The 450,904-nt window shown below is 63.6% G+C and carries 425 protein-coding genes, 10 tRNA genes, 1 other RNA gene, 12 pseudogenes and 2 riboswitches (2 of these 450 cut by a window edge); of the genes and pseudogenes, 250 read left to right on the top strand and 198 right to left on the bottom strand.

Features of this window, described 5'->3' with window-relative positions; genetic code table 11:
• Positions 1–480 carry the beginning of a S9 family peptidase gene (locus DIZ22_RS05165; protein WP_048936646.1) on the bottom strand. It extends 1,668 nt beyond the left edge of the window, so the window shows 480 of its 2,148 coding nt (coding positions 1–480); its start codon is at positions 478–480; its stop codon lies beyond the left edge, outside the window.
• Positions 481–665: 185 nt separating this feature from the next.
• Here DIZ22_RS05165 and DIZ22_RS05160 point away from each other — a divergent pair, with 185 nt between their 5' ends.
• Both DIZ22_RS05160 and DIZ22_RS05155 read left to right on the top strand, forming a co-directional pair.
• Entirely contained in the window at positions 666–1,016 is a 351-nt protein-coding gene (locus tag DIZ22_RS05160; protein ID WP_199909659.1) for a cupin domain-containing protein, read from the top strand.
• Positions 1,017–1,161: 145 nt separating this feature from the next.
• Positions 1,162–1,236, top strand: a tRNA-Asn gene (locus DIZ22_RS05155).
• A gap of 103 nt (positions 1,237–1,339) precedes the next feature.
• Here the strand turns inward: DIZ22_RS05155 and DIZ22_RS05150 are convergent.
• Positions 1,340–3,361 (bottom strand): TonB-dependent siderophore receptor, encoded by a 2,022-nt coding sequence (locus tag DIZ22_RS05150; protein ID WP_240626811.1) that lies wholly within the window; start codon positions 3,359–3,361, stop codon positions 1,340–1,342.
• Between the two features lie 595 nt (positions 3,362–3,956).
• On the opposite strand from DIZ22_RS05150, the gene DIZ22_RS05145 reads away from it, so the two are divergent.
• The 9 genes from DIZ22_RS05145 to DIZ22_RS05110 all read left to right on the top strand — a co-directional run bounded on the left by DIZ22_RS05145 (position 3,957) and on the right by DIZ22_RS05110 (position 13,035).
• A complete protein-coding gene (locus DIZ22_RS05145; RefSeq protein WP_048936649.1) occupies positions 3,957–5,525 on the top strand; it encodes a PepSY-associated TM helix domain-containing protein in 1,569 nt (522 codons plus the stop codon).
• Complete coding sequence (locus DIZ22_RS05140) at positions 5,522–5,812, top strand: DUF3325 domain-containing protein (RefSeq protein WP_048936650.1); 291 nt, start codon at positions 5,522–5,524, stop codon at positions 5,810–5,812. Before DIZ22_RS05145 ends, DIZ22_RS05140 begins: the two co-directional genes overlap by 4 nt.
• Positions 5,809–6,105: a hypothetical protein gene (locus tag DIZ22_RS05135; RefSeq protein WP_048936651.1), complete on the top strand. Its 297-nt coding sequence runs from the start codon at positions 5,809–5,811 to the stop codon at positions 6,103–6,105. The genes DIZ22_RS05140 and DIZ22_RS05135 overlap by 4 nt, the downstream gene beginning before the upstream one ends.
• Positions 6,106–6,107: 2 nt before the next feature.
• Positions 6,108–6,869: an energy transducer TonB gene (locus tag DIZ22_RS05130; RefSeq protein ID WP_048936652.1), complete on the top strand. Its 762-nt coding sequence runs from the start codon at positions 6,108–6,110 to the stop codon at positions 6,867–6,869.
• Positions 6,866–7,960 (top strand): Plug domain-containing protein, encoded by a 1,095-nt coding sequence (locus tag DIZ22_RS22180; RefSeq protein WP_240626810.1) that lies wholly within the window; start codon positions 6,866–6,868, stop codon positions 7,958–7,960. The genes DIZ22_RS05130 and DIZ22_RS22180 overlap by 4 nt, the downstream gene beginning before the upstream one ends.
• Entirely contained in the window at positions 7,873–8,919 is a 1,047-nt protein-coding gene (locus DIZ22_RS22175; protein WP_346427724.1) for a TonB-dependent receptor, read from the top strand. Before DIZ22_RS22180 ends, DIZ22_RS22175 begins: the two co-directional genes overlap by 88 nt.
• A gap of 56 nt (positions 8,920–8,975) precedes the next feature.
• Positions 8,976–9,278, top strand: coding sequence for a hypothetical protein (locus DIZ22_RS05120; protein WP_010336602.1), 303 nt, complete (start codon positions 8,976–8,978; stop codon positions 9,276–9,278).
• 157 nt (positions 9,279–9,435) lie between these two features.
• Positions 9,436–11,583, top strand: a complete 2,148-nt coding sequence (locus tag DIZ22_RS05115) for a TonB-dependent receptor (protein ID WP_122928015.1) — start codon at positions 9,436–9,438, stop codon at positions 11,581–11,583.
• Between the two features lie 114 nt (positions 11,584–11,697).
• A complete protein-coding gene (locus tag DIZ22_RS05110; RefSeq protein ID WP_048936655.1) occupies positions 11,698–13,035 on the top strand; it encodes an LLM class flavin-dependent oxidoreductase in 1,338 nt (445 codons plus the stop codon).
• Between the two features lie 55 nt (positions 13,036–13,090).
• On the opposite strand, the gene DIZ22_RS05105 is transcribed toward DIZ22_RS05110, so the two are convergent.
• From DIZ22_RS05105 to DIZ22_RS05070, 8 genes are all read right to left on the bottom strand, one after another.
• Positions 13,091–13,741 carry a peroxiredoxin-like family protein gene (locus DIZ22_RS05105; protein ID WP_048936656.1) on the bottom strand — a complete coding sequence of 217 codons (651 nt, stop codon included), beginning with the start codon at positions 13,739–13,741 and terminating at the stop codon, positions 13,091–13,093.
• A 95-nt stretch (positions 13,742–13,836) separates the two neighbouring features.
• Positions 13,837–14,628 carry a class II aldolase/adducin family protein gene (locus DIZ22_RS05100; protein WP_048936657.1) on the bottom strand — a complete coding sequence of 264 codons (792 nt, stop codon included), beginning with the start codon at positions 14,626–14,628 and terminating at the stop codon, positions 13,837–13,839.
• A 17-nt stretch (positions 14,629–14,645) separates the two neighbouring features.
• Positions 14,646–15,599 carry an ABC transporter substrate-binding protein gene (locus DIZ22_RS05095; RefSeq protein WP_048936658.1) on the bottom strand — a complete coding sequence of 318 codons (954 nt, stop codon included), beginning with the start codon at positions 15,597–15,599 and terminating at the stop codon, positions 14,646–14,648.
• A gap of 1 nt (position 15,600) precedes the next feature.
• Positions 15,601–16,689: an LLM class flavin-dependent oxidoreductase gene (locus DIZ22_RS05090; protein WP_048936659.1), complete on the bottom strand. Its 1,089-nt coding sequence runs from the start codon at positions 16,687–16,689 to the stop codon at positions 15,601–15,603.
• 21 nt (positions 16,690–16,710) lie between these two features.
• A complete protein-coding gene (locus DIZ22_RS05085; RefSeq protein WP_048936660.1) occupies positions 16,711–17,973 on the bottom strand; it encodes a rhodanese-like domain-containing protein in 1,263 nt (420 codons plus the stop codon).
• Positions 17,970–18,584 (bottom strand): cysteine dioxygenase, encoded by a 615-nt coding sequence (locus DIZ22_RS05080; RefSeq protein ID WP_048936661.1) that lies wholly within the window; start codon positions 18,582–18,584, stop codon positions 17,970–17,972. Before DIZ22_RS05080 ends, DIZ22_RS05085 begins: the two co-directional genes overlap by 4 nt.
• Positions 18,581–19,372 carry an ABC transporter ATP-binding protein gene (locus tag DIZ22_RS05075; protein WP_017501139.1) on the bottom strand — a complete coding sequence of 264 codons (792 nt, stop codon included), beginning with the start codon at positions 19,370–19,372 and terminating at the stop codon, positions 18,581–18,583. The genes DIZ22_RS05080 and DIZ22_RS05075 overlap by 4 nt, the downstream gene beginning before the upstream one ends.
• Before the next feature lie 2 nt (positions 19,373–19,374).
• Positions 19,375–20,193, bottom strand: a complete 819-nt coding sequence (locus DIZ22_RS05070; protein ID WP_048936662.1) for an ABC transporter permease — start codon at positions 20,191–20,193, stop codon at positions 19,375–19,377.
• Between the two features lie 267 nt (positions 20,194–20,460).
• On the opposite strand from DIZ22_RS05070, the gene DIZ22_RS05065 reads away from it, so the two are divergent.
• Entirely contained in the window at positions 20,461–21,297 is an 837-nt protein-coding gene (locus DIZ22_RS05065) for a LysR substrate-binding domain-containing protein (RefSeq protein ID WP_048936663.1), read from the top strand.
• Between the two features lie 140 nt (positions 21,298–21,437).
• Here DIZ22_RS05065 and DIZ22_RS05060 read toward each other — a convergent pair whose 3' ends face one another.
• From DIZ22_RS05060 to DIZ22_RS05040, 5 genes and pseudogenes are all read right to left on the bottom strand, one after another.
• Entirely contained in the window at positions 21,438–22,382 is a 945-nt protein-coding gene (locus tag DIZ22_RS05060; protein WP_048936693.1) for an NAD(P)-dependent oxidoreductase, read from the bottom strand.
• Between the two features lie 4 nt (positions 22,383–22,386).
• Positions 22,387–23,562, bottom strand: a complete 1,176-nt coding sequence (locus tag DIZ22_RS05055) for an acyl-CoA dehydrogenase family protein (protein WP_048936664.1) — start codon at positions 23,560–23,562, stop codon at positions 22,387–22,389.
• Positions 23,563–23,566: 4 nt separating this feature from the next.
• Entirely contained in the window at positions 23,567–24,541 is a 975-nt protein-coding gene (locus DIZ22_RS05050) for an ABC transporter substrate-binding protein (protein WP_122928014.1), read from the bottom strand.
• 269 nt (positions 24,542–24,810) lie between these two features.
• Positions 24,811–26,088 carry a DUF2264 domain-containing protein gene (locus DIZ22_RS05045; protein ID WP_048936666.1) on the bottom strand — a complete coding sequence of 426 codons (1,278 nt, stop codon included), beginning with the start codon at positions 26,086–26,088 and terminating at the stop codon, positions 24,811–24,813.
• Positions 26,089–26,230: 142 nt separating this feature from the next.
• Positions 26,231–26,998 (bottom strand): annotated as a pseudogene (locus DIZ22_RS05040) (DUF4861 family protein); the annotation flags it as partial.
• 189 nt (positions 26,999–27,187) lie between these two features.
• On the opposite strand from DIZ22_RS05040, the gene DIZ22_RS05035 reads away from it, so the two are divergent.
• From DIZ22_RS05035 to DIZ22_RS05010, 6 genes are all read left to right on the top strand, one after another.
• Positions 27,188–27,901 (top strand): FadR/GntR family transcriptional regulator, encoded by a 714-nt coding sequence (locus DIZ22_RS05035; protein ID WP_037520836.1) that lies wholly within the window; start codon positions 27,188–27,190, stop codon positions 27,899–27,901.
• Positions 27,902–27,993: 92 nt separating this feature from the next.
• A complete protein-coding gene (locus tag DIZ22_RS05030) occupies positions 27,994–30,840 on the top strand; it encodes a TonB-dependent receptor (RefSeq protein WP_206364616.1) in 2,847 nt (948 codons plus the stop codon).
• Positions 30,841–30,902: 62 nt separating this feature from the next.
• Positions 30,903–32,213, top strand: a complete 1,311-nt coding sequence (locus DIZ22_RS05025) for an MFS transporter (protein ID WP_048936669.1) — start codon at positions 30,903–30,905, stop codon at positions 32,211–32,213.
• Complete coding sequence (locus DIZ22_RS05020) at positions 32,210–33,349, top strand: glycoside hydrolase family 88 protein (protein ID WP_048936670.1); 1,140 nt, start codon at positions 32,210–32,212, stop codon at positions 33,347–33,349. Before DIZ22_RS05025 ends, DIZ22_RS05020 begins: the two co-directional genes overlap by 4 nt.
• Positions 33,350–33,369: 20 nt before the next feature.
• Positions 33,370–34,206, top strand: coding sequence for a 5-dehydro-4-deoxy-D-glucuronate isomerase (kduI, locus tag DIZ22_RS05015; RefSeq protein WP_048936671.1), 837 nt, complete (start codon positions 33,370–33,372; stop codon positions 34,204–34,206).
• A 10-nt stretch (positions 34,207–34,216) separates the two neighbouring features.
• Positions 34,217–37,450: a glycoside hydrolase family 2 TIM barrel-domain containing protein gene (locus DIZ22_RS05010; protein WP_048936672.1), complete on the top strand. Its 3,234-nt coding sequence runs from the start codon at positions 34,217–34,219 to the stop codon at positions 37,448–37,450.
• 228 nt (positions 37,451–37,678) lie between these two features.
• Here DIZ22_RS05010 and DIZ22_RS22170 read toward each other — a convergent pair whose 3' ends face one another.
• Positions 37,679–37,990, bottom strand: a complete 312-nt coding sequence (locus DIZ22_RS22170) for a hypothetical protein (protein WP_240626808.1) — start codon at positions 37,988–37,990, stop codon at positions 37,679–37,681.
• Positions 37,991–38,029: 39 nt separating this feature from the next.
• On the opposite strand from DIZ22_RS22170, the gene DIZ22_RS05000 reads away from it, so the two are divergent.
• The 8 genes from DIZ22_RS05000 (at position 38,030) to poxB (ending at position 48,751) form a co-directional block, all read left to right on the top strand.
• A complete protein-coding gene (locus tag DIZ22_RS05000) occupies positions 38,030–38,458 on the top strand; it encodes a DUF2231 domain-containing protein (protein WP_017503768.1) in 429 nt (142 codons plus the stop codon).
• Positions 38,455–39,750 carry a sorbosone dehydrogenase family protein gene (locus DIZ22_RS04995; protein WP_122928012.1) on the top strand — a complete coding sequence of 432 codons (1,296 nt, stop codon included), beginning with the start codon at positions 38,455–38,457 and terminating at the stop codon, positions 39,748–39,750. The genes DIZ22_RS05000 and DIZ22_RS04995 overlap by 4 nt, the downstream gene beginning before the upstream one ends.
• A gap of 28 nt (positions 39,751–39,778) precedes the next feature.
• Positions 39,779–40,006 carry a hypothetical protein gene (locus tag DIZ22_RS04990; protein WP_048939665.1) on the top strand — a complete coding sequence of 76 codons (228 nt, stop codon included), beginning with the start codon at positions 39,779–39,781 and terminating at the stop codon, positions 40,004–40,006.
• A gap of 42 nt (positions 40,007–40,048) precedes the next feature.
• Positions 40,049–43,000: a PAS domain-containing protein gene (locus DIZ22_RS04985; protein ID WP_122928011.1), complete on the top strand. Its 2,952-nt coding sequence runs from the start codon at positions 40,049–40,051 to the stop codon at positions 42,998–43,000.
• Positions 43,001–43,174: 174 nt separating this feature from the next.
• Positions 43,175–45,421, top strand: coding sequence for an acyl-CoA dehydrogenase (locus tag DIZ22_RS04980; protein WP_107917586.1), 2,247 nt, complete (start codon positions 43,175–43,177; stop codon positions 45,419–45,421).
• Complete coding sequence (locus tag DIZ22_RS04975) at positions 45,418–45,858, top strand: hypothetical protein (protein ID WP_048939644.1); 441 nt, start codon at positions 45,418–45,420, stop codon at positions 45,856–45,858. The genes DIZ22_RS04980 and DIZ22_RS04975 overlap by 4 nt, the downstream gene beginning before the upstream one ends.
• A gap of 58 nt (positions 45,859–45,916) precedes the next feature.
• Positions 45,917–46,750 (top strand): formate/nitrite transporter family protein, encoded by an 834-nt coding sequence (locus DIZ22_RS04970; protein ID WP_240626807.1) that lies wholly within the window; start codon positions 45,917–45,919, stop codon positions 46,748–46,750.
• 255 nt (positions 46,751–47,005) lie between these two features.
• On the top strand, positions 47,006–48,751 hold the full coding sequence (gene poxB / locus DIZ22_RS04965) for a ubiquinone-dependent pyruvate dehydrogenase (protein WP_048939642.1): 1,746 nt from the start codon (positions 47,006–47,008) through the stop codon (positions 48,749–48,751).
• A 72-nt stretch (positions 48,752–48,823) separates the two neighbouring features.
• On the opposite strand, the pseudogene DIZ22_RS04960 reads toward poxB, so the two are convergent.
• Positions 48,824–49,234, bottom strand: a pseudogene (locus DIZ22_RS04960) (DNA primase small subunit domain-containing protein); the annotation flags it as partial.
• Between the two features lie 637 nt (positions 49,235–49,871).
• On the opposite strand from DIZ22_RS04960, the gene DIZ22_RS04950 reads away from it, so the two are divergent.
• The 3 genes from DIZ22_RS04950 to DIZ22_RS04940 are packed head-to-tail and all read left to right on the top strand — an operon-like array spanning position 49,872 to position 51,675.
• Positions 49,872–50,135, top strand: a complete 264-nt coding sequence (locus DIZ22_RS04950; RefSeq protein ID WP_048939639.1) for an SMR family transporter — start codon at positions 49,872–49,874, stop codon at positions 50,133–50,135.
• A gap of 1 nt (position 50,136) precedes the next feature.
• Positions 50,137–50,754 (top strand): LysE family translocator, encoded by a 618-nt coding sequence (locus tag DIZ22_RS04945; RefSeq protein ID WP_048939638.1) that lies wholly within the window; start codon positions 50,137–50,139, stop codon positions 50,752–50,754.
• Positions 50,755–50,772: 18 nt separating this feature from the next.
• Positions 50,773–51,675 carry a dihydrodipicolinate synthase family protein gene (locus DIZ22_RS04940; protein WP_048939637.1) on the top strand — a complete coding sequence of 301 codons (903 nt, stop codon included), beginning with the start codon at positions 50,773–50,775 and terminating at the stop codon, positions 51,673–51,675.
• 422 nt (positions 51,676–52,097) lie between these two features.
• On the opposite strand, the gene htpG (DIZ22_RS04935) is transcribed toward DIZ22_RS04940, so the two are convergent.
• From htpG (DIZ22_RS04935) to DIZ22_RS04925, 3 genes are all read right to left on the bottom strand, one after another.
• On the bottom strand, positions 52,098–53,984 hold the full coding sequence (htpG, locus tag DIZ22_RS04935; RefSeq protein WP_122928010.1) for a molecular chaperone HtpG: 1,887 nt from the start codon (positions 53,982–53,984) through the stop codon (positions 52,098–52,100).
• A 508-nt stretch (positions 53,985–54,492) separates the two neighbouring features.
• The gene (locus DIZ22_RS04930; protein ID WP_122928009.1) at positions 54,493–55,425 is read right to left on the bottom strand and encodes an alpha/beta hydrolase; all 933 of its coding nucleotides are present in this window, start codon (positions 55,423–55,425) and stop codon (positions 54,493–54,495) included.
• Between the two features lie 65 nt (positions 55,426–55,490).
• Positions 55,491–56,432, bottom strand: a complete 942-nt coding sequence (locus DIZ22_RS04925) for an alpha/beta hydrolase (protein WP_122928008.1) — start codon at positions 56,430–56,432, stop codon at positions 55,491–55,493.
• A 118-nt stretch (positions 56,433–56,550) separates the two neighbouring features.
• Between DIZ22_RS04925 and DIZ22_RS04920 the strand changes: the two genes are divergently transcribed.
• Positions 56,551–57,444 (top strand): LysR family transcriptional regulator, encoded by an 894-nt coding sequence (locus tag DIZ22_RS04920; protein ID WP_122928007.1) that lies wholly within the window; start codon positions 56,551–56,553, stop codon positions 57,442–57,444.
• Between the two features lie 127 nt (positions 57,445–57,571).
• Positions 57,572–58,204 carry a tyrosine-type recombinase/integrase gene (locus DIZ22_RS04915; protein WP_122928006.1) on the top strand — a complete coding sequence of 211 codons (633 nt, stop codon included), beginning with the start codon at positions 57,572–57,574 and terminating at the stop codon, positions 58,202–58,204.
• A gap of 37 nt (positions 58,205–58,241) precedes the next feature.
• On the opposite strand, the gene DIZ22_RS22165 is transcribed toward DIZ22_RS04915, so the two are convergent.
• The 4 genes from DIZ22_RS22165 to DIZ22_RS04900 form a co-directional block, all read right to left on the bottom strand.
• On the bottom strand, positions 58,242–58,460 hold the full coding sequence (locus DIZ22_RS22165) for a hypothetical protein (RefSeq protein ID WP_240626806.1): 219 nt from the start codon (positions 58,458–58,460) through the stop codon (positions 58,242–58,244).
• A 54-nt stretch (positions 58,461–58,514) separates the two neighbouring features.
• Positions 58,515–58,931, bottom strand: a complete 417-nt coding sequence (locus DIZ22_RS22160) for a tetratricopeptide repeat protein (protein ID WP_240626805.1) — start codon at positions 58,929–58,931, stop codon at positions 58,515–58,517.
• A gap of 110 nt (positions 58,932–59,041) precedes the next feature.
• Complete coding sequence (locus DIZ22_RS04905) at positions 59,042–61,504, bottom strand: TonB-dependent receptor (protein WP_122928005.1); 2,463 nt, start codon at positions 61,502–61,504, stop codon at positions 59,042–59,044.
• A gap of 56 nt (positions 61,505–61,560) precedes the next feature.
• Positions 61,561–62,145: a type IV toxin-antitoxin system AbiEi family antitoxin domain-containing protein gene (locus DIZ22_RS04900; protein WP_122928004.1), complete on the bottom strand. Its 585-nt coding sequence runs from the start codon at positions 62,143–62,145 to the stop codon at positions 61,561–61,563.
• A 209-nt stretch (positions 62,146–62,354) separates the two neighbouring features.
• Here DIZ22_RS04900 and DIZ22_RS04895 point away from each other — a divergent pair, with 209 nt between their 5' ends.
• Both DIZ22_RS04895 and DIZ22_RS04890 read left to right on the top strand, forming a co-directional pair.
• A complete protein-coding gene (locus DIZ22_RS04895; RefSeq protein ID WP_122928003.1) occupies positions 62,355–63,044 on the top strand; it encodes a response regulator transcription factor in 690 nt (229 codons plus the stop codon).
• A complete protein-coding gene (locus DIZ22_RS04890) occupies positions 63,041–64,480 on the top strand; it encodes a HAMP domain-containing sensor histidine kinase (protein WP_122928002.1) in 1,440 nt (479 codons plus the stop codon). Before DIZ22_RS04895 ends, DIZ22_RS04890 begins: the two co-directional genes overlap by 4 nt.
• Positions 64,481–64,844: 364 nt before the next feature.
• Here the strand turns inward: DIZ22_RS04890 and DIZ22_RS04885 are convergent, their stop codons facing one another.
• Positions 64,845–65,540 carry a LysE family transporter gene (locus DIZ22_RS04885; protein ID WP_240626804.1) on the bottom strand — a complete coding sequence of 232 codons (696 nt, stop codon included), beginning with the start codon at positions 65,538–65,540 and terminating at the stop codon, positions 64,845–64,847.
• Between DIZ22_RS04885 and DIZ22_RS04880 the strand changes: the two genes are divergently transcribed.
• Positions 65,539–66,426: a LysR family transcriptional regulator ArgP gene (locus DIZ22_RS04880; RefSeq protein ID WP_122928000.1), complete on the top strand. Its 888-nt coding sequence runs from the start codon at positions 65,539–65,541 to the stop codon at positions 66,424–66,426. The two genes, DIZ22_RS04885 and DIZ22_RS04880, sit on opposite strands and share 2 nt — an antisense overlap.
• 83 nt (positions 66,427–66,509) lie before the next feature.
• Here the strand turns inward: DIZ22_RS04880 and arsH are convergent, their stop codons facing one another.
• The 7 genes from arsH to DIZ22_RS04845 all read right to left on the bottom strand — a co-directional run bounded on the left by arsH (position 66,510) and on the right by DIZ22_RS04845 (position 71,059).
• Positions 66,510–67,256: an arsenical resistance protein ArsH gene (gene arsH / locus DIZ22_RS04875; protein WP_097382276.1), complete on the bottom strand. Its 747-nt coding sequence runs from the start codon at positions 67,254–67,256 to the stop codon at positions 66,510–66,512.
• Positions 67,253–68,281 (bottom strand): ACR3 family arsenite efflux transporter, encoded by a 1,029-nt coding sequence (arsB, locus tag DIZ22_RS04870; protein ID WP_122927999.1) that lies wholly within the window; start codon positions 68,279–68,281, stop codon positions 67,253–67,255. Before arsB ends, arsH begins: the two co-directional genes overlap by 4 nt.
• Before the next feature lie 5 nt (positions 68,282–68,286).
• On the bottom strand, positions 68,287–68,823 hold the full coding sequence (locus tag DIZ22_RS04865) for a GNAT family N-acetyltransferase (RefSeq protein WP_122927998.1): 537 nt from the start codon (positions 68,821–68,823) through the stop codon (positions 68,287–68,289).
• Positions 68,820–69,233, bottom strand: coding sequence for an arsenate reductase (glutaredoxin) (gene arsC, locus DIZ22_RS04860; RefSeq protein ID WP_097382273.1), 414 nt, complete (start codon positions 69,231–69,233; stop codon positions 68,820–68,822). The genes DIZ22_RS04865 and arsC overlap by 4 nt, the downstream gene beginning before the upstream one ends.
• Positions 69,234–69,243: 10 nt before the next feature.
• Positions 69,244–69,573 (bottom strand): metalloregulator ArsR/SmtB family transcription factor, encoded by a 330-nt coding sequence (locus tag DIZ22_RS04855; protein WP_097385166.1) that lies wholly within the window; start codon positions 69,571–69,573, stop codon positions 69,244–69,246.
• A gap of 371 nt (positions 69,574–69,944) precedes the next feature.
• A complete protein-coding gene (locus DIZ22_RS04850) occupies positions 69,945–70,733 on the bottom strand; it encodes an SDR family oxidoreductase (RefSeq protein ID WP_122927997.1) in 789 nt (262 codons plus the stop codon).
• A complete protein-coding gene (locus DIZ22_RS04845) occupies positions 70,730–71,059 on the bottom strand; it encodes a nuclear transport factor 2 family protein (RefSeq protein ID WP_122927996.1) in 330 nt (109 codons plus the stop codon). The genes DIZ22_RS04850 and DIZ22_RS04845 overlap by 4 nt, the downstream gene beginning before the upstream one ends.
• A 96-nt stretch (positions 71,060–71,155) precedes the next feature.
• Here DIZ22_RS04845 and DIZ22_RS04840 point away from each other — a divergent pair, with 96 nt between their 5' ends.
• Both DIZ22_RS04840 and DIZ22_RS04835 read left to right on the top strand, forming a co-directional pair.
• The gene (locus DIZ22_RS04840) at positions 71,156–72,049 is read left to right on the top strand and encodes a LysR family transcriptional regulator (protein WP_122927995.1); all 894 of its coding nucleotides are present in this window, start codon (positions 71,156–71,158) and stop codon (positions 72,047–72,049) included.
• Between the two features lie 205 nt (positions 72,050–72,254).
• Positions 72,255–72,461, top strand: coding sequence for a hypothetical protein (locus tag DIZ22_RS04835; protein ID WP_240626803.1), 207 nt, complete (start codon positions 72,255–72,257; stop codon positions 72,459–72,461).
• A gap of 59 nt (positions 72,462–72,520) precedes the next feature.
• Here the strand turns inward: DIZ22_RS04835 and nhaA (DIZ22_RS04830) are convergent, their stop codons facing one another.
• The 6 genes and pseudogenes from nhaA (DIZ22_RS04830) to DIZ22_RS04810 all read right to left on the bottom strand — a co-directional run.
• Positions 72,521–73,837, bottom strand: a complete 1,317-nt coding sequence (gene nhaA, locus DIZ22_RS04830) for a Na+/H+ antiporter NhaA (protein ID WP_122927993.1) — start codon at positions 73,835–73,837, stop codon at positions 72,521–72,523.
• A gap of 124 nt (positions 73,838–73,961) precedes the next feature.
• A complete protein-coding gene (locus DIZ22_RS04825; protein WP_122927992.1) occupies positions 73,962–74,228 on the bottom strand; it encodes a hypothetical protein in 267 nt (88 codons plus the stop codon).
• A 52-nt stretch (positions 74,229–74,280) separates the two neighbouring features.
• Positions 74,281–74,811 carry a hypothetical protein gene (locus DIZ22_RS21695; protein ID WP_164488867.1) on the bottom strand — a complete coding sequence of 177 codons (531 nt, stop codon included), beginning with the start codon at positions 74,809–74,811 and terminating at the stop codon, positions 74,281–74,283.
• Between the two features lie 445 nt (positions 74,812–75,256).
• Positions 75,257–75,540: pseudogene (locus DIZ22_RS04820) on the bottom strand (arsenical resistance protein ArsH); the annotation flags it as partial.
• A 51-nt stretch (positions 75,541–75,591) separates the two neighbouring features.
• The gene (locus DIZ22_RS04815) at positions 75,592–75,837 is read right to left on the bottom strand and encodes a hypothetical protein (protein ID WP_122927991.1); all 246 of its coding nucleotides are present in this window, start codon (positions 75,835–75,837) and stop codon (positions 75,592–75,594) included.
• Positions 75,838–75,854: 17 nt separating this feature from the next.
• Positions 75,855–76,166, bottom strand: a pseudogene (locus DIZ22_RS04810) (transposase); the annotation flags it as partial.
• A 42-nt stretch (positions 76,167–76,208) separates the two neighbouring features.
• On the opposite strand from DIZ22_RS04810, the gene DIZ22_RS04805 reads away from it, so the two are divergent.
• Positions 76,209–77,024 (top strand): substrate-binding domain-containing protein, encoded by an 816-nt coding sequence (locus DIZ22_RS04805; protein WP_122927990.1) that lies wholly within the window; start codon positions 76,209–76,211, stop codon positions 77,022–77,024.
• A gap of 145 nt (positions 77,025–77,169) precedes the next feature.
• Here DIZ22_RS04805 and DIZ22_RS04800 read toward each other — a convergent pair whose 3' ends face one another.
• Complete coding sequence (locus DIZ22_RS04800; RefSeq protein WP_206364615.1) at positions 77,170–78,174, bottom strand: serine hydrolase domain-containing protein; 1,005 nt, start codon at positions 78,172–78,174, stop codon at positions 77,170–77,172.
• Between the two features lie 717 nt (positions 78,175–78,891).
• Positions 78,892–79,020: pseudogene (locus tag DIZ22_RS22155) on the bottom strand (IS5/IS1182 family transposase); the annotation flags it as partial.
• 77 nt (positions 79,021–79,097) lie between these two features.
• On the opposite strand from DIZ22_RS22155, the gene DIZ22_RS04795 reads away from it, so the two are divergent.
• From DIZ22_RS04795 to DIZ22_RS04785, 3 genes are all read left to right on the top strand, one after another.
• Positions 79,098–79,937: an SHOCT domain-containing protein gene (locus DIZ22_RS04795; protein ID WP_122927988.1), complete on the top strand. Its 840-nt coding sequence runs from the start codon at positions 79,098–79,100 to the stop codon at positions 79,935–79,937.
• Positions 79,938–80,139: 202 nt separating this feature from the next.
• Positions 80,140–80,922 carry a transglutaminase family protein gene (locus DIZ22_RS04790; protein ID WP_097383662.1) on the top strand — a complete coding sequence of 261 codons (783 nt, stop codon included), beginning with the start codon at positions 80,140–80,142 and terminating at the stop codon, positions 80,920–80,922.
• Between the two features lie 157 nt (positions 80,923–81,079).
• Positions 81,080–81,445: a hypothetical protein gene (locus DIZ22_RS04785; protein WP_240626802.1), complete on the top strand. Its 366-nt coding sequence runs from the start codon at positions 81,080–81,082 to the stop codon at positions 81,443–81,445.
• A gap of 1,059 nt (positions 81,446–82,504) precedes the next feature.
• Here DIZ22_RS04785 and DIZ22_RS04780 read toward each other — a convergent pair.
• A protein-coding gene (locus tag DIZ22_RS04780) for an IS630 family transposase (RefSeq protein WP_103727307.1) occupies positions 82,505–83,451 on the bottom strand; the annotation gives its coding sequence in 2 pieces (ribosomal slippage) (positions 82,505–83,115 and positions 83,115–83,451; 948 coding nt in all).
• Between the two features lie 105 nt (positions 83,452–83,556).
• On the opposite strand from DIZ22_RS04780, the gene DIZ22_RS21690 reads away from it, so the two are divergent.
• Entirely contained in the window at positions 83,557–83,748 is a 192-nt protein-coding gene (locus DIZ22_RS21690) for a hypothetical protein (protein WP_136186928.1), read from the top strand.
• A 258-nt stretch (positions 83,749–84,006) separates the two neighbouring features.
• On the opposite strand, the gene DIZ22_RS04775 is transcribed toward DIZ22_RS21690, so the two are convergent.
• On the bottom strand, positions 84,007–86,199 hold the full coding sequence (locus tag DIZ22_RS04775; protein ID WP_164488866.1) for an EAL domain-containing protein: 2,193 nt from the start codon (positions 86,197–86,199) through the stop codon (positions 84,007–84,009).
• Between the two features lie 873 nt (positions 86,200–87,072).
• Here DIZ22_RS04775 and DIZ22_RS04765 point away from each other — a divergent pair.
• Both DIZ22_RS04765 and DIZ22_RS04760 read left to right on the top strand, forming a co-directional pair.
• Entirely contained in the window at positions 87,073–87,651 is a 579-nt protein-coding gene (locus tag DIZ22_RS04765) for an alpha-ketoglutarate-dependent dioxygenase AlkB (protein WP_072895745.1), read from the top strand.
• 65 nt (positions 87,652–87,716) lie between these two features.
• Positions 87,717–87,983, top strand: coding sequence for a hypothetical protein (locus DIZ22_RS04760; protein WP_122928755.1), 267 nt, complete (start codon positions 87,717–87,719; stop codon positions 87,981–87,983).
• A gap of 63 nt (positions 87,984–88,046) precedes the next feature.
• Here the strand turns inward: DIZ22_RS04760 and xth are convergent, their stop codons facing one another.
• Entirely contained in the window at positions 88,047–88,778 is a 732-nt protein-coding gene (gene xth / locus DIZ22_RS04755; RefSeq protein ID WP_346427723.1) for an exodeoxyribonuclease III, read from the bottom strand.
• A 363-nt stretch (positions 88,779–89,141) separates the two neighbouring features.
• On the opposite strand from xth, the gene DIZ22_RS21685 reads away from it, so the two are divergent.
• From DIZ22_RS21685 to DIZ22_RS04710, 9 genes are all read left to right on the top strand, one after another.
• On the top strand, positions 89,142–89,453 hold the full coding sequence (locus DIZ22_RS21685; RefSeq protein WP_164488865.1) for a hypothetical protein: 312 nt from the start codon (positions 89,142–89,144) through the stop codon (positions 89,451–89,453).
• A 1,021-nt stretch (positions 89,454–90,474) separates the two neighbouring features.
• Positions 90,475–91,581 carry a glycosyltransferase family 4 protein gene (locus DIZ22_RS04745; protein WP_122927984.1) on the top strand — a complete coding sequence of 369 codons (1,107 nt, stop codon included), beginning with the start codon at positions 90,475–90,477 and terminating at the stop codon, positions 91,579–91,581.
• Positions 91,578–92,498 carry a glycosyltransferase gene (locus DIZ22_RS04740; RefSeq protein WP_122927983.1) on the top strand — a complete coding sequence of 307 codons (921 nt, stop codon included), beginning with the start codon at positions 91,578–91,580 and terminating at the stop codon, positions 92,496–92,498. The genes DIZ22_RS04745 and DIZ22_RS04740 overlap by 4 nt, the downstream gene beginning before the upstream one ends.
• A complete protein-coding gene (locus tag DIZ22_RS04735; protein ID WP_048939463.1) occupies positions 92,495–93,544 on the top strand; it encodes a hypothetical protein in 1,050 nt (349 codons plus the stop codon). The genes DIZ22_RS04740 and DIZ22_RS04735 overlap by 4 nt, the downstream gene beginning before the upstream one ends.
• Positions 93,541–94,647, top strand: coding sequence for an acyl-CoA dehydrogenase family protein (locus DIZ22_RS04730; protein WP_122927982.1), 1,107 nt, complete (start codon positions 93,541–93,543; stop codon positions 94,645–94,647). The genes DIZ22_RS04735 and DIZ22_RS04730 overlap by 4 nt, the downstream gene beginning before the upstream one ends.
• Complete coding sequence (locus tag DIZ22_RS04725) at positions 94,641–95,309, top strand: PIG-L deacetylase family protein (RefSeq protein ID WP_346427722.1); 669 nt, start codon at positions 94,641–94,643, stop codon at positions 95,307–95,309. The genes DIZ22_RS04730 and DIZ22_RS04725 overlap by 7 nt, the downstream gene beginning before the upstream one ends.
• A complete protein-coding gene (locus DIZ22_RS04720; protein WP_122927981.1) occupies positions 95,306–95,887 on the top strand; it encodes an SAM-dependent methyltransferase in 582 nt (193 codons plus the stop codon). Before DIZ22_RS04725 ends, DIZ22_RS04720 begins: the two co-directional genes overlap by 4 nt.
• Positions 95,887–96,747 (top strand): glycosyltransferase, encoded by an 861-nt coding sequence (locus DIZ22_RS04715; protein WP_122927980.1) that lies wholly within the window; start codon positions 95,887–95,889, stop codon positions 96,745–96,747. The genes DIZ22_RS04720 and DIZ22_RS04715 overlap by 1 nt, the downstream gene beginning before the upstream one ends.
• A 363-nt stretch (positions 96,748–97,110) precedes the next feature.
• On the top strand, positions 97,111–98,259 hold the full coding sequence (locus DIZ22_RS04710) for a PHB depolymerase family esterase (protein ID WP_206364614.1): 1,149 nt from the start codon (positions 97,111–97,113) through the stop codon (positions 98,257–98,259).
• 7 nt (positions 98,260–98,266) lie between these two features.
• Here DIZ22_RS04710 and DIZ22_RS04705 read toward each other — a convergent pair whose 3' ends face one another.
• The 8 genes from DIZ22_RS04705 to DIZ22_RS04670 form a co-directional block, all read right to left on the bottom strand.
• Positions 98,267–98,560, bottom strand: a complete 294-nt coding sequence (locus tag DIZ22_RS04705; protein ID WP_122927979.1) for a DUF3253 domain-containing protein — start codon at positions 98,558–98,560, stop codon at positions 98,267–98,269.
• A 203-nt stretch (positions 98,561–98,763) separates the two neighbouring features.
• Complete coding sequence (locus tag DIZ22_RS04700) at positions 98,764–99,021, bottom strand: hypothetical protein (protein WP_122927978.1); 258 nt, start codon at positions 99,019–99,021, stop codon at positions 98,764–98,766.
• A gap of 80 nt (positions 99,022–99,101) precedes the next feature.
• Positions 99,102–99,305 carry a hypothetical protein gene (locus tag DIZ22_RS04695; RefSeq protein ID WP_097383988.1) on the bottom strand — a complete coding sequence of 68 codons (204 nt, stop codon included), beginning with the start codon at positions 99,303–99,305 and terminating at the stop codon, positions 99,102–99,104.
• Between the two features lie 501 nt (positions 99,306–99,806).
• The gene (locus DIZ22_RS04690) at positions 99,807–100,295 is read right to left on the bottom strand and encodes a MucR family transcriptional regulator (protein ID WP_097383989.1); all 489 of its coding nucleotides are present in this window, start codon (positions 100,293–100,295) and stop codon (positions 99,807–99,809) included.
• A 148-nt stretch (positions 100,296–100,443) separates the two neighbouring features.
• A complete protein-coding gene (locus DIZ22_RS22045) occupies positions 100,444–100,875 on the bottom strand; it encodes an excalibur calcium-binding domain-containing protein (RefSeq protein WP_206364627.1) in 432 nt (143 codons plus the stop codon).
• Between the two features lie 287 nt (positions 100,876–101,162).
• Positions 101,163–103,049: a molecular chaperone HtpG gene (gene htpG, locus DIZ22_RS04680; RefSeq protein ID WP_122927977.1), complete on the bottom strand. Its 1,887-nt coding sequence runs from the start codon at positions 103,047–103,049 to the stop codon at positions 101,163–101,165.
• A 263-nt stretch (positions 103,050–103,312) separates the two neighbouring features.
• Positions 103,313–104,089, bottom strand: coding sequence for an SDR family NAD(P)-dependent oxidoreductase (locus DIZ22_RS04675; RefSeq protein ID WP_048939471.1), 777 nt, complete (start codon positions 104,087–104,089; stop codon positions 103,313–103,315).
• Positions 104,090–104,144: 55 nt separating this feature from the next.
• On the bottom strand, positions 104,145–104,564 hold the full coding sequence (locus tag DIZ22_RS04670; RefSeq protein WP_346427721.1) for a helix-turn-helix domain-containing protein: 420 nt from the start codon (positions 104,562–104,564) through the stop codon (positions 104,145–104,147).
• 83 nt (positions 104,565–104,647) lie between these two features.
• On the opposite strand from DIZ22_RS04670, the gene DIZ22_RS04665 reads away from it, so the two are divergent.
• Positions 104,648–105,382: an SDR family oxidoreductase gene (locus DIZ22_RS04665; RefSeq protein WP_122928753.1), complete on the top strand. Its 735-nt coding sequence runs from the start codon at positions 104,648–104,650 to the stop codon at positions 105,380–105,382.
• Positions 105,383–105,753: 371 nt separating this feature from the next.
• Here the strand turns inward: DIZ22_RS04665 and DIZ22_RS04660 are convergent, their stop codons facing one another.
• Positions 105,754–106,416, bottom strand: a complete 663-nt coding sequence (locus tag DIZ22_RS04660) for an acyltransferase family protein (protein WP_235654558.1) — start codon at positions 106,414–106,416, stop codon at positions 105,754–105,756.
• 38 nt (positions 106,417–106,454) lie between these two features.
• The gene (locus tag DIZ22_RS04655) at positions 106,455–107,267 is read right to left on the bottom strand and encodes a DUF1206 domain-containing protein (protein ID WP_072895696.1); all 813 of its coding nucleotides are present in this window, start codon (positions 107,265–107,267) and stop codon (positions 106,455–106,457) included.
• Between the two features lie 398 nt (positions 107,268–107,665).
• Here DIZ22_RS04655 and DIZ22_RS04650 point away from each other — a divergent pair, with 398 nt between their 5' ends.
• The 4 genes from DIZ22_RS04650 (at position 107,666) to DIZ22_RS04635 (ending at position 111,269) form a co-directional block, all read left to right on the top strand.
• On the top strand, positions 107,666–108,220 hold the full coding sequence (locus DIZ22_RS04650; protein ID WP_122927976.1) for a gluconate 2-dehydrogenase subunit 3 family protein: 555 nt from the start codon (positions 107,666–107,668) through the stop codon (positions 108,218–108,220).
• Positions 108,221–108,285: 65 nt separating this feature from the next.
• Positions 108,286–109,962 (top strand): GMC family oxidoreductase, encoded by a 1,677-nt coding sequence (locus DIZ22_RS04645; protein ID WP_122927975.1) that lies wholly within the window; start codon positions 108,286–108,288, stop codon positions 109,960–109,962.
• A gap of 52 nt (positions 109,963–110,014) precedes the next feature.
• A complete protein-coding gene (locus DIZ22_RS04640; RefSeq protein WP_240626801.1) occupies positions 110,015–110,806 on the top strand; it encodes a ThuA domain-containing protein in 792 nt (263 codons plus the stop codon).
• Between the two features lie 184 nt (positions 110,807–110,990).
• The gene (locus tag DIZ22_RS04635) at positions 110,991–111,269 is read left to right on the top strand and encodes a hypothetical protein (protein ID WP_048939478.1); all 279 of its coding nucleotides are present in this window, start codon (positions 110,991–110,993) and stop codon (positions 111,267–111,269) included.
• 185 nt (positions 111,270–111,454) lie between these two features.
• Here the strand turns inward: DIZ22_RS04635 and DIZ22_RS04630 are convergent, their stop codons facing one another.
• Both DIZ22_RS04630 and DIZ22_RS04625 read right to left on the bottom strand, forming a co-directional pair.
• Positions 111,455–112,900, bottom strand: a complete 1,446-nt coding sequence (locus tag DIZ22_RS04630) for a L,D-transpeptidase family protein (protein ID WP_164488863.1) — start codon at positions 112,898–112,900, stop codon at positions 111,455–111,457.
• A gap of 108 nt (positions 112,901–113,008) precedes the next feature.
• Positions 113,009–114,046 carry a L,D-transpeptidase family protein gene (locus DIZ22_RS04625; protein ID WP_312219343.1) on the bottom strand — a complete coding sequence of 346 codons (1,038 nt, stop codon included), beginning with the start codon at positions 114,044–114,046 and terminating at the stop codon, positions 113,009–113,011.
• A 91-nt stretch (positions 114,047–114,137) separates the two neighbouring features.
• Here DIZ22_RS04625 and DIZ22_RS04620 point away from each other — a divergent pair, with 91 nt between their 5' ends.
• The 4 genes from DIZ22_RS04620 to DIZ22_RS04605 all read left to right on the top strand — a co-directional run bounded on the left by DIZ22_RS04620 (position 114,138) and on the right by DIZ22_RS04605 (position 119,114).
• The gene (locus DIZ22_RS04620) at positions 114,138–114,674 is read left to right on the top strand and encodes a DUF882 domain-containing protein (RefSeq protein WP_048939658.1); all 537 of its coding nucleotides are present in this window, start codon (positions 114,138–114,140) and stop codon (positions 114,672–114,674) included.
• 845 nt (positions 114,675–115,519) lie between these two features.
• Positions 115,520–116,278 (top strand): hypothetical protein, encoded by a 759-nt coding sequence (locus DIZ22_RS04615; RefSeq protein ID WP_122927972.1) that lies wholly within the window; start codon positions 115,520–115,522, stop codon positions 116,276–116,278.
• 38 nt (positions 116,279–116,316) lie between these two features.
• Entirely contained in the window at positions 116,317–117,705 is a 1,389-nt protein-coding gene (locus DIZ22_RS04610; protein ID WP_122927971.1) for an NAD-dependent succinate-semialdehyde dehydrogenase, read from the top strand.
• The gene (locus DIZ22_RS04605) at positions 117,702–119,114 is read left to right on the top strand and encodes a dihydrolipoyl dehydrogenase (protein WP_122927970.1); all 1,413 of its coding nucleotides are present in this window, start codon (positions 117,702–117,704) and stop codon (positions 119,112–119,114) included. Before DIZ22_RS04610 ends, DIZ22_RS04605 begins: the two co-directional genes overlap by 4 nt.
• Positions 119,115–119,317: 203 nt before the next feature.
• On the opposite strand, the gene DIZ22_RS04600 is transcribed toward DIZ22_RS04605, so the two are convergent.
• The 5 genes from DIZ22_RS04600 to DIZ22_RS04580 form a co-directional block, all read right to left on the bottom strand.
• Positions 119,318–119,614: a GNAT family N-acetyltransferase gene (locus DIZ22_RS04600; RefSeq protein ID WP_122928751.1), complete on the bottom strand. Its 297-nt coding sequence runs from the start codon at positions 119,612–119,614 to the stop codon at positions 119,318–119,320.
• Between the two features lie 597 nt (positions 119,615–120,211).
• Complete coding sequence (locus tag DIZ22_RS04595; protein ID WP_240626800.1) at positions 120,212–121,543, bottom strand: integrase arm-type DNA-binding domain-containing protein; 1,332 nt, start codon at positions 121,541–121,543, stop codon at positions 120,212–120,214.
• Between the two features lie 183 nt (positions 121,544–121,726).
• Positions 121,727–121,802, bottom strand: a tRNA-Ile gene (locus tag DIZ22_RS04590).
• 26 nt (positions 121,803–121,828) lie between these two features.
• Positions 121,829–122,869 carry a polysaccharide deacetylase family protein gene (locus DIZ22_RS04585; protein ID WP_048938444.1) on the bottom strand — a complete coding sequence of 347 codons (1,041 nt, stop codon included), beginning with the start codon at positions 122,867–122,869 and terminating at the stop codon, positions 121,829–121,831.
• Between the two features lie 73 nt (positions 122,870–122,942).
• Positions 122,943–124,676: a HAMP domain-containing sensor histidine kinase gene (locus DIZ22_RS04580; RefSeq protein ID WP_048938443.1), complete on the bottom strand. Its 1,734-nt coding sequence runs from the start codon at positions 124,674–124,676 to the stop codon at positions 122,943–122,945.
• A 200-nt stretch (positions 124,677–124,876) separates the two neighbouring features.
• Here DIZ22_RS04580 and DIZ22_RS04575 point away from each other — a divergent pair, with 200 nt between their 5' ends.
• Positions 124,877–125,350, top strand: coding sequence for an Lrp/AsnC family transcriptional regulator (locus tag DIZ22_RS04575; protein ID WP_004207648.1), 474 nt, complete (start codon positions 124,877–124,879; stop codon positions 125,348–125,350).
• Positions 125,351–125,444: 94 nt separating this feature from the next.
• On the opposite strand, the gene DIZ22_RS04570 is transcribed toward DIZ22_RS04575, so the two are convergent.
• Together DIZ22_RS04570 and DIZ22_RS04565 are read right to left on the bottom strand one after the other, a co-directional pair.
• On the bottom strand, positions 125,445–126,722 hold the full coding sequence (locus DIZ22_RS04570; protein WP_048938442.1) for a hypothetical protein: 1,278 nt from the start codon (positions 126,720–126,722) through the stop codon (positions 125,445–125,447).
• A 106-nt stretch (positions 126,723–126,828) separates the two neighbouring features.
• Positions 126,829–128,100, bottom strand: coding sequence for a hypothetical protein (locus DIZ22_RS04565; RefSeq protein WP_004207650.1), 1,272 nt, complete (start codon positions 128,098–128,100; stop codon positions 126,829–126,831).
• Positions 128,101–128,376: 276 nt separating this feature from the next.
• On the opposite strand from DIZ22_RS04565, the gene gyrA reads away from it, so the two are divergent.
• Both gyrA and DIZ22_RS04555 read left to right on the top strand, forming a co-directional pair.
• Positions 128,377–131,112, top strand: a complete 2,736-nt coding sequence (gene gyrA / locus DIZ22_RS04560; protein ID WP_048938441.1) for a DNA gyrase subunit A — start codon at positions 128,377–128,379, stop codon at positions 131,110–131,112.
• Positions 131,109–131,456, top strand: coding sequence for a DUF952 domain-containing protein (locus tag DIZ22_RS04555; protein WP_010336100.1), 348 nt, complete (start codon positions 131,109–131,111; stop codon positions 131,454–131,456). Before gyrA ends, DIZ22_RS04555 begins: the two co-directional genes overlap by 4 nt.
• A 43-nt stretch (positions 131,457–131,499) precedes the next feature.
• On the opposite strand, the gene DIZ22_RS04550 is transcribed toward DIZ22_RS04555, so the two are convergent.
• Entirely contained in the window at positions 131,500–132,615 is a 1,116-nt protein-coding gene (locus DIZ22_RS04550) for a glycosyltransferase (RefSeq protein WP_080993636.1), read from the bottom strand.
• Positions 132,616–132,680: 65 nt separating this feature from the next.
• On the opposite strand from DIZ22_RS04550, the gene DIZ22_RS04545 reads away from it, so the two are divergent.
• The 7 genes from DIZ22_RS04545 to DIZ22_RS04515 all read left to right on the top strand — a co-directional run bounded on the left by DIZ22_RS04545 (position 132,681) and on the right by DIZ22_RS04515 (position 139,095).
• Positions 132,681–133,532 (top strand): lauroyl acyltransferase, encoded by an 852-nt coding sequence (locus DIZ22_RS04545; RefSeq protein ID WP_048938451.1) that lies wholly within the window; start codon positions 132,681–132,683, stop codon positions 133,530–133,532.
• Between the two features lie 37 nt (positions 133,533–133,569).
• Complete coding sequence (locus tag DIZ22_RS04540) at positions 133,570–134,214, top strand: phosphoribosylanthranilate isomerase (RefSeq protein WP_048938440.1); 645 nt, start codon at positions 133,570–133,572, stop codon at positions 134,212–134,214.
• 96 nt (positions 134,215–134,310) lie between these two features.
• Positions 134,311–135,552, top strand: coding sequence for a tryptophan synthase subunit beta (gene trpB / locus DIZ22_RS04535; RefSeq protein ID WP_048938439.1), 1,242 nt, complete (start codon positions 134,311–134,313; stop codon positions 135,550–135,552).
• 2 nt (positions 135,553–135,554) lie between these two features.
• Positions 135,555–136,373 carry a tryptophan synthase subunit alpha gene (trpA, locus tag DIZ22_RS04530; protein WP_048938438.1) on the top strand — a complete coding sequence of 273 codons (819 nt, stop codon included), beginning with the start codon at positions 135,555–135,557 and terminating at the stop codon, positions 136,371–136,373.
• Entirely contained in the window at positions 136,370–137,218 is an 849-nt protein-coding gene (accD, locus tag DIZ22_RS04525) for an acetyl-CoA carboxylase, carboxyltransferase subunit beta (RefSeq protein ID WP_004207658.1), read from the top strand. Before trpA ends, accD begins: the two co-directional genes overlap by 4 nt.
• Positions 137,219–137,251: 33 nt before the next feature.
• The gene (locus tag DIZ22_RS04520; protein WP_048938437.1) at positions 137,252–138,586 is read left to right on the top strand and encodes a folylpolyglutamate synthase/dihydrofolate synthase family protein; all 1,335 of its coding nucleotides are present in this window, start codon (positions 137,252–137,254) and stop codon (positions 138,584–138,586) included.
• A 68-nt stretch (positions 138,587–138,654) separates the two neighbouring features.
• Positions 138,655–139,095: a DUF6628 family protein gene (locus DIZ22_RS04515; protein ID WP_004207660.1), complete on the top strand. Its 441-nt coding sequence runs from the start codon at positions 138,655–138,657 to the stop codon at positions 139,093–139,095.
• Here the strand turns inward: DIZ22_RS04515 and DIZ22_RS04510 are convergent.
• From DIZ22_RS04510 to DIZ22_RS04500, 3 genes are all read right to left on the bottom strand, one after another.
• Positions 139,092–139,847 (bottom strand): tetratricopeptide repeat protein, encoded by a 756-nt coding sequence (locus DIZ22_RS04510; RefSeq protein ID WP_048938436.1) that lies wholly within the window; start codon positions 139,845–139,847, stop codon positions 139,092–139,094. The genes DIZ22_RS04515 and DIZ22_RS04510 overlap by 4 nt on opposite strands.
• Before the next feature lie 39 nt (positions 139,848–139,886).
• Entirely contained in the window at positions 139,887–141,221 is a 1,335-nt protein-coding gene (locus tag DIZ22_RS04505) for an MFS transporter (RefSeq protein WP_037513151.1), read from the bottom strand.
• A gap of 97 nt (positions 141,222–141,318) precedes the next feature.
• Entirely contained in the window at positions 141,319–141,801 is a 483-nt protein-coding gene (locus tag DIZ22_RS04500; protein ID WP_026109123.1) for a response regulator, read from the bottom strand.
• Positions 141,802–142,686: 885 nt separating this feature from the next.
• Between DIZ22_RS04500 and DIZ22_RS22435 the strand changes: the two are divergent.
• Positions 142,687–143,478, top strand: a pseudogene (locus DIZ22_RS22435) (pseudouridine synthase); the annotation flags it as partial.
• Entirely contained in the window at positions 143,475–144,029 is a 555-nt protein-coding gene (gene rsmD / locus DIZ22_RS04490) for a 16S rRNA (guanine(966)-N(2))-methyltransferase RsmD (protein WP_048938434.1), read from the top strand. The pseudogene DIZ22_RS22435 and the gene rsmD, both read left to right, overlap by 4 nt.
• 15 nt (positions 144,030–144,044) lie before the next feature.
• Here rsmD and DIZ22_RS04485 read toward each other — a convergent pair whose 3' ends face one another.
• Complete coding sequence (locus DIZ22_RS04485; RefSeq protein ID WP_048938433.1) at positions 144,045–144,491, bottom strand: globin domain-containing protein; 447 nt, start codon at positions 144,489–144,491, stop codon at positions 144,045–144,047.
• Between the two features lie 107 nt (positions 144,492–144,598).
• On the opposite strand from DIZ22_RS04485, the gene DIZ22_RS04480 reads away from it, so the two are divergent.
• On the top strand, positions 144,599–145,093 hold the full coding sequence (locus DIZ22_RS04480; protein ID WP_017500896.1) for an Rrf2 family transcriptional regulator: 495 nt from the start codon (positions 144,599–144,601) through the stop codon (positions 145,091–145,093).
• Here the strand turns inward: DIZ22_RS04480 and DIZ22_RS04475 are convergent.
• Positions 145,050–145,391, bottom strand: coding sequence for a hypothetical protein (locus DIZ22_RS04475; RefSeq protein WP_010336087.1), 342 nt, complete (start codon positions 145,389–145,391; stop codon positions 145,050–145,052). The two genes, DIZ22_RS04480 and DIZ22_RS04475, sit on opposite strands and share 44 nt — an antisense overlap.
• A 108-nt stretch (positions 145,392–145,499) precedes the next feature.
• Positions 145,500–145,895: a GFA family protein gene (locus DIZ22_RS04470; RefSeq protein WP_048938449.1), complete on the bottom strand. Its 396-nt coding sequence runs from the start codon at positions 145,893–145,895 to the stop codon at positions 145,500–145,502.
• A gap of 113 nt (positions 145,896–146,008) precedes the next feature.
• Between DIZ22_RS04470 and DIZ22_RS04465 the strand changes: the two genes are divergently transcribed.
• The gene (locus DIZ22_RS04465; protein WP_048938432.1) at positions 146,009–148,285 is read left to right on the top strand and encodes a UvrD-helicase domain-containing protein; all 2,277 of its coding nucleotides are present in this window, start codon (positions 146,009–146,011) and stop codon (positions 148,283–148,285) included.
• A gap of 392 nt (positions 148,286–148,677) precedes the next feature.
• Here DIZ22_RS04465 and DIZ22_RS04460 read toward each other — a convergent pair.
• From DIZ22_RS04460 to DIZ22_RS04445, 4 genes are all read right to left on the bottom strand, one after another.
• Positions 148,678–148,753: transfer RNA gene (locus DIZ22_RS04460), tRNA-Ala, on the bottom strand.
• A 70-nt stretch (positions 148,754–148,823) separates the two neighbouring features.
• Positions 148,824–148,899, bottom strand: a tRNA-Ala gene (locus DIZ22_RS04455).
• A 72-nt stretch (positions 148,900–148,971) separates the two neighbouring features.
• Positions 148,972–149,047, bottom strand: a tRNA-Ala gene (locus tag DIZ22_RS04450).
• Positions 149,048–149,135: 88 nt separating this feature from the next.
• Entirely contained in the window at positions 149,136–149,474 is a 339-nt protein-coding gene (locus DIZ22_RS04445) for a TIGR02300 family protein (protein ID WP_004207671.1), read from the bottom strand.
• Between the two features lie 146 nt (positions 149,475–149,620).
• Between DIZ22_RS04445 and aroA the strand changes: the two genes are divergently transcribed.
• From aroA to DIZ22_RS04420, 5 genes are all read left to right on the top strand, one after another.
• A complete protein-coding gene (gene aroA, locus DIZ22_RS04440; protein WP_048938431.1) occupies positions 149,621–151,015 on the top strand; it encodes a 3-phosphoshikimate 1-carboxyvinyltransferase in 1,395 nt (464 codons plus the stop codon).
• A complete protein-coding gene (locus tag DIZ22_RS04435) occupies positions 151,012–151,641 on the top strand; it encodes a d(CMP) kinase (protein WP_017500901.1) in 630 nt (209 codons plus the stop codon). The genes aroA and DIZ22_RS04435 overlap by 4 nt, the downstream gene beginning before the upstream one ends.
• 175 nt (positions 151,642–151,816) lie before the next feature.
• Complete coding sequence (gene rpsA, locus DIZ22_RS04430) at positions 151,817–153,529, top strand: 30S ribosomal protein S1 (protein WP_004207674.1); 1,713 nt, start codon at positions 151,817–151,819, stop codon at positions 153,527–153,529.
• A 181-nt stretch (positions 153,530–153,710) separates the two neighbouring features.
• Positions 153,711–154,001 carry an integration host factor subunit beta gene (locus DIZ22_RS04425; RefSeq protein WP_004207675.1) on the top strand — a complete coding sequence of 97 codons (291 nt, stop codon included), beginning with the start codon at positions 153,711–153,713 and terminating at the stop codon, positions 153,999–154,001.
• Positions 154,002–154,048: 47 nt separating this feature from the next.
• Positions 154,049–154,134, top strand: a tRNA-Leu gene (locus tag DIZ22_RS04420).
• 18 nt (positions 154,135–154,152) lie between these two features.
• On the opposite strand, the gene DIZ22_RS04415 is transcribed toward DIZ22_RS04420, so the two are convergent.
• The gene (locus DIZ22_RS04415; protein ID WP_234415606.1) at positions 154,153–154,452 is read right to left on the bottom strand and encodes a hypothetical protein; all 300 of its coding nucleotides are present in this window, start codon (positions 154,450–154,452) and stop codon (positions 154,153–154,155) included.
• Between the two features lie 187 nt (positions 154,453–154,639).
• Between DIZ22_RS04415 and DIZ22_RS04410 the strand changes: the two genes are divergently transcribed.
• A complete protein-coding gene (locus DIZ22_RS04410; protein WP_048938429.1) occupies positions 154,640–156,424 on the top strand; it encodes a cation:proton antiporter in 1,785 nt (594 codons plus the stop codon).
• Positions 156,425–156,683: 259 nt separating this feature from the next.
• On the opposite strand, the gene DIZ22_RS04405 is transcribed toward DIZ22_RS04410, so the two are convergent.
• The 7 genes from DIZ22_RS04405 to DIZ22_RS04375 form a co-directional block, all read right to left on the bottom strand.
• Positions 156,684–157,625 carry a glutaminase gene (locus tag DIZ22_RS04405; RefSeq protein ID WP_048938428.1) on the bottom strand — a complete coding sequence of 314 codons (942 nt, stop codon included), beginning with the start codon at positions 157,623–157,625 and terminating at the stop codon, positions 156,684–156,686.
• Positions 157,626–157,645: 20 nt separating this feature from the next.
• Positions 157,646–158,152, bottom strand: a complete 507-nt coding sequence (locus tag DIZ22_RS04400; RefSeq protein ID WP_048938427.1) for a membrane protein — start codon at positions 158,150–158,152, stop codon at positions 157,646–157,648.
• 42 nt (positions 158,153–158,194) lie between these two features.
• Complete coding sequence (locus DIZ22_RS04395) at positions 158,195–158,785, bottom strand: nucleoside 2-deoxyribosyltransferase domain-containing protein (protein WP_234415607.1); 591 nt, start codon at positions 158,783–158,785, stop codon at positions 158,195–158,197.
• A 4-nt stretch (positions 158,786–158,789) separates the two neighbouring features.
• Positions 158,790–161,444 (bottom strand): alanine--tRNA ligase, encoded by a 2,655-nt coding sequence (gene alaS / locus DIZ22_RS04390; protein WP_122927969.1) that lies wholly within the window; start codon positions 161,442–161,444, stop codon positions 158,790–158,792.
• A gap of 205 nt (positions 161,445–161,649) precedes the next feature.
• Positions 161,650–162,909 carry a Xaa-Pro peptidase family protein gene (locus DIZ22_RS04385; protein ID WP_048938424.1) on the bottom strand — a complete coding sequence of 420 codons (1,260 nt, stop codon included), beginning with the start codon at positions 162,907–162,909 and terminating at the stop codon, positions 161,650–161,652.
• Entirely contained in the window at positions 162,896–163,522 is a 627-nt protein-coding gene (locus DIZ22_RS04380; RefSeq protein ID WP_048938423.1) for a glutathione S-transferase, read from the bottom strand. Before DIZ22_RS04380 ends, DIZ22_RS04385 begins: the two co-directional genes overlap by 14 nt.
• Before the next feature lie 65 nt (positions 163,523–163,587).
• Positions 163,588–165,702, bottom strand: a complete 2,115-nt coding sequence (locus DIZ22_RS04375) for a malate synthase G (RefSeq protein ID WP_048938422.1) — start codon at positions 165,700–165,702, stop codon at positions 163,588–163,590.
• 96 nt (positions 165,703–165,798) lie between these two features.
• On the opposite strand from DIZ22_RS04375, the gene DIZ22_RS04370 reads away from it, so the two are divergent.
• From DIZ22_RS04370 to DIZ22_RS04360, 3 genes are read left to right on the top strand one after another with little or no spacing between them, the layout of a single operon-like run.
• On the top strand, positions 165,799–166,716 hold the full coding sequence (locus DIZ22_RS04370; RefSeq protein WP_048938421.1) for a LysR family transcriptional regulator: 918 nt from the start codon (positions 165,799–165,801) through the stop codon (positions 166,714–166,716).
• A 27-nt stretch (positions 166,717–166,743) separates the two neighbouring features.
• Positions 166,744–169,011, top strand: a complete 2,268-nt coding sequence (locus tag DIZ22_RS04365; protein ID WP_004207688.1) for an NADP-dependent malic enzyme — start codon at positions 166,744–166,746, stop codon at positions 169,009–169,011.
• A gap of 60 nt (positions 169,012–169,071) precedes the next feature.
• Complete coding sequence (locus DIZ22_RS04360; RefSeq protein WP_010337124.1) at positions 169,072–169,752, top strand: L,D-transpeptidase family protein; 681 nt, start codon at positions 169,072–169,074, stop codon at positions 169,750–169,752.
• A gap of 6 nt (positions 169,753–169,758) precedes the next feature.
• On the opposite strand, the gene DIZ22_RS04355 is transcribed toward DIZ22_RS04360, so the two are convergent.
• Positions 169,759–170,631 carry an EamA family transporter gene (locus tag DIZ22_RS04355; protein ID WP_037507587.1) on the bottom strand — a complete coding sequence of 291 codons (873 nt, stop codon included), beginning with the start codon at positions 170,629–170,631 and terminating at the stop codon, positions 169,759–169,761.
• A gap of 184 nt (positions 170,632–170,815) precedes the next feature.
• Between DIZ22_RS04355 and DIZ22_RS04350 the strand changes: the two genes are divergently transcribed.
• The 4 genes from DIZ22_RS04350 (at position 170,816) to DIZ22_RS04335 (ending at position 175,319) form a co-directional block, all read left to right on the top strand.
• On the top strand, positions 170,816–172,012 hold the full coding sequence (locus DIZ22_RS04350; RefSeq protein WP_048938448.1) for an MFS transporter: 1,197 nt from the start codon (positions 170,816–170,818) through the stop codon (positions 172,010–172,012).
• A gap of 40 nt (positions 172,013–172,052) precedes the next feature.
• A complete protein-coding gene (locus DIZ22_RS04345) occupies positions 172,053–173,189 on the top strand; it encodes an aspartyl/asparaginyl beta-hydroxylase domain-containing protein (protein ID WP_048938420.1) in 1,137 nt (378 codons plus the stop codon).
• 93 nt (positions 173,190–173,282) lie between these two features.
• Positions 173,283–173,942: a YitT family protein gene (locus tag DIZ22_RS04340; protein ID WP_004207693.1), complete on the top strand. Its 660-nt coding sequence runs from the start codon at positions 173,283–173,285 to the stop codon at positions 173,940–173,942.
• A 72-nt stretch (positions 173,943–174,014) separates the two neighbouring features.
• Positions 174,015–175,319, top strand: coding sequence for a M20/M25/M40 family metallo-hydrolase (locus tag DIZ22_RS04335; RefSeq protein ID WP_048938419.1), 1,305 nt, complete (start codon positions 174,015–174,017; stop codon positions 175,317–175,319).
• A 50-nt stretch (positions 175,320–175,369) separates the two neighbouring features.
• Here the strand turns inward: DIZ22_RS04335 and DIZ22_RS04330 are convergent, their stop codons facing one another.
• Together DIZ22_RS04330 and hisI are read right to left on the bottom strand one after the other, a co-directional pair.
• Positions 175,370–175,903 carry a hypothetical protein gene (locus DIZ22_RS04330; protein WP_048938418.1) on the bottom strand — a complete coding sequence of 178 codons (534 nt, stop codon included), beginning with the start codon at positions 175,901–175,903 and terminating at the stop codon, positions 175,370–175,372.
• Positions 175,890–176,276, bottom strand: coding sequence for a phosphoribosyl-AMP cyclohydrolase (hisI, locus tag DIZ22_RS04325; RefSeq protein WP_048938417.1), 387 nt, complete (start codon positions 176,274–176,276; stop codon positions 175,890–175,892). Before hisI ends, DIZ22_RS04330 begins: the two co-directional genes overlap by 14 nt.
• 240 nt (positions 176,277–176,516) lie before the next feature.
• Between hisI and DIZ22_RS04320 the strand changes: the two genes are divergently transcribed.
• Positions 176,517–178,793, top strand: coding sequence for a TonB-dependent receptor (locus DIZ22_RS04320; protein WP_010337130.1), 2,277 nt, complete (start codon positions 176,517–176,519; stop codon positions 178,791–178,793).
• A 192-nt stretch (positions 178,794–178,985) separates the two neighbouring features.
• Here the strand turns inward: DIZ22_RS04320 and DIZ22_RS04315 are convergent.
• The 11 genes from DIZ22_RS04315 to DIZ22_RS04265 form a co-directional block, all read right to left on the bottom strand.
• A tRNA-His gene (locus DIZ22_RS04315) sits at positions 178,986–179,062 on the bottom strand.
• Positions 179,063–179,144: 82 nt separating this feature from the next.
• Entirely contained in the window at positions 179,145–179,729 is a 585-nt protein-coding gene (locus DIZ22_RS04310; RefSeq protein ID WP_048938416.1) for a septal ring lytic transglycosylase RlpA family protein, read from the bottom strand.
• A gap of 240 nt (positions 179,730–179,969) precedes the next feature.
• Positions 179,970–180,242, bottom strand: coding sequence for an HU family DNA-binding protein (locus DIZ22_RS04305; RefSeq protein ID WP_004207699.1), 273 nt, complete (start codon positions 180,240–180,242; stop codon positions 179,970–179,972).
• Positions 180,243–180,404: 162 nt separating this feature from the next.
• The gene (gene lon, locus DIZ22_RS04300) at positions 180,405–182,804 is read right to left on the bottom strand and encodes an endopeptidase La (RefSeq protein ID WP_004207700.1); all 2,400 of its coding nucleotides are present in this window, start codon (positions 182,802–182,804) and stop codon (positions 180,405–180,407) included.
• A 155-nt stretch (positions 182,805–182,959) separates the two neighbouring features.
• Complete coding sequence (locus tag DIZ22_RS04295) at positions 182,960–183,283, bottom strand: YbaB/EbfC family nucleoid-associated protein (protein WP_004207701.1); 324 nt, start codon at positions 183,281–183,283, stop codon at positions 182,960–182,962.
• Positions 183,280–184,905, bottom strand: coding sequence for a DNA polymerase III subunit gamma/tau (locus DIZ22_RS04290; RefSeq protein ID WP_017500918.1), 1,626 nt, complete (start codon positions 184,903–184,905; stop codon positions 183,280–183,282). The genes DIZ22_RS04295 and DIZ22_RS04290 overlap by 4 nt, the downstream gene beginning before the upstream one ends.
• 107 nt (positions 184,906–185,012) lie before the next feature.
• Positions 185,013–185,110, bottom strand: an RNA gene (ffs, locus tag DIZ22_RS04285) — signal recognition particle sRNA small type.
• Positions 185,111–185,173: 63 nt separating this feature from the next.
• Entirely contained in the window at positions 185,174–186,154 is a 981-nt protein-coding gene (gene blaSGM, locus DIZ22_RS04280; RefSeq protein ID WP_122927968.1) for an SGM family class A beta-lactamase, read from the bottom strand.
• Between the two features lie 3 nt (positions 186,155–186,157).
• On the bottom strand, positions 186,158–186,493 hold the full coding sequence (locus tag DIZ22_RS04275) for a 2Fe-2S iron-sulfur cluster-binding protein (protein WP_010337134.1): 336 nt from the start codon (positions 186,491–186,493) through the stop codon (positions 186,158–186,160).
• 19 nt (positions 186,494–186,512) lie between these two features.
• Entirely contained in the window at positions 186,513–187,631 is a 1,119-nt protein-coding gene (locus DIZ22_RS04270; protein ID WP_048938414.1) for a cysteine desulfurase family protein, read from the bottom strand.
• Positions 187,598–188,632 (bottom strand): aminotransferase class V-fold PLP-dependent enzyme, encoded by a 1,035-nt coding sequence (locus tag DIZ22_RS04265; protein WP_122927967.1) that lies wholly within the window; start codon positions 188,630–188,632, stop codon positions 187,598–187,600. Before DIZ22_RS04265 ends, DIZ22_RS04270 begins: the two co-directional genes overlap by 34 nt.
• A gap of 152 nt (positions 188,633–188,784) precedes the next feature.
• Here DIZ22_RS04265 and DIZ22_RS04260 point away from each other — a divergent pair, with 152 nt between their 5' ends.
• The 3 genes from DIZ22_RS04260 to DIZ22_RS04250 all read left to right on the top strand — a co-directional run bounded on the left by DIZ22_RS04260 (position 188,785) and on the right by DIZ22_RS04250 (position 190,827).
• A complete protein-coding gene (locus tag DIZ22_RS04260) occupies positions 188,785–189,441 on the top strand; it encodes an alpha/beta hydrolase (RefSeq protein WP_004207708.1) in 657 nt (218 codons plus the stop codon).
• Positions 189,442–189,461: 20 nt separating this feature from the next.
• Positions 189,462–189,743, top strand: a complete 282-nt coding sequence (locus tag DIZ22_RS04255) for a hypothetical protein (protein ID WP_122927966.1) — start codon at positions 189,462–189,464, stop codon at positions 189,741–189,743.
• Positions 189,744–190,443: 700 nt separating this feature from the next.
• A complete protein-coding gene (locus tag DIZ22_RS04250; protein WP_048938411.1) occupies positions 190,444–190,827 on the top strand; it encodes a hypothetical protein in 384 nt (127 codons plus the stop codon).
• A 388-nt stretch (positions 190,828–191,215) separates the two neighbouring features.
• Here DIZ22_RS04250 and DIZ22_RS04245 read toward each other — a convergent pair whose 3' ends face one another.
• From DIZ22_RS04245 to DIZ22_RS21680, 4 genes are all read right to left on the bottom strand, one after another.
• Positions 191,216–191,764, bottom strand: coding sequence for a hypothetical protein (locus DIZ22_RS04245; protein WP_004207710.1), 549 nt, complete (start codon positions 191,762–191,764; stop codon positions 191,216–191,218).
• Between the two features lie 156 nt (positions 191,765–191,920).
• Positions 191,921–192,295 carry a hypothetical protein gene (locus DIZ22_RS04240; protein ID WP_037507816.1) on the bottom strand — a complete coding sequence of 125 codons (375 nt, stop codon included), beginning with the start codon at positions 192,293–192,295 and terminating at the stop codon, positions 191,921–191,923.
• A 64-nt stretch (positions 192,296–192,359) separates the two neighbouring features.
• Positions 192,360–192,611 carry a hypothetical protein gene (locus DIZ22_RS04235; protein ID WP_037507992.1) on the bottom strand — a complete coding sequence of 84 codons (252 nt, stop codon included), beginning with the start codon at positions 192,609–192,611 and terminating at the stop codon, positions 192,360–192,362.
• A 111-nt stretch (positions 192,612–192,722) separates the two neighbouring features.
• Positions 192,723–192,881: a hypothetical protein gene (locus DIZ22_RS21680; RefSeq protein WP_163000273.1), complete on the bottom strand. Its 159-nt coding sequence runs from the start codon at positions 192,879–192,881 to the stop codon at positions 192,723–192,725.
• A gap of 147 nt (positions 192,882–193,028) precedes the next feature.
• Between DIZ22_RS21680 and DIZ22_RS04230 the strand changes: the two genes are divergently transcribed.
• Positions 193,029–194,138, top strand: coding sequence for a histidine kinase (locus DIZ22_RS04230; RefSeq protein WP_048938410.1), 1,110 nt, complete (start codon positions 193,029–193,031; stop codon positions 194,136–194,138).
• A 5-nt stretch (positions 194,139–194,143) separates the two neighbouring features.
• Positions 194,144–194,893: a LytTR family DNA-binding domain-containing protein gene (locus tag DIZ22_RS04225; RefSeq protein ID WP_048938447.1), complete on the top strand. Its 750-nt coding sequence runs from the start codon at positions 194,144–194,146 to the stop codon at positions 194,891–194,893.
• A 52-nt stretch (positions 194,894–194,945) separates the two neighbouring features.
• Here DIZ22_RS04225 and DIZ22_RS04220 read toward each other — a convergent pair whose 3' ends face one another.
• The 5 genes from DIZ22_RS04220 to DIZ22_RS04205 form a co-directional block, all read right to left on the bottom strand.
• Positions 194,946–195,920, bottom strand: coding sequence for a porin (locus tag DIZ22_RS04220; protein WP_346427719.1), 975 nt, complete (start codon positions 195,918–195,920; stop codon positions 194,946–194,948).
• Positions 195,921–195,994: 74 nt separating this feature from the next.
• Positions 195,995–196,243, bottom strand: coding sequence for a hypothetical protein (locus DIZ22_RS22145; protein ID WP_240626799.1), 249 nt, complete (start codon positions 196,241–196,243; stop codon positions 195,995–195,997).
• A 160-nt stretch (positions 196,244–196,403) separates the two neighbouring features.
• Complete coding sequence (locus DIZ22_RS04215; protein WP_037521782.1) at positions 196,404–196,745, bottom strand: UrcA family protein; 342 nt, start codon at positions 196,743–196,745, stop codon at positions 196,404–196,406.
• A gap of 578 nt (positions 196,746–197,323) precedes the next feature.
• Complete coding sequence (locus DIZ22_RS04210; protein ID WP_234415610.1) at positions 197,324–198,064, bottom strand: phosphotransferase; 741 nt, start codon at positions 198,062–198,064, stop codon at positions 197,324–197,326.
• Positions 198,065–198,264: 200 nt separating this feature from the next.
• Positions 198,265–200,916: an autotransporter domain-containing protein gene (locus tag DIZ22_RS04205; RefSeq protein ID WP_122927965.1), complete on the bottom strand. Its 2,652-nt coding sequence runs from the start codon at positions 200,914–200,916 to the stop codon at positions 198,265–198,267.
• A gap of 257 nt (positions 200,917–201,173) precedes the next feature.
• Between DIZ22_RS04205 and uvrA the strand changes: the two genes are divergently transcribed.
• From uvrA to DIZ22_RS04175, 8 genes are all read left to right on the top strand, one after another.
• On the top strand, positions 201,174–204,086 hold the full coding sequence (uvrA, locus tag DIZ22_RS04200; protein WP_048939064.1) for an excinuclease ABC subunit UvrA: 2,913 nt from the start codon (positions 201,174–201,176) through the stop codon (positions 204,084–204,086).
• A gap of 77 nt (positions 204,087–204,163) precedes the next feature.
• Complete coding sequence (locus DIZ22_RS21675; protein WP_164488832.1) at positions 204,164–204,910, top strand: hypothetical protein; 747 nt, start codon at positions 204,164–204,166, stop codon at positions 204,908–204,910.
• A complete protein-coding gene (locus tag DIZ22_RS04195; protein ID WP_122927964.1) occupies positions 204,838–205,662 on the top strand; it encodes an IS5 family transposase in 825 nt (274 codons plus the stop codon). Before DIZ22_RS21675 ends, DIZ22_RS04195 begins: the two co-directional genes overlap by 73 nt.
• A 99-nt stretch (positions 205,663–205,761) precedes the next feature.
• Entirely contained in the window at positions 205,762–206,496 is a 735-nt protein-coding gene (locus DIZ22_RS21670) for a chromosomal replication initiator DnaA (protein ID WP_164488862.1), read from the top strand.
• Between the two features lie 79 nt (positions 206,497–206,575).
• Positions 206,576–206,758 carry a hypothetical protein gene (locus DIZ22_RS04190; RefSeq protein ID WP_048939062.1) on the top strand — a complete coding sequence of 61 codons (183 nt, stop codon included), beginning with the start codon at positions 206,576–206,578 and terminating at the stop codon, positions 206,756–206,758.
• A complete protein-coding gene (locus tag DIZ22_RS04185) occupies positions 206,758–207,033 on the top strand; it encodes a type II toxin-antitoxin system RelE/ParE family toxin (protein ID WP_048939061.1) in 276 nt (91 codons plus the stop codon). The genes DIZ22_RS04190 and DIZ22_RS04185 overlap by 1 nt, the downstream gene beginning before the upstream one ends.
• 241 nt (positions 207,034–207,274) lie before the next feature.
• Positions 207,275–208,471: a hypothetical protein gene (locus DIZ22_RS04180; protein ID WP_122927963.1), complete on the top strand. Its 1,197-nt coding sequence runs from the start codon at positions 207,275–207,277 to the stop codon at positions 208,469–208,471.
• 111 nt (positions 208,472–208,582) lie between these two features.
• Complete coding sequence (locus tag DIZ22_RS04175; protein WP_037512246.1) at positions 208,583–208,798, top strand: cold-shock protein; 216 nt, start codon at positions 208,583–208,585, stop codon at positions 208,796–208,798.
• A gap of 58 nt (positions 208,799–208,856) precedes the next feature.
• Here the strand turns inward: DIZ22_RS04175 and DIZ22_RS04170 are convergent, their stop codons facing one another.
• Positions 208,857–209,459 (bottom strand): hypothetical protein, encoded by a 603-nt coding sequence (locus DIZ22_RS04170; RefSeq protein WP_048939059.1) that lies wholly within the window; start codon positions 209,457–209,459, stop codon positions 208,857–208,859.
• Between the two features lie 136 nt (positions 209,460–209,595).
• Here DIZ22_RS04170 and DIZ22_RS04165 point away from each other — a divergent pair, with 136 nt between their 5' ends.
• Both DIZ22_RS04165 and DIZ22_RS04160 read left to right on the top strand, forming a co-directional pair.
• Positions 209,596–209,802 (top strand): hypothetical protein, encoded by a 207-nt coding sequence (locus DIZ22_RS04165; protein ID WP_122927962.1) that lies wholly within the window; start codon positions 209,596–209,598, stop codon positions 209,800–209,802.
• 179 nt (positions 209,803–209,981) lie between these two features.
• Positions 209,982–210,365, top strand: coding sequence for a glycine zipper 2TM domain-containing protein (locus tag DIZ22_RS04160; RefSeq protein ID WP_029547555.1), 384 nt, complete (start codon positions 209,982–209,984; stop codon positions 210,363–210,365).
• Between the two features lie 63 nt (positions 210,366–210,428).
• Here the strand turns inward: DIZ22_RS04160 and DIZ22_RS04155 are convergent, their stop codons facing one another.
• The 4 genes from DIZ22_RS04155 to DIZ22_RS04140 all read right to left on the bottom strand — a co-directional run bounded on the left by DIZ22_RS04155 (position 210,429) and on the right by DIZ22_RS04140 (position 213,893).
• On the bottom strand, positions 210,429–211,361 hold the full coding sequence (locus DIZ22_RS04155) for an FAD-binding protein (RefSeq protein ID WP_037512249.1): 933 nt from the start codon (positions 211,359–211,361) through the stop codon (positions 210,429–210,431).
• Positions 211,358–212,107 (bottom strand): electron transfer flavoprotein subunit beta/FixA family protein, encoded by a 750-nt coding sequence (locus tag DIZ22_RS04150; protein WP_004207731.1) that lies wholly within the window; start codon positions 212,105–212,107, stop codon positions 211,358–211,360. Before DIZ22_RS04150 ends, DIZ22_RS04155 begins: the two co-directional genes overlap by 4 nt.
• A 112-nt stretch (positions 212,108–212,219) precedes the next feature.
• Positions 212,220–213,419, bottom strand: coding sequence for an ADP-forming succinate--CoA ligase subunit beta (gene sucC / locus DIZ22_RS04145; RefSeq protein WP_004207732.1), 1,200 nt, complete (start codon positions 213,417–213,419; stop codon positions 212,220–212,222).
• A 147-nt stretch (positions 213,420–213,566) separates the two neighbouring features.
• Positions 213,567–213,893, bottom strand: a complete 327-nt coding sequence (locus DIZ22_RS04140) for a hypothetical protein (protein WP_026109351.1) — start codon at positions 213,891–213,893, stop codon at positions 213,567–213,569.
• A gap of 66 nt (positions 213,894–213,959) precedes the next feature.
• Between DIZ22_RS04140 and DIZ22_RS04135 the strand changes: the two genes are divergently transcribed.
• Positions 213,960–214,358, top strand: coding sequence for a low affinity iron permease family protein (locus tag DIZ22_RS04135; RefSeq protein ID WP_010336658.1), 399 nt, complete (start codon positions 213,960–213,962; stop codon positions 214,356–214,358).
• Positions 214,359–214,382: 24 nt separating this feature from the next.
• Here DIZ22_RS04135 and DIZ22_RS04130 read toward each other — a convergent pair whose 3' ends face one another.
• Positions 214,383–214,565 carry a hypothetical protein gene (locus tag DIZ22_RS04130; RefSeq protein ID WP_010336659.1) on the bottom strand — a complete coding sequence of 61 codons (183 nt, stop codon included), beginning with the start codon at positions 214,563–214,565 and terminating at the stop codon, positions 214,383–214,385.
• A gap of 113 nt (positions 214,566–214,678) precedes the next feature.
• Positions 214,679–215,893, bottom strand: a complete 1,215-nt coding sequence (nhaA, locus tag DIZ22_RS04125; RefSeq protein ID WP_048939058.1) for a Na+/H+ antiporter NhaA — start codon at positions 215,891–215,893, stop codon at positions 214,679–214,681.
• A gap of 195 nt (positions 215,894–216,088) precedes the next feature.
• On the opposite strand from nhaA (DIZ22_RS04125), the pseudogene DIZ22_RS04120 reads away from it, so the two are divergent.
• Positions 216,089–216,733: pseudogene (locus DIZ22_RS04120) on the top strand (glycosyltransferase); the annotation flags it as partial.
• 12 nt (positions 216,734–216,745) lie between these two features.
• Here the strand turns inward: DIZ22_RS04120 and DIZ22_RS04115 are convergent.
• The 8 genes from DIZ22_RS04115 to DIZ22_RS04080 all read right to left on the bottom strand — a co-directional run bounded on the left by DIZ22_RS04115 (position 216,746) and on the right by DIZ22_RS04080 (position 222,038).
• Complete coding sequence (locus DIZ22_RS04115) at positions 216,746–218,332, bottom strand: recombinase family protein (protein ID WP_122927960.1); 1,587 nt, start codon at positions 218,330–218,332, stop codon at positions 216,746–216,748.
• A gap of 135 nt (positions 218,333–218,467) precedes the next feature.
• Positions 218,468–218,836, bottom strand: coding sequence for a hypothetical protein (locus DIZ22_RS04110; RefSeq protein WP_122927959.1), 369 nt, complete (start codon positions 218,834–218,836; stop codon positions 218,468–218,470).
• Between the two features lie 270 nt (positions 218,837–219,106).
• A complete protein-coding gene (locus DIZ22_RS04100; RefSeq protein WP_122927957.1) occupies positions 219,107–220,021 on the bottom strand; it encodes a hypothetical protein in 915 nt (304 codons plus the stop codon).
• On the bottom strand, positions 220,014–220,217 hold the full coding sequence (locus DIZ22_RS04095) for a hypothetical protein (RefSeq protein ID WP_122927956.1): 204 nt from the start codon (positions 220,215–220,217) through the stop codon (positions 220,014–220,016). Before DIZ22_RS04095 ends, DIZ22_RS04100 begins: the two co-directional genes overlap by 8 nt.
• Before the next feature lies 1 nt (position 220,218).
• Positions 220,219–220,386, bottom strand: a complete 168-nt coding sequence (locus DIZ22_RS21665) for a hypothetical protein (protein WP_164488861.1) — start codon at positions 220,384–220,386, stop codon at positions 220,219–220,221.
• Positions 220,383–220,649: a hypothetical protein gene (locus tag DIZ22_RS04090; RefSeq protein WP_122927955.1), complete on the bottom strand. Its 267-nt coding sequence runs from the start codon at positions 220,647–220,649 to the stop codon at positions 220,383–220,385. Before DIZ22_RS04090 ends, DIZ22_RS21665 begins: the two co-directional genes overlap by 4 nt.
• A complete protein-coding gene (locus tag DIZ22_RS04085; RefSeq protein WP_164488860.1) occupies positions 220,646–221,107 on the bottom strand; it encodes a hypothetical protein in 462 nt (153 codons plus the stop codon). The genes DIZ22_RS04090 and DIZ22_RS04085 overlap by 4 nt, the downstream gene beginning before the upstream one ends.
• 376 nt (positions 221,108–221,483) lie before the next feature.
• Positions 221,484–222,038, bottom strand: coding sequence for an XRE family transcriptional regulator (locus DIZ22_RS04080; RefSeq protein WP_122927953.1), 555 nt, complete (start codon positions 222,036–222,038; stop codon positions 221,484–221,486).
• A gap of 93 nt (positions 222,039–222,131) precedes the next feature.
• Here DIZ22_RS04080 and DIZ22_RS04075 point away from each other — a divergent pair, with 93 nt between their 5' ends.
• From DIZ22_RS04075 to DIZ22_RS03985, 21 genes are all read left to right on the top strand, one after another.
• Complete coding sequence (locus tag DIZ22_RS04075) at positions 222,132–222,371, top strand: hypothetical protein (protein WP_164488831.1); 240 nt, start codon at positions 222,132–222,134, stop codon at positions 222,369–222,371.
• Between the two features lies 1 nt (position 222,372).
• Positions 222,373–222,861 (top strand): hypothetical protein, encoded by a 489-nt coding sequence (locus tag DIZ22_RS04070; protein WP_122927951.1) that lies wholly within the window; start codon positions 222,373–222,375, stop codon positions 222,859–222,861.
• Positions 222,858–223,370: a winged helix-turn-helix domain-containing protein gene (locus DIZ22_RS04065; RefSeq protein WP_164488859.1), complete on the top strand. Its 513-nt coding sequence runs from the start codon at positions 222,858–222,860 to the stop codon at positions 223,368–223,370. Before DIZ22_RS04070 ends, DIZ22_RS04065 begins: the two co-directional genes overlap by 4 nt.
• Positions 223,371–223,501: 131 nt before the next feature.
• Positions 223,502–223,672, top strand: coding sequence for a hypothetical protein (locus DIZ22_RS21660; RefSeq protein WP_164488858.1), 171 nt, complete (start codon positions 223,502–223,504; stop codon positions 223,670–223,672).
• Complete coding sequence (locus DIZ22_RS21655) at positions 223,669–223,848, top strand: hypothetical protein (protein WP_164488857.1); 180 nt, start codon at positions 223,669–223,671, stop codon at positions 223,846–223,848. Before DIZ22_RS21660 ends, DIZ22_RS21655 begins: the two co-directional genes overlap by 4 nt.
• Positions 223,849–223,952: 104 nt before the next feature.
• Positions 223,953–224,138, top strand: coding sequence for a hypothetical protein (locus DIZ22_RS04060; RefSeq protein ID WP_122927949.1), 186 nt, complete (start codon positions 223,953–223,955; stop codon positions 224,136–224,138).
• Positions 224,139–224,244: 106 nt separating this feature from the next.
• Positions 224,245–227,376, top strand: coding sequence for a DNA primase (dnaG, locus tag DIZ22_RS04055; protein ID WP_164488856.1), 3,132 nt, complete (start codon positions 224,245–224,247; stop codon positions 227,374–227,376).
• Positions 227,377–227,628: 252 nt separating this feature from the next.
• Entirely contained in the window at positions 227,629–228,081 is a 453-nt protein-coding gene (locus tag DIZ22_RS04050) for a hypothetical protein (protein WP_122927947.1), read from the top strand.
• A gap of 459 nt (positions 228,082–228,540) precedes the next feature.
• Positions 228,541–229,080: a hypothetical protein gene (locus DIZ22_RS04040; RefSeq protein ID WP_122927945.1), complete on the top strand. Its 540-nt coding sequence runs from the start codon at positions 228,541–228,543 to the stop codon at positions 229,078–229,080.
• A complete protein-coding gene (locus tag DIZ22_RS04035) occupies positions 229,022–231,172 on the top strand; it encodes a terminase gpA endonuclease subunit (protein ID WP_122927944.1) in 2,151 nt (716 codons plus the stop codon). Before DIZ22_RS04040 ends, DIZ22_RS04035 begins: the two co-directional genes overlap by 59 nt.
• A gap of 1 nt (position 231,173) precedes the next feature.
• Positions 231,174–231,383 (top strand): hypothetical protein, encoded by a 210-nt coding sequence (locus DIZ22_RS04030; protein ID WP_122927943.1) that lies wholly within the window; start codon positions 231,174–231,176, stop codon positions 231,381–231,383.
• Positions 231,380–232,888: a phage portal protein gene (locus DIZ22_RS04025; protein ID WP_122927942.1), complete on the top strand. Its 1,509-nt coding sequence runs from the start codon at positions 231,380–231,382 to the stop codon at positions 232,886–232,888. The genes DIZ22_RS04030 and DIZ22_RS04025 overlap by 4 nt, the downstream gene beginning before the upstream one ends.
• Positions 232,806–234,749, top strand: coding sequence for a prohead protease/major capsid protein fusion protein (locus DIZ22_RS04020; RefSeq protein WP_122927941.1), 1,944 nt, complete (start codon positions 232,806–232,808; stop codon positions 234,747–234,749). Before DIZ22_RS04025 ends, DIZ22_RS04020 begins: the two co-directional genes overlap by 83 nt.
• 74 nt (positions 234,750–234,823) lie before the next feature.
• Complete coding sequence (locus tag DIZ22_RS04015; RefSeq protein WP_122927940.1) at positions 234,824–235,276, top strand: hypothetical protein; 453 nt, start codon at positions 234,824–234,826, stop codon at positions 235,274–235,276.
• A 36-nt stretch (positions 235,277–235,312) separates the two neighbouring features.
• Positions 235,313–235,639 carry a capsid cement protein gene (locus DIZ22_RS04010; protein WP_122927939.1) on the top strand — a complete coding sequence of 109 codons (327 nt, stop codon included), beginning with the start codon at positions 235,313–235,315 and terminating at the stop codon, positions 235,637–235,639.
• 46 nt (positions 235,640–235,685) lie between these two features.
• Positions 235,686–235,853 carry a hypothetical protein gene (locus DIZ22_RS21650; RefSeq protein ID WP_164488855.1) on the top strand — a complete coding sequence of 56 codons (168 nt, stop codon included), beginning with the start codon at positions 235,686–235,688 and terminating at the stop codon, positions 235,851–235,853.
• The gene (locus tag DIZ22_RS04005; protein WP_122927938.1) at positions 235,850–236,170 is read left to right on the top strand and encodes a hypothetical protein; all 321 of its coding nucleotides are present in this window, start codon (positions 235,850–235,852) and stop codon (positions 236,168–236,170) included. Before DIZ22_RS21650 ends, DIZ22_RS04005 begins: the two co-directional genes overlap by 4 nt.
• Positions 236,167–236,580, top strand: a complete 414-nt coding sequence (locus DIZ22_RS04000) for a hypothetical protein (protein ID WP_122927937.1) — start codon at positions 236,167–236,169, stop codon at positions 236,578–236,580. The genes DIZ22_RS04005 and DIZ22_RS04000 overlap by 4 nt, the downstream gene beginning before the upstream one ends.
• An 18-nt stretch (positions 236,581–236,598) precedes the next feature.
• Positions 236,599–237,825 carry a hypothetical protein gene (locus DIZ22_RS03995; protein WP_122927936.1) on the top strand — a complete coding sequence of 409 codons (1,227 nt, stop codon included), beginning with the start codon at positions 236,599–236,601 and terminating at the stop codon, positions 237,823–237,825.
• 5 nt (positions 237,826–237,830) lie between these two features.
• A complete protein-coding gene (locus tag DIZ22_RS03990; RefSeq protein WP_122927935.1) occupies positions 237,831–238,508 on the top strand; it encodes a hypothetical protein in 678 nt (225 codons plus the stop codon).
• 174 nt (positions 238,509–238,682) lie between these two features.
• Positions 238,683–239,384, top strand: a complete 702-nt coding sequence (locus DIZ22_RS03985) for a DUF6441 family protein (RefSeq protein WP_122927934.1) — start codon at positions 238,683–238,685, stop codon at positions 239,382–239,384.
• Here the strand turns inward: DIZ22_RS03985 and DIZ22_RS03980 are convergent.
• Entirely contained in the window at positions 239,381–239,566 is a 186-nt protein-coding gene (locus tag DIZ22_RS03980; protein ID WP_122927933.1) for a hypothetical protein, read from the bottom strand. The two genes, DIZ22_RS03985 and DIZ22_RS03980, sit on opposite strands and share 4 nt — an antisense overlap.
• 67 nt (positions 239,567–239,633) lie before the next feature.
• Here DIZ22_RS03980 and DIZ22_RS03975 point away from each other — a divergent pair, with 67 nt between their 5' ends.
• The 12 genes from DIZ22_RS03975 (at position 239,634) to DIZ22_RS03920 (ending at position 256,577) form a co-directional block, all read left to right on the top strand.
• Positions 239,634–242,861, top strand: coding sequence for a hypothetical protein (locus tag DIZ22_RS03975; protein ID WP_122927932.1), 3,228 nt, complete (start codon positions 239,634–239,636; stop codon positions 242,859–242,861).
• Positions 242,861–243,220 carry a hypothetical protein gene (locus tag DIZ22_RS03970; protein WP_122927931.1) on the top strand — a complete coding sequence of 120 codons (360 nt, stop codon included), beginning with the start codon at positions 242,861–242,863 and terminating at the stop codon, positions 243,218–243,220. The genes DIZ22_RS03975 and DIZ22_RS03970 overlap by 1 nt, the downstream gene beginning before the upstream one ends.
• On the top strand, positions 243,217–244,020 hold the full coding sequence (locus DIZ22_RS03965; protein ID WP_122927930.1) for a hypothetical protein: 804 nt from the start codon (positions 243,217–243,219) through the stop codon (positions 244,018–244,020). Before DIZ22_RS03970 ends, DIZ22_RS03965 begins: the two co-directional genes overlap by 4 nt.
• A gap of 56 nt (positions 244,021–244,076) precedes the next feature.
• The gene (locus DIZ22_RS03960; protein ID WP_122927929.1) at positions 244,077–249,815 is read left to right on the top strand and encodes a hypothetical protein; all 5,739 of its coding nucleotides are present in this window, start codon (positions 244,077–244,079) and stop codon (positions 249,813–249,815) included.
• Positions 249,812–250,093: a hypothetical protein gene (locus tag DIZ22_RS03955; protein ID WP_122927928.1), complete on the top strand. Its 282-nt coding sequence runs from the start codon at positions 249,812–249,814 to the stop codon at positions 250,091–250,093. Before DIZ22_RS03960 ends, DIZ22_RS03955 begins: the two co-directional genes overlap by 4 nt.
• A complete protein-coding gene (locus tag DIZ22_RS03950) occupies positions 250,093–250,833 on the top strand; it encodes a hypothetical protein (RefSeq protein WP_122927927.1) in 741 nt (246 codons plus the stop codon). The genes DIZ22_RS03955 and DIZ22_RS03950 overlap by 1 nt, the downstream gene beginning before the upstream one ends.
• Before the next feature lie 11 nt (positions 250,834–250,844).
• Positions 250,845–251,282, top strand: coding sequence for a hypothetical protein (locus DIZ22_RS03945; RefSeq protein ID WP_164488853.1), 438 nt, complete (start codon positions 250,845–250,847; stop codon positions 251,280–251,282).
• Between the two features lie 35 nt (positions 251,283–251,317).
• Positions 251,318–251,623: a hypothetical protein gene (locus tag DIZ22_RS03940; RefSeq protein WP_122927925.1), complete on the top strand. Its 306-nt coding sequence runs from the start codon at positions 251,318–251,320 to the stop codon at positions 251,621–251,623.
• A gap of 3 nt (positions 251,624–251,626) precedes the next feature.
• A complete protein-coding gene (locus DIZ22_RS03935) occupies positions 251,627–252,064 on the top strand; it encodes a hypothetical protein (protein ID WP_164488852.1) in 438 nt (145 codons plus the stop codon).
• A gap of 59 nt (positions 252,065–252,123) precedes the next feature.
• Positions 252,124–252,684 (top strand): N-acetylmuramidase, encoded by a 561-nt coding sequence (locus tag DIZ22_RS03930; protein WP_122927923.1) that lies wholly within the window; start codon positions 252,124–252,126, stop codon positions 252,682–252,684.
• Positions 252,681–253,001 carry a hypothetical protein gene (locus DIZ22_RS03925; protein ID WP_122927922.1) on the top strand — a complete coding sequence of 107 codons (321 nt, stop codon included), beginning with the start codon at positions 252,681–252,683 and terminating at the stop codon, positions 252,999–253,001. Before DIZ22_RS03930 ends, DIZ22_RS03925 begins: the two co-directional genes overlap by 4 nt.
• A gap of 387 nt (positions 253,002–253,388) precedes the next feature.
• Positions 253,389–256,577: a glycosyltransferase gene (locus DIZ22_RS03920; protein WP_164488851.1), complete on the top strand. Its 3,189-nt coding sequence runs from the start codon at positions 253,389–253,391 to the stop codon at positions 256,575–256,577.
• Between the two features lie 188 nt (positions 256,578–256,765).
• Here the strand turns inward: DIZ22_RS03920 and DIZ22_RS21645 are convergent, their stop codons facing one another.
• On the bottom strand, positions 256,766–257,788 hold the full coding sequence (locus DIZ22_RS21645) for a polysaccharide pyruvyl transferase family protein (protein WP_164488850.1): 1,023 nt from the start codon (positions 257,786–257,788) through the stop codon (positions 256,766–256,768).
• A gap of 835 nt (positions 257,789–258,623) precedes the next feature.
• Here DIZ22_RS21645 and DIZ22_RS21640 point away from each other — a divergent pair.
• From DIZ22_RS21640 to DIZ22_RS03875, 12 genes and pseudogenes are all read left to right on the top strand, one after another.
• Positions 258,624–258,995: a hypothetical protein gene (locus tag DIZ22_RS21640; RefSeq protein ID WP_164488849.1), complete on the top strand. Its 372-nt coding sequence runs from the start codon at positions 258,624–258,626 to the stop codon at positions 258,993–258,995.
• 121 nt (positions 258,996–259,116) lie between these two features.
• Positions 259,117–259,440: a hypothetical protein gene (locus tag DIZ22_RS21635; RefSeq protein ID WP_137405452.1), complete on the top strand. Its 324-nt coding sequence runs from the start codon at positions 259,117–259,119 to the stop codon at positions 259,438–259,440.
• 974 nt (positions 259,441–260,414) lie between these two features.
• On the top strand, positions 260,415–260,651 hold the full coding sequence (locus DIZ22_RS21625; protein ID WP_164488847.1) for a hypothetical protein: 237 nt from the start codon (positions 260,415–260,417) through the stop codon (positions 260,649–260,651).
• A 384-nt stretch (positions 260,652–261,035) separates the two neighbouring features.
• A pseudogene (locus DIZ22_RS03915) lies at positions 261,036–261,782 on the top strand (glycosyltransferase family 2 protein); the annotation flags it as partial.
• Complete coding sequence (locus DIZ22_RS03910) at positions 261,779–262,819, top strand: hypothetical protein (RefSeq protein ID WP_240626798.1); 1,041 nt, start codon at positions 261,779–261,781, stop codon at positions 262,817–262,819. The pseudogene DIZ22_RS03915 and the gene DIZ22_RS03910, both read left to right, overlap by 4 nt.
• 57 nt (positions 262,820–262,876) lie before the next feature.
• A complete protein-coding gene (locus DIZ22_RS03905) occupies positions 262,877–263,791 on the top strand; it encodes a sulfite exporter TauE/SafE family protein (RefSeq protein WP_004207740.1) in 915 nt (304 codons plus the stop codon).
• Positions 263,788–264,546, top strand: a complete 759-nt coding sequence (locus DIZ22_RS03900; RefSeq protein WP_048938853.1) for a TIGR02186 family protein — start codon at positions 263,788–263,790, stop codon at positions 264,544–264,546. The genes DIZ22_RS03905 and DIZ22_RS03900 overlap by 4 nt, the downstream gene beginning before the upstream one ends.
• A gap of 224 nt (positions 264,547–264,770) precedes the next feature.
• Positions 264,771–265,508, top strand: a complete 738-nt coding sequence (locus tag DIZ22_RS03895) for an AcvB/VirJ family lysyl-phosphatidylglycerol hydrolase (RefSeq protein ID WP_048938854.1) — start codon at positions 264,771–264,773, stop codon at positions 265,506–265,508.
• A gap of 3 nt (positions 265,509–265,511) precedes the next feature.
• On the top strand, positions 265,512–265,922 hold the full coding sequence (locus DIZ22_RS03890; RefSeq protein ID WP_037512273.1) for a DUF2147 domain-containing protein: 411 nt from the start codon (positions 265,512–265,514) through the stop codon (positions 265,920–265,922).
• A 6-nt stretch (positions 265,923–265,928) separates the two neighbouring features.
• Entirely contained in the window at positions 265,929–268,472 is a 2,544-nt protein-coding gene (gene mprF, locus DIZ22_RS03885; protein WP_122927919.1) for a bifunctional lysylphosphatidylglycerol flippase/synthetase MprF, read from the top strand.
• 39 nt (positions 268,473–268,511) lie between these two features.
• Entirely contained in the window at positions 268,512–268,904 is a 393-nt protein-coding gene (locus DIZ22_RS03880) for a VOC family protein (protein WP_048938856.1), read from the top strand.
• 53 nt (positions 268,905–268,957) lie between these two features.
• Positions 268,958–270,562, top strand: coding sequence for a family 43 glycosylhydrolase (locus tag DIZ22_RS03875; protein WP_048938857.1), 1,605 nt, complete (start codon positions 268,958–268,960; stop codon positions 270,560–270,562).
• 374 nt (positions 270,563–270,936) lie between these two features.
• Here DIZ22_RS03875 and DIZ22_RS03870 read toward each other — a convergent pair whose 3' ends face one another.
• From DIZ22_RS03870 to DIZ22_RS03855, 4 genes are all read right to left on the bottom strand, one after another.
• Positions 270,937–272,430 carry a PepSY-associated TM helix domain-containing protein gene (locus DIZ22_RS03870; RefSeq protein ID WP_048938858.1) on the bottom strand — a complete coding sequence of 498 codons (1,494 nt, stop codon included), beginning with the start codon at positions 272,428–272,430 and terminating at the stop codon, positions 270,937–270,939.
• Positions 272,427–272,993: a hypothetical protein gene (locus DIZ22_RS03865; protein ID WP_017502002.1), complete on the bottom strand. Its 567-nt coding sequence runs from the start codon at positions 272,991–272,993 to the stop codon at positions 272,427–272,429. The genes DIZ22_RS03870 and DIZ22_RS03865 overlap by 4 nt, the downstream gene beginning before the upstream one ends.
• The gene (locus DIZ22_RS03860; RefSeq protein ID WP_048938859.1) at positions 272,987–275,284 is read right to left on the bottom strand and encodes a TonB-dependent receptor; all 2,298 of its coding nucleotides are present in this window, start codon (positions 275,282–275,284) and stop codon (positions 272,987–272,989) included. Before DIZ22_RS03860 ends, DIZ22_RS03865 begins: the two co-directional genes overlap by 7 nt.
• Before the next feature lie 189 nt (positions 275,285–275,473).
• Positions 275,474–278,347 (bottom strand): TonB-dependent receptor, encoded by a 2,874-nt coding sequence (locus DIZ22_RS03855; RefSeq protein WP_048938860.1) that lies wholly within the window; start codon positions 278,345–278,347, stop codon positions 275,474–275,476.
• 367 nt (positions 278,348–278,714) lie between these two features.
• Here DIZ22_RS03855 and DIZ22_RS03850 point away from each other — a divergent pair, with 367 nt between their 5' ends.
• Positions 278,715–280,118 carry a pectate lyase gene (locus tag DIZ22_RS03850; RefSeq protein WP_048938861.1) on the top strand — a complete coding sequence of 468 codons (1,404 nt, stop codon included), beginning with the start codon at positions 278,715–278,717 and terminating at the stop codon, positions 280,116–280,118.
• The gene (locus tag DIZ22_RS03845; RefSeq protein WP_037522587.1) at positions 280,115–280,501 is read left to right on the top strand and encodes a cupin domain-containing protein; all 387 of its coding nucleotides are present in this window, start codon (positions 280,115–280,117) and stop codon (positions 280,499–280,501) included. The genes DIZ22_RS03850 and DIZ22_RS03845 overlap by 4 nt, the downstream gene beginning before the upstream one ends.
• Before the next feature lie 9 nt (positions 280,502–280,510).
• On the opposite strand, the gene DIZ22_RS21620 is transcribed toward DIZ22_RS03845, so the two are convergent.
• The 5 genes from DIZ22_RS21620 to DIZ22_RS03825 all read right to left on the bottom strand — a co-directional run bounded on the left by DIZ22_RS21620 (position 280,511) and on the right by DIZ22_RS03825 (position 285,193).
• Entirely contained in the window at positions 280,511–280,687 is a 177-nt protein-coding gene (locus DIZ22_RS21620; protein ID WP_164488846.1) for a hypothetical protein, read from the bottom strand.
• Between the two features lie 74 nt (positions 280,688–280,761).
• On the bottom strand, positions 280,762–282,330 hold the full coding sequence (locus DIZ22_RS03840) for a carboxylesterase family protein (RefSeq protein WP_048938862.1): 1,569 nt from the start codon (positions 282,328–282,330) through the stop codon (positions 280,762–280,764).
• Positions 282,331–282,423: 93 nt separating this feature from the next.
• Entirely contained in the window at positions 282,424–283,179 is a 756-nt protein-coding gene (kduD, locus tag DIZ22_RS03835) for a 2-dehydro-3-deoxy-D-gluconate 5-dehydrogenase KduD (protein WP_048938863.1), read from the bottom strand.
• Between the two features lie 49 nt (positions 283,180–283,228).
• A complete protein-coding gene (kduI, locus tag DIZ22_RS03830) occupies positions 283,229–284,068 on the bottom strand; it encodes a 5-dehydro-4-deoxy-D-glucuronate isomerase (protein ID WP_122927918.1) in 840 nt (279 codons plus the stop codon).
• 75 nt (positions 284,069–284,143) lie between these two features.
• Positions 284,144–285,193: a LacI family DNA-binding transcriptional regulator gene (locus DIZ22_RS03825; protein WP_004207757.1), complete on the bottom strand. Its 1,050-nt coding sequence runs from the start codon at positions 285,191–285,193 to the stop codon at positions 284,144–284,146.
• A 120-nt stretch (positions 285,194–285,313) separates the two neighbouring features.
• Here DIZ22_RS03825 and DIZ22_RS03820 point away from each other — a divergent pair, with 120 nt between their 5' ends.
• Both DIZ22_RS03820 and DIZ22_RS03815 read left to right on the top strand, forming a co-directional pair.
• Positions 285,314–286,111 carry a fumarylacetoacetate hydrolase family protein gene (locus DIZ22_RS03820; protein ID WP_048938864.1) on the top strand — a complete coding sequence of 266 codons (798 nt, stop codon included), beginning with the start codon at positions 285,314–285,316 and terminating at the stop codon, positions 286,109–286,111.
• Between the two features lie 31 nt (positions 286,112–286,142).
• Entirely contained in the window at positions 286,143–287,420 is a 1,278-nt protein-coding gene (locus DIZ22_RS03815) for an MFS transporter (RefSeq protein ID WP_010338012.1), read from the top strand.
• A gap of 66 nt (positions 287,421–287,486) precedes the next feature.
• Here the strand turns inward: DIZ22_RS03815 and DIZ22_RS03810 are convergent, their stop codons facing one another.
• Positions 287,487–288,353, bottom strand: a complete 867-nt coding sequence (locus DIZ22_RS03810) for an SDR family NAD(P)-dependent oxidoreductase (RefSeq protein ID WP_048938865.1) — start codon at positions 288,351–288,353, stop codon at positions 287,487–287,489.
• Between the two features lie 283 nt (positions 288,354–288,636).
• Here DIZ22_RS03810 and DIZ22_RS03805 point away from each other — a divergent pair, with 283 nt between their 5' ends.
• Positions 288,637–289,413, top strand: a complete 777-nt coding sequence (locus DIZ22_RS03805; RefSeq protein ID WP_048938866.1) for a sulfite exporter TauE/SafE family protein — start codon at positions 288,637–288,639, stop codon at positions 289,411–289,413.
• Positions 289,414–289,423: 10 nt separating this feature from the next.
• On the opposite strand, the gene DIZ22_RS03800 is transcribed toward DIZ22_RS03805, so the two are convergent.
• On the bottom strand, positions 289,424–290,230 hold the full coding sequence (locus tag DIZ22_RS03800) for a LytTR family DNA-binding domain-containing protein (protein WP_234415613.1): 807 nt from the start codon (positions 290,228–290,230) through the stop codon (positions 289,424–289,426).
• A 322-nt stretch (positions 290,231–290,552) separates the two neighbouring features.
• Positions 290,553–292,130, bottom strand: a complete 1,578-nt coding sequence (locus DIZ22_RS03795; RefSeq protein WP_234415614.1) for a hypothetical protein — start codon at positions 292,128–292,130, stop codon at positions 290,553–290,555.
• A 282-nt stretch (positions 292,131–292,412) separates the two neighbouring features.
• Here DIZ22_RS03795 and DIZ22_RS21615 point away from each other — a divergent pair, with 282 nt between their 5' ends.
• Positions 292,413–292,550, top strand: coding sequence for a hypothetical protein (locus DIZ22_RS21615; protein WP_004207766.1), 138 nt, complete (start codon positions 292,413–292,415; stop codon positions 292,548–292,550).
• Between the two features lie 45 nt (positions 292,551–292,595).
• Here DIZ22_RS21615 and DIZ22_RS03790 read toward each other — a convergent pair whose 3' ends face one another.
• From DIZ22_RS03790 to DIZ22_RS03775, 4 genes are all read right to left on the bottom strand, one after another.
• Positions 292,596–293,291 (bottom strand): carboxymuconolactone decarboxylase family protein, encoded by a 696-nt coding sequence (locus tag DIZ22_RS03790; protein WP_048938869.1) that lies wholly within the window; start codon positions 293,289–293,291, stop codon positions 292,596–292,598.
• Positions 293,292–293,374: 83 nt separating this feature from the next.
• On the bottom strand, positions 293,375–293,476 hold the full coding sequence (cydX, locus tag DIZ22_RS03785; protein ID WP_004207768.1) for a cytochrome bd-I oxidase subunit CydX: 102 nt from the start codon (positions 293,474–293,476) through the stop codon (positions 293,375–293,377).
• 11 nt (positions 293,477–293,487) lie between these two features.
• Positions 293,488–294,633: a cytochrome d ubiquinol oxidase subunit II gene (gene cydB, locus DIZ22_RS03780; RefSeq protein ID WP_048938870.1), complete on the bottom strand. Its 1,146-nt coding sequence runs from the start codon at positions 294,631–294,633 to the stop codon at positions 293,488–293,490.
• 24 nt (positions 294,634–294,657) lie between these two features.
• A complete protein-coding gene (locus DIZ22_RS03775; protein ID WP_048938871.1) occupies positions 294,658–296,238 on the bottom strand; it encodes a cytochrome ubiquinol oxidase subunit I in 1,581 nt (526 codons plus the stop codon).
• A gap of 143 nt (positions 296,239–296,381) precedes the next feature.
• Between DIZ22_RS03775 and DIZ22_RS03770 the strand changes: the two genes are divergently transcribed.
• The 3 genes from DIZ22_RS03770 (at position 296,382) to DIZ22_RS03760 (ending at position 300,537) form a co-directional block, all read left to right on the top strand.
• Complete coding sequence (locus tag DIZ22_RS03770; protein WP_048938872.1) at positions 296,382–297,896, top strand: ATP-binding cassette domain-containing protein; 1,515 nt, start codon at positions 296,382–296,384, stop codon at positions 297,894–297,896.
• Entirely contained in the window at positions 297,893–299,518 is a 1,626-nt protein-coding gene (locus DIZ22_RS03765; protein ID WP_048938873.1) for an ATP-binding cassette domain-containing protein, read from the top strand. Before DIZ22_RS03770 ends, DIZ22_RS03765 begins: the two co-directional genes overlap by 4 nt.
• 197 nt (positions 299,519–299,715) lie before the next feature.
• The gene (locus DIZ22_RS03760) at positions 299,716–300,537 is read left to right on the top strand and encodes a universal stress protein (RefSeq protein WP_107917630.1); all 822 of its coding nucleotides are present in this window, start codon (positions 299,716–299,718) and stop codon (positions 300,535–300,537) included.
• Here the strand turns inward: DIZ22_RS03760 and DIZ22_RS03755 are convergent.
• The 3 genes from DIZ22_RS03755 to DIZ22_RS03745 form a co-directional block, all read right to left on the bottom strand.
• On the bottom strand, positions 300,534–302,270 hold the full coding sequence (locus tag DIZ22_RS03755; protein ID WP_048938874.1) for an acyl-CoA dehydrogenase: 1,737 nt from the start codon (positions 302,268–302,270) through the stop codon (positions 300,534–300,536). The genes DIZ22_RS03760 and DIZ22_RS03755 overlap by 4 nt on opposite strands.
• Before the next feature lie 103 nt (positions 302,271–302,373).
• Entirely contained in the window at positions 302,374–302,967 is a 594-nt protein-coding gene (locus DIZ22_RS03750) for a TetR/AcrR family transcriptional regulator (RefSeq protein WP_048938875.1), read from the bottom strand.
• 58 nt (positions 302,968–303,025) lie between these two features.
• Entirely contained in the window at positions 303,026–303,952 is a 927-nt protein-coding gene (locus DIZ22_RS03745; RefSeq protein WP_048938876.1) for a sugar kinase, read from the bottom strand.
• Between the two features lie 147 nt (positions 303,953–304,099).
• On the opposite strand from DIZ22_RS03745, the gene DIZ22_RS03740 reads away from it, so the two are divergent.
• Positions 304,100–306,061, top strand: coding sequence for a PAS domain-containing sensor histidine kinase (locus DIZ22_RS03740; protein ID WP_122927917.1), 1,962 nt, complete (start codon positions 304,100–304,102; stop codon positions 306,059–306,061).
• Between the two features lie 120 nt (positions 306,062–306,181).
• Positions 306,182–307,066: an alpha/beta hydrolase gene (locus DIZ22_RS03735; RefSeq protein WP_048938878.1), complete on the top strand. Its 885-nt coding sequence runs from the start codon at positions 306,182–306,184 to the stop codon at positions 307,064–307,066.
• A 153-nt stretch (positions 307,067–307,219) separates the two neighbouring features.
• Here the strand turns inward: DIZ22_RS03735 and DIZ22_RS03730 are convergent, their stop codons facing one another.
• Positions 307,220–308,149, bottom strand: coding sequence for a nitronate monooxygenase family protein (locus tag DIZ22_RS03730; protein WP_122927916.1), 930 nt, complete (start codon positions 308,147–308,149; stop codon positions 307,220–307,222).
• 138 nt (positions 308,150–308,287) lie between these two features.
• Between DIZ22_RS03730 and DIZ22_RS03725 the strand changes: the two genes are divergently transcribed.
• Positions 308,288–309,343 carry a hypothetical protein gene (locus tag DIZ22_RS03725; protein ID WP_048938880.1) on the top strand — a complete coding sequence of 352 codons (1,056 nt, stop codon included), beginning with the start codon at positions 308,288–308,290 and terminating at the stop codon, positions 309,341–309,343.
• A 71-nt stretch (positions 309,344–309,414) separates the two neighbouring features.
• Here DIZ22_RS03725 and phaZ read toward each other — a convergent pair whose 3' ends face one another.
• Positions 309,415–310,638: a polyhydroxyalkanoate depolymerase gene (gene phaZ, locus DIZ22_RS03720; protein WP_038292992.1), complete on the bottom strand. Its 1,224-nt coding sequence runs from the start codon at positions 310,636–310,638 to the stop codon at positions 309,415–309,417.
• A 183-nt stretch (positions 310,639–310,821) separates the two neighbouring features.
• Here phaZ and DIZ22_RS03715 point away from each other — a divergent pair, with 183 nt between their 5' ends.
• Together DIZ22_RS03715 and DIZ22_RS03710 are read left to right on the top strand one after the other, a co-directional pair.
• Complete coding sequence (locus tag DIZ22_RS03715) at positions 310,822–311,478, top strand: glutathione S-transferase (protein ID WP_004207782.1); 657 nt, start codon at positions 310,822–310,824, stop codon at positions 311,476–311,478.
• 43 nt (positions 311,479–311,521) lie between these two features.
• Complete coding sequence (locus DIZ22_RS03710; protein ID WP_017502405.1) at positions 311,522–313,189, top strand: M28 family metallopeptidase; 1,668 nt, start codon at positions 311,522–311,524, stop codon at positions 313,187–313,189.
• Positions 313,190–313,306: 117 nt separating this feature from the next.
• On the opposite strand, the gene DIZ22_RS03705 is transcribed toward DIZ22_RS03710, so the two are convergent.
• Positions 313,307–314,665, bottom strand: coding sequence for a glycoside hydrolase family 27 protein (locus DIZ22_RS03705; RefSeq protein ID WP_048938881.1), 1,359 nt, complete (start codon positions 314,663–314,665; stop codon positions 313,307–313,309).
• A gap of 469 nt (positions 314,666–315,134) precedes the next feature.
• Between DIZ22_RS03705 and DIZ22_RS03700 the strand changes: the two are divergent.
• From DIZ22_RS03700 to thpR, 3 genes and pseudogenes are all read left to right on the top strand, one after another.
• A pseudogene (locus tag DIZ22_RS03700) lies at positions 315,135–316,275 on the top strand (IS3 family transposase).
• Between the two features lie 45 nt (positions 316,276–316,320).
• The gene (locus tag DIZ22_RS03695) at positions 316,321–316,503 is read left to right on the top strand and encodes a hypothetical protein (RefSeq protein ID WP_199909676.1); all 183 of its coding nucleotides are present in this window, start codon (positions 316,321–316,323) and stop codon (positions 316,501–316,503) included.
• Positions 316,504–316,784: 281 nt separating this feature from the next.
• The gene (thpR, locus tag DIZ22_RS03690; RefSeq protein ID WP_048939629.1) at positions 316,785–317,342 is read left to right on the top strand and encodes an RNA 2',3'-cyclic phosphodiesterase; all 558 of its coding nucleotides are present in this window, start codon (positions 316,785–316,787) and stop codon (positions 317,340–317,342) included.
• Positions 317,343–317,366: 24 nt separating this feature from the next.
• Here the strand turns inward: thpR and DIZ22_RS03685 are convergent, their stop codons facing one another.
• The 5 genes and pseudogenes from DIZ22_RS03685 to DIZ22_RS03670 form a co-directional block, all read right to left on the bottom strand.
• Complete coding sequence (locus tag DIZ22_RS03685) at positions 317,367–317,903, bottom strand: superoxide dismutase family protein (protein WP_122927915.1); 537 nt, start codon at positions 317,901–317,903, stop codon at positions 317,367–317,369.
• A gap of 13 nt (positions 317,904–317,916) precedes the next feature.
• On the bottom strand, positions 317,917–318,195 hold the full coding sequence (locus tag DIZ22_RS21610; RefSeq protein ID WP_164488845.1) for a hypothetical protein: 279 nt from the start codon (positions 318,193–318,195) through the stop codon (positions 317,917–317,919).
• A gap of 208 nt (positions 318,196–318,403) precedes the next feature.
• Positions 318,404–319,478, bottom strand: a pseudogene (locus DIZ22_RS03680) (OmpA family protein).
• A gap of 182 nt (positions 319,479–319,660) precedes the next feature.
• A complete protein-coding gene (locus tag DIZ22_RS03675; RefSeq protein ID WP_240626852.1) occupies positions 319,661–319,906 on the bottom strand; it encodes a DUF2793 domain-containing protein in 246 nt (81 codons plus the stop codon).
• A gap of 184 nt (positions 319,907–320,090) precedes the next feature.
• Positions 320,091–320,498, bottom strand: coding sequence for a phage tail protein (locus DIZ22_RS03670; RefSeq protein ID WP_048939633.1), 408 nt, complete (start codon positions 320,496–320,498; stop codon positions 320,091–320,093).
• Between the two features lie 56 nt (positions 320,499–320,554).
• Between DIZ22_RS03670 and DIZ22_RS03665 the strand changes: the two genes are divergently transcribed.
• Positions 320,555–320,881, top strand: coding sequence for a hypothetical protein (locus DIZ22_RS03665; protein WP_048939634.1), 327 nt, complete (start codon positions 320,555–320,557; stop codon positions 320,879–320,881).
• Here the strand turns inward: DIZ22_RS03665 and DIZ22_RS22350 are convergent, their stop codons facing one another.
• Positions 320,882–321,007, bottom strand: a complete 126-nt coding sequence (locus DIZ22_RS22350; RefSeq protein ID WP_272939639.1) for a hypothetical protein — start codon at positions 321,005–321,007, stop codon at positions 320,882–320,884.
• Between the two features lie 113 nt (positions 321,008–321,120).
• Between DIZ22_RS22350 and DIZ22_RS21605 the strand changes: the two genes are divergently transcribed.
• Positions 321,121–321,288, top strand: a complete 168-nt coding sequence (locus DIZ22_RS21605; protein ID WP_004207814.1) for a hypothetical protein — start codon at positions 321,121–321,123, stop codon at positions 321,286–321,288.
• A 243-nt stretch (positions 321,289–321,531) separates the two neighbouring features.
• On the opposite strand, the gene DIZ22_RS03660 is transcribed toward DIZ22_RS21605, so the two are convergent.
• Positions 321,532–322,659 (bottom strand): phage portal protein, encoded by a 1,128-nt coding sequence (locus DIZ22_RS03660; RefSeq protein ID WP_122927914.1) that lies wholly within the window; start codon positions 322,657–322,659, stop codon positions 321,532–321,534.
• A gap of 182 nt (positions 322,660–322,841) precedes the next feature.
• Between DIZ22_RS03660 and DIZ22_RS03655 the strand changes: the two genes are divergently transcribed.
• Together DIZ22_RS03655 and DIZ22_RS03650 are read left to right on the top strand one after the other, a co-directional pair.
• Positions 322,842–323,456, top strand: coding sequence for an energy transducer TonB (locus DIZ22_RS03655; RefSeq protein ID WP_048939579.1), 615 nt, complete (start codon positions 322,842–322,844; stop codon positions 323,454–323,456).
• Positions 323,457–323,674: 218 nt separating this feature from the next.
• Positions 323,675–324,397 carry a tetratricopeptide repeat protein gene (locus tag DIZ22_RS03650; RefSeq protein WP_048939578.1) on the top strand — a complete coding sequence of 241 codons (723 nt, stop codon included), beginning with the start codon at positions 323,675–323,677 and terminating at the stop codon, positions 324,395–324,397.
• Between the two features lie 51 nt (positions 324,398–324,448).
• Here DIZ22_RS03650 and DIZ22_RS21600 read toward each other — a convergent pair whose 3' ends face one another.
• The 5 genes and pseudogenes from DIZ22_RS21600 to DIZ22_RS03620 all read right to left on the bottom strand — a co-directional run bounded on the left by DIZ22_RS21600 (position 324,449) and on the right by DIZ22_RS03620 (position 328,477).
• Positions 324,449–325,033 (bottom strand): hypothetical protein, encoded by a 585-nt coding sequence (locus tag DIZ22_RS21600; protein ID WP_137406109.1) that lies wholly within the window; start codon positions 325,031–325,033, stop codon positions 324,449–324,451.
• 121 nt (positions 325,034–325,154) lie between these two features.
• Complete coding sequence (locus tag DIZ22_RS03635) at positions 325,155–325,493, bottom strand: hypothetical protein (RefSeq protein WP_048939575.1); 339 nt, start codon at positions 325,491–325,493, stop codon at positions 325,155–325,157.
• Between the two features lie 134 nt (positions 325,494–325,627).
• Positions 325,628–326,260 (bottom strand): NAD(P)H-dependent oxidoreductase, encoded by a 633-nt coding sequence (locus DIZ22_RS03630; protein WP_048939574.1) that lies wholly within the window; start codon positions 326,258–326,260, stop codon positions 325,628–325,630.
• A gap of 751 nt (positions 326,261–327,011) precedes the next feature.
• Positions 327,012–327,564: pseudogene (locus DIZ22_RS03625) on the bottom strand (transposase).
• 211 nt (positions 327,565–327,775) lie between these two features.
• Entirely contained in the window at positions 327,776–328,477 is a 702-nt protein-coding gene (locus DIZ22_RS03620; protein WP_048939573.1) for a glutamine amidotransferase, read from the bottom strand.
• Positions 328,478–328,592: 115 nt separating this feature from the next.
• Here DIZ22_RS03620 and DIZ22_RS03615 point away from each other — a divergent pair, with 115 nt between their 5' ends.
• Together DIZ22_RS03615 and DIZ22_RS22135 are read left to right on the top strand one after the other, a co-directional pair.
• Positions 328,593–330,920, top strand: coding sequence for a GH92 family glycosyl hydrolase (locus DIZ22_RS03615; protein WP_122927913.1), 2,328 nt, complete (start codon positions 328,593–328,595; stop codon positions 330,918–330,920).
• Complete coding sequence (locus DIZ22_RS22135; protein WP_122927912.1) at positions 330,917–331,147, top strand: hypothetical protein; 231 nt, start codon at positions 330,917–330,919, stop codon at positions 331,145–331,147. The genes DIZ22_RS03615 and DIZ22_RS22135 overlap by 4 nt, the downstream gene beginning before the upstream one ends.
• Positions 331,148–331,651: 504 nt before the next feature.
• On the opposite strand, the gene DIZ22_RS22345 is transcribed toward DIZ22_RS22135, so the two are convergent.
• Entirely contained in the window at positions 331,652–331,783 is a 132-nt protein-coding gene (locus tag DIZ22_RS22345; RefSeq protein WP_272939640.1) for a hypothetical protein, read from the bottom strand.
• Positions 331,784–332,850: 1,067 nt separating this feature from the next.
• Positions 332,851–333,991, bottom strand: a pseudogene (locus DIZ22_RS03600) (IS3 family transposase).
• 91 nt (positions 333,992–334,082) lie between these two features.
• Here DIZ22_RS03600 and DIZ22_RS03595 point away from each other — a divergent pair.
• From DIZ22_RS03595 to DIZ22_RS22340, 3 genes are all read left to right on the top strand, one after another.
• Positions 334,083–334,772: a hypothetical protein gene (locus tag DIZ22_RS03595; protein WP_234415615.1), complete on the top strand. Its 690-nt coding sequence runs from the start codon at positions 334,083–334,085 to the stop codon at positions 334,770–334,772.
• Between the two features lie 163 nt (positions 334,773–334,935).
• Positions 334,936–335,607 carry a hypothetical protein gene (locus DIZ22_RS03590; protein WP_137405206.1) on the top strand — a complete coding sequence of 224 codons (672 nt, stop codon included), beginning with the start codon at positions 334,936–334,938 and terminating at the stop codon, positions 335,605–335,607.
• A 156-nt stretch (positions 335,608–335,763) separates the two neighbouring features.
• Positions 335,764–336,981, top strand: coding sequence for a calcium-binding protein (locus tag DIZ22_RS22340; protein ID WP_048937560.1), 1,218 nt, complete (start codon positions 335,764–335,766; stop codon positions 336,979–336,981).
• A gap of 54 nt (positions 336,982–337,035) precedes the next feature.
• Here DIZ22_RS22340 and DIZ22_RS03580 read toward each other — a convergent pair whose 3' ends face one another.
• The gene (locus DIZ22_RS03580) at positions 337,036–337,347 is read right to left on the bottom strand and encodes a hypothetical protein (RefSeq protein WP_048937559.1); all 312 of its coding nucleotides are present in this window, start codon (positions 337,345–337,347) and stop codon (positions 337,036–337,038) included.
• 44 nt (positions 337,348–337,391) lie between these two features.
• Entirely contained in the window at positions 337,392–338,990 is a 1,599-nt protein-coding gene (locus tag DIZ22_RS03575; RefSeq protein WP_048937558.1) for a M28 family metallopeptidase, read from the bottom strand.
• A gap of 108 nt (positions 338,991–339,098) precedes the next feature.
• On the opposite strand from DIZ22_RS03575, the gene DIZ22_RS03570 reads away from it, so the two are divergent.
• The 4 genes from DIZ22_RS03570 to DIZ22_RS03555 all read left to right on the top strand — a co-directional run bounded on the left by DIZ22_RS03570 (position 339,099) and on the right by DIZ22_RS03555 (position 342,812).
• Positions 339,099–339,881, top strand: coding sequence for a head GIN domain-containing protein (locus DIZ22_RS03570; protein ID WP_048937557.1), 783 nt, complete (start codon positions 339,099–339,101; stop codon positions 339,879–339,881).
• A complete protein-coding gene (locus DIZ22_RS03565; RefSeq protein WP_048937556.1) occupies positions 339,833–340,564 on the top strand; it encodes a DUF2807 domain-containing protein in 732 nt (243 codons plus the stop codon). The genes DIZ22_RS03570 and DIZ22_RS03565 overlap by 49 nt, the downstream gene beginning before the upstream one ends.
• A 105-nt stretch (positions 340,565–340,669) precedes the next feature.
• Positions 340,670–341,941, top strand: coding sequence for an ammonium transporter (locus DIZ22_RS03560; protein ID WP_048937555.1), 1,272 nt, complete (start codon positions 340,670–340,672; stop codon positions 341,939–341,941).
• A 7-nt stretch (positions 341,942–341,948) separates the two neighbouring features.
• Positions 341,949–342,812 (top strand): glycosyltransferase, encoded by an 864-nt coding sequence (locus tag DIZ22_RS03555; RefSeq protein WP_048937554.1) that lies wholly within the window; start codon positions 341,949–341,951, stop codon positions 342,810–342,812.
• 49 nt (positions 342,813–342,861) lie between these two features.
• Here the strand turns inward: DIZ22_RS03555 and DIZ22_RS03550 are convergent, their stop codons facing one another.
• Entirely contained in the window at positions 342,862–344,193 is a 1,332-nt protein-coding gene (locus DIZ22_RS03550; RefSeq protein WP_010338183.1) for an MFS transporter, read from the bottom strand.
• Positions 344,194–344,380: 187 nt separating this feature from the next.
• Here DIZ22_RS03550 and cyoA point away from each other — a divergent pair, with 187 nt between their 5' ends.
• The 22 genes from cyoA (at position 344,381) to DIZ22_RS03440 (ending at position 363,428) form a co-directional block, all read left to right on the top strand.
• On the top strand, positions 344,381–345,496 hold the full coding sequence (gene cyoA, locus DIZ22_RS03545; RefSeq protein WP_026108879.1) for a ubiquinol oxidase subunit II: 1,116 nt from the start codon (positions 344,381–344,383) through the stop codon (positions 345,494–345,496).
• A gap of 5 nt (positions 345,497–345,501) precedes the next feature.
• Entirely contained in the window at positions 345,502–347,502 is a 2,001-nt protein-coding gene (gene cyoB / locus DIZ22_RS03540; protein ID WP_026108880.1) for a cytochrome o ubiquinol oxidase subunit I, read from the top strand.
• Between the two features lie 5 nt (positions 347,503–347,507).
• Positions 347,508–348,131, top strand: a complete 624-nt coding sequence (gene cyoC / locus DIZ22_RS03535; RefSeq protein ID WP_004207842.1) for a cytochrome o ubiquinol oxidase subunit III — start codon at positions 347,508–347,510, stop codon at positions 348,129–348,131.
• Positions 348,128–348,544, top strand: a complete 417-nt coding sequence (cyoD, locus tag DIZ22_RS03530; RefSeq protein WP_017499771.1) for a cytochrome o ubiquinol oxidase subunit IV — start codon at positions 348,128–348,130, stop codon at positions 348,542–348,544. The genes cyoC and cyoD overlap by 4 nt, the downstream gene beginning before the upstream one ends.
• The gene (locus DIZ22_RS03525) at positions 348,541–349,266 is read left to right on the top strand and encodes an SURF1 family protein (protein ID WP_048937551.1); all 726 of its coding nucleotides are present in this window, start codon (positions 348,541–348,543) and stop codon (positions 349,264–349,266) included. The genes cyoD and DIZ22_RS03525 overlap by 4 nt, the downstream gene beginning before the upstream one ends.
• Positions 349,263–350,597, top strand: a complete 1,335-nt coding sequence (locus DIZ22_RS03520) for an ATP-binding protein (RefSeq protein ID WP_048937550.1) — start codon at positions 349,263–349,265, stop codon at positions 350,595–350,597. Before DIZ22_RS03525 ends, DIZ22_RS03520 begins: the two co-directional genes overlap by 4 nt.
• Positions 350,587–351,120, top strand: coding sequence for a response regulator transcription factor (locus tag DIZ22_RS03515; protein ID WP_017499774.1), 534 nt, complete (start codon positions 350,587–350,589; stop codon positions 351,118–351,120). The genes DIZ22_RS03520 and DIZ22_RS03515 overlap by 11 nt, the downstream gene beginning before the upstream one ends.
• Positions 351,121–351,184: 64 nt before the next feature.
• Positions 351,185–351,258 (top strand) — tRNA-Gly (locus tag DIZ22_RS03510).
• Positions 351,259–351,328: 70 nt separating this feature from the next.
• Positions 351,329–352,111 carry a pyrimidine utilization protein B gene (gene rutB, locus DIZ22_RS03505; RefSeq protein ID WP_048937549.1) on the top strand — a complete coding sequence of 261 codons (783 nt, stop codon included), beginning with the start codon at positions 351,329–351,331 and terminating at the stop codon, positions 352,109–352,111.
• Complete coding sequence (gene rutC / locus DIZ22_RS03500; RefSeq protein ID WP_048937548.1) at positions 352,111–352,494, top strand: pyrimidine utilization protein C; 384 nt, start codon at positions 352,111–352,113, stop codon at positions 352,492–352,494. Before rutB ends, rutC begins: the two co-directional genes overlap by 1 nt.
• A complete protein-coding gene (gene rutD / locus DIZ22_RS03495) occupies positions 352,487–353,269 on the top strand; it encodes a pyrimidine utilization protein D (protein WP_048937547.1) in 783 nt (260 codons plus the stop codon). The genes rutC and rutD overlap by 8 nt, the downstream gene beginning before the upstream one ends.
• A 4-nt stretch (positions 353,270–353,273) precedes the next feature.
• Positions 353,274–354,368: a pyrimidine utilization protein A gene (rutA, locus tag DIZ22_RS03490; RefSeq protein ID WP_122927911.1), complete on the top strand. Its 1,095-nt coding sequence runs from the start codon at positions 353,274–353,276 to the stop codon at positions 354,366–354,368.
• A 191-nt stretch (positions 354,369–354,559) separates the two neighbouring features.
• On the top strand, positions 354,560–355,138 hold the full coding sequence (locus tag DIZ22_RS03485) for a M17 family peptidase N-terminal domain-containing protein (protein WP_048937545.1): 579 nt from the start codon (positions 354,560–354,562) through the stop codon (positions 355,136–355,138).
• 50 nt (positions 355,139–355,188) lie between these two features.
• Entirely contained in the window at positions 355,189–355,851 is a 663-nt protein-coding gene (locus DIZ22_RS03480; RefSeq protein WP_048937544.1) for a response regulator transcription factor, read from the top strand.
• 230 nt (positions 355,852–356,081) lie between these two features.
• Positions 356,082–356,741, top strand: coding sequence for a hydrolase (locus DIZ22_RS03475; RefSeq protein WP_010338169.1), 660 nt, complete (start codon positions 356,082–356,084; stop codon positions 356,739–356,741).
• A 94-nt stretch (positions 356,742–356,835) separates the two neighbouring features.
• Complete coding sequence (locus DIZ22_RS03470; protein ID WP_004212564.1) at positions 356,836–357,672, top strand: alpha/beta hydrolase; 837 nt, start codon at positions 356,836–356,838, stop codon at positions 357,670–357,672.
• 22 nt (positions 357,673–357,694) lie between these two features.
• A complete protein-coding gene (locus tag DIZ22_RS03465) occupies positions 357,695–357,955 on the top strand; it encodes a XapX domain-containing protein (RefSeq protein ID WP_122927910.1) in 261 nt (86 codons plus the stop codon).
• 80 nt (positions 357,956–358,035) lie between these two features.
• Positions 358,036–359,880, top strand: a complete 1,845-nt coding sequence (locus DIZ22_RS03460) for an amidohydrolase (protein WP_048937542.1) — start codon at positions 358,036–358,038, stop codon at positions 359,878–359,880.
• A 135-nt stretch (positions 359,881–360,015) separates the two neighbouring features.
• Positions 360,016–360,906 carry a hypothetical protein gene (locus DIZ22_RS03455; RefSeq protein WP_048937541.1) on the top strand — a complete coding sequence of 297 codons (891 nt, stop codon included), beginning with the start codon at positions 360,016–360,018 and terminating at the stop codon, positions 360,904–360,906.
• A 1-nt stretch (position 360,907) separates the two neighbouring features.
• Positions 360,908–361,336, top strand: coding sequence for a DoxX family protein (locus DIZ22_RS03450; RefSeq protein ID WP_048937540.1), 429 nt, complete (start codon positions 360,908–360,910; stop codon positions 361,334–361,336).
• The gene (locus tag DIZ22_RS03445) at positions 361,329–362,705 is read left to right on the top strand and encodes an alginate export family protein (protein ID WP_048937539.1); all 1,377 of its coding nucleotides are present in this window, start codon (positions 361,329–361,331) and stop codon (positions 362,703–362,705) included. The genes DIZ22_RS03450 and DIZ22_RS03445 overlap by 8 nt, the downstream gene beginning before the upstream one ends.
• Before the next feature lie 21 nt (positions 362,706–362,726).
• Positions 362,727–363,428 carry a YoaK family protein gene (locus tag DIZ22_RS03440; RefSeq protein WP_048937573.1) on the top strand — a complete coding sequence of 234 codons (702 nt, stop codon included), beginning with the start codon at positions 362,727–362,729 and terminating at the stop codon, positions 363,426–363,428.
• Positions 363,429–363,431: 3 nt separating this feature from the next.
• Here DIZ22_RS03440 and DIZ22_RS03435 read toward each other — a convergent pair whose 3' ends face one another.
• Both DIZ22_RS03435 and DIZ22_RS03430 read right to left on the bottom strand, forming a co-directional pair.
• The gene (locus DIZ22_RS03435; RefSeq protein WP_010338162.1) at positions 363,432–364,007 is read right to left on the bottom strand and encodes a TMEM175 family protein; all 576 of its coding nucleotides are present in this window, start codon (positions 364,005–364,007) and stop codon (positions 363,432–363,434) included.
• Complete coding sequence (locus DIZ22_RS03430; protein ID WP_048937538.1) at positions 364,004–364,585, bottom strand: AraC family transcriptional regulator; 582 nt, start codon at positions 364,583–364,585, stop codon at positions 364,004–364,006. The genes DIZ22_RS03435 and DIZ22_RS03430 overlap by 4 nt, the downstream gene beginning before the upstream one ends.
• A gap of 156 nt (positions 364,586–364,741) precedes the next feature.
• Between DIZ22_RS03430 and DIZ22_RS03425 the strand changes: the two genes are divergently transcribed.
• Positions 364,742–367,660: a sensor histidine kinase gene (locus tag DIZ22_RS03425; protein ID WP_234415616.1), complete on the top strand. Its 2,919-nt coding sequence runs from the start codon at positions 364,742–364,744 to the stop codon at positions 367,658–367,660.
• A 3-nt stretch (positions 367,661–367,663) separates the two neighbouring features.
• On the opposite strand, the gene DIZ22_RS03420 is transcribed toward DIZ22_RS03425, so the two are convergent.
• Both DIZ22_RS03420 and DIZ22_RS03415 read right to left on the bottom strand, forming a co-directional pair.
• The gene (locus tag DIZ22_RS03420; RefSeq protein WP_048937536.1) at positions 367,664–368,827 is read right to left on the bottom strand and encodes an MFS transporter; all 1,164 of its coding nucleotides are present in this window, start codon (positions 368,825–368,827) and stop codon (positions 367,664–367,666) included.
• 13 nt (positions 368,828–368,840) lie between these two features.
• Positions 368,841–369,875: an aldo/keto reductase gene (locus tag DIZ22_RS03415; protein ID WP_048937572.1), complete on the bottom strand. Its 1,035-nt coding sequence runs from the start codon at positions 369,873–369,875 to the stop codon at positions 368,841–368,843.
• Positions 369,876–369,963: 88 nt separating this feature from the next.
• On the opposite strand from DIZ22_RS03415, the gene DIZ22_RS03410 reads away from it, so the two are divergent.
• The 3 genes from DIZ22_RS03410 (at position 369,964) to DIZ22_RS03395 (ending at position 375,257) form a co-directional block, all read left to right on the top strand.
• Positions 369,964–370,887, top strand: a complete 924-nt coding sequence (locus DIZ22_RS03410) for a LysR family transcriptional regulator (protein WP_004212544.1) — start codon at positions 369,964–369,966, stop codon at positions 370,885–370,887.
• A gap of 168 nt (positions 370,888–371,055) precedes the next feature.
• Positions 371,056–373,593 carry a TonB-dependent receptor gene (locus DIZ22_RS03400; RefSeq protein ID WP_048937535.1) on the top strand — a complete coding sequence of 846 codons (2,538 nt, stop codon included), beginning with the start codon at positions 371,056–371,058 and terminating at the stop codon, positions 373,591–373,593.
• 11 nt (positions 373,594–373,604) lie between these two features.
• On the top strand, positions 373,605–375,257 hold the full coding sequence (locus DIZ22_RS03395; protein ID WP_122927909.1) for an alkaline phosphatase D family protein: 1,653 nt from the start codon (positions 373,605–373,607) through the stop codon (positions 375,255–375,257).
• A gap of 51 nt (positions 375,258–375,308) precedes the next feature.
• Here the strand turns inward: DIZ22_RS03395 and DIZ22_RS03390 are convergent, their stop codons facing one another.
• The 4 genes from DIZ22_RS03390 to DIZ22_RS03375 all read right to left on the bottom strand — a co-directional run bounded on the left by DIZ22_RS03390 (position 375,309) and on the right by DIZ22_RS03375 (position 379,809).
• Complete coding sequence (locus DIZ22_RS03390; protein ID WP_048937534.1) at positions 375,309–376,817, bottom strand: CRTAC1 family protein; 1,509 nt, start codon at positions 376,815–376,817, stop codon at positions 375,309–375,311.
• Between the two features lie 19 nt (positions 376,818–376,836).
• Entirely contained in the window at positions 376,837–378,138 is a 1,302-nt protein-coding gene (locus tag DIZ22_RS03385) for an MFS transporter (protein ID WP_122927908.1), read from the bottom strand.
• Positions 378,139–378,248: 110 nt separating this feature from the next.
• The gene (locus DIZ22_RS03380) at positions 378,249–379,250 is read right to left on the bottom strand and encodes a FecR domain-containing protein (RefSeq protein WP_048937532.1); all 1,002 of its coding nucleotides are present in this window, start codon (positions 379,248–379,250) and stop codon (positions 378,249–378,251) included.
• Positions 379,210–379,809: an RNA polymerase sigma factor gene (locus DIZ22_RS03375; RefSeq protein ID WP_080993572.1), complete on the bottom strand. Its 600-nt coding sequence runs from the start codon at positions 379,807–379,809 to the stop codon at positions 379,210–379,212. Before DIZ22_RS03375 ends, DIZ22_RS03380 begins: the two co-directional genes overlap by 41 nt.
• 317 nt (positions 379,810–380,126) lie before the next feature.
• Here DIZ22_RS03375 and DIZ22_RS03370 point away from each other — a divergent pair, with 317 nt between their 5' ends.
• From DIZ22_RS03370 to DIZ22_RS03355, 4 genes are all read left to right on the top strand, one after another.
• On the top strand, positions 380,127–382,844 hold the full coding sequence (locus DIZ22_RS03370) for a TonB-dependent receptor (protein WP_234415618.1): 2,718 nt from the start codon (positions 380,127–380,129) through the stop codon (positions 382,842–382,844).
• Positions 382,845–382,923: 79 nt separating this feature from the next.
• Complete coding sequence (locus DIZ22_RS03365; RefSeq protein ID WP_234415619.1) at positions 382,924–385,011, top strand: acylase; 2,088 nt, start codon at positions 382,924–382,926, stop codon at positions 385,009–385,011.
• Between the two features lie 343 nt (positions 385,012–385,354).
• Positions 385,355–388,216: a TonB-dependent receptor gene (locus DIZ22_RS03360; protein ID WP_048937531.1), complete on the top strand. Its 2,862-nt coding sequence runs from the start codon at positions 385,355–385,357 to the stop codon at positions 388,214–388,216.
• A gap of 171 nt (positions 388,217–388,387) precedes the next feature.
• The gene (locus DIZ22_RS03355; protein ID WP_048937530.1) at positions 388,388–390,658 is read left to right on the top strand and encodes a sulfatase-like hydrolase/transferase; all 2,271 of its coding nucleotides are present in this window, start codon (positions 388,388–388,390) and stop codon (positions 390,656–390,658) included.
• Positions 390,659–390,718: 60 nt separating this feature from the next.
• Here the strand turns inward: DIZ22_RS03355 and DIZ22_RS03350 are convergent, their stop codons facing one another.
• The 6 genes from DIZ22_RS03350 to cbiE all read right to left on the bottom strand — a co-directional run bounded on the left by DIZ22_RS03350 (position 390,719) and on the right by cbiE (position 395,954).
• Positions 390,719–391,369: a TetR/AcrR family transcriptional regulator gene (locus DIZ22_RS03350; protein WP_048937529.1), complete on the bottom strand. Its 651-nt coding sequence runs from the start codon at positions 391,367–391,369 to the stop codon at positions 390,719–390,721.
• A 182-nt stretch (positions 391,370–391,551) separates the two neighbouring features.
• Positions 391,552–392,304 carry a precorrin-6A synthase (deacetylating) gene (cobF, locus tag DIZ22_RS03345; protein WP_122928748.1) on the bottom strand — a complete coding sequence of 251 codons (753 nt, stop codon included), beginning with the start codon at positions 392,302–392,304 and terminating at the stop codon, positions 391,552–391,554.
• The gene (locus tag DIZ22_RS03340) at positions 392,304–393,608 is read right to left on the bottom strand and encodes a cobyrinate a,c-diamide synthase (RefSeq protein WP_048937528.1); all 1,305 of its coding nucleotides are present in this window, start codon (positions 393,606–393,608) and stop codon (positions 392,304–392,306) included. The genes cobF and DIZ22_RS03340 overlap by 1 nt, the downstream gene beginning before the upstream one ends.
• A complete protein-coding gene (cobM, locus tag DIZ22_RS03335) occupies positions 393,605–394,390 on the bottom strand; it encodes a precorrin-4 C(11)-methyltransferase (RefSeq protein ID WP_048937527.1) in 786 nt (261 codons plus the stop codon). Before cobM ends, DIZ22_RS03340 begins: the two co-directional genes overlap by 4 nt.
• On the bottom strand, positions 394,387–394,749 hold the full coding sequence (locus DIZ22_RS03330; protein ID WP_048937526.1) for a cobalamin biosynthesis protein: 363 nt from the start codon (positions 394,747–394,749) through the stop codon (positions 394,387–394,389). The genes cobM and DIZ22_RS03330 overlap by 4 nt, the downstream gene beginning before the upstream one ends.
• A complete protein-coding gene (gene cbiE, locus DIZ22_RS03325; RefSeq protein WP_122927907.1) occupies positions 394,746–395,954 on the bottom strand; it encodes a precorrin-6y C5,15-methyltransferase (decarboxylating) subunit CbiE in 1,209 nt (402 codons plus the stop codon). The genes DIZ22_RS03330 and cbiE overlap by 4 nt, the downstream gene beginning before the upstream one ends.
• On the opposite strand from cbiE, the gene DIZ22_RS03320 reads away from it, so the two are divergent.
• Entirely contained in the window at positions 395,953–396,717 is a 765-nt protein-coding gene (locus tag DIZ22_RS03320) for a cobalt-precorrin-6A reductase (protein ID WP_048937524.1), read from the top strand. The genes cbiE and DIZ22_RS03320 overlap by 2 nt on opposite strands.
• Here the strand turns inward: DIZ22_RS03320 and cobJ are convergent.
• The 4 genes from cobJ to DIZ22_RS03300 are packed head-to-tail and all read right to left on the bottom strand — an operon-like array spanning position 396,678 to position 399,857.
• On the bottom strand, positions 396,678–397,460 hold the full coding sequence (cobJ, locus tag DIZ22_RS03315; protein ID WP_122927906.1) for a precorrin-3B C(17)-methyltransferase: 783 nt from the start codon (positions 397,458–397,460) through the stop codon (positions 396,678–396,680). The genes DIZ22_RS03320 and cobJ overlap by 40 nt on opposite strands.
• A complete protein-coding gene (cobI, locus tag DIZ22_RS03310) occupies positions 397,457–398,179 on the bottom strand; it encodes a precorrin-2 C(20)-methyltransferase (RefSeq protein WP_004210125.1) in 723 nt (240 codons plus the stop codon). Before cobI ends, cobJ begins: the two co-directional genes overlap by 4 nt.
• Positions 398,176–398,805 (bottom strand): precorrin-8X methylmutase, encoded by a 630-nt coding sequence (locus DIZ22_RS03305; protein ID WP_004210124.1) that lies wholly within the window; start codon positions 398,803–398,805, stop codon positions 398,176–398,178. The genes cobI and DIZ22_RS03305 overlap by 4 nt, the downstream gene beginning before the upstream one ends.
• The gene (locus DIZ22_RS03300) at positions 398,805–399,857 is read right to left on the bottom strand and encodes a cobalamin biosynthesis protein CobG (RefSeq protein WP_048937523.1); all 1,053 of its coding nucleotides are present in this window, start codon (positions 399,855–399,857) and stop codon (positions 398,805–398,807) included. Before DIZ22_RS03300 ends, DIZ22_RS03305 begins: the two co-directional genes overlap by 1 nt.
• A gap of 279 nt (positions 399,858–400,136) precedes the next feature.
• Positions 400,137–400,349, bottom strand: a riboswitch (cobalamin riboswitch).
• A gap of 7 nt (positions 400,350–400,356) precedes the next feature.
• Between DIZ22_RS03300 and DIZ22_RS21595 the strand changes: the two genes are divergently transcribed.
• The 7 genes from DIZ22_RS21595 to DIZ22_RS03275 all read left to right on the top strand — a co-directional run bounded on the left by DIZ22_RS21595 (position 400,357) and on the right by DIZ22_RS03275 (position 407,158).
• The gene (locus tag DIZ22_RS21595) at positions 400,357–400,725 is read left to right on the top strand and encodes a hypothetical protein (protein ID WP_164488844.1); all 369 of its coding nucleotides are present in this window, start codon (positions 400,357–400,359) and stop codon (positions 400,723–400,725) included.
• Positions 400,726–400,811: 86 nt separating this feature from the next.
• Positions 400,812–402,971 carry a GNAT family N-acetyltransferase gene (locus DIZ22_RS03295; RefSeq protein WP_122927905.1) on the top strand — a complete coding sequence of 720 codons (2,160 nt, stop codon included), beginning with the start codon at positions 400,812–400,814 and terminating at the stop codon, positions 402,969–402,971.
• A complete protein-coding gene (locus DIZ22_RS22335) occupies positions 402,968–403,426 on the top strand; it encodes an ASCH domain-containing protein (protein ID WP_164488843.1) in 459 nt (152 codons plus the stop codon). The genes DIZ22_RS03295 and DIZ22_RS22335 overlap by 4 nt, the downstream gene beginning before the upstream one ends.
• Before the next feature lie 294 nt (positions 403,427–403,720).
• Positions 403,721–403,990, top strand: a complete 270-nt coding sequence (locus DIZ22_RS21590) for a hypothetical protein (RefSeq protein WP_164488842.1) — start codon at positions 403,721–403,723, stop codon at positions 403,988–403,990.
• Positions 403,987–404,505, top strand: a complete 519-nt coding sequence (locus tag DIZ22_RS03285; protein ID WP_122927903.1) for a helix-turn-helix domain-containing protein — start codon at positions 403,987–403,989, stop codon at positions 404,503–404,505. Before DIZ22_RS21590 ends, DIZ22_RS03285 begins: the two co-directional genes overlap by 4 nt.
• A gap of 973 nt (positions 404,506–405,478) precedes the next feature.
• Positions 405,479–406,009 carry a hypothetical protein gene (locus DIZ22_RS21585; RefSeq protein WP_206364613.1) on the top strand — a complete coding sequence of 177 codons (531 nt, stop codon included), beginning with the start codon at positions 405,479–405,481 and terminating at the stop codon, positions 406,007–406,009.
• Positions 406,010–406,063: 54 nt separating this feature from the next.
• Complete coding sequence (locus tag DIZ22_RS03275) at positions 406,064–407,158, top strand: hypothetical protein (RefSeq protein ID WP_122927901.1); 1,095 nt, start codon at positions 406,064–406,066, stop codon at positions 407,156–407,158.
• A 183-nt stretch (positions 407,159–407,341) separates the two neighbouring features.
• On the opposite strand, the gene DIZ22_RS03270 is transcribed toward DIZ22_RS03275, so the two are convergent.
• The 3 genes from DIZ22_RS03270 to DIZ22_RS03260 form a co-directional block, all read right to left on the bottom strand.
• Positions 407,342–407,611, bottom strand: coding sequence for a hypothetical protein (locus tag DIZ22_RS03270; protein ID WP_122927900.1), 270 nt, complete (start codon positions 407,609–407,611; stop codon positions 407,342–407,344).
• A gap of 128 nt (positions 407,612–407,739) precedes the next feature.
• On the bottom strand, positions 407,740–408,690 hold the full coding sequence (locus DIZ22_RS03265) for a hypothetical protein (protein WP_122927899.1): 951 nt from the start codon (positions 408,688–408,690) through the stop codon (positions 407,740–407,742).
• Positions 408,687–409,349 (bottom strand): SHOCT domain-containing protein, encoded by a 663-nt coding sequence (locus tag DIZ22_RS03260; RefSeq protein ID WP_122927898.1) that lies wholly within the window; start codon positions 409,347–409,349, stop codon positions 408,687–408,689. The genes DIZ22_RS03265 and DIZ22_RS03260 overlap by 4 nt, the downstream gene beginning before the upstream one ends.
• A gap of 77 nt (positions 409,350–409,426) precedes the next feature.
• Here DIZ22_RS03260 and DIZ22_RS03255 point away from each other — a divergent pair, with 77 nt between their 5' ends.
• Entirely contained in the window at positions 409,427–409,648 is a 222-nt protein-coding gene (locus DIZ22_RS03255) for a helix-turn-helix transcriptional regulator (protein ID WP_346427717.1), read from the top strand.
• Here the strand turns inward: DIZ22_RS03255 and DIZ22_RS03250 are convergent.
• The 5 genes from DIZ22_RS03250 to DIZ22_RS03230 all read right to left on the bottom strand — a co-directional run bounded on the left by DIZ22_RS03250 (position 409,638) and on the right by DIZ22_RS03230 (position 413,457).
• Positions 409,638–409,949, bottom strand: coding sequence for a DUF2958 domain-containing protein (locus DIZ22_RS03250; protein WP_240626842.1), 312 nt, complete (start codon positions 409,947–409,949; stop codon positions 409,638–409,640). The two genes, DIZ22_RS03255 and DIZ22_RS03250, sit on opposite strands and share 11 nt — an antisense overlap.
• A 41-nt stretch (positions 409,950–409,990) precedes the next feature.
• A complete protein-coding gene (locus tag DIZ22_RS03245; RefSeq protein WP_122927895.1) occupies positions 409,991–411,055 on the bottom strand; it encodes a hypothetical protein in 1,065 nt (354 codons plus the stop codon).
• A 75-nt stretch (positions 411,056–411,130) separates the two neighbouring features.
• Positions 411,131–411,385 carry a hypothetical protein gene (locus tag DIZ22_RS03240; RefSeq protein WP_122927894.1) on the bottom strand — a complete coding sequence of 85 codons (255 nt, stop codon included), beginning with the start codon at positions 411,383–411,385 and terminating at the stop codon, positions 411,131–411,133.
• 181 nt (positions 411,386–411,566) lie between these two features.
• Positions 411,567–413,414, bottom strand: a complete 1,848-nt coding sequence (locus DIZ22_RS03235; protein WP_122927893.1) for a site-specific integrase — start codon at positions 413,412–413,414, stop codon at positions 411,567–411,569.
• Positions 413,383–413,457 (bottom strand) — tRNA-Gln (locus DIZ22_RS03230). Before DIZ22_RS03230 ends, DIZ22_RS03235 begins: the two co-directional genes overlap by 32 nt.
• A 162-nt stretch (positions 413,458–413,619) precedes the next feature.
• Between DIZ22_RS03230 and DIZ22_RS03225 the strand changes: the two genes are divergently transcribed.
• Together DIZ22_RS03225 and DIZ22_RS03220 are read left to right on the top strand one after the other, a co-directional pair.
• The gene (locus tag DIZ22_RS03225) at positions 413,620–414,129 is read left to right on the top strand and encodes a MarR family transcriptional regulator (RefSeq protein WP_004207880.1); all 510 of its coding nucleotides are present in this window, start codon (positions 413,620–413,622) and stop codon (positions 414,127–414,129) included.
• Between the two features lie 169 nt (positions 414,130–414,298).
• A complete protein-coding gene (locus tag DIZ22_RS03220; RefSeq protein WP_010338154.1) occupies positions 414,299–414,622 on the top strand; it encodes a hypothetical protein in 324 nt (107 codons plus the stop codon).
• A gap of 433 nt (positions 414,623–415,055) precedes the next feature.
• On the opposite strand, the gene DIZ22_RS03215 is transcribed toward DIZ22_RS03220, so the two are convergent.
• Positions 415,056–415,508 (bottom strand): DUF4375 domain-containing protein, encoded by a 453-nt coding sequence (locus DIZ22_RS03215; protein ID WP_048937490.1) that lies wholly within the window; start codon positions 415,506–415,508, stop codon positions 415,056–415,058.
• Between the two features lie 224 nt (positions 415,509–415,732).
• On the bottom strand, positions 415,733–416,299 hold the full coding sequence (locus tag DIZ22_RS03210) for an XRE family transcriptional regulator (protein ID WP_234415625.1): 567 nt from the start codon (positions 416,297–416,299) through the stop codon (positions 415,733–415,735).
• Positions 416,300–416,326: 27 nt separating this feature from the next.
• On the opposite strand from DIZ22_RS03210, the gene DIZ22_RS03205 reads away from it, so the two are divergent.
• Positions 416,327–417,229, top strand: coding sequence for a DMT family transporter (locus DIZ22_RS03205; protein WP_048937488.1), 903 nt, complete (start codon positions 416,327–416,329; stop codon positions 417,227–417,229).
• Positions 417,230–417,253: 24 nt separating this feature from the next.
• Here the strand turns inward: DIZ22_RS03205 and DIZ22_RS03200 are convergent, their stop codons facing one another.
• Positions 417,254–418,012: an enoyl-CoA hydratase gene (locus tag DIZ22_RS03200; protein WP_010336334.1), complete on the bottom strand. Its 759-nt coding sequence runs from the start codon at positions 418,010–418,012 to the stop codon at positions 417,254–417,256.
• Between the two features lie 98 nt (positions 418,013–418,110).
• On the opposite strand from DIZ22_RS03200, the gene DIZ22_RS03195 reads away from it, so the two are divergent.
• From DIZ22_RS03195 to DIZ22_RS03170, 6 genes are all read left to right on the top strand, one after another.
• Positions 418,111–419,103, top strand: coding sequence for a bile acid:sodium symporter family protein (locus tag DIZ22_RS03195; RefSeq protein ID WP_048937566.1), 993 nt, complete (start codon positions 418,111–418,113; stop codon positions 419,101–419,103).
• On the top strand, positions 419,100–419,615 hold the full coding sequence (locus tag DIZ22_RS03190; RefSeq protein WP_048937487.1) for a phosphoribosyltransferase family protein: 516 nt from the start codon (positions 419,100–419,102) through the stop codon (positions 419,613–419,615). Before DIZ22_RS03195 ends, DIZ22_RS03190 begins: the two co-directional genes overlap by 4 nt.
• Positions 419,616–419,698: 83 nt before the next feature.
• Entirely contained in the window at positions 419,699–420,952 is a 1,254-nt protein-coding gene (locus DIZ22_RS03185) for an aromatic ring-hydroxylating dioxygenase subunit alpha (protein WP_048937486.1), read from the top strand.
• A gap of 27 nt (positions 420,953–420,979) precedes the next feature.
• The gene (locus tag DIZ22_RS03180; protein WP_122927892.1) at positions 420,980–422,590 is read left to right on the top strand and encodes an NAD(P)/FAD-dependent oxidoreductase; all 1,611 of its coding nucleotides are present in this window, start codon (positions 420,980–420,982) and stop codon (positions 422,588–422,590) included.
• Positions 422,591–422,644: 54 nt separating this feature from the next.
• The gene (locus DIZ22_RS03175; RefSeq protein WP_048937484.1) at positions 422,645–423,640 is read left to right on the top strand and encodes an aspartate carbamoyltransferase catalytic subunit; all 996 of its coding nucleotides are present in this window, start codon (positions 422,645–422,647) and stop codon (positions 423,638–423,640) included.
• Between the two features lie 32 nt (positions 423,641–423,672).
• Complete coding sequence (locus DIZ22_RS03170; RefSeq protein WP_048937565.1) at positions 423,673–424,896, top strand: dihydroorotase; 1,224 nt, start codon at positions 423,673–423,675, stop codon at positions 424,894–424,896.
• Between the two features lie 77 nt (positions 424,897–424,973).
• On the opposite strand, the gene DIZ22_RS03165 is transcribed toward DIZ22_RS03170, so the two are convergent.
• The gene (locus DIZ22_RS03165; RefSeq protein WP_048937483.1) at positions 424,974–426,122 is read right to left on the bottom strand and encodes a diguanylate cyclase; all 1,149 of its coding nucleotides are present in this window, start codon (positions 426,120–426,122) and stop codon (positions 424,974–424,976) included.
• Positions 426,123–426,281: 159 nt separating this feature from the next.
• On the opposite strand from DIZ22_RS03165, the gene DIZ22_RS03160 reads away from it, so the two are divergent.
• From DIZ22_RS03160 to DIZ22_RS03130, 7 genes are all read left to right on the top strand, one after another.
• Positions 426,282–427,187: a YihY/virulence factor BrkB family protein gene (locus tag DIZ22_RS03160; RefSeq protein WP_122927891.1), complete on the top strand. Its 906-nt coding sequence runs from the start codon at positions 426,282–426,284 to the stop codon at positions 427,185–427,187.
• Between the two features lie 63 nt (positions 427,188–427,250).
• Positions 427,251–427,326: transfer RNA gene (locus tag DIZ22_RS03155), tRNA-Trp, on the top strand.
• A gap of 173 nt (positions 427,327–427,499) precedes the next feature.
• Positions 427,500–427,703 (top strand): preprotein translocase subunit SecE, encoded by a 204-nt coding sequence (gene secE, locus DIZ22_RS03150; RefSeq protein WP_004207893.1) that lies wholly within the window; start codon positions 427,500–427,502, stop codon positions 427,701–427,703.
• A gap of 36 nt (positions 427,704–427,739) precedes the next feature.
• Positions 427,740–428,276: a transcription termination/antitermination protein NusG gene (nusG, locus tag DIZ22_RS03145; RefSeq protein ID WP_004207894.1), complete on the top strand. Its 537-nt coding sequence runs from the start codon at positions 427,740–427,742 to the stop codon at positions 428,274–428,276.
• Positions 428,277–428,545: 269 nt separating this feature from the next.
• Positions 428,546–428,977, top strand: a complete 432-nt coding sequence (gene rplK, locus DIZ22_RS03140) for a 50S ribosomal protein L11 (protein ID WP_004207895.1) — start codon at positions 428,546–428,548, stop codon at positions 428,975–428,977.
• Between the two features lie 4 nt (positions 428,978–428,981).
• A complete protein-coding gene (gene rplA / locus DIZ22_RS03135; RefSeq protein ID WP_004207896.1) occupies positions 428,982–429,680 on the top strand; it encodes a 50S ribosomal protein L1 in 699 nt (232 codons plus the stop codon).
• Between the two features lie 316 nt (positions 429,681–429,996).
• The gene (locus DIZ22_RS03130; protein WP_004207897.1) at positions 429,997–431,733 is read left to right on the top strand and encodes a DEAD/DEAH box helicase; all 1,737 of its coding nucleotides are present in this window, start codon (positions 429,997–429,999) and stop codon (positions 431,731–431,733) included.
• A 76-nt stretch (positions 431,734–431,809) separates the two neighbouring features.
• On the opposite strand, the gene ybaL is transcribed toward DIZ22_RS03130, so the two are convergent.
• The 3 genes from ybaL to DIZ22_RS03120 form a co-directional block, all read right to left on the bottom strand.
• Positions 431,810–433,444 (bottom strand): YbaL family putative K(+) efflux transporter, encoded by a 1,635-nt coding sequence (ybaL, locus tag DIZ22_RS03125; protein WP_048937482.1) that lies wholly within the window; start codon positions 433,442–433,444, stop codon positions 431,810–431,812.
• A 64-nt stretch (positions 433,445–433,508) separates the two neighbouring features.
• Positions 433,509–433,637, bottom strand: coding sequence for a hypothetical protein (locus DIZ22_RS22330; RefSeq protein WP_257211493.1), 129 nt, complete (start codon positions 433,635–433,637; stop codon positions 433,509–433,511).
• Between the two features lie 53 nt (positions 433,638–433,690).
• The gene (locus DIZ22_RS03120; RefSeq protein WP_048937481.1) at positions 433,691–434,074 is read right to left on the bottom strand and encodes a hypothetical protein; all 384 of its coding nucleotides are present in this window, start codon (positions 434,072–434,074) and stop codon (positions 433,691–433,693) included.
• 190 nt (positions 434,075–434,264) lie between these two features.
• Here DIZ22_RS03120 and rplU point away from each other — a divergent pair, with 190 nt between their 5' ends.
• From rplU to DIZ22_RS03105, 3 genes are all read left to right on the top strand, one after another.
• Entirely contained in the window at positions 434,265–434,561 is a 297-nt protein-coding gene (gene rplU, locus DIZ22_RS03115; protein WP_004207901.1) for a 50S ribosomal protein L21, read from the top strand.
• 27 nt (positions 434,562–434,588) lie between these two features.
• On the top strand, positions 434,589–434,858 hold the full coding sequence (rpmA, locus tag DIZ22_RS03110; protein WP_004207902.1) for a 50S ribosomal protein L27: 270 nt from the start codon (positions 434,589–434,591) through the stop codon (positions 434,856–434,858).
• Between the two features lie 284 nt (positions 434,859–435,142).
• The gene (locus DIZ22_RS03105) at positions 435,143–435,718 is read left to right on the top strand and encodes a GNAT family N-acetyltransferase (RefSeq protein WP_048937480.1); all 576 of its coding nucleotides are present in this window, start codon (positions 435,143–435,145) and stop codon (positions 435,716–435,718) included.
• 36 nt (positions 435,719–435,754) lie between these two features.
• Here DIZ22_RS03105 and DIZ22_RS03100 read toward each other — a convergent pair whose 3' ends face one another.
• The gene (locus tag DIZ22_RS03100; protein ID WP_048937479.1) at positions 435,755–436,282 is read right to left on the bottom strand and encodes a GNAT family N-acetyltransferase; all 528 of its coding nucleotides are present in this window, start codon (positions 436,280–436,282) and stop codon (positions 435,755–435,757) included.
• 54 nt (positions 436,283–436,336) lie between these two features.
• Here DIZ22_RS03100 and DIZ22_RS03095 point away from each other — a divergent pair, with 54 nt between their 5' ends.
• The 4 genes from DIZ22_RS03095 to DIZ22_RS03080 are packed head-to-tail and all read left to right on the top strand — an operon-like array spanning position 436,337 to position 440,228.
• The gene (locus tag DIZ22_RS03095) at positions 436,337–437,017 is read left to right on the top strand and encodes a TetR family transcriptional regulator (protein ID WP_004207909.1); all 681 of its coding nucleotides are present in this window, start codon (positions 436,337–436,339) and stop codon (positions 437,015–437,017) included.
• A gap of 30 nt (positions 437,018–437,047) precedes the next feature.
• Positions 437,048–438,142, top strand: coding sequence for a GTPase ObgE (obgE, locus tag DIZ22_RS03090; RefSeq protein ID WP_017499840.1), 1,095 nt, complete (start codon positions 437,048–437,050; stop codon positions 438,140–438,142).
• A gap of 34 nt (positions 438,143–438,176) precedes the next feature.
• Complete coding sequence (proB, locus tag DIZ22_RS03085; protein ID WP_017499841.1) at positions 438,177–439,307, top strand: glutamate 5-kinase; 1,131 nt, start codon at positions 438,177–438,179, stop codon at positions 439,305–439,307.
• A gap of 24 nt (positions 439,308–439,331) precedes the next feature.
• Positions 439,332–440,228 (top strand): NAD(P)H-binding protein, encoded by an 897-nt coding sequence (locus DIZ22_RS03080; RefSeq protein ID WP_080993563.1) that lies wholly within the window; start codon positions 439,332–439,334, stop codon positions 440,226–440,228.
• Between the two features lie 463 nt (positions 440,229–440,691).
• On the opposite strand, the gene DIZ22_RS03075 is transcribed toward DIZ22_RS03080, so the two are convergent.
• Positions 440,692–441,216, bottom strand: coding sequence for a CvpA family protein (locus DIZ22_RS03075; protein ID WP_048937477.1), 525 nt, complete (start codon positions 441,214–441,216; stop codon positions 440,692–440,694).
• Between the two features lie 10 nt (positions 441,217–441,226).
• Positions 441,227–442,594 carry a DNA repair protein RadA gene (gene radA, locus DIZ22_RS03070; RefSeq protein WP_048937564.1) on the bottom strand — a complete coding sequence of 456 codons (1,368 nt, stop codon included), beginning with the start codon at positions 442,592–442,594 and terminating at the stop codon, positions 441,227–441,229.
• A gap of 89 nt (positions 442,595–442,683) precedes the next feature.
• On the opposite strand from radA, the gene DIZ22_RS03065 reads away from it, so the two are divergent.
• The 3 genes from DIZ22_RS03065 to DIZ22_RS03055 all read left to right on the top strand — a co-directional run bounded on the left by DIZ22_RS03065 (position 442,684) and on the right by DIZ22_RS03055 (position 446,640).
• A complete protein-coding gene (locus DIZ22_RS03065; protein WP_048937476.1) occupies positions 442,684–443,385 on the top strand; it encodes an endonuclease/exonuclease/phosphatase family protein in 702 nt (233 codons plus the stop codon).
• A gap of 427 nt (positions 443,386–443,812) precedes the next feature.
• Positions 443,813–446,146: a patatin-like protein gene (locus DIZ22_RS03060; RefSeq protein WP_048937475.1), complete on the top strand. Its 2,334-nt coding sequence runs from the start codon at positions 443,813–443,815 to the stop codon at positions 446,144–446,146.
• Positions 446,143–446,640, top strand: a complete 498-nt coding sequence (locus tag DIZ22_RS03055) for a hypothetical protein (RefSeq protein ID WP_048937474.1) — start codon at positions 446,143–446,145, stop codon at positions 446,638–446,640. Before DIZ22_RS03060 ends, DIZ22_RS03055 begins: the two co-directional genes overlap by 4 nt.
• Before the next feature lie 30 nt (positions 446,641–446,670).
• Here the strand turns inward: DIZ22_RS03055 and DIZ22_RS03050 are convergent, their stop codons facing one another.
• Both DIZ22_RS03050 and DIZ22_RS03045 read right to left on the bottom strand, forming a co-directional pair.
• Complete coding sequence (locus tag DIZ22_RS03050; RefSeq protein ID WP_048937473.1) at positions 446,671–447,717, bottom strand: low specificity L-threonine aldolase; 1,047 nt, start codon at positions 447,715–447,717, stop codon at positions 446,671–446,673.
• A 57-nt stretch (positions 447,718–447,774) separates the two neighbouring features.
• Positions 447,775–447,883: riboswitch (SAM-I-IV-variant riboswitch) on the bottom strand.
• 35 nt (positions 447,884–447,918) lie between these two features.
• Positions 447,919–448,209, bottom strand: a complete 291-nt coding sequence (locus tag DIZ22_RS03045) for a 4a-hydroxytetrahydrobiopterin dehydratase (RefSeq protein WP_004207923.1) — start codon at positions 448,207–448,209, stop codon at positions 447,919–447,921.
• Between the two features lie 40 nt (positions 448,210–448,249).
• Between DIZ22_RS03045 and DIZ22_RS03040 the strand changes: the two genes are divergently transcribed.
• The 4 genes from DIZ22_RS03040 to DIZ22_RS03025 form a co-directional block, all read left to right on the top strand.
• A complete protein-coding gene (locus tag DIZ22_RS03040) occupies positions 448,250–448,657 on the top strand; it encodes a metallopeptidase family protein (protein ID WP_010336310.1) in 408 nt (135 codons plus the stop codon).
• Entirely contained in the window at positions 448,654–449,271 is a 618-nt protein-coding gene (gene ccmA / locus DIZ22_RS03035; protein ID WP_048937472.1) for a heme ABC exporter ATP-binding protein CcmA, read from the top strand. Before DIZ22_RS03040 ends, ccmA begins: the two co-directional genes overlap by 4 nt.
• Positions 449,262–449,909 (top strand): heme exporter protein CcmB, encoded by a 648-nt coding sequence (locus tag DIZ22_RS03030; protein ID WP_010336308.1) that lies wholly within the window; start codon positions 449,262–449,264, stop codon positions 449,907–449,909. Before ccmA ends, DIZ22_RS03030 begins: the two co-directional genes overlap by 10 nt.
• A gap of 263 nt (positions 449,910–450,172) precedes the next feature.
• A protein-coding gene (locus DIZ22_RS03025; protein ID WP_240626796.1) for a patatin-like phospholipase family protein crosses the window boundary here: on the top strand, positions 450,173–450,904 show its 5' portion. It continues 147 nt past the right edge of the window; the window shows 732 of its 879 coding nt (coding positions 1–732); its start codon is at positions 450,173–450,175; its stop codon lies off the right edge, out of view.

Below are 450,904 nucleotides of genomic sequence, written 5' to 3'. Positions count from 1 at the left end.
GTCCATCGCGCCGGGATAGACCGCGCTTTCGAACAGGATCGCCTGACCATCGGGCCGCCAGATCGGCTTGCCCGCGCCGGTCGGGATGCTGGTCACGCGGCGGGCTTCACCACCGGCCAGGTCCAGCACATAGATTTGCGCGACATCGTCGCCCTCGCGCTTGGCGGAAAAGGCGATGCGGCGGCTGTCGGGCGCCCAGGCCGGATCGCCCTCGCCCGCCTTGGTCGCGGTCAGGCGGCGCGGCGCAGCCGATCCGTCGGCCGGCACGATCCACAGGTCGCTGACCGCGCCATCCTTCTCATAGGATGGTTCGCTGAGCGCATAGACCACCCATTTGCCGTCCGGGCTCGCCACCGGCGCGCCGACGCGCTTCATCATCCACAGCGTTTCGTGGGTCAGCACCTGCTTGGGCTGTGCGATTGCCGGCGCGGCGCAAGCGCCCGCCACCATTGCCGCCGACAGCAGCAAACGGGATATCATTGTCACGGTATCAAACCCCTGTTCTGACATTGGGCCGAACGGCCAGGCCGCATGGTCAGCACGATAGGCGCAGGATTTCAAGCAACAAGCGCGGCGACAACGGAGATGGCACGCCCCGTCCCACAGGCTGACGCCCCGGTAAAAACCCCCATTTCCAATTTTCCGCCAATCGGCATCATGCGCCGATGACATGCCCACCTCCTGCATTGCCGGTCGATGCGCCGACCAACCTGCTCGATATCCCGTCCGGACATGCGGCCGAGGAACTGTTCGAGGATATAGTGTCGATGCCGGGCGTGCGGATCGAACGGATTATATCCCACGGCCACAGCACACCGCCGGAGCGCCCCTATGTCCAGCATTGGGATGAATGGGTGCTGGTGCTGACCGGGACCGCCGAACTGCTGCTGGAAGGGATCGGCACCTATCGCCTGGAACCGGGGGATCATCGACTGATTCGAGCGGGCATCCCGCACCGCGTCACCCATACGGACGCGCCGACCATCTGGCTTGCCATCCACATCGGCGAAACCTGAAAAACCGGCGGAAAAGGACGAAAATGCGCCCGTTCCGCAAGCGCATGCATATGCACAGATTTTTTTCAGGAATGGCGAAAGCAGCGCTTGCCATTTGGGACAAGCCGCTGCATATGCGCGGCCTGCCCGGCGCAAGCGGGGCTGCTCCCCGATAGCTCAGCGGTAGAGCATTCGACTGTTAATCGAATGGCCGTAGGTTCGAATCCTACTCGGGGAGCCACTATTTCAGCCCTTGGCAAAGCCGGACTGGCTCCAGACAAGCAAAAATTCAGCGCATCGTACGATTGCGACGCTCGCCAACCATGGCTGGCGAGCGCATGCCTTCAGATTCTGCCGCGCAGCGTCACCAGAATATTGCGCGGATCGCCATAGGCATCAGTCGAACCCCAGCGGATATCATATCCGATCGCCTTGTAATAATGCTTGTCGAACAGATTGTTGACGTTGGCCTGAAGATCGAACCGGTCGCTGATCTTGTATCCCAGCATCAGGTCGGCAACGGCATAGGCCCCCTGTTCGACGCGAAAGGCGACATTGTTGAAATTGGCGCCGTTATTGTCGTTGTAGATGCGGTTCTGCCAGTTAAGTCCGGCGCCGATACGCAGCTGGTTGAGCTTCCCCGGCAGCGTGTAGAAGGTCGACAGTTTCGCCATGTGGCGGGGCATGTCGGTTTCGAAATTCTTGCCGCCATTTTCAGGGTTGGTGTCCCGCACAAATTCGATGCTGGTATAGGTATAGCTGAGCGAAATGTTCCAGTCGGGCGTAATCGCGCCCTGAAGTTCGGCATCAATGCCCTTGCTGCGCACCAGACCTGCAGCCGTCGAGCAACTGCTGGCCGGGAAGCTGGGACAACCGCTCTGGTCGGTCGGCACGAATGCCCTATTCCGTTGGTCGATGCGGAAAAGCGCGATCGCCGCATTCAGCGCCCCGTCGAGATATTCGCCCTTGATACCCACCTCGTAATTCTGGCCGGTGATCGGCTTCAGGATCGCCTGGCTGTCGGTGTCGACAGCAAAGCCCCTGGCCGTCTGCGGCTGGAAAATGTCGGTGAAGCTGGCATAGAACGAATGATGACGATCGATTTCCAGGATCGCGCCGGCATAGACGGTCTGGTGGGCATCGACCTTGTAATCGCCGGTCGCAGCCGTGCGGTTATCATAATCATACCAATCCAGCCGCCCGCCCAGGATGATCTTCAGCCCGTCGAACGGATTGAGCCGGGTCGAGGCATAGAGACCGCTCTGGGTGATGACGTTCCGGCTGTAGGTCGTCGGCACGAAATTGGGCCGAGTACCGCTGGCCGGGTCGAAATCGAACATGTCGACATTGCCTGCGAGCAGCCCTCCCCCGCTGTAATTTTGCGTGCCTGTTGAGGTCTCGCGTCGGCTAGCGCCGAATGTCAGATCATGGTCACGGCCAAACAACGTGACCGGCCCGCTGGCATAGAGGTCGACACTGGCCTGATCCTCGTCATAGGCGGCCTGATAGGCGGAATGGGTGAGCGTCAGGTCGGGCCGCCGATAGACATAGGTGCCGGAGAACATAGCATCCTGCCACACCTTCATGCTCGCCAGCCGGACGCTCCAGTCGTGGCCGAAACGATGGATCAGTTCGCCAAAGACGGTGTTCGACTTCTGGCTTTTGCCTTCCCAGTCATAGCTGGGCCGGGTCGAGCGCGGCAGGTCGAGATGGGCGCCGGTGGCGCTGAGCGGCAAGCCGCCCCAGAAGCTGTTGAAGAAATCATCCTGATGTGTGACGCCCACCATCAACGTCGTATCGGGACCGATATCATATTCGCCGATCGCATGGATCAGGCCGCGATGAATGACCTCGCCGTCGCGGAAACTGCTGCTGTCCTGATAGGAGCCGATGAACCGCACCCGCAGATTGCCGGCCTGATCGACACCGCCCGACATGTCGATCTGCCCGCGATAATTGTCCCAACTGCCGGCCGATCCTTCGAGATTGAACTGAAAGTCGCGGGTCGGGCGCTTACGCACCAGATTGATCGCCGCCGATGGATTGCCGCTGCCGGTTACAAGGCCCGTAGCGCCGCGCACCACCTCCACCCGGTCATAGATGGCCATATTGGCCTGACTGCCCACGACCCATCCCTGATAGCGGGACGGTAGGCCGTCATACATGATATTGTCGATATCGAAGCCGCGCGCGGTAAAGCTCGGGCGGCCGGGCCCGCTGGAATAGTTGAGGAACAGGCCTGGCGTATTTTTCACCACGTCGGTGATGTTGGTCATCACCTGATCATCCAGTCGCTGGCGGGTGACGACGGTCACCGACTGCGGCGTCTCCCGGATCGACATGGGCAGCTTCGTCGCGGTCTTCATCGACCGGGTCGTGTAAGAGCCGGTCCCCTCGGTAGATGCTAGATCGCTGGTCAGCCCATCATCAACGGCCTCCCCTTCGACCCGAACCGACCCGAGCATGACAGCCTGACCATCCTGACTGGCTTGTTCCTGCCCAAACGCAGGCACCACGGCAGCAACAATACCGCCCCCAGAAAGCAGGCCCCCCATCCATCGCATATGTCGCATATCAGCCTCTTTATTGATATTGATTCGCATATGCGAATTAAGGACTGTGATTTATGCTGTCCAGCAAGGAGCACATTACGCCTTCGACAAGGACTATTTGCCGTGCCGCGGCAGGCTTTGCGAACCGCGCAAAAATCAAATGTCTTGTTTTGCAAATAAATCGCATTTGCGTTAATGGCACCATCCCAACGTGGCGATGCGCAAAGCGAACCACTCGCATGGGGTATGCATTTTGTAGGCGACGGGGCGGCTTTCCAATTTTTCTCGACGTTTTTCTTTGGAAATCCAGTCACGCAAAACGTCAATCGAACAGGGCATTGATGAGCATTAGCGAACAGCGGGTTAGGCACGAGCACAGGTCAGTAGAGATCGCTGGAGGCAAGGCATCATGAAGGCATCGCTGCGCCAGACCATGTCGACGCTGCACACCTGGACCGGGCTGCTGCCTGGCTGGCTGCTGTTCGTCATCTTCCTGTTCGGCACGGTTGCCTTCTTCCAGCAGGAAATATCGCAATGGATGCGACCCGAACTGACACCCGCCCCGATCAGTGATAAGGCAATCGACGCCGCCGACACGATCCTGCGCAAGGAAGGCGCGGGTGCAGACGACTGGACGCTCTCCCTTCCCGGCAGCCGTGGCGGCGAAGGCTTCTCGATCAGTTGGACGCCGGCCGGCGGCGACCGCTCAAGTCAGCAGGAACGCATGCTCGACGCGACCAGCGGCGCTCTCACCAGCGTACGCGACACGCGTGGTGGCTTCTTCCTCTATCGCATGCATTTCGACCTTCATTATATGCCTGTCATGTGGGCGCGCCTGCTCGTAAGCTTGGCCGCGCTCGCCATGCTGGTCGCGATCCTGAGCGGCGTGGTCACCCACAAGAAGATCTTCACCGATTTCTTCCTGCTGCGCTTCGGCAAGGGACAGCGTTCCTGGCTCGACGCCCATAATGTGACCGCCGTCCTCGCCCTGCCCTTCTATCTGATGATCACCTATACCGGGCTCGTCACCCTGCTTTTCACCCTGATGCCCTGGGCGATCAGCGCCAATTTCCCGTCGACCGACGCCTATTATGAGGCCGCCTTCCCGTCCGGGCCGAAGAGCGAACCGAGCGAGACCAAGGCCGACTTGCGCCCGATCCCCGAACTGCTGCAGCGTGCCCGCACTCTGCGTCCCGGTTTCGAGCCCAGCTATGTCAGCATCAGCCATCCCGGCAATGCAGCCGCTATCGTCCGCATCTGGCCCCGCACCGAAACGCTGGGCGGCCACCAGCCGATGCTCTACCTTAACGGCGCCACCGGCGAACCGCTGGCCGGCCCGCGCGAAGGCGGTGCAGCGAGCGCGACCAAGGGGGTGATGATCGACCTCCATGCCGGCCGCTATGCCAACCCGGCCTTGCGCTGGCTCTATTTCCTTTCCGGCGTGGGCGGCACCATCATGGTCGGCAGCGGGCTGGTGCTGTGGACGGTCAAGCGTCGCGCCAAGCTGCCCGATCCGGCCCGGCCCCATTTCGGTTTCCGTCTGGTCGAACGGCTGAACATCGGCGTCATCGCCGGCGCATCGGCAGGGATCGCGGTCTATTTCCTCGCCAACCGGCTGCTTGATCCGGCAATCGCCAAACGCGCCGACTGGGAAGTCAACGCCCTGTTCATCGCCTGGGGCGCGATCTTTGTGTGGAGCCTGGGCCGGCCGGCACGGCGGGCCTGGGTCGAGACGCTGGCCGCCTGCGCCCTGCTCTATGCCGCCATTCCGCTGGTCAACGCCGCCACCACGCCGCGCGGCCTGCCCGCCAGCGTGATGGCGGGTGACGCTATCTTCATCCTGTTCGACCTGATGATGATCCTGACCGCCACCGGCTTCGCCTTTGCCGCCCGCAAGGTGGCAACCCACCAGTCCAAGGCCAAGGCGCGCAGCCGCATTCGCCAGCCCAAGCGAGATTTTCAGGAGGTACCGGCATGACCCATGTCGCAACAGCCCTGCTATCCCTCGGCGGCTTTGCGCTGCTGTTTCTGGCGATGGCCCGCCACCAGCAGGACTGGCTTCGTCGCAAGCTGCCCGACCCGCAATCGCGCCGATTGCGCCGGGCGGGCTTTGCGCTGCTGAGCATCGCCTTCCTGATCGCAGGCCTTGGCCTTGGTTGGGGTTATGGCAGCATCGCCTGGTTCGGCTGGCTGAGCGCCGGCGCCGTCACGATCGTGACGCTCAATTGCAATCGCGAGCGCATCCTCGCGCGGGTGCGGCCATGATCGGGTTCAGTTCTGTTGCCCGCGCCCGCTGGGCCAATGCCGGTCGGGTCACGGCCTGCACGCTGGGCGCCTATGGCCTAACCGCGCTCGTCACTGCGGCCCTTTCCCGCCTGCTCGTTCGCCTTGGCACCGATGCGGTCGAGGCGGTCACCGGCGTTACCCTTGCCAGCTTTGCCTTGTTCGCGGTGATCGCAATGAGCGCCTTTCACGCGCGCAATCCGGCGCGGGTCTGGATCTTCATGATCCTCCTCGCCTTGCCGCCCACCCTACTGCTGCTCGCGCTTTCGGAATAGACATGGCTTCGCTCCCTCTCACCCGTGCGCCGCTGACCGATCGCGCGCTTTCGCACGTCGAACCGGCCTGGACCTATAGCCGCTACAGCGACCAGACGATGCCGCTGCGCACGCGCCTGGCGGGCATGGGCGGCGTCGGGGCGATCGGACTGGCCGCCCTGGCGGTGAGCTTTGTCACCTGGCACACCTATGTCGCGCCGAAATCGACGCCGACGCTGAGTATTTTTGCCGTTGCTCCGCCGGCTACGCCGCCGGAACCGGCACGCGAAGTGCCGCCTGGTCCCGAACAGGTGCAGAAGGAAAAGTCGCAGCCCACGCCCCAGCAACCGATGCTGGAACCGCCCAAGATCATCGTTCCGAGCGCCAATATGCTGCCGGCCGTGGCGGCCAAGCCTGTTCCCGATCCCGCACCGCCGATCAAGGAAACCACTGCACCGGAAAGCAAGCCAGCGCCGCCGGCACCACAGATATCGACCGGCAAGCCCACTTGGGAAGGACTGGTGCTGGGCGCACTTAACAAGGTGAAGCGTTATCCCCGCGATGCCCATTTCGCGCGGCAGCAGGGTGTTCCCTATATCCGCTTTGTCATGGACCGGGACGGCACGCTGTTGTCGGCACGGATCGAGCGCTCGTCCGGCGTGCGATCGCTCGATCAGGAAGCGCTGGCCTTGCCCAAGCGCGCGCAACCGCTGCCCAAGCCACCCGAGGATGTGAAGGGCGACAGCATTGAACTGGTCGTGCCGGTCGAGTTTTTCCTGCGATGATGTTGTTTCCTGCGCTGATGGCCGGCCTCGCCATGACGGCGGGCGCGATGGCGAACGAACAGGAAGGGGCGCAGGATAATAGTCCGCCGGCTCATCCGCCAATCGTCCCGGCCGGTCCTGATCCGGTTTATCCGGCCGATTTCTACGCGCCCTTCCAGCCCCAGACCGCGCTCGACGTGCTGGAGCGCACCCCCGGCTTCCTGCTGAGCGAGGGCAACAGCCTGCGTGGTTTTGGCGGCGCGGCCGGCAATGTACTGATCGATGGCCAGCGGCCTACGGTGAAGGCCGGCGGCATTACCGAGGTGCTGCGCCGGATCGGTGCCGCACGCGTCGAGCGGGTCGTGCTGCTGCGCGGGACCGACGCGGCCGAGGCACAGGGACAGACATTGGTGGCCAATGTCATCCTGCGCACCGATGGGGGCGGATCGGGCAATGCCTCGCTGAAATTCAGCCATACCCGCGACGGCCGCATCGCGCCCTCTGCCCAGATCAGCCTTGCACGCAAGATTGCCGGCTGGCAGAGCAATGTGGAACTGTCGGTCGAGCAGGTCCGCTACCCGATCGACGGCATCTACCATATCAGCGACGGCAATGGCATGCCGACCGAGACCCGGCATGAGCGCATCATCGGCAAGGCGCCGGAGATCGGGCTTGCGGCATCGACATCCGGCGCGCTGGCCGGTGGCACGTTGACGCTCAATCTGCGGCTCAATCGGGATGGCTATGAATCCAACCGGGTGATCATGATCACACCGGCTGACGGTGCGGCGATGATCGAGCGGACCATCGGCTATGACGAAAAGGGGCGCAGTGGCGAGTTGGGGCTCGACTGGACCCGCGCCCTTGGCAAGGACTGGTCGGCAAAGCTGGTGGGGCTTGGCCGGGTCGAACGCCTGTCCACCAGCGAGGACTATGTCGAGCCGGGCTATCGCGGCGTTTCGGCGCTGGCGCAGAAGCCGTTGGAACTGGTCGGTCGCACGACGCTGACGCGGGGGGCGACCATGTGCTCCGCCCGGAACTGGGGATGGAGATCGCCTATAACCGGCTCAGCAGCACCCTCGACTATTCGGAGGATAATGGCAGCGGCCTGACGCCGATCACCCTGGCCAACGCCAATAGCCGTGTGTCCGAACTGCGGGGCGAGGCCTTTGCCAATGTCACGTTGCGCCTGGGCAAACGCTGGACGCTGGAAAGCGGCATGGCGTTCGAACTGTCGCGCATCCGCGTTACGGGGGATGCTGCGAACGAGCAAAGCCTGTCCTATTGGAAACCGTCTGCCGCTCTGGTCTGGTCGCCACGCGATACCAGCCAGTTGCGACTGGGCATTCGCCGCACGGTCGATCAGCTCGACTTCGGCGACTTCGCCGCGTCGGTAAATCAGGCAGACGGCCGGCCGCTCGGTGGAAACGCGCAATTGCGCCCAGCCCGTGTTACCCGCGCCCTTGCCCGTGCCGACCATCGCTGGGGCAAGGGCGGCGCGCTGGCGGTCGAGGCCTATCATCAATGGCACCAGGGGATGCTTGGCTATCTCCTCCTCCCCACCGGCGACGAAGCGCTGGGGACGATCGGCAATGCCCGACAATGGGGTATCAGCACGCAGGCGACCCTGCCGCTCGATGGCGCCCTGCGTGGCGCGCGGCTCACGCTCGACGGCACGCTACGGGGATCGCGCATGCGCGACCCCGTAACCGGAGACAACAGGAAGATGGACGATATCGCGCCACGCAGCCTGAGCGCCGAGTTCCGCCACGACGTGCCGAAACTGCGTTCATCCTGGGGGATCAGCTATACCGCCGCCGAACAGGGCGATGTCTTCTACACCGGCGAGCGATTGACCTGGCGCGACGATGCCGCATTCGATGCCTATGTCGAAACCACGGCGCTGGCAGGGTTCAAGACGACGCTGCGGGCCAGCGCGCTCAACGGTCAGGATTATCATCGGCTGCGCCGTTTCTACAGCCCGAGCCGGGCAGGCAGCTATAGCGGGCAGGAACAGCGCAACCAGTGGGAGGGTGCAGTCGTCTCGCTGACACTGGCGCGTGCGCTGTGAACCGCTCTACCCTGCCCCTCCACCGCCGTACACGGACCGAGCGCCGGGTGCTCGCAATGCTGCGGGGCGAGGAGCAGCGGATCGGTCTCGCGGCCATCGACAGCTTCGCCCGCCTGCGCAGGATCGCCATCGAATGCGGCCTGCGCATCCAGCCGCCCGGCGCCCGCTATGTCAGTGACGACGAACTGGTCCTGCTTGCCTCGCTGGCCGATGCCCAGCGCCTCAGCTCTGCCCCCACAATACCCCTGGACGAACGGCTGACCGCCGATATCCGCTCCTGCGCGGAGCTGCTGATCCGGAATAATCTGCGGCTATCGCCCCTTACCCTTTATAGCGGGCGCGGAGCACGCCGAAGCTGACCACAGCCGATGATCGGCGCGCCCATCTCTGCCGCGCAAATCTATGAGCCATTCTCCCGCCAGATTGCCCGAACTCATTTGCGCAAATTGTCTACAACTTTAGTTGACAGTTAACGCTGAGCCCCGGCTGCGGCGGATCAAGATTGAGTGGGGAACAATGAAAAAAGGGATTTTCCTGGCCGCTGGTTGCAGCGCGATCATGGCCGCGGCAATGGCCGGGTCGGCCTGGGCACAGGCGCCAGCGCCGGCAGAGGATGGCGACGCCGGCGGCGGTATCATCGTCACCGCCGAGCGGCGCGCCACGGACCTTCAGAAGACCGCGATCGCGATTTCCGCCTTCACGCCCGAGACGCTGGAGCAGCGCAACATCACCAATGTCCGCGACCTGGCCGGCCAGGTACCCAACCTCTTCGTCGCGCGGACATCGATCAGCCACACCACCCAGACCTTCTCGTTGCGCGGCGTGGGCGAATCCGATCCGATCCAGGAGCCGGTGCTCGCCATCTATGTCGATGACGTCTACATCCCCCGTCAGATCGCCTCGATGAGCGAATTTGTCGATCTGGAACGGATCGAGCTGCTGCGCGGGCCGCAGGGGACGCTCTATGGCCGCAACTCGTCGGCCGGTGCGCTGCGCATCATTACCCGCGCGCCCGACGAGACCACCCATGTCACCGCCGAACTGGGCTATGGCAGCTATAATGACGTACAGGGCCGGGCGCTGGTCAGCGGCAAGATCGCGGGCGACCTGTCGGGCAGCGTCGCCTGGATCCATCGTACCCGCGACGGCGTCACCTATGACCCGACGCTGGGCCATGACGTCAACCGGATCGACCTCGACGCTTGGCGCGGCAAGCTGCGCTATACCGGCATCGCCAATCTCGACGCGCTGCTGACCGTCAATATCCTGCGCGATCGCAGCGATACACGGTCCTATATTCCGGTCAACCAGCCCGGCAGCTTCAGCCGCCGCCGATCCTATTCGGAGGTCGAACCGGACCAGCATCTCAATTCGCGCAGCGCCTCGCTGCGGCTGGTCTATGACCTCTCGCCTACCCTCTCTATCAAGTCGATCAGCGCCTATACCGGCTTCAACCTCAATCCCGTCAATTACGAGAATGACGGCGAGGCCGCGCTGATCCAGAAGAACCTGATCCATTATAATGACCGGGCCTTCAGCCAGGAGGTGCAGCTGAACGGCGACTTTGGCGACCTCAGCTTCACCAGCGGCCTCTTCTACCTGCACGAACGTTTCTTCGTGGAGCGCGACGGCTTCAGCCGCACCGGCACGGCCGCGACCGCGCCCATCAACCGGCTGCGCGCCCACAACATCACCTATACCGATGCCTATGCCGTGTTCGGCGAGGGCACCTGGAAGGCGAACGATATATTCAGCCTGACCGCCGGCCTGCGCGGCACCATCGAGAAGAAGCGTTTCGTCTTCGACAACAAGGTGATCGACGATGATCGCAATGTCGTGGCCCAGTCGATCGCCGGTGAGGCGGAAAAGACCTGGAAGGCGCTGACACCGAAATTGTCGGTGCAAGCGCAATGGACGCCCAATCTGCTCAATTACCTCACCTATTCGCGCGGGTTCAAATCTGGCGGGTTCGACAATCGCGCGACCCGGCTGGACTTGGCCACCCTGCCCTTCGATCCGGAAAAGGTCTCGACCTATGAAGGGGGCCTCAAGGCCACCTTGTTCGGTGGCGCGCTGCGCAGCAATCTCGCCATCTTCTACAATGATTACAAGGATCTTCAGGTATCCTTCTACGACCCTGTCTATGTCGGCTCGCGCCGGGGCAATGCCGGCAAGGCGCATAGCTGGGGCGTGGAACTGGAAAATGACCTGCGCCTGTCGGAGCGCTTCTCGCTCCAGGCGTCGGCCGGTTATCTCAAGGCCATTTATGACGATTATAAGGGTGCGGGGGGCAATGGCGTCGACGCCGATGGCAACCCGCTGCTGAACGCGCCCAAATGGTCCCTGTCGGGCGGCGCCAATTATGCGCTGCCGCTGGGCGCATCCGGCAGCACATTGCGCCTGTCGGCCAACGCCCAATATCAGAGCAGCTTCTATCAGAACGCCCTCGCCCGGCCACAGGACGAAGTGCCGGGCCAGACCTTCATCAACGGCTCGATCACCTGGATATTGTCGGACGACCGTTTCCAGTTCGCCATCCAGGGCAAGAATATCCTGGGCGCGAACAAGCCGGTCAGTTCGACCTACATCCCTTCGACCGGGGTCTATTATAAAAATTATGCCGATCCCGCGACGGTGCTGCTGAGCGCCCGCTTTTCCTACTGACGCCTGCCCTATTGGTCCATTTCATATGCGCTTGAGGAGACCGCGTTGGTCGCGCGGGACAGTCGGGCATAGAGGAAACGGGCTCCCCCTCCCCTCCAGCAGAAGGACAAGGCCATGGCCCGTTCTCCGCATATCAAGCTCGGCTTCATCCTGCATGGCGTCGGCCGCACCTGGCATGACTGGCGCCATCCCGATCGTGACGTGAATGCCAGCACCAGCCTTGCCCGCTATCAGGAACAGGCGGCGACCGCCGAACGCGGCAAGTTCGACTTCCTGTTCGTCGCCGACAGCCTGTCGATCACCGAACGGTCCAGCCCCCATTATCTCAACCGGTTCGAGCCGATCACCATCCTGTCGGCGCTGGCGGCGACCACCAGCCGGATCGGCCTGGTCGGCACGCTGACGGTCAGTTATTCCGAACCCTTCAACGTCGCGCGGCAATTCGCCTCGCTCGATCACCTCAGCGGCGGGCGCGCCGGCTGGAATGTCGTCACATCCTGGCTGGGCGACACCGCCGCCAATTTCAGCAAGAGCGAACATCCCGCCCATGCCGTGCGCTATCGCATAGCTGCCGAATATCTCGATGTGGTCCAGGGCCTGTGGGACAGCTGGGAAGACGGCGCCCATGTCGCCGACAAGGAAAGCGGCCAGTTCGTCGATCCCGATCGGCTGCATGCGCTCGACCATAAGGGCGAGTTCTTCCAGGTGCGCGGCCCGCTCAACATCAAGCGCACGCCACAGGGCCAGCCAGTCATCTTCCAGGCCGGCGCATCGGACGATGGCCGCAACTTCGCCGCGCGACGGGCCGAAGTGATCTTCACCCATGCCGAGACGATCGAGGCGGGCCAGGCCTATTATGCCGATGTGAAGGCACGGGCGAAGGGCTTTGGCCGCGATGCCGACCAGCTGTTCATCCTGCCGGGCATCGCCGCGATCGTCGGTGACAGCGATGAGAAGGCCGAGGCGCGCTACCGCGAACTCGCCGCGCTGGAGTCGATCGACACCGGCCTCGGCTTTCTGTCGCGCACCTTCAACGACCATGATTTCCGCCAATATGATCTCGATGCCCCCTTCCCCGATGTCGCGCATCTGGGCCTCAACAGCCAGCAGAGCGGAACGCTGCGCATCCTGGCCGAAGTCGAGGCGGAGGGGCTGACCCTGCGTCAGGTGGCGGAACGGCTGGCGACGCCGCGCGGCGCTTTTGTGGGCTCGGCCGAGACGGTGGCCGACCAGTTGCAGCGCTGGTTCGAAAATGGCGCGGCCGACGGCTTCGTTCTGTTCGAGCCACTGCCGGGGCAGTTGGCGCTGTTCGTCGACAAGGTGATCCCGATCCTGCAGCAGCGCGGCCTGTTCCGCACCGACTATGAGGGCACGACCTTCCGCGAGCATCTGGGCCTGTCGGTGCCGGACAATCGCTACAGCGTTGCGCGCGAGGCCAAGTCGGCCGCCTGATCCCATCGAACAAGAAAAGGCCCGGCAATCAAATTGCCGGGCCTTTTTCTCGCGTTTAGCGCAGCCAGGCGAGGATATCATCCGCCTCCGGTCGGTCGAGCCAGTCGGGGCTGACCTGCAAGCGCTGCACCACCCGACCCGGCCCCAGCAGCAGCGCCGCTGGCTGCGGCAATTCCCAGCTGCCCGTGCCGGTCACCTCGCCGATCCAGCCGGCGGGCGGTGGCGACGGGCGATCATCGGGGACGAAGGCGATGCCGAGCAGGCAGCCGAGCTGATTGTCGCGATCGGTCGCGACGGCGAAGGGCAGATCATGACGGCGCTTGATCTCCACCAGCCGATCGGGCTGCTGCGGGCTGAGCGCGACCAGCGGGATACTGCGCGCCCGCAGCACCGGCCAGAGCGTGTCGGCATAATAGGGCAAGGCGATGTTGCAGGCCGGGCAGCCGGCGAAGCGGAAGAAGATGAACAAGGCCGAACCCTGCGCCGTCAGCGCGTCGAGTGTCAGCTCGGCACCTTCCACATCGTCGAGTTCCAGATTGGGCAGGACATCGCCGGGCTGCGCCACCGTCGCCGCATCGAAGCGCGCCACCAGCTGCTGCCGCTGCGCCGCGTTGCGCGCCAGCTGGGCGGGCGACCAGTCCCGTTCCCGTTCTGCCTGAAGCGCGGCATAGCGCGCCCTCAAATTGTCGCCGACGATCGTCGCCATCTGCCTGTCTCCTTTGCTGGAGATAGGAAAATGGCGCCGCGGGGCACGCGACGCCAATGAGACTTGGCGGAAAGCCGCCGATTAATCCTTATAGATCAGGCGTCATAGCCCGGTGCCTGGCGCGATGCCTTGCGCAGCGCCGCTTCCCAGACCAGATCATAATGGGTGCGCCGTCCCTCGACCGGCTGGCGCTCGCGCGACATCTGGCGCTTCACTTCCGCCTGCGCCTCCTCCGGCGCGATCAGCACATTGTCGCGCCCGACGCTGAGCGAGCGGACCTGCGCGGTGCAGGCGGATTCCAGCTGATAGATGCCGCTCCATGCTTCCCCCGGAGAAGCGCCGAGCGCCAGCGTGCCATGGTTGCGGAGCAGCATGACCTTGGTGTCTCCCAGATCGGCAACCAGCCGCTCGCGCTCGTCCAGGTTCAGCGCCACGCCCTCATAGTCATGATAGGACAGGCGCGGGATCAGGGCCAGCGCACGCTGGTTCAAGGGCAGAAGCCCCTCGGCATGAGCCGACACCGCCATGCCGTCGGCGCTGTGGAAATGGGCGATATAATGGGCGTCGTCGCGCGCGCCGTGGATCGCCGAATGAATCACATAGCCGGCATAGTTGATACCATAGTCGCTCTCCCCGATGACATTGCCGTCGAGGTCGACCTTGACCAGGCTGGATGCCGTGATCTCATCGAACATCAGGCCGAACGGATTGATCAGGAAATGATGGTCCGGTCCCGGCACGCGGGCGGAAATATGGGTGTAGATGAAATCGTCCCAGCCGTAGAGCGCCGAGAGCCGATAGAAGGCGGCGAGATCGACCCGCACCTTCCATTCGGCTTCGCTGATGCCGGTGCGCGAAAAACGATCATCCTTGAGGATGGTGGCCATGGGGAAAGCTCCTTGCGTCAGGATCCGAAACTGGTGTCGAAGGCCTGCGCCACGTCCCGTTTGGGATCGATTAGGCCGGCGCGGCGATAGCGGTCTACGATCGCCTGTTCATGGGCGATCACCTTGGCATCGACGGGCTGCGAAATGCGGTTGCTGCGCTCGAAACTGGCGCGGGCGATGTCCAGTGGCAGGCCGGTTTCCCTGGCCAGCACGGCGGCGAACTGGTCGGGATGGGCGCGGGCCCAGGCGACCGCCTTCGCCTCACGCTGGAGGAAATCGGCCAGCAGCGCACGCTTGGGCGCGATCGAGGCATCATGGGCGATGTCGATATAGAGCGGCAGGCCGTAATCCTTGGCGTCAGCAACCGCCCGCGCCCCTTCCTTGACCGCGACATTGGTATAGGGGGTCCAGGTCGACCAGGCGTCGATCGATCCGCTGTCGAACGCAGCCTTGGCATCGCCCGGCGGCAGGAAGGTGATCTTGACCTTGTCGGCCGGGATATGCGCCCGCTCCAGCGCCTGGAGCAGCAGATGATGGCCGATCGATCCGCGCGTGGTGGCGATTGTCTTGCCAGCCAAATCCTGGGCAGATCGGATCGGCGAGCCATTTTTCACTAGGATCGCCAGCGCCTCGGCCGCCTGGTTGGCGGGTGCCTGCACCGCGATCGCCTTGACCGGGCTGCCGCTCTGATAGGCGAAGATGAAGGGCGCGTCGGCGGCAAGGCCAAGGTCCGCGGCGCCACCACCGACCGCTTCCAGCAGCGGCTGGGCGGCGGGAAATTCCGACCATTCGACCTTGTAGGAGGCGCCGTCTAGCGCGCCAGAGGCAAGCATCATCGCCTTGACCTGCCCCTTCTGGTTGGCGACGCGCAGCACCGGCACCTGTTCAGTGCGATATTGGGTGACAGCGAAGGCGACACCGGCGGAGGCGATCAGCGCGCCGACGATCAGGATCGATTTCTTGCTCGCCATGTCAGCCCGCGAGCGCGACGTCGACCTTCTCCCGCTCGGCCACCTTGCGGCGGACGACCGGCAGCAGTTCGCGGCCATAGAGGATGGAATCGCCCAGTGGATCGAAACCGCGGATCAGGAAATGATCGATGCCGATGTCATAATAATCGAGCATCGCATCGGCCACCTGTTCGGGCGTGCCGACCAGGCCGGTGGAATTGCCGGCCGCGCCGGTGAGCGCAGCGACGCCGGTCCACAGCCGCTTGTCCTGCCGGTTGGCCCTGGCCGCCTCCAGCAGGCGCAGCGATCCGACATTGGGCGGGCGATGGCCGGTCAGCGGAAGTCCGGCGGCGACCCGATTGGCGCGCACCTGCTCCTCAATCTCCGCCGCGCGCTTCCAGGCCGCTTCCTCGGTATCGGCGATCACCGGGCGCAGCGACAGCGAGAAGCCGGGATTGCGGCCATGACGGGCGGCGGCACGGCGCACCTGGCGCACCGTGTCCTGCACCGCTTCGAGCGTTTCACCCCAGAGCGCATAGACGTCGGCATGGCGCCCGGCGACCTCGATCGCCTCAGCCGAGGAACCGCCGAAGAAGACCGGCAGATTGTCCGGCTTGATCGCGCTGAAGGCCTGGCGAATGTCGTAGAAGTCGCCGCGATGGTCGAACGGCTGGGCCGCCGTCCATTCCTGGCGCAGGATGGTCAGATATTCGTCGGTGCGCTGATAGCGCTGGGCCTTGACCGTGCCGGTGTCACCATCGCGTGCCATTTCATCGTCCGCGCCGCCGGTGATGATGTGGACCGCGACCCGCCCGCCAGACAGCTGGTCGAGCGTCGCCAGCTGGCGCGCGGCCACGGTCGGCTGGGTGAAACCGGGGCGATGGGCGACAAGGAAACCAAGCTTGCTGGTCAGCGCAGCGGCATGGGCCGCGACAATCTGGCTTTCCGGACTGTTGGAGCCGAAGGGGATGAGGACGCGGTCGAAGCCGCCCTCCTCCTGCGCCCTGGCTGCGGCCTCGACATAATCCTTGTCGAGCACGCGGCTGCGCACCGCCGCCTGGGTTTCCGAGCCATTGTTGAAGCCGATATAGCCGATGAACTTGACGCTCATGGGGTCATTCCTTCCCGCTGATCAGATGACGTAGAAGCCGTGGGTGCCGTCCTTTTCGAGCTGGGCGACAAGGCCATATTCCCAATCGAGATAGGCCTGCATCTTCTCGGCCTTGTTGTCGGTGCCCTCATAGGGGCGCTTGTAGCGGCCCTCGGGTCCACGCGGGGCCGGCGCGCCGTCACTGCCGCGTTCCAGCACCACCGCCGACCAGTCGACGGACAGGACATAGACTTCCCAGCCAAGCTGGGCGAGCCAGGAGGCGCTCATGTCGGCACGCGGGCCAAGATCGTCGGTGACGACGATGCGGGCGCCGCGCACCGGGGCATTATGGTCGGTTTCCTGCACCAGCTGGCCGCCCTGCGCATTGCGGAAACCGGGCAGATGCCCCGCCTCATATTCACGCGGCTGGCGCACATCATAGAGATAGAGGGTGCGAGCGGTGTCGGCCTTCAGATGCTCCAGATCGTCCCAGCCGATCCACTTGACCCCGGCGCGGTAGGCGACATCGCGGGCATGGGCACGGGCAGCCTCGATCGCCTTGCCATCGACCTCCGGCGCGGCGCGCACCTGGCCGGTTTCCAGCCCCTGCCCGGCCAGCGTCCAGCCGATCGTGCCGTTGCGCAGCGCATAGACCTTGTTGGGCAGGCCGGCATTGACAAGCGACTGGGTGCCGATGATCGACCGGGTACGGCCGGCGCAATTGACGATGATGGTGGTGTCGGGATCGGGGGCGATTGTGCAGGCGCGCAGCACCAGTTCGGCGCCCGGCACGCTGGTCCCGGTCGGGATGCTCATCGTATGATATTCGTCGTAACGGCGCGCATCGAGGATCGCGATGTCGGCCTTTTCGTCGATCAGCGCCTGCACATCCTCCGCCGCAAGGCTGGGCGTATGGCGGCGATGCTCGACCAGTTCGCCGAACGCCTTGGAGTAACTGTTCACATCCTCGAACAATTCATAACCGGCATCACGCCATGCGCTGAGCCCGCCCTCCAGTTCGCGGACGTCGGTATAGCCAAGCCCCTGCAGCCGCACGGCCGCGCGGCGCGCCAGCCCCTCGCCCGCATCATAGACGATGATCGGCGTGTCGAGCCGGGGGATGCGCCAGCGCGCTTCCTCATCGATGCGGCGCAGCGGGATCTGGGCAGCGAAGAGCGGATGGCCCTGCGCAAAATCATGCTCCTCGCGCACGTCGATCAGGGCGATCTCGTCGCGGGCGATCAGCGCGGTGCGGATATCGGCCGGGGTAGCGACCTCTATGCGGTCCAATATGTCGGTGGTCATGCGTTTCTCGATCTGTCCCAGAGGTTGGGGATGACGCGGTTGGCGTATCCGGAGATGAAGCTTTTGGGCGCGCCGTCGGCGGCGAAGGTCGCGCGCTCGACCGCGCCGATATTGGCGCCATAGACATGGATGCTGACCGACGGGGCGTCGGCCCGGCCGTTGGAGACGCGATGAATGTCGCCGATCCGGGGCGACACGGCATCGACCTCGCCCTCGCGCAATATGTCTGTGCCCTGCGCGACCAGTCCGCCGCCGGGCAGGCGATGGAACCGCTCGACCTGCTCGCTGCCGCGCAGCACGCCGACCAGCCCCCAGACGCCATGGTCGTGGATCGGGGTCGACTGACCCGGCCCCCAGACGAAGCTGACGATGCTGAACCGCTCGCGACTGTCGCAATGAAGCAGATATTGCTGATAGCGATCGGGATCGGGCCGGGCATATTCGGGCGGCAGCCAGTCGTCGCGGGCGATCAACCGGGCAAGCAGGGTGCGGCCGCTTTCCAGCAGCGCCTGTTCGTCGCGGGTGCAGGCGATCAGATCGGCCAAGGCGGTGACGAAACCGCGCAGGCGGCTGGTATCGACCGGCCGGTCGATCGTGGTGACGGCGTTCATTCCGCCGCCTCCGCCTGGCGGGCGAAGGGCACCACACCCTCGCCATGATGGTCGCCGCCCAGATGGGACAGAAGCTGTTCGCGCAGCCGGCCGGCAAGGCCCGCGCGCTCGCCGCGCGCGGCGTGAATGCGCTCCTCCGCGACGATCCGCCCCTTGTCGAGCACCAGCACCCGGTCGGCCAGCGCAATCGCTTCCTCGACATCATGGGTGACGATCAGCACCGCGGGCCTGTGCGTCCGCCAGAGCGAGAGAACCAGGTCATGCATGCGATAGCGGGTCAGCGCGTCGAGGGCGGCAAAGGGCTCATCAAGCAGCAGCAATTGGGGTTCGCGCACCAGCGCGCGGGCGAGCGCAGCGCGCTGCGCTTCCCCACCGGACAGGGTGAGCGGCCAGGCGTCCAGCCGATGGCCAAGGCCGACTTCCTTCAGCGCGGCTTGCGCCCGGTCGCGGATGGCACCGCCTTTCAGGCCCAGCGCGACATTCTTCCAGACCGGTTTCCACGGCAGCAGTCGGGCATCCTGGAACACGACGGCGCGGCTGTCGGGCACCTCCACATCCTGCGCGCCGGCATCGTCCAGCCCGGCGAGGGTGCGCAGCAAGGTGGTCTTGCCCGATCCCGACCGGCCCAGCAGGGCGATGAACTCGCCCGGCGCGATTTCCAGGTCCAGCCCGTCGATGATGCGGTTGGCGCCAAAGCTGCGGGTGAAGTGCTGCAGGCGGACGACCGGTTCGGGATGCGGCTGGTGGGCCGCGCTGTCGATGGTGGAAAAGCCGAGGCGCGCGTCCATGATCAATTCTCCACTATGCTGGGGCGCCAGACGAGGGCGCGGGCTTCGAGGGACCGGACCAGCCAGTCGGCGCCAAGACCGAGAATGGCGTAGACCATGAGGCAGACGACGATGATGTCGGTGCGCATGAAGTCGCGGGCATTGTTGATGAGATAGCCAAGCCCGGCCGAGGCGTTGATCTGTTCCGCCACCACCAGCACCAGGATCGAGATGGACAGGGCGTAGCGCAGCCCGACCAGCAGCGAGGGCAAGGCGGCGGGCAGCACGACATGCCAGACCTGTTCCCAGCGGCTGAGGCCGAAACTCTTGGCGGCATCGAGCAGGCGCGGATCGACGCCGCGAATGCCAGCATAGAGGTTGAGATAGACCGGGAAGATGGTGCCGAAGGCGATCAGCGCGATCTTGGGCGTCTCGCCAATACCGAACCAGACGATGAACAGCGGCGTCAGCGCCAGTGCGGGAATGGTCCGCTTGATCTGCATCAGCGGGTCGATCGCCAGTTCCGCGCCGCGCGAGAGGCCCGCTGCCAGCCCCAGCGCCAGCCCCAGGCCGACGCCGATCAGCAGGCCGACCGCGACGCGGGCGAAGGAGACGAGCAGGTTGGAGGGCAGTTCGCCGCTCAGCACCATCTGGATCAGCGTGCCGATCACGGCAGAGGGCGCGGCCAGCGTCCGTTCGGGGATGAGGCCGGTGCGCGAGCCCAGTTCCCACAGCAAAAGTAACAGCAAAGGTGACAGCCATCGGCCGCCGAAGCGGGCGAGGGAAAAGCGGCGTCTGGCGCGCTGCGACGGCGTTTCGCCCCTTATTGCCAATGCGGTCATGTCTATCCGTCATGCTGGTGAAGTCGCCTTCATCCAACATCAATTCTCTACCCATTCAATTGAGTTTTATCCCAGCGCGCTATGAGGGAAAATCATAGGTCGTCATTCACCCCTGATTCCGGGCATTTCGGCGCGCGATGGGCGGGATAGCTTTTCCTGCCCTCGCACAAAATCTACTATTTTGATTGATATATTGCCATGGATCATAAGTAGCAGGCCCGTGCCCGGCATCGGATCGGCCCCTTTTCACCATCAGAAGGATATGCCGTGCCGGTCAACCTGCCGACCAATCTCCTGCGCAGTTTTGTCGCGATCGTCGACACCGGTTCGATGCTCAATGCGTCGGAACAGGTGTTCGTGACCCAGTCCGCCCTCAGCCTGCAGATCAAGCGACTGGAGGAACTGGTCCAGCAGTCGCTGTTCCTGCGCGAAGGCCGCCGCCTGCACTTGACCGCGGCGGGCGAGGTGCTGCTCGATTATGCGCGCCGGGTGCTGAGCCTGCATGACGAGGCGGTGGCGGCGGTCAGTGCCGGGCGCTTCGCCGGCCCGGCACGGATCGGCATGGTCCAGGATTTTGCCGACAGTCTGCTCTCGGGCCTGCTCTCCCGCTTTGCCGAGTTGCACCCGGACGCGCAAATCTATGCGCGGGTCGCGGGCACGGCCGAGTTGCAGGCGCTGCTCGATCGGCGCGAGCTGGACATATTGCTGGGCTTTGCCGCCCCCAATGACGGCAGCGCGGTCACGGTGGCGCCGATGAGCTGGTATGGCACGGCCGAACTGGTCGAGCGCGACACCATCCCGCTGGCGGTGCTGGAGGAGCCGTGCCGCTTCCGCGAGGCGGCGATCCGCGCGCTGGAGGATATGGGGCTGCAATGGCGGATCGCGGTCGAGACGCCCAACCTCGCCACGCTGCGCGCGGCAGTGGCCGCAGGGCTGGGCATCACCGCACGGACCCATTTGTTCCAGGATGACATGACGGTGCTGGAGCATGAGCGGCTGCCCAGCCTGCCCCGCGTCGCCGCGATCCTGCGCACCAGCGACAAGTTGGACCGCGCCGCGCATCGACTGGCGGAACTGGCGCGCGAGACGGTGACCGGGCTTTAGATTGGAATGATTTAGACTGATCCACTGCGTCATTGCGAGCGCAGCGAAGCAATCCAACATCGCTCAGATGGATTGCTTCACTTCGTTCGCAATGACGATTCAAGGGCAAGTCATCGCTCTTTAACGCCCGTCATTCCCCCTCAGTAGCCGCGCGCCGGATCGACGATGTCGGACGGCGCCTCGCCCCGGACGAAGCGGGTCAGGTCGTCCTGGATCTTTTCCAGCAGGCGATGGCGTACAAGCTGGTAATTGCTGGAGATATGCGGGGTCAGCCGCACCCTGGGATGGGTGTAGAGGACATGCCCCTCCGGCAGCGGTTCGGGGTCGGTGACGTCGAGCGTTGCAAAGCCCAGCCGACCATCATCCAGCGCCCGCACCAGAGCCGCCTGATCGACCACCGATCCGCGCGCGACGTTGATGAGATGCGCGCCCGGCCGCACCCGCGCCAGCAGCGCATCATCGACCAGATGGCGCGTCTGGGCGGTCGCCGGCACGGCGAGCAGGATATGATCCGCCTCCTCCACCAAAGTCCCGACATCGCCGACCAGTTGCACGCCCGGCACGCTGGACTGCGCGCCGGATCGCCGCACGCCGATCACTTGCGCGCCCAGCGCCAGGCCGCGCCGCGCCACCGCCGCGCCGATCGCGCCCATGCCGATGATGCCGATGGTCGTGCCCGATACTCGGCCCAGTTGCGCAGGCCCCCATTGTGCCCGCGAACGGACAGTGACGGCATCGAGATTCTTGGCATGGGCATAAATGGCGGCGATCGCATAATCGGCGATTTCCTCCGACGCGACACCCCGGCCACAGGTCACGAGCGGCGCGTCGAGCAGCCAGTCGGGATAGAAATCGACACCGACCGAGGCGCTGTAGACCCATTTCAGGCGCCCCGGCCAGGGTGCGGGGCGACGCACCTCCGGCGCGCGCCAGGCCGGCGACGGGCGGATCAGCAATATGTCGGCCTCGTCCGCCGCGCTCCAGGGCGCGTCCTCGGCAACGTCGATCAGCACGGGAGCGGACGGGTGGCGGGAGAGGCTCCGGTTGAAATCCGGCTCCATCTGGCTGGCGATGATCAGGGACATGGGTTCAATTCCCCAGCGCCGCGCGCCCGGCGGCAATCAGGATGGTGTCGGTCTGCGGCGAATGGATGCGGCTGCACAGCACGTCGCGATAATGGCGCTCCAGCGGATTATGGCGGCTGATGCCGGGGTTGCCGGTCAGTTCCAGCCCGATCTCGACCGCGCGGATGGCGTTGGCGGTGGCGACATATTTGATCGCATTGGCCTCGACCGCCGACGGCGGATCGCCCGCGTCGATCCGCGCAGCGGCGTCGCGGACCAGCGTGCGGTTGACCTGCAACAGCGCCTCGATCTCCCCGAACTTCTCCTGGACGCGCGGCAGGGTGGCGAGCGACGCGCCGAGGTTGCTCGGCACCCGGTCGTTGAGATAGGCGCGCAGCCAGTCGCGCGCGGCGCGCGCCACCCCGTCATAGATGACCGAGATGGAGAGCGCATTCCACAGCGTCTGGACCGGATCGGGCGCGCCCCATTCCTCCGGCCGGCGAATATCGACCGCATGGTCGGCCGGCGTCGGCGTGTCGGTGAAATGGACGGCATGGCTGACCGTCGCGCGCATCCCCAGATGATCCCAGGCCGGCTCGATCTCCACGCCCGGACTGCCGGCGCGAACCAGGAAATTGCCGACGCGCGGTGTTTCCTCATCGGTCTTCGCCCAGACCGAATACCAGTCGAGCCCGGTCGATCCAGTCGAATAGATCTTCGTGCCGCTGATCGCCCAGCCATGGGCGGTGCGCCGCGCGATCGTGGCAGGCAGGCCGCCGCGCACGGGCGTGCCCAGTTCCGGTTCGACCCGCAGCCCGCCGATCAGCCCCCGGCCCGCCACCGCATCGCGCGCTAGCGTCTCATAGATGTCCGCCGGCCAGCCGCGCGCCCGGTTGGGCGTCGCATGATAATGATAGGTCATGAACAGGATCAGCGCGGTCGAGGGATCGCCCTTCGCCACCGCCGCCAGCACCCGCAGCGCTTCGGAAACCGACGCGCCCCGCCCGCCATGCGCGCGCGGCACGGTCAGCGCGATCAGGCCCTGTTGCGCCAATATGTCGAAATTGGCGCGGGGAAATTCGGCACTGCGGTCATATTGCTCCGCATTGGCCGCCAGCAAGCGGGTCAGCCGGTCGAGCTGGTCGGCGGGCACCGGCCCTTCGGGCGGCTGCGGCTGCACGGAAATTGCCTGGGTCGCCATGATATCAGCCTCTCTTGGGAATGGCGTCATTGAAGCGGGCGTCCCATAGCGGGCGGACGTCCACCCGCTTGGGCACCAGCCCGGCCTTGAAGAAGACATCGGCGACCTGCTGCTGCGATCCGATCGCCTCGGGCGTGACCGGGCGCAGTTCATAGGTCGCGCTCTTACGGCGGAACTGGTCGAGCACATAGTCGCGCGGCACGCCGATATCCTGGGCGACGATGCCGGCCCATTCGTCCTGATGTGCCGCCGCCCAGCCAAAGCCCTGTTGCACCAGCGCCAGATATTCGCGGATGATCGCCGCCTTGTCGGGATCGGCCAGCGCATCGACATGGGCGGAAACGAGATAATTGCCCGACAGGATGCCATTAGCGGTGCGCAAGATCCGCGCGTCCTCGGTCGCGATCGCGCGCTGGATCGGGAAGCCGTAGATCGCCCAGGCATCCAGCGCCCCTTGCGAGAAGGCGGCGGCGCCATCGGACACGCCCATCGCGACCGGGATGATGTCGTCCCAGGCCAAACCGACCTCCTCCAGCATCCGGATCAGGAAATATTGGGCAGTGGTGGCGCGGACATAGCCGACGCGCTTGCCCTTGAGGTCGGCGACGGAGCGCGCCTTCGATCCCTTCGGAACCAGCACCACCTGATTATTGACGTCGCCATGGGCGACCGCAATCTGGCGGAAGCTCTGGATGGTCGATGCGGCGGCGAAGATCGGCGGAATCTCGCTCATCCCGCCATAGTCGAGCGAGCCGCCATTGAGCGCCTCGACCACGAGATGTCCGGACTGGAACTCGCTATAGACAAGGTCGAAGCCGCTTGGCTGGATGCCCGCCGCCTTGAACAGCAGCCGCGTGTCCCCGTCGCCCTTGCCGGTGATCGACACCCGCAGTTTCGGCCGGCCCTTGCCAGCGGTGCCGCAGGCGGTGAGCAGCAGGCTGCCCGCCGCTGCGCCCAGCAGATTACGTCTGGACAACATCTCAGCGACCGCCGGCCGTTTCTCGCACGCTTGCTGCGCTGGGATCACGTTCGAACAGGATGACCGTCGGATCGCGCAGCAATTCGCGCTGGGCCGCCGCCCTGAACCGGGCCAGCCTATCCGTCCACCGCTGCGTCCACGCCATAATATCCAAGTCCTCGTCTGATATGAGAGGACTTTATCTGCCAATTAAGTAGAGATATGTCTGTCAAGCTTTGCTGGGCCGCTTATTAGAAAGCCTTGACCTTCGCAGGGCGGCGCCGGCCGCCTCAATTGGCGATATAATAGTCCTTTGGGAAATCCTGGCCCTCATAGGCCTTGCGCATGGTCCAGGGCTGGGCCGGCACAGTCCAGTAGCTGTCGGACGCCGGCAGGCCGAGCGGCAGCAGGCTTTCCGAGGTGATATACATGCTGCCGGCGTTGGAATAGACGTCACCCAGGCTCGGCTGGTGCCGGGCGAAGCCGATGGTCAGGAAGCCATCAGCTTCGAAATTGCTGGGATCGGCGAAGATGCGGCGCTGTGTCGCCATGGTCGCGGCGCGCACCTGCCCCTCGGGCAGCTTGGCATGGAGCAGTTTGCGCCAGGCAAGATAGGCGAGCGGCTGGTGAACGGCGGTGCGGTAGGTGAGCGAACGGCCGACCGGCGGGAAGGCGCCATCCGGGCCGATCATCCGCTCCAGCGTCTCGCCAAAACGCTGCATCCGCTGGATCTGGATGGCGAGCCGCTCCTTGGGATCGAGCGCGTTGAAGCGCGCATTGCAGCGGACCAGCACGTCCCAAATCTGGGTCAGCATCGGGTGGATGACATAGCTGTTATACATGTCGAAATGGAAATGCTCGCCGTCGGCATACCAGCCATCGCCGACATACCATTCGCTGAATTTGCGCAGCGCCAGGTCGACCCGGATCGGATCCCATTGCGCCCCGACCGACAGCAGGAACACCTCGTTCATCGCCGCAAACAGCAGCCAGTTGGTATAGGGCGGCGCGACCCGGCGCAGCCCCTGTATCTCCTTGATGATCCGGTCCTTGGTCGCCCGGTCGAGCGGATCCCACAATGTCTGCGGCGCGCGCAGCAGCGCGCTGGTGAAATAGGCGGAATCAACCAGTGGCTGTCCCTCCGCCTGCCAGAGCAGATAGTCGGGGCCCTTGGGATCTACACTATGGGCATAGCTCGCCAGCGCCTGCTCACGTAGCCGGGCGCGCAGTCGCCCTTCCGCGCCATCGGTATCGGGCAGCGCAAGCCAGGGCGCGATGCCGTCGATCAGCCGGCCAAAGGCTTCCAGAAAGGCGACCTTGGGATTGCGACCATCCCAGGTCGGGCTGAGTTCGGGCTTCCATTGCGCCTGCAACTGCCCCCTGGCCATGCGCGACAATATGGGGCTGGCCATGCGTTCGAGCAGCGCCAGGGCATAACTGCGGTCGTCCGCATCGACGGCGACTGGCGCGGCCTCCCCGGCGTTGGCAAGCGAGGGCATGGCGGCGAAAGCGGCAGTGCCGGTCGCCATGCCGGTCAGGATCGCGCGACGGTCGATATGGCTGGTCATGGTCAATCCTTGGGCGGGGTGAAGTCGAGGGTCTGGCCGGCGGCATAGGCATCCCAGGCGGCACGGGTGGTGAAACCGCCCTCCCCTTGTTCCAGGCACTGCCGGAATAATAGACGAAGGGCTGACCCGGCTTGACCGTCAGCAGGATGAGTTGATTGTCGGCATCCGCGCGGATATCGGCGATCTGTGCCGGATCGACCCGCAATGCCAGCGCCATCCGGCCATGCGCACCATCTTCCGGCCCCCACCAGCTGATCAGGCCACCGGCACGATCGACGGTCAGGTCACCCGCCCCCTGCCCCGTGGTGCGCTTGCCGATACCGATGCCGACCGTCAGCGGCGTCGCCTTGTCCGATCCTATGGTCGAGACCAGCCGGGTAAAATGGGTGCCGAGCGGAAGGGTGAAACGCCGCGTTTCCCATACCTTGCGATCGACATCGACTGGCCAGGGCGCATAATCGACGCTGAAGTCGGCGACCTGTCCGCCCGATTTCAGGATATGGGCACGAACATAGTTGCGCGACGTCCACAGCTTGTTGGCGTACCAGATGCCCAGACCACCCGCGCCGCGCGTGGTGCCGACATTGTAGAAGTCCAGCCCCTCGCCATGATAGCCATGCTGGTCGCCGCTGCGTAGCTGGCGATCTGCGAAGGGCCAGGCCACATTCTTGCCCCAGCTGTCGATCCCCGATCCCGATGGCGGCTCGGCCGCCTCCAGCGCATGGCCGTAGATGCGATGAGCGGTCTTGTCATTTTCCCACAGCAGGTCGTCGTAGCGATAGGATGCAACCAGTGCAACGGCGGCCGCAGCCTGGCTAGGCGGCGGCGGCAGGCGCTTCTCGACCGGCAGACGATCGCCCGCCCCATCGCCCTGCGCCAGGGCCGCGCCGACGCGAAGACCGATCGCCACCAATCCGATCGATAGATAGGGCGTCCGGATCCGGCGTGACGATGCTGTTGGCTGGGGGCGGTTCACCACAGGCTCCTCTCGATTATTTGTATGATAAGCTGATAAATCATCGAATCAGACTTGCCAAGCCCTTGCTCACATTGCCGCAGGCTGGCAGGCTCGAAAAAGAATATTCACTGGAACGACATCATGGCTAAAGCCGCCTCACTCGCCGACATGCTCTACACCAAACTGGAAGAGGACATATTGTCCGGCCGCATCCCGCCCGGATCGCGCCTGCCCGCGCAAAAGGACATTGCCGAGCAGGAAAATGTCAGCCGCACCGTGGTCCGCGAAGCGGTCGCCCGGCTGGAGGCACAGGGCTTTGCCGTCGCCCGCCAGGGATCGGGCGTGTTCGTGTCGGATGCCGCACGCTACCGCGCCTTTCAGGTCACCAAGGATGAATTGTCCGAGCTATCGGACGTGATCAAATTGCTGGAAATGCGCCTGGCGATCGAGACCGAAATGGCCGGCCTTGCGGCTGCCCGTCGCACGAACGAAGATATTTCGGCGATGCGCGACGCGCTACGCCGCATCCGCGAGGCTGAGGATCCGGCCGTCGCCGCCACAGCCGACAGCCAGTTCCACATGGCGATCGCCCGCGCGACCCGGAATGACTATTACGCCCGCTTCGTCGAATTTCTGGGCGTCCGCCTGGTGCCGCCAAGCAGCCTCTACCTCAAATATCAGCCGGAAAGATCGCACGACGCCTACACCCACAAGGTCAGCGACGAGCATGACGCGGTGCTTGACGCCATCGTCCGCATGGACATCGAAAAGGCGCGCCATGCCGCCCGCCATCACATGCAGGAAAGCCTTTTGCGCCATTCCGAACTCAATGACCTGATCAGCCGGGACGAATGATTGCATGACTAAAGTCTGACAATTGACATCCCCCTCAAAGTTGTATGATAACCTGATCAACACGATCAGAGTCGTGATGAGGGAGGATGGATATGAACAAGGCGTTTCCGTGCGTCGCCATGTCGGTGAGCATGCTGGCCATGATTGCGGCCTCGGCCCCCGCACTGGCCCAGGCAGAACCCCAGCCGACACCCCAGGGTGAAGCCACCACCGCCGACATCGTCGTCACCGGCTTTCGCGGCAGCCTGCAAAAGGGGATCGAACTGAAGCGCGAAGCCGTGGGCGTGCGCGACTCCATCGTTGCCGAGGACATCGGCAAATTCCCGGAGGCCAATGTCGCGGATTCCCTGCAGCGTATTCCGGGCGTGTTCCTCAGCCGCGACGGCGCATCGAACGAGGGTCAGCGCATCAGCATTCGCGGCCTGGGATCGGAATTCACCGTCACCACCATCAACGGCGCACCGGTGCGCACGACATCGTCACAGAATGTCGGCAGTTCGACCCGCGACTTCAATTATGACGTCTTCCCATCCGAATTGTTCGGCCGTGTCGATGTCTACAAGACCCCGCTTGCCAATCTGGAAGAGGGCGGCATCGGCGGCAATGTCGACCTGCAGACGCCCCGCCCCTTCGACAGCAAGGACCGGGTCATCCGCTATACCGCCCAGGCCAATTACAATACCCAGTCGAAGAAGTGGCAGCCGCGCGGATCGCTGCTGCTGAGCGACACATGGGGCGACTTCGGTGTTTTGCTGGGCGCGGCCTATGCCAAGAATGTCAATGAACGGTCCGGCTTCCAGTCGACCGGCGGCTATAACAGCTCGGTTATCGGTTCGCGTGCCTATGCCGGCCCGACCACGACCGGCGGCCCGTTCCAGTTCCAGCTCGACCTCGACAATCCGCTGGCCAATTATGGATCGCTGACCCGCGACCAGGTGGCCAACGCCTATATGCCGCGTTTCTACCGCGTCTTCACCTCGAACAATGAGCGTGAGCGGCTGGGCCTGGTCGGGTCGCTGCAATATAAGTCGGATCGGCTGGAACTGAGCGCCGACGGCATCTTCTCGCAGCTCAAGGATCAGGCGGACGAGTTCACCTTCGGCGTGGCGGTGCGCAACTCCCGCACCGTGCCGGGATCGACCAGCGCACCGGGCACCGGCACCAATTCCGGCCTGATCCCGCTCGACGTAAAGATCGACGAATATAATAATCTCTACGGCACATTCGGGAACAGCAGCTTCATCAACGAGAATTTCTTCCGCAACGCCCGCACCCGCTTCAAATATGTCATCATCCGGGGCGTCTATGACTTCACCGACAATCTGAAATTGTCGGCCCAGGCCAATCTGAGCGAGAGTAACGCCCGCTACACCGCCAACCGGATCGTCAGCAACATCTATGGCGTGACCAGCACCTTCGACCCGACCGGCAATGTCACCTATCCGACCATCAGCTCGCCGGTCGATTTCACCGATCCGTCAAACTACACCACGCCGACACTGGGCTTCTCGCTCAACCGCGAGATCGACAAGCAGAAGACGGCGCGCGCCGTGCTCGACTGGTCGCTGCTGGACGATGGCGAACGCAAGTTCGCGCTCAAGATCGGCGGCAGCTATGTGAACACGGGCAAGCGCATCTCGACCCAGGACGGCAGCAGCATCGCGGCCGGCAAGCTGGTCGGCCTCGACGTCTTTTCCTACATGGATCCCTATATCCAATATGGCGCGATCCGCGACGGCGGCAATTCGGGCTATCCGTCCCAATTTGCGAGCTTCCCGCGCTCCTTCGTGATGGACTATCTCGATGCCAACTCGGCGAACGAGGCGGCCAACGTCAATCTCAACGCTGCCTTCAACGCGAAGGAAATCGTCAAGACGGCCTTCTTTGAGAGCAATTTCGCCCTGCCGCTGTTCGGCAAGGAACTGCGCGGCTATGCCGGCCTGCGCTATTCCGACACCCGCACCATCATCAACAATTATCAGAGCGCGGGCGCCGGCGTCTTCCTGCCGCAGCGGCGCGAGGGCGGCTATGAAAACTGGCTGCCATCGGCCAGCCTGGCCTATGACCTGACGTCCAACTTGCTGCTGCGTGCGTCAGCCGGCAAGACGATCACCCGCGCGGCGCTGACCGCCATTGCCGGCGGCACCATCGTGCCCAACGTCTTCAATCCCGACGTCACGGTCGGCAATCCCAATTTGCGCCCCCAGGTCGCAACCCAATATGACGCCGGCGTCGAATGGTATTTCGCGCCCGGCGCACTGCTGAGCGTCGGCGCGTTCAAGAAGGACATTACCGATCGCGCAACCGCGGTGCAGGACTTCGTCACCTTCGGCTCGCTCGGCCTGCCGTCGAGCGCGTTCAACACGACCTCGCTGGGCTTCCCCAGCGGCACCATCCCGGATGATTTCCTGATCCGTCGGACCCAATATATCAATCAGGGCCAGTTGAAGCTGAAGGGGCTGGAATTTGCCTATCAGCAGAATTTCACCTTCCTGCCCAAGCCGTTCGACGGGCTTGGCTTCACCGGCAGCCTGACGCTGATCGACCAGAAGGGCGATGATTTCGTCACCACCGAAGGGACGCGCGTGCCGATCTCCTTCGTGCCGGAATATAGCTACAGCGCGACGCTCTTCTACGAAAAGGGCCCGTTCGCGATCCGCGGTTCCTATAATTACCGCGCCAAGACAGGCATCACCTCGCAAAATACCGGCAACGACCAGATTCCTTATACCGCGCCGCAGGGCTTCCTCGACGGGACGATCAGCTACCGGTTCAGCGATGCGCTGGAGGTGCGCGTCGATGCGCTGAACATCACCAACGAGAATGTGTACATCTATTATCAGGATCCGGACGGACCGAAGGGCAATGGCCAGTCGCGGCGCGACAACAGCTTCTTCAACGGCACCACCATTTCGCTCGGCATTCGCGGCAAATTCTGACCCCTTCCCCCTTGGGCGCCGGGGACTGCACGCCCCGGCGCCCATCTTTTCGCGAGACGATCATGACCATGCCGCATCCCGTCCCGGATAATATCGATGATGCCGTTGCCGGCGCCAGCGATCGGGCCAGCCGTTATCGCTGGATGATCTGCGGCCTGCTGTTCGCGGCAACCGCGATCAACTATGTCGACCGACAGATGATCGGCGTGCTCAAGCCCGTGTTGCAGGCGGAGTTGGGTTGGCGCGAGAGCGACTATGCCAATATCGTCTTCTGGTTCCAGTGCGCCTATGCACTCGGTTTCCTGGCGATGGGCCGCTTCATGGACCGGGTCGGCGCACGGATCGGCTATGCCGCCGCCTTCACCTTCTGGACGCTCGCCCATGCCGCTCATGGCCTGGTCAGCGGCATTGCCCAGTTCATCGCCGTCCGCTTTGCCCTTGGCATTGGCGAGGCGGGCAATTTCCCGGCCGGCCTGAAGGTCGTGGCCGAATGGTTTCCCCAGAAAGAGCGCGCGCTGGCGATCGGCCTGTTCAACGCCGGCGCCAATGTCGGCGCGATCGCCACGCCGCTGATCGTGCCCGCCATCACCATCGCCTATGGCTGGCGCGCCGCCTTCATCGTCACCGGTGTTGCCAGCCTGGTCTGGGTGGCGGCCTGGCTGCTCCTCTATCGCCGGCCAGAGGATCATGCGCGCGTATCGCCCGGTGAACTCGCCCATATCCGCAGCGATCCGGTGCGCGCCAGCACGCCCATATCCTGGTCACGCCTGTTCACCATTCGCCAGACCTGGGCCTATGCGCTGCCCAAATTCTGCATCGATCCGATCTGGTGGATGTTCCTCTTCTGGCTGCCCGATTTCCTCGGCAAGCGCTACGGCCTCGACCTCAAGAGCTTCGGCCCGCCGCTGGTCGTCATCTATCTGATGTCGGACGCCGGCAGCGTGCTGGGCGGATGGGCATCGTCGCGGCTGATCGCGCGCGGCTGGAGCGTCAATGCAGCACGCAAGGCGACGTTGCTGGCGTGCGCGCTGGCGGTGCTGCCGGTGGTGACCGTCCAGTCGATCGACAATCTCTGGGCGGCGGTGCTGCTGATCGGCCTTGCGACCGCCGGGCACCAGGCCTTTTCCGCCAATATCCTGACCCTGCCGTCCGACCTGTTCCCGCACGCCGCCGTGGGATCGGTGGTTGGCATCGGCGGCACGGCCGGCGCGATCGGCGGCATGCTGATCGCCCAGTTTGTCGGCTATGTGCTGGACATGACCAGCAGCTATGCCCTGATCTTCGCCGTCGCCGGCAGCGCCTATCTGGTGGCGCTGGCGCTGCTCCACATCATCAGTCCCCGTCTCTTGCCTACTGGAGAGCTTGCATCATGACCTTCCGCTCCTTCGCGCCGATCATGCTGGCCTGCGCCATCGCCGCGCCGGCCCATGCCGCCCAGCCCGCCCGCACACCGATCGAGGCGGCGGTGAAGCTGGCCGACTGGCAATTGGCGCGCCTCGACGATCTGTCGCACATTCCCAGCGCCACCGATGAAACGCGCAAGACGCGCGGCTGGGAACAGGCGGTGTTCTGGGTCGGCATGACCGCCCTCGCCGACGCCGGCGCACCACCCCGGATCAAGGAAGCGATCCTGGCCATGGGCCAGCGCAATGGCTGGAAGCCGGGCGACAATCTCTATTTCGCCGACGATCAGGCGATCGCCCAGGCCTATCTCTGGGCCGCAGCCCATGGCGCCGGCAAGGATGCGCTGGCGCCGACCCGCGCCGCGTTCGACACGGTGGTCGACAAGCCGGCGGTCACCACGCTTGCCTTCGCCATTCCGCCACAGGGCTATGGTGCGACCGAATGCCTCAAGCGCTGGTGCTGGTGTGACGCCCTGTTCATGGCGCCGCCCGCCTTTGTCGAACTGTCGCGCCAGACCGGCGATGATCGCTATATGCGCTTTGCGATGAAGGAATTCTGGGCGACCACCGACTTCCTCTTCGACCCTGCCGAGCATCTCTATTATCGCGACAGCCGCTTCTTCGAGCGGCGCGACGACAAGGGGCGCAAGCAGTTCTGGAGCCGGGGCAATGGCTGGGTGTTTGGCGGCATCGCCCGTGTCCTCCCGCTGCTGGCACAGGACAGCCCCGACCGCAGCCGTATGGAAGCGCTGTTCAAGGAGATGGCGGCGAAGATCAAGACGCTGCAGAGGCCGGACGGCTATTGGGCACCCTCGCTGCTGGCGCCGGAAAATGCGCCGCCCGAAACCAGCGGCACCGCCTTCTATACCTATGGCCTTGCCTGGGGGATCAAGGCCGGGCTGCTGCCCCGCGCCGAATATGAGCCGGTGGTGCGCAAGGGCTGGGCCGCGCTGCAAAAGGCGATCCAGCCCGACGGCCGACTGGGCTGGGTCCAGCAGGTTGGTGACCGGCCTGACAAGGTGGCCGCCAGCGACACCCAATATTATGGCGTCGGCGCCTTCCTGATGGCGGCGACTGCGGTGGCCGCGCTCGACGCGCAACGCTGACGCGCGGGAGGACGAGCGGCATGTTCGAAAAAACCTACTACGCCACACATCCGGTGATGATGGACGGCGCCAGCAATGAGGATCTGCGCGACCGGCATCTGGTATCCGGCCTGTTCCGCGCCGGGGAAATCACCCTCACCTACTCCCATGGCGAGCGGTTCATCATTGGCGGCGCGGTGCCGGGCGCCGGGACGCTGGACCTGCCATGCCAGAGCGAACCGGAAAGTGCGGCCGGCCATCCGCTGCTGGAACGGCGCGAGATGAGCGTCGTCAATATCGGCAAGGGCGACGGCACGGTCCGCGTCGATGGCACCGACCACAGGCTCGCCCGCTATGAGGCCCTCTATATCCCGATGGGGTCGCAGGCGATCAGCTTCAGCGGTGAGGGCGCGCGTTTCTATCTGCTCAGTGTCCCGGCTCATGCTGCCTTTCCGCTACGCAAATTGTCGCAGGCGGATAGCAACCCGATGCAGCGGGGCAGCCTGGACACGTCCAACGAACGAACCATCTATCAGTTGATCCTGCCCCATCTGTGCCAGAGCGCGTCGCTGTGCCTGGGCCTCACCCGGCTGGAGCCCGGCAGCGTCTGGAACACCATGCCGCCCCATGTCCATGAGCGGCGATCGGAAATCTATCTCTATTTCGATCTGGAAGAGGAGGATAGAATCTTCCACTATATGGGCCAACCGGACGCATTGCGGCACATCGTGATGGAGAATGAGGAGGTTGTGATCTCGCCGCCCTGGTCAGTGCATATGGGCGCGGGCACCCGCAACTACAGCTTCATCTGGGCCATGGCCGGTGAAAATCTCGATTATGAGGACATGGACGTCCTCGATATCTGCCAGTTGAAATAAGGGGATGGGAATGCACGGACGGATCTGGACGCTGGCGGCGGTCAGCACACTGGCTCTGGCCGGCGGCGCGCTGGCGCAGGGTGGCCCGCCTAAGGTACAGCCCGTGCAGGTCGATCCCACCCGGCCCGACTGGGAAAATCCCGCCATCTTCGCGATCGGCAAGCTGCCCGCCCGCGCCACCGCCTTTCCGTTCGAGAGCCGGGACCGCGCGCTGGCCGGCCATCGCACCCAATCGGGCCGTTTCCTGTCGCTGAACGGGGAATGGAAGTTCGCCTTCTCGCCCGATGCCGACACATTGCCGGCCGGGTTCGAGCGGCCCGATTTCGACGTGTCGGGCTGGAAGTCGATCAAGGTGCCGGCCGACTGGCAGGCCGAGGGCTATGACCAGGCCCGCTATAATAATATCACCTACCCCTTCCCCGCCAACCGGCCGCTAATCCCCCATGCGACCAATCCGGTCGGCTCCTATCGCCGCGACATCGATCTGCCGGCGGGCTGGAACGGTCAGGATGTCGTGCTGCATATCGGGGCGGCGGGCTCGGCTTATTATGTCTGGGTCAACGGCCAGAAGGTCGGCTACTCGGAAGACAGCAAGCTACCGTCGGAATTCGACGTAACCCGCTTCGTCCGTCCCGGCCGCAACAGCATTGCCATCCAGATATTCCGCTGGTCGGACGGCTCCTATCTGGAGGATCAGGATTTCTGGCGCGTGTCGGGTATCGAGCGCGAGGTGTTCCTGATGGCCGCGCCCAGGACGCGTATCCGTGACTTCTTCGCCCATGCCGGCTTCGATGATGCAACGGGCGCCGGCAAGCTGGCGGTCGATATCGCGGTGACGCGGGGGGCCGCCACCAGCGCGCGCTATGCACTGATGGACGGCGATCGCACCGTCATCGAAGGCCGCCAGCCCGTTGCCGCAGGCCAGGCCGAACGCAGCGTGACACTGACCGGCCTGGTCGACAAGGTGAAGCCATGGACGGCCGAGACGCCCAATCTCTACATGCTGCTGGTCGAACTCTATGATGCGCAGGGGCGGATCATCCAGTCCAGCTATGCGCGGATCGGCTTCCGTACCGTGGCGATGCAGAATGGCGTCGTCACGGTGAACGGCAAGCCGATCACCATTCGCGGCGTCAACCGCCACGAACATGATCCCGAAACCTTCCACGTCATCTCGCTGGAGTCGATGGAGCGCGACATCCAGCTGATGAAGCGCAACAATATCAATGCGATCCGTACGTCGCACTACCCCAATGATCCGCGCCTCTACGAGCTTGCCGATCGCTATGGCCTCTATGTCATGGACGAGGCGAATATCGAGAGCCACGCCTATATGGACTATGCCAACAAGCATGGCGAACGGCGCGCCGAATTCCAGATCGGCTTCGACCCGGCCTGGAAGGATGCCCATGTCAGCCGCGTAGCCAACATGGTGGAGCGCGACAAGAACCATCCCTCGATCATATTCTGGTCGCTGGGCAATGAAGCCGGGATCGGCCCCAATTTCGCCGCAGCCGCGGCCGCCGCCAAGGCGCGCGATCCCGACCGGCTGATCAGCTATCTGGGCTGGGGCACATGGGACGGGATCGGTGATCACCGCCCCAATGACTATGCCGACATCTATGCGCCCATGTATGATCCGGTCGCCAAGCTGGTCGACTATGCCACCAACTGGAATTTCCGGCAGCCGATGATCCAGTGCGAATATGCCCATATGATGGGCAATTCGGGTGGCAATCTGAAGGATTATTGGGACGCGATCTACGCCCATCCCGACAAGCTGCAGGGCGGCTTCATCTGGGACTGGGTCGACCAGTCCATGTATCGCTACACCAAGGACGGGCGGCGTTATTGGGGTGATGGCGGCGAATATGGCCCCAATCCGGGCGGCGACATCGAATTTGGCGACGGCCTGCTCCAGTCCGACCGCACCCCCAATCCCGCGCTTTACGAACTGCGCAAGGTCTATGCGCCGGTCCAGTTCGACGGCTTCGATCCGGCGAGCGGCCGCCTGACCGTGCGCAACCGGCATGACTTTATCGACCTGTCGGGCTTCAGCTTCGACTGGGCACTGCTGGAGGATGGCGTGGAGATTGCGCGTGGGTCGCTCGCAGCGCCCAATGTCCCGGCCCATGGCGCGGCCGCGATGACGCTGCCGATCGCAACCATGCCGCGCCGGGCCGGGTCGGAATATTTCATGACGATCAGCGCCCGAGCCAAAGCCGGCTCAATCCCCGCCGTGGAAGCTAATACGCTGGTCGGGTGGGAACAGTTTGCCCTGCAACAGGACACACCTGCCCTGCCCGCCGCCGCCAGCGGCACCGTCGCGATCAGCGACAAGGGCGGCGCGATCAACCTCAGTGCCGCTGACGCTGCGCTGGTGATCGACCGGGCGAGCGGCCTGGTCCGTTCCTACAGCAAGGACGGCCGGATGCTGGCACAGGGTGGCGCGCCCCATTTCTGGCGCGCGGTGACCGACAATGACATCGGCATCGGCACCGACAGGCAATTCGCGATCTGGAAGGGCATGAGCGAGCAGCGCAAGGTCAGCGCGATCCGCCTGACGCCCCAGACCGACGGCAACCGCGCCGTCGAGGTCGACTATCAACTGGGCGATGGCGCTGCCAGCTTCACCAGTATCTACCACATGGCCGGCGACGGTTCGGTGACCGTATCCGGCAGCTTCACCCCCGTCAAACCCGACCTGCCACCGCCCTTCCGCATCGGCCTGGCCTTCAGCCTGCCGGCCGATCTCGATACGGTCGAATGGTATGGCCGCGGCCCGCATGAAAGCTATGTCGATCGCAAGACATCGGCGCCGATCGGCCTGTGGCGCGGCGCGCTGGCGGACCAGAATCACGACTATATCCGGCCGCAGGAGACCGGCAACAAGGTCGATGTCCGCTGGATGGAACTGTCAGGAGACAACGCAGGCCTGCGCGTGCAGGGCGAGCAGCCGATGATGATGAACGCCCTCGCCTTCCCCTATGCCGATCTCGACCGGTACAAGCCGGGCACCTGGAAATCGTCGGACATCCGGCCGCACGACCAGGGCACGCTGCTGATCGACATGGCGCAATGGGGCGTGGGCGGCGACACCCAGTGGAGCGAGTTCGGTAAGCCCATGGCCGCCTATCGCACCACCAGCGCGCCGACGCGCTTCAGCTTCCGCCTGAGCTCCTTCGCGGGCACCGGCACCACGCCCGGCAAGGCGAAGCCGGCGCGCGCGACGGAAATTGAGTGATAGAGGCTGGCGACCTCCCATCCAGTTGACGGCGAAAATTGTGAAGTGCGTGATTGATGCAGGCGCACTCCTACATCGAACAAAATCGCAGAACTGGAGTGAGTGACAAACACGGATAGGAACCCCGCCACCAGCATTGCTCGCCCTCGACCCGAATGGTGAGGTCGCCAGGCGCCGTGTCGCGCGAGCGCATGGCAGGCAAAGCATAGAGAAGCAGCGCGCCAAGGATCAGGGCCGGGCCAATGGCACCCAGCCACAAGATGATCCGCATGCCGCCATGATGGCTGAGCGTACCTGCCGCGCTTCGGCGCCGAAGACATGGAGGGCCGACTGCTGCGCATTGCAGGCGCCAAGGCCGAGCAGTGAAATGGTCCAGAGCCATGGATTGCGCATTGCGCCCGCGTCACCCCTTTTGCGCCGCATCCGGTGTGCAGCGTCTTTCCTGCCAACACGCGAAGCGGCATCCGGTTCAAACATTTCTGTTTCGTAACAAGTGGATGAATTGCCGGTGTCGGCGAAACCAAAAGCCATCCGGCGCATTGGCGGGGGATCATTCTTCCTTCGACACGGAGACATGTCTTGCCCAGCGCCCCGCCGCGCACCCGGCCCCTGCTCCATCCGCTTCACGGCCTGCTGCTCGCCTGGCCGGTCGCCCTGTTTCCCGCTGCCCTGCTGTCGGACATCACCTATCTCAACAGCGCCGAAATCCAGTGGAGCAACTTTTCGGCCTGGCTGATCACCGGCGCGCTGATCGGCGGTGGGCTGGTACTGCTATGGGCCTTGATCGCGCTAACGCGTGCCAAAGGGCCTGCACGCCGGCAGCATGGCCTTTATCTGCTGCTGTTGGCGCTGATGTGGGTCTGCGGGCTCATCAACGCCTTTCAGCATAGCCGCGACGGCTGGAGTTCAGTCGGGACCATCGGCCTCATCCTCTCCATCCTCAGCAGCCTGGCTGCCCTTGCCGCCGGTTGGGTGGCCTTCGCGGGTTATCGGGAGGTTCGGCCATGATCGTGCGTGCCTTCATCCTGGGCGCCGGTCTCCTGGCGCTTGCCGCCTGCGGGCGCAGCCAGCCCGGCCTTGACCAGACCGGCGGCCGGCCGGGCCTGCCCGATCAGCGCCAGACATTGCTGCCGCCGATGAAAATCGCGACGCCCACTGGCTGGGGGAATGAGAATCCGACGGCACCGGCCGGCTTTAGCGTGACGGCCTTTGCCACGGGGCTCGCCATCCCGCGCCAGATGCTGGTGCTGCCCAATGGCGACATTCTGGTGGCGGAAGGGTCGGGCGGTTCGGCCCCCGCGCTGCGGCCCAAAGATGTCATCGCGACCCAGATCAAGGCCATGGGTAAGACATCGGTCAAGGGTGGCAATCGCGTCACCCTGCTGCGCGATGCCGATGGCGATGGCCGCGCCGAATTGCGCAGTGCGCTCATCACCGGATTGAATGCGCCCTATGGCCTCGCCCTGGTCGAGGGCCAGCTCTATGTCGCGACACAGGACGCGCTGCTGCGCTTTCCCTATCGCGAGGGCGAGACGCGCATCACCACGCCGGGCGTCGAAGTGACCAGATTGCCCTCGCGCATAAACCATCACTGGACCAAGTCGCTGGCAGCCGGCCCGGACGGATCGAAACTCTATGTCGGTATCGGCTCCAACAGCAATGTCGGCGAACGCGGCATGGCGGTGGAGGAAGATCGCGCCGTCATCTGGGAGGTTGATCGTCAGTCCGGCATGCATCGCACCTATGCCTCGGGCATCCGCAATCCGACGGCACTTGCAGTTGAGCCGCAGACGCGCCGGCTCTGGGCCGTGGTGAACGAACGCGATGAGCTCGGACCGCAACTGGCGCCCGATTATATGACTGCGGTTCGCCCCAGGGCCTTTTATGGCTGGCCCTACAGCTATTGGGGACAGAATGTCGATCCGCGGGTGCGTCCGCAGCAGCCCGATATGGTGCGACGCGCGATCCGGCCCGATTATGCCCTGGGATCCCATGTCGCGGCGCTCGGCATCAGCTTCGCAACCGGCGGAGGTCTTGGCCCCGCCTATGCGCAGGGCGCCTTCGTCGGACAGCATGGCAGCTGGAACAGACAGGATCTGGCCGGCTACAAGGTGGTATTCATCCCATTCGCCGATGGTCGGCCCGCCGGCAAGCCCCAGGACTTCCTGACCGGGTTCATCAAGGATGGACATGCGCGCGGACGTCCGGTGGGCGTAAGCTATGATCCGGTCCATGGCGCGTTGCTTGTCGCCGATGACCTGTCCAACAGCGTCTGGCGGATAGCCCCCAACCGCCGCTGACATGAGACAAAGGGCAAGGAGAGAGAAAATGGAGAAACGACAGGAAGACGGCGAAACGGTAACCCATCTCTCGAAGGTCGAGGCACGCAGCGGATCGCGAACGACCGTGACACGGTCCATATTGGTGACAAGCCTCGCGCTCGTCATCGCGGTTCTGCTCATCGTGGTTGCGATCGGCTATTTCAGGGCCGACCAGACCGGCGCAGACGAGGTCAATAGCGACAACAGCGCACGATCCGCCGTCCGACAAGATTGAATCCATGGATCAAATCGGGCGCGATTACGTTAAGGGCGCGAAATGAAAGGAAGCACACCCATCGTGCCCGATGACAGCATAGCCAAGTCGCCCTACCCCGATGTCATGGCTTCCATCTTTTCTCCGGCGCCTGCGCCCGCGGAATCGCTCAAGGCCAGGGTGGCATCCTTCCCCTGGAAACAGACGGCGTTGGGAGACAGGGCGGGCTGGCCTATTTCGCTGCGCACCACGGTCGAACTCGTGCTCGCATCGGATTTTCCGATGTTCATTGCCTGGGGTGAAGCACAGATCTTCCTGTACAATGATGCCTATGCGCCCTTCCTCGGAGCCCGTCATCCATCGGCGCTTGGCCAGCCGATGCGCGATGTCTGGCCCGAGATCTGGCATGAGCTTTCGCCCCTGATCGACCGGGCGCTTGGCGGCGAGACGGTCTCGGTCGAAGACATGCATCTCGTCATGACCCGCAATGGCTATGCCGAGGACACCTGGTGGACCTTTTGCTACAGCCCGCTGCGCAACGACGCGGGGGAGATTGCAGGGGTTCTCGACGTCGCGGTGGACGTCACGCAGAAATTTGCCGATGCCCGTAGGATCGCGGAAGAACAGTCCCGGCTGGAGAAAAGCGAGGCGCGCTTCAGCGCTCTGGTCGGCGCGACGTCCGACGCCATATACCAGATGAGCGCCGACTGGCAGGAAATGCGCCAGCTCGATGGCCGCGGTTTCCTGATCGATACGCAGGCGCCATCGGTTCGCTGGCTTGAGCTCTACATCCCACCGGATGACCAGCCGATGGTTATGGCTGCGATCGCCCGCGCTCTCGAAGCCAGGGCGCCCTTCATGCTGGAGCATCGCGTACGCCAGGCCGATGGCGCTATTGGCTGGACAGCGTCCCGCGCCGTCCCCATCCTCGACGATGACGGCAATATCCTTGAGTGGTTCGGCACGGCCACCGATGTAACGGCCTCGCATCTTTCGCGCGAAGCTCTGGCCACAAGCCGGGAAAAGCTGGAACTCGCGACACGCGCGGCCCGCCTTGGTCAGTTCGACTATTGGCCGCAGACCGGACAGCTTGAATGGGACGATCGCTGTCGCGCCCTCTTCGGCCTGCATCCCGGCGCCCCCGTCAGCTATGAAACCGCCTTTCTGGCCGGCCTGCACCCTGATGATCGCGAAGGGGCCGATGCAGCGGTGCGCGCCGCGCTCGATCCGGCCGGCACCGGCATTTTCGACACCGAGTATCGCACGATCGGGATCGAGGATGGCGGCGAGCGGCACATCCATGCCCAGGGCCTGGCGATGTTCGAGGGCCAGGCCCCGATCCGCCTTATCGGTACCGTGCAGGACGTCACTGCCGACCGTCAGGCGCAGGCCAGTTTGCGGGAAGTGGAGGAGCGGCTGCGCCTTGCCGGTCGGGCCACCAATGATGCGGTGTGGGACTGGAATTTCCGCGACGATCATGTGACCTGGAACATCGCCCTTGAACATGCCTATGGCCACAGGCTCGAAAATGTCGAACCGACCGGCGAATGGTGGCTGGACCATATCCACCCGGATGACCGACAGCGGATCAACGACAGCATCCATGCGGTGATCGATGGCGAAGGCACCGACTGGACCGACGAATATCGCTTCGCCCGCGGCGACGGTGGCTATGCCGATGTCCTCGATCGCGGCTATGTCCTACGCGGTCCTGCCGGGGAACCGTTGCGCATGGTCGGCGCAATGCAGGACATGTCCGCCCGCAAGGCGATCGAGCGGCAGCTTGAGGAGGATCGCCGCAGGCTTGCCGAGGAGGTCGAGACCAAGACGGCCGAGCGCGACAGGGCGGAGGAAGCGCTGCGCCAGTCGCAGAAGATGGAAGCGGTCGGCCAGTTGACGGGTGGCCTTGCCCATGATTTCAACAATCTGCTGACGGGCATTTCCGGCGCCCTGGAAATGATGCAGATACGCATAGCGCAGGGCCGGGTCGGCGAAATCGACAAATATTCCGTCGCCGCCCAGGGCGCCGTACGCCGCGCCGCGGCGCTCACCCATCGCCTGCTCGCCTTCTCCCGCCGGCAGACGCTTGATCCCAAGCCGGTCAATTCCAACCGGCTGATCTTCGATCTGGAAGAGTTGATCCGGCGCACGGTGGGACCACAGATCGAGGTCGAGACGGTCGGCAAGGCCGGTATCTGGACGACCCTGGTCGATCCCAACCAGCTTGAAAATGCGCTGCTCAATCTCTGCATCAATGCGCGCGACGCAATGCCGGACGGGGGACGCATCACGATCGAGACTGCAAACAAGTGGCTGGACGACATGGCCGCGCGCGAACGGGATCTGGAGCCGGGCCAATATGTCTCGATCTGCGTGACCGACACCGGCACGGGCATGACGCCCGAGGTGATTTCGCGCGCCTTCGATCCCTTTTTCACGACCAAGCCGATGGGCGAAGGCACCGGCCTTGGCCTGTCCATGATCTATGGTTTTGCCCGCCAGTCCGGCGGGCATGTGCGGATCTATAGCGAGATCGGCACGGGCACGACCATGTGCATCTATCTGCCCCGCCATTTCATGGAGGACGAAGGGAGTGACGATGCATCCCCGCCCCCCCTCCTGCCCGCGATGGCAGCCGACAAGGCGATGAAACGGGGCAGTATCCTGGTGGTCGATGATGAACCCACGGTACGCCTCCTCGTCGTCGAGATTGCGCAGGAACTGGGCTATGATGTGCAGGAGGCAATGGATGGTCCAGGCGCCATGCGGCTGCTGCAAAATGGTGCAGCCTTTGATCTGCTGATCACGGATGTGGGGCTACCCGGTGGCATGAACGGTCGCCAGGTGGCCGATGCCGCGCTCAGCCTCCTGCCCGATCTCAAGATCCTGTTCATTACCGGCTATGCTGAAAATGCCGTCATCGGTAACGGACAATTGGCGCCGAACATGGCGCTGGTGACCAAACCCTTCGCAATGGACGCGCTGGCCAAGAGAATTGGCGACATGCTGCCCTGATCCTTCAGGCCACGACCAATCAGCCAACGCACCTGTCGACAGCATCACCAACAGCGCTAGCCGGCCTCCGGTTGGCGACTGCCATTTTGCGGCCAGCGTCCAGCAACGACTTCCACAGACGACGGATCATGTGCGGGGTCTTCCGCGTTCATGGGGCAAGCAAAAAGGACAGAGATGATGCTTGCCAACGCCCGCCGTGAAATCCTGACCCGCCCGATCTTCTCCCTCGTCGAGGCAGCCCTGCCCGCCCTTTCCGCTACGGAGAGCGAAGCGATCGAAGCCGGCAACAGCTGGTGGGACGCGGCCCTGTTTACCGGCAATCCGGATTGGGATCAGCTTCTTGCCGTGCCGCCCGCCAGGCTGACTGATACGGAGCAGGCCTTCATGGATGGCCCTGTCGAACAGCTGTGCGGCATGATCGACGACTGGCGCATGACCTGGGAAACGCACGACCTGTCGCAGGAAGCCTGGGACTATCTCAAGCAGGAAAAATTCTTCGGGATCATCATTCCCGAGGAACATGGCGGCCTTGGCTTTTCCAATTTCGCTCATAGCGAGATTGTCCGCAAGATCGCGACCCGATCCGTGTCCGCGGCCGTCACCGCCATGGTTCCCAACAGCCTGGGACCGGGCGAACTCATCCTGCGCTTCGGGACGAAGGAGCAGCAGCGCTACTGGCTGCCGCGGCTGGCGGATGGTCGCGAAATTCCTGCTTTCGGCCTGACCAGCCCGGAAGCCGGCTCCGATGCCGCCGCGATGGTCGACGAAGGCGTCATCTGCAAGGGTCAGTGGGATGGCGAGGAGGTGGTGGGCATCCGCCTCAACTGGCGCAAGCGCTATATCACCCTGGGTCCGGTCGCGACCTTGCTCGGCCTCGCCTTCAAGCTGCGCGATCCCGACCATCTGCTGGGCGGGCAGGAGGAGATCGGGATCACGGTCGCGCTGGTCCCCACCGACCTGCCCGGCGTGTCGATCGGGCGCCGGCATATCCCCTCGATGCAGAGTTTCCAGAACGGCCCCAATGAGGGCCATGACGTGTTCATCCCGCTCGACAACATCATCGGCGGCCCGGATCGCGTCGGCCAGGGCTGGAAAATGCTGATGAGCGCGCTGGCAGCCGGCCGGGGCATTTCCCTGCCTTCCCTGTCTGCCGCCGCCGGCGCCTTTGCGGCCCATACGACCGGTGCCTATGCGCGGGTGCGCTCCCAGTTCAACCTGCCGATCGGCAAGTTCGAGGGGATACAGGAGCGGCTGGCGCGGATCGCGGCCAATGCCTATCTGCTCGATGGCGCGCGCCGCCTTACCTGCGCGGGGCTCGATCAGGGGAACCACCCCGCCGTCATTTCCTCGATCCTCAAGCTGCATGCGACCGAACGCATGCGGACCGTCATCAACGACGCGATGGACGTGCATGGTGGCAAGGGCGTGATCGACGGACCCAATAATTATCTGGGTAACCAGTATCGCGCGATCCCGGTCGGGATCACGGTCGAGGGCGCCAATATCCTCACCCGCAGCCTGATGGTGTTCGGCCAGGGCGCAATCCGCTCCCACCCCTATCTGCTCAAGGAAATCCGCGCGGTCGCCGATGCCAATCGCGGGCGGGCGCTGGCGCAGTTCGACGATGTGCTGTGGAAGCATGTCGGCCACGCGCTCAAGACCGCGATCCGGGCCTTCGCGCGCAACTGGACCGGCGGCCTGTTTGCGCCAGCACCCAAGGCCGGACGCGCGACCCGCTATTATCGCCAGATGAGCCGCTATGCCGCGGCCTTTGCCTTCATATCCGACATTGCCTTCATGACCTTGGGCGGTGAGCTCAAGCGGCGCGAGCTCCTGTCCGCCCGGCTGGGCGACATCCTGTCGGAGCTCTATCTTCTGTCCGGCGCGCTCAAGCGGTGGGAGGATGAAGGGCGCCAGGATGATGACCTTCCCCTGCTCGCCTGGTGCATGGACAGCGGCTTTGCCACGATCGAACAAAGGTTCGTCGAGATCATCGAGAATTTTCCCGCACGGCCCGTCGGCTGGATGCTGCGCCTGTTCATCCTGCCGTTCGGCCGCCGTCGCCATGGCCCGACCGACCGGACCATCCGTCAGTGCGCGCAGATCATCCTGGAGCCCTGCCCAGCGCGCGAACGGCTGATCGATAATGTCTTCATCGGCGGCCCGGAAGAACCCATCGCCCGCCTGACCGAAGCCTTTCGCCTGATGGTCGATACCCAGCCGATCCACGACCGGCTGCGCAAGGCGCGGATCAAGGATTGGGCCAAGGCGCACGAGCGCGGCCTGTTGTCGAGCGCAGAACTGGCGCAGCTCCAAGAGGCCGATCGCGCGGTCGCGGACGTCATCGCCGTGGATGATTTCGCACCCGAAGATCTGCGGCGCAATCCCGCTGCATCGGACGTAGCGCAGGCCGCCGAATGAGCCGGGCGGTCGATATTGTCGATGGCACCCGCACGCCTTTTCCGAAAGCGCGCGGCGCTCCCTTCACGCCTGTCGATCTGAAGGCACGGTTCGGGGGCAAGATAGAGATCGACTGGGACATTCCCGAAGCGCACAGGGATAATCTGCCCGAGCGGATCGACGCGGTCCTGCCCACCGCGACATTTCCGCCCTTCCCGTTCGGCACGGACTTTACGCGGATCGAGCTGCAGCTGCTGCGGGTGATGCAATATCTGGCAGACCATGCGGCAAGGCCCGCCCAGCTGGCCGCTCTGGTTGCCCGCGGCCTGCGCGGTGGTCAGCCCGACGAAGCGGAATTCGCCGCGCTCGAGCGCATGGGGCTGGATGCGCCCCATGGCGTCAGGGAGCATAGCTACCGTGCGCTCATCCTGGGGGCCCTGCGCAGTGCCGGACAGTAAGGACAGGAAAGCGGCGACCAGGGCAGGCGTCATCTCGGCAGATAGGGGAATGGTCCAGATGCATGAAGCCAAGGATAGCCCGCACCCCGATCTTGACGCAGAAGAGGCCGCGCATGTCGAGGAGCGTAGCACGGGTTCGGCAAAGGTCGTCCATGAGGTCGTGCGGCTCCAGGGCGAGGAGGAGCTGGATCGACCGATCCTCGCGCTCTTGCTTTCTGGCCTGGCCGCCGGCCTCGCGATCACCCTGTCGCTCATGTCAGAACTGTTCCTGCGGGCAAGGCTGCCCGACACAGACTGGGCGCCCCTCATCTACCTGCTGGGCTATCCGGTCGGATATCTGATCGTGATCATGGGGCGGCTGCAGCTCTTTACCGAAAGCACGGTCACAGCGGTGCTGCCGGTCGCGACCCGTCCGAGCCTTGGCAATCTGGGCCGGCTCGCGCGCCTGTGGGGCTGCGTGCTGGCGGGGAACCTTGTCGGCGTCACGCTCGTGAGCGCGCTGATGGCCGGTGAGGTCATCATCACGCATGAACAGCGCATCGTGGCGCTGGATATTCTCGCCAAGCTCGAATGGCAGGACTGGTCGAAAACCCTGACGCTCGGCATTCCGGCGGGCTTCATCATGGCCGCGATTGCCTGGGCCCTGCCCAATGCCAAAGGCAGCGAATTCTGGGTGATCTTCCTCCTGACCTATGTCATCGGCCTCGGCGGCTTTTCGCATGTCGTCACCGGCTCGTCCCAGATCAGCTTCCTCTGGCTGAGCGGCGAGGTCAGTTTCCAGCAGGCCTGGTTCGGCTTCTCTCTGCCTGCGCTCATCGGCAACATCATCGGTGGCAGCGGCCTGTTCGCGGTCCTGGCCCATGGGCAGATGAGAAGCGACCTGACCGAATGAGGGGGCGACGCCGGCATGGCCGCCAGGGCGATTGGCATCCCACAGAAAAGGTCGGATGGAGGCGCCTGCCGCGGGCGGAATGATACCCGTTGGAAGCCTGGCTCGGCATGATGGCCGCATGGGCCGTCGAGCCACGCAACGATCGCTTGGCTCTTGTGTTGGAAGGACGGCGCGGGTGCGAGGCGGGGACATCCAATGCAACGGTCCGTGCCAGGAGAGGCCCCGAAATCCTGATGCCTTGCCTGGAGCTCACCAATGTCCAGAATGACTGTTTCCGACCTCTTCACCCAGACGCTCCACCTGGCTGGGGTGAAACGAATTTATGGCGTGGTGGGCGATAGCCTCAATGGCATCACCGAAAGCCTGCGGCGTCAGGGCAAGATCGACTGGATCCATGTTCGGAACGAGGAGGCAGGCGCATTTGCCGCCGGTGCGGAGGCGCAACTGACCGGCGAACTGGCCGTTTGCGCGGGGTCCTGTGGCCCAGGAAACATGCATCTGATCAACGGCCTCTATGATTGCCATCGCACCCGTGTTCCCGTCCTCGCCATCGCGGCTCAGATCCCCAGTGCCGAGATAGGCTCCAACTATTTTCAGGAAACCAGGCCTGAAGCCCTATTCAGGGATTGCAGCGTCTATTGCGAGACCATTTCCGATCCTGACCAGATGCCGCGGACGCTCGAGACGGCCATACGTGCTGCGGTAGGGCATCGCGGCGTTGCGGTCGTATCGATTCCGGGCGACGTGGCGCTGCAGGCCGCCGAGGGAAAACTCGCGCGATCAATCGACGCGCTCCTGCCCGCCAGGCCCCTGATCCACGCGGCGCCCCGCGAGATCGAGAAACTGGCGACCCTGCTCAACGATGCGGGGCGCGTCACGATCCTTGCCGGGCGAGGCTGCAGGGATGCCCATACCCAATTGCTGCAGATTGCCGGTGCGCTCCAGGCGCCCATCGTTCACGCGCTGGGCGGCAAGGAATGGGTCGAACATGCCAATCCCTATGATGTGGGCATGACCGGCCTGATCGGCTTCTCGTCGGGCTATGAGGCGATGATGGCCTGCGATCTCCTGCTGATGCTCGGCACCGATTTTCCCTATCGTCAATTCTATCCGACCAGGGCGAAGGTCGTGCAGATCGACATGCGCCCTGAAAATCTGGGACGCAGGACACCGATCGATCTGGGGCTGGTGGGGGATGTCGGTGCGACGATCGAAGCCCTTCTACCCTTGCTGAAAGGCGGTCGCAACACCGCCTTCCTTGCTTCAGCCAAAGACAATTATGCCAGGGCGCGTGAGGGACTGGACGAGCTTGCCGACGGCAAGCCGGGCGGGATCCTGCATCCCCAGCATGTCACGCGGGTTCTGAGCGAACAGGCAAGCGACGACGCGGTGTTTGCCTGCGACGTCGGCACGCCGACGGTCTGGGCGGCCCGTTATCTCAAGATGAATGGCCGTCGCCGGCTGCTTGGCTCCTTCAACCATGGATCGATGGCCAACGCGCTGCCGCAGGCCATTGGCGCGCAAGTCTCCTATCCCGATCGGCAGATCGTCACCTTGTCGGGCGATGGCGGCCTTGCGATGCTGATGGGCGAGCTACTGACCCTGCGGCAACTCGACCTTCCCGTGAAGATCATCCTTTTCAACAACGGCACCCTGGGCTTTGTCGAGATGGAAATGAAGGCGGCCGGTCTCGTCGAGACAGGTGTCGCGCTCGACAATCCGGATTTTGCCGCCATGGCCCGTAGCATCGGCATCCATGGCGTAAGGGTGAGCGATCCCGGCGATCTCGACAGCGCGATGCGGGACGTTCTGTCGCATCCCGGCCCGGCCTTGCTGGATGCCGTCACCGCGAGAACCGAACTGTCGCTCCCGCCCAAGGTCACGCTTGAACAGATGAAAGGCTTCACCCTCTATATGGCCAAGGCGATCATGAGCGGCCGCGGCGATGCCATCATCGAACTTGGCAAGACCAATGCCGGACTGCTGCGAAAACTATTTTGAGTAGCGCGCGAAGATTTGGGCGGCGCCGCCAAGGTAGAAGGCGGCGCCACTGGCCATTCGCAGCCACCGCTATCATATTTCCGGGAGGCCCTGTACCGCGAAACCCCGCCCCTTCAAGCCTTTCGCCCTCTTCAAGAGGATAACAGCATCGTCGATATCAAAGGGATGCGCGTCCTTCATGTCGGCAAGCTCGTCCCAGTCGATCGGGACCGCGACCGGGGCACCCGGCCGAGCGCGCGCAGAATAGGGCAGGATCGCCGTGCTGCCGCGCTGGTTACGCAGCCAGTCGATGAAGATGCGGTCCTTGCGTTTCGCCTTGCTCATGGTCGCAACGAAGCGGTCGGGCTCTGCCGTGCTGAGCGCCTGGGCGAAGCGGGAGGCGAAATCCTTGTGGGTATCCCAGTCGTGCCCAGGCGTCAGCGGCACCACGACATGCGCGCCCTTGCCGCCCGAGAGCATGGCAAAGGAGACGAGGCCGATGTCTGTTGATTTCCACTGAGAAGTGCCCCGGTGAGAAGTGTCCCGGGTTTTCCATCGAGAAGTCCCGCTATACGATGCCAGCAGGGCAAACGCCGTATGACGGCTCTCTACCAATTCTGCCTTCGATCCATCTCTCGCAAAAGGCAGCAAAGTCCCAGCCCCGGTGGTAAGCGGACTGGCCGCTCATGGGCGCACCATTTTCCCGATAGAACGGCTTCGATGGGCGCATGGCTGCTGGGCAGCTCGCAGCAGCGACCGCTAGTCATCCGGTATCAAATCTGCCGCCACCTGACCCGGCAAGTGAGAATCAGCGCGACAACCTGTGCCGCTACAGTGAGAAGTCCTAGCCAAAGGATCGGGCCTATCGCGCGCCCCTGGATCGCGATCGCTGACGCGAGGGAAATGACGGTAAGAAGCCATCCAGCTATCCGGAAAGCCAGTGGTGTGACGCCAGACGGCTGCTTTCCAACCTGATCGTGATAATGCTTGGGCATCGACAACGCCAACAGGGACATCCCCAGCACTGCAGGGATAAAAGGCAGCAAAGCCGTCATCAGCTTGACATACGGTTTGCAAGCAGAAGGACAGCTATCGTCAGGATTCCTGTCCCGCCGGCGATCCAGATCCATGGGCGCTTAGCATGAAATGGGCGGCGACGCAGGGAAGCTGGACGTCGGCATCTTTCCCCATCATCCTGAACTTCGTCAACGTGGGGCTGCTGGCCTTCGCCATGCGGACACTTCCGGCAGGTACGGCCTATGCGGTATGGACCGGTCTTGGCGCAGTCGGGGTCGCCGTCATGGGCGTGATCCTGTTCGGGGAACGATTGAATCCGGTGCAGATGGTCTTTATTTTTCTCGTTGTTGTCGGCGTCGTCGGCACCAAGTTCTTCGCGACCGCTTAACATGTGGAATGATCTGTTCCTCGTGTACGGCGCCTATATCCTGACCGCAGGCAGCCCCGGCCCCAGTACCATGGGCATCATGGGAATTGCCATGCGGCATGGACGCAGACCTGCTGCGGCGATGGCAGCCGGCGTGGTGACGATGTCGTTCGCGTGGGGTCTAATCGCCGTGACTGGGCTTGCAGCGCTGGTCATTCGCTATGCACAGGCACTCGCGATCCTGAAGTTCGCTGGCGGTCTTTACCTGCTGTGGCTTTCCTTCAAGTCCGCCCGGTCAGCCATGCAAGCGGATGCGGCGCCCTTGGTGATTTCCGCAGGAGAGGAAAATCTTGGCGCCATGTATCGGCGCGGAGTGTTCATGCACGTCGGGAATCCGAAGGCGATCCTCGCCTGGGTTGCCCTCATGTCCCTCGGCGCCGGAGCACATGCCTCTACTGAGCACCTGGTCCTGGCCTTTGGCGGCTGCGTCCTTCTCGGGGTGCTAATCTTCTTTGGCTATGCCGTGCTGTTTTCGACGCTGCCGATGATCAAAGGCTATGCCAGAGCTCGACGCTGGATCGATGGAGCGCTCAGTACAGTTTTCGCTGGCGCCGGCGTGCGCCTGCTCTTCGGCCGATAGTAGATTGGGTTATCCGTTATGACTATTTTCAAGGGCGTTTCCGCATTCCCGCCGACGCCGGCAAACGAAGACGGCATTGTCGATACGGACGCTCTCGGTGTTCTCGTCGATCGCCTTGCTAAAGCAAGCGTCGATTCAGTGAGCGTTCTGGGTAGCACGGGCGCTTATGCCTACCTGGATCGGGAGCAGCGCAATCGTGCTGTATCAGCCGCAGTGGAAGCGGCTGCCGGCCGTGTGCCCGTGGTAGCAGGTATCGGCGCGTTGCGAACAAGCTGGTCGCGCGAACTTGCCGTTGCCGCACAAAGCGCCGGTGCCAGCGGGCTTCTCCTTGCGCCAATGTCCTACGCGCAGTTGTCCGCCAGAGAAGTCGAGCACCATTTCAAGGCGGTCGCTGCGGCGACGGATTTGCCGCTCTGCATCTACAACAACCCGGGCACGACGAATTTCAAATTCTCGCACGACCTGATCGTCGATCTCGCACATGTACCGGGTATCGCGGCGGTGAAGATGCCGCCCCGCGATGATAGAGCCTACGCCGACGAGATGGAGCAGCTTCGAGCCCGAATGCCGGAGGACTTCAGGATAGGCTACAGCGGTGACTGGTGCGCGGCACCGGCATTCCTGGCGGGCGCCGATGCCTGGCACAGCGTCGTTGCCGGCGTGCTGCCGGAGCCGGCAATCTGCCTCACGCAGGCTGCGATGGCGGGCGATGCTAAGGAAACTGCGCGGCTGCAGGCGCTTTGCGCACCCATGTGGGCGCTCTTTGAAAAGTACGGTAGCCTGCGCACTATCTATGGGATCGCGGAAATCCTCGGGCTGAATGTCGGGACCGCCCCGCTGCCGGTGCAAGGCTACGTTGGCCTGGATCAGTTGGATGAGCTACCGGCTGCGATTGACAGCATGGTCTCGGCTGCAAGGTGAAATTTCGGCATACAACGCCCATTCGACGATGATCCTAATGTTAGCATAAACGATCATCCGGCGACGCGCGGAATTTCTATCATCCCGCCAAGTCCAGCGGCGACCCAAAAGGCGACCGGCAGCGTGGCTCCTGTTGCCATCCTGGAGCTTCCGATCAGCAGTCGGCCAGGCATGGGCATCCAGAACGAGAAAGCGGAAGGACCGCACCTGAGAACGGCAAAATCGGTGCTGAGCGTCTTGGATGGGTCGTAACAGGAAGGCGTCTTAACGGCCGGGTCTGGCATTTGACGCTACGATGACTACCAGTGCCGACCGCTCCCATTCACGAGCCAAACGATCGGCACCCTTATTCCCGCCTTCGGCCTAGCTTTTCAGGGCCTGGCCTTGGACAAGTGCAAACTTCGCTGTCGGGGCATGACGCGTCAGTTCAGCGATTTCGCCATCAACCGCTCCAGCCGTTCTGCAAAAGCGCGAGGATCGGCGGGTGGCTGACCTTCGGCGATGCGCGCTTTGTCGAGGAGCAGGAAGGCGAGGTCGCTCCGCTCTTTGTCGCTGGCCCCGGTCTGGCCGAGTTTCGCGATGAGCGTATGGCCGGCATTGACTTCCAATACCGGCTTCGGCCGCTCGGGCGCCTGCCCGGCTGCGGCCAGCATCCGTTCAAGCTGCAGGTCCATCGCGCTTTCCGACGCGACGATGCAGACGGCGCTGGTCGTCAACCGGTCGGAAACGCGGACATCGGACACATGTTCGACCAGGGCGTCCTTAGCAAAGCTGATGAAGCTGTTCACCTCCTCGCTCGGCGCGTTCGTCGCTGCGCTGCCTTCAGCCAGCGGGATCAGGCTGAGGTCGGTGGCGCCCTGGGTCACCGACTTGAAGGGCTTGCCGTCATAATCCGCGCCAACGGTCGTCCAGAAGCTGTCGACCTGGTCAGGGAGCAAAAGAACCTCGATCCCACGCGCCTTGAAGCCCTCGAGCTGCGGCGATTGGGCGATGCGGTCGAGATCGGTCCCGGTCGCATAATAGATCGCGGTCTGGTTGTCCTTGAGTGAGGCCGCATAGTCCTTGAGCGAGCGCCACTCGCCGTTCGAGGTGCTGGTCTTGAACCGGGCTAGGCCTAGCAATTGCGCTCGCCGCTCGAAATCCTCATAGAGGCCTTCCTTGAGCACGGCCCCGAAATTCTCCCAGATCGCACCATAGCGGTCTGCATCGCTGGTTGCGATCTTGTCCAGTTCCGAAAGGATGCGGTTGCTCACCCCCTTTTGAATCGCGGACAACACCGGGCTGTCCTGGATCATTTCGCGCGACATGTTGAGCGGCAGGTCAGCTGAGTCCACAAGACCCCGCACGAAGCGCAGGTAGCGAGGCAGGACTTCCGCCTCGTCCGTGATGAAGACGCGGCGGACATAGAGCTTGATCCGGCCCTTGCGGTCGGGATCGAACAGGTCAAATGGCTTGGTTTCGGGAATGAAGGTTAGCACAGAATACTCGTGCCGCCCCTCCGCGCGATAATGTAGCGTAAGCGCGGGCTTATCGAACTGGCCCGCGACGCTACGGTAGAAGTCGGCATAATCCTCTTCGCTGATATCCGACTTTGCCTTGGTCCAAAGTGCCGCCCCATCAGCGACCTGCCGCTCTTCCTCCTCGCTGCCCACCTCCTTGATGAAGATAGGCACGGGGACATGGCCTGACTGCGCCTTCACGATCCGCTCGACCGTGTAACGCTCGGCATAGGTCTTGGCATCATCAAGCATATGCAGTGTCACCCGCGTACCGCGCGCTGGCGCCTCCGCCTTGTCGACTGGCGCAATCGTGTACGACCCGAGGCCGTCCGACGACCAACTGGCGGCCTTATCAGTTCCTGCACGCCGCGACACGACATCAACATTCCCCGCCACCATGAAAGCGGAATAGAAGCCGACACCGAACTGGCCGATCAATTGCTGGCCTTCACCATTCTTGTCAGCGGTCAGCTTGTCCATGAAGGCCTTGGTCCCCGAGCGCGCGATCGTGCCCAAAGTCTCCCCCATATCAGCGGCGCTCATGCCGATACCGTTGTCCTCGACGACGATTGTCCCGGCTTCCTTGTCGAGCACCAGCGTAATGCGCGGCTGGGGATCATCGCCGAACAGGGCGGGATTGGAAATTGCCTCATAGCGCAGCTTCTCGCACGCGTCGGCGGCGTTGGAGATCAACTCGCGCAGGAACACGTCTTTGTCGGAATAGACCGAGTGCACCATCATGTGCAGCAACTTCGAAACATCTGCCTCGAAGGCATGCGTCTCAGGGGCGCTCACGGTGTCGGTCGTCATGGGTCTTCGCTCTCTCATGTGGCAGACTGTGCGACGGTCAGATGGATCGAATGCGATTTCCATTCAAGAGGTTGGTTTGAAAGCAGGCTCTATCTTGGCCCTTCCTTTTGAAAGCTTTGCCTGCCAGCACTTCCTCGCTACCTTTGATTCACAGCAACGTTGGGCTGGTATCTTTACGCCTCAACGCCACAATGGGCATGCTGATGTTCCCTGGATGAAGCCTTGTTCATTAGCGTCAGGGCAGGCTCATTCTGGGAACGCCGCGACACCCGGGGATTGCTCGGTCTTGCTTGTTAGGGTTTGGCCCAGGGGTTTCATACATTATCCCTTCACGCCTTTACCGACGCCATGAAGAACGCTGCCCGGCAGCACCTTTTTCCCGTGCTAGCATGAAGAAGCGGACTGACTGGATTCGGGAACGAGAAATTCGACCGTGAATGTCTCAGAAGGGTCGGGGCCGGGCCTAGGGCCATGATCGATGCCCCGCTATCGATCATGGCCCTCAGGCTCAGCCCAGATGAGTCTTGAAGAACGGCACCAGCCTGTCGAGCGCCAGACCGACCGGCTCCGGCTTGTCGTAGAGGTCATAATGCGACCAGTCCTCCAGCGCGACGAGCTGCCGATCCTTAGAGGCGACCGATCGACCGTAGATTTCCATCCCGTCGCGATAGGCGCCGAATGCCCCCACCTTCTGGCCGATCACCACCATCATCGGCTGCGTCATCAGCATCTCGGCAAAGGCGAAGGCGTCCCAGCCCAGTGTATTCTGCGCATGACTGAACAGCATCCGGGTCCAGCCGCCCGGCTGCTGCCCGCGCGGGGTCTTGTAATAATCGGTCGCCTCGAACACATCGCGCTCGGTGAGGCCCGCGTCCCTGGCAGCTTCGGGGCTGGCAGGCAGCAATTCATTGACCTGCAATTCGCCGCCGCGCGCTTCCTTCGTCCGCTGCGTGGCCATGGCATCGAGCGCGCCCAGAGGATCATAATTGCTGAACCCCTCGCGGAAAAGGCGGCCGATATTGACGGGCGTGATCGCCACGACCGCCTTGATGCGCTTTTCGGTGAGGGTGGCGTTCAGCACATAGCCGCCCCCGCCACAGACGCCGATCACGCCGATCCGGTCGGCATCGACATAGGAAAGCGTCACGGCATAGTCGATCACATGGCTGATATCCTCGACCCGCTGGGTCGGATCCTCGATCCAGCGCGGTTCGCCGCCCGAGGCGCCCTGAAAGCTGGCGTCATAGGCGATGACGACGAAGCCCTGTTCGGCCAGTGCCTTGCCATAGACATTGCCCGACGTCTGCTCCTTGCAACTGCCGAACGGGTGGACGGCGATGATTGCCGGCCAGCTCTTTGCGGCATCGAAATTTGGCGGGAACAGGATGTTGGCGGCGATGTGCCAGGCCATGTCGCGGTTCTGGATCTGAACGCTTTCCATGATCATTTTCCTCGGGAAAGATGGGGGTGCCGGGAGCGCAATGCTCCCGGCGCCTGCTTGCGCGATTACTCGGCGGGTTCGGTCACGGCGGCCATCAGCTTGGCCGTGAAGAACGGGGCAAGGACAGACACAGCCTCGTCGACAAAGGCTTCGCGATCATAGAGGTCCATATGATTGGCGCCCTCGACGACATGGAACGCTTTGTCGGTGCTGGCCGCGCGATCATAAAGATCATCGCTCATCCACTTCGAGCCCGCCATGCTGCCGGCGACGATCTGGATCGGCTGGGTCAGATAGACGTCGGCCATATGATAGGCATCATAGGTGATGATCTGGTTCAGGCTGCGCAACGTCGCAAAGCCGGGCGCGGTGGGATATTCGGCGCGCGGCGTATGATAATATTCCCAGGCCTGACGAAGCTCCTCGTTCGGCGCATCCGCCTCGTTCATCGGTGCCAGCGGCATGGTCGCATGGCCCTTGCCCTCGGCGTCGGCGGTGCGGGCGCTCGAGCCGGCCTCGACATAGGGCAGCGCGTCGATCGATTTCACCATATTGTCCCAGCCATTGCGGAACATGGAGCCGATATTGACCGCGCTGACCGTGCCGATCGCCTTGATCCGGCGATCCTGGATCGCGGCATTGGCCGTGTAGCCGGCGCCGGCACAGATGCCCATCGCGCCGATCTGGTCCCGGTCGACATAGGGCAGCGTCGTCAGATGATCGATGACCGCGCTTACATCCTCGGTGCTGATATGGGGATTTTCCAGCTGACGAATATCGCCACCGCTTTCGCCCTGATAGGAGCGGTCGAAGGCGATCGTGACGAAGCCCTGCTCCGCCAGCTTGCGGGCATAGGTGCCGGCCGTCTGTTCCTTCACCCCGCCGCCCGGATGCGAAACGACGATCGCCGGATAGCGCCGGGATTCATCAAAGCCTTCGGGCAGGTTGATGACGGCCGACATGGCTATCGACGGGTTGTTCGAATTGGCGAAGCTGATCTTGCTCATGTCTCGGTCTCCTCGGGGCTGGCGACGGGGGACCGTCTGCCGATAAGGGAGATATAGACCCTGCCGATTGCGTGGATTAGACAGGCAATACTGCTTGGTCCTATCACTGGAGTGATGAATGAGGCGCGATGAGATCGCTGATCTGGCGGCATTCGTGATCGTTGCGGAAGAACGCAGCTTCACCAAGGCGGCCGCACGCCTGGGCATGGCGCAATCGGGGCTCAGCCAGATCGTGCGCAAGATCGAGGAGCGGCTTGGGATGCGCCTCCTGTCCCGCACCACGCGCAGCGTCGCCCCGACAGAGGCGGGGGAACGGTTGATCGCCACGCTGGGGCCAATGTTGCATGATCTGGACGGCGCCATTGCGTCGCTGGGGGATTTGCGGGATCGGCCATCGGGCACGATCCGCGTGACGACGGTGGAGCATGCCGCCAAGACGATCCTTCTGCCAGCGATGCGCAAGCTCCTCCCTGAAAATCCGGATGTCACGGTTGAACTGACGATCGACTATGCGCTCGCGGATGTGGTGGCCGATCGGTTCGACGCCGGTGTTCGGTTGGGCGGCGAGATCGCCAAGGACATGATTGCGGTTCGCATCAGCGCGGATGTGCCAATGGCGATCGTCGGCGCGCCCGCCTATTTCGCCGGACGAAGCGCGCCGGCGTCTCCGGCCGGCCTTGTCGATCATCGCGCCATCAATCTGGGCTTGCCCGGTTCTCGGGCGCCCTTGGCCTGGCGTCTGATGCGCGGCGGGCGGGAGGCGAAGGTGCGAGTCGGCGGACCGCTGGTGCTGACGACGATTGAACTCGTCCGTGCTGCGGCGCTCGATGGTCACGGTCTCGCCTATCTGCCGACCGATCAGGTGCAGGATGATCTTGATGCCGGGCGACTGATCCAGGTTCTGGGCAAGTTCACGCCCGACCTGCCGGGCTATCAGCTTTATTATCCCAACCGGCGGCATGCCTCCGCCGCTTTCAAGCTGTTTGTCGAAGCCGTACGTTACCGCGGCTAAGCTCTAGATGCGAATAAGCGGAAGGTCTGCATCCGGTCCGCGAAAATTAGGAGCTGAGCGTCCGGCGTGGGTCGGGCCTACTCTGAAGCGTTCTTCCTGCGGCCATCATGGCCGCAGGAGATGTGTCATGGGATTATCCGAGTTTGATCCCGCCGCTCGCGAGCGGATATCGTGGAACGCCGGACGTAAGGTTGGTGCGAAGCGAGCGCTCAAACCTCGCCAGATCTGGGCGATCCGCTTCTTTCTCGATCAGCATGGACGGGTCCGGGACCGGGCCCTCTTTGACCTCGCCATCGATAGTAAACTTCGAGGCTGCGATTTGGTGAAGATCAGGATCAGCGATATCGTTTGTGATCGAAAAATTCGAACACGAGCCACTGTCGTTCAGCAAAAGACCGGCAGGCCGGTTCAGTTCGAACTGATGGACGATGCTCGCGCCAGCCTGCTCAAATGGCTCGAGCTGCGGCGTGGATCGCTGGAGGATTTTGCATTACCCAGCCGCACCGATCACTCAACCCATATAAGCACAAGGCAATATGCCCGCCTTGTCGATGAGTGGGTCACCGGAATTGGCTTGCCCAGTGAGGATTATGGTACCCACTCTCTGCGGCGGACCAAGGCATCGATCATCTACAAGGCGACCGGAAACCTCCGCGCTGTCCAGATTTTGCTTGGGCACACGAAGATCGAAAGCACGGTTAGATACCTTGGTGTGGATGTGGAGGACGCTTTGACGTTGGCAGAGGGCACCGAAATCTGAGATTGCTTGGCTCCTTGCCACTGCGAGGAGCCAGGACTTACACTGCGGCGGCTACGCGCCCGTTTTGCAGATTTTTGCGAATCCAGTTTTCCGCCTTGGCCAGGAAGGCGGGCGTCGCCGTTTCCTGCATACGGTCAAGCCAGAAGCGGGCGCCTTGCTCATCCCCATTCGCGGCCAGCATCCGCCCATGGTTGAACTGACCGCGAAAGTCGCCGCCTTCGGCCGCACGGCGATAATGATCGGCGGCCTGTTCCATGTCCCGATCGACGGCCCAGCCATCCTCGTAGAAGCTGCCGATCATGTTGATCGACTAGGCGTGGCCCACGGCTGCGGCCTGCCGGAACAGGGCGAGCGCTCGTGCCCGATCCTGTGGCACGCCCTCGCCCAGGGCATGGAGCGTCGCGAGATTATAGAGGGCCCAGTCCAGCCCTTGGTCAGCCGCTGCGCCATACCATTGGGCTGCCAGGGCCTTGTTCACGCCAGTGCCCCATCCATGTTCGCAGGAGCGGCCGACCATGTTCATTGCCATGACATTGCCGCCTTGCGCCGCCAGCCCGAACCAGCCCAACGCTGCGACCGGATCGCGTTCCAGCCCCTTGCCGTCCAGGCATAATTGCCCAACCAGCAACTGCGCTTCGCCATGACCGGCCTGCGCCGCTTCCAGCAGTAGCGGCGCTACATTTTGGGGTGGGCCGGCAAGCGCGGCGACGCGTTCGTCGTCAGTCATGGTCATCAGTCATGGTCATCAGTCTGGGCTGGGTCTGCATCATCTGTTCCATGCAATGGCCCGCCCCTTGCGAGGCGGGCCATCATCAATCAGCCGGGTGGGCCAGCGGATCAATATTTGACATTAAGCGTCGCGATCGCCGTGCGGCCGGCGGCCTGATTGGCATAATGGGCGGCATAGGCCTTGTCATAATAACGCTTGTTGAAGACGTTGTTGACGTTGACCTGCAGGCTCACCGCATCGCTGAACGCATAGGATGCATTGCCGTCGAAGCGCCAATAGCTGGGCACCATGCGGGCCAGTTCCTTGGTGATGACGACCGCGCCATTGCTGATGGTGCGCGTATCGGAATAGCCGCCATAGACCTTCGCCATGTAGATCGCGCCGCCGCCGATGGTGAAGGCCGGGGTGATCTTGTAATTGGTGAAGGCGGTCAGGCTGTGCTTGGGCGTGTTGGGGAATTGCTTGCCCGTATTCACGCTCGGTGCGGCGATCGACACGCCGTTGACGGTCGTGACCGTCGAACCGCCATCGACGATCTCCGAGTCCATATAGGTATAGCCGCCGAACACGTTCCATTCCGGCGTGATATTGCCGTTGAAGCCGAGTTCGATGCCCTCGATCTTGCGCTCGCCGATATAGGCGACCGTGCCGGCATCGTTGGTGGCGCGGGCATTCTTGGTCTCGGTGCGGAAGGCGGCCAGCGTCAGCGACAGGGCGTCGCCGAAGAGGTTGGCCTTGGCGCCGATCTCGTAGGACTTGGTCTTTTCGACCTTCAGCGCGTCGGTCAGCGCCTGCGAGGTGGTGTTGAGCGCATTGCCCTCGCTGCCATTGGCGAGGAAGGCGCCGGGCGGCGTCGCGGAACTGGAGGCCGAGGCATAGAGGCTGCTATTCTCGGTCGGCTTGAAGATGATGCCGGCCTGATAGTTCCACAGATCATCCTCACGCTCATAGAAGGAGCGGTTGGCGGTCGAGGTTGCGGCCAGACCTGGGCTGACGCTGGTCTTGTAGCGGTCGAAACGGCCGCCCAGGTTGATCAGCAGCTGATCGGTGATGGTGATGGTGTCGAAGAAGGACGCAGCCTGCGTCGTGGTCTTCGACAGGGTCCAGGTCTTGGGCGCGCTGCGCACGATATCGGCCGTTACGGTCGAGCTGTCGCTGGCATAGCTGATCCAGGGATCGCTGGGATTGGGATTGTCGACGGTCGTGCAATTATAGCGGGCCAGCATCGCGGTCGAGCAGCGCGGGCTGACACTCGAACCGCTGGCGATCGCGGCACCGGTCGCGGCGTTGGACACATAGGTGCCGTTCGCCGCCTTTTCCTGACTGAACTCCACCGATGCCGAGAAGCTGTTCTTGATCCCGCCGATGCTGAACTCACCGGACAGGTCGGTCTGGTTCAGCAGGCCGTCGGTCTTGGAATAGCGGGTGTTGGTGCGACGCCAGACCAGACCGCCCGCGGTCGCCGCATTGGCGGCGTTGGTGCCATAGACATTGCCCTGCTGGTCGTCGGGCTGGGTCCAGACATAACCCTGGGTGCTGCGACCGTAGCGGGTGGTGTTGCGCAGCGTCACGCCGCCGAAATCATGTTCGGCGCGGATGGTGAAATTGTCGACATTGGTGTCGCGGAAATCACGATCCTTGAGGCCATAATAAGCGCCGCGCGGGACGCTGATTTCCTTGCCACCGATCGTGGTGAAATCCTGTGCCGGGCCGGTCTCCGTCACGCCGGCCGGGGCATTGCCGATGGTGTAGAGATAGGGAATACCCGAATCCGGCAGCTCTTCGGTGTGAAGATGATAATAGCCGATGGTCAGGCTGGTCGGGCCGTCGAGGCCCAGCTTGAGCGAGGGCGCAACGCCCCAGCGCTTCGACCAGATCGCGTCGCGACCGGCAACGTCCTGGTCATGCCACATCGCATTCAGGCGCACGCCGACAAATTCGTTGATCGGCTGGTTGATGTCGATCGTCGCGCGCTTATACTCGGCATTGCCCAGGCTACCGCTGGCGGCAATGAAGCGGTCGGCCTTGGGTGCCTTCGACACCAGGTTGATCGATCCGCCAGCGCTGCCGCGACCGCCCATTGAGCTGTCCGAACCCTTGACCACCTCGATCTGTTCGACCGCGAACACTTCGCGGCTTTGCGCGCCGATGTCGCGCACACCGTCGAGATAGGTGCTGGCCTGGCTATCGAAGCCGCGGATGAAGGGGCGGTCGCCCAGCGGATTGCCACCTTCGCCTGCGCCCAGCGTAATGCCTGGAACCGTGCGCAGCGCTTCGGTCAGGGAGGCCGACGCGGTGTCGTGAATGAGCTGCGACGGGATGACCGTCACAGACCGCGGGGTGTTGACCAGCGGCGCCGTGAATTTCGGCGAGTCCGCCTTGTCGACCTTGTAGCCTTCCTCGTCGATCGCCGTGTCGGTGACGACGACACCGCCCAGCTTCTGGCCCTCGGCGCCATTTTGCTGGTCGTTCGACTGGGCGATGGCCGGCGCGGCCGTGGCAAACAGGCCGACGCAGCTCAGCGCCAAAAAGCTGGTGGATGCGCGATCGCGCGTGTCATTCAGGTTCACGGATAATCCCCTTTTTCTGCTGTTGTGAATGGGCCGGCTGGTGCCGGTCCCATGGGTCAGGAATGGTGATGGAGGCGCATTTCGGCGGCGATGGGCGCCGCGCGATACCAGCCATGGCGGACGCGCTGGAGATGCCCCTCCTTGCAGAGGCGGCTGACATATTGGCGCGAGATGCCGATGCCGATGAAGTCGCCGGTGCTGGCCACCTGCCGTGAACGGGCAAGGGACAGTGCTCGGGCGCGCGCCAGCCCGGCCTGCTCCGGGCGCGACATGGAGAGAGCGGACGATGCCTTGTCGGTGCCGGCCTGCGCCACGGGCAACCATATCCCGGCATCGCGCAGCAGCAGGCCGCAGCGGAGCAGCCGTTCTGGCGCGTCCTTTCTGTCATCCCTTATGCCGACAAGGGCACGGCGTTGCGCACTGCCCAACAAAGCGAGCAACTCGACCTCGCCATCGCTGACGAACGGCGATTGCAGGGCGAAGCAGTGTACGCCCTGCTGGGCGGCAAGATCGACCAGCGCGACGAAGTCCGATCCTGCTTCGGGCAAGGCTGCGAGCCGGGCTGGCAGTCGGCCGCGCAGCGCCGCGATGACCTGCCGTTCGGGCGCCGTGCGACGGGCCAGCAAGCGCGTGAACTTCATGACCCTTGCCTCCTGCGCTTCATGGCGTCCCGTCCTTCATGATCGGCTGTTGCGAGCGCTAATAATAATGACTCGCAGACGGCGCCTGTTTACTGATAGGCGTTCGCAGGTCCATCAAATCGGGCAACATTGGGAAATGGTATAGAAACCCCAATGATCATCGGGGCGAGCGGTGCGCCATGGAGGGAGGGCAAGACTAGTTGGACGCGATGCGAATATTGCTGCTGGAAGATGATCGGGACACGCGGGACTATCTGGCCCGCGGGCTGAAGGAACTGGGGCATTGCGTCGTCGCGGAGAGCGACGGCAAGGCTACCCTGGCGCGGACCCTGAGCGAGGCCTTTGACATCCTGATCCTCGATCGGATGGTGCCGGGGCTCGATGGCCTCACCATGTTGCGGCTGGCGCGCGAAGCCGGATGCCAGGCACCGGCGATCATCCTGTCGGCCATGGCCGGGATCGAGGACCGGGTGGCGGGGCTGGAAGGCGGCGCCGACGATTATCTGATCAAGCCTTTTGCCTTTGCCGAACTGACGGCTCGACTGGGCGCGCTGGCGCGCCGTCCACCGCCGGGTGATCGCGGCGATTTCCAGGCGCTGCTGCGCGTCGCCGACATCGAAATGGACCTGCTCAGGCGCACGGTGCGGCGCGGCGACCGCCCGGTCGAACTGCAGCCGCGTGAGTTCAGCCTGCTCGAATTCCTGCTGCGCAACCCGGACCGGCCGGTGACGCGGACGATGTTGCTCGATCGAGTGTGGAATTTCGGCTTCGATCCCAAGACCAATATCGTCGAAACCCATATGAGCCGACTGCGCACCAAGCTGAACGAGGGCGGGCGCGAGGATGCGATCCGCACGGTCCGGGGATCGGGCTATATGGTGTTGAGCAGCGCGCAATGACCCTTCTCCCGCGCACTATAAGAGGGCTGTCGATCCTGTCGGCGACGGTATCGGGCCTGGTCATCCTGATTCTGGGCGTGGCCGCTATCCTGATCTCGCATCACGAGATCGAGGCGCAGATGGACCATCGCATCGAGCGCGAGATGGATGCCCTGCTGGATTTCCATGCGTCGAACGGCGCAGCCCAGCTCGCGCAGGTCGTGCGTGCCCGTGACGGCGCCACCACCGGTGGCACCGGTTATCTGGCCGAGACCGGCGGCGACGGGCGAATGATGCTCTACGCGCTGGCCGATGCCGAAGGGCGCCGGATTGCCGGACATCTCATCCCCAAGATGCCGGCTGACGGCTGGAGCGAGTTTCTGCCCATCCGCCATCCCGATGGCTCGATCGGAGAGGCACAGGCGCTCAGCCGGCGCTTGCCCGATGGCGGCCAGCTCGTCATTGCAGCCGATCGCTCGGCACTGCACCGATCCGATGATCGTATCCTGTTCGTGGTGATGATCGGCCTGGGCGTGATCCTGCTGACCGGCACGTTCAGCACCATCGCCTTTGGCCGGCTGGTCCGCCGCCGGCTGGTGCTGATCAGCGGCACGGCGCAGGGGATCATCGAAGGCGACTATGCCCGCCGGGTGCCGGTCGATGGATCGGGCAGCGAGTTCGACCGGATATCGACCATCCTCAACCAGATGCTCGGCCGGATCGAGGAACTGATGGGGTCCCTGCGGCAGGTATCAAGTGATCTTGCGCATGACATGCGCACCCCGCTCGGCCGCATCCGCCAGGATATGGAGCGGCTCGCTACAGCGACGAACGAGCCGGCCACCAGCCGATCGGCGGAACGCGCCATGGTCGACATCGACGCGCTGCTTGACCTGTTCGCTGGCCTGTTGGGGGTTTCCGAAGTGCGCGGCTTTGCAGCCCGGAAACGCTTTGTCGGATTACGATTGGACGAGGTGGTGACCGATGTCGTCGATGCCTATCGGCCGGCCTTCGACGATGATGGTCGCGATCTGACGGTGGACCTGCAGGCAGTAGAGGTGCTGGGCGATGCGCAATTGCTCAAGCGCGCAGTCGCCAATCTGCTGGAAAACATCCTAGCCCATGCAGGCAAAGGCGCGAGCGCGACACTCTCACTTCATCGCTTTGAAGGGCGCGTGATCCTCACTGTAGCAGACGATGGGCATGGGGTTCCGGAAAAGGATCAGGAGAAGATATTCGAACGGCTGGTCCGGCTGGACCCCAGTCGTTCAAAGGGCGGTCACGGCCTCGGTCTCAGCATGGTGCGGGCGATTGTGCATGCGCATCATGGGAGGGTCGGAGCAAAGTCGCCCACGCGCGGCCTTACGATCATGCTCCAATTTCCAATTGCGAACGTCAGGCGCGCTCCTGGCAGCGGCAACGGGCCGGAACAGATCGCTCAACGAACTGTCGACTAGTCGCGTTTAGAGACAAAAATGATATCGTGAAGCATCTGTGGTTGCTGCAGCAGCCAGCGGAGTGGCTGCCAAATTTGCGATTCATCACGACTTATTTATCCACAATCCGCTATTTTTTTGGACATGATCAAACGGAAACTTCAATAGCTGACGGTCCGGAACTGGGCTTCCAAAATTTCTTCCCGAATGACCGACTAGGGTCGGCTTCTCCATTCTCATACGAGTGGTGAGCCGCCCTTCTGTTCCCACGGTGCATGATAGTGGTACCGAACCAGCACCTTCGAAACCTCCATGATTTGTGACCATAGACAATAAAACGCCCTGTCGAGATGTTTCGCCATGGCCGACGCAAGCGCTGTGTGCCTCATTGGAACGCCCTTGCGACGAGCGATGCTGCCAAGGTCAGCATGACGATGCCGACGACCGCATCGAGCACGCGCCATGCCGCAGGACGCGCAAACAGGGGCGTCAGCAGACGAGCGCCATACCCAAGGGCTGCAAACCAGCCAACGCTGGCACTAGCGGCCCCCAGGACGAATATCGGGCGCAGCGCCGCCGGCGGGGCCGACCCCGCCGCCCCCATCAGCAGAACCGTGTCGAGATAGACGTGCGGATTGAGGAAGGTGAAGGCGGCGGTAGCGCCGATCGCCTTGCCCAACGTGATCCCGCCCTGCGTCGTCACGGTCATCGCCTCGGGCGCCATCATGCGCTGGAACGCCTTGAGGCCATACCAGCCCAGGAACAGGGCGCCGCCGATTGACAGGAGGAGCGTCAGTTGCGGCATCGCGCCCAGAAGCGCGCCGACACCGCCGACGCCGGCCGCGATGAGGATGGCGTCCGCGCAGCCGCAGAACAGCACGATCGGCCCGACGTGCTCGCGCTTCAGGCCTTGGCGCAAGACGAAAAGATTTTGCGCGCCAATGGCCATGATGAGCGCGGCCGACATGGCGAAACCGGTGAGGAAGGTGGGAAGCGTGTTTGTCATCCAGCAGCCTATGGCGTGGCACCCCACTTTAGGAAAACTTGTTCTACTAATCCTGATGAAGTAATTCTTCATCATGCTCGATTATCCTGCCCTTGCCGCCGTGGCCGCCATTGTGCGGGAAGGCAGCTTTGAACGCGCGGCCGAACGGCTGGGCGTCACCCCCTCGGCCATATCGCAGCGAGTGAAGGCGCTGGAGGAGCGGCTCGGCACGATCCTGATCGTCCGGGGACAGCCCTGCACGGCCACCAACCTTGGCCGGCAGCTATGCGCCCATGTCGACCAGGTCCAGTTGCTGGAGGCCGATCTCGCGCCGTCGCTCCATGGCTCCGAAACGCCCGTCACGCTCAAGGTCGCGGTCAATTCCGACAGCATGGCAAGCTGGTTTCCCGAAGCCGCAGCCGATTTCGCCCGCAACAGCGGCTGCATGCTGGAGTTCATCCTGGAGGATGAAGCGCATACCGCCGACCGCCTGCGATCGGGCGAAGTGGTGGCAGCGGTTTCGGCGGACCCGAGCGCGGTGCAGGGATGCCGGACCATCGAACTGGGCGCGATCGACTATCTGGCCTGCGCCAGTCCGGCCTTCATTGCCCGCCATTTTCCGGACGGCGTGACCGATCAGGCCCTGAACCAGGCCCCCTGCCTGCGCTTCGACCGCAGGGACGGATTGCAGGCCCGGTGGGCACGCGAGAGCCATGGGATCGATCTTGAGCCGCCGACCCATTGGGTGCCATCGACGCTGGGATTTCTCCACTTCGCGCTGGAAGGCATGGCCTGGGGAATGCAGCCGGTGATGCTCGCGCGCGCCCCAATAGACCGAGGGCAGCTTGCCGAACTCAACCCCGGCACGCCGATCCGAGTCATGCTCTACTGGACCGTGGCGCGGCTTCAGGCGTCAGCGCTTAAGACGCTGACGGATGCGGTGCGGCGGGTTGCCCGAACAAAACTGATCCAACTGAATTGAGTATAGTCCTGTTGCAGCTGTGCAGCGGACAGTCCGCAACTGATCGACGAGAATTAGAGGGTGAGTGTCGGGAAAGGGTCGAATCAGGACTGGCCTGCTATCGCTATAGCAGAAAGGTCCGCAGTGGCTTCGATAGGCGCACCAGCCTCCTTCCGTTCAGAGTATCGGTCAACGAGCTGCGCCGCATGCGGCCGCATCAGCACCGTGAAGCGCACCAGTTCCTCCATCACGTCGACGATGCGCTCGTAATAACTGGACGCTCGCATCCGTCCGGCTTCGTCAAACTCCTTGTAAGCCATCGCGACTGAGGACTGATTGGGGATCGTGAACATCCGCATCCAGCGGCCCAGCAGGCGAAGCGAGTTGACGGCATTGAAAGATTGCGAGCCGCCGGACACCTGCATGACCGCAAGCGTTCGCCCCTGCGTCGGCCGCATCCCGCGCATCTGGAGCGGCAGATGGTCGATCTGCGTCTTCATGATGCCGCTGATCTGGCCATGCCGCTCCGGGCTGCACCAGACCATCCCCTCCGACCATAGCGCGTGCTCGCGCAGTTCATGAACGGAAGGATGATCGTCTCCGGCTACCTGATCGGGCAGCGGCAGGTCGCTGGGATCGAAGATTCGTGTCTCGGCGCCGAAGAACTGCAGCAGGCGGGCGGCCTCTTCCACGGCGAGGCGCGAGAAAGAGCGTTCCCGCAGCGAGCCGTAGAGCAGCAGGATACGCGGAGCCGGTTGGTCCGGGCCGAGGCCAGCGGCGGGACGAGCCAGCGCGAAAGCCTTGTCCAAAGCAGGAAGATGATCGGGGTCGGCGAGTTCGCGCAGTCTCATGCGGAAATACCTTTCTCGTACCAAGGGCGTGTCCGCTTCACCAAGGCGACGATCGACAGCATCACCGGCACTTCGACCAGCACGCCCACGACCGTTGCCAGCGCGGCGCCGGAATTGAGGCCAAAGAGGCTGATGGCAGCGGCCACAGCCAGTTCGAAGAAGTTGGAGGCACCGATCAGCGCCGAAGGGCCGGCAACGCACCATGCCACGCCGAAACGGCGACTGAGCCAATAGGCGATGCCGGCATTGAGATAGACCTGAAACAGGATCGGCACAGCAATCAGCGCGATCATCAGCGGTTGCCGGATGATCTGTTCGCCCTGGAAGCCAAACAGCAGCACAAGCGTCAAGAGTAGGCTGGAAAGGCTGATCGGGCCAATGGCGGACAGGAAATGCTGGAGCCGCCTTTCACCGCCGCAAAGGAGCGCGCGGCGGAGCAGTTGAGAGATGACCACCGGGACGACGATGTAGAGCCCCACCGACAGCACCAACGTGTTCCACGGCACGGTGATCGATGCCACGCCCAGTAGAAGACCCACCAGCGGTGCGAAGGCAAAGACCATGATCAGGTCGTTCAATGCCACCTGGCTCAGGGTGTAGTTCGGTTCACCATCAACGAGGTTGGACCAGACGAAGACCATCGCTGTGCAAGGCGCTGCAGCCAACAGGATCAGCCCAGCAATGTAGGACGACGATGCGTCTTTAGGCAGCATTGGCGCGAACAGGTAGCCGAGAAAGAACGTGCCGAGCAGCGCCATCGAGAAGGGCTTGATCGCCCAGTTTACAACAAGTGTAACGCTGATACCGCGCCAGTGCTGCCGAAGGCTATGAAGCGCGCTGAAATCGACGCGCAGCAGCATCGGGATGATCATCAGCCAGATCAAAGCCGCCAACATGAGGTTGACGTTGGCGATCTCCAGCGCTGCAATCGCCTCAAAGGCGCCCGGGAGCAAATGTCCCAGCCCGATCCCGATCACGATGCACAGGGCCACCCACAGCGAGAGATAACGCTCGAACAGCGACATGGTCGTCAGTCCTCCCCGGAAGCGACAGGCCCGGTCGCTGTACCGCCGCCCAGGGCGATCTGCATGTAGACCGTGTCGAGCCAGCGTCCGGCCTTCCAGCCCATGCCAGTCAGGCGGCCGACATGCTCGAAACCGCAGGATCCGTGGAGCGCGACCGAGGCCGGTTCGCCGCCGCCAATAACGGCGACCATCTGCCGAAAGCCATAGGCTTCAGCGGCCTCCAGCAAGGCCTTGAGCAACAGCTTGCCGATGCCGCCGCCGCGCCGGTCGTGCGCCACGTAGATGCTGTTCTCGCAGGCATAGGCATAAGCTGGTCGATCGCGGAACTGCGTGGCGTAAGCGTAGGCCACCACCGCTGATCCATCACAGGCAACAAGGAACGGCCAGCCTCGCCCGGTCACCATTCGTATCTTCTCTACGGTCTCGGCCTCGGTCGGTGGCACCACCTCGTAGGTCGCCGTGCCATTCAGGACATGATGCGCATAGATGGCGGCGATGGCCCTCGCATCGTCTATCGTTGCGCTGCGAACCGAAAGGGTCATCGCCGGGTCGCTTCCACGACTTCGCCGTCTTCCTTGACGAACGTGCTGCGCTGCTCGGTCGGCAGCAAATCCAACACTTCTTCGGACGGGCGGCAGAGCTTCACGCCCAGCGGCGACACGACCAGCGGCCGATTGATGAGGATCGGATGCTCCATCATCGCGTCGACCAATGCCTCGTCCGTCAAGGTCTCGTCGCCGAGGCCTAGTTCGGCATAAGGCGTTCCCTTCTCGCGCAGGAGAGCGCGCGGAGTAATGCTGGCCCGCTCGATGAGCTCAACCAGCAGCGCACGGCTTGGCGGCGTCTTCAGATATTCGACAATGTGGGGCTCGATGCCCGCATTGCGGATCATAGCCAGGGCATTACGAGAGGTCCCGCAAAGCGGGTTATGGTAGATCACGATATCAGTCATTATCGCCTCTTCAGCAGCAGGTCAGTTCGGCCAGCAGCGGCTCGCACAGTTCGGCGCGCCCCTGGCAGCAATCCTTGGCCAGATAGATCATCAGTCCGCGCAGCACGTCGAGGTTGGCGCGCTGGATCTGTTGGCGGCCACGCTTCTCGGAAAGCACCAGGCCGGCCTTCACCATCACGGCCAGATGCGTCGAAAACGTGCTCTGGGTCAGCCCTGATGCCTCAACCAATTCGCCAGTCGACAGGCCATAAGGCTCATGTCGGATCAACAGGCGGAACGCATCGAGCCGCGTCGGATGGCCGAGAGCGGAGAGTATCGAGAGTGCATCGCTGGTGTCCATGCATCGTAATTATCCGATGCAATCAAATCAGTCAATAAGTCATCGCTAATTTCCGATGCTTTAATCGACAGGCTTGAGGGCAGCTTGAGACCAACTGCTAAATGGATGCTGACTTCCGGAGATTGGCTCCGAGCGCGCGGCTGGAACGGAAAACCTGACCGTCTGCTCCTGGGAAGCAAAAATTGCCACGTGAACGGCTGCAAAGGGTCGCCTGCCGCCGGATAGGCGGGGAGAGGGCACGCTCACGTTCTCCCTTAGCATGAGGCGCCCATTCCATCCAAGAGGCCACAGCCTCACTCCTCCGGGTAGCATACTCGCGACGGCAGAAATCGGCGCCCTATGACCGCCATTATGAGGATGCCGACCCAAGCTCACACGGTGCTGACCGTACCGCCATCTATGACAAATTCAGCGCCGTGGATCGCCCCTGCGCGATCCGAAGCCAAATAGGCGATAAGGTCGGCGACTTCGGAAGGCTCCGCCCCGCGGCCGATTGGAATGCCGCCGAGAGCCTCAAGGACTGACTGCCTCGCATCCTCGATTGTGCCGCCATTCGTGTCCTGCAGGCGCTCCAAGAAGCGGCCCGTCGACTCAGTCATGATCCAGCCAGGGGAGACCACGTTGACCCGCACACCCTTGGGACCAAGCTCCTTGGAGAGCGATTTGCTGTAGGTCCTGAGCGCGGCCTTGGCGGCGGCATAAGCTGTCGTCGATTCCGGCAATGGCAGCACGGACTGGATGGACGTGACATGCACCACGGCGCCGGCGCCCTGTTCGATCATCTTGGGCACCAGCAGGCGATCGAGGCGGACGGTCGCCAGAAGGTTGAGGCTCAATTCCGCAAGCCAGTGTTCATCGGTCAAGGCAACGAAGCCGCCGCCCGGCGTGGACGAACCGCCGATGACATGCGCGAGAATGTCAATGCCGCCCAAGCGTTCGAGAGCAGCATCCGCCAGCGCCTTGCTGCCTTCCGGGGTCGCGAGGTCGGCCTGGACGAACTCCACTCCGTCGATGGGCTCCGGCGTTCCGCGCGCGGCGGTGATAACGTGCGCGCCTCCGGCCAGAAACCGGTCTACCGTGGCGCGGCCCGCACCTTTGGTGCCGCCGCTGACGAGTACGCGCTTTCCTGCGAACTCGGTCCGATCAGCCTTGATCGTCATGCCGTGACCTCCACTGCCTCGATCGCATCGGCTTCGATCGCGAAGCAGTAGGTGAAGCGGATGGGACTACCGGGAAAGTCGCCATGGGCGGGGCCTTCGACGACGACCAGACCGTCTTCGCGGCGGATAGCATCCGGCGTGAAGATGGCTTTCACGGCGATGACCTTTTCCTCGAACAGGGTCCGGATCTGGTCGTGGCCCTCAAAGCGCTTCCCATTATCCAGGAAAGCCGCGTCAGCAGCAAACGGCTTGAGCATGGCGTCTGCATCGAGCCGTGCGTTGGCCGCGACATAGTCGGCGATGGGTTTGGGTAGTTTGATCGGCATTGCTACGCTCCTTGCGGTGACGAGGAGAATTTAGCGCCGCACAATGATTGTGATAATCGGGCTAAACCGGCATGTGGCGTTGCGAAAGGCAGGACAATGTCGAAGCACGGTTTGATCGAATTTGACGCTGTGCTCGCGATAGCGCGGCGGGCATCGTTCCGCGCGGCAGCGCTGGAACTGGGGCTTTCCACCACCGCGCTAAGCAATGCCGTCGGCAAGTTGGAAGGGCAGCTTGGCGTCCGACTGTTCAATCGCACGACTCGCAGCGTGTCCCTCACCGATGCTGGACGAAATTTCGTCGAGCAGGTTGGGCCCGCTGTGAGCACCCTCCACGAAGCGATGGGAGCCGCTCGATCACAGCAGGAAACACCCTCCGGAACTCTGCGGATCAATGCTTTCGCCACAGGCGCACGGGAGATACTCGGCCCACTTTTGCTGAAGTTCCTGCGACGTTATCCCAAGGTTCACATCGATCTCGTCACCGAGGGCCGGATTGTCGACATCGTCGCTGAGGGGTTTGACCTCGGATTACGAACCGCAAACCTGGTGCCGACCGACATGATCGCCATTCCAGTCGGACCTCCGCGCAGTTTTGCCGTCGTGGCGTCGCCTGCATATTTCAAGGCCAACGACAAACCACGCACACCCCCGGACCTGCTTCACCACTCCTGCTTGCGCATCCGGTTGCCAAACGGCGCGCTGCATCGCTGGCACTTCGAGAAGAACGGCCAGCCTGTTTTAATCGATGTTTCCGGCCCCATAACCCTGGACGAGGCGAGCCTGTCGCGCATCGCCGTGCTCGATCATGTCGGCATCGGTTATTTCATGGAAGCCGACGTCCGGGACGACATCCAGGCGGGACGCCTGGTCCGTGTCTTGGAAGACTGGACGCCGCCGCTCGCACCCTTGTGCCTCTATTATCCTAACCGGCGAAATGCTTCAGCTGCTTTCAGGGCCCTGATCGAGATGGCGCGACAATCACCGGGGTAACCGACTTGCCGGGACTGCTTTTGCCATCAACTGCGATTCTCCGTGCTAGGCTGAATGGCGGTATCGGGTCGCGACCTGCTGGAATACCGGACGGACCGCAACTGGGCATCGGGGTATAGCGTCCGAACGGCAACAAGGGGGCGCGCGCCGCTGCCGGATCGGTCATGGCCGTGATATGATCCCAGAATATATCCGGGGACAATCTATGCAACTGACCGACAGGACGTTATGGGCCTCAGCACAAAAGGTCATTAAACGGCGCGGTGCGGAGGCGCCGGATTATGCGGTTGCTCAGATCGCAGAGGCGGAAGCGGCTGGCGACGATGCGTCCGCACGGGCATGGCACGAGATCGCTGAGCGCATCGATCAGTTAATGGATTGCAGGACCGGCCAGCCGCTCAGGCGACAATAAGACGGGTACCATTCCGCGAATGATGCTTGATGCGCTGCTGGATGGACAGGTGATCGTCACTAAACCTTTCCTCGATTATGCCTCGTGACCCAGTGGATTGCGACCAGGCCCATGATGGCCGACGTGAGTGACGCAAGAAGAATTCCTAGCTTTGCCGCCGCCAGCACCGTCGAAGGATAAGCTAGATTCGCGATAAAGAAGGACATGGTGAAGCCGATCCCGGTTAGGAAGGCACCGGCGATGAGCGTGGGCCAGTTGAGACCTGCCCCGAGTGTTGCTAGGCCCAATCGCACGGCCAACCAGCTGAAGAGCAGAACGCCAATCGGCTTGCCGAAAACCAGCGCGAAAAAAATAGCAATAGAGACAGTCTGAAAATCGGACGCTGAAAACGCGACCCCCGCATTAGCCAAGGCGAACAACGGCATGATTACAAACCCGACCCAAGGGTGCAGCATCATTTCCAACCGTTCCAAAGGCGACAGGGACTCGCTGATAGCTCTGCCCGCTTCCACGAGCTCGCGGCGATCCGATGTATCGCCACTCCACTCGTGATCGCGTGGATTTAGGATGTTCCCCAGAATGGCGCGCAAGCGCGGCCCCCCTACCCAGATGCGCGTCGGAGTCATAAGCCCGAGAATAACGCCTGCTATAGTAGCATGGATGCCGGAGAGATCGAGGCATAGCCAAACCGCGCCGCCGAAGAGGAAATATATCGGGATGCTCCTAACACCGAGACGAGCGGCGATGGCGATTAGGCACATGGCGATGAGCGCAAAGCTCACCGCGACGAAATTCAAGGCGTTTCCGTAACTGATCGCAACAACGAGGATCGCGCCGATGTCATCGAATATCGCGAGGGCTATGAGGAACAGCCGGAGGCTTTCGGGAAGGCGCGAACCAAAGAGCGCAAGACCACCGATCACGAATGCCGTATCGGTAGCCATTACCGTGCCCCAGCCTTGGGTCCCGACATCTCCTGCGAGAATCGTAACGTAGATCAAAGCAGGCACGATCATACCGCCCAGCGCCGCCGAAAGAGGGAGCGCAGCAGTTCTCAAATCTCGCAGTTCGCCCAGGGCGAACTCTCGCTTCATTTCTAGGGACACTAGGAAGAAGAAGAAGGTCATTAGCGCATCGTTGATCCAGTGTCCCGTTGACCGGGTAAAATCCAGTGCGCCCAGTTGCATGCCGATCGGCATTTCCCAAAACGCCAGAAATTGCTCGGACCAAGTCGTATTTGCCAAGATCAGTGCGACGATCGTTGCGACTAACAACGAGGCCCCTGCAGCAGCCTCGATCCTGAGGAAGCGGGTAAAAGGCCTCGTTATTCGGTCCGCAAATTCGTGCGGAAGGCCCGGACTTCCCGAATCGATCATCTCACTCCCTTCATACCCAGCCTAGCAAACAAAAGCATTCCGGAGCGGCATGTCATCACGGCACAGCGCCGGATAAGATTCGCCTCAAGCGCGAAATAGTGGACCGCTTCAATATTTCCCAAGTTCAGAAGTTTGCGAAGCCCCGGTCCGGGTTGTCGCTCAGCAGCCTTTCCTCCTCACTGATTTCCTGTTCGCTCTGAGAGCGCGCCGTCTCGGCCATAGCGCGTATCTTCTCGCGGCGAGCTTCGCGCCGCTCTGCAAAGGCCGCCTCAGTACCCCATGCGTTAGCCGCCCGGCGGGCAATCGCTCGCTCATTTTCTAACGACGCCTTATCAGCGCGGTCGCGCTGGATGGCCTCCTGCGCGCGACAGAATGTGGATGAGGGTTCCATGGCATATCCTTCCAAAAGATCGTGCCCAATAAGCTTATGAACGGAAGCAGAATCAGGAGGGCGGATGATCCCGTCTCGCTTGAGCGATCGCATCAATGAGGCGAGAGTATCGATACTCCCTATATTGAAACTGCGCCCCTATCATCCGGGTGATGCCATAAAGATGCATCTTCGCAGCATCGCCTTCATCGAGCTCTACAAGAATACTCGTGCTTTCTGCATTGCTGCCTGAAAGCAGGTGCGCCGGACCACCAGCGTCGCCTTCTACTGACGATGACGATAATGCCGCGCGCGACGCGCGTAGAGCTTGCGATGTGCCGCTTATGTGTCCATTGGCAAAATCGTTGGCCAGGACCCTTCTTTTACGATGGATTTCCGAACCGGGCGTCTCGACGTCGATCCCCGAGGTTGCTGGGGACGTAACATTAAGCTTTTCATCTGAGTCACATCCATCATCCCAGCTGTCTTCACAACTGTGATGCGCGGCTTCACGGCGGGCCGCCTCAGAAAAAGGTGCTAACGAAAAATCGGACGAAGCAACCGGCTTTTCCACGGCCGTTACTGCATCTACTAGTACAGACATAATTCGTCTCCAAGCATGAGCGGGAGCACGAACTATCTCTCTGCTGTACTCAAGCCCAAGGCGTTAGGAGTGCAGTATGTTCGATATAGGATGTGAAATCGGAAATACCATGGGCGGCGAGCGATTTTGAGCAACTGTCGCGCTTCGTCTTTGTGAGAGTACGAAAAAATGGATTGCTAAGTCCTTCTCCCGTTCGCTGCGCCGAGCATTCATCTCACCTCCACTTAACATTTTACCATGACGGGGCTTTTGGAACATTGGAAAAATGAGAGGCCGCCGCCTTTTGCAAATGTGATCCTCAGAAGGCGCACCTCGCAATCATCTTACAGCCAGCTGAAATTGCGCAGGCGGCCAGCGTCGATCGCTCAGGCCCGAAAAGCGGAACGTCCGGACCTGCATCACGAAAACTGACGACTAAAGCGGTAAAGATGGGGCAACCGCGGAATCAGGACTGGGTCGCTATCGCCATAGCTGAATGGTCCGTAGCAGCATCGATCGGAACGCCTCCTCCTTGCGTTCAGAGTGTCGGTCAACGAGTTGCGCCGCATGCGGCCGCATCAGCACCGTGAAGCGCACCAATTCCTCCATCACGTCGACTATACGCTTGTAATAACTGGACGCTCGCATCCGTCCGTCATCGTCGAACTCCTTGTAGGCCATCGCCACCGAGGACTGATTGGGGATCGTGAACATCCGCATTCAGCGGCCCAGCAGGCGCAGTGAATGTACGCATCCGGTGAGGACCGCGGCTACTGACGGTTTGCTGGGGGTTTTGGCATCTTACTTGCCGAGGAAGGCCTCGACGCCTTCTTGAGCGAGCACATCGCGGAATGCAGCATCGGCATCGCGGTCGGTGGGGAATAGATTGTCCCAGACCGTCGAGGTGCCGTGCTCGTTGACGACCTCGAGGGACCAAGCACGTTCGGTGGCGAGCCGCACGATGTTGATGGTCAGCCGTACGCCCGCCTGTTCGATGGACCGGCAGAGAGAGGATTCAATCAGTTCGGGTTGCGGGTCAAATTCCATGCCGTGATGCTATGAGGTCACGGCTCCAGCTTCAACGCTGTTGGTTTCCAATTCCATGGGAGCAGATCGCCAAGCCGATTAGCCGGATGACCGGCGATGCGGGCAAGGACGTCGGCGAGCCAAGCCTGGAAATCGAGGTCGTTGAGGCGACAGCTTCGAATGAGTGAAAACATGATGGCGGCGCGCTGACCGCCGCGATCGGAGCCGCAAAATAGCCATGCTTTCCGCCCGAGTGGCACACAGCGTAGCGCCCGTTCCGCTGCGTTGTTCGTGAGGCATACCCTGCCATCGACGAGGAAGCGGGTGAAGGAGTCCCAGCGCCGGAGCATATCCGTGACATTTCCGCTTCGAGCCTGCGGCGGGGCAAAACGATGGCGATCGGCGTGATCGTCCCGCGCCTGACCGACACGGTCATGGCGATGCTGTACGAAGCGATCGCCAAGGCCTGCGCAAAGAGCGGGCGGATCGCGCTCGTCGCGACGACCGACGACAATATCGATGCTGATGAGCGTGCCGCCGAGACGCTGATCCAGCGTGGGGTCGATGGCCTGATCCTGGCCACAGCGCGCACCGGTGACGATCTGCCCGACAAGCTCGAAAAGCGCGGTGTTCCTCGTGTCCTGGCGCTGCGCACGGATGGCCACAGCCCGTCAGCGATCGGCGATGATCGACTTGGGGGCTATCTCGCGACCCGGCATCTCATCGATCTTGGACATCAGCGGATCGCCATCATCGCCGGTCCCTCCTTTGCTTCAAGCAGCCGCGAGCGATTGGCGGGCTACAAACAGGCGCTGGAAGAAGCATCAATCACCCTCGATCCATCGCTCATCGTGGAATCCAGCTTCAGCATCGAGGCTGGGGCAGAAGCGGCTGAAGCAATCATGGCTCTGGACCAGCGCCCCACTGCCATATTTGCAGTGAACGACAATACCGCCATCGGCGCACTCTCGAAACTCACCAATATGGGGATTACGGTCCCCGGCGACATCTCGCTCGTTGGCTACAATGATATCCCGATCGTCAGCCATCTGCCGACGCCGCTCACGACGATGCGGGTCCCGTTTGACCAGATTGCGGCAGCGGCGCTTGAGCTACTGGATACGCCACCAGCGGCAGGCAGTTCGGCGACAATCCTCGTAGCGCCAACGCTGATTCCTCGCCGGTCATCCGGACAACTTGCAAAATAGCTGCCCGTCTGGAATGGAGAATTAAGAATTGGGCCGTGAACGGCCGGAATTGGTCGATGGTTGCCGGCAGCGTATGCCGCGTCGACAGTCATTGTAGCGCGACCCGAAAAAGGCCGCTTCTAACACCCAAACATCTTAAATCTTCTCAATCGTATGCTGGAGCGGCCGCAATCGCAGGAACGTAGAAAGCTGCGATCTTGTCGATGAACTGTTGCGGATCGCTACCGACAAGGTTGGTCAGCACTATAATTGCGAGATCATCCTCCGGGTAGATGAAGAAGGCCGCCCGGCCTCCGCCAATTCCACCGACTATCGGATGCGGCGCGGCGCGGACGATTGGCCAGCCCATCGCCCACTCGTTGCGATCTCCGTTGTTGAGCGTGTCTGCCGTCCAAAGGCGCTTCAAACTCTCAGGCTTCGCCAAAAGCTTGCCTGTTTGAAGAGCGATGACCCAGCGCGCAATCTCGCGTGCGGAGGCGTTAAGTCCGGCACCGGTTCGCGTAAAGTGCGGCAGATCGTCCCGCCAACGGCCAAGCTCTTTCGTTGCGGCACCTCCATGACCCGATCCATAGAAGCTGTAGGGCGTCGCAGCGTCCGGAACGATGTCGAAGCCATCGCCGAAGTGAACATGCATCATGCCGGCCGGCTTGAACTGATGCGCAGAGAAATACTCAGCGAACGACATGCCGCTCAGCGTGTCGATGATCCGCGCTAGCAGTGCGTAGTTGGTCTGGTTGTATTCGAAACGCGTACCGGGCGCAGATTCAATTGGCAAAGCCTTGACCGTGGTCCAAGCGCCTTCCTCGGTGCCATCGCCAATTAGTCCGGTGCGTCCAATGATATCAGGCAGGCCCGAGGTGTGGGCGAGAAGCTGACGAACACGTATGTTTTGCCATGTGGCGGGTAGATCTTCGAGATAGCGCGAAATTGGCGCATCAAGGTCTAGCTTTCCCGCTTCGACCAACTGCATCGCCGCGACGCCCGTGAAGGATTTCGTTGCCGAATTGATCGGAAACACCGTATCCTCTGTAACTGCCACCCCATGCTCAAGGTTCGCAATTCCAAAAGCTTCCAAGAGTATTATGTGCCCGTGCTGTACTACCGCAATTTGCGCTCCTGGAATATGCTTCGTAGCCATTTGCTCGCGCATGAACGCCCGCGCCTCGGCATTCGCGGTGAGGAGAAAGCGCTGAACTGGGACTGCCGACTGAGGCAACCGCGAAGGGCGAACCGCAACAGTCAAAGGAGCAAGCTTATGGGGCGATTCCGCGGGTCCAGGAGATGGTGCAGCCGCGACAAGCGGCAAGGCCAGTATCGCTCCAATCGATTTCCGAAACCGCATATTTATTCCTCCGACTACAGATGTAGTCGTATGTCTTGAACGGCAATTATGCAAGCCGTATTTGACGGTCTATAGCGCGCCGCCTGCTCGCCATGGCACGCCTGCGAGCCATCAAGTCCTTGTCCGCTGCGGTTTCGAGCCGGCGTTCATAATCGAACCTAGATGGGGCGCCAGCTAAGATTGCCCGAAGACGCTGGTGCGCCTATGACCGCCTGGCATCCCGATGTTGCCCAGCAGTGTGTATTGGAACAGATCGACATTCGATCACCGATTTTTGGAATGGGCGCCATTGGCCCGTGGGAGAGCGGCTGATTTCTATTCTGGCGAAAGCTATAACTGCCATCGTGGTCTGCCAGAAAAAACTTGGATGTCCATACTTCCAGATTTGTCTGCATGAGAGAGGCTTTGTTGCATAGTTATCGATGGATGCGGACCCCAGAATACTTATAATTATTATGCGATCCTAGCGGTATTTGGCGTCCTATCTCGAAGAAGCGATTGAGGATCGCAGCGCGCCTCGAGCTAAGTAACTTGACGCTTGAAGGTGCGCGCAGAAACGCGCTGCCTGAGCAACTCGAAGCCGTACAGTTTGGTCTAGACCAGGCTGCGTTGGTCATATTCGCTCCATTTCTTCCAGATGTTGCGGCCAAGCCGCGTCATCGCGCACTGCGCTTCGTTGCGGGCGTCGACGCCAAAAAGGAACCGATGAGCATATCATTCGTCCAAGCCGCATGGATTCCCAGACTCAACAAAAAGGTGCTCCATTGCCTCGCCGGCTGACAGAAGCAGGCGAGCGTTTGGTAGCTGAGGCTGCTGCAAAACACGGCGTAAGCGTTGATGCGACATCCGCTCTGCTTTTGGCGATCATTGAGGGCAATGGCCACCAGGCACAGTTCAATCATCCAGATCTTGGAGGCATGGGCCAATGGTTGACAGGGGGCATGCTCATGATCGGCGACATGTTCAACAATAGCTTAAAGGCGAAAATCAGCGCTCTCGCCGATGACTTGGCCCGTGCTGCCATCCAGGAACCTATGTTGATAGAGCCTGCTAGACCACCCTCCCTTTCTATCAATTCCAGCACGTCTTCTCGTTGGCCCGAAGACCTCGGCACGCCATCCACCACCGGATCGCAGAACCAGATGCACTATGCCGTTTTTCCGGCAAGCCGGCGGCTAGCAATTGTCACGGACGGTCATATGACCATTTACGACACGCAAACCCATGTGATTTCCGGACTCGCCCAGCAGCAGGGAAGCGGTCAGAGCCTGACCCTGACGAGCCAACATGGTCCGGTACCATTGTCTAGCCTCCAGCGGGTCCACCATATTGACCCCCAGCAAAGCCCGCCGGAACCGGTTTCGAAGGAGAGTGACGTCGTTCGGGAGGAACCGGGCAGTGAGGTCTCCACCGCAGTTCCGGCGCAGGATCGACCGTCCCGAGCTCGGATAGAAGATGATCACGCAGCTATCTTCGCCAAAATAGAAGGTCTGTCTGACCTTTACGAAAAAAAGATTATCACAGCCGAGGAATATGCTGTCAGGAAAGCCGAACTGCTTGACCGACTGTAGGATCGCCAACACCCTAGCTATCTTGAATAGCACGTATCTAACGATACTGTAATGAAGGCATCGAACCGGCAATTTTATAGCCAGCTTCATATATACTTTCCGCTATTTATCTAAATCGCGCCGACACTACGAGATCCGTACGTTGGATCGAATCCCCGATCGCAATCTAGTCTGCCATTTCGTCTTCAAAGGTGCATCCATCATGAAAATGAATATCCATGCCCATCTCGACTATGAACTGGACGAACCCACCGACATACTTCTGCAACTCGAAGCAGCTGCCATACCCGAGCAGACCGTAGAGTGGTCAGACTTAATTCTGCCTAATGCCGAGCACGTCGCGCGTGTACCTGCTCAGGACTGCATAGGTGAGCGCATCTGGCTGCGCCTTTCGGGCAAGATGGTCGTCGACTATCGGGCATCCGTGACCGTCAATCGCCTGCTAGCTGATTGCAGAACGCTTCCCAAAGTGCCACCGCATCAGCTCCCAGGCGAGACCGTGCCCTACCTTCTGTCGTCGCGCTATTGCGAGTCCGATCGGTTTCAAACGTTCGTAGATGCCGAATTCGGCAAGATTGAAGGCGGCGAGCTCATAATGGCGATGCGGGATTGGGTACACGGCCATCTGAGCTATGTGCCAGGTTCGAGCAACGTCATGACAACAGCGGGCGACACATTCATCTCGCGGCAGGGAATTTGTCGCGACTACGCCCATCTTATGATCTGCCTGGCGCGTGCGGCAGGCGTCCCTGCCAGAATCGCAAGCGTCTACGCGTTGGGCGTAAATCCTCCGGACTTCCATGCGGTGGCAGAGATATTCCTAGGCGGTGAGTGGCACCTCGTGGATCCGACGGGAATGGCGAAGGAAGCCGCGATGGTAAAAATTGGGGTTGGCAGGGATGCAGCGGATATTGCGTTCCTTACCACATTCGGCAATGCGCGGCTGATTGCACAATCGGTGTCGGTCGAGCCCAATCTTGATTGAGTCTCAGCGGGCTCCAGCCAACAGATTCGCTAGGTAAGCAGAATGCCCATGAAGCGCTAAGGGGCCAGTCTTCTGGATCCGTAAAACGGCAGACGTGAATCCCACAAAATGTCTCCTACACTGAGGAACGAGCGTTTCTCCCAAGGGTTTGTGCAGCATGAGAACGACGACAATGCTCATGACAGCCGCAGCGTTCTTCTGCACGATTGCCGCTTGCGACGGACCAAAGGAAAAGGCGGGGGCAGCAAAGGATGAGGCCGCAGCCAATGCTTCTGGCGTCCCTTATCAGGGAGATGGCCCTGCCGAGCGTGCTGGTCGAGCAGCAGATCGTGTAGATCGGGCCGCAGCGAAAGCCCTCGATTCCCGAGCTGATGCGCTAGAAGACCAGGGACGCGCCATTGAAGCGCAGGCGGATGCGGAAGCTGACAAACTGGAACAACAGGCGCAATCCATTCGCGACGCAGCCAAAGCCAAAGCTAAGAAATTGAATCAGCAGGCAGAAAGCCTAAAATCCTCCTCTTAATTGCCCTATTTTTGTTAAACGATCATGCGTCGAACGCTTCGACTTTTTGCGCCAGCGAATCCGGACGTAGAGTTTCGCTCTATTTACCGGATCCGTCATTGGATAGGACGCGATCAGGTTCGGATTACGCGTCAACGACTTCTTGGTCACGACTTCGGTGATCCAGCACGCGCACGGCCTAGTGTCGCTTCCCCGCCCCTTCACTGCAATCTTCTGGCAAGGCGCAACGATATAGGCGTCATGGAAGGAAGTCGGCCAGTGTCCTATACACGTTGAGGTTCTGCCAGCGTACCCCGCCCCCCCTACAACCTGCGTAGGTGCCAAATAGCTCGCGGGTCAGCCGTCGGGACGCTATAGAAAGGTTTATCTGCGCGCGACCCTCGGAGCGCTCGCGCTGCGATTTCCGACGACGAATTAGCCGCGTTACACGACCTCATCGTTGACACCAACAATCTGACCGTAGGGCACTAAGCAGCATAGGCAATATCATGCGGCGCAGTTTCACGTCATATAGCTGTTTGATTTCACCCATAAAGGTAAGAGACTCCCTCAGCGTCGGAAGGCGCAATGGCGGCCTCGCGGTGGGCGATCAGCGTGCCGAGCTGGAGGAAGTAAAGCTCAGTCCTCACAGGTGACGCCCCCCGCCCCACCTCTGCCCGGCCTCGCGTCTCGGCTCCATGAAGCGGGCGCGGTCATCGGTACATTCCGCACCCGACATGTCGTAGGACTACGCGCCAGGATCATGTCGACGAGCAGCCAGTAACGAACCTGCCTTTGGCTCCCCGCCCGCTAAACATGATAGTTGAGAATGCTGAGCGCCAGCCCTTTGGATCTGAGACACCGCGCGGAACGCCCCGCAAATCATTGCGCGACTTATGCCGCGGATGCGCCCAATGCCTGACACTAACGGAAGCAGTAGCAAGCCATCAGCTCCTGCAGTCCCTAATAAGAATTCTTCGCTACGTCCCAATTGACTGCGTTAGGATGAATGAATGTTTAAGTCTTCTGGAACGAAAAGACCGCAGAGTGGTTTTCCTGGCGCATTAAAGCGGTTTCCATTCATTCCGGTTCATAGCCGCATGATTTGAAGTAGTTTGCACATTCGTCGGGCTTGAAGATATCGACGAGCCTGCCGATCAGGTCCCACAGGCCGCTGACGGTGCGCTCTCCTGCCTTGCGGAGCATGGCCTTAAGCCGGGAGAAGGCCTTTTCGATTGGATTGAAGTCCGGGCTGTATGGCGGGAGGAAGCGCAGGGTCGCGCCGGCAGCTTCGATCCTTTCCTTCACGGCGGCCCGTTTGTGGCTCGAGAGGTTGTCCATGATGACCACGTCGCCGGGACGCAGTTCGGGCACCAGCACCTGGGCGACATAGGCTTCGAACCAGTCGCCGTTGATCGGCCCGTCCAGCACCATCGGCGCGACCATGCCATCCATGCGCAGGCCCGCGACCAGCGTGGTGGTCTTGCGGTGGCCGTGCGGGAAGCCCATCCGCAGCCGCTCGCCCTTCCGGCAGCGGCCATGGCTGCGGGTCATGTTGGTGGCGGTCCACGTCTCGTCGATGAAGACGAGGCGTTCGGGTTCGAGGTCGATCTGGCCGTCGAACCAATGCTGCCGTTGCCTCAGGACGTCGGGACGGTCCTGCTCGATCGCGTGACCGGTCTTTTTTTGCGCGTGATCCCGTGACGCACGAAGAAGCGATGCACCGTGCCGATACCGACCGGGGCCCCACGCTCGATCAGCCGCGCCTGAACCTCGACCAAGGTCATGTCGCCCTGCTCGGCGATCAGTTCCCGAATGAAGCCGCCGTGCGCTTCGATCTTACCTGAATGCCGGTCACCGCCGCGCGGCTTGGCAACGGCCCGGCCATGCTCCAACGCAAGCCGTCGCCAGCGGATCGCGCTCGACACGCTGACCCCGAAGCGGGCCGCTGCCGCATGGCAACTCAGCCCACCATCAATCGCTGCGACAACTCGGTCCCGAAGATCCTGTGATAGCGTTCGTGCCATCCATGCTGGCCTCCTGCCACCAGCAGGAAGGCTGAATCACAACGGCGCCGCGAAGGGAATCCCTGACGAGTCAGATCGTGTGGAAACCGCTCTAAAGGAGCTCCCATGATTCAAGACGTCAATTTTTGCTGGGATCAGGCTCAACTAAATCAAGATAGAGCAGATGCGACCGACCTTCCAAATGTCCGGGCGGTCGCGCTGGCAGCAGCGCTCAGCTGGCGCAAGGAGGCTGAAATAGCCCAGCGCATGGCTGATCGCCGCGATCGTCAAATTAAGGGTTCACCTTTGATTTATTAAAGATCTCGCCACCGTTTTATAGCGAGCGTTCGAAAGTTCATTAGTTAACCGTGGCTGGGGCTGCGCTCAGCCAGCCAGCCACCCAGCTTCAGCGACCGCCTCAAAGCTACCAGCTCTCGTTGATCGCCGATAGGGGCGCTATCGGCGCATTGAAAGCAGTGTGCTGCAATTCAACGACCGTGTGGAGTTCATTCTCCGGGGCACCCGTTTAAGGCGCACTGTCCCCCGATTTATAAAAGCTTGTAAACTGGGTGTTGTTTACGATGACGTTACGAGATCAGGGTTAAGAATGTCGTCATATGGTGAAGCGGAAGGCCGCCCCAAGAGATATCCCTGGACCTGATGGCACCCCAAATCCTGCATCAAATTAAAGTGCGCCAAGGTTTCCACCCCTTCCGCCACCGTAGCCACGCCCAGTCTATTCCCCAGGTCGATCACAGCCGCAACGATCGACGCGCAATCGGCGCGGTCGAGCGCGTCGCGCACGAAACTGCCGTCTATCTTGATTTTGTCAAAAGGAAAGAGTCGAAGATGCGCCAGTGAAGAATAGCCGGTGCCAAAGTCATCCAGGGAAATGCGAACACCAAGTGCCCGGATCTGCTCCAGCTCTGCGACGGATGCTGCCTCGTTTCTCAAAAGCGCTGTTTCGGTGATTTCGAGTTCGAGCCTTTCGGGGGGCAATCCAGACTGATCAAGGGCCGAACGGACGACTGATAGCAATTCCGACCGCCCCATCTGCGAAGCGGAAATATTAACCGCCACCGTCTCGCCTCCATCCCATGACATGGCCTCACGGCACGCTTCATGGAGCACGTGGTGGCCCAGTTTGAGGATTAAGTCGCTGCGCTCGGCGGCCACAATGAACGTGGCGGGGGACACCCAGCCCAACTCGTCGTGATACCATCGTGCCAAGGCCTCTCTGGAAACGACTTTACGATGCCGCAAGTCGATAATCGGCTGATAGAATATGCTCAATCCTTTTCCCGACGAAAGAGCAATGCGCAGCTCATTCTCCAGGCGGTTGGCTGCAACAAACTCGTCCTGCATCTCCGTGGTGAAGTAGCGCACGCCCCCTTTTCCAGCAGTCTTCGCGACGTAAAGCGCCATATCGGCGCGAACCATCACCTCTTCCGCCGACGTCGCATGCTTCGGGAAGAGCGCAACACCAATTGATGCGCCAATCTGCGCAACGCGCTTCCGCTCGAGAACGAAAGGCTCTGAAAGGCGCGTTAGAATGTCGCTTGTAATTGTATCGCATTGCGAAGTCGAAACATTGGTCAGCACGATCGCGAATTCGTCGCCTCCCTGCCTAGCAATGACGGCAGAGTGGCGGTCACAGGGTTCAGAAAGGCGCTTGGCAACAGCGACAAGGAGTTCGTCGCCAAATTTATGCCCGAGCGTGTCATTGATTACTTTGAAACCATCCAGGTCAATCAGCAGCAACGCCCCCGGGGTTAGCGCATCCGACGTGAGCTTTAGCAGCGCGTCGTTGAGAGTGACCCTGTTTGCCAGACCGGTGAGAGCGTCATGATGGGCAAGATAGCGGATCTTTTTTTCTGCTTCCACTTCGCTGGTGACGATCGCCCAAGTCAGCATCGGCCCCAGATAATTGCCATCATCGGCGTGTATGGCCGAAGCGTTGAGGTCCAGTACTTCGTTTCCGAGATTTATGCGGATGCGATGCGGTAAGCGCGTCGGATCCGAGAGGAGCCGGCGCTGTCGGTCAGGGACTAGGTGAAATATGTCGATGCTGGCTCCAATCATGGCTTCAGCGTCGATGGGAAGAAGATGCTCAATGCGCCTCAAAAGTTTGCGAGAGGCGTCGTTGAGATAGGTAATCTTGAAATCGATCGGGTCAGCGGTCATGACCGCGACTGGCATATCATCGATCATTCGCATCAATCGGGCTTGCTCTGTTTGCTTTGCCGATGCATCGGCTTCGGCCGCTATCCTCCTTGCAAAATCGTCATAGTTTATCGATAAAACGACCAACATGCCGATCGAGACGAGTGCAGTATTAAGCGCCATGGCAAGAAAAGTTGGTTGCCCGGCCCAAGCGAAGAATCCAATAAATGCGCCGTTGACGATCAAGGTCACGATCAGTGCTGCCTCACGGACATGCATCAAGCAGAAGATGCACACAACTACGGTATTAGCCATATAAAAAGCCAGATAGGATTTGGTGTATGGCGTACCGTATGAGAAAAGAAGGAAAGACCAAACGGTAAAGGATGAAGCAATTATCGGCGCCAGTAGCATTGTCGCCCTGAATGCCTTGGCTGCTTCTTCAGGTGATGGTATCGTCTCGTATGCCTTCAACCAATGAAGCATTCGAAGGACGCAGGCAGCGGTAAAAAGTGCGGGAATTGCGACGGTCAGCCACAAAGGCGCGATATCTGTATGAACGTACGCGACGATCCAAGTGCTCGAAAGCAGGATGGGATACATCATCGGCATCTGTCGCGAATACGCTCGATACTGAGCGCCAGCGAGACTTGGAGTCGATCTAGAAAATGATTTGATGAGTGTCGACAGCATCCCGCGTGGCGCCTTCTAAAAGTTACGAGGGTGCTGAAAGGTCGTTTCAATCCTCGCTCCTCTATCAAAGCGGCGGATAAGTCAGATTGTTCCGGGTTTAAATTTTCGGACTGGACATGCCCCCATTTTCCTCACCGCTTAGTTAAAATTTGATTTAATAGTTAATTCCCCCGAAGAAGGTTTTGCGTTTTTTGTTAGGCTCTTGACGTAATATGGACGAGCTTAATAGAAGCGGCCAGTGCGGGAATGGCGATTTTTTCACTTTGCTCTTGTCAACAAGAGTGAATGGCCGGATCTAGCGATATGCGATGCCCCGACAAGCGTAAGTATTAGGCGCGTCGCAGCCCGGCAGCTGGATGTTCGCCGAACAACGGGTCTTTGGCACAAGTCAACGTTTCCGCATCCCCCGACGAACGAATTAGGTTTTCGGCGGGCACCTTTAAGAGACTGTCCTCGAGCCTCATGCGTGACCAGCGATACACCTGATGAGGACGATGGCAGCGGCGGCATAAATTAGAGCAATTGCAGATATATCGGTTAGCTCGAGATCGTTGGCGACGAGGTCGCCTCCTGCGGCGTGCCCCCCCCCCCCCCCCCCCCCCTGATCAACAAATCCCCAGGGGCCGAGGAGATGAACGCGGCCCACGATGGGATGGCTCGGCATTTGCTGAACTGAGATGGCCTGGCGCAAATGGCTGTGCTGGTGTAATCGGCGGTAATGGATCCTATATCGCAATCCGAAGCATGGGCTCCGCTCGCCTGCTGCACCAACACGCGATGGCTTGGATGAAGACGACGCTAGATCTGTTCGATATGCCCGTGGTTCCTGGTCTTGCGATGCGTGACGATATGCTGACCAAAGTACAGGAAGCGGAGCTAATCGATAAGATCAATGGCTGTAACTTAACCCCGTTCCGTTTCCAGCGATGGACAGGCAAGCGCCTGACCTACAGCTACGGCTGGAACTATGATTTCGAGCATATGCGCTTCGCGCCGTCCGAACCAATGCCGGACTGGCTTCTCGAAGTGCGAAGCCGCACCGCTTCTGTTGTCGGGCTTGCTGCGGACGATCTCGCCCAGGCTCTGCTGATCCGCTATGATCCGGGCGCCGGCATTGGCTGGCATAAGGACAGGCCAGTATTCGAGCATGTCGTGGGCATTTCGCTTGGCAATGAAGCCGTGCTGCGTCTGCGCCGCCGAACGAGTGCCGGGTTCGACCGCGCCAAAGTCTCGCTGCCGCGGCGCTCAATCTATCATTTGTCTGGTGAAGTGCGTCACATTTGGGAACATAGTATCGCACCTATCGAGGTGCCGCGCTGGTCGATCACCTTCCGAAGCATGTCTGAAAAGGTTCGCACAGCGTGAGCAGTCGCCCCTACCCCGTCACGCCGGATGGACGCTACTTCGTAGTGCGCGGGCGGCTCTGGCGCATGAGTAACCCTGCTCTAAAGCCTGACGAGCGTCAGCGCTTGGTGAAGGAACTGATGGACGCCCGCCGTGCCGTCGGCGCGGCCAGGCGCACGGCCGATCATGTAGCCGAGACAATCGCGCATGAATCGGTTCATCAAGCCAAGGTGGCGCTCGGCGAACGTGGCCCGGTCTGGTGGGACGATGGCACGCCCGACCTTAACCGCCATCTCGCACGCACAGGCCCCTATGCACAATGGTATGCTAGCCTCCCCGAAGGAATTGATTAGCGCATTCGTTTGCGTTTCGTCTTGTCAGGCAATTTAATGATAACCGGCGCATGGTCGCTGGTCCTATCCCCGCCCGCGTGTACGGCGATCGACCTCCGCCGATATCAGCCGCGTCACCGCCTCGTCGTTCAAAAGGTCGTGATCGATCCGAAGGCCTGCGTTGCGCTCGAACGAATTGCGCCAATATTTCCCGAAGGTGTAGATGCGCTCGTCAGGGTGAAGATGGCGCAACGCATCGGTCCACCCCAGCTCTAGCAGCCGCGCATAAGCCTCGCGAACTTCGGCGGCAAACAGCGCATCGTCGCGCCAGTGATCAGGTACATAGACGTCGAAATCGGTCGGCATAACGTTGAAGTGGCCAGCAACCACCACCGGAGAATCCAGGGCCACAAGCGTCGAAAGATGATCATGCAGCCAGTCGGACCAGCGCAAGTTATAATCGAATTTGGGACCGGGTCTTGGGTTGCCGTTTGGGAGATAGAGGCCGACGATCAGCACACCGTCCACTGCGGACCCGATGTAGCGGCTCTGCACATCCTCCGGTTCGCCCGGAAGCCCCCGGCGCGTATCGTGAATCTCGCCAACCCGGCTCAATATCGCCACACCATGCCAGCTTTTCTGCCCCAGCCAAATCGCTTCATAGCCATGGTCGAGGATAGCGCGCTCGGGAAAGCGCTCATCAGACGGATTGAACTCCTGCAGACATACCACGTCCGGCTCGGCAAGGGCGAGCCAGCGCAAAAGCAGCGCAACCCGCCCGTTGATGCCATTGAGGTTGTAGGTTGTGATCTTCATGGCGTGAGCAGGCGGAACAGATATGCCTCGGCCTGACCCCCTCAAATATCCGACCGATCTCGACCGGGTAGCCGCGCTCATTCAAGGAAGCGAGTGCGAAGTCGGGCAGCATGAGTATAATTTCATAACGTCTATACGCGACTTTTCGTCGCATATTCCTCTCCTGAGCGCACGGGCTCCGCAGTGCAGGCTTTCACAGGGTGGAACCAGGAAATCGATCATGTCGGAACATTTTCTGGGGGAACCGCGCAGCTTTTCATACTGAGCCAGGTTAAGTTCCGACTTTTGTTTGGAACATTGGTAGCTTGAACGCGTCTCCGTACAGCCGCCCTTTTAAGATTGTTGCGTTTCCTGGAGACTGGGATGTCAGATTGCCGGATATTGGAATGGCTGTCGCTGAACACCGAAAATTTCCGGCTTTGGCATAATGCGCAACGAGAAAGCGCAATAAGCGTGGAGCGATATTTGCTGCATCGCGAACATATCCAGGAGCCAATCTCATTTGTCGACGGTGAGATGCGCCGATGCGCGATCCGGTCGGACAGCCTGTGGGAAATAAGCGTCCGACATCTCGATGGCTCGCAGAGCCACATCGGTGGTCCGACATTCGAGCTATGCCTCAAGGCTGCGCGCGAAATGCTTCTCTTGAGCTTTGCAGGTGCAGTTGCCGCCTGAACTGTGCATTGCGTCGATTGGTGTTCAGCCGATCGTCCAGACGTTTGAGCATAGAGGATTGTGCCACGTCCTCGCCTTCATACCCCGGCGCAATCAACGAACGATAAAAATTAGCCCCGTCAGGCCAGTATTATAGCAGAAGGGAAAACTGGCTCGTGCTTCGCCAATTGGGAATCCGTCGAAGCCAGTGATCCCGATTCGGCAAAGATAACTTGAGAGAAAGAAGACTTCGCCGTTTCCCCCCTTGCCGCGACCGCGACGGATATCTTCACCTTCGATGCCGCGAGAGTTGGTTATACTCATAGAAAGCTCGCCCAAGCTTTAGCATGGGCTCGGCGCGGGCTTTGTCGGCATGCCCCTTGCTTCCAGCTTACTTTGACGGGGGCGTGCAGAGAGCCAACTTCTCTGCGGGAAGATAGGTTTATGGAATAATCAATTCGTGCGCCGGTTGAAGCGAAATGACCGCCTGGTTATCATGGTTCGATAGTCGTTGACCATCTTGCCGGGCGTACGCAACCATATCCGCCTCTCATTGCGATCCTGCGCAGGGAGACAAGCGACATGCTCGGCCCGGAGAAGGATGGGATCCCTCCATTCGATCGCCTGCTCAGGAGTATCAGCGGCCTCGATCTGCGAGAGCAGGTCCGTCGGACCAGTCAGCTCATAATCAAGATGGGCATGGACGCAAAGTTCCATGCAAACTGCCAGCCCTCAAAAAACCGACCCAACTTGAATATAACTTTGCTATATTCCACAAATATCACTCTTTTCCTCTATGCAACACGGTCCACGATCGAAGATATCAATTCGAATAAAGATATATTTCGAAATTTGCATATAAATATTTGCGATAATCAAATTATGCTACACCCACCTATCAATACTGATCCAGTTTATAAATTGATCCAGATTATAACGATTTCCTGTCATTTGCAGCTAAATCTGAGGAAATTTATCAAAACATGTGGGTTGAACAGCTGCCGATCGCATTCCTAGCGCATCGTCGCCGGGAGAGTGTGGAGTGCGTATCGCGATCATAGCCCATTTGAAATATGCTATTGGCGAGCCATTCGCCGGCGGTCTGGAAATGCATACGCATATCCTCGCCCGGTCGCTTCGGGAACGTGGCCATGATGTCACCCTTTTTGCCTCGACGCGATCCGACCCAAGCCTGGGACTAGAAGCAATCTGTGAGGAAACCTCACTTCTCGAGACAGGTACTGCTGAGGCAAATGATGTCGCCTTCTTTCGCGAACATCACGCTTATCTGGGCCTCATGACCGCATTGCGGACACGCTCGTTTGACATCATACACAACAATTCCCTGCACTATCTTCCGGTCAGCATGTCCGACACGCTGGCGGCCCCTGTCTTGACAACCCTCCATACACCGCCCTTCTGTTGGCTGGAGAGCGGGATCAGGCTCAATCGCGGATCGATGACCTATGTGGCGGTCTCTGAAGCCACAGCCGCGATGTGGCGCCATGTAGCGAATGCCGAGTATGTCATTCCCAATGGTATCGACCTCAGGCACTTTCCCTATCAGCCCATCGCCAACCGCGAGCCTTATCTCGTTTGGTATGGCCGGATTGTTCCTGAAAAAGGGCTGGACTATGCGATCAACGCTTCGCGGCTAGCGGGGTTGCCCTTAAAGATCGCCGGCCCGATCTCGAACCAAGGCTATTTCGAAAAGCTCATCGCACCCCGATTGGGAGGTGATATCGAATATGTCGGGCATCTTTCTCACATCGAGTTGTCGAAGCTTGTAGGCGGTGCTGTCGCCGCCCTTTGCACGCCGCGGTGGGAAGAACCTTACGGTCTGGTCGTGGCTGAAGCGCTTGCCTGTGGGACCCCTGTCGCCGCATTCGCGCGTGGTGGCGTACCATCGCTCCTGAAGCCTGACTGCGGCGTTCTCGCCGAGCCGGACAATGTTTCCTCTCTCGCATCGGCAGCACTTGCCGCCTCGGCGCTCGAGCGGAGCGCTTGCAGAGCATATGCCGAGCGATATTGCTGCTCGCGGCGCATGGTCGACGAGTATGAGGCTTTGTATCGACGCCTTGCAATGGCGCAGGTCGCGATCCCGAACGAGTCGGATATTGGGCTCCTGCCTGTCGCGGATGTCGCATGAGGCAGGTCTGTATCTGCGTGCCGGCGCGCAACGAGGCAGAGCATATCGGCCGCCTAATCGAAGCCTTAGCCTTGCAGGGAACGCGGACGCCCTTCGCTGTCGCAATCTGCGTCAATAACAGTAGCGATGCCACATACACCGTCGCTCTCGATGCCGCGCAACGCTTCAACGCACGCTTCCCGCTCAAAATGATCCAGCGAAAGTTCGCCCCCGTCTTTGCGCACGTCGGGTCTGCTCGTCGCGCCGCGATGGATTTTGGCGCCGAATTAGTGGGCCCGCGCGGCTTACTGATTTCCACTGATGCTGACTGCCGCCCCCCGGTAGACTGGGTGGACGCCATCCTTGCGCATTTCACTCTTGATCGGATCATTGGCGGTCGGATCGAGCTGGATGAGTTGGAAGCCGCCCAATCACCGGAGATATTATCGCTGCGTCGTCGCTTTGACGCCTATTGGGGTACGGTGCGCGCGATCGAGGATGCGATCGATCCGGTTGATTGGGACATGCCGCCCCGGCATGGCGATCATACGGGCGCGAGCCTCGCGCTATCGTCAGATCTTTACATCCGCGCAGGCCGCGTGCCACTCCTTCGCACAGGCGAGGACCGTGCCCTGGTCGAAGCAGCGATCGAAGTGGGCGGCAAACTAGTTCACCCCAATGCCGTATGGACGCGGGCATCATCCCGTACCGCGGGGCGCGCCGATGGCGGCATGTCGGCTGACATGCGGCGGTGGCTGGGCTGCACACAGAGGGGGGACACTCCTTTCGTTCCGGCTCTATCGCATTGGGAGGCGCGCGCACGATGGCGGTTTAAGGCCAGGCGCGAAATGAGCGCAGCAGCTTTTGTAGATGCGGAACGCGCCCTCCCCCCATTGCCCTGTGACATGCCGCTTCCAGAGCCGGCCGCTATCTCATGAGCCGCCCGATCGGCTATTATGTCCATCATCATGGAGACGGTCACCGTCAACGCGCTATCGCGCTTTGTCGGTCGCTGGGGGGCGTCACGTTGCTGGGGACCGGGCTGACGGCACGGACTGAGGGCCTTCCCTGCCTCGACCTGCCTGATGACCGTCTCGATGATGAGTTCTGGGGTATCGACGGTTCCGAGCGGCCTTCGTCTCTCCATTACGCGCCGCTGGACCATGAGGGGATCCGGCAGCGCACCGCATTGATGGCAGCCTGGATCGCGCAGGCGCGCCCGCGTCTGATGGTAGTAGACGTATCGGCCGAGGTGGCGATGCTTGCCCGTCTCGCATCTGTGCCCACTGTCTATGTCCGTTTGAACGGTAGAAGACTTGATGCTGCGCATCTTGAAGCTTTCCGCGGAGCAACTGCTCTACTTGCCCCCTTCCACGAAGCCCTGGACGATGATGAAATTCCCAGCTGGGTTCGCAAAAAAACCTTCTATGCCCCTGGCGTCGTCCGATCAGCGTGCAGCCAGGCAATTGAGTGCGATGGCGTCGTACTAATTGTCCTCGGGCGCGGGGGCGGCATTTCTGACGGGAATAGATGGGCCGAAATTGCTCTCGCGACCCCCGAGCGCAAGTTTCGCATTATTGGTCCCTGCACGGTGCCTGCATTCTTTCCAGACAATCTAGAATTACGCGGATGGGTCGATGATGCCGATGCGCAGATCGCAGCTTCAGCGGTCGTTATCGGCGGTGGGGGAGACGGCGTTGTCAGCGCGGTATTGAGGGCGCGTCGTCCTTTCATCTGTGTGCCGGAACCACGCCCATTTGACGAACAGGTATCGAAGGCGGGAAAGCTTGCGGCTGTAGGCGGCGCGATCGCATGCTTTGAATGGCCGCCAGCCGGCAAATGGCCAGGAATGATCAATCAGGCGATCAAGCGCGCTAGATGTTGGCCTGACTGCCTGATGGACACAGGTGGAGCGGAACCCGTCGCCCGCTGGTTGGACGACCTTGCCGGCGCATCGGCGGCAAACAGGAGCCGTGCTACGTGATCCCCGATATCCAAGGTCAGGCCCCCGGAACGATCGACATTGTCGATCGACTGGCAATGTTCGGCGCGCGCTATGACGCGGCACCCAACTTCCCCAGCGAGAGCATGTCGGCCCTTATCGAAAGCGGTCACCATCGCTGGTTTGCCCCCCAAATATGCGGGGGCCTCCCTTTCGAAGACGAAGCCACGCGCTGCCGCACGATGGCGAGAGCCTTGCGCGAAGTAGGTCGCGGCGATCTCAGCATTGCTCGGCTCTACGAAGGTCATGTTAACGCTATGTCCCTGTTCGAGTGCTTTGGGGTGCCCGATCAGTTACACTGGCTGGCAAAAGCCCTCGATCGCGGAGCATGGTTCGGAGTTTGGGCGACCGAGCCATCTCCCGGCGTGCAATTGACGCGAGAGGCTGTCCCATCACTATTTGGCGAGAAGATATTTGCCAGCGGGGCCGGAGGGCTGGATTACGCGCTTGTAACGGCCGCGAGTGAAGGCGAGCACCGTCGGCTCGTCATTGTTCGCGCTAATGAGAAAGTCCGCGCCGACCTATCAGGATGGCGGGTCCGAGGCATGCGCGCGAGCGTGAGCGGACGCTATGTGCTGGACGATATAAAGGTTGAACCTGACATGCTGCTGGGCAAGCCAGGTGACTATGATCGGGATCCCCGTTTTACCGCCGGGGCCTGGCGCTTTTGCGCTGCACAGCTTGGCGGAATTGAAGCGCTCGTCACAGAAATTCGGCGCTCCATGCGCGACGCGGCGCGCGACGATCCTGTCCAGCGCGCGCGGTTCGCCGATGCCACCGTTGCCGTGCGAACCGCTGGCTTCTGGGTGGCGGAAGCCGCACATCGTTTCGCATCTGGTCATGACGATGCCGTAGCCGTGGCTCGGATGACACGCGGTGTCGTCGAGGATGCCGGGTTCATTGTGATGGAGGCCGCCGCGAGGATCCTCGGGACACAAAGTGCCCTTGACGGGCAACGTGCTGACAAAATCGTCCGCGACCTATCTCTCTATCTTCGGCAGGCAGGTCCAGATCATGCCCGCGACGAGGCCGCCAAGGCGCTTCTTGACCATGATATCTGGGTTGAGGGCGAACGCTTGTGGTGAACGCTGAGACTCTTTCGCGCAGCCGCTGGTCGCAGGCGCGTTGGCTCATATTGGCACCCCACCCTGATGATGAAACGCTAGGGGCGGGCGCGCTGATAGCGCATTGCGCCACCCGCGATCGATTAGGCGCTATCGTCTTCCTAACCAACGGCGCGGGATCGCATCCCGAAGGTACGCCGCGCATAGCGATCACCCGACGCAAGGAAGCCCGGCACGCCATTGGCAGATTAAATGCTGCCGCCGCCCCGGCGATTTGGATGGGGTGGCGCGACGCCCACCCCCATCCTATCGACAGCCAAGCTTTCAGCCGAGACGCTGATCGACTTGCGGCTTTCATCCGCCGGAGCCGGATCGATGCGATTGCAGTGTCCGACTACAGCGAGACGCATTGCGACCATGTCGCCGCCTATCGACTTGCGAAGGCCGCTACGCGCCGGGCAAAGCGGCCAGTTACGTTATTCGCGTTTCATGTGTGGAGCGATCCGCCACCCTTTGCCCGACGGATTGCGACGCCAGCCATGCCCGTTGGACGCAGGCGACACGCGCTTTTGGCGCATCGCAGCCAGATGTCACCGATAATGGGCAATGGCTTCAGGCTCCCGCGCGAAATGCTGCGCATGCCCGCCCGGGACATACTGACATTGAGAAGGGATCGACAATGAATGTCACGAGCCTCAACGCAGAATATTTCGATGATATATTCGCCTCAAATGATGATCCGTGGGATCTGGCATCCAGCCACTATGAAGCAGCCAAATTCGCCCATACCCATGATGTCCTGGCGGACCGCCGATATGCCCGTGCGCTTGAGATCGGCTGTGCACATGGTGTTCTCACCAGCCATTTGACTCCAATTTGCGATAGCTTGCTGGCAATTGATATCAGCACTAAGGCGCTCACGAAGGCGCGAGAACGGGTGGGCGACCGTCCTGGCGTAACGCTCGCACAGATGGCGTTCCCGCGCAAGACACCGGATGGCGAAGGCTACGACCTCATCATTCTGTCCGAGGTCGCCTATTATTGGGACCTTGTAGATTTGGATCGGGCAAGTGAATGGTTGCGCGATCAGGTTGTTTCCGGCGGCCGAATAATCCTTGTCCACTATAGCGAAGAGACTGATTACCCTCATAGCGGCGACGAGGCGGTCGAGGCTCTTTGGAGCGAACTAGGTTCGGATTTCGAGGTGGAGCTGGCCGAACGGCAGGACAAGTACCGACTCGACCTGTGGAACCGCCGATAATGGGCATTTCCGTACTCACTATCGTTCGCAACCGTAGCCTGCATCTGGCGCAGCTTGTAGAGGGCTTGCAGCGGAGTGATCGTCAACCCGATGAACTGATTGTCGTTGATATGAGCGATGATCCGGTCACATTGCCACCGGCTCAGTTCCGCGTGCATATCGACCAATTCGAGGCCAGAGGCCTTCCGCTGGCAGCAGCCCGAAATCGAGCAGCTTCGCTGGCCAGTAATGACAAGCTCGTATTTCTGGATGTCGATTGCATCCCCATGCGACAGTGCATCGGGCTCCTGGCTGATACCCTGAGCGAACATGATGCTATTCTATGCGCGGATATCCGTTATCTTGGCCCAGATGATGCCCGCAGCTCCTGGACCGAGACAGAATTGCTGAAGCGCGGTCGGGCCCATCCGGTGCGCTCATTTCCGGACAAAGGCGTAAGAGAAGAGGCAAATGCCGGGCTGTTCTGGTCGCTAGCCTTCGCGCTGCGGCGCAAGACGTTCCAAGCGCTGTGTGGGTTCGACGAAGAATTCATCGGCTACGGCGCTGAAGACACAGATTTCGGGTTCAGAGCGGCGGCAACTGGCCTAAAGCTGCTTTTTGTCGGGCAGGCCATAGCCTGCCACCAATATCACGACAGTTACGATCCACCGCTGCAGCATCTCGATGATATTGTGCGAAATGCACGGCGCTTCCATACGCGCTGGAAGCAGTGGCCGATGGAGGGCTGGCTCGGAGCGTTTGAGCGTCTCGGCATCGTGCAGCGCCAAGGAGATAAGCTTGTCCAGCTTCGCGTACCGACACGAGCCGAGATGATAGGCGCAAAGGTTGAACCGGCAAACTGGACATCAGATCAAAGCTAGCAGGATAACCACGTTGAACAGGCGGCTGACATTTGAAACAAGCGATTAGCGGTCCCCCTGCGTAGGCGTGGATTGGCACCAAAGCCACCTCCCCACCATACGAGACAGAGTTTGCATAGTCGGTGCTTGGTGCGCGGGGTCGCGGACCGTGTCAGGCTCCCGCTCGCTCATATCTCAAGCGCTTTGTGACTTACGTCGCATGACGCGCCTCCATGAATTCCCGACAGATATGTTTCTCTCGATATCATGAAGATCATAGCATCGCGCCTTGCGGGCTGGCCGAACCACCCCCATATTGTGCAGTGCAGCATAAGCAAATTATCGAGGGTGGACGGCTGCTGTTGTAGGATAGGAGTTTTTTGCGTGGCCAAATTATCCGCTACAATCGCCCGACTGGCAGCCATGCGCGCCAGCCACTCGCCCCCGACATCATTCGATGGTCCAAATCGCTTGGCAGACCTCGATGCTTTTGGGACAAACCCAGGCGCATTGAAGGCAAAAATCTATGTGCCAGAGCAGATTGCTGAGAAGCCTGCGCTCGTCGCGGTATTGCATGGCTGCACGCAAACTGCCGGAGGCTATGATCGCGGCGCGGGCTGGTCTCAGTTAGCAGATGAGCATGGTTTCATTCTGCTGTTTCCAGAGCAGCAGCGCGCAAACAACCCTAATCTCTGTTTCAACTGGTTCTCACCCACTGACAATGGCCGCGATCTGGGCGAGGCGCTGTCCATCCGACAGATGATCATGGCGATGGTACATAGCCATGGTGTCGCCCCGTCGCGCATATTCGTGACAGGTCTTTCCGCAGGGGGCGCAATGGCCTCTGTCATGCTTGCCAGCTACCCGGAACTGTTTGCAGGCGGCGCGATCATCGCCGGCCTGCCGTACGGATTGGCGTCGAATATCCCGCAGGCGCTTGAAGCCATGCGGGGATGTGGAGCTTTCGAAGCGGAGGATCTAGGTGATCGGGTCCGTCGCGCGTCAGACCATAACGGACCCTGGCCACGCATTTCGATATGGCATGGCAGCGCCGATGCGACGGTCCACAGTTCCAATGCGGAGGCAATTCTTGCTCAGTGGCGCTCGGTCCACGGTCTGGAGGCGGCACCAAATGTTTCAGAGCAGATAGCCGGACACCGCCGGCGCTCCTGGAACGATGCAGCTGGACGCCCGCTTATCGAGGATTATCGCATTGCCAATATGGGCCACGGAACGCCACTCTCCACAACTGGGCAGGATGCTTGCGGCATGGCAATGCCGCATATGCTCGAAGCGGGCATCTCATCCACTCGCCGGATCGCATCGTCCTGGGGCCTGTTAAAGGCAGGCTCGGAGCGCAATTTCGTGCAATCGGATGGAGAAGCTCATAAGGGCACTCCGAGTGTGCCGGTATCAAAGGGAAGCCGGTTGGACGCGTTGCCCTCCGAACTCTCACGACCGATTATATCAGGGAATGCAGGCGTAGAAAAAGTCATCCACGATGCACTCCGTGCCGCGGGCCTCATCCGCTGAGCAGACTTCACCTTGTAGATTGAATACGGCCGATCCGGTAGGGACCATAGCGCGACGCCATGACCTTTCTTTTCCAACTCAACTCGACCACCCCCTCCGCCACTAGCTGATCGATTGCGGCGTGGATGACCGGCATCACTTGACGCCACGAGGGGCCTTCCGGATCAGCGCTCACTTTACCGGCAATCATTCGTGCGACCTCGCTTGGACAGATTGTCGCTTGGTCTGTGCGGCGGGCGAGCAACTGCAAAATCGTCCTTCGCGCATCCGCTATCCGCTCGAGGGCAATGTCAGATGTCATTGGCCTAGGGAAGGATGGGCGCCGGGTTCAATGTGGTCACCTCCGCAATTGCCAGTGCCGTCTTGCCTGCGGCAGCGCTCGGAACAAATTTCACCTGCTCCCCATCCCTCGTCCATCTTCTGCGCCAGATGAATCGGCGTCCGCGACCAATGCCGATTTTCAAGAGACGCTTCAGCTTGTGGTGGGTCATGACAGGATCAGGATCAGAGCCCGATCTTCTCGAGTGCCGATGCTACCTCAGGATCCAAGGCTTGGTCGGATTTGGGCATCAGGCGGTTTAGCGCAGTATGCAGCCGCTGTTGTGCGACCTGCAATGTCTTATGTCGCACCTCCCGCGTCACGTTGGTTCGCCACGATCGGCTCTCGCCCAGCAGAACTGCCCATTTTGCCTCCTCTGCCGCTAGGATCGACAGTGCCAGCCGTAAACCATCTCGGCGGCCATGCGCGTAATCCTGTTCCATGACCACCACCTTGCATATTTCACATTCGGTGCATCGGTAACGCGTGCCAACGAGTGGCTGAGCGATACACTGTTGCCAAGTTATCGGTATTTTGCACCATTTCCTGCGACACCTTGAACAGCTTTCACAACGCCGTACCCAACGGCGGCCAGCAGACCGACCTTTACCACCGTACCGACAATTCGAGGCGTGAAATAGCCGATGACGGCTCCCTTCGCGCCGCTGTCGCCGTCCTGCTGGTCCAGCTTGGATCCTACGAGCGCACCGATGATTTCCGTGATCATAACTTGTTCCCTTGTTGAGACCAGAGGAGCGCACGACACCGGTTGAGGTTCCGCTGTTATCGTCTGATCCTTATGTTGGGCAGCATCCACCTAAGCGAACTAGCCGGGAATTTTGCGGATATATTCGGGTGAAGCGGACCGGCAGCACTTAGAGAGCCGGAACTGCGTGCTGAGTTAGCGACAATGCGCAGCTTGTTGTAGAGCCGCCTTACCGGCCCGCTATCGCATCGCGAACACTCTGGGCGAGGCATCAAACTGACAGGACCACCAGCAAGGCGGATTTAATTGCAATTTTGTAAAGGCGGCGCATCAATGCGTCCGCTATCGGCTATACGGACAGCCTGATCGAGATAGGCTATAAAGGTTTGCCACTTCGCGATGGCATCTTCCCCACCCGTTTTCGCCAACTCCCCTGTCTGACGAGCGACAATCAGCGGCGCGCATCGGCGCCTTGCCGCTCGAAGAGCATGGAGGCTCCCCAAGCGGCATGCTCCGGTTTTATTATTCAGCAGCAGCTACCTCGGTGCCCCTCTTGGCTCGCCCCTTGGGAGCAGCAGCCTTAGACGTTGCAGCCTTCTTGCCCTGGCCCGGCTTTCGCCCCAGGCCAATCTTGTGAGCAAGCTCCTTTCGCTGGGCAGCATAATTGGGTGCGGTCATCGGATAATCGGAAGGAAGGCCCCACTTGGCGCGATAATCGTCTGGAGTCATCTGGTAATGGGTCATCAGATGGCGCTTCAGCATCTTCAGCTTCCTGCCATCTTCAAGACAGACGATGTAATCCGCCTTCACAGACGAACGAATGGAAACGGCGGGCAGCAACGGTTCCGGCGTCGGCTCAGCAGGGACAGACAGTCCCGCAAGCGCGCGATGCACGTTAGCGATAAGGTTGGATACGTCACCGACCGATACCGAATTATTGCTAACATGCGCAGCAACAATATCGGCGGTGAGCGTGATCATAAGCTCGTTGTTATCGGCCTGCTCAGTCATTTCTATGCGTCCCGTTTAGATTTATCGGAATGCTCTATCTATGATCATCTATTCCGAATGTCACCCTAGTACCGATGAATTTCTGAAAGATATCATCAATATGAGATGGATTGTTGTGGTTCTCTTTTTGTAACTTCTGGCAAGCTGGCTAACGCCCCCGATAAGGCTCGCAGCCTATGCCATCACCGTCCCTATCCAGATGAGGGCCATACCCTGGCTGACCAGCATAAACAGGTGCAGCCCCATCCGCTCTTGCTTGGGTGCATCTGCGACAGGACCAGGAAGATCGGCTATCAGTTGAAGCGGTAAACCGCCTTTCCGGGTCGGTCCTGCCGGCAGGCGACGATGACTGCTGATCACCCACATCGGCAGCACTTATGTACGACTGAGAAGCTACCGAGCCCTGCGGTCGCCGGGAATCCTCTTCAGCAATAGGGGGGCTCGATGAGGAGGAAGGCAGCGGAGAGCTGCCCACTCCACCGAAAGAACCAATCACGATCGCCACACCAATGATAGCGATCGAAAGGGGACTTCCCTTTTGCCTACGATGTTTGGCGTGCCGATGATGGTGCCGCTTCATTCCGACAGGATGGCGAGGGAGGTAAAGGAGCGGTTGCTGGCTCATTAGCGCGATGATTCAAAATTTGCCTCGTCGGCCGCTCAACAGAGGCAGAATGCCCCCCCCACCCCATGGAGCGGCCATCCGATGGTCGGCCAGCGAACGGATTGAATAGGCCGCAAACGGCCTGAAAAACGCAAGGCCCGCACTCCAACGATCCGGACTCTGGTTTTGAGCGTCAGGCTTGAGCGGAATCTGCGCGGCCTCCTTAACTTGAAGAAGGGGAGCCCTCAGGCTCCCCATCAACATCACCCCAAGGCCTTCGCCATCAAACGCTCCAGCCGCTCGGCAAACGCGCGCGGATCAGTCGGTGCTTCGCCTTCAGCAATTCGGGCCTCATCAAGCAGAAGGAAAGCCAGATCCCTTCGTCCTTCTTCATCGCTATTGGCCTGTCCCAGCTTCGTGATGAGCGCATGACCGGCGTTGACCTCCAGAATGGGCTTAGCTCGCTCCGGCGCACGGCCGGCCGAAGCCAACATCTTTTCCAGTTGAAGGTCCATGGCATTGTCTGCGGCGACAATGCAGACGGCGCTGCTCGTCAATCGGTCCGAAATGCGCACATCTGACACCTGATCTGCCAGAGCCTCCTTTGCAAAAGCGATAAAACTATTGGCTTCATCGCTGGGCGCGGCAGCGGTGGCGTTCCCGTCGGCCAAGGGGATAAGACTCAGGTCAGCAGCCCCCTGCGTGACGGACTTGAAGGGCTTACCCTCATAATCGACGCCCATCGTCGTCCAGAAACTATCGACCTGATCGGGGAGGAGCAGAACCTCGATGCCGCGCGCCCTGAAACCCTCGAGCTGCGGGGACTGCGCGATCCGATCCAGATCATGGCCGGTCGCATAGTAAATCGCTGTCTGATTTTCTTTCAGGGCACTGACATAGTCCTCAAGCGAACGCCATGCGCCGTCGGAAGTCGTACTCTTGAACCGAGCCAGACCCAACAATGTTTCGCGGCGATCAAAGTCTTCGTAAAGGCCTTCCTTTAAGACCGGTCCGAAATTTTCCCAGATCGCGGCATATCGCTCAGGTTCACTTACTGAAAGTTTCTCCAGGTCGGAAAGTATGCGGTTGCCCACACCCTTTTGGATGGCAGACAGAACCGGGCTGTCTTGGATCATCTCGCGCGACATGTTGAGAGGCAGATCGGCGGAATCGACCAAACCGCGAACGAAACGTAGGTATCGCGGTAATATTTCCGCTTCGTCCGTGATGAATACGCGGCGCACATAGAGCTTGATGCGGCCCTTGCGGTCCGCGTCGAATAGATCGAACGGCTTGGTTTCGGGGATGAAGGTCAGAACCGAATATTCATGACGCCCTTCAGCACGATAATGCAGCGTCAGCGCCGGCTTGTCGAACTGACCTGCGACACTTCGATAGAAGTCAGCATAATCTTCCTCGCTGATGTCGGACTTCGCCTTGGTCCACAGCGCCAGGCCATCGGCGACCTGCTTTGGCTCATCTTCGCTGCCGGCTTCCTTAAGAAAGATCGGAATGGGGACATGGCCTGATTGCGCCTTGACAACCCGCTCCACGGTGAAGCGCTCGGTGTAAACTTTGGCATCGTCGAGCAGGTGCAACGTGACGCGCGTTCCGCGTGCAGGCGCGGCGCCAGGTTCGGCCGGCGCAATCGTGTAAGTGCCCAACCCATCGGAGGACCAGATGGCAGCATCAGGCTCTCCCGCCCGGCGAGAAGTAACCTCGACCTTACCCGCCACCATGAATGCAGAATAAAAGCCGACGCCAAACTGGCCGATCAGTTGCTGCCCTTCGCCATTTTTGTCCGCAGCAAGCTTGTCCATGAAGGCCTTGGTGCCCGACCGCGCAATAGTGCCCAGTGTTTCACCCATATCCGCAGCAGTCATGCCGATGCCATTATCCTCGATCACGAGAGTGCCGGCTTCCTTGTCCAGCCTAAGCGTGATGCGCAATTGAGGATCATCCCCAAGCAGTATCGGGCTGGAAATCGCCTCATAGCGCAGCTTTTCGCAAGCGTCCGCGGCATTGGATATCAGTTCGCGCAGGAAAACCTCACGGTCGGAATAGACCGAGTGGACCATCATGTGCAGGAGCTTGGAAACATCTGCCTCGAAGGCCCGTGTTTCAGGGGCGGTAACGGTGTCCATTGTCATCGTCTCTCTGGCTCGCATCCTAGAATTGCGGGCGACAGATGGATCGAACGGTTTTGTCGTTCAAGAGGCGGGGCAAGGAAAGCATGGGTCGCGCATTTGAAAATGGTAGATTCTCGTTTGGATGGGCAGCTGAAGCTCCAGCCCAGCCATTCGCCTAAGGCGCATGTCGCTTGACGCAGCGCAATGCGGTTATTCGTGCAAGCCGACCAACGGCTTGCGTAGAAGTGCCAGAGCATTGGACTGAAAAATCCTTCGCCCGAGCATCACCCATTTTGCCCGATCGACACGCCAGTGAGCGCTTGCAGCGCCGTGAGCAGGCAATCTCCATGATCGGCGCTGGCTGCGGGAACTGCCGGCTCTTCGCGTCGCATGGCATGCCAATAGCCGCCGCTGGTCTGCGCTGCCTTATCGTTGCTTGCGGCGAGCCAGCTCTGCGTCGCCTGTCCGGTCGCGATGTCGACCGGCGCGGACGCGCCGCCCATGCGTGTGCGCACCCAGCCTGGATCGACGGCGTTACTCAGCACGTCAGGCCATCGCCGTGTCATCGCCATAGCAAACGCGACGATTTGAAGCTTGCTATCGGCGTAGGCCTGTTCCGGGTGCCAGCGACGCCGGGTCCAGTCGAGATCATCCAGACCGGCATTGCCGCCCCGGTGAAGCCCGCTGCTCATGTAGACAAGGCGCTCGGGCCGTTCGATGCAGGCGGTCAGGACATAAGGCGCCAGCAGATTGACCGCGGTCATAACACTGTGGCCTTCCGCCGTCCGACCGCTGCCACTCGCGCCATATAGTGCGGCATTGTGGATCACTGCGTCCATGCGACCGATTGCATTCACCGCATCGGCCAAATCTCGTGTTTCCGACAGCAGGCTGAGATCGCCGGTCACTATTGCCAAAGCTTGCGGCATTTGCGCTGCCAGAGCCGCAGCCCGTTCGGCATTGCGGGCGTGGAGAACGACATCATGTCCGCCGGCAAGCAACGACTGCGCAGCGGCCAGCCCAAGGCCGGTCGAACTGCCAGTGATGAAAATTCTCGCCATATCGACTCCTTGCTCGGCGCATGGCCAGCGCCCAGAGGGCCAAAACGCATCGGGTCTATCTACGCTGCCAACCTTCGCGTTCGGCGAAGATCCTCTGCATTTCCACCATATTCTCGGTGCCCCAGCTGCATAAAGGCTCGAGCGCCTGAGCGAGGCTTTGGCCGAGGGGCGTCAGCGTATAGTCCACGCGCGGCGGCACTTCCTTGTAATCGGTGCGCAGCAGGATCCCATCTGCCTCCAGTTCCTTCAACTGCTGGATCAGCACCTTGTCGCTCACGTCGCGGATCGCGCGTTTGAGCGCGCCGTAGCGATTGGGGCCCTGGAGCAGGAAATAGAGGATCAATGGCTTCCATTTGCCGGCAATGACTTTGAGCGTTGCGTCGAGACCGCAAGTGAAATTGGGAGCGACGGTTCCGGCCGAACAGCCTCCTCCGAGCATTGGAGAGACAGCCAGGGATTTGGGCTCTTCAGACATTTTCGATACTTACCAAAAGGTGCATACTTGCCGATAGGTATATGCGCCTCCAGCTACGTGCAACCTTAGATTTGGAGGCATCCATGAATAGACTGCAAGGCAAGACCGCCATCATAACAGGTGGCGGTACGGGCATTGGTCTGGCTTCGGCCAGGCGTTTCATTGCGGAGGGCGCGTTCGTCTACATTTTCGGGCGTCGACAGGAAAAACTCGATGCTGCCTTAAGCGAACTAGGGGCAAATGCCCGCGCAGTGGCGGGTTCGGTTGCCGATCCTGCCGATCTCGATCGCTTGTTCGAGACGGTGCAGGCAGAACGCGGATCGTTAGACATTCTCTTTGCCAATGCAGGAACCGGCGCGCTGGTGCCGCTGACGGACATTACTGCCGACCATTATGCCGAAACCTTCGACGTCAACGTGAAGGGCACGATCTTCACAGTGCAAAAGGGACTGAAGCTCATGGACACAGGCGGCTCGATCATTCTGACCGGGTCAACCACGGGTGTGATGGGGACACCGGCCTTCAGTATTTACAGCGCCTCCAAGGCTGCCGTGCGCAATCTTGCGCGCAGTTGGGCGCAGGATCTGCGGGGCACGGGAATCCGCGTCAATGTGCTATCGCCCGGGCCAACGCTGACCGAGCTGGCGGCCGAGGTCGTCGGCAGGGAGGCAATGATCGAAATGGGGGCAACCACCCCGATCGGTCATGTTGGTGATCCATCCGAAGTGGCGGCGGCCGCCGCCTTCCTGGCCTCATCTGACAGCAGCTTCATGACCGGAAGCGAGCTATTCACTGATGGCGGGCTGGCGCAAATCTAGGCTGCATACCGTTCGTCTCGCGCCGGCTTGCTTCAGGGCAAGCTGGCGCCATGTCGCTGATAATTGGATGATGCTCAGACTGCTCGTCTACCTGCATTATGAACGATGGCATGCGCTGTGCGGCATGTAGCACCTTCTCCAAAATCTTACCGGCACGAAATCTCATATCAGTTATTCAAAAAACCCTTCCACTGATATGGAACAAAATATATAATGGCAATTAAAGCTATTCACGTTGCACAAATGTAAATAGCAATTATAACCGCACGTTTTCAACAAATTTACGATATTACGGAGCGTGATTACTTCAATTTGATCACCTGGCTTGGCATAAATAAGAGATATATTTGCATATCAATATAAATTATCGGTCAGATAATTTTGCTGACACCTGGCAAACTTTTTATAGCTGCTGATAACGCGAACGAGGCAACGCACGCTGCGCAGCTGATGACAATGAATTTCAGCACTGGCGCCGCTGCCCACGGCATGGCCAGAACGCTTAGCGCAACCAGGACGGGCGGATGCAGGATGAGTGCGCCAAAAGCCGTCGATCCGAGCCTCGACACAATTTGCGTGGAATTCCTCCCCCATCGCTGCGCAGCAGCCAGCAAACCCAGGATCACCCCGAACGCGACCGCTGGATCCCAAATTGCGTAATAGAATGCATTGATGTTCCATCCTCCCTCAAATCCCCCCAACCGCCCACGTATCAATAGCATGAGCGGCAACGTGGAGATTGCGAGAATCGAAACAATCAGCCAGCCCGCAGCATCCCGCAATGTGATACGCTCAAGAAGCCCGCTCCGTGCCGCTGCACAACCTGCAATGTAAAAGAAAGCGTAGCAGCTGAAATAGCCAAGCTGAAGCCATAGGAATTCCGTACCGACCCGCATGACCAGTCGTACGATGAACGAGAGCAGGCCAAGGCCCAAGGCGATCAACGCCAAAGCGGGCATCGCAGGCAGAGCATCCACTGACACGGCAGACCATCCCGCGCGGCGACGGCAAGTCTGCCAAATCGCATAGCACATAGCGAATATCAGTAGGGCAATAGCAAACCAGAGCGGCGTCACCGCAGAAATTGGGGCGTTACTACCTTCATTCTTCGATATCGCGCCTCGATCAGACTGAACAACCCAAACAGCCCCAGCCCGCAAGCGACCACGCTTAAAATAAGCGTCCCTTCATCCTGCGCCCGTAGCTGCCGCAGCGCCTCCCCAAGCCCCCCGGCGCGATCGGGGTCATGGTTCAACGCCGCAGATATAATGAACCAGCCGATGAGGGAGAACACCAGCGCACGGGCTGCATATCCAATACGTCCTATCCACCGAACATAGTCGGGAGCCGGCACGTCGCCGCTGAGATCGTCAAACCGCGCCTTATACGCCTTGAGCGCTTGGGCAATCGCGACGATGAGCAGGAGGACGCCGAGCAGAATAAGCATGAACACACCTCCCGGTTGCTCCAGAAGCCATGCCGACCAACCTTGCGCGCTTTCATCTCCAGGACTTCCATGCTCTCTGCTCGCTTGCGCAAGAGCCATTTTGCCTGCGGCGGTCGCCAGCATGATATGAGACACACCACTTAAGCCATAGCCAAGTCTTTCAAACTGTCCTTTCACGGTTCGACCGCGGCGCTCAGGGTCGATGACTGCCTCTGTAAGCCGCCAGACCGCATATCCAGCAAATCCAACCGCACAAAACGACAATAGGACATGACCAAGCGGCGCGTCAGCCAAAGTGCCTAAAGCACCCTGATTGTCGGTTGTTTCGCCACCGTGCAATGCGACGTCGAGCGCAAGCCATCCAATGATGATGTACACGAGACCGCGTGCAGCGAAACCGAGGCGCGCGAACAACGTCATACGGTCACTATATCTCATGCAGCCCTCCAAAGAACCGCCAACCTTCCGACGCCTGCACCTGTTCCCTCGAAACAGTCATCTAGCATCAACCTAGAGCTTCGGCGGCTGAGTACAGGCCCGCATCGATCACATACCGCTTACCCTGAAAATCTTCCGGCGAGCCGCGACAACATTGATAGCGCTAACCACACCATATGTCATCGCGGCTGACCCCATTGACTACTATGTCCTTTCGTGCATATTTTGCGCGACTAAAAATATAAATGGGCGAGGAAAATGACCAAGAGACACTCTTGTGCGTCTATGAATTGCGCTAAAATGATAGCGCTACCGCTTTTCACCTCTGCGGTTTCAGTATCGATATCTCATCTTGAGATATCATGCCCGGCCGACGATCTTCGTGATGGTAGGATTTAATGGACCGCAGAGCGGCGCTCGCGTCCATCGTCGGCGTGCTGGGCGCGAACATCTTCGCCCCGCTTGCACGGGCCATCGCCTACCAGCCGAACCCGGTCATCAATACCGGCGCGCCCGAGATCATATTCACGCCCGCACAACGAGCGCTGGTCACGGCGCTGAGCGAACGCATCCTGCCGACATCCGATACGCCCGGTGCTATTGCTGCAGGCGTGCCCGAATATATCGAACATATGCTGGGCGACTGGGCGATCACCGATGAACGGGCAACGATCTTCGACGGCCTGGCCGCGATCGATGCCCGCAGCATGGCCGATTATAAAAAGCCGGCCGTAAAAGCCTCGGCCGCGCAGCAGGACGCATTGCTGACCCTTGCGATAAACGGCGAACTGCCAGGTGGAACTCCCTTTTTCGAGGCGTTCCGCCAACTTGTCATCACCGGCTATTATACGTCCGAAATCGGCATCACGCAGGAACGCGAATATCTGCCCGTCCCCGGCGAATATGACGGGGCCTACCCCTATGCGAAGGTCAAGCGGATCTTCTCCTCATAGGGCGTGCAATCGCCTTCGATCCTCGATCCATTCATTTCCGACACGCTTATCGGAAGGGCAAAATCATGGCAGCAACAGATCGTTTCGACGCTATCGTCATTGGTTCGGGCGTCAGCGGCGGCTGGGCCGCAAAGGAGCTTACGGAAAAGGGGCTGCGCGTCCTTATGGTCGATCGCGGTCGCATGGTCGAACATGGGGAAGATTATCCCTTCGACGGCAAGTCGGCCTATGACATTCCTGCGCGTGGCAGGATGCCGGCTGCCCTTGCCAAGAGCGATTATTTCGCGCTCAACGGCTGGGTCTCGCCCGCCACCCAGCCCTTCTTCATCAACGACCGGCTCAACCCCTACGACTATGACGCGCCCAACAAGTTCAACTGGGTTCGCCCGTCAGTGGTCGGTGGCAAGTCGCTGACCTGGGGGCGCTGGAGCTTCCGCTGGAGCCAGGCCGATTTCGAGGCCAACAAGAAGGAGGGCGTGGGGACCGACTGGCCCATCCGCTATGACGATGTCGCCCCCTGGTACAGCTATGTCGAAAATTATATCGGCGTTTCGGGTGCTCGGGAAAATCTGCCTTATCTTCCCGACAGTGAATTCATGCCGCCCTTTCCGATGAACGTCGCCGAAAAATGGCTGAAGGAACGGCTGGAAAGCGAATTTCCCGGACGCAAGCTGATCAACGCCCGCCTCAGCAACATCACGGAAGACAAGCCCGAGCAGAATCGCACCCGCTGTCAGAAGCGGGCTCAATGCGACCGGGGCTGCAGTTTCGGCGCCTATTTCTCGACGCAGGCCGTCACCCTGCCCGCCGCCCGCGCTACGGGTCGGCTGACGCTGCGTGCGGACAATTGGGTCACGAACCTGGAATATGACCCGACCCGAAAGCGCGTAACCGGTGTCCGGATGGTCGACGCCAATACTGGCCAGGTGGAAGTTGTTCAGGCCCGTATGGTCTTTTTGTGCGCATCAGCGATGAGTTCGCTCCACATCCTGCTCAACTCCCGCCCGGCAGGCAGCGAACGCAGCTATTTCCATTCCAACGGTGCGCTCGGCAGCGCGGTGATGGATCATATCTTCCGTGTCGGCGTGTCGGGCGACATTCCGGGCATGAGCGAATTTGTCGAATATGGCCGACGGCCCGGCGGCGTCTATGTGCCGCGCTTCCGCAATCTGGAAGCGGAGGATCTGCCCTTCAAGCGCGGCTACGGCTTCCAGGGCGGTGCTGGCCGTCAGGCGTCCGCGCCTGAAGGCTTTGGCCTGTCCATGAAGCACGGGATGCGCGAATATGGGCCGTGGCGCTTTACCATGAGCGCCTTTGGGGAATGCCTGCCCTATGAGGATAATCGCGTCATGCTGAATTACATCAAGACCGATCGCTTCGGCACGCCGCTGTTGCGCTTCGACGTCCGTTTCCGCGACAATGAAATCAGGATGATGGACGATGCGCTGGAACAGGGCATGCTGATGCTGCGCCAAGCGGGGCTTACGAACGTGACCGGCGGTCGCGGCAAGCATGTGCCAGGTGAGGCGATCCATGAAATGGGCGGCGCCCGAATGGGGCATGATCCCGCCACGTCGGTCCTGAACAAATGGAATCAGGCGCATGACGCCGCCAATTTGTTCATCACCGATGGGGCGCAAATGGCCTCTGTGTCCTGCGTCAATCCGTCGCTGACCTTCATGGCTATGACCGCCCGAGCTGCCGATCAGGCGGTCAAGCAGATGCAGGCTGGGGTAATCTGACCCGACAAGCAGCGTCATGGGCCAGCGCGCCAAAGGAGAGACGATGTACAGAATGTTCGCGACCATCGCGCTATTGACCATGGCACAGGCGGCGCCCAACCCTCATCTACCTGCGCCCACCTATGACACTGCCGCCCCGACTCTTCCGAAAAACCTGAAGCATGCGGTGCTCATCCTGTCCAAGACCAATGGCTGGCGGCATATTGAGCATATACCTCATTCCAACATGGTCCTGGCTGATATTGCTGCCAATCTCGGACATGCCAGCTACACCACCGAAAATGCGGCAATCTTCAACGACGAACAGCTGCGACATTTTTCCGTCATCATTCTCAACAGTGCGAGCGGTGATTTCCTGACCGAGGCGCAGCGATCAGCCTTTGCGCGCTTCGTCGCGCGCGGCGGTGGCGTGGTGGCGCTGCACGCGGCCGGAGACAACAGCCACAAGGCGCCCTGGTATACCGGGACGATCATCGGCACCAAATTCATCGGGCATCCCGGAGGCGCGGATCAGTTTCAATCCGCGCAAGTCATCGTCGACCAACCACGGCATCCCGTCATGGCTGGCGTGACCATGCCTTGGGCGCCCGTCGATGAATGGTATTCCTTCGATGCGAACCCGAAAATGCAGGGCATGGCGATACTCGCCCGGATCGACGAGGCGAGCTACCACCCCGGCGCCAAGCTGACGATGGGATCGCATCCGGTGATTTGGACCAATCCAGCCACCAAGGGGCGTGTCGTCTACTCGGCGCTCGGACATTTGCCGGAAAGCTACGACGATCCAAATTATCGCCGCATCCTTACGAACGCGATCCACTGGGCTGGAAAATTCGGTCGGTAAAACGAGAAATTTGATTAGCGCTGAGACCACTAGCGTCATGTGGGCTCAAGTCCACTCCATACCGAGTGAGTGTGTCTGCCAATACGGGTCGCAAGTTTTCATGTTTCCAATTAAGAATATTTCTCAATCGGAACAGATTCTGTCCGACCTCGTTCCCAATGCTACCAACATTTAGGAGGACGGGATGGTTGACAACAGGTATAATGATCATGTGGTGATCGAAAAGAAGGGGCCGGGACGCACCATCGCAATTCTTGTGATAGCCGCCCTAGTGATCGCGGGCATCCTGTTCGCGACCGGCTTCTGGTCTGCGGACGTAAAGGGAGGGGATATGCCGGAAGTCAGCGTCAAGGGCGGCGAACTCCCGAAGGTTGATGTAGATTCCAAGGAAGTCGTGGTCGGCACCAAGAAGGAACAAATCGAAGTTCCGACCGTCGGCGTCAAGGATAATGGCGAAAAATAGAGCCAGATCCATGCTACGAATTTCAGATGGATATCTTTTGCGATATTCGTAATGAAACGGAGATAATATTTTTTAAATATGTCCCCACTTTACATAGTGGGGATTTTTTTGATCCTGAATTCTGACGGCCTACATAGGCTCTTCCGCACTCGTAGCGATGTCCCCGCCAGCTCATCACGCGCTCATCAGGGCCCGACATCATCGCCGCCGGCCCGAAGGCGGGAACCCTTACGCTGGCCAAAGCCAAGCGCCTTTGCCACTCGCTCATTCCAACCATAAGGGTCTGCCCGGATCACCGGCGCCCCTTTATTGTCGAACAATATTGTTGAATAAAGCAGGCGAACCGGGATTTCCCGCGGCAGTTCGACAAAGCCTTCCTTGCCCGTCGCGCGCACCTTGTTCCATTGATCCAGAATGCCTTCGTCCCGGGCGATCTTCTCGGCAAAACCCACCGCATCCTCGACCCGGATGCAGCCATGGCTGCGCTGGCGCTGAACCTCTGAGAACAACTGCTTGGCCGGCGTATCGTGAAGATAAATTTCATGGTCGTTCTTCATGTCGAACTTGACCAGCCCCAGCGAGTTTTTCGGACCTGGCTGCTGGACGATCCAGCCATCCTTCCAAACCATGTTGTTGCGCTTCATGTAGCCAGCGCCCTTGCCTGCGATCTCCTTGTTCTGGATCGACCGAGGAACCGTCCAGGTCGGATTGGCGACCAGCCGATAGATGGGCGATCCCAGCTGGGGCGTTTCGGTGTCAGGTTCGCCCACCACCGCCTTGCGCGTATCGGCAATCTTCCCGTCGCGCCAATAAGTGAGGCGCGCGGCGGCGAGGTTGACGTCGATCCGCGTTCCGGGCGGCGCCCGGTCGAGCCACCGCATCCTCTCCATGGCAACGGCGATTTCCCGCGCCCGATCGGCATCCGACAGGTTGAGGATTTCAAGGGCCTTTTCGCCGATCACGCCGTCGGGCTTGATGCCATAATCGACCTGCATATGCTTGACGGCGCGCACTAGCGGCTCGGCGTAGCGAATGCCGGCATTGCCAGCCCGATCCAGATAGCCCGACGCCACCAGCTGCCGTTCGATCGCGGGCATGCGACTGTCGGATGTTCCAGGATCGATCGGCTTTCCTGCGTCGGGGATGGGTTTTGCGGCACCGCTTCGCTCCTTCCCAAGCGCCAGATAGGCCCTGGAAAGATTGCGATAGTCTTCCTCCTGCGGCGCAAGGCCATCGAGCCAGCCGCGCAGCTTGCCCGATGCCAGCGCGTCTTTCAGCCCGCGTTGGAGATCCGGCCTGAAGGTGCCGAGGGTGTAGACCTCATAGAGCTTTTTTGGATCGCTCGCGCCGCCAGCCAATGCCCTGGCATAGCGCAAAGCACTTTGGGTAAGCGCATCCTGACCGGCGCTTGTTGTTGGCTCTCCTTCAACGCCGAAGGATAGATGGTCGAGGCCATGCGCGGCGCGACTGTCAATGGCCTGCTTGAGATCATGGATTGCGTCCTCGTTCCACTGCGCTTGCCGCTGCGCCGACGCCGTGTCGGCCCGGTTTCCGCTGCCCGACTGGCTGCTGCAGGCCGCCAGGGTCAGGGCGATGGCGACCATCGGAAGGGCGACAAGGGATTTAGGCACGCATTTCTCCTCACAATCTCTTTCCTACAACGCGTGACCTCGGTCGCGGCTCCGGCGCAGGCGCGCTGTCATGCTACTGATCGAGCGCCAAGAACTCGACGACGCCGGTCACGCAACAAATTCAGCCGGAGTATCGGCACGCAGCATCTGGGCGAGACGGGCAGCGTCCCAATTGCTCAGGCGAATGCAGCCATGACTTTGCGAACGGCCGATGAGGGTTGGTTCGGGAGTTCCGTGAATGCCGTAATGCGGTTTGTTGAGATCGATCCAAACGACCCCCACAGGGTTATTCGGCCCCTCACTGAGCTGCGCCTTCTGGTCACTACTGTCTGCGTCCCAGAAGAGATCGGGGTTGTAATGATAGGTGGGCATGAAGGCGATGGTCCGGATCATCCATTTCCCCAGCGGCAGCGGATCGTGATCGCTGCCTGTCGTCGCCGGGAACTGAGCAATTAGCCGGTCCTGTGCGTCGTAGACTCTGAGCACGCTCTGCGATTTACTGACGACGATTTTGGCTGCGCGCGGCTGGCTCGCGCTAATATTGAGATCCGCCAGAACATCCCGCCATCTTGCCGGCAGGCCCGGCTCATAGGTTCGATCAGATGGTAGGAGTCCGGGCAACAGCAATTCCATCCCGGCTCTGGGGGCTTTGAGACCCGGATTGAGCCGAATGAGGATGTCGCTGCTTGTATGGAAACGCTCAGAGAGCTTCTCCACCAGGTTGCGATAGCCAAGAAATGGGAGCGTCGCCTGATCGACGATCCTTGAGGGGATGTCTGGCGTAAAAGAGGCCTCGAGTGCTTCCGCTTTCAGGACCATGCGAATGAGCGTTGGCGCCCTCTCTCCCGCCAATGCCTTGCGGCTTGCGGCATCAAGCACGCCGCTTTGCTCCAGCCCGCGCGCTTCCTGAAATCCTTTGAGGGCCATCACGAAAAAGCGGCCTTTTCTTCCATCGATGATGCCCGGCGCAAAGCCCGCTCGATCAAGCTGGACCTGGGCCTGAAAAATGGCCGGATCGATGCCTGCCGGGAAATGGGCTGGAGCGCCCGTTTGGTCTCTGGCAGGCGTGGATGCCTGCGCTGAAGCTGCAAAAATGAGACCAACCGAGGCCAAAATCCGAAATTGCCATGGAACCGATCTTTTCACGTCGCCAGAAACACCTTATATGACAGGGACATAGGCAACGCTTGCGAGCGGCCTTTATCTCCCTGAAACATGTTCGGGACCAACGACATTTATGATATTCGATCGACGGTCGGTGCTGTTCGGCGCCGCAGCCTGCGGTATGGCGCAGCTATTTCCTGAAGCTTCATGGGCATCCATTCCGGAACGACGGCTCGCCTTTCGCAACCTGCATAATTCGGAGCATATCGATGTCTGCTATTTTTCCGGCGGACGCTTCCGCAGGGATGGCATCGCCGAGCTTAATCACTTCATGCGTGACTGGCGGACGGGCGAGACGATCAGGATGGATACGAGCCTCCTCGACACGCTCGTCCACCTCCAGGCAGCGACCGGCGCAGACAAACGCGCCCATTTTACACTGATATCGGGTTACCGTTCGCCAAAGACAAATGGCAGGCTGCACCGCAGCTCGTCCGGCGTCGCATCCAAGAGCCAGCATATGCTTGGCAAAGCCGTCGACATAAGGCTCAAGAATGTGCGCCTCGCCAATCTCCACAAAGCAGCCCTCTCGCTGCGCGCAGGTGGTGTAGGCTATTATCCCGAAAGCAATTTCGTTCATGTCGATACCGGCCGGATCCGTCATTGGTAGAAAGAATCTCCCAACGACAATCCTAACCATTCATCGTCATCTTGAAGCTACTCTCGAAAACAGAGGCTCAAACACCCGTTCGACCATCCCAGCCCCCCTCCGTGACGCCCGGCGAGTACAGCGGCGTCCGTCCTTTGCCGACGCATTTGCCCAGGAGACGCTACGACATTCGCGTACACTCAACGGTAGCCCCATCCCGCTCGGAATATTTTGCGCAACCAATCTGGGACAGGGTTCGTTTCCTCCGCCAACCAACGACTGGAGCCTTGAACGTTGAATCGCCCTGACACCGAGTCACCTACGCGCGCCCAATCTGTCTTCGAGTTTGATGCTGCATTGGCGCTTGGCATTCTTTGCGGTGTTCTGTTTGCGGCGATCGTTGGGTTGATGCGATAAATTCGGACTAAAGGTGCAGCTAGGATTGTTGTGTCATCTCCTCGACATGACGGTGTGACCTACCCAGTCTGATAGGCGGGCAGCTTCTTTTGGCCCCCTTAAGTCTTGTTGGCGAAGCAGTGGGTTGGAGCGCGCGGAGCCGCATGCATGTATGCCCCATCGGCGATAATCACATGTCTATATTCGATTGCCTGCGTCTGCCTCCCTACCTTTAGGATGCATGCGCAGGATGCACGGGCTATCACTTTCCTTTCCCCGGCGCCGTCGACAGGTGAGCTGGGCACTTAACTTTCGAACAACTGGACAAGGTTGCCCGTTAGACGCCTAACCCGTTCTAAAGTCGCTTGGTCTGCTCCAATCGACGTCCACTGGAACCAACATAATTGCCGCGTTTTATGACGGCATTGCGAGACAGACGCTCGCGTTTTCTCCCGTGGATCCCATTATAGATGCAGCAGCTTCACGAGAATTTCTGGAACATCCGTGGCTCTTTCAAGATCGCCAAGATATTCGACATCGGCACGCAAACCTCGCTCGTGCGCAAGCGCGACGGAAGCTTCATTCTGATCGACAGCTACAGCGTTGCAGGATCCGATCGAGAGAAAGTTCTGGGCCTGACCGATAACGGCGCGGCGATTGACACGATCATCAACGTCCACCCATTTCACACGCTTCATTGCGCTGCAGCCCATGATCTCGCGCCGCATGCCCGGCTGTTCGGCACGCGCCGGCATCATGAGAAGGCGCCTGAACTACCTTGGGAACAGGCTGTGATTGAAGATGCTGAAACGCAGGCTCAGTTCAATGATCTCGAATTCTCCATCCCAGCCGGCCTCGATCTGGTGACAAACGACAAACGCGTCCATGCTGCCTCTGTCCTCGTACGACATCGCCAAAGCGGCATCGTTCATGTCGATGACACGCTGATGGTCCTGGCAGCACCGGGTGCGCTCGGCCGCATATTCCCCCAGTCACGGCTGCATTTTCATCCAATGCTGGGAAAGGCATTGCAACACCGCCCTGGCGCTGCCGACGCGTTCATCGCGTGGGCACAAGAGTTGGCAGAGAGGTGGTACGGAGCTCCCTATGTATGCGCTGCCCATTCGGCCGTGCGCCATCTGCCGACCGATGGTTGGCGAACTGAGGTCACTGCAGCTCTCGCAGGCATCTGGTCGACGCTCCAACAACATCGCACGCGCTACGGCTGAACGCCGCACGACCTCACTTCATTGCAAGGACATGCCCCATGAGCGCCAATACCGCCCGTACCATAAATCCACTGACAGAAGAGTTGATCGCCACCTACGACTATATGTCCGATGATGAGATGGCTCGTGCCATCTCCGCTTGTCACAATTCATTCCTTGAATGGCGTTTGCGCAGCCTGGAAGATCGCGCCGCGATTATTGCTGCGATCGGACAGGCCCTGCGCGACGCAAAGGAAGAGTTTTCGGCTCTGATGACGCAGGAAGTGGGTAAGCTGATCGGCGACAGCCGAAGCGAGGTCGATCTGGTCGCAGCCATTTGCGACTATACGGCGGCAAATGGTCCGAACGTTCTGGCCGACGAGGAGCGTTCGGCAGACGGAGCCACTGCCTATGTCACCCATGCGCCGATCGGCGTCGTCTATGGTATTCAGCCTTGGAATTTCCCGGCCTATCAGGCGGTGCGTTACTCGATTGCGAGCCTGATGGCGGGCAATGGCGTGCTCCTCAAACATGCGGATAGTTGCACCGGCAGCGGATTGTTCCTGCGTGATCTGTATGAGCGCGCTGGGCTTCCCAAAGGCCTTTTTACGGTTCTGATCATTTCCCACGAACAGTCCGACAAGGTGATCGAGAATGATCTGGTTCGCGCCGTCACCCTGACCGGAAGCGATCGCGCCGGCAAGTCAGTTGCAGCCAAAGCTGGCGCGCTCGTCAAAAAGACCGTGCTGGAACTTGGATCCAACGACGCTTACCTTGTTCTCGACGATGCCGACATTGATCTCGCTGTAGAAACCTGCGTGGCGGGCCGCATCTACAATAATGGTCAGACCTGCGTTAACGCCAAGCGGTTCATCGTCACCGAACAAAATCACGATGCTTTTGTCGACGCATATGTCGAGAAGTTCCGAGCCATCCAAATGGGGGATCCCAGGGAAGAGGCGACAAAGCTCGGGCCACTGGTTAGCAAGGCACAGCGCGACAAGCTGCATCAACAGGTGGAAGACAGCGTGGAAAAGGGCGCCCGCCTTCTGGTCGGCGGAGAAGTGCCTGAGCGTACTGGCTGGTTCTATCCTGCTACAGTTCTCGTCGATGTTGCGCCGGGCCAGCCCGCCTATGATGATGAACTATTCGGGCCAGTGGCCTCGATTATCCGCGCCAAGGATGACGAGGATGCGATGCGAATTGCAAATGACAGCCGCTACGGGCTTGGTGGCGGTATCTTCAGCCGCGACGTAGATCGCGCGCGCGAACTGGCCGCAAAATATTTCGATACCGGAATGATATTCATCAACAGTTTCGATGTTGCCTCGCCGGATCTGCCGTTCGGCGGCGTCAAGATGTCGGGCTATGGTCGCGAGCATGGGCCCGAGGGGCTCAAGGAGTTTGTCAACGTCAAGTCGATCAAGATTGCTGGACGCGGCGCATGACGACCACGCTTTGCTGCGACGTGGCAGTGATCGGCGGTGGCACAGCGGGTCTTGCAGCGGAGCGTGCCGCCCGCAAGAATGGAGCCTCGACGCTGCTCATCGACCCTGAATTTGGCGGGACGACCTGCGCACAGGTTGGTTGCATGCCCTCCAAATTGCTTATCGCCGCAAGCCGGGAAGCCGAGGGCATCAGGCGTGCGAAGCTTTTTGGCCTTGTGGTAGAAGGCATCAAGATCGATGGGCCCGCTGTACTGCGGCGCGTACGTACGGAACGAGACAGGTTTGCTCGCCTGACGCGCGAGTCTATCCAAGACCTACCTGAGCGAGTTGCCGTCCGCGCTCGCGCCAGTTTTATTGGAGCTGGTCGCCTCCAGCTCGATGACGGACGCGTGGTTGAAGCACGCACAATCGTCATTGCGACTGGCTCTGCACCCATATTGCCGACGCAATTCTCGGTGTTAGGTGATGCCGCGCTTACGAGCGACACCATATTCGAACTAGATGATCTGCCAGAACGCCTCGCGGTGATCGGTTCGGGCGCCATCGGACTTGAGCTGGCCCAGGCATTTGCACAGCTTGGTGTCGAGGTCACGCTGTTCGACAAGGGCGAGCGCATGGCAAAAATACGTTGCGCAAAGGTCCATGCGCAATTGCGTGCAATTCTTGACGACAAGATGACGGTGCGCCTTGGCGTCGATGTGACCCCACACCGGGATGAGGATGGGGCAAAGCTGAGCTGGACTGGCTCGAGTGAAGGCGAGGCCTTCTTCGACAAGGTGCTGGTAGCTGTGGGACGAAAGCCTCAGCTTGATGGCCTCCAACTCGAAAGCGTGAAGCTCGAACTGGATGACAATGGGGTTCCCAGGCATGATCGAGCAACGATGCGCTGCGGGGAAAGCGCAGTTTTCCTTGCAGGCGACGCAGCGGGGGACTTGCCGCTACTTCACGAAGCCTCACACGACGGCGCCATCGCCGGGCGCAACGCCGCGGCGTTTCCCGCGCCAATCCCGGTAGATCGCAATCCCCCCTTCGCTATCACATTCACCGAGCCGGTGCTTGCGAGGATAGGCAAGGCTGAGGAAGACGGCGCGGTCACGGGAACTGCGGATTTCTCTGACCAGGGGCGTGCCCGCGTTGATGGACAAAATCGTGGCGTTCTTACGCTGTACGCCGCGGCAACAGATGGCAGGCTTATAGGCGCCGACCTTGTCGCGCCGGCAGGAGAGCATCTCGCGCATATGCTGGCCTGGGCTGTTCAGGGTGGCCACACCGCCACGCAGTTGCTGAACATGCCTTTCTATCATCCTACTGTGGAAGAGGGTTTAAAACAGGCGCTGCGCACAATCTGCGCCGCAACGCCTATAGCTCTTCCGCCCGATCAGGATGCGGGAATGCCGGCAGGAGCCTGACGGCGCAGCAGGAAATCGCCTGCCGCTAGAACAGAGAGACGCAAATCGTCTCGACATTGGTGACCAGTGGCCGTGACCATCGGCGTACCAAGTTTCCTTCAACAGCGCTTTGCAGCGGCATCCCGACCGACTGACGGGCTAGCGCGGGAATCTGGCTCGTGCGAGCCGGTGGCGCGGTTGCGATCGGGCGTGCGTTCGCTCCCTCAGCCCGGGGCGTCAACCGCCAGCAAATCCTGCTCTTCAGGATGACGCTCTAAATAAGCAGCGACGAATGCGCACAAGGGTACGACCTTGAGTCCTTTCGACCGGGCATCCTGTAGAGCACCGCCAATAAGCTTGGAGCCAATACCCTGCCCTTCTAGCGCGGCCGGCACCTGCGTGTGAGTGAATAGCAAAGCCCCATCACGTCGCTTGTAGTCCGCAATCGCGACCTGACCATCGACATTCAATTCGTAACGGCTTTCGCCTTCATTATGTTCAACCTTGTCAATTTCGCCCATGAACACGCCCTCTCGCCGAAAAATCGGACCTGCGCGCGGGTCTTGCGCACCGGCCAGCTTATCGAACAGCTGGGGCCTAGCGCGGTTCCCGCACCGTCTCCCAGCCATGCTCTTCGGCTCTTTTGCAGCGCCGCTGTAATTTTTCGGAACGCTGCGAAAATGCGAATGTTGACATGTGCATGGATCGATCTTTGACAGCGTCACTCTTCAAATCCTGCGTGGCCGCAATGGCCATCTTCATCGCTGCAGCGCCATTGACCGCTCATGCCTCCCAGAATGAGCGAATGTCCTTCCGGTGCGATCGTGGCCGCAGCTTCCAGGCTGCACTCGGCAAGGACCATGTGGTGGTTCCGATTGGAGCACGCAGGCTCATCCTGCAGTCCCAGCCCTCCTCACTGGGTCGGCGTTATGAAGCGCCAGGCTCCGTCCTCATCATCGATGGTGACCTTTCCGCACTCGTCATTGACGACGATCTGGGCTTTCGAAATTGTCGAGTTTCGTCTCCGGCGCTAGGCTAGAGTGTGAAAATTCGGGCGCGATGGCGCAGAGCCAGCAAATCGCGACAAGCCTTCTGTCAAAAGCGTCTGATCAGATCGGTTAACGCCGGAATTGCAACACGTTCGAAGCAGATCGTTCCGGGCCAGCTACGCTGGTGTCGAGCCCGATAATAGCGTTGGGGTGCTGGAGGCCGTCCATGATCAGGTCCGCCCAGCTTTGCAGCATTTCCCGGCGGGGTTTGAAATAGCGGGCCCTATTATACGCCCACTCCGATGCCGATGTGCCTTTGGGGACATGGGCAAGGACAAGATCAATGATCATTCGATCCCCGTCACGCTCCAGTTCTGCGGCTCTCTCGTTCATCACAGTCGAGAATGCAGAACGCCAACCATGCGGGACCATGCGTCCCTTATAAACGCCACCCCATAGTCGCTTATACAGGGTGCTGATCGCAGCATCACTCATCGGCTCCCGCCATGTCCTGCTGCTTGGGAAGAGAAGGGCGAACTGACCGGTTAGCGCACGAATAGCGTGAAGCGTTGCGACTGCCTGCCGGGAGAGCGGGACGTCATGGCCAAAAATCGGATTAGCCTTATCCTCCACAGCCAGTTTCATCCGGGCTGCAGGAATACGCCACAGTGCCGCGGGACAAGGGCGATCCGGGTCGCTCCAGTCGATACCCTCAATCTCTTCCCAACGAGCGGTTCGCAAGACCCCGACTCGAACGGCGCTGAGCGCCAGTAGACGCGACGCAAGCCGGGTCTGCGCGCTGCCGGTAGACAGGTCGACACGCCGCTGGAACTCTATCAGTTGAGGCACTCGCGTAAGGGCCGGCTGCTTTATACCGGGCGGAGAAGGCCGCAGCGCATCGCGGATGATTTCGACGCTCACGACAAGCTCGGTAGAGACGAGACCTTCCGCCCGGGCGCGCTTGAGCACGCCAAGCACATAACCGCGAACGCGCTTGGCGGTTTCAATCGCGCCGCGCTGTTCGATCCGCCTGAGGGCAAGCAGCACAAGCTCACTGCTCAACTGGCTGACCGGCAAATGTCCAAAAACAGGAAAAATGTCCTTCTCGAGCCTCGACCGGACCCTGAAGGCATTGGCCGCCGACCATAGGGGCCGCTTGTCATCGAGCCATTCCTCCGTCTTAGCCTGAAATGTGGCATCGGCAGCAGCAAGCGCCATCAGCCGGCGGCGCTCAAGTTCGACTGCCGGATCCAGACCATCACGTAGCATCGCACGCGCCTGCGATTGTCGGTCACGCGCCTCGGCGAGGCCGACTTCGGGAAACAGGCCGAAGGTGAGCAGCTTTTCCTTTTCACCGAATCGGTATTTGAATCGCCAGGATTTCGCACCAGCCTTCGTAACGTAAAGGAATAGGCCCTTTTCATCGGCTAGCTTGTAGTTTTTCCCCGGTCGCGGCCGCATTGCGGGCCATGGCAAAAGTCAGAGTCATCGATACCCCCAAATGTGGTTTCGATACCCCCACCGATACCCCCAGATTCGCGAGATGCCCTGAAACGTCTTGCTACATTCTGGATGAAGATCGGATCGTAAACCTCTGATTAAAGGAGATTTACGATATCATATGATCATCATGAAATCGAGAGTTGGTGGGCCCGGCAGGACTCGAACCCGCAACCTAGCCGTTATGAGCGGCCAGCTCTAACCATTGAGCTACAGGCCCCACCTTGAACGCGGCGATAAGGAGCATCAGGCGGCTTGGCAAGCCTTCCCGCGCGCCGGAATGGCATCCAGTAACTGACCCAGGCTGACCGCCGCCACGCCGCGCCGCGCCAGATGGCTCAGCACCCTATCCCACCAGCCGTAAAAGGCGGTGCGATCGGACTCGTCACGGACATAGGGCGTGTGGCCCGGCTCCAGTGTGGGCGAATGGAAACTGAAATTGAGAACGCGCACGCCTTCCTCGATCAGCGCATCGATCGCCGCAGTCGCTTCGGCTGCGGTGATGCCTTCGGGCGTCAGCGGCACGCGCGAGAGCATCCGCGCCCGCGCCAGCGCACCGGCCAGCGGCCCCATCGCCTGGGTCGCGCGATAAAGCCCCTCGCCGCCGCCCCGCAACAGGCCGGTGATCGCGGTCGATAGCGGCAATTCGACCAGGCTGCGGGTCGGCCCCGCCCAATAGGGATTTTGCGGCAGGCCATGGAAATCGGGGCCATGCTGATGGCTGTAATCGAACCGACTGCGCACCGATGTATCGAGGCGAAAGCCTGCCGCCTCCAGCAGCCGCGCACTGTTGGGGCCGACGCCATAGCGCCCCGCCCGATAGGCGATCGGCCGCTGACCGAAGCGATCCTCGATCCGCCGGCACAGCGCCTCCAGCTTGGCTGCCTCCACCGCCTCGGGCAGCGAACCGACATAGGAATTGGCGGCATTCACATCCTCCACATGGGGCGGATTGACCCAGGGGTGGAGATGCGCGCCGACATCGGCCTCGCCCGCTGCCACCCACGCCCCCATCATTCCGGCGGCCGCATCGCTGTCCACCACCGGATAGTCGGTCACATAGACGGGCTTGACCCCGGCCGCCGCAAAATAGGCCTGACCGCGCGCCATGCCGGCCAGCGCCGTCACGCCATGGCCTTCCCGGCGGAAGGGGGCGTTCCAGTCGAATTCCTCCTCGGTATCGACGAACAGCATGAAACGAGTGCCGAACGCGGCCGGAAGCGCAATCATATCCTCGGGCAGCGGCGCCCGAAGCAGATTGCCGTCATGATGATGAGCTGATTGCATCGCCCTTCCCTATCCCGCAATGGTTGCGATAGGGTTTCGTTCCGGTCAAGCCCGCGCCCGACCAGCCCGAAAATCAGCCATTGCCAACGACATCCTCTTCCATCCCGTCGACCGGGATGCGCAGCAGGAAACGGTCCGGGCCGACATCCAGACTGCCGCCGCAGCCGGCCGCCAGGCTGCGGATCAGACGCAGCGAGAAGCCCAGCCCCAGCAACGGTCCGTCGGCCCAGTCGCCCTCCGGCGTATAGCCCGGATCGAGCAGATGCGCCTCGTCCATGCCGCTCAGCGTCGACGGGCGATCGATCGCCAGCACCACCTTGCCCGACGCGCCATCGGGCTGGAACCAGCAGGCCCCGGTCACCGCCTCGCCCTCGGGCGCGACCGAAATCAGCGTGCGCAGCAGATGCTGCACCATGCGCTCGCCCTGCACCGGATCGATGCTGATCTGTGGCAGATCCTGCGACACGACGATGTCGATAGGCGTCACCGCCCGACCATCCTGATCGCGGAAACGGGCAGCGACCTGCATCACCAGCAATGCCGGATCGATCGTCTGCGGCGCACCGATGCCATCGCCCCGCGACACCTTCGCCGCCAGATCCAGATCGTCGAACGCCGCCAGCAGATGGCGCGCATCGACCGCGATATTGCCGGCCATCTCGCGATATTCGACGCCGGCCGGGCCGAACAATTCCTGTTCGATAATCTCGGCAAAGCCCAGGATCGCGTTCAGCGGCGTGCGCAGTTCATGCACCAGCTGGCGCAGCGAATCCGCCGACAGGCCGGCAATCGTCACCGGTCCCGACGGCGTCGTCGCCACTTCGTGCAAATAGGGGCGCCGTGCCTGGCCGCGATAGCCCTGGAACCGACCGGACCGCGGATCGAAGAAGGGGGTTGCCGACAGGCGCCATTCGCCTGCCATCATCCCGCCGATGATGGTGAAACGGCCATTCTGGAAACCGCTGCGACGCTGGAACGCGCCGGCGACATGGCCATCGGGACCGCTCGCCCCTTCCAGCGCGATTTCGCCGAGCGACAGGCCGACCAGCGCGGCACGCGGCCCCTGGTCCACCCAGACCAGCACGCCGGTCGAATCCGTCTCGAACGCAAAGAAATGCGGCTGTTCGGCGCGCAGCGCGGGCTGCGTCACCGGCGCGACGATGATGTCCTGCGGCGGCGCCTCTTCGGGCGGACGCCGGGTGCTGGTGAAGCGCGCAATGCGGTCGACCAGGTTGCGGATCTGGTCGGGGCCGGGTTCGGCCACCGGCTGCGGCGCAACTTCCGGCTCGACGACGGGCTCAGGCGCGAGCGCCATGTCCGCGGTCAGCAGCATGTCGGTCTCACGGACGCTCGTGCCGCTGGTCAGCACCAGGTCGGTCGGGCCAAACGCTTCGAGCCCCTGCCGCGTTTCGGGGCCGATGTCGCGACGGCCGCGCAGCACACCGCGCGCCGTGGGGCTGAGGTGCGGCAGCAGTGCAGCCCACAGCGGATCGGACAGGCGTGCGCGTGCCATCGCCGCGCCGGCGATCGCCGGACGGTCACCGGCAAAGAAGCGGATCAGGCTGGCCGAACGCAGCCGGCCGCCCAGTTCTACGACGGTCGCGATTCGCTGCATTTCAGACAGTTGCGGCCGCAACTGGGCCAATCGACCGAGCAGAGCCTCGCGATCGGGTGCGTCCATGGGGGGGCGATCATAACGATCATGCTGCGCCAGCAGGTCGACACATTGCCGCCACAGCGTCACCGCGCCCACGCCGCTGCGATCGTCGGCAGCCAGCACGGTTTGCATGATGTCGTTGAAGCGCAACCAAAGTCCCCATATTCAAGCGGTAACAGGCGGCATGCCCGCATCGCTGTTCGTTACATCCTAACCGATAAGCAGTCCTTACCCAAAGCGAAAGCGTGTTTTCGACGCACAATATGAGCGTCGCATAGTGGGACAATTGCATTGCGCTGAAATATTATTATGATGCGCCCGCAGTAACAGGTAAGGAAATAATCAATCTGATGGCGGGGCCCAATATCGATGACATCGACCTGCAGATCCTGGGCGAATTGCAGGATAATGGCAGGATGACCAATGTGGATCTGGCGCGGAAGGTCGGGCTGACGGCCCCGCCGTGCCTGCGCCGCGTCCGCGCGCTGGAGGAAGCCGGCGCCATCACAGCCTATCATGCCGTGGTCGATCCGGCGATGCTCGGCTACACCATCACCGTGTTCGCGATGGTCAGCCTCAAGAGCCAGGCCGAGGCCGATCTGAAGGCATTCCAGGACCATGTCGATGCCCTGCCCGAAGTGCGCGAATGCCATATGCTGAACGGCGAGATCGACTTCATCCTGAAGGTGGTCGCGCGCGACCTGCAGAGTTTCCAGCAATTCCTGACGTCGAAGCTGACGCCGGCGCCCAATGTGGTGAGCGTCAAGACGTCGCTGACGATCCGTACGTCGAAGAATTTGCCCGGCGTCCCGCTGCCGGTCTGATCCGGTCAGCCCGCGACAGCCGGCACGCAGACGCAACGAAAAAGGGCCGGCCCCACGGGGGACCGGCCCTTTTTCCTGTCACGTCACGCTGCGATCAGCTGGCCGTCTGGGCCGCACCCTGCTGCGCCGACTTGCGATTCTGCAGATCGACCCAGACCGACCAGAAGCCGGCGACATTGCTCCAGTTGCCGCTGGTCACCTGGGCCAGCGCGGTCTTGCCACCGGCCAGATCGCCCGAACGGGCCAGCGCGATGCCCAGGCGCGCATTGGCATGGCCCTGATCGACCCCGCCCTTGCTCAACGCCAGCCGATACTGCTCCACCGCCTGCGGATATTGACCAAGCGAGAAATAGCCGTCGGCCGCATTCAGCGCCGCCTTGCCATCGCTTGCCGCCGCAGCCTTCTTCGCCAGCGCGGGCATGGCGGCGATATCCTTGGTCGCCTTGGGCGTCACCGCCTTCAGCAGCTGCGCCGTGGTCGCCTGGCTGGTCGTCAGCTTGCCGGCCGAACGGCCCGCCTCGATGATCGCCTTGGCTTCGGCAAAATTGCCGGTCTTCTCGGCCAGCTGGGCATAGGTCTGGTAATCGCGCTCGCTAGCCATGGCGCCATTGGCGGCCTGCAGGCGATAGAGGTCCAGCTGGACCTGCGGGTCGCTTTCCTGGCCGGCCAGATAGTTGGTCAGCGCCGAACGCCATTCGGGGGTCGACGGATAGACTTCCAGCCGCTCGCGATAGAGGCTGCTCACCTCATCCCAGTCATTGGCCTGATAGGCCATGGAGATGGCGCGGTCATACCAGGCGGCCGGAATCGGCTGACCCGATGCCTTCTGCTGCGCCAGCGCCTCCTGCACATAGGCGCGGGCTTCCTTGGACTTGTTCTTGCGCATCGCGATATCGGCGCGCAGCATGGTGGCGTCGATGCCCGAATAGCCCAGCGTCTTGGCATAATCGAGCTGCGCCACCGCATCGGTATAGTTCGCGACCATGTAGGACAGATAGCCGGCGATGAAGCGCAGGCGCGGCGCGTCCGCCTTCGGCACCGAACTGGTCTTGAACATGTCGGTCAGCGCGATCCGCTGGGCCTGGATGTCCCGGCGCAGCACCGCCACCTCGAAGCGCAGGCCGGCCGCGGCATAGGCTTCCATGTCGGTGGTCGGATTGAGCGCGGCGATGCGCAGATTGGCGGTCGACGCGTCACGCGCCTTGATCGCGGTTTCGGCGGCCTGCACATCGGCGCGGAAGGCGTCGGACATCTCGATCGGCGGACCTGCCACCACGATCTTCTTCTTGGCCGCAGCCGGCGTCGCCAGCATGGCGCCGGCCAGCACGACCGGCAGTCCGATAGTCAGAAAAACAGGATTCCGCTTGGCCATGAAAGGCCTCCCCCACTGCAATATCCCGGCCCCCGGCCGGTCATTCAAAAAAATATAGGCGCACAGACCGCCGAACCAGCGACGATCTGCGCGCCTTATACTAGATTCAGGCCTTGGTGCCCAGATAGGTCAGCCACAGATCGGCGATCTGCTTGCGCGCACCGCCCTGGACTGCCTCGAACGCCGACTTGGCGCCGGCATTGTCGCCACCCATGGTCTTGGCAATGCCCAGGCGGGTGTTGATCTCGTCGGCGTCGACGCCACCCTTCTGCTTGGCCAGTTCGAACATCGCCGCCGCCTTGGCATAGTCGCCATAGCCCAGATAGGCGTCGCCGGTCGCAGCCGCGACCTTGCCGTTGGCAGCCTTGCCGGCATCCGCTTCGGCGGCACCCAGCGACGACTTGTCGCCCGGAATGCGACCCACGGCGGCCTGATAGATGTCGCCCGCCTGGCTGGCGTTCAGCACGCCCTTGGCGCGGCCGGCGTCGATCGTCGACTTGACCTCGCCATAAATGCCCGTCTTCGACGCCATTTCGGCCAGTTCGGTGAAGTCGGCAGCGACCACCAGACCCTTGGCCGCCGACATCAGGCGCAGCACGTCCAGATTTTCGCGGTTGGTGATGTTCGGGTTCGCCTGCTGGAACAGGCGGATCAGCGTGCGCAGATTTTCACCGCTCGGATTGGCGGCATAGGCCCACTTGGCCCAATCGGTGACTTCCGGCAGGCGCGCGGCAGCCGCACGGCTGACGCCGATCTGATACCATTGTGCCGGCACGGGCTGGCCCGACGCCTTGGTCGCGTCCGCCGCCGCCTTCAGCGCAGCGAGGCCCTGCTGGTTGAAGCCACGCGCCGGCTCGGCCGAGGCATTGCCGGTGCCGGCCTTGCCGAAATAGGCCTGGGCGATGGTCGGGTTGACCTGCTCGGCCTTGTAGCCAGCAGCCAGCGCCGCCTGGCCACGCGAAATCGCGACGTCGTAATTCTTCTGGGCGAGAGCCGCATCGGCCGCCACCATGTTGAACTGGCCGGTCTGCTCGGGCGGCGTCAGGCCGCTGTCGAGCATCTGGTTGAGGCCTTCCATCTTCAGCGCGTCATCCTTGCTCTGGATGCCGGTGTTCAGCTTGATCGCGCCGATCTGGTACTTGTCGTCGTTCGACGCCGCCTTGCCGTCAGCCTCGGTCAGCGCCGTCTTGGCACCGGCGAAATCCTGGGCATCGGACGCCTTCTGGGCCGCCTGGAGCGACTTGAGCACTTCGGGCGACACGTTCAGCTTGCGGCCGGCCGGCTTTTCTTCCTTCTTCGCGGCGGAGGCGGGAGCCGAAACGGCGCCGCCGGTCAGCGCCAGAGCCAGCGCGAGCGACAGCGGGGTAACAAAACGCATGATCCTCATCTCCTTTTCGCGCCTGACAGGGGGACCACAGGCGACATCCGGGTTGAACGCCGATTAGGGGTCGGCGCGTGAACGGGCTTTGAACAAGCCTATATCCGCGCATTTTGCAACTGTCATGCTGCCGCTTCGTTCCGCTTTTCTTCGCGCCCGCCAATCACCGCCTTGGCTGCACATGCGGGCGCGCGGGCGCGCGCGAGGGGTGACAGATTTGTTTCGCTCGGCTAGTGCAGTGGGAACGCATCACACCCATCCAAAAAGAGAATCGCCTTGACCGACGAGACCGTCCTCGCCGACCCTTCGGACATCAGCCCCATCAGCATCGTTGATGAGATGAAGTCGAGCTATCTCGACTATGCCATGTCCGTGATCGTCTCCCGCGCCCTGCCGGACGTGCGCGACGGCCTGAAGCCGGTGCATCGCCGCATTCTCTTCTCGGCCCAGGAATCGGGCTTCGTCTACAACCGCCCCTATCGCAAGTCGGCCCGTCTGGTCGGTGAAGTCATGGGTAAATATCACCCCCATGGCGACAGCTCGATCTACGACGCATTGGCCCGCATGACCCAGGACTGGTCAATGCGCGTGCCGCTGATCGATGGTCAGGGAAACTTCGGTTCGATGGATCCCGATCCGCCAGCTGCCATGCGTTACACCGAAGCGCGCCTAGCCAAGGTCGCGACCGCGCTGCTGGAAGATCTCGACAAGGACACCGTCGACTTCACCCCCAATTATGACGCGTCGGAAAGCGAGCCGCAGGTATTGCCCGCCCGCTTCCCCAACCTGCTGGTCAACGGCGCGGGCGGCATCGCCGTCGGCATGGCGACCAACATCCCCCCGCATAATCTGGGCGAAGTGCTGCGCGCCTGCCTTGCCTATATCGAAAACCCGGCAATCTCGACCGACGAGTTGATCCAGATCGTCCCCGGTCCCGATTTCCCGACCGCGCCGCTGATCCTGGGCCAGTCGGGCGCCCGCAACGCCTATCATACCGGTCGCGGCTCGATCCTGATGCGCGCCCGGCACGAGGTGGAGGAAGGCCGCGGCGACCGTCGCTCGATCGTCCTTACCTCCATCCCCTATCAGGTCGGCAAGAGCGGCCTGGTCGAAAAGATCGCCGAAGCCGCCAAGGACAAGCGGATCGAGGGCATCAGCGACATTCGCGACGAATCGAGCCGCGAAGGCGTGCGCATCGTCATGGACCTGAAGCGCGACGCCACCCCGGACGTCGTCCTCAACCAGCTGTGGCGCAACACCCCCGCCCAGTCGAGCTTCCCCGCCAACATGCTGGCGATCCGTGGCGGCCGCCCGGAACTGCTGGGCCTGCGCGAGATCATCGAAGCCTTCGTCAAGTTCCGCGAAGAGGTCATCACCCGCCGCACCAAGTTCGAGCTGAACAAGGCGCGCGACCGCGCCCATATCTTGCTCGGCCTGGTCGTCGCGGTCACCAACCTCGACGAGGTGGTGAAGATCATCCGCGGTTCGGCCAGCCCGGCCGCCGCCCGCGAATCGCTGCTGGCGCGCGAATGGCCGATCGGCGAGATCGCGCCCTATCTCGCCCTGGTCGAGGCCATCGAAACCGAAGTCAGCGGCGAGAGCTACAAGCTCAGCGACGTGCAGGTCCGCGCCATCCTCGACCTGCGCCTCCATCGCCTGACCGCGCTCGGCCGCGACGAAATCGGCAAGGAACTGGCCGAACTGGCCGAAGCGATCGCCGAATATCTCGCCATCCTGGGTGACCGGGTGAAGCTCTACGCCGTGATGCGCGAAGAGTTCGAGGCGATCGAGAGCGAATTCGCCACGCCGCGCGTGTCGGTCATCGCCCCTGCCGCCGACGGCATCGATGACGAGGATCTGATCGAGCGCGAGGAGATGGTCGTCACCGTCACCGTGCAGGGCTATATCAAGCGCACCCCGCTGGAGAGCTTCCGGGCCCAGGGCCGTGGCGGCAAGGGCCGTTCGGGCATGGCGACCAAGGATGAGGACGCCGTCACCGAATTGTTCGTCACCTCGACGCACACGCCGGTGCTGTTCTTCTCGACCGCCGGCAAGGTCTATCGCCTCAAGGTCTGGCGCCTGCCCGAGGGCGGCCCCGCCACCCGTGGCCGGCCGATGATCAACCTGCTGCCGCTGGCACCGGGCGAAACCATCCAGACCGTGCTGCCGCTCCCAGAGGACGAGGAAAGCTGGAAGGAACTGCACGTCATGTTCGCCACCGCGAACGGCACCGTGCGCCGCAACAGCATGGACGCCTTCGCCAATGTTCCCAGCAACGGCAAGCTCGCGATGCGCTTTGACGAAGGCAGCGACGATCGCCTGATCGGCGTCGCCCTCCTGACCGAAGAGGATGACGTGCTGCTCGCCACCCGCCAGGGCCGCGCGATCCGCTTCGCCGCCACCGACGTGCGCGAATTCCAGAGCCGCACCTCGACCGGCGTGCGCGGCATGACGCTCAAGGACGGCGACGAAGTCATCTCGCTCTCGATCCTCAAGGGCTTCGACGCGACCACGGAGGAACGCGACGACTATCTGCGCGCCGCCCCGTGGAAGGAGAATGAGGCGACCCCGGCAATCAACAGCGCCGAACGCATGGCCGCTTTTGCCGAAGCGGAACAGTTCATCCTGACTGTCTGTGCCAATGGCTATGGCAAGATCAGCTCGGCCTATGATTATCGCCGCACCGGTCGCGGCGGCCAGGGCATCACCAATATCGACAATATCGCCCGCAACGGCCTGGTCGTCGGCAGCTTCCCGGTCGCGCATGAGGATCATCTGATGCTCGTGACCGATCAGGCCAAGCTGATCCGCATGGGCCTGTCGTCGATGCGCGTGATCGGCCGCAACTCGGCCGGCGTGCGCCTGTTCAACGTCGCCAAGGACGAGCATGTCGTTTCCACCGCCCGGATCGAGGACGGCGAAGATGACAATGCCGAGGCAGCGGTAGAAGGCTCCGTCGAGGGCGCACCTGAAGCCGCCCCGGAAACCGGCAGCGAGGGCGGCGAAGCGTGAGCGAGCTCTTCGCCTACAAGATCCTGACCGCCGAGCAATATGACCAGTTCAAGGCCGACGGCGTGTTCAAGGGCGCGCCGATCGACCTGCAGGACGGCTATATCCACATGTCCACGCGCGATCAGGCGGCCGAAACGGCGGCCAAGCATTTCGCGGGACAGGATCGGCTGGTCATGCTGATGATCGACCTCGCCCCCTTTGGCGAGGCGATCAAATGGGAAGTGTCGCGCGGCGGCGCGCTCTTCCCCCATCTCTATGGCGACCTGCCGATCAGCGCGGTCGCCGGCAAGGTGATCCTGCGCCTCGACGACGCCGGCAATCATTTGTTCCCGGCTGGGTTCTGATCCATTCCCCTTCTTCCCGAGCCAGCCTCGGGGAGGAAGGGAACTACCCCCGCCCCATCTCCACCACCCGGCCACGCACGACGCGATAGGTCCAGCCGCCCCAACTGATGCGATTGGATGTGGCAGCCTGTAGCTGCACCGCCAGATGCGCCCAGCAGACGGCAAAGGGCGTCACCATGTCCCACCAGAGCGATCGGCGCGCCCGCGCCGCCTGCTCTGGCTCCAGCACGGCCGCCAATATCCGCCGCCGCGCCGCCGCCCGCCCCCAGGCCGCGCCATAGCCGATCGCGATCGCCGGCCAGCCGCCCCAGCCCAGCGCCCACAGCCAGAAACCCGATTGCAGCGCGACCGCGCCGGTCGCCACCGCCCACATGCGCGGGCTGTTGGTGAGGATATGGCGATATTGACGCACCCCAAAACTCCAGAGCGCACCAAGGCCCCCGTCCAGCGGGCTCGCCACCAGCAGGTCGCGCACCGGCCGCATCCGCAGCTTCGCGCGCCATCCAGCCAGGCCGATCGCCATGTCGTCGGACAGGCGCCCGGCCAGCGCCCCGTCGATATCGATCCGCTCGGCCGCTGCCCGCGTCATCGCCATCGCGCCGCCCCAGGGCATGGTGGAACTGGCCGCGCGCGGCAGCGTCGCCAGTTGCAGTTCGACCGCGCCGACCAGCGCCGGCATGCCCTGCCCGGCCGGCAGCAGCAGCCGATAGCCTGTCACGATATCCGCCTTGCCCCGCACCAGCGGAAAGAGCAGCCGCCCGACCAGCCGCGCTGGCGGTTCGATGTCCGCGTCGATGAAAATCAGGTAACGATCCGCGTCGCGCAGGGCCTTGAGAGCCGCCCGCAGCTTGTGGACCTTCTGCCCCTCGTCGCGCGCCACGCCGGCGCGCACGATCTGCACCCAATCCGGCTCGGCCGCAGCCAGCGTCTCCGCCGCTGCACAGGCGCCGGAGGTCGCGAGCAGCAACCGGAACGGCGCACTCTGCGCCTTCAGCCGGGTGACAAGTTCGCTGTCACCTTCCCAGTCATCACGCACCGACAGGATCATGACCGCGCCGCCGGGCGCCTCCTCCTGCCGGTGCGTCGGCAGATGGCGCCAATAATTGACCACGCCCAGCAGGCTCAGCGCCTGGAGCAGCAGCCACAGCGCCAGCATCATCGTCACCACCAGCCCCCTTCGCGGCTCTTTACCGCCTCAACGGCTCCTGTATGACGGGCAGGACCATGCTCTCCAACCCCTTTCTCTTCACCCTGCTCCGTCTGCTTCCGGCCAGCCTCGCCTCCTGGCTGGGCGGCTGGCTGTCGGCGCACGTCGCCCGTCCCCGGATGAAGCTGCGCGACGCCCGCGCCCGCGCCAATCTGGCACGGCTGCGGCCCGACCTGCCGCAGGCGGAACGCGAAGCAATCCTGACCCGGCGCTGGGTGAATGTCGGCCGCACGCTGGCGGAACTCGCCAATATCGACCGACTGGTGAATGCCGACCATGTGACCGTCATCGACCAGCCAGCCTATCAGGCGGTGCTGGACGGTCCCGGCCCGATGATCGCCTTCACCTGCCATATCGGCAATTGGGATCTGCTCGCCGCCCATATCAAATGGTCGACCGACCGACCGGGCCTTGGCGTCTATGAAGATCCCGAAGACCCCCGGATCGCCGCCCAGCTCAAGAAGGCGCGATCCAGCTATATGGGCGAGGCGATCGGCGGCGATGGCGCGGCACGCGGCGTGCTCAAGCATCTGACCCAGAAGGATCGGGCCACCCTCTATATCCTGGCTGACGAACGACGCGACCGGCAGGTCTGGTTCCCGACCTTCGGCCGCGCGCTCGAACCGTCGGGCAATCTCTCGATCGCCCTGCGCCTCGCGCGCAAGGTCGGGGCGCAATTCCTGCCCTTCTATCTGGTCCGCACCAGCGGCCCGCATTTCGCGCTGCACTGGCATCCGCCGCTCGATCCCCGGACGATGAGCGATGCGGAGATCGTCGCTGTCCTCGATCGCTTCCTGGGCCAGGCCTGCATCGACCATGCCGATCAGTGGCTGGCGCTGCACGACATGGACCTGACCCAGCCTGTCTGAATGTGACTTCCCTTCCCTTACGGTCTAAAGGCCCGCCATGTCCCGAATCGCGATCAAGATCTGCGGCCTGTCGACGCCGGAGACGGTGGACGCCGCCGTGCGCGCCGGGGCGAGCCATGTCGGCTTCGTCCATTTCCCCAAAAGCCCGCGTCATGTCGAACCCGACCAGATGCGCGCGCTCGCTGCGGCCGTCCCGGCCCATGTCGATCGCGTCGCCGTGGTCGTCGATGCCGATGACGAACAGCTTGCCCGCCTGACCGGCACCGGCGCACTCAGCGCCCTGCAACTCCATGGCAAGGAAAGCCCGGAGCGGGTCGCCGCCATCCGCCAGCGTTTCGGCCTGCCGGTGTGGAAGGCGATTTCGGTCAAGACCCGCGCCGATATCGACGCGGCCCAGGCCTATGCCGGCACGGTCGACCGGCTGCTGTTCGACGCGAAGACGCCCGATGGCGCGGCGCTGCCCGGCGGCATGGGCCTGCGCTTCGACTGGACCTTGCTGCGCGGCGTCGCCATGCCCGCGCCCTGGGGCCTGTCCGGTGGCCTTGGCATCGACAATGTGTGCGATGCGATCCGCCTGACCGACACGCCGCTGATCGACGTTTCTTCGGGCGTAGAGGATGCACCGGGCATCAAGAGTGTGGACAAGATCATGGCCTTCTGCAAAGCGGTGTCGGCATGTTGACGCTGAACGCCCCTGCCATGCGCATCGAAGGACGATGGCGCTGATCGCTTCCTGACCACAAGCGAACGCCCATCATTTGTCCCCGGAAAGATATTCATGACCGACACCATCACCCTGCCCAACAGCCTCCGCAGCCAGCCGGATGACAATGGCCATTTCGGCGCCTTTGGCGGCCGCTATGTCGCCGAGACGCTGATGCCGCTGATCCTGGAGCTGGAAAAGGTCTACAAGGCGGCCAAGGCAGATCCCGAATTTCACGCCGAATATGCCGAGCTGCTGCGCTCCTATGTCGGCCGCCCCAACCCGCTTTATTATGCCGAGCGGCTGACCGAAGCGCTGCGCGCCAAGGCCGAACCGGGCAAGGGTGCCAAGATCTACCTGAAGCGCGAGGAACTCAATCACACCGGCGCGCACAAGATCAACAATTGCATCGGCCAAGCGCTGCTTGCCCGCCGCATGGGCAAGAAGAAGGTCATCGCCGAAACCGGCGCGGGCCAGCATGGCGTCGCCACCGCGACCGTCGCCGCCCTGTTCGGCATGGAATGCAAGATCTTCATGGGCGCCAAGGATGTCGAACGACAGAAGCCCAACGTCTTCCGCATGAAGCTGCTCGGCGCAGAGGTGATCCCGGTCCATTCCGGCTCCTCGACGCTCAAGGATTCGATGAACGACGCCCTGCGCTACTGGGTGTCGAACGTTCATGACACTTTCTACATCATCGGCACCGCCGCCGGTCCGCACCCCTATCCCGAGCTGGTGCGCGATTTCCAGTCGATCATCGGCAAGGAAATCCGCGCGCAAATCATGGAAGCCGAAGGCCGCCTGCCCGACATGCTGATCGCCCCGGTGGGTGGTGGCTCCAACGCCATCGGCATGTTCCACCCCTTCCTCGACGATCCCGAAGTCGCGATGATCGGCGTGGAAGCGGCCGGCGAAGGCCTCGACAAGAAGCATGCCGCCTCGCTGGCGGGCGGCGCATCGGGCATCCTGCACGGCAACCGCACCTATCTGCTCCAGGACGAGGACGGCCAGATCACCGAAGCGCACAGCATTTCGGCTGGCCTCGACTATCCCGGCATCGGCCCGGAACATAGCTGGCTGCACGAGATCGGCCGGGTGAAATATCTGCCGATCAAGGATGATGAGGCGCTGGAAAGCTTCCAGACCCTCTCGCGCCTCGAAGGCATCATCCCCGCGCTCGAATCCGCTCATGCCGTGGCGGCAGCCGAACAGGTCGCGCCGACGCTGGACGCGGACAAGATCATCGTCGTCAATCTGTCGGGCCGGGGGGACAAGGATATTTTCACCGTCGCCGACGCGCTGGGAGTGGAGATGTGAGCATGACCGACCGTCTCGCCACCCGCTTCGCCGCCTGCAAGGCACAGGGCCGCGCGGCCCTCATCACCTTCGTGACCGCCGGTGACCCGGACGTTGCCGCGACCCCTGCCATCCTCGATGCGCTGGTCGCGGGCGGCGCCGACATCATCGAACTGGGCATGCCCTTCACCGATCCGATGGCTGATGGCCCGGCGATCGAACTGGCGAACCTGCGCAGCCTCGGCTCGGGAACCAAGACCAGGGACGTGTTCGCGCTGGCCGCCGATTTCCGCACGCGCCACCCGGAAACGCCGTTGATCCTGATGGGCTATGCCAATCCGATGCTGGCGCGCGGGTCCGACTGGTTCGCCGACCAGTGCCAGACCGCCGGCGTCGATGGCGTGATCTGCGTCGATATCCCGCCGGAGGAAGATGCCGAACTCGGCCCCGCCCTGCGCGCCGTCGGCGTCCACCTCGTCCGCCTTGCGACCCCGACCACGGACGCCGCCCGCCTGCCCGCCGTGCTGAACGGCGCCAGCGGCTTCCTCTACCATGTCGCCGTCGCCGGCATCACCGGCAAGCAGCAGGCGGCACAGGCCAATATCGAAATGGCCGTCGATCGGCTGAAGGCCGCCACCGACCTGCCGATCGCGGTCGGCTTCGGCGTGCGCACGCCCGAACAGGCTGCCGCCATCGGCCGCGTCGCCGATGGCGTGGTGGTCGGCTCGGCGATCGTCGACATCGTCGGCTCGCACGGCGATGCCGCCGGCCCCTTCGTCCAGGAATTCGTCGCGTCGCTCAGCGGCGCCCTCACCACTTCTATCCGGGAGACCGCAGCATGAGCTGGATCAACCGCGTTCGTAACGCCCTGCCCTTCACCAAGAAGGAAACCACCGCCGAAACGCTCTGGCATCAGTGCCCGTCGTGCAAGGAAATGGTCTTCATCAAGGAATGGGAGGAAAATCTCTCGGTCTGCCCGCGCTGCGACCATCATGGCCGCATCGGCCCGTCAGAACGGTTCGAGCAGATCCTCGACGCCGGATTCATCCTGCTGCCGACGCCCGGCGTGCCGGAAGATCCGCTCAAGTTCCGCGATAGCAAGCGCTACCCGGACCGGATCAAGGCCGCCCGCGCCTCCACTGGCGACCAGGATGCGCTCATCAATGCGCGCGGCGCAATCGACGACGTGCCTTTGGTCATGGGCGTGCAGAATTTCGCCTTCATGGGCGGCTCCATGGGCATGGGCGTGGGCGCGGCCTTCATCCAGGGCATCAATGACGCGATCGCGCATAAATGCCCCTATGTCATCTTCACCGCTGCCGGCGGCGCACGCATGCAGGAAGGCATCCTCTCGCTGATGCAGATGCCGCGCTCCACCGTGGCGATCCAGAAGCTGCACGCGGCCGGCCTGCCCTATATCGTCGTGCTGACCGATCCGACCACCGGCGGCGTGACCGCGAGCTATGCGATGCTGGGCGATATCCAGATTTCGGAGCCCAATGCCCTGATCGGCTTTGCCGGCCAGCGCGTCATCGAAAGCACGATCCGCGAAAAGCTGCCCGAAGGCTTCCAGCGCGCCGAATATCTGCTCGACCATGGCATGCTCGACATGGTGGTCCATCGCAGCGAACTGCGCGACACGCTGGCCCGCGTGATCGGCTATCTGACGCCGCGCGCCGCCGCCTGAGCCTCAAAAGCGCGATAGGGGGATCAGCGCGCCATGGCCGACCATGCCGTTTCGGACGACCCGCAGGTCCAGGCCCAACTTGACCGGCTCTGGTCGCTGTCCCCCGGCGCCGACATATTGGGACTGGAGCGGATCACCCGGCTGCTGGAGCGGCTGGATGATCCGCTCCATCGCCTGCCGCCGGTCTTCCATGTCGCCGGCACCAATGGCAAGGGGTCGACCTGCGCCTTCCTGCGCGCCGCGCTGGAGGCGGACGGCAAGACCGTCCATGTCTTCACCTCGCCCCATCTGGTCCGCTTCAACGAACGCATCCGCATCGCCGGCAAGCTGATCGACGATGCCATGCTCGCCGCCTATCTCGCCCGCGTGCTCGATGTAGCCGAAGGGATCGGTGCCAGCTTCTTCGAGGTGACGACCGCCGCCGCCTTCCTCGCCTTTGCCGAACATGATGCCGACGCCTGCATCATCGAGGTCGGCCTTGGCGGGCGGCTCGACGCCACCAACGTCATCGTCGATCCGGTCGTCTGCGGCATCGCCCAGCTCGGTATCGATCATCAGGCCTTCCTGGGTGACACGCTGCCCGTCATCGCCGCGGAAAAGGCCGGCATCGCCAAGCCCGGCGCGGCGCTGGTGACGCAGCGTTATGATGCCGCCCTCGCCCCGGTGATGCAGGACGCCGCCGATCGCGCCGGCACCCGATGGCTCGCCATGGGCTCCGCCTGGGACGCCGCCGTCTATCGCGACCGGGTCCATTATCGCGACGAACAGGGCCATGTCGACGTGCCGATGCCGCGCCTGCCCGGCGCGCATCAGGTCCAGAATGTCGCCCTCGCCATCGCCATGCTCCGCCATCAGCAGGCCGTGCCGGTCAGCGAGGCGGCGCTGAAGGCCGCGCCGCTCTGGGCGCACTGGCCCGCCCGGCTGCAACGGCTGGAGCGCGGTCCGCTGCTCGCGGCCCTGCCCGATGCGGCGGAAGCCTGGCTCGACGGCGGCCATAATGAAGCCGCCGGCCAGGCGATCAGCGCCTTCTTCACCGCCGACCGGTTGCACAGCCGCCAGATCCAGCTCGTCATCGGCATGCTCGCCAACAAGGATATGGATGCCTATCTCGCGCCGTTCGGCGGCCGGATCGCCCATATCCATGCGCTGCCGGTGCCGGGGCATGATCATCATCCGCCCGAACGCTTCGCCGCCATCGCCGCCCGCTGGGGCATAGGCTGCACCGCCCATGACGGGCCGCAAGCAGCGATCGCCGCCATCGCGCAGGATGCCGCCCAGGCCCAGGATGCAGCACCGATCATCCTGATCGCCGGCTCGCTCTATATGGCCGGAGAGATTTTGCGGTTGAACGGACAATTACCCGACTGATTTAGACTTGCGAATGCCTCGCAATAGCGTAGCTTGTGTATCCCCGAGTCACACAAAGGCGCACCCGCATGGCATATGGAGAAAGCTACCCCGTCGAACTGCCCCGGCCCATTCCGGGCGGCTATGGCAATCGGCTGTTCCTGTTCGTCATGCGCCGCATGGCGACGGCCGGGGTCAATGATGCCCATGCCGCCAATGCGATGCTGGGCGCCTTCGGCAAAAGCTATCGCCGGCCCCTGGTGCTGATGCGCGCGATGATGCTGGAACTGGCGCGCGCCGCCAGCCGCAAGATATTGGTCGCGCCCTGTTGCTGCGCGCGGATGACCGCGGACGAGGCGGCGATCATGCAAGCGGTGGGCGATGCGCTGCGTGATCCGCATACCGCCTTCGACAATGTCTCGGGACTGCTGGGCAATGACGATGCGCTGGGCGCGCTCACCTGCCTGCAGGCGGTGGCGCAGGCGCATAGCGACCTTGGCCGGCCGCTGGACCTCTACGCGGCAAATTAAGCCGCCGCCTTCCGCAACTCCGCCAGCCGCTCGCCGGCCCAGCGATACATGTCGGCCTGGGCGGCGCGCTGGGTGCGGTCGAGCCGCCTGGCCCGCTGCTCGACCTCCTCCAATATCTGCCGCGCGCGCAGCCGGTCACCCTGCTCCAGCAGGAAGGCGGCATAATGGCAGCGCGCCTCCTCGCCGGCATAGCGGCTCATCACATCCTCGAACAGCAGGCGCGCCTGCGCATCCTCACCGATATCGGCCAGCATCCGCGCCCGCAACAGCGCACGCCGATCCCATTCACTGCCCCGGCCAACTTCGGGCACATCGTCCAGCTCCGCCAGTCCCTCGCGGCTGCGCCCCAGTTCGAACAGGGTCTGCGCCAGCTTGACCTGCGTCGTCGCATCCTGTCCCGGCCCCAGCGCCAGCCCCTTGCGATAGGCCGCCTCCGCCTCGGCAAAGCGGCCCAGGTCCAGCAGCGCATCGCCCAGCGCGATCCGGTTGGCGGCGGTTTCCGCCAGGTCCAGATCGGCCCGCGCCTTGCGCAGGCCGCGTTCGGGATCGACCTTGCCGACCACCTGGCTGCGCGCGGTACGCAGATGGCGATTGCCCCAATAGGCCGGCAGCACCTCCAGCATCAGATAGGCAAAGCAGCCCGCCAGCGAGAAGAGGAAGATGAACAGCATCCAGATCTGGTTGCGGCCGCTGCGCACGACATCGACCGCACAGATGATCTGGATACAGATGGACGCGACGAGGAAGATCATGCGATGCAAAAGTCCTGATTGTTCGACCTATTCGTCACCTCAGTCGTCCGTCGTGCTGGGCTGACGAACGCTGTCCACGACAAAGCCCTTATGCCAGATCAGCCAGAGCAACAGCATGCCGGGCAATGCCGCGACGACCGTCGTCAGCCAGAATCCGACCCATCCTACATTCTCAGCGATGATCCCTGCCGGCGCAGCCAGCCAAGTGCGACCTACAGCAGCGAACGATGACAATAATGCGAATTGGGTTGCGGTGTAGGCAAGGCTGGAAAGGCCGGACAGATAGGTGACGAACACCGTCAAACCGATACCACTCGTCACCTGCTCCGTCGCCACCGCTATGGTCAGCCACAAATTCGAATGGCCGTGCATCGCAACGATGACGAACGTCAAATTGCTGAGCATCATCATCAGCCCCGATATAAACAGGGCGCGCCCCATGCCGAGCCATGCGATGAAAGGCGCAGCCAAGGCCGTGCCGACGATCAGGCCCCAGAAGCCGACGACCTTGTTGATGGCGATAAACTCAGCATCGGTGAACCCAAGATCGACGATCATCGGGTTGAGCATGCCCTGCCCCATCGCATCGCCTATTTTGTAGAGCAGCACGAACAGCAGGATCAGAACCGATCCCTTGCGCCCCAGAAACTCGATGAAGGGATTGAGCACCGTTTCCTTTAGCCATGCGCCGAACCGCTTCCCGGCCATTTCCCCATGGCGATCAACATAAGTGCCCGGCCCAGCCCAGAGCGCCCCCAGCGCACCGGGCAGCACCAGCAAGGCGGTCAGGCCATATGCAAGCGGCCAGCCAAGGCCGAGTCCTGTCTGCGGTGAATAGAGGAAGATCGTCCCGACCCCGGAGAAGAAGGCGCCAAGCCGATAGCCGAACTGGTTCGTCGCCGTGCCATAAGGCATCTCTTCATCGCTCAATATCTCGATACGATAGGCATCGATCACGATATCCTGTGTCGCGCCCAGGAAGGAGACCAGGATCGCGCAAAAGGCGAAATAGCCAAGATGATTGGCAGGATCGCTGCTCCCCAGCATCCAGATCGCGCCGAACAGCAGCAACTGAATGAAAAACAGCCAGGCGCGCCGCTGACCGAAAAGCCGCGTGAGGATCGGAAGCGGGAGCTTATCGACCAACGGCGCCCAGAGCCATTTGAGCGTATAAGGTGTCGTCAGGCCGATAGCGAAACCGATCGTAGACTTCTGGATACCCACTTTGGATAGCCAATAGCCCATCGTGCCAAGCAGCAGCATAAGCGGAAACCCGCTCGATATGCCGATCAACAAGGCCACGAACGGCATTTTCCCGAAATAGGGACGCATGACATCCCGCCAGTTCCGTTTACCCTCGGCGATATCTGTCACACATATTCCCCGCGCCCGTTCATTACGGGCGCCACCATATGAGCAAATGCAGCAGAGGCAAGCGGCACGGGCCTGCCTGCCCCGGATCAGCCCGGTGTCAGGCGATCTCGGCGAACAGCTTCATGCCGCGCGGCTTGCGTGGTGGCGCACGTCCGGCCAGCACAGCATCGACCACCGCGATCGCCGCCAGCAGGTCGCGCGGGGCGAAGGGCTTGGCGAGGCAGCCGACCGCCAGCGATCGCGCATCGGCGGGACAGGCACCGGTGACGAACAGCACCGGCAATTGGCGCGCATGGGCATGACGCGCGACCTCTATGCCGCAACGCCCACCGCGCAGATTGATGTCGGTCACGACCAGATCGACCGATCCGGCATCGATCACGCGGGCAGCATGAGTGTGACTGTCGACGGTGGCGGCGATACGATAGCCTGCCTGGGACAGGATATGCTCATGGTCGAAGGCGACGAGCGGTTCATCCTCCACCACCAGCACGCTGCGAATGGCGTTGCGCGGCGCACCTGCCCCGTCTCTCGCCCCGTCCCTGGCGGTGTCGTCCCCTCTGATTCGCCCGAAAAACATTTGCTGTCCTGCCCCGTTTCCGCCATGCAACCGACCAACGCCGCGCCCCGGCGCCGGGTTGCGCCCGGCCGGGGCTTTGCCGTTCACATGGACGGCGCTATGGCACCGTTCATCATATTGCACATGCCGCCCTGATATGGGGATGGCCACCCGTCACGAAAAGGAATGCATCAAGTGGAACCGCCAAAAAAATCTGGTCCGCCGCGCCGGTCAGGTCCGGGCGGTCCCAAGCGTACCTCCGGCCCCGGATCGCGTGACGGCGCCGATCGCGGCACTGGCCGTGGCCCCGCCCGATCGGACGCCCGATCGGATAGTCGCAACGAAGGTCGCTTTGACAGCCGGAGCGAAGGCCGTCCGGGCCGCCCCGCCCCGCGTGGCGAGCGCCCCGATCGCAATGGCCCCGGCGAGGCCCGAGGCAATCGCTTTGGCGAAGGCCGCAGCGAACGCGGCGAAGGTCGCGGCGCCCGCCCCGATCGCAGCGCTTCGGGCGAAGGCCGTAGCGGTCGCTTTGCCGGAAACCGCGAAGAAGGCCGTGGCGACCGCCCGGCCCGCGGCGCGCGTCCCGATCGCAACGGTGCCGGCGAAGGCCGTGGCCGCTTCGGTGAAGCGCGCGGTGAACGCAGCGAACGCCCGGCCCGTGGCCGCCCCGATCGCGCCGCCCAGCCGGATCGTGCCGAACGCCCCGCCCCCAGCGGTCGCCCAGCCGAAGACAAGCGCCCCGAGCGCGCCGCCGCTGGAGATCGCCCCGCGCGCGCGCCCTTTGGCGAGCGTGCCGCCCGCACCGCTTTCGGTGACCGTCCGACCCGCCCGCGCCCGGAAGGTCGCACTGAAGGTCGTATGGGCGGCACATCCTATCCGCCGCGCCGCCCCGGCAGCAAGAAGCCGGCTGCGCCCCACACCGCCAACCCGCACCCGGCCCGCGCCGCCGCGGAAACCAGCGGCAAGGGCGAACCCCAGCGTATCGCCAAGCTGCTCGCCCGCGCCGGCATCGCCTCGCGCCGCGAGATCGAGCGGATGATCGAGGAAGGCCGTATCGCCAGGGACGGCGTCACGATCGACACCCCCGCGACGCTGCTGACCTCGCTCCATGGCGTCACCGTCGACGGCGATCCGGTCGCCGCGCCCGCGCCCGCGCGCCTGTTCCTGTTCCACAAGCCGACCGGCTTCCTCACCACCGAGCGCGACCCTGCCGGTCGGCCGACCATCTACGACATCCTCCCCGACGACCTGCCGCGGCTGATGCCGATCGGTCGCCTCGACATGAATACCGAGGGGCTGTTGCTGCTCACCACCGATGGCGAGTTCAAGCGCGAGATGGAATTGCCCTCGACCGGCGTGCCGCGCACCTATCGCGCCCGCGCCTTTGGCGAGGTCAGCCAGCAGCAGCTCGAGGATCTGTTCGACGGCATCGAGATTGACGGCATCCAATATGGTCCGATCGAGGCCAATCTGGAACGGCGCACCGGCCGCAACCAGTGGATCGAAATGACCCTGACCGAAGGCAAGAACCGAGAAGTGCGCCGCGTGCTCGAACATTTCGAACTCAAGGTCAATCGCCTGATCCGCACCAGCTACGGCCCGTTCGAACTGGGTGAACTCGCCGGCGGCGCGGTCGAGGAAGTGCGCCAGCATGACCTGGTCGCCTTCCGCAGCAGCCTGAAGAAAGCACAGAAATGAGGATCATCTCGGGTCAATGGCGCGGCCGTCCGCTGGTCGCGCCCAAGGGCGACGCCACCCGTCCCACCGGCGACCGCACCCGCGAAACGCTCTTTTCGATGCTGGCGAGCCGGCTGGGATCGTTCGAGGAGCTGGCCGTGGGCGATTTCTTCGCCGGCTCGGGCGCGCTGGGCTTTGAAGCCCTGTCGCGCGGCGCCGGCTCTTGCCTGTTCGTCGAGCAGGACAAGGCGGCGATCGACGCGATCCGCGCCAATGGCGACAAGCTCGGCCTGCGCCCCGACATCCGCCAGACCAGCGTGCTCTCGCTCGGCCCGACGAAGACGCCGCTCGACCTCATCTTCATGGACCCGCCCTATGACACCGGCGCGGGCCAGGTCGCACTCGACAAGCTGGCGCGCCTGGGCTGGACCAGCCCGGCCACCTGGATCAGCATCGAAACCGACCGGCGCGAGGACGTCGCGGTCAAGGGCTTCACCGTCGACGCCGTGCGCGACGTCGGCAAGGCGCGCCTCACCCTGCTCCGCGCAGAGGACAGCGCGCCCGCCGCGTAACGATCAGGCGGAATATCAGGCGGCCTCCGCGTAGGCCGCCTGTTCCTTGCCGATCAGGATATCGGCCAGGAAAGTATAAGCTTCCGCCCAGGCGGCCAGCACCTCATCGGTCGCCACTTCTTCGCCCAGCACCTCGCGGATCGCGGGCAGCAGCGCGGCCGCCACCTTGGGATAATGGTCCGGCTGCACGCCCGTATCGACATGGCGCTGCACCATGCGCGCGATCGCGCCGTCCAGCGCCTGCAACTTGTCGACATTCTCGGCAAAGCCCAGGATCGCCGCCGCCAGCCGGCGCGGCTGCTCGCCGCTGGCCTGCGCCGCCTGATCGAACATGTCCTTGATCGACGCATCCTCGAACAGCCGTGCATACATGCGAGTGGTGATCTCGACGCCATGACGCCGCAGCGCCGGGCCGGTCGCCTTCACGATGGCGATGGTTTCGGGGGACAGATTTGCGCGCATGACAGGCTCCTTATCGGGGACTCAATAAGGTTCATTTAATATGCATCTTTTAAGATGTAAATTGAATATATATTTATACCACCCTGTCCGCAGGATAGGAGGGCGCGATGCAATTGACCCGCCACACCGACTATGCGCTGCGCGTGCTGATCCATCTCGCCGCCGTGCCGGGCGGACGGGCGACGATCCCGGAAATTGCCGATGCCTATGGCCTGTCGCGCAATCATCTGATGAAGGTGGTGCATGGCCTGGGCCAGGGCGGCTTCATCCGCACCCAGCGCGGTCGGGGCGGCGGCTTCGCCCTCGCCGCCGATCCTGTCGATATCCGCATCGGCGCGGTCGTACGCCATAGCGAGCCGGACATGGCGATGGCCGATTGCGCATCCTGTGCGATCCGCCCGGCCTGCGGCTTGTCAGGCATATTGGCGCAGGCGGTCGGTGCTTTCCTGACGGTGCTGGACGGCTACAGCCTGGCCGACGCGGCGCGTGACCGGACCGGCCTCGCAGCGCTCATCGCCGCCCTGCCCGGCCCTGCCGCTGCCGATCCCAAACCGGATCTCAGCCCGGCCTGCGCATCCTCTTCTTCGCCTCGCCCGGATTGACGCAACCGTCCTGCACGCCCTTGCCGCAGACCGGATAGGCCTTCGCCTCGGTCGGCGGCGGCGTCATGTTGCCGCCTACCGTCACAGGATTGGCCGCCGTGCCCACCGGCGCGGCGGGATCGCGCGGCACGTCCGCAGGCGCCGGCACCATGCCCGTCTCGGCCGGCACCGCGCCGGTCGGCTGCGCGGCATTGGGATCCTGGTTCTGGGCCGGCGGCGACATCGCCTGCGCCCCGGCCTGACCGGGCAGCGCCGCCATCGACAAAGCGGCAAAGCCGGCGATCATGATGATCTTCATCGGGTTGGTCCTTCTACTCCTTGCCCCGAGCAAAGGAGAAACCGGCCGCCCCACCTCTCTGTTCCGCGTCAGCGACGAACCGTGCCGCCGCTGACGCCGGCCGCACGCTCAGTCTGCCGGATAGCGATCGAACCGGGGCAGGTCATGCGCCGCCGCCATCCACGGGGCCGCCTCGGCATATTGGACATGGATCGCCGGCGGAAAGACCGTCTGATCGTCCAGCGTCGCGCTCTGGATGTCGATCATGCCGGGAAACACCGTCGGGTTGGTGTAGAACAGCCCGGTGCCACAAGTGCCGCAGAAATGGCGGGTCGCATTGTCCGACGATTGGTAGGTGACCGGATCGCCCTCTATCGTCACCTTGTCATGCGGGAACAGCGCCCAGCCGACCATCGGCGCGCCCGCGCTCATCCGGCAATCGCTGCAATGGCACAGCGCGCTGTAAACCGGCTCGCCCTCCGCCGCATAATGGATCGCCCCGCACTGGCACCGCCCCGTCACCATCATCTTGCTCCATTCGCATCTTGCGTGATTCTCTTTTTGTTCTCATAGATTGCCTCCCGCTGCAAGGCCATCCGCCCTTGCCCCCGCAACCGCCCATCCCTAGTTGATCGCCCATGACCGTGCCTGCCCCCTCTCCCAATGACCCGCCCTATCTGAAGGGCCTCAACGAACCGCAGCGCGAAGCGGTGCTGACCACGGAGGGACCGGTGCTGGTGCTGGCCGGCGCGGGCACGGGCAAGACGGCGGCCCTGACCGCCCGCCTCGCCCATCTGGTCGCGACCCAGCGCGCCTGGCCCTCGGAAATCCTGGCCGTGACCTTCACCAACAAGGCGGCACGGGAAATGCGCGAGCGTGTCGGCCGGATGATCGGCCCGGCGGTCGAGGGCATGCCCTGGCTTGGCACCTTTCACGCGATCGCCGCCAAGATGCTGCGCCGCCATGCCGAACTGGTGGGCCTCCAGTCCAATTTCACCATCCTCGACACCGACGACCAGTTGCGCCTGATGAAGCAGCTGATCCAGGCCGAGGGGATTGACGAGAAGCGCTGGCCCGCCCGCCAGCTCGCCGGCCTCATCGACCAGTGGAAGAACAAGGGCCTCACGCCGGAGGAAGTCGGTGCCGGCGAGGCGGAGGGCTATGCCCATGGCAAGGGGCAAAAGCTCTATGCCGCCTATCAGGCCCGCCTTCGCGAGGTAAATGCCTGCGATTTCGGTGACTTGTTGCTACATTCTCTCACTATCTTGAAGCGTCACCGCGATGTGCTGGAGCAATATCAGCAGCGCTTCAAATATATCATGGTGGACGAATATCAGGACACCAATAGCAGCCAGTATCTCTGGCTCCGCCTGCTCGCCCAGACCCGCAAGAATATCTGCTGCGTCGGCGACGATGACCAGTCCATCTATTCATGGCGCGGCGCAGAAGTCGCCAATATCCTACGGTTCGAAAAGGACTTCCCCGGCGCCGTGATCGTCCGTCTGGAACAGAATTACCGCTCCACCCCCCATATCCTGGGCGCCGCCTCCGGGGTGATCGCGGAAAATGGCAATCGCCTGGGCAAGACATTGTGGACCGACATCGACGTCGGCGAGAAGGTGCGCGTGCTCGGCGTGTGGGACGGGCCGGAAGAAGCCCGCCGCGTCGGCGACGAGATCGAGGCGATCGCCCGCGCCGGCGGCTCGCTGGACGAGGTCGCGATCCTCGTGCGCGCCCAGCACCAGACCCGCGAATTCGAAGACCGCTTCATCCAGATCGGCCTGCCTTATCGCATCGTCGGTGGCTTCCGCTTCTATGAGCGCGCCGAAATCCGCGACGCGCTCGCCTATCTGCGCCTCGTCAACCAGCCGGCCGACGACCTGGCGTTCGAGCGGATCGTCAACGTGCCGAAGCGCGGCCTGGGCGACAAGGCGGTCGAGAAGCTGCACCGGCTGGCGCGCGCGGAGGGCATTCCCCTAGCCCTCGCCGCAGCCCGCATCCTCGACACCGACGAACTGACGCCCCAGGCGCGTCGTTCGCTCGGCGCCTTCATCGGCGACCTCGCCCGCTGGCGCGATCGCGCCGCACAACTGCCCCATGCCGAACTGGCGCGCCAGATCCTGGACGAAAGCGGCTATACCGCCACGCTCCAGGCCGAACGTTCGACCGAGAGCGCCGGGCGGCTCGAAAATCTGAGCGAACTCACCCGCGCGATGGAGGAATATGAGACGCTGGGCGCCTTCCTCGAACATGTCAGCCTGGTCATGGACAATGAGGCGCAGCAGGATGAGCAGAAGCTCACCATCATGACCATCCACGCCGCCAAGGGGCTGGAATTCGACAATGTCTTCCTCGCCGGCTGGGAGGAAGGCATTTTCCCCTCGCAGCGTGCGCTGGACGAAGGCGGGCTCAACAGCCTGGAGGAGGAACGGCGCCTCGCCTACGTGGCGATCACGCGCGCGCGCAAGCGCTGCACCATCCTCCACGCCGCCAACCGCCGCATCTATGGTCAGTGGACCAGCTCCATCCCTTCCCGCTTCGTCGGCGAATTGCCACCCGAACATGTGGACGAGGAAAGCAGCATGTCCGGCGGCGCCTCGCTCTGGCGCGCCAACTGGTCGGAACGGGACGATCCCTTCGCCAATGTCGCGCGCGGCTCGTCGCGCGGCCCCGGCTGGCAGCGCGCCCAGACCAGCGGCCAGTTCAGTCGCGAACCCGTGCGAATCGTCGAAGCCCGCACCTCCGCCGTATCGCTCGGCAACAAGGGTCGCGACGATGTGTCCATCGGCCAGCGCGTCTTCCACCAGAAATTCGGCTATGGCACGATCGCCGCGATCGAGGGCAACAAGCTGGAAATCGACTTCGAAACCGCCGGCCGCAAGCGGGTGATGGACAGCTTCATCACGCTGGCCTGAACGGCGCCCGCCCTGTCCTCATTCGCGAAGGCGGGAATGGCCCAAAAGGGTGGGAACAAGACATAGCCCCTCCCTTCCAGGGAGGGGTTGGGGTGGGTTGCGAGCGTAGCGAGCTTCTGCCCTATCGACCGTAGACCGCCGCTACGCGGCGCACCCACCCCCGGCCCCTCCCTGGAAGGGAGGGGAGTAGGAAACGTCTGCTTCTGGTCGCTTCCAGACCATCCTCCCCTGCAAGGGGAGTTCAAGGGAGACCCGTGTCTCCCTTGAACTGGCCGTAGGCCAGACGGAGGGGCGCCCCCTCTCGATACGACACCGCAGCCAGCCCGACCGAATCCGAAGGCCATCAACGCAATCCCATGGGTTGCGTGTGCATGATGCTATGTGAAGAAAAATGGTGGAGCCTAGCGGGATCGAACCGCTGACCTCCTGCATGCCATGCAGGCGCTCTCCCAGCTGAGCTAAGGCCCCATCCTGATACGGCGCAAGCCGCGTCCCGATGGATCAGACCATGTCCGGCACAAGCCGTCGGCCGAAAAATTGGTGGAGCCTAGCGGGATCGAACCGCTGACCTCCTGCATGCCATGCAGGCGCTCTCCCAGCTGAGCTAAGGCCCCATCCTGATACGGCGCGAACCGCGTCCCGAATGGATCAAACCATGTCCGGCACAAGCCGTCGGCCGAAAAAATTGGTGGAGCCTAGCGGGATCGAACCGCTGACCTCCTGCATGCCATGCAGGCGCTCTCCCAGCTGAGCTAAGGCCCCGTACCATCTTGAGGCGCCGTTGGGTCCGGCGCCTCGGAGGTCGCTGCCTCTAGGATCAGGCGATCCCGTTGGCAAGCAGAATTTTCACTTAATTGTCGTCGTCGCCGTCATCGTTGCCGGCATCGACGCCCAGGTCGTCATCGCCGCCCAGATCGACGTCATTATCCGGCGAATCGCCGTCATCATCGACGTCCAGATCAATGTCCAGATCATCGTCCGCCGTCTCCAGCTCGCCATCGGCCGTTTCCACGACCTTCTTGGGCGCGGCCTCTTCATAGGGCAGCGGCTGCTTCGACTTCAGCACCGGTTCGGGCTCCCAGGCGGCGCCGCAGTTGATGCAGGTCACCGGGTCGTCCTTGCCCAGGTCATAGAAGCGAGTCGCGCATTTCGGGCAGGTCCGCTTCGTGCCCCATTCAGCCTTCACCATGTCCGGCCTGTTCCTTCTTCGATGCTCAAACAGAAATCACGCGGCACAACGGAAGTCGGCCACGAAACGTCGGGCGCCTTGCCATAGCGAAACCGCGCTGTCAAAAGCCGGGCGCATTTTTTCGGTTCCAAGATGATGGATACCCCGTGACCAGCCATAATGACCAACCCAGCCCGATGACCTTCACCGCCGCCCCTGCCCTGTCCGGCAGCGTCGCGGTTCCGGGCGACAAGAGCATTTCCCACCGTTCGCTGATGCTGTCCGCCCTGGCCGTGGGCGAAAGCCGGGTCGAAGGCCTGCTGGAGGGCGAGGATGTGCTGGCCACCGCGGCCGCCCTTCGCGCCATGGGCGCGAAAATTACCAAAGTATCCGCCGCCGATGGCGGCGGTGGGCGCGCCATGGGCGCCGACATCCGCCGTGACGATGACGGCATCTGGCATATTCATGGCGTCGGCGTCGGCGGCCTGCTCCAGCCGCAGGAAGCGCTCGACATGGGCAATAGCGGCACCTCGACCCGCCTGCTGATGGGCCTGGTCGCCAGCCATGGCATCACCGCCACCTTCGTCGGCGACGCATCCCTCAGCAAGCGCCCGATGGCGCGCGTCACCGAACCGCTCTCCCGCGTCGGCGCCAGCTTCACCGCCAGCCCCGGTGATCGCCTGCCGCTGACCATGACCGGCGCCTGCCCGGCCGTGCCGCTCGACTACACCCTGCCAGTCGCCTCAGCCCAGGTGAAGTCGGCGATCCTGCTCGCCGGCCTCAACACGCCCGGCATCACCCGCGTGGTCGAGCCGATCCCGACCCGCGACCATAGCGAACGCATGCTCAGGGGCTTCGGAGCCGACCTTGAGGTCGAGGTCCAGGCCGACGGCACCCGCATCATCACGCTCAAGGGCGAGGCCGAACTCAAGCCGCAGAATATCGTCGTGCCCGGCGACCCCTCGTCGGCCGCCTTCCCGATGGTCGCGGCACTGCTGGTGCCGGGATCGCAGGTGACGATCGCCAATGTCGGCCTCAATGCCACCCGCGCCGGCCTGATCGACCTGCTGCGCGAAATGGGCGGGTCGATCGAGATCATCAACGCCCGCGAAGTCGGCGGCGAGCCGGTCGGCGACCTGGTCGTCACCGCCTCCGCCCTGAACGGCGTCGAGCCCGACCCCGCCCGCGCGCCCAGCATGATCGACGAATATCCCGTCGCCTTCGTCGCGGCCGCGTTCGCGCATGGCCGCAGCATCTTCCGTGGCCTCGATGAACTGCGCGTCAAGGAATCGGACCGCATCGCCACCATGGCCACCGGCCTGCGCGCGATCGGCGTTACGGTCGAGGAACTGGAGGACGGCCTCATCATCGAGGGCAGCGGCGGCCAGCCCCTGCCCGGCGGCGGCCCGATCGCCACCAGGCTCGATCACCGCATCGCCATGAGCTTCGCGGTCGCCGGCCTGGTCTCGCGCGATGGCGTCACCATCGACGACATGCGCCCGGTCGCGACCAGCTTCCCGACCTTCACCACCCTGCTCCAGACGCTGGGAGCCATCGCATGATCATCGCCGTCGATGGGCCCGCCGCATCGGGCAAGGGCACGATCGCCAAGGCGCTGGGGCGCCATTATGGCCTGCCGGTGCTCGACACCGGCCTGCTCTATCGCGCCGTGGGCCTGTCCGTGCTGAAGAATGGCGGCGACCCGGATCATCAGGCCGACGCGCTGGCCGCCTGCGGCTTTGACGACGCCATCCTGGCCGATCCGGCGCTGCGCAGCGAAGCGGTTGGCAGCCTCGCCTCGCGCGTATCGGTGCATCAGAGCGTGCGCGACGCACTGGTCCAGCGCCAGCGCGACTTCGCCACCCAGCCGGGCGGCGCCATCCTCGACGGGCGCGACATCGGCACCGTGATCGCGCCGGATGCCGACGCCAAGATCTTCGTCACCGCCAGCGTCCATGTCCGCGCCGAACGCCGCTTCAAGGATGCTGAGGCCCATGGCGGCGCGCCCGACATGGACAGCCTGATCGCCGATATCCAGGCGCGTGACACCCGCGACATGAGCCGCGACCATGCCCCGCTCAAGGTGGCCGATGGCGCCGACTTGCTAGATACCAGCAATTTGACTATAGACGCCGCCGTCCAGAGGGCCATCGCGCTTGTGGACGCCCAGCTTGAAGGTCGCCCGTAGGCGTGTGACCCGATAAGGCGCGCGGAAATTCCGGGCGCCCTTTTCGCTTTTCCAGGCTTGGCGTTCCAACGCCCAACCCCTTGGATACGCAGGCGGTATTCGGCCGCATGCGTGGTTTGGCCAAAGACCATCGGACACAACCGATTGGCCAGCAATGATGAGTGAAGGACCAACCATGGCCTCTACGGCATTCCCCTCGCGCGACGATTTCGCCGCGCTTCTCAATGATTCTCTCGGTGGCGAAGACGGCGGCTTTGAAGGCCGCGTCGTAAAGGGCACCGTCACCGGCATCGAAAACGACATGGCGCTGATCGACGTCGGCCTGAAGTCGGAAGGCCGCGTACCGCTGCGCGAGTTCGCCGCTCCCGGCCAGAAGGCTGACCTCAAGGTCGGCGACGAAGTCGAAGTCTATGTCGACCGCGTCGAAAACGCCCATGGCGAAGCCATGCTGTCGCGCGACCGCGCTCGCCGCGAAGCCGCCTGGGACAAGCTCGAAGCCGAGTTCACCGAAAGCGCCCGCGTCGAAGGCGTCATCTTCGGCCGCGTCAAGGGTGGCTTCACCGTCGACCTCGACGGCGCCGTCGCCTTCCTGCCCGGCTCGCAGGTCGACATCCGCCCGGTTCGCGACGTCACCCCGCTCATGGACATCCCGCAGCCCTTCCAGATCCTCAAGATGGATCGCCGTCGTGGCAACATCGTCGTGTCGCGTCGCGCCATCCTGGAAGAAACCCGCGCCGAACAGCGCTCGGGCCTGATCCAGACCCTGGCCGAAGGCCAGATCATCGAAGGCGTCGTCAAGAACATCACCGACTATGGTGCGTTCGTTGACCTGGGCGGCATCGATGGCCTGCTGCACGTCACCGACCTGTCGTACAAGCGCATCAACCACCCGAACGAGATGATCAACATCGGCGACACCGTCCGTGTCCAGATCATCCGCATCAACCGCGAAACCCAGCGCATCAGCCTCGGCATGAAGCAGCTGGAAAATGATCCGTGGGAAGGCGCCGCCGCCAAGTACCCGGTCGGTGCAAAGCTGTCGGGCCGCGTCACGAACATCACCGAATATGGTGCGTTCGTCGAACTGGAGCCGGGCATCGAAGGCCTGGTCCATGTTTCGGAAATGTCCTGGACCAAGAAGAACGTCCACCCCGGCAAGATCGTTTCGACGAGCCAGGAAGTGGAAGTCATCGTTCTCGAAGTCGATCCCGAGAAGCGCCGCATCTCGCTCGGCCTCAAGCAGGCCCAGTCGAACCCGTGGGATTCGTTCGCAGAACGTCACCCGATCGGCTCGACCGTCGAAGGCGAAGTCAAGAACGCGACCGAATTCGGCCTGTTCATCGGCCTGGACGGCGACGTCGACGGCATGGTCCACATGTCGGACATCGCCTGGGGCATCTCGGGCGAAGACGCGCTGGCGCTGCACCGCAAGGGCGAGACGGTTCAGGCCGTCGTTCTCGACATCGACGTCGAGAAGGAGCGCATCAGCCTCGGCATGAAGCAGCTTGAGCGTGGCGGTCCGGCCGCTGGCGGCACCACCGCCGCTGCTGCTGGCCTGAACAAGAACGCGATCGTCACCGTGACCGTTCTGGAAGTTCGCGACGGCGGCCTGGAAGTCCAGGCTGGCGAAGATGGCGCCACCGGCTTCATCAAGCGCAGCGACCTGGGCCGCGACCGCGACGAACAGCGTTCGGAACGCTTCCAGATCGGTCAGAAGTTCGACGCCATGGTGACCGGTTTCGACCGCGCCAAGAAGCCGACCTTCTCGGTCAAGGCAATGCAGATTGCCGAAGAAAAGCAGGCTGTTGCACAGTATGGATCGTCGGACAGCGGCGCGTCGCTGGGCGACATCCTGGGCGAAGCGCTCAAGGCCAAGAACGAAGGCTAATCCCTTCCTTCCTGCCAACAGGCAAAGAAAAGCCCGCCGGAACCCATGTTCCGGCGGGCTTTTTCATGCCCTTCCATCACTTCCTTGCCCTATCGAAACGATTTCATTGCTCCCCGATTGTCAACAGCTTTCCAATTGTTTATAAATGTCGGCAGGGGAAATTAGGGGTGCTGGAGGAACTATGATCCGTTCTGAACTGATCCAGAAACTCGGCGAAGAAAATCCGGGCCTCAGCCTGCAGGAAGTGGAAAGGATCGTCGATCTTTTCTTCCGCGAGATTGTCGATCGCCTGTCGAGCGGCGGCCGGGTCGAACTGCGCGGTTTCGGCGCCTTCACCACCCGAGCCCGCGATGCCCGCACCGGCCGCAATCCCCGCACCGGCGAACAGGTGCCGGTCTCGGCCAAGCGCGTGCCCTATTTCAAGCCGGGCAAGGAAATGCGCGAACGGCTGAACGGCAAGGCCGCCGACTGATCAGCCCCTTGACCTGCCGCGCCTGAGCCTTCAGGGGAAGGCGCAGCGCGGACGTGGCGAAATCGGTAGACGCAGCGGACTTAAAATCCGCCTCCCCCTGGGAATATGGGTTCAAGTCCCATCGTCCGCACCAGGCGGCTTTTCTCGACAATCAGAAATCGGCGCTGATCAGCGCCAGGCGATCGAGCGCCAGCATTTCCCGGCGGGTCGGATGTTCGGGATCGTCGGCGCCCAGCCACAGCCTGACCAGTTGCCCCTCTTCCATCCGTGCCAGTTCGGACGCAATCTCGACATCGGCGATGGGGCTCATGCTGCGGCCGCATGCGCGGGCATTGATCTGCGCCGCAAGGGCGGCATTCTTGCCGGCCAGGGCCTGTTCGACCCTTGCCCAGATCAGGATATCCCCGGCGCTGATCGGCGCATCTTGCAGCGGCGCAGCCATCATTCCCATCACCATTCGTCCATAGCAAATCCGACCGCCCTTCTAGCGCCGCCGATTTTGCACCGGGATGTCCGGAAAATTACAGGCCGGTAACGCAAATGTCATATCATCCCGCACCCGCCTGTGCCCGGCAATTTGCCCGGAATTCTTTTGGCAAAAGGCTGGCATTTCCGTGCGTCACCCGCAATGATGCCTCATGACCGATGCAATCAATCCGCAAAGCTTCAGCGACTCCCTCGTCATCCTGGGGGCTGCGGGCCTGGTCATTCCCGGTTTCGCCCGCTTCCGCATCAGTCCCGTCATCGGTTTCATCCTGGTGGGACTTGCCGTCGGTCCGGCAGGACTTGGCTCGCTGGTCGGCCAATATCCCTGGCTCTATCATGTCACCATCTCCAACCGGGCGGCGATTGAGCCATTTGCCGAATTGGGCGTCATATTATTGCTCTTCTCCATAGGTCTGGAACTGAGCTTCCGGCGATTGTGGAGCATGCGCGCCCAGGTGTTCGGCGTCGGCGCGACCGAATTGCTGGGCAGCGCCGCGCTCATTGCCATGGGCCTCTATCTGCTGGGACAGCCGACCGCCGGCGCGATCGGCCTCGGCCTTGCCCTTGCCCTGTCCTCCACCGCCGTGGTGCTGCCGATGGTCGGCACCCAGAGCGCGGTCGGCCGCTCCGCCTTCTCGATGCTGCTGTTCGAGGATCTGGCGCTGGTGCCGATCATCTTCATGCTCGGCGCGCTGGCGCCATCGGTCGCGACCAGCCCCGACGCGGCCTGGAACGAACTGGCGACCACCCTGCTCAAGGGCGGCCTCACCATCGCGGTGATGCTGGTCTTCGGCCGCATCTTCCTGCCCCATATCTTCCGTCAGGCGGCACGCACCAAGAGCCCGGAAGTCTTCCTCGCCGCCAGCCTGCTGGTCGTCATCCTCTCCAGCCTCGCCACCTCGATCGCCGGCCTGTCGCCGATCGTCGGCGCCCTGCTCGCGGGCCTGCTGATCGCGGAGACAGACTATCATGGCGAGGTCGAGGTGATGACCGCGCCGTTCAAGGGGCTGGCGCTCGGCGTCTTCCTCATCACCGTGGGCATGAGCCTGGACCTGCGCGTCATCCTCGCCAACTGGCCCAGCCTGTTGCTGGCCGTGCTGGGCGTCGTCGTTGCCAAGACATTGGTCACCGGCCTGCTTCTTTATTTCTCGGGCGTGCGCAAAGGCGTCGCGCTGGAAGTCGGCGTGCTGATGTCCAGCCCATCGGAAACCACGCTGATCGTGCTGTCGGCGGCCGCCGCGGCCAAGCTGATCCTCCCCTCCACCGCCGCCTTCTGGCAGATCGTCACCGCCATCGGCCTCACCATCACGCCGCTGCTCGCGCGCTTCGGCCATGACATCGCCCAGCGGCTGGAAAATGCCATTGGCGAGGAACGGGTCGAGAGCGAACCGGACCAGACCGAGGCGGCCGCCGTCGTCATCGGTTTCGGCCGCGTCGGCCAGATGGTCTGCGACCTGCTCAAGACCCATGGCCAGCGCTTCATCGTCGTCGAATCCGATCCCGATGTCGTCGCCGAGGCCCGCCGCCTGGGCTATCCGATCCTCTTCGGTGACGTCGCACGTGCGGAGATGCTCGACCGCCTGCGCCTTGGCCATGCCCGCGCACTTATCCTGACGATGGACGATCCGGTCCTGTCGGTGCGCGTCACCAAGCGGGTGCGTGGCTGGGTGCCCGACCTGCCGATCATCGCCCGCGCCCGCGACGCCGATCATGCCGCCCATCTCTACAAGGCCGGCGCCAGCGACGCCGTGCCCGAAACGCTCGAAAGCTCGCTGCAACTGGCCGAAACCGCGCTGGTCGACCTCGGCGTCGCCATGGGACCGGTGATCGCCTCGATCCACCAGGCGCGCGAGGATCTGCGCGTCGGCATCAAGGAAGCCGCCCAACTCCAGTCCGCCCCCCGCCTGCGCCGCCTGCGCCAGGACGAGGTGCCCTGAGGGCATCAGCCTTTCCTATTGCGCTGATCTCTGTTCTATCCTCCGCGATGAAACGCCTGCACGACATCGCCCCATATCGACCGCAACTGTCGCGTCGCTGTCGCCTGGCTGTCGCTTCACTGTCGCGTCGAAGGTGCGTGGCCGTGACCCGATTGTTACGTCACTGTCGCGTCGGTGGCGCGTGGCAGGCGCGTTTCCGGTGCAAATGGCCCAAATCCATGCTGACGACACTGTGAACTTCGACTGTCGCGTCGCCGCGTCAGCCCTGATGCACTTCGGGCGGGCTGAACACCGACCAGCCGGTCCGCCGCGCCAGCATCTCCAGCGCTTTGGTGCCCAGCGCACTGTTGCCGCTGGCGTTGAGGCCCGGCGACCAGACCGCGATCGCCGCGCGGCCCGGCACGATCGCCAATATACCGCCGCCCACGCCCGACTTGCCGGGAATGCCGACCCGGAACGCAAAATCGCCCGATGCATCATAATGGCCGCAGGTCAGCATCAGCGCGTTGATGCGCCGTGCCCGGCTGGTCGACACGACCCGTCCGCCCTCGGGATGGCGTCCATCCAGCATCAGGTATCGGCCCGCCAGCGCCAATTGCCGACAACTCATCTCGATCGCGCATTGATGGAAATAGCTGCCCAGCACCAGATCGACCGGGTGGCGGACATTGTTGAAGGCGCGCATGTAATTGGCGAGCGCCATGTTGCGATAACCGGTCGCCGTTTCCGACGCGGCGACCTCCTCATTGATGCGGATCGCGTCGTCGCCGGCCAGATAGCGGACGAAGCGCAGCATCTCGCCGATCGCCACGCGCGGCTGATGCCCGCCCAGATTGACGTCGGCCACCACGATCGCCCCGGCATTGATGAAGGGATTGCGCGGGATGCCATGTTCCTGCTCCAGCTGGACGATGGAGTTGAAGGCATTGCCCGACGGCTCACGCCCGACCCGGTCCCACAGCTGGTCGCCGACCTTGCCCAGCGCCAGCGTCAGCGCGAACACCTTGGAAATGGACTGGATCGAAAAGCCGGTGTCAGCGTCGCCGCCGGTCAACAGCCGCCCGTCGGCGGTGGCGATGGCGACCCCGAACTGGCCGGCATCCACCTTCGCCAGTTCGGGGATATAGCTGGCGACAGTGCCCCGCTCCGTCTCCCTGGCCATGGCGGCCACGATATCGTCGATCAACGCTGTCAGATCCATGGCAGCCTCTTAAGCCCGGCTCAGCCAAACAGCCAGTGGCCCAGCATCCGGTCGAACGGGAAGGTGAAGAAGCCGGCGATCAGCAGCGCGCCCGTCACCATGCCGCGCACCGACCGGCGATGGCGCTTGAGGTCATGGCGCCGCGCAGACAGCACGATGATCGGCACCTGGATCAGGGTGAAGATCGACAGGATATGGATGATGCTGAACCGGCTGCCCGGCCCGTGCAGCAGGAAACTGTCGAGCGCGGTCAGGAACAGCGCGCCGCTCCACACCCAGCCCAGCCAGCGATGCCACCCATCGCCGCGCTGCCGCAACAGCATCACCGGCGTCAGCGCCAACGCGACCAGGATCGTCAGCAGATGGAACCAGACGAGGCCCGGCACCTGCCCCCACTGCCCATGCCCCCGCCCGATCGCGGTCAGCACCACGGCGAGCAGGATGACGGACGCCACCGCCAGGACGCGTTCATAACGGTCGGGCGCAATCCCCTTGGGCTGCGACGATGTGCTTGCAATGCTGGCCATATATCCCCCTGAACCGCACCCTGTCAGGCGCGCAGGGGCGGGTCAATCGGCTGCGGACAGCGCCGTGTTGACCGTGCCGATGCGCCGACGGACCACGGCGGTCAGTTCCTCGATCGTCGACACCTGTTCTACGCCATAGCGGGCGGCAGTGATGTCGACATTGCCCTTGCGCCAGAAGCCGTCGGGACACAGCACGACCAATTTTCCACCGCGCGCATGCAGGCCCATTTCCAGCAGGCTGACCGGGCTTTGCGTGCCCGGCGCCAGATAGAGGATGATGATGTCGGCGCTGTCGAGCGCCGCCAGTTCCCACTCCACCTGTTGGCGGAAATGGGGATCGCTGGCTTCGGGCTTCCAGGCCGGGTTCCAGTCGGCCCGGCGCGGGTTCAGGATCGTCACCTTCTCGTCGGCCAGCGCCGCGATCATGTCGCGCTGCCAGTCGGTCGCCTTGCCCATGTCGATGCTGCCGCCCAGGAACAGACGCGCGCGATCATGCGCGGCCGGCAACGGCGCGGGCGAGGTGATGGTCACCGCCTCGCCCGCCCGCGCCGTCATCGGCAGGGCGAGCAGACAGGATGCGAGGATCAGGCGCAGCATAAGGACGAAAGGCGCACCGGCGGCGCGCCTCCCCATCTTGTCAGGCCGGAACGCTGGCGAGTGCGGTCTTGACCGCGTCGATCGCGGCCTGCGCCTTGTCGCCATCGGGGCCGCCGCCCTGGGCCATGTCGGCACGGCCGCCACCGCCCTTGCCGCCCAGCGCCTCGACGCCTGCACGGACCAGATCGACCGCGCTGAAGCTACCGGTCAGGTCGTCGGTCACGCCCACGGCAATGGTCGCGCGCCCATCGACCACGGCCAGCACGGCCGACACGCCGCTGCCGAGCGTCTTCTTGTTGCCGTCGACAATGCCACGCAGTTCCTTGGGGTCGAGGCCGTCGATCACCTGGCCCAGGAAGTCGACGCTGCCGACCTTCTCGGGACCGGCCGGCTTGGCCGAACCGCCACCGCCCAGCGCCAATGCCTTCTTGGCTTCGGCCAGTTCCCGCTCCAGCTTGCGGCTCTGCTCGACCAGCGCGGCGATGCGCGCGGGCACCTCTTCCGGCGTGGTCTTGAGCGCCGCTGCCGTCTGGCGCAGCTTCTCGTCGCGCTCGACCAGCCACAGGCGCGCAGCCTCACCGGTCAGCGCCTCGATCCGGCGCACGCCCGAGGATACGGCGCTTTCCGACACGATCTTGAACAGGGCGATGTCGCCGAGCGCGCGGACATGGGTGCCGCCGCACAGTTCGACCGAATAGCTATGGTCGTCGCCCTTACCCATCGAGAGGACGCGGACTTCATCGCCATATTTCTCGCCGAACAGCGCCATCGCGCCGGCAGCGATCGCGTCGTCCGGGGTCATCAGCCGGGTCATGACCTCGTCATTATGACGGATCTGCGCGTTCACGTCGGCCTCGACCTTGGCGATCTGCGCCTGGGTGAGCGCCTCGGGATGCGAGAAGTCGAAGCGCAAGCGGTCGGCCGCGACCATGCTGCCCTTCTGGGTGACATGGCCACCCACTTCCTTGCGCAGCGCGGCATGGAGCAGGTGAGTGGCGCTGTGATTGGCGCGGATGCGATCGCGGCGTTCGACATCCACCGTCAGGTTGACGGTATCGCCGACCTTGACGCTGCCCGCGCTGATCACCGCCTGATGCGCATGCAGGCGGCCGAGCGGCTTGGACGTATCGGCAACCTCGGCCACCAGGCCGCCCAGCGTGGTGATCGTGCCGGCGTCGCCATTCTGGCCGCCGCTCTCGCCATAGAAGGGCGTCTGGTTGGTGATGATCGTCACCTTTTCGCCGGCCGACGCCGCATCGACCCGCGCGCCATCCTTGATGATGGCCAGCACTTCGCCCTCGCCCTTGGTCGAGGCATAGCCGATGAACTCGGTGCTGCCGAGCGTTTCGGCGATATCGTACCAGATCTCGTCCGACGCCTTCTCGCCCGATCCCTTCCAGGCGGCGCGCGCCGCGGCCTTCTGCTCGGCCATGGCGGCGTCGAAGCCGGCGCGGTCGACAGACAGGCCCTGGGTCCGCAGCGCATCCTCGGTCAGGTCATAGGGGAAGCCATAGGTGTCATAGAGCTTGAACGCGGTCTCGCCCGACAGGGTCGCGCCCTCGGCCAGATCAGCGGTCGCCTCGTCCAGCAGCTTGAGGCCGTTTTCCAGCGTCTTGCGGAACCGGGTTTCCTCGCGCAGCAGCGTTTCCTCGATCAGCGGCTGGGCGCGGACCAGTTCGGGATAGGCGCCGCCCATTTCCGACACCAGGCTCGACACCAGGCGATACATCAGCGGATCCTTGGCACCGATGATGTGCGCATGGCGCATCGCGCGGCGCATGATCCGGCGCAGCACATAGCCACGGCCTTCGTTCGCCGGCAGCACGCCGTCGGCGATCAGGAAGCTGGTCGAGCGCAGATGGTCGGCGATGACGCGGTGGCTGGCCTGAAACTCGCCGTCGGTCGCGGTGCGGGTCAGCGCGCCGCTCTCGGCGATCAGCGCCTTGAACGTGTCGATATCATAATTGTTATGGACGCCCTGCATGACGGCCGCGATCCGCTCCAGCCCCATGCCGGTGTCGATCGAGGGTCTCGGCAGTTCGCTGACAATCTCATTGGCTTCCTGCTCATATTGCATGAAGACCAGGTTCCAGATCTCGACGAAGCGGTCGCCATCCTCCTCCGGCGATCCCGGAGGGCCACCCCAGATATGGTCGCCATGGTCGTAGAAGATTTCCGAGCAGGGACCGCACGGGCCGCTGTCGCCCATCGCCCAGAAATTATCCTTGGTCGGGATGCGGATGATCTTGTGATCGGGGAGCCCCGCGATCTTCTTCCACAGGTCGAACGCCTCGTCGTCCGTGTGATAGACGGTCGTCGTCAGCTTTTCCGCGGGCAGCCCCCATTCCTTGGTCAGCAGGGTCCAGGCATGATGGATCGCCTGTTCCTTGAAATAGTCGCCGAAGCTGAAATTGCCCAGCATTTCGAAGAAGGTGTGGTGGCGCGCGGTATAGCCGACATTGTCCAGATCATTGTGCTTGCCGCCGGCGCGAACCGATTTCTGGCTCGACGTCGCGGTCTTGTAGGGGCGGGTTTCCAGACCGGTGAAGACATTCTTGAACGGCACCATGCCGGCGTTCACGAACATCAGCGTCGGGTCGTTGTGCGGCACCAGCGGCGCGGACGGAACGATGGTGTGGCCATTGGCCCCGAAATAATCGAGGAAGCTGCGGCGAATGTCGTTGGTCGAGGTCATGCGCGCGATTTAGTGGGAAGCGGCCCGCCGCACAAGCGGGGGATTTGGTCTATTCCTCCCCGGCACGGGGAGGTGGCGGCGCGAAGCGCCGACGGAGGGGCACCGGCGGGCAGTCGGAGACTTTCAGTCACGCGAAGCGCTCATGGCGCCTGCCCCTCCACCACGCCCTTCCGGGCGCGGTCCCCCTCCCCGGTCCGGGGAGGAATTACCCCATCGGTTCCTCGATCGACACCGGCGGCTTAGAGAACCATTGCGGCCCCTGCGCGGTCATGTGGAAGCAATCCTCCATGCGCACGCCCATTGTGCCGGGCAGGTAAAGGCCCGGTTCGTTGGAGAAGCACATGCCGATGTCCAGCTTGGTCGTCTCGCCATGGACGAGATTGACCGGTTCATGCCCCTCCATGCCGATGCCGTGACCGGTGCGGTGGGACAGGCCGGGCAGCTTGTAGCCGGGGCCGTAGCCCAGTTTCTCATAATAAGTGCGAACCGCATCGTCGACCGTGCCGGCCGCCACGCCCAGCTTCGCCGCCCGGATCGCGACCTGCTGCCCCTGCGCCACTTCGTCCCACACCTTGCGCTGCTGCGCCGTGGGTGCCGCGCCGTAGACGAAGGTGCGACTGATGTCGGACTGATAATCCTCGACCGTGCAGCCGCAATCCATCAGCACCACCTCGCCCGCGCGTACCGACTGCGGTTTGCCCGAGCCATGCGGATAGGCGGCCGCTTCGCCGAGCAGGATCAGGTTGAACTCACCCTTGCCGCCCAGCGCACTGGTCGCGGCCGTCATCAGCGCGCCGATATCGGCCGGGGTCATGCCCGCCTTCACCTGCGGATGGGTCCAGCGATAGGCGCCCATGGTGACATCCGCCGCCTTCTGCATCAGCGCGATCTCGGCCGCCGTCTTGCGCATGCGGATGGCGCGGGTCACCGGGTCTTTCGCCAGGGTCGCGGCGGGCAGCGCGGCCTTCAGCCCATCGACCGCGAAATAGCGGACCGTCTCCTCGATGCCGATCCGCCCCTTGTCGAGGCCCCGCGCCTTCAGATAATCGGCGATCGGCGCATAGGGGCTTTCATGCTCCTGCCAGACGCGGACCTCGGCCGGAATGGCGAGCGATTCGTCGATCGAGGGCTTCTCGAAAAAGGGGCAGACGACCAGAGGCGTGCCGCTGGCCGGAATGACCAGCGCGGTCAGCCGCTCGGAGCGCCACCAGCGAATGCCGCTATAATAGATGAGGCTCGCGCCCGGCTCGACCAGCAGCGCGTCGATGCCCTGTGCCTGCATCATCTTCTGCGCCCGCGCCAGCCGGTCGGCGCGCTCGGCCTTGCCGATCGGGGTGACGTCGCGCGTGATCGACTGGAGCGCCTCGATTGCCTTTTCCTGCGCGAACAGGCGCGGGCTGACCAGCGAAGTGGCGACCCCGGCAGCGGCATAGCGAAGCAAGGTGCGGCGATCAGGCGTAAGCATAATGTCCCCCGGTGCGCAGCGCGGCCTGATAGGCGGGCCGCGCCTGTATTCTCTCCAGCCACCCGATCAGATGCGGACGCGATTCGTCAAGCCCGCCGCGTGCCCGCGACGCCTCGATCGGAAAGCTCATCATCATGTCGGCGGCGGAGAAGTCCGGCCCGGCGAAATAGGGCCGGCTTGCCAGTTCGCTTTCCAGCCAGTCGAGATGATCGTCCAGCATCTCCTGCACCGTCGGCCGTGCCGGTCGGCCAAGCAGGCCCAGCTTGCCGACCACCAGCAGGGCCAGCAGCGGCGGCATCATCGATCCTTCGGCATAATGGAGAAACTGGCGCCAGCGGATCGCGCTTTCCGCATCAGTCGGCGCGCCGAAGCGACCACCGGCCCGTGCGACCAGATATTCCATGATCGCCCCGGTCTCGATCAGCCGATGGCCATCCACCTCCACCACCGGCGACCGGCCGAGCGGATGGACGGCGCGCAGGGCGGCGGGCGCGCGCATCGTCTTGCGGTCCCGCTCATAGCGGCGCACTTCGTAAGCCTCGCCCAGCTCCTCTAGCAGCCACAGGATGCGCTGCGAACGACTATTGTTCAGATGATGGACGATGATGGTCATGGCGCCTCTCCCATGCTGCGACCCGATCAGGGCTAACGCAGCATGGGAAAGAGTGACAGCGAAGTTTACGCTATCTCGAGGACTTCCTCCGCCTTGGCACGGGCGCGATAGGCGTGCAGCAACGGCTCGGTATAGCCATTGGGCTGCTCGACACCCTCGAACACCAGGGCGCGCGCCGTCTGGAAGGCCAGGCTCTCGCCCTCGCGCCCGCTCATCGGCTGATAGAGCGGATCGGCTTCATTCTGCGCATCGACCTTGGCCGCCATGCGGGTCAGCGCAGCATCAACCTGTTCCGCAGTGCAGACGCCGTGCAGCAGCCAGTTGGCCATATGCTGCGAAGAAATGCGCAAGGTCGCACGATCCTCCATCAGGCCGACATCATGGATATCGGGAACCTTGGAACAGCCGACGCCCTGGTCGATCCAGCGGACGACATAGCCCAATATGCCCTGCGCATTATTGTCCAGTTCCTGCGCAATCTCTTCTTCGGAGAAATTGCGGCCGACCGCGACGGGCATGGTCAGCAGCCGGTCGAGCGACGCGATGCCCTCGGCCTTGCGTTCTTCCTGACGGGCGAAGACGTCGATGCGATGATAATGGGTCGCGTGCAGCGTCGCCGCCGTCGGGGACGGAACCCAGGCGGTGTTGGCGCCGCTCCGGGGATGGCCGATCTTCTGCTCCAGCATGTCGGCCATGCGGTCGGGCGCCGCCCACATGCCCTTGCCGATCTGCGCCCGGCCCGACAGGCCGCAGGCCAGGCCGATCTGGACGTTGCGATCCTCATAGGCCGTGATCCAGTCGCTCGCCTTCATCTCGCCCTTGCGGATCATCGGCCCGGCCTGCATCGACGTGTGCATCTCGTCCCCGGTGCGGTCGAGGAAGCCGGTATTGATGAAGACGATCCGGTCGCGGACGGCATGGATGCAGGCTGCCAGATTGGCCGATGTGCGCCGCTCTTCATCCATCACCCCGACCTTGATCGTGTGGCGCGCCATGCCCAGCATATCCTCGATCGCATCGAACAGGCGGTTGGTGAAGGCCGCTTCCTGCGGCCCGTGCATCTTGGGCTTGACGATATAGACGCTGCCCGCCCGGCTGTTGCCATCCGCCTTGGCCAGATCATGCAGCGCGATCAGGCTGGTGACGATGCCGTCGATGATCCCCTCGGGCGCGTCCTGCCCATCGGGCAGCGCGATCGCCGACGTGGTCATCAGATGACCGACATTGCGGACGAACAACAGGCTGCGGCCCGGCAGCGTGAAGGCGCTGCCATCGGGCGCAACATAAGCGCGATCGGGATTAAGCGCGCGGGTCATCGACTTCCCGCCCTTCTCGAACGTCTCGGTCAGGTCGCCCTGCATCAGCCCCAGCCAGTTGGCATAGGCGGTAACCTTGTCCGCAGCATCGACCGCCGCGACCGAATCCTCCAGGTCGCAGATGGTGGTCAGCGCGGATTCCAGGATAACGTCGGATATGCCGGCGGGATCGGTCGCGCCGATCGGGTGGGCCGGGTCGAAGACGACCTCGATATGCAGGCCATTATGGCGGAACAGCTTGCCCTTCGCACTCGTGCCGACGAACTGCGCCGGATCGGCCAGGACGATTTCTCCGCCCGCCAGATCGGCCCAGCGTCCCGTCGCCAGCGGAAGGGCATCGTCCAGAAATGCCTTGGCCCAGGCGATGACCTGCGCCCCGCGCGCCGCATCATAGCCCTTGCCCGAAGCCGCGCCCGCTATGGCGTCCGTGCCATAGAGCGCGTCATACAGGCTGCCCCAGCGCGCATTGGCGGCGTTGAGCAGGAAACGGGCGTTGAGGATCGGGACGACCAGCTGCGGCCCGGCCATGCGGGCGACTTCGGCATCGACATTCTCGCTGCCGATCCCGAACGGCGCCGGTTCCTCGACCAGATAGCCGATCTCGCGCAGGAAGGCCTGATAGGCAGCGGCGTTGTGCGCCTGTCCCCGGCGCACCTGATGCCAGGCATCGATCTGCGTCTGCAGGTCATCGCGCGTGCGCAGCAGCGCCGCATTGTCGGGGGTGAAGCGCGCCAATATGTCGGCAGTGCCCGCCCAGAAGGCGTCGGCATCAATGCCCGTGCCCGGCAGCGCGCGCTGCTCGATGAAGTCGGCCAGCGTTGCGGCGACCTTCAGGCCGGCGCGGTCGATCATGCGGTCGGTCATGCAATCCACTCCTTGCTATGCCGTCCTTTTACGCCTTTCCAATTATGCCGTGTATACGCTATTATTCGAATAGAGACTTTCCCGTGGTGAACGAATATGATGGACCCGGACCATGAATTGTTCGTGAGCATCGTCGATGAAGGCGGGCTGGCCGCCGCCGGACGGCGGCTCCACATATCGCCAGCGATGATGTCCAAGCGGCTGGCCCGGCTGGAGGACAGGCTGGGCGCCCGGCTGATCCACCGCACCACCCGCCGGCTCGCGCTGACCCCGGCGGGCGAGCGGCTCCATGGCGACCTGCGCGCGATCCTCGCCTCCCTCGACGAAGCCGAACGTCGCGTGTCGGGCGTGTCGGCGATTGCGTCCGGGCCGCTGCGAATCACCGCCCCGACCTCCTTTGGCCGCATGCATCTCGCGCCCTATCTCCGGCCTTTCCTGGACGCCCATCCCCGCGTCGACCTGCGGCTCGACCTGTCGGACGACTATGTCGACCTGATCGAAAGCCGGGCGGACCTGGCCATCCGTATCGCCGCCGATCCGGGTGCCGGCCTCACCGCCCGGCGGCTGGCGCCCAATCGCCGCATCCTGTGCGCCGCGCCCGCCTATCTTGAGCGCTTCGGCACGCCGCGGCGCATCGCCGACCTCAAGCAGCACCGCCTGCTCGCCGCCGATGGCCAGCTACCCTGGCGGCTGATCGGTCCCAAGGGGCCGGTCGCGATCGATGGCCACAGCCATATCCGCACCAACAGCAGCGAAGTCGTGCGCGAACTGGCGTTGTCGGGCAGCGGCATCGCGCTGCGTTCGCTGTGGGACATCAGCGACGCGCTGGCGCAGGGCGACGTGCGCCAGATCCTGCCCGATCATGAAGGGTCGAGCGACGTCGCCCTCTATGCCGTGCAACTGCCACAGGCCAATCCGCCGCTGGCCATAACCGCCTTCGTCGACTTTCTTGCTGCGCAATATGCCCTTGCGCCGCCGTGGGAGTCGCGGACGGACCGCACTGGCTTGCCCTAGCGGAACACAGTCTCTAAGGCGCATCGCATGGACGATAACACCCGCCGCGCCGCCCTAGACTATCACCGCCTTCCCCAGCCCGGTAAGCTCGCGATCGAGCCGACCAAGCGCATGGTGAACCAGCGCGATCTGGCGCTGGCCTATTCGCCGGGGGTGGCCGCCCCTTGCGAGGAGATCGCTGCCGATCCCGCCAAGGCGCTGGACTATACCGCGCGCGGCAATCTGGTCGCGGTCATCTCCAACGGCACCGCCGTCCTCGGCCTCGGCGCGATCGGCGCGCTGGCGTCGAAGCCGGTGATGGAAGGCAAGGCCGTCCTCTTCAAGAAATTCGCCGACATCGACGTGTTCGACATCGAAGTCGACACCACCGACACGGACAAGTTCGTCGAAGCCGTCGCCCTGCTGGAGCCGACCTTTGGCGGCATCAATCTGGAAGACATCAAGGCGCCCGAATGTTTCGAGATCGAACGGCGCCTGAAGGAACGGATGAACATTCCGGTCTTCCATGACGACCAGCATGGCACCGCCATCGTCGTCGCCGCCGCCGTGCGCAACGCGCTGGTGCTGCAGGGCAAGACCCTGGCCGATGCAAAGCTCGTCACCTCGGGCGCCGGTGCCGCCGCGCTCGCCTGCGTCGACCTGCTCGTCTCGATGGGCCTGCCGATCGACAATGTGACGATGACCGACAAGGACGGCGTCATCCATTCGGGCCGCGAAGGCATGCTGCCCAACATGGCGCGCTATGCCCGCGACACCAACGCGCGCACCCTGCCCGACGTGCTGCCAGGCGCCAACCTGTTCTTAGGGTTGTCGGCGCCGGGCGTGCTGAAGCCGGAATGGCTGCCGCTGATGGCGCCCAATCCGCTGATCTTCGCGCTCGCCAATCCGGAGCCGGAAATCCGCCCGGAAGCCGCGCGCGAAGTGCGCCCGGACGCGATCATCGCCACCGGCCGTTCGGACTATCCGAACCAGGTCAACAACGTCCTGTGCTTCCCCTATATCTTCCGCGGCGCGCTGGATTGCGGCGCGACCCAGATCAACGAGGCCATGAAGGTCGCCGCCGCCGACGCGATCGCCGCCCTCGCCCGCATGCCCGCACATGACAGCGTGGCGCAGGCCTATGGCGGTCGCAAGCTGGTGTTCGGCGCCGATTACATCATCCCGACCCCGTTCGATCCGCGCCTGATCGGCGAGATTGCCGGTGCCGTGGCCAAGGCGGCGATGGACAGCGGCGTCGCCACCAAGACGCTGGACCTGGAAGAATATAAGCGCGCCCTATCGCACCAGAACACCCGCTCGGGCCAGCTGATGCTGCCGGTCTTCCACGCCGCGCGCGGCAGCCAGTGCCGCATCGTCTATGGCGAGGGCGAGGATGAGCGCGTGCTGCGTGCGATCCAGGACGGTCTGGACGAAGGCATCGTCAAGCCGACCATCGTCGCACGCCGCCGCCTGCTGGAACAGAAGCTGGCCGACATGGGCCTCAGCTTCCAGCTCGACCGCGATGTCGAGGTGATCGATCCCGAGACGGATCATGACATCATGCGCGAACTGGTCGAGGCCTATCGCGCCATCGCCGCGCGCAAGGGCGTGCCGCCAGACGAAATCCTGCGCCATGTCTATCGCCGCCCGACCGTCACCGCCGCCATGCTGCTGCGTACCGGCCGGGTCGACGCCGCGCTGGTCGGTGGCCGCTCCGAATATTGGGGCCAGGTCGAACATGTGCTGCGCATCATCGATCGCGCGCCCAACCACAGCCGCATCTATGCGCTGTCGGGCCTGATCCTCGACGCCGGCGCGCTGTTCATCACCGACACCCATATGGTGCCGGACCCGACGCCGGACCAGATTGCGGAAATGACACTGCTGGCCTCGACCGAGTTGCAGCATTTCGGCCTGAAGCCGCGCGTGGCGCTGCTGTCGCACTCCAATTTCGGTGCCTCGAACAGCCCCAGCGCCCGCAAGATGCGCGCCGCGCTCGACCTGGTGCGCCAGGCCGCGCCGGAACTGGCGGTCGATGGCGAAATGCACGCCGACGCCGCGCTCAGCCAGGCGCTGCGCGAACGGCTGATCCCCGACTCCCGGTTCGAGGGGCCGGCCAACCTGCTGGTGATGCCGAACCTCGACGCCGCCAATATCACGCTGACGGCGCTCGGCGCCTCGTCCAGCTCGCCCACGGTCGGGCCGATGCTGATCGGCACCGCCCAGCCGATCCATGTGCTGACGCCCGGCGTCACCGCGCGCGGCATCCTCAACCTGACCGCCATCGCCGCCGCCGAAGTGGCGCGCGAAGGCTGACCTTAACCTTTGCCGGTTAGGCTGTTAGCTTGACCGGCAAAGGATGAAGCGAGGAAGATCATGGCAGGCGTCATCGGCACATTGGCTCGCAGCCTTGGCCCGAAACTGCTGATCGGCGCCGTCCTGGGCGGCGGCGCGCTGCTGCTGACCGACAAGATTGATCGCAACGCCGGCAACGCGACCCAGGCCAAACCGGCCGAGGCCGCCGCCGCACCCAAGCCGCTGCCGCTGGTCGAACGGCGCAGCGACCAGGGCATGAAGGTCGATCCCCATGCGCTGGCGGTCAAGCGCGTGCTCAAGATCGAGGGGCCTTTCGAGCATGGCGACTATGCCTGGGACGAGGAAGGCGCACCGGCCAAGGGGCCGGTCATCATCACCGTCGACCTGAAAGCCCAGACCCTTTCCGTCTTCCGCGACGGCTATGAAATCGGCGCCGCCGTCATCCTCTATGGCGCGACCGACAAGCAGAGCCCCTTGGGCGCCTTCCCGATCATGCAGAAGGACGCCGACCATTATTCCAGCACCTACAACAACGCGCCCATGCCCTATATGCAGCGGCTGACCAGCGACGGCGTCGCCATCCACGGCAGCGACGTCAAATGGGGCTATGCCACCCATGGCTGCATCGGCGTGCCCAAGGAATTTGCGCAGAAGCTGTTCGGCGTCACCAAGGTCGGCGACATGGTCATCATCACCAACGGCAAGATGCTGGATACCAGCAAGGCCGTCGTCAGCGGCTGACCGGCCCTATTGCGGCGCATCCTCGATTGCGGGTGCATGACGCACCGTCAGCGCGCTGCCGCCCGATGCCGCGATGATGCAGAATATCGCCACGCCCTGCAGCGCGGTCAGCCGCTCGCCCAGCACGACGAAGCCGGCCAGCGCGCCGATCGCCGGCGCCGCGCTCAGCAACAGGCCGAACACCGGTGCGGGCAGGCGCCGCATCGCCTCCATCTCCAGCGAATAGGGCAAGGCGCTCGACAACAGGGCGATCGCCAGCCCGACCATCAGCACCCAGGGCGAAAAAAGCGACGCGCCGGCATGGGTCAGCCCGACCGGCAGCACCAGGATCGCCGCCGCCAGCATGCCCCAGGCGACCGCATCGCCGCGCAGCGCGCCCGACACCCGCTTGCCGGTCAGGATATAAAGCGCCCAGCAGGCCGCCGCCCCGACAGCGAAGATGACACCCAAAGGATCAAGCACGGCATCGCTGCGCAGCGGCAGGAGCAGCAGCAGGCCGATCACCGCCGCGCCCAGCCACAGGAAATCACGCGGCCGGCGCGACCCGAACAGCACGATCGCCAGCGGCCCCGTCACCTCGATGGCCATGGCGATGCCGAGCGGGATGCGGGCGAACGCCTGATAGATCAGCAGGTTCATCAGCGCGAGGGTCGCGCCATAGATCAGCAGCGGCCAGCGCACATCGGCCGGAATCGGTCGGCGCCATGGCCGCCGGAACAGCATCAGCAGGATCGCCGCCAGGAAGATGCGCAGCGCCGCAATGCCATAGGCACCGACGATCGGGAACAGCGTCTTGGCAAAGGCCGCGCCCATGTTCATCGACAGCAGCGACGCCAGCACGGCGCCAGCCCCCGCCAGCACGGCACCCTGCCCGTTCATCTCAATCCTGCTCATGTTCAATGAATACCATATACGATTAATTGGAAAAGCGTCATTCGATGCCGCGTTGCACCAGATGCGTTGCCAGTTGCAAGAATCTCATACGTATGCAGCCTTGACCATCGCTGTCACTCGGCCCATCTGGCGGACTTCCGTCATTTTGCATTGCAGCATGGAGCTTGTCATGGGCAGCCAGTCCCACAAGGCGCACCCCGCGCTCGTCCTTTTCGCGCTGTCCGTGGGCGCCTTTGCGATCGGCACGACCGAATTCGCCTCCATGAGCCTGCTGCCCTTCTTCGCGCGCGACCTCCACATCGACCTGCCGACCGCCGGCCATGCGATCAGCGCCTATGCGTTGGGCGTGGTGGTCGGCGCGCCGCTGATTGCCGCCTTTGCCGCGCGCCTGCCGCGCCGCACGCTGCTGATCGCGCTGATGGCAATGTTCGCGGTCGGCAACGGCCTGTCGGCGCTGTCGCCCAGCTATCACTGGATGCTGCTGTTCCGCTTCCTTTCGGGCCTGCCCCATGGCGCCTATTTCGGCGTCGCGGCGCTGGTCGCGGCCAGCCTGGTGCCGATCGAGAAGCGCACCCTGGCGATCGCCAAGGTGATGTCGGGCCTCACCATCGCAACGGTGCTGGGCGTGCCCGTCGCCAACTGGATGGGCCAGATACTGGGCTGGCGTTCGGGCTTCTTCGTGGTCTGCGCGCTCGCCGTGCTGACCATGAGCCTGGTCGCGCTCTACGCCCCGCGCGACGCCGGTGACCCGAAGGCCAGCCCGATGCGCGAGTTGAGCGCACTCGGCAAGTCACAGGTCTGGCTGACCCTGCTGACCGGCGCGATCGGCTTTGGCGGCCTGTTCGCGGTCTACACCTATGTCGCCTCGACCATGATCGAGGTGACCCATGTGTCCGAAACCCTGGTGCCGCTGATCCTGATCGTCTTTGGCCTGGGCATGACGGTCGGCAATCTCGCCGTCGCCTGGCTCGCCGACCGCGCGCTCAACCGCACCGTCATCGGCATCCTCGTGTGGAGCGCCGTGGCGCTGGCCCTCTTCCCCTTCATGGCCGGCAATATCTGGAGCCTCAGCCTCATCGTCTTCCTGATCGGCATTGGCGGCGGCATGGGCACGCCGTTGCAGGCGCGACTGATGGATGTTGCGGGCGACGCCCAGACGCTGGCCGCCGCACTGCACCACAGCGCCTTCAACATCGCCAATGCGCTCGGCCCTTGGCTCGGCGGCCTGTCGATCGCGGCGGGCTATGGCCTGGTGTCGACCGGCTGGATCGGCTGCGCCTTGTCGCTGGGCGGCCTGGCCATCTATCTGATCGCCATCGCCACCGCACGGCGCAGCGCCCAGCCCGCGCTGGTGCCCTGCGAATAAGCCGCTTCCTTCCATCCGTTCCGCTGGCTAAGGCGGGCGGATGACGGATCGGGCACGCGAACAAACCTTACAGGACGCGGCAATCGCCGCATTGCGCCGCGGCGACGCGGCAGTGGCGCGCGCCACCCTCTCCGAAATGGCCGATCCGCCGGCCATGCTGCTGGCCCAGGCCTGCAATCGGCTGGGTGATCTGGACGGCGAACAGGCCGCGCTCAACCGCATCCTGCAACAGGACATGCGCAACCTGCCCGCACTACTCGCCATGGGGCAGAATTTCCAGCGGCGCGGCGATCTGCGCGGCGCGACATCCTGGTTCCGCAGCGCCCTGGCACAGGCCGCCGCCCATGGCGCCCCGCCCGCTCTGCAACCGCCGCTGCAACGCGCGCAGGAGGCGATCGCCGGCGCCAGCCGGGATTTCGAGGATCATCTCGACGCGGCGATGGCTGGCCTCCCCACGCTCCCGCGCATTGCCCAAGCGACCGACCTGCTGCTGGGCAAGACGCAGCTTTATCTCCAGCAGCCCAGCATGTTCTATTTTCCTGGCCTGCCGCAGCGCGCCTTTTACGAGCGCGACGAATTTGCCTGGGTACCGGCGGTTGAAGCGGCAACCGACGCCATTATCGCCGAACTGAACGACGTCCGCGCCGGTGCGCCCGATTTCGCGCCCTATGTCCAGACGCCCACCGATCGCCCGGCGCCCAACAACCCGCTGCGCGACGATCCCTCCTGGGGCGCCTATTATTTCTGGCAACAGGGCGAGATCGTGGCGGACCATGCCGCGCGCTGCCCCGCCGTCATGGCCGCGCTCGACCATGCCGATCGCCCGATGATCACCGGCCGTTCGCCCATGGCTCTCTGGTCGCTGCTCAAGCCCGGCACCCATATCCAGCCGCATCATGGCCTGCTCAACACCCGCCTGATCTGTCATCTGCCGCTGATCGTGGCCGACAATTGCGCGCTGCGGGTTGGCGCCGAAACCCGCGCCTGGGCGCCGGGCGAGATGCTGATCTTTGACGACAGCATCGAACATGAGGCCTGGAACCGGGGCAATGACACCCGCGTCGTCCTGCTTTTCGAAGTCTGGCGCCCGGAAATCCACGCGGAGGAACGGATCGCGCTCACACGCCTGTTCGAAGCGATCGACCAGTTCGGCCCGAAACAGGTCGACGCCGGTTAACGCCCCTTTTCAGACTGCCCGTCTGCGATTATGGGCGCGGACAAAGACGACAAGAGAGGATGGCACGGGGCGCTCACGCTTTTCGGACATGCCATGACCTCGATCGACCCGACGCCCCCGGCGCCGTCGCCTGCTCTGCCCGTTCCGCCCGCCCATGTCGCGCGGCCGCATAGTCCTGCCGAGGATTTCTATGCGATCGCCATCGGCTGCGCCTTCATCGCCATGGGGCTGATGCTGCTGAAACAGGCAAAGCTGGTGACCGGCGGCATGGCCGGCATCGCGCTGCTGCTGTCCTATTTGATCCATCTGTCGCCCGCGACTTTGTTCCTGCTGATCAACATCCCCTTCTTCCTGTTCGCCGGGCGGGCGATGGGCATGGCCTTCGGCCTCAAGACCCTGTTCGCCAATATCGCGATCATGGGGGTCGGCCTTGCCATGCCCTATGCGATGGAGATCGCCCGGATCAGCCCCTTCTTCGCCGCGCTGTTCGGCGGCTCGATCATCGGCTTCGGCATCCTCGCCATCGCCCGCCATGGCGCGGGCGTGGGCGGCGTCGGCGTGGTCGCGCTGATCCTGCAGAAATCGCGCGGCTGGAATGCCGGTCGCACCCAGATGGCCTGCGATGTGCTGATCCTGCTCGCCTCGCTGCCGATCCTCAATGCCGAGCGTTTTGGCCTGTCCGTCCTGTCGGCCGCCGCGATCAACGCCGTGCTGTTCGTCAACCACCGCCCTGGCCGCTATATCGGCCATTGATGCGCGCCGGCCTCCCCGGTTAGACGGACCCCGGCGCCCATGCCGGTGCGCCCATCATAAAAGGGGTCCAGAATGAAGCGGTTCGCGCTCTGTATAATATTGGCCAGCACGGCCCTGTCGGTTCCGGTCCGTGCCGCGACGCCCACCAGCGCGACCGCACCGGCCGATGCCCGCGCCATTGCCGCGATCCGCGCGCGCCCGGCGGTCAAGGCCGCCTTCGCCGCGCTGGAGGCCGAACATGACCAGTGGGTCGACAATATCGTGACCCTGACCCAGATTCCGGCGCCCCCCTTCAAGGAAGAGGCGCGGGCCAAGGCCTATGCCGACATGTTCCGCGCCGCCGGCCTTACCGATGTCGAAATTGACGAGGGCGGCAATGTGCTGGGCCTGCGCCGTGGCAGCGGCAAGCCGGGCGGCAAGCTGATCGTCGTGTCCGCCCATCTCGACACCGTCTTTCCCGAAGGCACGCCGGTCACGGTCCGGCGCGAGGGCAACAAGCTCCACGCGCCCGGCGTCGGGGACGATGTCGCCGGCCTCGCCACCCAGTTGAGCCTGATCAAGGCGATCGTCGGCGCCAACATCAGCGCGCCGATGGACATATTGTTCGTCGGCGATGTCGGCGAGGAAGGCCTGGGCGACCTGCGCGGCATGAAGCAGCTGTTCCACAAGGGCAAATACAAGGACCGCATCGCCAGCTTCTTCTCGATCGACGATGGCTCGGTCGATGGCCTGATCAATGGCGGCGTCGGATCAAAGCGCTATCGCCTGACCTTCACCGGCCCCGGCGGCCACAGCTTCGGCGCCTTCGGCCTAGTCAATCCGATGACGGCGATGAGCCAGGCGATCGTCGATCTCTACAAGATTCCGGTGCCCCAGTCGCCCAAGACGACCTACAGCGCCAGCGTCGTGGGCGGCGGCTCCTCGGTCAACGCCATCCCGCAGGAAGTCTGGCTGCAGGTCGACATGCGATCGGAAAGCGCGGCTGAACTGGCCAAGCTGGAACAGGCGTTCCTCGCCACGGTGGACAAGGCCGTTGAGACCGAAAATGGCGCCCGCTCGATCAAGGAAGGTCCGATCCGCGTCGACAAGAAGGTCGTGGGCGATCGTCCGGCCGGCAGCACCACTGCCGATACGGCGCTGGTCCGCCAGACCGCCGCTGCCTATGCTGCCGAAGGCGTCACCGCGCGGATGAGCTTCAGCTCGACCGACGCCAATGTGCCGATGAGCCTGGGCATCCCGGCCATCACCATCCCGCGCGCGGCGACCGGCGGCCGGGGCCATTCGCCCGACGAATGGATCGACGTGTCGGCGCCGGAATCGCTGAAGGTCAAGCGGATGGACCTGGTCGCCCTGCTCGCCGCAGCCGGCTATCGCTGATCAACCTGATGGGGCCGGCCAAAATGCCGGCCCTGTTCAGTCCGTCCCGTTCAGTCCGCCTCGCACAGCGGTTCATCCTCGCGATCGCGCGCACGCAGGGCCGCGCCCGCATCATTGGCGATGCGCGGGAAGGTCACCCCTTCCAGATTGCCGCGCCCGTCGCACAGCCGGTCACAGGCCATGTCGACCACGCCGGGCAGCGCCACCTGGTCGCCATCATATTGGGCGACGATGATGCACTTCCTGCCCCCGGAAAAGCTAAGGATCAGCTTGTCGCCGGCCCGCCGCGCCGTGCCCGCGCCATGGCAGCTCTGTTCGGTGCCGAAGATCGCCTCCAGCCCGAAACGATAGTCGCCCGACTTGGCGGGAAGGACGCAGAGCGAATCCCGCCCCGCTTCATGCCGCCGCTGGAACAGCCCGACCGGCGCGATCCGCGACGCGTCGGCAATGGCGCCGGTCGCGATCGCCGCGCGCTCCAGCCCCGAAGCCGCGGCCCCGCTGCGATCGGGCGCGGCGGCGCCCGGCGTCGCGGCCTGCTGACACCCGGCCAGAAGACATGCGAGAAAAAGGCTAGTGCGCCGCATCGACGCCCGGTTCATCGACCGCGCTCAGCCCATCGGGTCCGATCCGGCGGAAGAAGCAGGACCGCGCACCGGTGTGACAGGTCGGCCCCGCCGGCTCTGCCAGTACCCAGACGGCATCCTGGTCACAGTCGATCCGGATGTCGCGCACACCAAGCATATGGCCGGAGCTTTCGCCCTTCTTCCATAGCGATTTGCGGCTGCGCGACCAGAAATGGGCCAGGCCGGTCTCGACCGTCAGCGCCAGCGCATGCGCATTCATATGCGCCACCATCAGCACTTCCCCGGAGGTGACATGGGTCACCACCGCGGTGATAAGGCCATGGTCGTCATATTTGGGGTTGAGGGTCAGCCCCCGGTCGCGTGCGTCATCCATCCGCGCGCTATAATCGGCAATGCGGCCCGTGCGAAGTCCCTTCGGCGCTTTGCATTGGGGCACGGCCTGACAGCGCCATCGGGTCGGACTGTCGCATTTTGGCAAATCTGTTGCACGGATGCTACAGAATGGCGACAGTCCTGCTTGCCCCAAGGCCCGCGCGCGCATAGCGTCGCGCGCGATCCGCAACAGCGGACACAAGCAGGGAAACGGATGCCAGGCCAATCAAGGGGGCCAAATATGACATCTTCGCATATCTTCACCAGCATTTCGCGCGGCGCGCTCGCCGTCGCTCTCACCGCTCTGGCGCCGATCGGTGCCGCCCACGCCCAGACCGAAGCGCCTGCCGCATCGGGCGAAGGCCTGGGTGAAATCGTCGTCACCGCCTCGCGCCGGGCTGAAAATGCCAAGGACGTGCCGGTCGCCGTGACCGCCATCGGCGGCGAAAAGCTCGACGCGCTCAACAGCAGCGGCCTCGACGTCCGCTTCCTCGCCGCGCGCACGCCCAGCCTTCAGGTCGAAAGCTCGTTCGGCCGCACCTTCCCGCGCTTCTACATCCGCGGCCTTGGCAACACCGATTTCGATCCCAACGCCGCCCAGCCGGTCTCCGTCGTGCTCGACGATGTCGCGCTCGAAAATCCGATGCTCAAGAGCTTCCCGGTGTTCGACCTTGCCAGCGTTGAAGTGCTGCGCGGCCCGCAGGGCACGCTGTTCGGCCGCAACACCCCGGCGGGCGTCGTCAAGATGACCTCGGCCGCGCCGACCGATCATTTCACCGGCTATGCCAGCGCCTCCTGGGCGACCTACAACACCGTCAATGCCGAAGCCGCGATCGGCGGCCCGATCGCCGACGGCCTCAGCTTCCGCGTGTCGGGCCTGCTCCAGCGTCGTGACGACTGGGTCAAGAACGACAATGAAGGCGGCAACGCCGCCAGCGAGCTGGAAGGCTATCGCGACATGGCCGGCCGTGTGCAGCTGGCCTATGAAGCCGGCGACTTCAAGGCGGTGCTGAGCGGTCATTATCGTGACCTGGACGGCAGCCCGCGCGTGTTCCGCGCCAACATCTTCAAGCAGGGCAGCAACCATTTCGTCGACGGCTTCGACAAGGATCATGTGAACCTGGACGGCTATACCAGCCAGTCGATGAAGCAGGGCGGCGGCAATCTGCGCATGCAACTCCATGTCGACGGCCTGGGCACCTTCTTCTCGACCACCGGCTATGAGAAGGCCAGCGTCGAAAGCACCGGCGATATCGATGGCGGCGGCTGCTACCCCTATACCGGCTGCACCGCCGGCCAGCTCGGCGTCGGCTCGTTCGATTCCAACACCGGCGGCGTGACCAAGCCGGAGGAATTCAGCCAGGAATTCCGCTTCGCGACGGACGACATGAACGGCATCCGCCTGCAGGCGGGCACCTACTTCTTCCACCAGCGCCTGAAGTATAACGAATATGCCTATGATCTCGCGGGCAACCGGGTGAGTGCGATCCTGCACAACAACACCAACGAGAATATCGGCCTGTTCGCCTCGGGCGAAGCCAAGGTGACGTCGGCCCTGACGCTGCGTGCCGGCGTGCGTTATTCGCACGACGACAAGCGCGACACGATCACGCTCGATCCGGCGCTCGCCGCCAGCAGCATCTCGTCGCAGCTGATCGGCGTCGACCTGCCGCTCAGCAACACCGCGCAGGGCAGCAACCTGTCCTGGGATGTCAGCGCCACCTATGCGCTCAGCCCCGACGTGAACCTCTATGGCCGCGTCGCCACCGGCTATCAGGGCCCGGCGATCCAGGACCGCGTGACCTTCTTCAGCGTCCCCTCGGTCGCCAAGAAGCAGACCACCATCTCCTATGAAGGCGGCATCAAGGGCGCGATCGCCAACATGGTCCGCTTCGACCTGTCGGCCTATTACTGGAACACCGACGATCTGCAGCTGACGGCTGTCGGCGGCGTCGGCAACTCGGCCCGCCTGATCAACGTGAACAAGGCGGTCGGCTATGGTCTGGAAGGCAATCTGGAGGCGCAGCCGCTCGATCACCTGAACCTGACCGTGGGCGGCAGCTACAACTTCACCGAAATCCGCGACAAGAACGCCTTCGTGGCGGTCTGCGGCTCGGGCATGTGTACCCCCACCGGCAACACCTTCGTCGATGGCGGCACCACCTACAGCTATCTGGACGGCAATGACCTGCCCCAGGCGCCGCGCTACATCGCCAATGCGACCCTGCGCTATGGCATTCCGGTCGGCGACGCGGGCGAAGTCTTCGCCTATACCGACTGGGCCTATCGTAGCAAAATCAACTACTTCCTCTACTCGGCGGCCGAATTCCGCGGACGTTCGTCGCTGGAGGGTGGCCTCAAGGTCGGTTACAAGTCGAACCATGGTTATGAGATCGCAGCCTTCGCCCGCAACATCACCAACCAGATCCGCGCCGTCAGCGCGATCGACTTCAACAACCTGACCGGCATGATCAACGAACCGCGCATCATCGGCGGCATGATCAAGGCCAGCTTCTAAACCGAAGTCTAAACGCCCCATAGGCGTTAGTCGGCAGAGGAAGGGCGTCCCGCAAGGGGCGCCCTTTCTTGTTGCGCCCAGGGCAGCGGAAAGCCGCCGCCACGCGCCAGGAAAATGATCGAAGCCAGAAACGCGAAAACCCCATCCTGCCGAGGCAGGACGGGGTTTCATTTCGCGCATTCCCGAAGGAAATGGGGCGATCGACGGGATCCGAACCCGCGACCTCCGGTACCACAAACCGGCGCTCTAACCAACTGAGCTACGATCGCCACAGGGGCTGTTGCCCCGCGAGAAGGGCCACATATGCGGCCGCCCCTCCCCCGTCAAGCAGCTTATGTCAAAGGATGAAAATTATCGCCCGGCATCGTTGCCGGACGCCGCCAGACGGGCGCGCAGCACGGCCAGTTCGTCCGCCCCGACGCGCGGCCGACCCTCCGCCGGCTTGCCCTTGCGCAGCTTCTTGCGATCCTTTTCCGACGGATCGACGGCGCGAACCCGGACCGCGGCATGGCCCTGCCCGCGAATCCCCAGTTCCTCCGCCGCGCCGCGCGACAGGTCGATGATCCGCCCGCGCGAAAAGGGACCACGGTCGTTGATCCGCACCAGGATCGTGCGTCCGCTATCCAGCGCCGTCACCTCGACATAGGCGGGCAAGGGCAGGCTGGTATGTGCCGCCGTGATCCAGCCCGGCCGGAAGCGTTCGCCATTGGCGGTGCGATTGCCCGATTCCGATCCATACCAGCTGGCATAGCCGACCAGGTCATAGCCCGGCTGGTCGGCCGGCACATAGGTGGTGCCGCGCACCGTATAGGGCTTGCCGATGCGCACCGGCATGTCGCTCACCGGACGGAAATTCCCCCCGCCACAGGCCGACAATGCCCCCAGCAGCGCCAAGGCTGCACCCGAAGTCCCGATACCCCGTCTGATCGCTCTCATGCCCCCTCCTACCTCCGCAGGCGCAGCAGGTCGAGGGCAGCGGGCCGATCATCGCCGCGATCCGGCGCACAAGGCCATGAAAAAAGGGGCAGAGACCCCCGGCCCCTACCCCTTCCTTTCGACATGCACGCGCCGGGCGGGTTTCCCCTGCCGCAGCGCCACTCTCCCTCACTCTGTCCCGACCGCGACGCCGGCAAAATCATCGAATGACAAGGCGCCCGAATGGGCGCGCCTGCATCCTTAGTTGACCGAATCCTTCAGGCCCTTGCCGGCCTTGAACTTCGGCTGCGACGACGCCTTGATCGTCATCGTCTCGCCGGTGCGCGGGTTGCGACCGGTCGAAGCCTTGCGCTGCGACACGGAGAAAGTGCCAAAACCAACCAGGCGCACTTCGTCGCCCTTCTTCAGCGCGCCGGTGATGGCGTCGAACACGCCCTCGACCGCCTTGCTGGCGTCGCTCTTGCTGAGACCGCTGCTTTCAGCGACGGCGCTGATAAGATCCTGCTTGTTCATGCCTTGGGAACCCCCTTTATAGATGTTGGATAGTCAAGGAATCGCGGCGTAGGCGGGGCAATAAGGCCCAGCTTTCAAGCGGTGTCAAAGGGAAAGCGTCAAAAAAGCCGGCTCCGGCGCGTTTTTGCCCCCATGGGCATAAACGCGCCGAAAACCGGGCTTTTAGTGACGGATAGCGGGATCGCCGTCGCGACCCTGGCCGGCGCTGGGCTGCGCCGCCAGATCATCTTCCTCGGTCCAGGTGATCGCTTCGGGCTTGGACACCAGCGCGCGCGCCAGCACCTCGTCGACATGGGACACCGGAACAATCTCCAGCCCCTCGCGAATGTTGGCCGGAATTTCCGCTAGGTCTTTCTCGTTTTCCTGCGGGATCAGCACCGTCTTGATGCCACCACGCAGCGCCGCCAGCAGCTTCTCCTTGAGGCCGCCGATCGGCAGCACCCGGCCGCGCAGCGTCACCTCGCCGGTCATCGCCACATCCTTGTGGACGGGAATGCCGGTCAAGGTCGACACGATGGTCGTGACCATGCCGATACCGGCCGACGGACCATCCTTGGGCACCGCGCCCTCGGGCAGGTGGATATGGATGTCCTTGCGGTTGAACAGGCTCGGCTTGATGCCATAGCCGGGCGAGCGCGCCTTCACATAGGAGAAGGCGGCCTGCACCGATTCGTTCATCACCTCGCCCAGCTTGCCGGTCGTCTTGATCAGGCCCTTGCCGGGCACGGTGACCGCCTCGATCGTCAGCAGTTCGCCGCCCACCTCGGTCCAGGCCAGGCCGGTGACGGCGCCGATCTGGTTCTCTTCCTCGCCCACGCCGTGACGGAATTTCCGCACGCCGGCATAGTCGGCCAGGTTTTCGGGCGTGATCTCGACCTTGTCGAACGCGCCTTCCAGGATCTTGCGCAGCGCCTTGCGGGCCAGACGCGCCACTTCCCGCTCCAGCGTGCGGACGCCGGCTTCACGGGTATAGTAACGGATCAGGTCGCGCACCGCGGCCTCGGTCACCTCGAACTCGCCATTCTTCAGGCCATGGGCGTCGATCTGCTTGGGCACCAGATGGCGCTGGGCGATCTCGACCTTCTCGTCCTCGGTATAGCCTTCGAGCCGGATGATCTCCATGCGGTCGAGCAGCGGCTGCGGCAGGTTCAGCGAGTTGGCCGTCGTCACGAACATCACGTCGGACAGGTCGACGTCGATCTCCAGATAATGGTCCTGGAACTTGCTGTTCTGTTCGGGGTCCAGCACTTCCAGCAGCGCCGATGCCGGATCGCCGCGGAAATCCTGGCCCAGCTTGTCGATCTCGTCGAGCAGGAACAGCGGGTTCATGGTGCCCGCCTTCTTCAGGTTCGACACGACCTTGCCCGGCAGCGATCCGATATAGGTGCGGCGATGGCCACGGATCTCGGCTTCGTCGCGCACGCCGCCCAGCGACTGGCGCACGAACTCGCGGCCCGTCGCCTTGGCGATCGAACGGCCCAGCGACGTCTTGCCGACGCCCGGCGGGCCGACGAGGCACAGGATCGGCCCCTTCAGCTTGTTGGTACGCGCCTGCACCGCCAGATATTCGATGATCCGGTCCTTGACCTTCTCCAGCGCGAAATGATCCTCGTCCAGGATCGCCTGCGCCTTCTTGAGGTCGGTCTTGACCCGGCCCTTCTTGCCCCAAGGCAGGCCCAGCAGCACGTCGAGATAGTTGCGCACCACCGTCGCTTCGGCCGACATGGGCTGCATGCCCTTGAGCTTCTTGAGCTCGGCCGTCGCCTTGGCGCGCGCTTCCTTGCTCAGCTTCGCCTTGGCGATCTTGTCGGCCAGTTCGGCAAGCTCGTCGCCTTCCTCGCCCTCGCCATTGCCCAGCTCGCGCTGGATCGCCTTGAGCTGCTCGTTCAGATAATATTCGCGCTGGGTCTTTTCCATCTGGCGCTTCACGCGGCCACGGATCTTCTTCTCGACCTGCAGCACGCCCAGCTCGCCTTCCATGAAGGCAAAGACCATCTCCAGCCGCTTGACCGGATCGGGCTCGACCAGCAGCGACTGCTTGTCGGCAACCTTGACGTTGATGTTGGCGGCGACGGAATCGGCCAGGCGACCGGCATCGTCGATCTCGCGCAGCTGCACCGGCGTTTCGGCCGGCAGCTTCTTGTTGAGCTTGGCGTAATTCTCGAATTGCTCGGCCACCGAGCGCATCAGCGCAGCGGCTTCCGGACCTTCGGCGACGATCTCCTCGACCGGCGCGACCTCGGCGACCAGATAGCCCGCCTCGGCCGGCGCCAGATCGGCCAGCTGGGCGCGATGCTTGCCCTCGACCAGCACGCGCACCGTGCCGTCGGGCAGCTTGAGCAGCTGCAGCACCACCGACACCACGCCGGTGTCATACAGCGCGTCCTTGCCCGGATCATCCTCGGCCGGGTCCAGCTGGGACACCAGGAAGATTTCCTTATTGCCCTCCATCGCCGCTTCCAGCGCGGCGACGCTCTTGTCGCGACCGACGAAAAGCGGGACGATCATCTGCGGGAAGACGACGATGTCGCGCAGCGGCAGAAGGGGATATTGCGTAGTCATTCACTCTCCAGGGCCGGACTTGCGGCCCGTCATGCGGTTCATCGCCTTTATGGGGATGCCCGTCGCGTCAATCAATCAGCGATCACCATATTGCTGCAACGATGAACAAGGGCTTATCCGCCAGCGGCAGCCCCGGAACGGCAATGCGCGCCGGCTCAGAAGGGCAGCTTGAAGCCCGGCGGCAGCGGCAGGCCGGCCGTCATCTTGCCCATTTCGGTGTTGCTGACCTCGTCCGCCTTCTTGCGCGCATCGTTGAACGCGGCGGTGATAAGGTCTTCCAGCATCTGCTTTTCCGACGGCGCCAGCAGGCTGTCGTCGATCGACACGCCCAGGATGCGGCCCTTGGCCGACGCCTTCACCTTGACCAGGCCGCCACCGGCCGCGCCTTCGACTTCCAGCTTGTCCAGATTGTCCTGCGCGCGCTGCAGCTCTTCCTGCACGCGGCTGGCCATCCCCAATATTTCGTTCAGATCCTTCATGCTTCAGCACTCCATTGTTCCGGCTCATCCGAATGGACCAGCTCGGCATCGGGGAAGGCGTCCATTGCCGCCTTGACCACCGGGGTTTCCAAAATTGCGGCGCGGCTGTCGGCCAGCTGGCGCTGTTCATTGGCCAGCAGGGTCGGCTTGGCCTCCCCCTCGCCCTGCGTCACCGTCCAGGCAACGCCGGTCACCTCGCGCAGCGCCGGGATGATCCGGGTGGCGAAGTCGGGCGACAGGCTGGCCGTGCCGCGATACTCCAGCATTGGCGGATCATAGCGGATGATCCCCACGCAATCATGCATTTCCTGCGCCAGATGCCCCTTGCTCTTCTGCCAGAAGGCTTCGATCAGATCCTCGAAGGTGGCGGGCAGGCTGGACGCGGGTTCCGGCGCGGGCGCGGCAGCAGCGGGCGCCTGACCCGGCATCGCCGGCGCGGCCGCCGGCACCCCGCCCTGCAGCATCCGGGCAAGGTCGCTGGGATCAGGCATGGTCGCGGCATGCATCACGCGCAGCAGCGCCATCTCGCACGCCTCGATCGGCAGGGCGGCGGTCGCCACTTCGTCATGGCCCTTGAGCATCAGCTGCCACAACCGGTGCAGCGGGCCAAAGCCGATCTGCGACGCCCAGTCGGCCAGCGCGCCGCGTTCCTCGTCGGACTGGCCCGGCGTCGCAATGTCGCGCCCGGCCTTCACCAGCGTGACCGCATGCACCAGTTCCAGCAGGCCGCGCATCAGCGACAGCGGCTCGACCCCCAGCGCATATTGATCGCGCACCCCGCCCAGCAGCGCGGCGGTATCGCCCTCCAGCAGCAGGCCGAGCAGCCGGCGCGTCGAGCCGCGATCCGACAGGCCCAACATCTCGCGGACCTGCGCGGCCGTGACCATCGGCTCGCCCTCGCCCATTTCGGCATGGGCGATCGCCTGGTCCAGGATCGACAGGCCGTCACGCGCGGAGCCCTCGGCCGCCTGCGCGATCAGCGACAGCGCATCCGGCTCGGCCGCGACCTGTTCGGCCTCGACCACATGGGCGAAATGGCCGGCCAGCATCTCGGCCGGGATGCGGCGCAGGTCGAACCGCTGGCAGCGCGACAACACCGTCACCGGCACCTTGTTCACCTCGGTCGTGGCGAACAGGAATTTCACATGGGCCGGCGGCTCCTCCAAAGTCTTCAGAAGCGCGTTGAACGCGTTCTTCGAGAGCATATGGACTTCGTCGATGATGTAGATCTTGTAGCGCGCAGACACGGCGGCATAGCGCACCGCCTCGATGATCTCGCGCACGTCGTCGACGCCGGTATGGCTGGCGGCGTCCATCTCGACCACGTCGATATGCCGGCCCTCGGCGATCGCCATACAGGGTTCGCACACGCCGCACGGGTCGATCGTCGGCCCGCCCTGCCCATCCGGGCCGATGCAGTTCAGCGCCTTGGCGATCAGCCGCGCGGTCGACGTCTTGCCGACCCCGCGCACGCCGGTCATCAGAAAGGCATGGGCGAGGCGCCCGCGCCGGATCGCATTGCCCAGCGTCTGGACCATGGCGTCCTGCCCGATCAGCTCGCGAAAGTTGCGCGGACGATATTTGCGCGCAAGCACGCGATAGGGCTGAGGGGAATCGGACATGCCTGTTTCCTAAAGCCTGATCGTTGGCGGTGGAAGCGCTTTGCGCGCCGTCACCGTGCGCCGGGCCACGATCCCGAACGGACCCCAATGGTGACAATGCTGCGTGAAAAGGTGGGAGCCGGAACGACCCGCAGAAAAATCGTTGTGGCTGCTTCCGTCAGGACCTGACCAGGTTGGCGACGACTACGTCCGCCCGACTCCCGGCCGGGCATATGGCGAACTCATGACAGGAAGGCAAGGGCTTGCATGCCCTCGCCATGCCATAAGCCTAGTTCAGCCCGCTCTTCTGCGCCTTGCTGACGAATTCCAGCGCCGAATGGGCGGCTTCGGCGATCGCCGCCTCGGCCTTCTTGTCGTCCACGGTCGGCCGGTCGAGATAGATGGCCAATATATATTCCTCACCCGCCGGCGACTTCACCAGCGCGACGTCATTATAGGCGGTGCCACAGCTGCCGGTCTTGCTCCCTGAGGTCCAGCCTTCGGGCAGGCCCGCCTTGATCCTTTTGTCGCCAGTGGTGCTGGCATTCAGCCAGCCGCGCAGCCTGTCGGCATCGGCCGCCTGCATATCGCGGAACAGCAACCGCCCCATCAGGCCGGCCATCGCCGCCGGACTGGTCGTGTCGCGCGGATCGCCAGCGACATTCTCGTTCAACTCGGGTTCGATACGGTCGAGCCGCGTGATCTTGTCGCCATGGGCACGGATGAAGGAGGTCAGCCCCTCCGGCCCGCCCAGCATCGGCAGCAACAGGTTGGCGGCACTGTTGTCGCTGACCTCCACGGCCGCCGCGGCCAGTTCGGCCATCGACATGCGGCCGCGCTTCTTGTTCTTCTTCACCACCGGCGCGTAATCGAGAATATCGTCCTTGGTGAAGGGTATCTCCCCCTCCAGCCCGAACTTGCCGCCCTGCGCGCCGATCAGCACGGCAGCCGCGAGCGGCGCCTTGAAGGTCGAGCACATGGCAAAGCGATCATCGCGGTTGAAGCCCAGGATCAGCGCACCGTCGCGATCGACCAGCGCGATGCCCATGCGCCCGCCGGTCTCCTCCTCGATCTCCTTGGGATTGCGGACGGAGGTGAGCGCGGATTGCGGCACCAGATAGCGCGGTGCGGGCGGCATCAATGTCGGCAAGGTCGGCACCTCTTCCGCCTTCTTGGCCGGCGCCTTCTTCTTGGGCGCGGCCGACAGCGGCAAGGCCACGACCAGACAGGCGGTCAGCGCCGCGAGCGAGAGGGGTTTGCGCAGCGCCATGGCTTACATACCTTGCATATTGTTGAATTCGCCAGGGATACGGACAGTCAGCGCGTCCAGTTGCTCGGACAGGATGATCTGGCAGGCCAGGCGGCTGGTGCGGGTCGCCGCAGCGGCCAGGTCCAGCATATCCTCCTCATCCTCGCTCGCGCGCGGCAGGCGGTCGAAATCGGCGGCATCGACGATGACATGACAGGTCGAACAGGCCATCTGCCCTTCGCATGTTCCTTCCAGCGGCTGACCCGCCGCCTGTGCAACCTCCAGCAGGACGGACCCGGCAGGCGCATCGACCTCCAGTCGATTTTCGCCGTCGGCGCTGATGAAGGTGACCATGGTCATGCTATGCGATGCTCCCTGCTCACGGCGCCGCTTGTGCGGTCGCCGCCCCGTTAATCACCTTCGCAGCCTCCTCCAGTTCGGCCGGTGTCGTGTATCGGCCAAAGCCGATCCGCACCGATCCGCGCGCCTGACTGTCTGAAAGACCCAAAGCACGCAGCACATGGCTAGGCCGCCCGGACCCGCTCGCGCAAGCGCTGCCGAGCGAAAAAGACACATTGCGGCAATCGGACAACAATCGCGCGCCGTCGATACCAGCGCGACGAATGTTGAGATTGCCGGGATAACGCGCGTCGGCGCTGCCGTTCAGCGTCCAGTCGGCGAACAGTGCGCGCGCCTGCGCAGACAGCGCCGCGATGTGCGCGCGATCGGCTTCGGCCTGTTCCCGCATCAGGCGCGCCGCCACGCCAAAGCCGGTGCACAAGGCGGGCGACAAGGTGCCCGACCGCAGCCCGCCTTCCTGTCCGCCGCCATGGATCAGCGGGTCGATCTTCACCCCGTCGCGCAGCCACAGCGCGCCGATGCCCTTGGGGCCGTGAATCTTGTGCGCACTGATCGCCACCATGTCGCACGGGTCGGGGATCGGCACCCGGCCATAGCCCTGCACCGCGTCGCACAGGAACAGCGCGCCCGCGCCATGGGCCAGTTCCGCCAGCGCGCCGACCGGCTGGATCACGCCAATCTCGTTATTGACCAGCATCGCGACGACCAGCGCCACCCCCGGCACGATCGCCCGCGCCGCCGCAGCCAGATCGACCAGCCCGTCGCCATCCACCGGCAGGACTGTCACCGCCCGCCCCATCCGCCGCATCGCCGCCACCGTATCCAGCACGGCGGCATGTTCGGTCGCGATGGTGACGATGCCGCCCGCCGGCGCGCCCTGGATCGCGATGTTCAGCGCCTCGGTCGCGCCGGAGGTGAAGAGCAGCTTTCCGCCCGGCGGCAGCAACTGGCCGATCGCATCGCGCGCCAGTTCCACCTGCGCCGCCACCATGCGCCCGGCGCGATGCGCGCTGTGCGGATTGGCGAACTGGTCGCGCAGCAGCGGCACCATCGTCTCGAAAGCTTCGGGCGCCAGCGGCGTCGTCGCCTGATAGTCGAGATAGATCACCGGCCCGCCCGCTCCGCCATGGCGGTCCATGTGGCTAGGAAGCGATCGACATCGCCCGCGCTGGTCTGCGGGCCGAAACTCACCCGCACCACTTCGCCCGCCGCCGCCGCGTCCCAGCCCATCGCGCCCAGCACATGGCTGGTCTTGAGCGATCCGGACGAACAGGCGCTACCCGCCGACACGGAAATGCCGGCAAGGTCGAACTGGATCAGCTGCGCCCGCGCCGACAGGCCGGGCATGCGATAGCTGGCGATCGCCGGCAAACGCGGCGCACCACGCGCCACGATCTGCCCGCCCGCCGCCTCGATCCCGGCGTCCAGCCTTGCCCGCAGCGCGGCCGCCACCGGCATCCATTCGCCCCGCGCCTCCAGCGCCGCCGCCATAGCCATGATCGCCGGCAGATTTTCGGTGCCGGCGCGATAGCCCTGCTCCTGCCCGCCGCTCGGTTCGACCAGCGCCAGGTCGCGGATCAGCAGCGCGCCGATCCCCGGCGGCCCGCCGAACTTGTGCGCGCTGATCGCGATCATGTCGGCGTCGGGCAGGGCCAGCTTGCCCGCACTCTGGGCGCAATCGGCAAACAGCAGCACCCCCCCGCGCCGGAAATCCGCCAGTGGCTGGATCACGCCCGTTTCGTTGTTCACATGCTGGATCGCGACCAGACTGCCCGGCGCCAGCTCCGGCAACAGCACCCGGCCATCGCCATCCACCGCCAGCCGCTCGGCCTCCCTGGTCACGCGCAGCACCGCATCATGCTCGACCGGCGAGGTGATGATTCGCGCCGCCTTGGCGCGGGTCAGCGCGATGGCGATCGCCTCGCTCGCGCCGGAGGTGAAGAGGATATGGCCATCCCATCCCAGCGCCGCCGCGATCCGCCGCCGCGCATCCTCCAGCATCGCCCGCGCCGCGCGCCCGTCGCTGTGCGGGCTGGACGGGTTGGCCCAGCCCGCCATCGCGGCGACCATCGCGGCCTGCGCCTGCGGCAGCATCGGGGTGGTTCCGGCATGATCGAGATAAAGGCGGTCGGCGGCCAAGCGGAACTACTCATTGATTGCGGAAATGGCGGCGGCATCTATATAGGCGGATTGCCGCGCTGCGCCAGCGTGAAGGCCATATGGCCAAGCCCCGGCGCGCGCACGGACCCTTTCCTCGCTGCCCCGTGGCAGCCCAGACCATAACAGGTGCCATGCCCGACGTCATTTTCCCCGGACCCGAAGGTCGCCTCGAAGGCCGCTTCAGCCCCCCGCCCCGCCCGCGCGCGCCGGTCGCCATGATCCTGCACCCGCATCCGCAGGGCGGCGGCACGATGAACGACCGCATCACCCAGGCACTCTACAAGACCTTCGTGAAGCGCGGCTTTGCCGTACTGCGCTTCAACTTCCGCGGCGTCGGCCGCAGCCAGGGCACGTTCGACAATGGCATCGGCGAACTCAGCGATGCCGCAGCGGCGCTCGACTGGGTGCAGAGCTTCCACCCCGAAGCGCAGACCACCTGGATCGCCGGCTTCTCCTTCGGCGCCTGGATCGGCATGCAGCTGCTGATGCGCCGCCCGGAAATCCGCGGCTTCATCTCGGTCGCGCCGCCGGCCAACATGTATGACTTCTCGTTCCTGGCGCCCTGCCCCTCGTCGGGCATCATCGTCCAGGGCACGGCGGACGAAGTGGTGACCGCCAGCGCGGTGCAGAAGCTGGTCGACAAGCTGCGCACCCAGAAGGGCATCACCATCCATCATGACGAGATCAAGGGGGCCAACCACTTCTTCGAGCATGAGCTGGACCAGCTGATGAAGTCGGTCGACAATTATCTCGACATGCGCCTGTCGCCGGACTCGCCGATCCGCTGAGGACCGGCCCGATCGGGATCATGGAGGGGCTGCCGCCGCGCAGCCCCTTTTTCTTTGCCCGCACGAACCGCCTGCCGATCAGGACCGGTACCACACCCACCGCATCCAGCACCGACCCGCGAGCGCATGTCGATCAGCCTGATTTTCGCGATTTCAAAACCCCGCCTCTGGCCTTTTGCAGCGGTATGTCCATCGCCCCTCGCCATGAAGCCTTGATGGCCATGCCCAGAAAGAGCGCCATCCACTCACTCGACGGCTTCTCCCAAAAGCTGACCTTGGCATATCAGTCATCCCGGACTTGATCCGCGCCCCATTCGGCAGTCCCTATCTGGCGTAGTGCAAAATGGATCCTGACCTCCGTCAGGATGACGCCCGTGGCGATTGGCAGGTTTCGACCAGTTGCTGACATTTATTCCCCGACGTAAATGTGGCGCATGATTAAGACAAAATCGGTGATCTGTGCTTTATGCGCCTTGATGACTGCCTGTTCGGAGGCGAGCCAGCAGTCATGCACTGATGATTGCAGAGCTTATCACAGGGATCCGGATTTGGTGAACCAAGTTGTCCGCGATACCGGCCTGCCTCTTTGCAAGGACGCGAGTATTTTCAAAACGACTAGGCCCGCCCGAGAGATAAGCAATCCCATTGCTGATTATGAAGTTCAGGTTGTTCTGGAAGGCTACTGCCCAGAGAGTTTGGATGGGTTTCTCGATAAGGATGGGGTGGCTACCTTTCTGACCTCTGCTGGTCGGCACGTCACAGTCAGCGCGTCAATCTATTCAACATACGTAATTTCGGTTTGGTGGGCATCTGAGAAGACTGTCCGTTGATCACCCCTGATCGTCGCTCATCCTGCCGATCGGCACGTGTCCTGCCCGATAGTGGCCTGTCCGCTCGTGGGCCGAAAAGCTGCCCGGCACGAAGCGACCAGAAGTTGCCTTCCATGCGTCGAATTGCGGTGCCTAGTTGCGGACACTCCGTTGAATGGGATAACCATCATCTATGACGCAACTGACAGAGTTAGAGCGAGCAGCAATAGAGGCGATCTTGGCCGAAAAGCCGGATCATTTCGGTCCGTTGAGCGAGCAGCTTCAATCTGTGACGGTTGAGAAGCGAGAGAATACCGGTGGTGGCTTCTTCACGACAATCTCGGTATCCTCGTTAGCACCGGCCGCAATCGTACCCAGCCCTTTGGGGCTGAAAGTGTATGCAAACATAGATGGCATGGAACACGGCCTTGGGATGCTCCTGTTTTTCGAGCAAGGGCGAATGAGCCTTTTGGAAGGGTATTCTGTCGGCGGGGAAAATACTTCTGCGATCGAGTTTGGGACGGTCGCTTTTGCGATCAACGATTCGCCAGCCACATTGCATGGGAATGTCAGATAGTCGCCACACGCTGCCCACGAGCAGATATTCCGCTACCCACCCAACTCCGTCACTCCAGCGAAGGCTGGGGTCTCAGGCGGTGGCAGAAGGAGGCCGCCGTCTAGCGCTATCCGTTTTTGTCGCGTGCGCCTGCCTGAGACCGCAGCCTTCGCTGGGGTGACGAGATAAGGACCAGTCCGCTTCCCAGCCAAATCCCGCCCGGCAAAGGCTGTGATTTTCCTGTTCTTCAAGAGCGGGCGATAGTGGAGTGCGGTCAAGCGTCGCGCGGTTCATGCGCGCGGCGCCGTGAAGAAGGCGGAGGAAGGACAGGCCGAACGGCGCCAGACCAGCAACCAAGCCGCCATCCCGCCCGCGCCCTCCCCAGGGGCGCCGGCAGGATCAGGCCGGATCAGTTGGCCTTGGACAGGTCCACCTTCTCGACCCATTCGGGGTAGAAGGTCGGCTCGCGGTTGGACCAGCCGACCGCGGTGGCCGCCGCCTCGCTGATCGACTGCAACAGCAGCCGGCGCTTTTCGGGATGCAAATGCGGCAGGCTCGCCGCCGCGCAGAAGGCGCCCGGCAGCCAGGGCCTCGCCCCCGCCCCCAGCAGCCGCTCATAGAGGAAGCGATAGGCCGAGAAGCTCGCCAGCCGGTCCTGCCCCAGGTCGAAGGCCGACACCGTCACCAGCGGCGCCATGAACGGCTCCACCTGGTCCAGCCCGCTATCGTCGGGGACATGCGCCTTGATCTCGTCCAGCCGGCCATAGATGCGCGCCTGGGCGCGGATGCTGGCTTCCTCGACCATGTCGCGCGACCATAGCTTCATCGCGTCGCGGCGATGCAGCCCGATGTCCAGCGATCTGCGAATATATCTTTGCGTGGCCGACGGGAAACTGGCGAATTCCCGCAATTCCGCCAGGGTAATGGCCCCGTCCGCCGGTCTTGCACTCGTGCCCATTGCTCATGCCCTCCGACTTGAAGTCGATCAGCAGAACATGCGCCTCACATGGTTAGCAAAGGCTTAACGGGCACCTGTCCCACCGATTGTCACAAGGGACCAGATTTCGTTTTGCAGTGCAACATGATATTTTTGTGAAATGCGACGGACGGAGGATTATGCCCCCGCTTCAACCGCTTCGGCTTCCAGCAACCAGGCCAGTCCCGCCGTCGCATCATCGAATATCCGCAGATAGGGCTGCGTCATTTCGCGCTTCACCTGCAACCGCGTGATCGCGCTGCCGGTGATGATGGCGATCCGCCGGGCCTTGGGAAAATCGCCCAGATTCGCGCGGAAGGACGCGACCGCCTCCTGTGGCTGGGCGCTGCTGGCGCTCATGTCCATGCGCAGCAGATAGCCCGGCTTGAACCCCTCGGCCAGGAAGCGGGCCTTGCACTCGCGGGCATAGGCCGCGACTTCCTCCGCGGTGAACAGCTTGGACCATTTGATGTCCAGCAGGTTCAGATCATGGCGAAATTCGATGTGGTACATGGCGCAGTCTCCTGCGCGCTCCCTACCATGACCGGGTTAATATTTCGCCTCAGGGGCGCCCTGCTCAGGCCGGGCGCCGCTCCAGCACCGCGCCGATCATGCTGCGCCACACCGCCACGTCGCCGGCCCGCGCCATGTCGGCATCGGGTTCGCGCAGCGTGTGCAATATCGCATAGGCATCGTCGACATGGTCGGGCCAGGCCGCATCCACCGCGCCCGCCGCATGGGGATCCTTGCCGCCACCATTCAGGCTGAGCTGGCGCCCGGCCAGCACGCGGGCAATGCGTTCGATAGCGGGGGTGGTGGAAGTCGGCATCGTCGTCTGCTCCTCTCGCGCGGGAAGCCGGCCTACCGCCTGATGGCGGTCGGGACCGCGCTTGCCAGACTGGAATAACATGGATTTTCGCGGTCCGCTATCGGTCAGCGATCAGGCTTTTCGGGCCGGGGGCTTTTCTGGAAATCCAGAAGACGGCACCGGTTCGCCGTCATCGTCGGGCCGGCTGGTCGCGGGCGGGTCCGACGCGTCCATGCTGTCTTCCAGCGCCTCGTCCAGCTTCTTCTCGCTCTCGCGCTTCGTATCGCTCATCTGCGCGTCTCCTTTTCTCCTGCTGGATCAACCGACAGGAGCCAGCGCCGGTTCCGCACGCCACCGCTTCGACCAACCGCCAAGCCGCTTCGACCAGCATCGCGCGCAGGGGGCGACAGCGCCGGCAAGCTGGCGTAGATATCCTCCATGACACTTCCCACCGAAGACGGGCCACGCGGCGTGGCGCCTGCCGTCGCCCTTTATTCCATCATCGGCTTCTGGTTCTTCTATGCCGTGCTGATCAGCCTGCGCGCGGCGGTGGTCGGCTTCGATTCCCAGATCGAAATGGCGGCCCGCCGCGCGGTGGTGACATTGATCGGCATCATCGTCACCTGGGTGCTTTACCTGGTGCTGCGCCGGTTCGACGGCAAGCCGCTGATGATCCGGGTGGTGGCCGCCTTCTCGCTCGCCGCCCCCTTCGCGCTCGCCATGGCGGCGGCCAATTTCTATGTCTTCAACATTTATGACCCGGTCAGCATGTTCCCCGATGCGGATCATGAGAAATATACCCAACAGGGCTATGCCCTGACCGCGATCCTGGAAGATGCGCTCAGCCGCTATTTCTTCCTCGCCGCCTGGGCCGGCCTCTATCTCGCCCTCTCCTATGCCAGCGAAGCGCATCGCACCGAACGCCGCGCCGCCCGGCTGGAACGCGCCGCGCAGCAGGCCGAACTGCGCTCGCTGCGTTATCAGGTGAACCCGCATTTCCTGTTCAACACGCTGAACTCGCTCTCGTCCCTGGTGATGAAGGACCGGCGCGACGAGGCCGAACATATGATCATGTCGCTCTCCAATTTCTACCGCACCAGCCTCACCGGCGATCCGCTCGATGACGTGCAACTGGAAGAGGAAGTCCATCTCCAGAAACTCTATCTGGATATCGAGGCGGTGCGCTTCCCCGATCGGCTGGCTACCCGGATCGACATTCCCGCCGACCTGCTGACCGCCTGCGTGCCGGGCCTGATCCTTCAGCCTCTGGTCGAAAATGCGATCAAATATGGCGTCTCGCGCACCTCCAGCCCGGTCGCCATAACCATCCGCGCGCGCGAGGAGCATGGCCTGCTGCACCTCACCGTCGCCGACAATGGCGACAAGCCGCCCAGCCCCGGCGATGGCGGCAGTGGCATCGGCCTTGCCAATGTACGCGATCGCCTGTCCGCCCGCTTTGGCGATCAGGGCCGGATCGATTATGGTCCGCAGGCCGATGGCGGCTTTGCCGTCAATCTCTTCCTTCCGCTCAACCGCCGGGGGTGCTGACGCCCATGTCCATCCGCACCATGATCGTCGATGATGAGCCGCTCGCGGTCGAGCGATTGCAGATGCTGTGCGCGCGCGAACCGCGCATCGCGCTGGTCGGCACCGCCAATGATGGCGAGGCGGCGTTGCGCCTGGTCGAGGCCCTCAAGCCCGACCTGCTGCTGCTCGACATCGCCATGCCGCTGCTCGACGGCATCGGCGTCGCCCGCGCGATCAGCCAGATGGGCATCCGCCCGGCGATCATCTTCGTCACCGCCTTCGAAAGCTTCGCGGTCGAGGCGTTCGATCTCGCCGCGGTCGATTATCTGCTGAAACCCGTCGCCCATGATCGCCTGACCCGCGCGGTCGACCGCGTCGAACAGGCGCTGCGCAGCCGCGATGGCGAAGATGGTACCCCGCCCGCCCCGGCCGAACCCGCGCCCGAATGGGCCGAGGAATTCTGGGTGCCGCACCGCTCCGAACTGGTCCGCATCGCCGCCGACCAGATCGACCGGATCGAGGCGGAGCGCGACTATATGCGCCTCCATGTCGGCGCCCATAGCTATTTGCTGCACCAGACCATCAGTTCGCTGGAGGAACGGCTCGATCCGCAGGCGTTCGTCCGCCTGCACCGCTCGCACATCGTCCGCCGCCCGCATATCGCGCGGCTGCGCCATGATGGCAGCGGCGTCTGGTTCGCCGCGCTCGCCGACGGCAATGAGATCCGCATCGGCCGCACCTATCTCGCCAATGCACGGGCCATGACCGGCCGCTGAGAGTTCTTTTGGACATGCGCCTCCGGCGCACCGGCACCGGCCCGCTACCCGCTCAGTAGATCCACTGGATGCGGGTCAGCACCGTGTCGCTCTCGCCGCGCTCGCCGAACCGGTCGAGCCAGGTATGGCCCCAGGTCGCGCCGAATTTCCAGCGCGTCGTCGCCCACCAGTTGAGCCCCAGCATCGTCTTCTTGAAACGGCCACCCTCGATGCCATTATCGTCCAGGTCCATTTCCGAATAGCGCGCCACCAGTTCCGGCGCGCCCCAGCGGCCCTTGGGTATGACGCGCCGGGCATAGCCGACATTGCGGTCATAGGGCCGGGTTTCGCCGGTCAATATCCAGCTGCCGGTGACATACCAGCCATGGAAGACCGGATCGCGAAATTCGCGCGAATTGGTCCGGTTCAATATATATTCGCCCAGGAACGAGACCGGCCCGACATTCAGCAGCGCCTCGCCGGCAAAGCCGTCGCTGCTCTGCGCCGCGAATTTCCCGGTGTCGATCGCGACATCGCCGACATTGGTTTCTGCCCGGCCGCTATAGCGGATCGTGCCGTCCGCCGCCGCATGGCGATAGGCGACACCGACATGCAGGAACTCGTTGCGGTCCGGCACGTCCCAGATCAGCCCGGTCATGCGCGCCGAATAGTCCCAGCCACGATCGGTCGAGCTGCCGAAATCCCAGCTATCCTTGTAGGCCCCCGCCGAAAAGGTCGCCGCCTTGTTCGCGCCCAGCACCTGGACGAAGCGGACGCCGAAATTGCGCGACGTGAAAAAGGGCGTCAGCACGCGCTCGCTATGCGGCAGGTTCGCCGAATCCCCGACCATTTCGTACGAGAATGTCTCCTTGGTCTTGCCCAGCGTCATCTTGGTGCGGCTGCCCAGCGGAAAGGTCAGCGACGCGTCGGTCAGCTTCCATTTCTGCTCGGGGTTGGTGTCGAACCCCTTATATTCGCCGCTGACCTGATAACTTACCCGATAATCGCCGCCGACCGATCCGATCAGGCTGAGCCGCGCCGATCGCACCTGAAACTCATTCTCCTGCCGGCCGATCTGGCTTTCATTGACCGCGTCCTGGCTGAAATCGGTCCAGTCGCCGATCAGCGACAGGCCCAGCCGGATCTTGAAGAAGGGCAGTTCCTTGTTCGGGTCGGCGGGCTTGCCGGCGCGAAATCGGGGACGACATAGCTCGGCGTCTCGTCCACCGCATGCACGTCGCCACCGCTATGATGGCCGATCGGTTCGTAGAGCGATTCCGTGCTCTGCGCTCGGACATCGGGCGCGCATAGCCCCCCGGCCATCAGCATTGCCATGATGACGGGCGAAGTGCCGGGAAGACGCGCGCGCATGACCATTATCCCCTTGAACCTGTCCCTTCTGATCGTCGCAAATCCGGAGGTCCGCCATCGGGGGAAATACCGAGAATGACCGGGGCGACGGGCCTTTTCCCACGCAAAAAGGGCCCGGCTCGCGCCAGGCCCTTTCCCTCCCTTGGCAGGATGATAGGCGTCAGTTGCCGACCACCGGCCGGGCATCCTTGGCATCGGCATAGCGTTCGTTGGTCTGGGCGCGGGCGATGGCGGTCGCGATCGGCGCCTCGACCTGGGCGATCGCGGCGGAACGGCAGGCGCTGAAGGCCGCCAGGTCGCTGGTCGAGCAAACCTTGCCCGCGGCGCGGGAAATGCGGCTGCGCAATTGCTGCTGGTCGGCATGGCGGGTCAGGTCCAGGTCGCCGAAGCGGACCATGGTGCTGCGGCCGTTGGACTTGAACTCCTGCGCCGAAGCGATGCCGGAACCGGCCAGCATGGCGGCGGCACTCAGGGCAGTGATGATCTTGGCGGTGGCGAACATGGCGTGTCTCCTCAAAACTGTCTTGGCATCCGGCCTGCGTCGTCAGGGGGCGTCGACGCGCCGGATGCGAACGGTTCGGCGGGGGTCTTGTGGGGGCGTTGCGCCATATCCCGTTCGCCCATCCTGTGTACGCGCCGTGCCCTCTCGCCGCTGGTCCGCTTCGACCGGCGACCCCCGGCATCGGCCAACGACCAATCCATCGACCAAGCGCGGATTTGCGGGGACGAACGACCGGACGAATGGCATTCATCCACGAAACAATCGTGCATTCCCTAGGGGAAATTACGGAGATACAGGAGGAGCGGACATGAAAACGCCCCCGGCGCAAGGGAATGCCGGGGGCGTATCCGGATGCTGTCGGGCACTCCAGATCTTGTCTCAACTGTTACCGTCAACACGGCACCATCGGCCGTGAACCGTCGCTTAACGCGCTGCTCTCTGGCCTGTTTCGATGTCAGAATAACGACAAGTCGGCGGTCGCAGCGGCCCGTTCGATGATCGGCCCATGGCCTCCGCCCGATGGCATGGCCACTGGACCAACCGTCCACCACGGCCCACCAACGACATCCGCCCTGCGATCAGGCGTCCAGCGCAGGCAAACCCGCCCGTTCCAGTGCGCGAACCAGATAGGCGCCAAAGGCCGCATCGCGGGCGGGCAGACGATGGCGCATCCAGGCCAGGCCAACCAGCGCCCGCCAGGCGGCCAGCGCCTCGCCATCCATCGTCGCGGCCCGGCGGTAACAGCGGACATAATGGGCCGTGGCCAGATCGCGGACCGGCCCCTCCAGCCAGCCACTGGCTTGTCCCGGACCAAAGCGCATCAGCATCTCGCTGCGCACCACATCGGCCGCCGGCATCGCCCGCGCCGCCTTCGACCAGTCGATCGCCACCAGCCCCTCGCCACTGACGATCAGATTGGCCGGATGCAGGTCGCCATGCGACAGCATGTCGCCCTCGCCCAGCTGGTCCAGCCGGTCGATCGCCGCCGCACGCAACCGCCCACCGATCGGCGCCATTTCGATATCCTCGGTCAATATCGCCTTGCGGCTGCGCAGCATCGGCACCGGCTGTCGATGGATATGCGCCTGCAACTGCGCCATCGCCCGCATCGCCCAGCCCACCCGATGCGGATGGCGCCAGATATAATGGAGCAGGTTGGGGCCCTCTATCTCGCTATAGATGATGCCTTGCCGCCCGCCGGCCTCGCACCGGCCGAACAGCCGCGCCGCCGGCAGGCCGGTCGCCTGGATCATCTCTGCCGTCACATATTCGCGGCGAATGATCGACGGGTCGACACCCTCGTGGAACAGCTTGAGCACCCGCCCCCCCGTCCAGCCGATAGACCGCGGCGGAGGCGCCCTCGGCAATGAAGGTGGAAGGATCGGGCAAAGTCATGCCCCTCGCCTGTGCCGCAGGCGGGCAGGATTGGCCAGCGATTTCGCGTCGACACCCCCATGCCTCCGGCGCGACCGCCATGTCCGCTCCCATCGCCCACAGCCCGAGGCCCCGTCCCGCCGCGCTAGAAGCGGAAGGACAGATTCCCCCGCCACTGCCAGCTCGACAGGCCGCCCGATCCGATCCCGTAATATTCGCCCGATCCGATCAGCGCGACATTGCCGCGCAACTGGATGCGCGTGCCGAACCGGACCGATCCGGTCGCCGGCGTGGTCGCGATCAGGCGCAGGTCCGGCCCCAGGACACGGCCGCCATTGGGGCGCAGATAGGCGAAATCGACGCCGCCCTCGACATAGGGGGTGATGACCATATCATCCGATCGGAACGGCCGGCTGATCTCCAGCGAAGTCGCCACCGCGCCATAATCATAACGCGCATCGCCCTGCAGCACGCGCAGGTCGATACCGCCCACCTGCCCCTGCAGCACATAATTGTCGTGCCAGATGCTGGCATAGCTCCACGACAGGCGGGGCCGCAGCAGGAAGCTGCCCAGCGGGCGCTGCGCACTCATCCCGATCGTGCCCGACAGGGTGAAGCTGTCATGCTTGCCCGACAGCATCAGCACATGCTGTTCATATTCGCCGAAATTGAAGCCGATGCTGGCATCCAGCACCACGTCCGAATCTGCCATCCGATGCACCATATAGGGCTTCACCGTGATGGAATCGGCCTGCTGGCGCATGCCGCCATTGAAGGATTTATAATCCGAATTGCCGAACTGGATGGCCAGGCCGGCAACGGTGCGCTTGTCGATCCAGCGATCCAGGCCAATATTATATTGGTTCGCGCTGCCCTTGGTCCGGGCGCCGGAACGGTCATCCTTCAGCGTCGAATAGTTCCATTCCCCCCAGGCAGTCCAGCGCCGGCGGGCATTGGCCGCAATCCGGCAGGCCTTCTCGACCAGTTGCGGATCGCCCCGCAACCGGCCTTCGCGCCCGGCCCGGCAGACTTCATCGGCGGTCATCAGCATCGGGCGCCGCTCATCGCGGCCCGGCGCGACACCGGTCGGCGCGATCGGCGGCAGCGTCTCGGGGCGCGGCCGCTGCAACGGCCGCACCGTCGGCCCGCCCACGTCCGGGCCAGGCCGCAGCCCCGGTGTCACCGTATCCGGATCGGGTCGCAAGCCCGGCGTCACCGTATCCGGATCAGGACGCAGACCCGGCGTCACCGTGTCCGGATCAGGACGCAGGCCCGGCGTCACCGTATCCGGGTCAGGCCGCAGACCCGGCGTCACCGTGTCCGGATCAGGCCGCAAGCCCGGCGTCACCGTGTCCGGATCAGGACGCAAGCCCGGCGTCACCGTGTCCGGATCAGGACGCAGTCCCGGCGTCACCGTATCCGGGTCAGGCCGCAGACCCGGCGTCACCGTATCCGGATCAGGTCGCAAGCCCGGCGTCACCGTATCCGGATCAGGTCGCAAGCCCGGCGTCACCGTGTCAGGATCAGGCCGCAGACCCGGCGTCACCGTATCAGGATCAGGCCGCAAGCCCGGCGTCACCGTATCGGGATCAGGACGCAGCCCCGGCGTCACCGTATCGGGATCAGGACGCAGCCCCGGCGTCACCGTGTCCGGATCAGGCCGCAGTCCCGGCGTCACCGTATCCGGATCAGGCCGCAGACCCGGCGTTACCGTATCCGGGTCAGGCCGCAGGCCCGGCGTCACTGTATCCGGATCAGGCCGCAGACCCGGCGTTACCGTATCCGGATCAGGCCGCAGTCCCGGCGTCACCGTGTCCGGATCAGGCCGCAGACCCGGCGTCACCGTATCAGGATCAGGACGCAGCCCCGGCGTCACCGTGTCCGGATCAGGCCGCAGGCCCGGCGTTACCGTATCCGGATCAGGCCGCAGTCCCGGCGTTACCGTATCAGGATCAGGCCGCAGGCCCGGCGTTACCGTATCAGGATCAGGCCGCAGGCCCGGCGTCACCGTATCAGGATCAGGCCGTATTTCGGGTGTTGGCGTATCAGGGTCCGGGCGCACTTCCGGCGTCACCGTATCGGGGTCTGGTCGCGCCTCCGGCGTAATGGGAACGGGCACTGGCCGCAGTTCGGGCGTGACGATTTCGGGATCGGGTTGCCGTTCCGGGGTCACCGTGTCGGGGTCAGGCCGCAGCCCTGGCGTCACCGTATCGGGGTTCGGACGCAGCTCCGGCGTCACGGTCTCGGGCAAGGGCCGCAATCCGGGCGTGATCAAATCCGGATTGGGGCGCAACCCCGGCGTTACCGTATCCGGCAAGGGGCGCAGCCCCGGCGTCACCGTATCCGGGTTCGGCCGCAATTCCGGCGTCACCAGATCGGGCAGTTCCGGGTCGGGCCGGTTCCAGTGATCGGGGAAATTGATGCCGCCCGGATGCTGGTCGGCGGAATCGACGAAATTGTCATATTCCGCATATTCGGTGCGGATATGGGCGAACAGATTATGGGTGCCGCCATTTTCCCGCACGATGGGCGATACCGTCAGGTGCAGGCCGGTATCGGGCTGGGTCCAACTGTCCACCCGCTCCCCGGTCTCGGGAAAGACGACGAAAAACTCGCCCGGATCGACGCCGGACAGCCACACCGAATGGTCCTTGCCCTCGGTCCAGCCCAGGAAGATGATCCGCCCCGCCGGCGTCTCGCTCTGGGCCATGGCCCCGGTCGTCGCCAATGCCATGCCCGCGACGCTGCCCGCCACGCTCAGGACGCCCGCATGCCAATGGAGCCGCCAATAGGTCATGCCCCGTTTCTACGTGCGATCCCATAGCCGCGGCCATCCATGGAAACCCCGAGACAGGCCGAGACGCGCCCGCAGCCGAACCAGAAACGCCCTTCGGCCGGCGCAGCGCGCCATCGTCCACGCCCGGCCATCTTCCCCTGGCCGCTCCCCCTTCCTATCTTGCCTCCCGACCGGGCAACGCCCCTTGCCCCCACGGAACAAATCTGGAACAACGCCCCCATGAGTCTGACCCACATTCCGAAGCAGAGGTTTACCGAATGCTGACCCACATCAGCGTCCGCGGCGCGCGCGAGCACAACCTCAAGGGCGTCGATGTCGATCTGCCCCGCGACAGCCTGATCGTCATCACCGGCCTCTCGGGCTCGGGCAAGTCCAGCCTCGCCTTCGACACCATCTATGCCGAGGGGCAGCGCCGCTATGTGGAGTCGCTCTCCGCCTATGCGCGCCAGTTCCTGGAGATGATGCAGAAGCCCGATGTCGAGCATATCGAGGGCCTCTCCCCCGCCATCTCGATCGAGCAGAAGACCACCAGCCGCAACCCGCGCTCCACGGTCGCGACCGTCACCGAGATATACGACTATATGCGCCTGCTCTGGGCGCGCGTCGGCATCCCCTATTCGCCCGCCACCGGTGAGCCGATCAGCGCGCAAACTGTCTCGCAGATGGTCGACCGCGTCGCGCTCCTGCCCGAAGGCACGCGCTTCTACCTGCTCGCCCCCGTGGTGCGCGGGCGGAAGGGCGAGTATAAGAAGGAACTGACCGAGTGGCAGAAGGCGGGCTACACCCGCGTCCGCATCGACGGCGAACTCTACCTGATCGAGGACGCCCCCGCCCTCGACAAGAAATATAAGCATGACATCGAGGTCGTGGTCGATCGCCTGGCGGTCAATGCCGACATGGCCACCCGCCTCGCCGACAGTTTCGAGCAGGCGCTCAAACTCGCCGACGGCCTCGCCTTTGTCGACCTGGCCGAGGGCGTCGTCCCCGGCCGCGAGGATGAAGCGCAATCCGCGGGCAAGATGAAGAATGCCGGCATCCCCGCCAACCGCATCGTCTTTTCCGAGAAATTCGCCTGCCCGGTCAGCGGCTTCACCATTCCCGAGATCGAGCCGCGCCTCTTCTCCTTCAACGCCCCCATGGGCGCCTGCCCGGCCTGCGATGGCCTGGGCGAGCGGCAGGAGTTCGACCCCGAACTGGTCGTCCCCAACGAAGCCCTATCGCTCAAGAAGGGCGCCGTCGTCCCCTGGGCCAAGTCCAACCCGCCCAGCCCTTACTATATGCAGGTGCTCGGCTCCCTCGCCAAGGAGTTCGGCTTCTCCCTCGACGCCCCCTGGGCCGATCTGCCGGGCGAAGTGAAGCTCATCATCCTCCACGGCACCGGGGGCAAGCCTGTCACCCTGCGCTTCGTCGACGGCAAGAAGAGCTATGAGGTGAAGAAGCCGTTCGAGGGCGTGATCGGCAACCTCAACCGCCGCCTGCTCCAGACCGAAAGCGCCTGGATGCGCGAGGAACTGAGCAAGTACCAGACCGCCATGCCCTGCGAGACCTGCCACGGCGCGCGCTTGAAGCCCGAGGCGCTCGCGGTCAAGATCGCCGGCGAGGACATTAGCGTCTCCACCCGCCGCTCGGTGGTGGACGCGCTCGCCTTCTTCACCGCGATGCCCGACGCGCTCAATGAGCAGCAGAACCAGATCGCCCGCGCCATCCTCAAGGAAATTGTCGAGCGGCTCGGCTTCCTCAACAATGTCGGCCTCGACTATCTGAACCTCGACCGCACATCAGGCACCCTGTCGGGCGGCGAAAGCCAGCGCATCCGCCTCGCCAGCCAGATCGGCTCGGGCCTGTCGGGCGTCCTCTACGTCCTCGACGAACCCTCGATCGGCCTGCACCAGCGCGACAATGACCGGCTGCTCGTCACCCTGAAACGCCTAAGAGACCTCGGCAACAGCGTCATCGTCGTCGAGCATGACGAGGATGCGATCCGCGCCGCCGACTATATTGTCGACATGGGGCCGGGCGCCGGCGTCCATGGCGGCACCATCGTTGCGCAGGGCACCCTGCCCGAACTCTTGGCGCACAAGGACAGCCTGACCGCGGACTATCTCAACGGCACCCGCCGCATCGAAGTCCCGGCCAAGCGCCGCAAGGGCTCGGGCAAGAAGCTCACCGTCCACAATGCCCGCGCCAACAACCTGACCGGCGTCACCGCCAGCATCCCGCTCGGCACCTTCACCTGCATCACCGGCGTGTCGGGATCGGGCAAGTCCAGCTTCACCATCGACACCCTCTACGCCGCCAGCGCCCGCACCCTCAACGGTGCCCGCATCGTCGCCGGCCCGCATGACAAGATCACGGGCCTGGAACATTGCGACAAGGTGATCGACATCGACCAGTCGCCGATCGGCCGCACCCCGCGCTCCAACCCGGCCACCTATACCGGCGCCTTCACCAATATCCGCGACTGGTTCGCCGGCCTGCCCGAAGCGCAGGCGCGCGGCTACAAGCCCGGCCGCTTCTCCTTCAACGTCAAGGGCGGCCGCTGCGAAGCCTGCCAGGGCGACGGCGTGCTCAAGATCGAGATGCACTTCCTCCCCGACGTCTATGTCACCTGCGACGTCTGCCACGGCGCCCGCTACAATCGCGAGACGCTGGAGGTGAAGTTCAAGGGGATGAGCATCGCCGACGTGCTCGACATGACGGTCGAGGATGCGGTCGAATTCTTCAAGGCCGTGCCGCCGATCCGCGACAAGATGGCGATGCTCGCCGAAGTCGGCCTTGGCTATATCAAGGTCGGCCAGCAGGCCACCACCCTGTCGGGCGGCGAAGCCCAGCGCGTCAAGCTCGCCAAGGAATTGTCGCGCCGCGCCACCGGCAACACCCTCTATATCCTCGACGAACCCACCACCGGCCTGCATTTCGAGGATGTCCGCAAGCTGCTGGAAGTCCTCCACGCCCTGGTCGAACAGGGCAACAGCGTCGTGGTGATCGAACATAATCTCGATGTCATCAAGACGGCGGATTATATCATCGACATGGGACCGGAAGGCGGCGTGAAAGGCGGCGAAGTCGTCGCGCAAGGCACGCCGGAGCAGGTCGTGAAGGAACCGCGCAGCTTTACCGGGCGCTATCTGGCGCCGTTACTGGGGCTGGAGGCCGTGGCGGCGGAGTGACTCCCATCCTTTTTTGAGCAAGTAACGCTTTACTGTGGAGCAGGATGATGCATTGATATTGGATCACGGCCTGGGGGATGATGATGCACCTTCCGACACTTTTCTCTGCGTATTTTAATATACCGCCTGAAAAACTTGACGATGCCGGGCTTATAGATCCATTTGTCGATCTTGACCTTCCCCTATTCATTGATCCATTGCTTCTAGAAAAATCCTCAAACTCGATTATCGCGAGTGAAGGTATCGATGCATTTAGGACGCATTTTGAAGTCCTCGTGCGACTACTTACCGTATCAGAGAAGGAAGGAGACACTGCTTGGCGCACTGCTGAGAAGCACCTCAGCCTTAAAGAACCACCAGAAAATGGTTTGGGTTATGGCCGACGAGGGCGATCAGGAAACTCGCGGCCAAGTCGCATTAGATTGCAAGTCTTACGCACGACTAAAGACATCATTAAAGTCGGCTCTAAAGACCCTGAACTGATATCGCTCATGAGCTTTTTGGAAGAGGATGTAGGTTCTGATACTATCAGCGACCTGACAACTCGCGCGTTGAGCGATCAACTCTGTCAGTTGACCAGTGATTTTTGCGCTAACCTCGGCATCCCAATCAATAAATCAGACGACCTCGGCTACTCCTTGCCCACGTATGAAGCTCCAGATGGCCGGTTGAAGCCAATGGTCCTGAGAGGCTGTTTGGAAAATCGTTGGCGGGGGTTGTCGCGAGGCTCTGCGTCTGATTCAGGCTCTGGATGTGGACCCACCAGAGCCGAGGGCGCATGGCCCAGATTGCCAAGAAGACGAAGCGCTATCCCAGTGATCTGACCGATGAGGAATGGGATCGCCTAGCGCCCCTGATGCCCAAGCCGGGGCGCCGGGGCCGTCCACGCGAGGTGGATTTTCGCGAGGTAATCAACGCCGTGCGCTACCTTGTTCGGTCGGGCTGTGGCTGGCGGATGCTGCCGATCCATTTCGGAGCATGGCAGACGGTTTATGGTTGGTTCCGGGAACTGGCTCGCAGGTTCCTGTTCCAGACAATCCACGACATCGAGCTGATGCTCGATCGCGAGCGCCAAGGGCGGGAGGCCAGTCCGAGCGCAGCAGTGATAGACAGCCAGTCGGTCAAGGCGCCATCGGCAGAAAAGCGTGGGTTCGATGCAGGCAAGAAGGTTGTCGGGCGCAAGCGGCATATCGCCGTCGATACCGATGGTCGGCTGCTGATGCTCAACCTGACCACTGCGGACATTTCGGACAGCGCGGGTGCCCAGGCCATCCTCGATGGCATCCGCAAACGCTGGCCCTGGATCAAACATCTCTTCGCCGATGGCGCCTATGACCGCCTCAAGCTCATGGACAAGGCAAGCTATCTGGATTTCGTCGTCGAGGTCATTCGGCGCAGCGACCAGCAGCAGGGCTTCAAGGTTCTGCCCCGACGATGGGTCGTTGAGCGGACCTTTGGCTGGATGATCCGATGGCGCCGATTGGTCCGCGATTACGAGAAGCGCATCGACGTCTCACAGGCCATGATCCTCGTCGCCATGGGCGGCAATCTCCTACGCCGAAACGTTCACCCCTGATTTTCCAAACGGACTCTGATCCCGAAAGACATCGTTAGAGACCTTCCTGTTACCGATAGTTGGGCAGATGTTTGGGAGGCAACTCAACACAATGTCGCGTTGCGAGACAAGGTAAACAAGCTGCTCGGCGGCATCGCCCAACCCACTATAAAAGAGCAAAAAGCGGCAGTTCGCTCCGCAGTTTTGCAATCTTCAACTATCTTTGAGCAATTTCTCAATGCCGTCAAAAGCGCTGCATCATCTTACGACCAGAACGAAGATATCTTTGGATTCTACCGTTTCAGAGACGCATTAATAAACAATAAAATTATCACGAAAACTGTGCCCTACGATATCAAAAAGGGACCAAACGAAATCCACAAGATTGTTTTAGATGCCGTTGGGGCATTTCAACATCACGTTGAAAAAGGCAATCTTTGGGAAGCACTTTGGGCAGATAACACGCCAAAAAGGGAGCGCGCATCTCAGTTAATATTTTACGCAATCGCAGATGCTTATTGCAAAGCTCACGATATCGACCTCAGCGCTGAGCCAAATATGGGCGGTGGCCCGGTAGATTTCAAATTTTCTACCGGCTATACTGCACGAGTCTTAGTAGAGATGAAAAGATCCAGCGGGACAGTTGAACATGGCTACAATAAACAATTAGAATTTTACAAAGATGCAGCGAAGTCGGAATTTGCGATATTTGTTGTAATAGATTATGGCGATGGGCATATTAAGATTAAAAACATTGAAAAAGTTCGAGATGAGAAAATTTCTCGGGGTGAGCGAGCATCTGACATAATTGTGATCGACGCCGGTAAGAAACTTTCTGCAAGCAAAAGAAAATAGTTCCCTTGGTATGGCCTGATCTATCGCGACGTTATGGCCTCAGATTGGCATAGCCCTGCATTTTTGATAGGCTTTCTCCATGACGAAGCTCACGCCCATCGAGTCCGAATTTGCGACGACCGAGGAGGCCGCCGCCTATGACGCTTGGTTCAAGGCGGAGGTTGAGGCGAGCCTGGCCGATCCCCGGCCGGGCGTGCCACATGATCAGGTAATGGCCGAACTGCGCGCGATCATCGACGCCAAGAAGGCCCGGCAAGGCTGATGCCACACATCATCTGGCGCGAGAGAGCGCGGGAAGACGTGCGCACTATCATCGACTATATTTCTGATCGCAATCCGACGGCTGCGCTGCGCCTGGCCGACCTGTTCGCCCAAGTCGCAGAACAATTGGTCTATCATCCCCATATGCACCGCAACGGGCGCGTTCCCGACACGCGCGAAGCGATCGTCACACCCAACTATATCCTCATCTATCGGGTCGGCACCGAAGCGATCGAAATCCTGAACGTCAAGCACACCCGCCAGCAATATCCCTGATCGTCGTAGCAACCGCTACGCAGGAATTGGTCTCCAGTGCGTCCAGACGGAGCCGAAAAGGGCGTCTTTCGAGTAACGAAGCGCAGCGTACTTCAAGTACGTGAGCACCGGAACGCAGAAAGGCGCGCTTTGCAGGCCCGGATGGGCGCACTGGTGGCCAATTCCTATTCCGCTGTCCTACACCCCGCCTTTCTGCCTACCCTTCCGGCAACGCGTCCTCTTTCCCTGAAAGGGCCTTGCCATGTCCTGCACATTCCCGCCGATCACGCCGCCCCTGCCGGACACCATGCCCACGCCCGATCCGCAGCGGCGGGTCGATGGCTGGAGCCCGGCGCGCCAGCGGCGCTTCCTGGAGATACTCGCCGCCACCGGCGTCATCATGCTCGCCTGCGAAGGGGTGCACATCACCGCGCGCTCGGCCTATACACTGCGTATCCGCCATGACGGCGCCGCCTTTCGCCTCGGCTGGGACGCCGCGATCCTGATCGCCCGCGCCCGCCTTGCCGACGATCTCCTGTCGCGCGCGATCATGGGCAGCGAGGAGACGATCCGCAAGGATCCCGACAATTACGAAGTCCGCCGCCACCGCCATGACAATCGCCTCGCCATGTCGATGCTCGCGCGGCTCGATCGCATGGCCGACAGCCCGCCCGAAGGGTCGGATGCCGCGCTCGCCCGCGTCGTCGCCCAGGATTTCACCGCCTATCTCGACCTCATCTGCCCGGCCGAAGAGGCCGACAAGGAATCCGAACTGATCGGCCTGCCCCGCACGGGAATGGAACATATGGCCCGCCAGATGGCCGACGCCCGCCTGCTCAACGGCGACCAGCCCGAGACACCCGAACCCGTCGCACCGGAAGCGGCAACCGCCCTCGCCCCCGCCGCCTCGGTAGCGCTCTTCATCGCCGCCCGGCTGGCGCTCCAGCCCGGTGCGAAGCGCCCACCTGTCCAGCCCGGCATCTCGCCCTTTTCCGACCGCAATGAACGGTGTGAACTTCGCCCCCATATCCACCGCGCCGACCTGCCGCCGGAGGAGGCCGCGACCCGTTTGCGCGGCGTCTGGTGGGATGAGGATCGCGAGCAATTGCGCACCGATTACCCCGCCCCGCCCGACTTCACCGGCGACCAGAGCGGGGATTATTACGATATCGACGATTATGACCGCACCCTGACGCAAGCCGAGGAGGCCGCCTATGCCGCGGAGCTGGAGGCGCAGGCCCGCCCCTATGAGGAAGCCGCCACCCGCGCCCGCGACGCCCGTTTCGGCTTCGCGCCGGGCAGCGACGAGGAAATCGCCGTCCTGGAAGCGGCCGGTTACGAGCTGCTGAGCGAGGATGAGGAAGACGAGGAGGAAGAGGAGGACGCGGCGGCAGACCCCGCCGAAACGGCCAGCGATTTGCCAGGACGCCGGCAATGCCGTACAAGGGCGCTGCTATAGTCGCAAATCGACGGTCTTCGGCGCTTTGCGGCACCTATCTCCCTCTTTCCCTGCCCCTCTAGCGACCCGGCGTGCCCGCCATGGGTCCGCCGCATGAAAGAAGGAAATATCATGAGCAGCATCACCGGAACCGTGAAGTTCTTCAACGCCGACAAGGGCTATGGCTTCATCGAGCCCGACACCGGCGGCCAGGACGCGTTCGTCCACATCAGCGCGGTCGAGCGCGCCGGCCTCGCCACCCTGCGCGAGAAGGACCGCGTGTCCTATGACCTGGAGCAGGACAAGCGCGGCAAGATGGCCGCGGTGAACATCGCCCACGCCGAATAATCGGCCGATAAGCGAATGATCGGGCCGGGCGCCATCTCACCGTGGCGCCCGATCCCGGTCAGATATAATCCTCGGCAATGCTGGCGCCCAGCAGGATCAGGTTCGCCGCGATCAGCATCGCCATGTTCGCGCGCCGGCTCCGCACCCGCAGCAGCGCGACCAGCAGGGTCAGCAGCCCCACCAGCCCGCCCAGCAGGATCGGCGCGGCATAGGGGGCAAGCGGCCCGGCGGGGGCTTCGGCCACCGGCCTCACCTCTTCCAGCACGCCCTGGCCGATCGTGACCGCGACATTGGCCAGCAGCAGCCCGCCGATCACCATCCGCTTCTGCCGGTCATACCAGTCGTCGAAATCGGGCCATTGTTCCGGCTCGTCGGGAAAGATCAGCGACGCGGCGAGATGATAGACGCCCACGATCGCCAGCACCACGACCAGCGTCAGATAGCTCGCATCCATCTGGTCCCGCATGATATAGGCGCTGCCCCAGAAGCTGGTGAGGTCCAGCAGCACGAACAGCCCCAGCAGCGGCGTCAGCCAGCCGATCCGCACCGGCTTGGCGGTCCGCTTGAGCTTGAGCGCGCGGGCAAAGCCGCCCAGCACCTCGGCGATCGCCAGCCCCAGCAGCAACCCGAACACCGCGAACACCAGATCGAATGCCGACATTGCCACCCCCTTGTCACGGCGGCCCCCGCCACCGTCCGTCGCAAGACTAGCAAGGCCTGTCGCGGACGCAATCATGCTCGGAACCCTTGCCGCCGACGCCGGTTCTTTTCCCCGACTGGCAACCAAGGAGTTCCCCATGATCCGCACCCTGATTTTCGGCGCCATCGCCGGCTATGTCGGCAAGAAGCTCTATGACGAGGGCAAGCTGACCGAGTTCAAGGACGACCTCGTCGCCCGCTACAGCGAAGCCAAGGCCAAGCTGGAGGACCAGCGCATCCAGGACAGCCCGGCCCCGGTCGTCACCCCGGCCACGGCCAGCGGCGCCTCGCCCCTGGCGCACTGACGCCCATCCTCTCGGCGGCGCGCCATCTCGACGCGCCGTTGATGCCGTCCGCTCGCTGCCGCACTCCCCTCTCGATGGCAGCGGCGGGCGGTTTCGCGTTTCTGATCAGTATCTTGGCGCAACCTTCGCGCCGCTTGCGGGTTCTCCTCCCGACAGGGAAAAGAAGAGGAGACTATCCCGTGCGTACCCCCATAATGGCGCTTGCCGCCCTTGCCATGCTCCCGCTCGGCGCCTGCGCCTCGGACAATTATGGCGGCGGCTATGGCTATGACCGCCCCGGCGGCTACAACCGTCCGCCCGGCGGCCGTGACCGCGACCGGGATCGCCGCCCGCCGCGCCGCCATCTCGGCGACAATGACCAGATCTACCGCGACCGCGACGGCCGCTATTATTGCAAGCGGGATGACGGCACCACCGGCACCATCGTCGGCGCCCTTGCCGGCGGCGTGCTCGGCAATGTCATCGCTCCCGGCGGCTCCAAGACGCTCGGCACCATCCTGGGCGGTGCCGGCGGCGCCCTTGCCGGTCGGGCCATCGACAAGAACGACATCAACTGCGAATAGCCCGCACAGAAAAAGGGCGTGGGGATCACTCCCCACGCCCTTTCCTACTCAAGCCAAATCAGCTTACAGCTTGCCGGTCAGTTCCGGCACCACCTTGAACAGGTCACCGACCAGGCCGATGTCGGCCACCTGGAAGATCGGCGCATCCTCGTCCTTGTTGATGGCGACGATGGTCTTGCTGTCCTTCATGCCGGCCAGATGCTGGATCGCGCCAGAGATGCCGACCGCGATATAGACTTCCGGGGCGACGATCTTGCCGGTCTGGCCGACCTGATAGTCGTTGGGGACATACCCAGCGTCGACCGCAGCGCGCGAGGCACCGACCGCCGCGCCCAGCTTGTCGGCCAGCGGCATGATATATTCCTCGAAGGTCGGACCGTCCTTCAGCGCGCGGCCACCCGACACGATGATCTTGGCGCTGGTCAGCTCGGGGCGTTCCAGCTTGGCGATCTCGGCGCCGACGAAAGAGGAAATGCCCTTGTCGCCGGTCGAGGCCACAGCTTCCACCGCACCATTGCCGCCTTCTTTGGCCGCCTTTTCAAAGGCCGTTCCGCGAACGGTGATGACCTTCTTGGCGTCCTTCGACTTGACCGTGGCAATCGCGTTGCCGGCATAGATCGGGCGGGTGAAGGTATCTTCGCTCTCGACCGACAGAATGTCGCTGATCTGCATCACGTCCAGCAGGGCGGCGACGCGCGGCGCGATATTCTTGCCGTTGCTGGTGGCCGGCGCGACGAACGCGTCATGATGGCCCATCAGTTCGACGATCAGCGGCGCGACATTCTCTGCCAGCGCATGGCCAAAGGCCGCGTCGTCGGCGACATGGACCTTGCCCACGCCGGCGATCTTGGCGGCTTCGGCGGCAACGCCGTCGACGCCCTGGCCAGCGACCAACAGATGGACTTCGCCCAGCTTGGCTGCAGCGGTCACGGCGGAAAGGGTCGCGTCCTTGACGGCGCCGCCCTCATGTTCAACCCAAACGAGCGTCTTCGTCATGCTGCAACTCCCAGAGCCTTGAGCTTGGCCACCAGTTCATCGACATCGGCAACCTTGATGCCGGCCGAGCGCTTGGGCGGTTCGGAGACCTTGAGCGTCTCCAGACGGGCGGCGATGTCGACGCCGTAATCAGCCGGGGTCTTGTTCGCCAGCGGCTTGGACTTGGCCTTCATGATGTTCGGCAGCGACGCATAGCGCGGCTCGTTGAGGCGCAGGTCGGTGGTGATGATCGCCGGGGTGTTGAGCTTCACCGTCTCCAGGCCGCCATCGACTTCGCGGGTGACGTTGACCTTGTCGCCCTCTACCTCGACCTTGCTGGCAAAGGTGCCCTGCGGCAGGTTCAGCAGCGCGGCGAGCATCTGGCCGGTCTGGTTGCTGTCATCGTCGATCGCCTGCTTGCCCAGGATGATCAGGCCAGCGCCTTCCTCTTCCTGAACCTTGGCGAGCAGCTTGGCAACGCCCAGCGGTTCGACTTCGTCATCGGTCTGGATCAGGATGGCGCGGTCCGCGCCCATCGCCAACGCCGTGCGCAGCGTTTCCTGCGCCTTGGCGACGCCGATCGATACCGCCACGACCTCGGTCGCCGCGCCCTTTTCCTTCAGGCGAATGGCTTCCTCGACGGCGATCTCGTCGAACGGGTTCATGCTCATCTTGACGTTGGCCAGGTCCACGCCCGTGCCATCCGCCTTCACCCGCGGCTTCACATTGTAATCAATAACCCGCTTCACGGGCACAAGGATCTTCATTTCAACATCCTCCATTTTCACGCCATCGCCCGCCAACGCGAACACGGACGTGGGCGACCCGTTTCCAGGTCACCCACGCCCTATGGCGTATCTTCTCAGGTGATTAGGGGGCTCAGGCCGCCTTCCTCACTTCTGCCACGATCTTCTTGGCCGCATCGCCCAGATCGTCGGCGGGGACGATCGGCAGACCCGAATTGGCCAGAATGTCCTTGCCCTGCTGGACGTTGGTGCCTTCCAGGCGGACAACCAGCGGAACCGACAGGTTCACTTCCTTGGCAGCCTCGACGATGCCATTGGCAATGATGTCGCACTTCATGATGCCGCCGAAGATGTTGACCAGAATGCCCTTAACGGCCGGGTCCTTCAGGATGATCTTGAACGCCGCGGTCACCTTTTCGGTGGTGGCGCCGCCACCCACGTCCAGGAAGTTGGCGGGGAATTCGCCATTCAGCTTGATGATGTCCATGGTCGCCATGGCCAGGCCAGCGCCGTTCACCATGCAGCCGATGTTGCCGTCCAGCTTGATGTAGGCGAGGTCGTACTTCGACGCTTCGACTTCGGCCGCATCTTCCTCGGTCAGGTCGCGCAGTTCGGCGATGTCCTTGTGACGGAACATGGCGTTGCCGTCGAAACCGACCTTGGCGTCGAGGACGAGGAGGTTGCCCTGCTCGGTCAGCGCCAGCGGGTTGACTTCGATCTGCTCGGCGTCGGTGTCGAGGAACGCGGCGTAGAGCGACGCAGCAACCTTCGAAGCCTGCTTGGCGAGGTCGCCGGTCAGGCCGAGCGCAGCGGCAACGGCGCGGCCGTGGTGCGGCTGGAAGCCGGTGGCCGGATCGACCGAGAAGCTGTGGATCTTTTCGGGGGTCGAGTGGGCGACCTCTTCAATGTCCATGCCGCCTTCGGTCGACACGACGAAGGCGATGCGGCTGGTGGCGCGATCGACCAGCAACGCCAAGTAGAATTCCTTGGCGATGTCGGCGCCGTCGGTGATGTACAGACGATTGACCTGCTTGCCCGCTTCGCCGGTCTGGATGGTGACCAGCGTGTTGCCGAGCATGTCGGTGGCGTGGGCCTTCACCTCGTCCAGGTTGAAGGCGAGGCGGACGCCGCCCTTGGCTTCGGGGGCCAGTTCCTTGAACTTGCCCTTGCCGCGGCCACCAGCGTGGATCTGCGACTTCACGACATAGAGCGGCCCGGGCAGCTTCTTGGCGGCCTCGACGGCTTCCTCGACGGTGAAGGCAGCGTGACCGGCGGCGATCGGCGCGCCATACTTGGCGAGCAGTTCCTTCGCCTGATATTCGTGAATGTTCATGGGCTAGCCCGTCCTTTGTTCACAGGAAAACTGTTGAGGCGGGTTAAGCACAGGCGAGGAAGCAGGGCCAGAGCCATTTCGCAAAACGACTTTGCAAAATTGCAAAACCCTTGCGAAACCCGACCCTGCTTTATTGTGAAATCGGCGTCAGAAGGAGCAGTGAATGGCGGCCTTGCTGGTCACCAGGAAAATCTCCGGATCCTCCAGCGCACGGACTTTATAGAGGAGTTCATCCATGCTCATCTTGCCCATGTGCGACTTGTGGAGCGATGCGATCGACTGGAGCCGCCGCAACTGCACCAAACTGAGCCGATCAACCATGCGTTCGGCCATGCAGCCCGCCATTCGCGGCGAAAGACCAGCGTCGATCAATCCGGCACGCACACGTGATTCGGGGGAAACGCTGGCGCAGGAGGCCAGCAGAAGGGAGCCGGCGAGCGCGCCGATCGTTGCACGAAAAGATATGGTTGCCATGGGCATGGCCATGACAGCAGATGGCTGAACAGAGCCTAAATGCGCAGGACATCCAAAGGAGTTTGCATGGATCGGATATTTTCCGCCCTGTCGGCACGGATCGCCAGTTGGACCGGCCAGCCGCTCGCCTTCATCCTGGCGGTCGGCGTGGTATTGATCTGGGGCGTGACCGGCCCACTCTTTCATTATTCCGACACTTGGCAACTGGTGATCAATACCGGCACGACCATCGTAACCTTCCTGATGGTCTTCCTGATCCAGAATGCCCAGAACCGTGACGGCGCCGCGATCCAGGCCAAGCTCGACGAACTGATCCGTTCAATCGAGACTGCGCGCAACGACTTCATCGGCATCGAACATCTGACCGAAGCCGAACTGGAAAAGATCAAGAAGATATTGGAGCGCGAATGCGGTGCCGATGGCCCGCATCAGGAAGTTATCGATCGCCTGATTTCCCGTCGATAGCGCGATGGCGCAACGATCGGAGGATCAATGCGCCGGAATGATCAGCCTCTCCTGCTGCTCATTGCGTCTGCGATAGGCTTCGACCTGATCGATATAACCGCGTGCCAGCCCTTCATAGGCAGCGCGCCCCTCGGGCGATGCTGTTGCCTGCGCGTTGATCAGCGACATCTGCTGGCGGTGCAGCAGATAATTGACGTCCGTCTCCATCGGTTCGCCCTCCTCCCGTATTTTTCGAAAGTGCGGTCGGCGCGCTGACGCGAAGCGAGTCGCGGCAACGGCAAGGAGATAGTAGCATGAAGGTTAATGCTACGCGATTCCCCTCACCCTGCGCCCCGCGCGACTGATCGCGGTGTCGGCGCAAAACGCAGCACCGCATAACCGCACAGCGCGGACAGCAAGGATCCGCCAAGGATGCCGATCTTGGCCTCCTCGACCAGCAATGGCTGCCCCGGAAAGGCGAGCGCGCCGATGAACAGGCTCATGGTGAAGCCAATGCCGCACAACAGCGCCATGCCGTAAATCTGCACCCAGGTCGCCCCCGAAGGCCGCGCCGCGATGCCCAGTTTCTGCGCCAGCCAGATGCTGCCGAACACGCCCAGTTGCTTGCCAAGCAGCAGCCCGAGCGCCACGCCGATCGGCAAGGGGCTGAGCAGAGCGCCGATCGCTTCGCCATTGAGCGTGATGCCGGCATTGGCAAAGCCGAAGAGCGGCACGATCAGATAGGCGCTCCAGGGATGGATCAGATGTTCCAGGCGATGGAGCGGACTGTCCACCGCATCCGGCGCACCCGGCGTGCGATTGACCGGGATGGTGATGGCGGCGAGCACGCCCGCGATCGTGGCATGCACGCCCGACAGTAGCATCAGATACCAGAGCAGCAGGAAGCCGATGAGATAAGGTGCCAAGGCCCGCACGCCGACGCGGTTCATGCCGAACATGACCAGCAGGACGATAAAGGCGCCGGCCAAAGCCATGACATCCAGCCCCTGGCTATAGGCCAGCGCAATGATCGCGACCGCCCCCATGTCGTCGACGATCGCGACAGCCGTCAGGAACAGCTTGATCGATGCGGGAGCCCGCGATCCCAGCAGCGCCAGAACCCCGATCGCGAAGGCAATATCCGTGGCCGCCGGGATCGCCCAGCCGCGCGCCAGGGCCGGTTCCCCAGCCGTAACGGCCAGATAGACCAGCGCTGGCGCGATCATGCCCGCCCCCGCCGCGATGAAAGGCAGGCGCCGCCTCTCCCAGGTGGACAGTCCGCCATCGACGAACTCACGTTTGATCTCCAGCCCGACCAGCAGGAAGAAGATCGCCATCAGTCCGTCATTGACCCACAAATGGATCGTCGTGGGACCGAGCGCAGGAGCAAGCACCGGCCCCGTCACCATATGGAAGATGTCATGATAGACATGGCCGGCAGCACCCGGAAGATTCGCCATGATCATTGCGATCGCGGCCGAAATCATCAGCAAGACGCCACTGCCTGCTTCTCCCTTCAGGAAATTCCTGAGGGCGGACACGGGCCGTTCGGTCACGTCTCTTCTCCATAAGTGCTTGCCGGTATTGCCATTCTTCCCCCTTAGGGAAATTTCCGCTCAGGTCCAACCCAGATCAGCCGGCCAATGTTGACAGACTTTCTCCAAAATACTTGGAAGACCGCTGTTCTCATGACATAAATTCGCCCTGCCGCATGGCGATCGGGACAGGGGGAATCCGGGATCGTGGGGGACATGCTCTTTGGCGCGCTACAGGCGCTGCATTATGAGATATTGTTGTTCGCGGTCATCGGCTTCGCATTGGGCGGGCTGGATGATCTGGCGATCGACCTTCTGTTCCTGATCCGCCGAGCCTGGCGGGCGGTCCGGCATCCTCGCCGCCTCCGCATGACGATGGCGACATTGCCACCTTCATCGACGCCCGGCCGTATCGCCATCTTCATTCCCGCCTGGCAGGAAGCGGACGTCATCGGCGCAATGTTGCGCCATGCCGTACATTGCTGGGGCGATGCCGATTATCGCATATTCGTCGGCGCCTATCCCAATGATCCGGCGACGATCGACGCGATCGCATCAGCCGCCATCGATCAACCCCATATCATATTGTGCCTGAATGACCGCCCCGGCCCGACTACCAAGGCCGATTGCCTGAACATCAACTGGCGCAGCATGCTGGCGGAGGAAGGTCGAAGCGGCATCCGGTTCAAGGCCGTCGTCATGCATGATGCCGAAGACGTCGTGCATCCCGATGAAATCCGGCTGTTCGATCATATGATCGACCGGTTCGCGCTGGTGCAATTGCCGGTACTGCCACTACCGGGTCGCGGCACCTGGTTTTCCCGTGCCATCGCCAATCATTATTGTGATGAGTTTGCCGAAACGAATTGGCCGTTAGCGCAATTGTGAAAACTGCTGTCCGCCGGTTGCGATCGAAAGGATTTCATCCATCTGGCGGACCACTTGCACGACAACGCCGCGCTGGCGATCGAGGCGCGGCCGGACAATGATGCTGGATATGATGGATCGCAGTCGCGGGATCGCCTCAAGCTGCGCTTCGGGATCGGCTAGGGCCGCCTCCAGCTCTTCCACCTGGCGCCTATAGACTTCCTCCACATGCGGATGCAGCGCCAGAACATTCGGGACGGCGTCCATGCTGGCGAGCTGACGTTGCAGCGCTTCCTTGTCTGCGCGGGCGCTGGTCAGCATGTCGCGGATTTCTTCGAACTCGCTGCCGCCATCGGTGAAGGCCTGTAACATGCGCTTCATCCGGCGCTCGGCTTCCTCCAGCTTGCGTTCCAGCTTCGCCCGGTCGCGGCCCATGTCGGCGCTCTGTCGGGCGAAGTCGCGGTGATATTCGCGGACATAGGCGCTGACCACGTCGGGCGACAGCATGCCTTCCTTCAGGTCATCCAAAACCATCCGCTCGAATATGTGCGTGCCGACAAGGCGATTGTTGGTGCAGGCCTTGCCGTAGCGGTAATTGCTGCATCCCCAGAACTTGCTGGAGCGCAGCACCCAACGCGCGCCGCACGCCTCACAGACGCCAAGCCCGGAGAGAATATGCTTGGGCCGGCGCTGTCGTTCGGGGCGCACGCCCTGGTTCGATGCCAAGCGGGCCTGCACCTGTTGCCACAGATCATCATCAATGATCCGCAAGTGCGCGATTTCTTGGCGCTCGACCACGTCTTCGCCGTTCGGCCGCATCAGCCGCTGGCGGGTCTGCGGGTTGACCACCGTCCGGCTGCGGCCATAGGTGACGACGCCGACATATGTTTCGTTGCGCAAGATGCCGCGCTTGTGGCGCGTATCGCCACTGATCGCAGTTTCATGCCAGATGCCGCCGCGCGATCCAGCGACGCCATCGGCATTAAGGCCGGCGGCAATCGCGTTCGGGCTGCGGCCTGCCGCATATTCGCGAAAGATACGGCGAACGATGTCGGCCTTGTCCGGGTCAATTTCCCGTAGGCCGCGCACGATCTGGCCGCGATCGTCCAACCGGTTCGCCTGTCGATATCCATAGGCGATGCTGCCGGGGATGCGCCCCTGTTTCAGCGTGCCGATCTGGCCGCGCCGAACGCGCTTGGCAAGGTCGGTTCGGAATTGCGCGTCGGTAAAACCCTTGATCAGGCCAATCATGGGTGTGACCGCGCCGTCGAACAGGGTGAACAGCCGGGCGCCAGCGAATTCGATGCGCTCGCGGAGAATATGCGCATCAGCAACGTGGCGAGATATGCGGTCGGTCGACTCTGCCAGCACCTGATCGACGCCGCCAGCCTCCACCATGCGCATCATGGCATTGAGGCCGGGGCGCTGATCCGCGCCGATGCCGGCAGCGCCGGAAATGGCGGCGTCCTCGAAGGCGCCAATAACGGTCCAGCCTTCGTCGGCGGCGCGCTTGCGACACAGCGCGATCTGGTCCGCTGTCGATCGCGGGTTCTGGTTATCGCTGCTGAAGCGGGCGTAAATGACCGTTCGCACGGGCGTCCTCCTGTCGGCCGCCTCCCTGCGCGGCGCGAAGGGCGGCAATGTCTCTCTTCACCTGCATCCGCGCAAGGGCTTCCGCAAAGGCGATCATGTTCGGGTCGGCCGCTGGCCGGATTTTTGTGGGCGCGCTCACGCGGCGGCCCTTTCGGGATGCTCTGGCACCGGCTGGTCCAGCACGTAGAGCAAGGTGAACTGAATTGCATATTGCAGATCGCGCAGGCCTCGCACCTTTCCGGGCAGCTTATAGAAAGCTTCCGGTGCTTTCCGCAGGGTGGCCGCAATACTCTCGACCATGATCCGCTTATGCTCGACCGGCCAATGGATCGGCCGGCGCTCGCCATTCAGGATGCGCGCGAAATGCTCGATGTTGGACCAGATTATTTCGTCCTCGATCGCAGTGTGGCTGTCTAGTCTGCCCGCGCGTTCCCACGCCACCTTGCGGCGGGCGCGTTCCTCGCGGGCGATCTGGACCAGCTGGAAGGGTGCGGGCCGGGTCATTGCACAGTCTCGTGCGTGAGGCGGCCGTGGCGATCGAGCGCGGGCGGCTGGTCCGGCAACCGATTTATGCCAGTGTGCCTGAACGGATCGAGGCAGCGCCAGATGCTATCTCGCACATCAAACCGAAACCACTTGCCGCCCGCGCGCGCCTCTCGATAGTCATTCCAGAGGAACTGCAAGTCGCCTTCCCGCCAAGGGCGCGCTTCATGAGTGACGATTGCGCCATCACGCCATACCGGCCTCGGATCGGGGCGCATCAAGTCCAAAAGGTCAGCCAACGCGTGCGTCCCCCGGAAGGCCGCAGGTGCATGGGACTGCATGGGCATCCTTTAGCGCCCCCCCATCATCGTCCCAGCACACGCGTGAGGCGAAGGCTTCTGCGGCCTTGTCGAGCTGGCGCAGGGTGTCGTGGCCGGCCTGCTGCTCATCGACGCTCTCGCGTCCATACTCATCAAGCACTTCCCGCGCAGCCACGACCAGAGCAGCGACATCGGCGGGAACTGCTGGGGCGAGCGCACGGCGGGCCTCGCGGATCAGCACGGCCGTCCACTGCTGCGCGTCTTCGGCAAGGCTGTGCCATTCGGGTGCGGCGTAGACGCGCAGCACTGGATTGCTGTCGACAAGGGCGTGGGCAAGGCGAAGCTCTTCCTGAGTAGGAAGCGGCGTCCGCCCCACCCCGGCAGGCGCGGCGAGATTGAGCATGGCGACGATGCCCTGCGCCTCCGGTTCTGACAGGAAGCGCTGTTCTTCGTCGAGATCATCAGAAGCGGCGCGGCAAATATACCAGCGGCCATCGGGTATCTTGAACGGACGCGCCTCATATTGTGGCGGGGTCCGCACGATGTGGCGCGGATCGAGATAGTCGAGGATGCGGGTATAGAAGAGCGCTTCCTCTGCGTCGTCGGGGCCGCCCTGGGCGTCGATCGACAGGCGAAACGCATCAGCCAGCTTTTCGCCGACCGATACCGCAAAGGCAGTGTCGCCCAGCTGGTTGCCTTCGCGGGCGAAGGTCAGCAGTTCGTGGGCCGCCTCGCTCGCGCAGCTCGCCGCCGCGATAGCCTTGGACCGGGTGTCGGGCACCGCGATGCCGAAGCCGCATTCGCAAATGATGGTGTCGCGGCCGGCGCAATCGCGGGTCGACCAGCTGCGATCGCAATTGGGGCAGCAAAGGATCAGCTTAGACATGCTTGGCCTCCAGTTCAGCGACGCGGGCGCGCAGCTGCATGTTGTCTTGGTGCAGGGTGCTGAGCCGCGCGCGGTAGCTGGTGTTGCTGCGACACAGGCGGCGGACATCATTGGCGCGCTTGCGTTCGGCGATCCCGTCGAGATAGGAAGCGACGCCCATCGCGGTGTTGACGGCGGTTACGGCCCGGCTGTCCATGTCAGTCGATCCTTTCGAAGCCGGTGGGGGTGAGGCGCGAGAAGCCGGTGCTGGTCATTTCGACATCGCCCAGCTTCTTCACGGTGTGGGCCGGGCCGGGCACCGGCTTGCGCCATGGCGGGCGGTAGCGCGTCGCCGGGCGGCGATCGGCAAGGGTGCGGCGGCTCATCGGCGAGCCTCTCGCAGGCTTTCCAAGATGCTATCGAAGTCGATGGCCTCCAGATCGTCTTGCGCAGAGGTCAAGGCGTCCACAGCTGCATCCGCGGCTTCATAACGCTCGCTCCCCTGCATGTTCTCGGGGATGGCGTCTCGGTAGCTTTCTTCGTCAGCGCGGATATCGGCGACAATCTGGGCCTGCATTTCCAGTTCCATCTGGATGCGTTCGATCGCGGCTATCGCGCCGTCAATTTCCTTACGGCGGTCCCGGTTCATGCCGGCACCACCTTCGCCGTGCGGCGATAGACCGGGCTGAGGGTCGGGCCGGTGCCGGCCCAGCCAGCCTTGTGCCAGCCCAGCCCGCGCATGATTTCGACCAGATGATAATTGTCCCGGAAGGCCGGGACTTCGCCGGCAGCGTGGGCGGCATGGAGATGGTGGCCCAGATCGCGCAGGACCACTTCGTTACGATCGCGCAGGTGGCGGGCGACATGGAGGGCAAGGCGCTTGGTATCGCGGCCGATGCCCTTGACCGCCTGGATGCCGTCGCGGTCGACCAGATTGGCATCGACCAGATCAGCGACGGCTTCGCGGCGGCGGCCCTGCGCGCCCGCCCCGTCGCGGACGATCAGCGCGGTGGCGCCATTGTCGAACAGCTGGCGGATCGTCCAGCGCAGGCCCTTCGACAGCACGACGCTGCCGGGAAACGGAAACTCTGTAGGCGCATGAAGCATGATTGCCTCCCGTTGAGTGAACGGGAGGCTTGTGCGATAATCGCATATTACGTGTCAAATTATATTTCTGCGATTATCGCATAGTTCGTTTACCCGATTGATCTATGTTCCTTTTATGTTCCATTTGAACAGAGGGAAATGTGGGGCGAATCGATAATGCTACTGACCATTCCGACCTATCGCGTGGTTTGCTTTGGCCGGCCTGCGGGGCCATGGCGCCTTCGGCTGACGGCCGCTCGGCGCGACGCAATCGCGGACGGATTGGGGTGCTACGATGAATGGGGAGGCTACTTCGATATCGTGCCTGGCGCGATCGAAGAGAAACGAGTTTCGCCTAAGCTGCTTGGCCTTTCAGATAAGCAGCTAGCCGAAATGATCACATCCGAGCGGCGCGCCAAATTATCCGTCCGACAACGTCAAAGCTCTCGCCACCAAGCAAAATCTCCTTATGCGAGGGATTTGACGAGCAGGGCACGAGACGCGCGGGGTCGGACTTGAATTGCTTGAAGGTGGCCTCACCCTCTGCATTCAAAACAACGTAGTAACGATTGCTGAAGAGAACTCGATCGTCCGGGTCGATGATCACGGTGGCGCCATCATCCACAAGCAAGTCCATTGAATCTCCCGACACGCGCAGAGCAAAGGCCCTAGCCGGAATTGACGGGTCCGGTGTCGGAACGACATCGATAGGATGCTGAAGAGCCTCCCGCCAGTTCCCGGCGGAAACTTGGCCAATGACGGGCAGCGACCTTAAGATCGGCTGCGACGCACCTAGCACCTCCTTTATCGCTTCCATCTCCGACACAGTGATGCGCCTCTTGCCGTTCAGCGATTTGTTGAGCTTGTTCTGATCGATGCCAATGCGCCGCGCCAGCTCAGACTGGCTCATATCGTGCTGATTGAGCAGCTGCAGAATGTCTTCAGGGTCCATAGGGCCACATTGCGACACAGTGCGATATTCGCAATTTCTATAATCGAATAAGCACCCTTGCCAATCATCTGCGATTATCGCATAGGTCGCCTTATGAGCGATCAAGCCAATTTCATTATTGATGAGCTGGGCGGCACCGCTGCCGTGGCTCGCATGACGAAGAACCCGACTTCGACAGTCCACAGCTGGCGTAAGAATGGCTTGTCCCCTTCGCGTCTCGATCACCTGCGGTTAGCCGCCAAGGAAGAGGGGCTAAGCTGGCCCCTCGATATTGCTGAACCAGTGATGTCGTCACCCGATAGCGCGCCCAAAAATATCGGGCAGGCCGCCTGATATGGCGCGGGGGGCGGAAAATCTGGGGCCGGCAGATATCGCGATCAGCGAGGCCACGGCCGATGCAGTGCATGCAGCCGGTCGACAGGTCTATGTCAGCCGCATGCTGGAGCGCAGCCAATCCACGGTGGCGCAGTGGGGCAATAGCGAAGTCGCTGAATTCATTCCGCTGCGCCTGGTGCCGGTGGTGGAGAATATGTCCGCCGGTCAGGATGGATGGCCGCATATCACCCGCGCGTTGGCGAAGATGCAGGGTTTCGAGCTGTTCCGCCTGCCCGCGCCGGAAGGCGAGGCCATGGATTGGCTGGCCCAGATCGGCATCCTGTCGACCGAAGGGGCGGATATCACCCGCAAAATCTGCACGGCGATGGGCGACCGCAAGGTGTGCGCCCACGATGTGAAGCGGCTGGGCATGATCGAGGATGCGGAACAGTTGGTCAGCGTGGCGGTCGCCATACTTGCCCGGCTGCGCGCGGTGGCGGGGGAATGACGTTCATGAAGCCGGAACAATTTCGCAGCTGGGCCGAACGCGCGCAGCCGGGTGAAGACGTGGTCTATGCCGAAGGCGTCCGCCCCGGCGACGCGATCGGCGCCATGGTGCGCAGCCTGCATGATGCCGGGCTGGTCGCCATGACCAGCAAGCGGGTCGATGGCCGGCTGCGCTTCATCGCGCAGCGCCTGCCCGATCCGCGCCCGTCGCAGCTTCGCGCCCGACAGGTGCCGCAGCGTGGCTGGTTCCAGCTGGCGGCCAATGACGGCGCGATGACGACGCGGGCAGTGCTGCGCATCCTGCAACAGGCGGCAGCGCGCGGCCTGCCCTGCCCCACAAATGAGGAACTGGCCAAGCGGGTCGGCCTGAATGGCAAGGTAGCGGCGTCCTATCGCGTCCGCCGCCTGGTGCAGCTGGGCAAGATCAGCGTGGAAGAGCCTTCGCCGCTGGAACGGCGGGTGGTGACCATCCTGGCCACCGGCAAGCAGACACAAAGGGCGATGCTGTGACCGCCGCCCTTCCCCCTTTCAAATCCGTCGCCTTCGGGTCGCACGACGGAACGGGCGCGGCGCCCAGCCCTGTGGCAGCCGCGCCCGCCAAACACTGAGGCGGCGCGGCGGTGGAGCGGGGCGGGACCGACATGGAGACCAGCCTGACACCCGGTGAACTCTATCGCCGCGCGCGCCGGATCGAGGCGCTGGCCCGGATCATCATGGATTGCACCACGCGCGGTTCCCGCAGCGCCGACAGCGCGCGGGCCAGCCAGTTGCTCAAGGAAATCGGCGCCATTGCCGGGGAAGGAAGCGAATGATGGGTATCCTGAACAAGCAGGCCTTCGGCCGCCTGCCGGTGCCGAAGATCGACGCCGAACCGCTGCGCGTGGTGCGCATCCCCTGCCCGCGTTGCGGGACGGTGAATTGCGCTGACCATAGCGCGAGCGCGCTGACCTCGCGGGTGGTGACGCCGGCTTTTTGGCGGGGCGCCTGACAGGATCGACGGGGCTTGCAGGCCCCGCCGTGGCCGCAAACGTCAGCGGCTCGATACAGGCGTGACCAGTCGGAGAGGCGGCGATTTCCCACAAGAGAGGTGCGATGATGAACGATCTGAAATTCGAGCTGGGCCAGCATGTTCGCCTGAAGACCAGCGATGAAGAAGGCCATGTGGTGGGCCGCGCCGAATATGAGGCGTCCGAACCGGCCTATTATATCCGCTATCGCGGCGGCGACGGTCGCCAGATCGAAGCGTGGTGGGGCGAAAGCGCCCTGACCGAAGCCTAAATCATGTCGCCCTGGGCACGGCAGGAAAAGGCCCAACCTCTCGCATCGCCATCATTGTTTTGCCTGATTTTCGGGGTGGGATTTCTTGTCTCTTTCACAGTCATTCTTGGACGAAGTCCGCGCCCGCACGACGCTTTCGACGCTGATCGGCCGTGCCATCAAGGTCGAAAAGGCCGGCAAGGAACAGAAGGCCTGCTGCCCGTTCCATCATGAGAAAACGCCCAGCTTCACGATCAATGATGAAAAGGGCTTCTATCATTGCTTCGGTTGCGGCGCGCATGGCGACGCGATCCGGTGGCTGACCGATCATGGCGGGCTGGATTTCATCGACGCAGTCAAGGAGCTGGCCGGCGCGGCCGGACTGGACATGCCAACCCGGTCGCCCGAAGAGGCGCGGCGCGAGGAACGGCGGATCGAGGCCGGCGACGTGCTGGGCCGTGCCGCCGACTGGTATCAGATGCAGCTGCGCCAGAGCCGCAGCGCCTATGCCCAGCTGACCGCGCGCGGCCTGACGGAAGAAACCATAGCCCGCTTTGGCCTGGGCTATGCGCCGGGGCAACAGTCGGTCGGCGCGATCGGCCTGGCGCCTGACGCCCTTGCGGGCTTTGGCCTGATGGCTGAAACACCGGACGGTTATCGCGACCGGTTTCGGGGCCGGATCATGGTGCCGATCGCCGATGCGCGCGGCCGGATCGTGGCCTTTGGCGGTCGGGCTACGCGCGATGGCCAGCTGCCCAAATATGTGAACAGCGAGGGATCGACCTTCGCCAAAGGATCTACCCTCTACAATCTCCACCGGGCGTCGCCGGCAGCGCGATCGGCGCGACGCCTGATCGTCGTGGAAGGTTATTTCGATGTCATCGCCCTGGATCAGGTCGGGATATCCGAAGCCGTCGCACCGATGGGCACGGCCATCACGGTCGAACAGCTGGAACGCGTCTGGCGTGTCAGCGAAGCGCCGATCATCCTGATGGACGGCGATGAAGCGGGGCAGAAAGCCGCCATTCGCGCGGCCGAACGCGCGCTGCCGCTGGTCGCGCCGGGCCGTGGGCTGTCCTTCGCCACCCTTCCGGACGGTTCCGACCCTGACGATCTGGCGCGATCGGGCGGCCGGGAAGCGATTGACGTGGTCCTGTCCGCTGCGGTTCCGCTAGTTGACCTGCTGTGGAGCGCAGCGCTTGCACAGGGAAATGCGGCGACGCCTGAAGGCAAGGCCGGCATCTGGCAGCGCCTGGCGCAGTTGGCGGCGGGTATCGCCGATGCTGAAACCCGTGCGCAATATCAGGCCGAATGGCGGGCGCGATTTGATCAGGCCTTCCCGCCCCCGCCGCCGTGGGCGCGCGATTTCGATACCCTTCCGACCGGAAGGCTGGAAGCTCTGTCCGAACAGCCGGGGCCGGTGCAGGCGCGATTGAAGCGGATTGCGCAGGAATGGTTCGACAAGCGTCTGGAATATCTGGAGCCGACCAAGGCGGCGATCCTACGCCTCGCCTTTGTCGCGGGGCGGCGGGCTGGTGCCGGGCTGCTGGCGGAAGCGGCGGTCAAGGATCGGCTGTGGCGCGATGCTGGCGATGTCGACGGCGTAGAGAATGCCGATGTCGACCGGGCGATAGGCGACGGGGTCAAGAAGCCGTGGGATATCGGGCCTGATATCGTCATGATGGATTGCGCCGTACTGCCCATGACCGATTTCGGCATCGGCGAACGACTGATCGCCCGCCATGGCGAGCAATTCCGCTTCACCACGGCCAAGGGCTGGTTGGGGTGGGACGATCGCCGCTGGCGCGTTCTGGATCAGGAAAAGGATGGTCCGCCGCCCGCTGAGCTGCAAAAGGCGATCTTCGACACGATCCGCGACATGCAATCCGAAGCGCGGATCATGCGGCAGACCGGTGTCTATCAGGCGGAGGAAAACCCGCACGGCCTCGACCAGTATATCCCCAAGGGTAAGAACTTCGTCCTGCTGTCGACCATCTTGGCCGGATATGGTCGGCAAAGCGAGCAGGCGGGAAAGCCGTCTTCCATCGCGAAGCTGGCGCAAAAATGGCTGACCGTCGCGATCGAGGCTTTCGATTGCGATCCGCTCGCCATCAACGTGTTGAACGGGACGCTGCGGTTCGAACGGTATCAGGATGAGGAAGGGCGCCGCCGGGCGCGCTTCTCGCTGGAGCCGCACTCGCGCGCTGACCTCAACACGAAGCTGGCGCCGGTGGCGTTCGATCCCGACGCGATCAGCACGATCTATGACAGCTTCTTCGCCTGGGCGCATCCTGACGAAGGTATGCGGCGCTATCTGCATCAGGTCGCCGGCTATACCGCGACGGGCGACACCGGCGAACAGAAGCTGTGGTTTCACTATGGCCTGGGCGCCAACGGTAAATCGACGGCGATGGACCTGTGGGCGCATGTGCTGGGCGACTATGCCGGCACGATCGGCATCGAAACCTTTCTGGATCAGGGGATCAAGAAACGCGGCGATGCTGCCTCGCCCGATCTGGCGCGCCTGGGCGGTGTCCGCCTGTTGCGCGCGTCGGAACCGGAACGCGGTTCGCGGCTGAATGAAGCGCTGGTAAAGGCGGCGACGGGCGGCGAGCCTATGGCCGTGCGCGCGCTGCATCGCGGCTTCTTCGACCTCCTGCCCCTCTTCAAGCTGCATATCGGCGGCAACTATAAGCCCGATATTCCGGGCACCGACGAAGGCATATGGCGGCGCATGAAGCTGGTGCCGTGGAACGCCCATGTGAAGGATGGCGAGCGCGACGAACGTCTGCCGTTCAAGCTGCGCGACGAAGCGCCGGGCGTCCTCAACCATATTGTGCGCGGCCTGCTGGACTGGCTGGCCAACGGTCTGATCGAGCCGGATGCGGTGCGCGAGGCGACCCAGCAATATCGCGAGGATAGCGACCCGCTGGCGCGCTTCCTCAAGCTCTGCACCGCGCAAGACCCGCAGGGGCGCATCCAGTCCTCGCGGCTCTACGAAGTGTTTCAGGCGTGGTGCAAGGCCGCTGGCGAAAAGGAATGGAGCCAAAAGGGCTTCAGCAAAGCGATGCTGGACAAGGGCTTCACCAAGAAGGCCAGCGACGGGATGCAGTGGCTGGGCATGCGCCTGATCCGCGATGCCAGTGACTTCGTGGATGAACATGGGCGCGTGCGCGCCGAACTGCCGCCATCGGCCGATGACATCCCCGCGATCACAGAGCCGCCTCCTGACATGGATGACTGGGTGCCGCCCTTCTAGCGGCGGCGGTTTGAAGGCGGATGCTTCCGGTCTGGAAGGGTGGCGGAAGCATCATGGAAGGAAGAAAGCGCGGATTTCTGCGCCATTGGAAGGGTTGGAAGGGTTTGCCGAATGTTTCCTTCGTATGTGCGGGCGGGCGCGGGCGCATGTGCGAGCTATAATATTCATAAATCATTCCAATCCTTCCAATGCTTCCAGATTAGAAATTAAGTCATTGATTATACATCGGTTTATAGTCGGAAGGGTTGAGCGATGATGGTTCCGGCCATGGAAGGGTCACAGTTCTGGGCATTCGCGGACGTGGAAGAGCGTCTGGTCGAGGCGATGCGGCTGTGGTGGCATGTCGAGGGCGCGGGCTGGCCGTTCGCTTCGGACGGTCCGTGGCACCTGATCGGCGAGGATCGCACTTGGGATTGGGACTTAGATCGGCGACCCGATGTTCGGGTGCCCAAGCTGCCCTTGTCGCGCGATCAGATGCGGCGCCGGGACGAGGCGACGGCATGGCTGCGGCACGCGCCTGATCGCGATCGGCGGTTGGTTGTGCTGGGTGTCACGGCGCTGGCAGCTGGGCGGAAGCGGGTGCCGTTCCGCGCCTTGCTGCGGCCTATGGGCCTTCGGACGGGCGCGGAGGGGCTGCGCAAGCGATACTCGCGCGCCATCAACGCGATTTGCCAAGTGCTGAACGCCGCAGAAATGCGCGCATAGAGACGGCGCAAGGGGTAGAATGTGATGGTTGCGAAATATTCTTTGTCCGCCTTTGCCTCCGAAACTGCTATCCAGTGGATACGCTGGTGGCGGGCCTATGGGCGCGGAACTGGCGCGGACCTCTCCAACCTGATGACGCCTCGCCCTGCCCATGCAGCGCGGGGCGTCGTCATTTGCGACCGCGTCGCGGTAGGGGACGGAATGCGCCGGGGCTGCGACCGCGTCGCAAATGCCAGCAACGAAATTGCGCAGGCGGGCGCGGCGCGACAGAATATTGCGCCCACCCCCCTTTGGGTCCTCCCCGCTCGCGAGCCTATACGGGGGCCGAAGGCGATGGACGTGCAACTGCGTCGGGATTTTTTCTAGGCTTTTGTTTTTCTTTCGGTTTTGATCATGCGCGGCTCACTCTCTGAACTCGCCTCCCTCGCGGGGATGCCTTCCGAGCCCACGCTTCGGAAGATGATTGCCACCGACCCGGACTTCCCGGGTATCGTGAAGTTCGGGAAAAACGGCGACGCCTACGAAATCGATCTGGATGTTGCAGGCCGCTACATCCAGTCGCTCGATCAGGCCAAGCGTGACGCCGCGCGGAACCGTCGCGAAGAGCTGGACCTGTTCGCGCAGGGTTTGGGGCTGTCGATGCCCACTGCCGAACCCGGCCTGACGGTCGCGGATCGCAAGGCGCTGCTGGAAGAGGAAATCGTCGCGATCAAGCTGAGCAAGCTGCGCGGCGAAATGATCGAAAAGGCCGGCGTTGAAGCCGCCATAGGCGAGCTGCTGGTGTGGTTTCAGCAAGCGGGGGCGACTTTCTCGGCCCGGCTGGCAAAACGCGCGGATGTTCCGCGCGAACTCCAGATCGAAATCGATACGCTGATGGCGGCCGATCAGTCGGCATTGGCGCAACGGATGAAGGAACTAGCGGAGAAGACGGCGGGAAGTGATGGCGACGATGGCAGTGACATCCTTGCCAGCACCGCGTTGGACGCTCCGACCGGTTGAAACTGGGGCGCAACTCTTCGCGCGTCTGTCACACCTGTATGCCCCGCGCGAAAAGCTCCCCGTCAGTGAGTGGGCGCGGAAGAATACAGATTTCGATCTGGACGCGCTGCCCTGGCATCGCGTCGTCATGGATGCGCTGGGCGCGCCTCAGACGGGCGAAGTTGGACTGTTGGGGCCGTCACAGGGCGGTAAATCAACGATCGGCCTGTGCTGGTTAGGGTCGCTGATTGATCAGGACCCGTCCGATTTCATGATGGTACAGCCGGACCGGATTGCGACCCAGACATTTGTCGTCACGCGGATACAGCCATTTGTCGACAAGACAGCGGCAATTCGGCGCAAGCTGCTGCAAACGGCGAGCGCCAACAATATATTCCTGAAGCAATTTCAGGGCATGTTCGTCATGTCGATCTGGCCGGTGCCCAGCCAGTTCGCGCAGCGTCCGGTTCGCTGCGGTTGGCTAGACGATTATGACCAGATGGACAGCGACGTTGGCGGCACCGCTGACGAAGCGGGGCAAGGCTCGGCAATCAAGCTGCTGAGCGGCCGACAGACTACCTATGAGGGTCGCGACACCAAGTTTGTGTCATCGTCCCCCGCCGACGAAGCCGGCGGCAAAACAGAAGCCTTCGTGGAAAGCGGAACCGACGAAAGCCTGCACCCCGAATGTCCGTCGTGCGGCGATCGGTGGAAAATCGATATCCGGCGCGACCTGAAATTTGATCGGACCGGTGGCCCCGAACTTGCGGAGCGCACTGCCTTCGTCACTTGCGCATCCGGTTGCGTGCTGGAGCCGAAAGATCGGCGGGCCTTGCTCAATAGCCTGAAGCGTTTGCCTGAAGGCGGGTTTGTCGCGGACAAGCCGGATGCAGGTCCGTGGCGCAGGACATTCCGCGTCGATGGGCTCATGGCTTTCACCAGTTGGCCGACGTTGGCGCGCGAACTGCGCGACGCGGAAATCGCTTGGGAGACGAGGCAGGACGAAGGGGCGCTGCGCACCTTCTGGAATACGAAGGGTGGGAAAAACTATCGGTCGATCCTGTCCGGGGAAAAGCCGCTGCAGCGCGCCGACCTGGCGAAGCGCCGCGACCCGACCTTTGCAATCGGCACCGTACCGGCAGGCGTCAAGGTCATCGTCATAGTTGTCGATGCGCAGGCGGCTAGCTTCGAATGTGCCGCAATCGGGTTCGGCGACAAGCTGGAAAGCTGGATCATCGACCGGTGGTCGATCGATGTTCTGGAAGACGGAACGCCAATCCGCCCGTTTGACGAACCATCCCATGCGGAGGCCTTGCTGCCGCTGTGGCGCAAGACATGGCCTCTGGCCGATGGGTCGGGCGATAGCCCGCCAGCTTTGTCGGTTGCGATCGACACCGGCGGTGGCGGGCGCAAGGAAGACAGCTGGACGAAATCGGCGCAAGCATTGTGGCATAAGGCCACGGGGCCCAGCACTCGTCAGGGCTGGGGTATCGAGCGGCGCCGGATCACTTTGTTGAAAGGGGGCAGCAAGCCGAATTCGCCGCGTCTGATGCCGCAGGGTGAATTTGCGGACAAGAAGATATCCGGCGGTGCGAAAAAAAATTCGCCGGACCTGTGGTTGCCCAACGTCCACCGGATCAAGAACATCATCGACGTGCGCCTGCGCAAGTCGGCGCGGGGGCCGGGCTACATCAACATACCCGGCGCCGATCGGCCCGGCAGTCGGACGCGCCATGTTTCCGAAGGTGAGCCAGGACTGAGTGATGAGTATCTGGATGAAATCGCCGCCGAAGAACTGAAGGACGGCCGCTGGGTCAAGCTTCGAGCGCGGAACGAAACGCTCGATCACCTGGTCTATGCCTATGCGTCGATCCTGAAGCCCCCCTTCGCGCAGAGTCGCGATCATATGCGCTGGGTGCCCGCCGCCTACCGCGTGCCGGACCAGGCCATCGCGATAGCCCCGGCCAACGATGCGCCTGCGGCGATCGTCGTCGTGCAGAAGAAAGTGGACATTGTGGCACCGGGTCGATCGCGCCCTGCCCCGGCCAAGTCGCCAACGCGGCGGGACTGGCTGACATCGACGCGATCCGACTGGCTACAACGGAGACGATAAAATGGCCTGGACCCGCGCAGACCTGGAGAAGATCCAACAGGTTCTGCTCAACCCCACGAAGAAGGTGACCTTTTCCGATGGGCGCAGCAGCGAGAGCCATAGCCTCGACGAGTTGCGCCGCCTTCGAACCGAAATGAAGGCCGAGGTGGTCGCAGACGAGAGCCGGACCGTTCCGAAAAAGCGGTTCACGATCGGCAGGATGGGCCGGTGAATATCATCGACCGCGCCATCGCGGCCTTTTCGCCGGAACGGGCGCTCAAGCGCGCCATGATGCGCACCCAGCTGGATCGCGTTGATCAGGTCCGCGCGATCCAGACGCGCAAGCAAAAGCGCAGGGGTGACAGCTGGGCCGTCAATGACCCATCGGCCCGCCCCGTGCATTCCGCCGCCAGCGCCATGTCGGTTGTGGATCGGCACAAGTTACGCCGGATATTCCGTTTCAATCCCTTCGCCCGGAAGATGAAGGCGAACTTGCTCAACAATCTGGTCGCATACGGCATCACTGCTACCCCGACCGGCTCCAAGAAAATGCAGAAGGAGTGGCGCGACTGGATCGCAGCTGCGGACCATGACGGCATCCAGGACCTGTATGGCCTTCAGGAGCTGGTGACATGGACCATGCTGCTCGACGGCGAAGTCTTCATCGTCCGGCGCGCGGTAGCAGGTGCGGGCCATCCCCTTCGACTTCAGGTGTTGCGCGTCGATCAGCTGGATGGCGCGGTCGGCGGGCTGAAGGTACGCGACGGGATTGAATGGGGCGAGGACGGCAAGCCCGCCTTTTATCATTTTCGCAAATCGATTGATCCGATGTTCGGCCAGGGTAGTGAGCGCATTCAAGCGGCCGATGTCATTCATCTGTTCCGTCGCGAGGAGCCAGGCCAGTGGCGCGGGCGCAGCCACTTCGAGTCCGTGATCGAAGGACTGGACGATGTCGATGACTATATCGAGGCGGAGGGTGTCAGGAAGAAGCTGGAGAGCTGCTTCGCTGCCTTTGTTGAAACTTCAATCGATGCCGATCCTGCAGATCGCGGGATTGGCGACCAAAATGGTGATGTCGACAGCCGGTCAGAGCAGCCTATCGAGGCGCTGTATCCCGGCATGATTTCCTATCTGGACCAGGGCCAGACGGTGAAATTCGGCGAACCGAAGGCGGCGGGTGGCTTCAGCGACTTCCTCCGATGGGGAAGCCTACGCGTCGCAGCGGGCGGCGAGGTTACGTACGAAGGCATGACGGGCGACCTTTCGAACGTCAATTTTTCCAGTTTCAAGGCTGGCTCCAACGAGTTCGAAACCGGGATGGGCCGCATCCAATGGTTGACCATCATTCCGCAATTTTGCGTCCGCGTAGTCAATTGGTGGCTTGAGGATGCCTTTGCGACAGGCCGGGTCGGCTCCCGCGATCTGCGATCCCCATTCAAGCATACGCCGCCTCGCGTGAAAACGATCGACCGGGCCGGTGACGCCAAGGCTGCCCTGTTGGAAATGCAGGCCGGGATCGAAAGCCGGCGCAACATCATCGCCGAGCGCGGCAATGACCATGACGAGTTGATGGAAGAGATTGCGGCCGATCGTGCCGCCAATGTGAAACGCGGCATCGCCTTCATGGGCGATCCGTCAACGCCAGGAGACAAGAATGCCTCAGACGCAAGCCAACCCGGCGCAGACGGTAGCGCCGATGATGTATCGAGCGGCGGCGACACTACCGTCGTCGTATGACGATAGCGACAACAGCATAGAGATTTGCTGGACTACCGGGGCCGCAGGGCTTCGCTTCGACTGGTGGGACGGCGAATATTATATCGAAGAACTGAGCCTAGACCGCTCCGCCGTCCGGCTCGATCGATTGAACAACGGTGCCTGCCTACTGGACAGTCATAATGACTATTCGCTTCGCAGCGTGTTGGGTTCGGTCGTGCCGGGTTCAGTCAAGATCGGTGACGGCCAGGGGACAGCCCGGGTGCGCCTGGCCAAGACACCCGACGTCGCCGACACCAACCAGAAGATCATCGACGGCCATATCCGGAGCGTCAGCGTCGGATACATGGTCCACACCTATCTGCGCACCGAAAAGCAGGGGGAAAAGCCCCACATGCTGGCCACCGACTGGGAGCCGATCGAGCTATCCATGGTGGCGGTGCCCTTCGATGCCGGCGCGCAGGTGCGCGCCCGTAAAGCCGAGCAGGGCGGCCACCCCTGCATCATTCGCGGTGCGCCCGCGACATCCGAGGAAGTTGAAATGCCTGAACCGATCGCCCCGGCGCCGGCGCCCGCACCGGCACCTGTCGTCGTTCCCGAAGCTGACACCCGCACCGGCGAAGTGACGCTGAAGCGGATGATGGACCTGTTCAACCGGTCAGCGCTGAGCGATGCCCAGCGGACTGCGATCCTATCGCGTCATGCTGAAACGCCGATGACGGAAGAGCAACTGACCGACGCCATCACCGACGCCTATGTCGCCGATCGTGCACAGCCACAGATCAACGGCTCGATCACCATCAGCGCCGATGAACAGGATAAATATCGTGCCGCCATGTGCGGCGCTTTCGTTGTCCGCATGAGCAACAGCTTCGAAGCGCCGGCAGACGGTGGCGAACTGTTCGGCCATATGGGCACGCTGGAAATCGCCCGCCAGTATCTGGAACGATCGGGCGTGCGCACGGCCGCCATGAGCCCCTATCAGCTGTGCCAGGAAGCGCTGGGCTTCCGTCACGGCGCCATGACCACCAGCGATTTCGCCATCGCCCTCCAACAGGCCGGCAATGTGGTTATCATGGCGGAATATGAGGCGGCCACCGACAACTGGAAACTCCTGTCGAAAGAGACCAGCGCGAACGATTTCCGGCCCACTCCCATCGTCGGCCTGGTTGGCGCGGCCGAATTCCAGATCGTCGCGGAGAACGGCGAATATACCTACGGGTCGTTCCAGGACATCGGCGACAGCTACAAGCTGTGGACCGCCGGCAAGATTTACTCACTGTCGCGCCAGCTGATCATCAACGACCAGCTGGGCCTGTTCAGCGATATCTCTTCGAAGCTGGGCCGGGGTGCAGCGCTGCATGAATCGAATGCCGCCTGGGCGAACATCATCGGCAATCCGATCCTGTCCGACGGCTATGCGCTCTTTTCCAGTCAGCATGGCAACCTCGCCGGGGCCGGGTCGGCGATCACCACCGCTGCGCTTGGCGTCGGCCGTGCCGCCATGCGCAAGCAGCGCGACCGCGATGGCTCGACCGTGATCAATCTCGTGCCGAAATATCTGATCGTTGGTCCGGACAAGGAAACTGAGGCAGAAACGGTCCTGACGGCCGTCGCCGCCGCTCAGAGCAGCAACGTCAACCTGTTCGCTAACAAGCTGACGCTGATCGTAGAACCGCGTATTACCGACAATCGCTGGATACTGTTCGCCGATCCACGCGCTGCTGCCGTTGTCCAGCATGCCTATCTGAAGGGGCAGCGCGGCGTTTACACCGAAACCCGCGTCGGCTTCGAGGTTGACGGTGTCGAATATAAGGGCCGGACAGACTTCAACGCGAAAGCGATCGACTACCGCGGCGCCTACATGAACCCCGGCCAGTAAGCGGCCGCACTCCACAATGGTTTTCGACAAGGGCGGCTTCGGGCCGCCCTTGTCGTTTCGGGAAAGGTAAATCCATGAAGATTGTAGCCTTGCAGCGGACCGTCATGATCAATGGTCTGCCCAAAGGACCAAATGACGGTCCGCAAACTGTGACGAACGCTTATGCTCGCCACTTGGTCGATAACGGCGATGTCGACAAAAATGACGTTCTCGACGCCGATATCAACGATCCTTCGGAGGAAACGGAAGTGGTCGAGGGCAAGGCCTTTGACCGGGCCGTGGATAGGGCCGTCAAGCTGAAGCTGAAAGAATTGCGGGCGGGCGACGAAAAGACGCTGGCCGATGCATTGCAGAAGCAGAAGTCCGAAGGCGACACCGCCCTTGAGGCCGAGATGACGCGCATCCGCGAAGAGGGCGACAAGCTCCTGAGCGAAGCGCTCGACGCGCAGCAGGCAGAGCAGGATGCGGCGTTCGAAGAGCGGGTCGCCGCGGCTGCCGCCGAAACGGCCGGAAATAACGAAGCGTAAGCCCGGCTCCCCATCCATCTTCCTAAGGAGGTATCCATGAAGAACTTCATCCAGCGGGGCGACAATGTGGATTGCATTGCCCCCTATGCCGTTAAATCCGGTGACGGCTTCCTCGACGGCGCGGAATTTGCCGTCGCCTCGACAGATGCAGCACTGGGCGCACCTGTCGTCGGCGTGACGCGTGGCGTCTTTTCCTTGCCCAAGGCTGCTGTCGCCATCACCCGCAAGACGGTGGCCTATTGGGACAGCGCCGCCAAGGTCCTGACCAACGTGGCGAGCGGCAATACCAAGGTCGGCATCTTCCAGGCGGCTGCCGCCAGCGGGGCGCCCACCGTGGCCGTAAAGCTGGTCCCTGCAATCTGACATTAACCGGTGGCGGCGTCCGACGCCGCTACCATGGAGGCACAGCATGAAAGCTATCCAGCTCCATACTGCCGAACGCGACAACGAAGGGGTCCGCCAGGAGGCGGGCGAAATCCTGGTTGTCGGCAACGGAAAAAAGCAGATCGACGCCGACCGTGCGAAAACACTGGTCGACAATGGCGGCGCCGTCATCGCGCCGGACGCCACGAAATGACCGATTGGGCGGCCGAGGCGGCGCGGCTTCATGCCGCCTTCGCCGACCCGATCCTCTACACCGGTTCAGGGCTGGTGGAAGAGTCGATCACGGGCACCAAATGTGATCAGTCCGGCGATGCGTTTCAAGGCGCGGGCGCCACTATCCGCCATGTCTGGTTCGAAGTGCAGATGGCCGATTTCCCGAACGCGCCCGGCAAGGGCGACCGAATTGTTCACACTGATCGCATGACCGGAGCGACTACCGAATGGGAAGTCATCGACCGCGTCGATCGGGCGGACATCGGTGCATGGGAACTGACGGTGGAAGAGGCATGAGCGTCCGCGAAACCATTTTTGCGGCGATCGAAGCCGCACTTGGTGCAACCGGTGCGCAGGAAATCGAGCGGATGCCGTCGAGCGATCCGCTCAAGTTCGATGCCCTGCACATCATGGATGATGGGCAAGCCCAGATCGAGGGCGAGGCGGGCGCGACCCGCTACGGCATGGCGATTTCCATCGAAGGCTATGTCGAAGGGTCCGGCGGTTCCGCCATGCACACGCGGCTGAACAACCTTCACGCCAGCACGGTCGCGGCCGTACTTGGCTTGATCGGCGTCGTTCCCGCGATCGAGGACATAGAAGAGGGCGACCTGCGTCCGGCGGTTGCGCCGCTGGCCAGCAAGGCGCGCCTCGCCTTCAGCCAAGATTTCACCATCACCTTCGCCACCCGGCGCGGGCAACCTTAACGACCCAAGGAGCAAGACATGGGTGATCCCGTAATCCGCCCCGACAATGCGGTGGCGATGTTCAAGATCGAAACCACCGAAGGCGTCGACGCCGTTCCCACGGCGGCCGATGCCTTCCCGTTCGAAACCGGCCAGCAGTTCAACAGCCCCTTTACCACCGAAGACTCCAGCGAAGTGACCGGCTCTTTCGTCGCCGGTGCGCCGACCGTGATCGGTCAGCCCGCCGAAATCACCTTCCGCTGCAAGATGAAGGGTGCGAACGCCGCCTATTCCGCCAGCGTCAAGCCGCCCCATCATGCCCTGCTGGTCGCGGCCGGCAAGAAAGCCCTGTTCACCGCAGCCGTCGCCGCTGCCGCCGTCACTGCCGTGGCCGGTGGGACCGCGACGCTAGCGGCCGCCTTCGCCGCGACTGCCCAGGCCTATCGCGGAATGCCGCTCAAACTGTCAGGCGGGCCGGGCGCCGGGCGCACCACCTTCATCACCGACTATACGGCAGCGCGGGTGGCAACCCTTGCTGACAGCTTCAATCCGGTGCTGACCACTGCGACGCAGGCCGAAATCCTCCCCAACTGGACCTATGCCGGGACCAGCCCCAAGGATCAGGCCGCGCGGCTGACCGATCAGCCCAGCGGCACACTCTACCTCAACGAAGACGGCGTCCTGCGCAAATATACCGCCTGTCGTGTCAGCCTGACGGACTGGGGCGGCGATACCGCCAAGTCCGGCTTCTTCACCTTCCGCATCACCGGCATCTATGCCGGCAAGGTCGACGCGACCATGCCGGACGCGGCCGTTCCGCTGCATAGCGGCCCGATCCTGGCAATGGGTGTCAGCGGTGTCGACCCCGCCTTCCTCGTCAATCGGCAGCAGCTTCCCATTTCGTCCTGGTCGATCGCGGAGAACACGACGCAGGAAAACCCGGAAGACCCCAACACCACCTATGGTTTCGGCGCTTCGCAGCTCGGCCGCCGCGTGCCCGAACTGCGATGCGATCCGCTCGCCACGCTGGTGGCGACGCGCAACGTGGAAGCGGATATTGCGGCGATGTCTCAATATCCCGCGCTGATCCGCGCCATCGGCGCCGCCTACAACCGCTGGGCCATCACGTTGCCGCTGGCGCAGCCGATCGCGGCCGACAGCGGCACGCGCGGTTCGCTGCGGTCGGAAGATACCCGCTTCCGCCTGCTCAGCCCTGGTCGCGACGCCCAGGCGCGCGACGGCGACTCGATCCTCTGTTTCTGGTAAGGCCCATGTCGATAATCATCGCATCCACCGCCGCATCTGCGGCCGAACCCTTCACGCCGAAATGGCTGGAGGGCACGCCCGGCGCCCCGACCTTTTACATTCGCGCAGGCGACATCATCGAACGACAGCTGATGGAAGCCGAACTGTCCGGCCCTGCCTATAATGCCGGTGAAATCTGGCCATGGGAAAAGCATGGTGCCCTCATCGACGGTATCAGCGCCTTTGCCGGGGAAGACACTGCCCACCTGATCGCGCTTGCCGAAACGGCGGCGAAAGGCGAGCTGGTCGACCCTGCGGAAATCCAGCTGTTGCAGCAGGTTACCCAGACGATCGCCCAGCATTTCCCGGCCTATCGGGCGCTGGTCGAGCGTGAGGAACGACGCCGGGCGATCCTGCCCATGGTCGCATTCTGCCGCTATTGCGTGGATTGGGAGAATGTCGAGGGTCGACCGGTGCGCGGCATCAATGGCCAGATCGACCCGGCGACGCTGACGACGATCGAACCGCTGCTGCTGCGCGTCGCCGGTATGGAGGCTTATGACCGGCAATATGGGCTTAGCGCCCGAAAAAACTCCGATGCGCCCTCGAAGTCCGGCGACGACCAAGAGACTTCGCCTTCGGTCGAACCTTCGGGGACGGATGGATCATCGCCGGAGAGCGATACCGAGAAAACCCCCGCCTGACCCTGCCCGCCTGGGCGCTCTTCGCCGTCGACCTGTGGTTGCGGTGTCGAGCGCGCGGCGGCGCCCTGGGCGGAGGCACCCCGTTAATGCCGGGGCCGGGCGGCTATGGGCAGCAGCCTGCCGCCCTGATGGATGCCTTTGACCTGCTGGAAATGATGGTGAGCGAGAAAGACGATGCCGGCACTTGAACTATCCGTCGACCGGGCCGACCTCGATCGCCGCAGCGAAGCCATTATTACCGCCATGCTGCTGGCTGGCACCCGCTCCATCCATGCCAGCACGAAATGGCTGGAGCGCCGCCTGGAGGATCAGACCAGGCGTTCGGTGAAGGGGCGTCTGTGGCGCGCGTGGAAATCCGACGCTTACCCGGCGCAGGGCCGCCCGGCCTATGCGCCGGAAGGTCAGGTCTATGTCAACGGCGGCAAGCGCTCGATCGGTGCGATGGCCTATTGGACCAAGCCCGGCTTCAACAAGAAGGCGTCGGGCGAATGGCTGGCGATCCCGACGCCGGAGGCCGGTGTGCTGGGGCGCAGCCGCAATATCACGCCGGGCGAGTGGGAGCGCCGCAACGGCATCCGCCTGGAATATGTGCATGGCAAGGATGGCAAACCGTCGCGCCTGGTAGCTGAGCATGTGATGTTCGGCGCCAATGGTATCGGCGTCCGCGTCCCGACGAAAAAGCGGCTGCGCAATCAGCGCTATATCAATCGGGATGGAAGCCCGGCGAGGGTGCAGTCGGTCACCATCTTCGTGCTGATCCCGTTCCAGCGTTTTGCCAACAAAGTGGCGGTCGATCCGATCGTGCGGCAGGCGGAGGCTTATCTCGCCAAGGATTACCGCGAGCGCACGACGGCAGTGGGGCGGCAGTTCAGCTAGTCTTTGGTGCTCTTCTTGATGGTTTCGATAACTGCGCCAGCGCAGATCAAGCCTACTCCACTGACGAACATGGCCGCTCCGTAAATCGCTGCCAATACTACGTCGAAGGGGCTGTACGTCGTCATGATGCCGACGATCACTAACAGCAGACCAACGGCATAGAACCCGACACTCATCATCATTCCCCTGCATTTGCGGGGGCATCCATAGCCCGCTGACCTATGTTGGTCCAGCAATGGAGTCCTGTGCATGGTTGATATCCTTGCCCGCCTGAAAATTCGGGCGGAAGAATTTTCGCGCGGTGCCGATCAGGCCTTTGGACGCTTCGAGCAGCAGGCCGCGAAGTCTGGCAATCGTGCTGGCGACGAATTTGCGCGCGGCCTTTCTGCCCGGCTAGATGCCCTGACCACAGGCGCGGGCGTCGCTGCCATCATCTCGCTGGGGCAACGTGCGCTCGACCATGTGCAAACGCTAAAGAAGGAAAGCCAGCAGCTCGGCATTTCGACCAAGGCGCTTCAGGAATATCGCTTCGCTGCGGCGGAAGTCGGTGTCGAGCAGCAGGATTTGAGCGACAGCTTCACCGACCTGACCCAGAAAATCGGCGAAGCGCGCGGCGGCAACAAGGATGCGAAAGAGGCGTTCCGCGATCTGGGCATCGATATCGACACCACTACGGGACGCGCCAAAAGCATGGAGGGCGTGTTCAATGAGCTGATCGGCAAGCTGTCACAGGTGAGCGATCCGACCGAACGCGCGCGCCTGGAAGCCCAGCTGTTCGGCGATGAATGGCGCAAGATCGATCCGATGCTGCGCGCTGGCGCCGGGCGGATCGATGCCTTGCGGCAAGCGGCGAATGAGTTTGGGGCCGTCATTTCTGACGATGCGATCCAGAACGCTGATGCGACCGCCCGCAAGGTGCAGCAGATGAAGATGGTGCTGGAAGCCAATATTGCGGATGCCGTCGCCAAAAACTCGGGCGCTATTCTGGGCCTGGCCAATAGCCTCACGCGCATGACTGGCAGTTTGGCGCAATGGTGGAGCCAGAACCCGGAAAAGGCATATGCGCTGATGGGGGCAGCAGGCGGCGCGCGCGCGGGGTTCACCTTCGGTGGTGGCGTGGGCGCCGTAATTGGCGCTGGCGCGGGCTATGTCGCCGGGTCGGTTTACGGCAAGGCGGACAAGCAAGCCGCCGATGACGCCAATATGACCTTGTCATTCCGTCGTCAGCAGGCGTTGAACGCGAAGAAAGAGCTGGATGCTTTACGGGCGGCGCAAACCAGCGGTTCGCTGGTCAGTTTTCGGCGCAGCGGTAGTGACCGTTCCGGCGGCACGGTGCAGCAGGCGGAAGCCGAAGTCATGCGGCAGGCAAAGCTGCTGTGGCGCGCTGCCCAGGTTGCACAGACGCCGGCCACGCGCCGCACCGGTTCGATCTGGACCAGCCCGGTAACTGTAGATCCCGAAAGCTCCGGTGGCAGTGGATCGGCGGGCGGCCGCGCGTCGGGGCGTTCGGCAAGCTCGGACAAGTCCGACGCCGATCGCGAACTGGAAAAGCAGAATGATGCCGAACAACGGCTGCGTGAAAGCCTGGAAGAGACGATCGAGCGTCAGCGCGACAGCCAGCAGCTGGCTGATCTACGCGCGCGTGGCCTCGATCGGCAGGCGGACCTTCAGGAAGCGATGCTGGAAATCCAGCGCCAGTTCCCCGGCTTGGAAGGCACGACGAACGCGAAAGCGGCGGAACTGCTGGGCATCCGCGAAGAGCAGGTGGCGCCGCTGCGCGAGCAGTATGAGCTGCTGAAGGAAATCCGCACCGCCGAAGTTAATCGGGATGCAGACGCCGCAGAAGCCAAGGCGCGTGTCGAGAATGAGCGCAAGGCACAGGAAGAGATCGACCGCCTGCACGAGGAAGCGGACGAACGTCAGCGCCGGTCGATCGAGGATTTGTCTCGCCTCTATTATGACCTGTTCTCTGGCCATAGCAGCGATATCTGGCGCGATTTCAAACGCGAAGGCATGGAGGTCATGGCGACGCTGGCGGCGCAGTGGACCATTGCACAGTTTTCCGGTCGGGCGTTCGATCCTCTCACAGCTCTGAACACGGCCACCAGCACCATGGGCTTCGGCGGCCCGGCAAGCGCCATCCTGTCGGCGCTGACCAACGGTGGCGGGCGCGCCAGCGGCCTGGCTGAGCAGGCGGCCGCAGAAGGCGGTGACGCGGGGCAGATCGCGGCGGCGGCAGGCCTGGCCAAGCAGTTCGGTGCGACCAGTGGTCTGAGCGGGATCGCAGCCGGCGCAGCGTCGGTGCTGGGTCCGCTGGCCATGGCGTCGGCCGCCAACAGCATGATCGGTGAAATTTTCGGTTTCAAGGGTGGGCCGCTGGGCGTGCTGACTGGCCCGATATCGAACCTGATCAATCCTAGCCGGTCGGCGGGTGCCACCATCACTGGCCTGGACAGCGTGTCGATCGGCGGCAAGGACAAGAAGCAATATGGCGTCGCCAGCGATCTGGCCGACAATGTGCTGTCGGGCCTGAAGGATTTGGCCGACCAGCTGGGCGGCAGCGTCGGCAGCTTCCGCACCACGATCGGCATCCGCGACGGCGACTATCGCGTCAATCCGACCGGATCGTCGCTGAAAACCAAGAATGGCGCAGTCGAATTTGACGACGATGCCGAAGGCGCCATTGCCTATGCCATTGCCGACGCGGTGTCGGATGGCGCGATCATGGGTATATCGGAGGCGAGCAAGCGCCTTCTGACTTCGGGCGCCGACCTGTCTGAGGCGATCCAGAAAGCGGCCGCGATCGAGGCGATCCCCAAGGCGTTGCAGGCGCGTCTAGACCCGGTCGGTTACGCGATCGAGCAGCTGAACGACAAATGGGACGACACCTGGGCCGCGTTGAAAGAAGGCGCTGCCACCGCTGAGCAGATGGCAGAAGCGCAGCAGCTCTATAATCTGGAGCTGGAAGAGGTGAAGAGCAGCACCGCCAGCGCCGCCCAAAGCCTGAAGGACTATCTGAAGGCCATGGATGCGGGATCGTCTTCGCCGTTGTCGCTGCGCGATCAGGAAAAAGCGGCCTATGATGAATTGGCCGTCTATCTCGACAAGATCGGCAAAGGCCAGTCCATCGACCAGAGCGCCTATCTGGATGCGGCCCAGACCTGGCTGGATATCGAGCGCCAGCTATACGGGTCGACATCCAAATATTTCGAGGCCTTTGACGCCATTCAGGCGGCGACCGGTTCGGCGATATCCTCGATCGAGAATGTCAGCTCCATTGCCGGCGCATCGGACCAGCTAGCGCAGGAAACCGCATCGGCGGCCAAGACGACGGCCACCACCACAACCAGCATGGCCGCCGACACGTCCAACATGGTGCTGTTGCTGGAAAGGCAACTGGCCGCCAGTCAGGCGCTGTTGAAGGCATTGGGTGCGAGCGATGGCTCCACTTTCACTGGCACGTCCCGGAACTACTGATGCCCGCCCTTCCCGCTGATATCGCCGCAGCCCTGCGGCCACAGATCGTCGTGTCCAACGAAGATGCGGCAATCAAGACGCGCTTTCCTTCCGCCAGGAACAACAGCGATCAGCCTGCCGAAGGCTTTTTCGATCTGCGGGCCGATGCAGAAGCGGCCGGTGCCCAGCGCCGGGCGCTGATCGGCACCGTGCGTCGCCGCTTCACCGTGAAGGTCGATGACATGTTGCTGATCGTGGACGGCGCAATCCCCACGCATCGGCTGATCGACACTGAACAGGGCGTCGATGCCGACATGATGGTCAGCCGGATCGAAGTCGATCTGGAAGACGAACAAACCAATGTGGAATATTTCGGATGAGCAATGCAGTGATCGTGAAGCCGCTGGCCTTTTCGTCTGCCAGCGCCAGCTCCACGGCGGCCGGTAGCGACCCTGCCTATGTCGGCAATGATCATATGGGCGTCGTGTGGAAAAGCGCCACGGGTGCCGCCAGTCAGACGCTGAAGATCGACATGGGCGCCAATGTCACGATCGACAGCATCCTGCTGTTGGGCTGCACCGGCGCCAAGTCCAGTTGGACGCTGAAGGTGGAGGCGGCCACGGCGGCGCAGGGCGCGACCTTCCCGGCCGGATCATGGGCGGGCGCTGCCCTGCCCTTCCTGGCCGGCAGCGCCATGCCGGTGTCTGGCCGTGGCCGATCGGTCTGGTTTGCGCCCGCATCGCCGCCGCCGGCTTCGCGCTATTGGCGCCTGACTATCGCCGGGCTGGCCAATGCCGCCGCGACGGTCGCGCGTCTGGTCATGGGCCGCAAAATCCAGCTTCAGCGCAATTTCCAGTTCGGTGCCGCCTTTGGTGTCCGCGACATGAGCAATGTCGATTTTTCCGTTCGCGGGGTGCTGTTGCGCCGTCGCGGCGTGAAACTGCGGTCTGTCGCCGTCACCTTCGGCGCCGTCTACAAGGATGAGGTCGAAGCCGTCGTGCATCCGCTGATCGAGGAAATCGGCATCAGCGAGCCTGTCGCCCTGATCACCGATCCCGACGATGATGCGCAGCGACAGAACCGCATCTGGTTCGGCCCGCTTGTCGGCGATCTGGGCACGGTCTGGGCGAAGCCCGGCGGCTTCGAATGGCGCGCCAGCCTGATCGGACTGAACGCATGAAGGCGTGACTGATCCAGATTGACGCCTATGACGGCGCCACCGCCACCACGCTGCGCATGGCCAGCCATGACGATGACAGGCTGTGCCATCTCGACGGGCAGACCTGGTGGCCCGTGATCGCGAAGCTGCCGACGCTGCGCTATGATTTCTTCGACGGCAGCTTTGATGGCGGCTCGATCACGTCGCCGTCCGGCACGCTGGAAGCGAATATCGAGGCGATCCCGTCTCTTCCTCGCCTGGCTATCCATGACGCGCGTATCCGCATCTGGGGCGGCGAGCTGGGCGACGCATTCTCAAGCTTCGTGCTGACATTCGACGGGCGCGTGAAGGAACAGCCTTCTGTCGACGGCGGCGCCATGTCGATCAGCTTTGGCGCGGATGATAGCTGGCTGGATCAGCCGATGCTGGCGACCTATGCCGGCACTGGCGGGGCGGAAGGCGGCACCGATCTGGAGGGGCAGGTCAAGACGCTGGCGCTTGGCGCGCCGCGCTTCGTCCCGGCCACTTTGGTCGATGCCGTCGACAATATCTATCAGCTGTCCGGCTATGGGACGCTCAACGGGTTTGAAGTGGCCTTTGAGCGACTGAACCGCTTTGGCGCTCCTTCGGCCAATGCGGCGAGTTTCGCGGCCCTTAAAAGCGGTGCTGTGACGCGCGGGCAGTGGGCGACGTGCCGGGCGCTGGGCTTCGTCAAATTTGGCGCGCCGCCCGAAGGCCTGCTGTCCTTCCACATTCAGGGCGATGCCGTGGGCGGCTGGAGCCGTCTGCCCGGCGATATCATCCGCCGTATCGCCACGATCGCGGGTGGCGCTGCCCGCCTGTCGGCAGCGGACGTGGCCGCCCTGAATACTGCTCGCCCCTGGCCGCTCTCGATCGTCGTGAATGCCCAGACCACTGCGCGCGAGCTGATCCAGCGCGTCGCCATGTCCGTCAACGCCGTCGCCTATGTCGATTGGCTGGGCGTATTGCGCCTGTCGGCGATCGGCATTGGGGTTGCCAGCATGACCATCGCGGCCGATGGCAGCAGCCTGCCGCCCGTTGCCGATGTCCAGCAGGTCGAAACCAGCGCTCCTTACTGGAAGATTGCCCAGGGCGCGGCGGTCACCTGGCAGGTCCATGGGCTGAACGACATCGCCTTCAGCGCGCCGCTGAACCCGCGTGGCCCTTACGACCCTGACGAAACCTATCGTGAAGGCGACATGGTCACGCTGCCGAATGGCTCGCAATGGCTCTTCATCGGCACCACGCCCGCGAAGGGGTCGGTCCCGGCGGACAATAATCCGAATTGGTTTCGCCTGTCCGACGCCATCACTGCTGGCAACATCACCTATGAAGATGGAACGCCGGTTGAGGAATTGAAGCCCGCTCAGCCGGGCGCGACCAATGGCGCAAGCGCTGCGGAAAAGGATCAGCTGGCCCAGCTCGCGACGGATACGGCGGCGGCTAAGGTTCGGATAGCTCAGGCAGAGCAGGATATTGAGGACCTGTTCGAGACCTATGGCGACAGCGCCAGCGCGGCGGCATCCGCAGCAGCTGCTGCCAACAGCGCGTCGGCCGCGCAGGGTTATGCCAGCACGGCCAGTAGCGCTTCCGCGAATGCCGGCGCTGCGCGCGACCAGGCGCAGGCCGCCCAAGGCGCTGCGGCCAGTTCGGCGACGGCGGCAGCGAATGCCAAGACGGACGCCGAAGCGGCCTTTGCCAGCAGCGTCACCGCGCGCAATGCTGCCCAGGCCGCGCAGTCAGCTTCCGAGACGGCGCGCAATCAAGCCCAGACCTATGCCAGCAACGCCAGCGGAAGCGCTACTGCGGCGGCCGGCAGCGCCACCACCGCGAGCACCGCCGCGACTAATGCGGGCAACAGCGCAACCGCCGCAGCCGCCTCGGCTGTGTCGGCATCTTCCAGCTATGATGGCGCGCGCCTGGCTGCTGTCAGCACCATGCCGTCCGACTTCATCAATGACGGCGAGTTCTGGTCATCTATCTTCTATTCGGGCGCTGGCCTGGCGCCCAAGATCACGGCCGATAGCACCTATAGCTTCCCGACCGTCAGTGGCATCGGTAAGGTCGCGCAGATCGTGGTCGGATCGTCTGAGGTTCGGCTGTCCCAGATCGGATTGATAAATCTGGTCGACGGCCGCCGCTATCGCATCACGGCTATTGCGCGGCAGACGGCGGGCGCGACGGGCGCGACGCTGCGCTTGTGGCGGATCGGCTGGCAGAGTGGCGCGACGACGGTCGGCAATTCCAGCGCCAACCAAGTCACTGCCTCGCTCAATACTTGGTATACGCTGCAGCAGGAATACAATGCCTCCACCCTGATTGCAGCCGGGGCGGTCGGCACCCGTGCCATGATGGGCTTCACGGATGCCGGCACCTATCAGGTGCAGTTCATCCGTCTGGAGGACATCACCGAAAGCACGGCGGCGGCCACCTCGTCGGCAGCGGCAGCGACCTCCGCAAGTGCGGCCGGTCAGTCTGCAACCGCCGCGCAGAACAGCGCCACGTCGGCCAACACCTCGGCGGGCAATGCATCGACCAGCGCCGGCCAGGCGTCGACCAGCGCGACCAACGCGGCTGGATCGGCCAGTGCTGCCCAGACCAGCGCCACCAATGCCGCTGGATCGGCGACGGCAGCGGGCAATAGTGCGACCGCCGCATCGTCCAGCGCATCCACTGCCAGCACCAAGGCGACCGAAGCGAGCCAGTCCGCCAGCGCAGCCGCTGGCTCGGCAACCACGGCCAGCACCAAGGCGGGCGAGGCCAGCACCTCAGCATCGCAGGCCGCGGCAAGTGTCACGACGGCAGCGGGCCATGCGGCCACCGCGCAGACGCAGGCCACCAACGCAGCGAACAGCGCCACAGCGGCCGGCAACAGCGCGTCGGCGGCGTCGAACTCGGCCAGCACCGCCCAGACCGCCGCGAACAATGCGGGCACCTATGCCACCGCTGCCCAGCAGTCGAGCGTCTCGGCGACCCTGGCGGCCGCTGCTACCCTGCCGATCGACTTCACCCAAGACGGCGAGTTCTGGACCGGCAATTTCAACAACACGCCGCCCACCACCGTGTCGATCGCGCCCAGCGCCACCTTCAGCTTTACCGATGTTTCTGGCGTCGGTCGTGTGATGCAGGTGGTCGGAAGCACCAGCAACGTCCATGTCAGCCAGCGTGGGTGGCTGAAAGCTGTGGCGGGCCGTACCTATCGGGTCGCGGCCTTGATCCGCGTGTTGTCCGGCACGGGAGGTGCCTGTTCCGTGTTCGCGTCGGCCGTGAAGGCTGAGGGCGGGCAGGCGTCGGCTTGGTCGACGGGGCAGTCCGCGATGACTGTGGGCCAATGGTATGAGATAGCCCGCACCGTCACCGGCGACATGGTCCTTGCCGCTGGCGCCGGGACGGGCGCCTATCTGCGCACGATCGTCCGCATGGAGTCGGCGGTCACCTATCAGGTGGCATGGGTCCGCGTGGACGACATCACCGAGAGCACTGCCGCATCCGGTTCCGCAACGGCAGCGGCGGCCAGCGCTTCGGCCGCATCTGCCAGCCAGACGGCAGCCGGCAACAGCGCCTCGGCTGCGCAGACCAGCGCGACCAACGCGGCGACCAGCGCGGGCAACGCCAGCACCTTTGCGGGGAATGCCAGCACCTCGGCGACGAACGCGGCCACCAGCGCCAGCAATGCCGCCGGCTCGGCCAGCACGGCTTCGACGCAGGCGACCAATGCCGCCAACAGTGCGACCGCCGCTGGCAACAGCGCGACCGCCGCGGCTGGATCGGCATCGACGGCCAGCACTCAGGCGACCAATGCCGGGAACAGCGCCAGTGCGGCGGCCGCGTCGGCGGTTTCGGCATCGTCCAGCTATGATGATAGCCGGCTGACGGTGGCGAGCCAGATGCCGTCCAGTTTCCAGCGGGGCGGCGAATACTGGACTCCGTCATACTTCACTGGCGCCGGCATCGGGGCGAAGATCACCCCGAACGCGGTCTATAGTTTCCCGACCGTGGCTGGCGAGGGGGTGGTCGCTCAGATCGAGGTGACATCTGGCGACGTCAATATAGCACATATCGGCCTGATCCCGCTGGTGGCGAACCGGACGTTCCAGCTCACGGCCCGCGCGCGTAAGATCGCGGGGGCAACGGGCGGGACCATGCGACTTTGGCGTATCGGCTGGCAGAGCGGTAATACAACGGTCAGCAACAACAATGTCAGCCGCACGGCAGATGTGCTCAATACATGGTATGATTGGTCGTGGGAATTCTCATCCAACACGCCAATAGCATCCGGTGCGGTCGGCGTCCGCGCTATGATGACCTTCCTTTCATCCAGCCCAGGCACCTATCAGGTGTCATTGATCCGTCTGGAGGACATCACCGAAAGCACGGCGGCGGCCGGATCGGCATCGGCGGCGGCGAGCAGCGCCAGCAGCGCTTCGACCAGCGCAACCAATGCGGCCAACAGTGCCTCTGCGGCGTCCTCCAGCGCGACCACCGCATCGACCCAGGCGGGCAACGCATCCTCGTCGGCAAGCAGCGCGTCGACCAGCGCGGCGAACGCGAGCAGCAGCGCCACCAACGCCGCCAACAGCGCCACCTCGGCCAGCGGCTATGCCAACACCGCCCAGACCAAGGCGGGCGAGGCATCGGCGTCGGCTTCGGCCGCATCGTCCAGCGCCAGCGCTGCCAGCGCCTCGGCATCGAGCGCGCAGACCAGCGCCACTAATGCCAGCACCTATGCCGGTCAGGCGCAGAGCAGCGCGACGGCGGCCAGCACCTCGGCGACGGTGGCCAGCGATGCCGCCGCCGCAGCTCAGACCAGCGCCACCGTATCCGCCCAGGTGGCGGCCGCGTCGATCAACCCGAACCCGGTCTTTGCAGCCTGGCCGACCGGATCGACATATCCGACCGGCTACACGGCCAACGGCACGGCGCCGACGATCAGCAAGCCGACCGGCAAGCAGTCGCCATATGCGCTGGGCACCACGCTCAACAGCTCGACCGCCAGCAGCATCGGCGTGCGGACCTCCCCCGTGCAGGACGCATCGGTTACGCTCAATAGCTGGATTGTGCTGGAGGTTGACGCGCAGATCGGGTCCGGCACCTATCAGGGCGCTGGCGTGATGTTCCGCATCATGGACTCCAGCGGGACGGAGACAGTCAACTACAAGGTGTCGCTCTACAGCGATCCCGACATCGCCGGCGCAACCGGCAATGCGAGCGGTGTGCGTCGGTGGCGCAGGCTGGTGCAGATCACCGGCGCGAACCCGAATGGCTGGCAAATCTTCATCTTCAACCGCTGGTCGAGCCTGAGCGGGTACACCTCGTCGGCCACCAGCAATTATATCGAGTGGAGCAAGGTCAGTTTCCGGCCGGCCTACGATTCCGAGATCGCCTCCAAGCAGGCGACGGCCGATATAGCCGCCCTTTCCGCGACGGTGACCCAGCAGGCCACCACGCTCGCAACGCTGACCACGCAATATGCCAATCTGTCGAGCACGGTATCGGCGCAGGGGGCTTCGGTCAGCCAGCAGGCGACGGCGATCGCGTCGCTGGAGGGCAATGTCACAACGCTCTTTGCGAAGTGGGGCCTGGAGCTGGACGTCAATGGCTACGTCAGCGGCATGGTGACCAACAATAATGGCACCCGCGCCGACATGACCTTGCGCATGGACAAGGTGAAGATGGTCACCCCTTCCGGCCTGGGCGGCTATTGGCAGGTGACCTTCGACAATCAGGGCCGCCCGACCCAGACGATCGGCGACGATGCCTCGGGTGTCATGATCGAGCTGGGGTATCTGTCATGAGCGGCTGGGGGATGCGCACCAAGCGGGGCGGCGTCATCGAGCAAGACCCGTTCACGAACATGGGCAGGATCATCGGCCGCGTGAACACGAATGGGGTCGATGGTTCCGTCACGGATGACGGTCTGCTGACTGGCACACCCGAATGGCAGGTGGTGCTGCTCAACACGCCGTCCGCCGCATCGGCCGCGCCGACCATCAGCGTGTCGGGCAATACCCTGTCCTGGGCATATCCCAGCGGCGCCACCTGGCCCGCCGTCATTGTCTATTGGGTGCGCTGATGGCGAGGTTTGGCGCAAGATTTAAGAACGCGGCCACCGGTTCGGTGCAGATCGATGATCTCTATGCGAACATGGCGCTCATCTCGAAGTCGTCGCACACGGTGGGCGCATCGGTCGGTAACGATCTGCGCAACACCACCGTCACCTTCACGGCAACCGAGATGCCGACGATCGCCTTCAACTGCACGGCGCCAACCTTCATCGCCTGGGTCGTAAGGGACGATAGCGCCAATAGCTGGGCCTTCACCTTCTCGACCTACACGACGAACGCCGCGCTCACGATTACCATCTTCAGGTTTGCCGAGCCACCCGTCCTCGGGGCCGGCTGGGGCATGAGGATCAAGCGCAACGGTGTGGTCAAATATGATAGCCGGCACCGCTATGCGTCGATCCCCGCATCGCTCCGGGGCACGTTCGAAACCAGTTCCGATATCGGAACGGCTGGCCCTTCAACGTCGCTCGCGTTCGGCAAGACCTATGCGCTGATGATGGGGTCCAGAACTGGCCGCAATAGCAGGGTCGTGACGCCGGTGTCCGGCGCCCAGAATGGCTACAATGACAATATGTCGTCGGCGGCGCTGGCCGCAGCGATCAACGGCAATGCGATCACATCTCGCTACTGCCTGACGCAGTTCAGTACGACGTTCTTCCCTGTCCCGCCGTCGCCGCCTGCCCCTTCCGGCTACAGCTACAACCAGCGGCAATATTCCTGGGCAATCCTCGACGTAACCAATTTTTGAAGGAGAATGACGTGATCCCCGTTTTGAAACTGAAGCTCGACAATGGCGCCCGCTTCGAGCTGCCCGCCAACAGCATCAGCATCGTCGAAGAGCGCAGTGCCGACGAAAAGGGATGCCGCATCGCGTATGACATTGGCGGCGGCGGGGCCGATGAAAGCCTGTCCGATGCCTATGGCTATGTGAAGAAGCAGGTCATCGATGCCGCCGGCATCCAGAACCCGATCGAGGTCGTGGCGGTCAACGAACAGGGCGAAACCCATCTGGTCACCCTTTCTCGCGACCGTATCGTCGGCCGCCGCGAAGTGCTGGAAAGCCCCATCGGCGCCAGCACCATCCTGACGATCGCCAGCGGTCAGGCCAGCTTCAAGCTTCAAGTAGCAGACACCATGGACGAAATGGACGGCACCACCAGCCCGGCGGCCAAGCGCACCCGGCGCGCCAAAGCCTGATCCCCACCAACCTCGTTTCTGAACTGGAGCAAGACATGACCGAAACCACCACCCCGACGCTGGCCGAACTGATGGCGCAGCAGACCGAACTGGAGCGGCAGATTGCCGCTGCCACCCTGTCGTCGGTCCAGGCTGCTCAGGCCGTCATGGCCCGCGCCAGCACCGGCAAGGTCGCTGACGATCTGGAAGCGCTGCAGGCGTCCCTGCCGGCCAATGGCACCGCCCATCAGCAGATCGGCAATGTCATCAGCGTGATCCGGAACGTCGCGACCTGGCTGCCCAGCGAAGTCACTCGCCTGGAGGCGCTTGCTGGCGAGCCGCAGACCGAAGAGGCCGCCTGACGCATGTCCGATCCGGGATCGGCCGCCGGCGAGGCAGGGGGAATTATCGCCGGGTCTGTGGCCGTGCTCTATGCCTTGGGCAAGGGCACGGCCTGGCTGCTCAACTGGAAGGATGCACGGGCGCAATCCCGCGCGGCGAAGCTCCAGCTTTGGCACGACGAACTGGCGAAGCGGGAGAAAGAGCAGGACGATCGCGACCTGCAATATCGGCAGCACATCGAAACCCAGCTCCGGCGTCTAGCGCTGGAGAACCGGGTGCTGCGGCGGGCATTCGAGTTGGTCGCTGAACCACTGCGGCGGCTGGAGCCGGAAAATCCGAAGCTGGCCCAAGCGCAGAACATGCTCGACCGGGCGTTTCCGCTCGATCCGGGGCTGTCGATCGACATGGGGATACTGGTCTCGATGATCGACGAGCCAGGCGGCGAAGCCGAGCAGGTCTGAATCTGGCGACAATCTGAAACCATAGGGCGCTTCGGGCGCCCTTTTTCGTGGAGCAAGACATGAACATTGATCAGCTGATCGATGACGCGATCGGCCGTGAGGGCGGCTATGTGAACAATCCCAAGGATAAGGGCGGGCCTACGCGCTGGGGCACCACCGAACAGGTGGCGCGAGCCTTCGGCTATACGGGCGACATGCGTGTTTTCCCGCGCGAGACGGCCGTCGAAATCTACCGCCAGCGGTATCTGATCGAACCGGGCTTCGATAAGATCCTCGCCATGTCCGCAGCGATCGGCGAGCTGCTGTTCGACACCGGCATTAACATGGGCCAGGCCATAGCTGGCCAGTTCCTCCAGCGTGCGCTCAACCTCTTTAACCGCGGCGCCTCTCTGTACCCTGATCTCAAAGTCGACGGCGCATGCGGCCCTATGACGCGGCAGTCGCTGGCCAGCTACCAGCAGCGGCGCGGCGCGACCGGCGAAGGACTCCAGGTGCTGCTCTGGACCATCCACGCCTTCCGGACCGGACGTTATGAGGAAATCAGCCTGGCTCGTCCGGCCAATGAAGAGTTCAGCTATGGCTGGGTGGCGCGGCAGGTGCGCATGGGGATCGCGGGATGAACGCCTTTCGCGATCGTGAAGGGGACCGCCGCGTCCTCACCCTCATCGGCGGTGGCATCATTGTCACCATCTTGTCGATCATCGCTGCCATCGCCTTCGCACGCAATACGCCAGACTGGGCGGAGAGCGTGTTCAGCGCGATCGTCGGCGGCATGATCGTCAAGCTGGCCGACGTTCTCTCGGCGTTGGTGTCCCTGTCAAGTAATCGCCAGATCGAGCGCGTCACCGATCAGCTGGCAGTTGCAACGCCGCCCGGTCCGCAGACCGTGAAGATTGAGCAGCCGCCGGAAGAGCCGGTCCCTGTGCAGGCTCAGTGATGGGACTGGGCAAGATCACGCGCGGGTCGGCAGGGTTGGGTTTGCTTTCGAGGCGCTAGGTCACGTCTGGTCGGCCCGCGGCTCGCTGGTGAAGATCATCAAGGGCACGCGATCAGAAAATGAGCTGAAACTGCCGCGACATACTGAACAAGCTAACGATGATACCTAGTCCAATTCGAAGATGCTAGGCAATTGAGATGTCTACGCCAGAGCAACCGATTTTTCATCATGAAAATATCGACTTGCGAATTTTCGGAGACTGTCGCAACTATCCGCATGAAGCCGGGATAGCATTTTGCCGGACAGAAAATGGAGCTGAATTGCGATTCCGGTAAATTTCGCAATGCCTCGAAGTCTTTGATGTTGGCTTTCCTAACAGGGGGTAGGATGAGTAATTTTAGCAAGGCGACGCATCTTTCGGTTTCTGATCGGACCGCCTATATTAATTTTGAAGGGGATTCTGCAACGAATCTGGTTGAATTGAGGATCGACGGTCAGCGAGCGCCGTTCCGTCCTTGCGATGATAAAGACGCTCTCGCGCAAGTAGGCGGGCCTATCTTCCATTTCGACTGGACTGAGATCAATCAGACGTCCCGATCCGTCCCTGCTGAAAGCAAGTCTGGTGAATATTTCGCTTGCTGGGTAAATCATCTTCCTGACTGGTCTCTATCTGGTAGCCAGACTTTGCAATTGCTGATTTCCAAAGCAACGGCACCGTGTCAGATAATCTTTGGCAATCCGCTCATTATCGATGCAACATCCACTCCGATGTCAGTAAAGATTGCTTTGGCTGCGCATCGCGCAAAGGCATCTCTGAATGTCGATGTGACAGACTTGGAGAGCGGGGATGTGAAGCGCCAGAGCGTTGCGTTTGATCCAGAAATGCAAGGAGGCACGACGCTTGCCGGCTACCAAAATGTAGAATTTTTGCTCCCTAATAGCCCAACGAAGAAAAGCGTAGCGTTATCGATCGAATACCACTCTGCATTGGAAGACAGGATCGATATTGAGCCATTTATGTTCATTGCTGATGCTCGCGTGGCTCCAACAAAAGAATCTGAAAACCAGTCAGCAATTGTAACGAAAAGCCTGATTTCAAGAGGAGCACCGAAAAGAAATAACTGGATGTCCGCACAATTTCCGGCCTTCGTCACGGAGGGTAGCGATATTGAAATATTTGTAAATGGGGAGTTGCTAGAGAAGTTTGCTGCCCCCAACGGAAATATCGCAATAAAGGAGGATTACGGCCATACGATTATTCTAAATTCGGATGCCGATTTTGATATTTTGATGTACGTTGACGGAGAATTTTCTACGAAGATTCGCGTGGGTGTGGGCGACACAATTGTGCATATGCCGACGTCTGCCCTGGATGGAACGAATCACCACGTCGCATTCAAGGACGAAAGTGCTTCCTTCGTTTACCTTGAATGCGTCCTACTAGTTCCGGCGGTGATAACGCCCGTTGAAATTATGCAGCGTGAGACTCCACCGCCATTCCCGGATTCTATTTTCGCTCAAACAGCCCGTCGTTATGCTTCTTTGAAAAAACAGATGGCTTTGGGTGACGGGCGGGCTGACTTTGGTCAAATTGCTTATGCGCTCTCCGTGCTCGAGGGGGGGTATGGCAAGGTTCGCCTTAAGCCACTTCAATTTCCCGTTGTCACTAATCCTGATGTATCCATCATCATTCCTGCACACAACAAGGTTGAGGTGACTTATCTGGCGCTGTGTTCGTTGCTCGTCGCGCACAATCACGCGAGCTTCGAAGTAATTGTGGTCGACGATGGATCCACCGATGAAACCGCTACACTCGAGGAATTTGTCAGCGGGATAACGGTTGTTCACAACGCAGAGGCCTTGCGGTTTATTGGCGCATGTAATGCCGGTGCAGAACTGGCTCGAGGGCGCTTTATCGCTCTGCTCAACAATGATGTCGAGGTAACCTCTGGCTGGCTGGACGAACTGATTGCAACGTTCGACCGTTTTGAGCGTGTGGGATTGGCGGGCGCGAAGCTGCTCTATCCTGATGGAAAGTTGCAAGACGCAGGTGGCATAATTTGGGGCACCGGAAACCCTTGGAACTACGGCAATCGCCAAAATCCGAATGCACCGAATTTTTCCTACGCGCGCCAGGCTGACTACCTCTCGGGCGCTGCATTGATGGTTCCCATCGACCTTTGGCGGGAGATTGGGGGCTTGTCCACATACCTGTCGCCAATGTATTTTGAAGATACCGATTTATCGTTCAAAGTCCGGGAAGCAGGTTACACGACTTGGTTCACACCCTCGTCGGTTGTCTATCATTACGAGGGCATGACGAGCGGCACCGATGTCAGCAAGGGGTTCAAGCGTTTCCAAGAGGTTAATCGCCCAAAATTCAAGCGTCGTTGGGCGCAAGCTTATAGCAATTTTGGTAAAGAGGGGCACCGCCCTGATCTGGAGAAAGATAGAGGAATCGTCGGTCGAGTTTTATTTATAGACTACTCTACACCGCGCGGAGACCAGGATGCGGGCTCTTATGCAGCCCTAAATGAAATGAAGCTAGTTCAGTCACTTGGTTACAAGGTGACTTTTTTGCCGATGAATATGGCACATCTTGGAAGTTATACAGAAAATCTACAAAAAATTGGTGTCGAAGTTATCTACGCCCCATTCTTTATGACAGTAAATGATTATCTTTCAAAACACGGGCAAGATTTCGATGCATTCTATATAACACGATATTACGTAGCCCAAGATGTGATAACTCAATTGAGGTCAATCGCGCCGCATTCGAAAATCCTATTTAATAATGCTGATCTTCATTTTCTGCGAGAAATCAGAGCCGCTCGATCAGATGGTGACGAAGATTTGCTGAAAAAAGCTATCAAGACGCGCGATGAAGAGCTTTCAGTTATTCGCAAAGTCGATGCCGTTCTTTCTTATAATGAAGTAGAGCATTCTGTCATTGACGCTTATACAGACGGAGAAGCCAAAGTGCTGCACTGCCCTTGGGTCGTGGAAAGCGTGGCTAAACCGATTGCGATAAACGAGCGTGTCGGACTATCATTTCTTGGTGGATTTCGTCACCATCCGAATGAGGCAGGCATATGTTGGTTTGCTAATACAGTCGCCCCACTTCTTCCTGATAGCCAAACCTATCAAACCTTCATTTATGGCTCGAGCATGACTGATAAGGTTCGCGCACTGAAGTCGCCCAAAATGGAGCCTGTTGGCTTTGTGCCCGACGTCGCCGATGCATTTGATCAGCATCGCGTGTTCGTTGCTCCCTTGCTGTCAGGCGCGGGTATCAAGGGAAAGGTTTTAAGTGCCTTGGCTTATGGAATTCCGTGTGTTCTCACCCCTGTGGCGGCTGAAGGAATAGGGCTGAGATCTGGACATGATTGCATTATCGCTGAAAGCGCTGAGGACTGGCGAAAGGCGATCGTAGCGCTATGCGAAGACGATGAGCTGTGGGAAAGATTGTCAGCTAATGCCCTGACCTATATGCGCAATTCGTTTTCTTTCGAAAACGGTCGCAACTACATGCGCAAAGCGTTTGAGGCTGTCGACCTTTTCCGGTCGCTTTCCTGAAAAGCTGGCGCAGTTTTACTAGCGGCCATTTCATCTGTAAGAAGGCACAAAGCTATGGCTAAAAATCTGTAACTGGCAGTTCAGTTTTTTTTGGTTAGGTTCCGATACGAATAGGGCCTGGTGCGAATGCGCCAGGCCCTTCCAGCATCTATTTCGGTATTTTCTATGGTAAGCGCACGCCGCGCAATTTAATTTCCGGGTTCACTGGTGGCGCGCTCAATATCAATCAAACGCTTATTTAGTCTCTTGAAGTCATTTGACATTTCGATAATCGTAAATTCCATCTGGGCTATTCTTTTCGCCATTATTTGAATTGTTTCACATTTTGATACCGGCACCACTCTTTGCTCGATAAAATTTCTGACTTTCTGGAAAAAATCCAAATTTAGCTGCCGAGCTTCAATTAGAAAACCAGATGGATCAGGCAGATTGTGCGCGAGCTCTAAAATTTTCCCTTCGTCAAATTTAGCATCATCATAAAAGCCCACTTGGTGGCGAAAATAACGGTACTTATCGACGCCAAGGCGGGTTTTTGGCAAAATGGCCTTCTTACCGAGAAGCATAGACCAATATGCGCCATGGTAGGAGCTTACCAAAATAACTTTAGAAGATAATATGTATTCAGCTATCGATCCAATCGGTTCTGCATTGGTTATCGACGAAGAAAATCCGGAAACAGCAAAAGAGCTTTCCAATGCACTCCTAATCACCCCGACCTCTCGCTTTATTTCCACGTCGGATTGCTTTTTATCAAAGGCGGGATGGAGGCAGGAGGCGCAAGGTAGAAACGATGCCTGGTAGGGATGGTTGTAGTCCCGAACTCCGCTGAGAAGTGTTTTTTCGAAATTTATTGGAACAGTGGACGTCTTCTTGTTAAAAATATTATCAGCGTTATATTTATGAGTTCCGGCACCCCAAATTATTACATTGTCGCATTTTTCGGTAATCTTATTGAAAACTTGATTCAACTGGTCGGAATTATCTAATAATCCGCCACCTCCAAATATTACGATATCACTTTTTTCGATCTCATGCCAAAGAACGGACCAATCTGAATGCAATATACATGTGTACTGGGAGAAAAAATCAATGAAATAATAATAAGGAGAAGCTATCCAATCCCCAACGTTGGCAGACGCATTTAGCTTTTCTAAGTGGTGAATGAAATGAATCTTCGGATTATTAGTTTTTGTGATGATATTGCTGATCATTTCATTTTCCAGTTCAAATTTACGGGTTAAAATATCATCATATTTTGTGCAGTGAAATTTTCTAGATTGTTTTTTGTACATCGTAATTTTAAATGCCTACTACTGGCATTCAGGGAATGCTAGTATCTTCGACATAGCCAAAGTCTGTGAAGGCGGTAAAGCCGGAAACATAGATATGCACCCTTTGAGGTTGAAAGCATACGAGAGAGCCTTGGCGTCGCACCCGCCATCTAAGGTGGGCCCGGATTTCGTTTGCAATAGGCGTCGGCCATTTACAGGCTGCAGGTTTCGCCTGGCGGTTGCGTGACTGAAGCCGATAAAGCCCCTTATCGCCAATGGAAGCGGCCTTGAAGCGACTAAATCCCTGTTCGACTCCTCCCCCCATATCGGAGATGACGCTCGCCCAGTCTGGAATGACGCTAACGCCCAATTAGTTGAGATGGCCTCAGGGAATGAATCGCCTGGGCGTTGGCGAAAACCGGACGGTCGGCCACCGACCAGAAGTTGCCTTTTTAGGCACGCTCCGCTCTGCCCTGTTTGCTGCCATTCAAAATGGCTGTAGCGTGAGACGATGTGGAAACGCGCTCTGCCCATTGCCCTGGCTTTGATCGTTGGCTTAGCGGCGGGCTGGTTCCTCAGAGGAGAGATTGCCATAGACACTTGTCTGGACATGGGTGGAAAATGGTGGAAACCCGGCCTTTGTCGGGACGCCACGAAATTTCTCCTCAATTAGAGACGACCGTCTTCGACCATTTCTTGCCGTCCGTTCGGAAAATTGGATTGCCCGCAACTGGCCATTCGTTCAGCTTGACCAATTGAGTCTGGGGGGCGTCGTATGGGCCAAAAAGAACGAATGGACTGCGCGAACAATGCTTGGGAAGCGGCACCTTGGGATGCCAGTGATGAGATTGCCGACAGTCAGTTGAAAGGGTTCCAGCAGCGGTCCGAATGGCCGATTTTTTGGACCTCGGTTCGAGAATCGTCCGCAGAATTGTTTGGACTGGACAGGCAGTGGTTCATTTCTCGCGACGTTGAATATTATGCGGAACATGCCGGTGAGCAGCTATTGCTCATGCAGCTTGCATGGCACGGCTTTCCTGATCCTCCAGAATGGCGATTGGCTTCACGAAGCGCCGGAAAAATCGATGAGCCATGGAGCGAATGGGGCTATTTCGCTAAGTTACCCCAAGCTTGGATTATCCCGTAGATCGATCCTTGGTTACGAAAGCTGCCTGTCTCACACCGACCAAAAATTGCCTTTTACGTTTCTGTATCGGGCGTCCAAAAGCGGACATCTTGCCGAGCATTGTCTGGCAACCGGCGGAACGATGAGTAAAGCCATGAATGAAAGCGTAATTATCCGCGCAAGCATCCGACTTTTATCGACGATAGAAGGAGGGCGAAGGCATGCGATCAGCGGAAGTTACCGTCCGAACCATAATTTCTTTGAGCCGTTGGACCTCGAAATGGCAAGGGGTTCGATTGATGTGCCAAATGGAAAGGAATTAAGACCGGGCGAGAGTGCTGAGTTTCTAATCGAGTTGTTTATTGGACCTCAGCATCAAGCGGAAATTTATCCCGGCCGAAAGTGGCGCATTCAAGAGGGCGCGACATTGGTAGGATGGGGAACCGTCAAAGAAGTCCTATCATGAGGAAGTTGAAGGGGGGCGATGGCAAAAATTGCCCCTCAACGCTCGAAACCCGCCATTCCGCTTCCCACCCCTGTTAGATGCTCATCGCGCCGAGCGGCGCCAAGCACACCCGACAGCGGTCGGTCCGCTCCTGGGCGGGGAAGTTGCCGGGCCAGAAACGATCAGTTGCGAGCGGAAAAAAGGAAAAGAAGCCAAGTCAGACGAAATTTCATGTTGACCTTTGTAGATGACAAGAAACTTAAGTTGCCGCCGACAATGCATGGGGAACGGAGAAATTGCAGCTGCGTCTGGAGCCGTGTAATTGATTGAGTGGGCAAATCTTCAATAGATACACACTCGGAATTTTGTCTGTCGAAACTTCAAAAACGTTCTTTCCATTTGTGATAAGATAACTGCATATTTTAATATTCTGCATACGCATTTCCAAGCAAAAATATCTATTTTTGATCAGATACGATGCATTTTCATCTGAATATCCGTGAACTACAGCTTTTCCTCCTTGGAAAAAGCTTATTCCATTATCATGGTTCCAAAAAATTGGATATTTCTTTATATTATTTCCAATTAATATACGTTCTATCTCTTGATCGCTCAACTTTCTGTATTTTGAATTCGGAGTGCGGTTATCTCCCACGTCGTCTTCACAAGAGGATGTCGCGAATGCGGCCATTAGGAGAATTGTTGAGAGTGATTTTCGCGCAAGCATTGCATCCCCGCTGATCAATTCTAGCCCACGGTTATCGTCTCTTTTCGACATTGTATATTTCAAAGCAGACCGTCGCCTAACCACCCTCGATCGCCGTTCACCGGCGCGCCTGGCGCCCCGCTCCCCCGATAGGTGCCCGTCCGCTCCTGGGCAGGAAAGCTGCCCGGCGCGAAGCGACCAGAAATTGCCGTTCAAACGGATAGGATTGTTTCCCAATAGCGGACGACAATCGCTTTGATATAACGCCCCTCTGTTGAGGGGGATGAAGATGGCCAAATCAGGAAAGCGCGAGCGACATCAGGATGCTTGCGAACAGCTACCAGATGTGGATGTCTTCCTGTTTTCCAAGGGAATATCTGCTTCTGACTACTTTATCACCGATAGCGGTTCGATCGGGTTCAGAGATAAAAACGGGCGAGAGTTTGATCTGATAATCGATCATCCGCGCCTCGCGATTGCCGCACTTAACACGCTCAAAGCGCTTGGCGTTGGATCAATCGTCTAACTCGCTTGCCCTGTCCTCAGTTGCCTTGTGGTGATGGTGAGCTTACTCGGAGCCAATGCAAGACACTCAAAAACAAGTGCCGGAAATCACTGAGCAGGCGAGAGCCGAAGCTAGAATGCAGCCGAATGGTTGGGTTTATGCCATTGGTGGAGGATACAACGATACTGAGGCTGTGCCACCTCAAGCAATTCAGGGCGCTTGGAAAGTCGACGCATCCGGGAACATTACAGGTGAGTTTTTACATAATCCCAATTACGATCCGGCGTTCCGGAAGCGGCATTAGGACTGCTATCCGTAATACGTAATTCACAAGCCGCCATTCCGCTTTCCACCCCTTTCCGCCGTTTGCGCGGGTCGCGGCAGAGTGACGCTAACGGCCAATGAGCTGAAGCCCATGGCAAGTCCCTGACGGTGAGGGAATTTCTTGGTGCATCCATTCCCTCTGCTGGCGTCGCCTGCGCCTTTGAAAGAAATATATTGGCCGCTCTCGCCCCTCATGCTGGCGCGGGGCCATTCGATCCGGGGTCATTGACCGAAGATTATGAAGCGGGGTTGCGGATCGCCGACATGGGCGGCCGGGGCATCTTCCTGCGCATCCGTGATGCACAGGGCCGTCTTGTCGCGACCCGCGAATATTTTCCCGACAGCGCTCCGGCCGCCATCCGCCAGAAGGCACGCTGGATCATCGGCATTTCGCTTGCCGGATGGGATCGGATGGGCTGGCAGGGCGGCCCGGCCGAATGGTGGATGCGGATCAGGGACCGGCGCGCCACCCTTGCGGCCCTGATCATCGTCGCCGCCTACGCCACGCTGCTGCTCTGGAGCGTGTTGGAACTGGCGCGCCCATTCCTGGCGCCGCAAATGCGCCCGTCGACGCCGCTGATCGACACCTTGCTGACGCTCAATCTCTGGCTCATGGCATGGCGCATCACGATGCGCGCAATCTTTGCCGGCCATGCCTATGGCTGGCGGCATGGACTGGCGGCCGTGCCGCGCATGTTCGTCGGCAACGCGATCGCTATCCTGGCCGCCCGGCGCGCCGTGATCCTCTATGTCCAGTCGCTGCTGGGCAAGCCACTGGTGTGGGACAAGACGCAACATCGCTTCCCCGACATGGAGGAGCAGGCATGATCGGATCATCGGCCGATGGACGGCCGGTGCGCTTCTTTTTCATGCTGTGCATTGGCTGGACCGGCATGCGTCTGTTCGGCACGATCGCGTCGACAGCACCGCTACCAGCGACAGTGCCAGCCCCGGCCAAAGGCAGTCGGATCGGCTCCCCCACTCGTCAGGAGCGCATGATCCCGATCATCAACAGAGCAGAGACAGCAATATATTCTGGCAATAAGTGGCAAGCCATCCGTGCGCGTTCGCCCTTCAAGCCAGTCCGGACCGCTTATGCCATCGCGCCACTATCGACGGCATGGTCGTTGAACTCTGGCGCCTCCAGACAAAGATCTCCCCTAGCCCAGCCCAAAGCCATGGAACCGCTTGCCATTTCGGTATCGACCATATCGCCCGTCGGTCATGATCGCTGGCAAGGCAGCGCCTGGCTGCTCTGGCGCTCCGGCGGTGGTTCTTCGGCAGACCTCGCCACTGTGGGGCGCCTTGGCGGGTCGCAGGCCGGGGCACGGATCGACTTCGACCTGATGCCGCGATCCTCGGGGCGCCTTGCCGCTTATGGTCGGGCCACGACGGCCCTCCAGTCGCCAGAAGCGCCCGAAACCGCGATCGGCCTGTCCTATCAGCCAATACGCCATATCGCCGTCAGCCTTGCCGCCGAACGACGGATCGCGCTCGATACCCAGGCGCGCGACGCTTTCGCGCTGTTGCTCGTCGGCGGTTTTGGCCCAAAACCCGTGGCAGGACCGATCGAGGCCAGCCTTTATGCGCAGACCGGCATGGTGGGGCTGCACAAGCGCGACCTTTTCATCGACGGAAAATTCTCGCTTCTCGCGCCGATCAAGGGCAGCCCTCTGCGCGTTGGCCTCAGCCTGTCTGGTGGTGCGCAACCCGATGTCGAACGACTGGATATCGGCCCCGAAATCCAGTTTCGCCTGCCCCTTCCAGCGATCGCCGCACGCATCGGGATCGAATGGCGTGAACGTGTCGCCGGCCAAGCCAAACCGGCTTCCGGCCTGGCGGTCACACTCGCCGCCGATTTTTAGCCTGCCAGCCATCTCTCGGCTTTCGCTCGGAGTCTTTTGTCTCTAACCCGATGGGGCATGGATCTATACCTGCCCATCGCCAATCTGTCGGTGAACGCCCTGGTCATCATCGGACTGGGTGGCGTCGTCGGCCTGTTGTCGGGCATGTTCGGCGTGGGTGGCGGCTTCCTCACCACGCCGCTGCTGATCTTCTATGGCATCCCGCCTACGGTCGCAGCGGCCTCTGCCGCCAGCCAGGTGACCGGCGCCAGCGTGTCCGGCGTCGTCACCCACATGTCGCGCGGCACCGTCGATTTCCGCATGGGCGGCGTACTGATCGCCGGCGGCGTGGTCGGCGCGGGCCTTGGCGTCCTCATCTTCCGCCTGCTCCAGTCGCTGGGGCAGATCGATACGGTGATCGGCATCCTCTATGTGCTGATGCTGGGCGGCATCGGATCGCTGATGGCGAAGGAGTCGATCCAGGCACTGATCGCGCTCAAAACCGGCAAGCGCATGCAGGCGCGCAAGCGCCGCCACCATCCGCTGGTCGCCGCACTGCCGATGCGCTGGCGCTTCTATCGCTCGGGCCTCTATATCTCGCCGCTAGCGCCGCTGCTGCTGGGCATGGCAACCGGCATCCTGACCATGTTGCTGGGCGTGGGGGGGGGCTTCATCCTGGTGCCGGCGATGCTCTATCTGCTCGGCATGAACACCCAGTCGGTGGTCGGCACGTCGCTGTTCCAGATCCTGTTCGTCACCATGGCGACGACCATGATGCACGCGATGACGACCAAAGCGGTCGATCTGGTGCTGGCCATGCTGCTGCTGATCGGCAGCGTCACCGGCGCGCAGGTCGGCACCCGGCTGTCGATGACGATCCGCCCGGAATATCTGCGCATCCTGCTCGCCGCGATCGTGCTGCTGGTCGCCGCACGCATGGCGCTGGGGCTGGGCTGGCGGCCCGACGAAATCTTCACGATCGACGTGAAATGAGGATATCCTGCCTCATCCTGCCAGCCCTGGCCCTGCTGCTGAGTGCCGCGGACGAACCGCAACTGGTGCCTGATGTGTCGCAGCGCGAGGTCGAGATCCAGTACAGCTTCACCGGCGCGGACCTGCTGCTGTTCGGCGCCATCGTCTATCCCGACGGTCGGCGGCCGGACAAGCCGGCGGACATCGTCGTCGTGCTGAAGGGCCCCGAACAGTCGATCACCATGCGCGAAAAGCAGAAGGTCGCCGGCATCTGGGTCAATGCCGACCGCGCCCGCTTTCGCTCTGCGCCCAGCTTCTATGCCATGGCCTCCTCGCGCCCGATCGCCCAGATCGTCGATGAGCGGACCGCCGCAATCTACGAACTGGGCGTCGACAAGCTGCAACTCTCCCCCTCCTCGCTCAACGATAGTGCCGAGCTCGACCGGTTCCAGGCTGGCCTGGTCGATCTGCGCCAGCGCAACGGCCTGTTCGTCGAACGCCCCGGCACGGTGGAGATTAGCGACGGCGTGCTCTATCGCGCCCGCCTGCCGCTTTCGGCCCGTGTGATCGTGGGCGATTATACCGCCGAAACCTTCCTGGTGCAGGACGGCCGCGTCGTGGCAGCGGCGGTGCGCGACATCCATGTCCGCAAATCGGGCTTCGAACAGTTCATGGCCGTCGCGGCCGAACGCTGGTCGTTCCTCTATGGCCTGACCGCCATCGCCCTGGCCGTCGGCATGGGCTGGGCCGCCGGCGCAGTCGCCCGCCGCATCTGATCGGCCGCCTCTCCAAAAGTTCATCTTCCAGCCACGCTACCGCAGGCCGTCATGGACCATATCGGTCGTGCCACCTCCCCTCCCCCTTGGGTGGCACGAAACAGGCCAGCTTGGACCAGCTGGCCGAACGGTCGGAACGCGTGGGTCTTGTTCCGACCGCTCACAGCCCGGCACGTCGGTCTCCTCCCGACGTGCCGGGCGCTCGGGTCTATCGAGGAGACGGCATGATGGCGCGCAGCGGCAAGAGCATCCGATATATCCTGCCCATCCTGATCCTCGCTCTGCTGGCAGCGGCCTTCCAATGGCTCGGTTATCTGGGCGGCGATCCCTTTTCCCTCTCCCGCCCACAGGGCTATCGGCCGGGCCATGGCACGCCGATCGTCATCATCCTGTCGGGCGACATGGGCATGAAGGTCGGCATGGGGCCGGGGATCATGGCACGCCTGACGCGAGACGGCATGCCGACCGTCGGCGTCAATTCGCTGACCTATTTTCGCAGGACCCGCAGCTCTGCCGAAGCCACTACCCTGATCAGCCAAGCCCTGGCTCAGGCCCACAGCATTGATCCCGCCGCGCCGGTCATCCTGATCGGCCAGTCGTTCGGCGCCGACATGGCGCATGTCGGCCTTGCCGCGCTGCCCGCTGCCCAACGCCGGGCCATCGCCATGGTGGCGCTGGTCGTGCCAGGCGCCACGGTCGAATATCGCGCTTCGCCCGGTGAGATATTCACCTTTGCCATGGCGGAGGCGGACGCCCTGCCGACCGCGCGCAAGCTCGACTGGGCGCCTTTGCTCTGCGTCCATGGACAGGAGGAAGCGGCCAGCCTGTGCCCATTGCTGCACCAGCCCAATGGGCAGACCGTCGCGCTGCCGGGCGGGCATCCATTGCACCATGATGTCGATGCGCTCTACCATGTCCTGCACGCGGCCTTCGCCCGGCAGGGATTGATCCGGAAGACCTGACCCATGCCTCATGCCTTGCGCCTGTTCCTTGCCGGCATCAGCCTGATCGCCGCCGCTCCGGCGATGGCGGCCGATCCGGTGCTGGGTTCCTGGATCAATCCGCGCGGCAGCGTCACGGTCACGACCGGCGCCTGCCAGGACAGATTGTGCGGCTGGGTCAGCCACGCCAATGCCGAGGCGCTGGCCGATGCCAGCGATGCCGGCATCCCGCATCTGGTCGGCACCACCCTGTTGCAGGATTATCGCCCCAAGGGACCGGGCCATTGGGCCGGGCGGGTCTATGTGCCCGACATGGGCCGCACCTTCTATTCCACCATCGACCAGCAGGGCCCCGATCAGTTGAAGATTTCCGGCTGCATTCTGGGTGGGCTTTTCTGCCGCAGCCAGCTCTGGCACCGGGTCAAAACAGGGTAGCGGCGGATGGGGGCCATGACATATTTGCGCCGTTACCAGACGCCCTTGTCGGTCGGGCTGGTCGTGCTGCTCGCCGCGCTCGGTTTCGTCGCGCTCTACCATCTGCTGCACGATGTGCATGTGCGCGACATCCGCGCGGCCTTTCATGCACTTGGCCCGACAGCCCTGATCCCCGCCCTGCTGCTGACCGCGATCAGCTATGTCACGCTCACCTTCTACGACGTGCTGGCGCTGCGCTCGATCGGCCGCCCCTTGCCCTATGGCACGGCGGCGCTCGCCTCCTTCACCAGCTATACGCTCAGCCATAATCTGGGCCTGTCGCTGCTGACCGGCGGATCGGCGCGCTACCGCATCTACAGCGCGGCGGGGCTGGGTGTTGCCGATGTAGCGCGGGTGGTCGCGATCGCTGGCGCCACCTTCTGGGGCGGCGTCCTGACGCTGGCGGCGGCCATGCTGGTCTGGCGGCCGGAAACGCTGTCGATGGGCGATGTCCGCCTGTCCGCGCCAATGCTGCGTTTGGCGGGCAGCCTGACCCTCGCGGCCATCATCGGCCTGATCCTCTATGCCGGCCGGCAGGGACGGATGCTGCATTTTGGGCGCATGTCCCTGCCGCTGCCGCCTGCCTCGCGCATATTCTGCCAGATCGGCATCGGCGTGATCGATCTCGCTGCGGCCAGCGCTGCGCTGTTCGTCCTGGTGCCCGGCGTCCGCCTGCACGCCTGGCCTGCCTTCTTCCTGGGCTATGCGCTCGCCATCGTCGCCGTGCTGCTGACCCATGTGCCCGGCGGCGTCGGCGTGTTCGAACTGGTGATGCTTGCCGCCCTGCCCGGCGTGGACCGGCCGCAGCTGGTGGCCGCGCTGCTCGCCTATCGGCTGGTCTATTATATCCTGCCGCTGCTGATCGCGGTCGGCATCATCGTTGCGCAGGAGGGCTGGCGCTGGCGGCAGCCGCTGCGCCGCACCCTGCGCGGCCTGCAAGCCGTCACGACCGGCCTTGCGCCGATCATGACGGCGGCGCTCGTCTTCCTGGGCGGCGCCATCCTGCTGGTATCGGGCTCGCTCCCGGCCATCCCGCATCGCGTCGCCACCCTCAACAGCGTCGTGCCCCTGCCCTTCCTCGAAGCCTCCCACATGGCCGGCAGCCTGGTCGGCGCGGCGCTGCTGATCCTGTCGGCCGGCCTCTACCGGCGGCTGGACGGGGCCTTCTGGCTGACCCGCATCCTGCTGCTGGCCGGCGCGATCTTCTCGCTGCTCAAGGGGCTGGATTATGAGGAGGCGGCGGCGATGCTGCTGATCGCCGCGCTGCTGCAATGGGCGCGCCCGGCCTTCTATCGTCGGACCCAGCTCATCGCCGACGCCTTCACCCCTGGCTGGCTGGCGACCGTCGCAGTGGTTCTGGGCCTCTGCGTCTGGATCGGCTTCTTCGCCTACAAGCATGTCGAATATCAGAACGACCTCTGGTGGCATTTTGCCGCCCGCGCCGATGCCTCGCGCTTCCTGCGCGCCAGCCTGGCCGTTGCCGTCCTGCTGATCGGTGTGGCGCTTTGGCGCCTGCTGCGCCCGGCCGCGACCATTCCCGTCTTGGCGAGCAATGCCGCCGTCCCGCCGGAGGCCGCGCTGGCGCTGGCCGAGCGCACCGACGCCAATCTTGCCTATATCGGCGACAAGCGCTTCCTGGTGTCGGATGGCGGCACCTGTTGCCTGATGTACCAGATCAGAGGGCATAGCTGGATCATCATGGGCGATCCGATCGGCGCCCGAAGCGAGTGGGCGGACCTGCTCTGGCGCCTGCGTGAACAGGCCGATGCGGCGCAGGGCCGCCTGCTGCTTTACCAGATCAGCCAGGACATGCTGCCGCTCGCAATCGAACTGGGGCTGCAGATCGTCAAATATGGCGAGGAGGCGCATGTCGATCTGGCCGGTTTCACGCTGGACGGCCCGGATGCCAAGCCGCTGCGCTATGCCGAGCGGCGCGCCGTGCGCGAAGGCGCCAGTTTCGAGATCATCCCCGCTGCCATGCTGGACAAGGAAATGGACCGGCTGGCCGAGATTTCCGCCCATTGGCTCCAGGCCAAGGGGCACAAGGAAAAATGCTTCAGCGTCGGCCGCTTCGATCGCGCCTATATGGCGCGGTTCGACTGTGCCGTGGTGCGGCAGGAGGGCAGGATCGTCGCCTTCGCCAATATCTGGGCCGCGGCCGACCAGTCCGAACTGTCGGTCGACCTGATGCGCCATGACGACGGCGCGCCCTATGGCACGATGGACTTTCTGTTCATCCACCTGATGCTGTGGGGCAAGGCACATGGTTATCGCTGGTTCAACTTGGGTCTTGCGCCTCTTTCCGGGCTGGAGGCGCGCCGACTGGCACCGCTCTGGTCGAAGCTGGGCGCGCTGCTCTACCAGCATGGCAATGCGCTTTATGGCTTTGAGGGACTGCGCGCCTACAAGGACAAGTTCGGGCCGGAGTGGGAACCCCGCTTCGTCGCCGGGCCGCAGGGCCTGTCCTTCGGTCGGGCGCTGCTCGACCTTCAGGCACTGATCGCCGGATAGCCATTGCGTGGCAGGCGCATCCCGCGATAGCGCTGGGCGATGCACGCCATCCATCATATCGCCATCATTGGGTCCGACTATGCCCGGTCCCGCTATTTCTATGTCGACATTCTCGGCTTTGCCGTGCTGAACGAGGTCTATCGCGCCGAGCGGGACAGCTGGAAATGCGATCTGGCCGTCGGCGGCGCGCAGATCGAGCTTTTCTCCTTCCCCAATCCGCCACCGCGCCCCTCGCGCCCGGAAGCCTGTGGCCTGCGCCACCTTGCCTTTGCCGTCAGCGACCTGGATGCGGAGGTCGCCCGGCTCGAAAGCCATGGCGTGGCGTGCGAGCCGGTACGGGTGGACGAATATACCGACCGGCGCTTCACCTTCTTCGCCGACCCCGACGGACTGCCGCTGGAGCTTTACGAAGAAGAGGTCCGCGCCATTTGACAGCATCAGGCCATGGCCCTTAGGTAACCGGTATCAATAATCGGGAGAGGGTCATGGCAGTCAGCCGACGGGACGCATTGCTGGCGACGGCTTCGGCGGCGCTGGCGGGTGGTTTGAGCGAGGCGCGGGCGGCGCCCCCTGCCCCACCGGCCACGCCTGCCCCCGCGCCCGACTGGCGGCGCGGCTTCGACAATCAGCGCGTCGCCGACCTGGGCGACGGCCGCTTCCTCAATCCGCTGATCGCGGGCGACCATCCCGATCCCACCATCCTGAAGGATGGCGCGGATTATTACATGACCTTCTCGACCTTCGATTCCTATCCGGGCCTCATCATCTGGCATTCGCGCGACCTGGTGAACTGGCGGCCGGTCGGCCCGGCGCTCCACCGGAATATCGGGTCGGTCTGGGCGCCTGAACTGTGCAAGCATAAGGGCCGCTATTATCTCTATATCCCGGTCAAGGCCTCTCCCAACACGAGCTATGTGATCTGGGCCGACCGGATCGAGGGGCCGTGGAGCGATCCGATCGACCTCAACCTGCCCAACCATATCGATCCCGGCCATGCGGTGGGCGAGGATGGGTCGCGCTGGCTGTTCCTGTCGGGCGGCGACCGGGTGCGCCTGACCGACGATGGTCTGGCGACCGTCGGCCAGCCCGAACATGTCTATGATCCCTGGCACTATCCCGACGACTGGGATGTCGAGGGTTTCTCGCCCGAAGGCCCCAAGATTTTGCGCCATAAGGACTGGTTCTATCTGGTGACCGCCGTGGGCGGCACGGCCGGACCGCCGACCGGGCATATGGTGATCGCCGCCCGTTCGCGCTCGATCCATGGACCGTGGGAAAATTGCCCGGCCAACCCGATCGTGCGGACCGTCGATCGCGCCGAAAAATGGTGGTCGCGCGGCCATGCCACCCTGGTCGAGGGACCGGATGGCAGTTGGTGGTCGGTCTATCATGGCTATGAAAATGGCTATTGGACACTGGGACGCCAGACGTTGCTCGACCCGGTCCAATGGACGGCGGACGGCTGGTTCCGCATGACCGGCGGCGACCTGTCGCAGCCGATCGCCAAGCCCAGGGGCGGCCAGGCCGGGCCGCATGGCCAGCCGCTGTCGGACGATTTCCGCGCATTGCACGTCGGTTCGCGCTGGAATTTCTTCAAGCCAGCGCCGCAGGAAGCGCAACGCGCGCGGGTGGAAAACGGATCGCTGGTCCTGAAGGCCAGCGGCACCGCCCCCTCCAGTTCGTCGCCGCTGCTGCTGGTGGCAGCTGACCAGGCCTATCAGTTCGAATGCACGATCGAGATTGCACCGGGCGGCGTCGCCGGGCTGCTGCTCTTCTATGACGAGCAGCTTTATTGCGGGTTGGGCTTCGACCAGGAGCGGTTCGTCACCCATCAATATGGCATCGAACGCGGCCGCCCCGCCAATCCCCATGGCCGCCGGATGCGGATGCGCGTCACCAACGACCGGCATATCATCCGCTTTCACATCAGCGGCGATGACGGCAAGAGCTGGACGCGGTTCGACCGGGGGATGGAAGTGTCGGGCTATCACCATAATGTGCGCGGCGGCTTCCTGATGCTGCGCCCCGGCCTCTATTCCGCCGGTGCGGGTGAAGCGCGCTTCACCGACTTCCGTTTTCGCGCGCTTTAGGCCGATTGGGGCCGACACGGGACGCGACAGGCGAAGTTCACAGTGTCGTGCGGGCTATTTCGGGCCAATGCGCCTGTGATGCACCCACGACGCGCCGGTCATGCGCCTGTGACGCGACAGTGGCGGGGGAAACGGGTCACGCCCGCGCGCCTTCGACGCGACACCAAGGCGACAATGAAGCGACAGCCACGCGACAGGCGGGTGGTATGAAAAGCGATGGGGCAGCGCTGGCATGCCCAAGGGTAGATCAGAGATGGGCCGAGTAGGAAAGCCGGGGCAGCGTCGCGAAAGCCCACCCCGCTGCGACTAGCGCGCTGCGCGCGCAAGTCTCGCTGCCCCTCCCGTTTACGGGAGGGGAATGGCAAGTTTCTGCCTTAGACCTTGGCTGGAGCGCGGCTGCGCAGCAGCGCGAGCAATAGGCCGATGCCGCCGGCAAGCAGCAACAGGTCGACCAGCAGCCCCTGCCCGCCCGCCAGCAGCGGTGCGCCGTGCAGCAGCGCCACCACCAGCAGGCCGGCGACCAGCGCCCATTGCAGGCCGCGAGACAGACGCGGACCGGGCAGCGCCTTGGCCATACCCGCGGCCAGCACAGACAGAATGGTGAGGCCCAGCCAGGCCAGCGGCAGCGACACATGCGGCAAGGCGAAGGCCAGAACGGCGGTGAGGACGAGGATGACCGGCTGACCCCAGCAGATCGCTGCCCAGATCCGTTCCCATTGCGGCGCGGGCCGGCCGCGATCGCGGCGGCGGGCCAGCCAGATGGTCACGCCGCTGGAGGTGACGATGCACAGCGCAATGCCGAGCAGGCCATAGGCGATCCGCACGGGCAGCCCGCCGAACCAGCCGAAATGCAGCTGGCCGATGCCGCTCAGCATCCGGGTGCCGGCGACCAGATCCTGCGGCTGTTCCTGATGGAGCAGTTGCCCGCGCGCATCATATTGCACCTCGTCCTGCTGGGTCAGCAAGTGCGGCCGGCCGCTGTGGATCGAGATGCGCATATCGGCGCGGCCGGGCCGTTCGACCATGATATTGTCCGCCACGGCCGCCGGCGCGCGGGCGCGGGCATCGGCGATCAGCCGGGCGATATCGGGAATGGGCACGGCGCGCGCGTCAACCTTGGGCAGCGGATCGAGGAAGAGTTCATAGACCTTCCCCATGTCGCCGCGATAGAGCAGCATCGCCAGCATCGCGACGATGATGGTGCTGAGGCCCAGCAGCGCGCCGGTCAGCGCCAGAGTGAAGTGAAAGGGCAAGGCCCAGATGCCGAGGCGATTGTGCAGATCGGCCTCCTGCAGCCGGCGCGAACCGCCCAGGCGCAGGTGGAAGGCATCGCGCAGCACGCGCGGATGCGCCAATATGCCCGACACCAGGGAGGACAGCAGTGCCACGCCGGTCAGGCCGACGATGAACTGCCCCCAACTGCGCGGCAGATGCAGGTTGATATGGAGATGGAGCAGAAATTCGGTCCAGACCGCTTCGAGATCGGACAGCGCACCATCGGCCGCCACGGCCCATTTATGCTCATAGGTCGCGCTGAAGGCCGTGAGGCTGGCGCCATCCTGTTTCGCAGTGGGCAGCGACAGATAGAGGGTGGTGTCGGCCGGCGCGCGCCTGGCCGCTTCGGCGATGGCGCGGGCGGCCGAGGCATCCGACAGGCTGGTCACCACCGGCGTCGCCGGCACTTCCCACCGCTCCAGATCGGGCGCGAACACCGCGACCGTGCCGGTCAGGCAGACGATATAGATGATCGCGGCAAAGGCCAGGCCCAGCACCGAATGGCTGCTGAGCACCGATCGCACCGTTTCGGGCGACAAGGGCCAACGCCATTTCTTTGCCCGGCTGTTGGTCTGGACGCTCTGGTCGTTCATGCGGCCCCTCCCAAGGCGGCGAGGCCGAAGCCGATGATGCTGGTGCCGACCAGCACGGCGGTGGCGCGGAGCAGGCGACGGTCCGCCAACGTCCAGGTCATGGCCAGCCCCCAGAGGATCGGAAGCAACAGGCCGCCAAGCACGATCCGGGTGCGCGGATCACCGGGCAGATAGACGGTGACGCAAAAGGCGACGCCCATCGCGGCCGTCATGCCGAGCGGCCCGGCGAGCAAGGCGCGGAGCACCCCGCGCCAGAAGCGGCCCGGTTCCTCCAGCGGCTCGGGCGCGACATCGCCATCGCGCACCCGCGCCGCCTTGCGCCGGACCCGGCCGAACCAGATGATGGCGAGCGCACCGATCCCCTCCATCGCCAGTCCCAAGGCCAGCCCCTTGACCGGCCCGATCAGCAGGAAGGCAGCGACCAGCAGGCCGATCAATATGGCCCATCCCGCCAGCAGCAGGCCAAGCACGGAGCGATCCCGCCGCACCCAGGAGCGGCGCAGCAGGGCCGCGCCCAGGGCGCCGCCGGCGATGAGCAGCAGGCTGGCGAGTGCGATCACCAATGGACGCTCGCGCCGACGCCGACGGTCTGGGGTTCGCCCAGGATCGCCTGATGGATCGCGGCATATTGGTACTGCATATAATCCTCGTTGAGGATGTTGCGTGCGAAGACGAACAGCGACCAATGATCGGTCTCATAACCGATCTTGCCATTGACGACCGTGCGGCCGCCGACCTTGTACTGGCCCTGATCCTGACCGACGCCGGTGAAGACCGACGAACGGTAATTGGCGTTGAGATTGGCGACGAAGCCCGGCCCGAACTGCGCATTAATGCCGCCCGACAGGGTCCAGCGCGGCGCATAGGGGAATTGGGTGTCGGTGAGGTCAACCGTGCTGGTCGCCCCGGCGGGCAGGACGAAATCGGTGAATTTGGTGCGGACATGGCCGACCGAGCCATAGAGATCGATGCCGCGCGCGATAGTGGCATTCGCCTCCACCTCGAACCCGTAAAGATGCGATCCGGCCGCGTTCACCGTGTTATAATCATAGGCATTCTGGCCGAAATAGGCGGTGACCTGCTGGTCCTTCCACGTCATGTAGAAGGCATTGGCATTGAGCGTCAGGCGCCCGTCCAGCCATTTGGAGCGCAGCGAGCCTTCATAATTCCAGCTATATTCCGGATCATAGGCGACGAGCAGGGCGCGGGCCGGGTTCTGGCTGGAGCCGCCCGAGCGATAGGCGCGCTGGACGGTGAATGCGGTGGTGAGGTCCGGCGTCCAGTCCATGCTGATCCCCGCCTTGGGCAGGAAGGCGTTGAAGCTGCGGCTGTTGGACGCCAGCGGCGAGGAAGCATCGTCGACCAGCCCCAGAACGCCCTGGTTGATCAGCGAAATGATCGGGGCATAGGCCGCGCCGAGGAAATTGGCATCGGGCAGCGTGCCGTTGAAGGTCGCCACGGTTTGCGCAGCATAGCGGTTGCGCTCATGATCGTAGCGGAAGCCGCCGATCAGGGTCAGCCGGTCGGTCAGCTTGAAACGGGCGTCGCCGAACAGCGCCATCGTCTCCACCTTTTCCGGCTGGTCGGCCGAATAGGCGACCGGGATGACCGGCAGTTGTGACGCATAGGCATTGCTGAGGAAAGTCGCCTGCGCTGCGGTCGCGCCATTGGCGCGCAGCAGGGCGGCGATGGTGGCGGTCGGCGTATCGATGTTCACCCGGCTATTCTGGTCGATGCTGCCGGTGCGGCGATAATACCAGGCGCCCAGCAGGCCGCTCAGCCGTTCGCCATCATAGTTGAGGCGCATTTCCTGGGTCAGGGTGCGGTAATTATAGCGATTGTCGATCGCCTGGATATCCTGCGGCGTGCCGTCGGTATCGATCACCGAATGGACGCGCGAGCGGTTCCAGGAGGTGACGCTCGACAGTTTCAGCCCCTGGGCCAGCGGATAGCTGATGTTGAAGACGGCAAGGTCGCTGTCGATCTTGCCGCGGCTGGGCTGGTCGCCCGTGGCGATACGGTGATTGAAATAATTGGGCACGTCGGTGCGGGCATATTCGTAGAGATAGCCGCCGTCGCGCCGCACGCGATTATAGCTGGCGACTGCCTCCAGCCCCGGAATGGCCTGGGGCGTCCATTTGATCTTGCCGCGCAGATTGAGCGATTCCAGCGCATCGCTATATTCGTCGCGGGTGACATTGTAGATGAGGCCTCGATCGTTGCGGCGCTCGGCCGACAGGCGGATGCCCAACTCATCCTTGATGATCGGTCCGCCGATCGCGGCGGAGAAGGTGCGATCATCATATTCGCTCCACAGCACGCGCGCGTCACCGCCCCAGCGGGTCAGCGAGGGATCCTTGCTGGTGATGACGATGCCGCCGGCCAGCGCGTTGAGGCCCTGGATGGTCGATTGCGGGCCACGCAGCACTTCCACCTGCTGCACATCCCACAGGTCGGTCGGGCCGCCATAGAGCGCCCATTTGGGCACAGGCGCGCCATCGACATAGACGCTGGCGGCGTCTGCCTGCCCGCCCGCGCCGACGCCGCTGTTGCTGATGCCGCGGATGGTGAAGCCGGACGAGCCGTAGGTTTCGGACAGGTTGGCAGTGCGGTTATAGACGTCCTGGATGGTGATCAGCGCCTCGCGCTCGATCGTCTCGGGCGTGACGACGGCGATGCTGGTCGGCGTCTTCTGCAGGGTGCGAGCGCTCTTTTCGCCGGTGACGATGATGTCGGCGCGGGCCTGGTCCATATCGGCATCCGGCGCCTGTTGCGCCATGGCTGCGCTGGTCAGGGCAGCACCGGCCAGCGCGACGATCGCCGCCCCGGAAAAGAAGAAAGACGACCGCACCATATAATCCCCCAAATATTCTTGGCGGCGCCATATTTGAGAACGCTAACGCGAGTCAATGTCATTGCGTGAATGGACTATTGCTGTCGTCTGCCCGGCACCATCCCTACCCCACCGCTGGCCCAAGAAAAAGGGCCAGCCACCTCGTGCAGAAGGCGGCTGGCCCGTGACGGCGCGACCCGAAAGAACAGGCTACATTTTCACGCGCGCGCCGAACTGGAAGGTGCGGCCGAAATGGTTGTACTCATAGTTGCGATTGGCATCGAGGTCGGTGTAGCGGCCGCGATATTCATCGGTCAGGTTGATGCCGTCGAGAGTGAATTCCAGCCAGTCGGTCGCCTTGTAACGAACCGAGGCGTCGACATTGACGGTCGAATTATAGCCTTCGAAGACGTTGCCGGTGCCGCTGTTCTGGTCGCTATAAGGCCCGCGATAGCTGGCCGAGACGCGCGCGCTGAAGCGGTTGTCGTCATAATAGAAGGTGCCGTTATAGGCCCGCTTCGACACGCCGAACAACGTATTCTCCCGCGCGACATTGACCAGGCCGCCACCCGGCACGACCGCCGGCCCCGACACATTATAGGTGGCGTTGGAGTCGATGAAGGTCGCGTTGGCCAGGATGCCGAAATGCTTGAAGATGCCCGGCAGGAAGGTGAAGGGCAGCTGCAGCGCGATTTCCGCCCCCTTGAGCGAGGCGCCGGTGCCGTTCACCGTGGTCGCGATGGTCCAGATCGGTTCCGCCTGCAGCGCCGGATTGAGCGCGGCGGGCGAGGAACTGACCAGCACCGAAGCCGGCAGGCCGGTTTCCGCGAAGGTCGCGTTGGAAATGGTCGCGGCGACCGGGAAGCTCTGCACATCCTTCTTGAACAGGGCGACCGAGAAGAGCGACTGGGGCGCGAAATACCATTCGACGGCGAGGTCATAGGCGGTCGCGCGATAGGGGTTGAGATAGGGGTTGCCGTAGCTGACACGATATTGGAAGCCGTCGGCCGAGCCGCCCGGCGTCAGGCTGCCTAGCGTCGGGCGGGTCATCACATCGGCCACCGCCGCGCGAATGACCAGCTTGTCGGTCGGGAACAGGGCCAGGTTGGCGGCCGGCAGCCAATCCTCATAGCTGCGCTTGATCGTGACCGGGATGCCGCCATTGAGGCCGGTCGAGCGCTGATCGGTCTTGGCATAGCGCATGCCCGCGTTCAGCGCATATTCGAGGCCGAACAGGTCGCCCTTGGCATCGAACTGGAAATAGCCGCCGGTCACTTCCTCGCGCACCGACCGGTTGTTGCCGACGTCGAGCGCCAGCGCGCGGTCATAGAGCTTGGTGTAAGCGGTCGCCGTGTCCAGATTGGGGATCAGCCACTGGGTGGTGGTGCCCGACGGCTGGCCCGCCTTGCCCAGGGTGAAGAGTTCGCTCAATTCCGGCGTGGCCTGGAAACCATAGACGGCGCTCGGGCCGAACAGGCTGGTCGGCGAACAGGTGATAGTGCCCAGCACCAGATCCTTGCCGCCATTGCCGCAGACCGCGGTATCGCGCTGATAGCCGACGGTCTTGAAGTCGAACCGGCGCCACATCGAACCGACCTTCACGGTCAGCCCCTCCGCCGCGTCCCATTCGGTGCGCAACTGCGCGGTCTTGAACCGGTTGGTGGTGTTGGACGGACGGTCGCGGATTTCGGCGAGTTGGAAATTGGCCGGATCGGTCACGCTGGTGCCGAAGGTCAGCTTGGGATGCTTCATGTCGCTATAGTCATAGCTATAACCCTGGGCATCGCGATCATCGAAGACCACCGTGGTTTCGACCGGAATGTCGGCGTTGGACTTGGACAGGCCGCCCAGCAGGGTGAAGCGGAACTTGTCCGTCACATCCTGGTCCCAGGTGCCGCCGACCTGATAGAATTCGGTGCTCGACTTGCGCAGATAATGTTCAGTGCGGACCCAGGCATCGTTGAGCGTGGCCGAGATCATGTTGCCATTATCGTCATAGACCGGATTGACGACATTGATCGACCGCTCGTTGGAGCGCAGCAGCACCTCGCCCCACTTCTCCTCACGGGTTTCCTTGAAGCGCGAATAGAGGCCATCGATCGAGATCTTGGTCGCATCGGTCGGGGCGAACTGCACCGATCCGGTCAGGCCGAGCCGCTCGCGATCATGACGCACCTCGCCATAGCGCGGAATGCGGGGATGGAAGGACAGCGCGGCATCGTTACAGGCTGGGCTCGGAATATAGGAACCGCCCGAATTGGGCTGGGTGAAGCAGGCGGTGCCATCGACATTGTCGAAGCGGGCCTGGGCCCAGCGCACGCTGTTATTGCCCAGTTCCTTGGTATCGAGCGTCGAATAGGCCGCCGACAGGGCGACGCCGAAGCGGCCGTCGGCCGATTTCCAGGATGCGATGCCGGCCAGACGCGGCCCCCAATTCTTGGCCAGATCATTATAGGAAGCGGTCGCCGAACCGACGAGGGTCAGACCTTCCTTGCCACCGAGCGGATTGCCGGTGTTGAGATCGACCACGGCGCCGAGCGAGCCTTCGTCCAGCGAGGCTTCGGCGGTCTTGTGAACGACCAGCGAACTGAACAGCTCTGACGCGAAGACATTGAAATCGAAGGAACGATCGCGGTTCGAGCTGGCACCATCGGTCGAGGTGGCGACCGTTTCCAGCCCGTTGACGCGCACGCGGGTGAACTGCGCGCCCAGGCCGCGCACGGTGATCGCGCGCCCTTCGCCGCCGTCACGCTGGATCGAGATGCCGGGGATGCGCTGCAGGGATTCGGCGAGATTCTGGTCGGGGAACTTGGCTATATCCTCCGCCACGATCGCATCGACCGAACTGACCGACTGACGCTTGAGGTTGATCGCCGCGCCCAGCGACTGGCGGAAACCGGTGACGATGATGTCGGATTCCTGGGCCGCGGCATCCGCCTGCCCCTGATCCGGCGCAACCGCGGCATCGCCCTGCACGGACTGAGCTTGGGCCTGAGCGGCGGAAACGCAGGCGATGGCGCATGCCAGGGTCGAGGCTGCGGACAGCCATTTCCGGGCGGACGAAGCCTGTACGAACGCAATCATAGAAACATCCCTCCATATTTCCGCCACGCCTCTTTGGGGGTGCGGCCCGATGTTGTCCCCTTGAAGACACCGGTGTCAGAAACTTGTGACCCGACTGCGGATCAATGTCAATGATCATTGCGGCAATTATGTCTGAAGCTGTCAGGCCAGCGCTCGCGGCGATTTTCCGCGCCCTCCTGTCGGAAAAGCATCCATATCGAGCCATTTTGCACCGCAATATGGGCCACACCGCGTAGAATGACGGCGCGCAGCCCGCGCCTTCGCCTCGCCGCCACAATGACCGCAAACAGATTCGACACCGGTGTCAAATTGCTTGCATCATCGCCGCCACGGTGCAAGTCTGGCCAGGAGAGGAGCCTTCGGAAGCATGAAAATAACCGCCAGACTGATCGCCCTGCCGCTTGCCGGCCTTGCCCTGATCCCCCTGCCAGCAAACCTATCCGCCGCCCCAACCAGGACCAGCGCATCCAGCACAACGACCGCGTTTCCGGGCGCCGCCGGCTGGGCATCGGCAACGCCCGGCGGCCGGGGCGGCCGCATCATCCGCGTGACCACGCTGGCAGCCGATGGCCCCGGCAGCCTGAAGGCGGCACTGGAGGCGAAGGGCCCGCGCATCGTCGTGTTCGAGGTCGGCGGCGTCATCGACATGGCGCGCCAGACCATCACCATCCGCGAACCCTATCTGACCATTGCGGGCCAGACCGCCCCCTCCCCCGGCATCACCCTGATCCGGTCGGGCATCGACATCGCCACCCATGACGTCATCATGCGCCATATCCGCGTGCGCACCGGAGTGGACGACCAGCCGCTACTGAGCGGATGGGAGGCGGATGCCATGTCGGTGGTCGGCGGCCATGACATCATCGTCGACCATTGCAGCTTCACCTGGGCGATCGACGAGAATATGTCGGCATCCGGCCCGCGCTTCAATGGCAAGACGCCCGACGAATGGCGCGCCAACACGGCGCATAACATCACCTTTTCCTATAATCTGGCGGCCGAGGGCCTGGCCAATGCCAGCCATCCCAAGGGCGAGCACAGCAAGGGCACGTTGATCCACGACAATGCGACCAACATCCTGATTTATCGCAACATCTACGCCCATAATGTCGAGCGCAACCCGCTATTGAAGGGCGGCGTCCATGCCGCCGTGGTCAACAATATCATCTATGATCCGGGCGAACGCGGTATCCATTACAACCTGATGGCGCTGGAATGGGGCGAGCATCCCTATCAGAATGGCAAGCTGGCGGCGGTCGGCAATGTCATGCGCGGCGGCGTATCGACGGCAACCGGCCTGCCCTTCCTGACGCTGGGCGGCGACGGCGACCTGGAATATTATGGCAAGGACAATCTGGCAGTCGACAAGTTCGGCAAGCCATTGCCGATGTTCGGCCGCTATGGCGAGACCAAGGCCAGGCTGATCGAGACGCAGACGCCGCCGACCTGGTGGCAGGGGCTGGACGTTCTGCCGGTGCGGGATGTCGAGACCCATGTGCTGTGGCGCGCGGGCGCGCGCCCGTGGGACCGGGATGCCGACGACCTGCGGGTGCTGTTCTTCGTGGCGGAAGGGCGCGGCGAGATCATCGACAATGAGAAGCAGGTCGGCGGCTATCCCAAATTCGCGCCGACCCGCGCGCCCTTTGTCGAGGGCGAGTGGAACCTCGACACGATGGAGCCGAAATCGGGCCGCTATCCCGGCCAGAAGGACGAGACGACCGAGCATCTGTCGGACCGCGACAAGATGATGCGACAGGAGCCAAAGCCATGAGCCTGATGCTGTTGCTGGCGGCGGCCGCAGCGCCGCCGATGGTGGTCGTCGACGAGCGCGAGGTGATGCGCGACGAGCCGCCGCCCCATGGCGAGATCGGCATGTCGACCGCCTATCGCATCAGCGACGCCGTGCCGCAGCCGCGCAGCATGGAATTCCGCAAGCGCGTGCTGCATGTCGGCGCGGCGATCGGCGTCCATCCGATCGCCCATGACGAGGTCTATTATGTCCTGTCGGGCGAAGGCGTGGTGACGTCCGACGGCGTGGAAAAGCCGCTGACACCGGGCATGGCCGCCTATCTCTACAAGGACGCCAAGGTCGGCATCCGGCAGGTCGGCAAGGAACCGCTGGCGCTGATCATCAGCTATCCGGTGGTTCACTGAGCAGGCAAGTTACCAGGCGCGCGGCACATTGCCGATGCGCTTGGCGACATCCGCCTCGATCGCGTTGAGCTCGGCTTGGCTGAGCACGCCCGACAGCATCAGCCGGCGCATCAGCTCATCGACCAGAGCTGCGAGAAAATGCAGCTCGCCGCGTTCCGAGACATAATCGACATCCTGGGTATCCATGCGGTTCCTCCAACTGCATGGACGGACTCAACGCGCCCACCCCCTTTTGGTTGCGGCCCGGCAACGAACGGCGTTCAACTGCCGGGCTGGATATAGGGGACGCGGGCGAAGAGTTCCCGCTCCCAGCCGCGCGGATCGCTTTCCACATGGCTGTCGAGATCGACGATCATCGTCTGGCGCCGGTCCAGCCGATATTGCGGCCAGGGCGCCATTCCGCTGCCATTGGGATCACCGCGCCGGGCGAAGGCCAGGAAACGCTGCATCAGCGCGCGCGACGCGGCCTGTGCACCTGCGCCCGTGCCGGTGAAGCTGCCCGGCGCATCGAGCGTGCCGAAGGCGAGCGCGATGTCCATGGTGTGCGGCGCGCCGCGTTCGGGCTGGGTCGGCGAGGCGAAATCCACCTGATAGACCCAGGTCGGCGCATCGGCGCGGGCGCGCGCCTCCGCCTCCAGCACCTGCCCCGGCCAGCTGCGCCCGGCCGTCGTCGCGGCATAAAAGATGCGCTCCGCCGACCAGTCGGGATAGCGCGCGCGATATTGGGCGACGATCCATTCGGGCGAGAGGTCCATGCGCAGTTCCGGGGCGATCCGGGCGGCGAGGTTGGACCAGTCCAGCCCCTGGAGCTTGGGGCCATGGGGATCGATGAAGGCACGGGTCTCATCATGGGTGTTGCCGAGCATCATCGGGATCGCCAGCGACTGGGGCGGCGCATCGGGCCAGAAGGGATGGCGCGCGAGATGCGTCATGTCGAGCACCGGCCCCATATAGAGACCGCCGCCCAATATCGGATCTTGCGCTGCCAGCCCCTCCACCAATTGCGCGGTCGAAAGTGACAGCAAAGATGACAGGTCATCGGCCTTTACACCCAGCCCGGCGAGATAGGCCTGCGCCCGCTTCGTCGCGTTGAGCGGGCCGGAGGCCGTCACCTGCTGGCCGCTCATGGTGATGGCACGGTGGAACAGGCCGGCGGCAGCAGGCATCGCCATCATCGTCGCGATCTTGGCGCCGCCGCCCGACTGGCCAAAGACCAGGATATTGCCGGGATCGCCGCCAAAGGCCGCGATATTATCGCGCACCCATTGCAGCGCGAGGATCAGGTCGAGTTGGCCCGCATTGCCGCTGTCGGCGAAGCGCGGATCGAGCCGGGCGAGATAGAGATAGCCGAATATGTTGAGCCGGTGATTGACGGTCACCACCACGACATCGCCCTGCGCCGCGAGCCGGTCGCCATAGGTCAGCGGATCGACCACGGAGCCGTTGGAATAGGCGCCGCCATGGATATAGAGCATCACCGGCCGCCTGGCGCGCGGGTCCGGGCCGGGGGTCCAGATATTGAGGAAAAGGCAATCCTCGCCCTCCGGATCCTGCTTGCCCTGTTGCGGGCAGGAGGGCGCGAAGGCGCCGGCATCGGCCGTGCCGGCCCAGCCATCGGGCGCAAGCGGTGCCTGGAAGCGGCGGGGCGCGGTATCCTGACCATAGCGCAGGCCGCGGAAGACATGGAGGCCGCCCTCGCGGGTGCCGGCGACCCGGCCCTTGCGGGTGGTCACGATGCTGGCGGTGGCGGCATGCGCCGGGCGAGCGAGGCTGGCGCCCAGCAGGGCCGCAGCCCCGGTCAACGCGCTCCGCCGGTCGATATCGGGCATCCGTCCTCCTGTGATGGGTCGGGAGGCTGAGCCCTCCTCTTGGATCGGGGGTGTCCTGCGCCCCTCCTTAGGGAACGGGCGCAGGACGGGATATCAGCGGGCCAGCCAGCCGCCATCGACGGCGAGGACATGGCCATGGATATAGTTGGCCGCCGGCGACGACAGGAACACGGCGGCGCCGCCAATGTCGCTGGGGTCGCCCCAGCGGCCGGCCGGGATGCGTTCCTGGATCTGGCGGTTGCGGGTCTCGTCGGCCTGCAGCGCGGCGGTGTTGTTGGTCGCGATATAGCCCGGCGCGATCGCGTTGACGTTGACGCCCCTGGCCGCCCATTCGTTCGCCAGCAGCTTGGTGAGGCCGGCGACGCCGCTCTTGGACGCAGTATAGCTCGGCACCCGGATGCCGCCCTGGAACGACAGCAGCGAGGCGATATTGACGATCTTGCCCGAGCCCTGGGCCAGCATGTGCCGCCCGGCCGCCTGCGCCAGGAAGAAGGTGGACTTCAAATTGGTGTCGATCACCGCGTCCCAGTCTTCCTCGGTGAAGTCGACGCTGTCGGCGCGGCGGATGATGCCGGCATTGTTGATCAATATGTCGAGCCCGCCCAGCTTGGCGATCGTCTCGTCGACGACGCGCTGCACCGGTTCGATGCTGGAAAGATCGGCCGAGACGATCTCCGCCTTGCGGCCGAGCGCCCGGACCTTCTCGACGGTCTCTTCCGCCGGGGTGCGACCGACCGCCGCAATGTCGGCGCCGGCCGCCGCGAGCGACAGCGCGATCGCCTGGCCGATGCCGGTATTGGCGCCGGTGACGATGGCGACCTTGCCACCAAGATCGAAGATATTGCTCATGTCAGGACTCCCTGGCCCCTCCCGCTCGCGCGGAAGGGGCGAAAAACCTTCAGGCCAGCTGGCAGATGTCCAGCACGTTCATGTCGGTATAGTCCTGGTTCTCGCCGGCCATCGCCCAGATGAAGGCATAGGCCTTGGTGCCCGATCCCATATGGATCGACCAGGGCGGCGAGATCACGGCTTCCTCATTGGCCATGACGATGTGACGCATCGCGTCGCCCTCACCCATATAGTGGAAGACGCGATCGGCATCGCCATCCAGCTCGAAATAGAAATAAATCTCGCTGCGGCGCTCATGGATGTGCGGCGGCATGGTGTTCCACACCGAACCGGGCTTCAGGACCGTGAGGCCCATGACCAACTGTGCGCTGTCGCAGATGCCGGGGATGACCAGCTGGAAGATGGTGCGTTCGTTGGATTCCTCCAGGCTGCCACGTTCCAGCGCATTGGCGTCGGCGATGCCGAGCTTGCGGGTGGTGAACGCCTTGTGGGCCGGGCAGGAGGCGAGATAGAAACGCGCGCCGGCGCCGGCGAACTCCACGTCCTTGGCGCCCATCGTCACATAGAGGCAATCCTTGTTGCCCAGGGTGAAGACCTCGCCGTCGACGGTCACGGTGCCTTCCACGCCCGAGACATTGACGATCGCCAGTTCGCGCCGCTCCAGGAAGGGATGGCCCGCCGCCGAAGCCGGCTCGGCCTGTGCCGGCAGCTTCACCGGGGCATCGGCCACCGCCACGCCGCCGATCACGAAGCGTTCGGCATGGGTATAGTTCAGCACGCATTCGCCGTCACGGAACAGCCCGCCGATCAGATAGCGATCCCGCAGCTCCTCGTTCGACACGCACTCCATCATGTCGGGGTGGGTCGCATAATAGGTCTTGTCGAACATGATATCCTCGCCCGTTTGTCTGAAATTTCTCCCTTGGGAAGCAAATTCGGAAACCGGTGTCAACCTTCGCGTGGATCAGCCCGAAGCAGGCGCCACCGAACTGCGCCGGATCAGGGTCGAACTGAACAGCGACGGCTCACTGACCTCCGCCTCCTCGCCGATGGCGGTGCCGATCAGCTTGAGCGCGGCGGCGCGGCCCATGGCCGCGATCGGCCAGCGCACCGTGGTCAACGGCGGCCAGACGCGGGTGGTGAGCGGCGTATCGTCGAAGCCGATGATCGACAATTGCTCTGGTACCTCGATCCCGCGCAGCCGCGCGGCATAGAGGACACCTGCCGCCATCTCATCATTGCTGGCAAAGATGGCGGTCGGCGGCGAGGTGAGATCGAACAGATTTTCGGACGCCGAAACCCCTGATTCAAAAGTATATTGTCCGTCCGCAACCAGGCTGCGCGGCAGGCTGATGCCGGCTTCCGCCAGCGCCATTTCAAAGCCCTCGCGCCGTTCCTTGGCCGAGCGGAAGCCATGCGGCCCGGCGATCAGGCCGATCCGCCGATGCCCCTGCGCGATCAGATAGCGCACCGCATCGGCCACCGCGTCGCGGTCATTGGAGGCGACCATATGTTCAGGGTCATCGAGCAGGGCCGAGCCCATGCGCACATAGCGACAGCCGGCATCGTCGAACAGCTTGGAAAGACTGTCATTTTCGGACAGCGGCGGCAGCACCACAACGCCGAACAGGCGCTGGCGCGTCACGAAATTATGGATGTCCTCCATGACCATGGCCGCGCCCCTGTCCACCGGGCGCACAACCAGTTCGAACTCGGTGCCGTGCAGCGCCTCCAATATCCCCTTCTGCATGCTCAGCACCATCTGGGCATTGGGATTGTCGTAGATCAGGCCGATCAGGAAATTGCGCCCCAGCGCCAGCGCGCGCGCCTGCGGATTGGGGACATAGCCGGTCTGGCGGATGATTTCCTCCACCTTGCCGCGGGTTTCCTGGTTCAGCAGCGGCGATCGGTTGATGACGCGGCTGACCGTCTTCTTCGACACGCCGGCCATGCGGGCAATGTCGTTGATGGTCAGCTTGGCGGTGGCGCCCTCGTCCCTGGGTGTCTTTGTCATGGCCCTTTTATAGCGCGCTTATGCCCCGCAACCAGCGCAATATGCGTCGCTCGGCAAATCTATTGACACCGGTTACTCTTGCAGGCATCCCGAGAAGAAGAACCAGCCGAGAGGATCATCGTGACCGCCGCTTCCCCTGCCGCCATTGCGCGCGCCTTCGTCACCGCCCGACAGCAGGCGACGGGCTTTTCCGACTATCCCGGCCCGATCCCGCCCAGCCTGGCCGACGGCTATGCAATCCAGGCGGAGGCACTGGCGCTGGTCGATGCGCCGGTCGGCGGCTGGAAGGTCGGCCGCGTGCCCGCCCCGCTGGTCGAGCGTTTCGGCGCGGATCGGCTGGCCGGGCCGATCTTTACCCCGACCATCCATGAACTGACCCCCGATGCCACCGGGCTGGTCTTTGCCCATGGCTTTGGCGCGGCGGAGGCGGAATTCCTGCTGCGCATCGGCCGGGCGCCCGACCCGGCCCAGACCAGCTTCACCCTGGAAGAAGCCGCCGCGCTGGTCGACGCCGTGCATATCGGCCTGGAAATCGCCAGTTCGCCCTTCACCGGCATCAACGAGCATGGTCCGGCCGTCACCGTTTCGGATTTCGGCAATAATAACGGCCTGCTGATCGGCGCGGCCGTGCCGGACTGGCAGAAGCTGGCATTTGCCGAGATCGACATCAGCCTGAGCATCGACGGCGTCGTCGCCGGCACCGGCCGCGCCGTCAGCTTCCCCGACGGGCCGATCGGCTCCGTGCGTTTCCTGCTCGAAAATCTCGCCGCGCGCGGCATAAGGCTGCAACCGGGCACATGGATATCGACAGGCGCCGTCACCGGCGTGCATGAAGTGCGCGTCGGGCAGACGGTGGTTGCGGACTTCGGACCGCTCGGCACCGCACATTGCGTCATCCGCCCCCAAGCGGCCGCCTGACAAGGCCGCAGGGCAAGAGGAGAGGAAGAGAATGAACGAGGCCGTCGCCGGAGCAACCCAGAGGGTCGGGCGCTATCGCTGGGTGGTCGTCGGGCTGTTGTTCGCCGCCACCGCGATCAACTATGTCGACCGGCAGATGATCGGCGTGCTGAAGCCCACTTTGGCGGCCGAGATGCACTGGTCGGAAACCGACTATGCCAATATCGTCTTCTGGTTCCAGGCGGCCTATGCGATCGGTTATCTGGGCTTTGGCCGCTTGGTCGACGCGATCGGCGCGCGGCTGGGCTATACCGTCGCGATCATCATCTGGACCATCGCGCATGTCGCCCATGGCGGCGTGCATAGCGTGACCCAGTTCGCCTTCGCCCGCTTTGGTCTGGGCGTCGGCGAATCCGGCAATTTCCCCGCCGGCATCAAGGCGGTGGCCGAATGGTTCCCGCAGAAGGAACGCGCCTTCGCGATCGGCCTGTTCAACGCCGGCGCCAATGTCGGCGCGATCATCACGCCGCTGCTGGTGCCATGGCTGACCATCCAATATGGCTGGCGCTTCGCCTTCATCGCGACCGGCATATTCGGCGTCGTCTGGCTTGCCGCCTGGCTGATCTTCTATCGCCGGCCGCAGGAGCATCCGCGCGTCGGCGCCGCCGAACTCGCCTATATCCAGCAGGATCCGGCCGACCCGGTCACGCCGATCGGCTGGCGCCGGCTGATTGCCGTGCGCGAATGCTGGGCCTTTGCCATCGGCAAATTCTGCATCGACCCGATCTGGTGGTTCTTCCTCTTCTGGCTGCCGGGCTATCTGGGCGAGCGCTATGGCCTCGACCTCATCAGCTTCGGCCCACCGCTGGTCGCCATCTATCTGTTGTCGGACCTTGGCAGCGTGGCCGGCGGCTGGCTGTCGGGACGGCTGATGAAGGCCGGGCACAGCGTCAACGCCGCGCGCAAGCTGACCATGCTGGTCTGTGCCGCCGCGGTCACGCCGGTCTTCTTTGCCCAGTCGATCGACAATCTGTGGGTCGCCGTGCTGGTGATCGGCATCGCCACCGCCGCGCATCAGGCCTTTTCCGCCAATCTCTATACGCTGCCCTCGGACATGTTCCCGCGTGCGGCGGTCGGATCGGTGGTCGGCATCGGCGGCACGGCCGGCGCGATCGGCGGTATGCTGATGGCCAAATATGCCGGCTATATCCTCGACAGCATCGGCAGCTATGCGCCGCTCTTCGCGGTGGCGGGCAGCGCCTATTTCATCGCCCTGCTGGCGATCCACCTGCTTTCGCCCCGCCTGGCGCAGGTCAAGGTGCCGGAATAAGTTCCCTGGGGGAGGGACTGCCCCGGACCGGCGATGGGGATTGCCGGTCCGGGGCGCCTTGCGTTCTCAGCGGCCATGCGCCGCGATCAGCTTTTCGCTTTCCTGCCAGAAGCGATCGACGATCGCTGCATCCTCGACCAGCGTGTTGGGCGTGCGCGGTGCGCGGCGATACCAATAGCCGCCATTGCTGGCCGCCCCTTCGGGGGCAGTCGCCAGCCAGACCAGCGTGTCCGCTCCCTCCACCTCGCTCGCCTTGTCCAGCCCGCGCGAGCGCGCCTGCGTATCGGCCGGCGCATGCGAAAAGAAGTTGGAATCGACCGCGCCGGGATGGACCGCATGGGCGACGATCCCCTCCCCCGCCAGCCGATCGGCCAGCGCGCGGGCGAACAGCACATTGGCGAGCTTGCCGGTGCAATAGGCCATGCCGGGGCTGAACCGTTCCAGATTCTGCATGTCGTCCAGGTTGATCGACGGGATCATCTCGCTGGCGTCGGAGGCAGTGTTGAGGATGCGCACCGCGCCCGCCGGCTGATCCTGCGCCGCCTTGCGCAACAGCGGCAACAGGCGCTGGGTCAGCAGGAACGGCCCCAGATGATTGCCGGCGAAATTCGCCTCCAGCCCCTCGTCCGTCATCACCAGCTTATCGGTCATGCCGCCGGCATTGTTGAACAGCAGGTCGACCCGGTCGGTCAGCGCGGCGATATCCTGCGCCAGTTGGGCGGCTCCGCCGAGCAGCGACAGGTCGGCGCGCAGCATGGTGACGGGCGCGCCGGCCGCCTCCGCCGCTATCTCCGCCTCGGCAGCTGCCAGCCGTTCGGGATCGCGGCCGGTGCCGATCACCTGCCAGCCCTGCCGCGCCATGGCCTTGGCGATCGCCTTGCCGATGCCCGAACTCGCGCCCGTCACCACCGCCACCCGTGCCCGTTCCACCATATCCTGCTCCTGTCGCTTATCCCGGCACGCTAGGCGGTCGGACGCGGGCCAGACAGCCGCGGGAGCGATATGTGGCGCGCCCCGTCCATAGCAAAGCTATCACCCCCCTCAAGCAAGGGGCGGGTTTCACCCCGCCATGGCGTCCGCTATGTCCCAGCGCGAAACATAAGGGGGGACGCACGGATATGGATCGAGTGCTTGGACTTGCATGGGCGGCGCAAACGCCCTTAGGTGACGCCATGACGGGTCGCACCACCTGTCGTCATGCACCGCAGGAGCGGCCGTGACGATCAATCCGCTCTATTCCCTGACGGGCTTCATCGTCGGCACGCTGGTCGGGCTGACCGGCGTTGGCGGCGGATCGCTGATGACGCCGATCCTGGTGCTATTGTTCAATTTCCACCCGGCTGCGGCCGTCGGCACCGACCTTCTCTATGCCTGCGTCACCAAGAGCGTGGGCAGCCTGGTCCATGGCTGGAAGCGATCGGTCGACTGGGCGATCGTCGGCTGGCTGGCGCTGGGATCGATGCCGGCCGCGATCGGCGCGCTGATGGCGCTCAAGGCAATGGGGCCGCCGTCGGCCGCCGTAGTCGATCCGATCAAGGTGACGCTGGGGGTAATGCTGTTCCTCACCGGCCTGGTGCTGCTGTTCCGCGATCGGATCACGGCCTGGTCGCGCACCCATGGCCAGGATCGCAGCCCCGCCACCACCCGCAACCTCACCATATTGCTGGGCGTGATCGTAGGCGTGGCGGTGACCATTACTTCGGTCGGCGCCGGCGCGATCGGCGCGACCGCGCTGCTGATCCTCTATCCGCGCACGCCGCTCGCCCGGATCGTCGGCAGCGACGTCGCCCATGCCGTGCCGCTGACGCTGGTGGCGGGCATCGGCCATTGGTGGCTGGGCACGGTCGACATGTCGCTGCTGGCATCGCTGCTGATCGGGTCGATCCCCGGCATCATCGTCGGTAGCCTGCTCGCCTCGCATGTGCGCGAAGCGGTGCTGCGCACGATCCTGGCGACGATCCTGATCATCGTCGCGCTGAACCTGATCCTCTGATCCTGCCGCGTCAGTCCGGCAGGAAACCAGTCTGACGCAGGCGATCAAGGGAGTCGCGCGCGATCGGCGCGGACAGGCCGTTGGTCAGCCGGATTTCCCGGCCCTTGCCCACGCTTGCTCCGTCGGCAAGCGCCGCCTTGGCCACCCACCAGCTGCGATGGGTCTGCGCGCCGGGCACATCGTCCATTTCGGCAATGGCATCGCGCAGCCGCATCAGGATCAGTTCGCTGCCATGCGGCCCATGGATGCGGACATAATGATCCTCGCTCTCCAGGGCGATTATGGGACCGGTGAAAGCCGGGCTGAGACGCTGATGAAGGCGAACCTGCTTTCCCGCCATCGGCGTGAGCGGCGGCGCACCATCGGTCGATGGCGACACGAAGGGTGAGGCCGGTCCCATATGATCGTCATAATAGCGCAGCAGATGCGCGTCTGCCCGCTCCGCCCACCAGGCGATGGTCATCACCAGCAGGCAACAGAGCAAGGTGAAGGGCAAAAGGCCGGCATAGCCGCCCAGCAGTCGCACCTCATCCCGCCCGACCAGCCGCCAGATCAGCGCCATGGGAAAGCTGGAGGCGACCATACCCCAGAAGACCAGCGACCCGCGCGGCAACCGCGTCGCCCGCGCAATCGCCCGCCAGGCGATCAGCGTCGGCCGCGCGAGGATATAGGCGCCCATCAGCATGATCCACCATCGCCCGGCGCGCAGCAGGAAATCGCCCGACAAATAGGTGCCAAAGGGGCCAAGAAAGCCGATCACCGCCGCGACCGGCAGCATCGCCCAGAGTTCGAGCAGCACACGGCGGAGACGTTTCACGCAATCCCCCTCTCCATTCGCGAAACGCGAACCGGGAATGGCCCGGTTTTCCGCGCTTTTTCTTCTATTCCTCCTGCGTGACGAAAAGCCGCTTGCCCGTCAATCGTGGGCTGCCATCGCTCCCTCTCATACCGGCGGGCCGATGAATGGATCATCCGCGCCGACCGGCCAAGGAGACAGACCATGACCGATTTTCTGAGCACCAAAGGCGCGATCGCCATCATGTGCTGCGCCATCATCGCCCATATGGGCGCCTTTGCCCTGGCCCTGGCCTGATGCGCCGAACAGCCCCTGCCCGGCCCGCCCGGCGCCGTATCAGGCGTCAGGGACAGGCCGGGTTGCGGGCATCGGGATAGGCGAGATAGCTTATGCTCGCCGCTGGTAGCGACTGCATGCCTCGCGCGGCGACGCCCTTGAGATTGGGCAAGACGCCATCCTGCCCCACCGCCAGCGTCCGGCCGTTGAGCTTCACGCTGCCCGCGTCCAGATTGTCGGCGGTCAGAGTGTAGCGGGTCGCCTTGCCGGCGAGCGACAGGCTGGCGGGATTGGCGGTATCGAGATTGATCGCGACCAGCGCGACGCCGCCCGGTGTGCCGCGCAGACACTGGCTGTAGAGATGCAGCTTGCCTTCATCCCGGCCCGCATCCAGCACGACATTGCCCATCAGCCGCGCCCATAGGACCGCCGCCCAATAGCTCGGCCGCGGCATCATCGTCGCCTCATCGATCAGCGCATAGTCGCTGGCCGCCAGCGTATTGTGGAAGACCACGGTCACGCCCTGCTTCGCCTGCCGCCCCAACTGATCGACATAGCGGAAACTGTCGCGCCAGGTCGCTGCCCAGGCGTCGCCGCCGCAGGCCGCCTGCGCCGTTTCGGTGATCCAGATATCGGTGCCGGGCGCGAAACGCTGCTGCCGTTCCTTGTAATAGGTCGCCGTGCTGTCGGCGCGCGCCAGCCAATCCTCGTCCAGTGCCCGGTCCGGGCTGATCCCCGCGCTCTTGTCCATCGCGGCGCAGCGTTTCGAGACGGTGCCGTAGAAATGATAGGAGAAGATATCGACCCTGGGGCGCGGCTCGGCGCTCATCAGTGCGTCGGTCGGCACCACGCCGATATTGCGCGGCATGATGACGAAGCCGGCCTCGCCCGTGCTGCCCGGCCCGACGATCTTCATCTGCGGCGCATCGGCATCGCGGAAGGCGCGAAAGACGGCCATGTCGCGGGCGAAGGCGGCCGCGTCATAGCGCTTGGGCAGGCCGACCATAGATCCCGCATTGGGTTCGTTGATGAGTTCGGCGGCGTAGATATGGCCGCCTAGCTTCTCGGTATAGGCGTTGAGGCGGCGCGCCTGATCGGGATCCCACACGCCCGACGCGTCGCGCGCGCCGTCGCTCACGGGGAAGGATACGACCAGCTTGCCGCCGACGGTCTTCACGAAGTCGACGACGCCGGCCCATTGGGCACGGGTCAGGACGCTCTGATAGCCCTTGGGCGGCGTGGCGGGCGGCGGCGTATCGCTGTCATGGAAATAGACGGCATTGGCCCAGCCGCCACTCACGCGCACATAGGTCGGCCCCAGCGCGCGGGCGAGATTGCGCAGCCGCGTGTCACCGGTCAGGTCGATCGGCTCGCGCTTGCGGAACATGACGGCGGCGATGTCGACGCCGCCGCTGCCGCCGGCCGCCGGCTGGGGCGGCGCCTCGCCCGGCTTGGGATAGGGCGCCCAGAAGCGACCGCCAACCACCTCCACCATCTCGACATTATAGGCCTGATACTGGTCATCGACCTTCGCGACCTGAGCAAAGCGACCGGGGTCGGCGGGAGGCGTGGCAGCGCCCAGCATCACGCCCGTCATCGCCAGCAGGGGAAGACTGCCTACCATCAACATGCGGCCCTTCGTCACGGCATCCTCCCTCGATTTTGCGGGAGGCTAACCCGGCGCCTGCACGCCCACAAGTTGGCATGACCAATTTGGACAAACCAATCACAGCGGCGATGCACCCAAACCATGCGAATTTTGCGATTTTCCTTAGGAACAAAAGGGGCACTTGTGAATTTGCATTTCAAGGCCGCAATAATATCCAATCCGACAAAATATCCCGAAAATAGACGATCCCCGTACTATTCCCGAGGTTCGTTCAGCGTGATTTTGGATAGAATGAAAAGGAACAGGGAGTATCCAGCCATGAAGCCAATTCGTAGCGCTAGCAGCCCCCAAGCCCGCGTCGCCTTCACGCCGACCAGCAAGAAGGCCGGCCAGTGGGTCCAGACCCCGCACGGCTTCGTCAGGGTGGACAGTCCCGCCCCGAAACATGCCGAGTGAACGGATCGGCTGAACCGGCCAACTGAACCGATCTGACGGCCGGGCTTATCGGGCGGACAGCCCCTTGTTGCCGCCGTGCAGGCGCAGCTTGAGGCTGTTCTGATAATAGGCCACGGCCTGATATTGGCCGATCAGGACCGTCAGTTCGATCAGTTGCGCCTCGTCCAGACGCGCAGCCAGCACGGCCCAGGTTGCGTCGGCGATCATGGCGTCGCCATGCAGTTCCTCGACGGCGCGCAGGATCGCCCGGTCATGGTCGTTCCAACCCGGATCGGCCGAACCGGTCACGATCCGCTCCACCTCGTCCCGACCGATGCCGGCATGGCGCGCGATCATCACATGCTCGCCCCATTCATAGGGCGCCTGACAGAGCCAGGCGACGCGCAGGATCGCCATTTCCCGATCGCGCGCAGAAAGCTTGCCCTGCGTCAGCAGCGTGACGCCAACATCGGTCTGGCGGGCGAACAGCGCGGGATGGCGCATCATGGTGCGAATGATTTCGGGCAGACGCGCCAACACAACGGACATGTCGCCCTGCCCCTGCGCCTGGGCTTCGGTTACGTCGGTCAGCAGGTCCGCCTCGCGCGCGTCGATGCTCTGGTTGATGGCGATCATCTGCCGGATCAGCGGGTCGAGATCGGCGCTATATTCGTCGATGCTCAGCGCTTCGATGCGGGGCGCATCGCCCAATATCTGGGCATGGCGGCGCGCGATGCGGGCGGTTGCGGCCTCTCCGTCCATGCCCTTCCCCTGCGTTCTTCTGGCCGCGATGGGGTGGCGCGACGCCCCGGCTGTGTCAAACCGCCGGGGCGCTATCTGTCAGCTCAATATTCGCCGGGTTCCGAATGAAACTCGTGCCAGACGCCATTGAGGATGCCGAAGCCGACGGCCAGGCCGACGCCCAATATCCAGGCAAAATACCACATAGGTCGGATCCTTAGTAAAAGTCGGGGTTGAGGCGGATTTCGCGGTCGGTCACCCGGCCGAACATCACCTTATAGGCCCAGGCCGTGTAGGCCAGCACGATCGGCAGGAAGATGACGGTGCAGATCAGCATGGTGAACAAGGTGCCGTGGCTGGACGAGGCATTCCATGCGGTCAGGCTGGACCCCGGATCGATCGAGCTGGGCAGGATGAAGGGGAACATCGACAGGCCGACGGTGCTGATGATGCCGACATTGGCGATCGACGAGCCGGCAAAGACCAACGTGTCGCGCCGGCCACGAATGCCCAGCAGTGCCAGCACCGGCCCCGCAAAGCCCAGGATCGGCGCCAGCAGCATCCAGGGATGCGCCGCATAATTGTCGAGCCAGGCGCCCGCCGCCGCGACCGCGCCGCCCAGATGCGGGTTGGACGGGCCATTGGGATCGATCACGCCATCGACGCGATAGCCCATACCGCTCCAGGCGACGAACAGCCCGCCGATGGCGAACAGCAGGATCGACAGGATCGCTGCGCCCTGACCATAGAGGCGCACGCGCTGCAGCACCGGCCCCTGCGTCTTGAGGCTGAGCCAGCCGGCGCCATGCAGCACCAGCATCGCGACCGACAGCAGGCCGGTCAGCAGGGTGAAGGGCGTGAACAGGCCCAGCAGCGATCCTTCATAGAACATGCGCAGATCGCCATCGAGGCGGAAGGGCGCACCGACCAGCACATTGCCGACCGCGACGCCAAAGACGAGCGCGGGCACCAGGCCGCCGACGAACAGCGCCCAGTCCCAGCCGGCACGCCAGCGAGCGTCCGGTTTCTTCGAGCGATATTTGAAGCCGACGGGTCGCAGAATCAGCGCCGACAGCACCAGGAACATGGCGAGATAGAAGCCGGAAAAGCTGACGGCATAGACGAAGGGCCAGGCGGCAAAGATGGCGCCGCCGCCCAGGATGAACCAGACCTGGTTCCCTTCCCAGGTGGCGCCAACGCTGTTGATGATCATGCGCCGTTCCTCGTCGGTCCGGCCGGCAAAGGGCAGCAAGGCCGCCGATCCCAGGTCAAAGCCGTCGGTAAGGGCGAAGCCGATCAGCAGCACGCCCAGCAGCAGCCACCAGATGACGCGCAGCGTTTCATAATCGAGCGGAATGGTCATTGTCCTAACTCCGGTTGGCGGGCGTCATTCGGCGGGCACGGCGCGGAAATCGGGCGCCGGCTCGGCGGGGCTGTCAGGCCGCCAGGGGACATAGCGTTCCGGCCCCTTGGCGATGGTGGCGAGCATCAGCTTCACCTCGATCACCGCCAGGATACCGTAGAGCAGGGTGAAGCCGATGATGGTGGTCCACAATTGCGGCACCGTCAGGCTGGAGGCGGCGAGGAAGGTCGGCAGCACGCCGTCCACCGCCCAGGGCTGGCGCCCGATTTCCGCCACCGCCCAGCCGACCTCGATCGCGATCCAGGGCATCGGCATCATGAACAGGGCCAGTTTCAGGAACCAGCGCGCATCGAACCGCCGCATCGACGAGAAGGCAAAGGCGGTCGCGAAGAAGGCGATGAAGGCAAAGCCCAGCCCCGCCATGATGCGGAACATCCAGAAGATCGCCGGCACATTGGGCACGGTACTCCAGGCCGCCTTCTCGATCGTCGCGGCATCGGCCTGGCGCGGATCGGCGATGAAGCGCTTCAGCAGCAGGGCATAGCCCAGATCCGCCTTGTTGCGCTCGAACGCTTCCCGCGCGACCAGGTCGTTGCGATCGACCTTCAGTGTCTCGACCGCATCATAGGCGATGATGCCGGCGGCGATCCGCACCTTGGCGGTGTCGACCAGCTGGTTGATGCCGGTGACTTCGCCGGTCAGGCTGCGGGTGGAGATGAGGCCCAGCACATAGGGTATCTTGATCTCATGCGTGGTCTCGCGCCCGCTGTTGGACGGCAGGCCGAACAGGGTCAGGCCGGCCGGTGCAGGCTCGGTCTGCCACATGCCCTCGATCGCGGCGAGCTTCATCTTCTGGTTCTCGGTCAGCGCATAGCCGCTTTCGTCACCCAGCACGACGACCGACAGCGACGCGGCAAGGCCAAAGGCGGCCGCGACGGTGAAGGAGCGCTTGGCGATGGCGACATGCTTGCCCTTGAGCAGATAAAAGGCCGACACGCCCAGCACGAAGACGCTGGCACAGACATAGCCGGCGCTGACGGTGTGGACGAACTTCGCCTGGGCGACCGGATTGAAGATCACCGCCATGAAGTCGGTCACTTCCATCCGCATCGTCTGCGGGTTGAAGGTCGCGCCGGTGGGATGCTGCATCCAGCCATTGGCGACCAATATCCACAGCGCCGACAGGTTCGACCCCAGCGCCACCATGAAGGTGGTGAGCAGATGGCCGCGCTTCGACAGGCGATCCCAGCCGAAGAACATGAGGCCGACGAAGGTCGCCTCCAGGAAGAAGGCCATCAGGCCCTCGATCGCCAGCGGCGCGCCGAAAATGTCGCCGACATAGTGAGAATAATAGGCCCAGTTGGTGCCGAATTCGAACTCCATGGTGAGGCCGGTGGCCACGCCAAGGACGAAGTTGATCCCGAACAGCTTGCCCCAGAAGCGGGTGATATCCCGCCAGATCGGCCGGTCCGTCATGACATAGACGCTTTCCATGATGACGAGCATGAAGGAAAGGCCCAGTGTCAGGGGCACGAACAGGAAATGGTATAAAGCTGTGAGAGCGAATTGCAGCCTGGATAATTCAACGACGGCCATGCTTATCATCGCGACCCCCTTTCTTCCCTGAACCAAGTTGGCTGGCGAAATATGGACGTGACGGCGCTACATCATTGAGACAGATCAAATTATATTCTGCCGCCAAACCTAAATGAATGGGACGCAAGGTCTAGCTAGGGAAAACCGCAGGCATGGGTTGGGTCATCGACATCATCGGCGCCGCTCTTTTCGCGGCGGGACTGGCGCAGGGTGTCAGTGCGCTGGCCGATGGCGTCGCGATCGGCTGGCGGTCGCCGCTGCTGCTCTTGGCCGGCGGGCTGGTGCGTGCGGCCGGGCTGATGCTGGCCCATGTCCAGGCGATCCGGTCGGCCCAGCGCATCGTCGCCGCGCGGCGATCGACGCTGCTGCCCCGGCTGCTGGGCGGACGGCTGGCCCGTCCGTTGCTGGCGGGCGAGAATGCCACGCTGGCGATCGACCATCTCGCCGCGATCGAGGCGCATGGCGCCCGCTTCCTGCCGATCCGCAAGGCGGCGGCGCTGGGGCCGCTGCTGGTCGCCGCCATCGTCGCGACCGCAAGCTGGGTTTGCGCCGCGATCATGCTGGCAACCTTGCTCCCCTTCGCCTTCGGCATGGTGCTGGCGGGCACGGCGGCGCGGGCGGCGGCGGAGCGGCAACTGGCGGCCTTGGCCGAATTGTCGGGCCTGTTCGTCGACCGGCTGCGCGCGCTGCCGCTGATCCGTCATCATGGCGCGCAGGTGCGGATCAGCCGACAAGTGGCGGGCGCCGCGCAGGAGGCAGCGACCCGCACCGGCGCGGTGCTGCGCGTCGCCTTCCTGTCGGGGGCCGTGCTGGAATTTTTCGCGGCGCTCTCGGTGGCGCTGGTCGCGGTCTATTGCGGTTTTGCGCTGCTTGGCCTGCTACCCTTCCCCGCCCCCGAAACACTGGAGCTGCGCGCCGCGCTGTTCGCGTTGGCGCTGGCGCCGGAATTCTACCTGCCGATGCGCCGCTTGGCCGCGGCCTATCATGACAAGCAGATGGGCGAAGCGGCGGACAAGGCAATCGCTGCCGCCCTGCCGGACGTGGAGGCCGCGCTGCATCCGGCCAGCGCGCCGTTCGATGGCCTTCATCTCAAGGATTTGCGGATCGGCATCGGCTCTGGAATCGGTCCGGTCAGCCTGATGCTCAAGCCGCATGACCTGATCGCCCTCACCGGCCCGACCGGCAGCGGCAAGACCAGCATGCTCGCCGCGATCGCCGGACAGATTGACCCGGCCTCGGGCGAACTCTCTCCGGTAGATCCCGCGCGCATCGCCTGGGCGGCCCAGCGGCCGCTGCTGCTGCCCGGCAGCCTGGCCGACAATATCGCCCTCGCCCGCCCCGATGCCGACCGAGCGGAGATCGCGCAGGTTGCCGCGCGTGTCGGCTTGACGCCGATGCTGGCCGCGCGGCCCGAAGGGCTGGACCTTGCCATCGATCATCAGGGGGCGGGCCTGTCGGGCGGCGAACGGCGGCGCATCGGCCTCGCCCGCGCCATCCTGTCCGAACGGCCCGTTCTGCTCTGCGACGAACCCACCGCCGATCTGGATGCGGAGAGCGCCGCCGACATCATCGCCCTGCTGGTCGCCTTGTCGGCCGAGCGGGCGATCCTGGTCGCCACCCACGATCATCGCCTGACCGCCGCCGCCCGTCTGGAGGTGATGCTGTGAACCCGATCCGGATCGCGCTCGACAAGGCGACAGGCTCCGCGATGCTGCTGCGCCGCGCGACGCTGTGCGCCGTCATTGCGGCGCTGGCCGGCATTGCGTTGCTGGCGCTGGCCGGCTGGTTCCTGACTGCCGCCGCCATGGCCGGAGCGGCCGGCACGGTCGCCGTGCAGGCGTTCAACTATCTGGTGCCCAGCGCCGCGATCCGGCTGCTCGCCATATTGCGCACAGTCTCGCGCTATGGCGAGCGGCTCTGGTCGCACCGCGCCGCGCTCGAAGCCATGGGCGGCCTGCGCGCCAGCCTGTTCGCGCGCCTCGCCGCTCAGGACAGCCGCACCGCCCTGCCCTTGTCCAGCGGCGACGCCGCCGCGCGGCTGACCGGCGACATCGACGCGCTGGAGGATCTGGTGGTGCGCCGCCCCAGCCGGATCGCCGGATTGATGGCGGCGCTGGCCGGCGTGATGCTGGCGGCGAGCGGCGGCTGGCTGTCGGCCCTGCTGCTGGCGGTCATGCTCGCCGCCCTGCCGCTCTTGCTGCGCATCCTTGCCTGCCGCCTGACCGAAGGCCCCGCACAGCAGGCCGCCGATGCGCTCGGCGCAATGCGCGCGCGCTATGTCGAACTGGCGAGCGCCCGCGCGGAAATCGCGGCCTATGGACTGGGGGATCGCGTGATGGCCGAATTGGCACCCCTCACGCACCGACTCGACCGGGCCCGCGCCCGCCTGTTCATCGGCGAAGGCGTGCAGGCCGCCCTGCTCGCGGCCTATAGCGCGCTGGCGGTCATGCTGGTGCTGCTCGGCGCCGATGCCCCCGCGCCGCTGGTCGCGCTTGCCTTGCTGGCCAGCGCCGGCGCGGTGGAGGCGATGGCCGGGCTGTCGCGCACCGCCTTCCGCCAGGCCAGCGTCGATGCCGGCCTTGCCCGGCTGGCCGCGCTTGATGCACTGCCGCTGGACGATGCGCCTGCGCCATCCGCCGCGACAGCCCAAGTCATCCGTTTGGGCGGCATCGAGTTGCGCCCCGGTGCGCGGGTCGCCGCCACTGGCCGCTCCGGTTCGGGCAAGAGCCTGCTTGCGGAGGGTCTGGCCGGGCTGCGTCCGGTTACGGCCGATGTCGCGCTTGGCGGCCATCCGCTGGCAGCCTGCTCCGGGCCGGCGCTGCGCGACCAGTTCGCCCTCTCGCCCCAGGACGCGCCGATGCTGGCCGGCAGCATCGCCGACAATCTGCGCATCGCCCGGCCCGGCATCGATGCGGCCGATATGGCCGATGCGCTGCATGTCGCCTGTCTCGACCAGCGCATCGCCAGCCTGCCCGGTGGCATCGACTATCGGCTGGGTGAAGCCGGCGGCACCTTGTCAGGCGGCGAACGCAAGCGGCTGTCGCTGGCACGCGCGCTGCTGACCGGTCGTCCCTGGCTGTTGCTGGACGAGCCGACCGAGGGGCTGGACGCCGCGACCGAGGCGCTTCTGATCAGCCGGCTGCGCATCTGGCTCGACCGGACCGGCACCGGCCTGATCCTGATTTCGCACCGCCCCGCGCCACTCACGCTGACCGACCGACAGGTGCCGGTGTCTGCAATCGCCCCCCTGCCGGGCCAGGGTCTACCCGGAGTGGCAAGCGCGGCGTGAGGATGATAGGCTTTGTCTTGCAAGCGCTTAGAGCCTGTTTGAAAAATCGCGAAAGGGCGATTTCCAGTACGGTTCCAGCCCGCGCCCCCGCCCAACCACCCGATCCAGTGTCATCCTGTCGGGTGGTTGGGCGGGGGCGCGGGCTGGAACCGGCTTTCTCAAACGGGCGCTTAGCTACCACCTGACCAGACAGGGAGATGTTCGTGCCGCCAACCATCCTCATCGCCACCGATCTGACCGCCCGCAGCGACCGGGCCTTTGACCGGGCCGTCGAACTGGCGACCGATCTGGGCGGCACGCTGCTCGTCGCCCATGCGCTGGACAAGGGCGATGCCGCCCATGTCGCCCGCGCCTCCGATCGCGCCAAACGGGTCATCGCCAAGCTGACCGAGGGCGTCGCCGCGCCGGTCGAACCGGTGCTGATCCAGGGCCGCGCGCCCGAAACCATCGCGGAACTGGGCAAGGAGCGGGGCAGCGCGGTGATCGTCGTCGGCCCGGCCCGCCACAATCATGTCGGCGACTTCATCCTGGGCACGGCGGTCGATTATCTGGTCCGGCGTTCGCCCGTGCCGGTGCTGGTGGTCAAGGAACGGCCGCGCCATCCCTATCGGCGCATCCTGATCGCCACCGACTTTTCCGACTGCTCGCTCCATGCCGTGCAGATGACCGCGATGCTGTTTCCCAAGGCGCGGCTCGATCTGGTCCATGTCTATGATGGCGGCTTCCCCTCCCGCCTCGATCCCGACCAGACCTTGGCCTTCGCCCGGTCGGAAGCGGAACGGGAAAGCGCCGAATTTGCCGCTCGTCCGGAACTGGCCGGCCAAGCCCGCCCGTTCCAGGTCGAACTGATCGAGGGTCGCGCCGGCGAGGTGCTGCCGACCCTGATCGCACAACGCGATATCGACCTGCTGGTGCTGGGCGCCCATGGTCGCAGCGGCTTCGTCCATGCACTGATCGGCAGCCGCGCCTCCGAATTGCTCGAAGGCGCGCCCTGCGACGTGTTGATGGTGCGCGATTAGAAGGCGTCGATCTCCAACGCCATGATCGACGCTTCACCGGCGGCGATCGTGGCGGCGAGGCCCTGCGCCTGCGGCAAAACGCGCAGCGCGAAATAGTCGGCCAGCTTCAGCTTCGCCTGATGCAGCGGGCTGTTGCCCTGCGCGGCCGCCTGCGCCATCCGGGTCCACATCCAGCCCATCGACACCAGCGCGAACAGGCGCAGATAATCGACAGCCGCCGCGCCGGCTGCATCCATGTCCGCGCCCTGCAGGGCCGCCGTCGCCGTGCGCAGCGCGTCGAGCGCCGTGCAGGTGCTGCGCGCGATCACGCTCCCACCGGCTGCTTCCACATCGGCCGCGATCAGGGCGAAATAGCCTTCGACCACCGCGCCGCCCGCCATCGGCAGCTTGCGCCCGACCAGGTCTGCCGCCTGCACGCCATTGGTGCCTTCATAAATCTGGGCGATGCGCGCATCGCGCACATATTGTTCCATGCCCCATTCGCGGATGTAGCCATGGCCGCCAAAGACCTGCTGCGCCTGCACCGCGCTTTCGAACCCGAAATCGGTGAAGGATGCCTTCACCACCGGCGTCAGCAGCGCCACCAGCGCGTCGGACCTGGCGCGCTCGCCGGCGTCGGCGTGGTGCTGCGATCGGTCATGCTGCAGCGCGGTCCAGCCCGCCAGCGCGCGCCCGGCCTCCACGAAACTGCGGATATTGAGCAGCATCCGGCGAACATCGGCATGTTCGATGATCGCCACCGGCGCGCGCTGATTGTCCGCACTGCGACCCTGCAGCCGTTCCTTGGCATAGCCCGCCGCCTGCTGATAGGCAGCGCCGGCAATGCCAAGCCCTTGGATGCCGACCATCAACCGCTCGGCATTCATCATCGTGAACATGGCGGCCAGGCCGCGATGCGCCTCACCCACCAGCCAGCCGGTCGCGCCGTCATAATTCATGACGCAGGTCGGCTGGGCATGGATGCCCATCTTCTTCTCCAGCGCGCCGACCGACATGCTGTTGCGCTGGTCGAAGGCACCGTCCGCGCCGGGCAGGAATTTGGGCACCAGGAACAGGCTGATCCCCTTCACCCCCGCCGGCGCATCGGGCAGGCGCGCGAGCACCAGATGGACGATATTACCGCCGAAATCATGGTCGCCCGACGAGATGAAGATCTTCGTGCCGGTCACCGCATAGCGGCCATCGCCTTGCGGCTCGGCCTTGGTCTTCAGCAGGGCAAGGTCGGTGCCCGCACTGCTTTCGGTCAACGCCATCGCGCCGGTCCATTCGCCGCTCACCATGCGCGACAAATAGGTCGCCTTAAGTTCCTCGCTGGCATGGGCGGCGATCGCCTCGCAAGCGCCACGGGTCAGGCCGGGGAACAGGCCAAAGGACAGGTTCGCGGCCGACAGCATCTCGTCCAGCCACAGCTGCAGGATGAAGGGCAGCCCCTGCCCGCCATGGTCGGGATCGGCCGACAGCGCCGCCCAGCCGGCATCGGCAAAGTCGCGATAGGCCTGGGCAAAGCCGGGCGGCGTCCGCACCGCGCCGTCGATCAACTGGCTGCCATGCTCGTCGCCTTCGCGGTTGAGCGGCGCCAGGCGCTCGGCGCACATGCGCCCGGCCTCGTCCAGCACGGTCACGGCCAGGTCGGCGTCGACATCCTTGTTCAGCTCCGCCATCGCCTGGTCGAAGCCCAGCACCTCGCTCAGCAGGAAGCGATAATCGTCGATCGGCGGAACATAGCTGTACATCGAACCTCTCCAAATTTGCTGCGGATCAGCTATACCAAACATCTGTTACAGTCAAACGCGCACGGCATCCTTGCCGCTGCGACGCACACCGTTGACGCCCAGACTATAACCGATCGTGGCGAAAAATGGCGACGATCTGCGCGGCGATCTGCGGCCGCGTCAGCCGGCCATCACGATACCAGTCGGCCGCAGAATTGAGCTGGCTGAGCAGCAACGTGCGATAGAGCGAACGGTCGATGTCGGCCGGCAGCGGCAGCGCCGCCACCAGATCCCGGAACAATTGCTCGAACCGGTCGCGGCGCGCCACAAGCTGGTCGCGCACGCCATCCGGCACCGCGCGAAAATCATTCATCATCGGCATGGTCAGCGAATCCGCCGCCAACTGAATATCCAGCAGGCTGGCGCAAGCCGCCTCCAGCCGCGCCCAGGGATCGGCCTGCGTCGCGACCGCCGCCGCGATCCGCGCCTCGGCCGCATCCAGCGCGCCATTATGCAGTTCGACGAACAGCGCGTCCTTCGACTTAATATGGTGGTAGAGCGATCCGCCCAGCACCCCGGCCTGCTCGCCAATGTCGCGCATCGACGTGCCGCGATAGCCCTTGCGCGCAAAAAGCTGCGCGGCGATTTCCAATATCTGGCGGCGGCGGCCCGATCCTTCGTCGCGCCCGCCCGCCGATGCGGCATCCCCGATCGTCATGTCAGCGCGCTAGCACAGGGCGGGACCACAGGCCACGCCCCGTGCGATCGCTCCCGGCTCAGGCCGGCACCTTCTGGCCATAGGGCGCATCGGCGTCGCGCGCCGGGATCGCACCGCGCCGACCGATATTCCAGCCGGCCAGACGGTGCCCGGCCAATGCCGCCTCTGCCGGCTCCGCGCCGGCCAGCCGCGCATGCAGATAGCCGCCGTTAAAGGCATCGCCCGCGCCGCTCGAATCCACGACATCGACCCGCGCCGGCGGCGGCACGAGCGCGCCACCGACCAGACAGCCTTCGGCGCCCAGCTTGACCACGATCTCGCGCCCATCACCCGCGCCCCAGCGGGCCGCGGCGTCGGCGGCATCATCCGCCTCGCCCATTTCGACCTCGTCCGCCAGAGTCGGCAACCCGATGTCGCACAGCGCGATCGCCCGGTCGCGCCACGCCCGCGCGGTCGCGGCGTCGCTCCACAGGCGCGGCCGGTAATTGCCGTCGAAGGCGATCCGGCCGCCCCGTGCCTTCACCCGTTCGCACAGCGCCAGCAACGCCTCGCGGCCGGCATCGGGCAGGATCGCAAGCGTGATCAGCGAAAAATAGAGCAGGTCCGACTGGGCGGCGGCATCAACCATCGCGCCGCTTTCGGGCAGGTCGAACATCGCCCGCGCCGCGGCCTCGCCGCGCCAATAATGGAAGCTGCGCTCGCCGGTCTCATCCGTCTCGATCGCATAGAGGCCGGTGGTCCGGCCGGGTGTGCCGATCAGCAGGCCGGTATCGACGCCTTCCGCTTCCCAAGCCTTGCGCAAATCCTCGCTCATTGGATCGGCGCCGATCGCGCTGGCAAAGCGCACCTTGTCCCCGGCCCGCGCCAGGTGGATCGCGGTGTTGATGACATCGCCACCATAGCGCAGGTTCCAGCCATCGCCGCTGCCCCGGCTCAGTTCCAGCATTGCCTCGCCGATGACGGTGATAGTCGCGTCGCTTGCCATGTGATCCTCTCTGATTGAAGCAGCGTCGTGCGGGGCCTGCCCCATGAAGTCAAGCCGTTGCGATCCCGTCCCATATGGCGGAACAGATTGCATCGTGCCGCGTTTGCCATAGGCAAAGATACAGGATCGAAAATGTCAGGGGCGGAAATGGGGACGACAGAGACAGGCCAGCCGGTCAACCGGTTCGAATTGCTGGTCCAGAGCGTCACCGACTATGCGATCTTCATGCTCGATCCGGCCGGCTTCGTCGTCAGCTGGAATAGCGGGGCGCAGCGCATCAAGGGGTACAGCGCCGACGAGATTATCGGCCAGCACTTTTCCGCTTTCTATACGGAGGAGGACCGCGCCGCCCATGTGCCCGCCGCCGTACTGCGCACCGCCGAGGTCGAAGGGCGGTTCGAGGCGGAAGGGTGGCGCCTGCGCAAGGATGGCACCCGCTTCTGGGCCAATGTGGTGATCGATCCGATCCGCGACCCCGCCGGCCATCTGCTCGGCTTTGCCAAAGTCACCCGCGACCTGACCGAACGCCGCGCCGCGCAGGAGGAACTGCGCCGCAGCGAGGAACGCTTCCGCCTGCTGGTGCAGAGCGTCACCGACTATGCCATCTACATGATCGATCCGGTCGGCACGATCACCAGCTGGAATAGCGGTGCCGAACGGTTCAAGGGCTATAGCGCCGAAGAGATTATGGGCCAGAATTTCGCCCGCTTCTATTCGGAGGAAGACCGCATGGCCGGCCTCCCCTCCCGTGCGCTCGATACCGCCCAACGCGAAGGCCGGTTCGAGGCGGAGGGCTGGCGCATCCGCAAGGATGGCACCCGTTTCTGGGCCAGCGTCGTGATCGATCCGATCCGCGATCCGGCCGGCGAACTGCTGGGCTTCGCCAAGATCACCCGCGATCTTACCGAACGGCGTCAGGCGGCCCAGGCGCTGGAGCAGGCGCGCGAGGCGATCTTCCAGAGCCAGAAAATGGACGCCATCGGCAAGCTGACCGGCGGTGTCGCCCATGATTTCAACAATCTTCTGGCCGTGATCGTCGGTAGCCTCGATCTCGCGCGGCAGCGTCTTGCGGCCGGTGCTGATATCAGCCGCTATCTTGACAATGCCATGTCCGCCGCCGATCGCGGCGCCACCCTGACCCAGCGGATGCTCGCCTTTGCCCGCAAGCAGGAACTCAAGCTGGAACAGGTCGACTGCATCGGCCTGATACATGGCATGGCCGATCTGCTCAAGACCACCATCGGCAGCAGCGTCGCGATCGAGACGCGCTTCCCGCTGTCGCTGCGCCCGGCCCATGCCGACCCGGCCCAACTGGAACTGGCGCTGATCAATCTGGCGGTCAATGCGCGCGACGCCATGCCCGACGGGGGCCGCCTGTTGATCGAGGGCAGCGAGATTACGCTGGCGCTGGGCGACCAGCCCGATCTCGCAGCGGGCAGCTTCATCCGCCTTACGGTCACGGACGAAGGCGAAGGCATGGATGAGGCGACGCTGGCCCGTGCCCGCGAACCCTTCTTCACCACCAAGGGGGTGGGCAAGGGCACCGGCCTTGGCCTGTCGATGATCCACGGCTTCACCCAGCAATGCGGCGGCGCGATGACCATCGCCAGCCAGCCCGGCAAGGGGACCAGCGTGTCCATCTGGCTACCCGTCGCCCTGACCGACGCCAGCAACGAGCGGGCGGCCGTCCCGTGCGAACCGGACGAGCTGGAAACCGAACCGCTGGTCATCCTGGCGGTCGATGATGATGATCTGGTGCTGACCAATACCGCCGGCATGCTGGAAACGATGGGCCATACCGTGTTCCAGGCCGGATCGGGACGGGAAGCGCTGCACATGCTGGAGCAGGGTCGCATCGATCTGGTCGTCACCGATCATGCCATGCCCGGCATGACCGGCGCGCAACTGGCCGACGCGATCGAGCAGGCCTATCCCGACCTGCCCGTGCTCATCATCACCGGCTATGCCGAACTGCCCGCCGATGCCAGCCGTCGCCTGCGCCTCGACAAGCCTTTCCGCCAGGCGGAACTGGCGATGATGGTCCACCGCATCCGCCACGACAGCGCTCTCCGCCGACTGGTTCCCATCGGCACCGATAGCCATCCCTGAAGTCATCCCCGACAATATGTGACAGAATTTCACATATTTTCTTGGCCTTATGTCTTGCCATCGTCATGCGCATGGCCGATGGCGATTGCATCCTGACCGCCAGCAACTCCACAGGATCGCATGAACAAAGCCACGCATCCGACGCCGACATCGCATTTCTTCACATCCCTGCGGACGCGGCTTCACTATCTCGACTGGGGCAATCCGTCGGCGCCGCCGCTGATCCTGGTCCATGGCGGTTTCGACCATGCACGCAGCTGGGACTGGACCGCGCGTTCGCTCGCCCGCGACTATCATGTCATCTGCCCCGACCTGCGTGGTCATGGCGACAGCGGCTGGTCGTCGGACGGCTCCTACATGATGGCCAATTATGTCTATGACCTGGCCCAGCTGGTCGAATTGCTCGATCGCCGGCCGGTCACCATCGTCGGCCATTCGCTGGGCGGATCGATCAGCCTGCGTTATACCGGCCTATACCCCGAAAGCGTCGCGCGCGTGGTCGCGATCGAGGGGCTGGGCCTGTCGCCCGACCGCATCGCCGAACAGGCAAAACGCAGTACCGAAGAGACATGGAAGGGCTGGATCGACACCCGTCGCACCAATGCCCGCCGCTCGCCGCGCCATTATGCCACGATCGAGGCCGCAGTCGCCCGCATGCGCGAACGCAACGACCATCTGTCGGTCGAACAGGCGCTGCACCTCACCCTCCACGGCGTGAACCGCAACGAGGATGGCAGCTATAGCTGGAAGTTCGATCCCTATCTGCACGGCGCCGCCCCCCAGGCCGGCACAGACGAAAATCTGCCCGACTTCTGGCGCCGCATCACCTGCCCGACGCTGCTGTGCCTCGGCCTCGACAGTTGGGCGTCAAACCCGGTCAAGGATGGCCGCATCGCCCATTTCCAGCAGGCCCGGCTGGTGGAATTTCCCCATGCCGGCCACTGGCTGCATCACGACCAGTTCGAGATGTTCGTCAAGGAACTGCGCGTCTTCCTGGCGGAATGAGGTACGGCCTCAGGGCCTGTTTGGAAAACGCGCAAGAGCGCATTTTCGATGCGGCACCAGCCCGCACCCCCACCCGACCGCCCATCAGGATACCATGTCTGGGCGGTCGGGTGGGGGTGCGGATGCGCCGGAAGCGCATGCCCAGACAAGCCCTCAGGCAATGAAGCCTGAAACCGCCGCCTGATATTCCGCCTTCAGCTGGGCGATGAAGGCGCCCGCCGGCTGCACCGCCTTGATCGCGCCAATGCCCTGGCCCGCGCCCCACACGTCGCGCCACGCCTTCTTGTCGCCGGCCAGGCTGGCGAAATCCATGTCGGCCGCCTTGGGCAGCTTGTCCGGGTCCAGCCCCGACGCGACGATGCTGGGGCGCAGATAATTGCCCAGCACCCCGGTGAAGACGTCGGAATAGACGATGTCGGCCGATGCGCTATCGACGATCATGTCCTTGTAGGCGTCGAGCGCGTTCGCCTCGGTCGTGGCGATGAAGGGCGACCCCATATAGCCAAGGTCCGCGCCCATCATCCGCGCCGCCGCGATCGACCGACCGGTCGCGATCGCGCCCGACAGCGCCAGCGGCCCGTCGAACCATTCGCGGATTTCCTGGACCAGGGCAAAGGGCGACAGCGTGCCGGCATGCCCGCCCGCGCCCGCCGCCACCGCGATCAGGCCATCGGCGCCCTTTTCGATCGCCTTCCTGGCAAAGACATTGTTGATGACGTCGTGCAGCACGATGCCGCCATAGCTGTGGATCGCCTCATTCACCTTCTCCTGCGCGCCCAGCGAGGTGATGACGATCGGCACCTTATATTTGACGCACAGCGCCAGATCCTCTTCCAGCCGCGCATTGGTGCGGTGGACGATCAGATTGACGGCAAAGGGCGCATCCTGATCGGTCAGTTCCGCACCCAGTTGCCGCAACCAGGCCTCGAACGTGCCGGACGGGCGCGCATTGAGCGATGGAAAGGCGCCGACGATGCCGGCACGGCACTGAGCGATCACCAGTTCCGGCTGCGAGATGATGAACATCGGCGACCCGATCAGCGGCAGGGACAAACGGCCTTGAAGCGAAGCCGGCAGGGTCATGATCGGGGTCTCTCCTTTATCTGTCCGAACCGCGCTATCATCGCTCCGCGCCCGGAAAAAGGCCAAAATCAACCGTATTGCTCAAGCAATACAGTGATGCTATGATCCCGATCCAGGCCCGACAAGGAGTGCCCCAGAATGTATAGCGAGAGCGATCTGCAAGATGCCGTAGCGGCCGGCGCGCTGACGCCCGCCAGCGCCCAGGCGCTGCGCGACCATGTCGCCCGGCTACGCGCCAGTTCGGTGGACGAGGAACATTTTCGCCTGCTGACCGGCTTCAACGATATTTTCGTCGCCATCGCCTCGGTGATCCTGCTGGTCGCGGTCGCGGGACTCGGAAACGAGGTTCACCTCGGCATCACCACCCCGCACCAGCCCTCCTTCGTGTCCGGCCTGTTCGTCGCTGGCACCGCCTGGGGCCTGGCTGAATATTTCACGCGACGCCTGCGCATGGCGCTGCCTTCGATCCTGCTGCTGCTCGCCTTTGTCGGCGGCATCGCCTTCACCGCAGCGCTGCTGATCGGACCGATGATCCCCGACGCGCAGAATGACGGCGCGGGCCTGGTCGCCTCGCTCGCCGGCCTCAGCGCCGCCATCGCCGCCTGGTTCCACTGGCGCCGCTTCATGGTGCCGATCACCGTCGCCGCCGGTGCTGCCGGCGCGGCCGCGATCGTTGGCGGCCTTGCCATGTGGCTGATCCCGTTCAGCCACACCCTGCCCTTCATCCTGCTTCTGATCGCCGGCCTTGCCATCTTCACCCTCGCCATGCGCTGGGACATGAGCGATCCGGGCCGCACCAGCCGCCGCTCCGACGTCGCCTTCTGGCTGCACCTGACCGCCGCACCGATGATCGCCCATTCGCTGTTCCAGTTGCTGGGCATCACCCATGGGCTGGTCGATGCGGGACAGGCCTTCCTGGTGATCCTGCTCTATCTCGCCTTCGGCCTGGTGGCGCTGGCGATCGACCGTCGCGCACTGCTGGTCTCCAGCCTCGCCTACGTCCTCTATGCGCTCTACAGCCTGTTCCAGAAGGTCGGCGCGGTCGAACTGTCCGCCGCGCTCACCGCGCTGGTGATCGGCGGCACGCTGCTGCTGCTCTCGGCCTTCTGGCACCGTGCCCGCGCCACGATCGTCACCGGCCTGCCGCCGGCGCTCGCCAGCCGCCTGCCCTATCTCAATCGCGCAGCCGCCTGATCAACCCAACGAAAAGGGGCCGCTTCGTCCACAGGAAGCGGCCCCTTTTTTCACATCCATTCCCGGTGATGTCAGTTCATCGCCAGGATCATGTTGCGCACCTGGGGATAGACCTGCTTTTCCCATTTGCTGCCGGAAAAGACGCCATAATGGCCAACGCCCGGCTGCAGATGATGGCGCTTCAGATGCGGCCGCAGACCGGTGCAAAGGCCATGGGCCGCCGACGTCTGGCCAACCGCGCAGACATCGTCCTTTTCGCCCTCGACCGTCAGCAGCGCCGTCTTGCGGATCGCGCCGGGGTTCACCGCCCGGCCATGGACCGTCAATTCCCCTTTGGCCAGCAACATGCGCTGGAACACCATGTCCACCGTTTCCAGGTAGAATTCCTTGGTCATGTCGAGGACCGCGAAATATTCCTGGTAGAAAGTCTTGATCTTGTCGGCCTCGATCGTCTTGCCGTCGGCCAGCAACTGATACAGTTCGCGATGCTGCGACCCGTGTCGCTCCATGTTCATCGACATGAAGGCGGACAGTTGCAGGAAGCCGGGATAGACCTCGCGCCCGCGCCCGGCATATCGGAACGGCACGGTGGAGATCAGATTCTCCTCGAACCATTCGATCGGCTTCTCGTTCGCCAGTTCGTTGACCACCGTCGGCGCCGCGCGCGGATCGATCGGCCCGCCCATCAGGGTCATCGACTTGGGCGTCGCCGCATCCTCATCCTCGGACATCAGCGCCACGGCGGCCAGCGCCGGCACGCAGGGCTGGCACACCGACACCAGATGGGCGCCGGGGCCGATATCCTGCAGGAACTGGATCACATAATCGACATATTCGTCGAAACCGAAGCGCCCCGCTTCCATTGGCACATCGCGGGCATTCTTCCAGTCGGTGATATAGACGTCATGGTCCTGCAACAGCGTCGCCACCGTGCTGCGCAGCAGGGTTGCGAAATGCCCCGACATCGGCGCCACCACCAGCACCTTGGGCTGGGCGGTCTCGACATCGTCCTTCACGAAATGCAGCAGGTCGCCGAACGGCAGGTCGAGCACGATCTCCTCGCGCACCTCGACCTCGGCATTGCCGGTCTGGACGCGGTCAATGCCATAGGCGGGGCGCTTGTGGGTCATACGCGCGCCCTGGAACACGTCCATCAGCGCGAACATGCGGCGCGGCATCGGCCAGTCGGCGACCGGACCCATATGGTCGCGCATCGCCAGCGCCATCTGCGCCCCGAAGCGGGCCGGGGCCAGCATGTCTTCCATGGCCTGGTAACCGTCGTAAAGCATTCGCATATTACCAAAACAACCTTGTTCAACCTGGGGGAGACGACTCGGTTCTTCCCTTAAACGCTATACATGCTTTTCATGTTGCACTGCATCATGAATGATGGAAAATAACATTCGGCATGTCTGCCAGGGAACCGCCCCTGCGATTTTGCGTTTGGGGGCCGGGAACCGTGTATCGGGAGAGCATGGATGGCCGTCGCGGAACTCACTCTATCCAGCAAGAACTATTCCTCCTGGTCGCTGCGCGGCTGGCTCTTGTGCCGGCTCGCCGGGCTGAAGGTGGAGGAAAGGATCATCGCCATCGATGATCCGGAAAATCGCGCCGAACTGTTGCTCTTGTCGCCATCGGTGCTGGTGCCGCGCCTCACCCATGAAGGGGCGAGCGTCTGGGACACGCTCGCAATCGCGGAATATCTGCACGAACTCTATCCCCAGGTCGGCATGTATCCCGCCGAACGCATCATCCGCGCCCATTGCCGGTCGGTCTCGGGCGAAATTCATTCGGGCTTCGCCAATCTGCGCTCTGCCCTGCCGATGAACCTCAAGGTCCGCCATGACCGCTTCCCGATCTTCTCGGGTGCCAAGCCCGATATCGAGCGGATCGAGACGATCTGGACCGAATGCCTCGACGCCTATGGCGGCCCCTGGCTGTTCGGGGAAAAGCCGACCGTGGCCGACGCCATGTTCGCGCCGGTGGCACAGCGCTTCCTCACCTATGCCGTGCCACTCTCGCCCAGGTCGGCGGCCTATTGCGACACCATCAACGGCTGGCCGCTGATGCGCGAATGGATCGACGCCGCCCGCGCCGAACCCGATGATATCGAGGAACTGGATATCGAGTTCTGAAACGGCCCTTTCCCCCGCCCTGTGCGGGGGTTAAGGCACGGGGATGAAACACGCCCTCCCCCTCCTGGCCCTCGGCCTTGCCACCCTGTCCTTCCCCGCCAATGCCCAGACCGACCCGGCGAAAACCGATCCGGCCAAGCTGGAACAGTCGGTTCGCACCATGGCGTCCGACCTGTTCGAGGGCCGCGCGCCCGGCACCGTGGGGGAAGAGCGCACGATCGGCTATCTCGTCGCCCGCTTCGAGCAGCTGGGGCTGGAGCCGGGTGGCCCGGACGGCCAGTGGGTGCAGACCGTGCCGCTGCTCCACACCCGCCTTGGCCAGTCGGAAAGCCTGTCGGTCGCGCAAAATGGCGCCGCCACCCCCTGGACCTTCGGCAAGCAGGTTTATCTCTCCACCCTCCAGCCCAAGGACAAGGTCGCCGTCGCCAATGCGCCGATGGTCTTTGTCGGCTATGGCGTATCCGCTCCCGAACGCGGCTGGGACGATTTCAAAGGCGTGGACCTGAAAGGCAAGATCGCCGTCTTCCTGATCAACGACCCGGACTTTGAAGCCGCGAAGGGCGAAGACCCGTTCGGCAAGTTCGGCGGCAAGACCATGACCTATTATGGCCGCTGGACCTACAAGTTCGAGGAAGCCGCCCGCCACGGCGCGATCGGCGCGCTGATCGTCCATGACACGCCGGGCGCCGGCTATGGCTGGAACGTCGTCGTCAGCCCCGGCGGCGAGAATTACGACCTTGTCCGCCCGGCCGACAAGCTGACCAGCCTGCAGGTGCAGGGCTGGGTCGAGGGCGAGGCGGCAAAGGCCCTCTTCGCCGGCGCCGGTCAGGATCTGGCCGCGCTGCGCAAGCAGGCCCGCTCAGCGAAATTCAAGCCGGTCGAACTCAAGGGTGCCAGCTTCTCCGCCGCCTTCCCGGTCACCCAGGAAGTGGTCAAGAGCGCCAATGTCATCGCCCGCATCCCCGGCGCTAAGCGCCCGGACGAAACCGTCATGTATGGCGCCCATTGGGACGCCTATGGCAAGGGCGCGCCCGACGCGCAGGGCCGCATCTATCGTGCCGGCGCCAATGACGACGCGCTCGGCATGGCCGGCCTGTTCGAAATCGCCCGTATCTTCAAGGCCGGCCCCACCCCCGACCGCTCGATCGTCTTTGCCGCCTGGACGGCGGAGGAGCGCGGCCTGCTGGGATCGGAATTTTACGCCCAGAACCCGCTCTACCCGCTCGACAAGACGGTCGCGAACCTCACCATCGACGTGCTCCAGACCGCCGGCAAGGCCAAGGACGTGATCCTGATCGGCAAGGGCCAGAATGTGCTCGAGGACGATCTCGCCAAGTTCGCGGCCAAGCAGGGTCGCGTCATCACCCAGGAAAGCCTGCCCGAACGCGGCCTCTTCTACCGTGCCGACCATTTCTCCATGGCCAAGCGCGGCGTGCCCGTGCTGCTGATGATGGGCCTCGCCGGCGCATCCGACATGATCGATGGCGGCCGCGCCGCCGGCCAGGCCTGGATCGATGCCTATACCGGCAAATGCTATCACCAGGCCTGCGACGCGGTCGACGATACATGGAAGCTGGACGGCGCCGCGCAGGACGTGGACCTGATGTATGACATCGGCCGCGACCTCGCCTTTTCGGCCCGCTGGCCCGAATGGAAGGCCGGCTCGGAATTCAAGGCCATCCGCGACAAGAGCGCGGCGGTCCGGAAGTAATCCCCTTCTACTCCCCTCCCTTTCAAGGGAGGGGCCGGGGGTGGGTGCCTCCGCAGGAGGCTCACTTCGTTCGCCACCCACCCCTTGATCCCCTCCCTTGAAAGGGAGGGGAGATACTTATGCAGCACTCAACCGATACAGGCCCGCCCCATGCGGCGGCAGCGTCACCGATATCCGGTCCGCCTGCTGCCCCAGGGCCTGCCCGGCCCACAGGTCGCGCACCGCCACCGGAGCGTTCAGCCCCAGATCGCGCAGCCTGATCCAGACCTCGCGTGGCTTGTCGCTGACGTTGAACAAGGCGACATAGCGATCCGCGCTCCCTTCCGCCTTCGCCGACCAGATGCGCCCGCCATCCTCGATATAATGGGGCTGATTGTCGGTGCTCGCCTGATTAACCGCGATCACCTCCTTGTTGGTCAGCAGCGCCAACGTCGCCGCATCCAGATGCCGCAGATCGCCGCCCATGATCAGCGGCGACCGCGCGATCGCCCACAGGGTCATCAGCGTCCGCTGCTCGTCCGGGGTGAAGCGGGTGTCGCGTTCGCCCAGCGCCAGCCGTCCCAGCGGCAGCATGTCCGCATCCGGCCATGATCCCGGCCCGCGATAGGGCGTCCAATTCTCCAGCCGCGTAAACTGCGCCTCCAGCATCGCCCAGTCATCCCAGAAATCATCGGAAATGCGCCACATCTGCGCATATTTGCGGACATGATCGCCGCGCATCACCGGCGTCTCGCCGGGCGAGAGGCTCAGAATGATCGGCCGCCCGGTCGCAACGATCGCCTTGTGCGCCGCCTCGATCTCCGCCGCATGGGCATCATAGGGCCGGCTCATATCGTCCATCTTGACGAAATCGACGCCCCAGTCGGCATAGAGGCGGAAAATACTGTCATAATAGGCCTGCGCGCCCGGCCGCGTCATGTCGACGCCATACATGTCCGGGTTCCAGCTACAGATGCTCTTCCTGTCGGCAATGTCCGCCGCATGATATTTCGTCCCCAATATCGGCAGATTCTGTTCCACTGCCGCGCGCGGGATGCCGCGCATCACATGGATGCCGAATTTCATGCCGAGCGCATGCACATCCTTGGCAAGCTGGATGAAGCCCTTGCCGCCGGCGCTGGACGGGAAGCGATTGGGCGCCGGGATCATCCGGCCATAGCCGTCCATCGCCGGCCTGGGCTTGGCGTTGTAGGTATAGCTCGACGCCTCGGGCTCATACCACTGAATGTCCACGGTGAAGATGTCATAGCCGAAGGGCAGCAGCTTTTCCGCCATGATCCCCGCGGTCTCGCGCGCCTGCGCCTCGGTAATGGTGGTGGCAAAGCTGTTCCAGCTATTCCACCCCATCGGCGGACGCGGCGCCAGCACCGCTTTTCCCGCTTCCGCCGGAGCTGCCCCCGCCCGCACTGCGCCAGCAGCCGCAAGCCCCGCCACACCGCCCGCGAGCATATCGCGGCGGCTAGCCTTCCATGTCATCCTCATCATTTGTCGGAGTTAATAGGAAGGCGACAAAAATAGCAACAGCCGTTCGTTTCGAGCCTGTCGAGACATCCGGCTCCAAGCCGCCTGGACAAGTGCGCCACCCATCAAAAGACCAAGATGAGCGGCTAGCGGACACTTCCCTATTTCGTCATGCCAGCGAAGGCTGGCATCTCTCTGTTCTTCTCAGAACCCAGAAGGCAGTGAGATCCTCGAAGCGAGGCACGCGCCTCGCTTCGACTTCGCTGGATGACGGAGTTGGGTGGGTTGCGGAATGGCTGCTTACGATAGAGAACAGAGACAAGCTGACGCTTGGCACCAGGCGATAGGCGTTTTATGCCCTGCTCATGGCGCAGACCCAGCATAGCTTCGCAAACCGCAAGGAAGGCCCGATTTATGTATCGGTCTGAGTAGCCCCTAGATTTCTGGACGCCTTCTATCCTAATTTTGAGGACAGGAGACGACGATGGGGAAGCCCAATTTCAGCGATGAGTTCAAGCGTGATGCGGTGGCGCAGATCACCGAGCGAGGGTATCCGGTAGCGGAGGTATCTGAGCGGCTCGGCGTCAGTCAGCATTCGCTGTATGCTTGGAAGCGACAACTGGCGAGGTGGTGTCTGGCGATGCCAGCAAGGATGCCGAGATCCGCCAGCTGAAGCGCGAGCTGGCCCGGGTGACCGAGGAGCGCGACATCCTAAAAAAAGCCACCGCGTATTTCGCCAGGGATGCAAAGTGAGATACGCATTTGTCGCCGAGCATCGTGACCAGTTCGGGGTTCGATCGATGTGTCGGTGTCTGCGCATCCAGCCCAGCGGTTTCTATGCTTGGCAGAAGAGCCCACTGAGCACGCGGGCCCAGGAAGATGCTCGGCAGACAGAGTTGATCCGGCAAGCCTGGAACGACAGCGGCAAGGTCTATGGCTACCGCAAGCTGCACGACGACCTGCTGGATCAGGGCGAGACCTGCTGCCCGAACCGCGTTGCCCGGCTGACCAGGCTGGCGGGTATCAAGGCGCAGGTCGGCTACAAGCGCCGACCGGGGAGCTATGGCGGCAAGCCGTCCCTGGCGGTCGACAACACTCTGGATCGCCAGTTCGACGTGGCCGCACCCGACAGGGCCTGGGTGACAGACATCACCTACATCCGGACCCTGGAGGGCTTTGCCTATCTGGCCGTCGTGATTGATCTCTATTCCCGCCGCGTGGTGGGTTGGTCGATGCAGAGCAGGCAGACCACCGATGCGGTGCTGCAGGCGCTGCACATGGCGGTATGGCGGCGCAAACCGAAGCAACGGGTGCTGATCCACTCGGATCAGGGCTCGCAGTTCACCAGCATGGACTGGGCGGCCTTCATCCGGGCTCACAATCTTGAGCATTCGATGAGCCGGCGCGGCAACTGCCATGACAACGCCGTCGCCGAGAGCTTCTTCTCCTCGCTCAAGCGTGAGCGCATTCGGCGCCGTACCTACAAAACACGCGATGAAGCCCGGCAGGATGTGTTCGATTACATCGAGATGTTCTACAACCCGGTGCGCAAGCAGATCAGGAACGGGATGCTGTCACCCAACCAGTTCGAACGGCAGCAGATTCTGAAAGCAGAAGGCGTCTAGAAAACTAGGGGCTACTCAGTCGAACCATGGCCGGAATGCTTTGAGTTGGAGCCGGGCGACAGGCTAACGCTTATATGGGATGCCTCCGAAAATGGGGACGCCATCACCATTGATTTCATCAACGATCACGAACTCGTCGCCTGGCCGAACGGTGAAACCCATCAAATGCAATATCTCATCAACGGAGAGGAAGCCGAAGATCGAAGCTGGACCTTCAAACATCGATGATTTGCCGTGTCAGAGGCAATTAGGGGTGGGAACAAGACATTCCTCCCCGGCACGGAGAGGGGACCACTCGCGCAGCGAGTGGTGGAGGGGCACAGGCCGGCTAGCGCAGCACTAATAGGCACTTGCCCCTCCGTCAGCGCTTCGCGCTGCCACCTCCCCGTTCCGGGGAGGAAAGTCATCTTGTGGTCGTCAGCCGTCAAAGCGCGACGCCGACATTGCGCCCATTCTCCCGCGCCACCCCGCCCCTATCCGCAAGCCCCCTTTCTCCCTATCTACTCCTCATGCACCGCCTGTTCGTCGCCATCCGTCCGCCTGCCACGATCCGCAGCCAGCTTCTGGCCCAGATGGCCGGCGTTCCCGGCGCGCGTTGGCAGGATGATGGCCAGTTGCACCTGACCCTGCGCTTCATCGGGCAAGTGGATCGCCATCAGGCGGATGATATTGCCGATGCGCTCGCCGGCGTCCGCTTCCAGCCGTTCGCCATCGCGCTCGCCGGCGCCGGCTATTTCGATCGGCGCGGCGTGGTCGACACATTATGGGCCGGGGTGCAGCCGCGCGATCCGCTCGCCCATCTTCATGCCAAGGTGGATCGCGCCTGCACATCGACCGGCATCGCGCCCGAAGCCCGCGCCTATCTGCCGCACATCACCCTCGCCCGCTTCAGCCGGCACGGCGGCGATATCGCGCCTTTCCTCGCGCTGCACGCCGGCCTTGTATCGCCCGCCTTCACCGTGGACGAATTCAGCCTCTATGAAAGCCGGCTCGGCCATGCCGGCTCGAGCTATCACGCGGTCGAAACCTATCGCGCAGACGGTCATCCCGGCGCCCGCGACGATTGACGCGGACGCCGGGGCAATCAGGCCTCAGCCAACGCTCAGCACACCACAGGCGACGCGGCCGCCCGCATTGCCGGTCGGGTCGCTCTTGTAGTCGTCGGCCTGGGCATGGATCACGATGGCCGCGCCATCGCCATCCAGCAGCGGCGTCGCGCCGTCGCTGATCGTGCCGCCCGGCACCACATATTCGATCTCGCCGCTGCCGTCGGGCTTGGCCTGCATGTTGGGCATGTCGCCCATATGCATGCCCTGCGGATTATCCTTGCCATGCTGATGGCTGGTCGGGTTCCAATGGCCACCCGCGCTGGTGAAGTCCGGCCCCGTGCAGACGCCGGTAGTGTGGATATGCACCGCGTGGATGCCCGGCGTCAGCCCCTGCGCCTTGACCACGACATGCAGGCCATCGCCTGCCTGGGTCACCACGGCGGTGCCGCGCGCGCTGCCATCGCCAGCGGCCAGCTTGGCCTTGGCGGTCGGCGCGGCGGGCGCGCTCTGGCTGGTCGCGGCACAGGCCGTCACGGCAGCGAGCAGAGGCAGGGCAAGGAACAGGGCGGCGGTCTTCATGGCAAACTCCCGATCACGGAAACAACTGCGCGAACGCGGCAGACGCGTCTTTGTTGCCGATCCGATCCGGTTTGTCATGCCCCTTCTGCATATCGTTCGCAATAAAAGCAGGGAGATAGCATGGCATCCGTCCTGACACCCCTCCTTCACCGCCCCAAAGGCGCCATCCGCAGGCAATAGCCTGAAACCACGATGCGTCACGTATCAGGCCGAAGCCCGGTAGCAATCCAGACCACAGCGTTATCGGCCTCGCCCCTGCAATTAGCTGGCCGGCCATGAGCGCAGACATCATCAACCGCCCATATGTCGATCGTCCACGCTGTCCGGCATCAAGGCACATGACACGCCGGCCAGATATCCGTTCAGCCCGGATCGCGGCAGGCCCCAGCACGTGACAGAGCAACGTGCGACAGGCCAGCACGTGCAACGCAGGACAAGAAAAAGGGGCCGATCTTGCGATCGGCCCCTCTTCATATTCCATCCCGAAGGACGGAAAGTTCTTACTGACCCGAACCCGGACCGTAGCTGATTTCCACGCGACGGTTCTGGACTTCGCGAACGCCGTCCGCGGTGTCGACGCGCGGCTTCGATTCACCGAAGGCCTGGGTGGTCATCACGCCGTCAGGGATACCCTTCGAGGCGAGATAAGCCTTGGCAGCGTCAGCGCGACGCTGCGACAGACCAACGTTGTACGAGGCTGCACCCGAACGGTCAGCGTGACCGGCCAGCATGACCTGGGCGTTGCCGCAAGCGCTGTAGGCCGAAACCGCGTTGTCCAGAATGGTGGCGGCATCAGGCGTGATGTCCGACTTGTCCCATTCGAAGAAGACAATGTACGGCCCAGGCGAGCATTCCGGCGCCGGCGGGGGCGGCGGAGGCGGCGGCGGCGGCGGGGGGGCGGGGGGGCGGCGGGGGCGGCGGAGCCGCTTCAACCGGAGCGCCGAAGTTGTAGGTCAGGCCGAGCAGCAGGCTGTGGGTACGCAGCTTGCTGTCCACGCTCGAACCGGCGGGGCCACCAATGGTGGTGTAGGCCGGGATGAGCTTGATGTCGTCCTGGTTGAAGTAGCGATACTTCAGCGAGACGTCGAGGTTGTTGGTCACCGGGTAACGCACGCCGGCGATCGCCTGCCAGGCGAAACCGGTGTCGCTGTCGTTCACCAGGTCGTTGGCCAGCTTGCCACGCGACACGCCGACACCGCCGCCGACGAAGCCCTGCAGGCCATCATCGGGACCGAAGTCGAGCAGGCCGTTCAGCATGAACGAGAGAGCCGACGAAGCGCCGCCGAAGCCGCTCTTGTCGAGGTCGACCTTGGCGCGCTTGTAAGCAGCTTCGGCTTCGAGGCGGAAGCCACCGAAGTCGTAACCGATATTCGCGTCGAAATCATAACCCTTGTGGTGGTCAGCCGACACGGTGTTGCTGGCGGCGCCAGCATTACCGGGGGTGAAGGTGATGTCCTGATCTTCAACGATCATCACGCCGGCGTCGACGCCGACATACCAGCTGTTGTCGCGCGCCAAGGCCGGGGTGGCCAGGGCACTGGTCGCAAGCGCAGCCGCGAGGGCAAGCTTCCGCATTTGAATTCCCCTTTCAAAAGTGTCACGAAGGACTGCTGAAACCATGTATCGGCAAGAAGGTTTCATGGCAAGTCCACAATTCGTGAAACCGTTGCAAAAATAACGCAGTAGGGACATCCCCTAGGCTCGCCTCCAAGCTAATACCTACCCCTCTCCATGAAAAGATCGCCGATACTCCAGAATTACATGGAGATCAGTCCATGCCCCTGCAAAACCGCCAATATCGCGGCAATTGCGCCACGACTCTCGCTATCGACGATCGTTCCACCGGCCGGCCCGGCGATCGCGGGCTGGCGTGCGCCAACAATTTGCTGGCCGGCGACATAAAATCCCTCGCTGCGCACCGCATCATCCCGCCATGCCGTACCGTCATGCACCATGGCATGGCCGCGATCCGCCACCGCCAGCCGCAATCCGGCCTTCGGCACGACGAAGCGCCCCCCCCCTCTGTCCAGCCGGCAACATGCTCCTCCCGCCCGGCCCAGGCACCGCTCGCCCCAGCCGCCACGATCGATCGCAGCGAACTCGCGGCAATCTCGTCCAGTGCCGACAGGGCGATCCGTCATCTCCCCAGACGGCGCCATCGCCCGGCGGCCTTTCGAGCCCCGCCGCTCATTCGCTCACCACCGCGCCGCTGCTTTCCAGGCTCAGCGCATAGTTGCGCTCGCCATTATAGTCGCCGGCATAGTCGAGCCGCGTCACCAGGAAGCGGCCGCGCATCCGCTCGCCGCTCTCGAAACTTAGCTCATAATCTTCGATCGTGCCCGCCAGCGCATGATTGCGCACCCGGATTTCGGCCGCCGATCCGGTGAAGATGCCGGCCGCCGACACGCTGACCGATCGCATCCCCGCGCCCGACAGCAGCTCGCGCCAGCCGCCCGAATCCTTGCTGGTGATGTTGACCGCCTCGCCATTCACCGACAGCTGGGTGGTGCGCATCCCGGCCACCGTCTCATATGTTGCCGGGACGTTGCCATTTCCCACCTTCAACAGAAACGCACTTCCTTTTTCGACGCCCATGGCGCATTCTCCCGTCAGACAAAGCGTTCTAAAACGCGGATTAAAGGAGAGGTCTGATGCTCGTGGTTGCTCCCCTTCTGATGATGCTCGCGGCCGCGCCGTCGGCCGACGCCATCGGCGCCGCCCGCAAGGCTTTTGCCGGCTGCCTCTCGGCCCAGGTCCAGCCCTCGCTCGACAAGAAGGTGCCGCTCGGCGAATTTCAGGGTCAGTTGAAGACGGCCTGCGCCGACAAGGAAGCCGCCTTCCGCGCCGCGATACTCGCGCAGGACAAGGCCGACGGCATGTCGGACAAGGATGCGCAGGCCGATGCCGACGATCAGGTGTCCGAATATGTCGACAAGATCATCGGCGAATATGAGGAATATAATAAGCCCGGCACCTGATCAGGCGCCGATAGCCTCGCGCACCACGCGAATGCGGTAATCCGCCACCGCCAGCCAGCCGCCTTCGCCGCGCGTGCCCGTCCGGGCGATCCGCGACCGCAACAGGCTGGCGGTGACGATCCGCACCGCCCAGCAGCCGGCAGCCCTGCGCCCTCGGCCTGCGCCACCAGCCGCGCCAGCATCTCCTCTTTCATGGTTCCGCCTTCCCTTGGGCGCCGCGCGCCTCTATCTGGGCCCGCATGAAGCGCACCCCTCGCAAATTGCTGATCGCCCTCGTCATCCTCGCGCTCGGCCTCATCGCCTGGCATTTCGGCCTGTTCCGCGCCGGCGACTGCCTGTTGCAGGGCGGCAGCTGGAACATGGACAACGGCTTCTGCCGTCTCGACAGCCTCGCCCAGCCCCTGTGAAGCGGGCGCTGCTCGGCGCACTGCTGGTCCTGATCGCCGCCGCCCTCTGCCTCTGGCAAAGCGACTGGCTCGCGCAGGATCGCTGCCTCGACAGCGGCGGCCGCTGGACCGCACAGGGCAGTTGCCAGCGCTAGAAGAAAGACAAACAAGGTTCACGCGGAGCCGCGAAGACGCGGAGAAGAGAAAAGAGCCGCCGCAGGCGCAGCACAAAAATCTCCGCGCCTCCGCGTCTCCGCGCGAACTTCAAATGCCCAGCATCGCCTTCTTCTCTTCCGCAGAGAGGAAGTCCGCCCCCGCCACCCGCTCCCACAGCGCCGCGCGCTCGTCCGACAGCGCCGGTACCGCGTCCAGATCCGTCACCAGGCTCAGTCCCGGCCACCAGCCCTGCAATCCCTGCGCCAGTCCCGCGCCGATCTTGCCGACCAGCGGCAATATCGTCTGCCGCCACAGCGCCTTGTTCGCCTCGCGATAATTGGCGTAGCTATTGTCGCCCGGCAGCCCCATCAGCATCGGCGGCACGCCAAAGGCCAGCGCGATCTCCCGCGCAGCCGCCGCCTTCAATCCCACAAAGTCCATCTCGGCCGGCGACAGGCTCATCGCCCGCCAGTCGAGCCCGCCCTCCAGCAGCATCGGCCGCCCGGCATTGGCCGCGCCGCTGAACGCCGCCTCCATCTCGCGCCGCACCCGCTCAAACTGTTCCGGGCTCAACACCGATCCGTCGCCCGGCGCATAGACCATCGCGCCCGAAGGCCGCGCCGCATTGTCGAGCAGCGCCTTGTTCCACACCGTCGCGGCATTGTGGATCGCCACCGCCCCCGCCGCCGCGCCGACACAGCCCAGGCCATAATGATCGTCGAGCGGATGGAGCGCGCGGATATGGAGCAGGCTGGTCCGCCCCGCGCCATCCTCGGGCGACAGCCGGGTCACGCTCTCGCCCACGCGATAGAGATAGGCGGCGGGCCAGCCGCGCGCATCCGCCTCCACGCTCACCCGCTCGGGTCGCAGCGCGAACAGCTCGGCCGGCATCCCATCCGCGCCCGCAATCACCTGCACATAGCCATTGCCGTGCAGCAGCACATGGCTGGCCAGCGTCTCGATCAGGCCCTGCCCCGCCGACGCCCGCGCCACCAGCGCCCCGATCCGCGCCGCCGCCGCACCATCCACCCCGCCGACCTTCAGCACGCACGCCCCCGCCCCTTCGGACACCAGCCGCATCGCCCGCTGCGCCACCGGATTGCCGATCACCCCGGCGCGCAGCTGCGCCTCATAACTGGCCGGCCATTCGCCCAAGGCCACCGCGCCCGATCCCCAGGCCCGCGCCAGCACCGGCCGCCCGGCTTCCCCAGCGGCCTTCATCCCGAACCATTTCATCGGATCGTCCCCATAAACAAAGATCCTCGCCCCTCCAGGGAGAGGATAGTGGAGGCCCGCGGCGCCAGCCGCCTGCCAAAAACTGGAAAGCGGCGCCAGCCGCCTACCGAAACCTGGAGGGGGCACGCCCTTGCGGACCGACCCGCCTTTATAAAAGCCAGGCAGCGATCAAATCTGCGCCCATGCCCCTTGCACCGATCCTGCTCATACTCGCCCAGGCCAGCGGGCCGGTCGTCACGCCCCTCGTCCTGCCCACGACCCAGGATTATGCGCTCGTCGCCCTGCCGCCCGCATCGACCGGTGCCGCCACCGTCCGCATCACGCGCCGCCCCGGCAGCGACCAGCTGGATTGCACCCCCTCGGCCATTGTCGGCGGCACCGCCATCGCCGTGGCAAGCTGCCGGCTCGCCATGATGAAGATGGGCTGGATGGCAGCGGTGAAGGACAGAAATGGTCAGGATGGGACGATCCCGGTCGTCCGCCTGTTCTGGGAGCCGGCACCATCGACTTTCCAGGGCGACATGGGTGGCGCCACGCCGATCGCCCTCGACGGCAAGGCGCCGATCGCAAGCGACCCGGACAAGGCAGCAACCGCGCTGCAAAGCGATTATACCGTCCGGCTCGACGCCACCGGCCATCCCCGATCCTGCCGCATCACCCAATCATCCGGCACGCGCCGATATGACGACACCGCCTGCCTCGTGGCGATGGGCCAGCGCTATCTGCCGGCGCTCGACGACCAGGGCCGACCAAGGGAAACCGAGGTAAAATCCTGGGTTCGGTTCACGGATCGATAAAGGGCCGACACCCCCTCCGCTTCGGAGCATCCCCCTATGCAAAAAATCCTCGCCCCTTTGGGGAGAGGATAGTGGAGGTTGGCGGCGCCCAGCCGCCTACCGAAACTTGGAGAGGGGCACGCCCTTCGGACTCGCCCGCCCAAAATATTGCCACCCTGTTTCCAGCGCCACCTCATCCTGCTAATCAGTCGCAATATCCAAGCCAGAGACCTGCCCTGATGACCGCGCCCTCGCCCCTCCTCACCCAGACCGCCGACCAGATGCGCGAACAACTCGCCGCATCCCCCGAATCTGCCGCCGCGCTGATCCGCGCCGGCGCCGATGCCGGCCTGCCCGACGCCCAGGCCTATTATGGCCAGTTGCTGCTCGACGGTCAGGGCGTCGCCGCCGACCCGGCCGAAGCCTTCCGCCAGTTCGGCCTCGCCGCCGCGTCGGGCCATGTGATGGCGATCAACATGGTCGGCCGCTGCCATGAAAAGGGCTGGGGCACGCCGGTCGATCCGGTCGCGGCCGCCGCCTGCTATCGCCGCGCAGCCGAATCCGGCCTCGACTGGGGCATGTATAATTGGGGCAGCGCGCTCGGCCTCGGCTCCGGCGTCGCGAAGGATGAAGCGGCCGCGCTCGGCTGGTTCCAGAAGGCCGCCGCCCTCGGCCATGCCAAGTCGATCAATTTCCTCGGCGCCTTTCATGAGGAAGGCCGCCTCCTCCCCCGCGACATGGACCGCGCGGACGAATGCTATCGCATCGCGGCGGAGGGCGGCGATTTTCGCGGCCAGTTCAACCATGGCCGACTGCTCGCCGAGGCCGGCGGCATCGCCGCCGCCGCCCACTGGATGCAGGCCGCCGCGACCAGCGCCACCCCCGCCTTCCGCACCATGATGCGCGACCATCTCGCCGCCTCGCCCCACGCCGCCCTGCGCGCACTGGCCGCCGATCTGTAAACGCTTCGGTCTTAGAAAAAGGTCGTCATTCCGAACCTGATCCGAGAGCCCTTAGGCCCTTGCATCTGGCGGGGCTATTGCGCCCGATCCATCAGCTTGCGGATGCCGAACCAGATATAGAGGGCAAACATCCCGCCACTGCCGAGCATCCAGGCCCAGCCCCGGAAGCTGCGATCGCCGCCAGCGACACAGCCCCAGAAAATCAGCCCGCTGAACCCCAGCGAAAACAGGATGAAACGCCAGTTCAGCATCGCGCGGGCATCCCGTCGCATCTGCGCCATCGGGCGTGGCGGCAGGATATCCGGCCGCCCCCCTGACCAAGCGCCGCGGCGCGAAACTGGCATAATATATCCAGGCCATCAGGCCGACCACACAGGCTGTCGTCATGACATTCTGCGTCCAGTCAGGCAGCGTCAGCCATTCCGACAATGTCACCCAGACGATGATGATCGCCATGATGACGCCGGTCGACGTCCACATGCCCCGGCGACCTGCAACCCGCTGCCAGCGCGCAACCAGCGCCGCATATTCCTCCGGGCTGACGAACTTGGCGCCACCCTTGCGGGACGGATAATAGGCATAACCGCCCTCCACCGGCGTGAACTGGCGCTGAAATACCCCAATGCTGTCGAACATGATGATCCCCCTGCCGGCATCCTGTCGATAGAGGGCGTGAATTTCCATCCTTTTGTTCGCAGGACAAAAAAGGCCCGGCACCTCAGGGGGCCGGGCCTCGTTTCTGGCGATGGGCGCTATCTCATCTGTTCCGCCGCAGCACCTCGTCGCAGCGGGAATTGGTGCCCGATCCCTTGCCGATCAGCCGCCCCGCCGCTGCGCCGCCGGCGCCGGCCAGCACCGTCTCGCCCACGCCGCCGCCGGCGATGATGCTCGCGCCCGCGCCCACGCCCGCGCCGATCGCGGTGCCCTTGTCGCGGCCCTTCTTGCCCTGGAGCAGGCAATAGCGCACATCGTCGCGGTCGCGCGGATCGGCCCGCGCCACCCGCGCCCGATCCTTGCTGTTCAGGCTTGCCGCCAGCACCGGGGTTGCGACCATCGTAACAGCGGCCACCGCCGCGATCATCCTGACCATCTTCATGTCCGTCACTCCTGATCGGTGCGAAACGAAGCAGGAGAGCGCCTTGTTCCGGCGCCCATCCTCCTTGTTCACAGCCCCATATAGGGGCCGTGACGGACCGCCGCCTATTGCGGTTAATCCCTATCCGGGCGCCATCAATCGATGCGCGAAATGAAGTCGGCGGCCGGGCGGCGCACCTTCTTCAGATTGACCAGCCAGTCGCCCTCGTCCGCGCGATAGCCCAGCGGCATCATCACCACCGAGCGCAGCCCGCGCGCCCGCAGGTCCAGTATCTCGTCCAGCGCGGCCGGGTCGAAGCCCTCCATCGGCGTCGCATCCACCTCTTCAAAGGCGGCGGCGGTCAGCGCGATGCCAAGGCCGACATAGGCCTGGCGCGCGGCATGCTCGAAATTGGTCTGGGCGTCGCGCTGCGGATAGGTGTTGAGCAGCATCTGGCGATAGGCTTCCCAACCCTCGTTGCGGAAACCGCGCTCGTCATTGACCAGGTCGAACATGCCGTTGATCCGGTCGGCGGTATAATTGTCCCAGGCGGCAAAGACGACCAGATGCGACGCATCGGTCACCTGCGCCTGGTCCCAGGCGATCGCCCGGATCTTCGCCCGCAATTCCTTGTTGGTGACGACGATCACCTCGAACTGCTGCAACCCGCTCGACGTCGGCGCCAGCCGCACCGCCTCCAGGATGCGCTCCACCTTGTCCTCGGCCACCAGCTTGTCCGGGTTCATCTTCTTGGTGGCATAGCGCCAGTTCAGACGGTCGATCAGCATGAGAAATCCTTATATTGCAACGGCGCCAGCCTAAGCCCCGCCCATGACGCTTCGATGTAGCGCCCACCGCCCCAGGAATAAAGATCTCACATTGAAACCAAATATTGTACCACCCATCCTTGGCCTATTCCGCCCTCGGGTAAGACGAGGATGACCTGAAAAGTGACCATTTTTGCTGCTGAATTTGTCGAGCGCGATTTCTGATTGCGGGCATGGTACGGCGCTGCAACATCTTGTGCGATGGCAACCGTAACAATCGTATTAGCGATATTCTTTGTAGCGTTTGGAAGCGCCATTTTCCTAACTCGCCGCTGGAATGCTGCCGTTAGCGTTCTTGACGGCTTGGGAGTTGGTGTGACTTGTTGGGGTTGGCATATTCGTTTGGTTCGCTAACAACCAGCACTACTTTTGCAGAAGTCTGTTGGGGTGTCTGATCAGGCTGCATCCTCAGTAAGGGCAGTGCTCTTGCGGTGAACGGCGGGCATTGGTGCAGCGTACTGCTGGCAAGGTGGGTTGTAGAAGCGGACCGACTCACCCGGCATGTGCAGGGCCCCTGCGGAGCGGTCAGCCGCCCTTGGGTTTCCTTGCGCCAACTGACCTGCCTCCACTTCGCGCGTTCGAGCATCGCGTGCGCAGCTATGAATTTGACGTCCGGCACAAGCCGCCTCCGAGGGCGACCGCGGCCTGCGACCGGGAAGATCAGCGGCACTTCGGCCGGATATACCTTCTGGTGTCTGGGAATGCCGGCAACTCAGCAAGGGGCAAGTGTACTCAGCGCCTGCCGGAACGGAGCCGATAGCTCATAACCGGCGTCGGCCAACACACATCCGAAGCGCACGCCGGCAGCAACGATGCGGTCGATCTCCTCGATCACGATCTCGGGCTCGGTGCGATATTTGTGCAATGCAGCAGGTACGTCCGACTTGTCCATGCGCGCGGCATCTCTCGTCCAGCTTTCCGGCAGGAGCAGCCGCAAACTCAGCATGAATGGAACTTCGCTCGAAGCCAGCGTCTGACAGTTGGCATTCTTGCCGAGCGGCATGGCCTATTGCGGCGCAACGCCAACCGAGGCCTTGCCCTTGTTGGGCAAAGCGGTGTCGTCAATGATTACCCAGGCTCCATCGCCACCGACCAATTCATCCGCCTGGCTCCACAAGGTCGCTTCCAACGGGCACTGCCCTACAGACCAGCCCGATGAAATAATGAAGCCGGTCATAAGGGATCGCGTCCGAGCGAGCTACCATGTGCTGGGAGCTCTTGCGATCACCGGGCCCGATCAGACCGGCGATATAGGCTAGGCACATTCGACGCCGCGTCTTGTTACCCAAGACTTCCTGATAAGGGGTGAGCCAACGCGCAACATCCGCTTGAAAAGCCACGCCCATCGTAGCCTCTGTCAAAGCTGTGGGGCCATGAATCACGCAATCAGCGCAATAGGAATCCCAAAAATCCGATTTCTGCCAAAGTAGTGCTAATCAGGCAGTCAAACGCTTGCAGCAAACGATCGCCAGCGCCTTAAACCCTGATCCCCGCCAGCCACTCGCCAATCATCGCCCGGCCCGCCGCCACCGCGCCCGGCCCATGATCGTCATGATCCTTCCGCAGCGCGACGCCGCATTGTCCGGCCACGTCCAGATCGGCCCAGAAATGGGTCAGCCAATCCTCGAAACGCGGATCCTCGCCCATTTCGGCGTGGAATTGCAGCGCCAGCAGATTGGCCCCGCGCCGGAAAGCCTGATGCGCATAGCGATCGGTCGATCCCAGCAACTCGACTTGATCAGGCAGGTCGAACGTGTCGCTATGCCAGTGCAGCACCGGCACCCCGTCGATATGGCGCAGCGGCGACCCCGCCCCCGCCGCATTCACGCTGACCGGCGCAAAGCCCAGTTCCATATGCCCACCCGGATAGACCCGCGCGCCGAGCGCCGCCGCGATCATCTGGCTGCCCAGGCACACGCCCAGCGTCGGCCGGTCCGCCGCCAGCCGCGCGGAAAGCTTGCCGATCTGCACCGGGATCCAAGGATGCACATCCTGTTCATAAACGCCCATCGGCCCGCCCATCATGATGAGCAGATCCGGTTCGGTCAGGTCGATATCGGCGAAATCGGGGCTGGCCACATCGATCCGCTCGATCTGATAGCCGGCCGCCTCGATCGGCTGGAGATAGCCTGCCGCACCCTCGCGCGGCACATGTCGGACGATCAACGCTCTTTTCATTACCTGCGATAGCTAGCCAGCCAAACCCGTCGACGCCAGCCCAGCCTTTCTTGGGGACAGAAAATTGCCGCTATCGGCTTGGCCCGGCCGCCCGGCCATGATTTAACCCAGCGCCATGATCCTAACCCGCATCGCTCGCCCTGTCCTGCTGGCCACTTTGCTCGCCGGCACCGCCCTTTCCGCCCAGACCAGCGAAGCGCCTTCCGCGCCGGTCGATGCGGTCGATCCCTTCATCGGCACCTCGGGTGAAGGCCATACCTTCCCCGGCGCCGTCGCCCCCTTCGGCATGGTCCAGCTTTCGCCCGACACCCATGTCGGCCCGGCACGCCAGACCTATAACTGGGCCGCCGGATACCGCCACGAAGACCCGGTGATCCGCGGCTTCTCCCACACCCATTTTTCCGGCGCGGGCCATAGCGACCTGGGCGATTTCCTGGTGATGCCGGTCAGCGGTGATACGGTCCCGCTGGAAGCTGGCGACGACAAGACGCCCGGCTTCCGCTCGCACAAGGCCGATGAAATCGCCTCGGCCGGCTATTATGCCGTCACCCTGACCGATCCGGGCGTGCGTGCGGAAATGACCGCCGGCCCCCGTGTCGGCGTCCACCGCTACGCCTTCCCCACCGGCAAGGCCGCGCATCTGCTACTCGACCTGCGCTCGATCATCTATGACTATCCCGGCAAGATCCTCTGGTCCTCGATCCGCATCCGCCCCGACGGCACGATTACCGGATCGCGCGAGGTGCGCGGCTGGGCCACGCCGCGGCGCATCTTCTTCGCCATCCGCTTTTCCGCGCCGCTGACCGGCCACCGCTTCGTCAGCACCGAGAAGGATATTCTCTACAAGGGCTTCAAGGGCCCCGGTCGCGGCCCCGAGACGCTGGATTCTCTCTCCGGCCGCGCGCTGGTGGCGCAGCTCGACTTCGGCACGCTGACGAAGCCGCTGGAGGCGAAGGTCGCGCTGTCGGGCGTGGACGAGGACGGCGCCATCGCCAACCTTGCCAGCGAACCAGGCGATTTCGACGCGATCCGCGCCAAGACCCGCACCGCCTGGAACGATGCGCTGGGCGCGGTGAAGATCGACGCGCCCAAGGCGATGCGCACCAATGTCTATACCGCCCTCTATCACAGCCTTATGGCGCCCAGCGTCTGGAGCGACGCCGATGGCCGCTGGCGCGGGCCGGACGATCAGGTCCATGCCGGAACCGGCTTCACCATGCATTCCACCTTCTCGCTGTGGGATACGTTCCGCGCCGAACATCCGCTGCTGACGCTGATCCAGCCCGAAGCGAAGAATGCCGATTTCGTGAACTCGCTGGTCGCGGGGCAAAAGACCAGCCCGTTCGGTATCCTTCCCGTCTGGCAGTTTGGCGGCAAGGAAACCTGGACGATGATCGGCTATCATGCCGTCCCGGTCATCGCCGACGCCTGCCTGAAAGGGATCAGGGGCATCGACTGCGCCGCCGCGCTGAAAGCCATGGTCGCCAGCGCTGACTATGCCCCCTATGGCGGCCTCGGCGACTATATGAAGCTCGGCTATGTCCCCATCGACCGCGAGCCCGAAGCCGCGTCCAAGACGGTCGAATATGCCTTTGACGACTGGACCATCGCCCGCCTCGCGCGCCAGCTGGGCGACAAGGCCACGGCAGAGCGCTTCGAGAAGCGCGCCCAATATTGGCGCAACAGCTTCGACGCCAAGACCGGCTTCCTGCGCGCGCGCAAGGCCGACGGCTCTTTCCGCACCCCCTTCGATCCGACCGCGATCAACTATGGCAGCGACTATACGGAAGGGAATGCCTGGCAATATAGCTGGTTCATGCCGCATGATCAGGGCGGTCTGTTCCGCCTGCTGGGCGGCGACGCGAAAGCCATCGCCAAGCTCGACGCCATGTTCGACTATGACAATAGCAAGATCGACTATAGCCATGCCGAGGATATATCCGGCCTGATCGGCCAATATATCCATGGCAACGAACCCAGCCACCATGTCGCCTATCTCTACAGCTATGCCGGCCAGCCCTGGCGCACGCAGGAGCGCCTGAAGCAGATCGTCGACAGCCAGTATAAGCCCACGCCCGAGGGCCTCGCCGGCAATGACGATCTGGGCCAGATGTCCGCCTGGCTGGTCTTCACCGCCTTGGGCTTCTATCCGGTGGCGCCGGGCAGCAACGAATATGTGATCGGCCGCCCCTTCGTCGACCGCGCCGACATGGCATTGTCAAACGGCCAGCGCTTCACCGTGATTGCCGATGGCCTGTCCGACGCCAATCGTTATGTCGGCCGGGTGACACTGAACGGCAAGCCGCTCGATCGCGGCTATATCACCGACGCGGAAATCCGCGCTGGCGGCGAACTGCGCTTCACCATGCAGGCCAGCCCCAACAAGACATGGGCGACCGGCGTAAAGGCCCACCCCTTCTCCATGACCGGCTATGGCAAGTGAGGGCGCGAGACCGGCATTATCTCTTCGTCTGCAGCCAGAACAAGCTGCGCAGCCCGACCGCCGAACAGATTTTCGCTGACCATCCCGGCATCGAAACCCTGTCGGCGGGCACCAACCAAGATGCGGAAACGCCGCTGGACGATGAGATGCTGCGCTGGGCCGACACCATCTTCGTGATGGAAAAGGCCCATCGCAGCAAGATCCAGCAGCGTTTCCGCGGCGCGTAGGCGGCACAAGGATCGTCTGCCTCGAGATACCGGACGATTACGCCTTCATGGATGCGAACCTGATCGCCCTGCTCCACACCCGCATGGCCAGCTTCCTGCCACGCACACTTTGCGCCTGATCGCCCCAAGCGACGAAGAGGCTGACAGGAAAAGCTCTGAATGAAGGGAGCGAGGGGCCCAGCATAGCCCGCTTTGCCCTTCCGCTATCCCGACAAAGGCTGAGGTCTTGCACCTCCCACACGCGACTGCCTACAGAGGAAAAGGAGAAGACGGATTTGGGTGGGAAATAGAATGCCCGATAATCCTTCCCAAGCTTGCTTGGGGAGGAAGACCGCCAAAGGCGGCGGAGGGGCAAATAGATGAGGTCGCGCCACTGCCCCGCCCGTCAGCGCAACGATGATCCGCACGCGCCACGCACGATGCGGGCCACAATCACAGTACCAAAGTCACAGGGCCATATCCATGCCCAGCATCCGCGCCAGCAGCAGGGCCAGGCTGACGCGCTCAGCACCGCCCCTTCTCCGCCTTCCTGTCCTGTTCATAATGCCATCGGACGACAAAGAACATGCCCGCCCCCAGCACGGCAACCTTGAACAGGATGAAAACAACAGGAAGCCAGTCCATGATCTTGAACACGTCCCCGCCAACAAGAAACCATGTTCAACAGGATTGCCCCGACGGCAATCGAATGCCCCCTCGTATGTCGGGAACAGCGGGATGAACATGGGGCATTATGCCCGCCCCAGGCAGGCTCCGGCCATTCACTGTTGTCGATTTGGTCGATCGCCGCTTAGAAAAGCTGTCCTCGCCGTTCCATCATCCCGGACTTGATCCGGGATCCATTGCGCGCCTCCTCTCCATCCGCCGTCGCGCACAATGGATCCCCTGAGTTCACAAACGAAGTGCAACACCGCAGACAGGTTTTGCCATGTCAGGAGATTGACAGGTTTCGACCATTTTCGTCGTTCGCATGATCTCCCACTAACCCCGATTGCAGACGTTCTGGCAAAGCTGCAAATACGCTCGATGGAGCAGCCCATTCATGAGCCTAGATGCAACACATGCGGTCGCATTCTTGGGATAGATGCCGATCTCCTTTCCACGAACTGCGGAGGCGATTGCTGGGGATGTGTGGGCGAATTAGAGTCGGATGGATGGCCAGCCTCTGCGAAAAAGGTATCTGCCGAGGTGGCTTCTGGGCTTCGCAACCCTGATGGCTCAGCGAAGCCTCCGTCACGATAGGCCAGGCTTGACCATTTGTTGCCAGCGATGCGATTTGTCGCTTCGCTTGAAACTGGACGTTGAATGACGAGCGGGAATACGGCAGGCTTTTCGTCATGGGGTGGATCGCCAAACCGGGTTCTGCGGAAGACCGCCTAAATCAGTGACTAGTTCGGAAGAACTTAGCCCCGGTCTTTTTGGCATTCTCGGTTTTAGAGAGCGGATTGTTTTTCTGGCTGGCTGTTCGCAGGGCTGGCGCTTTCTAATGCTTTTGCCGCTCGCCTACGCCATTGGAGCTTTCATAACCGGCGTCGTGTTATGGAGGTCGAAAGCCCCTTCATCGGCTCTATAGATAGCGACATATTTTTTCGTAGGGCTGCCGGTAATCAAGATGGTTCTGAACAGCGGTATCATTAGCGAAGTGGTTGCATTTTTCTCCCAGCGACAATGCGTCATCACCCGTTTGAGTAGCCCCTAGTTTTCTAGACGCCTTCTGCTTTCAGAATCTGCTGCCGTTCGAACTGGTTGGGTGACAGCATCCCGTTCCTGATCTGCTTGCGCACCGGGTTGTAGAACATCTCGATGTAATCGAACACATCCTGCCGGGCTTCATCGCGTGTTTTGTAGGTACGGCGCCGAATGCGCTCACGCTTGAGCGAGGAGAAGAAGCTCTCGGCGACGGCGTTGTCATGGCAGTTGCCGCGCCGGCTCATCGAATGCTCAAGATTGTGAGCCCGGATGAAGGCCGCCCAGTCCATGCTGGTGAACTGCGAGCCCTGATCCGAGTGGATCAGCACCCGTTGCTTCGGTTTGCGCCGCCATACCGCCATGTGCAGCGCCTGCAGCACCGCATCGGTGGTCTGCCTGCTCTGCATCGACCAACCCACCACGCGGCGGGAATAGAGATCAATCACGACGGCCAGATAGGCAAAGCCCTCCAGGGTCCGGATGTAGGTGATGTCTGTCACCCAGGCCCTGTCGGGTGCGGCCACGTCGAACTGGCGATCCAGAGTGTTGTCGACCGCCAGGGACGGCTTGCCGCCATAGCTCCCCGGTCGGCGCTTGTAGCCGACCTGCGCCTTGATACCCGCCAGCCTGGTCAGCCGGGCAACGCGGTTCGGGCAGCAGGTCTCGCCCTGATCCAGCAGGTCGTCGTGCAGCTTGCGGTAGCCATAGACCTTGCCGCTGTCGTTCCAGGCTTGCCGGATCAACTCTGTCTGCCGAGCATCTTCCTGGGCCCGCGTGCTCAGTGGGCTCTTCTGCCAAGCATAGAAACCGCTGGGCTGGATGCGCAGACACCGACACATCGATCGAACCCCGAACTGGTCACGATGCTCGGCGACAAATGCGTATCTCACTTTGCATCCCTGGCGAAATACGCGGTGGCTTTTTTTAGGATGTCGCGCTCCTCGGTCACCCGGGCCAGCTCGCGCTTCAGCTGGCGGATCTCGGCATCCTTGCTGGCATCGCCAGACACCACCTCGCCAGTTGTCGCTTCCAAGCATACAGCGAATGCTGACTGACGCCGAGCCGCTCAGATACCTCCGCTACCGGATACCCTCGCTCGGTGATCTGCGCCACCGCATCACGCTTGAACTCATCGCTGAAATTGGGCTTCCCCATCGTCGTCTCCTGTCCTCAAAATTAGGATAGAAGGCGTCCAGAAATCTAGGGGCTACTCAGTTCCAGCGGCGACGCCCGGATCGACCGGATCATGTGCGCGATGCTCAGCGCCTGCGTGCGCGAGGGCGTCAGTGATCCGGCCGGTGGCAAGGCCTGCATCAATGCCAAGATCGCCAGCTTCGAGGATGAGGTCGTGCCGGTGCCTGCGCCCCTGCCCCCGCCCGCGCCGGCCGCCGTCGCCGCCATGGCCGGCCCGCCTCCAGCCACCCCGCCCTCGTCCCCGGCCCCGCCCGACCAGCCGCCCGCCCCGCCAAAGGGGCCGCCGATCATCGTCACCGGCCGCCCCAACCCGATCCTCGCGGGCCAATGGGCGTTCAGCCAGCACCAGACCGTGATCCGCGATTTCAGCACCCGCACCCTGCCGATCCGCACCTGGAACCTGTGCATCCCCGACGGCACGATCGACGCGACGATCGAAACCATGCTGGACGACAGTTTCGCCGGCCCCGGCACGTCCAGCTATTGCCGACAATGGAAACTGGACGGCGACGGCGCCGCCATACACGGCAATCAGCGCTGCTGGCTCGGGCCGGGGGTGCGGATGCAGGGCAAGCTGGAAGGCGAAATCGGCCCGCGCAGTGTCGAGATAAAACGCAACATCCGCCTGTTCGAGGTCAATAGCGCGCCCGCCCGCTATCTGGGCAGCCCCATGGGCGGCGACGCAGAATTTCTCATGTCGATCACCGGCACTCGCGTCGGCAATTGCAGGCCCCGGCGCTGAGCGCACCAGACCGCGGCGTCGCAAAATCGGCAGCCGTTCCGATCGCGCCTTGCCATTCCGGCAAGCCAGTGCATAGGCGCCACCAGGAAATGTTCCGCTGGGCCACAGAGGGCGTCTCCCATAATCAATCGGCTCCGAATCCATCCGGAAGGGGGACAGTATTTTGCGTTATTCCGCTTTGGTGATCGTCTTTTTCACGACGTCGGCGCTGGCCCAGACCGGCAGCATCATCGACCATCGGGCTGCCAACATCCCGGCGGGAAAGACGCTCGGCATCGCCGAAAAGCGCCATATCATGCAGGATTTCGCCGCCTGCACGGTCCGGCGCTGGCGCCATGGCGTGGAACGCTATCTCGACACCGTGCCGGAATCGGTCGAGGCCCAGACAATGGGCGCGCGGCTGGCGACGGAGGATTGCCTGATCAGCGGTCAGATGCAATTTCAGGAAGCCCTCTATCGCGCCGCCGCTTATGAGGCGATGTATCGCGTCACCTTCGCGCGTCAGGGCGTGTCCGATTTCACGTCCGTGCCGCCGATCGATTATGCGCAACCAGGCGCGCCCACGGACGAAGCGGCATCCGCACGGGCAACCCTGCGCCGCCTGGCCGATTGCGCCGTGCGCCACGGCCCGCTCGAAGCGCGCGCGCTCATCCTCTCGCCGATCGGCGGACCGGACGAAAACGCCGCCTTCGCCGCCGTCACACCGATGGTTTCGGCCTGCATGCCCGCCGACGCCACGGTCAATTTCTCGAAGATCAGCCTGCGCGGTTATGTTGGCGAGGCGCTCTATCGCCTGTCGATGGCGGCGCGAGGCGCCAGCGCCCCGCCATCCTGAGGATACGACCGGCCACGCCAGCACCATAAAACAAGCCCTGCGCAATTGGCCGCCATGCTTTCCAAGCCGGGCAGATCGATATAATATCGCACGCACAAATCCGCCGTCCCGTCATCGGTCCCGCGCCAATATGGGACTGGAGAAGGATCGACCGTCATGGCCAATCGCTACGGAACCAAGAATAACAATATTCTAAGCGGCACCACCGGTCGCGACCGGATCGTCGGGCGCGGCGGCAATGACATTCTCTATGGCCGCGGCGGCCGGGACGTACTGCTCGGCGGATCGGGTGGAGACCGCATCCATCTCGGCATTGCCAGCCGCTATTCGGACGTGTTCGGCAGCCGGATCGACGGTGGCGAGGGCACCGACCTCGCTTATCTCTACCTCAGCGAAATGACGCAGAAGCTGAAGATCCTGCCCAATTTCGAACGCATTACCGCCGATGCGGGCGACGGCACAGCCCCGCGCACCCTGGTCACGATCCACGGCATCGAAGTGCTGATCGCCTATCTGGGCACGGGCGACGATTATGTCCTGCTCGGCCCTCGCGAGGCGATCATCCGGGCCGGCGATGGCAGGGACAGGCTGATCGGCGGCGACATGCACGACGATTTCAGGGGCGATGGCGGCGATGACGTGCTGTTCGGCCAGGGCGGCGGCGACAGCCTGGATGGCGGCGCGGGCACGGATCTCATCCTTGGCGGCGCCGGCGCGGACGACATTGTCGGCGCCGACGGTGCCGATCGCCTATATGGCGGCGATGATCGCGATACGCTCTCGGGTGGCAACGGCGATGATCGCATCCATGGCGATGCCGGCGATGACATACTCTATGGCGGGTCGGACGCGGACATAATGTTCGGCGACGACGGCGCCGATATCCTGTGGGGCGAATGGGGCGACGACCGGCTCTATGGCGCCAGCGGCAATGACCAACTCGACGGCGGTGAAGGCCGCGACATAGTGGACGGAGGCGCCGGGGACGATGCCGTCGCCGGCGGCGCGGGCAATGACAGGATCTATGGCGGCCTCGGCGCCGATCGCCTGCTCGGCGGCGCCGGCAAGGATCGCTTTGTCTGGCGCGACCTGGCCGAAGGCGGCGATACCGTCCGCGATTTCGAACAGGGCGTGGATCGGCTGGTCGTGGCCGGCCGCGCCGTGGGTGGCCTGACCAGCGTGAACGACAGCAATTTTTCCAGCAATGCCAACGGCGTGGCAATCGATGCCAATGATCGATTCCTCTATGCGCAGGACAGCAGGATGCTGTTCTTCGATCCCGATGGCAGCGGCGCGGCCCCCGCCACGCTGATTGCCCAAATTCAGTTCAACGTCGGCATCCAGCTTTACGCCAGCGACATCGTCATTGGATGAAGCCGGCGTCGCGAAGGCGCCCCCGCAAGCAAAGCTCAACCCATAACCGATCGATTATCGTATTTCGTCCATCTGTTCCCTAGCAGCCTTGGCTTCGGCGCAAAATTCCCCCGCCTCGCGACAGCGCCGCTCCATCTTCTCGACGGCCTCCTTCCATTGCTGCAAAACATAGGGGTCTCCCACGATCGAGGGAGAGAATATCCGTCGGCCAGATAGCGGCGATGCCGGCGCGCCCGACGACATGGCAGAAGGCGCCGCCTCCTGCCGATGCGCCACGCGCTGCGACACCCCTATGCCCAGCAGGAAAAAGCCCGCCGCCCCCACCACCAGCCCGCATCCGGTCAGCACGCGCCTGGCCTGGCTCATGATCGTTCTCCGCCGCTCGCCCTGCGCCCTATTTCACGAACCGCCTATTTCACGAACCGCTTGAAGAAGCTGTCGCTGTTCCAACTCGGCCGCGTGTCCGCATTGGCGACCCGCAGCGTCACCGCAGTCACATAATCGTTCAGCTTCGCCGTCTCGGCCGGCATCACCGGCTGGTTCGCGTCGTCGAAGGGCGAATGATAGATGTTCGCGCGCCACGCCTTCTCCACCGTCGCTTCCGGCGTCCCGGCCTTGAAGCCATATTTGAAGAACAGCGCCGGTATCCCCTCGCGGATGAAGGCATATTGGTCGGACCGGATGAAGACGTTGCGGTCGGGGAAGGGATCGGGCGTGATCGGCAGGCCCATCGCGACGCTCACCGCCGCCGCATCCTGGCCCAGGCTGCTCTGGTCATAGCCGACCGGGGTCACGCTGGTCAGCTTGAAGATCGGCAGCGCCATGTCGAAATTGAGGTCGGCGACAATGCTCTTGCTCGGCACGGTCGGCCGCCGCGCGAAATAGCGCGATCCCAGCAGGCCCTTTTCCTCGCCGGTGACGATGGTGAACAGGATGGAGCGTTTCGGCTTCACCTTGCTCGCCTTCAACGCCTTGGCGATCTCGATCAGGCTGGCGACGCCCGACGCATTGTCCAGCGCGCCATTATAGATGGCGTCGCCCTTGATCGGCGTGCCGACGCCATAGCCGTCCAGATGCGCCGACAGCACGACATAGTCCTTGGCCAGCTTGGGGTCGCTGCCCGGCATCACCGCCACCAGATTGGGCGAGGACAAGGCCACCCGTTTGGCCGCGACCGCGGCCTTGAGCCGCAGCGTCAGCGGGAAGCTGGCGACCGGCTTCGACGCATCGGCGGCCGCCGCGATCGCGGCGAAATCCTGGCCGCTGCCGGCGAACAGGTCGGCCGACCGGGCCGGGTCGAACTGGGCATTGAGGAAGGGCGTCTGCGTGTCGCGCATCGCCACATCCTCATAATAGACCGCCGGCGCGCTCGCCAGCGCCTTGCGCCGGTCCCAGGGAATCTCGACCTGCCCCGGCGTCACCAGGCTGATCATGCCGAGCGCCCCCTGCGCCGCCAGCCAGTGGCCCCGTTCCGATCGGGCATGGGATTTGAGCGCGCCGCTGATCTCCGCCGGCCCGCCCGAAACGACCACCACGATCTTGCCCTTCAGGTCCAGCCCGGCAAAATCGTCATGGCCCACTTCGGGCAGATGCAGGCCATAGCCGGCAAACACCATCGGCGCGTCGATCGCGCCGGGCACCGGGCCGCCGCTGCCGGAAAAGATGATGTCGCCCGGCACCGCCAGCGCCGTCTCGCCACGCGCGCCGACCAGGCTCGCCCTGCTCTCGCCCGACAGCACCGTCTGCTCGACAAAGGCGATCGGCTGCTTGTAGCCCTCGACCCCGGCGGGTTTCAGCCCCAATGCCTGAAACTGGCCGATCACATAGTCGGCCGCCTTGTCATAGCCCGGCGTGCCGGTGCCGCGCCCCTGCATGTCGTCCGCCGCCAATATCTGGACATGGCGCCACCATGTCGCACCGCGCGCCGCCAGATCATCCTCAGCCGGCGCGGCGCTGGCCGCCGCTCCCATCATCGCGACCAGCGGCAGGGCGGAAAACAGCTTGCGCATCGGTGGAATACCCTTCTTTTATCCTGCAGATATCATGCCTTATCCTGCCCGACGAACAAGGGGGCTTGGAACCGCCACGGCAAGAGTGTATTGTAAAGATAATACAGCATGGAGATAATGATGCCGCGCCTACCCCTGCCCCGTCACCTGACCCTCGCCACCCTGCTCGCCATCGGCCTTGCCACCAGCGCCTGCTCGCGCGGCAACGACCATCAGGCCGGCGGTGGCAACGGCGAATCCCCAGCCGCCGCCAGCACCCCGCAGGACTGGGCCGCACTCAAGGATTTCAGCCGCATCGACGTGACCGGACCTGACAATGTCGTCGTCACCATCGGCCCCAAATTCTCGGTCACCGCCGATGGCGATCCCAAGTCGGTCGCCCTGCTCGACATCCGGACCAAGGCCGACACGCTCCAGATCGGCCGCAAGTCCGAAGGCATGTGGAACAAGGTCGACGGCGGCAAGGGCGCGACCATCCATGTCACCCTGCCCGCGATCCGCGCGATCGACGTCACCGGCTCGGGCGACTTCACCCTCGACAAGGCGGAAGGGACCGAACTCGCCCTCTCGCTCACCGGCTCGGGCGATCTCGACATCGGCCAGGTGAAGCTTGGCAGCCTCAAGGCGGAAATCACCGGATCGGGCAGCATCACCCTCGCCGGCACCGCCGATCAGGGCGAATTGTCGATCACCGGCACCGGCGACATCGATGCCGCCGGGCTGAAGCTCGGCCGTGCCGCCGCCGAAGTCATGGGCACCGGCGACATGGACTTTGCCTCCGACGGTCCGGTCGCTATCAAGATCATGGGCACCGGCGACGTCAAGGTGAAGGGCAAGGCGCAATGCACGACGAACACGATGGGACCGGGCGAAGCGCATTGCGGCCCCTGATGCTGGCAGCGGCGGCGGCACTGGCCGGGGCTTCCCCCGCCGGCGCCGCCACCCGCGGCTATACCATCACCAGCTTCGACCAGATCCGCGTCGACGCCCCGGTCACGGTCATCATCACCACCGGCACCGGCGTCTCGGCGCGGGCGGAGGGGGACCAGCGCGCGCTCGACCGGCTGCGCGTCGATGTCTCGGGCCGGCTCGCCATCATCTCGATGGAGCGGCCCGAACCGGGCGAAAAGGGTCTTGGCCCCGCCACCATCCGCCTCTCCACCGGCGAAGTGAACCGTGTCGTCCTGACCGGCGGCGGCGCCGTCGCGGTCAGCGCGATGAAGGGCCTCAATGGCGAGATCGTCCAGGGCGGCAATGGCGATGTCAGCGTCGCGTCGCTCCAGCTCGACAATCTCCAGGTCACGCTCGCCGGCGGCGGCCGCACCACGCTCGCCGGCACCGCCGGCGTCGCCAATCTGCGCATCAGCGGCCCCGGCGCGATCGTCGCCGACCATCTGGTCGCGCGCCAGGCCGCGATCCTCAACGACGGCTCGGGCAATGTCGCCCTCACCGCCAACGGCCCGGTCAGCATCCGCTCGACCGGATCGGGCGATGTCAGCGTCGCCGGCCGGCCGATCTGCACCGTCGAAAATGAAGGCACCGGCCGCATCCAGTGCGGCACCGAGGGCTTCTGAACGACACGGCGGCGGATCAACCTGCCGGAACATTGCCATGCTTATGGAAGTCTTTACCCTGCCCGCGCTAGTCAGGGCGACCTGACCCCAACCGGACCTTCCTCCATGCGCCCAGCCCTTGCCCTGCCCGTTCTTGCCGCCCTGTTGCTGGCCCAGCCGGCCGCGGCCCAGGTGGCGGCGCCCGACAGCGGCGATACCGGCTGGATGATCGCCTGCGCCCTGTTGCTGCTGCTTGCCGCACTGCCGGGCCTGATGCTGCGTCATGCGGGGCTCGCCAATGTCCGTCACGGGCTTGCCGCCATGGCCCAGACGCTGGTCGCCGGCGCGACGATCCTGCTCGGCTGGGGGCTCGCCGGCTACAGCCTTGCCTATGCGCCGGGCAGCGAATGGCTGGGCGGCGGCAGCAATCTGCTGCTCGCCAATCTTGCCCCGCTGCGCGATGGCCTCACCGTGCCCGAATCCGCCTTCGTCCTGTTCCAGATGGGCTTTGCCGTGCTGGCCGGCGCCATCGCCGTCGGCGCGATCGCCGGCCGAGCCCGCCTTGGCTGGGTCGCCGCCTTCGCGCCGCTCTGGCTGCTGCTGGTCTTCGCCCCGATCACCCACTGGATGTGGGGCGGCGGCTGGCTGGCACAGCTTGGCGCGATGGATTTTGCCGGTGGCTTGGTCGTCCATGTCCTGGCCGGCTTCTCCGCCCTTGCTCTCGCCCTCGTCGCCGGACGCCCCCGCGATGCCCAGGGTGGCGGCCATGCCCATATCCTCGCCATCGCCGGCGGCGCGCTCTTCTGGGTCGGCTATGCCGGTGCGGTCGGCGGCTGGGCGCTGGGCGCCACCGACGATGCCGCCACCGCCATCCTCAACCTCTTCTTCGCCGCCTGCGCCGCCAGCCTCGGCTGGGCGCTGGTCGACCGGCTGCTCGGCGCCCATGCCAGCGCCACCGGCCTGCTATCCGGCGCCATTGCCGGCCTCGCCGCCATTTCCGCATCGGCCGCCCTGGTCGGCACCGGCGGGGCGATGCTGGTCGGCCTCGCCGCCGCGATCATCGCCCGCATCGGCGCCGGTTTCGCCAGCGCCTGGATCGACGATCCCGCCCATATCTTCGCCGTCCATGGCCTGGGCGGCGCGACCGGCGCGCTGCTGCTGCCTTTGTTCGTCCTGCCGTTGCTCGGCGGGGTCGGGTTCGACGCCGGCATCACCGCCACCGCCAGCCTGCTCGCCCAGGCGATCGGTCTGGTCGTGATTGCACTGTGGGCGCTGGTCGGCACCGCCATCGCCGCGCTGATCGTCTCGATCCTGGTGCCGCTGCGCGCCACGCCCCAGGCCGAAGCCGATGGCCCGGACGCCGTCGAACATGGCCAGCAGGGCTGGGACTTCCGCTGATCTCGCCATGGTCGTCGCCGTCGCCATCTTCGCCCATCAGGAGGAACGTCGGATCGCCGGCTGTCTCGGCTCGCTGCCGCTCGACCGCCCGGACACGATCTTCCATGTGCTGGTGAACGGCACCACCGACCGCACCGTGGCGCGTGCCCGCGCCGCCGCCGCCGGCCGCGCCCATGTGATCGTCCATGACATCGCCGCCGGCGGCAAGTCGCGCACCTGGAACCATTTCGTCCACCACCTGCTCACCGGCACGGAGGATGCCGTCATCTTCCTCGACGGCGATGCCCAGATCGCGCCCGGATCGATCGACGCGCTGGTGGCCGACCTTGCCGCCCACCCGCAGGCCAACGCCGCCGCCGGCATGCCGGTCAATGGTCGCGAAGTGGAAACCTATCGCCGCAACCTGCGGATCGAGCGCGGCATCTTCGGCGATCTCTATGCCCTGTCCGGCCGCTTCGTCGCCGCCATCCGGGCGAGTGGCCTGCGCCTGCCCGACGATCTGGTCGGCGACGACGGGCTGGTCGCCTCCTGGGCGCATACCGATCTGGCAAGCGACGCCGACTGGCAACTGGAGCGGGTATTGGCCTGCGAGGGCGCCGGCTTCGCCTGCGAACCGGTCGGCCTCACCCGGCCGCTGACCTGGCGAATGCACTACAAGCGGCTGATCAACTATTCGGTCCGCTATTATCAGAACCGCATCGTCTCCGACATCATGAGCCGGATCGGCCCCGCCGGCCTGCCGCGCGAACTGGTCAGCCTCTATCCCGACTGGCTGCCGCGCTGGCGCCCCCGTCCCGGCCCGATCGGCTGGTTCGACCGCAAGGGCCTCGCCCGGATGAAAGCACGGGTCGCAGCGACAAAAAAAGCGTGACCGGCCGGGCCGATCACGCTTCCCATTTTGCCAAGGCCGTCGGCCGGGATCAGCGATCCCGCGCCGCCAGCTCCTTGTTGACGTAGAGCGCCACCATCGTCGCGACCGCGCCCGACAGCAGATAGATGCCCGAGGCGGCCAGACCGAACTTCACCGACAGCAGCAGCGCCAGCAGCGGCGCGAAGCCGGCACCGACCAGCCAGGCCAGATCCGACGTCAGCGCCGAACTGGTATAGCGCGCCTCGGTCGCGAAGTTGGACGCCACCACGCCCGACGACTGGCCGAACGCCAGGCCCAGCAGCATGAAGCCCAGGATCATGAAGGCGACCTCGCCCAGATCCCCGCCATTGAGCAGCAGCGGTGCCACCACCGCGAAGATCGCGATGCCTAGAGCCGACCAGCCGAGCAGCGAGCGACGACCAATCTGGTCGGCGATGAAGCCCGACACCACGATCGCCAGCAGGCCGACCGACGCGCCGATCATCTCGATCACCAGGAAGCGATCGATCGGCTGATCGGTGAACAGCACCACCCAGCTGAGCGGAAACACGGTAACCATGTGGAACAGGGCAAAGCTCGCCAGCGGCGCGAACGCACCGATGATGATGTTGCGCCCTTCCGCCTTGACCGTCGGCAGCACCTGCGACGGCACCAGATCCTTCTGCTCGAACAAACGCTCGAACTCATGCGTCACCACGATGCGCAACCGGGCGAACAGCGCCACGACGTTGATCGCGAAGGCGACGAAGAAGGGGTAGCGCCAGCCCCAGTCGAGGAAGTCCGCTTCCGACAGCGTCAGCAGGAAGAAGGCGAACAGACCGCTCGCCACCAACAGCGCCAGCGGCGCGCCGAGCTGCGGCACCATCGCATACCAGCCACGCTGGTGCGGCGGCGCGTTGAGCGACAGCAGCGACGCCAGGCCATCCCATGTCCCGCCCAGCGCAATGCCCTGCGCCGCGCGCAGGATCACCAGAACGACAGCGGCATAGTGGCCAATCGTCGCATAACCGGGCATAAAGGCGATCGCCGCGGTCGACCCGCCCAGCAGGAACAGGGCCGCCGTCAATTTGGTCCCGCGGCCATAGCGCCGGTCGATCGCCATGAAGATCAGCGACCCGATCGGACGTGTGATGAAGGCGACGGCGAAGATCGCGAAGGAATAGAGCGTGCCCGTCAGGGCATCGACATAGGGAAAAACCAGGTTCGGAAAAACGATAACCGAAGCAATGGCGTAAACGAAGAAGTCGAAAAATTCGGAGGTGCGGCCAATGATCACACCAATGGAGATGTCTCCCGGTGCAATGCTGTGGTCGCGTGCATTGATTTTGCGCGCATCATCCTCAAGCGAACTGGAGGTGAAGGCAATGGCCTGTGAAGTCATAGGCATCCGCTCCCTGGCTGGGCCGACGGTGCCTGTTTTGGGTCTCCCGACGGCCAGAGAATGGCAACATAACAGAAAACCCACAGAGTCTAAGCAGTATCCCACATGGGAAACATTTTTTGCGTCCGCACATAATTGGACAAATTGCCCACTATCGCATGGCGTGCGGAATCGGTAACCGCGCGCCATGTCACACCCTCTCTCACCCAACTGGAGCCGGCTTCTGCGCTGGTCCTCCGCGATCCTTGCGGCGCCGCTGGCGGGCTGCAACTGGGTCGTGATGAACCCGTCGGGCGACATTGCGGTGCAGCAGCGCGATCTGATCCTGATCTCGACCGCGCTCATGCTCCTCATTGTCATCCCCGTCATGGCACTGGTCGTCTATTTCGCCTGGCGTTACCGCGCCGCGAACAAGGCGGTCGAAAAGGAATATGACCCCGACTGGGATCATTCCACCAAGCTGGAGCTGCTGATCTGGTCGGCCCCGCTCCTCATCATCATCTGCCTGGGCGCGCTGACCTGGGTGAGCACGCACAAGCTGGACCCCTATCGTCCGCTCGACCGCATCGACGCGCAGACCGCGATCGATCCCAAGGTCAAGCCGCTGGTCGTCCAGGTCGTGGCGCTCGACTGGAAATGGCTCTTCATCTATCCCGAACAGGGTATCGCCACCGTCAATGAAATGGCGCTGCCGACCAATGTTCCGGTCCGTTTCGACATCACTGCCTCGACCGTGATGAACAGCTTCTATATCCCTGAACTCGCCGGCCAGATCTACGCGATGCCCGGCATGAAGACGCAGCTCCACGCCGTCGCCAACAAGCCGGTCACCGGCACCGGCTTCTCCGCCAACTATTCGGGCGCGGGCTTCACCCACATGCGCTTCGGCTACAAGGCGCTGGACCAGGCCGGCTTTGACGCCTGGGTCGCTAAGGTGAAGGCCAGCAATGCGTCGCTCGACCGCAATGTCTATCTGAACCTGGCCAAGCCCAGCGAAAAGGCGCCCGTCGCCTATTTCTCGGCCGCCGATGCCAAGCTGTTCGACGCGGTCGTCAATCTCTGCCCCAAGCCCGGCCAGCGTTGCATGGGCGAGCTGATGCACATCAACCAGATGGGCGGCGCGGGCAAGGAGTCAGCCAAGGAGACCGAAGGCCTCCAGTACGACTTCCCCAACAGCCATGTGATCGACCAGACCGATCGCAACGAGGGCAAGGAAACCGCCCCCGATGCACCCGGTGCCGAAAAGGCCCCGGCCGATCACTCCTCTCACAGCGGCGCTGACGCGCACGCGCAGCATCGGTAAGAGACATGACCGGTACACTCACAACAGCACAGATGATCTTCGGTCGTCTGACATGGGACGCGTTCCCATGGCATGAACCCATCGTCGTCGCGACATTCTGCGCGGTGGTGCTGGGCGGCGCGGCCGTCGTTGCGGCGCTGACCTATTTCAAGCTCTGGGGCTATCTCTGGAAGGAATGGTTCACCAGCGTGGACCACAAGAAGATCGGCATCATGTACATGGTGCTCGGCCTTGTCATGTTCCTGCGCGGCTTTGCCGACGCCGTCATGATGCGCCTCCAGCAGGCGCTCGCCTTCAACGGGTCCGAGGGTTACCTCAACGCCCATCACTATGACCAGGTGTTCACGGCCCACGGCGTGATCATGATCTTCTTCGTGGCGATGCCGTTCATCACCGGTTTGATGAACTATATCGTCCCGCTGCAGATCGGCGCCCGCGACGTCAGCTTCCCCTTCCTGAACAATTTCTCGTTCTGGATGACCACGGGCGGCGCGGTGCTGGTGATGGCCTCGCTGTTCCTGGGCGAATTCGCCCAGACCGGCTGGCTCGCCTATCCGCCGCTCTCGGGGATCGACTATAGCCCGGCCACGGGTGTCGACTATTATATCTGGGCCCTGCAGGTGGCAGGCGTCGGCACGACATTGTCGGGCATCAACCTGATCGCGACCATCGTGAAGATGCGCGCGCCGGGCATGTCCCTCATGAAGATGCCGGTGTTCACCTGGACCTCGCTCTGCGCGAACATCCTGATCGTCGCTTCCTTCCCGATCCTGACCGCCACGCTGGTCCTGCTGTCGCTCGACCGCTATGCCGGCACCAACTTCTTCACGAACGACTTCGGCGGCAACCCGATGATGTACGTGAACCTGATCTGGATCTGGGGTCACCCGGAAGTCTACATCCTCATCCTGCCGCTGTTCGGCGTCTTCTCGGAAGTCACCTCGACCTTCTCGGGCAAGCGCCTGTTCGGCTACACCTCGATGGTCTACGCGACCTGCTGCATCATGGTGCTCTCCTACCTCGTGTGGCTGCACCACTTCTTCACCATGGGCTCGGGCGCCAGCGTCAACAGCTTCTTCGGCATCACGACGATGATCATCTCGATCCCGACGGGTGCGAAGCTCTTCAACTGGCTCTTCACCATGTATCGCGGCAAGATCCGTTTCGAGCTGCCGATGATGTGGACCGTCGCCTTCATGCTGACCTTCACGGTCGGCGGCATGACCGGCGTTCTGCTCGCCGTTCCGCCGGCCGACTTCGTGCTGCACAACTCGCTGTTCCTGATCGCACACTTCCATAACGTGATCATCGGCGGCGTGCTGTTCGGCCTGTTCGCGGCGATCAACTACTGGTGGCCCAAGGCCTTCGGCTTCAAGCTGAACGTGTTCTGGGGCAAGGTCAGCTTCTGGTGCTGGCAGGTCGGCTTCTGGCTCGCCTTCACCCCGCTGTACATCATGGGCCTGATGGGCGTGACGCGTCGCATGCGCGTGTTCGACGATCCGTCGCTGCAGATCTACTTCGTCATTGCCGCGATCGGCGCCGCCATCGTCGCGGCCGGCATCGGCGCGATGCTGCTTCAGTTCGCCATCTCCATCTGGAAGCGCGACGAACTGAAGGTCGAAGGCGATCCGTGGGATGGCCGTACCCTGGAGTGGGCGACCAGCTCGCCCCCGCCGGAGTATAATTTCGCCTTCACGCCGGTCGTCTATGACGCCGACAGCTGGGCGGACATGAAGAAGAATGGCTATCAGCGTCCGCTGACCGGCTATCAGGCGATCCACATGCCCAGCAGCACCGGCGCCGGCGTCATCCTTGCCGCCCTGTCGACGCTCTGCGGCTTCGCGCTGATCTGGTACATCTGGTGGCTCGCGGGCCTCAGCTTCATCGGCATCGTCGCGGTCGCCATCGGCCACACCTTCAACTACAAGCGCGACTTCTACATCCCCGTCGAGGATGTGACGCGCACCGAGGAAGAGCGCACGCGAATCCTCGCCGCTGGAGTCTGACTGACATGAGCAGCGCAACTGCAACCACGGAACCTCGGGCATATCATTTGCCCGAGGAGCCGCACCTCCACGAAGGCCACAGCACCATGCTGGGCTTCTGGATGTACCTGATGAGCGACTGCCTCATCTTCGCCATCCTGTTCGCCACCTATGCCGTGCTCGGCGGCAGCTTTGCCGGCGGCCCCGGCCCGAAGGATCTGTTCGACCTGCCGCTCATCGCGCTCAACACCGCGATGCTGCTCTTCTCGTCGATCACCTACGGCTTCGCCATGCTGGCGATGGAAAAGAACCGGATCAGCGCCACCCAGGGCTGGCTGTTCGTCACCCTCCTGTTCGGCGGGGCGTTCCTGTTCATCGAACTCTACGAATTCTCGCACCTCATCCATGAAGGTGCGGGTCCGTGGCGTTCGGCATTCCTGTCGGCCTTCTTCACCTTGGTCGGCACCCACGGCCTGCACGTCACCTTCGGTTCGATCTGGCTGATCACGCTGATGGTGCAGGTGGCCAAGAAGGGTCTGATCCCGGCCAACAAGCGTCGCCTGATGTGCCTGTCGATGTTCTGGCACTTCCTCGACGTCATCTGGATCGGCGTCTTCACCTTTGTCTATCTGATGGGAGTCCTGCGGTGAGCGACGCTGTCCATAGCCACGACGCCCACGGTCATGGGCACGATCATCACGATGACCATCATGAAGAAGGATCGCATGGCAGCTTCGGCAGCTACATGATCGGCTTTGGCCTGTCGGTGATCCTGACGGCCATTCCCTTCTGGCTGGTGATGTCGGGCGTGCTGGGCAATCCCCAGCTGACCGGCATCGTCATCATGGCCTTCGCCGCGGTGCAGGTGATCGTCCACATGATCTACTTCCTGCACATGAACACCCGCGTCGAAGGCGGCTGGTCGTTCATGGCGATGATGCTGACCATCGTCCTGGTCGTCATCGTGCTGTCGGGTTCGATGTGGGTCATGTTCCACCTCAACGCGAACATGATGCCGCACGCCGACATGTCGGCGATGCACAATATGAGCGAGATGCCGTGACATCCGCGAAGATCGGGGGGCGCCGCCGGCGCTCCCCGCGCTTTACGATCGGCCTGACGCTGATCGCCCTCATCCTGTTTTCCGGTCTTTGCGCGCTCGGCAGCTGGCAAGTCTATCGCCTCGCCTGGAAGCGCGACCTGATCGCACGGGTCGACGCCCGCATCCATGCCGCGCCCGTCCCCGCCCCCCGCAGCATTACCAGCGACGACGAATATCGCCGCGTCACCGCATCGGGCCGTTTCCTGCATGACAAGGCGGTGCTGACCCAGGCCGTCACCGTGCGCGGCCCCGGTTTCTGGGTGATGACGCCGCTGGTGACCGACGCCGGCTTCACCCTGATGGTCAATCGCGGCTTCGTGCCGCAGGACAATCGCACCCGCTACAGCCGGCCTCTAGGCAAGGTCCAGATCGTCGGCCTGCTGCGCCTGACCGAGCCCAAGGGTGGTTTCCTGCGCAGCAATGATCCCGCCGCCGGCCGCTGGTATTCGCGCGATGTCGCCGCGATCGCCGCCGCGCAGCATGTCGCCCCGCCGGTCGCGGACTATTTCGTCGATGCCGGCGCCAATTGCGCGCCCGACACCGCGCCGGTCGGCGGCCTGACCGTCGTCCGCTTCCCCAACAATCACCTCCAATATGCCATCACCTGGTTCATACTGGCGGCGATGGTCGCAGGCGCCTACATCTTCCTCATGCGTCGGGATCCAGAAGACAGCGCGGAATGAGCGAGACCCAAGCCGTCAGGCGCCGCTGGCTGCCCAGCCAGTGGCCCGCCGATGCCGCCGGTCGCAAGAATATGGCGCTGCTGATCCAGCTGCGCTGGATTGCGATCGCCGGGCAGCTGGTGACGATCCTGATCGTCCAGTTCCTGATGGGTGTGCGCCTGCCCCTCGCCCCGATGCTGCTGGTCGCCGCCGTCGCCGTGCTGGTCAACGCCGCCAGCTTTGCGGCGCTGCGCCCCCGGACCGACATCACCCGCGCCGAACTGTCGGTGTCGCTATTGTTCGACGTGCTGCTGCTGACCGCCCAGCTCTATCTGTCGGGCGGCGCGACCAACCCCTTCGTCTCGCTCTATCTGCTCCAGGTCGCGCTTGGCGTGCTGCTGCTCGACCGGGCGAGCGCCTGGGGCATCACCGCCGTGTCGGCGCTGTGCGCCGGCCTGCTGGCGCTCGACTATCGCCCGCTCGACCTGAGCGACCGGCTGGCAGGCCGGCTGTTCGACCTGCACATCATCGGCACCTGGATCTGCTTCACCATGATCGCGGTGCTGCTGGTGCTGTTCATCACCCGGATCAACCGCAACCTTCAGGCGCGCGAAGCCTATCTCGCCAGCATGCGGCAGCATGCGGCGGAGGAGGAACATATCGTCCGCATGGGCCTGCTCGCCTCGGGCGCGGCGCATGAATTGGGCACCCCCCTCGCCCAGCTCGCCGTGGTGCTGGGCGACTGGCGCCGCATGCCCGAAATCACCGAGCATCCCGCTCTGGTCGAGGAAGTGGGCGAGATGCAGAGCGCGGTCCTGCGATGCAAGGCGATCGTCACCGGCATCCTTCTTTCCTCGGGCGAGGCGCGCGGCGAGGCGCCGGCCGTCACCAATGTCCGCGACTTCATCGAGGGCATTGCGGCCGAATGGCGCCGCGCTAACCCCGGCATGCCGCTGCGCTGCGACTTCGGCCCGCATGATTATCCGCGCATCATCGCCGACCCGGTGATCCGCCAGGCGGTCGGCAATCTGCTCGACAATGCGCGTGAGGCCGGCGCCACCTATATCGACCTGCTGGTCGGACGCGACAGCGCCTCGCTCAACATCGCGGTGCGCGACAATGGCAGCGGCTTTTCGCAGGCAATGCTGGAGGATTTCGGCAAGCCCTACCGCTCCAGCAAGGGCAAGGAAGGCCATGGCCTCGGCCTCTTCCTTGTGGTCAATGTCGTGCGCAAGCTGGGCGGCAGCGTATCGGCCAGCAATGGCGCCGATGGCGGCGCGCTGATCCTGCTGCGCCTGCCGCTCGATACGGTCGCATTGGAAGAGGAAAGTGACAGCGAAGATGACAGCTGAACGGCTGCTGGTGATCGTCGAGGATGACGAGGCCTTTGCAAAGACCCTCAAACGTTCGTTCGAGCGGCGTGGCTATGACGTGCTGACCGCCGCCAGCCATGGCGCGCTGGAGGAGGTGCTCAAGGGCAACCGCCCCGGCTATGCCGTGGTCGATCTGAAGCTCGGCCCGGAATCGGGCCTGGTCTGCGTCCAGACGCTGCACGCCCATGATCCCGACATGCTGATCGTGGTGCTGACCGGCTTTGCCAGCATTGCAACTGCGGTCGAGGCGATCAAGCTCGGCGCGACCAACTATCTGGCGAAACCCTCCAACACCGACGATATCGAGGCCGCCTTCGCCCGCTCGGGCGGCGACCCCGCCGCGCCGCTGGCGCCGCGCCCGACATCGATCAAGACGCTGGAATGGGAACATATCCATGAGGTGCTGAAGGATTGCGACTTCAACATCTCCGAAACCGCCCGGCGTCTGGGGATGCACCGCCGCACCCTCGCCCGCAAGCTGGCGAAACGCCAGGTCGGCTAATTTCGCGCGCGTCCATCAAGCCCCGTTGACCGCGCCCCATGGCCATGCCATGGCCGGTCCAGACGCGGGTGTAGCTCAATGGTAGAGCAGCAGCTTCCCAAGCTGACGACGGGGGTTCGATTCCCCTCACCCGCTCCAGATTTTCCCGAAAATCTCAAAAGCCCGCTGAAGGGCGAGAGCCGAGATATATCCGGCTCGCGCCTTAGCCATGACGGCCGCGCTTGACCATTGGGTGCATCTGCTCAATCCTGCGCCGGTGAGCGCAGCCATCGTCGATCCCGTCCCGTCCCGTTCCGGCCCCTGCGTGGTGCTGCCGGCGCGCCCCGAAGCGATCCGGATCGATGCAGCGACGACGGCGCTGATCGTCGTCGACATGCAGAATGCCTATGCCAGTAAGGGCGGCTATGTCGACGAGGCCGGCTTCGACGTCGGCCCGGCGGCGGGCGTCATTCCCCGGATCGCGGAGGTGGTCGAGGTGGCGCGGGCCGCGGGCATGCCGGTGATCTTCCTGCAGAATGGCTGGGACAGCGGCTATGCCGAGGCGGGCACGCCGCTGTCGCCCAACTGGCACAAGTCCAATGCGCTCAAGACCATGCGGGCGCGGCCGGACCTGGCGGGCAAATTCCTGGCGCGCGGCGGATGGGACTATGAACTGGTGGAGGCGCTGGCGCCGCGAGAGAACGATCTGCGCGTCCACAAGCCGCGCTATTCCGCCTTCTTCAACTCGCAACTGGATAGCGTGCTGCGCGCGCGCGGCATCCGCACCCTGGTCTTCACCGGCATCGCCACCAATGTCTGCGTGGAATCGACCCTGCGCGACGGTTTCCATCTCGAATATTTCGGCGTGCTGCTGGAAGATGCGGTGCATCATCTGGGGCCGGACTTCATCCGCGAGGCAAGCCTCTACAATGTCGAGAAATTCTTCGGCTGGGTGAGCAATGTCGCCGATTTCCGCACCGCCGTCGGCCAGCTTCCGCCCAAGGAGATCTGATGCCTTTCGAACCGATCAACCCGCCCCAGTTCCCGACGCCGATCGCCCCCTATTCGGCGGGCGCCAGGGCCGGGAATACGGTCTATGTCTCGGGTGTGCTGGCGCTGGGCGAAGGCGGCACGGTGCTGCATGTCGGCGATGCCGCCGCGCAGACCCGCCATGTGCTGGACGTCATCAGGATCACGGTCGAGGCGGCCGGCGGCACCATGGCGGACATCGCCATGAACCATATCTTCCTCAAGGATCTGGACGATTACGCGGCCTTCAACGCCGTCTATGCCGAATATTTTCCCGGCGACAAGCCGGCGCGCTACTGCATCAGGTGCGATCTGGTGAAACCCGATTGCCTGGTCGAGATCGCCTCGGTCGCGCATCTTGGCTGAGGCCGCAGGCCTCTATTATGAAACCCACGGGCGCGCGGACGCCCCGCCGCTGATCCTGTCGAGCGGGCTTGGCGGATCGGCCAGCTATTGGGCGCCGAACATTCCGGCGCTGGCGGAGCATTTCCACGTCATCGCCTATGACCATCGCGGCACCGGCCGGAGCGACCGGACATTGCCGGAAACCACCTCGGTCGAGGATATGGCGGGCGACGTCATCGCCCTGATGGATGCGCTCGGCATCGAACGCGCCCATTTCATCGGCCATGCGCTGGGCGGCGCGATCGGCATGGAACTGGCGATCGCGACAACACGGCTCGACAGCCTGATCGTCATCAACGGCTGGCGGGAGCTGTCGCCCCATACCCGCCGCTGCTTCGAAACGCGGCTGGCCCTGTTGCGCCATGCCGGTGTCGAGGCATTCCTGCGGGCGCAACCGCTGTTCCTGTTCCCGCCGGACTGGATCGCGGCCCATGACGACGCGCTGAAGGCTGAACTGGCGCATCATCTCGCCACCTTCCCCGGCGCGGCCACGATGGAAAAGCGGATCGCCGCCGTGCAGGCCTATAGCCCGCACCTGCTCGACCTGACGGCCGTAGCCAAGGTCCTGGCCATCGCCACCCGCGACGATTTTCTTGTCCCTCATGCCAGCGCGCTTGATGTCGCGGCGCCGATCGCATGGGCCAGGACCGCCAGCTTCGATTGGGGCGGCCACGCCTGCAACGTGACCGACCCGGATGCTTTCCATCGCCTCGTCCTCCCCTTCCTCAGGAGTTGAAGCCATGCAGGTCGGCGTTTTCGTTCCCATCAACAATAATGGCTGGCTGATCAGCGAGAACGCCCCGCAATATCTGCCGAGCTTCGACCTCAACAAGGAAATCGCCCAGCGCGCCGAGAAACATGGCCTGGATTTCCTGCTGTCGATGATCAAGCTGCGCGGTTTCGGCGGCAAGACGCAATTCTGGGAATATGGGCTGGAGAGCTTCACGCTGATGGCCGGCCTTGCGGCGGTTACGGAGAAGATCAAGATCTTCGCCACCTGTCCTACTCTGATCATCCCGCCTGCCTTTGCCGCGCGCATGTGCAACACCATCGACAGCATCAGCCATGGGCGGTTCGGGCTCAATCTCATCACCGGCTGGCAGCCGCCCGAATATACCCAGATGGGCCTGTGGCCGGGGGACGAGCATTTCCGCAACCGTTATGATGTGCTCGACGAATATGCTCGCGTGCTGCGGGAATTGTGGGAGACCGGCCGATCGGACTTCAAGGGGCAATATTATCAGATGGACGACTGTCTGGTCCGCCCCCAGCCGCAGGCCGACATGAAGATCATCTGTGCCGGATCGTCCGACGCGGGGCTCGCCTTCTCGGCCAAATGGGCGGACTATGCCTTTTGCCTGGGCAAGGGCGTCAACACGCCGACCGCCTTCGCCTTCAACAATGACCGCCTTGCGAAATTCACGGCGCAGACCGGCCGGGACGTGTCGGTGTTCGTGCTGGTCATGGTGATCGCGGCGGAGACCGACGAGGAGGCCATGGCGAAATGGCAAAGCTATAATGACGGGGTCGATATCGAGGCGATCGCCTGGCTGGCCGATCAGGGCGCCAAGGACACCGTCAACACCGACACCAATGTGCGCCAGCTTGCCGCGCCCGAAGGGGCCGTGAACATCAATATGGGCACGCTGGTCGGCAGCTATGCCAGCGTGGCGCGGATGCTGGACGAAATGGCGCAGGTGCCCAATACCGGCGGCGTGCTGCTGACCTTCGACGATTTCCTGGAAGGGGTGGAAGCGTTCGGCACGCGCATCCAGCCGCTGATGAAGAGCCGCGCCGAAAGCGCCCGACATTCCCAATCTTCCCACAGAAGTTAACCACCAAAGCCGTTGGTAGCCGGGACGCCTGGATGCACGCCTCCCCCTTTCCCACCACGGCAATTCCGCATGATTGTCCAAATCCCGCGCGCCCTGGCCACGACGCGGGCGCCATGTCCCTCTAGCTTGGCCCAAGGAGACGCCGACCCGCACGGCTGCGTCATGGCGGGAGGATCAACAGGGTGGCGAGCATGGATGCGCCGATCGTCGGCACATATCGCACCGTCCGCTTCCGCGCCGGGCCGGTCGATGCGATCGCGAGCGATGTCGATCTGCTGATCGTCGGCATGCCGGTCCTGTCCGCCACGAGCCGGATCGATCCTGGCGCCTGCGCGCTCGACGCCGCCCTGTCAGGCACCTTGTCGCAATTGCGCGCGGGCGGCCTGTTCGACGGCAGGTTCGGCGAGACGATGATCCTGTCCAGCCCGCCGCCGCCGGTGCGCTGCCGGTCGCTGATGATTGTGGGCATGGGAGAAATCGACGATCTGGATGCCGAACGGCTGGGCCGGCTGGCCGCCGTGGCGATGCGCGCAGCGCTCCGGCTCGACAGCTGTTCGATCGCCTGCCTGCTGCGGCTGCTCGATCCGGCGGCAACGAAGGTTGGGCAACGCGCTGCCGCCCGTGCGATGATGGCCGGCGTGCTGGCGGCGCTGGACGCCTATCTCTCTCCCGGCCGGTTCGCCGGCCTGAACTGGACCTTCGACCAGCCCGACAACGCCGCCGACGTGCTGGGCACGATCATCGCACAATGGCCGGCCGCGCCGCGATGAGGCACGACTATCGCATGGACTTGGGAAGCGGAACACGCCACTCTGGCGCGATGCAGCCCGGTCCGATCCACAGCCACGACATGCAGCCTGCGATCACCCCCATATCGATCCTGGTGGTGGACGATCATGCGCTGCTGCGTGAGGGCGTGCGGGCGATGCTGGCGACCCAGGCCGATATGCGGATCATCGGCGAGGCGGACAATGGCCGGCGCGCGGTGGAGGAATATGCGCGATTGCGCCCCGACATCGTGCTGATGGACCTGCAGATGGCGGAAATGCCGGGGCTCGACGCGATCGCCGCGATCCGGGCCATCCATCCCGACGCCCGGATCATCGTGCTGACCACCTATTCGGGCGATGGCCGCGCGATCAAGGCGCTGCGCGCAGGGGCGATGGGCTATCTGCTCAAGGCCAGCCTGCGCAAGCAGCTGCTCGACGCGATCCGGTCAGTGCATCTGGGCGGCAAGCATCTCGACGCCACCGTCGCCACCGCGATCGCCCTGCATGTGCTGGAAGACCCGCTGACCGAGCGCGAGATCGCGGTGCTTTCGCTGGCGGCCTGGGGCAACAGCAACAAGCAGGTCGCGGCGCGACTCGATATCAGCGAAGAGACGGTGAAGGGCCATATGAAGTCGATCTTCTCGAAGCTCGACGCGACCGATCGCACCCATGCGGTGACGCTGGCGATCAAGCGCGGACTGATCGACCTCTGACGACATGGCGCGCGAGCGCCCCCTTTGCATCGGAATGATCGCTAACATGTCAGCCTGATCCAAGATCGGGCGGCGACGGACAGCTATGATCGCGCGCGTCAGGCCAGTGACTGACCATTTCTATTTTTTAGAACAAGCCGGTGCATTTTATCTGGATATTTCGGATCAGGCACGCCGGCTAACACTGTCTTCACAGCAGCGACGACTGCTCGAAACCAAGGAGCCGACCCATGACGATCACCGCCACGCCGACGCCGGGCAAGTCCCTCATCTCGCCGACCGACCACACTTTGGTCCTGATCGACTTCCAGTCGCAAATGGCCTTCGCCACCAAGTCGATCGCGCCGGAACTGCTGCGCAACAATGCCGCCCTGATCAGCCGCGCCGCCAAGTCGTTCGGCGTGTCGACCATCCTGACCACCGTGGCCGAAAAGAGCTTTTCGGGGCCGATGTTCAGCGAGATCACCGACGCCTTCCCCGGCCAGCCCCTGCTCGACCGCACCAGCATGAACACCTGGGAAGATGCCGCCGTGATCGAGGAAGTGAACCGCATCGGCAAGGAGCGGATCATCTTCGCCGGCCTGTGGACCAGCGTCTGCATCGTCGGCCCGGTCGCCTCCGCGATCGACCAGGGCTTCGACGTCTATTTCATCGCCGACGCCTGTGGCGACATCAGCGAGGAAGCGCATGAGCGCGCCGTGCAGCGCATGATCCAGCTCGGCGCCAAGCCGATGACCTCGCTCCAATATATGCTGGAACTGCAGCGCGACTGGGCGCGCACCGAAACCTATGAGTCCACCACCGGCATCGCCAAGGAATTTGGCGGCGCATACGGCCTGGGCATCAAATATGCGAAGGCCATGTTCGGCGCCTCCGAAGGCGGCCACTGACCTGCGCCAGGGGCCGGCGGTGCCTCCCCCTCTCCCCATGCACCGCCGGCCCTTTCCCCTCTCCCCTTTCCCCACCCGAGCAAAGGAAATCCCCATGAGCTTCGTGACCACGGATGACGGCGTCGACATCTTCTTCAAGGACTGGGGTCCAAAGGACGCCCAGCCCATCATGTTCCACCATGGCTGGCCGCTGTCGTCGGACGACTGGGACGCGCAGATGCTGTTCTTCCTGTCGAAGGGCTATCGCGTCGTCGCCCATGACCGTCGCGGCCATGGCCGCTCGGCCCAGGTGAGCGAAGGCCATGACATGGCCCATTATGCCGCCGACGCAGCCGCCGTCGCCCGCCATCTCGACCTCAGGAACGCCATCCATATCGGTCATTCGACCGGCGGCGGCGAAGTGGCCGCCTATGTCGCCCGCCATGGCCTGCCCGAAGGCCGCGTGGCCAAGGCCGTGCTGGTCAGTTCGGTGCCGCCGATCATGCTGAAGACCGACCGTTATCCCGGTGGCCTGCCCATGGACGTGTTCGACGGGCTGCGCGCCGGCCTCGCCGCCAACCGTGCGCAATTCTTCCACGATGTCGCCGCCGGCCCCTTCTACGGCTTTAACCGCGACGGCGCGGACGTGAAGCCGGCCGTCATCGACAATTGGTGGCGCCAGGGCATGATGGGCAGCGCCAAGGCCCATTATGAAGGCATCAAGGCCTTCTCCGAAACCGACCAGACCGACGATCTGACCGCGATCACCGTGCCGACCCTGGTGCTGCATGGCGATGACGACCAGGTCGTGCCCTACAAGAATGCCGGCGTGCTGCAGGCGCAGATCCTGCCTAATGCGACCCTCAAGATTTACGAGGGCTATTCGCACGGCATGCTGACGGTGAATGCCGACGTGCTGAACGCCGACATCCTCGCCTTCATCCAGGCCTGATCGCAGACGCAGGAGACCGGCGATGAAAGTCTATCTTCTCTCCCTCGGCGCCGGTCTCCTGGTCGGCATCGTCTATTCGCTGCTGGGGGTGCGCTCGCCCGCGCCCCCAGTAGTGGCCCTGATCGGCCTGCTGGGCATATTGGTCGGCGAACAGATCGTGCCGATCGCCAGGCGCTGGGCCGATGCCCATGAACTGACCCGCTTCGTGCGCAACGAATGCCGCGACCATGTGCTGGGCACGCTCCCGAACAACCAGGCCGACAATCAAAAGGGCGACGCGTGATTACCCGCCGCGACGCCATGGCCGGGGTGGCCGCCTCCGCCCTTCTCTCCCCCTTCACCGCTCACGCCAAGGACCGCCCCATGACCGACACGATCATCGTCAATGCCAAGGTGACGACGCTGGACCGGAGCAATCCGGTGGCGGAAGCGGTCGCGATCCGCGACGGCAAGTTCCTGGCCGTGGGCAGCGAGGCGGAGGTGCGCGCCGCCGCGCCGGACGCAACGGTGATCGATGCCAAGGGCCATCGCCTGATCCCCGGCCTGATCGATAGCCATATGCACATCATTCGCGGCGGCCTGAATTTCAACATGGAACTGCGCTGGGACGGCGTGCCGACGCTGGCCGAGGCGATGGATATGCTTAAAAGCCAGGTCGCCCGTACCCCTGCTCCGCAATGGGTGCGCGTGGTCGGCGGCTTCACCGAACATCAGTTCGCGGAAAAGCGCCTGCCGACCATCGCCGAACTGAACGCCGTCGCGCCCGACACGCCGGTCTTCATCCTGCACCTCTATGATCGCGCGCTGCTCAACGCCGCCGCGCTGCGCGTCGTGGGCTATACCAAGGACACGCCCAATCCGCCGGGCGGCGAGATCGTCCGCGACGCGGCCGGCACCCCGACCGGCCTGCTGCTGGCCCAGCCCAATGCGACCATCCTCTATTCGACCCTGGCCAAGGGGCCGAAGCTGCCGCAGGACTATCAGCTCAATTCCACCCGCCACTTCATGCGCGACGTCAATGCGCTGGGCGTGACCGGCGTGATCGACGCCGGCGGCGGCTTCCAGAATTATCCCGACGATTACGAGATCATCGAGAAGCTGCATCAGGACGATCAACTGACCGTCCGCATCAGCTATAATCTCTTCACCCAGAAGCCCAAGGAGGAGCTGGCCGATTTCTCCGGTTGGGTGAAGCAGGTGACGCCGGGCCAGGGCGATGACAGCTATCGCCACAATGGCGCGGGCGAGATGCTGGTCTATTCCGCCGCCGACTTCGAGGATTTCCGCCAGCCCCGGCCGGACATGGCGCCCAGCATGGAGGGCGATCTGGAGCCGGTCATCCGCCTGCTGGCCGAGCATAAATGGCCCTGGCGCCTGCACGCCACCTATGACGAGACGATCGGCCGCGCGCTCGACGTCTATGAAAAGGTGAACCGGGATATCCCTTTGCAGGGCATCAACTGGTTCTTCGACCATGCCGAAACCATCAGCGACCGCAATATCGACCGGATCGCCGCACTGGGCGGCGGCATCGCGGTGCAGCATCGCATGGCCTATCAGGGCGAATATTTCGTCGAACGCTATGGCGCCAAGGCGGCCGAGCGCACCCCGCCCATTTCCCGCATGATCGCAGCGGGCATCCCGGTTGGCGCAGGCACCGACGCGACCCGCGTCGCCAGCTACAATCCATGGGTATCCTTGAGCTGGCTCGTCACCGGCCGCACCGTCGGCGGCTTCGCCCTCTACCGCGGCGACAATCGCGTCAGCCGGGAAAAGGCGCTGGCGATGTGGACGCATGAGAATACATGGTTCTCCAACGAGATCGGCAAGAAGGGGCAGATCAAGGCCGGGCAACTGGCCGACCTCGCCTTGCTGTCGGCCGACTATTTTGCGGTGCCGGAGGATCAGATCGTCCATATCCGATCGGTCCTGACCCTGCTCGGCGGCAAGGTGGTCCATGGCGAGGGCGATTATGCCCCGCTCGCGCCCGACCTGCCAAAGCCCATGCCCGACTGGTCGCCGGTCGCCACCTTCGGCGGCTATCACAAGACCCGTGAGGCGCGCGCGCAGCTGGCATCGGCCTGTGGCTGCCATTCGGCCTGCGGCGTCCATGGCCATGACCATGCCGCGGCGCTGGGCGCAGATGTGCCGGCCGCCGATGTCCAGACCTTCTGGGGATCGCTCGGCTGCGGCTGCTGGGCCGTCTGACGATAACCGCAAATCATTGTCATTCCCGCGCAAGCGGGAATCCATCTCGCAACCAAGCCCGACGGCGCAACGCCCGGAGATGGATCCCCGCCTTCGCGGGGATGACGAGAAAGACTTCCTGCCTGGAGATAGTCCATGAAGCGCTTCGCCTTCCTATTCGCCGCCGCCATCCTGATGCCTATGCCGGTCGCCATCGCAAAGCCCGCCGCCAGCGCCGATTATGCGGTCGGCCCGCAATATGACACGACCCATGTCTATGTGCCCGAAGGCCAGTTCGACGCCTTCGTCACCAGCTTCGTCGCGACCTTCGGTGGCACCACGTCGAAGCAGGGCGAGTTCCAGGTGACGCCGACGCCCAGCCTGACCAAGTCGCAACTGGCACTGACCCCGGCCGGCACCGTCTCGGTCTTCGGCTTCAAGACGCCGATCCCCTATCCGTTCGGCGATGAGCGGACCGGCTATCTGGTGAGCGACATGGACGGTGCCGTTGCCTCCGCGCTCAAGCATGGCGCAGTGCGCCGCATCACTACCTTCCCCGACCCGATCGGCCGCGACGTGGTGGTGCAATGGGCTGGTGGCGTGAACATGCAACTCTACTGGCACACCGCCAAGCCCAGCTATCCCGCGCTGACCACCGTGCCGGAAAACCGCATCTACCTGACCGCCGACGTCGCTGACCGGTTCATCAGGGACTGGACCGGCTTTGCCCATGGCAGGATCGTCTCCGACGATCGCGCCGCCAAGGGCGAGGAAATCGGCCAGCCCGGCAAGACGATCCGCCGCGTCGCCATCGAGAGCGGCTATGGCAAGATGACCGTCTTCGTCTCGGACGGCCAACTCCCCTGGCCCTATGGCCGCGACATGACCGGTTATGAGGTCGCCGACATGGACGCCACGCTGGCCAAGGCGAAGACCGCCGGCGTCGAAACATTGGTCGCGCCGCAGAGCGTCGCCGGTCGCCAGAGCGCGATCCTGCGCTTCCCCGGCGGCTATATCGCTGAAGTTCATGCGCCCGAGGCGAACTAGGATGCGCGCCGACCGCGATCCCCGCTTCGTTGACGCGATCCTCGACTGGAAGCCGACCTGGTTCATCGCGCGACTGCTGCTGGTCGGCGCCTATCTGCTGGGCGGCATCGTCAAGCTGACGGACTGGCCGGCGGCGGTTGCCGAGCAGGCGCATTTCGGCATGAACCCGCCAGCGCTCTGGGCCGCGCTCACCATCGCGATCGAACTGATCGGGCCGATCCTGATCCTGACCGGCCGCATGGCCTGGCTGGGCGCGGGGATGCTGGGCGTCTTCACCCTGCTGGCCGCCTTCACGGCCAACGCCTTCTGGATGATGCCGATGGGGCAGGAGCGGTTCATAGCCACCAATGCTTTTTTCGAGCATCTGGGTCTGATCGGCGGCTTCATCCTGGCGGCGCTGGTCGCCGAACAGGCGCAGCGCCGTGTGTAAAAAATCAGTCTGCCTTGCCCTCTCGCTCTGCGCTTGCCCGCCGCTGGCCGCGCAGACGCGGGAGGCCTGGCAGGCGCCGACCCTGTCGATCACCCGCTATGACGAGGATTGGTCGGATCTGGCGGACGCTCAAAAGCGCAACCATCACTGGACGGGGCAGTTCAAATATATCCCGCTGGGCGCCGATGTCTGGCTGTCCACCGGCGTCGAGCTGCGGCTGCGCAACGAAAATTATGCCGACAATCTCTGGGGCGGGGCCGATGCGCCCGACGACAGCTATTTATGGGCACGCGCCATGCCCTATGCCGACCTGCATGTCGGCGCGCCGGACCGGCTCCATGCCCGTGCCTTTGTCCAGCCGATCATCAGCCATGCGGTCGGCGTTGCGCCCTCGGCCAGCCCGATCGACCAGAGCCGGCTCGACCTGCTCCAGGGCTTTGCCGAACTGGGCGCCGGCCCCGTCACCCTGCGCGCCGGGCGCCAGATGGTTTCACTCGGCACCGAAAGGCTGGTCGGCACCCGCTATGGTCCCAACACCCCGCTGGCGTTCGACGGCGTGCGCGGCAGCCTGTCCCTGGGCGAAGGCCGCGCGCTCGACCTGTTCCTGCTCAACCCGGTACAGCCCGGCCCCGCCAGTTTCGACGATCGCACGTCCGACACCCGCAGGCTGTGGGGGGCCTATGCGACGCTGCCGGATCTCGACCTCTATTATCTGGGCTATCGCAACCGCGCCGCGCGCTTCGGCGGGCTGACGGGGCGGGAGGAGCGCCACAGCCTCGGCCTTCGTTCGCATGGCGCGCGGGGCGACTGGCACTGGAATGTCGAGGGCGTCTATCAGTTCGGCCATTATGACGGGCAGCGCATTTCCGCCTGGACGATCGGCACCGAGGTCGGCCGCACCCTGCCCGACCTGCCGCTGTCGCCCGACGCCACCTTGCGCTTCAACATCGTGAGCGGCGATCGTGACAGCGAAGATGACAGGCTGGGCACGTTCAACGCGCTCTTCCCCAAGGGCAAATATTTCGGCGAACTCTCGCCCGTTGGGCCGACCAACATCGTCAGCCTCAATCCCCGGATCAGCGCGCCGCTGGGCGACGGCTTTTCCGCCAGCGTCGCCGGCATGGCCTATTGGCGATACGCCCGCCATGACGGCGTCTACGACATTCCCGGCAACCTGATCCGTGGCCCCGGCGACAGCCGCGCCCGCTTCATCGGCAAGGAGGTGGAGGCGACGCTGGCCTGGCAGGCGACGGCGGAGCTGGAACTGTCAACTTCGCTGTCCTTCTTCGCACCGGGCGCCTTCATCCGTGAGACCGGCCCGGCCCAGACCATCGCCATGACCGGCCTTGAGGCCAATTTCCGTTTCTAGATCATGTTGAGGAGCATCATCATGCCGCCAGCGTCCCAAAGCGCATCCCCCCTGCCCGGCCTGCTCTTGCTGCTGTCGGCGACCACCGGCCTGGTCGACGCGGTCAGCGTGCTGGGCCTGGGCAAGGTGTTCACCGCCAACATGACCGGCAATGTCGTGTTCCTGGGCTTCGCTGCGGCACAGACGCCGGGCTTCAGGGTGGCGCCCTATCTGGTCGCGCTGCTGACCTTCTTCATCGGCGCGCTGATCGCCGGCCGGGTCGGCCAGGGCTTGGGCAAACGCCCGCTGCGCCACTGGCTGACGGTCGCCGCGCTGATCGAGGCGGCATTGCTGTGGATCGCGGCGGTGGTCGCGCTGAACTTCCATGTGCCCACGCTCCAGCCCGCCGCCGGCCTGTTCGCGATCATCGGCCTGACCGCGATCGCGATGGGCTTTCGCAACGCCACCATCCGGCAGTTGAAGGTGCCCGACCTTACCACCACCGTGCTGACCCTGACCGTCACCGGCATTGCGGCGGATTCCAGCCTCGCGGGCGGCGCCAATCCCAATCTTGGCCGGCGGATCGCGGCGATCGTCGCCATCTTCGCGGGCGCGGCGGCCGGCGCGCTGATGGTGGTGCATATGGGGCTGGCGCTGCCGCTGATGGTATCGGGCGCGATCGTGCTGGTCGGCACCCTGCTCTGCGTCCGCCACCCGGCGGCCGCCCTGCCCCACGGGGGCTGAAGATCAGGGCAGCGCGACCCGCGCGAACCGCCGGTCGGGCACGAACCAGAGCGCTACGACCAGCACATAGAGCGCGACCGCCAGCCAGCGGCTGACGAAGCTCAGGGGAATGGCCGCGCCATATATGGCCAGCGTTCCCCACCCCTTCCAGTCCATGCCGAGCGCGCGGGCGAGCCTGGAGCCTGCGCCATTGCAGGCGATGATCGCCCGTTCGGTCAGGAAATAGCCGATCGCCGCCGCGCCCAACACCATGCCATAGGCCGCCGTCGCTCCGGTCGACCAGGCGCTCTCGTCCAGCCAGCGGATGACGAACGGCACCAGGCTGAGCCAGAAGAGCAGGAAGAGATTGGCCCACAGCACCCGCCCGTCGATGCGCGGGTTGAGCTGGAACAGATGATGGTGATTGTTCCAGTAGAGGCCGACATTCACGAAGCTGAGCAGATAGGCGATCAGCAACGGCAGGCATTGGGTGAGATCGGCGAGCGATCCCCCGCGCGGCACCTTCAGTTCCAGCACCATGATGGTGATGATGATCGCGATCACCCCGTCGGTGAACGCCTCCAGCCTTTTGCTGTTCATGCCTGTGCCGCCAATGGCGATCCCTGCCAGGTCCGGCGCCAGGACAGCGGCGTGGTGCCGACCAGCCGCTTGAACAGCCGGGTCAGGTGCGCCTGGTCGGTCAGGCCGCAGGCGCTGGCGATGTCGGACAGGCTGTGGCCGGTTTCCAGCATCAGCCGCTGTGCCCGGCGGATGCGCTGGCGGATGACATAGGCATGGGGCGTCTCGCCCATGCTGACCTTGAACGCGCGGCAGAAATGACCGGGGCTCAGGCTCGCCACCAGCGCCAGTTCCTCCGTCACCAGCGTGCGGCCCAGCCGCGTCTCGACATAGGCGGTCACCTTGCGCAATTGCCAGCCGGCCAGCCCGCCGGTCGGCGGCGAGCAATGGCTGTCGGGACGCCGGGCCAGCATGGCGACGCCGTCGTCCGCATCCGTGCCCTGCCGCAGCAGGTTGCGCAGTTGATCGAGGCACAGGTCCGCCCGGTTGGGGTCGCGATGCAGCAGCATCTGCGCCCGCGTCAGCAGGTCCAGAAGCGGCGCGGCGTCGAGCCGATGCGGCAGGTTGGGGCGCGTGTTGAGACTGGCGATATCCGGCATGGCGGGAATGATGCGGCTGCGTCACGATTTCCCAAAGCCCGGATGGAGGGGGCGAGCGTCCCTCTAACGGGGGGCTTGTATCGCATCGGCCCGCAGCGCTACGGCTGTCGGTTCCTCCCGCCCCAAGGCCCCCATGTCGCGACCGAGCAGAAGATCATGAAGCGCCGGGCGATCATCACGGCGAGCGCGGCCATGCTGCTGGCCCAGCCGGGGCAGGCGCTGGACCCGAGCCAGTCGATCAGCCAGTTGCGCCACAGCCGCTGGACACTGAAGGACGGAGCGCCGGGCAATGTCCGTGCGCTGGCGCAGGGCAAGGACGGCTATCTGTGGCTGGGATCTTCGACCGGCCTCTACCGCTTTGACGGCATCCGGTTCGAGCGCATGCTGGCCGATCGCGACGACCCGCGCCGATCCTTGCAGGTCACCGCCCTGCTGGCGGCGCGCAATGGCGACATCTGGGTCGGCCATGATTTCGGCGGCATCGCCCTCTATCGCGACGGCCATCTGCGCGATGCCAATCCCTGGCCGGCGCAGGGCGGCGTCGCCGGCATCGTGGAGGCGCGCGACGGATCGATCTGGGTCGCGGCGGAAGCCCGCGGCAAGATGCTGCTATCGCGTTACCAGCATGGCCGCTGGCGCCGCTATGGCGCGCAGCAGGGCCTGACCGACGGCATGATGGGGCCGATGCTGGCCGCGTCGGACGGCAGCCTCTACCTCGCCTTGCCGCCGCACCTGCTGCGGCTGGCGCCCGGTGCCGCGCGCTTCGCCCCGCTGGCGATGCAGGTCGCCCCCTTCGCCGCGCTGGACGAGGACAGGGCGGGCCGGATATGGCTGGCGGACGACAGCGGCATCCGGCCGATTTCCGGCGGGCAGGCCGCGGCCCGGCTCGATCCCGTCAACACCCCCTATGTCACCCGCCATATCCATGTCGATCGCCAGGGCACGGCCTGGATTACCGGTCAGAATGGCGGCCTGGCGCGGCTTCCTGCGGGCGGCGACAAGGTCGAGGCCGCGGCCGGGCACATGCCGCTGTCGCTCGCCGCGCTGGAGGACCGGGAAGGCAATATCTGGGTCGGCACCGAGACCGGGGTGGAACGCTATGCCGCCGCCAGCCTGATCGGCGCGGGCGAGGAGGCGCTGGTGACCGGCTTCGTCGCGCCGGCGCGATCGGCCCATATCTTCTATGCCGGTATCGGCGGCGTCTATCGCGTCGGGCCGGGCCAGCGCCAGCCCCGGCTGATCTTCCCGCGCGCCGACATTGGCGTGCTGTGCGGCGACGACCGGCAATTGCTGGCGATCAGCCTGGAAGGCGCCTTCTTGCTCGACCTGGACGACCGCGGCGATGTCCGCCGCACGACGTCGGTCGAAGGGCCGCTGTCGGTCAGTTGCGCACGCGACGATCGCGGACAGTTCTGGACCGGGATGGACCGGCTCTACCGGCTGGACGGCGGGCGGCTGGTGCCGGCGAGCGGCGCGGCGGGGCAGCCGGGCGGCACCATCACCCTGTTGCGCGCCGATGGGCATGGCGGCCTGATCGCCGGGCGCAGCCGGCGCGGGCTGCTGCGCATTCGCGATGGCGAAGAGACGGCGCTGCTGCCCGCCGGGACCAGCCCGATCGGGTCGATCCTGACGTTGCGCGCGGATGGCGAAAGCTGGCTAATCGGCGGGATGAAGGGGCTGGCGCGCCTGAAGGGTGGCCGGTTGCAGTCATTGGGCGAACGCACCCATCCCTATCTGGCCGGGATTACCGGCATCGCCCGCACCGCCGATGGCTGGACCTGGATCAACGGTGCAACCGGTATCGTGCGGATGCGCAGCGATGCGCTGGACAAGGGCCTTGCCCAGCCCGATCGCCCCATCCCCTATCAGCGGGTCGGCCAGGAAGCCGATTATCGGGCGCGATCCAACCTGTTCGAGGCGAACGACATCGCCCTCGATCGCGACGGCCAGCTCTGGTTCGCCACCGATCAGGGTCTGGCCTGGAGCGATCCCGCCCGGCTGGCCCGCAATGGCGTGCCGCCGCCCGTGGCGATCCGGTCGCTGCGGGTCGATGGCAAGGCCTATCCGCTGGCCGCGGGCCGCATCGCCCTGCCCGCCCATAGCGGCCGGGTGCAGATCGACTATAGCGCCCTCAGCCTGACCGATGCGGCGCAGAACCGTTTCCGCTATCGGCTGGAGGGCAGCGGCACCGGCTGGTTCGATGCCGGGACGGAGCGGCAGGCGCTCTATACCAATCTGGCGCCCGGCCAATATCGCTTCCTTGTGATCGCGGCCAACAATGATGGGGTATGGAACAGGCAGGGCGCAGCGCTCGCGTTCGAGATCGCCCCAGCCTTCTACCAGACGCGCTGGTTCCGCATCCTGTGCATCAGCCTGATCCTGCTGGCCGGCTGGCTGCTCTACCGCCGGCGCCTGCATGTCGTGACCGAGCGGGCACGCAGCCGGGTCGAGGCACAGTTGACCGAGCGCGAACGGATCGCACGGGAACTGCACGACACGCTGTTGCAGGGGTTCCAGGGGCTGATGCTGCGCTTCCAGGCGGTGGTCGAGTTGCTGCCGCGCGGCGAACGCGCCCGCACCGAGCTGGAAGGCGCGCTCGACCGGGCCGAGGATGTGCTGGTCGACAGTCGCGAGCGGGTCCATTCGCTGCGACAGGCATTGCAGCCGGTGGCGATGGCGGTCCGTCTGCGCGCGCTGTTGGACGAGATGGTCGGCGACCGGCTGGACTGGCGCGTCGAGGAGGCCGGCACCGTGCGGCTGGTCTGCGCCCCGGTCGCCGACGAGATGATGCGGATCGCGCGCGAGGCGATCAGCAACAGCCTGCGCCATGCGGCGGCGCGGACCATCATCGTCGAGCTGCATCATGGCACCGACCGGCTGTCGCTGGCGATCATCGATGATGGCATCGGCCTGTCCGCAGCGGTGCTGGCGGCCGGATCGCGCGAAGGCCATTATGGCATGGTCGGCATGCGCGAACGGGCGCAACGGATGGATGGCGCGGTGGAGATCATCTCCACCACCAGGACCGGCACGACCATCCGCGTGACCGTGCCGGCCCGTGTCGCCTATCTGTGAGCGTCAGGCGGTGGCGGCACGCGGCGCGCCGCTGCGGCGGCTGAGCAGCAGCGCGATCAGCCCGAGGCTGGACGCAGCGGCCCCGGCGATCGCGACGAACGGCAGGTTCAACCCAGCGGCGATCACAGCGCCGCCCAGGGCTGCGCCGATCGCATTGCCCAGGTTGAAGGCGCCGATGTTCATCGAAGACGCCAGATTGGGCGCATCGGCCGCGGCGCTCATCACCCTCACCTGCAGCGGCGGCACCAGCGCGAAGCTGGCAATCCCCCACAGGAAGATCAGCACCGCCGTCGGCCCGGCAAAGGGCATGGCAAAGGCGAAGGCGATGAGGATCGCCGTCAGCGCAGCAAGCGTCACGATCAGCGTCCTGTCCACCGACCGGTCGGCAAAGCGCCCGCCCAGCCAGTTGCCGATGGTGAGGCCCACGCCATAGAGGACCAGCATCGCCGTCACGAAGCCGATCGAGCCATGGGTCTGATCGCGCAGGATCGGCGTGATATAGGTGAAGACGGTGAACATCGCGCTGGCGCCGACCACGGTAAGGCCGAGCGCGGCGAGCACCGGCCCGCGCATCAGCACGCGCAGTTCGGACCGTGCATCGCCCTCGGTCGGGGCCGGCATGTCGGGCAGGGTCAGGCGCAATGCCGCGATGGTGAGCACGCCCAGCGCCGCGATGCCCCAGAAGGCCGCACGCCAGCCCATGACTTCCCCCGCCCAGGTCGCCAGCGGCACGCCGACGACATTGGCGATGGTCAGCCCCATGAACATGGCGGCGACCGCGCCCGCCTGCCGCTGGGGCGGGACCAGGCTGGCGGCGACGATCGATCCGACGCCGAAGAAGGCGCCATGGTTGAGCGAGGTGATGATGCGCGCGAACAGCAGCATCGCATAGCTGGTGGAGAGCGCCGCGATCAGATTGCCGATGGTGAAGATGGCGGCGAGGCCGATCAGCAGGGTGCGGCGCGGCAAGCGGCCGGTGGTCAGCGTCATCAGCGGCGCGCCCAGCATGACGCCGATCGCATAGGCGCTGATAAGCAGGCCGGCGGCGGGGATGGAGACGCCAAGATCGGTGGCGATGACGGGCAACAGGCCCATCGGCGCAAATTCGGTGACGCCGATGCCGAAGGCACCGGCCGCCAGCGCGAGCAGCGGTGGATTGATCTTCATGATGCTCCTCCCGTCAGACAAGCGGCGGGTTCAGCCGGGCGAAACCGGCCTGTTGGTGATAGGGGGCGTGGGGATAGGCCGGCATCTGGTAGCTGGCCCGGTCGAGCCGGGCGACCTGATCGGCGGTCAGCGACCAGCCGACCGCACCCAGATTCTGGCGCAACTGTTCCTCGTTGCGGGCGCCGATGATGACCGACGACACGGTCGGCCGCTGCAACAGCCAGTTGAGCGCGACCTGCGGCACCGTCTTGCCGATTTCCGCCGCAATTTCGTCCAGCGCATCGACCACGCGGTAGAGATGCTCCTCCTCCACCGGCGGCGCGAAGGCGGCGGTCTGGTGGAGGCGGCTGCCCTCCGGGATCGGGCTGCTGCGCCTGATCTTGCCGGTCAGGCGGCCCCAGCCGAGCGGGCTCCACACCAGTGCGCCGACGCCCTGGTCGGCGGCGAGCGGCATCAGATCGGCCTCATAGGCGCGACCGATCAGCGAATAATAGACCTGGTGCGCGACGAAGCGCGGCCAGCCATGGCGATCCGCCACGTCCAGCGCCTTCATCAACTGCCAGCCGGGATAGTTGGACACGCCGACATGGCGCAGCTTGCCGGCACGGACCAATTGGTCGAGCGTCGCCAGCAATTCCTCGACCGGGGTCGACGCGTCGAAGGCGTGAAGTTGCAGCAGGTCGATATGATCGGTGCCAAGGCGCCGGAGCGCGGCTTCCACGCCGCCGATCAGCCGGTCGCGCGATACGCCCCAGTCATTGGGACCATCGCCGGTCGGCAGGCCGAGCTTGGTCGAGATCAGAAGCTGATCGCGCCGTCCCCTGATCGCCGCGCCCAGCACCTCTTCGGACGCGCCGTTCGAATAGACGTCGGCAGTGTCGAACAGGGTGATGCCGGCTTCGAGGCAGATGTCGAGCAGCCGGCGCGCCTCCTGCGCGTCGCTGTTGCCCCAAGCGCCGAACAGGGGCCCTGAGCCGCCGAAGGTGCCGGTGCCGAAACTGAGCGCCGGCACGCGCAGGCCTGACGCCCCCAATTGCCGATATTCCATCGTCATCCCTTTCCATTCCGTGATGCACGCATAAATGGAAGGCAGGACTCCCCGCGTTTAGAGGGCCGCAAGGCGAAGGATCTTTGCAATGGATGAAAAGATACCCTTTCATGCCGATCGGGCGCGGGCGCTGGAAACCTTTGCCACCGTGGTGGCCGAGGGCAGTTTTTCGGCCGCCGGGCGATTGCTGGGCCTCACCCCTTCCGCGGTCAGCCGCGCGGTCGACCGGATCGAGGATCGGCTGGGGGTGCGGCTATTGCTGCGCTCCACCCGCGCGCTGACGCTGACGGCGGAGGGGCAGGCCTATCTGGCCAGCGCGCGCCGCATCCTGGCCGACCTGGACGAGGCGGAACAGACGATCGCCGATCGCGGCGCGCCGCGCGGGCGGCTGCGGGTCAGCGCCGCCCATTCCCATGGCCGGCTGTGCATCGTGCCGCTGCTCGGCGAATTTGCCCAGCTCTATCCGCACATATTGGTCGACATCAGCCTGAGCGACCGGCTGGTCGACATTGCCGGCGGGCAAGCCGATGTCGCGATCCGCTTCGGGCCGCTGGCCGACAGCCCGCTGACCGCCCGCAAGCTGGGCGAGAATGGCCGCGTCATCGTCGCCTCCCCCGCCTATCTCGCCCGGCATGGCACGCCGGTCGTGCCGGAGGATCTGCACGATCATAATTGCCTGAACTTCAATTTTCGCCGCGCCGAACCGGTCTGGCCCTTCCGCAAGGACGGGCGTGACTATGCGCTGAGCGTGCGCGGCACGATCGAGGCGAATAATGGCGAAACGCTGGGGCAGTTGGCGGCCGATGGCGTCGGCATCACGCGGGTCGGCCGGTTCAGCGTCCAGCCCGAACTGGCGTCGGGCGATCTGGTGCCATTACTGGAAGACTATAATCCCGGCGATATCGAGACGATCCATGCCGTGTTCCTGGGCGGCACCAATGTGCCGGCACGGCTGCGCGTATTCGTGGACTTCCTCGCGGAACGGCTGACGCGACCTGTATTGGTGGCCTGAGCCAGGCGGCGCCTATATATCCCCGCGGCGGACCAGTTGCCGGCTGATCCGGGCTGGTGCCAGATGGCGGCAGAGCGCGTCCAGTGCTGCCGTCATATAAGCTGCGCATCACTGTCATGCGCGCTTCATACTCCCCTCCTACCCGAGCGCCGAAAGGGGAGAAATATCATGCACTTCCGTTCTCTAGCTCTCGCTGCCATCAGCCTGCCCGTTTTCGCTACGGCAACCGCCCATGCCGAAACGCCCGATGCCGCCCCAGCCGATTCGATCATCGTCACCGCGCAGCTGCGCGAACAGGATCCTATCGACGTGCCGATGGCGCTGAGCGTCGTCGGCAATGAACAGATGGACCGTATGGGCCTTTATGAGTTCGATGCGCTGTCGCGCTTCGTGCCGGGTTTCGACGTCCAGAACCAGTCGCCCAACAATCCCGGCTTCGTGATGCGCGGCATCACGTCGGATAGCGGCACCGCCAGCAACGAACCGCGCGTGTCGGTCTATCAGGATGGCGTCTCCATCTCCAAGTCGCGCGGCTCCTATGTCGAGTTGTTCGACATAGAGCGGGTCGAGATCGCCAAGGGGCCGCAATCGACCCTCTATGGTCGCGGTGCGCTGATCGGCGCGGTCAACATCATCCAGAACAAGGCGCAGCTCGACAATATCGAAGCGGCAGGTCGGGTCTCCTATGGCAATTACAACAGCTGGCTGACCGAGGGCATGGTCAACGCGCCGATCGGCGAGGGCATGGCGATCCGCCTGGCCGGCCGCATCCGCAAGCGCGACGGCTATACCGAAAATCTGCTGGGCGGCGCCGACTTCAACTCGGCCGACACCAAGGCGGTGCGCGGCAGCTTCCATGGCGAGAAGGGCGATTTGAGCTTCGACCTGATCGGCAATTATCAGAAGGACACGCCAAACGGCACCGGCTTCAAGTCGATCGCCTATAATCCGACCGATCCGGCTACCGGTGCCGTGATCGGCGATCGCAGCCGCAACAGCGGCGCCGCGCTGGCAGCGGCCGATGGCTTCGAGGGTGGCAAGGGGCTGGGCCTTGATCGCCAGGTCTGGGGCGTCACCGGCATCGCCAGGCTGAAGCTCAACGACCAGTTCAACCTCACGTCCACCACTGCCTTCCGCCGCTTCGACGCGCTGGAAATCTTCGACGCGGACGGCATTTCCCTGCCGATGCTGACCGCGGCGGAAGATGCGCGCGGCCGCCAGTTCAGCCAGGAATTCCGCCTGACCTATGACAGCGGCCCGATCACGGCATTCCTGGGCGGCAGCTATTTCTGGGAAAATGGCACGCAGCGCGTTCCCACCCAGTTTGACGAGCGCGCCACCCTCGCCCGGCTGGCCGGCGCGCTGAACGGCGGCGGTGCTATCCCCGGCCGCGCCGCCACCGATCCGGTGCCGGCCGCCCTGCTCGCCAGCCCCGCCTTCACCGGCGCGCTGCTGCAGGGTGTCGCCAGCGCCTATGGCGTCAGCCTGTCGAGCGCGCAGGCCCAGGCGATCGCCGCCAACCTCAAGTCCAACCATCTCGAAAGCACCACCAATGGCGCGCGCACCCGCGCCTTCGACCTGTTCGGCGACGTGACCCTGCGCCTGTCCGACCAGTTCGAGCTTGGCGGCGGTCTGCGCTACACCCATGACGACAAGCGCAGCACCTATATGTCGTCGGTCGACAATGGCCGGTCGATCCTGGGCGGGCTGATCGGCGCGCTGAGCCAGCCGGCGGCGGTGCGCACCGCGCTGCTGCAGGCGCTGGCCGTGCCCGGCGCGGCGAACATCCCGACCTCGGCCGCCTATCCGGTGCCGATGTTCGGCCTCGGCGCCCAGCCGACCGCCGGCAATGGCGGGGTCGACAGCGACACGCTGCGCAATGGCGGCTTTTCCTGGCGCCTGACCGCCCGCTACAAGCCGGGCACCGACACCAGCCTCTATGCCACCTATGCCCGTGGCCGTCGCCCGCAAGTGCTGGCGGCCAGCGCGCCGTCCGCGCCGATGGGCGCCACCCGCTTTTCCGTGCTGGACTCCGAAACGGTCGACAGTTTCGAACTGGGCGCAAAGACCGCGCTGATGAACCGCACCCTGTTCCTCGACGGGGCGGCCTTCTTCTACCAATATGATAATTTCCAGACCACGGTGCAGCAAGGCACGCAGTTCGTCCTGACCAACGCCGGCAAGGCGGAAAGCTATGGCTTCGAAGGGCAGATGCGCTGGGTGCCGAGCGATGTGCTGACCTTGTTCGCGACCTATGCCTATAATCACAGCCGCTTCAAGACGGGCGTGCGCGACGGCAACCGCTTCCGCCTGTCGCCCGACCATAGCGCGTCCTTCGGTGCGCAGGCGTCCCTGCCCGCCGGCCCCGGCCGCATCGTCTTCACGCCCAGCGTCACCTGGCAGTCGAAGGTCTATTTCGACGATGACAATGACCGCCCGGACCTGCAGCAGCCGCCCGCCGCTCTGGTCGCCGACACTATCCAGGACGAATTTCAGGGCAGCTATGCGCTGGTCAATGCGCGGCTTGGCTATGAAGCGCCCGGTGGCGCCTGGCGGATCGAGGGCTTCATCGAGAACGCCTTCGACAAGAAATATATCATGGATGCGGGCAATACCGGCGACAGCCTGGGCATGCCGACCTTCATCGGTGGTGCGCCGCGCTTCTATGGCGTGTCGGCCAGCTTCCGCTTTGGCGGTGCGCAATGAGCGAGGACAGCATGAAGCTTGACCGTCGCGCGGCGCTGGGCCTGATCGGCTCGGGCGCTGCCCTCCCCGGCATCGGCATGGCGGCGACACAAGCCGCCGCCAGCTTCGTCCATGGCGTGGCCAGCGGCGACCCGACCGAGCGCGGCGCGATCCTGTGGACCCGCGTCACCCCGGCCGACCCGGCGCAGCAGGCGGCGATCGCGCTGCGCTGGCATGTCGCCGAAAGCGCCGGCGGCAAGCCGGTCGAAAGCGGCACGGCGCAGGCACGCCCCGCCCGCGACTTCACCGTCAAGGTCGAGCCGCGCAGCCTCAAGGCCGGCCATGACTATCATTACTGGTTCGAACTGGCGGACGGCACGCCATCGCCGGTCGGCCGCTTTCGCACCCTGGCCAGGGGTGCCGCGGCCGATGCCGTGCTGGCGGTGGTCTCCTGCCAGCTCTACCCCGGCGGCTTCTTCACCGCCTATGACTCGATCGCCGCGCTCGACCGGATCGATGCGATCGTGCATCTGGGCGACTATATCTATGAATATGGCGCCGACGGCTATGGCGCGGAGATCGGCCAGAAGATCGGGCGCGGGCTGGAACCCGCGCATGAGATCGTGACGCTGGCCGACTATCGCACCCGCCACGCCCATTACAAGGGCGACAGGAGCCTGCAGGCGGCCCATGCCCGTGCCGCCTTCATCTGCGTCTGGGACGATCATGAAACCGCGAATGACAGCTGGATCGGCGGCGCGGAAAATCACCAGCCCGCGACCGAGGGCGACTGGGCCAAGCGCAAGGCGGCCGCGATGCAGGCCTATTTCGAATGGATGCCGATCCGCGATCCGCAGGGCAATGATCCCTGGGAAGCGATCAACCGCCGGTTCGACTTTGGCGATCTCGCCACCCTGCTGATGGTCGAGACGCGCCTGCTCGCCCGCAGCGAACAGGCCGGCTTCAAGGGCGAGACGCCGGGCCGATCGGAAGTTGCGGCGGTGCTGGCCGAACGCAACCGGCCGGACCGCGAGATGCTGGGCGAGCCGCAGCGCGCCTGGCTGGAAAAGGAACTGGCCGCGTCGGTCAAGGCCGGCACGCCCTGGCAGATATTGGGCAATCAGGTGGTGATGGCGCGGGTCAACGGCCCGGACCTTGCCAAGCTGTTCGGCGCGGAGAAGGCCGCGGCGATGGTCGCGACGCTGGAACCGTCGGTGCGGGCGCAGGTGGAACTGGCGCAAGCGGGCTATCGCGCCGGCCTGCCGTTCAACCTCGATGCCTGGGACGGCTATCCGGCCGCGCGCGAGCGGCTCTACCAGAGCATCCGCCGGGCCGGCGCCCATCCGCTGGTGCTGGCCGGCGACAGCCATGCCTTCTGGGCCAATCAACTGGCCGACGCACAGGGCAATGCCATCGGCGTGGAATTTGGCACGTCATCGATCAGCAGCCCGTCGATCGGCGACATGCTGCCGAAAATGCCGATCGGCGACCTGCTGCAACAGGCAAGCCCGGAGGTCGCCTTCTGCGACCAGCGCGCCAAGGGCTATATCCTGCTGACGCTGACACGGGAAAAGGCGACCGGCGACTATATCGCCATGTCGACCATCTACGCCCCCAAAGCGGAAGCGCGCACGCTCAAGCGCTTCTCGCTGCCAGCGGGCGCCACCCGGTTCGACGCGACCTGAAAGCGTCGGGGGCTGCGGATGCCCTGCCCGCAGCCCCCGACCTCGCGAGACTTACCGCTCCCTGATGACGAGCGATTTACCCGCATATTTCGCCGGATCGACGTTCGGCAAGGTCTGGATCTTGCGCCCCTTGCGGCTCATCCAGGTGACTTCGACCTTGACCGCATCCGTGGTTTTCAGGCCGAAATGCAGAGGCGCCGCATTTTCCGAATTATAGCCGTCGCCCGTCGACAGCTGTCGCGTGGCCAATATCTTGCCGGCCTTGTCATAGAGGCGCACTTCCGCCCCCATGCGGGTGAAACGCCCCTTCGCGTCGAGCAGTGTAACCGACAGGCTGCGCCTGGCCGCTGCCCGGTCCAGATCATTGTGGAACAGGAAATGGCCGCCCTGGCTGGTATAGCCACGCATCACCGACAGATCGAGCGCACCGTCCCGGTCATAATCGACCCATTGCACGCCATGGTCGCCGACATTGAGCTGCGACGTTTCGGCCAGAACCTGGCGGAAGCCCTTGCCCGCTTCATTATGGAAGAGGCTGTCCCTGGGCTGCTGCTGGTCGCGCGGGCCATGATAGGAGGTGACATAGAGGTCGAGATAGCCGTCATTGTCATAATCACCCCACACCGCGCCGACGGCATGATTGTCGATGCCGACCCCCATCTCCTTGGCGACGTTGGTGAAGGTGCCGTCGCCATTATTATGGTAGAGCGCATTCACGCCATAATTGGGCACGAACAGATCAAGATAGCCGTCATTGTCATAGTCGCCAACGGCGCAGCCGACACCGCCTTCCTCCTTGGAACGGCCCGGATTGTCCAGGCCCAGTTCGGGCGCGACATCGGTGAAGCTGCCGTCGCCATTGTTGCGCCACAGCGCATCGGCCGCGCCTGACTGATTGGCCAGGAAGACGTCCAGAAAGCCGTCGCGATTATAGTCGAACCAGCAGGCGCCCACGGTCGGCCGGCTATCCGACACGCCGGTGCCGGCCAAGACCTGCACGAACTTGCCCTTGTCGTTGCGATAGAGGCTGTTAGGGCCGATGCGATTGGCAGCATAGACGTCGAGGTCGCCGTCATTGTCATAGTCGACCCAACTGGTCTGGCGCGCGGAACGGTTGGGGATGGTCAGCCCCAGTTCGGGCGCGACATTGGTGAACTTCCTGCCGCCTTCGTTGCGGAACACAAGGCTCTGTTCGCCCGGCATGGTCGCCCCGCCCAGCAGGTCGATCCAGCCGTCGCCGTCATAATCGCCCCAGGCGACGCCGCGCATTTCCGGGCCGGATGTGGGAAGTCCCAGTTCCGGCCCGACGTTCACGAACGTGCCATTGTCATTGCGATAGAGGCGGATATCGCCCCCCTTGAGCGAGACAACGAGATCGAGGTCGCCATCATTCTCGAAGTCGGCCCAACTGTTGGACAGGGATCCGGCGATGGCGAAATCGCCCGGCTGTATGGAGGTGAAGGGTGGCTCGGCAGGCGGTGCCGCATCCTGCGCCGTTGCCGGCTGGCACAGCAGCATCAGCGGCAGGATATGGCAAAGCGTCCGGTTCAGCGATGGCATGGATATTCCCCTCTTTCTGTCAGATTTGGCTGGTTTTGCGCGTGTCGGGAATGCGCAGATAGACGATCAGCGACACCGCGATCATGGCGGTGACGTACCAGTAGAAGCCGTCTTCCATCCCGGCATGCTTCATCCAGAGCGCGGCATATTCGGCGGTGCCACCGAACAGGGTGTTGGCCAGTGCATAGGGAAGGGCGACGCCCAGCGCTCGGATATTGGCCGGGAACAGCTCTGCCTTCACGATCGCGTTGATCGAGGTGTAGCCGGTGACGATCACCAGGCCGCCCAGCACCAGCAGGAAGGCACCGAAGGAGGAGGTGACGCGTTCCAGCGCCGTGAAGATCACAGTGGTGAACAGGACGCCGCTGATGCCGAAGCCGATCAGCAGCGGTTTGCGGCCGATGCGATCGGACAGCCAGCCGGCCATGGGCTGCAACAGCATGTAGATGAACAGCGCCGACGCCATGATCGCGGTCGCGGTCTGGCGGCCGAAGCCGGCGCTGTTGACCAGGAATTTCTGCATGTAGGTGCTGTAGGCATAGAAGGCGAGCGTGCCGCCGGCGGTGAGCGCCATGACCAGCAGCACTTCGCGCGGATGGCGGCGGATGAGGTTGAGGCCGCTGGAGCGGGGCTGTTCGCTGACCGCCGCGCTTTCCTCGAAGGCTTCGGTTTCCTTGAGGCCCCGGCGCAGGCGATAGACGCCGACCGCCATCACTCCGCCGATCACGAACGGCACGCGCCAGCCCCAGCTTTCGAGCTGATGTTCGGTGAGGAAAAGCTGGAGCAGCAGCAGGACGCAGAGCGCCAGCAACTGGCCGGCGATCAGCGTCACATATTGGAAGCTGGAGAAGAAACCGCGTTGGTCGCTCTGCGCCATTTCCGACAGATAGGTGGCGCTGGCGCCATATTCGCCGCCGATCGACAGGCCCTGCATCAGGCGCGCGAGCAGCAGCAGGGCCGGCGCGGCGACGCCGATGCTGGCATAGCCGGGGATGGCGGCGATCATCAGCGATCCGCCGGCCATCATCATGACGGACAGGGTGAGACCCGCCTTGCGCCCCCTGCGGTCGGCATAGATGCCCATCGCCCAGGCGCCGATCGGCCGCATCAGGAAGCCGACGGCGAAGATCGCCGCGGCATTCAGCAGTTGAGCGGTGCTGTCGTCCGACGGGAAGAAGACCGGCGCGAAATAGAGGGTGAAGGCGGAATAGACATACCAGTCATACCATTCGATCAGATTGCCGATCGATCCGCCAAGGATGGATTTCAGGCGATCCTGGCGGGAAAGACTGGCTGGGGAGAGAGACGCAACATGTTCCATCCCCGTTGATACGGACGGCCCGGTGCGTTCTGCTAAAAGGCTGACTAGAAAATGCGCGGAAGAGCGCATTTTCGATACGGATGCGCCAGAGGCGCATGCCCAGACAGGCTCTAACTGCCTTCGGCGGACACCAAAATTATCGAATTGTCGCTGCCCGGAACGGCGCGGATGCCGAAGCCGCTTTCGAGCGCGTCGACGAAATCCTGCGACCGGTCGAGGCGGAAGGCACCGCCGACCCGCAGGCTGGCGATCGCCGGATCGCCGATCACCAGCGGGGTGGGGCGATAGCGGTTGAACTCCTCAACCGCCTGGGCGAGCGTGTCGCCCTCGAACTCGACCATGCCCGCCTGCCAGGCGGTGCGCTGCCGGATCTTGGCCGGTTCCAGATGGGTGACAGCGATGCTGCCGCTGCGCACGGCGGCGCTGCGCCCGCTTTCGATCCGACGGACGGCGGAGTCGCCGTTGCGGACCGCCACGATCCCCTCGATCACGGTCAGTTCGGTGACATCGGCGCGCAGGCGGACGTTGAACATCGTGCCCACGGCGCGCACCAGCGTCCCGTCGGCATTGACGATGAAGGGCCGCTTCTTGTCATGCGCGACGTCGAACTGCGCCTCGCCCTTCAGCAGGGTGATCTGCCTGATGTCGTCGCGCAGGGCGACCTCGACCGAGCTGTTGGTGTTGAGATGGATGCGGGAGCCGTCGGCTAGCTGCACCGTGCGGGTTTCGCCCAGGGCCGTGCGATAATGATCGACCGTGCCGAGCAGGCGCAGCGCGACGGTGGAGGCGACGCCGATCGCGGCGGCTGCGGTCGCCAGGCCGATGAGCAGGCCACGCCGGCCGACCAGGTGCGGCCGGATTTCGGCAACGGGTTCTTCCGGGGCGGGATCGTCGGGCAGCGCGATTGCGGGCGCTGCAGGTTCGTCCCGCTGGCTGGCGGGCAGTTCGTTGAGCCGCTCGGTCAGTTCCCAGCCGGCCTCCGCCTTGGCAAAGGCGAAACCATGGGCAGGGTCCAGCGCCACCCAGGCATAGGCGTCATTCCAGTCTTCCGGGGCGTCGCTCGCCCGCGCCTTAAGATACAGACGAGCCGCTTCGGCCTCGATCGCCTGCATGTCCTCCGCGCTTCTGTAGCGACCAACCAAATCCAGAACCCTCAAACTGTCCGATGGCTTGCATTATCTTCACAGCCGCGCGCGTCAAATGCTTGTCCACTGTAAAGACGGATAGCTGCATCTCCTCTGCTATCTCCTTGACCGATTTCTCATGGACCCGGCGCAGGATGAAGGCTCGCCGGCATTGCGCCGGCAGCGTGTCGAGAATGGCCTGGAGATGGCGCAGCTCGTCGCGCGCGTGCAGCGCTTCCTCGGTCGAATTGTCGGTCTGGAGCACGTCGAGTTCGGCGACCAGTTCGAGCGACACGATCTTCTCGCGCCGGGCCTCGTCGATCAGCAGGTTGCGCGCGATCTGGAACAGGAAGGCCTTGCCGCTCTGTGCGCGGTGAATGTCGCCATTCGCATAGGCGCGGGTCATGCATTCGGCGACGATGTCATCCACATCCTGGCGGTGGGACACCACCCGGCGCAGGCGGGAGCGCAAGGCGCCCTCATGGGGCAGGATGGCCTGCTTGAACCAGTCCAGCCTTGCCCTGATCGAGTCCACGTCCACAGCCACGCTTGTCCCCCTGTGCTTATCATTCTCCCCTCCGGCGCGCCCGATCCGGCGCTGCGTCGAGGCAGTGCCAGACCGATAGCGAAGGCCCCCTCGTCACAAAAATGAGATATTTTTAAGCGTCGTTAGCAGAAACGCGATCGGCCTCCGTATCCACCACCGAAGGGCAAATAATTTCGCAGCCCAATCATTTCACGGGGGATATGATGTCGCGTAATTTTCGGAACGTTTCTCTGTGCGCGGTCGCAACAGTTGTTGCCCTCAGCACCCAGTCGGCGGCAGCCGCGGAGCCGGCGAAATTCAAGATTCCGGCCCAGTCAATGCAGACGGCGCTGACGCTCTTCGCCAAGCAGTCTGGCATCCAGCTTCTCTTTCCCTATGATCAGGTCGCCGGCCTGCATGCCCAGTCGGTCAACGGCAAGATGGCGCCCGATGTCGCGTTGCAGCGGCTGATCGCCGGATCGGGGCTGAAGATCACGCTGTCGAACAACAATGTCATCGCCCTGTCGCTGAGCGCCCAGGCGCACAAGAGCCGCGCCGTCGAAGTCGCGAGCCTGGGCATCACCGCCCTTCCCTTCGCGATGCAGGCCAGCGCCGCGCCACAGGCCAGCACCGCCGCGGCCGAGGAAGCCCCCGGCCCGGCGATCGTCGTGACCGGATCGCGCGGCCAGGCCCGCACCGTGACCGACAGCCCGACGCCGATCGACGTCATTTCGGGTGCGGATCTGACCCGCACCGGCAAGGCGGGCGTGTTCCAGGCGCTCAACACGCTGGTGCCATCCTTCAACCTGCCGGTGCGGGCGGGCGGCGCCACCTCCACCGTCATCGCAACCGGCGGCCTGCGCGGTCTCAATCCCGACCAGGCACTGATCCTGGTCAACGGCAAGCGTCGCCACAAGACCTCGCTCATCAACGCGGTGTCGACGCTCTACAACGGCTCGGTCCCGGCCGATCTGGACATGATCCCGACCGCCGCGGTCGATCATATCGAAGTGCTGCGCGACGGTGCCGCCGCCCAATATGGGTCGGACGCCATCGCCGGCGTCATCAACATCATCCTGAAGGATGACAGCAGCGGCGGCTCCGCCAATTTCACCGCCGGCCAGAATTTCGACCGGTCCGATGGCGAACTCTACCAGGCCGACCTCAATTTCGGGATGAAGCTGGGCGAGAACGGTTTCGCCAACCTCTCGCTCAACCTCAAGAAGCAGGAAATGTCGAACCGGGCGCAGCCACTCGCCGACTGTTCGGTTACGGCCACCACCACCTGCCTCTATCCGCTGGTGAACGGGCAGCTCGATCCGCGCGACGCAGCCGCAGTCGGCACCGAACGCATCGTCACCACCAGCTATGGCGTCATGCCCTCCCGCAGCATCAATACTGCGCTCAATGCCGGATATGATCTGGGCGGCGTCGAACTCTACGCCTTCGGCACCTACAGCCAGCGGCGGTCGGACCTGTGGTACAGCTATCGCTACCCCAAGGACATCAACAATGTCATGGGCATCTACCCCAACGGCTATCGCCCCCATATCATGATCGACGAGGAGGATTTCGAACTCACCGTCGGCGCGAAGGGCGAAGTCGCGGGCTGGGACTGGGACTTTTCCACCGGCTATGGCCGCAATCGCGCCCGCCAGTCGTCGGAAGGCACGCTCAACCCCTCGCTGGGCACGCTCAGCCCCACCGAATTCTATATCGGCACCCTCAAATCATCGGAGTTCGTCACCTCGCTCGACGTGACCCGCGGCTATGATGTGGGTGGCGGCAACCTGCAGGTGTCGGCCGGCGCGCAGCAGCGCCATGAACGCTACCAGACCTTCGCCGGGGATGAGGCCAGCTATGCCGTAGGCCCGGCGATCGTGTCGGGCATGACGCCGGGCGCGCAAAGCTCGGCCGGCTTCCAGCCGGGCGACGCGGCCTATATGTCCCGCGACAATGTTTCGCTGTATGCCGACGTGGCGTGGGATCCCAACAAGGATATCACGATCGGCGCCGCTGCACGCTTCGAACATTATGACGATGGCAGCGGCAACACGCTGATCTGGAAGGTCAATGGGCGCTATGCCGCGACCGACTGGATCGCCTTTCGCGCGGCCGCCAATACCGGCTTCCGGGCGCCCGCCGTCGCCCAGCAAATCTATACCCAAACCACCAACCAGTTCCGCACCGTCAACGGTGTTCCCAACCAGTTGCTGCAGATCAAGACTCTGGCCGTCGACGATCCGGCCGCGATCGCGCTGGGCGCCAAACCGCTCCAGCCCGAAACATCGTTCAACATCTCCGCTGGCGTGGTGCTGACCCCGCTGCCCAATTTCAACCTGACGATCGATGCCTATCAGATCGACGTGGATGACCGCATCACCATCACCAGCACCCTGACCGGCACGGCGATCTCCAACATCCTGATCGCCAGCGGCGTACCCGAAGCGGAGGCGCGGACGCTGACAGCGCAATATTATACCAACGCGATCGATACCCGTACCCGCGGCATCGACGTCGTCGCATCCTACAAGCATGGCCTGTTCGACACGGTGAACATGCAGTGGAATCTGGGTTTCAACTACAACAAGACCAAGATCACCCACATAATCGACAATCCGCCCGAACTGGCCGCGCTGGGCAGCGACTATGTCCTGTTCGATCGCGCGCGTCGCAGCAACATGACCAACAATCTGCCGCGCACCAAGCTGTCGATCAGCAACCTCGCCACCATGGGCGACTTCACCCTGTCGTCGCGCCTGACGCGCTTCGGCGGCTTCAAATCCTACCAGAACGGCGTCACCAGCAATGGCGTCACCACCTATCCGAATGATCGCAGCTATGGTGCCAAGTGGATCACCGACCTGGAGGCCAGCTGGCAGGTCACGCCACTGGTCAACATCGCGATCGGCGCGAACAATATCTTCAACGTCTATCCCGACAAGAACCAGGCCAGCGACGTCAGCGCCACGCTGGGCCAGGGGCTCTATGCCGGCACCTCGCCGATCGGGTTCACCGGCGGCTTCTATTATGGCCGCGTCGGCCTGAGCTTCTGATCCATCACCGACCAAGGCGCCGCTTCGCACGGGGCGGCGCATTTTCTGCACTGACGGGAGAATGATGGCGATGCGCCATATGACGATCTGGCTGGCGGCCCTGGCTGCTTCCTCCGCGATGACCGCCTCGGTAGCGGCCCCCTCCACGCGTTGGGGCGGCGGCGAAATATTATGGGACAGTTTCGGCGTGCCCCATATCTACGCAAAGACCGAGGAAGGCGGCTTCTACGGCTTTGGCTATGCCCAGGCCCAGAGCCACGGCAACCTGCTGTTGCGCATGTATGGCGAAAGCCGCGCTCGCGCTGCCGAATATTGGGGCGAAAAATATGAGAGCCAGGACAAATGGCTGGTCGCCAATGACGTGCCGGCCCGCTCCGCCCAGTGGTTCAGACAGCAGACGCCGCAAATGCAGAAGAATCTCGAAGCCTTTGCAGCCGGGGTGAATGCCTATGCCGCCGCCCATCCCGACAGAATCGCGCCGGAAGTGAAGGTCGTGCTACCGCTCCGGGGCGTCGACATCATCGCCCATGCCCAGCGGCTGATGAATTTCGGCTATATCGCATCCGACCGGAAGGTGCTGACCGATCCGTCGATCAACGAGGCGGGCGGGTCGAACGCCTGGGCGGTCGCGCCTTCGCGCTCGGCCAGCGGCAAGGCGATGCTGCTCGCCAACCCGCATCTGCCCTGGGCGCCGAGCCAGCTTACTTATTATGAGGCACAGATCACCGCGCCGGGCCTGGCCATCTACGGCGCGACACAGGTCGGCCTGCCGGTGTTGCGCTTCGGCTTCAACAATGATCTTGGCTTCACCAACACCGTCAACACGATGCAGGGTTTCACGAGCTATAAGCTGGTGCTGGAAGGCGATGGCTATCGCTTCGACGGCAAGACGCTGCCGTTCGATACGGTGACGAAGAGCTACAAGGTCAAGCAGGCGGACGGCACGCTGAAGAGCGTCAGCTTCGAACAGAAGAGCACGGTCCATGGCCCGGTCTTCACCCTGCCTGACGGCAAGACGACGGTCGCGCTCAAAGTCGCCGGCCTCGACCGGCCCGGCGTGCTGGAGCAATATCTGGAGATGGGCAAGGCGCGCGACTGGGGCGCGTTCGAAAAGGCGCTGCGCAAGATGCAGGTGGTGATGTTCAACATCATCTATGCCGACCGCGCCGGCCATATCCTCTATCTCGACAACGGCCTGCTGCCCAAGCATGCGAGCGGCGACCTCAAATATTGGTCGGCGCCGGTGCCGGGCGATACCTCGGCCACGCTGTGGAAGGATGTCCACAGCTATGACGACATGCCCAAGCTGCTCGATCCGGCCACCGGCTTCGTCCAGAACGCCAATGATCCGCCATGGCTGGCGACCTGGCCCCGCGCGCTCGATCCCAAGAGCTTCCCTGCCTATGTCGCGCCGGTCGGGCCGATGAGCCAGCGGGCACAGATGTCGGTCAAGCTGATGAGTCAGACGCCCAAGATCAGCTTCGACGATTTCGTGTCGCGCAAGCTGACCACCACCTCGCTGATGGCGGAACGGATGCTGCCCGACCTGCTGGCGGCAGCCGCCGGATCGAACGATGCCGATGTGCAGGCGGCCACGGCATTGCTCAAGGGCTGGGACCACCGGTTCGAACCCGACAGCCGCGCTGCGCTGCTGTTCGAAACCTGGGCCGGCCTCTTCGCGCCCAAGAATTTCACCGACCAGTCCAACTATGCCGTCAAATGGACGCTGGATGACCCGCTGGAAACCCCACGCGGCCTGAAAGACCCGGCGGCGGCCGTCGCCATGCTGAAGGAAGCGGTGGCGAAGACGAAGCAGCTTTATGGGGCGATCGACCGGCCGTTCGGGGAGGTTTCACGCTTCCATATCGGCGATGTCAGCGTGCCGGCCAATGGCGGCTTCGGCAATACCGGCGTGTTTCGCACCATCACCTGGGGGCCGATGAAGAATGGCGAGCGCACGCCAGTCCATGGCGAGACATGGGTTTCCATGGTCGAATTCGGCACGCCGATGAAGGCCGTCGGCCTGATGAGCTATGGCAATAGCAGCCAGCCCGGTTCCCGGCACAATAGCGACCAGTTGCAATTGCTGGCCGACAAGAAGTTCCGCACCCTGTGGATCAGTCGTGCTGACGTGGAAGGGCATCTGGAAGAGAAGACCGCGTTCTGACAAGCAGCGCGCGCCGGGGTGCAGGTGCTGCATCCCGGCGCGCGCGAATGGATGCGGCTGTGCTGCATCACGCAGGCACAAAGCCGCTCCCCTTTTACCCCTCTTCGCCCATCAAAGCCTCGTCGTCGCAACCCCGCGTTGCGGCTCAGTGATGCGCACTCCCCCTGCCCAGACCGCTCGCCATCCGAAAATATGACCCTCAACGCATATTTGCGTTGACTTCAATCAACTGCGTTAATATCAAAATTGCACTATCGGATAAAAATAAACCGAGAGGATGGGGAGAAGTGCAATGCGAGGACGAGCGTCTTCATTATTCCTGACGGGTACCGCCCTGTTCACGATGGCCAGCGCGGCCGCCGCCCAGGAGGCCACGCCGCCGGCGGACGCCCAGAGCGGACAGGCATCAGCCCAGGATATCGTCGTCACCGGAACCCGCATCGTGCGCGATGGCTATACCGCGCCGACGCCGGTGACCGTCGCATCGACCGAAGAGCTGGTGAAGGCGACCCCGTCCAACATTCCCGACGCGCTCAACAAGCTGCCGCAGTTCCAGAACTCGTCCAGCCCGTCGCGCAGTTCGATGAATTTCGCCAACACCGCGGCGCACGGCAATGTGCTCAATTTGCGCGGCGTCGGGCCGCTGCGCACGCTGATCCTGTTCGATGGCCAGCGGGTGGCGCCGACCACCTATCTCGGCACGGTCGATGTCAATGTCATCCCCAACCTGCTGATCCAGCGGGTGGACGTGGTGACCGGCGGCGCTTCGGCAGCCTATGGCTCCGACGCCGTCTCGGGCGTCGTCAATTTCGTGCTCGACAAGAAATTTACCGGCCTGACCGGCGTCGCCCAGGGCTCGACGTCGCAGCGCGGTGATAATCAGGGCTATCGCTTCGGTATCGCCGGCGGTTTCGACTTCGGTGGCGATCGCGGCCATCTGTTGCTGAGCGCCGAGACTTTCAAGAATAATGGCATGCTGCGCAGCGACCGCAAGCTGGGACGTGGCGCCTATAGCTATGTCGGCAGCACGGTCGGCTGCACCAATCCCAATGCTGCGGCCGATCCGACCGCCTGTTCGCCCGGCGGCTCGCTCAATCCCTATATGATCGCATCCGGCGTGACGCTGAGCGCCGCATCGGAATATGGCAAGATCACGTCGGGGCCATTCACCAACTACCGATTCGACGCCAATGGCGCGCTGGTGCCGTTCAGCAACGGCACGGCAACCGGATCGCCGGGCTATTTTGTCGGGGGAGACGGTTATGCGATCTCGCCTGACACGCAGGCGGTCGCCCCGCTGCATACCTATCAGGCCTTTGGCCGGGCGAGCTGGGACTTCACGCCGGACGTGACCGGCTATGTCCAGGGCAGCTTCTCGCGCAGCGACCTGTCCTACACCTCGCTCGCCAACAGCCTGGTGCCGCCAACGGCCGCCACGCTCTACAGCGGCAATCCCTATCTGCCGGCCGAACTTCAGGCCGCCTTCACCCCGACCAGCCAGTCGATCACGCTCGCCCGCTATGGCGCCAATTCACCCCGGCCCCACACGACGGAACGCACCGATTACTGGATGGTCAATGCCGGGTTCGAAGGGACGCTGGCGGACAAATGGAAATGGAATGTCGCCTTCAACCATGGCGACTCCAATTTCTCGGTCGCACAGGAAGGCGTCTGGGATTGGCAGCATTTCTATGCCGCGACCGATGCCGTGCGCAATGGCAGCGGCCAGACCGTCTGCCGGGCCAGCCTGAGCGCCGATCCGACGATCGCGGCCCGCTACGCCAACTGCCAGCCTTTCAATCTGCTGGCCACCGGCGACGCCTATGCCAGTCAGCCTGGCTATGACTATGTCGTGGGTACGTCGCGGTACCGCGCCCGCATCTGGCAGAACGCCATGTCGGCTAGCATCCAGGGCGCCCTGTTCGACCTGCCCGCCGGTCCGGTCGACGTCGCGCTGGGTGCGGAATATCGCCGCCAGAGCCTGCGCCTGACCAGCAATGCCAACCCCGCCGATCTCGACACGACGGCGGAACGCAGCGCCTATTTCGCCGGCCTGCGCGGCGTGCCTTCGTCGGTTTATCATTATTGGCTGACCAATGTCGGCGAGGCGTCGGGCGACCTGAGCGTCAAGGAAGTGTTCGGCGAATTGGCGGTGCCGCTGCTCAAGGACCAGCCCTTTGCACAGGAACTGAGCCTGAACGCGGCCGGCCGCTACACCGATTACAGCACGTCGGGATCGGTCAAGACCTGGAAGCTCGGCGCCACCTGGAAGCCGATCAGCGACCTGCTGCTGCGCGGGTCGGTCTCGCGCGATATCCGCGCGCCCAATCTGTTCGAGCTGTTTGCCGGCGATCAGAGCGCGATCAGCCTGCTGGTCGATCCGGTCAGCGGCATCACCGCCAATGTGCCGCAGGTGACGGGCGGCAACCCCGATCTGAAACCGGAAAAGGCCGATACGCTGACCTTTGGCGCAGTCATCACGCCTTCCCTCCTGCCGGGGCTCAGCCTGTCGGTCGATTATTACCGGATCAAGATCAAGGATGCGATCGGCACGTTGAGCCTGACCCAGATCGTCAACAATTGCAGCCAGAGCGGCGGCACCGCGCCCGAATGTGCGCTCGTCACCCGCGACACGCCGACATCCTTCCCCAGCCAGATCCGGGTGGCGCCCGCCAATATCGCCTATCTGGAAACCAGCGGCATCGATTTCGACGCGTCCTACCGGACCGAACTGGCGGGCGGCAATCTGGGCCTGCGCCTCTATGCCAGCTATCTCGACACCTATCAGACCCAGCAGTCGTCGACCGCGCCCGTGCTGGAATATGCCGGGATCAGCACGATCAGCAGCACACCGGAAGGCCGCCCGCGCTGGCGTGGCACGCTCAGCGTCAATTACGAGATTGGCCGGGTCGGCGTCTTCCTCAACCAGCAGCTGATCGGCAAGGTGAAGCTGGGCATCCCCGGCGGGCTGGGAAACGGCCTTGGCCAGACGATCGGCGCGGTCGGCTATACCGACATGACGCTCAGCTACCGCTTGCCCGTGGCCAACGGTCACGTCGAATTCTTCGGCACCGTCAACAATCTGTTCGACAAGGATCCGCCGTTGATCCCCGGCACCATTCCAGGCGTCAACATCGCCACCAATTTCGCGCTTTACGACACGGTAGGCCGCGCCTTCACGGGCGGCATCCGCTTCAAGTTCTGAAAGCCGGACGGCGGCCTGGTGCCGCCGTATCTCTCTCCCTGGGCGCCGGCTGCCAATGCAACCGGCGTCTCTTTTTTGTCCAAGGAGGTCGCCTTGCCCCATGCTTCGCCCCGTCCCTTCCATCGCCCGTCCAGCAGGGTCTTGAGCGCGGCATCCTCCCTGGCGCTGCTCATGGCGCTCTCAGCGCCTGCCGTCGCCCAGACCTCCGATGCTTCGGCCGCGAAAATCTATGGCCGCACGCCAGCGGAATCCTCGCCACCCAGCTGGCCTCAGCCAGTCCGCGCCGCCAAGGGGGCTCCCAATATTCTGATCGTCATGACCGATGATGTCGGCTTTGGCGCCAGCAGCACCTTTGGCGGCCCGATCCCGACGCCGACCTTCGACGCGCTCGCGCAGGCCGGCCTGCGTTATAACCAGTTCAACACCACCGCCATCTGTTCGCCGACCCGCGCCTCGCTGCTGACCGGGCGCGATCCGCAGGCGGTCGGCATGGGCTATGTCGCCAACTGGGCGACCGGCTATGACGGCTATAACAGCGTGATCCCCAAAAGCGCCGGCACCATGGCCCAGATCCTGAAGGAAAATGGCTATAATACGGCGATGATCGGCAAGGGGCATGTCACCCCGGAATGGGAAATGAGCCGCGCCGGACCGTTCGATCGCTGGCCCACGGGCCTGGGCTTCGAATATTTCTACGGCTTCCTGGGGGCCGACAGCAGCATGGCCGAACCCAATCTGGTCGAAAATACCGCGCATGTGCAGGCACCAGCCGATCCCACCTATCATCTGGAACATGACCTGGCCGATCACGCGATCCGCTGGATCGACGAGCAGCATGCGGCCGCCCCGGACAAGCCCTTTCTCCTCTATTATGCGACCGGCACCGCCCATGCCCCCAACCAGCCGCCCGCCGACTGGATGGCACGCTTTCGTGGCAAATTCGATGCCGGCTGGGACGCGATGCGGGCGGAAACGGTCGCCCGGCAGAAGCGGCTGGGCGTGATCCCGCAGGGGACGGACGATGCCCCCCGGCCCGACACATTGCCGCGCTGGGACAGCCTGACCGCCGATCAGAAGCGCCTCTATGCCCGCTATATGGAGGCTTATGCCGCGTCGCTCGCCTATGCCGACGCGCAGATCGGCCGCGTCATCCAGCGGCTGCGCGACAATGGCGAGATCGACAACACGCTGATCATCTATATCCAGGGCGACAATGGCGCGAGCGCGGAAGGCAGTTTCGACGGCAAGCTGTTCGAGCAGTCGGCGCTGAGCGGGGTGAAGGAAAATCCCGATTATGCCCTTGCCCATATCGACGATATCGGCACGCGACATGCCTATAATCTGATCCCCGGCGGATGGGGCTGGGCGCTCAACGCTCCCTTCCCCTGGGCCAAGCGCTATGGCTCTCATTTCGGCGGCACGCGCAACGGCATGGTCATGTCCTGGCCGCGCCATATCCAGGATCCGGGCGGGCTGCGCAGCCAGTTCCACCATGTCAGCGACATCATGCCGACCGTGCTGGAGGCCGCCGGGGTGAAGGCGCCCGAGATACTGGACGGCGTACCGCAAAAGCCGATCACCGGAATCAGCATGGGTTACAGCTTCGCCGCGAAGGACGCCCCCTCGCACCGCACGACCCAGGTGTTCGCGATGGCGCAGAATCTGAGCGTCTACAAGGATGGCTGGGTGGCCGCGACCGCGCCGATGGTGACGCCGTGGGAACGCACGCCGCCGCCGCCCGTGCCGATCGACCAGCGCGTCTGGCAGCTATATGATACCCGCTCGGACTTCAGCGAAGCGCATGACCTGGCCGCTGCCCAGCCGCAAAAGCTCGCCGCGCTCAAGGATCTGTTCTGGGCTGAAGCGGCGACCGCCGGCATCCTGCCGATCCATGGCAGCGAAGGCGGGCAGAAGGGCCGGCCCGATCCTAATGCCGGGCGCGCCCTGTTCACCTATCATGGCCCGATCGGCCCTATTCCAGAGAGCGCGGCGCCGGGCCTAGTCGGCCATTCCTTCACCATCCGCGCGCAAGTCACGGCTCCTGCCGATGGCGGCCAGGGCGTCATCGCCGTGCATGGCGGCCGTTTCGGCGGCTACAGCCTGTTCCTCGACCAGGGGCGGCCCAGATTCACCTATAATCTGACGCCCGCCCATATGAGCCGGATTGCCGGCACCGCGCCCCTGACGGCGGGGCGGCACGATATCGGCCTGCGCTTTGTCATGGACCGGGAAGCGCCGACCAGCGGCGCCACCGCCACGCTGCTGGTGGATGGAAAAAAGGTCGCGCGCGGCCGGATCGACCGCACCTTCGCGCTCGTCGTGTCGCACACCGAGGATTTCGAGATCGGCCAGGACAGTATCAGCCCGGTCGATCCTGCATATGATGTGGTCAGCAGCCACTTCACCGGGACGATCGAGCAGGTGGATATCAGCCTGCCCTAGGGTCCCTTTGCTTTTCGCATTTTGCGAGCCGTCAGCTGTGCCAGCTGACTTCAAAATGCTTTAGCAATAGCGCGCCAGCCAGGCCTCCACCGACACCGGCAGGTCCGGTTCCCCCGGCGGGGCGAGCAGGCTGGCGCGCGCGCTCATCATCACGTCGCGGACATGCGCCTCCAGCGGCACGGTGCGATCCTCGGGCGGCATATGGTCCCAGCGAACTAGCAGGCTCTGCAGCATCATGTTGCAGAGCAGGATGCGGTTGCGCGCGACGTCGGGATGCACCCCCTCCATCAGCGCGCGCAGATGGCCGATCACCCGGAACAGGTTCTGCGCCCTGTCCTCGACCGCCGCGAACAGGCTGGAGGTCAGCGACCAATATTGGGTCGCGAAATGCAGCAGGAAATGGGCATAGGGATGAGCACCTGCTTCATCCTTCAGGTCAAGCTGCGGCAACAGCAACATACCCAGCAATGCCATCGGATCGCCCAGATGACCGCTCGCTTCCGCCTGCGCCAGCATCCGGCCGCGTATCGGATCCATCTGCTCCACACGGGCGCCGAAGACGGCGGCGAGCAGCCCATCCTTCGATCCGAAATAATAGGTGACGGCATTGGTGTCGCCACAGCGGGCGGCCGTGGCAATCTCGCGCATCGACACAGCATCGATGCCGCGCGCCGCGAACAATGTTTCGGCAGCGCGGATGAGCCGCACCATCGGCGGCTCTGCATGACGCACCCGTTTCCTGACGGCGCTCAACTCTGGCAAGGCAATCATCTCCCGGCAATTGCAGGGCAAATTATTGCCGGATGGCGCTGGAAACCAGCCCCTTTCGACAAGCGGGGAGCGCGGAATTTAACAGCACCGGCCCGCTTTCGCGCATCGCGCCGCCGCCAGGATCACGCCCCCCTGCGCATCAGATAGATGTCCATGATCCAGCCATGCCGGGCCCGTTCCTGCGCGCGGAGCCCCGCGATCCTGTCCCGCACGACCGCCAGCGGCCCTTCGACCAGGAGTTGATGTTCCATGCCGAGATAGGCCCCCCACCAGATATGGATGCCGGCGGGATTGAGCGCGTCGAAGGCACAGCCCTGATCCAGCATCACGGCGACGCTGTCGCCGTCGGCCGGCCAACCATCGTCGCGCAGCCGGCGCCCGGTCGTGATGACCACCGGCGCGCCCAGCCGGTTGAGGGGGATGGCGTGGGCCGCGGTCAGCGCCTGCAGGCTGGTGATGCCCGGCACGACGCTTACCCGGATCGCCAGCCCCCTCTCCGCCAGCCGGTCGGCGATCCGCAGGCTGCTGTCATAAAGGGAGGGATCGCCCCAGACCAGCAGGGCAAGGCGGCCGCCATCGGGCAGGTGGCGTGCGATCTGTCCGGCCCAGGCCTGCGTGATGGCATCGTGCCAGTCCTGGACGCCGCCAATATAGTCGCCGCGCGCATCGCGCACGGGCAGGTCGAACTCCACCACCCGCACCGCCCGCGTCAGCACGGCCGCGCAGATGGTGCGGCGCAGGTCGACAAGGTCGGACTTGGCACTGCCCTTGCGCGGCAGCAGGATGAGGTCGGCGCTGTTCATCGCCCGCACCGCCTGGGTCGTCAGATGATCCGGATTGCCGGTGCCGATGCCGATCAGATGCAGGTCGATCATCATGCGCTCGCAATCATGTGGAAGAAGGAACCGCTGGCCCAGCCGCGCCGCGAGCCGGTTTCCGCGACCGCAGCACCATCGGCATCGGTCACCCGCATCAGCGGCGCGTCATCTTGGCCCAGGATGGTCGAATAATGGAACTCATGGCCGCGCAGCATGGTGCCGGCGCGCAGCCCCGCGACAGGCGCCAGCAGCTCCGCCCGCCGATAGCCCAGATGCAGGCGGCGATCCGCATGGCTAGTGACAAGGCCGAGCAGCCCGGCCATGCGATGGGCGGTGCCGTCCCGGTCGATCAGCGCATCCCCCAGCACCATATAGCCGCCGCATTCGCCATGGACCGGCCGATCCTGAGCATGGCGGCGCAGGCCCGTCAGAAAGTGCTGCGCGCCGGCGATGGTCCCGGCGTGCAGTTCGGGATAGCCGCCGGGCAGCCAGATCAGGTCGGCATCGTCGGCTGGCGCCTCATCGGCCAGCGGGGAGAAGGGCATGATCTGCGCCCCGGCCTGTCGCCAGCCTTCGAGGAGATGCGGGTAGAGGAAGGAGAAAGCCACGTCCTGCGCCACCGCGATCCGTTGTGCCGGGGGATCGGGCAGGCGCGCGCCGGCCCTGACGCCGTGCGCCCGTGCGGCGTCCCGAACCGCGGCGAGATCGACCCGCTCCCGCATGAGTGCGCCATGGCGCTCCAGCGCCTGATCGAGCCCCTGCTGCTCGCCGGCCTGCACCAGCCCCAGATGCCGCTCGGGCAGGCTGAGGTCCGCGTGCCGGGGCAAGGCGCCGAACACCGCAATGCCCGCCGCCGCCAGCCCTGCCCGCGCCAGCCGTTCATGGCGCGGGCTCGCGACGCGATTGAGGATGACGCCCGCAATCGTCACATCGGGATCGAAACGCGCAAAGCCCAGCGCCGTCGCCGCAGAGGATTGCGCCTGTCCGGATATGTCGAGCACCAGCAGCACCGGCCAGCCCATGCGGCGCGCCACGTCGGCGGCGGTGCCATGGCCGGCCGCACCCCGACCCGCCACCCCGTCGAACAGGCCCATCGCCCCTTCGGCCACGATCATGTCGGCATCGCCGGCCTCGGCCGCCACACGGTCCAGCAGCGCGCCGTCCATCGCCCAACTGTCCAGGTTGAAGGACGGCCGGCCACAGGCGGCGCGATGGAAGGCCGGGTCGATATAGTCCGGCCCGCATTTGAACGGCTGCACCGTCACGCCCGCTTCGCGCAGCGCGCGGAGCAGGCCGAGCGTGACGGTCGTCTTGCCGGTGCCCGATGCGGGCGCCGAAACGAGCAGGCCCGGCACCGTCACTCGGACGACCCGGCGTAGCGCGATCCGGCATGCTGGGGCCGGAAACGCCGGTCATAGCCCTGCGCATAGAGGCTGCTTTCGGCAAAATCCGCCGCATCCAGCGCCGGGCCGACCAGGATGATGGCGGTGCGCTCCATGCTGCCCGCGACCGCTGCCTCGATCGACGAAAGGGTCGCCCGCACGATCCGCTGGTCGGGCCAGCTTGCCCGCCACACGACCGCGACCGGGCAGGATTGCCCATAGGCCGGCATGAGATCCGCCACCACCTGCGCCAGATTGTGGATCGACAGATGGACGGCCAGGGTCGCGCCCGTCACCGCGAAATTGGTCAGGCTCTCGGCCGGGGGCATGGTGCTGGCCCGCCCCGGCGTGCGCGTCAGGACGAGCGACTGGGCCAGTTCAGGCAACGTCAGCTCCACCTCCAGCGCAGCGGCCGCCGCAGCGAAGGCGGGCACGCCGGGCGTCACGGTGAAGGGGATGTCCAGCGCCCGGAGGCGGCGGATCTGCTCGCCCATGGCCGACCAGACCGACAGGTCGCCGGAATGGAGCCGCGCCACATCCTGCCCGGCGGCGTGGGCGGCGGCGATCTCCGCCACGATGGCGTCCAGGTCCATGGGCGCGGTATTGACGATGCGCGCGCCGGGCGGGCAATGACCCAGCACCTCCGCCGGCACCAGCGACCCGGCATAGAGGCATATCGGGCTGGCCGCGATCAGATCGCGGCCGCGCAGGGTCAGAAGGTCGGGCGCGCCAGGGCCGGCGCCGATGAAATGGACGGTCATGATGATGCTCCTTGAGCGATGGCGCAGGTCGCCATGCGATCGGGGGAAAGGCTGCGGGCTGCGCGCAGGCGGGCGCCTTCCCCCGCGCCGGCCAGGGCACAGGCTTCGGCGACGCTGCCGGTGCCGCGCGCGCCCAGCGAGGCCGGCGATCGGGTGATGGTGGGCAGGGACGCGAGGCGATCGGCCGCAATGGGGATGAGCGGCAGGGCCAGTTGCGCGGCCAGTTCCGCCAGCCCCCCGGCCTTGTCCGCCAGCGTGGCGAGATGGGTGACATCCCGTCCGCCGCCGGCCGCCACCAGCGCCGCCCGCAGGGACGCGGTGGTCGCGCCGGCACGGAAACCGAAGCCCGCGACGATCATAGCGTGACGCTCCACTGCACCACCGGATAGCGCGACCGCCAGCCATGGCGATTGCCGAGCGGCGCGGCGTCGGCCAGTTCGATGCGCAGCAGGCTGCCGCCCCGCCGCCCGTGCCAGAGCGCCAGCAGCGCCTCCGACTCCAATGTCACGGCATTGGCGACCAGCCGCGTGCCGGGTGGCAGCAGCGCCTCCAGCCGTTCCAGCAGCGCCTGCGACAGACCACCACCGATGAAGACCGCCTGCGGCATCGGACCATCAGGCAGCACGTCCGGCGATCGACCGATCATCAGCTCCAGCCGATCCACGCCCAGCGCACGGGCATTGGCGCGGGCGCGATCCGCACGGGCCGGATCGGCCTCCATCGCGCAGGCGCGATTGGCGGGATGGGCCAGCAGCCATTCGATCGCGATCGATCCCGAGCCCGCGCCAATGTCCCACAGATAGTCGCCCGGCCGGGGCGCCAGCGCCGACAGGGTCAGGGCGCGCACCGGCGCCTTGGTGATCTGTCCGTCATGGTCGAACAGCGCGTCGGGTCGACCACTGGCGACCGTCAGGACAGGGCCGTCACCGGCGACCTCCAGCCCGACCGCCACGGGATGAACGATGTCGGGCAGTATCGTCGCCCCCGCCTCGATCGACCGGATCCGTTCGCGCGGGCCGCCGAGGCTTTCCAGCACATGCAGGCGCGACGCGCCAAATCCCCTGGCCGACAACCAGGCGCCAAGTCCCGCCACCGCCGCCCCGTCGCGCAGCAGCACCAGCGCCCGCGCGCCCGGCGCGAGGTGCGGACGCAACTGATCCAGCGGCGCGGCATGCAGGCCAAGGCACGCGACATCCTGTATCGCCCAGCCCAGCCGCGCCGCCGCCAGCCCGAAGGTGGAGGGCGCGGGATACGCGCACCATTCATGGGCCGCCAGATGGCGCGCGATGCTGCTGCCCGCGCCGAACCAGAAGGGGTCGCCCGACGCCAGCACCACCACCGGCCGCCCACGATGCGCCAGCAGCCGCGCGATCCCGTCCGCGAAGGGCACTGGCCATTCGACCATCGGCGCGCTAATCCCGCCGAGCAGCGCAAGGTGCCGGGCCGGCCCCATGACCAGGTCCGCCGCCGCCAGTGCCGCGCGGCTTGCCGCAGACAGGCCGTCCATCCCGTCCTCGCCGATGCCGACGATCGTCAACCAGGGGGGAGAATTCATGTCATCCATGCCCAATATCCTGCTGCTGGGCGGCACGACGGAGGCAAGCGCGCTGGCGGCCTTGCTGGCGGCGCGCGGCATCCGCGCGACCTTCAGCTATGCCGGACGCACGGCCAGCCCGCGGGCACAACCCCTGCCCGTGCGGGTCGGCGGCTTTGGCGGGGTGGCGGGACTGGTCGCGCATCTGCGTGCGGAAGGCATCACCCATCTGGTCGACGCCACCCACCCCTTTGCCGCGACGATGAGCGCCCATGCGGTGGCGGCTGCGCATAGGGTGGGAATCGCCCATGCTGCGCTGACCCGTGCGCCCTGGACGCCCGTCCCCGGCGATCGCTGGACCACGGTGCCGGACATGGCAGCGGCGGTGGCCGCGCTCGACGGCCCGCCTCAGCGGATCATGCTCGCCCTGGGGCGCATGCATGTGGAGGACTTCGCCGCCCAGCCCCAGCATCATTATCTGCTGCGCTTCGTGGATGCGCCGGACGCGGTGCCCCCCCTGCCCGATCATGCCCTGATCGTGGATCGCGGCCCGTTCACGGTGGCGGACGACACAAGCCTGCTGCGCGATCATCGCATCGACCTGATCGTCGCCAAAAATGCCGGTGGCACGGGCGCAGCCGCCAAGCTGGACGCCGCGCGCGCGCTGGGCCTGCGCGTGCTGATGATCGACCGGCCCGCGCTGCCCGATCGGTGGGAGTTCCACCGGCCCGAGGATGTGCTCGACTGGATCGCTCATCCCGCCGCCTCGTCGGGGATGCCGCGCGGCGTGTAGAGGATCGGCCCGCGCGGCCGCTCGATGATGCGGGTCCGGCTCGACCCGACGATCACCATGGTGCGCATGTCCGCCATGTCCGCCCGCGCCTGCCCCAGCGGCACGATATGCAGTGTCTCCTGCGCGGTGGTCACGGCGCGGGCGAAGAGGATCGGGCGTGCATCGCCACAAAGTTCCCGCAACAGCGCCAGCGTGCGCACGAACCCTTCCGGCCGCGACGCCGACCGGGGATTGTAGAAGGCCATGGCGAAATCCGCCTCCGCCGCCAGCCGCAGCCGCTTTTCGATCAGGGACCAGGGCTTGAGATTGTCCGACAGGTTGATCGCACAGAAATCATGGCCAAGCGGCGCGCCCGCACGCGCCGCAGCAGCCAGCATCGCGGTGATGCCGGGCAGCACGCGAATGTCGATGTCGCGCCAGTGGGCAGGTCCGGCCTCCAGCGCCTCGAACAGGGCGGATGCCATGGCAAAGACGCCCGGATCGCCCGAGGAGACGACGACGACCCGCCGCCCCTGCGCCGCCAGCTCCAGCGCATGGGCCGCCCGGTCCAGTTCCACCCGATTGTCCGAAGGATGCAACGCCAGCCCCGCACGCGGCGCGACCCGCGCGACATAGGGGATATAGCCCACCACGTCGGTCGCGGCAGCCAGCGCGGCGTCGACCTCCGGCGTCAACAGCGCTTCGCCCCCTGGCCCAAGCCCCGCGATCGCGATCCAGCCCCCCTCTCCCGCCGCAAGATTCATGGCCGGCGCCCTTGGCCGTGGATCAGCAGGATCGAGAAATAGGGCGTGACCCTGTCGACATCGGCCAGCCGGGTCACGCGCTGTTCCGGCATGGCGGCATGTTCGACCAGCCATGCTTCATCGCTGCGCCCGGCCGCCGCCACCGCGCGGCGCAGCTTGGCGAGGTGCCGGCCGATCTTCATCACCACCAGCGCGTCGGTATCGCGGATGCGGCGGACCAGTTCCTCTTCCGGCAGCGTCGCCATCGCGACGGTCAGCACATCGTCACCCCAGGTGATCGGCAGGCCGGTCGCATTCCACGCGCCCGACATGCCCATGATGCCGGGGACCACTTCGACCGGGACCAGCCCCGCCAACCGGCTGTGCAGATGCATGAAGGAGCCGTAGAAAAAGGGATCGCCCTCGCACAAGACGACCACATCCTCGCCCGCCTCCGCGATCGCCAGCAGCCGGCCGGTGCAATCGGCATAGAAGGCGGCAAGGCAGTCGTTATAGCGCGGATCGGTGACCGGAATTTCGGTCGTCACCGGATATTCCATCGCCAGTTCGATTGCATCGTCCCGCAACATGCCCTGCGCGATGCGGCGCGCCTGCCCCGGTCGGCCGGCCTTGCGGAAATAGGCGACATGCCGTCCCCCCCGCACCAGCCGGTCGGCGCGCACGCTCAGCAAGTCCTGCGCGCCGGGGCCAAGGCCCACGCCATAGACGGTGCCGCTCATTCCGCGCGGCTCGCCAGCGCATTGATCGCCGCGACCGTGATCGCGCTGCCGCCAAGCCGCCCGTCGACGACGCAGCAGGGGACCGGCTGCGCCGCCCACAGTGCCGCCTTGGATTCCGCCGCGCCGACGAAGCCGACCGGGCAGCCGATGATCGCTGCGGGGCGCGGACAGGCCGGATCCTCCAGCATGTCGAGCAGGTGGAACAGCGCCGTGGGCGCATTGCCGATGGCAACCAGTGCCCCGGCAAGATGCGGCCGCCACAATTCCAGCGCGGCGGCGGATCGGGTATTGCCCATCGCCCGCGCCATGTCCGGCACGGCGGTGTCGTGCAGGGTGCAGAGCACGGCATTGTCGGCGGGCAGGCGCGCGCGCGTGACCCCTTCCGACACCATGCGCGCATCGCACAGCACCGGTGCCCCTGCGGCCAGGGCCTGCCGCGCCGCCGCTGCAAAGCCCGGCGAAAAGCGGATATGGGCCGCCAGGTCCACCATGCCCGCGGCATGGATCATGCGCACGGCGACCGGCTCCTCCTCGGCAGCAAAGCGCCCGAGGTCGGCTTCGGCGCGGATGGTGGCGAAGGACTGGCGATAGATCGCCGCGCCATCCCTCTCATAATCATGGGGCATCAACAGGCTCCGAAATGGGCAAGAAGGTCGGTGGCGGTGAGGTCAGGACGGACGGGCGCCGATCCTGCGCGGGCATGGAAGGCCAGGTCGTAGCGCCCGTCCCGCCCCGTCAGCACGATGTCGGCCGGAATCGAACTGGCGCAGCCCTTGGCGCAGCCGGAGACATGAAGGCGGCCCGCCACATGGGGGGCCAGCTGGCGGGCGAGATCGCGCGTCTCCACACTCGCCTGCGGGCAGGCAGGCGCGCCGGGGCAAGCCTCCACATGGATCAGCGGGTCGGCAGCGTCTGCGCACAGGCCGGGCAGTTGCCCTTCGGCCAGCAGCATGCGCCACGGGGTCAGCCGCATGGCCGGCGCGTCGAGAAGATGCCGCGCGTCGATCCGGCCGAAGGGAAGACCGTAGGCCATGCCGCCATCCCATGCGCCGGGCATCAGCCGAGCACTCGGCGACGCCGCCTCTGCCGTGCCCGTTGCCCAATCCGGCAGGGGCGCATCATGCCGGGCCATGCGCCCCACGCGCGCGCCGTCGCTCTCCACGAACCATCGGGCTAGCGCGAGCAGCGCATCCACTTCGCCGCCGCTGTCCACCGGCACGCCTTGTGCCCGCCCCTCCGCACGCAAGATCAGGCCGCCGTCCCGCGCCCGCTCGATGCGAAAATCCCCCGCTTCGCCGGACAGGAGCGGCGCGGCGCCGGCATCGATCACGAAGCCCATCTTGCCCGGCAAGTCCGGTAGTTCGTCCAGGCGATCGAGCAACTGGCGGGCGATGCGATGGCTGTCGTCGCCTTCGCGCCAGTCCGGCGCGACCATCACCATGCGCGCGCCCTCGCGCCTGGCATCGTGGTCGACCAGGCCAAGATCGAGCAACCGGTCGAGCAAGGAACGCCAGCTATCGTCGCGCACGCCGCGGATCTGGAGGTTGGCGCGCCGGGTCATGTCGATCAGGCCGTTGCCATGGGCGATCGCCGCTTCGCCCAGCGCCGCCAGGTCGTCGGCCGAAAGACGGCCGAAGCGCGGCTTCACGCGCACGATCAGCCCGTCGCCCGCCGCCATCGGGCGCCAGGCATCGGGACACCAGCCCCGAACGGCCGGCCCGTGGACCACCGCATGGTTCGCGGTCGCCCTATCCCTGCCCGCGCCGGTCTGGCTCACAGGCACATCCTCCGCGCGCCGGGACGCAACCAGGCGGGGCTTGCCGGCATCGCCGGTCGGCGCGAGGTGGCAGGCAGGCGCGACAGGCGCCCGACACCACGCGGCCGTGCAGCCCCAGCCACACGCTTCGCCGCCCAGACGGAAGAGAGACCGTGCCATGACCAATCCCTGGGTCAGGACAAGAGCGACCGAAACGCCGGCAGGTCTCCTGGCTCGCGGGTCGTTGCGGGATGCACGCCTTCCCGGACGCTCTGTCCAGTGGCTGCCCTCATGGGCTCGTGCATCGCGCTATCCGCTTACAGTTGCAGGGACAGCCACGGAATAAGGGGCCAGGCCCCCGCACCGCATTCCCGATTAAGTTCCTTGCGGAACACCGGCGTCAGTTATGCAATGCACCAGCATGAACCGGCGCATCGATGATGCCCTAGTCGAAACATCGGGCTTCGCCAAGACATGGAATGTGTATCGGCAGTCCCGCTGCCGGCTCGACGCCCAAGGCATACCGACGGAGGATGCCGAAACGGAAACCGGAAGCAAGGAAAGCGACGCGGCGTCGGATACCGAAATTATGGCTGGGGCGGCAGGAGCCGCATCCAAGTTTTCTTGCCCCAGCAAAACCGCCGTTCCGATCGGTCGGATGGCTCCGCTCGATGTCATCATTGTAGCAGAGGAATGGAGCGGTTCGTCAACTGGGCAGAATCTACCTGCGTGTCGGCTCACTCCTATCCATCTTGGCTTGCTGTCTCACGCGACGACGGCTGTTAATTAGGCATCCCATGCGATAGGCACCAAGCCATATCGGACATAGATGATCGCTGTAGCCGCAAGTCATCTTGAAATTATGGGGGTACGGCAATGAAGCTCATGCTACGAACAGTCATTGAACGAAGCCCTACCAATCTAAAGCGCCATCTCAATGAAATTATAGCGCTATCGAATGGGGAGAAAGAGGCGCTCGGTTTTCTTCCCAATGCGGCCTACGAAGATGCGATCGTTCAAAAGCGCTTATTTGCAATGCTTGCTGATGATGACCGAGGTGAAAGTGTCGTCGTAGGTTACATATTGCATGGAGGCGTATTCCCTCATGCTCGCGTACAACAAGTCTGTACCAAGCCCGATTGGCGCAGACACAAAGTTGCGTCAGCATTGATCGATGCCCTTGTGGCCGATTTGGAACGTGCGGGCTTTCTCACTTTAAAAGCGAATGTCGCGGATGATTTGCCTCATGCGCAGGCTTTCTATGAACGGCAGGGATTTGAGGCGGTATCGTCGAAGGCCGGTGGCAGTGCGCGTGGCAGAACGATCGTGGTTCGCGTTCGAAATTTAGCTACCCCGAACCTGTTCTCCACCGTGCCTGCCATGATCGATCTCGGGCTGCCGAAACGCTTTGGAACTGAGGCGTCCTTTTACACCTTCGATCTCAACGTCCTTTTCGATCTGGTAAGGAACCGTCAAAGGCACGAATCCGCCTGCGCACTGTTTGGTGCGGCTTTAGATCATCGCATTCGGCTTGGTATTGCAGCCGAGTTTATCAACGAACTTAGGCGCACCTCGGTGAATCAAGGCAGCGACCCTGTGCTTCAGATGGCCTTGCAGATGCCAAGACTTCCTCCTCCCGTCGATGCCCAAAACCTTGAACGTCTTGCCACCGAAATCCATGAAATCGTATTTTCGAAAAGAAACAACCCCGGCGCAGGCTCGATCCAAGCCCGAAGTGACTCCCGCCATTTGGCACATTCTGCGCTATCTCGCGTCTCAGGATTCATAACCAGTGATGGGGCCTTATTGGAAGCCCGCGACGATCTCCTAAGCCAAATTGGTATAGATGTTGCGGGATTGGATGAACTCCTAACCTTGTTGCCGGACACCACCAGCCACCTTGAGTCGACCGAAAGGCGGGGTGAAGGTTTTGAATGTCGAACGCCGACCGTTGACGAAGCGGCTGCGTACCTGCGATCATCAGGGGTTCCTGCGAGCGTTATTGAAGATGTCTGCGGCGCTGTAATTGGCCGCGCAGCGGGTTGGCGCTCGGCAATCTGGGAAGGATCAAAGATTGTCGCAACCGCCTGTTTGGCTTCATCCGTCTCAACATCTGGCGAAGCAAGGCTGGTTATAAATGTAGACTCTGGCCATCTCGATCGGGAGCTTTACGCGGAACATCTACTGGATGCTGCCGTCAAGCACACGTGCGGAAGCAATCCCGCTGCGATACGCCTGCTGAATGTGCCAGGGCAACCAACCGTCGGAGCGCTTGCAGCGATCCGTGGGTTCGTCCCCACAGGCAATGGGCACGATCTGGTAAAAGTCGCAATCGGCCAGCCAGTCACACAGGAAGGATGGGATACGGTAAGACAGGCAACCCGTCGCAAGACCGGGTTGGGATTGCCGATGCAATGGCCCAATTTTCGAGACAATGAAGGCGATGGGCGGAGCATCACCGTAACGAATGGCGCTGGGCAGCCCCTGATCCTTTCACCAGAGCGTTTTGAGGATATGTTTGGGCCGACCATTTATCTTTGGCCGGGCAGAGAGGCCGTGATTGTCCCTATCCAGCGTGTCTATGCCGATGAATTGTTGGGAACAAACAGGCAGACACGCCTCTCGTTCATAGAGGATCGCAATGCGTCCTTCCTGTCGCGTAGGACATATGTGAATACGCCCCGCGCTCGAAATGCTATGCGACCGGGCCTTCCGATTTTATTCTATGAATCCGGAAAAAATGGCGGGCGAAGTGCGGTCGTTGCGGTGGCCCGGATTGTAGATTCCGTTCTTGCCTCTAAGGAGGCCGCTTCAGGAGATGCCGCGCGAAGGGTGGTGGTCGACGACCTTTCGGACTTTTCTTCGATGGATGAAGTGCTGATGACGACTTTTGATAATTTGATCGCGTTCCCGAAGCCCATTAGCTTTGCCTGCTTGAAAGAGTTTGGGGCCGTCGGAGCCAGCAATCTGATATCTGCGACCGCCCTATCTCATGAGAATTTGGTTCGCATTATCGAGGCCGCGTGGAGCAAATGACGCCCGATAGCGACGCAATAATCTCAATTCATCCACGCTATGCTAACGCCATCCTAGATGGCGCAAAAACTGTCGAGCTTCGTCGCCGAATACCCACTGTCTCTATTGGCACCCGCTTATGGATTTATGCCACTCGGCCGGTCGGAGCTGTGATTGGGATGGCAACGGTCGAACGCATCGTACGGGGGCAGCCAGCAGATATATGGTCGGAGTTCGGGGATCAGGCGGGAATTGATCGCGTGAATTTCGACGCATATTTCGACGGTGCCGAGGAAGCTATTGTTTTGATTTTGGCAAACGCGCGACGCAGCGCCGAGTATGTCGAGATAGAGCAATTACGCCTTTTGCGCGAAGGCTTCCACCCGCCTCAGGTGATGATGGCGATCACCAGCCATGAAGCCCAACAGTTGCATCGTCTAGCTGGGTCGGCAGAAGATAGGTTTATTCATCCTTGAGGGAGATAACAGGTGATAATGCTGCGGCTATCACCGGCCGCTCAATCCCTTGAGTCAAATTCAGGTCAGAGCAGGTCTTGCCCGCTCACCAAAAGCCATCCCCCATCTGATAGCGCCTACCCAATGCAATCCGCTGATGTCTGGCAGTTGTAGCGAAAACCGCTTGGCACTATGCAACTGGTTAAGATTTGGTTGACTCCACCGCCAAAAACTATCATTATGATAGGTATTATGGCATCGGCTACAAACACAGTTTTGCAGTTTTGCCTCCCGTTTGAGGGGGTACAAGATCGCGTGCGCGACGCTGCTGAAGCTGGTTCCGTGCTGTTTATGGCCCACGCCCGGCTTGCAATGGATCGTTTTGACATCAGCGATATTCTGGTCATCAGAGCGCTCAAGCGATGCCAGTTGGTAGGCAGGGCTCAGCAAGGTAACTCAAGGGGAGAATGGCGGTGCAGCGTATGCTTCAACAACAAAGGATTCCGCGCAGGCGGAGTCATCTCGATCGCCGTAGTTGAAGGGAGGGTATTCGTCGAAGGCATCCAATGGGATCAAAAGCCATGAACAAGGAACTATTTTGCATCAGGGGCCGCAGCAATGATGGCCATCCTCGCCTCTATGAGGGGTGTGGACTTGAGAACATTTGGCTGGTCGACGGTTTTTCTATCGTTCATCGGAATGGTGAAGAACTGACGCAAGTTGAAGATGTTGAGGGCCTGCACAAGGCTATCTCCTTACATCTTGTGCGCTTCCGCAAAGCGCTGACCGGCCGAGAAATCAAATTTATTCGCCGTGCTATCGATATGACGCAAGGTGAACTGGCTCACCGACTTAGCACCGGCGTGCAGACAGTTGCGCGCTGGGAGAAAGACAAGGTGAATATTCCCGGTCCTGAAGATCGGCTTCTGAGGATCACGACGTTGTTGGCTTTGAGCGACCCAGCCAACTTCGCTACATTGATCTTGGAAATGCCTAAAAATCTAGAGGAACTGGATGAAGCGCCTGATCGCCCAGTCAGCTTTACCCACGTTGATACGGCTAATCGTGGCTGGATCGAAGCCGAACTGGAGGCTGCTTAACGAATAAAAGGGGGCCAGACTGGTAATCTGACCCCCTCCAATTTTCCTGCTCAGAACCACGGCCCCTGTGTAGGTGCGCGATCCAAAGCTCGGCGTAGCAGCATGTGCTTTAGCACAACGAGTATTAGGACGCAAAGATCATCGGGCCGCAATTTGATGGAGGCTTTCATGTCGCCACCTCCCCGCGGTAAGCGGTGGGTGTGTCGCCCGTGGAAGACCCTTCCAGATGGGACGCGTGTCTATGCTCGCCAATATGGCAAGCGTGCGTTCTGCTGGTTGGTCGACGACGAGTAACATGCCTACTCCCGGCCGCAGCTTTTGCTGCGGCCGGGACCCGAGTGGCAACTGAACGCCTCAGTTTATCTACGGAGGCCTATCATGAAAATTGGACGTGATGCCGGGACCGGCAAATTCATCACTGTGAAGCAAGCCCGCGCTAATAAGAAGGGGGCGGTTGTGGAAACAATTAAGCGCCCGGCGCCAACCAAGCCATCAAAAAAGTAGTCTTTATTACCGCAGTTTGGGGACGGGCCGCAAGGCCCGTCCTTTTTCATATGACGTACAGAGCCATGTCTGCATGCCTTGAACATGCCGGTGAGTTAGAGGGGCTACTTGACAGGTCAGTGAAACCCTTATGATGCCGGTGCCCTGCGGTCGAGCTGGAGGTCGGCGCACCGCTTTATCCCCGCCTCAATACCAATTTGCCCCTTTTGCACGCTCTATGTTCAAACATTTAAGACCAGCTCCCTACCCCCGTTTTCACTGACACCATCATTTGCGAGGGTTGGGGCAGTTCGATACGAAATCGCAATGAATATGTTGCCAATATGCAACAAATTTAGGCTGTCGCGCTAAAAAATGCATGGATTTTTCCTGTAGGGACCGACCAAGCTGCTTAAAAATCGTCCTGCCGCCTATATTGTCAGGCAACGGCAATACCCGCTGTTGCGTCGATCCAAAAAGGACGATGCTAATGACTGACCACTCTGCAATTTCACTGCCCAACTCTGTCAAATCCGAGTTCCGTGAACCATGGATCGAGAGGGGTACTCTTGGCCTGCTCCATCCTGCATTCTCCCGCCCAGTTCGACCTGCTCCGAAGTCTGGCGCAGACGAGCATAAGCAGATGCTCCGGCTTCATCGGAAGATGCGCGATGCGGCTGATTCCATGGAGATTCCGCGTGAGACAGCCGCGCTCGCCATTGCCCGCAAGTTGTGTGATGACCTTTATAGCCGGTCAAAAGCTGCACCTTCAAAGGCAATCCCGCACGAGCCAGCGCATCCCAACGACCCCGGTACTGTCCTTGTCGAAGCGCTGCGACATTTCTCCAACGCTGTGTTTGCTCCGTCTCCACTCGACGATCGTCCAGATGTGCCGTCGCTGAGACGGTTGCATGATCGCCTCGACGACTTTCTTTCGGGACCGCCCGTGCGGGACATCCGGCATAGCCCTTTGCATGCGCTACGCCTCATGACTGCGCGCCTCATCAGCTATTACGGCTGATAAATTCCATCTGCCCGGTCGGCATGATTGTGCGGCCGGGCAAATGGCAGGACCATGTCCCAGAGCAATCAACATATATTGTCAGACGCCAGCGAGCGCCGCCTTCGCATCGACAAAAGGAAGATGCAAATGAACGACTCTCCTACTATCAAGAGCCATATCGCCCGCCAACCGGGCATTACAGCCCGGCCCACCGCCATCGTCCACGGTCGCGAGATCGACCCCGACATGGAAAGCGATCGCTACCGCTTTCTTTCGCCTACGGAGCAGCGCATTGCCACCATGTGGCGAGACGGCGAAGACTTAGTTGACCGGCAGGGGCGAACGCGTGTTCCGCTGGGCAACGGCCCTATATCGCGACTGATTCGAGCAACCTACCCGTTGCAGCAACCCAAGCGAGTCGCCACCTCCAACGTAATTACATTGCCCGAATTCCAGCGGGCCTATGAAGCGGTCGCCCTGGCTAATGTTGAAGGCTTTGTGCTCAACACATTTCTGACGGTATCGTGGACAGTCGGCGGAGTGCATGGGGCTAGCCACATCCATTCGCTGCATGAGCGGCTGTTCGCAAGCATGCGCTCATGGGTCAGCGATGTGCAGCAAAGTGCCGGTATGCCCGAATTTCCTTTCGCTGCGATCTGGGTCAAGGAGGTTGGCAAGAAGTTGGGCCTGCATAGCCACTTCCTTCTGCATGTTCCAACCTCCTTGTTTCACCGATTTCGAGAATGGGCGCACAAGGCGACGAGGCATCTGCTGGAGCTACCGAAGCCCGATCCGCGAATGGCTGCATCAGCACTTCGCGTTGTGCATTGCAGTGGATTCGGAAACGACTGCGTTCAGCAATGGCGCGTGCTCAAATATCTCATGAAGGGCCTTGATGCAGATGCGGCTATGCCTTGCGTTCAATCCCATCACCATTTTCTGGTCGCCGAATTCGCCGGTCTCAAGCCTAGCAATCAGGGGACCGTTGCAGGCCCGCGCTTCGGACGATCGCGCGCGCTCGGCATATCGGCATTTCGAAAGGCCGAAGCTCGCTACGGCCGCTTCAATTTCTGGATAGAGGGAAAGGACCAGAACGACCTGCCCTATGACAACCGCTATCTCTCTCACGGCGAGCTGCATCGCCAGCTTGAACAAGTAAGCATTTAGGTGATCAGTTTTTGCGCGCCCATAGGTGCGCAGCAGATCGGGCGCTGCAAGATGTGCCGGAATCCGGGGGAATTTTGCAGAACCGGAGAAAATAGCAAAGAAACCGCAGAAAAATCTATTCTAACATATTGATATATAATGCTTATTTTCCCTTACTAGCGAAATGGGTGGGCGCTTGTTTCGCTAGCTATCGTTGAACCAAGGTCTTGGCGGGGTATTCAGGTGATCGAGGCGAACGCCATAATCACGCGGCGCCCAGCGTTCACGCCTCACCTTGCCGGACAGAGAAGCTCGAAAATCGCTACCGCGAATGGCATCGGGTTCAGGGTCGATGAATGCGCGATCGTCCTTGATGTCCCGGATGGTGCCGTACCCTTGAGAGCCGCGGCCGGTCCAAAAGAACACGCGATCGCCAACCTGAAACATTTGCTTCTTCCTATCGTCCGCACCCATCGGTTCCCGTCCTCGGCATCTTGCACGCTCAGGCGACGATCTGTGCCTTCCGAGGGGGGTCACAAAGAAGATATGATGTGGACGCGGTCCGATGCGAGCGCATGGCCACACGGCGACGAAGATGTAAATCAGCCCCAAAGGCAGATTTGATGATCTTCGTTGCTCCAGCATGCGCCGTTACGCGACATGGTGCCGAGTTCGTCCTGCGCATGCGTAGAGCCTTTGCTTCCATTCCAATAGCCAACCCCAGATGCACCGTCCCGCACCAGCGTAGCAAAGTAGCCACCCGTCCCTTCTGGCGTGTCGTAGATGGAGAAGCTGCCTTCCTCGTCGAGGGAATAGAAGCAGGGGCCATCGATATAAGACTGACCTTTAATGACCAGCTTGCATCGGCCGGAGCGCAGGGCGTCCGCCGACGGAACCGCTTCGGCTGTCGTTCCATCTGGTTCGATGTCTTGGTGCAGCAAAGACGCGAAGCTCGGATCAGGTTCAGCAATTTCGATCCCATCCCGTGCCACCCGGTTCAACTGCACCTCGCCAATTGGGCGATTACAGGCTGGCGCGGGTGATGCTCCATCCCGCCGCTGAAACTCAAACGCTTCTTCGTGATCCGTGCCTGTCAACTGATCATGCCAGCTTGTTCGCATGATCCAGTCATTCCCGGCAGCCTCCCAAGCGATGGTTCGCCCTTGTTGCGACAGCAGATTGGCCATGGTGGAGAGCCGCGTCCCCAACGGCGTCAATCCGCTGTATATGCACAACGCCTGATAGTCTGCCGCAGGCTCTTGGACGGTAGCGGCGATCGGCGCGTTATTCGCATTCACGACATTTTCTGCCGCGGTTTGCGGAACAACGGTGGCATCATCACCCACTGGGTCAACGGAGGCGATCAAATATGTAAGCGCGACCAGAAGGGCCACGACCACGGCAATGACTACACGGCGTTTAGTGGCGCTCCCAGGAGGGGTGACGTCCAATTGGCCTAATTTGGCCATTTCACGATCATATTCGCGGTGGTCGATCACGCCGTCGCGCAGCAAGCCTTCCAACCTGTCTGAAGGATCAACCGTCCCGCTCATTGCGATTCCCCTGCCGCATTGCATTCAGTGACTTCGTACGGAGCCAATGGGCGATCATCATCTAGGCTGGCAATGAAGTAACTGCCCGGATAGTCTCCTACCGCAAACTCGATGGTAGCGTTTGGCTGAACTGTTCCAAGGGTCCAAGAGACATCACTGGATTGACGTCCTGCCTGAATATGCATCGGCTTGCTTGAAGCGTTGGTCAGTACCGCCTTCGAACCGACGCAGAAACTATTAGGGTTGGGGTTGTCTGCGAGTGATTCCCAAGTGTCCCGACCCGGACCTGCCAGAAATTGATCTGTAAACAGGAAGTCTGCTTCCTGCACCGGAGATGCCGCAAGTGGCGCTGCCATTTCGGCTTTCTGAGCCTGCCTTGCTTCTTCTATTTTGGCGCCGCGCGTGAGGAAATATGTTCCGAGCAATAGGATCGCCAACATTTGAATCCCGAAAAACCATCGGATGAACCGACGCACGCCTTTGCTCTTCTCGCGCCCCTCTTTGAACTGCGTTGCGAACGAACCCGACGAAGATGCCTTCAAACCTTCAACCGGCCTGTCCAACAATGCCGCTTTCTGGACGGCGAATTCCTCGTCTGAAAGGATGCCATCGGCCCTCAATTTGCCAAGGCGCTCCAAGGCGTCAATGCGATCTGTCATACGTCCCCCGATTCAGAGTTACATATTATAGTTGATAAACTTAGGGGTATTGCAAGCCCGATCAGGGCAGCATGGATATGCGTCGCCTGATCGGGTCTAACTTTAAACGCCTTCGCCTGAGCAAGGGCTGGACGCAGGAAGAGTTTGCTGAGCGTTCGGGTTTCAGTCAGCAATATGTTTCCGGTCTTGAGAGCGGTCGGCGCAACCCGACGATCGTGACGGTTTATGAACTGGCAATGGCGCTGGATGCGTCGCATTTAGACCTCCTTAAGCCTGATACTGAGGAGCTTAAGCGGTGATCCTGCCTGCTCGACTTGCATCTAAGGCATAACCTGACAGGGGTTTATCGCCGGTAAAGGCGGCATCCCGTTCGACAGGCAAGCCCAGAGCGCCACAGATGGCACTCAGTTCGCCCAAGCTCACGTAGCCCAGTTGAGGTTCACCGAGCCCAAGATCGCAAAGCCCGAATGCACGGTCATGATCCATGGGATCGATTTCTGTCAGTAGCCAGGTCGCCCCAGCGTCCGGGGTGAAGAGCTTCACCACCGGCGCTGGATCATGATGGCGACCTGCTGCACTGGCTCGACCATGTTCCAGCATCTGATCGAAGGCGATCTGATCGATGAAGGGCGGCTTCATGCTCAAGCGGCTTTCCCGATGAGGCTGAGCGGAGCCGGAGGCGGCGGAGCGATGTGCCAATCCTCGATCTTGTCGCGAAGGCAGGCTTCGACCGCCTCGATGACAATGCCCCAATTCAAATAGCGATCGAACAGGGCATAGGCTTCGTTCTTCGCACCTGCCCAACCCAGTGCTTCAACGAACTGCTCCAATTCGACATTCAGGAAAGAAGTTTGTCCCATACCGGGCGATGCAAGGAATTTGCTGTACAATGCCGCCCCCTGCTGGACATTGGCATTATGGCGCGGAGCGAGAAGCATGAAGTGGGTTTCGGCCCAATCGCCCCGCATCATTGCCGCTTGGGCAAGCAGATGCTCCCGGAACAGTTGCTGGAGTGGATTGACCCGCAGGGCGGCTTGCATGGGTTCTTTGAACAAGCCCGATGACTGGGCAAGGTCATGATATCGGGCGTTCAGTTCCGCAGGAGCAGGCTCGGTAAGGCTCTCGGAATATTTCACCTCAATGCCGATCATACCGCTGGCACCATCGCTGCGCTGATAGATAACCGCGACGTCGAAAGCGGTTCGGTCGCCGGTAAGGTCCACTGCCCGCCGTCCCGGTGAATGCTCGAACCAAACATGACGAACCGCAGCGATGTCGATGCCGGGGGCAATCGCCCGCATCACCTTGCCAGCAAGCGCCAGATCGAAACGAAGCGGCGCAAAGAGGTTAAATGCCAGCGGCATCGAACTGAGCAGATTGCTGTAGAGCCGCTGCCGGTCGATCAGCGCCCCGGCCTCCTGATAAATAACCTCACGGCGGGCCAGATGGGCCACGGCCGGGCCAAGGAAGTTGCGTCCGGAGGCGGCTGCCGACGTGCTGAGCAACGAGCCGACCTTGCGTTTGCGACCATCCCGTCCCTGATAGCTGCCGACAGGAAGACCCTGACGCTCGCGCCAGAAGGCTTGGAGCAGGCGGGCGCAGGCGCGGAAGCGCGTATCGAATTTCTCGTGGACGAAATGCGCTTTGAGCAGTTCGTCGGGTACGAGAGGAAGTTGGCCGATCGCGTGGCCGGGTTCTGGCGTCATGAATCCTCCATCATTCGCCGGAGATCATCCGGCAGGGAGGATTCGTTGATCGCCCTGTTATCTATGCAGAATTTGTCATAGGGCGGGGCTGTTCAAGACAGCCAATAGTGCGGCTAGGCCGGTCTGCTGGTATGCCGCCGATGCGCTGTCTCGATAGATTTTTCCGGTCGTGGGATAATAGCTGAGGCCGTCCGGGAGTTTGAGCTGGAAGGCTGAACCTATCGGACGCCGAACGTCGATCCCTTCGCCGATCAGCCTGTCGATGGCGGCAACCATGGCCAAAGCATCTGAGGGTTGGGCCTGCGCCGTAGGCATATTATCGAATTTCATATCTTCTTCCTTTCAATTCCCTCCGGAGGGGGAGGGAAAGGGGGAGAAGGGTATGGATAAAGGCAGGATAGTCAGGGAAGGCATAGTAAAGGGGGGTATGGCGCTGGAGCGCCAGAAAATATTGCGCCGGAGCGCAGACCGTGTCCAGCGTTTCAGTCGGCAACTCCCCCAGCGTTAGCGCTCATTTTTCCGTCAGGTAGGCAAGGTCGATACCTAGTTCGATGCTGTTGATGGCCAGCTTCAAATTGGCGACGGTAAGACCCTTGTTATAGCGCGCTGTTTCCCCAGCGGTGGCATGCCCTGTCACTTCATCGATCGTGGAGTCCGCAACGCCAGCCCTTTTCATGAAGGTCGTCGCGCTGTGGCGGAAGGAATGGAAATCAAGTCCTTCTGCATAAAGGCCCGTATCGCGGCGGTATCGCGTGAACCATTTCGAATAATTGTGACCAAGGCGATCATCTGCGCCGCCCGGCTGCAAATTCGGGAAGAGCAGCTTGTTTGAAGCCGCCCGCATCCGATCAGCGTAGTCCAGCAACCCCAGATCAATCAGCCTGTCATGGATTGGCACCTTACGGATCGCGTTGGAATTTTTGAGCTGGCGCCCGTCACCTTCCCTCAAATCGAAAACCCAGATGCCTTCCACCTGACGCACATCGTCCAGACGGAGCTGGCAGATTTCCTCCTGACGCATACCGGAGAATACCGCGATAAGAGGAAGCCAGAATTTTTCGTCACGAATGACAAGCTTGCCCGGCTTCGACCGCCGATGCTCTGACTGGCATCCTGTCCAGATTGGGGTACGAAATAACTCGCTAAGCGTCTCACTCGTCCACATCTGCCGCTGATCTCTGGCGCGCTTTGCCGCCGAAAACTTCCAGTTGTTGAAGATATTGATCGTCGCCTCGCCTTGCTCGATTGCTCTATCCCAGAGCGTGGAAAGCGCCGCAAAATGACGTTGCACGGTACGCGGTGAAAGGCGCGGAACGTCCCTACTTCGAGTCATTTCAACGATTTGCTCTGCTGTCAGACCGCGAAATTCAGCAGCCTTGCTGTAGTTGGCAGGCAGGTCTTCCAACAATGCCTTGAAACGCCCTGCATCGGCGCGAACATAATGATTGAGCGGTCGATCTCCGGAGAATATCGGAAATATGGAATAGGTCGCACGAGCTTGCTGATATGTTTGACGCTCCCAAACGGCTTTGCGCAGTTGGGCCTCCCGGAAAGTCTCCGCCGCCTCCGAGAATATGGGACCGATGACCACGGGTGGCGACCTGTCATGTTCATTGGACGGAGGAAATGCTGGCGGCTCAGGCTTTTCCCGCAAAGCTTGTAGGAGCAATTTGTCAGTCGGCTCGTAACTGAAATCGCCCTCGGCGCGGGCGCGCAGCGTTTCTGCAACCTCTACCCCGGCCCGGAGCATAGCTTGCCCGGTTTTGCGGACACTCAGCTTATCGAATTTCGCATCCAGCCCATACCGCCGTGCGAGCATGCTGGAAGTGATCTGCCTGACGGTTTCGTAAGCATTTTCGGCCAGATGCCGCTTCGCGTTGCTAGCCAAGATTCGATAATGTTCTGCCCGCGCCTCTCTGAACTGGTCGGGCATGTCAGCCATTAATCGATAATGGTCATCTCGCGCCAAAATGGTGGTGTAAAAATCCTTCACCAGCGCAGCGATGTCCTCATCGCTCAACGTCGACGCGCTTTCGACAGCCAAGAACAATTCCTCCGAACGCAGATACAGGCAGCGCGATAGGAAACGCGCTTCTCCTGCTTGATGCGTATGGAGGCTGCATGTCAATTCACGGCGCGCCAGCCGTTCCCGCAAGGGCTGCGGGACCACCCGCCGAAAGTGATAGATACCGCCGCGCCTGATCGTATTCGGGATGCCTCCCATCCGCACGAAGCCCCAACCTTGTAGCAGGGTTTTGTAGCAAATGCCCCACCACGGTTCCGGCGCCATCCGAAAATCAAGGTTTTGCGGTAGTTTGGGAGAAAACTGGCTGGGGCGGCAGGATTCGAACCTGCGCATGGCGGCATCAAAAGCCGCTGCCTTACCGCTTGGCGACGCCCCAGCAATGCGCCGATCCAAGTCAGCGCGGGACCGCCATATAGCGGCTGATGCACGAAAGAAAAGCCCTCCTGACGATGGACTTCGCCTTTCCCTTTCCTTCCCGCCCAACCCATCTTAGGGATCAACGCCACGCCCCCTCCCCTCCAGCCGGAAACCCGCGCCGATGTCCGTCCAAGCCCCCTCGCCCAGCCAGATCGCACCGGCCTCGCCGCTGTTCCTGCGCGAGGACGAAATCCGGCGCGGCATCGAGATGCTCTATTTCGGCTATTCCGCGCTCACCCGCTCGATCGACGAGGGGCTGGCGGCGCAGGGCCTGGGCCGCGCCCATCACCGCGCCCTTTATTTCATCTCGCGCCAGCCTGACCTGACGGTGAAGGATCTGCTGCGCCTGCTGGCAATCACCAAGCAATCGCTCGGCCGGGTGCTCAATGACCTGATCGAGCGCGGCTATATCGAGACCCGGCCGGGCAGCAGCGACCGGCGGCAGAAACTGCTGCGCCTCAGCGCCGCCGGCCGCGCACTGGAGGCCGAGCTTTTCCGCGCGCTGCGCGAGAAGATGGCGGCCGCCTATGCCCAGGCCGGACAGGGTTCCGTCACCGGTTTCTGGCGGGTGATGGAGGGTCTGATCCCCGATGCCGACCGGTCGATGGTGTTCGGCCTCAGCGGCGGCTGATCGCGAAACCACGCAACCTTATGGCCGCTGCCGCGCTTTTAGGAGCGTCGTGCGGAAAAGTGGGAACCGGTTTTCCGCTTAAAACGATGCGACAACAAGAGATTAGGCAGCGCCGCGTCAGATATGATGCGGCGCTGCCCAAGCCTTGCCAACGCAATGAGGAGACATCATGCGCGCACCCCTTCTGGCCATCACGGCCCTGTCCGCCCTGGGCCTGAGCCTGTCCGCCTGCTCGGAAAAGGCATCGGACAATCTGGAAAATGCCGGCTCCGCGATCGGCAATGACGTCAGCAACGCCGTCGACGATGCCGGCGCCAAGATCGACAACGGCCTCGACCGCGCGGGCGCCGCGATCGACAATGGCGCGGACCGGATCGGCGCCGCGACCGACCGGGCGGCCGACGACGCCAAGCGCGAGGGCAAGGAAGCCAAGCAGGATGTCGGTGCCTCGCTGGAGCAGGCCGGCAAGGATCTGCGCAACGACAGCCATTGAGACGTATCGGGCCTCCCCATGGGGAGGCCCGATTTCAGGCTGCGAGGCTATATCCCGGCGGCCTGGACGCGACTGGAAGTGGCCATTTCCATCTTCGTCATCCCGCCCCCTTTGACAGGCTCCGGACAGGCTTGATCCTGGATCGCTTGAGCGCTCCCCATCCGCCATAGCGCAGAATGGGTTCTGACTTTCGTCAGGATGACGCCTGTGGGGATTGTCGGATTTCGATCAAAAATTGCCGTTCATCCGCCGATTTCCAATCTCCAAATGCAGACGTGCAGCTTTCCGCTTCCGAACGACCAGGATCAGCCGATCTCCGATTGTCGGCTTATCGGCAGGCAGGCAGGCAGGCAGGCAGGCAGGCAGGCAGGCAGGCAGATAGTTGCTCATCCGCTGGAGAGTTGACCAGCAGTCAAAAATCCATGCTATTGGTCTACGCAGGGCCTTGCTGCCTCAACTTTTGCGCAAATCGGTTTGCGGCACATTGAAAGCCATCGGCTTCTGTCTCGATAAGATCGTAGAACTGTGAGTCAAACCGATCGAATTTTTCGACTGGTATGGCGTCCAGTTGTGTGTGTCTGGTCCGCCAGTCTCTAGGATAGGGCGTGCCTAACATCTGGCTCGCCTCTGCAAGGATTTTTGCAGTCGAAGTCATCCCCATGACGGCGAAACCTGCGGCGGCCTCGGGCGCCAAAACACCGCCATAGTTCTGGAAAAACTGCGCAAAGCCCCCGTTACATATCTCCGACTGCGCCAAATGGGCCGCATGCAAATGAACGAGAGCGGTCGGAATATCGGCAACGCTTACCAGATAGGCCTCCCCATCCTCATCAACGTTGATCGCTTCCCAGAAGGGCTCGATCATATGCCAGTAATCTTGTTGCATCTCGCATATCCCTCGCCGTCGCTCGCTCTTCTACCGACCGGCAAACGGCCAGAAGCGGACCTGTTCCCCCTCCCGCAAGCGGGAGGGGGTTAGGGGGTGGGCTGGACGGCGCGCAAGCCCACCCCGCTGCGACTAATGCGCTTCGCGCCTAAGTCTCGCTTCCCCTCCCGTTTACGGGAGGGGAATGGCAGCCCCCACCGATCCCGGCCATTCGTCCACGCTGCCTAGAACACCACGTTGCGCACGAAGCGCAGCAGGTCCGTTCCGCGATTGACGAAGACATAGGGGCGGTCGCTGCTGAAGATGAGGAAGTCGCCCGCCGCGATCGTGCGCGTGCCGGCATCCATCTCGACCGTCAGCACCCCTTCCACCACATAGAGCATCTCGTGCCAGTTGGCGGCGTCCGCCTCGGCCGGGTAGCGGTCGCCCGGCGCCAGCGACCAGGTCCATAGCTCCGCCTCGCGCGCGGCCGGGACCGTGCCGAGCAGGGTCGCACGGCTATGCACATCCTCGCCCTGCCAGGCGAGGGTATCGATCCGGCTATTGTCGGGCATGTCGGGCGCGCGCACGACATGGGAGAAACTGACGTCCAGCGCCTGCGCCAGCCGGTCGAGCGTCGACAGGCTGACATTGGCTTCCCCGCTCTCGATCCCCACCAGCATGCGTCGGCTGACGCCCGCCGCGCTGGCCAGCGCATCCTGGCTCAGCCCCTTGGCGGCGCGCAGGCGGCGGATATTGCCCGCGACATGGGAAAGAACGTCCGGGCGCGGGACTTCGACTTGACTGTGCAATATATTGCTCATAACGCGATGTGCATTATGTTGCACAATGCCGCCCTCGACAAGAGCCCTGCGCCCCGGCTGATGATCGGCCGTCCCGAACTCGCGCTGATCGGGATCACCGTGCTATGGGGCGCGACCTTCCTGATCGTGCATAATGCCATGCAGCAGAGCGGGCCGCTCTTTTTCGTGGGGATGCGCTTCGGCACGGCGGCGCTGCTCGCGCTGCCGCTCGCCTGGCCGGTGCTGCGCGGCCTGACGGCGCGCGAACTGCTGGCCGGGTCGATGATCGGCCTTGGCATCTTCTGCGGCTACACGCTCCAGACCTGGGCGCTGCAGACCATATCCAGCAGCACATCGGCCTTCATCACCGCCGCCTATGTGCCGCTGGTGCCGATCCTCCAATGGGCGATATTGCGGCGGCGACCGCGCTGGACCAGCTGGGTCGGCGTCGCGCTGGCCTTTGCCGGCCTGATCCTGATCGCCGCCCCGCGCGAGGGGCTGTCGCTGGGCAAGGGCGAGGCGCTGACGCTCATCAGCACCCTGGCGATCGCGCTGGAAATCATCTTCATCAGCCTGTGGGCCGGCAAGGTCGACATTGCCCGCGTCACGCTGGTGCAACTGGCGGTCACGTCGCTGCTCGCCTTCGGCCTGATGGCGCCGATGGGTGAGGCGATCCCGCCCTTTTCCTGGACGGTGATCCTGTCGGCCTGTGGCCTGGGCGCGATGACGGCGCTGATCCAGTTCGTGATGAACTGGGCGCAGCGCACCGTATCGCCGACCCGCGCGACCCTGATCTATGCCGGCGAGCCGGTCTGGGCCGGGATATTGGGCCGGATCGCGGGCGACCGCCAGCCCGCCACGGCGCTGGCCGGCGCGCTGCTGATCATCGCCGCCGTGATCGTGAGCGAACTGAAGTTCGAGCGGCGAGGCAAGAACTGATCCCCTCCCCCGGCCGCGCTTCGATCAGGCCCGCTTGAAGACCGGCGCGCGCTTTTCGAAAAAGGCCATGAACGCCTCCTGCGCTTCGGGCGAGGCCAGCGCTTCGCGGAACAGCCGGGCTTCTTCGGCAATGCGCGCCTGCAAGGCGGCGGGATCACCCTTCATCAGCCGGCGCGTCGCCATCAGCGCCTGGGGCGGCTTGGCCATCAACGCCGCCGCCTTGGCGCGGGCATGGTCGAGCAGCGCGTCTCCTGTCACGATCGCCGTCACGAAACCGGCGCGATCGGCCCCCTCCGCATCCATCGGTTCGCCCAGCATCAGCATCGCCGCCGCCCTGGCATGGCCCATGATCGCGGGCGCGAGCAGGCTGGAGCCGGCCTCCGGCACGATACCCAGATTGACGAAGGGCATGACGAAGCGCGCGTCGGGCGCGGCATAGACCAGATCGCAATGGAACAGCATCGTCGTGCCGACGCCCACGGCAAGCCCCTGCACCGCCGCGACGATCGGCTTGTCGAAGGCGGCAATCGCGCTGATGAAATCGAAGGCGGCAGCGCCGCCCTCCGGCCCGGCCATGAAGTCCTTGAGGTCATTACCGGCGCAAAAGGCGTCGCCCCGGCCCGCGAACAGCACTACGCCAATCTCCGGCCGGCTCGACGCATCGGCCAGCGCTGCAATCATCGCGCGGTACATCGGCCCGGTCAGCGCATTCTTCTTGTCGGGCCGGTCGATATGGATTTCGAGCACGCCGTTCGTCTCGATGATGGCGATATGGTCGCTCACGCAAATTCTCTCCCGATACTCTGTGCCAAGGCTGTTGGCCCAGAGGATGGGGCGGCGTCTATCCTTTTCCAAGCCCCTTCCCTATGCCCGGAAACATGATGACTCGCCTGCGCCTGATCCTCGATCCCTTCCTCGTCCTGCTGCTCTGCACCGTTGCCCTAGCGTCGGCCCTGCCCGCGCGCGGCCAGGGCGCCCATGTCGCGTCGATCGTTGCGGACGCGGGCATCGTGCTGCTTTTTTTCCTGCATGGGGCAAAATTGTCGCGCGAGGCGATCTGGGGTGGCGCCAAGGCCTGGCAACTCCATCTCGCGACTCTGGGCACGACCTTCCTCTTCTTCCCGCTGGTCGGCATCCTGCTGCAGCAGATCGGCGCGATCCCGGAGAATATGCGCGCGGGCCTGCTGTTCCTGGCGCTGCTGCCATCGACGGTGCAAAGCTCGATCGCCTTCACCGCGATTGCGCGCGGCAATGTCGCCGCTGCTGTCGTCAGCGCCTCCTTCTCCAACCTGCTCGGCATCGTGCTGACGCCGCTGCTGGTGGCATTGCTGATGCAGCGCGGCGGCAGCAACCTCATCTCCCTTTCCTCGGTCGAGGGGATCATGCTGCAATTGCTGCTGCCCTTCGTGCTCGGCCATCTTGCCCGTCCCTGGATCGGCGGCTTCGTGTCGCGGCACAAGACGCTGGTCGGCCGGGTCGATCGCACATCGATCCTGCTGGTGGTCTATTCCGCCTTCAGCGCGGCGGTGGTCGAAGGACTGTGGCACCGGGTCTCGCGCGCGGAGCTGGCGCTGCTCGCGCTGCTCTGCATCGCCATGCTGGTGATCGTGCTGCTCTTCACCTGGGGGCTTGGCCGGCTGCTCGGCTTTTCCCGCGAAGATGCGATCGTACTGCAATTTTGCGGCTCGAAGAAGAGCCTCGCCTCGGGCGTGCCGATCGCCGGCGTCCTCTTCCCCGCAGCGGCCGTCGGGCCGATCATCCTGCCGGTCATGCTGTTCCACCAGATTCAGCTGATGGCTTGTGCCCTGCTGGCACGGCGCTATGGGGCGCAGGCGGCCGATAGGGCCGATTCGCAGATGGCAACCATATCATGACCCAACCGATCCTGACCGACATTCCGATGGAGAGCTTCCTCTCCCATATCGACGCCGTGGCCGGCGCGATCGCCAAATCGGACTGGCGGCCCGACTATATTGTCGGCGTCGGGCGCGGCGGGCTGGTGCCGGCCACCTATCTGTCCCACGCCATCAGCCAGCCGATGCTGTCGGTCGACCTGTCGGCCCAGGTCGCGGGCTTTTGCGACGAACTGCTCGACAAGCTGGTGGCGATGGCGCTCGAAGGATCGCGCCTGCTGTTCGTCGACGACATCAATGACAGTGGCCGCACGATCAACCAGTTGCGCGCGGCGCTGGCCGGCGCGCCGGCCGATCATCTGCGCTTTGCCGTGCTGATCGACAATGTCAGCTCGGCCGCGAAGGTCGAATATCGCGCGACCACGATCGACCGCATCGTCACCAAGGACTGGTTCGTCTTCCCCTGGGAAGCGGTCGCCAGCCGCGCTTCGATCCTGTCCGACTGGGGCGAAGTGCCCGAACGGACCAACTGAAAATAGCTGTCACAAAAATATAATGGAAATTCCCTGCCCGCTCGTTATACAAGCGTACAACTGCAATGGGGCATGCGGGGTAGATGGGCGAGACGGGATGCGGACCGGATCCGGACGTGGGCTATAGCCTGCCGGCATGGACCTATAGCGATCCCGAATTTTTCGCCGTCGAAACCCGTCGCATCTTCCGCCCGAGCTGGCAGATCGTCGCCCATGACAGCGACCTGCCGGCGCCGGGCGATTTCCATGTGCTGGACTATCTTGGCGAGAGCATCATCGTCATCCGCGGGGATGACGGCGAAGCCCGCGCCTTTACCAACGTGTGCCGCCACCGCGGCGCGCGCCTAGTGGACGGGCCCTCGGGTCGCACCAGAAAGCTGGTCTGTCCCTACCATGCCTGGACCTATGGTCTGGACGGTTGCCTGACGGGCCTGCCAATGGCGGGCAGCTATGGCAATCTCGACCGGTCCAGGCATGGACTTTCCCCCGTCGATATCGAGAATTTCCACGGCTTCCTGTTCGTCCGGCTGGAGGATGATGGCGGACCGTCGGTGGCGCAGATGATGGCGCCCTATGTCGACGAGATCGCGCCCTATCGCTTTTCCGAACTGCGCGCGCTTGGCCGCGTCACGCTGCGCCCGCGTGCGGTGAACTGGAAGAATATCGGCGACAATTATTCCGATGGCCTGCATATCGCCGTCGCCCATCCCGGCCTCAAGCGGCTGATGGGCGATGGCTATGGCGTCGAAGCCAGCCTCTATGCCGACAAGATGTGGGGGCCGATCCTCGATCGCCCGTCCGCCAACCTGTCCGAGCGCGCCTATCAGCATTTCCTGCCGGCCGTCCCGCATCTGCCGCCCGATCGGCAGCGACTATGGACCTATTTCAAGCTCTGGCCCAATTTCGCCTTCGACATCTATCCCGACCAGGTCGATTTCATGCAGTGGCTGCCGGTCTCGCCGACGCAGACGCTGATCCGCGAGATCAGCTATGCGCTGCCCGACGACCGTAGGGAGATGAAGGCCGCGCGCTATCTCAACTGGCGCGTCAACCGCCAGGTCAATGCCGAGGATACGGCGCTTGTCGCCCGCGTGCAGGCCGGCATGGCGTCGGACAGTTTCACCGTCGGCCCCCTGAGCGACCAGGAAGTCGCGCTGCGCCATTTCTGCGCGCGGATGCGCACCATCATTCCGCAGGCGCGCCAGCATCGCGCGCCGAAAATGGGATGGTCTTTCGACTATCATGATTCTCGTCATTCCCGCGCAGGCGGGAATCCATCCCCCGACCTCACCTATGGGGAGATGGCTGGAGATGGATCCCCGCCTTCGCGGGGATGACGGCGCTTTTCCGGGGAGGGATATGTTGTGACCAAAGCCTATGACGCCGTCATCATCGGTGCGGGCCATAACGGCCTCGTCTGCGCCTTCTACCTCGCCCGTGCCGGCTACAAGGTGCGCATGGTGGAGCGCCGCGATGTCGTCGGCGGCGCGGCGGTGACCGAGGAATTTCACCCCGGCTTCCGCAACTCGACCGCCAGCTACACGGTCAGCCTGCTCAATCCCAAGGTCATCCGCGACATGAAGCTGGCCGATCATGGCTATCGCGTGATCGAGCGGCCGATCAGCAATTTCCTGCCCCAGCCCGATGGCGGCTATCTGAAACTGGGCGGCGGGCTGGAGCGAACCCAGGCCGAGTTTGCCCGGTTCAGCGCGCGCGATGCTGCCACTCTGCCGGCCTATTATGACGCGCTGGAAGTGGTGGCCGACGTACTGCGCGACCTGGTGCTCAAAAGCCCGCCCAATGTCGGCGATGGCCTGACCATGGTGGTCGAGGCGCTGAAACAGGGCCGCCGCGTCGCCGGGCTCGATATCGAGCAACAGCGTGACGTGCTGGACCTGTTCACCAAATCGGCCCGAACCTTCCTCGACAGCTGGTTCGAGAGCGAGGCGGTCAAGGCCGCCTTCGGCTTCGACGCGGTGGTCGGCAATTTCGCTTCCCCCGACACGCCGGGCAGCGCCTATGTGCTGCTGCATCATGTGTTCGGCGAGGTGAACGGCAAGAAGGGCGCCTGGGGTCACAGCGTCGGCGGCATGGGCACCATCACCCAGGCCATGGCAAAGGTCGTGCAGGCGATGGGGGTCGAAATCAGCCTGGAAGCGCCGGTTGACCATATATTGGTCGATGGCGACCGCGCCGTCGGCGTGAAGCTGGCCAGCGGCGAGGAAGTGATGGGCGCCAGCATCATCGCCAATGTCGGCCCCAAGCTGCTCTACGAGCGAATGATGCAACCGGCCGACCTGCCCGCCGATTTTCTGAAACGGATCAAGGCGTTCAAGGCGGGATCGGGCACCTTCCGCATGAATGTCGCGCTCTCTGCCCTGCCCGACTTTACCTGCCTGCCCGGCATTGGCGAGCATCACCAGTCGGGCATCATCATCGCGCCGACGCTCGACTATATGGACCGCGCCTATCTGGATGCGAAGCGCGACGGCTGGTCGAAGGCGCCGATCGTCGAGATGCTGATACCCTCGACCATCGACGACAGCCTGGCGCCTGAGGGATGCCATGTCGCCAGCCTCTTCTGTCAGCAATTCGCCCCCCAACTGCCCGACGGGCGAAACTGGGACGATGAACGCGAGACAGCGGCCGACCATATCATCGCCACGGTCGAGGCGCAGGCGCCCGGCTTTGCGAAGAGCGTGATCGCCCGCCAGATCCATTCGCCGCTCGACCTGGAACGCAAGTTCGGCCTGGTCGGCGGTGACATCATGCACGGCAATCTGACGCTGGACCAGATGTGGGCGGCGCGGCCGGTGCTGGGCCATGGCGCGTATCGCGGGCCGCTGAAGGGCCTCTACATGTGCGGCGCGGGCTCCCATCCGGGCGGCGGCGTCACTGGTGCACCGGGCCATAATGCCGCGCGCGAGGTGCTGAAGGATCGCGCCCTGTGGGGGAAATGGCGCGGCCGGGCCTGATCGGGTCTTTCCCCGCCTTGCCCCAACCGAAAGCCTGGCCTAAAGACCCGGCTCATGCCCGACATCTTCATTCCTGATGCAACGCCCGAGCTGACTGGCCGGGCGCTGTTCCCGCACCGACACCTGCTGTCGATCGCCGACCTCAAGCCCTGGGAAATCCGTTTTCTGCTGGACGAGGCCGAACATTGGGCCCGCACCAACAAGGGCCAGGCGCGCAAGCATGACGACCGGCTGGCGGGCATGACCCAGATCAACGCCTTTTTCGAGAACAGCACCCGCACCCTGCTGTCGTTCGAGATCGCCGGTAAGCGGCTGGGCGCCGACGTCGTCAACATGCACGCCGGCCAGTCGAGCGTGAAGAAGGGCGAGACCCTCATCGACACGGCCATGACGCTCAACGCCATGGCCGCCGACGTCATCGTCATCCGCCATGCCAGTTCCGGCGCGGTCGCGCTGATCGCGGACAAGGTCGACTGCCCGGTGCTGAACGCGGGCGATGGCTGGCACCAGCATCCGACGCAGGCGCTGCTCGACGCGCTCACCATCCGCCGTCGCAAGGGCGGGTTCGAGGGGCTGGTGGTCGCCATCTGCGGCGATGTGCTGCACAGCCGCGTCGCCCGATCCAACATGCTCTGCCTCGCAGCACTGGGCGCGCAGGTGCGTGCGGTCGCCCCGCCCACCCTGCTGCCGCCCGAGGTCGAGATGCTAGGTGCTACCCCCTACACCCGCATGGAGGAAGGGCTGGAGGGCGCCGATGTCGTCATGATGCTGCGCCTGCAGAATGAGCGGATGGACGGCGCCTTCATCCCGTCGGCGCGCGAATATCATGCACTTTACGGGCTGACGCCCGAACGGCTGGCCATCGCCAAGCCCGATGCCCTGGTCATGCACCCCGGCCCGATGAACCGGGGCGTCGAGATCACCAGCACGGTGGCGGACGATCCGGATCGGTCGGCGATCACCGAACAGGTGGCGATGGGCGTGGCGGTGCGCATGGCCTGCCTGGATGTTTTGACGCGCCAGGCGCGCGGCGTGGAGGGATGGGCGTGAGCATCCCGACCAACAAGGAAAAAGAGATGGGCGTGAGCCGGATCGCAATCGTCAACGGCAAGCTGGCCGATCCGGCGGGTGACGCCCTTGTCCCCGGCACCGTCCTGATCGAGGATGACCGCATCCTGGCCACCGGCGCGGTCGACATTCCTGCCGATGCGCAGCAGGTCGATGCCGGCGGGCTGGTGGTCGCGCCGGGCCTGATCGATCTGGGCGTCTTCGCCACCGACAAGCCGGCCTTCCATTTCGGCGGCATCACCCGCGCCGCCCTGATGCCCGACCAGCGCGCGCCGCTGGACGAGGTCGGCCTGATCCGGGAAGCGACCCGCGCGGGCAAGCCCGACTTCTGGGTCCACCCGATCGCTGCCGCGACCCGTGGCCTCAAGGGCACGGAAATGGCCGAAATGGGCCTGATGCAGATCGCCGGGGCCAAGGCGGTCGGCACCGGTCGCCAGTGGATCGCCGATTCGGGCGTGATGCTGCGCATCCTCTCCTACGCTTCGGGGCTGGGCCTTACCGTCATCGCCCATGCCGAGGATGGCGGCCTGTCCGCCAAGGCGGTGGCGACCAGCGGCGAGACCGCGACGCGCCTGGGCCTGGCCCATGCCCCGGCCTGCGCCGAGGCGATGGCGATCGCGCGTGACATCATGCTGGCGCGCGAAACCGGCGCTGCCATCCATTTCCGCCTGGTCACGACCAAGGCCGGCTTCGACCTGATCCGCGCCGCCAAGGCGGAGGGGCTGAAGATCAGCTGTGGCATCAGCCCGGCCTATCTGTTCCTGAACGATCAGGCGATGACCGACTTCCGCACATTCGCACGCCTGTCGCCACCGCTGCGATCCGATGCCGACCGCCATGCCAGCATCGCCGCCGTCGCCGACGGCACGGTCGATGTCATCACATCGGGCCATGACCCGCGCGGGCCGGAGGACAAGCGCCTACCCTTCGCCGACGCGTCGCCCGGCATGGCCGGCGCCGAAACGCTGCTGGCGCTCTCGCTCAACCTGGTGCGCGAAGGCCATCTCAGCCTCAACCGGCTGATGACCCTGCTCAGCGCCAATCCGGCAAAGATACTGGGCGTCAACGCCGGCAGCTTTGCCCCCGGCAGCGCCGCCGACCTGATCCTGGTCGATCCCGACGCGCCATGGATCGTCGATTCGGCGAAGATGGCGGCCTCGGCCGGCAATACGCCGTTCGACAAGGTGCCGGTGCAGGGCCGCGCGCGCCGCATCATGAAGGGCGGGCAGTTTTTCTAGAGCCTGATCGTCGGAGGTGGAAGCGCCCAGCGCTTTCACCGATGGCGTGAATCAGGCTCTATTGCTTGAATCAAGGCCTAAGCGGACTGGCGTTGCGGCCCCACAAATCGCCATCCCTTGCGCTGCCGCTTGTCCGCATAGAGCCGCGTATCAGCGACATGCAGGACGGCGGCAGCCTCCACCCCGTCCTGCGGGAAGGTGGCGATGCCGAAACTGCTGCCGACCGACAGGCTGCGCCCCTGCCAGCCCACCGGCGCAGCGATCGCCTGCCGGATGCCGGGCATGCGTCGATGCAGGGCGTCGACATCGGTTTCCGCGTCATGGAGCAGCGCAAATTCGTCGCCGCCCAGCCGCGCGATGCTCACCGCGTCCGGCATCAAGGCCCGCAACCGACCACCCAATGATGTCAGCAGGACATCCCCTGCCTGATGGCCATGCTGATCGTTGCACTGTTTGAAGCCGTCGAGATCGGCGAGCAGCACGCTGAAGGCCGCGCCCCGCTCCACCCGTTCTTCGATCGCGCGCATGAAGCTCAGCCGGTTGTCGAGCCCGGTCAGCGCATCGGTGCCGGCCAACCGTGCCAGTTCGCGCTGCGACACCAGCATCGCCACCGTCTCGCGAAACTTCCCCAGCACCAGATTGGCCTGCATCACCGTGACGATCGCCATCATCACCGCCATCGCCCGCACGCCCAGATTGTCATAGAGCGCCATCTTCACCAGGATCGGCAACACCGCCGCGCCCATCGCCCCGATCGCGGCGCGCGGCACGCTGAGCAGGGTCGTCGCCGCAACCAGCGCGCCGATGCCGATGAACACCGGCGCCACCATACAATAATAGATTTCGGTTTCAGTGAAGGCGTTGACCGCCCACAGTCCCGCCACCAGCCCGGACGCGGTCGCGACATGCGCGACCCGTTTCAGGCTGCGCGCCTGCACCCTGGCGTCGGTCGCGATCGGCACGCCGCGCCAGCGCAGCAGGGATATCGCACAGGCCAGGAAGATCAGCGCAGGCGGCGTCACCTGTTGCCACAAGGGCAGATCGCCCATCACCGCGAGCGCCATCGCGACGGCATTGGCCATGATCAGCAGGCACAAAAGCGGCAGCGCCTGATGGAAACGGCGATATTGGGTATCCAGCACAGCCTCGCGCGCGCTGTCCGGCACCGGTGCCGTGAACGGGCCGTCCCAGCCCTCCAGCCGCTGTTGCCAGCCGGTTTCCGCCACTTGTCCGCTCCCTGCCATCTCGCTGCGAGCGCCATTTATTAGCGAAACGGGGTTAATCCTCCAACAACGGGAATCCCTAACCGGGGAAAACCATGAGGGAGGCGAATCAGGGAACCCTATCGCCGTTCAGGCGCTACCCCTGTTCAGCAGGGGACAATCATGACCGAAACGATCGCCCAGCAGGTGCATGTCGATGCGCCATGGAAAATCCCGCCGCGTGCCTGGTGGGAGATATTGAAGCGCGTCTATGCCGCCATGTCGGCCAATCATCTGGGCCTGCTGTCCGCCGGCGTCGCTTATTATGCCTTCCTGTCGATCGCCCCGCTGCTGGCCGCGGTCGTCCTGACCTATGGCCTGGTCGGTGACCCGCAGATCGTCGCCCGCCACATGCAGGCGATCATCACCGTCGTGCCCGCCGATGCCGCCCAACTGATCAACGACCAGTTGCTGGGCATGGTCAGCGCGCGCAAGCCGGCGATCGGCTTCGGCCTGTTCCTGGCGCTGGGCCTGGCGGTCTATGGCGCCACCCGCGCCGCCTCCGCGATCATGGAGGCACTGAACATCGTCTATGCGCAGAAGGAAGGCCGCAACATCTTCGCCTTCTATCGCGTGTCGATGGGAATCACCTTTTCCGCCGTGCTGGTGGTGGTCGCCGGCGTCGTGACCGCGACGATCATCGGCCTGCTCCAGAAATTGCTGACCAACTGGGGACCGGGCGTGCTGTTCGCGATCAAGGCGACGACCTGGATCTGTGCCGGCCTGCTCGCCAGCAGCATCTTCGGCCTGATCTATCGCTTCGGTCCGCATCGTCGCCGGGTGCAATGGCAATGGCTGACGGTCGGATCGATCGCTGCGACGCTGTTCTGGCTGGTGGCGACGCTGGGCGTCTCCTTCTACGTCTCGACCTTCGGCGATTACAACAAGACCTACGGTTCGCTCGCGGCCGTGGTGATCCTGCAGCTCTGGCTGTTCGTCTCCGCCTTTATCGTGCTGCTGGGGGCCCAGATCAACGCGGAAGCCGAGCGCCAGACCAGCGCGCATATTCTTGTTGAAGAAGTTGCATAAAGTCGCTTGCCCTCCCCGATAGGCCACGCTAAAGCGCCCTCCTTCGCTGGCTCGGGCCAGTGCAGGAGTGTAGCTCAGTTGGTAGAGCGTCGGTCTCCAAAACCGAATGCCGTGGGTTCGAGTCCCTCCACTCCTGCCAAGCGAACTAGCCGCGAACCTTGAACAATCACGGGTTCGCGGCTAAGTGCGCTTAGCGAAGCATCGGTCGCGAAGCGCGACTGCCTCCCCCGACACCGACTTATCGCGGGAAACGGGAGGGCGGACCGCCGTTTCGCGCTTTGGTATTGATTTTGAAGGTGAGCTGACAGCGCGATGGCGAAGACTTCTCCGAGCGAATTCGTCAATCAGGTGCAGACCGAAGCGAAGAAGATCGTTTGGCCGACCGGCCGTGAAACGATCATGACCGCGATCATGGTCGTCATCATGACCTCATTGCTGGGCATCTTCTTCTTCGGTATCGACACCTTCTTCGGTGCGATCGTCCAGTGGCTGCTGAGCCTCGCATCGGGTCGTTGAACGCTCGGCGTTCAAAAGGGAGTTTAAGACGGTAACATGGCGCGCTGGTACATCATCCACGCCTATTCGGGCTTCGAGAACAAGGTCAAGGAATCGATCCTGACCGAGGCCGAGCGCATGGGCCTGTCGCAACTGGTCGAGCAGGTCGAGGTTCCGACCGAGACCGTGACCGAAGTGAAGCGCGGCAAGAAGGTCCAGGTCGAACGCAAGTTCATGCCGGGCTATGTTCTCGCCAAGCTGGCGATGAACGACGACGTCTATCACCTCGTCAAGAACACGCCCAAGGTCACCGGCTTCCTGGGTTCGTCGGGCAAGCCCCAGGCGATCAGCGAGAGCGAAGCCGCCCGCTATTTCGGCGCCCAGAAGGAAGCCGCCGCCGCCCCGAAGCACAAGGTCAATGTCGATTACGAAATCGGCGACAGCGTCAAGGTGCTGGACGGCCCCTTCGCCAGCTTCAACGGCGTGGTCGAGGAACTGGATTTCGAAAAGAACCGGGTCAAGGTGTCGGTGTCGATCTTCGGTCGCGCCACCCCGGTGGAACTGGACTTCGAACAGGTCGAACTGTCGAAGTAACCAGCCGCCGCAAGGCTGTTCAAAAAGGGTCGCCCGCTTTTCAGCCGGCGGCCCTTTTTGTTGGGGAAGCCCTGCGCTTTCGGCCGAATCGACCGAATGACAGACTCCCCCTTCCCTTTGGACAAGAAGGTCGCTATAGGGCCGCGCTTCCATGCCTCCCCACGGGGCGGCTGGACATGTGCGGGAGGCTCCCTTGCGGGAGCCGCTAGACCGCTAAACTTGAACCGGTGACTCTGTCCGCAGATTCGCCAGCTATAGAGTGAGTGAAAATGGCCAAGAAGATTACGGGCTATATCAAGCTCCAGGTGCCCGCTGGAGCCGCCAACCCCTCGCCGCCGATCGGCCCTGCCCTGGGTCAGCGCGGCGTGAACATCATGGAATTCTGCAAGGCGTTCAACGCCTCGACGGAAAAGATGGACAAGGGCACCCCGCTGCCGACCATCATCACCGTCTATGCGGACCGTTCGTTCACCTTCGTGACGAAGCAGCCGCCGGCCACCTACCTGATCAAGAAGGCCGTCAACCTGAAGTCGGGCTCGAAGGAGCCGGGCAAGGTCGTCGCTGGCAAGATCACCCGCGCCCAGCTCGCCGAAATCGCCCAGGCGAAGATGGCAGACCTGAACGCGAACGACATCGACGCTGCAACGAAGATCATCGAAGGTTCCGCTCGCGCGATGGGCCTCGAAGTGGTGGAGGGCTAAGACCATGGCAAAGCTGACCAAGAAGGCGAAGGCCCTGGCGACCGCGATCGACCGCGAAAAGCTGCACGGCGTTGACGAAGCACTGGGCCTGATCAAGACCCACGCCACTGCCAAGTTCGACGAAAGCGTCGAAATCGCGATCAACCTGGGCGTTGACCCGCGTCACGCCGACCAGATGGTCCGTGGCGTCGTCACCCTGCCCGCCGGCACCGGCAAGGACGTTCGCGTCGCCGTGTTCGCCCGCAACGACAAGGCTCAGCAGGCGCTCGACGCCGGTGCCGACATCGTGGGCGCCGAAGACCTGCTCGAATCGATCCAGGCCGGCAACATCGACTTCCAGCGCGTCATCGCCACCCCCGACATGATGGGTCTGGTGGGTCGCCTGGGTAAGGTTCTGGGCCCCAAGGGCCTGATGCCGAACCCGAAGCTGGGCACCGTCACGCCGAACGTCGCCGAAGCCGTGAAGGCCGCCAAGGGTGGTCAGATCGAATTCCGCGTCGAAAAGGCCGGCATCATCCACGCTGGCCTCGGCAAGTCGAGCTTCTCGGCTGAAGACCTGCGCAAGAATTTCGACGCGTTCGTCGACGCGATCGTCAAGGCGAAGCCCTCGGGCTCGAAGGGCAAGTATGTCCGCAAGATCGCCCTGTCGTCGTCGATGGGTCCGGGCGTGAAGGTCGACGTGGCCGAAGTCGCCTCGATCTGATCCCGCTGGGATAAGAATTAAAGGGGCCGCCTTCCCTCCTTGCGGGGGAAGGCGGCCTTCTTATTTTATAGGACCAGCCGCTCACTCAAGAAGCGGCCCGAGGGCCACAAGGCCGGGCAAAGGGGCATTCGCCGCCTGCGCCATAGGGGGACACCCCTCCACCGTCGGCGACGTCGACGGTCCCCCTCCCCCGACAAGGGGAGGATTTTGGAACCAGGGACGCGACCTACCCCTGGGCTCTCCATGGCGGGAGCATGGCAGGTCTTCACGTATCCGTCGGGAATGGCGGGTCGCTTTACCGATGGAAAACGAAAAAATGTCTTTTGAACATCTCCCCTCCATGCTCGCCCAGGCGCTGACCACCAAGGGTTATGAGAGCCTGACCCCGGTCCAGTCCGAAGTGACGCAGGACGAAGCGCAGGGCCGCGACCTGCTGGTGTCGGCACAGACCGGCTCGGGCAAGACCGTGGCCTTCGGCCTGGCCATGGCCGCCGAACTGCTGACCGGCGGCGACAAGCTGCCCGTCGCCGGCCTGCCGCTGGCGCTGGTGATCGCGCCGACACGCGAACTGGCGCTGCAGGTCAGCCGCGAGTTGGAATGGCTCTATGGCGCCGCCCGCGCCCGCATCGCCACCTGCGTCGGCGGCATGGACGCCGCCAAGGAACGCCGCGCGCTCAGCCATGGCGCCCATATCGTCGTCGGCACCCCCGGCCGCCTGCGCGACCATCTGGAACGCGGCGCGCTGGACCTGTCGGGAATGCGCACCGTCGTCCTCGACGAAGCGGACGAAATGCTCGACATGGGCTTCCGCGAGGATCTGGAAGGCATATTGGACAGCGCGCCGGAAGATCGCCGCACCCTGCTCTTCTCCGCCACCATGCCCAAGCCGATCGTCGCGATGGCCAAGCGCTATCAGTCGGACGCGCTGCGCATCTCGACCGTCGGCGAAGAACGCGGCCATGGCGACATCAGCTACCAGGCCGTCACCGTCGCCCCGTCGGACATCGAGAATGCGGTGGTCAACCTGCTGCGCTATCATGAAGCCGAAACCGCGATCCTGTTCTGCGCCACCCGCGACAATGTCCGCCACCTGCATAGCAGCCTGACCGAGCGCGGCTTCGCCGCCGTGGCGCTGTCGGGCGAGCATAGCCAGAATGAGCGCAACCACGCGCTCCAGGCGCTGCGCGACAAGCGCGCGCGCGTCTGCGTCGCCACCGACGTCGCCGCACGCGGCATCGACCTGCCCAGCCTGACGCTGGTGGTCCATGTCGAACTGCCGCGCGACGCCGAGACGATGCAGCACCGTTCGGGCCGCACCGGTCGCGCCGGCAAGAAGGGCACCGCTGTCCTGATCGTCCCCTATCCGCGTCGCCGCCGCGTCGAATCGATGCTGCGCGGCGCCAAGATTCCGGTCGAATGGGGCACCCCGCCCAGCAAGGAAGCGATCCTGGAACAGGATAATGCCCGCCTGCGCTCGACCCTGATGGAAAAGGCCGAGCTGGACGAGGCCGATTGGGCGCTGGGCGCCGAACTGCTGGCGGAAAAGTCGGCCAAGGAAATCGCCGCGATGCTGGTGAAGAGCGCCCGCGCCTCGCTGCCCGCGCCCGAGGAACTGCTGGACCGCAGCGAAGCGCCGCCGCGCCAGGAAGGACCGCGTCCGGGCTTCGAGGACACCCAGTGGTTCCGCATGGACATCGGCCGTCGCCAGAATGCCGATCCGCGCTGGATCCTGCCGCTGATCTGCCGCCGCGGCCATGTGTCGCGCGGCGACATCGGCGCGATCCGTATCACCACCAACGAAACCATGTTCGAAATTCCGCGTGCGATCGCCAGCCGCTTCATGTCGGCCGTCAAGCGCTCGGGCGAGGCCAATGACGAGGGCGCCGACGTGGCGTTCGAGATGATCGACGGCGCCCCGCGCGAGCAGGCCCGCGACAATCGCCGCCAGGGCAACCGCTCGAACGACCGTGGTCCGCGTCCGGCCGGTTACGCACCCCGCCCCTTCAAGGGCGGCCCCAAGCGTCCCGGCGGCCCGCGCAAGCCGCGCGGCTAAGCGCTTCGGCATAGCCTCCTGAACAAAAAGGGCGGTGAACGATCGATCATCGTTCACCGCCCTTTTTCTTTGTCCGTCAGCCGACGCCGCAAAGCTGCAGCATGCGCCCGGCCAGTTCGCGTTCGCCCATGACGACATGGCGCACGCCCAGCGCTTCGAGATGCGCAACCTCGGCATCGCTATGGGCGCGGGCGATCACCTGCAAATTGGGGTTGAGATGACGGGCATGTTCGTTGATCGCGCCGCCCTCGAACCCTTCGGGCACCGCGATCAGCAGATAGCGCGCCTCGCATATGCCTGCGGCCAGCAGATGCCGGTCCTCCAGCGCATTGCCGCGCACCACCGACAGTCCGGCCTCATCCGCTTCCTCGACCCGTTCGGGGTCGCCCTCGATCACCACGAACTGGACATGGCGCTCGGCCAGGCGCTTGGCGATCAGCTTGCCGACCCGGCCATAGCCGACCAGGATGACATGGCCGAGGCGCGGCTGATCGGTCGCAGTGTCGGCCTGCGCCTCATCCTCCTCCTTCTTGTGATCGCGCACGATCAGCGAGAAGAGGATCGGGTTGATGAAGATCGACACGATCGCACCGGCGAGGATCAGGTCGCGCGCCTCGGCCGGCAAGACGCCCAGCCCTGCCCCCAGCGACGCCAGGATGAAGGAAAATTCGCCGATCTGCGCCAGGCTGGCGGCAATCGTCAGCGCCGTGACATTGGGATGGCCAAAGGCACGGACGATGCCCCAGGCGGCGATCGATTTGCCGACGACGATGATGAGGACGGTGGCCAGCAACGGCAGCGGTTGTTCCACCACCACCGCGGGGTTGAACAACATGCCGACCGACACGAAGAACAGCACCGCAAAGGCGTCGCGCAGCGGCAGCGTCTCCTCGGTCGCGCGACGGCTGAGCGGGGTTTCGCCCAGGATCATGCCGGCAAAGAAGGCGCCCAGCGCAAAAGACACGTCGAACACGATCGCGGCACCGAAAGCGACACCCAGCGCAATCGCCAGCACGGCGAGGCGGAACAGCTCGCGCGACCCGCTATGCACCACCCAGTGCAGCGCCCAGGGGATGAGGCGACGGCCCACCACCAGCATCAGCACGACGAAGCCGACGACCTTGAGCAAGGTGCCGACCAGCGGCGCAATCAGGGCGCTCGCCCCGCCGCCCGCATCGGCATTGTTCATCACCCCCGCCAGCGCCGGCAGGAGGACGAGGGCAAGGACCATCACCAGATCCTCCACGATCAGCCAGCCGACCGCGATGCGACCCCGCCGCGTTTCCACCAGGTCCGCCCCCTGCAGCGCGCGCAGCAGCACGACCGTGCTGGCGACCGACAAAGCCAGGCCAAAGACCAGCCCGCCCATCAGCGGCCAGCCCATCAGATAGCCAAGGCCCATGCCGAGCAGGGTCGCGACCGCGATCTGCACGATTGCGCCGGGCACGGCGATCGCCTTGACCGACAACAAATCCTTGAGCGAGAAATGCAGGCCGACGCCGAACATCAGCAATATGACGCCGATTTCGGCCAGTTCATTGGCGAGGCCACTGTCGGCGACGAAGCCGGGGGTAAAGGGGCCGACCATGATGCCGGCGACCAGATAGCCGACCAGCGGCGATAATTTCAGGCGATGGGCGATGGCACCCATGATGAAGGCCACGACGAGGCCGGCAACGATCGTCCCGATAAGGGGCGTGTGGTGGGGCATGAAATTCCTTCCCTGTCCGCCGGCAGCAGGCCTTCATCCTGCCGCCGGCGCGGAACATTGTCTATTATTCGACGATGCCGAGCATCGCGATCGAGAGCAGGGCGCCGGCGGCGCCGAGCCCTGCCATGACGACGGGCATGAACCAGCCGGGCGGATTGCGCCGGCCACCGCGCATCTTTCTTTTGCGGGGCATGATCTCAATTCCTTCTGTCTGACGGACGCCCGCCATGGCGGGCGGGAAATATGTCAGAGGAAGGCGGGCGGGGCGCGGGCGCGGCGACTCCGCGCGCGAAGATGGCTGTAGCGGCCCGCCAGCAGCGGCAGAGGCGCGTCGGGCGCCAGACGGCGCCAGGAGAGCATGAGGGCGAGCGCCGCCGCCAGCAGCCAGGGCAAGGCCACCCCATCCCCATCAGGGCGGGGCGCGCGGGCGAGATGCGGCGCGGGCAGCGAGCGCGCCTTGAGCACCACGCCGGTCGTGGCGGAACTGAAGGCGGAGCCATTGAGCTTGCTGGAAGGCGGGCCGTCAGGCGCGATCGCACACAGAAGCGCGACCAGGATCGCAGCCCACAGCGATGCGATGAAGGGCAGCCTGCCCTTGCCGGTCGCATCCTGGGGATGTAATCTGCTCATCGGCGCTTATATTCCCTTCCATCACCGATGTAGGAAGACTAAGAGCCAAAAACCAGCCCACAAGCTGGGCCCATGGCGGTTGACAGAATCGAGTCATTCCACTACCGGGCCACATTCCCGCGCGGGTCGAACAGGCTTTTTGTCCTCGACGATCTGCGTAAAGCAGATTTGAACGAGAAGAGACCAAGCCATGTTCGCTATCGTGCGCACGGGCGGCAAGCAGTATCGCGTCGCCGCCGGAGATAAGATCGTCGTTGAAAAGCTCGCTGGCGAAGCCGGCGACAAGGTTACGCTGGACGACGTCCTGCTGGCCGGCGAAGGCGGCGACCTGAAGGACGCAGCCAAGCTGACCGTCGCAGCCGAAATCATTGCGCAGGCGAAGGGCGAGAAGGTCATCGTCTTCAAGAAGCGTCGTCGTCACAACTATCGCCGCAAGAACGGCCACCGCCAGAATCACACGATCCTCAAGATCGTGTCGATCGCCTGAGCGCAGCTTAGATAAGGAGTTTAGGTCATGGCACATAAGAAAGCTGGCGGTTCGTCGCGTAACGGTCGCGATTCTGAGTCGAAGCGCCTTGGCGTGAAGAAGTTCGGCGGTCAGGAAGTGATCGGCGGCAACATCATCATTCGCCAGCGCGGCACCCGCGTATATCCCGGCCGTAACGTCGGCATGGGCAAGGATCACACCCTCTTCGCTCTCGGCGAAGGTCGCGTCGTGTTCCACGACGGCAAGCTCGGCCGCAAATATGTATCGGTCGACGCGGTAGCCGCGGCAGCCGAATAACGGACGATCGATGACGGGTCGTCCTTCGCAAAAGGGACGTCCCGCCTGATCGGTTGCGCACATAAGTGCGTCGATCGGGATCGAGGGAAAAAAGGGCGCCCCTTCACAGGGAGCGCCCTTTTTCCGTTCTGACGAACATCACCGGGCACTCCTCCCGATTTCCCTCAAACCTCTGGAACTACTGGCCTTCTCGCGCGTCGTGCGGGCGGGGCTCAGCCAGAGAAGACCGTCGTCAAGCCGTCATGATTGGCAGCTATTGGCGCGCACGAAGAGGAGAGACGTGAATGTTCGCCCGTACCCCCCGCCTGCTGCTGCGGCCAGGCTGGATGGAAGATGCCCCCGCCCTGGCTCAGGCCATCGGTAATGACGCGGTCCTGCGCAATCTGAGCCGCGCCCCCGCCCCCTATGGCCTGGCCGATGCCGAAGCCTTCCTGGCACTGCCGCAGGATTCGCGCATGCCGCGCCTGCTGGCCTTCACCCGCACCCAAGGCGCGCCGCGTCTGGTGGGCGGCTGCGGCATCCATAAGGCCGAGGATGGCACGCCGGAACTGGGCTACTGGATCGCCCGCCCCTATTGGGGCCTGGGCTTCGCCACGGAGGCGGCCCGCGCCGTCATGAGCATCGCCCGCGCGCACAATCTGCCGGCGGTCCGCGCCGTCCATTTCGCCGACAATCGCGCGTCGGGCCATGTCCTGCGCAAGATCGGCTTCCGCGCCAATGGCACGATCGAGCGGCGCTATAGCCCCGCCCGCGGGGCCGAGGCCGACTGCCTGGTCTTCGACGAGGGCGAGGCCGCCCGCATGAGCGTGGACTTTGCGATGGACCTATATGGCGACGCGCTGCCGGCGCTTGCCGCTTGACTGAAGTGCGCGAGCGCCGATCAGGGCGCCCGCCTCTCACCCCTGACGGGGCCGATCAAAGACACGGGTCGGCGCGCCATGGAAATCGACTTCGGCCAGCGCGGCAAAGCCCAGTTTCTCCGCCACCTTGATCGACCCGCCATTGTCGGGCGCGATGATGCAGCGGATCGAAGGCGCATCCAGATGCGCATCGGTCCAGGCAAAGATCGCCGCCATCGCCTCGGTCGCGATGCCCCGCCCCCAGGCGGCCGGCCCCAGCACCCAGCCCGCTTCCGGCAGGCCGTCCAGTTCGGCCAGCCCCCGCGCCGCGCTCAGCAGCCCCGCCTCGCCCAGCAATTCGCCATTGGCGCGATCCTCGATCGCCCACATGCCATAGCCGAGCAGCGCCCACATGCCGGCATAGCGCAGGATGCGGAACCAGACCGCCTGCGCATCGAGCGCCGCGCCGCCGATGAAGCGCACCACGTCGGGATCGGCCCATAGCGCCTGGCAGGCGGGATAATCTTCCACCCGGTGCGGGCGCAGGATCAGGCGGTCGGTGGTGAGGATCGGCGCAGCGGTCATCGCCAATCTATGGGCGGCCGCGCAGGGGCCGGTCAAGCGCCCCCGCACATGACTATGGCCTTCCCCCGGCCCCTGTGTCATGGGCAAGGCACGTTGCCCGAACCGATCCCCCTCAAGCGCTCGCGCCTCAGCCCCGACGAAAGTCGCCTGATTGCGCTGGAAGCCGCCCGCGACCTGCTGCTGGAAGCGGGGCCGCAGGCCGTGACGCTGAAGGCGGTGGGTAATCGCATCGGCCGCACCCATGCCAATCTGCTCCATCATTTCGGATCGGCCGCCGGCCTGCAGAAGGCGCTCGCGGGCTATCTGGCCGACGCCATCACCGCCACGATCGGCGACGCGGTGAATGCCGCCCGGCGCGGCGAGGTCGAGCCCCGGCGGATCGTCGACATGACCTTCGACGCCTTCGACGCGGGCGGCGCCGGCGCGCTGGCCAGCTGGATGCTGGCGTCGGGCAATGAGGATGCACTTGACCCGGTGGTGGATGCGATCCACCGGCTGGTCGACAAGCTGGCCGCGACGGCACTGCGCCCGCAACTGGCCGAGGTGATCCGCGACAATACGCTGATGCTGGTCCTGCTGGCGCTGGGCGATTCGCAGATGGGCGGCCCGATGGCCGCTGCACTGGGCCTCAATCGCGAGAAAGCGCGCGAACTGGCGGCCCGCAGCCTGGTCTCCGCCCTGACCGAAGAAGCCCGGTTGACGGCGACGGCGAAAGTGTCGCAAGCTAAGGTTTAATTTTGCCCAAGAAGACGCTATGGGCGCGCCATGCATTTTCTCGATCAAGCAAAAATCTATATCAAGTCCGGCTGGGGCGGTCCCGGCGCGGTCAGCTTTCGGCGTGAAAAATATGTCGAATATGGCGGCCCGGACGGCGGCAATGGCGGCAAGGGCGGCGACATCATCTTCGAGGCCGTGGCCGGCCTCAATACGCTGATCGACTTCCGCTACACCCAGCATTTCAAGGCGCAGCGCGGCATGCCCGGCATGGGCAAGAACCGCTATGGCGCCGGCGGCAACGACCTGGTCGTCAAGGTGCCGGTCGGCACCCAGATCCTGTCCGATCCCCAGCCGATCGAGGGGACCGAGGACGAAGACGGCTATCCCGAATATGAGGAACAGGAAATCCTGGCCGACTTCACCGAGGTCGGGCAGCGTGTGAGCTTCCTGCGCGGCGGCGACGGCGGCCGCGGCAACCTGTCCTACAAGACCAGCACCAACCGGGCGCCGCGCCAGCATGGCACCGGCTGGCCGGGCCAGGAAATGTGGGTCTGGCTGCGGCTGAAGCTGCTGGCCGATGTCGGCCTGGTCGGCATGCCCAACGCCGGCAAGTCGACCCTGATCAACCAGGTGACGAACACCAAGGCGAAGGTCGGCGCCTATGCCTTCACCACCACCAAGCCGCAGCTTGGCGTGGTGCTGCACCGTGATCGCGAATTCGTGCTGGCCGACATTCCCGGCCTGATCGCGGGCGCGGCCGAGGGCGCGGGCATCGGCGACCGGTTCCTGGGCCATATCGAACGCTGCCGCGTGCTGCTGCACCTGATCGACGCGACCGGCGACGACCCGGTCGAAGCCTTCCGCATCGTCACCGACGAACTCGCCGCCTATGGCGGCGGGCTGGACGAAAAGCCGCAGATCGTGGTGCTCAACAAGGGCGACCTGCTGGGCCAGGAACTGATGGAAGACATTGCCGAGCAGCTGCGCGAGCAGGCCGGCGTGGAAGATGTCTTCATCATCTCCGGCGCGACCGGCGAAGGCGTCACCCCGTTGCTCGACGCCGTGCTGGAAATGCTCGACGAGGATCGTGAAGAGGACGACGCCGACGACAGCGACGGCGAAGCCACCTGGTCGCCGATCTGAACGGATCACCCCGCCCTCCTATTCAGTAGCGATCATGACCGACACTCTGTCCGGCTTTCCCCCTGCCCTGGTCCGCCGCCTGGTCATCAAGATCGGGTCGGCGCTGCTGGTCGATCCGGCAGGGGAAGTGCGCGTCGACTGGCTGCGCACGCTGGTGGCCGATGTCGCCGCGCGAAAGGCGGCCGGGCAACAGGTCATCATCGTGTCGTCAGGCGCAATCGCGCTGGGCGCGCGCCGGCTGAAGCTGCCCAAGGGCGGGCGCGGCAGCCTGGAGGATGCGCAGGCGGCGGCCGCCACCGGCCAGATCGCCCTGTCGCAATGCTGGGCCAGCCTGCTGCATGAAAAGGGCATTACCGCCGCGCAGATGCTGGTGACGCTCGACGATCTGGAGCATCGCCGCCGCTATCTCAACGCATCCGCCACGCTGGAGCGACTGATGGCGCTCGACGTCGTGCCGGTGGTGAACGAGAATGACAGCGTCGCCACGGCGGAGATCCGCTTTGGCGACAATGATCGCCTTGCGGCGCGCATCGGACAGGCGGCACGGGCCGACGCGGTTGTGCTGCTGTCGGACGTGGACGGGCTTTACACCGCCAACCCGCACGCCGATGCGAATGCCATGCTGATCGAGAGGATAGAGCGCATCGACGCGCGCATTGCCGCCATGGCCGACACCGGTTCGGCTTCGGGCATGGGGTCGGGCGGCATGGTGTCGAAAATCCAGGCGGCCCAGATCGCCACCGGCGCCGGCGCCCATCTCGCCATCATCTCGGGCAAGGTCGACGCCCCGCTCAGCCATTGGGCCAATGGCGGCCGTGGCTCCATCTTCCTCGCCGCCGAAAGCCAGGGCGCGCGCAAGGGCTGGCTCTCGGGCCGCCTCACCGTGCTCGGCCGGATCATCGTCGATGCCGGCGCCGAAGCGGCGCTGGGCAAGGGCAACAGCCTGCTGCCGGCCGGCGTCGCGCGGGTCGAGGGTGTGTTCGCCCGCGGCGACGTGGTCGACATTCTCAATCAGGACGGCCGGGTGATCGCCCGTGGCCTCATCGAATATGACAGCGAGGCCGCCGCGAAGATCGCCGGCCGCCGCAGCGAAGACATTCCCGCCCTGCTCGGCGAAATGTCCCGCACCGTGCTGGTCCATCGCGACCATATGGCGATGGTCTGACCTATTATGTCCCTTAGAATTGCCATGACCGGCGCGACGGGTTTCGTCGGCGCCGAAACGCTTGATCAGGCGCTTGCCGCCGGTCTCCAGGTCAACGCCCTCACCCGCCGGGCGCAGCCGCCACGCGCCCATCTCAAATGGGTGCCCGGCTCGCTCGACGATACCGCCGCGCTCGACACCTTGGTGCGCGACGCCGACGCCGTGATCCATATCGCCGGCGTCGTGAACGCGCCCGACCGCGAGGGGTTCGAGGCGGGCAATGCGCGCGGCACGATGGCGGTGGTCGACGCCATGCGCAAACGCGGCGTGCGCCGGCTCGTCCATGTCTCCTCGCTCGCCGCACGTGAGCCGGGCATGTCGGACTATGGCTGGTCGAAGGAACTGGCCGAACGCCATGTGAAGGCCAGCGGCCTTGACTGGACGATCGTGCGCCCGCCCGCCATCTATGGCCCCAATGACCAGGAAATGCTGGAACTGTTCCGCATGGCCAAGCGCGGCATCATGCTGCTGCCGCCCGGCGGCCGGCTTTCGGTGATCCATGTAGCCGATCTTTCCCGCCTGCTGCTGACGCTCGCCTGCGAAAAGGAGCAGAGCCAGACCCGCACCTATGAGGCGGACGATGCGACGCCCGGCGGCTGGGACCATCAGGAATTCGGCCAGGCGATCGGCCGAGCCGTGGGCCGCACTGTCCGCACCTTCGCGACGCCGCAATGGCTGCTGGCGACCGCCGCCCGACTCGACCGGCTGGTGCGCGGCCGCAATGCCAAGCTGACCCCCGACCGGGTCGATTATTTCTGCCACCCCGACTGGGTCGTCGACAAGCGCAAGCAACCGCCCAAGCGGCTGTGGACGCCGCAGATCCCGACCGAGGAAGGGCTCAAGGCCACGGTCGAGGCCTATCGCGCCAAGGGCTGGCTGTAGCCCGCCCAAGGACACAAGTCCGCGCGGGTCACGACCGAAGTTCACAGTGTAAACGGCCTTTTCGGGGCATTTGCACCTGCTTCGCCCCCATGATGCACCACCCACGCGCCGGTAACGCGCCATGGCAGGTTCGACAGACGCGCCCGGCGCGCGCCGACAAGGCCCCACCCGCGCACCTGCGCAGCGACAGCGACGCCCCCGTCGCGCGCCAGTTGCATGGATAGCGGAGGCAGGATGAGCGGCAGCGTCATGCCCCAGCTTAGAGCAGGGCAGATCTGTAGGACAGCGGCATGCGGGATTGGCGGATCGAGTTTCGATCAAGCACCGCCCATCCCATCATCGTCACCCTGAACTTGTTTCAGGGTCCATTCCTCCCAATAGACCAATGGTTTGTTAGGCTTGATGGATGCTGAAACAAGTTCAGCATGACGTCGGTGGGATGGCCGTAAGCCACCCACCCCGGTCACGCCGCCGGATCGGACTCCGCCGGCTTCTGCGCGCGCTGTTCGTCGACAAATTCGCTGATCGCCTTGCCGCTGGCGTTGAGCAGCGGATAGGTGCGGGCGTCGGACAGCCAGTCGGGGCGGCGTGCGCCGCTACCGTAGAATGTGTCATAGACCAGGGAGAAGGCGAGGAAGACCAGGGTCGCGCCGATCAGGCCCTTGATCGCACCGAAGCCGCCGCCCAGCACCCGGTCGATCGGGCCGAGCACCGACTGACGGGTGCGCTGGCCAATCGCGCGGGCGAGCAGCTTGCCCGCGCCAAAGGTGATGGCGAAGATCAGGAAGAAGGCCAGAACCGCCGCCCCGCTCTCGCTGCCGACGAAGCTGGTCAGCAATTCGGTGACCGAGGCGTGGAACAGGCTGATCGCGAAGATGCCCGCGACCCAGGCGATGAGCGAGAGGGTTTCGGTCACGAACCCGCGCAGCAGGCCGAATATGGCGCAACCGCCGATGAGGAGGAGGACGAGGATATCGACGGCGTTCATGCCGCGCTGGCTATCCGCGCCCGAGCATCTGGTCAACCAGCTGTGCAAGGGTGCGGAAGCCGCTGACCGAAATCCCCTTCACCCCGTCCGCGCCCGACGCCGGCACGAAGGCGCGATTGAAGCCCAGTTTCGCCGATTCCCGGAGCCTGAGCGGCGTGTGCGAGACGGGCCTGATCTCGCTCGACAGCGCAATCTCGCCGAACAGCACGACATCGGCGGGCACCGGCCGTTCCGACAAGGCCGACATCAAAGCGGCGGCGACGGCCAGGTCGGCGGCCGGATCGGACAGGCGATAGCCGCCCGCGACATTGAGATAGACTTCGCAGGTCGAGAAGCTGAGGCCGCAGCGCGCCTCCAGCACGGCGAGGATCATGGCTAGCCGGCCGCTGTCCCAGCCGACCACTGCGCGCCGAGGCGTCGCCCCGCTCGACAGCCGCACCACCAGCGCCTGGATCTCGACCAGCACCGGCCGCGTTCCTTCGAGCGCGGGGAAGACGGTGGCGCCCGTCACCGTCTCGTCGCGATTGGTGAGGAACAGGGCGGATGGGTTGGCGACCTCCTCCAGCCCCTCGGCCACCATCGAGAAGACGCCGATCTCGTCCGTGCCGCCAAAGCGGTTCTTGATCGCGCGCAGGATGCGATATTGGTGGCTGCGCTCACCCTCGAACGCCAGCACCGTGTCGACCATATGTTCCAGCACGCGCGGGCCGGCGATGCTGCCATCCTTGGTGACATGGCCGACCAGGATCAGCGCGGTGCCGCGCTGCTTGGCGAATTTGATCAGTTCCTGGCTCGATGCGCGCACCTGGCTGACGGTGCCGGGCGCGCCCTCGATCAGGTCGCTGTGCATGGTCTGGATCGAATCGATGATGAGCAGCGCGGGCGGCACGCCGTCGCTGAGCGTCGTCAATATATCGCGCACCGATGTCGCGCTCGCCAGTTGCACCGGGGCGTTGCCAAGGCCCAGCCGCTGGGCGCGCAGCCGCACCTGGTCCGACGCTTCCTCCCCGCTGATATAGGCGACGGTCAGCCCGCGCGAGGCGACCCGCGCCGCCGCCTGCAGCAACAGGGTCGACTTGCCGATGCCCGGATCGCCGCCGATCAGCGTCGCCGATCCCGGCACGATGCCGCCGCCCAGCGCCCGGTCGAACTCGGCGATGCCGGTGCTGGTGCGCGCGGGCAGTTCCACCTTGCTGTCGAGGCCGATGAGCGTGATCGCCCGGCCGCCGCCCTGCAGGTCATGCTTGGCGGAAAAGACGGTCTCGGCCGCTTCCTCGACGATGCTGTTCCATTCGCCGCAGTCATCGCACTGCCCCTGCCACCGGCCGGAGACGGTGCCGCATTGCTGACAGACGAATTTGCGCTTTGCCTTGGCCATCGCCCACGCATAACAGAACATAAAAGGAACACAAACGCGATCTTGCATCGAGGCTGGAAACCCCCGCGCCGCTGGCGCATTGAAGCAGCATGTCCGCCACGATCCGCGTCGCCAGCTATAATATCCGCAAGGCCATCGGTACCGACCGCCGCCGCTCGCCCGAGCGGGTGATCGACGTGCTGAACGAGGTGGATGCCGACATCATCGCGCTGCAGGAGGCCGACCGGCGCTTCGGCATACGCTATGCCGCGATCCCGCCGCTGCTGCTCGACCGCCAGAGCGGCTACAAGCCGGTGCCACTCAATGTCCAGACCGATAGCATGGGCTGGCACGGCAATGCCATCATCGTCCGCAAGGAGGCGGAAGTCGCCGCCTATGACGTGCTGCACTTGCCCTGCCTGGAGCCGCGCGGCGCGACCATGGCGGAGGTCGCGATCAAGGGCGCGACCCTGCGCGTGTTCGGCATGCATCTCGACCTGTCGGGCCTGTGGCGGCGCAAGCAGGCGGCGGCCGTGATCCATGCCGCGGCGCAGGGTCATGCCCTGCCGACGGTATTGATGGGCGACCTCAACGAATGGAGCGCCGAACGCGGCTGCCTGGCCGACTTTGCCCGCCATTACAGCTTTGCGCCCTGCGGCCGCAGCTTCCACGCCCGCCGCCCGGTCGCCCGGCTCGACCGGATCATGCATTGCGGCCGCATCCGCCTGGTCGACAGCGGCGTCCACGAAAGCGCCGCCGCGCGCAAGGCGTCGGACCATCTGCCGATCTGGGCGGAGTTCCGGGTCGGGTAAAAGCGGGCGCGTGTTGGGGATGGCTGAGGGTCTGAAGACGACCAGAATCTGACGTACCTAGTTCCTCCCCAAGCTTGCTTGGGGAGGTGGCAGCGCGAAGCGCTGACGGAGGGGAAATGGCGCAAGCGCAACGCTATTGCCCCTCCACCGCCTTCGGCGGTCCCCCTCCCCAAGCAAGCTTGGGGAGGATTTTCGGACAGTCTGCTTTCCACCCCCTTTCGTCATTCCCGCGCAGGCGGGAATCCATCCCCTGACCTTGCATCTGGTCCGACGCTGTGGAGATGGATCCCCGCCTGCGCGGGGATGACGGTGGAAAACAGGCCGTTGCTTAGCCACCCACCCCGCCATCCCCCCTTCCCGCTTTCGGACAGGGGGTGGGACATTCCGCCTCTCGACAAGGCGGCCTGGCTTTGCGATCCCTATCCCCATGAGGGAGAAGGAATTACGCCTCGCGCTCGTCTGCTATGGCGGGATCAGCCTGGCCGTCTACATGCACGGCATCACCAAGGAAATCTGGCACCTGACGCGGGCGAGCCGGGCCTTTCATGACGGGGTGGCGCCGCAGGGGGCGAGCGAGGCGGTCTATCATCGGCTGCTCGCCGATATCGAGGCAGCGAGCGGCACGCGGCTGCGCATCCTGCCCGACATCATCGCCGGCGCCAGCGCGGGTGGCATCAATGGTATCTTCCTGGCCCAGGCGATCGAGACCGGCCAGTCGCTGGAGCCACTCACTGCGCTGTGGCTCGACAATGCCGATGTCGACGAACTGCTCGATCCCGACGCCCGCCCCGCCCGCGCGCTGACCAAATTCTGGGCGACGCCGCTGGTGTGGATGGCCGCGCGCCGCCCCGGCGACGCGGTCGAGCGCACGGTGGCGCCCGACACGCGCGAGGAGGTGCGGATGAAATTGTCGCGCTTCATCCGCTCGCGCTGGTTCGAGCCGCCCTTTGGCGGAGCGATATTCTCGACCATGCTGCTCGACGCGTTCGACGCGATGGCGGCGACGCCGGCCGGGCCGTCGCTGCTGCCCGACGGCCATCCGCTCGACCTGTTCGTCACCGTCACCGATTTCGACGGCCATGTGCAGAGCCTGAGCCTCAACAGCCCGCCCCAGGTGATCGAGACCGAGCATCGGCTGTCGATCGGCTTTCGCGGCCGGGGCGGCAGCGCCAACGGCTTTGCCGATCCGGCCGAACTGGTCTTTGCCGCGCGCGCCACCGCCAGCTTCCCCGGCGCCTTCCCGCCCTTCACCGTGCGCGAGCTGGACCGGGTATTAAAGCGCCGCCACCGCGCCTGGCCCGGCCGCGACGCCTTCCTGGCGCGCGTGCTGCCGCGCCGGGCGGCACGGGGCGAGGCCGAGGACGCGGTGCTGATCGACGGATCGGTGCTGGCCAACGCCCCCTTTGCCCAGGCGATCGGCGCGCTCAAGAACCGGCCGTCGCGGCGCGAGGTCGACCGCCGCTTCGTCTATATCGATCCCAAGCCCGGCCACCGGTCGATCCACCTCAATCGCGAGGGCGAGGAGGAAGCCGCGCCGATCGGCGAGAATGCGCCGCTGCCGGGCTTTTTCCGCACCATCTTCGGCGCGCTGTCGGACATTCCGCGCGAGCAGCCGATCCGCGACAATCTGGAGGCGATCGACCGCCATTCCGCCCGCATCCGCCGCATGGGCCGGATCATCCAGGCGCTGCGCCCCGGTATCGAAGCGGAGGTGGAGGGGGCGATCGGCCGCATGCTGTTCCTCGACCGGCCGACGCCGGCGCGCCTGTCGGCCTGGCGCGGCAAGGCGCAGCAGCGCGCCGCCGCCTCGGCCGGATTCGCCTTCCCCGCTTATGCTCATCTCAAGCTGTCGGGCATCGTCGAGGATCTGGCCGCGCGCCTGTTCCAGTTGAGCGGCGAGGACGCGCCGATGATGCGCGAAGCCTATCGCCAGGCGATCTGGAAGCAGGTGCGCGCGATCGGGGCCGACCAGTTAACCGAGGATGCCGGCTCCGCCGCCGCGCCCGTCCTCTTCTTCCGCACCCATGACCTGGCCTTCCGCATCCGCCGCCTGCGTTTCCTGGCCCGGCGGCTGGCCGAGACGCTGGAACTGGAGGCCGATGCCGACAGCGAGGCGGTGCAGGCGATGCACGACGCCATCTATCGCGCGCTCGCCCTCTACACCGAATGCGAGGGCAATGATTTCTACAATGACCATGTCCGCGCCGCCGCGGCGCAGGTGCCGACCGACGCCGGTGCCGCGCTGGAGGCGATGGCCCAGGCGCGTGGCCTGCGCGCCCGCGACGAGGCAGCCGACATGCTGCTGGCCGAGGCGCTCGCCAACCTGCCCAAGGCCGGGCGCCGCACCATGTTGCTGGCTTATCTCGGCTTCCCCTTCTCCGACATCGCGACCCTACCGTTGCTTCAGGGTGACGCTGTCGATGAATATGATCCGATAAAGGTCGACCGGATTTCGCCCGAAGATTGCACCGCCATCCGCGCCGGCGGCGCCAACGCCACGCTAAAAGGCATAGAATTCAACAATTTTGGCGCCTTCTTCAGTCGGGTCTATCGGGAGAATGACTATCTGTGGGGCAGGCTCCATGGGGTGGAGCGTCTGCTGGATATCGTAATTTCCGCAATTCCTGCCCCAACCCGTCTTCCCGAAGGGGCGTTGCGCAACTATAGGCGGGCGGCGTTTCTGGCGATCCTCGACGAGGAAGAGTCGCGCTTGCCGCATGTTGCGGATCTGATCGCCGGACTGCGGGAGGAAATCGGGTGAAGGGGCGTTTGAAGCTGTTTCCGATGATGCTGGCGCTGGTGCTCGTCACCGGCTGCAAGGGCTCGTCCGATGACAGCGCACAGGCCGCCCCGGCCAGCGCGCCGCAGCAGGTGGCCGTTGCCGTCGTCCAGCCCGATCCGCCGCCGCCCGCACCGCCCGCCGTCCTGCCCTCGCGCCCAGCGCCGATCGTCACCGTCGGCCCGCCCGGCCCGACCAATTCGCTCGACCTGCCGCCGTCGAGCAATGCGGCCCAGCCCGCCCCCTTCCCGCGCGAAGTCACCGCCTTCATGGTCGATCGCGACAGCTGCGACCATTTCCGCGGCGAGGAACCCTATGATGCGGAACGGCGCGCCTATATCGAGGAAAGCGTCGCCGAACTCTGCTCCGGCACCGACGCGAAGCTGGCCTTGCTGCGCAAGCGCTACGAAAAGATGCCGGACGTCATCAGCGCGCTGAGCAGCTATGACGCCCGGATCGAGGGCGAGGAACCCTGAGGCCGCCTCGCCCGCACTAGCGCCATCCGGTCAGGCGGCGACCGCCAGGCAGGCTTCCCTTATGTCGCGGGCTAGTTCGTCGACCCGCTCCACCTGTGCATCCCAGGCGAACATGAATCGCGCGCCGCCGCCGATGAAGGTGTAGAAGCGCCAGCCGCGCGCGCGCAGGGCATCCAGCACCGGCGCGGGGGCCGACAGGAACAACGCATTGGCCTCCACCGGGAAGATCGGGCTGACATCGGGCAGGTCGGCGATCGCCGCCGCCAGCCGGGTCGCGCAATCATTGCCATGGCGGGCATTGCGCAGCCAGGCGCCGCTTTCCAGCAGGCCGATCCAGGGCGCCGACAGGAAGCGCATCTTCGACGCCAGCTGTCCCGCCTGCTTGCAGCGATAGTCGAAATCCTGCGCCAGCGCGCGATCGAAGAAGATCACCGCCTCGCCCACGGCCATGCCATTCTTGGTGCCGCCAAAGCAGAGCACGTCGACGCCCGCCTTCCAGCTGATCTCCGCCGGATCGCAGCCCAGGCTGGCGCAGGCATGGGCAAAGCGCGCGCCGTCCATATGCAGTTTCAGCCCCAGTTCGCGGCACACGGCGGAAATCGCGCGCACTTCCTCGACCGTGTAGACAAGGCCGGTCTCGGTCGGCTGGGTGATGGTGACGACGCGCGGCTTGGGGAAATGGATGTCGGACCGGCTGGTCGCGAGCTGCCGGATCGCGTCGGGCGTCAGCTTGCCGTCGGCCGAGGGCGCGGCAAGCAGCTTCGACCCGTTGGAGAAGAATTCGGGCGCGCCGCATTCGTCGGTCTCGACATGGGCGGCCGCCGAACAGATCACGCTATGATAGGATTGGCACAGCGCCGCGAGCGCCAGCGAATTGGCGGCGGTGCCGTTGAAGACGAAGAAGACCTCCGCATCGCCGCCGAACAGGGTACGGAAATTGTCCGCCGCGCGCTGCGTCCATTCATCCTCGCCATAGGCCGTCGCCGATCCGCTGTTCGCCGCGAGCATCGCGTCGAGCGCCTCGGGGCAGGCCCCGGCATAATTGTCGCTGGCAAATTGCTGTGTGGAAATGGGCACGTCATGCTTCCGTCTGCTGGTGTGTGACCAAGCATCGGATCAACGTCGTCGTGGCTGCATGTCCCGTTGGATTGCCGGTCCGGCCACATCCCCCTCTTTCGAAAGGCACCACCTTGCTCGGGGAGCAGGTTGGTGTCGGACGTTGGCCCGACTCTTGATGTTGCCGGTGCGATTATCGGCCGGGCGATGCCGCGTCAAGCATCAGCGCAGCAGCGCCTCTATCCCCTTCGCCAGATCGATGTCCCGCTGCGACAGGCCGCCGGCATCATGGGTGGTGAGCGTGATTTCGACCCGATTATAGACGTTCGACCATTCGGGATGATGGTCGGCCTTTTCCGCCAGCAGCGCCACCCGCGTCATGAAGCCGAAGGCGGCGACGAAGTCGGGAAAGGTGAAGCTGCGCGCAATCCCGTCCGGTTCGGCGACCGCCGTCCATTCGGGCAAATCCGCCAGCGCGATCGCCCGTTCCGTTTCGTTCAGTCTGGCAAGCATTTCTCTATCCTGCGTTATTTCTTTCGCCTATGTGACAGCCATGCCTGACACTGGTCAATCGTTCCGCTTCGCCCCTACCCCACAGGAAATCGAGACACTCGCGCTGGAGGCCCTGAGCCGCCTGCCCGAGCCCTTCCGTTCCTATCTCTCCAATGTCGTGATGCTGGTGGAGGATTTTGCCGACACCGATATCCTGAAGGAGATGGAGATTGACGATCCGTTCGGCCTGACCGGCCTCTATAGCGGCCGTCCCTTCGGGCAGGAGGCGCAGACCGGCGACCTGCCGCCGACCGTGCATCTTTTCCGCCGCCCGCTGCTCGACGAATGGGTCGAGACGGGCGTGCCGCTCGAAGCGCTCATCACCCATGTCGTGGTGCATGAAATCGGCCATCATTTCGGCCTGTCGGACATCGACATGCATGTGCTGGAGGATATGGTCGCCCCATGAGCGGTGCGGCGCTGCGCCTGTCGGGCCTGGCCTGCCTGCGCGGCGGACGCCTGCTCTTTGCCGGCGTCGACCTGGTGCTGGCGGCCGGCGGCAGCGCCTTGCTGCACGGCGCCAACGGCATCGGCAAGTCGAGCCTGCTGCGCCAGTGCGCCGGATTGCTGCCCGCCTACGCCGGAACCATCGACCGCCAGGGCAGCGTCGCGCTGGCCGACGAGCGACTGGCGCTCGACATGGAATTGCCGCTCCACCGCGCACTCGGCTTCTGGGCACGGCTTGACCGGGTGGATGCGGCCGCGCTCGACCGCGCGCTCCACGCCATGGCGCTCGCCCCCTTGCGCGACGTGCCCGTGCGCATGCTCTCCACCGGCCAGCGCAAGCGCGCCATGCTCGCCCGCGTGATCGCCAGCGGCGCGGATATCTGGCTGCTCGACGAACCGGCCAATGGCCTGGACGATGCGTCGGTCGCGCTGCTCGGCGCGGCGGTGGCGGACCATCTGGCGGCCGGCGGCATCGTCGTCGCTGCCTCGCACCAGCCATTGCCGCTGACCGATCCGGTGCGGATCGAGATGGCCGCCCATGTGCCGGACCCGGCGCAGGAGGCGTCATGCGACTGATCGCCCTGCTCGTCGCCCGCGACCTGGGACAGGCCTGGCGCTCGGCCGGGCTGTGGCTGCCGGTCGCCTTCCTGTTGCTGGTCGCCAGCCTCTACCCCTTTGCGGTCGGACCCGACGCCGCCCTGCTCGCCCGCACCGGTGGCGGCATGCTGTGGATCGCGGCGCTGCTCGCCAGCCTGCTGCCGGTCGACCGGCTGGTCGCGCCCGATCGCGACGCCGGCATCCTGGACCAGATCGCGCTGCGCGGCATCAGCGAGGAGATGGTGGTGATCGCCCGGCTGATCGCCCATTGGCTGGGTTTCGGCCCGCCGCTGATGATCGCCGCCCTGCCCGCAGCCGCGCTGCTGAAGCTGGACGGCGCGACGATCCTGACGCTGGAGGCCGGGCTGCTGATCGGCACGCCCGCGCTTGCCGCGCTCGGCCTGCTGGTAGCGACGCTGACCGCCGGACTGCGCTCGTCGGGCGCGCTGGCGGGCCTGCTCGCCCTGCCGCTGGCGGTGCCGCTGCTGATCTTTGGCGCGGGCACACTGGGCGATGGCAGCGGCGCCGCGTTCAAATTCCTCGGCGCCGCCTCCCTGCTGCTGGTCGCGATCACGCCGATCGCGGGCGGCGCGGCGATCCGCGCGGGTCGGGAATGAGGTTTGTGCAACGCGCAAGGCGTTGACATTGGCGGGCCGCAATGGTCCCATGCTGCATCGCAACAAACTCCGGCAGCGGGCCATGCCCGCCAAGCGCGAGGTACCCGATGCCCGATCCGACTGCCGAGCCGCAAAGCCGCCTGATCGACCTGGCCCTGCAGGGCGGCGGCGCCCATGGCGCCTTCACCTGGGGCGTGCTCGACCGCCTGCTGGAGGAACCCTAGCTGCGGATCGACGGCATATCGGGCACGTCGGCCGGGGCGATGAACGCGGCCGTACTGGCCAGCGGCTATGCCCATGGCGGCGCGCCGGGTGCCCGCCGCGCCCTCACGCGTTTCTGGAGCAAGGTGTCGGACGGGGCAATGTTCAGCCCGTTCCGCCGCAGCCCGCTCGACATAGCGCTCGGCCGCTGGACGCTCGATTATTCGCCGCTCTATGTCGGCATGGACCTGATGGCGCGGCTCTGCTCGCCCTATGATCTCAATCCGGGCGGGTTCAACCCGCTGACCGACATCCTCAACGAATGCGTCGATTTCGACTATCTCGCCGCCAGCCCGATCCGCCTGTTCATCACCGCGACCAGCGTGCGCACCGGCCAGGCCCGCGTGTTCCGCAATGCGGAGATCACGCCCGACGTGCTGCTCGCCTCCGCCTGCCTGCCGACCATGTTCCACGCGGTCGAGATCGATGGCGAGGCCTATTGGGATGGCGGCTATTCGGGCAATCCGACGCTGACGCCGCTGGTGCGCGACTGCGATTCGGACGACACCATCCTGATCCAGGTGAACCCGGTCGAGCGCGCCACCGACCTCTACGCCGCACGCGACATTGCCAGCCGATTGAACGAGATTTCCTTCAACGCGGTGCTGTTGCAGGAAATCCGGATGATGGCGCTGCTGCGCCAGGTCGCCGATCCCGGCCATGGCGAGGGCGAGAAATGGGCGAAGATGCGTATCCACCGCATCGCCAGCGCCGACATGCTGCAATTCGGCCAT

The sequence above is a fragment of the Sphingobium sp. LF-16 genome, from assembly GCF_003711185.1.
Lineage (GTDB): Bacteria > Pseudomonadota > Alphaproteobacteria > Sphingomonadales > Sphingomonadaceae > Sphingobium > Sphingobium yanoikuyae_A.
The sequence above is the reverse complement of the archived record's forward strand: the minus strand, read 5'-3'. Positions and strand labels throughout refer to the sequence as shown.

Bases quoted from the DNA above. Each gene is read 5' to 3' on its own strand.
- DIZ22_RS05160 (WP_199909659.1), top strand. From the start codon at position 666: ATGACATGCCCACCTCCTGCATTGCCGGTCGATGCGCCGACCAACCTG.
- DIZ22_RS05150 (WP_240626811.1), bottom strand. From the start codon at position 3,361: ATGAAGACCGCGACGAAGCTGCCCATGTCGATCCGGGAGACGCCGCAG.
- DIZ22_RS05145 (WP_048936649.1), top strand. From the start codon at position 3,957: ATGAAGGCATCGCTGCGCCAGACCATGTCGACGCTGCACACCTGGACC.
- DIZ22_RS05140 (WP_048936650.1), top strand. From the start codon at position 5,522: ATGACCCATGTCGCAACAGCCCTGCTATCCCTCGGCGGCTTTGCGCTG.
- DIZ22_RS05135 (WP_048936651.1), top strand. From the start codon at position 5,809: ATGATCGGGTTCAGTTCTGTTGCCCGCGCCCGCTGGGCCAATGCCGGT.
- DIZ22_RS05130 (WP_048936652.1), top strand. From the start codon at position 6,108: ATGGCTTCGCTCCCTCTCACCCGTGCGCCGCTGACCGATCGCGCGCTT.
- DIZ22_RS22180 (WP_240626810.1), top strand. From the start codon at position 6,866: ATGATGTTGTTTCCTGCGCTGATGGCCGGCCTCGCCATGACGGCGGGC.
- DIZ22_RS05120 (WP_010336602.1), top strand. From the start codon at position 8,976: ATGCTGCGGGGCGAGGAGCAGCGGATCGGTCTCGCGGCCATCGACAGC.
- DIZ22_RS05115 (WP_122928015.1), top strand. From the start codon at position 9,436: ATGAAAAAAGGGATTTTCCTGGCCGCTGGTTGCAGCGCGATCATGGCC.
- DIZ22_RS05110 (WP_048936655.1), top strand. From the start codon at position 11,698: ATGGCCCGTTCTCCGCATATCAAGCTCGGCTTCATCCTGCATGGCGTC.
- DIZ22_RS05105 (WP_048936656.1), bottom strand. From the start codon at position 13,741: ATGGCGACGATCGTCGGCGACAATTTGAGGGCGCGCTATGCCGCGCTT.
- DIZ22_RS05100 (WP_048936657.1), bottom strand. From the start codon at position 14,628: ATGGCCACCATCCTCAAGGATGATCGTTTTTCGCGCACCGGCATCAGC.
- DIZ22_RS05095 (WP_048936658.1), bottom strand. From the start codon at position 15,599: ATGGCGAGCAAGAAATCGATCCTGATCGTCGGCGCGCTGATCGCCTCC.
- DIZ22_RS05090 (WP_048936659.1), bottom strand. From the start codon at position 16,689: ATGAGCGTCAAGTTCATCGGCTATATCGGCTTCAACAATGGCTCGGAA.
- DIZ22_RS05085 (WP_048936660.1), bottom strand. From the start codon at position 17,973: ATGACCACCGACATATTGGACCGCATAGAGGTCGCTACCCCGGCCGAT.
- DIZ22_RS05080 (WP_048936661.1), bottom strand. From the start codon at position 18,584: ATGAACGCCGTCACCACGATCGACCGGCCGGTCGATACCAGCCGCCTG.
- DIZ22_RS05075 (WP_017501139.1), bottom strand. From the start codon at position 19,372: ATGGACGCGCGCCTCGGCTTTTCCACCATCGACAGCGCGGCCCACCAG.
- DIZ22_RS05070 (WP_048936662.1), bottom strand. From the start codon at position 20,193: ATGACCGCATTGGCAATAAGGGGCGAAACGCCGTCGCAGCGCGCCAGA.
- DIZ22_RS05060 (WP_048936693.1), bottom strand. From the start codon at position 22,382: ATGTCCCTGATCATCGCCAGCCAGATGGAGCCGGATTTCAACCGGAGC.
- DIZ22_RS05055 (WP_048936664.1), bottom strand. From the start codon at position 23,562: ATGGCGACCCAGGCAATTTCCGTGCAGCCGCAGCCGCCCGAAGGGCCG.
- DIZ22_RS05050 (WP_122928014.1), bottom strand. From the start codon at position 24,541: ATGTTGTCCAGACGTAATCTGCTGGGCGCAGCGGCGGGCAGCCTGCTG.
- DIZ22_RS05045 (WP_048936666.1), bottom strand. From the start codon at position 26,088: ATGACCAGCCATATCGACCGTCGCGCGATCCTGACCGGCATGGCGACC.
- DIZ22_RS05035 (WP_037520836.1), top strand. From the start codon at position 27,188: ATGGCTAAAGCCGCCTCACTCGCCGACATGCTCTACACCAAACTGGAA.
- DIZ22_RS05030 (WP_206364616.1), top strand. From the start codon at position 27,994: ATGAACAAGGCGTTTCCGTGCGTCGCCATGTCGGTGAGCATGCTGGCC.
- DIZ22_RS05025 (WP_048936669.1), top strand. From the start codon at position 30,903: ATGACCATGCCGCATCCCGTCCCGGATAATATCGATGATGCCGTTGCC.
- DIZ22_RS05020 (WP_048936670.1), top strand. From the start codon at position 32,210: ATGACCTTCCGCTCCTTCGCGCCGATCATGCTGGCCTGCGCCATCGCC.
- kduI (WP_048936671.1), top strand. From the start codon at position 33,370: ATGTTCGAAAAAACCTACTACGCCACACATCCGGTGATGATGGACGGC.
- DIZ22_RS05010 (WP_048936672.1), top strand. From the start codon at position 34,217: ATGCACGGACGGATCTGGACGCTGGCGGCGGTCAGCACACTGGCTCTG.
- DIZ22_RS22170 (WP_240626808.1), bottom strand. From the start codon at position 37,990: ATGCGCCGGATGGCTTTTGGTTTCGCCGACACCGGCAATTCATCCACT.
- DIZ22_RS04995 (WP_122928012.1), top strand. From the start codon at position 38,455: ATGATCGTGCGTGCCTTCATCCTGGGCGCCGGTCTCCTGGCGCTTGCC.
- DIZ22_RS04990 (WP_048939665.1), top strand. From the start codon at position 39,779: ATGGAGAAACGACAGGAAGACGGCGAAACGGTAACCCATCTCTCGAAG.
- DIZ22_RS04985 (WP_122928011.1), top strand. From the start codon at position 40,049: ATGAAAGGAAGCACACCCATCGTGCCCGATGACAGCATAGCCAAGTCG.
- DIZ22_RS04980 (WP_107917586.1), top strand. From the start codon at position 43,175: ATGATGCTTGCCAACGCCCGCCGTGAAATCCTGACCCGCCCGATCTTC.
- DIZ22_RS04975 (WP_048939644.1), top strand. From the start codon at position 45,418: ATGAGCCGGGCGGTCGATATTGTCGATGGCACCCGCACGCCTTTTCCG.
- DIZ22_RS04970 (WP_240626807.1), top strand. From the start codon at position 45,917: ATGCATGAAGCCAAGGATAGCCCGCACCCCGATCTTGACGCAGAAGAG.
- poxB (WP_048939642.1), top strand. From the start codon at position 47,006: ATGTCCAGAATGACTGTTTCCGACCTCTTCACCCAGACGCTCCACCTG.
- DIZ22_RS04950 (WP_048939639.1), top strand. From the start codon at position 49,872: ATGAAATGGGCGGCGACGCAGGGAAGCTGGACGTCGGCATCTTTCCCC.
- DIZ22_RS04945 (WP_048939638.1), top strand. From the start codon at position 50,137: ATGTGGAATGATCTGTTCCTCGTGTACGGCGCCTATATCCTGACCGCA.
- DIZ22_RS04940 (WP_048939637.1), top strand. From the start codon at position 50,773: ATGACTATTTTCAAGGGCGTTTCCGCATTCCCGCCGACGCCGGCAAAC.
- htpG (WP_122928010.1), bottom strand. From the start codon at position 53,984: ATGACGACCGACACCGTGAGCGCCCCTGAGACGCATGCCTTCGAGGCA.
- DIZ22_RS04930 (WP_122928009.1), bottom strand. From the start codon at position 55,425: ATGGAAAGCGTTCAGATCCAGAACCGCGACATGGCCTGGCACATCGCC.
- DIZ22_RS04925 (WP_122928008.1), bottom strand. From the start codon at position 56,432: ATGAGCAAGATCAGCTTCGCCAATTCGAACAACCCGTCGATAGCCATG.
- DIZ22_RS04920 (WP_122928007.1), top strand. From the start codon at position 56,551: ATGAGGCGCGATGAGATCGCTGATCTGGCGGCATTCGTGATCGTTGCG.
- DIZ22_RS04915 (WP_122928006.1), top strand. From the start codon at position 57,572: ATGGGATTATCCGAGTTTGATCCCGCCGCTCGCGAGCGGATATCGTGG.
- DIZ22_RS22165 (WP_240626806.1), bottom strand. From the start codon at position 58,460: ATGGAACAGGCCGCCGATCATTATCGCCGTGCGGCCGAAGGCGGCGAC.
- DIZ22_RS22160 (WP_240626805.1), bottom strand. From the start codon at position 58,931: ATGACTGACGACGAACGCGTCGCCGCGCTTGCCGGCCCACCCCAAAAT.
- DIZ22_RS04900 (WP_122928004.1), bottom strand. From the start codon at position 62,145: ATGAAGTTCACGCGCTTGCTGGCCCGTCGCACGGCGCCCGAACGGCAG.
- DIZ22_RS04895 (WP_122928003.1), top strand. From the start codon at position 62,355: ATGCGAATATTGCTGCTGGAAGATGATCGGGACACGCGGGACTATCTG.
- DIZ22_RS04890 (WP_122928002.1), top strand. From the start codon at position 63,041: ATGACCCTTCTCCCGCGCACTATAAGAGGGCTGTCGATCCTGTCGGCG.
- DIZ22_RS04880 (WP_122928000.1), top strand. From the start codon at position 65,539: ATGCTCGATTATCCTGCCCTTGCCGCCGTGGCCGCCATTGTGCGGGAA.
- DIZ22_RS04885 (WP_240626804.1), bottom strand. From the start codon at position 65,540: ATGATGAAGAATTACTTCATCAGGATTAGTAGAACAAGTTTTCCTAAA.
- arsH (WP_097382276.1), bottom strand. From the start codon at position 67,256: ATGAGACTGCGCGAACTCGCCGACCCCGATCATCTTCCTGCTTTGGAC.
- arsB (WP_122927999.1), bottom strand. From the start codon at position 68,281: ATGTCGCTGTTCGAGCGTTATCTCTCGCTGTGGGTGGCCCTGTGCATC.
- DIZ22_RS04865 (WP_122927998.1), bottom strand. From the start codon at position 68,823: ATGACCCTTTCGGTTCGCAGCGCAACGATAGACGATGCGAGGGCCATC.
- arsC (WP_097382273.1), bottom strand. From the start codon at position 69,233: ATGACTGATATCGTGATCTACCATAACCCGCTTTGCGGGACCTCTCGT.
- DIZ22_RS04855 (WP_097385166.1), bottom strand. From the start codon at position 69,573: ATGGACACCAGCGATGCACTCTCGATACTCTCCGCTCTCGGCCATCCG.
- DIZ22_RS04850 (WP_122927997.1), bottom strand. From the start codon at position 70,733: ATGACGATCAAGGCTGATCGGACCGAGTTCGCAGGAAAGCGCGTACTC.
- DIZ22_RS04845 (WP_122927996.1), bottom strand. From the start codon at position 71,059: ATGCCGATCAAACTACCCAAACCCATCGCCGACTATGTCGCGGCCAAC.
- DIZ22_RS04840 (WP_122927995.1), top strand. From the start codon at position 71,156: ATGTCGAAGCACGGTTTGATCGAATTTGACGCTGTGCTCGCGATAGCG.
- DIZ22_RS04835 (WP_240626803.1), top strand. From the start codon at position 72,255: ATGCAACTGACCGACAGGACGTTATGGGCCTCAGCACAAAAGGTCATT.
- nhaA (WP_122927993.1), bottom strand. From the start codon at position 73,837: ATGATCGATTCGGGAAGTCCGGGCCTTCCGCACGAATTTGCGGACCGA.
- DIZ22_RS04825 (WP_122927992.1), bottom strand. From the start codon at position 74,228: ATGGAACCCTCATCCACATTCTGTCGCGCGCAGGAGGCCATCCAGCGC.
- DIZ22_RS21695 (WP_164488867.1), bottom strand. From the start codon at position 74,811: ATGTCTGTACTAGTAGATGCAGTAACGGCCGTGGAAAAGCCGGTTGCT.
- DIZ22_RS04815 (WP_122927991.1), bottom strand. From the start codon at position 75,837: ATGGAATTTGACCCGCAACCCGAACTGATTGAATCCTCTCTCTGCCGG.
- DIZ22_RS04805 (WP_122927990.1), top strand. From the start codon at position 76,209: ATGGCGATCGGCGTGATCGTCCCGCGCCTGACCGACACGGTCATGGCG.
- DIZ22_RS04800 (WP_206364615.1), bottom strand. From the start codon at position 78,174: ATGCGCGAGCAAATGGCTACGAAGCATATTCCAGGAGCGCAAATTGCG.
- DIZ22_RS04795 (WP_122927988.1), top strand. From the start codon at position 79,098: ATGGATTCCCAGACTCAACAAAAAGGTGCTCCATTGCCTCGCCGGCTG.
- DIZ22_RS04790 (WP_097383662.1), top strand. From the start codon at position 80,140: ATGAAAATGAATATCCATGCCCATCTCGACTATGAACTGGACGAACCC.
- DIZ22_RS04785 (WP_240626802.1), top strand. From the start codon at position 81,080: ATGAGAACGACGACAATGCTCATGACAGCCGCAGCGTTCTTCTGCACG.
- DIZ22_RS21690 (WP_136186928.1), top strand. From the start codon at position 83,557: ATGATTCAAGACGTCAATTTTTGCTGGGATCAGGCTCAACTAAATCAA.
- DIZ22_RS04775 (WP_164488866.1), bottom strand. From the start codon at position 86,199: ATGATGTATCCCATCCTGCTTTCGAGCACTTGGATCGTCGCGTACGTT.
- DIZ22_RS04765 (WP_072895745.1), top strand. From the start codon at position 87,073: ATGAAGACGACGCTAGATCTGTTCGATATGCCCGTGGTTCCTGGTCTT.
- DIZ22_RS04760 (WP_122928755.1), top strand. From the start codon at position 87,717: ATGAGTAACCCTGCTCTAAAGCCTGACGAGCGTCAGCGCTTGGTGAAG.
- xth (WP_346427723.1), bottom strand. From the start codon at position 88,778: ATGAAGATCACAACCTACAACCTCAATGGCATCAACGGGCGGGTTGCG.
- DIZ22_RS21685 (WP_164488865.1), top strand. From the start codon at position 89,142: ATGTCAGATTGCCGGATATTGGAATGGCTGTCGCTGAACACCGAAAAT.
- DIZ22_RS04740 (WP_122927983.1), top strand. From the start codon at position 91,578: ATGAGGCAGGTCTGTATCTGCGTGCCGGCGCGCAACGAGGCAGAGCAT.
- DIZ22_RS04735 (WP_048939463.1), top strand. From the start codon at position 92,495: ATGAGCCGCCCGATCGGCTATTATGTCCATCATCATGGAGACGGTCAC.
- DIZ22_RS04720 (WP_122927981.1), top strand. From the start codon at position 95,306: ATGAATGTCACGAGCCTCAACGCAGAATATTTCGATGATATATTCGCC.
- DIZ22_RS04715 (WP_122927980.1), top strand. From the start codon at position 95,887: ATGGGCATTTCCGTACTCACTATCGTTCGCAACCGTAGCCTGCATCTG.
- DIZ22_RS04705 (WP_122927979.1), bottom strand. From the start codon at position 98,560: ATGACATCTGACATTGCCCTCGAGCGGATAGCGGATGCGCGAAGGACG.
- DIZ22_RS04700 (WP_122927978.1), bottom strand. From the start codon at position 99,021: ATGGAACAGGATTACGCGCATGGCCGCCGAGATGGTTTACGGCTGGCA.
- DIZ22_RS04695 (WP_097383988.1), bottom strand. From the start codon at position 99,305: ATGATCACGGAAATCATCGGTGCGCTCGTAGGATCCAAGCTGGACCAG.
- DIZ22_RS04690 (WP_097383989.1), bottom strand. From the start codon at position 100,295: ATGACTGAGCAGGCCGATAACAACGAGCTTATGATCACGCTCACCGCC.
- DIZ22_RS22045 (WP_206364627.1), bottom strand. From the start codon at position 100,875: ATGAAGCGGCACCATCATCGGCACGCCAAACATCGTAGGCAAAAGGGA.
- htpG (WP_122927977.1), bottom strand. From the start codon at position 103,049: ATGACAATGGACACCGTTACCGCCCCTGAAACACGGGCCTTCGAGGCA.
- DIZ22_RS04675 (WP_048939471.1), bottom strand. From the start codon at position 104,089: ATGGCGAGAATTTTCATCACTGGCAGTTCGACCGGCCTTGGGCTGGCC.
- DIZ22_RS04670 (WP_346427721.1), bottom strand. From the start codon at position 104,564: ATGTCTGAAGAGCCCAAATCCCTGGCTGTCTCTCCAATGCTCGGAGGA.
- DIZ22_RS04665 (WP_122928753.1), top strand. From the start codon at position 104,648: ATGAATAGACTGCAAGGCAAGACCGCCATCATAACAGGTGGCGGTACG.
- DIZ22_RS04660 (WP_235654558.1), bottom strand. From the start codon at position 106,416: ATGTGCTATGCGATTTGGCAGACTTGCCGTCGCCGCGCGGGATGGTCT.
- DIZ22_RS04655 (WP_072895696.1), bottom strand. From the start codon at position 107,267: ATGAGATATAGTGACCGTATGACGTTGTTCGCGCGCCTCGGTTTCGCT.
- DIZ22_RS04650 (WP_122927976.1), top strand. From the start codon at position 107,666: ATGGACCGCAGAGCGGCGCTCGCGTCCATCGTCGGCGTGCTGGGCGCG.
- DIZ22_RS04645 (WP_122927975.1), top strand. From the start codon at position 108,286: ATGGCAGCAACAGATCGTTTCGACGCTATCGTCATTGGTTCGGGCGTC.
- DIZ22_RS04640 (WP_240626801.1), top strand. From the start codon at position 110,015: ATGTTCGCGACCATCGCGCTATTGACCATGGCACAGGCGGCGCCCAAC.
- DIZ22_RS04635 (WP_048939478.1), top strand. From the start codon at position 110,991: ATGGTTGACAACAGGTATAATGATCATGTGGTGATCGAAAAGAAGGGG.
- DIZ22_RS04620 (WP_048939658.1), top strand. From the start codon at position 114,138: ATGATATTCGATCGACGGTCGGTGCTGTTCGGCGCCGCAGCCTGCGGT.
- DIZ22_RS04615 (WP_122927972.1), top strand. From the start codon at position 115,520: ATGCAGCAGCTTCACGAGAATTTCTGGAACATCCGTGGCTCTTTCAAG.
- DIZ22_RS04610 (WP_122927971.1), top strand. From the start codon at position 116,317: ATGAGCGCCAATACCGCCCGTACCATAAATCCACTGACAGAAGAGTTG.
- DIZ22_RS04605 (WP_122927970.1), top strand. From the start codon at position 117,702: ATGACGACCACGCTTTGCTGCGACGTGGCAGTGATCGGCGGTGGCACA.
- DIZ22_RS04600 (WP_122928751.1), bottom strand. From the start codon at position 119,614: ATGGGCGAAATTGACAAGGTTGAACATAATGAAGGCGAAAGCCGTTAC.
- DIZ22_RS04595 (WP_240626800.1), bottom strand. From the start codon at position 121,543: ATGCGGCCGCGACCGGGGAAAAACTACAAGCTAGCCGATGAAAAGGGC.
- DIZ22_RS04585 (WP_048938444.1), bottom strand. From the start codon at position 122,869: ATGCAATCAGCTCATCATCATGACGGCAATCTGCTTCGGGCGCCGCTG.
- DIZ22_RS04575 (WP_004207648.1), top strand. From the start codon at position 124,877: ATGGCGGGGCCCAATATCGATGACATCGACCTGCAGATCCTGGGCGAA.
- DIZ22_RS04570 (WP_048938442.1), bottom strand. From the start codon at position 126,722: ATGGCCAAGCGGAATCCTGTTTTTCTGACTATCGGACTGCCGGTCGTG.
- DIZ22_RS04565 (WP_004207650.1), bottom strand. From the start codon at position 128,100: ATGCGTTTTGTTACCCCGCTGTCGCTCGCGCTGGCTCTGGCGCTGACC.
- DIZ22_RS04550 (WP_080993636.1), bottom strand. From the start codon at position 132,615: ATGATGCTGGCGCTGTGGCTGCTGCTCCAGGCGCTGAGCCTGCTGGGC.
- DIZ22_RS04545 (WP_048938451.1), top strand. From the start codon at position 132,681: ATGCTCTCCAACCCCTTTCTCTTCACCCTGCTCCGTCTGCTTCCGGCC.
- DIZ22_RS04540 (WP_048938440.1), top strand. From the start codon at position 133,570: ATGTCCCGAATCGCGATCAAGATCTGCGGCCTGTCGACGCCGGAGACG.
- trpB (WP_048938439.1), top strand. From the start codon at position 134,311: ATGACCGACACCATCACCCTGCCCAACAGCCTCCGCAGCCAGCCGGAT.
- trpA (WP_048938438.1), top strand. From the start codon at position 135,555: ATGACCGACCGTCTCGCCACCCGCTTCGCCGCCTGCAAGGCACAGGGC.
- accD (WP_004207658.1), top strand. From the start codon at position 136,370: ATGAGCTGGATCAACCGCGTTCGTAACGCCCTGCCCTTCACCAAGAAG.
- DIZ22_RS04520 (WP_048938437.1), top strand. From the start codon at position 137,252: ATGGCCGACCATGCCGTTTCGGACGACCCGCAGGTCCAGGCCCAACTT.
- DIZ22_RS04515 (WP_004207660.1), top strand. From the start codon at position 138,655: ATGGCATATGGAGAAAGCTACCCCGTCGAACTGCCCCGGCCCATTCCG.
- DIZ22_RS04510 (WP_048938436.1), bottom strand. From the start codon at position 139,847: ATGATCTTCCTCGTCGCGTCCATCTGTATCCAGATCATCTGTGCGGTC.
- DIZ22_RS04500 (WP_026109123.1), bottom strand. From the start codon at position 141,801: ATGTTTTTCGGGCGAATCAGAGGGGACGACACCGCCAGGGACGGGGCG.
- rsmD (WP_048938434.1), top strand. From the start codon at position 143,475: ATGAGGATCATCTCGGGTCAATGGCGCGGCCGTCCGCTGGTCGCGCCC.
- DIZ22_RS04485 (WP_048938433.1), bottom strand. From the start codon at position 144,491: ATGCGCGCAAATCTGTCCCCCGAAACCATCGCCATCGTGAAGGCGACC.
- DIZ22_RS04480 (WP_017500896.1), top strand. From the start codon at position 144,599: ATGCAATTGACCCGCCACACCGACTATGCGCTGCGCGTGCTGATCCAT.
- DIZ22_RS04475 (WP_010336087.1), bottom strand. From the start codon at position 145,391: ATGAAGATCATCATGATCGCCGGCTTTGCCGCTTTGTCGATGGCGGCG.
- DIZ22_RS04470 (WP_048938449.1), bottom strand. From the start codon at position 145,895: ATGGTGACGGGGCGGTGCCAGTGCGGGGCGATCCATTATGCGGCGGAG.
- DIZ22_RS04465 (WP_048938432.1), top strand. From the start codon at position 146,009: ATGACCGTGCCTGCCCCCTCTCCCAATGACCCGCCCTATCTGAAGGGC.
- DIZ22_RS04445 (WP_004207671.1), bottom strand. From the start codon at position 149,474: ATGGTGAAGGCTGAATGGGGCACGAAGCGGACCTGCCCGAAATGCGCG.
- DIZ22_RS04435 (WP_017500901.1), top strand. From the start codon at position 151,012: ATGATCATCGCCGTCGATGGGCCCGCCGCATCGGGCAAGGGCACGATC.
- rpsA (WP_004207674.1), top strand. From the start codon at position 151,817: ATGGCCTCTACGGCATTCCCCTCGCGCGACGATTTCGCCGCGCTTCTC.
- DIZ22_RS04425 (WP_004207675.1), top strand. From the start codon at position 153,711: ATGATCCGTTCTGAACTGATCCAGAAACTCGGCGAAGAAAATCCGGGC.
- DIZ22_RS04415 (WP_234415606.1), bottom strand. From the start codon at position 154,452: ATGGGAATGATGGCTGCGCCGCTGCAAGATGCGCCGATCAGCGCCGGG.
- DIZ22_RS04410 (WP_048938429.1), top strand. From the start codon at position 154,640: ATGACCGATGCAATCAATCCGCAAAGCTTCAGCGACTCCCTCGTCATC.
- DIZ22_RS04405 (WP_048938428.1), bottom strand. From the start codon at position 157,625: ATGGATCTGACAGCGTTGATCGACGATATCGTGGCCGCCATGGCCAGG.
- DIZ22_RS04400 (WP_048938427.1), bottom strand. From the start codon at position 158,152: ATGGCCAGCATTGCAAGCACATCGTCGCAGCCCAAGGGGATTGCGCCC.
- DIZ22_RS04395 (WP_234415607.1), bottom strand. From the start codon at position 158,785: ATGGGGAGGCGCGCCGCCGGTGCGCCTTTCGTCCTTATGCTGCGCCTG.
- alaS (WP_122927969.1), bottom strand. From the start codon at position 161,444: ATGACCTCGACCAACGACATTCGCCGCAGCTTCCTCGATTATTTCGGG.
- DIZ22_RS04385 (WP_048938424.1), bottom strand. From the start codon at position 162,909: ATGCTTACGCCTGATCGCCGCACCTTGCTTCGCTATGCCGCTGCCGGG.
- DIZ22_RS04380 (WP_048938423.1), bottom strand. From the start codon at position 163,522: ATGACCATCATCGTCCATCATCTGAACAATAGTCGTTCGCAGCGCATC.
- DIZ22_RS04375 (WP_048938422.1), bottom strand. From the start codon at position 165,702: ATGACCGACCGCATGATCGACCGCGCCGGCCTGAAGGTCGCCGCAACG.
- DIZ22_RS04370 (WP_048938421.1), top strand. From the start codon at position 165,799: ATGATGGACCCGGACCATGAATTGTTCGTGAGCATCGTCGATGAAGGC.
- DIZ22_RS04365 (WP_004207688.1), top strand. From the start codon at position 166,744: ATGGACGATAACACCCGCCGCGCCGCCCTAGACTATCACCGCCTTCCC.
- DIZ22_RS04360 (WP_010337124.1), top strand. From the start codon at position 169,072: ATGGCAGGCGTCATCGGCACATTGGCTCGCAGCCTTGGCCCGAAACTG.
- DIZ22_RS04355 (WP_037507587.1), bottom strand. From the start codon at position 170,631: ATGAACGGGCAGGGTGCCGTGCTGGCGGGGGCTGGCGCCGTGCTGGCG.
- DIZ22_RS04350 (WP_048938448.1), top strand. From the start codon at position 170,816: ATGGGCAGCCAGTCCCACAAGGCGCACCCCGCGCTCGTCCTTTTCGCG.
- DIZ22_RS04345 (WP_048938420.1), top strand. From the start codon at position 172,053: ATGACGGATCGGGCACGCGAACAAACCTTACAGGACGCGGCAATCGCC.
- DIZ22_RS04340 (WP_004207693.1), top strand. From the start codon at position 173,283: ATGACCTCGATCGACCCGACGCCCCCGGCGCCGTCGCCTGCTCTGCCC.
- DIZ22_RS04335 (WP_048938419.1), top strand. From the start codon at position 174,015: ATGAAGCGGTTCGCGCTCTGTATAATATTGGCCAGCACGGCCCTGTCG.
- DIZ22_RS04330 (WP_048938418.1), bottom strand. From the start codon at position 175,903: ATGCGGCGCACTAGCCTTTTTCTCGCATGTCTTCTGGCCGGGTGTCAG.
- hisI (WP_048938417.1), bottom strand. From the start codon at position 176,276: ATGGATGACGCACGCGACCGGGGGCTGACCCTCAACCCCAAATATGAC.
- DIZ22_RS04320 (WP_010337130.1), top strand. From the start codon at position 176,517: ATGACATCTTCGCATATCTTCACCAGCATTTCGCGCGGCGCGCTCGCC.
- DIZ22_RS04310 (WP_048938416.1), bottom strand. From the start codon at position 179,729: ATGAGAGCGATCAGACGGGGTATCGGGACTTCGGGTGCAGCCTTGGCG.
- DIZ22_RS04305 (WP_004207699.1), bottom strand. From the start codon at position 180,242: ATGAACAAGCAGGATCTTATCAGCGCCGTCGCTGAAAGCAGCGGTCTC.
- lon (WP_004207700.1), bottom strand. From the start codon at position 182,804: ATGACTACGCAATATCCCCTTCTGCCGCTGCGCGACATCGTCGTCTTC.
- DIZ22_RS04295 (WP_004207701.1), bottom strand. From the start codon at position 183,283: ATGAAGGATCTGAACGAAATATTGGGGATGGCCAGCCGCGTGCAGGAA.
- DIZ22_RS04290 (WP_017500918.1), bottom strand. From the start codon at position 184,905: ATGTCCGATTCCCCTCAGCCCTATCGCGTGCTTGCGCGCAAATATCGT.
- blaSGM (WP_122927968.1), bottom strand. From the start codon at position 186,154: ATGGCGCTGCGCAAACCCCTCTCGCTCGCGGCGCTGACCGCCTGTCTG.
- DIZ22_RS04275 (WP_010337134.1), bottom strand. From the start codon at position 186,493: ATGACCATGGTCACCTTCATCAGCGCCGACGGCGAAAATCGACTGGAG.
- DIZ22_RS04270 (WP_048938414.1), bottom strand. From the start codon at position 187,631: ATGGACCGCCATGGCGGAGCGGGCGGGCCGGTGATCTATCTCGACTAT.
- DIZ22_RS04260 (WP_004207708.1), top strand. From the start codon at position 188,785: ATGCCCGACGTCATTTTCCCCGGACCCGAAGGTCGCCTCGAAGGCCGC.
- DIZ22_RS04255 (WP_122927966.1), top strand. From the start codon at position 189,462: ATGGAGGGGCTGCCGCCGCGCAGCCCCTTTTTCTTTGCCCGCACGAAC.
- DIZ22_RS04250 (WP_048938411.1), top strand. From the start codon at position 190,444: ATGACGCAACTGACAGAGTTAGAGCGAGCAGCAATAGAGGCGATCTTG.
- DIZ22_RS04245 (WP_004207710.1), bottom strand. From the start codon at position 191,764: ATGGGCACGAGTGCAAGACCGGCGGACGGGGCCATTACCCTGGCGGAA.
- DIZ22_RS04240 (WP_037507816.1), bottom strand. From the start codon at position 192,295: ATGTACCACATCGAATTTCGCCATGATCTGAACCTGCTGGACATCAAA.
- DIZ22_RS04235 (WP_037507992.1), bottom strand. From the start codon at position 192,611: ATGCCGACTTCCACCACCCCCGCTATCGAACGCATTGCCCGCGTGCTG.
- DIZ22_RS21680 (WP_163000273.1), bottom strand. From the start codon at position 192,881: ATGAGCGATACGAAGCGCGAGAGCGAGAAGAAGCTGGACGAGGCGCTG.
- DIZ22_RS04230 (WP_048938410.1), top strand. From the start codon at position 193,029: ATGACACTTCCCACCGAAGACGGGCCACGCGGCGTGGCGCCTGCCGTC.
- DIZ22_RS04225 (WP_048938447.1), top strand. From the start codon at position 194,144: ATGTCCATCCGCACCATGATCGTCGATGATGAGCCGCTCGCGGTCGAG.
- DIZ22_RS22145 (WP_240626799.1), bottom strand. From the start codon at position 196,243: ATGCGCGCGCGTCTTCCCGGCACTTCGCCCGTCATCATGGCAATGCTG.
- DIZ22_RS04215 (WP_037521782.1), bottom strand. From the start codon at position 196,745: ATGTTCGCCACCGCCAAGATCATCACTGCCCTGAGTGCCGCCGCCATG.
- DIZ22_RS04205 (WP_122927965.1), bottom strand. From the start codon at position 200,916: ATGACCTATTGGCGGCTCCATTGGCATGCGGGCGTCCTGAGCGTGGCG.
- uvrA (WP_048939064.1), top strand. From the start codon at position 201,174: ATGCTGACCCACATCAGCGTCCGCGGCGCGCGCGAGCACAACCTCAAG.
- DIZ22_RS21675 (WP_164488832.1), top strand. From the start codon at position 204,164: ATGATGATGCACCTTCCGACACTTTTCTCTGCGTATTTTAATATACCG.
- DIZ22_RS04195 (WP_122927964.1), top strand. From the start codon at position 204,838: ATGTGGACCCACCAGAGCCGAGGGCGCATGGCCCAGATTGCCAAGAAG.
- DIZ22_RS04190 (WP_048939062.1), top strand. From the start codon at position 206,576: ATGACGAAGCTCACGCCCATCGAGTCCGAATTTGCGACGACCGAGGAG.
- DIZ22_RS04185 (WP_048939061.1), top strand. From the start codon at position 206,758: ATGCCACACATCATCTGGCGCGAGAGAGCGCGGGAAGACGTGCGCACT.
- DIZ22_RS04180 (WP_122927963.1), top strand. From the start codon at position 207,275: ATGTCCTGCACATTCCCGCCGATCACGCCGCCCCTGCCGGACACCATG.
- DIZ22_RS04175 (WP_037512246.1), top strand. From the start codon at position 208,583: ATGAGCAGCATCACCGGAACCGTGAAGTTCTTCAACGCCGACAAGGGC.
- DIZ22_RS04170 (WP_048939059.1), bottom strand. From the start codon at position 209,459: ATGTCGGCATTCGATCTGGTGTTCGCGGTGTTCGGGTTGCTGCTGGGG.
- DIZ22_RS04165 (WP_122927962.1), top strand. From the start codon at position 209,596: ATGATCCGCACCCTGATTTTCGGCGCCATCGCCGGCTATGTCGGCAAG.
- DIZ22_RS04155 (WP_037512249.1), bottom strand. From the start codon at position 211,361: ATGACGAAGACGCTCGTTTGGGTTGAACATGAGGGCGGCGCCGTCAAG.
- DIZ22_RS04150 (WP_004207731.1), bottom strand. From the start codon at position 212,107: ATGAAGATCCTTGTGCCCGTGAAGCGGGTTATTGATTACAATGTGAAG.
- sucC (WP_004207732.1), bottom strand. From the start codon at position 213,419: ATGAACATTCACGAATATCAGGCGAAGGAACTGCTCGCCAAGTATGGC.
- DIZ22_RS04140 (WP_026109351.1), bottom strand. From the start codon at position 213,893: ATGGCAACCATATCTTTTCGTGCAACGATCGGCGCGCTCGCCGGCTCC.
- DIZ22_RS04135 (WP_010336658.1), top strand. From the start codon at position 213,960: ATGGATCGGATATTTTCCGCCCTGTCGGCACGGATCGCCAGTTGGACC.
- DIZ22_RS04130 (WP_010336659.1), bottom strand. From the start codon at position 214,565: ATGGAGACGGACGTCAATTATCTGCTGCACCGCCAGCAGATGTCGCTG.
- DIZ22_RS04110 (WP_122927959.1), bottom strand. From the start codon at position 218,836: ATGACCCGGCCCGCACCCTTCCAGCTGGTCCAGATCGCCCGCGAGGAA.
- DIZ22_RS04100 (WP_122927957.1), bottom strand. From the start codon at position 220,021: ATGTCTAAGCTGATCCTTTGCTGCCCCAATTGCGATCGCAGCTGGTCG.
- DIZ22_RS04095 (WP_122927956.1), bottom strand. From the start codon at position 220,217: ATGGACAGCCGGGCCGTAACCGCCGTCAACACCGCGATGGGCGTCGCT.
- DIZ22_RS21665 (WP_164488861.1), bottom strand. From the start codon at position 220,386: ATGAGCCGCCGCACCCTTGCCGATCGCCGCCCGGCGACGCGCTACCGC.
- DIZ22_RS04090 (WP_122927955.1), bottom strand. From the start codon at position 220,649: ATGAACCGGGACCGCCGTAAGGAAATTGACGGCGCGATAGCCGCGATC.
- DIZ22_RS04085 (WP_164488860.1), bottom strand. From the start codon at position 221,107: ATGCTTCATGCGCCTACAGAGTTTCCGTTTCCCGGCAGCGTCGTGCTG.
- DIZ22_RS04080 (WP_122927953.1), bottom strand. From the start codon at position 222,038: ATGGACCCTGAAGACATTCTGCAGCTGCTCAATCAGCACGATATGAGC.
- DIZ22_RS04075 (WP_164488831.1), top strand. From the start codon at position 222,132: ATGAGCGATCAAGCCAATTTCATTATTGATGAGCTGGGCGGCACCGCT.
- DIZ22_RS04070 (WP_122927951.1), top strand. From the start codon at position 222,373: ATGGCGCGGGGGGCGGAAAATCTGGGGCCGGCAGATATCGCGATCAGC.
- DIZ22_RS04065 (WP_164488859.1), top strand. From the start codon at position 222,858: ATGACGTTCATGAAGCCGGAACAATTTCGCAGCTGGGCCGAACGCGCG.
- DIZ22_RS21660 (WP_164488858.1), top strand. From the start codon at position 223,502: ATGGAGACCAGCCTGACACCCGGTGAACTCTATCGCCGCGCGCGCCGG.
- DIZ22_RS21655 (WP_164488857.1), top strand. From the start codon at position 223,669: ATGATGGGTATCCTGAACAAGCAGGCCTTCGGCCGCCTGCCGGTGCCG.
- DIZ22_RS04060 (WP_122927949.1), top strand. From the start codon at position 223,953: ATGATGAACGATCTGAAATTCGAGCTGGGCCAGCATGTTCGCCTGAAG.
- DIZ22_RS04050 (WP_122927947.1), top strand. From the start codon at position 227,629: ATGATGGTTCCGGCCATGGAAGGGTCACAGTTCTGGGCATTCGCGGAC.
- DIZ22_RS04040 (WP_122927945.1), top strand. From the start codon at position 228,541: ATGATTGCCACCGACCCGGACTTCCCGGGTATCGTGAAGTTCGGGAAA.
- DIZ22_RS04035 (WP_122927944.1), top strand. From the start codon at position 229,022: ATGGCGACGATGGCAGTGACATCCTTGCCAGCACCGCGTTGGACGCTC.
- DIZ22_RS04030 (WP_122927943.1), top strand. From the start codon at position 231,174: ATGGCCTGGACCCGCGCAGACCTGGAGAAGATCCAACAGGTTCTGCTC.
- DIZ22_RS04020 (WP_122927941.1), top strand. From the start codon at position 232,806: ATGCCTCAGACGCAAGCCAACCCGGCGCAGACGGTAGCGCCGATGATG.
- DIZ22_RS04015 (WP_122927940.1), top strand. From the start codon at position 234,824: ATGAAGATTGTAGCCTTGCAGCGGACCGTCATGATCAATGGTCTGCCC.
- DIZ22_RS04010 (WP_122927939.1), top strand. From the start codon at position 235,313: ATGAAGAACTTCATCCAGCGGGGCGACAATGTGGATTGCATTGCCCCC.
- DIZ22_RS21650 (WP_164488855.1), top strand. From the start codon at position 235,686: ATGAAAGCTATCCAGCTCCATACTGCCGAACGCGACAACGAAGGGGTC.
- DIZ22_RS04005 (WP_122927938.1), top strand. From the start codon at position 235,850: ATGACCGATTGGGCGGCCGAGGCGGCGCGGCTTCATGCCGCCTTCGCC.
- DIZ22_RS04000 (WP_122927937.1), top strand. From the start codon at position 236,167: ATGAGCGTCCGCGAAACCATTTTTGCGGCGATCGAAGCCGCACTTGGT.
- DIZ22_RS03995 (WP_122927936.1), top strand. From the start codon at position 236,599: ATGGGTGATCCCGTAATCCGCCCCGACAATGCGGTGGCGATGTTCAAG.
- DIZ22_RS03990 (WP_122927935.1), top strand. From the start codon at position 237,831: ATGTCGATAATCATCGCATCCACCGCCGCATCTGCGGCCGAACCCTTC.
- DIZ22_RS03985 (WP_122927934.1), top strand. From the start codon at position 238,683: ATGCCGGCACTTGAACTATCCGTCGACCGGGCCGACCTCGATCGCCGC.
- DIZ22_RS03980 (WP_122927933.1), bottom strand. From the start codon at position 239,566: ATGATGATGAGTGTCGGGTTCTATGCCGTTGGTCTGCTGTTAGTGATC.
- DIZ22_RS03975 (WP_122927932.1), top strand. From the start codon at position 239,634: ATGGTTGATATCCTTGCCCGCCTGAAAATTCGGGCGGAAGAATTTTCG.
- DIZ22_RS03970 (WP_122927931.1), top strand. From the start codon at position 242,861: ATGCCCGCCCTTCCCGCTGATATCGCCGCAGCCCTGCGGCCACAGATC.
- DIZ22_RS03965 (WP_122927930.1), top strand. From the start codon at position 243,217: ATGAGCAATGCAGTGATCGTGAAGCCGCTGGCCTTTTCGTCTGCCAGC.
- DIZ22_RS03960 (WP_122927929.1), top strand. From the start codon at position 244,077: ATGGCCAGCCATGACGATGACAGGCTGTGCCATCTCGACGGGCAGACC.
- DIZ22_RS03955 (WP_122927928.1), top strand. From the start codon at position 249,812: ATGAGCGGCTGGGGGATGCGCACCAAGCGGGGCGGCGTCATCGAGCAA.
- DIZ22_RS03950 (WP_122927927.1), top strand. From the start codon at position 250,093: ATGGCGAGGTTTGGCGCAAGATTTAAGAACGCGGCCACCGGTTCGGTG.
- DIZ22_RS03940 (WP_122927925.1), top strand. From the start codon at position 251,318: ATGACCGAAACCACCACCCCGACGCTGGCCGAACTGATGGCGCAGCAG.
- DIZ22_RS03935 (WP_164488852.1), top strand. From the start codon at position 251,627: ATGTCCGATCCGGGATCGGCCGCCGGCGAGGCAGGGGGAATTATCGCC.
- DIZ22_RS03930 (WP_122927923.1), top strand. From the start codon at position 252,124: ATGAACATTGATCAGCTGATCGATGACGCGATCGGCCGTGAGGGCGGC.
- DIZ22_RS03925 (WP_122927922.1), top strand. From the start codon at position 252,681: ATGAACGCCTTTCGCGATCGTGAAGGGGACCGCCGCGTCCTCACCCTC.
- DIZ22_RS03920 (WP_164488851.1), top strand. From the start codon at position 253,389: ATGAGTAATTTTAGCAAGGCGACGCATCTTTCGGTTTCTGATCGGACC.
- DIZ22_RS21645 (WP_164488850.1), bottom strand. From the start codon at position 257,788: ATGATCAGCAATATCATCACAAAAACTAATAATCCGAAGATTCATTTC.
- DIZ22_RS21640 (WP_164488849.1), top strand. From the start codon at position 258,624: ATGGGCCAAAAAGAACGAATGGACTGCGCGAACAATGCTTGGGAAGCG.
- DIZ22_RS21635 (WP_137405452.1), top strand. From the start codon at position 259,117: ATGAGTAAAGCCATGAATGAAAGCGTAATTATCCGCGCAAGCATCCGA.
- DIZ22_RS21625 (WP_164488847.1), top strand. From the start codon at position 260,415: ATGGCCAAATCAGGAAAGCGCGAGCGACATCAGGATGCTTGCGAACAG.
- DIZ22_RS03910 (WP_240626798.1), top strand. From the start codon at position 261,779: ATGATCGGATCATCGGCCGATGGACGGCCGGTGCGCTTCTTTTTCATG.
- DIZ22_RS03905 (WP_004207740.1), top strand. From the start codon at position 262,877: ATGGATCTATACCTGCCCATCGCCAATCTGTCGGTGAACGCCCTGGTC.
- DIZ22_RS03900 (WP_048938853.1), top strand. From the start codon at position 263,788: ATGAGGATATCCTGCCTCATCCTGCCAGCCCTGGCCCTGCTGCTGAGT.
- DIZ22_RS03895 (WP_048938854.1), top strand. From the start codon at position 264,771: ATGATGGCGCGCAGCGGCAAGAGCATCCGATATATCCTGCCCATCCTG.
- DIZ22_RS03890 (WP_037512273.1), top strand. From the start codon at position 265,512: ATGCCTCATGCCTTGCGCCTGTTCCTTGCCGGCATCAGCCTGATCGCC.
- mprF (WP_122927919.1), top strand. From the start codon at position 265,929: ATGGGGGCCATGACATATTTGCGCCGTTACCAGACGCCCTTGTCGGTC.
- DIZ22_RS03880 (WP_048938856.1), top strand. From the start codon at position 268,512: ATGCACGCCATCCATCATATCGCCATCATTGGGTCCGACTATGCCCGG.
- DIZ22_RS03875 (WP_048938857.1), top strand. From the start codon at position 268,958: ATGGCAGTCAGCCGACGGGACGCATTGCTGGCGACGGCTTCGGCGGCG.
- DIZ22_RS03870 (WP_048938858.1), bottom strand. From the start codon at position 272,430: ATGAACGACCAGAGCGTCCAGACCAACAGCCGGGCAAAGAAATGGCGT.
- DIZ22_RS03860 (WP_048938859.1), bottom strand. From the start codon at position 275,284: ATGGTGCGGTCGTCTTTCTTCTTTTCCGGGGCGGCGATCGTCGCGCTG.
- DIZ22_RS03855 (WP_048938860.1), bottom strand. From the start codon at position 278,347: ATGATTGCGTTCGTACAGGCTTCGTCCGCCCGGAAATGGCTGTCCGCA.
- DIZ22_RS03850 (WP_048938861.1), top strand. From the start codon at position 278,715: ATGAAAATAACCGCCAGACTGATCGCCCTGCCGCTTGCCGGCCTTGCC.
- DIZ22_RS03845 (WP_037522587.1), top strand. From the start codon at position 280,115: ATGAGCCTGATGCTGTTGCTGGCGGCGGCCGCAGCGCCGCCGATGGTG.
- DIZ22_RS21620 (WP_164488846.1), bottom strand. From the start codon at position 280,687: ATGGATACCCAGGATGTCGATTATGTCTCGGAACGCGGCGAGCTGCAT.
- DIZ22_RS03840 (WP_048938862.1), bottom strand. From the start codon at position 282,330: ATGCCCGATATCGACCGGCGGAGCGCGTTGACCGGGGCTGCGGCCCTG.
- kduD (WP_048938863.1), bottom strand. From the start codon at position 283,179: ATGAGCAATATCTTCGATCTTGGTGGCAAGGTCGCCATCGTCACCGGC.
- kduI (WP_122927918.1), bottom strand. From the start codon at position 284,068: ATGTTCGACAAGACCTATTATGCGACCCACCCCGACATGATGGAGTGC.
- DIZ22_RS03825 (WP_004207757.1), bottom strand. From the start codon at position 285,193: ATGACAAAGACACCCAGGGACGAGGGCGCCACCGCCAAGCTGACCATC.
- DIZ22_RS03815 (WP_010338012.1), top strand. From the start codon at position 286,143: ATGAACGAGGCCGTCGCCGGAGCAACCCAGAGGGTCGGGCGCTATCGC.
- DIZ22_RS03810 (WP_048938865.1), bottom strand. From the start codon at position 288,353: ATGGTGGAACGGGCACGGGTGGCGGTGGTGACGGGCGCGAGTTCGGGC.
- DIZ22_RS21615 (WP_004207766.1), top strand. From the start codon at position 292,413: ATGAAGCCAATTCGTAGCGCTAGCAGCCCCCAAGCCCGCGTCGCCTTC.
- DIZ22_RS03790 (WP_048938869.1), bottom strand. From the start codon at position 293,291: ATGGACGGAGAGGCCGCAACCGCCCGCATCGCGCGCCGCCATGCCCAG.
- cydX (WP_004207768.1), bottom strand. From the start codon at position 293,476: ATGTGGTATTTTGCCTGGATATTGGGCGTCGGCCTGGCCGTCGGCTTC.
- cydB (WP_048938870.1), bottom strand. From the start codon at position 294,633: ATGACCATTCCGCTCGATTATGAAACGCTGCGCGTCATCTGGTGGCTG.
- DIZ22_RS03775 (WP_048938871.1), bottom strand. From the start codon at position 296,238: ATGATAAGCATGGCCGTCGTTGAATTATCCAGGCTGCAATTCGCTCTC.
- DIZ22_RS03770 (WP_048938872.1), top strand. From the start codon at position 296,382: ATGGGTTGGGTCATCGACATCATCGGCGCCGCTCTTTTCGCGGCGGGA.
- DIZ22_RS03760 (WP_107917630.1), top strand. From the start codon at position 299,716: ATGTTCGTGCCGCCAACCATCCTCATCGCCACCGATCTGACCGCCCGC.
- DIZ22_RS03755 (WP_048938874.1), bottom strand. From the start codon at position 302,270: ATGTACAGCTATGTTCCGCCGATCGACGATTATCGCTTCCTGCTGAGC.
- DIZ22_RS03750 (WP_048938875.1), bottom strand. From the start codon at position 302,967: ATGACGATCGGGGATGCCGCATCGGCGGGCGGGCGCGACGAAGGATCG.
- DIZ22_RS03745 (WP_048938876.1), bottom strand. From the start codon at position 303,952: ATGGCAAGCGACGCGACTATCACCGTCATCGGCGAGGCAATGCTGGAA.
- DIZ22_RS03740 (WP_122927917.1), top strand. From the start codon at position 304,100: ATGGGGACGACAGAGACAGGCCAGCCGGTCAACCGGTTCGAATTGCTG.
- DIZ22_RS03735 (WP_048938878.1), top strand. From the start codon at position 306,182: ATGAACAAAGCCACGCATCCGACGCCGACATCGCATTTCTTCACATCC.
- DIZ22_RS03730 (WP_122927916.1), bottom strand. From the start codon at position 308,149: ATGACCCTGCCGGCTTCGCTTCAAGGCCGTTTGTCCCTGCCGCTGATC.
- DIZ22_RS03725 (WP_048938880.1), top strand. From the start codon at position 308,288: ATGTATAGCGAGAGCGATCTGCAAGATGCCGTAGCGGCCGGCGCGCTG.
- phaZ (WP_038292992.1), bottom strand. From the start codon at position 310,638: ATGCGAATGCTTTACGACGGTTACCAGGCCATGGAAGACATGCTGGCC.
- DIZ22_RS03715 (WP_004207782.1), top strand. From the start codon at position 310,822: ATGGCCGTCGCGGAACTCACTCTATCCAGCAAGAACTATTCCTCCTGG.
- DIZ22_RS03710 (WP_017502405.1), top strand. From the start codon at position 311,522: ATGAAACACGCCCTCCCCCTCCTGGCCCTCGGCCTTGCCACCCTGTCC.
- DIZ22_RS03705 (WP_048938881.1), bottom strand. From the start codon at position 314,665: ATGACATGGAAGGCTAGCCGCCGCGATATGCTCGCGGGCGGTGTGGCG.
- thpR (WP_048939629.1), top strand. From the start codon at position 316,785: ATGCACCGCCTGTTCGTCGCCATCCGTCCGCCTGCCACGATCCGCAGC.
- DIZ22_RS03685 (WP_122927915.1), bottom strand. From the start codon at position 317,903: ATGAAGACCGCCGCCCTGTTCCTTGCCCTGCCTCTGCTCGCTGCCGTG.
- DIZ22_RS21610 (WP_164488845.1), bottom strand. From the start codon at position 318,195: ATGATGTCTGCGCTCATGGCCGGCCAGCTAATTGCAGGGGCGAGGCCG.
- DIZ22_RS03670 (WP_048939633.1), bottom strand. From the start codon at position 320,498: ATGGGCGTCGAAAAAGGAAGTGCGTTTCTGTTGAAGGTGGGAAATGGC.
- DIZ22_RS03665 (WP_048939634.1), top strand. From the start codon at position 320,555: ATGCTCGTGGTTGCTCCCCTTCTGATGATGCTCGCGGCCGCGCCGTCG.
- DIZ22_RS21605 (WP_004207814.1), top strand. From the start codon at position 321,121: ATGAAGCGCACCCCTCGCAAATTGCTGATCGCCCTCGTCATCCTCGCG.
- DIZ22_RS03660 (WP_122927914.1), bottom strand. From the start codon at position 322,659: ATGAAATGGTTCGGGATGAAGGCCGCTGGGGAAGCCGGGCGGCCGGTG.
- DIZ22_RS03655 (WP_048939579.1), top strand. From the start codon at position 322,842: ATGCCCCTTGCACCGATCCTGCTCATACTCGCCCAGGCCAGCGGGCCG.
- DIZ22_RS03650 (WP_048939578.1), top strand. From the start codon at position 323,675: ATGACCGCGCCCTCGCCCCTCCTCACCCAGACCGCCGACCAGATGCGC.
- DIZ22_RS21600 (WP_137406109.1), bottom strand. From the start codon at position 325,033: ATGTTCGACAGCATTGGGGTATTTCAGCGCCAGTTCACGCCGGTGGAG.
- DIZ22_RS03635 (WP_048939575.1), bottom strand. From the start codon at position 325,493: ATGAAGATGGTCAGGATGATCGCGGCGGTGGCCGCTGTTACGATGGTC.
- DIZ22_RS03630 (WP_048939574.1), bottom strand. From the start codon at position 326,260: ATGCTGATCGACCGTCTGAACTGGCGCTATGCCACCAAGAAGATGAAC.
- DIZ22_RS03620 (WP_048939573.1), bottom strand. From the start codon at position 328,477: ATGAAAAGAGCGTTGATCGTCCGACATGTGCCGCGCGAGGGTGCGGCA.
- DIZ22_RS03615 (WP_122927913.1), top strand. From the start codon at position 328,593: ATGATCCTAACCCGCATCGCTCGCCCTGTCCTGCTGGCCACTTTGCTC.
- DIZ22_RS03595 (WP_234415615.1), top strand. From the start codon at position 334,083: ATGTGCGCGATGCTCAGCGCCTGCGTGCGCGAGGGCGTCAGTGATCCG.
- DIZ22_RS22340 (WP_048937560.1), top strand. From the start codon at position 335,764: ATGGCCAATCGCTACGGAACCAAGAATAACAATATTCTAAGCGGCACC.
- DIZ22_RS03580 (WP_048937559.1), bottom strand. From the start codon at position 337,347: ATGAGCCAGGCCAGGCGCGTGCTGACCGGATGCGGGCTGGTGGTGGGG.
- DIZ22_RS03575 (WP_048937558.1), bottom strand. From the start codon at position 338,990: ATGCGCAAGCTGTTTTCCGCCCTGCCGCTGGTCGCGATGATGGGAGCG.
- DIZ22_RS03570 (WP_048937557.1), top strand. From the start codon at position 339,099: ATGGAGATAATGATGCCGCGCCTACCCCTGCCCCGTCACCTGACCCTC.
- DIZ22_RS03565 (WP_048937556.1), top strand. From the start codon at position 339,833: ATGCACGACGAACACGATGGGACCGGGCGAAGCGCATTGCGGCCCCTG.
- DIZ22_RS03560 (WP_048937555.1), top strand. From the start codon at position 340,670: ATGCGCCCAGCCCTTGCCCTGCCCGTTCTTGCCGCCCTGTTGCTGGCC.
- DIZ22_RS03555 (WP_048937554.1), top strand. From the start codon at position 341,949: ATGGTCGTCGCCGTCGCCATCTTCGCCCATCAGGAGGAACGTCGGATC.
- DIZ22_RS03550 (WP_010338183.1), bottom strand. From the start codon at position 344,193: ATGACTTCACAGGCCATTGCCTTCACCTCCAGTTCGCTTGAGGATGAT.
- cyoA (WP_026108879.1), top strand. From the start codon at position 344,381: ATGTCACACCCTCTCTCACCCAACTGGAGCCGGCTTCTGCGCTGGTCC.
- cyoB (WP_026108880.1), top strand. From the start codon at position 345,502: ATGACCGGTACACTCACAACAGCACAGATGATCTTCGGTCGTCTGACA.
- cyoC (WP_004207842.1), top strand. From the start codon at position 347,508: ATGAGCAGCGCAACTGCAACCACGGAACCTCGGGCATATCATTTGCCC.
- DIZ22_RS03520 (WP_048937550.1), top strand. From the start codon at position 349,263: ATGAGCGAGACCCAAGCCGTCAGGCGCCGCTGGCTGCCCAGCCAGTGG.
- DIZ22_RS03515 (WP_017499774.1), top strand. From the start codon at position 350,587: ATGACAGCTGAACGGCTGCTGGTGATCGTCGAGGATGACGAGGCCTTT.
- rutB (WP_048937549.1), top strand. From the start codon at position 351,329: ATGACGGCCGCGCTTGACCATTGGGTGCATCTGCTCAATCCTGCGCCG.
- rutC (WP_048937548.1), top strand. From the start codon at position 352,111: ATGCCTTTCGAACCGATCAACCCGCCCCAGTTCCCGACGCCGATCGCC.
- rutA (WP_122927911.1), top strand. From the start codon at position 353,274: ATGCAGGTCGGCGTTTTCGTTCCCATCAACAATAATGGCTGGCTGATC.
- DIZ22_RS03485 (WP_048937545.1), top strand. From the start codon at position 354,560: ATGGATGCGCCGATCGTCGGCACATATCGCACCGTCCGCTTCCGCGCC.
- DIZ22_RS03480 (WP_048937544.1), top strand. From the start codon at position 355,189: ATGCAGCCCGGTCCGATCCACAGCCACGACATGCAGCCTGCGATCACC.
- DIZ22_RS03475 (WP_010338169.1), top strand. From the start codon at position 356,082: ATGACGATCACCGCCACGCCGACGCCGGGCAAGTCCCTCATCTCGCCG.
- DIZ22_RS03470 (WP_004212564.1), top strand. From the start codon at position 356,836: ATGAGCTTCGTGACCACGGATGACGGCGTCGACATCTTCTTCAAGGAC.
- DIZ22_RS03465 (WP_122927910.1), top strand. From the start codon at position 357,695: ATGAAAGTCTATCTTCTCTCCCTCGGCGCCGGTCTCCTGGTCGGCATC.
- DIZ22_RS03460 (WP_048937542.1), top strand. From the start codon at position 358,036: ATGACCGACACGATCATCGTCAATGCCAAGGTGACGACGCTGGACCGG.
- DIZ22_RS03455 (WP_048937541.1), top strand. From the start codon at position 360,016: ATGAAGCGCTTCGCCTTCCTATTCGCCGCCGCCATCCTGATGCCTATG.
- DIZ22_RS03450 (WP_048937540.1), top strand. From the start codon at position 360,908: ATGCGCGCCGACCGCGATCCCCGCTTCGTTGACGCGATCCTCGACTGG.
- DIZ22_RS03440 (WP_048937573.1), top strand. From the start codon at position 362,727: ATGCCGCCAGCGTCCCAAAGCGCATCCCCCCTGCCCGGCCTGCTCTTG.
- DIZ22_RS03435 (WP_010338162.1), bottom strand. From the start codon at position 364,007: ATGAACAGCAAAAGGCTGGAGGCGTTCACCGACGGGGTGATCGCGATC.
- DIZ22_RS03430 (WP_048937538.1), bottom strand. From the start codon at position 364,585: ATGCCGGATATCGCCAGTCTCAACACGCGCCCCAACCTGCCGCATCGG.
- DIZ22_RS03425 (WP_234415616.1), top strand. From the start codon at position 364,742: ATGAAGCGCCGGGCGATCATCACGGCGAGCGCGGCCATGCTGCTGGCC.
- DIZ22_RS03420 (WP_048937536.1), bottom strand. From the start codon at position 368,827: ATGAAGATCAATCCACCGCTGCTCGCGCTGGCGGCCGGTGCCTTCGGC.
- DIZ22_RS03415 (WP_048937572.1), bottom strand. From the start codon at position 369,875: ATGGAATATCGGCAATTGGGGGCGTCAGGCCTGCGCGTGCCGGCGCTC.
- DIZ22_RS03410 (WP_004212544.1), top strand. From the start codon at position 369,964: ATGGATGAAAAGATACCCTTTCATGCCGATCGGGCGCGGGCGCTGGAA.
- DIZ22_RS03400 (WP_048937535.1), top strand. From the start codon at position 371,056: ATGCACTTCCGTTCTCTAGCTCTCGCTGCCATCAGCCTGCCCGTTTTC.
- DIZ22_RS03395 (WP_122927909.1), top strand. From the start codon at position 373,605: ATGAAGCTTGACCGTCGCGCGGCGCTGGGCCTGATCGGCTCGGGCGCT.
- DIZ22_RS03390 (WP_048937534.1), bottom strand. From the start codon at position 376,817: ATGCCATCGCTGAACCGGACGCTTTGCCATATCCTGCCGCTGATGCTG.
- DIZ22_RS03385 (WP_122927908.1), bottom strand. From the start codon at position 378,138: ATGGAACATGTTGCGTCTCTCTCCCCAGCCAGTCTTTCCCGCCAGGAT.
- DIZ22_RS03380 (WP_048937532.1), bottom strand. From the start codon at position 379,250: ATGCAGGCGATCGAGGCCGAAGCGGCTCGTCTGTATCTTAAGGCGCGG.
- DIZ22_RS03370 (WP_234415618.1), top strand. From the start codon at position 380,127: ATGCAGACGGCGCTGACGCTCTTCGCCAAGCAGTCTGGCATCCAGCTT.
- DIZ22_RS03365 (WP_234415619.1), top strand. From the start codon at position 382,924: ATGACGATCTGGCTGGCGGCCCTGGCTGCTTCCTCCGCGATGACCGCC.
- DIZ22_RS03360 (WP_048937531.1), top strand. From the start codon at position 385,355: ATGGCCAGCGCGGCCGCCGCCCAGGAGGCCACGCCGCCGGCGGACGCC.
- DIZ22_RS03355 (WP_048937530.1), top strand. From the start codon at position 388,388: ATGGCGCTCTCAGCGCCTGCCGTCGCCCAGACCTCCGATGCTTCGGCC.
- DIZ22_RS03350 (WP_048937529.1), bottom strand. From the start codon at position 391,369: ATGGTGCGGCTCATCCGCGCTGCCGAAACATTGTTCGCGGCGCGCGGC.
- cobF (WP_122928748.1), bottom strand. From the start codon at position 392,304: ATGATCGACCTGCATCTGATCGGCATCGGCACCGGCAATCCGGATCAT.
- cobM (WP_048937527.1), bottom strand. From the start codon at position 394,390: ATGACCGTCCATTTCATCGGCGCCGGCCCTGGCGCGCCCGACCTTCTG.
- DIZ22_RS03330 (WP_048937526.1), bottom strand. From the start codon at position 394,749: ATGATCGTCGCGGGCTTCGGTTTCCGTGCCGGCGCGACCACCGCGTCC.
- DIZ22_RS03320 (WP_048937524.1), top strand. From the start codon at position 395,953: ATGCCCAATATCCTGCTGCTGGGCGGCACGACGGAGGCAAGCGCGCTG.
- cbiE (WP_122927907.1), bottom strand. From the start codon at position 395,954: ATGGATGACATGAATTCTCCCCCCTGGTTGACGATCGTCGGCATCGGC.
- cobJ (WP_122927906.1), bottom strand. From the start codon at position 397,460: ATGAATCTTGCGGCGGGAGAGGGGGGCTGGATCGCGATCGCGGGGCTT.
- cobI (WP_004210125.1), bottom strand. From the start codon at position 398,179: ATGAGCGGCACCGTCTATGGCGTGGGCCTTGGCCCCGGCGCGCAGGAC.
- DIZ22_RS03305 (WP_004210124.1), bottom strand. From the start codon at position 398,805: ATGCCCCATGATTATGAGAGGGATGGCGCGGCGATCTATCGCCAGTCC.
- DIZ22_RS03300 (WP_048937523.1), bottom strand. From the start codon at position 399,857: ATGGCGGCGGGCGACGGGCTGATCGTGCGCGTGAAGCCGCGCTTCGGC.
- DIZ22_RS21595 (WP_164488844.1), top strand. From the start codon at position 400,357: ATGAACCGGCGCATCGATGATGCCCTAGTCGAAACATCGGGCTTCGCC.
- DIZ22_RS03295 (WP_122927905.1), top strand. From the start codon at position 400,812: ATGAAGCTCATGCTACGAACAGTCATTGAACGAAGCCCTACCAATCTA.
- DIZ22_RS22335 (WP_164488843.1), top strand. From the start codon at position 402,968: ATGACGCCCGATAGCGACGCAATAATCTCAATTCATCCACGCTATGCT.
- DIZ22_RS03285 (WP_122927903.1), top strand. From the start codon at position 403,987: ATGAACAAGGAACTATTTTGCATCAGGGGCCGCAGCAATGATGGCCAT.
- DIZ22_RS21585 (WP_206364613.1), top strand. From the start codon at position 405,479: ATGACTGACCACTCTGCAATTTCACTGCCCAACTCTGTCAAATCCGAG.
- DIZ22_RS03275 (WP_122927901.1), top strand. From the start codon at position 406,064: ATGTCCCAGAGCAATCAACATATATTGTCAGACGCCAGCGAGCGCCGC.
- DIZ22_RS03270 (WP_122927900.1), bottom strand. From the start codon at position 407,611: ATGGGTGCGGACGATAGGAAGAAGCAAATGTTTCAGGTTGGCGATCGC.
- DIZ22_RS03265 (WP_122927899.1), bottom strand. From the start codon at position 408,690: ATGAGCGGGACGGTTGATCCTTCAGACAGGTTGGAAGGCTTGCTGCGC.
- DIZ22_RS03260 (WP_122927898.1), bottom strand. From the start codon at position 409,349: ATGACAGATCGCATTGACGCCTTGGAGCGCCTTGGCAAATTGAGGGCC.
- DIZ22_RS03255 (WP_346427717.1), top strand. From the start codon at position 409,427: ATGCGTCGCCTGATCGGGTCTAACTTTAAACGCCTTCGCCTGAGCAAG.
- DIZ22_RS03250 (WP_240626842.1), bottom strand. From the start codon at position 409,949: ATGCTGGAACATGGTCGAGCCAGTGCAGCAGGTCGCCATCATGATCCA.
- DIZ22_RS03245 (WP_122927895.1), bottom strand. From the start codon at position 411,055: ATGACGCCAGAACCCGGCCACGCGATCGGCCAACTTCCTCTCGTACCC.
- DIZ22_RS03240 (WP_122927894.1), bottom strand. From the start codon at position 411,385: ATGAAATTCGATAATATGCCTACGGCGCAGGCCCAACCCTCAGATGCT.
- DIZ22_RS03235 (WP_122927893.1), bottom strand. From the start codon at position 413,414: ATGCGCAGGTTCGAATCCTGCCGCCCCAGCCAGTTTTCTCCCAAACTA.
- DIZ22_RS03225 (WP_004207880.1), top strand. From the start codon at position 413,620: ATGTCCGTCCAAGCCCCCTCGCCCAGCCAGATCGCACCGGCCTCGCCG.
- DIZ22_RS03220 (WP_010338154.1), top strand. From the start codon at position 414,299: ATGCGCGCACCCCTTCTGGCCATCACGGCCCTGTCCGCCCTGGGCCTG.
- DIZ22_RS03215 (WP_048937490.1), bottom strand. From the start codon at position 415,508: ATGCAACAAGATTACTGGCATATGATCGAGCCCTTCTGGGAAGCGATC.
- DIZ22_RS03205 (WP_048937488.1), top strand. From the start codon at position 416,327: ATGTTGCACAATGCCGCCCTCGACAAGAGCCCTGCGCCCCGGCTGATG.
- DIZ22_RS03195 (WP_048937566.1), top strand. From the start codon at position 418,111: ATGACTCGCCTGCGCCTGATCCTCGATCCCTTCCTCGTCCTGCTGCTC.
- DIZ22_RS03190 (WP_048937487.1), top strand. From the start codon at position 419,100: ATGACCCAACCGATCCTGACCGACATTCCGATGGAGAGCTTCCTCTCC.
- DIZ22_RS03185 (WP_048937486.1), top strand. From the start codon at position 419,699: ATGGGCGAGACGGGATGCGGACCGGATCCGGACGTGGGCTATAGCCTG.
- DIZ22_RS03175 (WP_048937484.1), top strand. From the start codon at position 422,645: ATGCCCGACATCTTCATTCCTGATGCAACGCCCGAGCTGACTGGCCGG.
- DIZ22_RS03160 (WP_122927891.1), top strand. From the start codon at position 426,282: ATGACCGAAACGATCGCCCAGCAGGTGCATGTCGATGCGCCATGGAAA.
- secE (WP_004207893.1), top strand. From the start codon at position 427,500: ATGGCGAAGACTTCTCCGAGCGAATTCGTCAATCAGGTGCAGACCGAA.
- nusG (WP_004207894.1), top strand. From the start codon at position 427,740: ATGGCGCGCTGGTACATCATCCACGCCTATTCGGGCTTCGAGAACAAG.
- rplK (WP_004207895.1), top strand. From the start codon at position 428,546: ATGGCCAAGAAGATTACGGGCTATATCAAGCTCCAGGTGCCCGCTGGA.
- rplA (WP_004207896.1), top strand. From the start codon at position 428,982: ATGGCAAAGCTGACCAAGAAGGCGAAGGCCCTGGCGACCGCGATCGAC.
- DIZ22_RS03130 (WP_004207897.1), top strand. From the start codon at position 429,997: ATGTCTTTTGAACATCTCCCCTCCATGCTCGCCCAGGCGCTGACCACC.
- ybaL (WP_048937482.1), bottom strand. From the start codon at position 433,444: ATGCCCCACCACACGCCCCTTATCGGGACGATCGTTGCCGGCCTCGTC.
- DIZ22_RS22330 (WP_257211493.1), bottom strand. From the start codon at position 433,637: ATGCCCCGCAAAAGAAAGATGCGCGGTGGCCGGCGCAATCCGCCCGGC.
- DIZ22_RS03120 (WP_048937481.1), bottom strand. From the start codon at position 434,074: ATGAGCAGATTACATCCCCAGGATGCGACCGGCAAGGGCAGGCTGCCC.
- rplU (WP_004207901.1), top strand. From the start codon at position 434,265: ATGTTCGCTATCGTGCGCACGGGCGGCAAGCAGTATCGCGTCGCCGCC.
- rpmA (WP_004207902.1), top strand. From the start codon at position 434,589: ATGGCACATAAGAAAGCTGGCGGTTCGTCGCGTAACGGTCGCGATTCT.
- DIZ22_RS03105 (WP_048937480.1), top strand. From the start codon at position 435,143: ATGTTCGCCCGTACCCCCCGCCTGCTGCTGCGGCCAGGCTGGATGGAA.
- DIZ22_RS03100 (WP_048937479.1), bottom strand. From the start codon at position 436,282: ATGACCGCTGCGCCGATCCTCACCACCGACCGCCTGATCCTGCGCCCG.
- DIZ22_RS03095 (WP_004207909.1), top strand. From the start codon at position 436,337: ATGGCCTTCCCCCGGCCCCTGTGTCATGGGCAAGGCACGTTGCCCGAA.
- obgE (WP_017499840.1), top strand. From the start codon at position 437,048: ATGCATTTTCTCGATCAAGCAAAAATCTATATCAAGTCCGGCTGGGGC.
- proB (WP_017499841.1), top strand. From the start codon at position 438,177: ATGACCGACACTCTGTCCGGCTTTCCCCCTGCCCTGGTCCGCCGCCTG.
- DIZ22_RS03080 (WP_080993563.1), top strand. From the start codon at position 439,332: ATGACCGGCGCGACGGGTTTCGTCGGCGCCGAAACGCTTGATCAGGCG.
- DIZ22_RS03075 (WP_048937477.1), bottom strand. From the start codon at position 441,216: ATGAACGCCGTCGATATCCTCGTCCTCCTCCTCATCGGCGGTTGCGCC.
- radA (WP_048937564.1), bottom strand. From the start codon at position 442,594: ATGGCCAAGGCAAAGCGCAAATTCGTCTGTCAGCAATGCGGCACCGTC.
- DIZ22_RS03065 (WP_048937476.1), top strand. From the start codon at position 442,684: ATGTCCGCCACGATCCGCGTCGCCAGCTATAATATCCGCAAGGCCATC.
- DIZ22_RS03060 (WP_048937475.1), top strand. From the start codon at position 443,813: ATGAGGGAGAAGGAATTACGCCTCGCGCTCGTCTGCTATGGCGGGATC.
- DIZ22_RS03045 (WP_004207923.1), bottom strand. From the start codon at position 448,209: ATGCTTGCCAGACTGAACGAAACGGAACGGGCGATCGCGCTGGCGGAT.
- DIZ22_RS03040 (WP_010336310.1), top strand. From the start codon at position 448,250: ATGCCTGACACTGGTCAATCGTTCCGCTTCGCCCCTACCCCACAGGAA.
- ccmA (WP_048937472.1), top strand. From the start codon at position 448,654: ATGAGCGGTGCGGCGCTGCGCCTGTCGGGCCTGGCCTGCCTGCGCGGC.
- DIZ22_RS03030 (WP_010336308.1), top strand. From the start codon at position 449,262: ATGCGACTGATCGCCCTGCTCGTCGCCCGCGACCTGGGACAGGCCTGG.